The organism is Cytobacillus sp. FSL R7-0680 (genome assembly GCF_038009245.1).
Classification (GTDB): Bacteria; Bacillota; Bacilli; order Bacillales; family Cytobacillaceae; genus Cytobacillus; species Cytobacillus kochii.
Map to the genome: position 1 here is coordinate 3,054,330 of NZ_JBBPAO010000001.1, position 461,373 is coordinate 3,515,702.

Annotated in this window: 429 protein-coding genes, 7 tRNA genes, 3 rRNA genes, 1 other RNA gene, 1 pseudogene, 1 riboswitch and 1 other annotated feature (2 of these 443 running past the window's edge); of the genes and pseudogenes, 120 read left to right on the plus strand and 321 right to left on the minus strand. The window is 37.8% G+C overall.

Annotation, left to right across the window (positions count from 1 at the left end):
• From MKY26_RS15270 to MKY26_RS15310, 9 genes are all read right to left on the minus strand, one after another.
• Positions 1-257: the beginning of an NAD(P)/FAD-dependent oxidoreductase gene (locus MKY26_RS15270; protein WP_322909773.1), read on the minus strand. It extends 817 nt beyond the left edge of the window; the window shows 257 of its 1,074 coding nt (coding positions 1-257); the start codon lies at positions 255-257; its stop codon lies off the left edge, out of view.
• Positions 257-586: a (2Fe-2S)-binding protein gene (locus tag MKY26_RS15275; RefSeq protein ID WP_341098041.1), complete on the minus strand. Its 330-nt coding sequence runs from the start codon at positions 584-586 to the stop codon at positions 257-259. Before MKY26_RS15275 ends, MKY26_RS15270 begins: the two co-directional genes overlap by 1 nt.
• A 32-nt stretch (positions 587-618) precedes the next feature.
• Positions 619-1,677: an NAD(P)/FAD-dependent oxidoreductase gene (locus MKY26_RS15280; RefSeq protein ID WP_341098042.1), complete on the minus strand. Its 1,059-nt coding sequence runs from the start codon at positions 1,675-1,677 to the stop codon at positions 619-621.
• Entirely contained in the window at positions 1,667-1,990 is a 324-nt protein-coding gene (locus MKY26_RS15285; RefSeq protein ID WP_341098043.1) for a (2Fe-2S)-binding protein, read from the minus strand. The genes MKY26_RS15280 and MKY26_RS15285 overlap by 11 nt, the downstream gene beginning before the upstream one ends.
• A gap of 13 nt (positions 1,991-2,003) precedes the next feature.
• Positions 2,004-2,804 carry an ABC transporter permease gene (locus MKY26_RS15290; RefSeq protein WP_341098044.1) on the minus strand — a complete coding sequence of 267 codons (801 nt, stop codon included), beginning with the start codon at positions 2,802-2,804 and terminating at the stop codon, positions 2,004-2,006.
• Complete coding sequence (locus MKY26_RS15295) at positions 2,801-3,715, minus strand: ABC transporter permease (RefSeq protein WP_322909775.1); 915 nt, start codon at positions 3,713-3,715, stop codon at positions 2,801-2,803. Before MKY26_RS15295 ends, MKY26_RS15290 begins: the two co-directional genes overlap by 4 nt.
• Positions 3,716-3,719: 4 nt before the next feature.
• Positions 3,720-4,787, minus strand: coding sequence for an ABC transporter ATP-binding protein (locus MKY26_RS15300; RefSeq protein ID WP_224936671.1), 1,068 nt, complete (start codon positions 4,785-4,787; stop codon positions 3,720-3,722).
• Positions 4,788-4,802: 15 nt separating this feature from the next.
• A complete protein-coding gene (locus tag MKY26_RS15305; protein ID WP_341098695.1) occupies positions 4,803-5,867 on the minus strand; it encodes an ABC transporter substrate-binding protein in 1,065 nt (354 codons plus the stop codon).
• Between the two features lie 171 nt (positions 5,868-6,038).
• Positions 6,039-6,761, minus strand: a complete 723-nt coding sequence (locus MKY26_RS15310; protein ID WP_341098046.1) for a GntR family transcriptional regulator — start codon at positions 6,759-6,761, stop codon at positions 6,039-6,041.
• 171 nt (positions 6,762-6,932) lie between these two features.
• On the opposite strand from MKY26_RS15310, the gene MKY26_RS15315 reads away from it, so the two are divergent.
• Complete coding sequence (locus tag MKY26_RS15315) at positions 6,933-7,379, plus strand: hypothetical protein (protein WP_341098047.1); 447 nt, start codon at positions 6,933-6,935, stop codon at positions 7,377-7,379.
• 108 nt (positions 7,380-7,487) lie between these two features.
• Here MKY26_RS15315 and MKY26_RS15320 read toward each other — a convergent pair whose 3' ends face one another.
• From MKY26_RS15320 to MKY26_RS15350, 7 genes are all read right to left on the minus strand, one after another.
• Positions 7,488-8,660 carry an acyl-CoA dehydrogenase family protein gene (locus tag MKY26_RS15320; RefSeq protein WP_341098048.1) on the minus strand — a complete coding sequence of 391 codons (1,173 nt, stop codon included), beginning with the start codon at positions 8,658-8,660 and terminating at the stop codon, positions 7,488-7,490.
• Entirely contained in the window at positions 8,661-9,653 is a 993-nt protein-coding gene (locus tag MKY26_RS15325) for an aldo/keto reductase (protein WP_341098049.1), read from the minus strand. It abuts the gene before it with no gap.
• Positions 9,654-9,665: 12 nt separating this feature from the next.
• Entirely contained in the window at positions 9,666-11,051 is a 1,386-nt protein-coding gene (locus MKY26_RS15330; protein ID WP_341098050.1) for an LLM class flavin-dependent oxidoreductase, read from the minus strand.
• A gap of 14 nt (positions 11,052-11,065) precedes the next feature.
• Positions 11,066-11,947, minus strand: a complete 882-nt coding sequence (locus tag MKY26_RS15335) for a MetQ/NlpA family ABC transporter substrate-binding protein (protein WP_322909782.1) — start codon at positions 11,945-11,947, stop codon at positions 11,066-11,068.
• Between the two features lie 13 nt (positions 11,948-11,960).
• Positions 11,961-12,623 carry a methionine ABC transporter permease gene (locus tag MKY26_RS15340; RefSeq protein WP_322909783.1) on the minus strand — a complete coding sequence of 221 codons (663 nt, stop codon included), beginning with the start codon at positions 12,621-12,623 and terminating at the stop codon, positions 11,961-11,963.
• Complete coding sequence (locus MKY26_RS15345; protein ID WP_095371675.1) at positions 12,613-13,635, minus strand: methionine ABC transporter ATP-binding protein; 1,023 nt, start codon at positions 13,633-13,635, stop codon at positions 12,613-12,615. The genes MKY26_RS15340 and MKY26_RS15345 overlap by 11 nt, the downstream gene beginning before the upstream one ends.
• Positions 13,636-13,741: 106 nt before the next feature.
• Positions 13,742-14,947, minus strand: coding sequence for an acyl-CoA dehydrogenase family protein (locus MKY26_RS15350; RefSeq protein ID WP_341098051.1), 1,206 nt, complete (start codon positions 14,945-14,947; stop codon positions 13,742-13,744).
• A gap of 384 nt (positions 14,948-15,331) precedes the next feature.
• On the opposite strand from MKY26_RS15350, the gene MKY26_RS15355 reads away from it, so the two are divergent.
• A complete protein-coding gene (locus tag MKY26_RS15355) occupies positions 15,332-16,156 on the plus strand; it encodes a hypothetical protein (protein ID WP_328198256.1) in 825 nt (274 codons plus the stop codon).
• A gap of 44 nt (positions 16,157-16,200) precedes the next feature.
• Here the strand turns inward: MKY26_RS15355 and MKY26_RS15360 are convergent, their stop codons facing one another.
• Entirely contained in the window at positions 16,201-17,106 is a 906-nt protein-coding gene (locus tag MKY26_RS15360) for a DMT family transporter (RefSeq protein ID WP_322909786.1), read from the minus strand.
• Between the two features lie 118 nt (positions 17,107-17,224).
• Here MKY26_RS15360 and MKY26_RS15365 point away from each other — a divergent pair, with 118 nt between their 5' ends.
• Complete coding sequence (locus tag MKY26_RS15365) at positions 17,225-17,911, plus strand: ArsR/SmtB family transcription factor (protein ID WP_341098052.1); 687 nt, start codon at positions 17,225-17,227, stop codon at positions 17,909-17,911.
• A gap of 371 nt (positions 17,912-18,282) precedes the next feature.
• On the opposite strand, the gene MKY26_RS15370 is transcribed toward MKY26_RS15365, so the two are convergent.
• A complete protein-coding gene (locus MKY26_RS15370) occupies positions 18,283-18,552 on the minus strand; it encodes a hypothetical protein (protein WP_095371670.1) in 270 nt (89 codons plus the stop codon).
• A 10-nt stretch (positions 18,553-18,562) separates the two neighbouring features.
• Positions 18,563-19,924 carry a TRAP transporter large permease subunit gene (locus MKY26_RS15375; protein ID WP_233435189.1) on the minus strand — a complete coding sequence of 454 codons (1,362 nt, stop codon included), beginning with the start codon at positions 19,922-19,924 and terminating at the stop codon, positions 18,563-18,565.
• A gap of 181 nt (positions 19,925-20,105) precedes the next feature.
• Here MKY26_RS15375 and MKY26_RS15380 point away from each other — a divergent pair, with 181 nt between their 5' ends.
• From MKY26_RS15380 to MKY26_RS15390, 3 genes are all read left to right on the plus strand, one after another.
• Positions 20,106-20,849 carry a GntR family transcriptional regulator gene (locus MKY26_RS15380; protein ID WP_095371668.1) on the plus strand — a complete coding sequence of 248 codons (744 nt, stop codon included), beginning with the start codon at positions 20,106-20,108 and terminating at the stop codon, positions 20,847-20,849.
• 129 nt (positions 20,850-20,978) lie between these two features.
• Positions 20,979-22,361 carry an acyclic terpene utilization AtuA family protein gene (locus tag MKY26_RS15385; protein WP_341098054.1) on the plus strand — a complete coding sequence of 461 codons (1,383 nt, stop codon included), beginning with the start codon at positions 20,979-20,981 and terminating at the stop codon, positions 22,359-22,361.
• Positions 22,362-22,381: 20 nt separating this feature from the next.
• Positions 22,382-22,702: a DUF4387 domain-containing protein gene (locus tag MKY26_RS15390; RefSeq protein WP_095371666.1), complete on the plus strand. Its 321-nt coding sequence runs from the start codon at positions 22,382-22,384 to the stop codon at positions 22,700-22,702.
• Between the two features lie 195 nt (positions 22,703-22,897).
• Here the strand turns inward: MKY26_RS15390 and MKY26_RS15395 are convergent, their stop codons facing one another.
• The 16 genes from MKY26_RS15395 to MKY26_RS15470 all read right to left on the minus strand — a co-directional run bounded on the left by MKY26_RS15395 (position 22,898) and on the right by MKY26_RS15470 (position 40,261).
• A complete protein-coding gene (locus MKY26_RS15395; RefSeq protein WP_341098056.1) occupies positions 22,898-23,932 on the minus strand; it encodes an SDR family NAD(P)-dependent oxidoreductase in 1,035 nt (344 codons plus the stop codon).
• A complete protein-coding gene (locus MKY26_RS15400) occupies positions 23,913-25,283 on the minus strand; it encodes a UDP-glucose dehydrogenase family protein (RefSeq protein ID WP_341098057.1) in 1,371 nt (456 codons plus the stop codon). Before MKY26_RS15400 ends, MKY26_RS15395 begins: the two co-directional genes overlap by 20 nt.
• Positions 25,284-25,348: 65 nt before the next feature.
• Positions 25,349-26,860, minus strand: coding sequence for a lipopolysaccharide biosynthesis protein (locus MKY26_RS15405; RefSeq protein WP_341098058.1), 1,512 nt, complete (start codon positions 26,858-26,860; stop codon positions 25,349-25,351).
• Positions 26,838-28,313, minus strand: a complete 1,476-nt coding sequence (locus MKY26_RS15410; protein WP_341098059.1) for an O-antigen polymerase — start codon at positions 28,311-28,313, stop codon at positions 26,838-26,840. Before MKY26_RS15410 ends, MKY26_RS15405 begins: the two co-directional genes overlap by 23 nt.
• Positions 28,313-29,434 carry a glycosyltransferase gene (locus MKY26_RS15415; RefSeq protein ID WP_341098060.1) on the minus strand — a complete coding sequence of 374 codons (1,122 nt, stop codon included), beginning with the start codon at positions 29,432-29,434 and terminating at the stop codon, positions 28,313-28,315. The genes MKY26_RS15410 and MKY26_RS15415 overlap by 1 nt, the downstream gene beginning before the upstream one ends.
• Before the next feature lie 105 nt (positions 29,435-29,539).
• Positions 29,540-30,397 carry an ATP-grasp fold amidoligase family protein gene (locus MKY26_RS15420; RefSeq protein WP_341098061.1) on the minus strand — a complete coding sequence of 286 codons (858 nt, stop codon included), beginning with the start codon at positions 30,395-30,397 and terminating at the stop codon, positions 29,540-29,542.
• Positions 30,381-31,502, minus strand: coding sequence for a glycosyltransferase (locus tag MKY26_RS15425; protein WP_341098062.1), 1,122 nt, complete (start codon positions 31,500-31,502; stop codon positions 30,381-30,383). The genes MKY26_RS15420 and MKY26_RS15425 overlap by 17 nt, the downstream gene beginning before the upstream one ends.
• Before the next feature lie 54 nt (positions 31,503-31,556).
• Complete coding sequence (locus MKY26_RS15430; protein ID WP_341098063.1) at positions 31,557-32,459, minus strand: ATP-grasp fold amidoligase family protein; 903 nt, start codon at positions 32,457-32,459, stop codon at positions 31,557-31,559.
• Positions 32,460-32,476: 17 nt separating this feature from the next.
• Positions 32,477-33,310, minus strand: a complete 834-nt coding sequence (locus MKY26_RS15435) for a glycosyltransferase (RefSeq protein ID WP_341098064.1) — start codon at positions 33,308-33,310, stop codon at positions 32,477-32,479.
• Positions 33,311-33,320: 10 nt separating this feature from the next.
• Positions 33,321-34,172 (minus strand): NAD-dependent epimerase/dehydratase family protein, encoded by an 852-nt coding sequence (locus tag MKY26_RS15440; protein ID WP_341098065.1) that lies wholly within the window; start codon positions 34,170-34,172, stop codon positions 33,321-33,323.
• The gene (locus tag MKY26_RS15445; RefSeq protein ID WP_341098066.1) at positions 34,173-34,796 is read right to left on the minus strand and encodes a sugar transferase; all 624 of its coding nucleotides are present in this window, start codon (positions 34,794-34,796) and stop codon (positions 34,173-34,175) included.
• A gap of 264 nt (positions 34,797-35,060) precedes the next feature.
• Complete coding sequence (gene galU / locus MKY26_RS15450; protein WP_289434812.1) at positions 35,061-35,945, minus strand: UTP--glucose-1-phosphate uridylyltransferase GalU; 885 nt, start codon at positions 35,943-35,945, stop codon at positions 35,061-35,063.
• A 16-nt stretch (positions 35,946-35,961) separates the two neighbouring features.
• A complete protein-coding gene (locus MKY26_RS15455) occupies positions 35,962-37,782 on the minus strand; it encodes a polysaccharide biosynthesis protein (protein WP_341098067.1) in 1,821 nt (606 codons plus the stop codon).
• A 196-nt stretch (positions 37,783-37,978) separates the two neighbouring features.
• Entirely contained in the window at positions 37,979-38,740 is a 762-nt protein-coding gene (locus MKY26_RS15460; RefSeq protein WP_341098068.1) for a tyrosine-protein phosphatase, read from the minus strand.
• Positions 38,741-38,838: 98 nt separating this feature from the next.
• Positions 38,839-39,534 carry a CpsD/CapB family tyrosine-protein kinase gene (locus MKY26_RS15465; RefSeq protein WP_341098070.1) on the minus strand — a complete coding sequence of 232 codons (696 nt, stop codon included), beginning with the start codon at positions 39,532-39,534 and terminating at the stop codon, positions 38,839-38,841.
• Complete coding sequence (locus MKY26_RS15470; protein WP_341098071.1) at positions 39,509-40,261, minus strand: YveK family protein; 753 nt, start codon at positions 40,259-40,261, stop codon at positions 39,509-39,511. Before MKY26_RS15470 ends, MKY26_RS15465 begins: the two co-directional genes overlap by 26 nt.
• 222 nt (positions 40,262-40,483) lie before the next feature.
• Between MKY26_RS15470 and MKY26_RS15475 the strand changes: the two genes are divergently transcribed.
• Positions 40,484-41,251 carry an SGNH/GDSL hydrolase family protein gene (locus MKY26_RS15475; RefSeq protein WP_341098072.1) on the plus strand — a complete coding sequence of 256 codons (768 nt, stop codon included), beginning with the start codon at positions 40,484-40,486 and terminating at the stop codon, positions 41,249-41,251.
• Positions 41,252-41,340: 89 nt separating this feature from the next.
• Here the strand turns inward: MKY26_RS15475 and MKY26_RS15480 are convergent, their stop codons facing one another.
• The 6 genes from MKY26_RS15480 to MKY26_RS15505 all read right to left on the minus strand — a co-directional run bounded on the left by MKY26_RS15480 (position 41,341) and on the right by MKY26_RS15505 (position 47,720).
• Positions 41,341-42,783 carry an SLC13 family permease gene (locus tag MKY26_RS15480; protein ID WP_341098073.1) on the minus strand — a complete coding sequence of 481 codons (1,443 nt, stop codon included), beginning with the start codon at positions 42,781-42,783 and terminating at the stop codon, positions 41,341-41,343.
• Positions 42,780-43,958: a glycerate kinase family protein gene (locus MKY26_RS15485; protein ID WP_307316263.1), complete on the minus strand. Its 1,179-nt coding sequence runs from the start codon at positions 43,956-43,958 to the stop codon at positions 42,780-42,782. Before MKY26_RS15485 ends, MKY26_RS15480 begins: the two co-directional genes overlap by 4 nt.
• Before the next feature lie 232 nt (positions 43,959-44,190).
• Positions 44,191-44,730, minus strand: coding sequence for a PepSY domain-containing protein (locus MKY26_RS15490; protein WP_341098074.1), 540 nt, complete (start codon positions 44,728-44,730; stop codon positions 44,191-44,193).
• A 97-nt stretch (positions 44,731-44,827) separates the two neighbouring features.
• Positions 44,828-45,568 (minus strand): PepSY domain-containing protein, encoded by a 741-nt coding sequence (locus MKY26_RS15495; RefSeq protein WP_224936699.1) that lies wholly within the window; start codon positions 45,566-45,568, stop codon positions 44,828-44,830.
• 77 nt (positions 45,569-45,645) lie between these two features.
• Complete coding sequence (locus tag MKY26_RS15500) at positions 45,646-47,028, minus strand: sensor histidine kinase (protein WP_224936700.1); 1,383 nt, start codon at positions 47,026-47,028, stop codon at positions 45,646-45,648.
• A complete protein-coding gene (locus MKY26_RS15505; protein ID WP_322909808.1) occupies positions 47,025-47,720 on the minus strand; it encodes a response regulator transcription factor in 696 nt (231 codons plus the stop codon). Before MKY26_RS15505 ends, MKY26_RS15500 begins: the two co-directional genes overlap by 4 nt.
• Positions 47,721-48,034: 314 nt before the next feature.
• On the opposite strand from MKY26_RS15505, the gene MKY26_RS15510 reads away from it, so the two are divergent.
• Positions 48,035-48,460, plus strand: a complete 426-nt coding sequence (locus MKY26_RS15510; RefSeq protein ID WP_307316272.1) for a hypothetical protein — start codon at positions 48,035-48,037, stop codon at positions 48,458-48,460.
• Between the two features lie 363 nt (positions 48,461-48,823).
• On the opposite strand, the gene MKY26_RS15515 is transcribed toward MKY26_RS15510, so the two are convergent.
• From MKY26_RS15515 to MKY26_RS15535, 5 genes are all read right to left on the minus strand, one after another.
• Positions 48,824-52,018: a fibronectin type III domain-containing protein gene (locus tag MKY26_RS15515; RefSeq protein WP_341098075.1), complete on the minus strand. Its 3,195-nt coding sequence runs from the start codon at positions 52,016-52,018 to the stop codon at positions 48,824-48,826.
• Positions 52,019-52,472: 454 nt separating this feature from the next.
• Positions 52,473-52,748, minus strand: coding sequence for a hypothetical protein (locus MKY26_RS15520; RefSeq protein WP_341098076.1), 276 nt, complete (start codon positions 52,746-52,748; stop codon positions 52,473-52,475).
• Between the two features lie 227 nt (positions 52,749-52,975).
• On the minus strand, positions 52,976-54,988 hold the full coding sequence (locus tag MKY26_RS15525) for a penicillin-binding transpeptidase domain-containing protein (RefSeq protein ID WP_341052419.1): 2,013 nt from the start codon (positions 54,986-54,988) through the stop codon (positions 52,976-52,978).
• Positions 54,989-55,091: 103 nt separating this feature from the next.
• Positions 55,092-56,468 (minus strand): MATE family efflux transporter, encoded by a 1,377-nt coding sequence (locus MKY26_RS15530; RefSeq protein ID WP_341098078.1) that lies wholly within the window; start codon positions 56,466-56,468, stop codon positions 55,092-55,094.
• Between the two features lie 30 nt (positions 56,469-56,498).
• A complete protein-coding gene (locus MKY26_RS15535; protein ID WP_341098079.1) occupies positions 56,499-58,502 on the minus strand; it encodes a hypothetical protein in 2,004 nt (667 codons plus the stop codon).
• A 118-nt stretch (positions 58,503-58,620) separates the two neighbouring features.
• Here MKY26_RS15535 and MKY26_RS15540 point away from each other — a divergent pair, with 118 nt between their 5' ends.
• On the plus strand, positions 58,621-59,541 hold the full coding sequence (locus MKY26_RS15540) for an NERD domain-containing protein (protein ID WP_341098080.1): 921 nt from the start codon (positions 58,621-58,623) through the stop codon (positions 59,539-59,541).
• 64 nt (positions 59,542-59,605) lie between these two features.
• Here MKY26_RS15540 and MKY26_RS15545 read toward each other — a convergent pair whose 3' ends face one another.
• Positions 59,606-60,316 (minus strand): hypothetical protein, encoded by a 711-nt coding sequence (locus tag MKY26_RS15545; protein WP_341098081.1) that lies wholly within the window; start codon positions 60,314-60,316, stop codon positions 59,606-59,608.
• Between the two features lie 116 nt (positions 60,317-60,432).
• Entirely contained in the window at positions 60,433-61,383 is a 951-nt protein-coding gene (gene trhO / locus MKY26_RS15550) for an oxygen-dependent tRNA uridine(34) hydroxylase TrhO (protein ID WP_341058020.1), read from the minus strand.
• Between the two features lie 286 nt (positions 61,384-61,669).
• Between trhO and MKY26_RS15555 the strand changes: the two genes are divergently transcribed.
• Both MKY26_RS15555 and MKY26_RS15560 read left to right on the plus strand, forming a co-directional pair.
• Positions 61,670-62,557 (plus strand): helix-turn-helix domain-containing protein, encoded by an 888-nt coding sequence (locus MKY26_RS15555; RefSeq protein WP_095371653.1) that lies wholly within the window; start codon positions 61,670-61,672, stop codon positions 62,555-62,557.
• A gap of 44 nt (positions 62,558-62,601) precedes the next feature.
• Positions 62,602-62,826, plus strand: coding sequence for a hypothetical protein (locus MKY26_RS15560; protein WP_095371652.1), 225 nt, complete (start codon positions 62,602-62,604; stop codon positions 62,824-62,826).
• A 47-nt stretch (positions 62,827-62,873) separates the two neighbouring features.
• Here MKY26_RS15560 and MKY26_RS15565 read toward each other — a convergent pair whose 3' ends face one another.
• A complete protein-coding gene (locus tag MKY26_RS15565; protein ID WP_281203165.1) occupies positions 62,874-63,023 on the minus strand; it encodes a hypothetical protein in 150 nt (49 codons plus the stop codon).
• Between the two features lie 382 nt (positions 63,024-63,405).
• Here MKY26_RS15565 and MKY26_RS15570 point away from each other — a divergent pair, with 382 nt between their 5' ends.
• Positions 63,406-64,452: a C40 family peptidase gene (locus MKY26_RS15570; protein ID WP_341098083.1), complete on the plus strand. Its 1,047-nt coding sequence runs from the start codon at positions 63,406-63,408 to the stop codon at positions 64,450-64,452.
• Positions 64,453-64,543: 91 nt separating this feature from the next.
• The gene (locus MKY26_RS15575) at positions 64,544-64,855 is read left to right on the plus strand and encodes a hypothetical protein (protein ID WP_095371650.1); all 312 of its coding nucleotides are present in this window, start codon (positions 64,544-64,546) and stop codon (positions 64,853-64,855) included.
• On the opposite strand, the gene MKY26_RS15580 is transcribed toward MKY26_RS15575, so the two are convergent.
• Both MKY26_RS15580 and MKY26_RS15585 read right to left on the minus strand, forming a co-directional pair.
• Positions 64,852-65,682 carry an alpha/beta fold hydrolase gene (locus MKY26_RS15580; protein WP_341098084.1) on the minus strand — a complete coding sequence of 277 codons (831 nt, stop codon included), beginning with the start codon at positions 65,680-65,682 and terminating at the stop codon, positions 64,852-64,854. The genes MKY26_RS15575 and MKY26_RS15580 overlap by 4 nt on opposite strands.
• A 20-nt stretch (positions 65,683-65,702) precedes the next feature.
• Complete coding sequence (locus MKY26_RS15585; RefSeq protein ID WP_224936714.1) at positions 65,703-65,909, minus strand: hypothetical protein; 207 nt, start codon at positions 65,907-65,909, stop codon at positions 65,703-65,705.
• Positions 65,910-65,992: 83 nt separating this feature from the next.
• Here MKY26_RS15585 and MKY26_RS15590 point away from each other — a divergent pair, with 83 nt between their 5' ends.
• On the plus strand, positions 65,993-66,337 hold the full coding sequence (locus MKY26_RS15590; RefSeq protein ID WP_095371647.1) for a hypothetical protein: 345 nt from the start codon (positions 65,993-65,995) through the stop codon (positions 66,335-66,337).
• 10 nt (positions 66,338-66,347) lie between these two features.
• Here the strand turns inward: MKY26_RS15590 and dnaN (MKY26_RS15595) are convergent, their stop codons facing one another.
• Positions 66,348-67,454 (minus strand): DNA polymerase III subunit beta, encoded by a 1,107-nt coding sequence (gene dnaN / locus MKY26_RS15595; RefSeq protein ID WP_341098087.1) that lies wholly within the window; start codon positions 67,452-67,454, stop codon positions 66,348-66,350.
• Positions 67,455-67,909: 455 nt separating this feature from the next.
• Positions 67,910-68,542, minus strand: coding sequence for an NAD(P)-dependent oxidoreductase (locus MKY26_RS15600; RefSeq protein WP_341098088.1), 633 nt, complete (start codon positions 68,540-68,542; stop codon positions 67,910-67,912).
• A gap of 154 nt (positions 68,543-68,696) precedes the next feature.
• Here MKY26_RS15600 and MKY26_RS15605 point away from each other — a divergent pair, with 154 nt between their 5' ends.
• From MKY26_RS15605 to MKY26_RS15620, 4 genes are all read left to right on the plus strand, one after another.
• Positions 68,697-69,116, plus strand: a complete 420-nt coding sequence (locus MKY26_RS15605) for an Rrf2 family transcriptional regulator (RefSeq protein ID WP_095371644.1) — start codon at positions 68,697-68,699, stop codon at positions 69,114-69,116.
• A 110-nt stretch (positions 69,117-69,226) separates the two neighbouring features.
• Entirely contained in the window at positions 69,227-70,807 is a 1,581-nt protein-coding gene (locus tag MKY26_RS15610; RefSeq protein ID WP_341098089.1) for a sensor histidine kinase, read from the plus strand.
• Between the two features lie 2 nt (positions 70,808-70,809).
• Positions 70,810-71,508 (plus strand): response regulator, encoded by a 699-nt coding sequence (locus tag MKY26_RS15615; RefSeq protein ID WP_095371642.1) that lies wholly within the window; start codon positions 70,810-70,812, stop codon positions 71,506-71,508.
• A 155-nt stretch (positions 71,509-71,663) separates the two neighbouring features.
• Positions 71,664-72,989 carry a CitMHS family transporter gene (locus tag MKY26_RS15620; RefSeq protein WP_328198277.1) on the plus strand — a complete coding sequence of 442 codons (1,326 nt, stop codon included), beginning with the start codon at positions 71,664-71,666 and terminating at the stop codon, positions 72,987-72,989.
• Positions 72,990-73,112: 123 nt separating this feature from the next.
• Here MKY26_RS15620 and MKY26_RS15625 read toward each other — a convergent pair whose 3' ends face one another.
• Complete coding sequence (locus MKY26_RS15625) at positions 73,113-73,469, minus strand: DUF4181 domain-containing protein (RefSeq protein WP_341098090.1); 357 nt, start codon at positions 73,467-73,469, stop codon at positions 73,113-73,115.
• Positions 73,470-73,583: 114 nt separating this feature from the next.
• Between MKY26_RS15625 and MKY26_RS15630 the strand changes: the two genes are divergently transcribed.
• Together MKY26_RS15630 and MKY26_RS15635 are read left to right on the plus strand one after the other, a co-directional pair.
• A complete protein-coding gene (locus MKY26_RS15630) occupies positions 73,584-73,997 on the plus strand; it encodes a VOC family protein (protein ID WP_095371638.1) in 414 nt (137 codons plus the stop codon).
• Positions 73,998-74,012: 15 nt separating this feature from the next.
• Entirely contained in the window at positions 74,013-74,378 is a 366-nt protein-coding gene (locus tag MKY26_RS15635) for a hypothetical protein (protein ID WP_307318250.1), read from the plus strand.
• An 11-nt stretch (positions 74,379-74,389) separates the two neighbouring features.
• Here MKY26_RS15635 and MKY26_RS15640 read toward each other — a convergent pair whose 3' ends face one another.
• Entirely contained in the window at positions 74,390-74,686 is a 297-nt protein-coding gene (locus tag MKY26_RS15640) for a potassium channel family protein (protein ID WP_341052434.1), read from the minus strand.
• A gap of 147 nt (positions 74,687-74,833) precedes the next feature.
• Here MKY26_RS15640 and MKY26_RS15645 point away from each other — a divergent pair, with 147 nt between their 5' ends.
• Positions 74,834-75,034 (plus strand): hypothetical protein, encoded by a 201-nt coding sequence (locus MKY26_RS15645; RefSeq protein WP_095371635.1) that lies wholly within the window; start codon positions 74,834-74,836, stop codon positions 75,032-75,034.
• Between the two features lie 2 nt (positions 75,035-75,036).
• Here MKY26_RS15645 and MKY26_RS15650 read toward each other — a convergent pair whose 3' ends face one another.
• The 3 genes from MKY26_RS15650 to MKY26_RS15660 all read right to left on the minus strand — a co-directional run bounded on the left by MKY26_RS15650 (position 75,037) and on the right by MKY26_RS15660 (position 77,355).
• A complete protein-coding gene (locus MKY26_RS15650; RefSeq protein ID WP_341052437.1) occupies positions 75,037-75,972 on the minus strand; it encodes a hypothetical protein in 936 nt (311 codons plus the stop codon).
• A 58-nt stretch (positions 75,973-76,030) separates the two neighbouring features.
• A complete protein-coding gene (locus MKY26_RS15655) occupies positions 76,031-76,348 on the minus strand; it encodes a DUF3784 domain-containing protein (protein WP_341098092.1) in 318 nt (105 codons plus the stop codon).
• 212 nt (positions 76,349-76,560) lie between these two features.
• Positions 76,561-77,355 (minus strand): IclR family transcriptional regulator, encoded by a 795-nt coding sequence (locus tag MKY26_RS15660; protein WP_328198292.1) that lies wholly within the window; start codon positions 77,353-77,355, stop codon positions 76,561-76,563.
• Positions 77,356-77,532: 177 nt separating this feature from the next.
• Between MKY26_RS15660 and MKY26_RS15665 the strand changes: the two genes are divergently transcribed.
• From MKY26_RS15665 to MKY26_RS15680, 4 genes are read left to right on the plus strand one after another with little or no spacing between them, the layout of a single operon-like run.
• Entirely contained in the window at positions 77,533-78,987 is a 1,455-nt protein-coding gene (locus MKY26_RS15665) for an aldehyde dehydrogenase (RefSeq protein ID WP_341098093.1), read from the plus strand.
• An 11-nt stretch (positions 78,988-78,998) separates the two neighbouring features.
• Positions 78,999-79,793: a 2-keto-4-pentenoate hydratase gene (locus MKY26_RS15670; RefSeq protein WP_341098095.1), complete on the plus strand. Its 795-nt coding sequence runs from the start codon at positions 78,999-79,001 to the stop codon at positions 79,791-79,793.
• Between the two features lie 17 nt (positions 79,794-79,810).
• Positions 79,811-80,599 carry a 2-keto-4-pentenoate hydratase gene (locus tag MKY26_RS15675; protein WP_341098096.1) on the plus strand — a complete coding sequence of 263 codons (789 nt, stop codon included), beginning with the start codon at positions 79,811-79,813 and terminating at the stop codon, positions 80,597-80,599.
• Between the two features lie 17 nt (positions 80,600-80,616).
• Positions 80,617-80,808 (plus strand): 2-hydroxymuconate tautomerase, encoded by a 192-nt coding sequence (locus MKY26_RS15680; RefSeq protein WP_341098097.1) that lies wholly within the window; start codon positions 80,617-80,619, stop codon positions 80,806-80,808.
• Between the two features lie 159 nt (positions 80,809-80,967).
• Here the strand turns inward: MKY26_RS15680 and MKY26_RS15685 are convergent, their stop codons facing one another.
• A complete protein-coding gene (locus MKY26_RS15685) occupies positions 80,968-81,849 on the minus strand; it encodes a LysR family transcriptional regulator (protein WP_328198297.1) in 882 nt (293 codons plus the stop codon).
• Between the two features lie 253 nt (positions 81,850-82,102).
• On the opposite strand from MKY26_RS15685, the gene MKY26_RS15690 reads away from it, so the two are divergent.
• The 5 genes from MKY26_RS15690 to MKY26_RS15710 are packed head-to-tail and all read left to right on the plus strand — an operon-like array spanning position 82,103 to position 86,791.
• Complete coding sequence (locus tag MKY26_RS15690; protein ID WP_340976779.1) at positions 82,103-82,882, plus strand: SDR family NAD(P)-dependent oxidoreductase; 780 nt, start codon at positions 82,103-82,105, stop codon at positions 82,880-82,882.
• A 24-nt stretch (positions 82,883-82,906) separates the two neighbouring features.
• Positions 82,907-84,184, plus strand: coding sequence for an aromatic ring-hydroxylating oxygenase subunit alpha (locus tag MKY26_RS15695; RefSeq protein ID WP_341098098.1), 1,278 nt, complete (start codon positions 82,907-82,909; stop codon positions 84,182-84,184).
• Positions 84,184-84,672 carry an aromatic-ring-hydroxylating dioxygenase subunit beta gene (locus MKY26_RS15700; protein ID WP_341098099.1) on the plus strand — a complete coding sequence of 163 codons (489 nt, stop codon included), beginning with the start codon at positions 84,184-84,186 and terminating at the stop codon, positions 84,670-84,672. The genes MKY26_RS15695 and MKY26_RS15700 overlap by 1 nt, the downstream gene beginning before the upstream one ends.
• 28 nt (positions 84,673-84,700) lie before the next feature.
• Positions 84,701-85,711 carry a VOC family protein gene (locus MKY26_RS15705; RefSeq protein ID WP_340976786.1) on the plus strand — a complete coding sequence of 337 codons (1,011 nt, stop codon included), beginning with the start codon at positions 84,701-84,703 and terminating at the stop codon, positions 85,709-85,711.
• 36 nt (positions 85,712-85,747) lie between these two features.
• Positions 85,748-86,791, plus strand: a complete 1,044-nt coding sequence (locus MKY26_RS15710) for an amidohydrolase family protein (RefSeq protein ID WP_341098100.1) — start codon at positions 85,748-85,750, stop codon at positions 86,789-86,791.
• A 66-nt stretch (positions 86,792-86,857) separates the two neighbouring features.
• Here the strand turns inward: MKY26_RS15710 and MKY26_RS15715 are convergent, their stop codons facing one another.
• The 3 genes from MKY26_RS15715 to MKY26_RS15725 all read right to left on the minus strand — a co-directional run bounded on the left by MKY26_RS15715 (position 86,858) and on the right by MKY26_RS15725 (position 87,930).
• Complete coding sequence (locus MKY26_RS15715; RefSeq protein ID WP_341098101.1) at positions 86,858-87,250, minus strand: hypothetical protein; 393 nt, start codon at positions 87,248-87,250, stop codon at positions 86,858-86,860.
• A 314-nt stretch (positions 87,251-87,564) separates the two neighbouring features.
• Complete coding sequence (locus MKY26_RS15720) at positions 87,565-87,777, minus strand: hypothetical protein (RefSeq protein WP_341098102.1); 213 nt, start codon at positions 87,775-87,777, stop codon at positions 87,565-87,567.
• A gap of 6 nt (positions 87,778-87,783) precedes the next feature.
• Positions 87,784-87,930: a hypothetical protein gene (locus tag MKY26_RS15725; RefSeq protein WP_341098103.1), complete on the minus strand. Its 147-nt coding sequence runs from the start codon at positions 87,928-87,930 to the stop codon at positions 87,784-87,786.
• 346 nt (positions 87,931-88,276) lie between these two features.
• Here MKY26_RS15725 and MKY26_RS15730 point away from each other — a divergent pair, with 346 nt between their 5' ends.
• On the plus strand, positions 88,277-89,104 hold the full coding sequence (locus MKY26_RS15730; protein WP_341098105.1) for a DUF817 domain-containing protein: 828 nt from the start codon (positions 88,277-88,279) through the stop codon (positions 89,102-89,104).
• Positions 89,105-89,445: 341 nt separating this feature from the next.
• Here the strand turns inward: MKY26_RS15730 and MKY26_RS15735 are convergent, their stop codons facing one another.
• On the minus strand, positions 89,446-90,720 hold the full coding sequence (locus MKY26_RS15735) for an efflux RND transporter periplasmic adaptor subunit (RefSeq protein WP_341052451.1): 1,275 nt from the start codon (positions 90,718-90,720) through the stop codon (positions 89,446-89,448).
• 14 nt (positions 90,721-90,734) lie between these two features.
• Positions 90,735-91,397 (minus strand): hypothetical protein, encoded by a 663-nt coding sequence (locus MKY26_RS15740; protein WP_095371628.1) that lies wholly within the window; start codon positions 91,395-91,397, stop codon positions 90,735-90,737.
• A 315-nt stretch (positions 91,398-91,712) separates the two neighbouring features.
• Between MKY26_RS15740 and MKY26_RS15745 the strand changes: the two genes are divergently transcribed.
• Positions 91,713-93,344 carry an SWIM zinc finger family protein gene (locus tag MKY26_RS15745; protein WP_341098106.1) on the plus strand — a complete coding sequence of 544 codons (1,632 nt, stop codon included), beginning with the start codon at positions 91,713-91,715 and terminating at the stop codon, positions 93,342-93,344.
• Positions 93,337-96,165, plus strand: coding sequence for a DEAD/DEAH box helicase (locus tag MKY26_RS15750; RefSeq protein WP_341098109.1), 2,829 nt, complete (start codon positions 93,337-93,339; stop codon positions 96,163-96,165). The genes MKY26_RS15745 and MKY26_RS15750 overlap by 8 nt, the downstream gene beginning before the upstream one ends.
• A gap of 40 nt (positions 96,166-96,205) precedes the next feature.
• Here the strand turns inward: MKY26_RS15750 and MKY26_RS15755 are convergent, their stop codons facing one another.
• The 4 genes from MKY26_RS15755 to MKY26_RS15770 form a co-directional block, all read right to left on the minus strand.
• The gene (locus MKY26_RS15755; RefSeq protein WP_095371625.1) at positions 96,206-96,451 is read right to left on the minus strand and encodes a hypothetical protein; all 246 of its coding nucleotides are present in this window, start codon (positions 96,449-96,451) and stop codon (positions 96,206-96,208) included.
• A 915-nt stretch (positions 96,452-97,366) separates the two neighbouring features.
• A complete protein-coding gene (locus tag MKY26_RS15760; protein WP_341098113.1) occupies positions 97,367-101,296 on the minus strand; it encodes a S8 family serine peptidase in 3,930 nt (1,309 codons plus the stop codon).
• Positions 101,297-101,957: 661 nt separating this feature from the next.
• Positions 101,958-102,371, minus strand: coding sequence for a single-stranded DNA-binding protein (locus MKY26_RS15765; protein ID WP_095371622.1), 414 nt, complete (start codon positions 102,369-102,371; stop codon positions 101,958-101,960).
• 181 nt (positions 102,372-102,552) lie between these two features.
• Positions 102,553-103,023: a DUF7878 domain-containing protein gene (locus tag MKY26_RS15770; protein WP_341098115.1), complete on the minus strand. Its 471-nt coding sequence runs from the start codon at positions 103,021-103,023 to the stop codon at positions 102,553-102,555.
• 180 nt (positions 103,024-103,203) lie between these two features.
• On the opposite strand from MKY26_RS15770, the gene MKY26_RS15775 reads away from it, so the two are divergent.
• Positions 103,204-103,635, plus strand: coding sequence for a YwpF-like family protein (locus MKY26_RS15775; protein ID WP_095371620.1), 432 nt, complete (start codon positions 103,204-103,206; stop codon positions 103,633-103,635).
• 131 nt (positions 103,636-103,766) lie between these two features.
• Here the strand turns inward: MKY26_RS15775 and MKY26_RS15780 are convergent, their stop codons facing one another.
• The 7 genes from MKY26_RS15780 to spoIIID all read right to left on the minus strand — a co-directional run bounded on the left by MKY26_RS15780 (position 103,767) and on the right by spoIIID (position 108,637).
• Positions 103,767-104,039: a hypothetical protein gene (locus MKY26_RS15780; RefSeq protein WP_095371619.1), complete on the minus strand. Its 273-nt coding sequence runs from the start codon at positions 104,037-104,039 to the stop codon at positions 103,767-103,769.
• A gap of 187 nt (positions 104,040-104,226) precedes the next feature.
• Positions 104,227-104,649, minus strand: a complete 423-nt coding sequence (gene fabZ, locus MKY26_RS15785; RefSeq protein ID WP_095371618.1) for a 3-hydroxyacyl-ACP dehydratase FabZ — start codon at positions 104,647-104,649, stop codon at positions 104,227-104,229.
• A gap of 147 nt (positions 104,650-104,796) precedes the next feature.
• Positions 104,797-105,078 (minus strand): DNA-directed RNA polymerase subunit beta, encoded by a 282-nt coding sequence (locus MKY26_RS15790; protein WP_095371617.1) that lies wholly within the window; start codon positions 105,076-105,078, stop codon positions 104,797-104,799.
• 14 nt (positions 105,079-105,092) lie between these two features.
• Positions 105,093-105,929 carry a flagellar hook-basal body protein gene (locus MKY26_RS15795; RefSeq protein WP_307318227.1) on the minus strand — a complete coding sequence of 279 codons (837 nt, stop codon included), beginning with the start codon at positions 105,927-105,929 and terminating at the stop codon, positions 105,093-105,095.
• Between the two features lie 29 nt (positions 105,930-105,958).
• The gene (locus tag MKY26_RS15800) at positions 105,959-106,774 is read right to left on the minus strand and encodes a flagellar hook-basal body protein (RefSeq protein ID WP_095371615.1); all 816 of its coding nucleotides are present in this window, start codon (positions 106,772-106,774) and stop codon (positions 105,959-105,961) included.
• Positions 106,775-106,921: 147 nt separating this feature from the next.
• Positions 106,922-107,923 carry a rod shape-determining protein gene (locus MKY26_RS15805; protein WP_341098116.1) on the minus strand — a complete coding sequence of 334 codons (1,002 nt, stop codon included), beginning with the start codon at positions 107,921-107,923 and terminating at the stop codon, positions 106,922-106,924.
• 441 nt (positions 107,924-108,364) lie between these two features.
• Positions 108,365-108,637 carry a sporulation transcriptional regulator SpoIIID gene (spoIIID, locus tag MKY26_RS15810; protein WP_095371613.1) on the minus strand — a complete coding sequence of 91 codons (273 nt, stop codon included), beginning with the start codon at positions 108,635-108,637 and terminating at the stop codon, positions 108,365-108,367.
• A gap of 653 nt (positions 108,638-109,290) precedes the next feature.
• Between spoIIID and MKY26_RS15815 the strand changes: the two genes are divergently transcribed.
• Positions 109,291-109,947, plus strand: a complete 657-nt coding sequence (locus MKY26_RS15815) for a LysM peptidoglycan-binding domain-containing protein (protein ID WP_095371612.1) — start codon at positions 109,291-109,293, stop codon at positions 109,945-109,947.
• A 78-nt stretch (positions 109,948-110,025) separates the two neighbouring features.
• On the opposite strand, the gene MKY26_RS15820 is transcribed toward MKY26_RS15815, so the two are convergent.
• The 41 genes from MKY26_RS15820 to prfA all read right to left on the minus strand — a co-directional run bounded on the left by MKY26_RS15820 (position 110,026) and on the right by prfA (position 149,697).
• Positions 110,026-110,892 (minus strand): M23 family metallopeptidase, encoded by an 867-nt coding sequence (locus MKY26_RS15820; RefSeq protein WP_095371611.1) that lies wholly within the window; start codon positions 110,890-110,892, stop codon positions 110,026-110,028.
• A gap of 201 nt (positions 110,893-111,093) precedes the next feature.
• Entirely contained in the window at positions 111,094-112,125 is a 1,032-nt protein-coding gene (gene spoIID / locus MKY26_RS15825; RefSeq protein ID WP_095371610.1) for a stage II sporulation protein D, read from the minus strand.
• 478 nt (positions 112,126-112,603) lie between these two features.
• Positions 112,604-113,920, minus strand: coding sequence for a UDP-N-acetylglucosamine 1-carboxyvinyltransferase (gene murA / locus MKY26_RS15830; protein ID WP_095371609.1), 1,317 nt, complete (start codon positions 113,918-113,920; stop codon positions 112,604-112,606).
• Between the two features lie 33 nt (positions 113,921-113,953).
• Complete coding sequence (locus MKY26_RS15835) at positions 113,954-114,703, minus strand: YwmB family TATA-box binding protein (protein WP_095371608.1); 750 nt, start codon at positions 114,701-114,703, stop codon at positions 113,954-113,956.
• A 219-nt stretch (positions 114,704-114,922) separates the two neighbouring features.
• A complete protein-coding gene (locus MKY26_RS15840) occupies positions 114,923-115,159 on the minus strand; it encodes a DUF1146 family protein (protein WP_095371607.1) in 237 nt (78 codons plus the stop codon).
• 209 nt (positions 115,160-115,368) lie between these two features.
• Positions 115,369-116,868: an NADH-quinone oxidoreductase subunit NuoN gene (gene nuoN, locus MKY26_RS15845; protein WP_095371606.1), complete on the minus strand. Its 1,500-nt coding sequence runs from the start codon at positions 116,866-116,868 to the stop codon at positions 115,369-115,371.
• Positions 116,869-116,875: 7 nt separating this feature from the next.
• Complete coding sequence (locus MKY26_RS15850; protein WP_095371605.1) at positions 116,876-118,369, minus strand: complex I subunit 4 family protein; 1,494 nt, start codon at positions 118,367-118,369, stop codon at positions 116,876-116,878.
• The gene (nuoL, locus tag MKY26_RS15855) at positions 118,369-120,234 is read right to left on the minus strand and encodes an NADH-quinone oxidoreductase subunit L (RefSeq protein WP_322909831.1); all 1,866 of its coding nucleotides are present in this window, start codon (positions 120,232-120,234) and stop codon (positions 118,369-118,371) included. Before nuoL ends, MKY26_RS15850 begins: the two co-directional genes overlap by 1 nt.
• Before the next feature lie 48 nt (positions 120,235-120,282).
• A complete protein-coding gene (gene nuoK, locus MKY26_RS15860; RefSeq protein ID WP_095371603.1) occupies positions 120,283-120,597 on the minus strand; it encodes an NADH-quinone oxidoreductase subunit NuoK in 315 nt (104 codons plus the stop codon).
• Positions 120,590-121,105: an NADH-quinone oxidoreductase subunit J gene (locus MKY26_RS15865; RefSeq protein WP_095371602.1), complete on the minus strand. Its 516-nt coding sequence runs from the start codon at positions 121,103-121,105 to the stop codon at positions 120,590-120,592. The genes nuoK and MKY26_RS15865 overlap by 8 nt, the downstream gene beginning before the upstream one ends.
• Entirely contained in the window at positions 121,102-121,521 is a 420-nt protein-coding gene (gene nuoI, locus MKY26_RS15870) for an NADH-quinone oxidoreductase subunit NuoI (RefSeq protein WP_095371601.1), read from the minus strand. The genes MKY26_RS15865 and nuoI overlap by 4 nt, the downstream gene beginning before the upstream one ends.
• Before the next feature lie 15 nt (positions 121,522-121,536).
• Positions 121,537-122,544, minus strand: a complete 1,008-nt coding sequence (nuoH, locus tag MKY26_RS15875; RefSeq protein WP_095371600.1) for an NADH-quinone oxidoreductase subunit NuoH — start codon at positions 122,542-122,544, stop codon at positions 121,537-121,539.
• On the minus strand, positions 122,544-123,644 hold the full coding sequence (locus MKY26_RS15880; protein ID WP_095371599.1) for an NADH-quinone oxidoreductase subunit D: 1,101 nt from the start codon (positions 123,642-123,644) through the stop codon (positions 122,544-122,546). The genes nuoH and MKY26_RS15880 overlap by 1 nt, the downstream gene beginning before the upstream one ends.
• Positions 123,645-123,650: 6 nt before the next feature.
• Positions 123,651-124,829 carry an NADH-quinone oxidoreductase subunit C gene (locus MKY26_RS15885; RefSeq protein WP_341098118.1) on the minus strand — a complete coding sequence of 393 codons (1,179 nt, stop codon included), beginning with the start codon at positions 124,827-124,829 and terminating at the stop codon, positions 123,651-123,653.
• A 1-nt stretch (position 124,830) separates the two neighbouring features.
• Positions 124,831-125,343 (minus strand): NuoB/complex I 20 kDa subunit family protein, encoded by a 513-nt coding sequence (locus MKY26_RS15890; RefSeq protein ID WP_157733862.1) that lies wholly within the window; start codon positions 125,341-125,343, stop codon positions 124,831-124,833.
• Entirely contained in the window at positions 125,334-125,708 is a 375-nt protein-coding gene (locus MKY26_RS15895; RefSeq protein WP_322909834.1) for an NADH-quinone oxidoreductase subunit A, read from the minus strand. The genes MKY26_RS15890 and MKY26_RS15895 overlap by 10 nt, the downstream gene beginning before the upstream one ends.
• Before the next feature lie 786 nt (positions 125,709-126,494).
• On the minus strand, positions 126,495-126,902 hold the full coding sequence (locus tag MKY26_RS15900; protein ID WP_095371595.1) for a F0F1 ATP synthase subunit epsilon: 408 nt from the start codon (positions 126,900-126,902) through the stop codon (positions 126,495-126,497).
• Positions 126,903-126,924: 22 nt separating this feature from the next.
• Entirely contained in the window at positions 126,925-128,346 is a 1,422-nt protein-coding gene (gene atpD / locus MKY26_RS15905) for a F0F1 ATP synthase subunit beta (protein WP_095371594.1), read from the minus strand.
• A gap of 32 nt (positions 128,347-128,378) precedes the next feature.
• Positions 128,379-129,239 carry a F0F1 ATP synthase subunit gamma gene (locus MKY26_RS15910; protein ID WP_095371593.1) on the minus strand — a complete coding sequence of 287 codons (861 nt, stop codon included), beginning with the start codon at positions 129,237-129,239 and terminating at the stop codon, positions 128,379-128,381.
• A 146-nt stretch (positions 129,240-129,385) separates the two neighbouring features.
• On the minus strand, positions 129,386-130,894 hold the full coding sequence (gene atpA, locus MKY26_RS15915; RefSeq protein WP_095371592.1) for a F0F1 ATP synthase subunit alpha: 1,509 nt from the start codon (positions 130,892-130,894) through the stop codon (positions 129,386-129,388).
• 24 nt (positions 130,895-130,918) lie between these two features.
• Positions 130,919-131,455: a F0F1 ATP synthase subunit delta gene (locus MKY26_RS15920; protein ID WP_095371591.1), complete on the minus strand. Its 537-nt coding sequence runs from the start codon at positions 131,453-131,455 to the stop codon at positions 130,919-130,921.
• Positions 131,452-131,970 carry a F0F1 ATP synthase subunit B gene (locus MKY26_RS15925; protein ID WP_224936757.1) on the minus strand — a complete coding sequence of 173 codons (519 nt, stop codon included), beginning with the start codon at positions 131,968-131,970 and terminating at the stop codon, positions 131,452-131,454. Before MKY26_RS15925 ends, MKY26_RS15920 begins: the two co-directional genes overlap by 4 nt.
• A gap of 130 nt (positions 131,971-132,100) precedes the next feature.
• Positions 132,101-132,313, minus strand: a complete 213-nt coding sequence (gene atpE, locus MKY26_RS15930; RefSeq protein WP_095371589.1) for a F0F1 ATP synthase subunit C — start codon at positions 132,311-132,313, stop codon at positions 132,101-132,103.
• Between the two features lie 79 nt (positions 132,314-132,392).
• On the minus strand, positions 132,393-133,103 hold the full coding sequence (gene atpB, locus MKY26_RS15935) for a F0F1 ATP synthase subunit A (protein WP_341098120.1): 711 nt from the start codon (positions 133,101-133,103) through the stop codon (positions 132,393-132,395).
• Between the two features lie 7 nt (positions 133,104-133,110).
• Complete coding sequence (locus MKY26_RS15940) at positions 133,111-133,500, minus strand: ATP synthase subunit I (protein WP_095371587.1); 390 nt, start codon at positions 133,498-133,500, stop codon at positions 133,111-133,113.
• A 6-nt stretch (positions 133,501-133,506) separates the two neighbouring features.
• Positions 133,507-133,728, minus strand: coding sequence for an AtpZ/AtpI family protein (locus MKY26_RS15945; protein ID WP_095371586.1), 222 nt, complete (start codon positions 133,726-133,728; stop codon positions 133,507-133,509).
• Positions 133,729-134,041: 313 nt separating this feature from the next.
• Positions 134,042-136,288, minus strand: coding sequence for a S8 family serine peptidase (locus MKY26_RS15950; protein ID WP_340976831.1), 2,247 nt, complete (start codon positions 136,286-136,288; stop codon positions 134,042-134,044).
• 298 nt (positions 136,289-136,586) lie between these two features.
• Entirely contained in the window at positions 136,587-137,738 is a 1,152-nt protein-coding gene (gene wecB / locus MKY26_RS15955) for a non-hydrolyzing UDP-N-acetylglucosamine 2-epimerase (RefSeq protein ID WP_307318204.1), read from the minus strand.
• A 158-nt stretch (positions 137,739-137,896) separates the two neighbouring features.
• Positions 137,897-138,526 carry a uracil phosphoribosyltransferase gene (upp, locus tag MKY26_RS15960; RefSeq protein ID WP_095371583.1) on the minus strand — a complete coding sequence of 210 codons (630 nt, stop codon included), beginning with the start codon at positions 138,524-138,526 and terminating at the stop codon, positions 137,897-137,899.
• A 210-nt stretch (positions 138,527-138,736) separates the two neighbouring features.
• Positions 138,737-139,978, minus strand: a complete 1,242-nt coding sequence (gene glyA / locus MKY26_RS15965) for a serine hydroxymethyltransferase (RefSeq protein WP_095371582.1) — start codon at positions 139,976-139,978, stop codon at positions 138,737-138,739.
• A gap of 279 nt (positions 139,979-140,257) precedes the next feature.
• Complete coding sequence (locus MKY26_RS15970; protein ID WP_095371581.1) at positions 140,258-140,800, minus strand: TIGR01440 family protein; 543 nt, start codon at positions 140,798-140,800, stop codon at positions 140,258-140,260.
• Positions 140,801-140,878: 78 nt separating this feature from the next.
• Positions 140,879-141,325, minus strand: coding sequence for a ribose 5-phosphate isomerase B (rpiB, locus tag MKY26_RS15975; RefSeq protein ID WP_095371580.1), 447 nt, complete (start codon positions 141,323-141,325; stop codon positions 140,879-140,881).
• 99 nt (positions 141,326-141,424) lie between these two features.
• Complete coding sequence (locus MKY26_RS15980) at positions 141,425-142,714, minus strand: methyl-accepting chemotaxis protein (RefSeq protein ID WP_095371579.1); 1,290 nt, start codon at positions 142,712-142,714, stop codon at positions 141,425-141,427.
• Between the two features lie 23 nt (positions 142,715-142,737).
• Positions 142,738-143,199 carry a low molecular weight protein arginine phosphatase gene (locus tag MKY26_RS15985; RefSeq protein WP_095371578.1) on the minus strand — a complete coding sequence of 154 codons (462 nt, stop codon included), beginning with the start codon at positions 143,197-143,199 and terminating at the stop codon, positions 142,738-142,740.
• 163 nt (positions 143,200-143,362) lie between these two features.
• The gene (locus MKY26_RS15990; RefSeq protein ID WP_095371577.1) at positions 143,363-143,914 is read right to left on the minus strand and encodes a manganese efflux pump MntP; all 552 of its coding nucleotides are present in this window, start codon (positions 143,912-143,914) and stop codon (positions 143,363-143,365) included.
• A 457-nt stretch (positions 143,915-144,371) separates the two neighbouring features.
• Positions 144,372-144,578, minus strand: coding sequence for a hypothetical protein (locus tag MKY26_RS15995; RefSeq protein ID WP_341098126.1), 207 nt, complete (start codon positions 144,576-144,578; stop codon positions 144,372-144,374).
• 350 nt (positions 144,579-144,928) lie between these two features.
• On the minus strand, positions 144,929-145,972 hold the full coding sequence (locus MKY26_RS16000) for an L-threonylcarbamoyladenylate synthase (protein ID WP_307318196.1): 1,044 nt from the start codon (positions 145,970-145,972) through the stop codon (positions 144,929-144,931).
• Between the two features lie 165 nt (positions 145,973-146,137).
• Positions 146,138-146,590, minus strand: a complete 453-nt coding sequence (locus tag MKY26_RS16005) for a GNAT family N-acetyltransferase (RefSeq protein ID WP_095371574.1) — start codon at positions 146,588-146,590, stop codon at positions 146,138-146,140.
• Between the two features lie 86 nt (positions 146,591-146,676).
• Positions 146,677-147,360, minus strand: coding sequence for a stage II sporulation protein R (spoIIR, locus tag MKY26_RS16010; RefSeq protein ID WP_322909839.1), 684 nt, complete (start codon positions 147,358-147,360; stop codon positions 146,677-146,679).
• 404 nt (positions 147,361-147,764) lie between these two features.
• A complete protein-coding gene (gene prmC / locus MKY26_RS16015) occupies positions 147,765-148,631 on the minus strand; it encodes a peptide chain release factor N(5)-glutamine methyltransferase (RefSeq protein ID WP_341098127.1) in 867 nt (288 codons plus the stop codon).
• Complete coding sequence (gene prfA / locus MKY26_RS16020; RefSeq protein ID WP_322909841.1) at positions 148,624-149,697, minus strand: peptide chain release factor 1; 1,074 nt, start codon at positions 149,695-149,697, stop codon at positions 148,624-148,626. The genes prmC and prfA overlap by 8 nt, the downstream gene beginning before the upstream one ends.
• Before the next feature lie 216 nt (positions 149,698-149,913).
• Here prfA and MKY26_RS16025 point away from each other — a divergent pair, with 216 nt between their 5' ends.
• The gene (locus MKY26_RS16025) at positions 149,914-150,888 is read left to right on the plus strand and encodes a DMT family transporter (protein WP_095371570.1); all 975 of its coding nucleotides are present in this window, start codon (positions 149,914-149,916) and stop codon (positions 150,886-150,888) included.
• Between the two features lie 12 nt (positions 150,889-150,900).
• On the opposite strand, the gene MKY26_RS16030 is transcribed toward MKY26_RS16025, so the two are convergent.
• From MKY26_RS16030 to MKY26_RS16065, 8 genes are all read right to left on the minus strand, one after another.
• Positions 150,901-151,347 (minus strand): hypothetical protein, encoded by a 447-nt coding sequence (locus tag MKY26_RS16030; protein ID WP_095371569.1) that lies wholly within the window; start codon positions 151,345-151,347, stop codon positions 150,901-150,903.
• A gap of 145 nt (positions 151,348-151,492) precedes the next feature.
• A complete protein-coding gene (locus MKY26_RS16035; RefSeq protein ID WP_095371568.1) occupies positions 151,493-152,107 on the minus strand; it encodes a thymidine kinase in 615 nt (204 codons plus the stop codon).
• A 192-nt stretch (positions 152,108-152,299) separates the two neighbouring features.
• A complete protein-coding gene (rpmE, locus tag MKY26_RS16040) occupies positions 152,300-152,506 on the minus strand; it encodes a 50S ribosomal protein L31 (RefSeq protein ID WP_095371567.1) in 207 nt (68 codons plus the stop codon).
• A 155-nt stretch (positions 152,507-152,661) separates the two neighbouring features.
• A complete protein-coding gene (rho, locus tag MKY26_RS16045) occupies positions 152,662-153,930 on the minus strand; it encodes a transcription termination factor Rho (RefSeq protein WP_095371566.1) in 1,269 nt (422 codons plus the stop codon).
• Positions 153,931-154,238: 308 nt separating this feature from the next.
• Positions 154,239-155,201 (minus strand): class II fructose-bisphosphatase, encoded by a 963-nt coding sequence (glpX, locus tag MKY26_RS16050; protein WP_095371565.1) that lies wholly within the window; start codon positions 155,199-155,201, stop codon positions 154,239-154,241.
• A 92-nt stretch (positions 155,202-155,293) separates the two neighbouring features.
• Positions 155,294-156,580: a UDP-N-acetylglucosamine 1-carboxyvinyltransferase gene (locus MKY26_RS16055; RefSeq protein WP_095371564.1), complete on the minus strand. Its 1,287-nt coding sequence runs from the start codon at positions 156,578-156,580 to the stop codon at positions 155,294-155,296.
• Positions 156,581-157,038: 458 nt separating this feature from the next.
• The gene (locus MKY26_RS16060) at positions 157,039-157,896 is read right to left on the minus strand and encodes a class II fructose-bisphosphate aldolase (protein ID WP_095371563.1); all 858 of its coding nucleotides are present in this window, start codon (positions 157,894-157,896) and stop codon (positions 157,039-157,041) included.
• 228 nt (positions 157,897-158,124) lie between these two features.
• Positions 158,125-158,493, minus strand: coding sequence for a response regulator (locus MKY26_RS16065; protein WP_095371562.1), 369 nt, complete (start codon positions 158,491-158,493; stop codon positions 158,125-158,127).
• 267 nt (positions 158,494-158,760) lie between these two features.
• On the opposite strand from MKY26_RS16065, the gene MKY26_RS16070 reads away from it, so the two are divergent.
• Positions 158,761-159,288 carry a DUF2529 domain-containing protein gene (locus MKY26_RS16070; protein WP_341098128.1) on the plus strand — a complete coding sequence of 176 codons (528 nt, stop codon included), beginning with the start codon at positions 158,761-158,763 and terminating at the stop codon, positions 159,286-159,288.
• Positions 159,289-159,535: 247 nt separating this feature from the next.
• Here MKY26_RS16070 and MKY26_RS16075 read toward each other — a convergent pair whose 3' ends face one another.
• The 10 genes from MKY26_RS16075 to MKY26_RS16120 all read right to left on the minus strand — a co-directional run bounded on the left by MKY26_RS16075 (position 159,536) and on the right by MKY26_RS16120 (position 173,932).
• On the minus strand, positions 159,536-159,760 hold the full coding sequence (locus MKY26_RS16075) for a hypothetical protein (RefSeq protein ID WP_341098129.1): 225 nt from the start codon (positions 159,758-159,760) through the stop codon (positions 159,536-159,538).
• A 160-nt stretch (positions 159,761-159,920) separates the two neighbouring features.
• Positions 159,921-161,522: a CTP synthase gene (locus MKY26_RS16080; RefSeq protein WP_095371561.1), complete on the minus strand. Its 1,602-nt coding sequence runs from the start codon at positions 161,520-161,522 to the stop codon at positions 159,921-159,923.
• Positions 161,523-161,804: 282 nt separating this feature from the next.
• Entirely contained in the window at positions 161,805-162,344 is a 540-nt protein-coding gene (gene rpoE / locus MKY26_RS16085; RefSeq protein WP_095371560.1) for a DNA-directed RNA polymerase subunit delta, read from the minus strand.
• Between the two features lie 631 nt (positions 162,345-162,975).
• Complete coding sequence (gene icmF / locus MKY26_RS16090; protein WP_095371559.1) at positions 162,976-166,239, minus strand: fused isobutyryl-CoA mutase/GTPase IcmF; 3,264 nt, start codon at positions 166,237-166,239, stop codon at positions 162,976-162,978.
• A 110-nt stretch (positions 166,240-166,349) separates the two neighbouring features.
• The gene (locus tag MKY26_RS16095) at positions 166,350-166,979 is read right to left on the minus strand and encodes a TetR/AcrR family transcriptional regulator (RefSeq protein WP_095371558.1); all 630 of its coding nucleotides are present in this window, start codon (positions 166,977-166,979) and stop codon (positions 166,350-166,352) included.
• 150 nt (positions 166,980-167,129) lie between these two features.
• A complete protein-coding gene (locus tag MKY26_RS16100; protein ID WP_095371557.1) occupies positions 167,130-168,269 on the minus strand; it encodes an acyl-CoA dehydrogenase in 1,140 nt (379 codons plus the stop codon).
• Positions 168,270-168,292: 23 nt separating this feature from the next.
• Positions 168,293-169,423: an acyl-CoA dehydrogenase gene (locus MKY26_RS16105; protein ID WP_095371556.1), complete on the minus strand. Its 1,131-nt coding sequence runs from the start codon at positions 169,421-169,423 to the stop codon at positions 168,293-168,295.
• A 95-nt stretch (positions 169,424-169,518) separates the two neighbouring features.
• Entirely contained in the window at positions 169,519-170,370 is an 852-nt protein-coding gene (locus tag MKY26_RS16110; protein WP_095371555.1) for a 3-hydroxybutyryl-CoA dehydrogenase, read from the minus strand.
• 21 nt (positions 170,371-170,391) lie between these two features.
• Positions 170,392-171,579, minus strand: coding sequence for an acetyl-CoA C-acetyltransferase (locus MKY26_RS16115; RefSeq protein WP_341098134.1), 1,188 nt, complete (start codon positions 171,577-171,579; stop codon positions 170,392-170,394).
• A gap of 244 nt (positions 171,580-171,823) precedes the next feature.
• Positions 171,824-173,932 carry a (Fe-S)-binding protein gene (locus MKY26_RS16120; protein WP_341098136.1) on the minus strand — a complete coding sequence of 703 codons (2,109 nt, stop codon included), beginning with the start codon at positions 173,930-173,932 and terminating at the stop codon, positions 171,824-171,826.
• A gap of 241 nt (positions 173,933-174,173) precedes the next feature.
• Between MKY26_RS16120 and cls the strand changes: the two genes are divergently transcribed.
• Positions 174,174-175,391, plus strand: a complete 1,218-nt coding sequence (gene cls, locus MKY26_RS16125; RefSeq protein ID WP_341058123.1) for a cardiolipin synthase — start codon at positions 174,174-174,176, stop codon at positions 175,389-175,391.
• Between the two features lie 17 nt (positions 175,392-175,408).
• A complete protein-coding gene (gene uvsE, locus MKY26_RS16130; protein ID WP_341098696.1) occupies positions 175,409-176,365 on the plus strand; it encodes a UV DNA damage repair endonuclease UvsE in 957 nt (318 codons plus the stop codon).
• A gap of 81 nt (positions 176,366-176,446) precedes the next feature.
• On the opposite strand, the gene MKY26_RS16135 is transcribed toward uvsE, so the two are convergent.
• The 5 genes from MKY26_RS16135 to speE form a co-directional block, all read right to left on the minus strand.
• Positions 176,447-177,058 (minus strand): hypothetical protein, encoded by a 612-nt coding sequence (locus MKY26_RS16135; RefSeq protein WP_341098137.1) that lies wholly within the window; start codon positions 177,056-177,058, stop codon positions 176,447-176,449.
• A gap of 89 nt (positions 177,059-177,147) precedes the next feature.
• On the minus strand, positions 177,148-178,818 hold the full coding sequence (gene argS, locus MKY26_RS16140; protein ID WP_095371549.1) for an arginine--tRNA ligase: 1,671 nt from the start codon (positions 178,816-178,818) through the stop codon (positions 177,148-177,150).
• Entirely contained in the window at positions 178,819-179,259 is a 441-nt protein-coding gene (locus tag MKY26_RS16145; protein ID WP_233435184.1) for a DUF1934 domain-containing protein, read from the minus strand.
• Positions 179,260-179,531: 272 nt separating this feature from the next.
• The gene (gene speB, locus MKY26_RS16150) at positions 179,532-180,404 is read right to left on the minus strand and encodes an agmatinase (protein WP_095371548.1); all 873 of its coding nucleotides are present in this window, start codon (positions 180,402-180,404) and stop codon (positions 179,532-179,534) included.
• 12 nt (positions 180,405-180,416) lie between these two features.
• Entirely contained in the window at positions 180,417-181,244 is an 828-nt protein-coding gene (speE, locus tag MKY26_RS16155) for a spermidine synthase (RefSeq protein ID WP_095371547.1), read from the minus strand.
• Positions 181,245-181,641: 397 nt separating this feature from the next.
• On the opposite strand from speE, the gene MKY26_RS16160 reads away from it, so the two are divergent.
• Positions 181,642-183,720, plus strand: coding sequence for a transglycosylase domain-containing protein (locus MKY26_RS16160; protein WP_341098138.1), 2,079 nt, complete (start codon positions 181,642-181,644; stop codon positions 183,718-183,720).
• A 195-nt stretch (positions 183,721-183,915) separates the two neighbouring features.
• On the opposite strand, the gene MKY26_RS16165 is transcribed toward MKY26_RS16160, so the two are convergent.
• Positions 183,916-184,422, minus strand: a complete 507-nt coding sequence (locus MKY26_RS16165) for a YwhD family protein (RefSeq protein ID WP_095371545.1) — start codon at positions 184,420-184,422, stop codon at positions 183,916-183,918.
• A gap of 18 nt (positions 184,423-184,440) precedes the next feature.
• On the minus strand, positions 184,441-185,097 hold the full coding sequence (locus MKY26_RS16170; RefSeq protein ID WP_341098139.1) for a site-2 protease family protein: 657 nt from the start codon (positions 185,095-185,097) through the stop codon (positions 184,441-184,443).
• 222 nt (positions 185,098-185,319) lie between these two features.
• Here MKY26_RS16170 and MKY26_RS16175 point away from each other — a divergent pair, with 222 nt between their 5' ends.
• A complete protein-coding gene (locus tag MKY26_RS16175) occupies positions 185,320-185,505 on the plus strand; it encodes a 2-hydroxymuconate tautomerase (RefSeq protein ID WP_095371543.1) in 186 nt (61 codons plus the stop codon).
• Positions 185,506-185,908: 403 nt separating this feature from the next.
• Here the strand turns inward: MKY26_RS16175 and MKY26_RS16180 are convergent, their stop codons facing one another.
• The 3 genes from MKY26_RS16180 to MKY26_RS16190 form a co-directional block, all read right to left on the minus strand.
• A complete protein-coding gene (locus MKY26_RS16180) occupies positions 185,909-186,607 on the minus strand; it encodes a hypothetical protein (protein WP_341098140.1) in 699 nt (232 codons plus the stop codon).
• Between the two features lie 178 nt (positions 186,608-186,785).
• Complete coding sequence (locus MKY26_RS16185; protein WP_095371540.1) at positions 186,786-187,298, minus strand: YwgA family protein; 513 nt, start codon at positions 187,296-187,298, stop codon at positions 186,786-186,788.
• A gap of 45 nt (positions 187,299-187,343) precedes the next feature.
• Positions 187,344-188,645, minus strand: a complete 1,302-nt coding sequence (locus MKY26_RS16190) for an HD domain-containing protein (protein WP_341098697.1) — start codon at positions 188,643-188,645, stop codon at positions 187,344-187,346.
• A gap of 356 nt (positions 188,646-189,001) precedes the next feature.
• Here MKY26_RS16190 and MKY26_RS16195 point away from each other — a divergent pair, with 356 nt between their 5' ends.
• Complete coding sequence (locus tag MKY26_RS16195) at positions 189,002-189,733, plus strand: RsfA family transcriptional regulator (protein WP_095371537.1); 732 nt, start codon at positions 189,002-189,004, stop codon at positions 189,731-189,733.
• Between the two features lie 212 nt (positions 189,734-189,945).
• Here MKY26_RS16195 and MKY26_RS16200 read toward each other — a convergent pair whose 3' ends face one another.
• Together MKY26_RS16200 and pta are read right to left on the minus strand one after the other, a co-directional pair.
• Entirely contained in the window at positions 189,946-190,788 is an 843-nt protein-coding gene (locus MKY26_RS16200; RefSeq protein WP_307316546.1) for a lipoate--protein ligase family protein, read from the minus strand.
• A 27-nt stretch (positions 190,789-190,815) separates the two neighbouring features.
• Positions 190,816-191,793, minus strand: a complete 978-nt coding sequence (gene pta, locus MKY26_RS16205) for a phosphate acetyltransferase (RefSeq protein ID WP_095371535.1) — start codon at positions 191,791-191,793, stop codon at positions 190,816-190,818.
• Positions 191,794-192,082: 289 nt separating this feature from the next.
• Here pta and hemQ point away from each other — a divergent pair, with 289 nt between their 5' ends.
• The 3 genes from hemQ to gerQ all read left to right on the plus strand — a co-directional run bounded on the left by hemQ (position 192,083) and on the right by gerQ (position 193,854).
• Positions 192,083-192,835, plus strand: a complete 753-nt coding sequence (gene hemQ, locus MKY26_RS16210; protein ID WP_095371534.1) for a hydrogen peroxide-dependent heme synthase — start codon at positions 192,083-192,085, stop codon at positions 192,833-192,835.
• A gap of 135 nt (positions 192,836-192,970) precedes the next feature.
• Entirely contained in the window at positions 192,971-193,393 is a 423-nt protein-coding gene (locus MKY26_RS16215; protein ID WP_095371533.1) for a cell wall hydrolase, read from the plus strand.
• Positions 193,394-193,413: 20 nt separating this feature from the next.
• Positions 193,414-193,854, plus strand: coding sequence for a spore coat protein GerQ (gene gerQ / locus MKY26_RS16220; RefSeq protein WP_095371532.1), 441 nt, complete (start codon positions 193,414-193,416; stop codon positions 193,852-193,854).
• 327 nt (positions 193,855-194,181) lie between these two features.
• Here the strand turns inward: gerQ and MKY26_RS16225 are convergent, their stop codons facing one another.
• The 3 genes from MKY26_RS16225 to MKY26_RS16235 all read right to left on the minus strand — a co-directional run bounded on the left by MKY26_RS16225 (position 194,182) and on the right by MKY26_RS16235 (position 195,826).
• The gene (locus tag MKY26_RS16225) at positions 194,182-194,553 is read right to left on the minus strand and encodes a DUF423 domain-containing protein (protein ID WP_095371531.1); all 372 of its coding nucleotides are present in this window, start codon (positions 194,551-194,553) and stop codon (positions 194,182-194,184) included.
• Between the two features lie 62 nt (positions 194,554-194,615).
• On the minus strand, positions 194,616-194,900 hold the full coding sequence (locus MKY26_RS16230) for a YwdI family protein (RefSeq protein WP_157733858.1): 285 nt from the start codon (positions 194,898-194,900) through the stop codon (positions 194,616-194,618).
• 260 nt (positions 194,901-195,160) lie between these two features.
• A complete protein-coding gene (locus MKY26_RS16235) occupies positions 195,161-195,826 on the minus strand; it encodes a uracil-DNA glycosylase (protein ID WP_341098141.1) in 666 nt (221 codons plus the stop codon).
• Positions 195,827-195,948: 122 nt separating this feature from the next.
• On the opposite strand from MKY26_RS16235, the gene MKY26_RS16240 reads away from it, so the two are divergent.
• Positions 195,949-196,584 carry an aspartate/glutamate racemase family protein gene (locus MKY26_RS16240; RefSeq protein WP_095371527.1) on the plus strand — a complete coding sequence of 212 codons (636 nt, stop codon included), beginning with the start codon at positions 195,949-195,951 and terminating at the stop codon, positions 196,582-196,584.
• Positions 196,585-196,752: 168 nt separating this feature from the next.
• On the opposite strand, the gene MKY26_RS16245 is transcribed toward MKY26_RS16240, so the two are convergent.
• From MKY26_RS16245 to MKY26_RS16310, 14 genes are all read right to left on the minus strand, one after another.
• Positions 196,753-197,979: an MFS transporter gene (locus tag MKY26_RS16245; RefSeq protein ID WP_095371526.1), complete on the minus strand. Its 1,227-nt coding sequence runs from the start codon at positions 197,977-197,979 to the stop codon at positions 196,753-196,755.
• Positions 197,980-198,090: 111 nt separating this feature from the next.
• A complete protein-coding gene (locus MKY26_RS16250; protein ID WP_341098144.1) occupies positions 198,091-201,171 on the minus strand; it encodes an efflux RND transporter permease subunit in 3,081 nt (1,026 codons plus the stop codon).
• A 146-nt stretch (positions 201,172-201,317) separates the two neighbouring features.
• Positions 201,318-201,713, minus strand: coding sequence for a 3-hydroxyacyl-ACP dehydratase FabZ family protein (locus MKY26_RS16255; RefSeq protein ID WP_095371524.1), 396 nt, complete (start codon positions 201,711-201,713; stop codon positions 201,318-201,320).
• Positions 201,714-201,717: 4 nt separating this feature from the next.
• Positions 201,718-201,972 carry an acyl carrier protein gene (locus MKY26_RS16260; protein ID WP_095371523.1) on the minus strand — a complete coding sequence of 85 codons (255 nt, stop codon included), beginning with the start codon at positions 201,970-201,972 and terminating at the stop codon, positions 201,718-201,720.
• 4 nt (positions 201,973-201,976) lie between these two features.
• A complete protein-coding gene (locus MKY26_RS16265; RefSeq protein WP_307316530.1) occupies positions 201,977-203,017 on the minus strand; it encodes a 3-oxoacyl-ACP synthase III family protein in 1,041 nt (346 codons plus the stop codon).
• 9 nt (positions 203,018-203,026) lie between these two features.
• Positions 203,027-204,703 carry a thiamine pyrophosphate-binding protein gene (locus tag MKY26_RS16270; protein ID WP_341098145.1) on the minus strand — a complete coding sequence of 559 codons (1,677 nt, stop codon included), beginning with the start codon at positions 204,701-204,703 and terminating at the stop codon, positions 203,027-203,029.
• Positions 204,696-205,922, minus strand: coding sequence for an aldehyde dehydrogenase family protein (locus MKY26_RS16275; protein ID WP_307316526.1), 1,227 nt, complete (start codon positions 205,920-205,922; stop codon positions 204,696-204,698). The genes MKY26_RS16270 and MKY26_RS16275 overlap by 8 nt, the downstream gene beginning before the upstream one ends.
• Complete coding sequence (locus tag MKY26_RS16280; RefSeq protein ID WP_341098147.1) at positions 205,904-207,340, minus strand: class I adenylate-forming enzyme family protein; 1,437 nt, start codon at positions 207,338-207,340, stop codon at positions 205,904-205,906. Before MKY26_RS16280 ends, MKY26_RS16275 begins: the two co-directional genes overlap by 19 nt.
• A gap of 13 nt (positions 207,341-207,353) precedes the next feature.
• Entirely contained in the window at positions 207,354-208,262 is a 909-nt protein-coding gene (locus MKY26_RS16285; protein WP_095371519.1) for a hypothetical protein, read from the minus strand.
• A 3-nt stretch (positions 208,263-208,265) separates the two neighbouring features.
• Complete coding sequence (locus tag MKY26_RS16290; RefSeq protein ID WP_341098149.1) at positions 208,266-209,216, minus strand: ACP S-malonyltransferase; 951 nt, start codon at positions 209,214-209,216, stop codon at positions 208,266-208,268.
• Positions 209,217-209,235: 19 nt separating this feature from the next.
• Positions 209,236-209,985, minus strand: a complete 750-nt coding sequence (locus MKY26_RS16295; RefSeq protein WP_322909857.1) for an SDR family NAD(P)-dependent oxidoreductase — start codon at positions 209,983-209,985, stop codon at positions 209,236-209,238.
• Complete coding sequence (locus tag MKY26_RS16300) at positions 209,975-210,625, minus strand: GNAT family N-acetyltransferase (RefSeq protein ID WP_095371516.1); 651 nt, start codon at positions 210,623-210,625, stop codon at positions 209,975-209,977. The genes MKY26_RS16295 and MKY26_RS16300 overlap by 11 nt, the downstream gene beginning before the upstream one ends.
• A gap of 230 nt (positions 210,626-210,855) precedes the next feature.
• Complete coding sequence (locus tag MKY26_RS16305; RefSeq protein WP_095371515.1) at positions 210,856-211,527, minus strand: response regulator transcription factor; 672 nt, start codon at positions 211,525-211,527, stop codon at positions 210,856-210,858.
• A gap of 11 nt (positions 211,528-211,538) precedes the next feature.
• Positions 211,539-211,688, minus strand: a complete 150-nt coding sequence (locus tag MKY26_RS16310; protein ID WP_157733857.1) for a hypothetical protein — start codon at positions 211,686-211,688, stop codon at positions 211,539-211,541.
• A 112-nt stretch (positions 211,689-211,800) separates the two neighbouring features.
• Here MKY26_RS16310 and MKY26_RS16315 point away from each other — a divergent pair, with 112 nt between their 5' ends.
• Positions 211,801-212,811, plus strand: coding sequence for a helix-turn-helix domain-containing protein (locus MKY26_RS16315; protein WP_157733856.1), 1,011 nt, complete (start codon positions 211,801-211,803; stop codon positions 212,809-212,811).
• On the opposite strand, the gene MKY26_RS16320 is transcribed toward MKY26_RS16315, so the two are convergent.
• From MKY26_RS16320 to MKY26_RS16365, 10 genes are all read right to left on the minus strand, one after another.
• On the minus strand, positions 212,798-213,853 hold the full coding sequence (locus tag MKY26_RS16320; protein ID WP_322909858.1) for a GntG family PLP-dependent aldolase: 1,056 nt from the start codon (positions 213,851-213,853) through the stop codon (positions 212,798-212,800). The two genes, MKY26_RS16315 and MKY26_RS16320, sit on opposite strands and share 14 nt — an antisense overlap.
• On the minus strand, positions 213,834-215,072 hold the full coding sequence (locus MKY26_RS16325) for an ATP-grasp domain-containing protein (protein ID WP_095371512.1): 1,239 nt from the start codon (positions 215,070-215,072) through the stop codon (positions 213,834-213,836). The genes MKY26_RS16320 and MKY26_RS16325 overlap by 20 nt, the downstream gene beginning before the upstream one ends.
• Positions 215,050-216,105 carry a PLP-dependent cysteine synthase family protein gene (locus tag MKY26_RS16330; RefSeq protein WP_340976903.1) on the minus strand — a complete coding sequence of 352 codons (1,056 nt, stop codon included), beginning with the start codon at positions 216,103-216,105 and terminating at the stop codon, positions 215,050-215,052. The genes MKY26_RS16325 and MKY26_RS16330 overlap by 23 nt, the downstream gene beginning before the upstream one ends.
• A complete protein-coding gene (locus tag MKY26_RS16335) occupies positions 216,099-217,022 on the minus strand; it encodes a GHMP family kinase ATP-binding protein (protein WP_095371510.1) in 924 nt (307 codons plus the stop codon). The genes MKY26_RS16330 and MKY26_RS16335 overlap by 7 nt, the downstream gene beginning before the upstream one ends.
• Entirely contained in the window at positions 217,015-218,508 is a 1,494-nt protein-coding gene (locus tag MKY26_RS16340) for an argininosuccinate lyase (protein WP_307316603.1), read from the minus strand. The genes MKY26_RS16335 and MKY26_RS16340 overlap by 8 nt, the downstream gene beginning before the upstream one ends.
• Complete coding sequence (locus MKY26_RS16345) at positions 218,477-222,460, minus strand: non-ribosomal peptide synthetase (RefSeq protein WP_341098151.1); 3,984 nt, start codon at positions 222,458-222,460, stop codon at positions 218,477-218,479. The genes MKY26_RS16340 and MKY26_RS16345 overlap by 32 nt, the downstream gene beginning before the upstream one ends.
• A 4-nt stretch (positions 222,461-222,464) precedes the next feature.
• Positions 222,465-230,606, minus strand: coding sequence for a non-ribosomal peptide synthetase (locus tag MKY26_RS16350; protein ID WP_341098152.1), 8,142 nt, complete (start codon positions 230,604-230,606; stop codon positions 222,465-222,467).
• 14 nt (positions 230,607-230,620) lie between these two features.
• Positions 230,621-231,862: a beta-ketoacyl-ACP synthase II gene (gene fabF / locus MKY26_RS16355; RefSeq protein WP_307316500.1), complete on the minus strand. Its 1,242-nt coding sequence runs from the start codon at positions 231,860-231,862 to the stop codon at positions 230,621-230,623.
• A gap of 61 nt (positions 231,863-231,923) precedes the next feature.
• A complete protein-coding gene (locus MKY26_RS16360) occupies positions 231,924-233,486 on the minus strand; it encodes an NAD(P)-binding domain-containing protein (protein WP_341098153.1) in 1,563 nt (520 codons plus the stop codon).
• A gap of 16 nt (positions 233,487-233,502) precedes the next feature.
• The gene (locus tag MKY26_RS16365) at positions 233,503-234,768 is read right to left on the minus strand and encodes a cation:proton antiporter (protein ID WP_095371506.1); all 1,266 of its coding nucleotides are present in this window, start codon (positions 234,766-234,768) and stop codon (positions 233,503-233,505) included.
• A gap of 165 nt (positions 234,769-234,933) precedes the next feature.
• Here MKY26_RS16365 and MKY26_RS16370 point away from each other — a divergent pair, with 165 nt between their 5' ends.
• From MKY26_RS16370 to MKY26_RS16390, 5 genes are all read left to right on the plus strand, one after another.
• Positions 234,934-235,632, plus strand: a complete 699-nt coding sequence (locus tag MKY26_RS16370; RefSeq protein WP_341098156.1) for a 4'-phosphopantetheinyl transferase family protein — start codon at positions 234,934-234,936, stop codon at positions 235,630-235,632.
• Positions 235,633-235,764: 132 nt separating this feature from the next.
• Positions 235,765-236,496, plus strand: a complete 732-nt coding sequence (locus MKY26_RS16375; protein ID WP_095371504.1) for an ABC transporter ATP-binding protein — start codon at positions 235,765-235,767, stop codon at positions 236,494-236,496.
• Complete coding sequence (locus tag MKY26_RS16380) at positions 236,459-238,927, plus strand: ABC transporter permease (RefSeq protein WP_341098157.1); 2,469 nt, start codon at positions 236,459-236,461, stop codon at positions 238,925-238,927. The genes MKY26_RS16375 and MKY26_RS16380 overlap by 38 nt, the downstream gene beginning before the upstream one ends.
• Positions 238,928-238,987: 60 nt before the next feature.
• Positions 238,988-239,488 carry a PadR family transcriptional regulator gene (locus MKY26_RS16385; RefSeq protein ID WP_095371502.1) on the plus strand — a complete coding sequence of 167 codons (501 nt, stop codon included), beginning with the start codon at positions 238,988-238,990 and terminating at the stop codon, positions 239,486-239,488.
• 13 nt (positions 239,489-239,501) lie between these two features.
• Complete coding sequence (locus MKY26_RS16390) at positions 239,502-240,152, plus strand: hypothetical protein (RefSeq protein ID WP_095371501.1); 651 nt, start codon at positions 239,502-239,504, stop codon at positions 240,150-240,152.
• 169 nt (positions 240,153-240,321) lie between these two features.
• Here the strand turns inward: MKY26_RS16390 and MKY26_RS16395 are convergent, their stop codons facing one another.
• Positions 240,322-240,819 carry a MerR family transcriptional regulator gene (locus MKY26_RS16395; RefSeq protein WP_233435182.1) on the minus strand — a complete coding sequence of 166 codons (498 nt, stop codon included), beginning with the start codon at positions 240,817-240,819 and terminating at the stop codon, positions 240,322-240,324.
• Between the two features lie 407 nt (positions 240,820-241,226).
• On the opposite strand from MKY26_RS16395, the gene MKY26_RS16400 reads away from it, so the two are divergent.
• Complete coding sequence (locus MKY26_RS16400) at positions 241,227-241,667, plus strand: DUF2798 domain-containing protein (protein WP_307316600.1); 441 nt, start codon at positions 241,227-241,229, stop codon at positions 241,665-241,667.
• Between the two features lie 1,051 nt (positions 241,668-242,718).
• Here MKY26_RS16400 and MKY26_RS16405 read toward each other — a convergent pair.
• The 8 genes from MKY26_RS16405 to MKY26_RS16440 all read right to left on the minus strand — a co-directional run bounded on the left by MKY26_RS16405 (position 242,719) and on the right by MKY26_RS16440 (position 251,497).
• Positions 242,719-243,048, minus strand: coding sequence for a hypothetical protein (locus tag MKY26_RS16405; RefSeq protein ID WP_095371499.1), 330 nt, complete (start codon positions 243,046-243,048; stop codon positions 242,719-242,721).
• Positions 243,049-243,177: 129 nt separating this feature from the next.
• Positions 243,178-243,975: an ABC transporter permease gene (locus MKY26_RS16410; RefSeq protein ID WP_095371498.1), complete on the minus strand. Its 798-nt coding sequence runs from the start codon at positions 243,973-243,975 to the stop codon at positions 243,178-243,180.
• Positions 243,975-244,916: an ABC transporter permease gene (locus MKY26_RS16415; protein ID WP_307316487.1), complete on the minus strand. Its 942-nt coding sequence runs from the start codon at positions 244,914-244,916 to the stop codon at positions 243,975-243,977. Before MKY26_RS16415 ends, MKY26_RS16410 begins: the two co-directional genes overlap by 1 nt.
• The gene (locus MKY26_RS16420) at positions 244,877-245,977 is read right to left on the minus strand and encodes an ABC transporter ATP-binding protein (RefSeq protein ID WP_095371496.1); all 1,101 of its coding nucleotides are present in this window, start codon (positions 245,975-245,977) and stop codon (positions 244,877-244,879) included. Before MKY26_RS16420 ends, MKY26_RS16415 begins: the two co-directional genes overlap by 40 nt.
• A gap of 21 nt (positions 245,978-245,998) precedes the next feature.
• On the minus strand, positions 245,999-247,099 hold the full coding sequence (locus tag MKY26_RS16425; protein ID WP_307316484.1) for an ABC transporter substrate-binding protein: 1,101 nt from the start codon (positions 247,097-247,099) through the stop codon (positions 245,999-246,001).
• 1 nt (position 247,100) lies between these two features.
• On the minus strand, positions 247,101-248,069 hold the full coding sequence (locus tag MKY26_RS16430) for a TAXI family TRAP transporter solute-binding subunit (protein ID WP_341098159.1): 969 nt from the start codon (positions 248,067-248,069) through the stop codon (positions 247,101-247,103).
• Between the two features lie 142 nt (positions 248,070-248,211).
• The gene (locus MKY26_RS16435; protein WP_341098160.1) at positions 248,212-249,555 is read right to left on the minus strand and encodes a sigma-54-dependent transcriptional regulator; all 1,344 of its coding nucleotides are present in this window, start codon (positions 249,553-249,555) and stop codon (positions 248,212-248,214) included.
• Positions 249,530-251,497, minus strand: a complete 1,968-nt coding sequence (locus tag MKY26_RS16440) for a transporter substrate-binding domain-containing protein (protein WP_340976919.1) — start codon at positions 251,495-251,497, stop codon at positions 249,530-249,532. The genes MKY26_RS16435 and MKY26_RS16440 overlap by 26 nt, the downstream gene beginning before the upstream one ends.
• 218 nt (positions 251,498-251,715) lie before the next feature.
• Here MKY26_RS16440 and MKY26_RS16445 point away from each other — a divergent pair, with 218 nt between their 5' ends.
• Positions 251,716-252,042 carry a general stress protein gene (locus MKY26_RS16445; protein WP_341098161.1) on the plus strand — a complete coding sequence of 109 codons (327 nt, stop codon included), beginning with the start codon at positions 251,716-251,718 and terminating at the stop codon, positions 252,040-252,042.
• Between the two features lie 277 nt (positions 252,043-252,319).
• On the opposite strand, the gene MKY26_RS16450 is transcribed toward MKY26_RS16445, so the two are convergent.
• The 13 genes from MKY26_RS16450 to mobA form a co-directional block, all read right to left on the minus strand.
• A complete protein-coding gene (locus MKY26_RS16450; RefSeq protein WP_095371490.1) occupies positions 252,320-252,859 on the minus strand; it encodes a chromate transporter in 540 nt (179 codons plus the stop codon).
• Entirely contained in the window at positions 252,856-253,386 is a 531-nt protein-coding gene (locus MKY26_RS16455; protein WP_095373579.1) for a chromate transporter, read from the minus strand. Before MKY26_RS16455 ends, MKY26_RS16450 begins: the two co-directional genes overlap by 4 nt.
• Before the next feature lie 74 nt (positions 253,387-253,460).
• Positions 253,461-255,065 carry a gamma-glutamyltransferase family protein gene (locus tag MKY26_RS16460; protein WP_341098162.1) on the minus strand — a complete coding sequence of 535 codons (1,605 nt, stop codon included), beginning with the start codon at positions 255,063-255,065 and terminating at the stop codon, positions 253,461-253,463.
• Between the two features lie 233 nt (positions 255,066-255,298).
• A complete protein-coding gene (locus MKY26_RS16465; protein ID WP_095371488.1) occupies positions 255,299-256,315 on the minus strand; it encodes an ABC transporter ATP-binding protein in 1,017 nt (338 codons plus the stop codon).
• On the minus strand, positions 256,312-257,295 hold the full coding sequence (locus MKY26_RS16470) for an ABC transporter ATP-binding protein (protein WP_095373578.1): 984 nt from the start codon (positions 257,293-257,295) through the stop codon (positions 256,312-256,314). The genes MKY26_RS16465 and MKY26_RS16470 overlap by 4 nt, the downstream gene beginning before the upstream one ends.
• Before the next feature lie 8 nt (positions 257,296-257,303).
• On the minus strand, positions 257,304-258,842 hold the full coding sequence (locus tag MKY26_RS16475; protein ID WP_095373577.1) for an ABC transporter substrate-binding protein: 1,539 nt from the start codon (positions 258,840-258,842) through the stop codon (positions 257,304-257,306).
• A 19-nt stretch (positions 258,843-258,861) separates the two neighbouring features.
• Positions 258,862-259,755, minus strand: coding sequence for an ABC transporter permease (locus tag MKY26_RS16480; RefSeq protein ID WP_095371487.1), 894 nt, complete (start codon positions 259,753-259,755; stop codon positions 258,862-258,864).
• Positions 259,756-259,776: 21 nt separating this feature from the next.
• Positions 259,777-260,718 carry a nickel ABC transporter permease gene (nikB, locus tag MKY26_RS16485; protein ID WP_095371486.1) on the minus strand — a complete coding sequence of 314 codons (942 nt, stop codon included), beginning with the start codon at positions 260,716-260,718 and terminating at the stop codon, positions 259,777-259,779.
• Between the two features lie 561 nt (positions 260,719-261,279).
• Positions 261,280-261,723 (minus strand): Lrp/AsnC family transcriptional regulator, encoded by a 444-nt coding sequence (locus MKY26_RS16490; protein WP_224936847.1) that lies wholly within the window; start codon positions 261,721-261,723, stop codon positions 261,280-261,282.
• Between the two features lie 471 nt (positions 261,724-262,194).
• Positions 262,195-263,214, minus strand: a complete 1,020-nt coding sequence (locus MKY26_RS16495; protein ID WP_095371485.1) for a thiazole biosynthesis adenylyltransferase ThiF — start codon at positions 263,212-263,214, stop codon at positions 262,195-262,197.
• Positions 263,215-263,218: 4 nt separating this feature from the next.
• A complete protein-coding gene (moaD, locus tag MKY26_RS16500) occupies positions 263,219-263,452 on the minus strand; it encodes a molybdopterin converting factor subunit 1 (RefSeq protein WP_095371484.1) in 234 nt (77 codons plus the stop codon).
• Positions 263,445-263,909 carry a molybdenum cofactor biosynthesis protein MoaE gene (locus tag MKY26_RS16505; protein ID WP_095371483.1) on the minus strand — a complete coding sequence of 155 codons (465 nt, stop codon included), beginning with the start codon at positions 263,907-263,909 and terminating at the stop codon, positions 263,445-263,447. Before MKY26_RS16505 ends, moaD begins: the two co-directional genes overlap by 8 nt.
• Positions 263,910-263,939: 30 nt before the next feature.
• Positions 263,940-264,536 carry a molybdenum cofactor guanylyltransferase gene (mobA, locus tag MKY26_RS16510; RefSeq protein WP_218971977.1) on the minus strand — a complete coding sequence of 199 codons (597 nt, stop codon included), beginning with the start codon at positions 264,534-264,536 and terminating at the stop codon, positions 263,940-263,942.
• A gap of 155 nt (positions 264,537-264,691) precedes the next feature.
• Here mobA and MKY26_RS16515 point away from each other — a divergent pair, with 155 nt between their 5' ends.
• The 5 genes from MKY26_RS16515 to bshB2 all read left to right on the plus strand — a co-directional run bounded on the left by MKY26_RS16515 (position 264,692) and on the right by bshB2 (position 267,605).
• Positions 264,692-264,892 carry a helix-turn-helix transcriptional regulator gene (locus MKY26_RS16515; protein WP_095371481.1) on the plus strand — a complete coding sequence of 67 codons (201 nt, stop codon included), beginning with the start codon at positions 264,692-264,694 and terminating at the stop codon, positions 264,890-264,892.
• Entirely contained in the window at positions 264,876-265,433 is a 558-nt protein-coding gene (gene def / locus MKY26_RS16520; RefSeq protein ID WP_307316458.1) for a peptide deformylase, read from the plus strand. Before MKY26_RS16515 ends, def begins: the two co-directional genes overlap by 17 nt.
• Positions 265,434-265,538: 105 nt before the next feature.
• Positions 265,539-266,366, plus strand: coding sequence for a pyridoxine/pyridoxal/pyridoxamine kinase (pdxK, locus tag MKY26_RS16525; protein ID WP_095371479.1), 828 nt, complete (start codon positions 265,539-265,541; stop codon positions 266,364-266,366).
• Positions 266,367-266,558: 192 nt separating this feature from the next.
• Positions 266,559-266,912, plus strand: a complete 354-nt coding sequence (locus tag MKY26_RS16530; protein ID WP_370873353.1) for a YojF family protein — start codon at positions 266,559-266,561, stop codon at positions 266,910-266,912.
• A 21-nt stretch (positions 266,913-266,933) separates the two neighbouring features.
• A complete protein-coding gene (gene bshB2 / locus MKY26_RS16535; protein WP_095371477.1) occupies positions 266,934-267,605 on the plus strand; it encodes a bacillithiol biosynthesis deacetylase BshB2 in 672 nt (223 codons plus the stop codon).
• A gap of 61 nt (positions 267,606-267,666) precedes the next feature.
• Here bshB2 and MKY26_RS16540 read toward each other — a convergent pair whose 3' ends face one another.
• Complete coding sequence (locus MKY26_RS16540) at positions 267,667-268,179, minus strand: SRPBCC family protein (RefSeq protein WP_095371476.1); 513 nt, start codon at positions 268,177-268,179, stop codon at positions 267,667-267,669.
• A 117-nt stretch (positions 268,180-268,296) separates the two neighbouring features.
• Positions 268,297-269,361: a PQQ-dependent sugar dehydrogenase gene (locus MKY26_RS16545; RefSeq protein WP_341098165.1), complete on the minus strand. Its 1,065-nt coding sequence runs from the start codon at positions 269,359-269,361 to the stop codon at positions 268,297-268,299.
• A 96-nt stretch (positions 269,362-269,457) separates the two neighbouring features.
• Here MKY26_RS16545 and MKY26_RS16550 point away from each other — a divergent pair, with 96 nt between their 5' ends.
• From MKY26_RS16550 to MKY26_RS16560, 3 genes are all read left to right on the plus strand, one after another.
• Positions 269,458-270,777: a short-chain fatty acid transporter gene (locus MKY26_RS16550; RefSeq protein ID WP_095371475.1), complete on the plus strand. Its 1,320-nt coding sequence runs from the start codon at positions 269,458-269,460 to the stop codon at positions 270,775-270,777.
• Positions 270,778-271,215: 438 nt separating this feature from the next.
• On the plus strand, positions 271,216-272,010 hold the full coding sequence (locus tag MKY26_RS16555) for a MerR family transcriptional regulator (protein ID WP_095371474.1): 795 nt from the start codon (positions 271,216-271,218) through the stop codon (positions 272,008-272,010).
• Entirely contained in the window at positions 271,985-273,718 is a 1,734-nt protein-coding gene (locus tag MKY26_RS16560; protein WP_095371473.1) for an ABC transporter ATP-binding protein, read from the plus strand. The genes MKY26_RS16555 and MKY26_RS16560 overlap by 26 nt, the downstream gene beginning before the upstream one ends.
• 36 nt (positions 273,719-273,754) lie before the next feature.
• Here MKY26_RS16560 and MKY26_RS16565 read toward each other — a convergent pair whose 3' ends face one another.
• From MKY26_RS16565 to MKY26_RS16575, 3 genes are read right to left on the minus strand one after another with little or no spacing between them, the layout of a single operon-like run.
• On the minus strand, positions 273,755-274,774 hold the full coding sequence (locus MKY26_RS16565; RefSeq protein WP_095371472.1) for an ABC transporter ATP-binding protein: 1,020 nt from the start codon (positions 274,772-274,774) through the stop codon (positions 273,755-273,757).
• Positions 274,775-274,819: 45 nt separating this feature from the next.
• Positions 274,820-275,617: an ABC transporter permease gene (locus MKY26_RS16570; RefSeq protein WP_341098169.1), complete on the minus strand. Its 798-nt coding sequence runs from the start codon at positions 275,615-275,617 to the stop codon at positions 274,820-274,822.
• Between the two features lie 8 nt (positions 275,618-275,625).
• A complete protein-coding gene (locus tag MKY26_RS16575; protein ID WP_341098172.1) occupies positions 275,626-276,429 on the minus strand; it encodes an ABC transporter permease in 804 nt (267 codons plus the stop codon).
• A gap of 206 nt (positions 276,430-276,635) precedes the next feature.
• Here MKY26_RS16575 and MKY26_RS16580 point away from each other — a divergent pair, with 206 nt between their 5' ends.
• Positions 276,636-277,976, plus strand: coding sequence for a YjiH family protein (locus tag MKY26_RS16580; protein ID WP_095371469.1), 1,341 nt, complete (start codon positions 276,636-276,638; stop codon positions 277,974-277,976).
• A gap of 64 nt (positions 277,977-278,040) precedes the next feature.
• On the opposite strand, the gene MKY26_RS16585 is transcribed toward MKY26_RS16580, so the two are convergent.
• The 7 genes from MKY26_RS16585 to MKY26_RS16615 all read right to left on the minus strand — a co-directional run bounded on the left by MKY26_RS16585 (position 278,041) and on the right by MKY26_RS16615 (position 284,353).
• Positions 278,041-278,373, minus strand: coding sequence for a hypothetical protein (locus MKY26_RS16585; RefSeq protein WP_341098175.1), 333 nt, complete (start codon positions 278,371-278,373; stop codon positions 278,041-278,043).
• A gap of 130 nt (positions 278,374-278,503) precedes the next feature.
• Positions 278,504-278,980: a Cys-tRNA(Pro) deacylase gene (gene ybaK, locus MKY26_RS16590; protein WP_095371467.1), complete on the minus strand. Its 477-nt coding sequence runs from the start codon at positions 278,978-278,980 to the stop codon at positions 278,504-278,506.
• A 41-nt stretch (positions 278,981-279,021) separates the two neighbouring features.
• Positions 279,022-280,683 (minus strand): glycoside hydrolase family 13 protein, encoded by a 1,662-nt coding sequence (locus tag MKY26_RS16595; protein ID WP_341098178.1) that lies wholly within the window; start codon positions 280,681-280,683, stop codon positions 279,022-279,024.
• Between the two features lie 20 nt (positions 280,684-280,703).
• The gene (locus tag MKY26_RS16600) at positions 280,704-281,600 is read right to left on the minus strand and encodes an NAD(P)/FAD-dependent oxidoreductase (RefSeq protein ID WP_341098180.1); all 897 of its coding nucleotides are present in this window, start codon (positions 281,598-281,600) and stop codon (positions 280,704-280,706) included.
• Between the two features lie 311 nt (positions 281,601-281,911).
• On the minus strand, positions 281,912-282,457 hold the full coding sequence (locus MKY26_RS16605) for a hypothetical protein (protein WP_341098182.1): 546 nt from the start codon (positions 282,455-282,457) through the stop codon (positions 281,912-281,914).
• Between the two features lie 128 nt (positions 282,458-282,585).
• Positions 282,586-283,167, minus strand: coding sequence for a hypothetical protein (locus MKY26_RS16610; protein ID WP_095371463.1), 582 nt, complete (start codon positions 283,165-283,167; stop codon positions 282,586-282,588).
• 10 nt (positions 283,168-283,177) lie between these two features.
• The gene (locus MKY26_RS16615; protein ID WP_095371462.1) at positions 283,178-284,353 is read right to left on the minus strand and encodes a ParM/StbA family protein; all 1,176 of its coding nucleotides are present in this window, start codon (positions 284,351-284,353) and stop codon (positions 283,178-283,180) included.
• Between the two features lie 724 nt (positions 284,354-285,077).
• On the opposite strand from MKY26_RS16615, the gene MKY26_RS16620 reads away from it, so the two are divergent.
• Positions 285,078-286,565: a peptide MFS transporter gene (locus MKY26_RS16620; protein ID WP_095371461.1), complete on the plus strand. Its 1,488-nt coding sequence runs from the start codon at positions 285,078-285,080 to the stop codon at positions 286,563-286,565.
• A gap of 49 nt (positions 286,566-286,614) precedes the next feature.
• Here the strand turns inward: MKY26_RS16620 and MKY26_RS16625 are convergent, their stop codons facing one another.
• Both MKY26_RS16625 and MKY26_RS16630 read right to left on the minus strand, forming a co-directional pair.
• On the minus strand, positions 286,615-287,604 hold the full coding sequence (locus MKY26_RS16625; protein WP_095371460.1) for an ornithine cyclodeaminase family protein: 990 nt from the start codon (positions 287,602-287,604) through the stop codon (positions 286,615-286,617).
• 83 nt (positions 287,605-287,687) lie between these two features.
• Complete coding sequence (locus tag MKY26_RS16630; protein WP_095371459.1) at positions 287,688-288,977, minus strand: MFS transporter; 1,290 nt, start codon at positions 288,975-288,977, stop codon at positions 287,688-287,690.
• Positions 288,978-289,323: 346 nt separating this feature from the next.
• Between MKY26_RS16630 and MKY26_RS16635 the strand changes: the two genes are divergently transcribed.
• The gene (locus MKY26_RS16635; RefSeq protein WP_341098698.1) at positions 289,324-290,493 is read left to right on the plus strand and encodes an MFS transporter; all 1,170 of its coding nucleotides are present in this window, start codon (positions 289,324-289,326) and stop codon (positions 290,491-290,493) included.
• Positions 290,494-290,520: 27 nt separating this feature from the next.
• Here the strand turns inward: MKY26_RS16635 and MKY26_RS16640 are convergent, their stop codons facing one another.
• The 12 genes from MKY26_RS16640 to phnG form a co-directional block, all read right to left on the minus strand.
• Complete coding sequence (locus MKY26_RS16640; protein ID WP_322909872.1) at positions 290,521-291,360, minus strand: ABC transporter permease subunit; 840 nt, start codon at positions 291,358-291,360, stop codon at positions 290,521-290,523.
• Complete coding sequence (gene phnE / locus MKY26_RS16645) at positions 291,360-292,148, minus strand: phosphonate ABC transporter, permease protein PhnE (RefSeq protein ID WP_095371457.1); 789 nt, start codon at positions 292,146-292,148, stop codon at positions 291,360-291,362. Before phnE ends, MKY26_RS16640 begins: the two co-directional genes overlap by 1 nt.
• An 11-nt stretch (positions 292,149-292,159) precedes the next feature.
• Complete coding sequence (phnC, locus tag MKY26_RS16650; RefSeq protein ID WP_095371456.1) at positions 292,160-292,921, minus strand: phosphonate ABC transporter ATP-binding protein; 762 nt, start codon at positions 292,919-292,921, stop codon at positions 292,160-292,162.
• A 21-nt stretch (positions 292,922-292,942) separates the two neighbouring features.
• Positions 292,943-293,968: a PhnD/SsuA/transferrin family substrate-binding protein gene (locus tag MKY26_RS16655; RefSeq protein WP_341098190.1), complete on the minus strand. Its 1,026-nt coding sequence runs from the start codon at positions 293,966-293,968 to the stop codon at positions 292,943-292,945.
• 117 nt (positions 293,969-294,085) lie between these two features.
• Entirely contained in the window at positions 294,086-294,919 is an 834-nt protein-coding gene (locus tag MKY26_RS16660) for a PHP domain-containing protein (protein WP_341058256.1), read from the minus strand.
• A complete protein-coding gene (locus tag MKY26_RS16665; RefSeq protein ID WP_095371454.1) occupies positions 294,916-295,626 on the minus strand; it encodes a phosphonate C-P lyase system protein PhnL in 711 nt (236 codons plus the stop codon). The genes MKY26_RS16660 and MKY26_RS16665 overlap by 4 nt, the downstream gene beginning before the upstream one ends.
• Complete coding sequence (gene phnM, locus MKY26_RS16670) at positions 295,623-296,828, minus strand: phosphonate metabolism protein PhnM (protein ID WP_095371453.1); 1,206 nt, start codon at positions 296,826-296,828, stop codon at positions 295,623-295,625. The genes MKY26_RS16665 and phnM overlap by 4 nt, the downstream gene beginning before the upstream one ends.
• 15 nt (positions 296,829-296,843) lie before the next feature.
• Positions 296,844-297,683, minus strand: a complete 840-nt coding sequence (locus tag MKY26_RS16675; RefSeq protein ID WP_307316403.1) for an ATP-binding cassette domain-containing protein — start codon at positions 297,681-297,683, stop codon at positions 296,844-296,846.
• Positions 297,676-298,542: an alpha-D-ribose 1-methylphosphonate 5-phosphate C-P-lyase PhnJ gene (locus MKY26_RS16680; protein ID WP_307316401.1), complete on the minus strand. Its 867-nt coding sequence runs from the start codon at positions 298,540-298,542 to the stop codon at positions 297,676-297,678. The genes MKY26_RS16675 and MKY26_RS16680 overlap by 8 nt, the downstream gene beginning before the upstream one ends.
• A 5-nt stretch (positions 298,543-298,547) precedes the next feature.
• On the minus strand, positions 298,548-299,639 hold the full coding sequence (locus MKY26_RS16685; RefSeq protein WP_095371450.1) for a carbon-phosphorus lyase complex subunit PhnI: 1,092 nt from the start codon (positions 299,637-299,639) through the stop codon (positions 298,548-298,550).
• Positions 299,639-300,229 carry a phosphonate C-P lyase system protein PhnH gene (phnH, locus tag MKY26_RS16690; protein ID WP_095371449.1) on the minus strand — a complete coding sequence of 197 codons (591 nt, stop codon included), beginning with the start codon at positions 300,227-300,229 and terminating at the stop codon, positions 299,639-299,641. The genes MKY26_RS16685 and phnH overlap by 1 nt, the downstream gene beginning before the upstream one ends.
• A 13-nt stretch (positions 300,230-300,242) precedes the next feature.
• The gene (gene phnG / locus MKY26_RS16695) at positions 300,243-300,665 is read right to left on the minus strand and encodes a phosphonate C-P lyase system protein PhnG (RefSeq protein WP_095371448.1); all 423 of its coding nucleotides are present in this window, start codon (positions 300,663-300,665) and stop codon (positions 300,243-300,245) included.
• Positions 300,666-301,220: 555 nt separating this feature from the next.
• Here phnG and MKY26_RS16700 point away from each other — a divergent pair.
• Together MKY26_RS16700 and MKY26_RS16705 are read left to right on the plus strand one after the other, a co-directional pair.
• A complete protein-coding gene (locus tag MKY26_RS16700; RefSeq protein WP_180317035.1) occupies positions 301,221-301,772 on the plus strand; it encodes a hypothetical protein in 552 nt (183 codons plus the stop codon).
• Positions 301,773-301,802: 30 nt separating this feature from the next.
• Positions 301,803-302,480: a hypothetical protein gene (locus MKY26_RS16705; protein ID WP_341098194.1), complete on the plus strand. Its 678-nt coding sequence runs from the start codon at positions 301,803-301,805 to the stop codon at positions 302,478-302,480.
• Positions 302,481-302,562: 82 nt separating this feature from the next.
• Here MKY26_RS16705 and MKY26_RS16710 read toward each other — a convergent pair whose 3' ends face one another.
• Complete coding sequence (locus MKY26_RS16710; RefSeq protein ID WP_341098196.1) at positions 302,563-303,237, minus strand: GntR family transcriptional regulator; 675 nt, start codon at positions 303,235-303,237, stop codon at positions 302,563-302,565.
• 105 nt (positions 303,238-303,342) lie between these two features.
• Here MKY26_RS16710 and MKY26_RS16715 point away from each other — a divergent pair, with 105 nt between their 5' ends.
• The 5 genes from MKY26_RS16715 to MKY26_RS16735 all read left to right on the plus strand — a co-directional run bounded on the left by MKY26_RS16715 (position 303,343) and on the right by MKY26_RS16735 (position 308,288).
• Positions 303,343-303,678, plus strand: a complete 336-nt coding sequence (locus MKY26_RS16715; protein ID WP_095371445.1) for a heme oxygenase — start codon at positions 303,343-303,345, stop codon at positions 303,676-303,678.
• A 101-nt stretch (positions 303,679-303,779) separates the two neighbouring features.
• A complete protein-coding gene (locus MKY26_RS16720) occupies positions 303,780-304,466 on the plus strand; it encodes a response regulator transcription factor (protein WP_095371444.1) in 687 nt (228 codons plus the stop codon).
• A gap of 1 nt (position 304,467) precedes the next feature.
• The gene (locus MKY26_RS16725) at positions 304,468-305,478 is read left to right on the plus strand and encodes a sensor histidine kinase (RefSeq protein WP_307316387.1); all 1,011 of its coding nucleotides are present in this window, start codon (positions 304,468-304,470) and stop codon (positions 305,476-305,478) included.
• A gap of 100 nt (positions 305,479-305,578) precedes the next feature.
• Positions 305,579-306,340: an ABC transporter ATP-binding protein gene (locus tag MKY26_RS16730; RefSeq protein ID WP_095371442.1), complete on the plus strand. Its 762-nt coding sequence runs from the start codon at positions 305,579-305,581 to the stop codon at positions 306,338-306,340.
• Positions 306,330-308,288, plus strand: coding sequence for an FtsX-like permease family protein (locus tag MKY26_RS16735; protein WP_307316382.1), 1,959 nt, complete (start codon positions 306,330-306,332; stop codon positions 308,286-308,288). Before MKY26_RS16730 ends, MKY26_RS16735 begins: the two co-directional genes overlap by 11 nt.
• A gap of 51 nt (positions 308,289-308,339) precedes the next feature.
• On the opposite strand, the gene MKY26_RS16740 is transcribed toward MKY26_RS16735, so the two are convergent.
• The 4 genes from MKY26_RS16740 to MKY26_RS16755 all read right to left on the minus strand — a co-directional run bounded on the left by MKY26_RS16740 (position 308,340) and on the right by MKY26_RS16755 (position 311,185).
• The gene (locus MKY26_RS16740) at positions 308,340-308,669 is read right to left on the minus strand and encodes a thioredoxin family protein (protein ID WP_322909876.1); all 330 of its coding nucleotides are present in this window, start codon (positions 308,667-308,669) and stop codon (positions 308,340-308,342) included.
• A 28-nt stretch (positions 308,670-308,697) separates the two neighbouring features.
• Entirely contained in the window at positions 308,698-309,921 is a 1,224-nt protein-coding gene (locus MKY26_RS16745) for a hemolysin family protein (RefSeq protein ID WP_341098197.1), read from the minus strand.
• A gap of 182 nt (positions 309,922-310,103) precedes the next feature.
• Positions 310,104-310,664: a nitroreductase family protein gene (locus MKY26_RS16750; RefSeq protein WP_281202835.1), complete on the minus strand. Its 561-nt coding sequence runs from the start codon at positions 310,662-310,664 to the stop codon at positions 310,104-310,106.
• 44 nt (positions 310,665-310,708) lie between these two features.
• Entirely contained in the window at positions 310,709-311,185 is a 477-nt protein-coding gene (locus MKY26_RS16755; RefSeq protein WP_095371437.1) for a methylated-DNA--[protein]-cysteine S-methyltransferase, read from the minus strand.
• A gap of 134 nt (positions 311,186-311,319) precedes the next feature.
• Between MKY26_RS16755 and MKY26_RS16760 the strand changes: the two genes are divergently transcribed.
• Entirely contained in the window at positions 311,320-312,528 is a 1,209-nt protein-coding gene (locus tag MKY26_RS16760) for an iron-containing alcohol dehydrogenase family protein (protein ID WP_307316372.1), read from the plus strand.
• Between the two features lie 239 nt (positions 312,529-312,767).
• On the opposite strand, the gene MKY26_RS16765 is transcribed toward MKY26_RS16760, so the two are convergent.
• The 4 genes from MKY26_RS16765 to MKY26_RS16780 form a co-directional block, all read right to left on the minus strand.
• Positions 312,768-313,502 (minus strand): amino acid ABC transporter ATP-binding protein, encoded by a 735-nt coding sequence (locus MKY26_RS16765; RefSeq protein WP_095373573.1) that lies wholly within the window; start codon positions 313,500-313,502, stop codon positions 312,768-312,770.
• Between the two features lie 24 nt (positions 313,503-313,526).
• On the minus strand, positions 313,527-314,285 hold the full coding sequence (locus MKY26_RS16770) for an amino acid ABC transporter permease (protein ID WP_341098199.1): 759 nt from the start codon (positions 314,283-314,285) through the stop codon (positions 313,527-313,529).
• Between the two features lie 182 nt (positions 314,286-314,467).
• Positions 314,468-315,313, minus strand: coding sequence for a transporter substrate-binding domain-containing protein (locus MKY26_RS16775; protein WP_095371434.1), 846 nt, complete (start codon positions 315,311-315,313; stop codon positions 314,468-314,470).
• Between the two features lie 129 nt (positions 315,314-315,442).
• A riboswitch (Lysine riboswitch) is annotated at positions 315,443-315,627 on the minus strand.
• A 130-nt stretch (positions 315,628-315,757) separates the two neighbouring features.
• Positions 315,758-317,245 carry a methyl-accepting chemotaxis protein gene (locus MKY26_RS16780; protein ID WP_233435338.1) on the minus strand — a complete coding sequence of 496 codons (1,488 nt, stop codon included), beginning with the start codon at positions 317,243-317,245 and terminating at the stop codon, positions 315,758-315,760.
• 143 nt (positions 317,246-317,388) lie between these two features.
• Between MKY26_RS16780 and MKY26_RS16785 the strand changes: the two genes are divergently transcribed.
• Positions 317,389-318,435 carry a ketopantoate reductase family protein gene (locus tag MKY26_RS16785; protein ID WP_307316365.1) on the plus strand — a complete coding sequence of 349 codons (1,047 nt, stop codon included), beginning with the start codon at positions 317,389-317,391 and terminating at the stop codon, positions 318,433-318,435.
• 84 nt (positions 318,436-318,519) lie between these two features.
• On the opposite strand, the gene MKY26_RS16790 is transcribed toward MKY26_RS16785, so the two are convergent.
• The 4 genes from MKY26_RS16790 to MKY26_RS16805 all read right to left on the minus strand — a co-directional run bounded on the left by MKY26_RS16790 (position 318,520) and on the right by MKY26_RS16805 (position 321,752).
• A complete protein-coding gene (locus tag MKY26_RS16790) occupies positions 318,520-319,236 on the minus strand; it encodes a sulfite exporter TauE/SafE family protein (protein ID WP_233435337.1) in 717 nt (238 codons plus the stop codon).
• A 284-nt stretch (positions 319,237-319,520) separates the two neighbouring features.
• Positions 319,521-320,078 carry a class I SAM-dependent methyltransferase gene (locus MKY26_RS16795; protein WP_095371432.1) on the minus strand — a complete coding sequence of 186 codons (558 nt, stop codon included), beginning with the start codon at positions 320,076-320,078 and terminating at the stop codon, positions 319,521-319,523.
• Between the two features lie 129 nt (positions 320,079-320,207).
• Entirely contained in the window at positions 320,208-320,840 is a 633-nt protein-coding gene (locus tag MKY26_RS16800; RefSeq protein ID WP_224936897.1) for a LysE family translocator, read from the minus strand.
• An 87-nt stretch (positions 320,841-320,927) separates the two neighbouring features.
• Positions 320,928-321,752 (minus strand): class I SAM-dependent methyltransferase, encoded by an 825-nt coding sequence (locus MKY26_RS16805; protein WP_095371430.1) that lies wholly within the window; start codon positions 321,750-321,752, stop codon positions 320,928-320,930.
• A gap of 137 nt (positions 321,753-321,889) precedes the next feature.
• On the opposite strand from MKY26_RS16805, the gene MKY26_RS16810 reads away from it, so the two are divergent.
• The 3 genes from MKY26_RS16810 to MKY26_RS16820 all read left to right on the plus strand — a co-directional run bounded on the left by MKY26_RS16810 (position 321,890) and on the right by MKY26_RS16820 (position 324,661).
• A complete protein-coding gene (locus MKY26_RS16810; RefSeq protein ID WP_328198353.1) occupies positions 321,890-322,579 on the plus strand; it encodes a response regulator transcription factor in 690 nt (229 codons plus the stop codon).
• The gene (locus tag MKY26_RS16815; protein WP_307316353.1) at positions 322,572-323,681 is read left to right on the plus strand and encodes a HAMP domain-containing sensor histidine kinase; all 1,110 of its coding nucleotides are present in this window, start codon (positions 322,572-322,574) and stop codon (positions 323,679-323,681) included. Before MKY26_RS16810 ends, MKY26_RS16815 begins: the two co-directional genes overlap by 8 nt.
• Before the next feature lie 95 nt (positions 323,682-323,776).
• Positions 323,777-324,661, plus strand: coding sequence for a M15 family metallopeptidase (locus MKY26_RS16820; protein ID WP_341098201.1), 885 nt, complete (start codon positions 323,777-323,779; stop codon positions 324,659-324,661).
• A 119-nt stretch (positions 324,662-324,780) separates the two neighbouring features.
• Here the strand turns inward: MKY26_RS16820 and MKY26_RS16825 are convergent, their stop codons facing one another.
• From MKY26_RS16825 to MKY26_RS16855, 7 genes are all read right to left on the minus strand, one after another.
• Positions 324,781-325,461, minus strand: a complete 681-nt coding sequence (locus MKY26_RS16825) for a DUF3885 domain-containing protein (RefSeq protein ID WP_095371427.1) — start codon at positions 325,459-325,461, stop codon at positions 324,781-324,783.
• Positions 325,462-325,473: 12 nt separating this feature from the next.
• Positions 325,474-326,262 (minus strand): putative hydro-lyase, encoded by a 789-nt coding sequence (locus MKY26_RS16830; protein ID WP_341098203.1) that lies wholly within the window; start codon positions 326,260-326,262, stop codon positions 325,474-325,476.
• A 23-nt stretch (positions 326,263-326,285) separates the two neighbouring features.
• Entirely contained in the window at positions 326,286-327,476 is a 1,191-nt protein-coding gene (locus tag MKY26_RS16835) for an NRAMP family divalent metal transporter (RefSeq protein ID WP_095371425.1), read from the minus strand.
• Complete coding sequence (locus tag MKY26_RS16840) at positions 327,476-328,240, minus strand: LamB/YcsF family protein (RefSeq protein WP_095371424.1); 765 nt, start codon at positions 328,238-328,240, stop codon at positions 327,476-327,478. Before MKY26_RS16840 ends, MKY26_RS16835 begins: the two co-directional genes overlap by 1 nt.
• Positions 328,241-328,250: 10 nt before the next feature.
• On the minus strand, positions 328,251-329,240 hold the full coding sequence (locus MKY26_RS16845) for a 5-oxoprolinase subunit C family protein (RefSeq protein ID WP_341098204.1): 990 nt from the start codon (positions 329,238-329,240) through the stop codon (positions 328,251-328,253).
• Positions 329,237-329,950: a 5-oxoprolinase subunit PxpB gene (gene pxpB, locus MKY26_RS16850; protein ID WP_095371422.1), complete on the minus strand. Its 714-nt coding sequence runs from the start codon at positions 329,948-329,950 to the stop codon at positions 329,237-329,239. The genes MKY26_RS16845 and pxpB overlap by 4 nt, the downstream gene beginning before the upstream one ends.
• A gap of 188 nt (positions 329,951-330,138) precedes the next feature.
• Entirely contained in the window at positions 330,139-330,684 is a 546-nt protein-coding gene (locus MKY26_RS16855; RefSeq protein WP_095371421.1) for a TetR/AcrR family transcriptional regulator, read from the minus strand.
• A gap of 226 nt (positions 330,685-330,910) precedes the next feature.
• Here MKY26_RS16855 and MKY26_RS16860 point away from each other — a divergent pair, with 226 nt between their 5' ends.
• Complete coding sequence (locus MKY26_RS16860; protein ID WP_095371420.1) at positions 330,911-331,819, plus strand: LysR family transcriptional regulator; 909 nt, start codon at positions 330,911-330,913, stop codon at positions 331,817-331,819.
• A 130-nt stretch (positions 331,820-331,949) separates the two neighbouring features.
• Here the strand turns inward: MKY26_RS16860 and MKY26_RS16865 are convergent, their stop codons facing one another.
• Both MKY26_RS16865 and MKY26_RS16870 read right to left on the minus strand, forming a co-directional pair.
• Positions 331,950-333,296 carry a GntP family permease gene (locus MKY26_RS16865; protein WP_095371419.1) on the minus strand — a complete coding sequence of 449 codons (1,347 nt, stop codon included), beginning with the start codon at positions 333,294-333,296 and terminating at the stop codon, positions 331,950-331,952.
• 23 nt (positions 333,297-333,319) lie between these two features.
• The gene (locus MKY26_RS16870; protein ID WP_095371418.1) at positions 333,320-334,456 is read right to left on the minus strand and encodes a glycerate kinase; all 1,137 of its coding nucleotides are present in this window, start codon (positions 334,454-334,456) and stop codon (positions 333,320-333,322) included.
• Between the two features lie 185 nt (positions 334,457-334,641).
• On the opposite strand from MKY26_RS16870, the gene MKY26_RS16875 reads away from it, so the two are divergent.
• Positions 334,642-335,730, plus strand: a complete 1,089-nt coding sequence (locus MKY26_RS16875) for a CdaR family transcriptional regulator (RefSeq protein WP_095371417.1) — start codon at positions 334,642-334,644, stop codon at positions 335,728-335,730.
• A gap of 159 nt (positions 335,731-335,889) precedes the next feature.
• Here MKY26_RS16875 and MKY26_RS16880 read toward each other — a convergent pair whose 3' ends face one another.
• Positions 335,890-336,714: a methyl-accepting chemotaxis protein gene (locus tag MKY26_RS16880; protein ID WP_341098210.1), complete on the minus strand. Its 825-nt coding sequence runs from the start codon at positions 336,712-336,714 to the stop codon at positions 335,890-335,892.
• A gap of 183 nt (positions 336,715-336,897) precedes the next feature.
• On the opposite strand from MKY26_RS16880, the gene MKY26_RS16885 reads away from it, so the two are divergent.
• Positions 336,898-337,659 (plus strand): STAS domain-containing protein, encoded by a 762-nt coding sequence (locus MKY26_RS16885; protein ID WP_341058314.1) that lies wholly within the window; start codon positions 336,898-336,900, stop codon positions 337,657-337,659.
• Between the two features lie 92 nt (positions 337,660-337,751).
• On the opposite strand, the gene MKY26_RS16890 is transcribed toward MKY26_RS16885, so the two are convergent.
• The 3 genes from MKY26_RS16890 to MKY26_RS16900 form a co-directional block, all read right to left on the minus strand.
• A complete protein-coding gene (locus MKY26_RS16890; RefSeq protein WP_095371414.1) occupies positions 337,752-339,122 on the minus strand; it encodes an alanine/glycine:cation symporter family protein in 1,371 nt (456 codons plus the stop codon).
• Positions 339,123-339,655: 533 nt separating this feature from the next.
• On the minus strand, positions 339,656-339,928 hold the full coding sequence (locus tag MKY26_RS16895; protein ID WP_095371413.1) for a GNAT family N-acetyltransferase: 273 nt from the start codon (positions 339,926-339,928) through the stop codon (positions 339,656-339,658).
• Between the two features lie 251 nt (positions 339,929-340,179).
• Positions 340,180-340,626, minus strand: coding sequence for a cupin domain-containing protein (locus MKY26_RS16900; protein WP_095371412.1), 447 nt, complete (start codon positions 340,624-340,626; stop codon positions 340,180-340,182).
• A 224-nt stretch (positions 340,627-340,850) separates the two neighbouring features.
• On the opposite strand from MKY26_RS16900, the gene MKY26_RS16905 reads away from it, so the two are divergent.
• The 3 genes from MKY26_RS16905 to MKY26_RS16915 are packed head-to-tail and all read left to right on the plus strand — an operon-like array spanning position 340,851 to position 344,482.
• Positions 340,851-341,576, plus strand: coding sequence for a GntR family transcriptional regulator (locus MKY26_RS16905; protein ID WP_307316326.1), 726 nt, complete (start codon positions 340,851-340,853; stop codon positions 341,574-341,576).
• Positions 341,573-343,120, plus strand: coding sequence for a gluconokinase (gntK, locus tag MKY26_RS16910; protein WP_095371410.1), 1,548 nt, complete (start codon positions 341,573-341,575; stop codon positions 343,118-343,120). The genes MKY26_RS16905 and gntK overlap by 4 nt, the downstream gene beginning before the upstream one ends.
• Positions 343,121-343,135: 15 nt before the next feature.
• Positions 343,136-344,482: a GntP family permease gene (locus tag MKY26_RS16915; protein ID WP_095371409.1), complete on the plus strand. Its 1,347-nt coding sequence runs from the start codon at positions 343,136-343,138 to the stop codon at positions 344,480-344,482.
• A 275-nt stretch (positions 344,483-344,757) separates the two neighbouring features.
• Here the strand turns inward: MKY26_RS16915 and MKY26_RS16920 are convergent, their stop codons facing one another.
• The 9 genes from MKY26_RS16920 to MKY26_RS16960 all read right to left on the minus strand — a co-directional run bounded on the left by MKY26_RS16920 (position 344,758) and on the right by MKY26_RS16960 (position 353,983).
• On the minus strand, positions 344,758-344,946 hold the full coding sequence (locus tag MKY26_RS16920; RefSeq protein ID WP_341098214.1) for a hypothetical protein: 189 nt from the start codon (positions 344,944-344,946) through the stop codon (positions 344,758-344,760).
• Between the two features lie 429 nt (positions 344,947-345,375).
• Entirely contained in the window at positions 345,376-346,212 is an 837-nt protein-coding gene (locus tag MKY26_RS16925) for a MetQ/NlpA family ABC transporter substrate-binding protein (RefSeq protein WP_322909881.1), read from the minus strand.
• Between the two features lie 22 nt (positions 346,213-346,234).
• Complete coding sequence (locus tag MKY26_RS16930; RefSeq protein ID WP_095371406.1) at positions 346,235-346,897, minus strand: methionine ABC transporter permease; 663 nt, start codon at positions 346,895-346,897, stop codon at positions 346,235-346,237.
• Complete coding sequence (locus tag MKY26_RS16935; protein WP_341098215.1) at positions 346,890-347,636, minus strand: methionine ABC transporter ATP-binding protein; 747 nt, start codon at positions 347,634-347,636, stop codon at positions 346,890-346,892. The genes MKY26_RS16930 and MKY26_RS16935 overlap by 8 nt, the downstream gene beginning before the upstream one ends.
• 179 nt (positions 347,637-347,815) lie before the next feature.
• Complete coding sequence (locus MKY26_RS16940) at positions 347,816-348,565, minus strand: SDR family NAD(P)-dependent oxidoreductase (RefSeq protein WP_251162420.1); 750 nt, start codon at positions 348,563-348,565, stop codon at positions 347,816-347,818.
• 473 nt (positions 348,566-349,038) lie between these two features.
• On the minus strand, positions 349,039-350,538 hold the full coding sequence (locus MKY26_RS16945) for a malate:quinone oxidoreductase (protein ID WP_095371403.1): 1,500 nt from the start codon (positions 350,536-350,538) through the stop codon (positions 349,039-349,041).
• A gap of 474 nt (positions 350,539-351,012) precedes the next feature.
• Positions 351,013-351,375: a YxeA family protein gene (locus tag MKY26_RS16950; protein ID WP_095371402.1), complete on the minus strand. Its 363-nt coding sequence runs from the start codon at positions 351,373-351,375 to the stop codon at positions 351,013-351,015.
• Positions 351,376-353,229: an FtsX-like permease family protein gene (locus MKY26_RS16955; RefSeq protein WP_307316307.1), complete on the minus strand. Its 1,854-nt coding sequence runs from the start codon at positions 353,227-353,229 to the stop codon at positions 351,376-351,378.
• Entirely contained in the window at positions 353,216-353,983 is a 768-nt protein-coding gene (locus tag MKY26_RS16960; protein WP_095371400.1) for an ABC transporter ATP-binding protein, read from the minus strand. Before MKY26_RS16960 ends, MKY26_RS16955 begins: the two co-directional genes overlap by 14 nt.
• A 150-nt stretch (positions 353,984-354,133) precedes the next feature.
• Between MKY26_RS16960 and MKY26_RS16965 the strand changes: the two genes are divergently transcribed.
• The 4 genes from MKY26_RS16965 (at position 354,134) to MKY26_RS16980 (ending at position 357,230) form a co-directional block, all read left to right on the plus strand.
• Entirely contained in the window at positions 354,134-354,847 is a 714-nt protein-coding gene (locus MKY26_RS16965; RefSeq protein ID WP_307316303.1) for a response regulator transcription factor, read from the plus strand.
• A gap of 10 nt (positions 354,848-354,857) precedes the next feature.
• Positions 354,858-356,240 carry a sensor histidine kinase gene (locus MKY26_RS16970; RefSeq protein WP_307316301.1) on the plus strand — a complete coding sequence of 461 codons (1,383 nt, stop codon included), beginning with the start codon at positions 354,858-354,860 and terminating at the stop codon, positions 356,238-356,240.
• A gap of 187 nt (positions 356,241-356,427) precedes the next feature.
• Positions 356,428-356,838, plus strand: a complete 411-nt coding sequence (locus tag MKY26_RS16975; RefSeq protein WP_307316299.1) for a VOC family protein — start codon at positions 356,428-356,430, stop codon at positions 356,836-356,838.
• Positions 356,839-356,852: 14 nt separating this feature from the next.
• Complete coding sequence (locus tag MKY26_RS16980; protein WP_328198320.1) at positions 356,853-357,230, plus strand: VOC family protein; 378 nt, start codon at positions 356,853-356,855, stop codon at positions 357,228-357,230.
• Positions 357,231-357,815: 585 nt separating this feature from the next.
• Here the strand turns inward: MKY26_RS16980 and MKY26_RS16985 are convergent.
• Together MKY26_RS16985 and MKY26_RS16990 are read right to left on the minus strand one after the other, a co-directional pair.
• Positions 357,816-359,261 carry a protein adenylyltransferase SelO gene (locus tag MKY26_RS16985; protein ID WP_322909890.1) on the minus strand — a complete coding sequence of 482 codons (1,446 nt, stop codon included), beginning with the start codon at positions 359,259-359,261 and terminating at the stop codon, positions 357,816-357,818.
• A gap of 94 nt (positions 359,262-359,355) precedes the next feature.
• Positions 359,356-359,835, minus strand: coding sequence for a GNAT family N-acetyltransferase (locus MKY26_RS16990; RefSeq protein WP_307319541.1), 480 nt, complete (start codon positions 359,833-359,835; stop codon positions 359,356-359,358).
• Positions 359,836-359,962: 127 nt separating this feature from the next.
• Between MKY26_RS16990 and MKY26_RS16995 the strand changes: the two genes are divergently transcribed.
• Positions 359,963-360,499, plus strand: a complete 537-nt coding sequence (locus MKY26_RS16995) for a hypothetical protein (protein WP_341098217.1) — start codon at positions 359,963-359,965, stop codon at positions 360,497-360,499.
• Between the two features lie 214 nt (positions 360,500-360,713).
• Entirely contained in the window at positions 360,714-360,914 is a 201-nt protein-coding gene (locus tag MKY26_RS17000) for a YjzC family protein (protein ID WP_095371392.1), read from the plus strand.
• Between the two features lie 37 nt (positions 360,915-360,951).
• Here the strand turns inward: MKY26_RS17000 and MKY26_RS17005 are convergent, their stop codons facing one another.
• On the minus strand, positions 360,952-361,917 hold the full coding sequence (locus tag MKY26_RS17005) for a helix-turn-helix transcriptional regulator (protein ID WP_307319535.1): 966 nt from the start codon (positions 361,915-361,917) through the stop codon (positions 360,952-360,954).
• Positions 361,918-362,027: 110 nt separating this feature from the next.
• Here MKY26_RS17005 and MKY26_RS17010 point away from each other — a divergent pair, with 110 nt between their 5' ends.
• Positions 362,028-362,507 (plus strand): GyrI-like domain-containing protein, encoded by a 480-nt coding sequence (locus MKY26_RS17010; protein ID WP_289435023.1) that lies wholly within the window; start codon positions 362,028-362,030, stop codon positions 362,505-362,507.
• A gap of 41 nt (positions 362,508-362,548) precedes the next feature.
• Here the strand turns inward: MKY26_RS17010 and pdxR are convergent, their stop codons facing one another.
• Entirely contained in the window at positions 362,549-363,940 is a 1,392-nt protein-coding gene (gene pdxR, locus MKY26_RS17015) for a MocR-like pyridoxine biosynthesis transcription factor PdxR (RefSeq protein ID WP_307319533.1), read from the minus strand.
• A 110-nt stretch (positions 363,941-364,050) separates the two neighbouring features.
• On the opposite strand from pdxR, the gene MKY26_RS17020 reads away from it, so the two are divergent.
• Complete coding sequence (locus tag MKY26_RS17020) at positions 364,051-364,587, plus strand: pyridoxamine 5'-phosphate oxidase family protein (protein ID WP_307319531.1); 537 nt, start codon at positions 364,051-364,053, stop codon at positions 364,585-364,587.
• A 115-nt stretch (positions 364,588-364,702) separates the two neighbouring features.
• On the opposite strand, the gene MKY26_RS17025 is transcribed toward MKY26_RS17020, so the two are convergent.
• The 6 genes from MKY26_RS17025 to MKY26_RS17050 all read right to left on the minus strand — a co-directional run bounded on the left by MKY26_RS17025 (position 364,703) and on the right by MKY26_RS17050 (position 370,609).
• The gene (locus tag MKY26_RS17025; protein WP_251162435.1) at positions 364,703-365,476 is read right to left on the minus strand and encodes an ABC transporter permease; all 774 of its coding nucleotides are present in this window, start codon (positions 365,474-365,476) and stop codon (positions 364,703-364,705) included.
• Positions 365,469-366,410: an ATP-binding cassette domain-containing protein gene (locus MKY26_RS17030; RefSeq protein WP_341052625.1), complete on the minus strand. Its 942-nt coding sequence runs from the start codon at positions 366,408-366,410 to the stop codon at positions 365,469-365,471. Before MKY26_RS17030 ends, MKY26_RS17025 begins: the two co-directional genes overlap by 8 nt.
• Before the next feature lie 286 nt (positions 366,411-366,696).
• On the minus strand, positions 366,697-367,296 hold the full coding sequence (locus tag MKY26_RS17035; RefSeq protein ID WP_224936956.1) for a TetR/AcrR family transcriptional regulator: 600 nt from the start codon (positions 367,294-367,296) through the stop codon (positions 366,697-366,699).
• A 183-nt stretch (positions 367,297-367,479) separates the two neighbouring features.
• Positions 367,480-368,925 (minus strand): DEAD/DEAH box helicase, encoded by a 1,446-nt coding sequence (locus MKY26_RS17040; protein WP_322909895.1) that lies wholly within the window; start codon positions 368,923-368,925, stop codon positions 367,480-367,482.
• A gap of 122 nt (positions 368,926-369,047) precedes the next feature.
• Positions 369,048-370,298, minus strand: a complete 1,251-nt coding sequence (locus MKY26_RS17045) for a vWA domain-containing protein (protein ID WP_307318932.1) — start codon at positions 370,296-370,298, stop codon at positions 369,048-369,050.
• An 83-nt stretch (positions 370,299-370,381) separates the two neighbouring features.
• A complete protein-coding gene (locus MKY26_RS17050) occupies positions 370,382-370,609 on the minus strand; it encodes a DUF3953 domain-containing protein (protein WP_281202980.1) in 228 nt (75 codons plus the stop codon).
• 239 nt (positions 370,610-370,848) lie between these two features.
• On the opposite strand from MKY26_RS17050, the gene rluF reads away from it, so the two are divergent.
• Positions 370,849-371,556, plus strand: coding sequence for a 23S rRNA pseudouridine(2604) synthase RluF (gene rluF / locus MKY26_RS17055; protein WP_095371384.1), 708 nt, complete (start codon positions 370,849-370,851; stop codon positions 371,554-371,556).
• A gap of 33 nt (positions 371,557-371,589) precedes the next feature.
• Here the strand turns inward: rluF and MKY26_RS17060 are convergent, their stop codons facing one another.
• Positions 371,590-372,468 carry a radical SAM/SPASM domain-containing protein gene (locus tag MKY26_RS17060; RefSeq protein ID WP_095371383.1) on the minus strand — a complete coding sequence of 293 codons (879 nt, stop codon included), beginning with the start codon at positions 372,466-372,468 and terminating at the stop codon, positions 371,590-371,592.
• A gap of 102 nt (positions 372,469-372,570) precedes the next feature.
• Positions 372,571-373,092: a lysozyme inhibitor LprI family protein gene (locus MKY26_RS17065; RefSeq protein WP_095371382.1), complete on the minus strand. Its 522-nt coding sequence runs from the start codon at positions 373,090-373,092 to the stop codon at positions 372,571-372,573.
• Positions 373,093-373,276: 184 nt separating this feature from the next.
• Between MKY26_RS17065 and MKY26_RS17070 the strand changes: the two genes are divergently transcribed.
• Entirely contained in the window at positions 373,277-374,137 is an 861-nt protein-coding gene (locus tag MKY26_RS17070; protein WP_341098220.1) for a DUF1672 family protein, read from the plus strand.
• A gap of 15 nt (positions 374,138-374,152) precedes the next feature.
• Positions 374,153-374,971 (plus strand): alpha/beta hydrolase, encoded by an 819-nt coding sequence (locus MKY26_RS17075; RefSeq protein ID WP_322909899.1) that lies wholly within the window; start codon positions 374,153-374,155, stop codon positions 374,969-374,971.
• Positions 374,972-375,053: 82 nt separating this feature from the next.
• Here the strand turns inward: MKY26_RS17075 and MKY26_RS17080 are convergent, their stop codons facing one another.
• The 3 genes from MKY26_RS17080 to MKY26_RS17090 all read right to left on the minus strand — a co-directional run bounded on the left by MKY26_RS17080 (position 375,054) and on the right by MKY26_RS17090 (position 379,477).
• Positions 375,054-375,635: a hypothetical protein gene (locus MKY26_RS17080; RefSeq protein WP_341098700.1), complete on the minus strand. Its 582-nt coding sequence runs from the start codon at positions 375,633-375,635 to the stop codon at positions 375,054-375,056.
• Between the two features lie 9 nt (positions 375,636-375,644).
• The gene (locus tag MKY26_RS17085; protein WP_341098221.1) at positions 375,645-375,941 is read right to left on the minus strand and encodes an AbaSI family restriction endonuclease; all 297 of its coding nucleotides are present in this window, start codon (positions 375,939-375,941) and stop codon (positions 375,645-375,647) included.
• 425 nt (positions 375,942-376,366) lie between these two features.
• On the minus strand, positions 376,367-379,477 hold the full coding sequence (locus tag MKY26_RS17090; protein ID WP_341098222.1) for a DEAD/DEAH box helicase: 3,111 nt from the start codon (positions 379,475-379,477) through the stop codon (positions 376,367-376,369).
• Positions 379,478-379,739: 262 nt separating this feature from the next.
• On the opposite strand from MKY26_RS17090, the gene MKY26_RS17095 reads away from it, so the two are divergent.
• Together MKY26_RS17095 and MKY26_RS17100 are read left to right on the plus strand one after the other, a co-directional pair.
• Entirely contained in the window at positions 379,740-381,380 is a 1,641-nt protein-coding gene (locus MKY26_RS17095; RefSeq protein WP_322909902.1) for a DUF2075 domain-containing protein, read from the plus strand.
• Positions 381,381-381,383: 3 nt separating this feature from the next.
• Complete coding sequence (locus MKY26_RS17100) at positions 381,384-381,689, plus strand: nucleotide pyrophosphohydrolase (RefSeq protein ID WP_322909903.1); 306 nt, start codon at positions 381,384-381,386, stop codon at positions 381,687-381,689.
• 347 nt (positions 381,690-382,036) lie between these two features.
• On the opposite strand, the gene MKY26_RS17105 is transcribed toward MKY26_RS17100, so the two are convergent.
• On the minus strand, positions 382,037-382,399 hold the full coding sequence (locus MKY26_RS17105; protein ID WP_341098225.1) for a MerR family transcriptional regulator: 363 nt from the start codon (positions 382,397-382,399) through the stop codon (positions 382,037-382,039).
• A gap of 114 nt (positions 382,400-382,513) precedes the next feature.
• On the opposite strand from MKY26_RS17105, the gene MKY26_RS17110 reads away from it, so the two are divergent.
• On the plus strand, positions 382,514-383,152 hold the full coding sequence (locus tag MKY26_RS17110) for a nitroreductase family protein (protein WP_307318977.1): 639 nt from the start codon (positions 382,514-382,516) through the stop codon (positions 383,150-383,152).
• Positions 383,153-383,265: 113 nt separating this feature from the next.
• Here MKY26_RS17110 and MKY26_RS17115 read toward each other — a convergent pair whose 3' ends face one another.
• The 7 genes and pseudogenes from MKY26_RS17115 to rlmH form a co-directional block, all read right to left on the minus strand.
• Positions 383,266-385,752 (minus strand): restriction endonuclease-like protein, encoded by a 2,487-nt coding sequence (locus MKY26_RS17115; RefSeq protein WP_340977045.1) that lies wholly within the window; start codon positions 385,750-385,752, stop codon positions 383,266-383,268.
• A pseudogene (locus MKY26_RS17120) lies at positions 385,724-388,300 on the minus strand (MrcB family domain-containing protein). The gene MKY26_RS17115 and the pseudogene MKY26_RS17120 overlap by 29 nt, the downstream one beginning before the upstream one ends.
• Before the next feature lie 216 nt (positions 388,301-388,516).
• A complete protein-coding gene (locus MKY26_RS17125) occupies positions 388,517-389,113 on the minus strand; it encodes an ankyrin repeat domain-containing protein (RefSeq protein ID WP_340977046.1) in 597 nt (198 codons plus the stop codon).
• A 76-nt stretch (positions 389,114-389,189) separates the two neighbouring features.
• Positions 389,190-389,915 carry a response regulator transcription factor gene (locus MKY26_RS17130; protein WP_340977047.1) on the minus strand — a complete coding sequence of 242 codons (726 nt, stop codon included), beginning with the start codon at positions 389,913-389,915 and terminating at the stop codon, positions 389,190-389,192.
• A 15-nt stretch (positions 389,916-389,930) separates the two neighbouring features.
• Positions 389,931-391,382: a sensor histidine kinase gene (locus tag MKY26_RS17135; protein ID WP_341098228.1), complete on the minus strand. Its 1,452-nt coding sequence runs from the start codon at positions 391,380-391,382 to the stop codon at positions 389,931-389,933.
• A 57-nt stretch (positions 391,383-391,439) separates the two neighbouring features.
• Positions 391,440-392,408, minus strand: coding sequence for a DUF4822 domain-containing protein (locus tag MKY26_RS17140; RefSeq protein WP_340977050.1), 969 nt, complete (start codon positions 392,406-392,408; stop codon positions 391,440-391,442).
• Between the two features lie 518 nt (positions 392,409-392,926).
• Positions 392,927-393,406, minus strand: coding sequence for a 23S rRNA (pseudouridine(1915)-N(3))-methyltransferase RlmH (gene rlmH, locus MKY26_RS17145; protein ID WP_341052654.1), 480 nt, complete (start codon positions 393,404-393,406; stop codon positions 392,927-392,929).
• Positions 393,407-393,915: 509 nt separating this feature from the next.
• Between rlmH and MKY26_RS17150 the strand changes: the two genes are divergently transcribed.
• Both MKY26_RS17150 and MKY26_RS17155 read left to right on the plus strand, forming a co-directional pair.
• Complete coding sequence (locus MKY26_RS17150) at positions 393,916-394,230, plus strand: hypothetical protein (protein WP_341098230.1); 315 nt, start codon at positions 393,916-393,918, stop codon at positions 394,228-394,230.
• A 249-nt stretch (positions 394,231-394,479) separates the two neighbouring features.
• Positions 394,480-395,828, plus strand: a protein-coding gene (locus MKY26_RS17155) for an IS3 family transposase (RefSeq protein WP_224935613.1) whose coding sequence is annotated in 2 segments (ribosomal slippage) — positions 394,480-394,924 and positions 394,924-395,828 — 1,350 coding nt in all. Because the reading frame shifts where the segments join, the coding sequence is not laid out codon by codon here.
• Between the two features lie 280 nt (positions 395,829-396,108).
• On the opposite strand, the gene MKY26_RS17160 is transcribed toward MKY26_RS17155, so the two are convergent.
• The 26 genes from MKY26_RS17160 to MKY26_RS17285 form a co-directional block, all read right to left on the minus strand.
• Positions 396,109-396,270, minus strand: coding sequence for a CxxH/CxxC protein (locus MKY26_RS17160; protein WP_224936993.1), 162 nt, complete (start codon positions 396,268-396,270; stop codon positions 396,109-396,111).
• 103 nt (positions 396,271-396,373) lie between these two features.
• The gene (locus tag MKY26_RS17165; RefSeq protein ID WP_341098232.1) at positions 396,374-397,591 is read right to left on the minus strand and encodes a S1C family serine protease; all 1,218 of its coding nucleotides are present in this window, start codon (positions 397,589-397,591) and stop codon (positions 396,374-396,376) included.
• 330 nt (positions 397,592-397,921) lie between these two features.
• The gene (locus MKY26_RS17170) at positions 397,922-398,716 is read right to left on the minus strand and encodes an MBL fold metallo-hydrolase (protein ID WP_341098236.1); all 795 of its coding nucleotides are present in this window, start codon (positions 398,714-398,716) and stop codon (positions 397,922-397,924) included.
• Positions 398,717-398,725: 9 nt separating this feature from the next.
• Positions 398,726-399,532 carry a two-component system regulatory protein YycI gene (locus MKY26_RS17175; protein ID WP_341098237.1) on the minus strand — a complete coding sequence of 269 codons (807 nt, stop codon included), beginning with the start codon at positions 399,530-399,532 and terminating at the stop codon, positions 398,726-398,728.
• 18 nt (positions 399,533-399,550) lie between these two features.
• Entirely contained in the window at positions 399,551-400,882 is a 1,332-nt protein-coding gene (locus MKY26_RS17180; protein ID WP_341098238.1) for a YycH family regulatory protein, read from the minus strand.
• A complete protein-coding gene (gene walK / locus MKY26_RS17185; protein WP_095371357.1) occupies positions 400,879-402,705 on the minus strand; it encodes a cell wall metabolism sensor histidine kinase WalK in 1,827 nt (608 codons plus the stop codon). Before walK ends, MKY26_RS17180 begins: the two co-directional genes overlap by 4 nt.
• Positions 402,706-402,712: 7 nt before the next feature.
• Positions 402,713-403,423 carry a response regulator YycF gene (gene yycF / locus MKY26_RS17190; RefSeq protein ID WP_095371356.1) on the minus strand — a complete coding sequence of 237 codons (711 nt, stop codon included), beginning with the start codon at positions 403,421-403,423 and terminating at the stop codon, positions 402,713-402,715.
• Between the two features lie 344 nt (positions 403,424-403,767).
• Complete coding sequence (locus MKY26_RS17195) at positions 403,768-405,237, minus strand: M23 family metallopeptidase (RefSeq protein ID WP_341098239.1); 1,470 nt, start codon at positions 405,235-405,237, stop codon at positions 403,768-403,770.
• Positions 405,238-405,507: 270 nt separating this feature from the next.
• Positions 405,508-405,580: transfer RNA gene (locus MKY26_RS17200), tRNA-Phe, on the minus strand.
• Positions 405,581-405,627: 47 nt separating this feature from the next.
• Positions 405,628-405,704, minus strand: a tRNA-Asp gene (locus MKY26_RS17205).
• Positions 405,705-405,776: 72 nt separating this feature from the next.
• Positions 405,777-405,848: transfer RNA gene (locus MKY26_RS17210), tRNA-Glu, on the minus strand.
• A gap of 14 nt (positions 405,849-405,862) precedes the next feature.
• Positions 405,863-405,938, minus strand: a tRNA-Lys gene (locus MKY26_RS17215).
• A 166-nt stretch (positions 405,939-406,104) separates the two neighbouring features.
• Positions 406,105-406,488 carry a DoxX family protein gene (locus MKY26_RS17220; RefSeq protein ID WP_095371354.1) on the minus strand — a complete coding sequence of 128 codons (384 nt, stop codon included), beginning with the start codon at positions 406,486-406,488 and terminating at the stop codon, positions 406,105-406,107.
• Positions 406,489-406,623: 135 nt separating this feature from the next.
• On the minus strand, positions 406,624-408,903 hold the full coding sequence (locus MKY26_RS17225; protein ID WP_341098240.1) for a peptidase G2 autoproteolytic cleavage domain-containing protein: 2,280 nt from the start codon (positions 408,901-408,903) through the stop codon (positions 406,624-406,626).
• A gap of 155 nt (positions 408,904-409,058) precedes the next feature.
• The gene (locus tag MKY26_RS17230; RefSeq protein ID WP_095371352.1) at positions 409,059-410,351 is read right to left on the minus strand and encodes an adenylosuccinate synthase; all 1,293 of its coding nucleotides are present in this window, start codon (positions 410,349-410,351) and stop codon (positions 409,059-409,061) included.
• Between the two features lie 504 nt (positions 410,352-410,855).
• Positions 410,856-412,220, minus strand: a complete 1,365-nt coding sequence (dnaB, locus tag MKY26_RS17235) for a replicative DNA helicase (protein WP_095371351.1) — start codon at positions 412,218-412,220, stop codon at positions 410,856-410,858.
• 131 nt (positions 412,221-412,351) lie between these two features.
• Positions 412,352-412,801: a 50S ribosomal protein L9 gene (rplI, locus tag MKY26_RS17240; RefSeq protein ID WP_095371350.1), complete on the minus strand. Its 450-nt coding sequence runs from the start codon at positions 412,799-412,801 to the stop codon at positions 412,352-412,354.
• Complete coding sequence (locus MKY26_RS17245) at positions 412,798-414,771, minus strand: DHH family phosphoesterase (RefSeq protein WP_095371349.1); 1,974 nt, start codon at positions 414,769-414,771, stop codon at positions 412,798-412,800. Before MKY26_RS17245 ends, rplI begins: the two co-directional genes overlap by 4 nt.
• 24 nt (positions 414,772-414,795) lie before the next feature.
• On the minus strand, positions 414,796-415,740 hold the full coding sequence (locus MKY26_RS17250; protein WP_095371348.1) for a YybS family protein: 945 nt from the start codon (positions 415,738-415,740) through the stop codon (positions 414,796-414,798).
• A 213-nt stretch (positions 415,741-415,953) separates the two neighbouring features.
• On the minus strand, positions 415,954-417,225 hold the full coding sequence (locus MKY26_RS17255; protein WP_322910621.1) for an MFS transporter: 1,272 nt from the start codon (positions 417,223-417,225) through the stop codon (positions 415,954-415,956).
• On the minus strand, positions 417,226-417,714 hold the full coding sequence (locus MKY26_RS17260; protein WP_233435335.1) for an ArsR/SmtB family transcription factor: 489 nt from the start codon (positions 417,712-417,714) through the stop codon (positions 417,226-417,228).
• Between the two features lie 945 nt (positions 417,715-418,659).
• The gene (rpsR, locus tag MKY26_RS17265) at positions 418,660-418,899 is read right to left on the minus strand and encodes a 30S ribosomal protein S18 (protein WP_095371345.1); all 240 of its coding nucleotides are present in this window, start codon (positions 418,897-418,899) and stop codon (positions 418,660-418,662) included.
• A 45-nt stretch (positions 418,900-418,944) separates the two neighbouring features.
• A complete protein-coding gene (gene ssb, locus MKY26_RS17270) occupies positions 418,945-419,457 on the minus strand; it encodes a single-stranded DNA-binding protein (protein WP_095371344.1) in 513 nt (170 codons plus the stop codon).
• A 37-nt stretch (positions 419,458-419,494) separates the two neighbouring features.
• Entirely contained in the window at positions 419,495-419,782 is a 288-nt protein-coding gene (rpsF, locus tag MKY26_RS17275; protein ID WP_095371343.1) for a 30S ribosomal protein S6, read from the minus strand.
• A 260-nt stretch (positions 419,783-420,042) separates the two neighbouring features.
• Positions 420,043-421,143, minus strand: a complete 1,101-nt coding sequence (gene ychF, locus MKY26_RS17280; RefSeq protein ID WP_095371342.1) for a redox-regulated ATPase YchF — start codon at positions 421,141-421,143, stop codon at positions 420,043-420,045.
• 312 nt (positions 421,144-421,455) lie between these two features.
• Complete coding sequence (locus tag MKY26_RS17285; protein WP_180317033.1) at positions 421,456-421,647, minus strand: DUF951 domain-containing protein; 192 nt, start codon at positions 421,645-421,647, stop codon at positions 421,456-421,458.
• Between the two features lie 205 nt (positions 421,648-421,852).
• Here MKY26_RS17285 and yyaC point away from each other — a divergent pair, with 205 nt between their 5' ends.
• On the plus strand, positions 421,853-422,470 hold the full coding sequence (gene yyaC / locus MKY26_RS17290; protein ID WP_095371340.1) for a spore protease YyaC: 618 nt from the start codon (positions 421,853-421,855) through the stop codon (positions 422,468-422,470).
• A 302-nt stretch (positions 422,471-422,772) separates the two neighbouring features.
• Here the strand turns inward: yyaC and MKY26_RS17295 are convergent, their stop codons facing one another.
• The 11 genes from MKY26_RS17295 to rpmH form a co-directional block, all read right to left on the minus strand.
• The gene (locus MKY26_RS17295) at positions 422,773-423,474 is read right to left on the minus strand and encodes a DUF554 domain-containing protein (RefSeq protein ID WP_095371339.1); all 702 of its coding nucleotides are present in this window, start codon (positions 423,472-423,474) and stop codon (positions 422,773-422,775) included.
• Positions 423,475-423,536: 62 nt separating this feature from the next.
• Positions 423,537-424,391: a ParB/RepB/Spo0J family partition protein gene (locus tag MKY26_RS17300; protein WP_095371338.1), complete on the minus strand. Its 855-nt coding sequence runs from the start codon at positions 424,389-424,391 to the stop codon at positions 423,537-423,539.
• Positions 424,384-425,145, minus strand: a complete 762-nt coding sequence (locus MKY26_RS17305) for a ParA family protein (protein ID WP_095371337.1) — start codon at positions 425,143-425,145, stop codon at positions 424,384-424,386. The genes MKY26_RS17300 and MKY26_RS17305 overlap by 8 nt, the downstream gene beginning before the upstream one ends.
• A 244-nt stretch (positions 425,146-425,389) precedes the next feature.
• Positions 425,390-426,289 (minus strand): nucleoid occlusion protein, encoded by a 900-nt coding sequence (noc, locus tag MKY26_RS17310; RefSeq protein ID WP_307319118.1) that lies wholly within the window; start codon positions 426,287-426,289, stop codon positions 425,390-425,392.
• A gap of 111 nt (positions 426,290-426,400) precedes the next feature.
• Complete coding sequence (gene rsmG, locus MKY26_RS17315; RefSeq protein WP_307319120.1) at positions 426,401-427,120, minus strand: 16S rRNA (guanine(527)-N(7))-methyltransferase RsmG; 720 nt, start codon at positions 427,118-427,120, stop codon at positions 426,401-426,403.
• A gap of 15 nt (positions 427,121-427,135) precedes the next feature.
• Positions 427,136-429,025, minus strand: a complete 1,890-nt coding sequence (gene mnmG / locus MKY26_RS17320) for a tRNA uridine-5-carboxymethylaminomethyl(34) synthesis enzyme MnmG (RefSeq protein WP_095371334.1) — start codon at positions 429,023-429,025, stop codon at positions 427,136-427,138.
• A 52-nt stretch (positions 429,026-429,077) separates the two neighbouring features.
• Positions 429,078-430,463 carry a tRNA uridine-5-carboxymethylaminomethyl(34) synthesis GTPase MnmE gene (mnmE, locus tag MKY26_RS17325; protein WP_095371333.1) on the minus strand — a complete coding sequence of 462 codons (1,386 nt, stop codon included), beginning with the start codon at positions 430,461-430,463 and terminating at the stop codon, positions 429,078-429,080.
• Positions 430,464-430,875: 412 nt separating this feature from the next.
• Complete coding sequence (jag, locus tag MKY26_RS17330) at positions 430,876-431,499, minus strand: RNA-binding cell elongation regulator Jag/EloR (RefSeq protein WP_095371332.1); 624 nt, start codon at positions 431,497-431,499, stop codon at positions 430,876-430,878.
• A complete protein-coding gene (spoIIIJ, locus tag MKY26_RS17335) occupies positions 431,496-432,290 on the minus strand; it encodes a YidC family membrane integrase SpoIIIJ (RefSeq protein WP_095371331.1) in 795 nt (264 codons plus the stop codon). The genes jag and spoIIIJ overlap by 4 nt, the downstream gene beginning before the upstream one ends.
• Before the next feature lie 184 nt (positions 432,291-432,474).
• Positions 432,475-432,840 (minus strand): ribonuclease P protein component, encoded by a 366-nt coding sequence (gene rnpA / locus MKY26_RS17340; protein ID WP_095371330.1) that lies wholly within the window; start codon positions 432,838-432,840, stop codon positions 432,475-432,477.
• 148 nt (positions 432,841-432,988) lie between these two features.
• On the minus strand, positions 432,989-433,123 hold the full coding sequence (gene rpmH / locus MKY26_RS17345; RefSeq protein ID WP_016201470.1) for a 50S ribosomal protein L34: 135 nt from the start codon (positions 433,121-433,123) through the stop codon (positions 432,989-432,991).
• A gap of 1,050 nt (positions 433,124-434,173) precedes the next feature.
• Here rpmH and dnaA point away from each other — a divergent pair.
• The 12 genes from dnaA (at position 434,174) to rrf (ending at position 448,988) form a co-directional block, all read left to right on the plus strand.
• Complete coding sequence (gene dnaA, locus MKY26_RS17350; protein ID WP_095371329.1) at positions 434,174-435,520, plus strand: chromosomal replication initiator protein DnaA; 1,347 nt, start codon at positions 434,174-434,176, stop codon at positions 435,518-435,520.
• A 156-nt stretch (positions 435,521-435,676) separates the two neighbouring features.
• On the plus strand, positions 435,677-436,813 hold the full coding sequence (gene dnaN, locus MKY26_RS17355) for a DNA polymerase III subunit beta (RefSeq protein ID WP_095371328.1): 1,137 nt from the start codon (positions 435,677-435,679) through the stop codon (positions 436,811-436,813).
• Positions 436,814-437,037: 224 nt separating this feature from the next.
• On the plus strand, positions 437,038-437,256 hold the full coding sequence (yaaA, locus tag MKY26_RS17360; protein WP_095371327.1) for a S4 domain-containing protein YaaA: 219 nt from the start codon (positions 437,038-437,040) through the stop codon (positions 437,254-437,256).
• A gap of 14 nt (positions 437,257-437,270) precedes the next feature.
• On the plus strand, positions 437,271-438,389 hold the full coding sequence (gene recF / locus MKY26_RS17365) for a DNA replication/repair protein RecF (RefSeq protein WP_095371326.1): 1,119 nt from the start codon (positions 437,271-437,273) through the stop codon (positions 438,387-438,389).
• Between the two features lie 9 nt (positions 438,390-438,398).
• Positions 438,399-438,638, plus strand: coding sequence for an extracellular matrix regulator RemB (gene remB, locus MKY26_RS17370; protein ID WP_095371325.1), 240 nt, complete (start codon positions 438,399-438,401; stop codon positions 438,636-438,638).
• Positions 438,639-438,709: 71 nt separating this feature from the next.
• Entirely contained in the window at positions 438,710-440,632 is a 1,923-nt protein-coding gene (gene gyrB, locus MKY26_RS17375; RefSeq protein WP_281203007.1) for a DNA topoisomerase (ATP-hydrolyzing) subunit B, read from the plus strand.
• Between the two features lie 102 nt (positions 440,633-440,734).
• Positions 440,735-443,260 (plus strand): DNA gyrase subunit A, encoded by a 2,526-nt coding sequence (gene gyrA / locus MKY26_RS17380; RefSeq protein ID WP_322910625.1) that lies wholly within the window; start codon positions 440,735-440,737, stop codon positions 443,258-443,260.
• Positions 443,261-443,741: 481 nt separating this feature from the next.
• A 16S ribosomal RNA gene (locus tag MKY26_RS17385) occupies positions 443,742-445,290 on the plus strand.
• A gap of 99 nt (positions 445,291-445,389) precedes the next feature.
• Positions 445,390-445,466: transfer RNA gene (locus MKY26_RS17390), tRNA-Ile, on the plus strand.
• A 15-nt stretch (positions 445,467-445,481) separates the two neighbouring features.
• A tRNA-Ala gene (locus tag MKY26_RS17395) sits at positions 445,482-445,557 on the plus strand.
• Positions 445,558-445,708: 151 nt separating this feature from the next.
• Positions 445,709-448,641, plus strand: a 23S ribosomal RNA gene (locus MKY26_RS17400).
• Between the two features lie 230 nt (positions 448,642-448,871).
• Positions 448,872-448,988, plus strand: a 5S ribosomal RNA gene (gene rrf / locus MKY26_RS17405).
• Together the 16S, 23S and 5S rRNA genes with 2 tRNA genes alongside form the textbook arrangement of a ribosomal RNA operon.
• 69 nt (positions 448,989-449,057) lie before the next feature.
• Here rrf and MKY26_RS17410 read toward each other — a convergent pair.
• A complete protein-coding gene (locus tag MKY26_RS17410; protein WP_095371322.1) occupies positions 449,058-450,032 on the minus strand; it encodes a YaaC family protein in 975 nt (324 codons plus the stop codon).
• 113 nt (positions 450,033-450,145) lie between these two features.
• On the opposite strand from MKY26_RS17410, the gene guaB reads away from it, so the two are divergent.
• From guaB to MKY26_RS17430, 4 genes are all read left to right on the plus strand, one after another.
• Entirely contained in the window at positions 450,146-451,609 is a 1,464-nt protein-coding gene (gene guaB, locus MKY26_RS17415) for an IMP dehydrogenase (RefSeq protein WP_095371321.1), read from the plus strand.
• A 289-nt stretch (positions 451,610-451,898) separates the two neighbouring features.
• A complete protein-coding gene (locus MKY26_RS17420) occupies positions 451,899-453,200 on the plus strand; it encodes a D-alanyl-D-alanine carboxypeptidase family protein (protein WP_307319499.1) in 1,302 nt (433 codons plus the stop codon).
• Positions 453,201-453,262: 62 nt separating this feature from the next.
• Positions 453,263-453,488: a binding site (T-box leader), on the plus strand.
• Between the two features lie 51 nt (positions 453,489-453,539).
• Positions 453,540-454,826: a serine--tRNA ligase gene (gene serS, locus MKY26_RS17425; RefSeq protein ID WP_307319491.1), complete on the plus strand. Its 1,287-nt coding sequence runs from the start codon at positions 453,540-453,542 to the stop codon at positions 454,824-454,826.
• A 129-nt stretch (positions 454,827-454,955) separates the two neighbouring features.
• Positions 454,956-455,048: transfer RNA gene (locus MKY26_RS17430), tRNA-Ser, on the plus strand.
• Positions 455,049-455,166: 118 nt separating this feature from the next.
• On the opposite strand, the gene MKY26_RS17435 is transcribed toward MKY26_RS17430, so the two are convergent.
• The 4 genes from MKY26_RS17435 to MKY26_RS17450 form a co-directional block, all read right to left on the minus strand.
• On the minus strand, positions 455,167-455,820 hold the full coding sequence (locus MKY26_RS17435; protein ID WP_095371318.1) for a deoxynucleoside kinase: 654 nt from the start codon (positions 455,818-455,820) through the stop codon (positions 455,167-455,169).
• Positions 455,817-456,458: a deoxynucleoside kinase gene (locus MKY26_RS17440; protein WP_251163652.1), complete on the minus strand. Its 642-nt coding sequence runs from the start codon at positions 456,456-456,458 to the stop codon at positions 455,817-455,819. Before MKY26_RS17440 ends, MKY26_RS17435 begins: the two co-directional genes overlap by 4 nt.
• Positions 456,459-456,552: 94 nt before the next feature.
• Positions 456,553-457,836 (minus strand): glycoside hydrolase family 18 protein, encoded by a 1,284-nt coding sequence (locus tag MKY26_RS17445; RefSeq protein WP_307319485.1) that lies wholly within the window; start codon positions 457,834-457,836, stop codon positions 456,553-456,555.
• A gap of 111 nt (positions 457,837-457,947) precedes the next feature.
• Complete coding sequence (locus MKY26_RS17450; protein WP_095373566.1) at positions 457,948-458,478, minus strand: isochorismatase family cysteine hydrolase; 531 nt, start codon at positions 458,476-458,478, stop codon at positions 457,948-457,950.
• Positions 458,479-458,640: 162 nt separating this feature from the next.
• Here MKY26_RS17450 and tadA point away from each other — a divergent pair, with 162 nt between their 5' ends.
• The 4 genes from tadA to MKY26_RS17470 all read left to right on the plus strand — a co-directional run.
• Positions 458,641-459,147 (plus strand): tRNA adenosine(34) deaminase TadA, encoded by a 507-nt coding sequence (gene tadA, locus MKY26_RS17455; protein WP_251163653.1) that lies wholly within the window; start codon positions 458,641-458,643, stop codon positions 459,145-459,147.
• A 78-nt stretch (positions 459,148-459,225) separates the two neighbouring features.
• Positions 459,226-459,491: signal recognition particle sRNA large type (gene ffs / locus MKY26_RS17460), an RNA gene on the plus strand.
• A gap of 131 nt (positions 459,492-459,622) precedes the next feature.
• Entirely contained in the window at positions 459,623-461,320 is a 1,698-nt protein-coding gene (gene dnaX, locus MKY26_RS17465; protein ID WP_307319479.1) for a DNA polymerase III subunit gamma/tau, read from the plus strand.
• 24 nt (positions 461,321-461,344) lie between these two features.
• Positions 461,345-461,373, plus strand: partial view of a YbaB/EbfC family nucleoid-associated protein gene (locus MKY26_RS17470; RefSeq protein WP_095371313.1) — the 5' end (the start) only. Its footprint extends 292 nt past the window's final position; 29 of the gene's 321 nt are visible here — the first part of the coding sequence; the start codon lies at positions 461,345-461,347; the stop codon falls past the right edge of the window.

The window sequence follows — 461,373 nt, forward strand, 5'->3', positions numbered from 1 at the left end:
CGTTTATATTCGACATCACCAATTTTTTTCGATAGATAAGGATATAACTCAGCACTATAATAATTCAATTCTGCATACCATGAAGGTGTTTTATTATGCACCCATACCCATGCCTGAGTAGAGCCAGAAGTACCTGCTAAAGGGTATTTTCGATCAATGACTAATATACTTTCTTGGCTTCTTTCTGAAAGATGATAGGCAATCCCGCTACCCACGACTCCTCCACCTATCACAATTGTATCGAATTGAGTGTTCATCACTTCACCTTCCCATCTGTCAGCTCTATTTCATCAAGTACAGACTTGACTGTAGAAAACTGTTGGCTATCTGTCGCTAATGCCTCCAAACTGACAGGCGAAATTGGCATCCGAAAACGAGGTGGATAAATTTGTTCCATGGACAACCCTGTTTGCTTGTGTATCACTTCAGCTACTAATTTACTGCATATTTTTGACTGACATGCACCCATTCCGCAACGAGATATTCTTTTAATATCATCGAATGTTCTTCCGCCCTGATTGATTACTTCTTCTATTTCTTCATAGCTTATTTCTTCACATCTGCAGACAATTACTGACTTATCCATTCAATCCCCTTCTTATCTTCAATTTTAATAATCTAAGAAATAAATTGATCTTTTAATTGTGGTGTGGAAAATTGTTTAATATGCTCTTTTCTTGCTGAAAATATATCGCTCTCTTCTTCATTCTCTAACTTACTATATAGCGAATTCCTTACTACTTCAGTTTTTTCTGGCGGTAATGATTGAAGCGCTTCACACACGCTAGCAGCCGCTAACATTCCCGTTAGAATAAGTGCGGAATGATTACTGACTCCAGCTGCATTTCCTGTGACATATACATGATCCTTACTTGTTTGAAGTTGATGATTGTAAACAGGAAGCCAACCCCCGAGTTCTGCTTGATATCTAAGGGCACAGTCCAATTGATACACGATATCTAATATAGGAGATTGTCCCCCATCTATTAGAACGATGTCAGGCTTTAAGGTGATCATCCCATGAGGAGTTTGTATGTCAATTTCTTCTAGCTTCCCATTGCCTCTAGCCTCCATAATTGAGCTATTTTCATACAACGGTATATTCATATCCACGAAAGTGGGGTTTCCTAACTGTTTGTTTTGTTTTACTATAGCGACGATATTTACTTCTACACTAAGCAGAAGTTCACAAACATCGCTGGCAAAGGAGTTATCACCATAAATCACTGCTGAAGATCCTGGTTTTACTCGATCCCGATTCACTACACTTTGTGCTGCTCCTATCGTCATCACACCTGGTAAGGTCCATTTAGGAAAAGGTATCGCATTTTCAGCTGCCCCTGTTGCGATGATGATTTTTTCAGCAAATACCGGGAAAACATCTTTATCATTTGTCACACCAATCTGTCCATCTTCATATACACCAATGACACGATGACCTAACAACCACTCCACTGCCAGTTCTTCTAACCGTTCCACTAAAAATTGAGCAAGCTCAAAACCTCTCATGTTTGGGAATATATCGGGTAAAGCTAACATTTGGCTTTGTTGCCATAATTGCCCGCCTGCTTGTTGATGTTCATCGATGATTAGAACACATAGACCTGTCTTGGCTACTTCATAGGCTGCAGTTAAACCGGCGGGACCAGCTCCAATAATTAATACGTCAGCCTTCATCAATATCTCTCCTTAATTCGGGGTCTTCTAGCCCTTCACTTATTTTCATCCCATCTCTTACTTTCCTCATACAGGTTTTCACGTGATCTTCTCCGTCCACAGTCATATAACAACTACAACATCTACCCTTTGAACAAAACATTCCCCTTGCTTGAACGAGCTTCCTACTTTGCCCTAGCTTCTTCACATCATTGGCCATTAATGCACCAGCAATCGATTGGTTTTCATAGGCTTCAAGGGGTTGCTCATTCAAATAAATAGTAATGGGTTTGTTCAATTGCTCACCTAATATTGGATGCTCTTTTATATGCACGACTTTCACCTCTCTAATTTTTAGAAGAGAATATTTTCCCTACTCCCATCACCCGCTCAATTATAATCATTAGAACGACCGTCATAATGATCATGATGCTAGACACCGAGGCGATAATGGGATCATATTGATATTGCATATACGTATAGATTCGTACCGGTAATGTCACTACATCCGTACTTACGATAAAGAGGGCTACGGTTAAGTCGTCAAACGATGTAATGAATGCAAAGATGGCTCCTGCAATAACCCCGGACTTAATCACCGGTAAAGTGATTTCAAAAAACACTCGAATAGAACTGGCGCCTAGATTCATTGCGGCCTGTTCAATCACTCGGTCAAACCCAACTAAACTAGCAACAACTAATCTCATTACAAATGGAACAGTTAATATAATATGTCCAAGGATTAATGACAGTGGGCTTGTTGCTAGTCCAATCCATGAGTAAAATTGTAATAGCGCCACACCAAAGACAACTGAAGGTATAAGTAAGGGTGAACCAATTAACTGTACAATCGCATTTTTCCCCTTAAACTCCCTTCGAACAACTGCTAAAGCAGACATGGTACCAATGATTGTTGCAATGATTGCTGTGCCAAAAGCTACACTGATACTTAAGATGAAGGAATCGATAAATTCCGGATGTTCGATTAGCTCTATATACCATCTCAAAGTAACGCCTTCAGATGGAAAAACGATATATTCTGTCGTGGTTAAAGATGATAATAAAACGACGACAATGGGTGCCAATAAGAATAAATACACTATTAAACAAGAAAGACTTAGTAATATGCTCGGTAACTTTTTCTTCATTGGATCGCCACCCCTTTTTCCGATTTGCTAAGGACTTTACTGTATATAAGGATGGTGATGGTAGCAACTAAGATCAATAAGAAGCCAATCGCCCCACCATAAGGCCAGTTCATCATAACAGCCACCTGTTCATAAGTAATATAGGACATCACTTTCACTTGTGGTCCCCCTAGAATAGATGGAGTAACGAAGGAACTAACGCTTAAACTAAAGACCATTACCGAGCCTGCGAAAATGCCGGGTAAAGTTAATGGCAATACAATCGACACAAACGTTCTTAAGTTACTTGCCCCTAAGTTTTTTGAAGCGCGAATAATAGAAGGATCAATTCTCTCTAAAGCCCCCATAATACTTAACACCATATAAGGAAACAGCACATGTACCATTCCGACAATTACACTAAATTCACTATAAAGTAAGGGAGCCGGTTCATTAATCAATCCCGTTGTCATTAGGGTTTGATTAATCACCCCATTATTCGATAGTAAGATGACCCAACCATAACAACGAATAACCATACTAATTAACAAAGGAGACAGAACCAGCAATGTTAAATAATTTTTCATCCGAGGCTTGGCCTTCGTTATTTGGTAGGCAACAGGATAAGAAATAATAATTGTAATGATTGTCGTAATCAAACCAATTTTTATTGTTCGCCAAAGCACACTTATATAAAAAGGATCAGACAAAAATTGAATATAATTCGCTAGCGTCCACTGATTGCCAATCCCAGTACCAGCATCAAACGTTTTAAAGCTAGTAACAAATAAAAAGAACAAGGGGAGCAAGAAAAAGAAAAGAAAGATAGCTAGTGTAGGAATGAGCAGCAACCATGTATCTCTCCGTTTTTTAAGGTTCTTTTTCTTTTGCATAAGGACGATTTCATTATCTACGCGTGTATTTAACTCCATTTCCTTACCTCACATTCCTAGAAGGCAGGATATCCTCTGCTTGCCAGAAGGTTTGCACTTTACTGCCTTCTATAATTGAGTGTGGATTTAAAGCTGTATTCGGAATGTCTGCAATTAAATCTTTATCTTCTACTTTAAGGAAATACCTTGTTTTAGCACCTAAGAACATTTTCTTCATTACGATCGATTGAAATCCCTCTCCCTCATGTTTTTGAGTAATGACAATTTTTTCTGGTCGAACAAAAAAATCAAGTTTCTCATTCGTTCGGAGTTGGAAAGGAAGTAACTGTTCATCTCCGTAGAAATTAACTCTACTTTCATTCCCATTCTCCCCGCCTACTACTACGCCTTGTATTTTATTGACTTCTCCAATAAATTGAGAGACAAAGTCCGTTTTAGGTTGATTATAGATGGTTATTGGATCATCGACTTGTTCAATTCGCCCTTCATACATCACGGCAATCCGGTCAGATATGGCTAAGGCCTCTTCTTGGTCATGTGTAACAAAAATAGTCGTGATACCTACTTGCTTTTGAATATCCACTATCTCTTCACGCATTTCTTGTCGTAGCTTCGCATCCAGATTACTTAAAGGTTCATCAAGCAACAAAACTTTTGGTTTGATTACTAATGCGCGAGCTAATGATACCCGTTGCTGTTGCCCACCTGATAATTCCTTTGGATACCTTTTCTCATAGCCAGCTAACCGAACCATGTCTAATGCTTCTAACACTCTTTTTTTTGCTTCTACCTTTGATACTTTTCTCAATTTGAGCCCGTATGCAATATTGTCAAACACAGTCATATGTGGGAATAACGCATAATTTTGAAATACCATCCCCATTTCTCTTTTGTTAGCAGGAAGCAGATGAACGGCTTGTCCATCTACCTCTATTCGTCCTCCATCGACATCCAGAAAGCCAGCAATCATATTTAATGTCGTTGTTTTCCCACATCCAGATGGACCAAGAAAAGAAATTAACTCCCCCTTACTAATTTCTAAGGTTAGATCCTTCACTACTTCTGTACGATTGAATGTTTTCACTAAATTGTTTATCCTCAAGTAACCCATAATTGATTCACCTCCTTAATGTGATACTTCAATTTCTTTATTCGCACGCTCTGTCCATTCAGCACGCTTACTATTCACTACTTCCCAATCAACTTTAATTAGCTTAGCAATCTCTTCTTCGCCGTACACGACTTTACTTGCTACCTCTTCATCTAACTCAACTTCTTTATTAGCTGGGCCATCGAATAACTCAGCTGCAAATAATTGCTGCGCTTCCTCATCTAAAACGAAATTAACAAATTTCTGTGCTAACTCTTGATTTGGGGCATCTTTCACAACACTAACAGTTGCCATTAAGGCTGGCGCCCCTTCTTCCGGGGTAATATATTCAATCGGAAAACCCGAATCTTGTAATGTTAGGACACGACTACTCCCCCAGGCACTTGCAACCGCTTGCCCTTGTAAGAAGTAATTAGAAACATCGGCAGTTTTGTCAAAAGTAATAGTGTTTTGCGCGATTTCTTTCATCTTCTCAAAACCTGGCTCCATGTCTTCTATACTTCCGCCATTGGCAAGTGAAGCCATTAATAATGTGTGAACGCCATAAGTATTCGCAATTGAAGGCAATACTAACTTGCCTTTATACTTAGGATCAGCTAAATCATTCCATGAAGTTGGGGGTTCCCAGCCATTTTCATCAAAATACTTTTTGTTATATGCAAGACCTGTAGTAATAAATCCAAACCCAACCCCAATATTATCTTTGTCCTTAGCAATATCATATAAATGAGCTAAATTCGTAACGATTTCTTCATCTAAAGGAGCTAATAACCCAAATGATTTTGCTTGTGCCTGTGGTCCATCATCAAGAAAAACGACATCAATTTGTGGATTATCCTTTTGTGCCTGAATTTTGGATAGCGTATCAACAGAGCTACCTGTAATGTAAGTCACTTTTACATTATTTTCTTTTTCAAATTTTGGAATCAACACTTCCTTCATCTTTTGTTCATAGCTACCACCATATGCAGCTAATACAAGTGTTTGTTGTTTCTCCTCACCACTTGACTCAGTCGATTCACCACATCCTGCAACCAAAAGTAACAGTCCAACGATTACGATAACCATCCATTTCTTCATCACTTCCATACCCCCATCATTAGATTGACTTCATTTATAATTAGATTGCCTAATTACCTATAATAGATTTTTAATTTTAAATATTCAGTAATTTAATAATAAAAATATAATAATATGATATTATAACTTTTATAGGGTAAAGGAGAAAAAACAAGCAAACGTCTCTCTCCATTAATTAAAATCAACTTCTGTAAAATAAGTTTCTTTGTCCGGTCTCACATAAAACATTGAGTATTCCACGATTTCCTTTTCCTTAGAGTATGTAAATCGTTCCCACTCAAATACTGCTGTATTCTCAGAAATACCTAATACCTCTGCTTGTTTACCTGTAGCTATATAAGGCTTTATAAAAAGCTTAGCTTTTCCTAAATTGATATGAAACTTATGGCGTAACATGTTGTAAATTAAATCATTATTAATATCTTCACTTGTTATTCCAAGACAATGAACATATGGTAAATATGTATATTCCAACGATATCGGTTCACCATCAACAAGCTTTAAACGTTCAATTCTTACCACCTGATCACCATGATTCAACTTCATCTTCTCAACAATTTCACTAGAAGCTATCTCTATAGCAAAGTGTAACAACTCATGGGGATGCGACTCCGATTGGTCAGTTGTTAACGAGATTAATTGATTAATATCTTGTTCTTTTCTTTTCCCTAAAACAAATGTCCCTTTCCCTCGTTGTCTCATCAAAAAGCCTTTATTGACCAGCTCAATAATTGCCCTCTTTACTGTTATCGTACTAATATTAAATAATGTAGCCAACTCCTGTTCAGTGGGCAATTGAAAACCCTCATCCCACTGACCTGAACTTATTTTATACTCCAACACCTGCTCCACTTGGCGATATAATGGGAGATGTGAATCTTTATTAATTTCCATATATGTATACTCCTCAGATTATAATATTATAACTTTATAAATCATAAGTTTAAGCTGACTTGTTTCATTTGTCAATGTTTTCTGATAATTCAACCTTACAAAATCCCCCTCACCATACTAGCTATCTAGGCATACACTATGCTGAAGAAAAATGGATTGGGGAGATTAGGTATGTATCCATATAATTATTATCATGTGTATAGAACACAACCCACTCTTTGGTCACCAGGTGAAGCCACTCAGAATCTTAATCAATTTCAAAATCAATATATTCGAGTGCACATCACCGGGCTTGGATGGGTTGTTGCTCAATTATTAGGTTTTGATGCAGCTACAGGAGTGGTGACGCTCAATGTTTATCGCCCTGGTAGTCATGTGCCAGAATTTATGAGGATTAATCGCGCAGAACTAACTGGATTAACACCACTCGGATTTACCCCACCACCTGAAGTAACTGGTGGTGCAGGCGGCGGTGGCGGAACACCTGGTGGACCAACCGGACAACCGGGAGGAGGTGCACCTGGCGGCGGTGGCGGGATGCCTAATCCAGGTGGCGGAACACCTGGTGGAAAACCACCTTGGTGTGCATATATGCCGTGGCACCCTTATTGTCAATGAGATGCAAAAAGCGACTATCCCTTTAACATTAAGGGCTGGTCGCGTTTTTTTACTTGTCTCGCATTTTCCCCTCCCACTTGGTGCCTTATTTTCTTTTTGAAGAATCCGTTACTCAGAATATAATACAGATCTCGCCAACCCCTGCACAATCATATCATCAGCCGGATGCATGGACAGGCCACATTGCACATCTCGGAAAAGTCGTTCTAATTTAAAGTCTTTCGACAATCCTCTTCCACCTGCAATTCTCATGGCGATTTCCACAATTCGTATAGCTTGATGACAGATGGTATATTTCGCTGCTTGAAAGTCATTTAGTAAGTGATCTCTTTGTTGGGGAAAACGATCCCATTTGTCTGCTAGTGAATATAGTAATGTACGGGATGTGGTTAAGTTAATTTCGATTTCACCGATTTTTTGCTGAATGTGGGGGACTTCGGCTATGGGTTTATTTAAACTGCCTGCTTGTTGATGTTTGGCAAAGTCGATAATAAAATCTCTGGCTGCATGGGCAACACCAAGAAAGACTGAGGCGATAAACAGAAAGGTGGAGCGGTTTTTTAAGCCTCCGTCCTTGCCAGTTGCTTTTGCTAGCAGTGACTCCTCTGATACGAATACTTCATTTAATACAATCGTATCACTGCCTGTCGAACGCATGCCAATTGTATTCCAGGTTTCTTTCACTACTACTTTATCTGATTTGCGAATGAGGAATTCCCCAAGTACACCTTCATCCTCGACCCAAGCCATCACAATCAAAGGATCAGCAATTGGTGCCAATGTTGCAAACGTTTTTTCCCCTGAAATGAGGTATCCACCTGCCGTTCTTCTCGCAATCGTCTCTGGCTGGCTTCCTCTAAAAATATTTCCACCTTTCTTCTCAGTGGCAAATATATTTAGAATGTCTCCGTTTTGTACCACATCTTGGCAGACCTTCGCAAACACCTCTTCTTTCCAACGATTCCCTTCCCGATAATTCAGGAATAAACAAGATTGCCAACCTGCCGCAAGGGCAACCGCACCATCACCTTTAGCTAACCGCTCTAAAGCAATCGCCATTTCATATAATGAAGCCTCATATCCACCGTATTTCTGCGGAACGGTCAACGAAAAGAAGCCTGCCTCTCTTAAAATAGCAAAAGAAGCATAAGGGAACATACCTTTTTCATCATTTTCGTCTGCGTATTCCTCCAGTCTCTCTGCAATTTTATCGTATTTCTCCGCTATAGCTGCTTCTCGTTCATTACGAATATGCACATCCTTTATTTTCGTTTGAAGCATTTATTGTCTCACCCCCTTAAATAAATCTTCCTCACGACTATGGTCTGTTGAAAGGGGTGGCGTGTCTGATAATTGAGTAATCGCTTCATATAATTCATCACTTAAGTGAATCTCTCGTGCACGGATGCCATTCTGTAATTGTTCCACATTTCGTGCTCCGATGATGGGGGCCGTAATCGCTGGATTCCTCAGCACCCAAGCTACGGCTAATGATGCTGGATGATAACCGTATTCTTGTGCCAATTTTATAAACTGATCGGTCGTCGTATAGTATTGCTTTGTTCCATACCTTCTTGCATAATTTTTTTGTTCAATCAATCTTCCTTGCGTTGGTAAGTTGTCATGATTATACTTTCCAGTCAATAATCCACCACCTAAAGGGCTGTAGGAAATAACCCCTAACTGCTCCTCCTTAGCTAACGGTAAGAGTTCCACTTCCGCTTGGCGCTTCACTAAATTGTACATCGGTTGAATAAGTTCAAATCGGGCAAGCTCTTTTCTCGCCGAAATACCAAGGGCCTTCATTATTTGCCATGCTGACCAATTACTTACCGCCGGATATAGGATCTTTCCTTGCCTTTGTAAATCATCAAGCGCCCGAACGGTTTCTTCTATATTTGTATGAGGGTCAAACAAATGGATGAAATAAAATTCAATCCTATCCGTCTTTAGTCTCCTTAAACTACCTTCCACTGCTTGAAAAATATGGCGTCTGGAGGCTCCTTTACTATTCATATCCTTACCAACGGGAAAACCTACTTTAGAAGAAATAATGACCTCATTGCGACAATTAGCGATACATTCTCCTAAGATTTCTTCTGATCTTCCCTGGCTATATACGTTGGCTGTATCAAAAAAATTAATGCCTGCCTCTCTCGTTAAATGAAACATTTCTTTCGATGTCTGTTCATCTGCATTTCCACCGAAGGACATTGTGCCAAAACAAAGATTGGACACCTTTATACCCGTCTTCCCTACAAATCGTTCCGTCACGGTTATCGCCCCTTAAAGTTTTGTTGTATACGTTCGTCGATATTTACTCCCCGGATGTCCGCTAGGTAATAACCGCTGCCCATTACCAAATATTTTTTCACGGAAAGTTCCTTCTGTATAATCTTTTTTATACAATCCTCTCGCTTGCAACTCAGGAACCACTAAATCAATGAACTCCTGTAAATCTTGCGGAGTGACAAAATGTGCTAAGTTAAAGCCATCAATTTCCGTATCTTCAAAGAAAAATTGGATAGCATCAGCTACTTCCTGAGGATTACCGACAATTACATGATCACGATTGATTGTTTCAAAACGGTTCAACACTTCCCGCACCGTCAATTTTTTCGGCGCATCCTTTGTTAGTGACGCTGCTCGCGATTGTCCATGTTCCGTATGCTTGTATTCAAAATAACCATCTAAATCGGTATATTGTGATAAATCATAGCCACTCGAACCACCATACTGTGCCTTTGCAGCCTCCGCACTCCACAGTTTTTGATACGTTTCATATTTCGCTTCCGCTTCTTCGTTCGTTTCCGCAACAATCACATTTAAAAAGGTATAAAACTTTATATGTTCAGGATTTCTACCGTGTCTTTCTGCACGTGCTTTTATATCCTTAATATGCTCACGTATTTTCTCATTTGTTGGGCCACCAATAAAAACACACTCTGCATGCGTAGCAGCGAATTCTTTTCCTCTTACAGATGTACCTGCTTGATAAATCACTGGTGTTCTTTGTAAAGAAGGGTCTGTCATATGTGGGCCCTCTACTTGATAATACTGACCCTCATGGTTTATAGGGTGGACTTTATCAGGATCAACTAATATCCCTCGTTCGACATCTGCAATAATAGCTCCATCTTCCCAACTACCTTCCCATAATTGATAGACTACCTGTAAAAATTCATCTGCCCGCTCGTAGCGTTCATCATGTTTGACCATATTTTTCAAACCATAATTTCTCGCTGCATTTGGCAAATAAGAAGTCACGATGTTCCACGCAATTCTTCCTTTTGTTAGATGATCTAAAGTCGAAAGCCGGCGGGCATGACTAAAAGGATGTTCATATGTCGTACTAACTGTCACAGCAAATGATAAGTCAGTTGTCACACTTGCCATCGCCGAAATGATCATCGCTGGATCATTTAAGGGAAATTGCAAACCGTCTCTTATAGCTGGTTCTTTACTATCTTGATACACATCATATACACCGGCCACATCAGCAAAGAAAAGGGCGTCAAACTTGCCCCTTTCTAATAGCTTTGCTAAATCTGTCCAATAAGACAAATCATTGTAATGGAGATGCCTTTTACTTTGCGGGTGCTTCCATAACCCATGTGAATTATGCATCGCACCTGCCATTTCAAATGCATTCAATTGGATTTGCTTACTCATCGACTCTCTCCTTTCTACTGTTTACCAGATTTGATATCTTCTAATAATTGATCAAGCGTATCCTGTAATTCAGGAATAGGAATATCAACGACAACATTCCCGCCATTGGAATCTTCCTTTACAGCCTCAACTACTTTTTCTTCTTGATAAATTCTGGCAATCGTTTGATATGTCTTATCCTCCGCATCCTCCCCACGAACCGCAAAAACATTTAAGTAAGGTCTTGTTTCTTCGCTATGTGGATCATCATGATAAATCGCATCCTCTAGTAGATAGCCTGCTTGACCAGCAATCCCACTATTAATAATTGAAGCGGCAACGTCAGGTAAGACTCTCGGTGTTTGTTGAGCGACAACTGTCAAAATCTCTATATTGCGTGGATTGTCTACAATATCATCAGGTGTTGGATATAAGCCAACATCCTCCTTCAATGTTATCAAGCCAGCTTCTTCTAATACTTTTAATCCTCTGCCTGTGTTAGCAGGGTCATTCGGAATGGCAATTGTCGCACCATCAGGTATATCTTCTGGGCTCTCATATTTTTCTGAGTATAATCCCATCGGTGCAACGACCGTTGAGCCAATCGGTTTGATATCTGCATCGTCATTTTCAACAATAAACTGACTTAAGAACGCTAAATGTTGGAAGGAGTTCACGTCAATTTCCCCGTTTATTAAGGCATTATTCGGTAATGTATAATCGGAAAACTCGACCAACTCCACTTCAATACCTTCTTCCTTCGCTCTCTCCTGAATAATTTGCCAATATTGACCGTCTGATCCTGTAACACCGATTTTGACATGCTTCGTATCACCCGAAGCTGAATCGGAACCACACCCACTTAAAAATGTTGCAAGTAATAGTACTAATATGAAAACAAACTTTCTTTTCTTCATTCAAAACACCCCTTTATCTTCTTAAAAAGAATCTTGAAAGCATATTTCCTAAGAACTGCGCGATTTGCACAAGTAAAATAAGGATGACAACCGTGACAATCATGACTGAAGTATCAAATCGTTGATATCCATACGTCATCGCTAAATCACCCAATCCGCCGCCACCAACTGTACCAGCCATAGCAGAGAAGTCGATTAGCCCAACAGTGATGAATGTAATACCAAGAATGAGTGGTCCAAGCGCTTCCGGGATAAGAACCGTAAAGATAATTCGTATAGGACTCGCGCCCATTGCCTGTGCCGCTTCAATAATTCCGGGATCTATTGAGACGAGGTTATTCTCAACAATTCTAGCAACGGCAAAAGCTGCGGCAATCGTCATCGGCAATACCGCCGCTGCCGTCCCTATCGTTGTTCCCATAACCATTCTCGTAAATGGACTAATGGCAACGAGAAAAATGATAAATGGAATCGGTCTGATAATATTAATCAATAAGTTCAATGAATAGAAAACCCAGCGATTCTCTAAAATATTGCCTTTCCGCGAGACAAAGAGTAACAAACCAATTACGAGGCCGAGAATGGTAGCAAAGATTAAAGTCAGAATTACCATCAAAATCGTTTCCCCAGTGGCTTCGATAATTCTTGGCCAAAATGTCGCCCAATCAACTTGCATAATGTACCTCCTTCAACTCAACTATTTTTTCTAATTCCTCAATCACCTGATTTACTTCTGCTTCCTCACCAATGAACTCGACTATTAAACTACCAAACAATCTTTCTTGCAGTTCACTAATATTGCCATAGAGGATATTGAATTCCACCTGATATTTCTTACTAATTTTTGATAGGATGGGCTGATTACTGACCCCCTCTTTATAAATAATGCGATACAGTTTCCCACGCTTGCTCTCTTGTAATTTTTCTAATAGATGTGAGGAAAGTTGGTCATTCTGGACGGAGCGAATAAAATTCTTGGTCGTCTCGTGCTGTGGTTTCGTAAACACATTAAATACTTGACCTTCTTCTATCACTCTGCCATCCTCCATGACAGCCACACGATTACAAACTCTCTTAATCACATGCATCTCATGGGTAATCAACATAATCGTAATGTTATACTCTTTATTCACCTTCAATAGTAGCTGGAGAATTTCCTCAGTTGTTTCTGGATCAAGAGCAGATGTGGCTTCATCACAAATGAGAATGTCTGGTGATGTTGCTAAGGCACGTGCGATGCCTACCCTTTGCTTTTGCCCCCCTGATAGGCTTTCCGGATATTTATTTGCCTTATCCTCTAAACCAACGAACTTCAGCATTTCCTTTACTCTTTGATCTAGTTTTGCTTTTGGCCAACCGGCAAGCTTAAGTGGGTATGCAATATTGCCATACACCGTTCTCGAACTAAAAAGATTAAAAGATTGAAAGATCATCCCAATGCCACTTCTTAGTTGGCGCAGCTCCTTCTGGGAGAGTGCATCTATTCTCTTTTCATTGACTACGATTTCCCCTGAAGTTGGCCGCTCAAGCAGATTAACTAGACGCAATAATGTGCTTTTCCCTGCGCCACTGAAGCCAATCACCCCAAAAATTTCCCCTTTTTCTACCTCTAAACTCACATCTTGAACGGCTTTTACGACGTTCTCCTTTGTACCAAATGTTTTACTTACATTTGTAAATCGAATCAAACCATTTCCCCCTCTTACAAACTCAATTCTTTATATAACAAAAAAGACAGCCCTCTATAGAAGAAGTCTGCCTTTAGTTAGTCTAGTCGGCTTACTTTAGTTGTAATTAAAAATAAACAACCCCTACTGGGAGTTTTTCATCGTTAATGATGTACCTACCAATCGCTTGGGCTTTATAAACAGTTGGATTATGGGAAGAAATTGTACGGATATTGCGCCAATGGCGGTCTAAATAGGCTGACTGTTTCGTTGCTGATGCACCTCCTACCTCAAAAAGAAGGGTCGCTGCCTTTAAGGCTAATTCATCCACAACTACTTTTGCCTGTGCTGCCCGTAAAGACGCATCATGGTCAAGCTCGTAATCACCTGTTCTATTCGTCGCCAGTTCTAACGACTCCGCAGCCGCTAGCACCGTTGCTTCTACAGCAAAGGCAATACTCGCAATCTCACCGATTTTATGTTGCAACAATGGATCGTCCTTCGGTTGTTCTGCCGGTGCATAACTAAATGTTCGTTTTCGTTTATGTACCAATTCCTTTGCATCTGTCACCACATTACGGACAATACCAGCAATCACGGCTTGTAAAATCAGTTGCAGAAAAGCATTAAATGATTTTTTATCTTCTTGAAATTCCTTAATTTCTTCAGGATAGACCGTGACATCTTTGAAGATGGTCGTTCCACTTCCTGTGCCTTTTTGACCAAATCCATCCCAATCATCCTTGATGATGACGCCCTCTCTATCTGTCGGTATAAAAGCAGAGACAACTTTACCTGCCGACGTTTCTGCCATGACGCTAACCCAATCAGCGTACATCGTTCCAGTGCAAAAATACTTTGTACCGTTTAATCGAAAATTCTCTCCGTTTTCGGATAAGGTGGTTTCGAATTTTGAGCTGCCTGCCGCATTTTTTGAGATTTCCGTATAAGCATTACCGATGATCTCGCCATTGACAATTTTCTCTAACGCTTGTTCGCGTTTCGTTTTGTCCCCTAGCTGGATCAACCGTTCCACGTGTGAGAAATGAGACCTTAATAAATGAGCAACATCTGGATCCGCTTCGGCCAAGCGGATGACAAATTGCATTAATTCCTTCAATTGAATGCCGCCTCCGCCAAGCGCTTTAGGTACCCTCAATGCCCCTATTTTGTTCTCTTTAATTAATCTCATCGCATAAAAAGGTCTGGCATCACTATCATCATTTCTTCTCTTTTTCGCATCTTGCGCAATAGCTGTTAACAGGTCCTCCATATCACAGGAATCTATTGCAATTGCTACATCTGATGTTACTAGCTCTTTTTCTGTCATCATCACGACTCCTCTTTAATGTTTTAATCCATTTATTCTTATGTATTTAGTAGGAATTATAAAAAATAAAAAGACTCCCCATACAGCTTTTAACACGCTGTGTAGAGAGCCTCTAGTGTCCCAGTCGGCAACCGATCTTTTTAATAAATTAATCATATCTTATACGGTTACAGTAAAGATGTCAACATCATTTTTAGATAATATTGAATTATTCATTATTTCAAACCATTCAACCCCTTATACAAATAGCCCTCCATACTATAGAAAGTACAGGGAAATAGTAATATCATTAAAATACCTCATACAGATGCAAAATCATTCACAAATAGGTAATTTCATCATAAATTATCTAGACACTATACGGAGATTTGCATGAGGAGGCACAACATGTATTATTATTACGGTCCGTTCGGGCCACAACCTTATTATCAACCTCAGAGCTATAACAACCATAACGTTCGCGGCTTACCGGGAGGATTTCCTGGAGCTGGCGGCTTTTCAGGAGGAGATGGGCCCCCATCAGGCGGTGCCCCACACTTAGATGATTTCATGCCTGGCCAAGGCTCACCAAATAACGGTGGCGGCATGCCAAACTTAGGTAACTTTATGCCCGGACAAAATAATGGTGGCGGTATACCCAATCCAGCTGACTTCCTACCAGGGCAAAATGGGAATGGAGGGGGCATGCCAAACCTCCAAGAATTATTACCAGGACAAAACGGATCCAACAGTAATGGTGGAGGTTTACCAAACTTACAAGACATCCTTCCTGGACAGGGAGAGTCTGGATCAAATGGCGGCATGCCAAGCTTAGAGGACCTAACCGAACTCATCCCACAACCGAACGAGTCAAACGGACAAAACGGGCAATCAGAAGGCAATAGTGGGACAAATGGCAACGGACAATCGGGTGAAAACGCTGGTGAGGAAGGATCAACAGCACCTGCCTTACCCGCACCACCATCACACTATACCGTCAACAAATATCACTCTCTACTAAAAAATCCACAAACCGCCAAAAACATTCTACAAAGCAAAGGTTCCGCCTGTGTAAACAAATGGAGCATCATCCAATTAACAGACGGGCAAATACTATTAATGCATATTACAGGGCACGACGCAAACGGGCAAACACAAGGCGTATTTTGGCCATCTGGCCGGTATGGTGCATTTGGTAGTAGTGATATTTCAGGGTATAGTTGCAGAGAATGAGTGAATAAAGGTCGCCTCAGGATGGCGACCTCTTTGTTTATCTATTATCCACTTTTTGTTTTATTTTGTACGAAAGGAGTCTCGCCTACAACTTCTTTTTTGAAGCTATTATTTACCAGATAGATGCCTAATAAAATAAATGAACCCCCAACTAAAAGTGAAAAAGAAATAGGTTCATCAAGCAAGACGTATCCAGTCAAAACACCAAAGAATGGAGCTAAAAATAAATAGGAACTCGTCCTCCCTGGATTGCCTTTTTGTAAAAGGAAATACCAAACCGCAAATTGCACAATAGAGGACATGATACTTAGCCATAACAAAATAAGCACTGAATGCTTCGTCACATGAAAGAATGGTTCTTCAAATACGCTACTAAAAAATAAGAGAATGCCGCCACCAAACAACATCTGATAAGCAGAAAGCACCCATGTATCGAAACGCTCACTCCAGCGATTAACTAATAAAGTAGAAATAGCCCAAAAAACAGCAGAAAAAGCGCCAAACACTAGACCAATCCTAAAATCATTAATGCCCCCTAATGTAATTCCTACGCCTACGAAACCTAAGACAACACCACTCCACTGATACCATTTATAACGGTGACCCAATAAAATAGTGCCAAAAATGATGACTAATAGCGGGTTCATAAAAGTTAAAATAGAAGATTCACTTGCTGTTATCGTTCTTAAACTGATAAATATGCATCCCATCACCCCAGCTGTTTGAAAAGAACCTATTAATAGCACTCTCCCCCAATTTTTCATGCTACTAGGGTGCTCCCTCTTCTGTATCAACACAATCACCATCATGATTAAACCAGCTAGAAAAAAACGTAAACCTGCCAATAACAAAGGGGATGAGTAACCTAGCCCTATTTTCCCTATCGCAAAAGACGAACCCATTAGTGCTGTAGTCAACATAATTAAAGTAAAAAAGTTGAATTTCTTCATGTATACTATCCTCCCAATAAATACTCCCACCTACCTTGTAAATAGGTTTTCTTCGTATTATTATAAAACCTATATCATACGATAATTATCGAAGTATGGATTACAGAGGTGTAAAAAAATGAGTATACATCCGAATCTTACGGCACTAACAGCGCTACTTGCTGAAAAATCTAGAGCCACTATACTGGCAGCTTTAATGGATGGAAAATTCCATACAGCAAGCGAACTAGCTTATATGGCCACCATTAAACCCCAGACAGCCAGCTTTCATCTTGCCAAACTAGTAGAAAACAATCTCGTAATCAGTGAAAAAAATGGCCGATTTCGCTATTTCCGCTTAGCAAACGAGGAAGTGGCCAACACACTAGAAATATTTATGTCCATCTCCCCTCCACCTGAAGTTCGCTCTTTAAAACAATCAAGCCAACTAAAAAGATTAGAAAACGCCCGAACTTGTTACGACCATTTAGCCGGACGTCTGAGTGTGAATTTAACCAATATCATGCAAGAAGAAGGATATATTGAGAAATCCAATAAGAGGTTCATCATAACAACAAAAGGCGAGCACTTTTTCAAAGAATTAGGAATAGATTTAATTGCTCTATCTAGAAAACGCCGCTCCTTCTGCCATGCTTGTCTTGACTGGAGTGAACGTACACACCATTTAGGCGGCGCTTTAGGGAATGGTCTATTTGAAAGATATATCGAATTGGGGTGGTTAGAATCTAGAGAAAACTCGAGGGAAATTGTTATAACTAGCGAGGGAAAATCTGGCTTTAAAGAATTTTTTGGACTATCAATATGACTTCTTTTCAAGTACTATTTCTCATATTATGTTCTAAATAGACAATAACTTCTAAACAAATTACGACATCATTAATCATTTCTCGGGAAATAAGGAAAAAATTTGTCAAATACAGCTCCCATTTTATATAACTAATCACTTATACAACTAAGCGCAGCTTCAGCAATAAAAAAAGTGATAGTTGTAAAGAGAATTACGGTAAACATCTAAACATCACAATACCAGTTGCGGAGAATAAAATGAAAGAGGCTGCTGGTTGGCAGCCTCTTGTAAAATATTATTGAACATTCCTTTCCTACTATACTATCAAGGTAAGAAAGACAAAATCTCATATGGTTTGTTGGCTCTGCTTATAGGCTTCATATCAAACCTTACATATATAACTTTTCCTCCTCCTTCTTCCCCTCACTCTTCATCGTTAATGAGTGTTCTTTTCGTATATATATATCAATAATGCCGAACAATACTGCAATCGCCGCTAACTTAATGCACCAATTCATAACTTCACCAGCAAAACTGGCTATTAATTCTCCCTGATTCCCACCCATAACAATAGCTATTAGAAAAAGGATTGCCACAATGAACCCCAAAGTTAATGTAATCAATGCAATCATTCCATATATCTTTTTAAATAGACTCATATCAACACCCCTATAACCCTAAGATTGGTAGTATGCCAGTTAGTAAGATCATACACAATATTAAATGAAGAATAACCCATATTACTGAGAGTTTGACCGTTTTTGTAAAATCAGAGTTTGCTATCCCCATCGCCACATACATGCCTAATGCGAGTGGAGGAGTCATTCCCTCAAGCGCACCTGTCATAGCTGGTAATAATGCTGCAAATAGAATAGGGTCGCCTCCAAGTGCACTGGCGGCTGCAATTACGGCACCACCAAGAATAGCTACTTGCGCAGTTCCAGGTAACACCATTCCAAGAACCATAAAGAATATTGGAATAATAATAATAAGGAGCGTAATGTTTAAACCTAATGAGACAAACCATTCTTCAATTGCTTTTTCTGCACCAATTCCAGAGAAAGCCTGTGAAGTAGCATAAGCAAAATAAATGGTAACCGCAATAGGTACTACTTGTTGAAGTGAGCCTGAAAAAGTTGAAAACATTTTTGATAGAAATTCTTTTCTTTTAGCAAACGACTTTCTACCGATAAAAACAGCATAAGCTCCAGCTAAACCAGGGGTAAACATTAATACGGAACTAGAATAGGCCCCACTACCACTTTCCCCAATTCTACCTAATAACCAATCTTTTGCCTGTGCATCTAAGAAAAGGGGGAGGAATATGATGATTGGAATAAATAAAGTAGCCCAACCTGACTTTAAACTTTTACTGAATGAAGGAATTTCTGTAGCAGGAATCGGCTGTACTTTATAAACGCGACAAAGCACATACAACGTTAACCATCTTTGGACGAAGAACCAAACACCAATACTATATGCTGCCACCATCCATCCACTTAATGTGATACTACCAGGCGAAACTTTTTCAAGCACACCATATGTCAAAACAATAATTCCAGCTGGAGGGATAATATTACCTAACATACTTGCTGACATCTCTGTTGTTGCTGCAAAATGCGGAGGAAACCCTGTCCTTTTCATCATTGGAATCGTAAACACACCGGTTGTTGCAACATTACCTGGACCTGTCCCCGACAATGATGCCATAAATGTACTCCCTAATAAGGCAACATAGCCTGCTCCTCCTCTAAATCTCCCAACTAAGGAAATCATAATCTGCACAATTCTATTAACAACATTTGTTGCATCGAAAAGTACAGCAATAACCATAAAGGCAAAAATCACATAAAATAAACTACTTGTGGAAGGGTACAATAAATACTCTAAAAACTTATTCCACTGTCCTGTAATCGCAATGATAAAAACAAAGGTAAGAGCCATTATTTCATACATAGGTCGCTTGAAAACCACGAAAAATACAGCTACAAAGACTAATAATGCTAATAGTATCCATAAAGCAGCAGGCATTAACATCCCTCTCTCCCCAATTTGTCATAAGTGGTTATATCAATTTATTTGATATTATAGCAGGTATTTTCAATTTTTCAACAAGTATTCAGAAGTTTCTAAATCTTATTAAAATATGGTAGTTATTTCCCTTTAGATGTTATAATCACATAAACTAAGTTGGATCAGGAAGGTGTTAAAAATGCTTAATCGTCATAGTTCTACACCACTCTACGAACAAGTTGCACAGCTTATTCAGGAAAAAGTAAATGAAGAAACTTGGCAGGCCGGTAAAAAACTCCCTTCCGAAAGGGAACTTTGCGAACTTTTTGCTGTAAGCCGCATTACCATTCGTCAAGCTATTAAACAATTGGAAGACCAAGGTATTCTTTATAGAACACATGGAGTGGGCACTTTTATTTCACGAAAAACCAAGTTACAACAGCCTTTAGAGCAAATCAATAGTTTTCAACAAATGTTAGAGCAACAAGGGGTTATTGCTTCAACCAAAATATTAGCAAACAAACAAGTACTCAGTTCTGTCCAAATGGCTAAAATACTTAATCTTCAACCGACCGATTATGTAAGTAATCTTCAACTCATCGGATACGGTGATGAGCAACCAATGGTCTATTATAATAGTTATTTTTCTATACCTGTCGGTCAATCCATCATGCCAAATGCACAAGCAATGGAAACACAAGGTAAACCTTTTTCAACATTGGATCTCTATCCGTTAACAAATACATATCAGCCGACTCACTTAGAACAAACATTTGAAGCTCATACAGCAAATAAGGAACTTGCATCTACAATGCAAATTGAAGAAGGTTGGCCCATTTTCCAAGTAACTTCTATCATGTATAAAGATGCTTATCCTTTAGAATATAGGGAAGCCTACTATCGCGGTGACCAATATCGCTTTTTTATAAAAAGAAAACTGTGAAACCTCCCTAGCCAACTTTTTTGTTGGCTTTTTTTATTTGTTGATTATATTCTGAATTGACAAATAATTTTATCAGTGTATTATATTGTATTAAGTGGTTATAACAATTTTGCACAAGGAGGAATTTTTATGACAAAAGAACAATTAAGAATTGTTAGTCCAAATGGACATTTAGGATTTGCCCCAACAAAAGAGGAGAGCTTTCATATTGCAGCTGCTACAAAACCTGATTATTATTGTTGCGATTCAGGAAGCGACGATATTGGAGCTGCAGCTTTAGGTGCAGACCGGTCAGTAAGTATGTACCAATGGCAAAAGCATGATCTTGAACTAATGTTGCTCGCCTCACGTGAACAAAATGTACCAATGATTGTCGGTTCTGCAGGTGATTGCGGTACGAAAAGCAGAGTAGATTTATATGTAGAGATCATAAAGGATTTAGCTAACGAACACCAACTTCCACCTTTCAAGATTGCCTATTTCTACTCTGATGTAGACACTGTATATTTAGCTGACAGAATCAAAGAAGGTACTAGAATTGAAGGTTTAGATAATCGAGAGGATTTAACAAAAGTAGATGTTGAAAAGACAACTAGGGCGGTAGCGGTAGCAGGCATCCACCCTTATGTAAAGGCTTTAGAAATGGGGGCAGATGTTATTATTGGTGGCCGCTCAAGCGATTGCGCTGTTTTCGCAGCGCCAGCTATTTTTGAAGGATTCCCAGAGGAACATGCCTATTATTTAGGTAAAGTTCTCGAATGTGCATCATTTTGTGCAGAACCTTACGGGGCGAAAGAAAGTGTAATTGGTACGATTACACATAATGATGTAAAGGTCACTGCAATGGCACCGCATCAAAAATGTACCATTGCTAGCGTTGCGGGCCATGCAATGTATGAGAGGTCCAATCCTTATTTTGAATACTTTGCCGGGGGTATGCTTGACATGACCCATTGCAAGTACGAACAATATGATGAAAAGACAACAAGAATTACAGGACAAAAATATATACCTATTCAGGGAGACACAAAAATAAAAATAGAAGGCTCTGGTAAAGTCGGTGAAAAATATATTGGCATAGCAGGAGTTCGTGATCCCTATACCATTCAACATATTGATAAAGTCATACAGTTAAGCAAAGAACAAGTAAAAGAAGAATTCCCAACTACAAACTATCATCTGAACTACCGTATATTCGGCAAAAATGGGGTGATGGGTGAAATGGAACCTATTCGAGATATTCAATCACATGAACTCGGCATTGTAGTCGAAGGGATCGCAGACACAAAAGAACTAGCCGAAGCGATCACACTCATGGGCACAAGACAAATCTTCTACGCACGCTTACCAGAAGTAAAGGGAACGGCTGGTACAGCTGCATTTATTGTAGACGAGGTCCTTCCTTCCACCGCTTCTTATTCATGGACCATTAATCATACGTTACCAGTTAAAGACCCTATGTCCCTTTTCGAACTAAACATTGAAACAATCCAAGAAACCATTAAAGTGTAATGAGGAGGAGTGAGTATAACATGAACACAAAACCCTTAGCTGAATTAGCCAAGACCATTCGAAGTAAAAACGCAGGAACCGATCGCATCACATTTGACATTATTTTTCGAGAACAAGAAAACTATGATTTAGTCAAAAAAAGCGGTGTCATAAACAAAGAAAGCATTGCCGCACTCTTCCATATCAACAAAGATCGCATCACTGATTTAGTAGAGTTTGACCCTGCCTACGCCATTAAATTTACAATCAGCAGAACCGCCCCGAGTGGTAGTCCAGGTGAAGGAGATATATTTGGGTGTCAGCAGTATCCTCCTTTGTTGGGGGTGGAGGTGCCGGTGTAATTATATAAACTTAGAAAAAGAGAGGAGAAATCCTCCTTTTTTCTTTTACTCCTTAATCCTTCCAGAAACAGTCAGCAAGGTTACTTTCTCTCATTTAAAACAATTCAATACAAACTCAATCCTTATTGCCAAACCTACTTCAATATACCTTCGTCAGAAATATTGTTTGGTAAGACCAAAGATAAGGAAATTTCCTTATCTTTGGTCTTTTATTTTATAATACTCAACATACCAATTAGCAAATCGTTGTAACCCATCGGCTATTGATGTTTTTGGTCGAAAACCTATAGCATCGTGCAAACGATCTGTTGATGCATATGTGGCAGGTACATCACCTGGCTTTAATGGTTCAAAACTTTTCTCAAATATAATCTCTTCTTCTAAAGCATTGCTTAAAGACTTTTCTAATGTTTCAATAAAGGTCATAAGCTTTTCCGGCTTGTTGTTTCCTATATTATAAATCTTATGTTGTACTTCTCCCTGTGGTGGAACAGACAGTAGTCCCTCAATTCCTTCAATAATATCGTCAATGTACGTGAAATCCCTATACAAGTCATTGTCAAAGTCAGCATTGTTGAAAATATGGATTGGATCCCCAGCAAAATGTTTATTCGCAAAACCAAAATAAGCCATATCCGGGCGTCCCATTGGTCCATAGACTGTAAAAAATCTTAATCCAGTAGCTGGAATCTGGTAAAGATGGCTATATGTGTGGGCCATAAGTTCATTAGATTTTTTAGTTGATGCATATAAAGAAACCGGTTGATCGACGAAATCTGTTTCTTCAAATGGTACTTTCTTATTTGCTCCATAGACAGAACTGGATGACGCGTACAGTAAATGTTCTACTGGATAGTGCCTACAAGCTTCTATTATATTAAAAAAACCAATAATATTACTTTGTATATAAGCATCCGGATCCTCAATCGAGTATCGTACACCAGCTTGAGCCGCTAAGTTTACAACAATCTCTGGTGTATACTCCTTAAATACATTAGTTACCAGGTCTTTGTCAGCAATATCACCTTTTATAAAGGTAAACTGCTCACGAGCCTTCAATTTTTCTAATCTAGTTAATTTTAAATTCACATCATAATATTCATTTAGGTTATCGATGCCTATCACCCTGCAACCTTTTTCTAAAAGGTTTTTAGACAGATAAAAACCAATAAAACCAGCGGCCCCAGTGACAAGGTAGGTTTTATTGGTATCAGGACCCTTGTAATTCATAGTCGGAATTCTCCTTTACTACTTCTCTCGTTGTCGCTTGTCTTCCTATGGAGTGGTATTCCACACCGGCTTTTTGCATATCGACCGTCTGATAAATATTTCTACCATCAAAAACCAATGGGGTCTTCATCCACTTGTTATATTGTTCTGGTGTGATTGCCTTAATCTCTCCCCATTCGGTAAAGATAAAACAAACATTTGCCCCTACTAATGCATCTTCAACCTTGTTGACATATTGGATATGACCCTTCTTAGAAGAACCTTCTGGATGTACTTTTTCAAAATTCTCTCTACCTACTGGATCAAACGCATAAATATCCGCCCCACGTTCCAATAATAATGGCACATTTTCAAGAGAAGCAGCTTCCCGTAAATCATCTGTACCTGGTTTAAAAGTTAGTCCCAACACAGCAACCTTTAACCCATCAAAGGTAATGAGACGTTTATTCGCCTTTTTAAATAGCATTGTTTTTTGCTTAGTATTCACATCAATCGCTGCTTTTACCGTTTTTAATTCATATCCATTTTGCCGCGCAATATAGGAGAGGGCTTTTGTGTCTTTCGGAAAGCAAGACCCACCATATCCAATACCAGCATTCAAGAACCTATTACCAATGCGCTCATCATAACTCATCCCTTGTGCGACGTCTTGGATATCAGCGCCTACCAGTTCACACAAATTAGCTATGTCGTTCATATAAGAAATCTTCAATGCAAGAAAATCATTGGAAGCATATTTAATCATTTCTGCCGAACGTCGACTTACTGGAACAATTGGTAAATGAAACGGTTCATAAATACTCATTAAAATTTCTTTTGCCCATTGAGTCTCTGTACCAATAATAATACGCTCTGCTTCTAACGTATCCTTAACAGCAGAACCTTGTGCCAAAAACTCAGGATTAGAAGCCACCTCTACCCTCACATCATTCAATAAAAAATCTTGGATAAATTGATCGACCTTATCATTCGTACCCACAGGAACCGTTGATTTAACCACGACCAAACAATCCTTCTCAACAGATTCAGCAATTTGACGAGCTACTGTGGCAATATGAGATAAATCCGCTGATCCATCCGGCTGTTCAGGCGTTCCCACACCTATAAAAATAGCGTCCGCTTCTCTATAAGCAGACGCATAATCAGTCGTATATTTAATTCTTCCTGCTGCATAATTTTCTCTCATTAGCTCCTCTAACCCTTGCTCATAAATCGGGGAAATACCTGATTCCATTAGAGCTACCTTATCTTCATCAATATCTACACAAGTTACTTGATGACCTTTTTCTGCAAAACAAACACCGGCTACTAGGCCTACGTAGCCGGTGCCTGCTACGGCTATTTTGTACATATTAATAACACCTGCCTTATAAATTCATACTATTTAATAATATAATGACTATTAATAAAAGATAATTATATCTTCTTTGAAATTAAACGGAAAATCAGTTTATAAATATCTATTAAAAGTCTTCTTTCAAAAACTAGATTGATTATTAGAATTATAGCAATTGATATAAATGAATATATAATTGCCCAATTAACCCATTCCATATATCCTGAAACATTAAATTGAACAAACTCAATATTTATTATAAGTACTACTATTGCTATACAAGGAATTTTTATTGCCCTAAAAATAGATGTTAAATTTCTTTGTTTTATAATATATTTGTTTGAGTAAAATATAATATCAAAACAACGCCACCCAAGTGTAACGGCTGTTCCAATTAAAACACCATAAATTCCTAATGAATTAACTAAAATTAATTGAAGCGCTATACAAACAATAGCTTCAATAATAGCTCTTGATCTCGTCTCCTTAAAATGGCCCGCAACATTTATCAATGATTGGGCCGGAAGCCTAACATTATTAAAGTAGCTAATCATCACAAAAAGTGATGCAACACCATAGTCAACATAATTTATATCGGAAACTCCACCAACATAGACAGATATAAAGGGAATAATTAATATAGTACACAGAGAGTAAATATATGACAAAACCATATTATATATAAATTCAACTTTATTGAACTCATTTTTTAGCTTATTAATATTATTTAGTGCAATTGTTCTTCCCAAAAAGGGTGCAACTGAACTCATTGTTTGTGAACAAATTGAAAACAAACCAGAAAACACAACATTGTAAACCGCATAAATACTTGCTACATCAAGTCCAGCAAATGTTGACAGCACGATTACTTGGCTACTTAGAATCACCAATCCACTTAATTGATGAATAAATGCATCATTCCTCTTTTCATTGGCTGTTTGGATAGGAGGTGTCTTAGAGTCTAGGAATTTATAATTTCTATTAACATAAGCTGACAGTAATAAAATCCTCACAATAAATACTAAGGATGAGGCAAGCTGAACTAAAACAATATTAACATTATTTTTTATAAGCGCGTATGCAAAAATAAAACTCAAAACTATACCAATTGATTGAACTATTGATGTTATATATGATTTTTGATCTGCGTAAAGTAACGATCTGTATTTTCCCACTACGAAAAATTCAGATGCCCCTTCAATACTCATAACTATTATTAACATTACGATTAAATAATAATCTAGCGATTCACTTAAAAACAATGGATAAATAAATGATACTATAAGAGCTATAAGAGAAAACAATATCCCAGCTTTTGTAAACATACTATTTGACGCATTTAGTATACCACTAGTTTTTTTATGGTCTTGCTTGGCAATTGGTTTATACAAAGAATGTGTAGTAGCTACCGATATTCCTGCGCCCACAAGTTTTATATAAGACATTAATTGTTTAATTGTTGTTACTAGACCATTTATTTGAGAACCATAAGTAGCTATTAAGAGAGGCGGAAGGATGAAATTTGTTATTATATTCACAATTTGAGTTATAAAGCTAGCTCCAGCATTTTTAGCAACCTTTCTTAATTTCATTATTCCCTACCTTCCCTGGGTAATTTAATTCATCATCATTTTTTATAAAGTCAAACTCATCATCATCAGATAAATAAGATAAAAAAAGCATTGGCAAAATCAAATTAGTAAACCATCTTAGGATAATTGTTTCATTATAGACAACTAAGCCCATTGCCATTACCAAAGAAAGAAATGTGTAAGAAATGTATTTCCATAGATTCTGCTGATTTTGTGCCTTAAAACCATATTTAATAGATATAAAAGCAATAATTGCACTAAACACAGGAGCAAATATAAAACCGAAGTAATACTTTCCGGCAGCTATAGTAGGAGGTATTTGGCCGTGAGAATCATTTGCTAGATTAAAAAGGTTCTGTAAATTAATTCCTTTCATCCCAAATAGGGTATTGTTGAATGGAATTGCTCCATAGATGTTAAAAAATAATGATTCCCATTTTAGAGTTGTTTGTGGCAAATTAAAAATAGCTGCTATTGAATCTACTCCAGAAAAATATGAGATCAACACACTTGACAAATAATGTAACAAATTCTCATTACCATATCTACTCATACCTGTATTAAATCTAACAATAAAGTATAACACAACAAAAAAAGTAGCTAAAATAATACTTAGAAAATATATTTTATTCCTTTTATCTGTATATAATTTCCCCAGGAACAACAATAATAAAAATGCTGTTATTACTGATTGCGCTATTGTCGCTGATACAAATAAAAATGGTATAAATATAAAGGGAACTGATATTATTATTCTTTTTTTACTTTTTAACTTCTTCTTAATTTGAACCATAAAATACGCGGGTACAAATATTATTACAAAGTCCATTATTAAAACAAACAATGTCAATAAAACACGTTCTAGACCACCAGTAAACTCAGTTCTATAATTGTAAAAACCAGAGCTAAAATTCGGATCTCCCATATCAAATATTGTTTTATAGATTTGTTGTGATTCAGGAATTACTATCCATACAAATAAAACAAACATTATCAGTCCTGATAAAACGAACCCAAATAGCCTAAAATTTATCGCCCTTTTGCTAAATATCCGTTCTTTATCGCCAATATTTTTATTACTTGCATATGCAAAATATAAAACCAAATATACAACTATCAACTCATATATCAAAAGATAGATGGCCTTATCCATGTTCACTTCAATATTAAACTTAATCAAACTCTGATAATCCCCTAAAACCATAAAAAAGGGGATAAACACCAATCTGAAAAAATATAAGAAAATAATTAAAGTTAATCCAATATTTGATGGTATTCCCTTTAATATTCCTACACACAATATATTAACCCCCAAAAAAGATAAAGGTAAAAGTGGCAATAGTGAATAATAATCAGGTCTACTAGAATCCATCATAATAGTTAGTGCTGTAGCAAGAGAAAAAGTAAATATGATTAATAAAAAAATTACTTGTTTACTACTAACTTTATTCACTATGGTTCTAACCTTTCATAAATATCTTTATATTGTAATGCAATTTTTTTTATATTATATGAACTCAACAAACTATTAGAAGCTTTATAGGTTTTACCATGGTTTTTACTAATATATTCTAGAATATTATATGCCCACGCCTTTGAACCGATATCTAACGGATAATATGTGCATAATCCTAAATTTGCCTCAGGTGGAACAGCACTCGAAGCAAAGCATTTAACTTGCATTGCTTGTGCCTCTATTAGCACAATCCCTAATCCTTCATAATTAGATGGAAAGATAAAATAATCAGATTGTGCTAGAAGTTTCGGCAAGTTTGAATCATGCGGTAACATTTTCACACTTTTAGATAACCCTGATTGCATTATTTCTTTTTTTATAATCTCTTGTTCTTCCCCAAAGCCTACTAAGTTTAGTTCAGTATTGTGGTTTTTATTATGGATTTCTTTAAAAACATCTATTAAAAACGATTGATTCTTTTGATAACAGTACCTTCCTACATGTATAAATTTTATTATAGATTTATCTTTTTTATCTCTAGAATAATTAGAAGGATTAAATTCATTTAGATCAATAGCATTATTTATAATAATAGCTTTATTATCATTTTTGCTATAAAGAAAATCGTTTGCTGCTTTAGAACAACCAATCCTTACAGTAGAATTTCGTTTAATAAGCCTTTTAACTAAACGTTTATATATTTGCGAAAATTCACTAACCTTTTGTGAAGATGCCGTATTATGACTGTGCGTAACTCTTATAGGCACACCGGCAATTCTAGCAGCTAAAAGGATAATGCCACTCTCGGTACCATTATGACAATGAATTACATCATAATTACCTTTCTTTAAAATTTTATATGTTCCAATAAAACTCCTTAAAGGTCTGGTGAGATTCTCCAAAATATCTTTTAACCTATTACCGGTTCTATCACACGGAATTCTGTATATCTTCCCATATTTTAAAAATTCCTCATCATAATAACCATTCTTGTTTGAGAATAACAGAATATCAAAATCTATATCAGTATATAAATTTCTAACAATACTCATTATTACAGCTTGAATACCACCATTATTTAAACTTCTGTAGCCAACTTGTAGTACTCTTTTTTTCATATCTATTTCCCCTATAAAATGCCATTATTATTAAAATAATATTTATAAAATTTTTTACTCCTATTAGTAATAATTTTATTAACTGACTACATCTTATCTTAATTTTTATTTAGGCAACTTTATTAGTTCACCAATTTTTTTGTTCCACTCTTTTGGAATAAATTCACCAAATCCGCTTTGTGGGAAAAAAGTTAACTCCCCAAAATAGACTTTTCTTTGAATAGAATATAAATCTACTCTTACAAATGGTATCCCTTCTGAGAGTTTACTGGATACATCTAACATCTCAGCATGATTGTTAGGCTTTGGCATTCCACTACTTTTTTTAGCAGTTTTTTTCAAACCTGTAAACTCCATATGATTCCATTCTGTATCGTAAAAATCAATAGTCTCATCCGAATGCCTTCCCCGTATTACCTGACAATATTTTGGACTACCATCGAAACAATAAAATTTATAATCGGTCAAACTTGTATCCTCAATGTTATCTACCATATACTTTTCAAGAATTATTTTTGGTTCAATAAATTTATAAGGCCATTCTCTCCCGTACCAATACCAATTCCTCCTCATCCATTTCTTAAGTTTATTTTTAGCATCCGCAATATTAAAATTAGATTTATCATTGCAAATTATATTACACCCAGAGCCGTGCGTACATTTGAGAACAAACTTTTCAGGGAGATTATCCCAATCAATCTGATCAATATTTTCATAAACATCAATTAGGGGTATGAGATAGTCATCTCCAAGATCTTTACTAATATGTGAACGAACTAATAATTTATCACAATACTCCGAATATAAATTTTTGCGGTGATTTAGTTTAAGCCAATGAATTTTCTCACTAAATGTTTTTGGATTTGATAAGTTTAGCTTCTCACCGGTATGATATTTATGTTTAATATTTAAATATAAACTATCTGGGATTTTATGACTAAGTAATTCAATAGTATTTTTCATTGTCTTTTTTCCCTTGTACTTTATTTAATAATTGGTGATAAATATCGCTAGAATCATCCGCTAATTTATTCCAATTATATAGATTAGAGAGTTTTAATGCATTTCTACCCTTAGAAGCAAAAGCACCTCTATCATTTAATAAATTCTTGAATTCAGTAGTTAAGCTTTCACTAGTAATTCCTGCAGTCCATCCAGCATCTGCTTGTTTAACATCATCCGCCATGTTTGTTCCTTCTGTTATCAAACAAGGCAGACCAAATGATAATGCCTCAATCAACCCCATTGGATGGCCTTCAAATCGGGAAGTTAAAATAAAAAAATCACTATTCAGTAATATTTCTTCCTTCTCAATATCAAAAACTGCTTCTTTTAGATTAATAATGCAACCAAGATTATTATCATCTATCATTTTCTTGATTTCACTTTTACTCCCCTCTTTATCTGGACCATATATTTCAATTATAATATTCTCTTTTTCTAATTCCTCCTTCAGGTTAGAACAAGCTTCTATTAATAAATCTATCCCTTTCTGATATATATCAAGTCTACCTATAAAAACACCCTTACAAAATTCCCTCCGAGTAAACTGTCTTATTTTACTTTTTCCACTTATTCCATTTGGTATTATAAAATGTGTCTTGTTCCAACTATCACCTGAATCCCGATACTCTTTACTAGTCAAATACTGAATAGCAGTAGCTTTTCTTATGAAATTTTTAAAAAAAAGAGTGTTTGCGACTTTCTTTTTTAAAAATTTCGACTTTTGAGCATAACTAGTTAGTGAACTTCTAGGTATAATAATGTACGGAATTCCTTTCTTTCTACATTCATTTGCAATTTTACAATAAGAGTAAAAATACAAACCCTCAAAAATTACTAAATCTGGGGAATTAAAAGGGTCTGGTAACTCAGTAATTTTCAAATTAGGAAAATCATCAATATCATAACACTTGATACCCTCACTTTGTTCTTCTTTATATAGGTTGTTAATGTTATACCAAAACACATTATCATACTTTGCTTGTGCATTAATTTGACTAGGTACACTGTAATTTGGACCAGTCCATTTTAGACCATACAAATACGTTATATATAATATATTCATTATTTTGCCTTTCTTATGTATTCAAGTTTATGAAACCTATTTAGATTTCTTTTGTTATTTCATCACTGTTGGTATGGGCAATTTAAAGAGGTCTCCCATTTCATAATCAAAACTGTCAGGTACAAATTTTACACATCCACTCCAAGGATAAAAGGTTATTTCTCCAAAGTATACCTTCCCATTAACCCAGTAAAAATCAACTCTAACAAATGGGAAATCCTTTGCTATAGATTCCGCAATTTGCACCATATATTCAAAACCATCAGGTTTTAAAATTTCATTATTTGTATTGGGCCAATCACTTTGGACATTTAATTTTTCCCAATTGATATTATAAAAATTCCTTCTGTGATCGTCATGCCTATCTGTATCTACCCAAATATACTCTACTTTACCGTTAAAACATAAAAATTTATAGTCATTTATATCGCTAGTTTTATTACTATTATCAACTAGTAGCTCCTCTATCACAATTTTATCTTTTATATTTTGATACGCCCACTCTCTTCCCATCAGTACAGTATTAACCGTCTTCCATTGTTTAATAGTCTTTTCGATTACACTTTTATTTAATTTATTTTTATCTTTTATAAATAAATTTGTACCCGACCCCTTATTAGATTTAATCACAAATGAATCAGGTAATGATGCAAAATCTATATCTTCATAAGAATCACAAACTTGATATAGTTTTACCAGTATTTCCTCATATCCCTTTCCTTGTATATAACTTCTAACTCTATATTTATCAGCACATTGAGTCATTATTGAAGTTCGATAATTTAATTTATACCAATGTATTTTCTCAGTAAACCTTTTGGGTTCTTTCAAATTAAGTCTTCTATTTAATGTGATTCTGTACTGTAAATTTATGACTTGTTTATCCGACAAATACTTAAATAAATATCTCATACTTCCTTTTACAAAAGGGGTGTTCACAATTTTTTTCAACTTCATAGTACCTCTCCGTATCTTCAATTTTTTATTGATTCTCTGAGAAATCTATTAGAAAGTATCTTTAGTACCCACATTGGAGATAGGAACATAATAAGTTGGCCAAGCGAAACAATTATAAAGTCTATTAAGCTACAGTCTCCTCTCTTCCAAATAACATATTCAACATCAATATAACTTTTACAATAGGACCAACTTTTTCTTCTTCTAAAATTATTTTGATTCGATCGAAAAAGCAAAAGGGATGTATTTATATTTGCTCCCTTACAATTGTTATTGATCATCCTAGAGAACAAGTCTAAATCTTGTTTTCTTCTAAGATAACCATATCCTCCACAACGAATTACTTCAGATTTTTTGAACATAACTGTAGGATGGTTGAATGGACTTCTCCGCCTAATAAACTTGACTATATCCTCATGTTTTGTGGGTACTACCCTTGAAGAGACTATATTATCTGGTTCATCATAGAATTCATCTATCATTGATCCAACAATACTTATATCTGGATTTTTCTCAAAAAACTCAACTTGAATACCACATCTATCAGGTAGTGAAATATCATCACTATCCATTCTAGCTACTAATTCATTCTTACAGTATTTTAAACCTTCATCAAGCGCTCTCCCTAAACCTACATTTTTATCAAGTGATACAATATAAAATAATTCGGGTTCTTTTCTAACAAATTCTTCAATCACCTGATCTAGTTTTTCTGTTAATTTACCATCTTTTACAATTACTATTTGATCTGGTTTAAGTGTTTGATTCACTATACTTTTTAAACTAGCTATGAAATAATCTGGATTCTCTTTATAATAAACTGACATTAATACACTATATATTTTTTCCATAGATTATCCCCTACTCCTCAGTTCTTCTAATGGATTCTTGCAAACTCCTTATTTGATACTTTTCTTTATATTCGCTCATACTTTGTTCATAAATTAAATTACCAAAAACTTTATTAAAAATCCCTAACCTAGAAATCACAATATTCAGAATTGGATTAAACACCTTTGTCATTCTAATTTTCTTACCATTAGCCCCTGCTATCAACTCAACCATTTCGCTAGTTTTAACATATTCTCTATTTTGTGGAAAAAAAACACCACTCTCTTCATGATCTATAATAAGCTTTAGAAACTCGCAAAGGTTATCAATATGCAACATACTTCTTTGATTTTCTATATCAGGAAAAATAGGTAACGTCTTAGCCACTTTTGACAGCTTAAGGTAATTTCCTTTTGATCCTTTTCCATAAATCATTGGGGATCTAATAATTGCAACTGTAAAATTCTGATTTTCTAAAAGTTTTATTCCCTCCTCAGCCTGTAACTTGCTATTTCCATAAAAATTGCTTGGTCTAGGTACTGTTTTCTTATTTATCATTACTTTATGATCACTACCATATACAATAATACTACTCATAAAAATGAAATGCTTTACTCCATCAGATTGAGCTTTCTTGGCGGTTTTAATTGTAAGATCTCTATTAACCATATAATAAATACTTTTCATTTTTTCAGCCGATGATACATGCGCTATCCCAGCTACATGAATTACAACATCATATCTAGAAAAGTCTTTCTTTTCCCATTCTTTGTTTCTTAAGCTAATAAACTCTATAGAATACTTATCAGGATAAACGGTTAACCACTTTGCTAAGTTAGTACCAACGTAACTATTCTTACCGGTTATCAATATTTTTTTCATTTATAAGTACTCTCCCTTACTAGAAACTTTTTTTTTAGTTCCAGTTCCACCTTCAACAACACCGTCACTTTTAACAACGCTAACAACTGTACCAAAGAGGCACTTAGCATCCATTGAAATACTTATATTTTCAACATATTCACCATCTAATTGTGCCTTTATTTCAATTAGAAGTTCATCTCTACCATTAATTTGAGCCCAACCAGTCAGTCCAGGGAGAACATCATTTGCACCATATTTATCCCTTTCAGCTATCAAATCATATTGATTCCAGAGTGCCGGTCGTGGTCCAATTATACTCATCTGTCCAATTAAGATATTCCAAATCTGTGGTAGTTCATCTAGTGAAGTTTTTCTTAAGAACTTACCTACTTTAGTAATATATTGATCTGGTTTCCCTAACAAATGAGTTGGTGTGTCTTTGGGTGTATCAATTCGCATTGTACGGAATTTCAAAATATTAAAATAAGTCTTATTTATTCCTATACGTTTTTGTTTGAATAATACTGGCCCTCTTGAATCTAATTTAATGGCAATGATAAGAAATAAAAATAACGGGGTTAAAACTATTATTGCAACGAAGGAAAGAATAATATCTATCAACCTTTTAATCTTCATATACATTTGGGCAATACTCCTTAAGATAGTTAGTAATTTAGGACTTGACTGGATTCAATAAAACTTGAATTCCAACCAACTACTAATCCACCAAATCAAAATGATAACAGGGCATCCAACCCCACCTCACACCACACTACCGACAACCAAGTGTCTAAGGTCTATCCAAAACCCACAGCATAACCGAGTGCCTTCATTGATAAAGGTTAGAAGACATCACCTTTTCGTTTCTTTGATCGTTTTTTATTTAAAAAATCCGAGAATCTACTATTATATAGTGCTGTTTTTGTGTTCGTTTATTATTTCGTCTAGGAAGGTTAATAGTTCTGGTTGTAGTGCTTTGTTTTTGAGTGCCATTTCGATTGTTGTTTTGATGAATCCGAGTTTTTCGCCGACGTCATGGCGCCTGCCTTCGAAGTCGTAGGCGAAGACGCGTTGGATTTGATTTAATTCCTGGATGGCGTCGGTTAGTTGGATTTCACCGCCTGCTCCTCGTTGTTGTTTTTCAAGGAACAGGAAGATTTCTGGCGTGAGCACGTATCTTCCCATGATTGCTAGATTAGAAGGAGCCGTTCCTTCTGCTGGTTTTTCAACAAAGTGATTAACTTGGTAGCGACGATTGCTTTGTATCGCTGGGTCAATAATGCCATAACGATGCGTTTCTTCCATTGGGACAGTTTGCACACCGATGATGGAGGAAAGGGTTTGATCGTATTCATTGATGAGCTGTTTCAGACATGGTGTTTCTGCTTCAACAATATCGTCACCAAGAAGGACGGCAAATGGTTCGTCGCCGATGAATTTGCGGGCACACCAAACAGCATGTCCTAGCCCTTTCGGTTCTTTTTGGCGAATATAGTGAATATCGACTTTTGATGGTTCTTTCACTTTTTCGAGCAAGTCGAATTTTTGCTTCTGTAACAAGTTTTCTTCTAGTTCATAGGAATGGTCGAAGTGATCCTCGATTGCTCTTTTTCCTTTTCCTGTGACAATAATGATATCTTCAATACCTGATGCTACCGCTTCTTCGACGATGTATTGAATCGTTGGTTTATCAACAATTGGTAGCATTTCTTTTGGCATCGCTTTTGTGACAGGTAGAAATCTTGTTCCTAAGCCTGCTGCAGGGATAATCGCTTTTTTTACTTTTTTCATTTCTACCACTCCTCATTTATTCGACTAGAGATAACATTTTATTCTTTCTACGATTAGCTAGATTCACGACAAACTCGCTGATTTCTTGCTGGTTCATTTTTGTAAATTCACTGATTAGATATTGAATTTCGTTCTCTTGTTCTAAGATGGCTTTGCCAATGAAGATTTTTGGGAAAACGGCCTCATCATGCACTTCTTTCTCGCCTAGTAGTTCTTCATACATTTTTTCACCAGGGCGGATTCCTGTATAACGGATCCCTATATCCTCAATATTATATCCGGATAGTTGGATTAAATTTTTGGCAAGGTCTACAATTTTTACCGGTTGTCCCATATCAAGAACGAAGATTTCTCCGCCCTTCGCTAACGAACCTGCTTGCAAAACCAATCTTGATGCTTCAGGAATCGTCATAAAGTAACGAGTCATATCAGGGTGTGTCACTGTTACGGGACCACCTTGTTGAATTTGCTTCTTAAATAATGGAATGACACTGCCTCGGCTACCAAGAACATTACCAAATCGTACAGCAACAAATTTCGTATCACTTTGTCGGTCGAGTTGCTGGACAATCATCTCGGCAATTCGTTTAGTTGAGCCCATGACATTTGTTGGATTCACTGCCTTATCGGAAGAAATCATAACAAATGTGCCTACGGAAAAAGTATCGGCTGCTTCAGCTACATTTCTCGTCCCTAGAATATTATTTTTTACTGCCTCTTTTGGATTGAATTCCATTAGTGGCACATGTTTATGTGCAGCTGCATGATAAACGACGTCAGGTTGATGTATATCCATGATTTCAAATATGCGATCACGGTCTTGAATATCAGCAATGATCGGTACGATTTCGATTGTTTGTTCATACATTTTTCTTAGCTCGATATCAATCTGGTAAATCGAGTTTTCCCCGTGACCGAGGAGAAGAATTTTACTTGGTGAAAATTTACATATTTGCCTTGATACTTCAGAGCCAATGGAACCACCTGCACCCGTAACGAGCACGACTTTATTGGTTATTTTTTTTGAAATGCTCTCCATATCTAATTGCACTGGATCTCTGCCAAGTAAATCCTCCACTTGTACATCACGGAATTGATTAACGGATAGATTACCTACCATAATGTCTTCAATTCTTGGCATAATAACGGTTTTGGCACTCGTTTGTGCACACGCATCAAAGATTATTTGCATTTCTTCTTTTTTTAAAGAAGGGATTGCGATTATGATCTTATCAATCAGCAAGGTGTCTACCTTTTCGATGATTTGATGAGACTGACCAACGACAGGCACATTATGTATTTGCAGCTTATATTTCGTTCGATTGTCATCGATAAAGGCAACCGGCAATATTCCGGTTTCTGGGTGATTCTTTAATTGTTTAACAAGCATTGTACCAGCAGCACCTGCGCCAATAATTAGTGCTCGTTCCATTTGGTTTTGTGGCTTAATGTATCGATCACGATAAATACGCCAAGAAAATCTTGATCCACCAATCAGGAGGACATGTAACATCCAAGTCATAATCATGGCACGATAGCCCACATGACCTACTAGCAGTTGTTGAAGAATAATCGTAACGACGATGGAGAAGGTTACTGCTCTGACAATAGCAAGTAGCTCTCCGATACTAGCGTACTCCCAAGCTTTATCATATAACTTATAAATAAAAGCAAATACGTGATGACTCACGAGCAGGCTAATAGACGTTACGAGTAATAATTTAGAACTTAATAACTGCAAACTAGGATGCAAAGTAAAATAACTTATATATATAGCTGATAGCACAATAATGGAATCAAGTGCCACCCAAAAAGTCATCCTTTTTTGATAAGTCATTAGCCATCTCCCTCTTACCTAAATGATTTCTTCCTTTAGGATCGGGCCTACTTATTATGTAAATCATTTATCAGTGAACACCGTTCTTAATAAGGTAAAAGTTTTAGTATTATATACCTATATAAAAACCAAACAGCTTCACCGATAATAGACATAGCAAAACACGATAAGAAGATAGGTCCGTCCTATTTTCAATTTAAAACAACCCAAATACCCTCTTACGCTTGATTTTTTCGGGCATTTCCTTCATAACGTTTTCCCCGTTAAGGAGTAGCTCGGCATTTTCTGTGAAGAGGTAGACAATATCCGTTCCGTAAAGCTTGTCGAGGGTGTCGATTGCTTTATTGAAATGGAAAGGTCTGGTTGTTGTATTGTGTGCATCAGAAGCGATGAAATGGGTGAGATTCGCTTCGATGATTTGCTGCGTAAACTTTTTTACATTTTTGCCGAAGTGGCCGACGAGACTTCCGGCGGTCACTTGGGTGAGTGCTCCCTTTTTAACTAGGAAATATAATAGTTCCGGTTGTTCAATCAGCTGCTGGTTTCGTTCTGGGTGGACGATTATGGGTATAAGCCCTTCCAGCTGCATGTCATAAAACAATTTTTCTGTGTATTTTGGTACATGATTCGACGGAAATTCAATAAACATATAGTTGGTGTCTGCTAATGTTTGAATTTTCCCTTCTTGCCATTCCTGTAATACTTCCCCAAATATCCGCACCTCTTGTCCTGGATGAATAGACAGCGGGAAATCTTCTGCTTGCAATCTTTCGTTTAAATTATATGTCTCTCTAACAATCTTTTGTTTGTCATTTCTATACTTCTCTTGATAGTGAGGTGTGGCAATGATTGCAGTGATTCCTTCATTTATTGCCTGCTTTGCCATGTTGTATGATTCTTCAAATGTTTGTGCGCCATCATCTAAATGGGGTAGGATGTGGCAATGGATATCAATCATTACTTTCCTCCTTTTTATAATTCAAATATTATAAATTGACTGATTATTAAAAATGACAAAATGATAGTTTATATAGTCTCGTAAAAAGGGTGTGGTTTTTACGACCCATAGTAATAATAGTAATTTGATTTTTTCATATTCATCTTATTTAGAACAACCCCGAGGATTTTCCCCTTTGCAGACTGCAATAGTTCCTTCGCTTTTAATAGTTGTTCTCTCTCAGTCTTTTTACTCTGGGAAACGAGCACAGTGCCATCACATTTATTCGAAAGAATTTGTGCATCCGTTACAGCTAATAATGGTGGTGTATCAAATATCACGATGTCGAATAGCGTTGTCGCTTCTGCGATCACGCGATCCATCGCCCGTGAGCCAAGCATCTCCGATGGGTTCGGTGGAATGGGCCCGCTTGTTAGAATAAAGAGATTCTCTACTTCTGATTCTTGGACAGCATCTGCAAGGACCGTCTGTTGAGAGATAACATTAGCTAAACCTCTTGTATTCAGGACATTAAAGGTGTATTGCACAGTTGGTTTTCTTAAATCAGCATCAATAAGAAGTACTCTTTTACCTTGTTGAGCAAAAACAACAGCAAGATTAGCAGTAGTTGTCGACTTTCCTTCCCCTGGTCCTGCTGAGGTGATCATCATTGTACGAACATCTTCGTCGAGCGAGGAGAATTCAATATTTGTTCGAATCGTACGGTATTGCTCTGATATCGGTGACTTTGGTTGATGTTTCGTAATGATATTTCGTTTCAGCTGATTATTAAGCTTGTTCCGTTTTAGAGCCAACGTTACTCCTCCTCGTCTTTGGATTTTTTTGAATGTCTTTACCTTTCTCATTTCCTTCTTCAATGTTTGCCACTAATCCAAGGACCGGTAAACCAACGGCTTTTTCAATATCTTCTTCATTCTTTATTGTGTTATCCATATATTCAAGTAAAAACGCTAGACCCACACCAGCCATTAAACCAACTACAACTGCAATGGCAATATTCAATAATGGGTTGGGTTTGATTGGTGATTGATTCTCTGTTACCTCAGCATTGGCTAAAATCGAGACATTATCTATATTCATAATGTCTGGTATCTCACTTCTGAACACTTCAGCTGTTTTATTTGCAATGAGCGCCGCTTGTTCAGCACTTTCATCCTCCACTGAGATCTTTACAACTTGAGAGTTTTGTTCACTTTGGACGGATATTTTTTCATTTAATGCACTTGTTGAAACATTTAAGTTTAGCTCTTCCTTAACGATATCTAGTATCGCTGGGCTCTTGATGATGACGTTATATGTATTAATTAATTGTAAATTACCATCCAAATCACTTTTTGTTATTTCTTGATTATCTTTTGCTTGGTTCACTAAAATTTGTGTAGACGATTGATAGACCGGAGTTAATACAAAGTAACTGACCACCCCACTAATAAGGGCCGCCGCGATAGTAATTGACAGGATTAAGACGATTCTCTTTTTTAATGTATCATACAGTTCTTTTAGACTAATAGTTTCTTCCATTTGACCCTCCCAGTTAAGAACTAAGCAAAATTGATTATATCATATAAAATGCAACATTTGTTACATTATGTTATTTTTAAGGAAAAAATTTATAATTTTTTGGTACTATTGACTATATATTCTAGTATCCCACAATAAAAATGTAGGTTTTTAGGTATATTATTTCGAAATTGTCATGTTTTGTTGATTTTTCTGACTAAATAGGTTGAAAGGAGTGATTATATGAAAATAATATCCATCACATTAGCTGGATTACTCAGTCTAGTAATTATCGTGGTGAGCCACGTTACTTGGGTGGAAAGAACAAGCGTCAATGGAAATACGAATGTAAGTATGGGAGAAAAAGAGAGACAAAACGAGGATAAAGCAAACCAGTCACACTATTTAGGAATGGCTGCTAATTGGCCAGAAGGTGCCATCCAATCTTATGCAAATACATTAGAAAACAACGTCCCATATAACGTTGTGCTCGTTGGTTCTACTTCTACTACTGGTGAAGAAGACAGTTGGGCTGCGCAGTTATCAGCTAAATTACACGAACATTATCAAGAAACAATGAAGGTAGAAACCGTTCATTTTGATCGTTTTTCAGGTGACTTTAATATTGATGAAGTAGTCCGGTTATCACCTGATCTAGTATTAATTGAACCGTTCTTAATGAAAGATAATGATTGGTATGAGGACGTGACTGCACCGCTTGAGAATATCGACAACTGGAGAGAAACACTTTCAGAAATGAATCCAGAAGTAACCGTGATGTTGCAGCCTGCCAATCCATTTTATTTACCGCAAAAATATATGCAGCAAGTGGATGCGTTAGAAACGTATGCTTCTGTACAAGGATTAACTTATATTAACCATTGGGAAGCTTGGCCAGATACTAATGATCCATTCATACGAGAGTACTTGGAGGAAGATTACTACCCGAATGAACAAGGTCATCATCTATGGGTAGAATATTTACGAGAATATTTTATAGCAGAAGAGTGATTAAAACTGCACATACATCTCACGCTCAATGATTATAGCTTTACTAATATAATGCAAAAGGAGCCGAATAAAGGCTCCTTTTTTTACACTTATAACCCTGTCCAGTTCCAATAAGTAAAGTAAAACAAAATCATCAATAAAAAATAAATCGGCATTAAGAACATATTTAACTTTAATAAAATATTGGCACGATAACTCATCGTGTCATGCTCATAGTATACTAACAGTGCCTTCGAACTGACCGGGAAAGTTAAGCAATAGTTCATCCCTACTAAGCTTAAAAAGAGCATGGAGGATGGCTCTAAATTAAGTGTCATACTAAGCATTAATATACCTGGCACCATCACTACAGCCCTTGTCGTATGAGAGGTAATATAAATGTGACTGGTAATAGCGATAAGGATGATAAGACTCACAAGACCCCATGCAGGGATAGGTGGAAAAGCACCAATTAGCTTGAATACTTCCTGCTCTATCCAGCTTACCGCACCAGTTTCCACTAGGTTCTTACCTAATGCTGTTGCAGCAGCGACAAATAAAATCAAATTCCACGATACAGCCTGTAAACCCTTCTTCCAGGTAATGACGCCATACTTAGGCAGCATAAAAATAAAGGCACCTACAATTGTAATCAAACCTATTTCATATCCATGAAGTGCTTCTGTTAGCCACAACAAAATCAAGACAGTTAAAAGAATAAGGGTTTGCTTCTCCTTTTTGGAAACAGGCTTTACTTCATATATATTGTTGATATTGTTCGCGTCAAATGGGGCTGCAGTTAATTCCTTTGAAAAAAATAATTTAAAAACAAAATATGTGATGAAACTGATGATCAAGGTAAAAGGGAGCCCCCATATCAACCAATTTATATAAGAGATACTATCTCCTGTGGTCTTCTCTAATATTTCAATCCCGATTAAATGTGAACCCGCTCCTAATAAAGTTGAAGAGGTTGTCATTAAAATAATGACTGGTACGAACAATGCAATGATTTCTCTTTGTTGCTTATTCTTAACAAGATTCGCTATTTCTCTTACAATTGGCAACATGAGTACCGCCCTGCCGGAAGTGGAAGGAATAAAGATAGCCAATGGAAACAGAGACAACATCAAATACAATAATAGTTGGTTTGTGTTTTTAGCTTTATGAATAATCACTCGTGTCATTCGAAGAGATAGACCAGAAGAACTAAATGCTTCTCCAATAATAAAAGCACCAATCATCAACCAAATGATCTCCGAAGAAAAGGACGAATAGAGCACATCTGTATTTGCCCCATTTAATAAAATGAGTAATAGTAATGCACCTAAAGCCACATAAGCGGCAGGAAGTTTTGTACATACCCATAAAGCTAGTGTAATAATGAAAACAATCATAGAAACCTTTGCATCATAAGCTATATTGTCTGTGAAAACAATAAATGAACACACAAATGAGAGAAGAATGACGATGATTTGTGTTACATTTGGCAGCTTAGTTAAGTATGTTTTAGTAGATTGTTGCTTGTTTTCTAGTAAACGATTAGATTTCATATGATACCTTTGCCCAATTTCCTTTCAGCAATACGATAGCCAACCTGAATTTGACGTACAGCTGCCTCTGCACAATCAGCAATTAAATTTGCTGCGTCTTCCATCGCCTTTTCTAATGAAGTTGGCTTCTGAATAATGCTCATATAAGCATCAATCCCACTTGTATAGTTTACCCATGCATCCTTTCCAATGGACCCAGTAATTGCAATCACCGGTATGCCCAATTGTTTTGCTAATCTAGCAACTTCCGCAGGAATCTTTCCGTTTGGTGTCTGTCTATCTATACACCCTTCCGCAGTTAATACAAGGTCAGCACCTTCTAGATGTTCTTCAATTTGAATATATTTCATAATAATTTCATAACGTGGAAATAGTTTTGCACCTGCAAATGCCACTAAACCTGCCCCTAATCCCCCAGATGCGCCACTACCTGGTAGCGTTTTCACATCATGCCCCGTAGCCTTCTCTATTAAATTAGCAAAGTGCGATAAACCATTAGCCAATATCTCTACTTCTAGTAAGGAAGCTCCTTTTTGGGGTGCAAATACGTGCGCCACTCCCTTTGGACCACAAAGTACATTATGCCAATTACACGCGACATTTATTTGTACTTGAGATAATCTAGGATCTATATTGGTTAAATCCATATATGCAATATCACTTAAGCAGCCCCCTCCCGTAATTTCTATTGGTTGATGATTTTGATTAAAAAATTTAGCACCCAACGCTTGTGCCATACCCGCCCCACCATCGGATGTACCCGAATCACCACAGCCAAATAAAATATGAGTCGCTCCTGATTCTAAGGCAGCTAAAATTAATTCTCCTACACCATAAGTATGAGTATTTAAAGGGTTACGTTTGTGAAGAGGAACCATTCTAAGCCCAGCAATAGCGGCCATTTCAATTACGGCTGTTTTTACGTTGTTTTCCTCATACAACCCAAAGTATGTCTGTACTTTTTCACCTACAGGATTTGTGGCGTCAATAAATTTAAGTTCACCTTTCTTAATTTTAATAATTGTTTTGACAAAACCTTCTCCACCATCAACCATTGGAATAACATGCGTATCCACAGCGGAATCAAAACGCCTGATCCCTTTATCAATCGCACTCGCTACTTCCTCAGCTTCCAAACACTCCTTAAAACCAGATGGGATAATCACTATTTTCATTTTACTGCCTCCAAGTCATTTTTTTATTAGGAAAATGAGCCATTTCCATTTAAATCCGTCACTTCTAAGCTTTTTCACTTTCCTTGTTATCTTCTATACTAGTTTTTGAAGATGAGAACTCTATGTAAGAACCATGATAGTTAGATTAGAAATCAATAAGAATGAACCCAAATAATCAACCGAAATAAAAAAGACATGTAAATGGTTCTCACCAAATACATGCCAGGCCTCATTAATCCAACTCTTTATTTATTATCTCTCCAGTTTTTGCATTCATCTCTATTTCCACTTCGCCTTTTTTGGAATCAGCTTCAATTTCATAAACAATGAGACCATCTTCTTCATCCAGTTCAATTTCATTCACTTTACCGTTAGACGCCTTTTCTGCAATTGCTATCGCATCTTTTTCTTGTATGATCCGTTGCTTGATTAATTGCTTATCATCATCGTTAGCGTCGTCTCTATCTCTTTCGATATCATCATCTTCATTACCTTGATCCCTTTGGATAGAATCACCTGAAGAGGCATCTACTTTTACGTCCTGTACATCATCGTTATCGTCATCGTATCCCCTATCGTCAGATTGATTCTCCCCATCATCTTGTTTACTGATGGCAATGACATCCGCCTCTCCGGCCTGAGATACTTTTTCATCTAATTCTGTATTGATAGAAGTAGCATTTGTTTCATCATTATTTGTAGCCCCAACAGCAACCGCTCCACCCATAATTACACCAGTTATGATTAGACCAACAAAAATTTTATTTTTCATGATTAATATCCTCCTTTAATCTTCTGATTACTTATAATATAATCGCGTAAGATTAAGGAATGAGGTGAGTAACATTAGAATTTGCTAAAAAGTAAGATTAATCATCAAATGAAATAGTAGCTTTCCCTGTTAAAGTATGAACTTGTACGGTTGCCTCATTATCATCATCGGTTTCAATTTCAATGAGATAATAAGTTTGGCCTCCAATATTTTCAATTTCGATATCATCATCGACTGCCCCTTTTACATGTTCCAACGCGATTTTAATTGCTTCATCTTTAGAAATAGCCACTGGACGATCTTCTTCTTTTTGTTTGCCTTCTTCCGGGTTTTCTTCTTTAGGTTTTTCAGCTTTATCTTTTGAAACAATTGAACCTGTTACTGCATCTACTTTAACAATATACTCCTCTTTATTCTCCAGAACTTTAGCTACATAAACATCTTTCTGATTTTCGGTTTTTTTACTAATAGATAAAATATCATCGCTTGACAGTAATAAGATACTTTCTATTTCCTTTTCATTCTTTATCGTTTTATTACGATCATCACCGCCACTTGAGTTATCTCCAAGTTTCTTTAAAGATATTATATCTCCATTTTCTGCATTTAAAGAAACTTCATATATTCCGCTTTCTCTCGTCATTTTTATGTGATAAGCACTTTGTTGTAATTCGATATTTGTTACTTTGCTGCCTTTATACCTTTCCTCAATTAAGGAAAGGGCGTCATCTTTAGTAATTGTTTTCGCAGAAGTAGTTACTCCTTGCCATGTAACAATAATAATAAAGGTTGCGATGACAACTAACCCAAGAGTAATCCATAACCCTTTTCTTCTCATTATTATCCTCCATTCTATATCCCTTTCCTTTATTATCTAATAAAAAAATTAAAAGAAAATGAGAAAGCACTGATCGATTAATTAATTTTTGTTTTCCTATGTTCGTTATTAAACACCATGGTAACCGTTGTTCCTAGATTTTCAACACTTTGTAATTTTATCTCAATGGCTAAAGCGTCGGCAATTTCCTTCGCTAAAGAAAGTCCAAGTCCGACTCCTCCTGTTTTTCTGGACCTTGCTTTATCAATACGGTAAAAACGTTCAAATATTTTGGGAAGCTCATTCTCATCTATACCTATTCCACGGTCAGAAACATGAATAAGTATTTCTTCGTTACTATTCTCACTCAAAGTGATTGTAATTTCATCATTACTATACTTTCTTGCGTTATCAAGGAATATAAAAAGTAATTGCTTTAACTTTTGTTCATCTGAGTAAATGGACGCATTGCCATCAATTTCACTTTCAAAAATAATCCTTCGATTGTAGCCGTTCTGGAAAGCTTTTGCTGAATCTACCAAAAAGTCGCTTAGGCTAATTTTGGTTGTTTCTATATTCCATTGTTGATTATGTTGTGCTAGGAGTAATAGTTGTTCTGTCAAATTTTTCATTCTAATGGCTTCAGAATGAATCGCTTCAATTGATTCTTTAAAAAGTTCCTCATCATGCAATCCTCGTCTTTTTAAAAGACTGGTATAGCTTTCAATTACAGTTAGTGGTGTTTTTAGTTCATGGGAAGCACTTGAAGCAAATTGTTTTTGCTTATCAAAGTTGACCTCGAGTAAATCAATCATATGATTAAAAGTCGTACCCATTTCATGCAATTCGTCATTGGAATCTTTATTTAATGGCAGCCGTTTAAATTTCCCACTTTCTCTAATTTCACTCATCGTCTTAATCATTGAAGTAATCGGCGCAATAATAAGGTTGCCTAATAACCTACTAGAAATAATAACTGGAATCATCGCAACTAAGGTTACAATGATTAAAACCAACCGTAATACTTTTAAATTTTCTGTCGTTCTTACAATACTTTTGGCGATTTGCAGGTTAGCTATTTCACCATTGCTCAAAATAATCGGAATCGAACCAAAAGTATATGAGGTTTCACCCTCTTTAATCTCGACATTTAATGAGGAACTAAATGATTTCTCTATGTTATGAGCCTCTTTATTAAAAGAAGGATCCACAAATGTACTAGCTGCTTTTTGGCTATCCTCATAAACGATACGAACCATACCGTCGATAGGAATATAAGCCCGAAGTAACGTGTCCATTGGTACCGTGGCAAGTGACTGATCGATTTCAGCAGCATTTCTTTCCAATTCCAGTTTCCCACGGTCAAGTTCACTATTCATCATCATATTGCTAAACAGCAAATAAATAGAGATATTCATGACGATTAGTAATATGATGAACAAGATAGAAGTATATAGATTGATTTTGTTTTTTAACTTCATTTCATCTCCCTTATTACATAACCTACACCTCGTACCGTATGGATAAGCGCAGGGAGATTTTCAACATCAATTTTCTTCCTTATATATCGAATATAAACATCAACAACATTTGTATCACCAATAAAATCATATCCCCAGACTGCTTCAACAATTTGATCACGATTCAGTACTTGTCGTTTATTTACCAATAAATAAACAAGCAAATCAAACTCCCTCGGTGTCAATTCAATAAATGTATCCCCACGAAAAACTTCTCTTGTTTTCTCATTCACTTTTAAATTAGCAATCGTAAGCACATCTTCTTCATTTTCTACTTCCTCAGTGACTTTATTTCGGAATGCCACACGGACTCTGGCCAGCAACTCTTCTATTTGAAAAGGCTTTGTTATATAATCATTCGCACCTAAATCTAATCCAGAGACTTTGTCTTCAACTGAGCTTTTCGCAGTTAAAAGTATGACCGGTGTATGGTTATCATTAGCCCTAATTCTTCTTAACAACTCTATTCCGCTAATCCCCGGAAGCATAATATCTAATAATACGAGATCCCATATTTTGCTTTTATAAGTATGGAATCCTTCTAACCCATCAAGCGCTTTTGTCACTTCATATCCTTCATATTCCAGCTCTAATTCTAATAACCGTGCAATTTTTTCTTCATCTTCAATGACGAGAATTGATTTTTTGTCCATTAAATACCCACCTTTACAATCCACTTTATGATTGATTGTAGATTCTTTTTATTAAGATTCTATTACTTTATGAATATATTTATATTAATACCTTTCAACCCCAGTTTCTGTTAAAATCCGTGTTTATTAAACGGCCAAATGGCTCATTTCTCATCATTTTTTAAAAGAGGCAATTAAATATGAGCTTTCTTTTTTTGAAAGGACTTATCTAGTACAATCGTTTGTTTTTGAATTGAGACTTTTATTGGATGAATTTAACCGGAGCATTTGTTATGGTTAATTAAAATTATATTTACAGGAGATGAAATTGCATCATGTATAAATGGCAACTTGCACTAATTACTGGGATACTGCTCCTCTCTGCTTGTAACAGTAATTCCGGTGAGGAATCGGACATGAATAAAGAGAAGACCCATGAAGTGTCTCAATCATCTGATGAAAAAGAGGCAAACTCAAAATCAGGTAACCATTCAGTCCCTGTACAAAACATAGCAAATGATAAGATTTCTAACGAAAAGGATTTGTCTTCATTACCAGAATACGGCAAAATCATAGAACTAATCGGTGATCAAGATTATCTCTTCACAAAAGAATCAGATACTGGAAGTAAACGCGTGTTTATTATTGAGCAAAATGGTGAAAAACAATATAAAACTATCTTCATCAAGAAAACAAATCGACTTAAAGTGATAAAAATTCACGGTAATGGCGGAGAAGTTTTCAACCAAATATTACCATAAAAAGAATGACAGAAAAGACACTAATAGCAGGTGGAAGTAATGAAAGTCGACCGGACCCTTTGAGGTTATTCTTTAAGTATTTATACATTTCTATGGCATGAAAGAAGTTTAAGGAAATTCGCGCCATGATTTCCTATCCGATTCAAACCAATTGTTTCTAGGTAACTTACACATCTTCATACCTGTTGTTCGCATTTTGGCTTTGCCCATACCTTTTCCCCAAAGGTATAGGTATAACTTATGCTCATGTGTTTGGTTGTAAAGAGGCTAGAGCAAAACAAACACAATAGAAACTAATTTTCCTCACATTGTTCGCCGGAACTTAATAAAGAGTGACACCATTTTAGGGTCACTCTTTGTTCATCATTTCACTGACGGGTGTTTTTTCCTTGCAAGGAATAACATGATGGTACCTGCTAGTAAGATCGTCATACCCATTGCTAAATAGTTATAGCTGTTGGTTGACGTATTTGGTAGAGACTTACCTGTTTTCTCCTCTGGTTTGGCGCCAGATTTCATTTGTTCTTTTTTCCCTTTGATGACATCTGATGGTGTTTTACCATCAGTTGGTTTTTTATTACCATTGCCTGGGTCTGGTTTTTTCGTTGGTGGAGGAGGGGTGTTGCCCTCGCCCGTTCCGTCTTCATCTACTGTAGTTGTTGCTTCTGCATAAGTATAACCAAGGATTTCATATTCTTCGTCATATGCCATCAATTCAATAGTGTATGTTGTGTCTTTCTCAAGTTCTGTCCAAATATGCGAGAGTGTATCTGCATCCACGACTTCATACTCTTCTCCATTTAGAGAGATTTCATATTCATAGACTGCTCCTTCACCATCGTATATCCATTCTGTTTCAATAGAGTCCTCTGTTGCTTCTACTTTTGTGAAGTAAAGATCTTCACTAATCGTGAATACATAATCGAAATAAATTTCAATTTCTTCTCCATCCGCATTTAGTGCTGCAATAGCAACTTCATACGGCGTTCCCGGAGATAGTCCAGTAAATACATAACTAGATTCTGTTCCAGGTACTGTATCTACTAATTCACCATCTATATACAATTCATAATCTGCTACTTCTTCTTCCCCAATATATTCCCATTCTGCATAGATTGAATCATGCGTCGCTGTTAAAGAGGTAAAGCTTAAGTTCCCCATTTCTTCTTCATAGAAAACTTCCACACCGCGCATTCTTAATTCTTTAATCACTTCCATCGCTTTCGATCCTTCCGAAATGTCAAGCGTTGGGACCGAGATGAAAGAGACAATAGCTAAGTAAGGTAAATCTAGTAATGGCGAAATATCCGTAATAGCTGTTTCATCCATTGCTAAGAATAATAGATTATTACCATTCTTAAGTGGCGTAATGTCAGTAATAGCATTACCCGAAATAATAAGACCTTGTAAAACATGAGCATTCTCAGAATTTAACCAATCAAGATTCGTCATATTTGTATAATCTGCAAGTAAGAATAGTAACTGTAATTTCGCTAGTGATTTGAAATCACTAATTGGATTATCCGATACGATTAAGTATTGCAGATTGGCTGCTTTTTCGATTCCTTTAAGACTTGTTAGTTCATTATCATATAGTGATAATTCGATTAAGCTACTTGGCAAAACAGGGAGCTTCTTATATCCATTGCTATCTGCTGAAAGCGATTGTAAGTTAGGTAAACCTTGTATTGGTGATAAATCGAGTCCAGGATTGTAGGAAGCAACAAGCATATTCAAGTTTGTTAAGCCCGACAATGGTTTTAAATCTTTCGCTTTCGTGTCATCAATAAATAATACCGATAACTTACTCAAGCCTTTAATCGCTGTTAGATCACTGACTGGGTTCCCTGTTATCGATAGCTCTTCAAGGTTTGTAGCCAGCTCTAGTCCAGCTAAATTCCGAACACCTTCATAATCAACATACAGTGAAGTTAAATTTTTCATATCACTTTCATATATGTCACGGCTAATGCCAAGAGTCATCTTAATCATGTCTCTTAACCCTTTATCCTTAATCGACACTTTTTTTCCTTCAGGTAATTTTGCCGTTTTCACATCCATTGTTGCCCGACCAATTAATTGTTTACCGTCGTAAGCCTTAATAACGATATTATAGGTTGTATCTGCCTTTAAGTTCTTAAATACATGTTCTTCTAAACCAGATACTTTCGTTTCTTTCCCGTCAATAGAAACAATATAATGATCTGGGTACAAATTGAAATTGGCTTCAGGCCAGTAACTCCAATACACTTGGATACTTGATTCATTGACAAATCCACGCTCTACCATCATATTTACATCATCTGCTTCATTGCTGTACACGGTTACGCCTTTTGCAGTTAAATCTTTCAGTACAGCTTGTGCCCCAGCATTTTCACCAATCCAAGGCAGACCATAAGCATAAACTGTTTGAAGATTCGTTAATTTTTTTAGGAAATCCAGGTTGGCTAGTGAAGTATGAGAGATATTTAATTCCACTAAACTTTTACTAAAAATACTTGTATCTTTAATAGCTAATCCTGTGACATCAAGGTCTTTTAACTTTGTTAATGCTTTGATTGGTGTTAAATCAGCAATGTCATTATAACCGAGATGCAATGTTTCTAAATTTGTCGCAAATTGTAATCCTTCAATAGATGTTACCCATAAATTCGAGATTGATAGACTGGTTAAACGGTCTAAGTCAGCTTGATAAATAGCGCGCTTTAACCCTAATTCATCTTTAATTGCTTGCTCAAGAGTACTGTCTTCGAATGGAATAACTTCTCCTGTAGGTACTGCCGATGTTGTTACTTCTACCTCTGCTGAAGATACTACACTACCTTTTTGAACACCTTCTACTTTCACTTTATATGTAGTAGCAGGGGCTAATTTCGTTAATGCATAGGTTGTTTTATTTGGTGAAACGACTTCTTTTAAATTGCCATCAACGTATAATCTAAATTCATCAACATCCACTAAACTCCACGAAATGTCAGCTGTTGTATCAGTTATCTTATGAGCAACAATATTTAAGGAAGGGACAGTTTCATCTTTTACTGCTGCTTCTTCATCCGCAACTTGTTCTTCTTCCTCAACAACTGTTTTATCTTCTTTTGGTGACTCTTCGCTAGCTTCCTCTTCTACAACCGGCATTTCAACCGTTAACGTTGTTTCGTTACTTTGCGCCTTACCTTGCGCAATCGAATAAGTCACTGTATCTCCAGGTTTGACCTCAGAATCAATCAATTCATATATACGATAAACGCCATCTTCCCCAGCTTGTTCTTGACTCATTTCTGGTTGGCTGGCAAGAACCGAACGTTCTCCGTTTTTAACGAGGGTGAACAATTCTGCATTCTCGTTTGCAGATTCTTCATATTTCACTCGCCATTTCAATTTCACTTGCCCATCAATATATTCTGGATTTTGCAATTGAATATCTAATGGTTGTTCCACATCAGTTGTTCCTGGTGAAGTCGGTGTTTCCTCCGTACTCTCTGTCTCCGCTAGAACGGATGCAGGGATGAAAGAAAAAACGAGCATCATGGATAAAAGTAGATGGATAGCTTTTTTCATTCCCAATTCCCCTATTCTCTCTATTTTTAGAAATATATTCCTTTCAATACAGATGTATCATATAACGAATAGATGGGCTTGTATAGATACTTACGATAAAATATTTTTCGACATCATCCCTTGAGGAAAATAAAGGTTTTTGTCGAAACATGACTAGGCTAGGTTGCTATCCCAATCACCGGAGTACTTGTTTGAAAAGCGATTGCGCGGGATACGTCACGATGTAGTCACGGCATGTGCTGCTTATCTCTCCCGAAGATTTGATCGGTTGGGGGGTTATAGGAGTGATAAATTTTTTTGAAAGGTAACTCCTCGAGAAAGGAGAATCGTGGATCGGGTTGGTAGCCATTGGGATAAGCTCTGTTGAGGCGATTCTGTCCGTTATCCTACCATTTTTTTTGGCTTACTTTGATTTTTGGTATGTTTCTCGGCGTTTCCTACCATTTTTTCTTGCTCACTCTGGTTTTTGGTACGCTTCTCGTCGTACCCTACCATTTCTTCTTGCTTGCTCCGGTTTTTGGTATGCTTCTCGCTGTTTCCTACCATCTTTTCTTGCTCTCTCCGGTTTTTGGTACGTTACTCGGCTTTTCCTACCATCTTTTCTTGCTCTCTCCGGTTTTTGGTTCGCTTCTCGGCTTTTCCTACCATCTTTTCTTGCTCTCTCCGGTTTTTGGTTCGCTTCTCGGCTTTTCCTACCATATTTTCTTGCTCTCTCCGGTTTTTGGCACATTTCTCGCCGTTCCCTACCATATTTTCTTACTCACTCCGATTTTTGGTTCGCTTCCCGCCGTACCCTACCATCTTTTCTTGCTCACTCAGGTTTTTAGTACATTTCCACACCCCCCCTCAACGCAGCACCCCTCTCTTTTCCACTACACCCCCATGTTATTACATCAAGCATCTAAAAATAATAAAAGGCTGGAACCACCGAGTCCCAACCTTCAACTTTGTTCTTTATTAGAAACGATCTTTGTTTTTCTCAAATGTATCTTTCACTTTTTCGATGACGATTTTACTGCCACCTTGTTCTTCGACACCTTCAACCATCATTGAGATAAGGAGACGAGGGTCATCCGGGTTATAGGCAACAAACCAGCCGTTTTCTTTACCCTCTTCATCAGCGGTTTGTTTCAGTTCCGCTGTCCCCGTTTTCCCTGCTAGCGGGTAGCCTTCAATACGTGCCGTACGTGCTGTACCGCCTGGTTCGTTCACTACTTTATTCATCGATTCAGCTACAGTTTTAACGGTAGCTTCATCAATTATATTTTCCTTCCATACTTGGCTCTTTTCTTCATCATTCAGGAGCAAGATCGGTTTAATCATTGACCCATTATTGATAAAAGGTGTATAAGAAGTAGCCAAGTGAAGGATGCTCATTTCAACATGTCCTTGCCCATAACCGGAATCGGCAATTAATGTTTCTTTATCCAGCTCGCCGATTGTAGAAGATTCGAGTGGATAGGCAAAGGGAATATCCTCTGTAAAGCCAAATTCTTTTAACCCAGCAGTTAATTTGTCTTTTCCTAGCTCTAATGCTGCCCTTGCAAAGTAAATGTTATCCGAATACATCATCGCCAAATCGAAATTGACTGGCTTTCCAGGATCGCTTACCCTTGTGATTCGGTAATCACCCCAGCGATTATCATCCGGCCACTGCAAGCCCTTCACTTCTATTGTATCTTCAGGTTTAATGGCTCCTTCTTTTAATGCAAGCGCACCTGTTATTGGTTTAATCACGGAACCTGGTGCATACGTGTGTTGAAAACGATTCAAGAATGGATTATCACCACTCTCTTCTAGCTCTTCTAATTGAGAGGCAGAGTATCCAAGTGTTGCTTGATTCGGATCGAACCCTGGACTAGAGACAAGGGCCAATGTTTCACCAGTAACAGGGTCAATGGCGGCCGCAGTGCCTGGCTTATGATCCAGTTCTTTATACAAGTCCTCTTGTAATGTGAGGTCAATGGTTAACTGAACGTTGCTACCATTTTCTACTGGTGTTTCGGCCACCACTACCTCTGAACCGTCCTCTTTCTTAATCCCAATTAAGACACCATTTGAACCACGCAGCTTTTCCTCATATACTTTCTCTAAGCCACGGCGTCCGATGACATCATTACTGCCATATCCTTTTCCTTCGTGTTCCTCCAAGTCGTCAGCCGTCACTTGAGCGACATTACCAATTAAGTGTGAGGCCGCCTCGCCGCCAGGGTATACTCGACCTTCAATATCCTTTTTTAATACACCTGGTATGCTCATCAAGTTATTTAATAGTTCTTCTTGATTCGTCGCAATTTTCTTGATTGGCACAAATTGATTTGCCTGTACCCAACTCGCGCCTAGTTTATCCTTAACAGAGTTCTCTGAGATCTCAAGTAATTTTGCCACTTGCTTAACCGTTTCATCTTCAGAGTCCATTTGTTCTGGGACAATGCCGATTTCTAAAATCGTCCCATTGAAAGCAAGTGGATCGCCTGAACGATCGACAATTTCTCCCCGTTTTGCCTTCACTGTGTTGTATGTAATTTCATCATTCGGGCCAAGTTCAGGGAAAATATAAGTCGTATCCCATTCAATATACCAATTTTCCTCATCGTCTCTCTCTTCTTTAACTAATGTTGCTTGATGATCAAAGGCAATCTCTCCTGCTAAACTATCCATTTTTGCCGAAAAGGGTAGTTGTAATGATTGCTGATCTGTATCTTGTTCTTTCTCTGATTTTTTATGTGAAATGTCTAAGTTAGCAATGCCTAAATCTGTATATACTTTTTCATAGCGACTGACAAAGTCTTCTTCACTAACTGATTCCTTTGCCTCTTTTGAGAGCATGCCATACATTTTTGCGAACTCTTCTTTATTCCAATATTCTATATATTGAGATAACCGTTGTTCTGGATCAACCTCTTTATTGCATGCGCTAAGAATGGCTAAAACCGTAATGGCCACAAATAAATAGACTATCTTTTTCATGTCTCTCCCCCTCATCAACCATTTTAACACTACGGTCACTTTCATACCATATATAGAACAACGGTTTCATGAGAACATTTTATGAACAAAAAAATCCGAGCCTTTATGACAGCTCGGATATTCCTACTTGTTTTTCCTTTTCCTTATGATGAATGCTTTTCAAACGAATGTAGAAACCGATTGCCGCTGCAGTTAGCCCTACGGAAATACCGATCCAAAAACCGTATGCCTCAAGCTCTGTAAAGGCAGCTAAACCATAGCCAACTGGAATACCAATCACCCAATAGGATATAAAAGCAATGATAAATGGTATTTTCACATCTTTATAGCCTCGTAAGACACCTTGTAATCCCGCTTGAGCAGCATCTGAAATCTGATAAAAAATAGCAATCACAAAAAAGTTAGCCGCAAGTAAAATCACTTGTGGATCATTCGAATAGATGGCGGCAATTTGTTCTTTGAAGAACAACAAGAAGATAGAAGCAAAGCCCATAAATGCCATTCCACCTATAACACCAAGCAAACTGTATTTTTTTGCGTTGTCTAAACGTCTGCCCCCAACAGAGTACCCGATCATAATTGTCATCGCCATTGATAGACTAAGAGGGATCATAAATAATAAGGAAGTGAAACTAAACGCCACTTGGTTGGCTGCTACTGTAATCGTTGAAAACATCATACCAACTAAAAGGGTCACAACCGCAAAAATACTAGATTCAAAGAAAATTGTTAATCCTATTGGAATTCCAATGGATAATTGTTCTCTCCATGCTTTTATTGATGGCTTAAACCAAACTTTCCCAATTTTGTAGTTTCTTATATTACCGATTTTAAAACTGATCAATATACTAATAATTAGAATGAACCAATACGTAAAACCCGTTGTATAACCTGCACCAACTCCGCCGAGCCTTGGAAAACCAAAGTGACCAAACACTAAGCAGTAGTTCAAGAATATATTTACTGGTACCGCTAATATGGTAATAATCATCGTAATTTGTGTGAATCCTTGTGCATCAAAGAAGTTCCTTAGCACATTGTATAAAAATAACGGCACAATCCCGATAGATAATCCAAGTAAATAATGAAAAGCAATATATTCAACATTTGGAGCCAAGCCCATTAAACTTAAAATCGGCTCCAGGAAAAAAATACCGATTAAAAGTATAATAACAGCAATAATAGCAGCTAAGTATAACGCTTGTGTCACACTATAGGATATTTTCTCCTTTTTACCTTGTCCTAGTAAATGCGACACAATAGGAGTTATAGCAAGCATAATCCCATTGATCCCTGTAAATACCGGCATCCATATGTTGGACCCAATTGCCACTCCAGCCAAATCATCCGTTCCAACGCGGCCAGACATCATCGTATCCGTTAAATTCATTGCATATAGCCCTATTTGCGTCACCATAATCGGCCATAGCACTTGCAAAAATAGCTTAATTTTCTCATTCCACGTTTCTGCATGATACATCTTGTATTCTATCTCCTGTTTCGTCTGATTTTAACGATTATTTATTTTAGCACTGGAATGATGTTGTTTCAATCGAACATCAGAAGTGGATGATAACATATCACTAGCTGGAGCCCACCTTGCATAAAGAATAAGATCCCCTGTTGTCCCTGCTGGAATAACCGTTACCACCTGCCCCGCAGTATTATACCAATTCACAAATCGGTAACCACGTACTGGTCCTGGTGGATTTAATATAATTGGCAGTTCTGAGGCTGTGTACGTTTGTGGGTTTGGACTCACCGTTCTAAATATATTTTGATAAGTAATTGTATCATTAGGTAATCTGACCAACAGGACTTGCGTATTGTCATCACTTAAACGAATCACCCAATCCTCAAACTCGGTTGTCGGCTTAAAAAATTTATCCGCATCTGATTGTACTAAGATCGGATAAGTTGCGGTCGATTCAGCAACTACGATTGGTGTACCAGCATCATTTGGTGTGACATAATTGGTTAAATCTAATTGCACAACAGTCCCTTGGATAAGCGGTGCGGTAATGTAGGCTACGTTACTTCGACCAACAATATAAAGCCCGTTCGCATCCCCAAGCTGATCTTGCATGAGTAGAATACCACCATTATATATACCTGGTGCAGTTTCAGCCATATTCACACCAATATCCCCAACACTATTACTACCTACAAAAAAAATTTCACCTGTATTAAAAATACCTCCGCCAACTAGGGCAGCTTCATTACGTTCAACTAGAGATTCTGTTATCCTTGTTTGGCTATTTGTATTCGTAAATATGCCTCCACCTGTTTCACCAGCATAGTTATCAGTTACTTGAATATTAGTGAGAACGACTTCTGTAATATCATTAACAAACACACCGCCGCCACTTTCAGTTACCCGATTATTTCTTATGATACTCTCCATGATTTGAAGCCCCGCATTTAAATTGACAAACACACCTCCACCATTAGCAGCAATATTTTCGAATATCGTGCATTGGTCGAATATCGTACTTGTTTCATTATTAAAGTATACCCCACCGCCATTAAGGTTGGCTTGATTAGAGAAAATACGGCAAAGAGATAGAGTAATCGTTGCATTTGAATTGATAAATAAACCAGCTCCATTACTGGCAATATTGTCCGCCACTTCACAGTTAACGATATTTATCACACTATTAATGTTAGCAAAGAAAGCTCCACCATTACTTGATGTCGAATTTCCAGTTAGCAAAACATCGTTAAAGGCGATTTGAGATCGCTGGTTAATATACAAGCCGCCTCCATTTTTTAACGCAGTATTGTTTGCGATGCTACCTCTCATGAAGCTTCCAATAACGTCCGGGTTGATTAAGACCCCACCTGCCCCCCTCGTATCAGTTGGTTCTGTTGATTGATTCCCGATAATATCCGTATCAGCAATAGTAAAACTTGTACCTGTATTAAAGTAAATGCCCCCACCAACGGTCGCGATATTATTGGAGATAACTGACCCATTAATAGTGGCACTTCCTTGGTTCACAAAAATAGCTCCACCAAAGCTAGCACAAACATTCTGCACTAACATTGAATCGGTGATATTCGCATGTGCACTTGAAGCAATATATATACCTCCACCAAACTCTGAGGCATCACAATTATAAATGGTTGAATTGTTTACATTACAAATAGCAGATCCAGTTAGATAGAAGGCACCTCCCCTTGGCACAGAAGAATTTTGCAAGGATGAATCGTTAAGCGTTACAATACCCGTACCTGTACAAAAAACAATCGAAGAGGCGACAGTATTTTGTTTATTACCATCTATAGTTAAACCTTGCAAAAGTAGGTTCCCATTTGTAGCAACATTAAAAAGGTATCCTGTAAACCCCGTAAGTCTGGTCAAGATAATTGATGTATTTTCCCCACTTATCTCCACTGTGTAGTTAATTGATAGAGTTGTTTCAAGATCAAAACTATCCGTAACCGTAATAACATCCTCTTGATTACTAATTGCCGTTTGCAGTTCTGCAAAAGTTGAAACCGAAACCATCATGTTCACTCCTATCTGAGCATGTCCTTTTATAACATATGAAGGACTGGACTTACTGGTGAAAAAGAATGACAGTGGCACTCTTATCGGTTATAATTTTGGAAAAGAAAGGATGATGTTTTTGACTGTTTATAAACCACTCGAAGTTTCGACTACTCTCCGTTTTTATCGAGCAATCCACAGTCGCACCGAATTACCTCCAGAATCTGCGTACTATCTTCAATCTTTACAAAAAGGCTATAATGGTGAGAAGAATTGGGCCACCTATCTGAATGAACTCCCGAAGAACATCCCGATTCTATATGATCTTCAATTTGAAGTGAACCAATCTACTATTCAAATTGATGCCCTCTGTATTCTCCAAAACAAACTAGTACTTTTTGAAGTAAAAAACTTCCAAGGAAATTTTTCAGTAGATGGAGATAAGTGGTATAGCCTCTCTCACAAAGAAATGAAGAATCCCCTCAACCAGATCAAACGTGCCGAACCCTTATTCCATCAATTCTTAAAAAAGTACCAACTTAACATGCCGTTTGACTATTACCTTATTTTCGTCCACCCTACTTTTATCCTCTACGGTGCCTCTCATCAAGAACAACTCATTCTTCCAGGACAAATCCCTGAATTCTTGGATGGTCTCAAACAACAAACCTTTTCACCCCAACGGATGCACACAAAAATTATTGATACCTTATTAACAAATCACATAAACGATATCCACTTGCTCCATAAACCTGAATATCACTTTGATCAGATGGCGAAAGGGCTATTTTGCGGGGTTTGTGGAGGGAAGATGAAAAGAAAACATAAAAAGACATTTTCCTGCATGAAATGTCATCACTCTGCTACAGTCAACGATACTGTCTTATACAATATTCAAGATTATATGGCACTTTTTCCAGAACGTAAGGTAACTACGGCTAATATTTTTGACTGGATTGGTGGAGAGGTTAGTAAAAGATTCATTAACTATTTCATGCTTAACAAATTTGAAAGTCATGGCTTAGGAAAATCTACTTATTATAAACAAAACAAATATTGACTGTAACTTAGGATCTAAGAGGAAAAACCATTTGTTACGATTACGCATCTACCTTTTTGATATCTTACACGCGCGCAATTCCCGTTTTCTTTCCTTTCCCTTTTGCTCGTATCTGCCTTTTACGCGCATTTCTCGGCTTCTTTTCTTTCTCTTTTGCGCGTATCCGCCTGATACGCGCATTTCTCGGCTTCTTTTCTTTCTCTTTTGCGGGTATCTGCCTGTTGCGCGCAATTCCGGTTTTCTTTCCTTTCTCTTTTGCGCGTATCTGCCTTTTACGCGCATTTCCTGCTTTCTTTCTTTTCTCTTTTGCGCGTATCCGACTGTTACGCGCATTTCTCGGCTTCTTTTCTTTCTCTTTTGCGCGGATCTGCCTGTTGCGCGCATTTCCTGCTTTCTCCCCTTTCCCTTTTGCGCGTATCCACCATTTACGCGCAATTCCCGGCTTCTTTTCTTTCTCTTTTGCGCGTATCTGCCTGTTGCGCGCATTTCCTGCTTTCTCCCCTTTCCCTTTTGCGCGTATCCGCCTTTTACGCGCATTTCCTACTTTCTTTCTTTTCTCTTTTGCGCGTATCTGCCTGTTGCGCGCAATTCCTGCTTTCCCCCCTTTCCCTTTTGCGCGGATCTGCCTGTTACGCGCATTTCTCGGCTTCTTTTCTTTCTCTTTTGCGCGGATCTGCCTGTTGCGCGCAATTCTCGGCTTCTTTCCTTTCCCTTTTGCGCGTATCCACCATTTACGAACAATTCCTGCTTTCTTCCCTTTCTCTTTCGCGCGCAATATTTACCCAAAATCAACTTTCATTTACATATATCAATCAATTACGCACCTACACAAATACCTTTTCCAAAAAAACAAAAACCCCCACAGACCAAAGCCTGCGGGGGTTCCATTAATTATGATAATACTGCTAATCTTTCTTTAACTTCTTCTTCAGTTAGCCCGTGCTCTGCGATGTAGCGGTTGCGTGGGTGTGAACGGCATTCCTCGGAACAGCTACGTAAATGTTTGTGTTCATTTTCCTCAGAACAAAGGATTTTTTTGTTACATTCTGGGTTGGCACAGTTGACGTAACGTTCACATGGCTCACCAGAATAGTAATCCTTACCTACAACTACATGTTCTTTGCGGTTGACGGGTACTGCGATTCTTTCATCGAATACATATAATTGGCCATCCCATAGATCGCCTTGAACTTCGGGATCTTTTCCGTAAGTGACGATACCACCATTCAGTTGACCGACATCTTTAAAGCCTTCTTGAAGTAACCAGCCAGAGAATTTTTCACAACGAATACCACCAGTACAATAAGTGACAATTTTCTTCTCGCCTAACAATTCTTTATTATCTCTTACCCATTGAGGGAGGTCGCGGAAGTTTGTAATATCTGGGCGAATGGCACCACGGAAGTGACCTAAGTCATATTCATAATCATTTCTTGCGTCTAAAACAACTGTATTTTCATCATTTAAGCTCTCGTAGAATTCCTTCGCACTTAAATGTTTACCTGTTAATTGATTTGGATTGATATCGTCTTCTAATCGAAGAGTAACTAGCTCTGGACGATAACGTACTTTCATTTTTGGAAACGCATGTTCATCTGCTTCATCGATTTTGAAAATCATATCAGCAAAACGTGGGTCTGCTTTCATATGCTCGATGTAGCGGTTTGTTTGTTCTACAGTTCCTGAACAAGTCCCATTAATTCCTTCATCTGCAATCAAAATACGGCCTTTTAATCCTAGTTCGTTACAAAATGCTTTGTGTTCAATCGCGAACTCTTCTCCGTTTTCAATTGGTACGTACATGTAGTATAACAATACGCGATAGTTATTCTTTTCTTCCATTTTCTTCACCTATTCTTTTTATATTTGCAAGATATAATGGTTCAATAGGTTTTTTACACCATTTTCTTACTGACAGTATTATAACAAAAAAACGCTAGGAAATAATGTCGATTTATTGACCTTTTTTTGGTATTCTTACCCGACTAACAGTTTATCCACCGCAATATAATTTCATACTTAATATAAAAAATCGAAAAAATACTTAATTTTACCTATATCTGAACATTTAAAATTATTGATAAATATACAAAATTTACTTATTATAAAAGGAAAAGGAGGTATGTTTATGAGCCTTGCACCAGTAAGTTTTGGAGAAATTCTCAGCGATCTTCGTCAATTTAAAAAACTATCAATTGAGGATTTAGCACAAGGAATTTGTTCGTCAGAAGAAATCATCGAATATGAAAAAGGCAAGAAGTATCCAACATTAGATCAGTTATATGAATTGGCTGAACGGTTGAATGTAGAAGTCAGCCATTTCATTGACTATGCATCATCAAGTACCTTCAATTATGTTACGGCTGTTTTTTTATTAATTAAGAAGTATAAGCGTGAACGTGATTATCAAGCGATTTATGGGATTATTGAACAAGAGAGGGACAACCCTTTATTTAAGCAGCGAATTTCTATGCAATTTATGCTTTGGCATGAGGGGATTTGTGAGTATTATTTACACCAAAATGAGGATGATGCGGTAAAACTCCTTTATCAAGCAATCGATTTAACGAACCCTGATAGAAGTAGACTGACAGAGAACGAAATTGAAATTCTTACGAGCTTAGCGATTATTAAACTTGAAGAAAAGGACTTCATATTTGCTTCTAATATGTTTGAGGATGCGTTAGATAATTTGGATTCGCTTCCGCATATACTGGATCCGAAAGTGAAATTGCGGATTTTGTATGGGCTGTCACAAACATTAGCAGCAATGAATAATTATGAGGACTCGTTGAAATATAGTAATTTAGGGATTAATTATTGCATTAATAATGAGATTCTCTATTTATTTGGGGAATTTTACTTCCAATCGGGCGAAAGTTACATCAAAATTGGTGAGATAGATATAGGTACGGAGTATATTAATCGGGCAAAATCTATCTTTTTACTACAAAATGATGAAAAATTTGCCAAATTAGTAGGGATAGAGCTAGATAAATTATTAGAAAAGTGTTAATATTTGTATTGTAAGATATTTCTATATTGAAAGGAGAAAGGAAAATGAAAAAATTCGTTTCTGCATCAGTTGTTGCACTTTCAATGGTTGCTTTCGGAGGATTTGTTGGAGCTGAACCGCTACCGACCCAACATGGCGCTGAACCACTTCCTACTCAGCACGGTGCTGAGCCGCTTCCAACTCAACACGGATCTTCACCACTACCAACTCAACATGGCGCTGAACCGCTGCCGACTCAACATGGTGCACCACTACCTACCCAACATTAATAAGGTTTGAGCAAAAGCACTTTCCCGCCAGAAGGTGCTTTTTCTTGTTAAAAGGAACGCCGTGGGCTTAGTAAGTGTTTAAGATCCACTGCCAATTGTTCGACATATTTCTCTACATCTACATCCCCTTGACTCATTCCATTTTCGTGCGCCTTCAATAATAATTCTAGTAGATTAATAGGGTTTTCTGCATCCAAACCAAACTATCCTCCTAGTATTTCTTAGGAATATTATACTAAAATCCCCAATATGAATCAATATTAAATTGTCAAAAAATTTCCGTTTTTGTAAATATACTTATATGGAAGCATTTAAATATATCCTTCCACCTAATTTACCCCCATTTTTCAACATCAATTGACATATGTCTGCTCATTCGATGATAGTCGACATTTTTCTTCGACAAGAACTTTATCATAAGCTGTCATATTATGTCGTATGTTTCAAGAACCAAGTCGAAAGTCCTCGAAAATAATGTTTTTTCATCTTATTTTGTAAAAGGTTGTAAAAAATATAATTCTATAGACGATATTATGATAGAATTGACGAAATCTTGGAGTAAAGGAGAGATTACTAGACGTGAAAAAACATATGGTGTCGATGGCCACGATTGCTGTCGTTTCCTCTGCTTTTGCCGCTCAAGCGTCCGCTGACTCAACTCATACTGTAAAACAAGGAGATACATTATGGGATATAGCTAAGAAATACAATACATCTGTTTCTCAGCTAAAAAAATGGAATGATTTAAACTCAGACTTCTTACAAATTAACCAAAAGCTCATTGTCTCTAGTGAAAACTCAGCACCTGCAAAAGAGAATAATTCTTCTAATCAGTCTAGTTCAGGTACATATAAAGTGGTGTCAGGAGATACTTTATCTAAGATTGCACGCCAACATAATATGACTGTCAAAGCTTTAGTAGATCTCAATAATTTAAAAGGCGATCTCATTTTCCCAGGACAAGCACTTAAAGTGAATAGTTCATCCTCAAGTAATTCTGGAAATGCTTCTTCCAAACCATCAAACGGTTCAAATGGAAGTAGCGGGAATTCCAATTCCAAGAAGGATACATATGTTATTCAGCCTGGAGACACACTAAGTGGCATCGCTAAAAAGACAAACACGACTGTTAGCAATTTAAAAAAGTGGAATCAGTTAAGTTCTGATTTAATTTTTGCCGGAAAAAAATTATATGTAACCAGTAATAATGCTGGTAAGGATACAGAGACGAAGCCGTCTAATCCAAAAAATGACAATATCTCAGGAAATGCCGCTGCCATAATTAATGAGGCTAAAAAGCACTTAAATACGCGCTATGTTTGGGGCGGATCAACGCCAAGTGGGTTTGATTGTAGTGGATTTATCTATTACGTACTGAAGCAAACAGGAACAAACATTGCGAGAACAAACGCCGAGGGTTATTTTAGCCGTTCGTATTATGTAAACGACCCTGTACCGGGTGATATTGTTTTCTTTGAGGGTACTTATAAAAAAGGAATCTCTCACTTAGGGTTTTATATCGGAAATAATCAATTCATCCATGCTTCATCAAGTGGTGTTATGATCACCAGCTTAGACAACCCTTATTGGAGCAAACATTTTGATAGTTTCAAGCGACTTTATTAAACAAGTTTATCTTTACCGTCAATGGTAAATAAATAAAAGGGGGGTCCATGTCAATTCACCCCCTTTCAATTTCTAAAAGAGGTGAATCGAATTGAGTATCTTTATGTTTATTAGCATCATGACATTGATATTGCTTTTAATTAGTTTTCTACTGATCTTTTCAAAGCTCTATCGAAAAACAGCTACACGATTAAGTCTATTGATTTTACTTTTCGGTGCCGTCTCTTTTCCTCTGTTTTCTGTGATGTACCAAGTGCGAACAACGAATTATCTAATTGATTTTTCAACAATCGGAACCGTCTTTTTTCTTACTTGGACTTTAGTTGTCATTACACTTCTTGGAGGTATTTTCTTTCGTTTTCGAGTGAATATTTCCGAAGAAAGTGAGATGTACCGTCATTAATTCAAGGCTTGAACGATTACTTTCTGGAATAAGTCTTTCTCCTCCAAAAATGGATAATGATTGCTATTTTCAAAAATAAATAGCTGTGATTGGGGTATTTCTTGGTGGATTTCCTTCGAATACTCAACCGGGCACTGGACATCATAACGTCCACAACAAATGTTCGTCGGTATGTTGATTTGCTTTAATTTCCTTGTTATATCAAAAAGAACGGCTTCTCTACTGAAAAAATCCAACCTCACCCCTGACATATCCTTACATATGTTGCCCGTAAAATATTGGGTGTATTTTTCGGGTTCAAATAGAGAAAGCTGGATACGTTTCTTTTTTAACTGTTCTTTATCTATTGCAGTTACATTTGGCTGAGTTAATGCAAATTGATACTGTTGCATTTCAGCAAATTTGGGATGTTTTTCATTATAGATGCATGCTGAGGACTCTGTGTAGTCTCTTGCTGCTGAACCCACAATAACAAGTGATTCTAACGAAGACTGATGAAGCAGTGCATAAAGAAGGCCAATCATTCCACCTGTTGAATGACTGGCATAAATCCATCTTTCATACCCTAATGCTACTCTTATTGCCTCTATATCTAATACGCTATCTACCATACTATATTCATATGGCTCATGTGCTTGCGCTGATTCTCCAACCCCGCGTAAATTTATTAACGTTACGCAAAAACGCTTAGAGAATGTATGAGCAAAATAGTCTCCTGTTTCATTAAAGACGGCATAAAGATGCGCAACGCATAAAGGCTTTCCAACTCCCTTTTGAAAGATTTCAAACACACCTCTTTGGGTTTGGAGCATTTTTCTCTTCCACATCCTTCTCCACCATCCCTAGTTTAATGATACTTGCAAGATACTTTTGAAAATACACCGTTCTTTTCAATCGTCAATGATCGGTCACCTGACTCCTCATAACAGCGCTCAATAATCTGTTCATTTTCGACATGTTGGTTATATATTTTGAGCATAATAACCATCGCAGCACCCAGGATAAACACACTTCCTAATAATAATATAAGTAATTTCACCTTGTCTTTTTGCATTTTCATCCCCCCTTACTCAAACACATAATTAAATAACAAACTGAGCAAACTAAAGTATTCTTTTTATATAGGGAGCTCAACATATGATATTCTTAGCGATTCTATTGATGGTTTGTGGATTATTTATTATCAACGGCATTTATGCCTATCAAACGAAGCACATTGATACCTTTTTTCTTTCTACACTTTGGTACTATATTAAACTTGTTCCTTTATTTATTGCTGCCAGTTTAATGATTGGCTATGGTGTAAAGTTTTTAAGCAAACATGTCGATAACCTTTCTTTTTCCCTCATCGCCTCTAAAGGGATTGAGATTCTTGTTAGTCTAATCATTGGCTACCTCTTTTTTAAGGAAACACCTACTCTTCGGACAGGGTTCGGAATTGTAGTGATATTGGTTGGTTTTTGGTTATTAAAAGGTAAATGAACATGATTTCTTAAAAAGATCGCACTTGCGATATCAGATGTTGAAAATGAGAACCCTTCACTGGTTCAAATAAAACGGGCTTCATCGTTCCACTGTATGTACAGCAAATATATTCATCATCTATTACGCGCAAATAATCTAATAAAAAGTGATTATCAAGAAATACTTCTACATCACCTTTCCCTGATAACTCTTCAATTGGTTGCCATTCTTCAATCCTGCCTATTTGTTTGGCATTGGAAGATATCCGCAGTCTCCCATTTTGTATTTGTAATTTAATATGATGATTCTTCTTAGCATCCGAAAAGAGTGCTGCTCGCTCAATTCCATGTAAAAAGGTTTCAGTATGGATATGAAAAGAACTGACCTTTTGCTTTGGAATAAAATCACTTGTGGCCGGATATCGTCCTTCTATCAGTCTTATATAAAAATAACAATGTTTACTTTTCAAAGCTAGATGGTTTTTAGAAAGTGATAATGCAACCTCTTCCTCTGTATGTAAGCTAAGTTTCGACCATTCAAGTAGACTTTCACTTGGAACAATCATTTCTGTTTCTAACTGTGAAGGTATCGTCAATGAACTAATAGAATAACGATGAGCATCTGTACTTATGAAAGTGAGCTCGCCATGACGAGCAACGATTTTAACACCCGTTAAGACCGGACGATTGTCATGAACAGCAGCAGCAAACACTGTTTGCCGGATGAGCGTATGAAGTTCTGCTGCATTCAATGAAAGAACCCCTTCTGCTGGCACATCAGGAATATTTAGTGTCTTTACGTCTGTTAAAGCGAAAATTCTTGTATGAATTTCTTCTGATTGAATGTTAATCGTACTATGCTCACTCAAGTAAATATGTATATTAGCTGGTAACTTCTTAATAATATCAGAAAAGTATTTGGCAGAAATAATAACAGAGCCTGTGCGTTTAATGATGAGCCCCTCGTCCGTTTCGGAGGGTATATTTATTTCCATAAGCACATCTTCATTTCCAGCAATGAACGTGACTTGATGACTGTTTACAATTATTTTCATAGGAGATTGACTATTTTTTAACACCTTACTAATATTTTTTAGTATGCCCTGCAATGTAGACTTACAAATGGTTAATTCCATGTTATTCTTTCCTCACTTTATCGCTATGTCTAGGCTATACATTCGGTAGAAACATGTCGAATCCTGCCAGTAAGTACTAATTTTTATCGCCAGAACAGGGGAATTATAATGAAAGATACTTGTTCACTTACAATAAAAATAACAGGGTTTTAAGCAGCGGGATTATGAGTATGTGATGAGTTTTCGCTATTGAGATGAGCTGGATTTATTTATATACGTCCAACTAGTGATTTGCGCCCAAGCACCTCTACTTTCACGTCCGTATGTTGGAAAATCAATTTAAACACCTAGGAAAAGAGGATAAGCTCCATACACACCCTACAACTTGAATTCACTTATTTCAGGACTAACCTGGGCTATTTTGTTTTTTCTCCTCTCTTGTGTTCGCATCTTCATTTGCTCATAAAAAATACCCCATCTATATAGAAGGGGTAAGTTCATTGTTCTCGATTCCTTTATGCTCTATCGCCAACAACAGCAATGCGTTCATTTAAATGTTTGCCTTGTTCAGCTTCATCAAGGACAGCGATAGCAAAGTCTGCATAGCTTATATAACTATCTCCTTGATTGTTGAAGAATAGTTTATCTTTTCCTTTTTGATAGCTTCCGCTTCGTTTACCTTCTGCGTCGAAGAAAGCACCTGGGCTGATATATGTCCAGTTGACGTTTTGGCTGTTTTGAAGTTGCGCTAAATCTTTCCCCATTTGTGTAGCAGTTGGCAGGTAAGCTTTAGGAAAATCTGCTGTTTCATATAAACGAGTTTCTTCGTCTACATATAAACTGCCTGCACCACCAACAACGATTAGCCTAGATTGCTGACCTTTTAGCGCATCAATTAGTACTTTGCCTGCTTCCACATGTTGTTCCTCTTGGCCTTGAGGTGATTTAAAAGCATTCACAATGATATCGTATTTTTTTACGTCCTTAGCTTGTATATCGAAAATGTTTTTTTCTATCACTTCTACTTGGCTATTATTTATTCTTCCTGCATTTCTTACGATTGCCGTTACTTCATGCTCTCTGGCTACTGCTTCATCCAAAATGAATTGACCTGCTTTTCCACTAGCCCCGATAATGCCTATTTTCATAATAAAAATACCTCCTTGTTGTAATTAAGTTGATTACATGTAATCATTATAGTTACAGGTATCTTTTTTGTCAATTCTCACCTTTTTCCTTTTCTTGTGATTGCGGTATAATAATATTCACTATGATTCTTCCTTTTAAAGAAAGGTGATAAACATGACCATAAGCAGTCGATTTGCTGTGGGAATTCATATATTAACATTACTTGAATTAAATAAAGAGATTAATACCTCTGAAACGATAGCAGGCAGTGTTAATACAAATCCAGCCGTCATTCGCAAAATTATCGGGATGCTGAAAAAAGCCGATCTCGTTGAAGTCCACCCTGGGAAAGCTGGGGCTAAACTTAAAAAAGGCTTAGCAGACATTACTCTACTTGACGTCTATCAAGCCGTTGAAGTCGTTTCGGAAAATGAGTTATTCAGTCTCCATGACCAACCGAACCCTGATTGTTTTGTAGGGAGAAATATTCAACAAACGATAGAACCTATTTTTATCTCAGCACAGCTTGCCATGGAAAAGGTTCTTTTAAATGTGACGCTTGAAGATGTTGTAAGGGAAATTGATAATAAATAGAAGGCGCCCCGAGGTCCATTTTCGGGCGCTTTCTATTTGTTAAAGTAACGACTATCTCGTGTTATAATATCATTATTTTCACTATTACAAATTCAGTAGGGGCGGAGCAGATGAAGTGGAAAAACTTTGGCTTAAAAGGAAAAATGATTGCTTTAATTAGCTTACTCATTTTGCTTGTATTTTTGATTTTTACTATTTATTTATTTCGCTACCTATCCGATATGGTTGAAGAACAAACAGGACAAAAAGCGTTAAGCTTAGCACATACAGTTGCCAATATACCTGAAATTCAGGATGCCTTTGAGCTAAGTAATCCCGCTTCTACCATTCAGAAAATCATTACACCTATTCAAGAGGCATCAGGAGCTGAGTTTATTGTTGTTGGCAATAGAGATGGCATTAGATATTCTCACCCTAACCCTGATTTTATTGGGAAGAAAATGGTTGGCGGCGATAATAAACGGGCGATTTTGAACGGTGAATCTTATCAATCTAAAAAAGAGGGAACATTGGGATTATCTATTCGGGGGAAAGTACCGATTAAAAAGGATGGGGAAATCATTGGTGTCGTTTCCGTTGGTTTTCTCAACGGGAATATTCAAGAAATTATTCAAGATAAGAGCAAACCACTATTCGTTGCACTCGTATTAGCGATTTTATTAGGTATGGCTGGGGCCGTTTTAATTACTAACTATATAAAAAGAATATTATTTCATATGGAGCCGGAGCAGATCTCTCAATTATATTATCAAAATAAAGCGATTCTACAGTCCACACATGAAGGAATGATCGCTGTTGATCATTTAGGACACATCACTGCCGTTAATAAGAACGCGAGAGAGATTATCGGGACAGATGCCGAAGAAAGCGAATTTATAGGGCGCGAGATTCGCGCATTACTGCCAGTTCCTCAGCAGATAACAGGACTTATTCGTGATCAAGAATTAATATTAGGTGAGACGATTATTCTCCTAAACGGAGTCTCCCTTCAAGGAGAACAGCCTGGGGCCGTTTATACCTTTAGGAAAAAAACAGAGTTAGCAGGCGTAGTCAAAGAATTGAGTCGAATTAAACAATATGCTCATGCACAAAGGGCATTTACCCATGAATTTTCTAACAAAATGCATATCATTCTTGGACTATTACAAAATAATGAAACGCAAAAAGCGATGTCCTTTATTCGTAAAGAAAATCATTCGCAAATGACCCGCCTAAATTTCTTAACGAAAAGGATTGCTGATCCCCTATTGCAAGCATTATTACAAGGTAAGTACAATCAGGCAAATGAGTGGGGCATCGAGATGACGATCCATGAAGAGAGTAGAATGATGATATCATTTTCGCTAGAAAGACAGAATGCTATTTTAACAGCACTAGGGAATATTATTGAAAATGCCTTAGAAGCTGTAAGAGGCCAAAAAAATGGCGTGCGCGAAGTAAGTATTTATTTTACAGATATCGGAAATGATTGTGTTTTCGAGGTTCAAGATTCAGGTACTGGCATTAAAGACAAGTTGCTGGAGAAAATCTTTGATCAAGGATTTACGATGAAAGAAGGCGACTACCGTGGGGTAGGCTTAGCTATTTCTAAAAAAATGATTAACGACGTAGACGGCGAGATTCTTGTAGAAAGTGGGGAAAATAGTGGAACGAGTTTTATCATTATTTTACCAAAGAAGGGAGAAGAGTAAGGATGGAAAAATACCACGTATTCATCATTGAAGATGATTTCCGAGTAGCAGATATTAACAAAAGTTATATTGAGCAAAATCATCAATTCTCCGTTAAAGAGGTTGCTCGAAGCGCTGCGGATGCACTATTTTATTTAGAAAAGAATGCTCATGAAATTGATGTTATTTTTCTAGATATATATATTCCTGATGTGGAGGGTATGTCATTACTTTGGAAAATACGTTCGCTTTATCCATCCATTGATATCATTATTATTAGTGCTGAAAAACAAGCCCACTCTGTTAGAATCGCATTAAGAGCAGGGGTATTTGATTATGTAGTGAAACCCGTTAGTATGGATCGACTCCTCCAAAGTTTAAATCGCTATGAACGTTTTAGACAACTATGGACAGATGAGCAATTAGATCAAGAACAAGTGGATGAACTAACAAACGTATTTCATATTCATCCTACCCATGTGGAAGAAGAGCAATTACTCCCAAAGGGCATTGATGCGATTACGCTAGAAAAGATCCTACACTTGTTTGAAGGGTTAGTAGAAGAAGGTTTAACAGCAGTTGAATTAAGTGAGCAAACTGGTATAAGTCGCTCAACCTCTCGTAGATATTTAGAATATCTCGTATCTATGAATCGGGTAGAGACTCGACTCATTTACGGTAGTGTCGGTCGACCACAAAGAAAGTACGTGATCTGTTCATGAAACTTATGAACAAAATAGATAAGAAAGAATAATATTCAGATTATGAACAAAATATTCTTTCTTTTTCCTCCTCGTGTTATTTTCATACTAATCTTATTTTTATGATATTTGAAAACGCATTCATCAATGAATGAACGAAGAGGGGAAGGAAAAAATTGAGTTTGAGTTTAATAGGTATTATTACAATTATAATTATTGTCGCTTTACTGATTAGTGGAAAAGTCAGTCCGATTGTTGCGATGGTAATTCCACCAATTATCGGCGCTATGCTTGCAGGGTATAGTTTTGCTGAGGTTGGGGGATTTTTTGAAAGCGGTATAAGTTCTGTTATTAACGTCGCAGTCATGTTTATGTTTGCTATTATTTTCTTTGGTATATTACAAGATGTTGGCCTATTTGATCCGTTAATTAATAAGCTTGTTTCCTTTTCAAATGGAAATATTATCGCTGTAACGGTCGGTACTGTATTGGTCGCAACAGTTGCTCACTTAGATGGCTCAGGTGCATCAACTTTTCTATTAACTATCCCTGCCTTATTACCTCTATATAAACGTCTAAAAATGAATCCATATTTATTGCTTCTTTTAATTGGGGGAAGTGCTGGTATTGTTAATATGATTCCTTGGGCAGGGCCTTTAGGCAGAACAGCGTCAGTGTTAGAAATGGATGTAACGGAGCTATGGAAACCCCTTATTCCAATCCAATTAATTGGCCTTTTATTAATGCTTGTACTGGCGATTTATATGGGTGTAAGAGAGAAGAAACGAATCACGAAAATGTATGGTTCTTTAGAAGCCGCTGCTGCTATTGAAGTATCAGAAGACTTTCGAGAGCAAGAAGCAGAAAAAGGAGCTGCTAACCCCCTCGCTCGACCAAAACTCATTTGGGTAAATGCAATATTAGCCCTACTCGTTCTTGGCACACTCGTTTCTGGTATTATCCCTGCAGGACTAGCCTTTTTAATTGGGGTCAGTATCGTCTTACCCATCAACTTTAGAACAGTCGATGAACAAATGGCGAGAATTAAAGCACATGCACCAGGAGCGATGACAATGGCATCCATTATCATCGCAGCAGGTCTATTTTTAGGTGTCCTCAACGGAACCGGTATGTTAACAGCTATTGCTGAGGATGCAGCTAGTATTCTACCTGCCTTTATTGGCCCATTTGTCCATATTATCGTTGGAATATTTGGTGTTCCTTTTGATCTAGTGTTGAGTACTGATGCATATTACTTTGCTTTATTACCAGTAGTTGATCAAATTGCAGCCACATACGGAGTCGCCTCTTTATCAACGGCTTATGCTATGATTATTGGTAATATTGTTGGTACCTTTGTCAGTCCACTGGCTCCAGCCGTTTGGCTTGCCCTAGGTCTTGCTGGCCTTGAGATGGGCAAACATTTACGCTATTCGCTCTTCTGGCTTTGGGGACTAAGTATTGTGCTCGTTCTGACTGCTGTAGTCATTGGTGTGATATAAATATGATTCGTTCGCTACTAATCTGCAAGTTCTGCTTGTTTGTTGGTAGCGAATGTTTTTGTGTAAATGGCTAACCTTTGGTTTGTTTCTAATGAATTTTACACAGTTTTGGCATGAATTTATTTATCCCCCAAAATAATACCGAATCCAAAACAAACTTCCAACTCCGAATATCCAGAGCGCAATGGTTGTTACATACTGCTTTGACTGAATATACTTCCATTCGAGAATTGCTTGAGAACCGATGCTTAAGCTGAGATAAATAATCCAGAACCAAATTAATGAAGGCGTATCTAGTTGAACCATCAAGGGAATAAAACAAAAAAGGAGAATAACAATAATAAATCTACTCCATGTATCCGCCTTACTACCCTCTGTGTCCCTTAAATGAACACGTTTCACACCTAATAATTTATTCAATCCCCGTTCAATCGTAAAAAAGATTATGATAAACACTATAATTGCAACAAATATATCCATTTTCGCCTCCTCTTTTCCAATAGATTAAAAGTATTTCTTTTATTGTTTCCTTTATCCATTTTTAGTACAATTAAGAAAAATCTTACTATTAATCTAGTAGAGGACGTGATGTGCATGAAACCTCAAATCACTGTGATTACACTAGGAGTCGATGATTTAGAGAAGGCTGTTTATTTTTATCATCATGGTCTTGGATTTCCAACAGACGGAATTGCTGGTACAGAATATGAACATGGTGCTGTCGCTTTTTTTGACTTACAACCAGGTTTGAAAATGGCATTATGGAAACGGGAGGATTTGGCTCATGATGCTCATATTCAGCAGGGGCCAGCTAGTGCCACGGAGTGTTCACTTGGTCACAATGTGAGTAGTAAGGAAGAAGTAAATACAATCATGCAGCGTGCAAAAGAAGCAGGTGCGACGATTACAAAGGATGCGCATGAGACTTTTTGGGGCGGATATGCTGGATATTTTCAAGATCCGGATGGACATCTTTGGGAAGTTGTATGGAATCCAGCTTGGTCTTAATTGAGGGATGATGAAATGAAATGGATAACTGTATTAAATAGTCTGACTCTCATATTATTCACCGTTCTTTTCTTTGCTGATTATTTTCCTAAAAGTATCGTAGCAGAGACAATACCACAAGGCATCTTACTTCTTTTGTTAATTGGCACCCTAATTGGGAAGGGGTATCTGGACAAACATGCCTACAGTTTAAAAGATCAAATCATTTCCTTTCTTTATATGATCTTTTTAATGAGTCTATTCACTTTTCTAGGGGGGAAATCCCAAATCGGCTTTTCTTTTGATGGTTATCTCTTCTGGTTTTCAAGCATCATTGCCTCCATCAATATATATAAAGAGTGGAAAGAGATGAAACAGGAGAAGATTATAACAGCTAACTAGAAACGCCATGCTTATTTGTGACGTTTTTGATCTTCCTTCTTTTCGAATTTGATGACAGCTTGCCCAATTGTTACTAATAGCATCAGCATTACTCCTACACCTACGACTAAATAAAGAATCGTAAACCATTTACTTATTGTTGTATCTGGCACTAGACCTGTATTTACACTGGAAGGAATAAGACTGACAAATGCATAATAAAAAGAATCAATCCAATTCCACCCCTCTTGATTGTGATAAAACATCGTACCAGAAAAAAGAATAAATAGCAGAGTTGTTAATAGCGATTTAAATACAGGTTCCTTCATTGCTCTATACACCGCCGACAGCAGTCGGCCTATTGTGATAACTAAGGAAATCATCCACTCTTGTCCTTTCTATTGATTTCCTTATTAGTTTGTATCAACATTCATTTTTATACTCTTTACCTATTAGTCATAAGGAGTGAAATACAGATGAAAGAAAAATTCAAAATTGCTATCATCTTAATTTTGATCGCCTCACTTGTTTCCTCTTTTGTACTCTTCTTTATCGGATATTATCTTGTCGGTTTTTTTGTTGGAGGGTTATTCATATGCATTGCTAGTATTATTGGCCAATATGCGAATCAAACAAGTGCAATGTATGTGCAAAAACACAATAGAAGAGACCTATAACGTTACCTTTCAAATATTTGCATACGCTTTTTCTCTATTTCCTGTAGTTTATTCTGCATGACATCTTTTTCACCCCTAATTTGATGAAGCACTGCCTGCACTTTTCTTTTTGTTTTCTCTGTCTCGTCGTAACTATCATTAATCTTTCCATGAACGACCCAATCAACAATGATACCGTCGAAGAAATAATCAGCAAAGGTTAACAGATTACCGATCTCATGTTGAGAGGAAAAATGGTTGTCTATATCCAAAAGCTCTTCTTGGAACTGTCTTAACAACCGTTGTGCAATATGGATCGCTGATTTCGCCTGATCTAAATGGCTATGCTTCATCGCAGTAGAAAGGGCTCCGCCACCGAACATATCAAAAGTGGACCAACTTTTTGACGAAGAGAGTGAATCTAAAGCTTGATCAAATGCTCTTACTGTCCTGCTACCAACTTCAATCGCTTCTTCAAATTCCTTTAAATTCGCGTGCACTTCCGCTTCTTCATTTGCCAAATCAAATAATCGCTTACTTCCCATCTCATCATGAGAGTGAATCATTCGCTCTTTTTCTTTTAATAATGACTTATATTGTACATCTGCATCGGCAACTTCTTGCCACTTCCCTTTATATTCAATAAGCTCTGCATTCATATCATCAATCGCTTCAATCGCTTCTGTATATTTCAATTTGGCCGCTAACACCTCTTGTTGTTCTTTATCTAACTTCTCAAGTTTTTGGCCTGTAATCGTATAGAAAATGTTTGTTAAACTAAATCCTTCTAGCTTTTTCACATCTTCTTTTTCTTTTTCTAACTGAATTTGTAATTGTTCCTTCTTCTGGCCCTCTTCTCGAATATGGTCCGTCAGACGTTCTATATGCATTTCGTATTTTTGTTTTTTTCTTTGATTATCCTTCGTTTTAGCCAAACGCTCATTAATATTCTGAAACATTGCCATCCCCCTTGGAAAGGTTCTAATGATATCTTTACGTTTTAAATGGAATAAAGTTTCATTTCTTAAAACGATCTCCTGTGTTTGCATAAATGATGGTAAAAAGAAGAAGGGCTACAAATAGAACCATACCTAGTATATAGAGCCAAGTTAATTTCAATAGATCACTTAATGCCCATAATAGGAGGCTTAAACATATACCATAGATTACCTTGCTCATGAATTTACACAAAGCGACCCGATTGTATTTAGCTTTCTCACTATCCGACATTGTATTAAAACCCGCAATTAACCATGCACCTTTTCCTTTTGATAGAGCAATAGCGAATATAAGGAATGGGATAAGGATGATGAAGTTAATAATTGCACTTGTCATGTTTGACTCCCCTTTTTGTTGCTACTATAAAAATGAGATTACCAATCATTTTATGGACGTTATCAAAAAATTGCGTATCTAAATTACGGAAGTGTTCGAGGCCAGCTTCTTCTGCTCTGACTCGATTGGCGCTATCAACTCAGACTACCTTAGCTTATCTACCGACTTATCTCGATTTAACAGTCTTAGCCTGCAAACTTAAAGAATTACCATTAAAATCGGAACCTTTTAAAATAGCGTTCATCATATCCAAGTCGTTTGGATGCTTCATTACCAGCTTCAATCACCCGTTTCGCCATTTCAGGAATATGATAGTCGTTCATTCTTTGAATTGGACCCACAATATTGATTGCACAAACAACTTTTCCTGTATGATCCCGGATGGGGGCCGCAATTGATTTTGTTCCTTCAGTTAATTCTTCTGTACTGACAGCATAGTTCTGTTTCCTCACTTGCTCTAGTTCATTTTCCAATAGATAAGGATCTGTAATGGTATTAACTGTATAGTTAAGCAAACCCTTACTAATGATTTCTTGCAACAGAAACTCTTCATTAAATGCAAGTAGAACCTTCCCTGTACTCGTACAATAGGATGGGTTTTTACGACCGATATGTGTAAGAATTCTTACTGGATGATGACACTCCTCTTTATGAATGTAAATTGTATCTAATCCATCCAAAATCGCTAAATGTGCAGTTTCACCTGTTATATTGACCAATTTACTTAATACAGGTGCCGCTTCCTTATAGATTTCTAAATTGTTTGTTACTATTCCACCTAACGTTAACACGGATAAACCTAAGCGATAGCCTCTCGAGTCATCATCTTTAATTAAAAAACCTTCATTAACGAGCGTTGACACTAATCGACTAACTGTACTTTTCGCAAGATCTAATTCTTGTGCCAACTCACTCACTGTTCTAACAGGTTCATAAGTAGAAAAACTTTTTAAGATCCTTAAAGCATTTCGAACAGAAGAAAGCAGTGTTTTCTCCTTTGTTTTCAATTCTGTACCCCTCCATTGTTTAATATAAAAGAACAATATTTATCTCTATAACAATATTTTTTTCTAAAAAAATGAAAAAATCAATCTATTTGTTCCACATAGAAGAACTAAAAGGTTTGCTGTTGTTCTTCCATTTTTTATAATGAACACAAATTGAGGAAATGGAGGGAATATTCAATGTCTACTTTAACAAAATCTTCAATTGATTGTGCACATTTTATCAATGGGGAATATATACAATCTGCAAGTCGAGAGACATTTGCTAATGTAAACCCTGCTACAGAAGAAATCCTTGGGTCAGTAGCTCTTGGTAGTCAAGAGGAGATTAATCAAGCAGTACTGTCTGCTCGCAAAGCACTAAAAGGGGAATGGGCGAAGATGTCACTAAAGGAACGATCTCAAACGATTCGCAAAATCGGTGACATTATTCTAGAACGAAAAGATGAACTAGCCACACTTGAAACACTCGATACAGGGAAGCCCCTATGGTTATCTAAAAAAGTTGATATTGATCGCGCAGCCAATAATTTTCATTTCTTCGCAGATTATATGACGTCCATAGGAACTGAAGCGTACCAGCAAGATGATGTCGCCATTCATTACGCTATACGTCGCCCTGTTGGAGTAATCGGCCTTATCAACCCTTGGAATTTGCCACTATTTTTAATGACATGGAAACTAGCCCCTGCTTTAGCTGCTGGCAATACGGTCGTGATGAAACCGTCTGAAATTACACCGATGACAGCGACCATTTTAGTTGAGATCTGTCAACAAGCAGGTGTACCTGATGGTGTCGTTAACCTTGTACACGGAATGGGGGAAACTGGTGCTGCACTCACCTCTCATCCCGAAGTTGATGCGATTGCCTTTACAGGAGAGACAATTACTGGAAGCACAATCATGCAGGCAGCTGCCCCAACACTGAAAAAATTATCATTCGAACTCGGAGGTAAAAATCCAAATATTATTTTTGCTGACGCAGACTTAGATGATGTAATAGAAACAACGATTCGCTCAAGCTTCATTAATCAAGGCGAGGTTTGTTTATGCGGTTCAAGAATTTACGTAGAAAGACCGATTTATGAAGAGTTTATCGGTCGTTTCGTTGAAAAAACAAAAACACTTAGCGTGGGTGATCCCTTTGATGACAACACATTTGTAGGCGCATTAGTAAGTAAGGAACATTATGAAAAAGTATTAAGCTATCTTGCAATTGCTAAACAAGAAGGTGGACAATTCGAAACAGGCGGTTCTTCAACCGAGGGACTCAATAAAGGTTATTTTGTAAACCCAACCATTATTACTGGTTTAGGTAAAGACTCACGTTGTGTTCGTGAAGAAATTTTTGGACCTGTTGTAACTGTCATCCCCTTTGATTCCGAAGAAGAAGTTTTAGCACAAGTGAATGATACTCATTATGGTTTAAGCGCCAGTCTGTGGACTACAAACATTAAACGAGCAACAAGAGTAAGCGCGCAAATTGAGGCCGGAATTGTCTGGGTAAATACTTGGTTTTTAAGAGATTTGCGTACGCCGTTTGGTGGTATGAAGCATAGTGGCATTGGTCGTGAAGGTGGCGCGCATAGTTTTGACTTTTACTCTGAACTCACCAATATCACATTAAAAATGTAGGAGGACCTAATATGCCAATCGATACAGTCTTTGATATTAAAAAAGGGTTTCATCACCTACAAAATGCCTATATCCAGAAAAAAGCTGTGGCACCCTTGTCTGAGATGTCACCAAGCCTCTCGATTGATGATGCTTATCAAGTGCAATTATTACATGTCGAAAACGAACTCAAACAAGGCAAGATCATTTCAGGTAAAAAAATTGGTTTAACCTCTAAGGCTATACAAACACAGTTAGGCGTTGACGAACCTGATTATGGTCATCTTTTTCATATAATGTCTGTACAAAATGGGGCCACTATTAAGAAGGGGCAAGTTCTGCAACCGAAAGTAGAAGCAGAAATTGCCTTTAAATTAGCACATGACTTAAAAGGCCCTGGTGTAACAACATTTGATGTGATTCAAGCAACAGAATACATTCTCCCTGCTTTAGAAATTATTGATAGCCGCATAAAAGATTGGCAGATCACACTCGCTGATACGATTGCCGATAATGCTTCATCAGGACTTTATGTATTAGGCAATCAGCCCACCAATTTGGCTGGTATTGATCTCCGGCAAGTTGGGGTTACTTTGTACCAAAATAATGAAATAGCCAATACAGGTGTCGGCATCGCCGTCTTAAACCATCCAGCCAAATGTGTTGCTTGGCTTGCAAATAAACTGGCGCAGTATAACCGATCACTAAAGGCTGGTGAAATCATTTTATCTGGTGCACTTTCGGGTGCTATCGCCGTACAACTTGGTGATTCGTATATAGCAAAATTTTCCGAGCTCGGGGAAGTAAGCATTCATTTTGAAAATTAGAAAGTAGGTGCATGATAATGGAAAGTGTACAAGTGAAAAAACTAGCTAATTATGTTCATCAAGCGGAGAAAGAAAAACGCGTAATCACAAAAATCACATCTGACCTCTATCCCACACTCTCTATCGAAGAAGCTTACCTCATCCAAGAACAATTGATCACTAATAAAGAAAATGAAGGCTTAAAAATTATTGGTCCAAAAATGGGTATCACGAGTAAAGCAAAAATGAAGCAAATGAACGTCGATAACCCTATATATGGCTTTGTATTCGATAGTATGGTCATTGAAGAAGAGGAACAAATTTCTCTTTCTGATTATATTCATCCGAAAATTGAACCTGAAATCGGTTTTATCTTAAAGGAAGATTTGTATGGGAAGGATATCTCCATTGAAGAAGTATTAAGGAAAACGAAATATGTTTTCCCTGCCATTGAGGTGATTGATAGCCGTTATGAAAACTTCAACTTCACGCTACCAGATGTCATTGCAGATAACACTTCAGCAGCCGGCGCGCTATTCGGTTATAAAATGAGTGATCCAACAAGCCTTTCTCTCGATGTGCTTGGCGTTTCTATTAAAATTAACGGTGAAACAAAAGCATTTGGAACGGGCGCAGCCGTCCTTGGTCATCCAGCTGAATCGGTAGCCAGACTGGCGCAAATGTTATATAAAAAAGGGAAAGCTGTCAAAGCAAACCAACCGATCTTAACAGGTGGGATGACCGAAGCGATTAGAATAAATGCCGGTGACTTTGTTCACGTTGATTATGGTCAACTTGGTCATCTCTCTTTTTCTGTCACACCTTAATAAGAAGGAGGAGCATTATGCCGATTGTAACCATTCAGCTTTTAGAAGGACGAGAAGTGAGTGATATCGAACAGTTAATGACCGATGTCACCAATACTATCAGTCAATCCATCTCTGCCCCAAGAGAAAATATCCGCGTCATCATTCAAGAAACACCGCAAACACATTGGTCCATTGGTGGTGAAAGTGTGCAGAAGTTAAGAGGATAACTATATCTTGCACTGCTCTTTCATCATGGTTTTAAGCCAGGTAGCTACTGAAATTCTATAGAACAATAGGATTTCAGTAGCTTTTCCCCTCCATCTATAAGGCTAGTTCCCTTTAAAAAATCTCCATGAAGTTCTTTCATTCTATTTTTTGAAAAAAATTCACAACTGTGCATATTTATGAGCAATAACCGCATAGGTGATTTTTTTTGCTAGTTTGGTAATATGTGGGTTTTTGCGATATTGGGCATAAACTGAATTTGGAATAGACAAGAATGCATCAACTTTGCGAATAGTAATATCTACACTGTCAACATGGTTGAAACCTAATTTAGGAATAATCCCAATGCCAATATTGTTAGCAACTGCCTTTAAAAGCATCTCGTTATTATCCACATCGATGCGTGTGAGCCCTTTAACTGATAATAACTTCTCATCGATTATTTTCCACAATTGCGAGTTTCGGCGGAAACTAATAACCGTTTCTTGGTTTAGATGTTGAAGCTGTAATGATTCATATTGATTCAATGGATGATTGCTCGGTAGTAACAGCACTAGCTCATTATGAAACAGAAACTCAGACTCTATATCTGCATTTTCAGTAATTAAATCACGTGAAAAAATAAGATCGACCCCACCCGCTAACAAGCGTTCATTTAAATCAACGGAATCATAACCTTCAATTACCTGAATATCAATATTCCCCATCGATTTAATTGTTTTCAAAAGCTCTACAATAAAGGAGTAGCAATATCCTGGAGAAAAACCAACTCTTATAACAGGTGCTTTCGTCATATTGCTTATCTCTTTTGCTTGAGTCATATAAAGAAGTATTTTTTGTGCATAAGCTTTAAATAATTCCCCTTCACTTGTCAGTACCACCTCATGCCCGATACGTTGAAAAAGCTCGCAGTCTACTATCTCCTCTAGCACTTTCATCCTTGAAGTAACAGTGGGCTGAGTTACATTTAAATAGTTTGCCGCTTTAGAGAAACTTTGCAGTTCAGCAATTGTAAGAAAGGTTAAAAGTTGATACTCATTCAACACGAACGTCTCCTTTTTTCCATTTCATTTTTGTGATGATTTAAAAATGTAAGGGTATTCATTTCCATTTTATTAATTATATATTAATTTTTTACAAATAAATAATCGTTTGTTCCTTTATATGCAACAAACTAGCATTATATAAAATTAATTTTTTAAATACATAGAAAAGTAAGAAAAAATCAATTGGAGTCTCAGAAAAACGCTATTTATACTAAAGATATAGTAAAAATGGATGGGGGGATGAATACAGGTGGCAGATGATAAACGATTGAGCGAAACCTTACATGACAATGTAGCAATCGTTACAGGGTCTGCTAGAGGGATAGGAAGAGAAATTGCTTACAAACTCTTATCTTCTGGAGCAAAAGTTCTTATATGCGGGACAGAAGATGATAATGCTGATCAAACTGCAAAAGAATTGAAAGCGTTAACAAATAGTGAGGTACGATCGTTCACAGGAGATTTAAGTAAAGAGGCAAATGTAGATGAACTTGTGCATTACACAATAGATACCTGGGGAAAAATTGATATTCTTGTCAATAATGCTGGGGGTGGTGTCATTCTCCCATTTTTAGAGCAAACGCCAACAACATTAACAGCAACAATCGATAGAAACTTATGGACCACTCTCTGGTGTTGCTATAAAGTTTTACCTCATATGGTGCATGAAAAGTACGGGAGAATTATTAATATTGGGGCCGATTCCGTAAGAAATGGATTATGGGATCATGCCGCCTACAATGCAGCAAAAGGTGGCGTTCATGCCTTAACCACTGGACTTGCCAGAGAATTTGCCCTATATGATATTACCGTCAATACCATTGCTCCTCCTGCAGTTGAATGTGAGGGATTAGATCGTATCCGTAAAAGGGATTCAGCATTGGTAGATAAGTATATTGAGATTATCCCTAAAGGAAGAGCTGCCTACAAGGAGGAAGTAGCTGATGCCGTGTGGTATCTCGGCACAAAAGGTGCCTCCTTTGTTACTGGTCAAGTCATCAGTGTTAATGGTGGTAGTAATATGCTCTAAATAAACGAGAAGGAGGTCACGGCTATGAAAGAGATTGTTAGAGATGATATAGAAAAAAATGAGTTTCTAGTACATCGCAGTGTTTTCACAGATAAAGAGATTCTCGCACATGAACGCGCAGAAATTTTTAATAAATGTTGGTTGTTCATTGGACATGAAACAGAAGTTGCGAAACCGGGTGATTATAAAAGAAAAAAAGTTGGTGGCCGGAATTTACTATTGGTCCATAGCCATGATGGGGAAATCCGGGCTTTATATAACACTTGTCCACACCGAGGGGCCCTTGTTTGCCGAGAGAATGAAGGAAATTCTCGTGTATTTCGCTGTTTTTATCATGCTTGGAGCTTTAAAAATGATGGCAAGTTGAATGGCATGCCTGGAAAAGATGGTTTTCCTGAAGATTTCAATGATTGCGGGTCGAAAGATATGAAAGCTGTTCAACGTATTGAAAGCTATCGCGGTTTTATCTTTGTGAATTTTGATTTAAATGCGGTGTCATTAGATGAGTATTTAGCTGGTGCAAAGGAGTATATCGATTTAGCCGTCGATCAATCAGAGTTCGGTCTAGAAGTAATGGGTGGTGTCCAGCAATATAGTGTGAGAGCAAACTGGAAGTTATTAGCCGAAAACAGTGTGGATCTTTATCATGGAATGCCTACACATAAGACTTATTTCGATATTAAGCATGCACAAGATCCTGAGATTCGAAAGGTCAAACTTGAGGGAAAAGGAAAAGATTTAGGCAATGGGCACGCCGTCATGGAATATGTTGCTCCTTGGGGAAGACCGGTTGCACAATGGACGGCTATTTGGAGCAAAGAATTAAAGGAAGATATGGAGAAGATGAAAGAGCGATTAGTTGAACGGTTCGGTGAAGAACGAGCAGAACGAATCGCTAGCTACAACCGAAATATTATTATCTTTCCTAATCTTGTGATTAACGACATTATGGCAATTACCGCAAGAACCTTTTACCCTATCTCACCTGGTTATCTTGAAGTCTCTGGTTATTCTTTGGCCCCAGTAGGAGAAAAAGATACGCATCGCCTTGCGAGGAATAATAATTTCCTAGAATTTCTTGGCCCGGGTGGTTTTGCCACACCAGACGATAATGAAGCATTAGAACTTTGCCAGGAAGCGTATACAAACAACTTTGAAGTAGAATGGAACGATATTTCCAAAGGGATGGTTCGTGGCGAAGACAATGCATTAGCAACAGATGAATTGCAGATGAGAAGTTTTTGGCGACAATATAACAAAATCATTTCTTCAGCCTTAAGGGAAAAGGAGGCTACCTTTTAATGATTATGCAAAGTGATTTGAAGCATGAAGTGATTGACTTTTTATATCATGAGGCGAAATTGCTTGATCAATGGAAGCTAGTCGAATGGGCTAATCTCTTTGCAGAAAACGGTACCTATATCATCCCTCCTATCGGGGAACCGGAGGCAAACCCATTAACGTCCTTATTCTATATACACGATGATCGCGCCAGACTAGAAGAACGTGCGAAAAGACTCCTAAAAAAAGAAGCACATGTTGAATACCCACATTCTACTACTTTAAGAAACTACCACAATATTATCGTAAAGATTGCCGACAACAACACAATTCATGCAGATTGTAACTTCACAACTTACCGTACAAAAAGGGAAGTTCTTGATATTTTTCTTGGCACAGCAAGTTTTGTCTTAAAAGAAAGCAAAAAAGGTTTTATGATCGAGCATAAAAAAGTCGTTCTCCAATTAGACAGTCTAAGACCTCAAGGAAAAATCAGCCTTATTTTATAAAATTTGTTTCATACAAGGAGGAAGTAAAATGGCAAAAACAATCGAAGAAATAATTAATAAGGACGTAGCACAAGAAAGGTTAGAGGCTTATCTTAAAACCGTTGCTCATCTGGGCCATGTTGAAATCACTGTAAACCGCTTTGAAGAATCTCTATGGTTCTTCACTGAGATTATGGGGTTAGTTGTAACGGAACAAACTGAAGAACGAGCCTATTTAAGGGCATGGCAAGATTATGATCACCATACTCTCATCCTACATGAAGGAAAGACATCAGAAGTGAACAGAGTCGGCTGGCGTGTAAGTGCCAAAGAATCGCTTTACCTTTTTGAAAAAGTATTAAAAGAAATGAGTATCGCATTTCAATGGGTTGAGGGAGGAGCAAAAAAAGCATTAGGTGATGCCCTTCATTTTCATTCTCCAGCAGGTGTACCGATTGAGTTGTACTGGGAAAAAGAATTATTTGTTACAGAAGATCCAAAAATTCAATCGCAATTACCTAGTCACCCAAGTAAATATCGTTCATACGGTGTATCTCCACGCAGATTCGATCATGTGAATATCATGGTAGACGATGTTAAGAAAGAACAAGAATGGTGGACGGAGCTTTTAGGTATTCACCACCGTTATTATATTGAAAATGCAGCTGATGTCCGCCTCGGATCATGGTTAAGCCGTACGAACATCGCTCATGAAGTTGCTTTTATGAGGAATGCCAACCAAGATGGAGCTAAATTTCATCATCTTGCCTATTATTTAGACTCTCCCGATGAACTCATTCGTGCAGCAAACATTATGGCAGAAAACGGTTTAAAAATTGAATGGGGTCCTGGGAAACACGGGACGAGTGGTGCACAATTCATCTATGTATTTGAACCATCCGGTCACCGAGTAGAAATCTGGACTGGCGGAATGCTCATCTTCTCTCCTGACTGGGAACCGATTCAATGGACCTCTGAGGTCGGTGAGTTAGGACTTGAAATGTGGGGAAGTAAACCACCTGAAACGTATTTTACTTATGGTACAAAACTTGGGAAATAAGAAAATGTTACCAATTAGTAGAGGAGCCACAAACTAATGGAAAATCTATTCAAGGTTGACTTTCATACACATGTTATTTCTGAAGACTTCCTAAACTTAGCGGAAAAATATGAGGATGAACGCTGGCCGATTGTGAGCAAAACTTGCAGTTGTGGAGCAAACATATTAGTCAACGGGAAGAACTTTAGAGAAATTACCGACCAAGCATGGGACCCCAAAAAGCGGATTGAAGATATGGAGCGAGAGGGCATTGATCTGCAAGTACTTTCTCCGATTCCTGTCACCTTCAGTTATTGGTCCGACCCTAAAAAAGGTCTTGAGCTTGCTCAGTTCCAAAACAATTTTATCGCTTCCCTTGTCAATCAACACCCTAGAAAATTCGTCGGGCTAGGTACTGTCCCCCTTCAAGATACAGTCCTTGCTATTAACGAAATGAAACGACTCCATCAGGAATTGAATCTTAAGGGCATTGAAATTGGCAGTAATGTGAATGGCCGGAATTTAGATGACCCTACCTTAGAGCCTTTTTTTTCCGCTGCCCATGAGCTAGGTGTACCTTTATTTGTTCATCCTTGGGATACTTTAGGGAAAGAACGCCTCCAAAAGCAGCAATTTATGTATATGGTTGGCATGCCTTCTGAAACCGCACTTGCTGCTGGCAGTATTATTATGAGTGGGCTGCTTGACCGCTATCCGAATTTAAAAATCTGCTTTGCCCATGGGGGTGGCTCGCTTCCTTATCTCATCCCGAGATTAGACCAAGGATATCAAGTATGGCCACATATACGGCAAACAACAAAACCACCGAGTGCCTATATTCAGAAGCTTTATTACGACGCCCTAGTTTATGACAAAGACAATTTAGCATTGATGATTGAGCGACTTGGAGCTGATCAAATCATCGCAGGCTCTGATTATCCCTTTTTATTACGTGAAACACCCTCAGGGAAAACGATTGATCAAGTGGTAAATCTCAAAGATGAAGATAGAAGAAAAATGCATGGATTGAATGCGATGAAATTTTTAGGTTTGAACATCAATGACTACAAAGCGACTAAGGAATCAGTGATAGAAAGATAAATTTGTTTACATGGTAACACCCCACAGAACAAAGTATTTCTACAGCTCTGTGGGGTGCTTTGTTGTTCATATCAATCTCGTAAAAACAACCATTGTCCCAGGAATCGCAATAATCATTATACTGAAAAGGATAATTAATACTTGGTTCGCGCTCAATTGCCACATACCTAAAGACCCTTGTCCAGTAATTAAGAATAATATCAAAATAACAACAAACAAAATAAAATAATTCGCAGTCATTGCCTTACCAATAATTACTTTTGCTCGTTCATCCCTAGGAAAAATATGAGGAGATAAATATGCAAAGAAAAGTTGACTCACACCCAATGCCAAGATCATGACAGAATCAACAAACTCCCCTCGAGCAAAATCTTCATAAGAAAAATAAATACCTAAAATAGTTAGTAACACACCTAAACTTAAGTACAGATAACGATTTTCTTTCGCTTTACCTACCATCTTCCCCACTTCCCTTTCAAAACAATCTAGATAATCATGCATTTGTTTATCCATATTAAATGTTAAGTTTACTTTACAATAACTGATTATGCAGAGCAAGGTACATTTGATCGTTCCGTGTACTTGATACACCGTTTTAATGAAATCTCTGTGAGCACAGAACCCCTATTTTTGCGGGAATGGATTGAATTAAATGGATGAAGATATTGTGAGTAGTTTTATCATGTCGGTCGCTTCACCTCAGTGAATCTGTACTTACTTTAGGCTAGGTGTTTTGGCAGATAACTTTCCTTTTCTAATGTGATCTACTGCTTTCATGCAAAAGAACGAATGTATCTATTGATGTATTGCGCGTATTTTGGCTTTCCACGCAATTGTGCTCGGACTTCCTTTCGCTTTTGCGCACATTTTGGATTTACGCGCAATTGCGCTCGGGCTTCCTTCGGCTTCTGCGTGTATTTTGGCTTTGCGCGCAATTCTGCTCGGACTTCCTTTCGCTTTTGCGCGTATTTTGGTTTTGCGCGCAATTCTGCTCAGACTTCCTTCCGCTTTTGCGCGTATTTTGGTTTTGCGCGCAATTCTACTCGGACTTCCTTCCGCTTTTGCGCGTATTCTAGCTTTGCGCGCAATTCTGCTCGGACTTCCTTTCGCTCTTGCGCGTATTCTAGCTTTGCGCGCAATTCTGCTCAGACTTCCTTCCGCTTTTGCGCGTATTCTAGCTTTGCGCGCAATTCTGCTCGGACTTCCTTTCGCTCTTGCGCGTATTTTGGTTTTGCGCGCAATTCTTCTCAGACTTCCTTTCACTTTTGCGCGTATTTTGGTTTTGCGCGCAAGTCGGATTCATGCTCAATAAATTTTGTCTTTCTTGATGTGATTCAGTAGAATCTTCCATTATCAGATACGCTGTTGAACCTAGTTAAGTACGCAGCAAAAGAATAATTATTTTTCTTATTTCATTATTTTTTTATTGAAAAACAATAAATAACCTGTTAAAGTAACATTAACAAAATTCGGAGGTATCCATTCATGTTTTTTTCCATACAACAGCTCGTACGATTTGGTTGGTCACAGGCGTTATCTTGTATTTTTCCAGTTGTTATTTTTGCATCATTGGCGATTACGCAGATCATCCCCCTCCCTCTATTACCAAGATACGATTGGCTCCTGCTCATTTGTATAGTGACTCAGTGGTTAATGATTCGCTCTGGACTTGAAACAAAAGATGAGTTGAAAGTCATCACTCTTTTTCATATCATTGGGTTGGCATTGGAGATCTTCAAAGTACATATGGGGTCATGGGCTTATCCAGAGGAAGCTTACTCGAAGGTTTTCGGGGTTCCCTTGTATAGTGGCTTTATGTATGCAAGTGTGGCGAGTTATTTATGTCAGGCTTGGCGAAGACTAGATGTTAAATTGATCAAATGGCCACCTTTTATATTGTCAGTGCCACTCGCTACAGCTATCTATTTAAACTTTTTCACTCATCATTTCTGGATTGATATACGTTGGTGGTTAGGCGCGGCTGTAATAGTTGTATTCTTCAGGACTGCGGTAGCGTATAAAGTTGGTCACAAGTTTTACCATATGCCACTGGCCCTCTCGTTTGTACTCATCGGCTTCTTTATTTGGATTGCTGAAAATATTGCCACCTACTTTGGGGCGTGGCAATATCCAAACCAAACAGAAGCATGGAGTTTGGTTCATTTAGGAAAAGTAAGTTCATGGCTCTTACTTGTTATCGTGAGTTTTCTGATTGTCGCGACTTTGAAAAGAGTGAAGGAAAAGCAACCTACCATCCGATTAAAAGTGGATGATTATGAATCACTTCACTCTAACAGATTAGGAGAAAACTAAACATATTTGCTCACACGTCTTAATCATTTTGTTTCCACTTGTGTGGGCATTCCCTGTTTGCCCACACTTCCTGCTCATTTGGTACCCTCTTGTGTGGGCATTCCTAATTTGCCATACTTCTTGCTCATTTTGTACCCGCTCGTGTGAGTATTACCTATTCACTCATACTTCCTGCTAATTTCGACTCATATTATGTGCTCACTCCCATTCCCCTTGATCAGTCTACCCGCTTGGCTTTATCTTTCATTACCTCTTGACTTATTTTATTTTGCCAACCTCCCTTTTTAGAACCCGCTGGTACCACGAAAAAGCACGAACAAAAAATTGCTCGTGCCTCCAATTTATCTAGATAAAAATCCTTTAGAGATTGTTTTAAAGATCTCCATACCTGACATAGCCCCGTAGCTGGCCTTTGTGTTTTTGGTTGGCGAGAGTGGTGTAATGAACGGGTGGTTAGATTTGATTAGGAGTGGACGGTCGAGTACAATTAGTTCCCCTGCTTCTACTCCCTTTTGTACCTCTACTGTATGGTCGAGTTTCATCCCCGTATCCAACTGTCTTCGTTCGACATAACCTCCAGCACCAAGGATATAGCTCACTTGTTTTTTATCTGTGTGTTTAATCGTTTTTACGGGAACAGTCGTTGCTCCCTGTACTTCATTGGTAACGATTTTTACGTTGACATGCTGGCCAAAAACGCTTGTTCCATCTTCTGGCTCGGTTAATTGTACCGTATACAAGTAGCTATTCTCCTTGCCAATCTCTGGTGTTTCTTCTGGATATACGGAAACGGTATCAATAGTCCCTTCTAATTGTTTATTACTATTTTCATATGTAATCAGGACCTTCATGCCCGGTAAGATTTGTTGCACTTCATCCTCTGTTAATTCCCCTTCGATTTTTTGCTCGTTAGAGATGATTGTGAGAATCGGATTTTCAAGCGTATGCTTTAGTTCCTTTACCGTTCCTGAAATCATGCTTTCTGCAGTGAGTTCTATCATGCTTGAATCAGCTGCGGTTAGCATTTCTTCGTATTTCTCGATTTCACTTTCCAACTTACTTTTATCCAATTCTTTATTCTCTATATCGCGAGCGATCGATTGTTGTATATACGCTGTGCTATCAAAGGGCTCTACCTGTACAATAATTGAATCATCATTTGGGGTCTGCAATTGCTGACTCGTACCTGTTGACGAAGCTGGCATTGTGTTTGATGTGGCAAGTAACTGTTCCATCTGAGAAATATGCTGATCTAAACTCGCCACTTCCTGATTGAGACGATCGATTTCCATTTGAAAAGCACTCTTTGTTGCATTAATATTTTGTGGGGAATATTCAAGTACGGCTGTTCCTGGTTCTACTGCCTGACCTTTTTCCACAAGAAAGCCCTGAAAACTCCCTTTATCTTGATCGTGGTAGAAAAACTGCTCTTCTTTTGGCATAAACATACCAGCAACAGGTAGCGTTTCTATTAAATCCTGTTCGTTGGCAACGGTCCATTTTGAAATATAGTTTACGCGGTTAATCTCTTTTTCACTTGTAAATATAAGTGTGATATTCAAAGCAATGAATAACGTAATCACTGCTGCTATCAAAAGCTTCCATTTCAGCTTCATGAGAGAACCCCTTCTTAAATAATATTTTCGAATTTAATGTATGAAAGTAAGGATGATATAACTGCAACAAATAAATAAAAACCTATTAAAGTCCAAATAATAAAACGTGGGGATCGCTCAGATAAGTGGCGATAATACTTATATGTAAGAATGATAGCCCATACTTTGAATAACGTAATATTGGCTAGAAAGAATATAATGAGCTCAATCGAAGTAAACGTTTGGGCGATAATTCCTAGTGAAAATATATTCGATTCAGCACTGATTCCTAAAAACAAATGTACTGGAATGAAAACTAATTTTTCTATTAAAAATATCATCGTAATAATCAGTTGTACAAATAATAATTTACGATAATCTACTTCTAATATAGTCCAAAAAAAGAGTGAAGGAATAAAGATAGCTAATAATATCCAGATGAGTCCCCATGTTACCTGTCCCACAGCAAAAAAAGTTTGATAGGCTTCATATCCACTCCTCGTTAAATCCGGCAATGATCTTGAAACATACTCACTACCTATACCGAAAAAAGCTGAAATGCCTGCAATAATGATACTCGCTAAAGTAAGCCAAACAACCGGTTTCCATAAACCGACAACTTCCTCCTCTTTTCCCAATTGATAAGCGACAAATTGCGGCTGTTTCAATCCACGGAAAAGAGGTACTCGTTCACTCATACTATGTCCCCCAAGCCAAAAATTTCTAGTCTATTTATATTGTAACTGAAAAATCATATATTTGAATAGTTTAAAGGTACCATTAAGGCACGAAAAACCCTTTTATGTCAAGGTTCGACACGATTCGTCATCTATCGTTCTTTTTACATAAATAGACCGATTAAGAAATGGATATTTTCGTTTGATTAAAGAGTATATTTTTACGAAAGCCGTTCTTTCCATAATCCTGCGGGCGGCTTCAACCTTTGCCTAGAAAATGGTATAATGGAGGAATGCTAAAAAGGTACAATAATTGATGTGAATGGAGTGAAGGCTATGGATAATGGGATTCCTGAGCGTTTTTTAGAGCCGTTAGAGGATATGGCACGCAAAGTGAAGGAAGAGCTAGACGCACACGCAGCTACTGATCAAGCACTTGTGCAAAAAGGGTTAATTCTATACCGTCAAGGGCTCGTGAAGCAGATTCGCTATGAGTCACACTCCATCACAGCAGCTGTATTAGATGTAAACCGAGTCCAAGTGTCCCTTAATATAGAAGATTATCATATAAGTCGTTGTTCTTGTCCTGCGGAAGATACTTGTAGACATATGATGGCGGTATTCTTTTATCTGTTAGCGAAAAATAACAGTGTTTCTAATTGGATAGAGAGTTGGCGTGCCCCCATTAAGGAACGGAAGACCTTAGCAGACCTTGGCTTGAAGCGCGCACGTGACCTTATGCAAACGAACCCAACAAAACAACCTGATTATGATAATTGGATTCGTACCTTTACAGAGAATTTCCAGCAAATCATGTATCAATCTGGACAATATCCAAAGCCATACGTCGTTTCTGATTTATTTTATATTTATTTACGAAAAATAAATGCCTATGCCCCTATAAAAAAAGAATGGAAATTGCTATACCAATTAATTGGTAGCATGCATACATTTATGCTACTCGAACAATTTGCCACTGAATGTAAACATAGTGAAAAGGAGATAGAACGCCATTATCTCCACCTTTTTCAAGACTTAATGGAAGAGTCCTCTGTCATGATGGAAAGACTTTCCCAGCAAACGGTCCCATTTGCCTTTGATCCATTTATCGAACGGTTAAGAAATGAAGCAACAGCCTTAATAGACCACCGTTCTGAGATAGTTCAATTTGAAAGAATTCAACTATACCGTAGACTTTGGACACAATTTTTCAAACAAAAGAGTTGGCGTGAAAAAGAGTTAGAGAAACTACGTACACTATATGAAACTGATGCCTCGCTATCATGTACTATCGGCATGGCCCATTTACATTTTTTACTACATGAAGATCAAAAAGTGTTTCAATTGATCGATGAGGGCGATTATGATTATACACCTTATTTCTTTTATTGGATATATCAACTAAATGCTCAAAAAGAATGGAAACGTGCAGAACAATATATCGAAACACTCCTTCCTTATGCAATTAAATACTTAGAGGAAGAAGATGACTTTCATAAATGCTCAGACCTCGTAAAAATGGTTTTAGAGGTCATTACACCTTATTGCCAACAAACAAAACGGAATGACTTATACGAAAAAGTTTTAACTGAAACATTACCTTATAGCTTTTATTATTACGATGATTTCTTATATGAATATGAACAATGGGAGAAATGGGTTGATCTCCAAGCACTGCTCAGCATCCGACTCACTGACATTTCACAAGAGCGGCTAGAGCGTCTTGAAAAAGCAGAGCCCACATTGCTACTTCCCTTATACCATCAAGCAATCCAACACGATATCCATTTAAAAAGTCGTGAGCAATACCGTCAAGCAGTGAAGAAAATGCAAAAACTTCGTTCACTTTATGAAAAATTATCATTGGCTAGTGAATGGGAACAATTCCTAGAGGAGCTGTTAGAAAGCACAAAACGACTACGTGCTTTTCAGGAAGAATGTAAAAGAGGGAAACTAATTCATGCTTAAAACGAGGATGATCTCCATACAAATAAATATGATTAAAGTAGATGCCTTTTTCATTTTTGCTAAAGATGATAAGGAAAGAACGATACCTCCTGTTGACTGGAAGCCCATGCTTTTTTACTCTCATAGCGAAAGCTTCTTTGGCACGATGATTAATGAAAAAACTATCGATGGTATCAGTGGTTTTCTTTTAGATAGTTGGGAGATTGTTACATTATTTTCCAACGAGCAGTTTAATCGTTTTATTCATTGGAAATGGGATGAAACAGCTGAGATTCTACTAGCTGCTGCTCCAATCCTCAAAGATTGCATCGATGAGCGTCAATGGATGCCCGATTTTGACGCTTGGGAAAGTGACCACTTTCGCTGGGCATTGCCAGCTGATGTCATTAATGAATTTCACCCTGATTTTTGGGAACAGTCATTGTTAGATGAACCAATCAAACCGATGATTCAGCAACTCTTCCATCATGCCCTTGACCATTATTTACAAAAAAACAAGCAGGCGAAAGCGGCGTTCGGAGAGAAGCTACTTGCTTTACGCAACGAATATCTCTCTGCACGAGCATTAGCTGCGTATTTTGATGAAGAAAAGTGGCAGGAATGGATAGGGATAAAAGAAATTCCTACACCATTTTCACTCGGGATTAAACTTGAGGAGCCAGCAGAAGATGACCTCACATGGTCCCTTTCCGTATTTTTAAGAGGAAGAGAAAATCCAGATCTCTTTGTTGATTACAAAGATGAAGGTAATTATCCTCCTGGTTGGCTCGATTACGAGAGGGAAGTAGACAAGGAAATGATTCGTATTCTCGAGATGTTTCCATGGTTAGAAGGAAAGAAACAACAATTGACCACTCAACTTACAGAAGAAGAAGCATGGTTATTCTTAACTGAAGCGAGTGAGACCTTACTTGCTCTTGACGTTGAAATCCTTCTTCCTTCTTGGTGGCAAGCAATGAAAAAGGCAAGCATGAATGTAAAGGCAAAGGTTAAAGCATCAAGCAGTCACAGGCCATCCTTTGTTGGATTGCAGGCTATGCTTGATTATGATTGGCGCTTCTCGATGAATGGTGTCGAACTATCTGAAGAAGAATTTCGGCAAATGGTTGAAGAGAAACGTCGCCTTGTATATATTCGCGGCCGATGGATTAAGCTTGATCCCCATTTTGTAAAGCATATTCAAAGTTTAATGAAGAAAGCCGAGCAAGAAGGACTTCATGTCCGGGATTTAATCGAACAAGAATTGCTCGGTGGGGAAAATGATGAAGATCAAGCACAAAGCCAGCGGGCATTCGCAAAAGTACAAATAGAATTAAATCGTCAATGGAGGAAGATGGTTAATCAACTACGGAATATTCATGATATCCCCATTGAGCCTATTCCAGCTGGATTGGCAGGTGACTTACGGCCCTATCAAAAACTCGGCATGAGCTGGTTATTATTTTTACGTTCGTTTAAATTTGGTGCCATCCTTGCTGATGATATGGGACTTGGAAAAACGATCCAACTGATTTCATATATACTGGCAGTAAAAGAGCAAGAGGACGGGAACCATACACAACCTGCCCTAATTGTCTGTCCTACTTCTGTTTTAGGAAATTGGCAAAAGGAATTTGAAAAGTTTGCCCCTGATTTAAATGTTTATCTTCATTACGGTTCTTATCGTGCCAAAGGAAAAGTATTAGAAAAAGCAGTGAAGGAAGCAGATGTTGTGCTTACTTCGTATGGGCTAACTCACTTAGATATTGATAGCCTAAAGGAAATCGAATGGAGTTCTGTAAGTATTGATGAGGCACAGAATATTAAAAATGCACAAACAAAGCAATCGCAAGCCGTCAGGCAATTACAGGGAACGCATCATATCGCCTTGACAGGAACACCCATGGAGAACCGTCTCTCTGAGCTTTGGTCCATTTTTGACTTTACCAACCATGGTTACCTTGGTAGTCTAGGTGCTTTTCATAAACGCTTTGTTCTTCCGATTGAAAAAGACCAGGATGAGGAAAAAGTTAAACAACTGCAAGCATATATTCGTCCCTTCCTTTTACGCAGAACGAAGAAAGATGAAGAAGTGGCGTTAAATCTGCCCGACAAGCTCGAACAGAAGGAATATTGTCCACTCACTTCAGAACAGGCTGCTCTTTATGAGCAATTGGTGCAAGATACATTTGCGCAGATTGAAAAGCTAACTGGTTTTGAAAGAAAGGGTCTTATCTTACAGTTACTTAGTCGCCTAAAGCAATTATGTAATCACCCAGCTCTCTATTTAAAGGAAAAAGTCGAAAATCATGCATTAATTTCCCGCTCTTCAAAATTAGAGAAACTTGATGAATTAATTGCTGCTGTCCACGAGCAAGGAGAAAGCTGCTTAGTGTTTACGCAATACATCGAGATGGGTCATATGATTCAGCAACTGCTTGAGAAGAAATATGGCTTTGAAGTCCCTTTTTTAAATGGCAGTGTGCCTAAAGGGAATCGTGATATCATGATTGAACGTTTCCAAAACAAGGAGTTCCCGGTCTTTCTTTTATCATTAAAAGCTGGTGGAACGGGGCTAAACCTTACCGCTGCAAACCACGTCATTCATTATGACCGCTGGTGGAATCCTGCTGTTGAAAATCAAGCGACTGACCGCGCTTATCGAATTGGGCAGAAACGATTTGTCCATGTCCATAAGTTAATATGCACAGGAACATTAGAAGAAAAAATTGACCGCATGCTTGATCAGAAGCAATCACTTAATGAACAAATTATTCAAAGCGAAGCCTGGCTAACAGAATTATCTACGGATGAGTTACGCGATTTGATCTTGCTGTCATAGTGTGTTGAAAAAGCTGCCTTATTCGGGCAGCTTCTTCTTTTTAAACCTTTAATTCCTGCCTATCTTTCTTATGATTACTTAAGAAGATAACCGCTTCGTTACACATAAATAGCGTTTGCTTCAATAACGGATCATTGATGGGAGTAGTTCTTTGGATGGGTGTGCGTTGTTGGAAGGAAACACGGTGGAAATCTTTAGAAGTTGGATTTGAGATTAATTGGAGGGCATCGTAAAAACTAATCGGACATAGAACTTCTTTTCTTTGGTAGACAAGAGGTTCATTCATAACTTCACCTCCTCTCTATAGGTATTTATGACCATTTCGACAAAGTTTGCTGAATATCCTTTTGGAAAATGGTTGTTTTTACTTTTTTAATTAGATGGCAGTTCGGATGGCAGTTCGCAAATGTGATGGCATGTCTGTATGGGTTGTGTTACGCTCTCATTTTTGTTATTGCTTCTGAGTGACTTGCTTAACCTATTTGCGTGGCGCTCTGCTCTGGGTTTTCTTCTGAATGACTCACAAACTCTATTTGCAGGGCGCTCAGCTCTGGGTTTTCTTCTGAATGACTCACAAACTCTATTTGCAGGGCGCTCAGCTCTGGGTTTTCTTCTGAGTGACTCTCAAATCCTATTTGCTACGCGCTCAGCTCTTGGTTTTCTTCTGAGTGACTCTCAAACTCTATTTGCAAGGCGCTCAGCTCTGGGTTTCCTTCTGAATGACTCTCAAACTCTATTTGCTACGCTCTCAGCTCTTGGTTTTCTTCTGAGTGACTCTCAAACTCTATTTGCTACGCGCTCAGCTCTGGGTTTTCTTCTGAGTGACTCTCAAATCCTATTTGCTACGCGCTCAGCTCTTGGTTTCCTTCTGAATGACTCTCAAACTCTATTTGCAAGGCGCTCAGCTCTGGGTTTTCTTCTGAATGACTCACAAACACTATTTGCTACGCGCTCAGCTCTTGGTTTCCTTCTGAATGACTCACAAACACTATTTGCAAGGCGCTCAGCTCTTGGTTTTCTTCTGAATGACTCACAACTCCTATTTGCTACGCGCTCAGCTCTAGTTTCCCTTCTAAGAGACTTGCTAATACCACTGGCCCTTATTTTCATTTAACTACTGTATTGCCCCCCTCACCCATTTCTAGTCTTTTCTATACGTAATAAATAAGAGCCTAGCAATCTGCTAGACTCTTACGCTTATTTAGAACCCTATTTTACCACCAATCACAGGTTTTCCTGGTGCAATTGGATTTGTTGGTAGTGGATTCGGTGCTTTAATGCCACCTCCGCTACCTGGTAGTGTTGGTTTCACAACATTTCCAGGCTTTTCTGGAGAAATCGGGAATTGGTTGTTTGGTCCGTCTCCATTAGGTGCTTCTTCTCCTTCACCTAATTTGTATAATTCCACTGTTTGTACCGTTTTGTTGCCTGCAATGTCAATTGCCTCGAACGTAAATTCATTTGCTCCGTCTTGTAATTCAAGCTCAATATCTGCCACAACATGTTCAAAGCTTCTCATTTCATAAGGTTCTTGGAATTCTTTGAAATAAACCTCATCGCCATCTAAATAAAGACGAATTTGATCAAAATTATCGGCTACTCTTACATCCACAACTGGATTTTCAGCATCATGTTCAATATATTCACTTTCAGGTAATCCAAGTACCTCAACCTCTGGTGCGGTTGCATCTACTAAAATTGTTCGTTTGAACTGGGCCACATTCCCTGCTGCATCGACTGCCTTAATGGCAAAGGAAGGTGCACCGTCTTCAGAATGAAGAATTGTATCAAAAGTATATTGTTTCTTCTCTTGATCATAAGTCAGTTCTACTTCCTCACCTGCAATAGTAAATTCACTAATCTCAGATTCATCAGTAATGGTACCAGTAAATTGAATATCATTTGTATTCACTGTGCTTAAAGCTTCGGGAGTCGTTAAACGAACGGTTGGTGCCTTTTGATCGGCAGGTTTCACTTCTAGCTCCTTCGTTGTTACATTGCCCGCATAGTCAAATGCTTGTACAGTTACAGTCGAACCAACCTCTAATGGTTCTGAGAATGTATATTCCTCTGTATCCCCTGCAAGCGGTGTTTCTAATACAGACTCACCATCTACTAAAATATCAAGATAAGATACGCCAGAACCTTTTTCATGATCTGATGCATTAATCGTTAACTTTTTATTACCTTCAGTCACTTTGAAAGCCAATTCCGGTGCCTTTGTATCAATGATAACCGGAATTTTTACTGACTGCCATTCGGCATCAGGGAAGTCAATGACAGATTTAATTTCAAAATAATACTTACCATCTGCAGCAAGTTTATTTTTTACTTTCCCATCCCATTTCCATGCTGAGTTAATTTTGTAATAACTACCTTGACCAGCGTCATAATAGTCTTTTCTCAGATCATTGTCTGTTCTCAACTTGCGCAATTGCTTACCATCTTCATCTAATACATTAAATACCACTTGATGGGCATTTCTCAAGAATGATAGAGCAGGAATGATGGCATCTTGTACACCATCTCCGTTTGGAGAAATTGCTACTTTATCCGCTTTATATGCATCAGCTATCGGGTCATAACCAAGATAATAGTAACTGTCGCCAGATTCATAAACAGCACCACCCATACCATAGAAGGATGATTCATCATACTTTAATCCATCTAATATCGGGGATTGATCCCATTCACCTTTGAATCCTACATATGGTACAGAAAGTTCTGGGTGAGTATCTGCTGAATCAGTTAATGTCACATACCCCTCCACAAAATAACCGTTCGGAAATACTTCATCAACATCAACTGGTGTTGTCCAATTACCCGTTTGGCTCGGTTCAACTACTTGTGCATCACTTACATCGGCTTGAACGGTAAACGTAACTGTTTCTCCTGCAGGAACAGTAATTTCAGCCGATTCTTGACCATCAACAGTGACCTCAACATTCAATAATTCTTGTGCTTCAAGTTCATTTGGATTCCAGCCTAATTCTCCATATGCAGCAAAATCTGTTTGGATATTCGCAGCTGCGTCATAAGTGACGTCTTCATCACTAAAGTTTTCTGCTTGCAATGTGAACTCAAAAGTATCCCCAACTTCTTTTAAGGCCACCTTTGCCTCATCCGTTTCTACCTCTGTTACAACGACTGGTGTAGAAAGAGCTGAGTGCAATTGCATGATGCCCGATCCTTGTCTACGAGGTGAATAAGGAACATCCCACTCAAGTGACTCATTAACAAGGCCTTGATCATCGATTGGTTGAGATGTGTTCATCATAATATTTTTCGCTGTATATACACGATCATAACCAGTTAAATCAAAGTCAGCATCTACTCTTTGTAGAACGAGTGCTGCACCACCAGACACATGTGGAGCTGCCATGGATGTACCACTCATCATGCCGTATTGGCCATTTTCTAATGTCGAGTAAATTTGCCCACCAGGCGCCGTAATTTCAGGCTTAAAGTCTAAGTTCGGTGTCACACCCCATGAAGTGAAGGCACTCATCTTGCCTGCTTCAGGGTTTGGTGCTGTTGTTTTTTCACCAGTAAAAGTAAATGTTACTTCTTCTCCAGCACGAAGCGCTTCAACAATTGGATCACCATTCACTTTTGGCATAAATAATTGTGGAATTGTAATAGCTGGATCTGACTGCATATTGACGAAACCATCTGTATTATTATAGATAATTACGCCAACAGCACCTGCCGCTTGTGCATTTATCGCCTTATCAACGAATGACAATTCTCCACGTTGAATCATTGCATATTTCCCTGCAACTTCTGTTAATTGATCAGGGTAGCCAAGTCCTCCATCTGCAACATCGAACGTTTTTGTGTCGACATCGTTAGGGTGCTTGTCACCAGCTGAAAGAAATGGAGCATCCACCTCTTCGCCATTTATATTCACCTTAATGGCATCGAGATCCATAAATGAATTCTCAGAAGATGCCACTTGTAATGAATCTGTGTATACTCCTGGCGAACCAACTACACCAAAGTCCGGATTTTCTGGCGTTGGGTTGGCAAAGCCATTACCAAAATGAGCAGAGTTACCAGCTGAAATAGACATAAGGACGCCATTATCAACTGCTCGCTCAATCGCTTTATATTCGGCAGATTCTGGCGAGACAAATCCTGCTGTTGACCCAAGACTCATATTTAATACGTCCGCTCCTAAAATAATCGCATCATCAATGGCTTTTACATAGATATCTCCATATGTAGAACCGAATTCAGGATCGTTACCAAATACTTTCAAACCGAGAATTTGCGCTTCCGGTGCAATACCTTTAATTCCACCATCTTCTTCATCTCCATTTGCGCCTACTGTCCCTGATACGTGCATACCATGCATACTTGCTCCTTCAGCCACATCACCGATTACTTCGTCTTCATCCATATAATTGTAAGCATATGGTACTTTTTCAGTATAATAGCTTCCCGGTAGCTCGTTATCTGCTTTTATTCTATTAACCTTAGATTCTGTTAAATCGACTTCCGTCTCATCTGATAAAATCATATCTTGATGATCTGGATCAATACCTGTATCAATAACCCCGACAACCATACCGTTGCCTTTGTAGCCATATTCTCTCCAAGCCTCTTGAGCTTGTACCAATTCTTTACTGTAAACCATGTCAGGTTTTTCCTCTGGGCGTTCATATTCATTCACTATTTCAACAGAGGATACATTTTTTACTTCTTTAATTTTCTCAATATCCCCATACATTACATCTGCACTAAATCCATTCACAACTGTTGTGAAACTTTCATGTTCGACGAGCTTCACTTTGTTGTCTTTAACTTTTTGCTTCACCGCTTTTTGTTCTGCTAGTTTCTCGTTTGTCAGTTTCTTTTTCGTTGCTGCGGGTAGTTCTTTAAATGTTTTTTTTGTTTTCTGTGCGTATGCAATGGTCGGCTCACTATCCATTTCGACAATTACACGAACAATATCAGACTTCTTATATTGTTCCTCGGCATCCGTTTTTTCTATTTTTTGTAGATTGAGCTGATTTTCTTTCCCTTTAGTATTTTCTACCTTCTTCTCAGGTACTGCTGCTGACACTGACCCAGAGAAAATAAGTAAAAAGGCCATTAATACGACAAGAATCCTGCTTTTTTTCAACATTCAACTCCCCCTCTGTAAATAAAATTCAGAATTTTTCGTTTCTCTATTAAATTAACATAAGGAAAAATTTAGTTTTAGAGTACTAAAGTACCAATTTATGCTAATTTGCCTAGTAAAATATAATTATTTTATAATTCGAAATATTTTTTATTAATGAACCATTCACATATACCCACTTTTTCCTCTCTCAAAATAAAAACAAACGGGAAATCATAAATGGTATAGTGGAGAAATGTAACTATAACAAGCGCACTTGTTTTCAGCATAAAATGGTAAAGGAAACGAAAAATGATATATTGTCATGGTCCTATTCTGCTAAGTCTGTTATTGCACCCTTTTGCTACAATGCTTTTAGCCTTCCTATTTGAGTGTGGGGTTTCTCCATTCTCCACTTGCTTCCTTATTTTGTTGACTTCAAAATTTACTTTTAAATATCCTATACGTCCTAATACTTACAAGAAAAAAACAGTGCGATAGGCACTGCTTCAAGTTGGGGATATTATGAGGATGTTCATTGATTCTTTCTAATAGAAGGTAATAAGGGGATAAAAGTAAATTGAGGTTCCTTTAAGCTCTTTTTCTTCCTCTATCATACGATTCTTTCAATATACATTCTAATTGTGCCAGTCTACTCTCCATCTCACTCATTCGATAGTTTGCATTACCAAGCATTTTGATAAGACTCTCTATGAGTGTTTCCATCACTTTTTGTTCTTGAGTCATCTGGATTCATCTCCTCCCTTTGTTGTTTTTCTTTCTTTCGATTATCGAGGAAACGTACTTGCTCGACAATCACTTCCATCACATACTTCCTTTTTCCATCCTTTTCATATGATCTTGATTGTAATCTGCCAACAACACTTATAAGTGACCCTTTCGTACAATACTGAACGAGATTTTCCGCAGATTTATGCCAAAGTGTACATTGAATAAAATCAGTTTCTATCTCTCCATTTTGATTGCGAAATTGACGATTGACCGCAACCGTTATATTTGCCACCGACCTTCCATCTGATACAAGTCTTAAATCCGGCTCTTTCGTTAACCTTCCAACAATACCAACTTGATTCATCATCCTCCTCCTTTCTGACACTAGGTTAATATAGCTTGTATAACTTGTAAAAAAACGGAAAAATAATTTTCATTTACGATAGGCTTTCAAAACTGCGGATAGACGGTCAGAATTTAAATTTTCCCATAAAAATATGGCAAAAAATTAACTTTTGCAATAAAGGTAAGATAAATTTCGACAAATTTCAACATTCTTCTCTATAAGGAATATGAGGCATAAATGAACTGATTTTAATATCAAAATAACGTTCTATATCGTTTTTTAAATTTCCTTCTAGTAAGCTTAGCTCGTTTACAAGATATTGGTGGGCAAAAACATTATAAACCTCAGCTTCTGGCCAGCTAGTGTTCAATCGTGCTAACTGATGAAAAGGAATCATTTCCAAAATAGCTCCTTCATCATACTCAATTGAAAAATAATAAAATGCCGCTTGTTGATTTTTCAACCATTTTTTTTGCCATTTCGCCAATGCTTTATAAAATTCAAAGGCAGGTAAATCTGCTTGGAAATATAATTGATTGTTAATCTTTATTGTAAAAAAAATATCTATCGGCAGAATTTTTGCAGTGTCACGTTTATCGCTTGCTGTTATTTCATTGGGAGAGCATGTGAAATGGTATGTAAAATGTAAGGTATTGGTCCGATATTTTTCCAATATTTATCTCCTTCAAACTGTTTTCCTTAAGCATATCCTATTTCTTTTTATATGTGTAAAGGGGACCTAAAAAGGGGTAAATAAACTATAACTTACCTTTTGTAAGATATTTTCGTTTTGTATATCTTCTATGATATAATTTAGACAACTCAGTTAACTTTTGAGAAAGGGAGGGGTCGCATGAAGACATTTAAGCTAGTTTCCATGCAGGTTTGGGATGAGGATGAGTTAGTAGATGTCGAATTGGAGGACGGACTCATTATTAATAAAGAGGATGAGAATAGTCGGTGGCTACTCGAGGCCTTTATTGATAAAAAGCACCTTTCCTTCTTTTCCAATCTCCGCAAAAAAGAAATCGATGTACCGCTACAAGTAGTAATTACGAAAAAAGATAATGATCCAGCACATTTCATTACTAAAATTGCATCCATTAATGAATTTGAAGAACATATGAGTGTCCTTTTCTTAGGGAGCATTCGTCATAAAAGAAATGAATTCGCAGAGATATTACTTAGTGACCTCGTTTCTAAAGGGTTAAGTGGCGAAAAACTTCTTGCTGAATTTAAAGGCCAAATGAAAAGAGCACAAAGATTGACGAGTAATAAAAAATAAGGAAAAGCTAATATATGCTTTCTCCGAGGATCTCCACCCGATTTTTCGAGATGTTCATACTCGTAATATTCGCGTGGATATCTTTAAACTTTAATGAGGCTCCGATTGTTTAATCGGAACCTCTTTTTTATTTACATATTATCTTTGTTTTCTTCGTCCGCAGGTGCATCTTCATTTAAATTTTCATCTGTATTATTGTCATCTTCAAGCATACCATCATCATCATTGTTTAGATCGTCTTGATCATTATTATTAATGTCATTTCCATCCTCTAATTCTGCTGGCTCTTCAATATTATCATTATCTTCTGGCGGTGGCTCTTGCTCATTGTTTGCTCCACAACCAACAAGCATTGTCGCCGCTAAAGCAGATGCAGACAGTAATTTTAACAGCTTTGTATTCATGGGTAAAACTCCCTTCCAATTTCAAAAATTTTTGACCTCTATTGTGGTCTTTTGTTATCGTTCCCGAAAACCTGAACAAAATTTCAAATTGATTGATTGTAAAATTTTCCGCCTGTGATAGTGCCTTGCAGAGAAAAAAAGAAGTAATGCCCTATATAAAGCGGGCATTACTTCTTTTGATGTTATGTTATTTCAATGCAAACATCATTTCTGTTTCACAAACTAGTTCGCCGTCGACGGTTGCAACACCTTTTCCTTTACCAATCGGGCCCTTCACACGAGTCATTTCGACCTCTAATCGCAGCTGATCGCCCGGCTTCACTTGTTTTTTAAATCGACATTTATCAATCCCAGTGAAAAAAGCGAGCTTTCCTTTATTTTCTTCTTTTTTCAGCATCGCCACTCCGCCTACTTGTGCTAATGCTTCCACAATTAAAACACCAGGCATGACGGGGTAATCAGGAAAATGGCCATTAAAGAATTCTTCATTAGCCGTAACATTTTTAATGCCAATAGCTCTTTGACCTTCTTCCACTTCAAGGATTTTATCTACTAATAAAAAGGGATAACGATGAGGAATAATTTCTTTTATTTCATTAATATCAAGCATTTTTAGTACCTCCTACTAATAATAGGTATAATATTAATTATTATTGTACTAAAAAAAAGCCCAAATGCAAAGATAAAACAATTTCATTTTCAAATTCTTAAAATAAGTCAAAACAAAAAGGAGGCATATACATGCGCTCCCCATTCTTCAGTTCTCTTTATTAACCAAATCAATCATATGCATCCACGTTTCTTTTTTAAAAATATCTGTTGCCTGGCCATCACCAAGCACACTATATCCGAACGCTGCACCCGCGATGATACAAATGGCAAGTAAAACTAGCACAATAATAATTCGTAGCCAGATCGGTATAAGTCGCACTCTAATTCGGTTCACTGTGGTTTTATCTTCACGTGTAGTAGTTGAATTATGTTGCGCTTTTTGTTTAGTTATTCTTGTTGACGAATCTTGCTCGTTATTAAGTGACATCGTTTTCTTCCCCTTTAACGAATTCCATTAATGAGGCCCATCATTTGATCAGCCATCGTTATTGAACGTGATTGAAATTGGTATGAACGTTGTGTGTTCATTAGGTCGGTCATTTCCTTTGAAAGGTCGACATTTGATTGTTCTAGGACACCTTGTGATAGTGAAATATCGCCACTGAACTGCCCAGCTAAATCAGTATAAATATCAATGCCATCCATTTCAGCCTCTGCAGGCAAGCTTAACATATTTTCACCGATTTGTGTTAAATATTGTGGTTTATGTACGACCGTAATCCCAAGATTTACCGTTTCAATGCCTCCATTAGCAGTATGAGCTTGGAGTCTGCCTTGCTCCAATAATGTAAACTGGTTTACATCTGAAGAAAAAGTAATGGGTTCATTATTCTGTCCTAAAACGGCATCACCATTCCCAGTTACAAGCATCACTTCATTATTCCCTGACGGCGTAAGATGGAAAGAGCCGTCTCTGGTATAACGGATTTCAGCACCGTTTTCGGTTTGTTGAAGAATGCGGAAGTATTGACCTTCTCCTGTTAAAGCGAAGTCTAATGCCCGATCAGTTGATTTTAGACTGCCTTGTGTGCTCACTAGCTTAGCTTGGGCAAGTTTAGCCCCTACACCTTGTCTAACGCCTTCTGGAGTCATTCTCTGTACGCCCATTAGTTCTTCAGCAGGTTGATTATTAAATTGTTGAACGAGAAGTTCACCAAAAGACGCTTCTCTTCTTTTAAAACCTGTAGTATCGACATTCGCCATATTATTGGCGTGTATATCCATTTGCTTTTGTAATTGTGATAAGGTGTTTGTTGCTGTAATCATTACACGGTTCATTTCATCGCCTCCTTATAACTTCCTGGTTGTTATCCAAGACGGCCGACTTCGTTTACTGCTTTCTCCATACTGCGGTCGTATGCTTGTAACACTTTTTGGTTGGCTTCAAACGTACGATAGCTTGCCATCATATCTGTCATCGTTCTTGAGGTATCAACATTGGAACGTTCTAAGAAACCTTGGTGGATACGAAAGGCTACATTACCGTAACCATTTTGCAAAGCAGTATTATCTTCCGTAGCGAAGAGTCCATCTCCTTGTTTTAGAAGATTCTCTGTTGTTTCCGCATAAGCTACGCCAATTCGTGTGGTATTTCCAGCTGCATTTGTTAAATACCCTTCATCATTAACGGTAAATGATTCACTACCTGGTTGGATTCTGTTCCCGTTTGTATCTAAGACGTATAAACCACTTGCTGAAGTCAAATACCCTTGGCTATCTAATGTAAAATTACCATTGCGTGTATATTTTGTATTCCCATCTTCACCAGCAACAGTAAAGAACAATGCACTACCGTCCGGAAGATTACCATTTTCAAGCGATAAGTCTGTAGCCAGACCTGTTTCATTCAAATCACCCTGGGTATATAAAGGCATTGCTTCTTGTAAATATACACCTGTACTAATACTTCCAACTGTTTCGTTAACTGGTATACGAAATCCGTTTTCAGTAGGGATATTTTGACTATCTATTCTTTGCAGTAACATATCAGAGAAACTGCTAATTGCTGTTTGATCTGCTTTAAAACCAGGTGTATTTGCATTGGCCATATTGTTAGCTAACATTTCCGTTCTTCTTTGCTGCGTTAACATACCTGATGCTGCAGTGTAAAACCCTCTAAACATATCGGTCACTCCCGTATATTATCGTCTCCCTTTTATATCGGAAAGGCTGCATAATTAATTAACATTATTTACTTAGAGGTAAATGCATTCCTCTTCAACGAAAAGGCTGGCCTATAGGAGAATCATTAGGTCAGCCTTAATCATTTGTTAACTTAATTTTTTCCGTGGTAAACGATCAATGTTATCAAGCATAATTCCAGTTCCAATTGCGACACAGTCCATCGGATTTTCAGCAATGAGAACAGGTACTTTTAATTCTTCAGCAAGAAGCATATCGATACCATGAAGCAATGCTCCTCCACCAGTCAGAATAACGCCACGATCAATAATATCTGCTGATAGTTCAGGTGGTGTCCGCTCTAAAACGCTTTTTGCAGCTTGAACAATCACGTCTACAGGCTCTTTTAAAGCTTGTTCGATTTCTTTTGAATGAACAGTAATTGTGCGAGGTAATCCAGAAACCATATCACGTCCACGAATTTCCATGCTCTCATTTCTAGAGTCAGGGAATACTGTTGCAATAGAAGTTTTAATATCTTCAGCCGTACGCTCACCAATTAAAAGCTTATACTCCTTTTTAATGTATTGGAGAATTTCATTGTCAAATTTATCACCGGCCATTTTAATTGAAGAAGATGTAACAATATCACCCATAGATAGAACAGCCACATCCGTTGTTCCTCCACCAATATCTACGACCATATTACCACTTGGTTGGAAAATATCCATTCCCGCACCAATTGCAGCAACTTTCGGTTCTTCTTCAAGATAGACTTTCTTACCGCCACTTTTTTCTGCGGCTTCTCTAATCGCTTTTTGCTCGACGCTCGTTACATTTGTAGGGCAACAAATAAGAATACGTGGTTTAGATAGAAAGCCCTTTACATTTAATTTGTTAATAAAGTACTTAAGCATCGCTTCAGTTACATCAAAGTCAGCAATAACACCATCTTTTAGCGGGCGAATAGCAATAATATTTCCAGGCGTTCTCCCCACCATACGGCGTGCTTCTTCACCAACAGCTAGTACTCTATTTGTGTTTTTATCAATGGCTACAACAGAAGGTTCGTTTAATACGATCCCTCTTCCTTTTACGTGTATCAGTACATTTGCCGTACCTAAGTCAATTCCAATATCTCTTGCAAACATTGTTCCTAACTTCCTCCTCGCAACTAAATCTTCTTCTCATTTTTACAGTTCAAATGGCTTAATAGGCATGTAAAATGCCTTTTGTGTTTTTTGCTTATGTAAGCAATCTATCATTGATTTTTCGTTTCCGCACGAATATTTCCCCATACAAAAGCCTTTCTCAAGCAACCTGAGAAAAGAGTTGTTTTATGTATATTCTAGGGCTTCCACGTTAACAAAAGCACATATCAAGTTCATTATATCCTAGTTAATTATTTTAGCACATCTCTAGGAGAATAAATAACTATTTGTCAAAATATATTGTGACTTTTTAAGGAGAAATTGTCGAATTGGTTGATTCTTGGGATAAAAGCTGGTGAGAACACTTTGAAGTAATAAAGGAGTGATGTTTAAACGGGCAGATGGTGGTTGTATCTTACCTCCCTCTGCCCGCTTCATACATTATTTGATGGGTTCTTCTTCAAGCTCTTCTTTTTTATACTTTAACTTTGTTGCTTCTCCCCCTCGCAAATGACGAATGGACTTATGATAATCTAATATTTCTTTTACTTCATTAGCAAGGTCAGGATTTATTTCAGGCAATCTTTCTGTAAGATCTTTATGGACTGTACTTTTGGATACGCCAAACTCCTTCGCAATTACGCGAACCGTTTTTCTCGTCTCCACGATATACTTTCCAATCTTGATGGTTCTCTCTTTGATGTAATCGTGCACACTACTCGCCCTCCCTAAATTGGATGTGAGAAGTGTGAAATGAGACTCGTTTTTACTTTGTCTTATAGTGTGTTTTTTACTAGTTGTTAAAAGAGTAGCAGGTAAACCTGCCGAGCAGTAGCTAAACATATCCTAGAGATTATACAGCTGTTACTAAACAAACGACCCCTCACCTCAAACATTCTCTTTGTAAGGTTTGTAACAGTTTATTAGCTTGGATTAAAATATATGCACAAAAAACACAAGTAGGACAAGTAGCTGTATGTTTTTTTCATTTTAAGCAATCTTTTTCAAGAAGACATTCTCTATAAAACATGGTTGTTATTTAATACCTGCGACTTATGACTTAAAAAAGGGTGATTAGACCTGATTATAAATTCTTATTTTTCGACAAGTTTCGCAAACCCTTTTTCTTACTCTATATTACAAAAGAGCATTTTTTAGTTCTAATCACTCAATTAAATGTATTTCAGTAACCAATGAAAAGTGATAAAAGTCCATACATAAAATCCAAATACCCAATTCTTTATAATGAACAAGAGATTCTTTATTCCTATTGTTGTTTAATCCATCCCTGACTTACACTAAAAATCGAGCCAATAGATAAAACATGGTTATATAACAATTATTTTCCAATTGAAGGGTGATTTATTTTGACAGTGTTAAAGCCACGGAAAGAGAGAATCTTTGAAGCGAGACAAAGAAGGATGAAAATAAGAAGAATGAAATTAACAGGCATCTTGGCTGCTACAGTCATTATTCTTGCTGTCATTTTCAGCTTGAATGAGCAATCATCAGAAGCCGCTACTTATAAAGTTAAAAAAAATGATACACTCTATCGTATTGCCAAAAAACATAATCTTTCTGTCGAAGAATTAAAAATACATAACCAACTTGTAGACAATTATATTACTGTAGGGCAATCGCTAGACATTCCATATCCTACAAACTATCAAGGTTTATCAGGTGAACCATTTATACATATTGTCGCTCCTGGGGAAACATTATGGAGAATTGCCGGTAGATACGGACTAAGCGTTGAAGAATTAAAAACACTCAACAACCTTAAAGATAATCATATTAACGCTTTTCAGCCATTAACCATCATTGATGAAATGTATACATCGCAAGCTAAACTTATTGGAGCTGCAGATGATCGTGTGCTCGAATTCCAAGCCGATGAAGAGTTCTTCACTTTACTGGCACCTCTACAGTCTGCTTCTAGACTTCAAGCATTTACTGGTCAAGATTTATTCATTACATATAAAAAAAATTCATTACTATCAATACATTCTACTCAAACACCATAAGAAATAAAAAGGGAAATATTCACGAATGAATATTTCCCGAGAAATGTCGAAACTTTTCCATTTTTGTCTCAACATTATTTATGATTCTTGTGAATCCGAAGAAGTATCAGCGTCTGTTTCATCTTCATTGCTTGCACCATCATCTTCTGATTGGCCTTCATCACTTGGCGCAGCATCTGATTCATCATCAGCACTTTCCGTTGAACCTTCTTGGGCTGCATCTTCAGCAGGTGTACTCTCTTCAGCTATTTCAGCTTTTTCCAATTGACTTAACGTTTTACCAACAAACTCTTCTGGGTTTACAGCTACACCATCTTTACGGATTTCAAAATGTACGTGCTCTCCAGCTTCTTGGTTAATTTGGCTTTGACCAGATTGAGCAATTGTATCTCCTTGCTCCACTACACTACCTTCTTTTACTTTCATATCAGTAATGGATTGGTAGCGTGTCACAATTCCTTCAGCATGCTGAATTTCAACGACATTACCTAGTGTTGCATCTTCTTCCACCTTAGTAACTGTTCCACTTAATGCTGCACGAACTTCAAATGTTTTCCCATCTTCCATAACAATGTCAATACCTGCATTTGGTTGGTATGTGTTATTGTAGAATACCAAAGCTTCTTCTTGAGCCGCTTCCTCACCATGTACATCATAGAATTTAGTTTGGATTACTGCTCCGTCCGCTTTTTCTACCGGTAGCACAAAGTTCTCCATTGCATTATTTACTTCAACTGCATCCTCATTACCTTTGCCAGTAAGATCTGTCTCACCGTAATCGAATCCATCTGTGTCTGAAGCATTTTCATTGCTGTTTTGGAACCATAGAACGCCACTAAGTATGAGTGCTGCACTCGCGATGTAAATTGCTGGATAAGCCCAACGTTTCTTCATAAACTTTTTAAAACTAGAATCTTGAGAAGTCTTTTTTTCTTCCTCTCTCATTTTTCATCACCTCTGGCATCAGTTTGAACAGATTCCAGAAGATATATACATCATCTAAAAATTTTTTTGGATTTATTTTTTACTAACTCGATTTTTATATACATGTTTTATCAAAATAATTATTTTCTGAATACTTAAGTACTAAGAGATCTACATTCAAACAGAAAACAAACAGCTCCGATTGAAGCTGTTTGTTTAAACTTACTTTTGTGCAGTTAATTTTGCCACCATCGTATCAGATTCACTTATTTCGATTCCTTTATAATAATAAGAAACGATTTCTTTATATGATTTACCTTCTTTCGCCATACCGTTTGCACCATACTGACTCATGCCAACCCCATGTCCATATCCTTTTGTTTGTATATTAATCTGATCGCCATTTCTCTTCAGGGTAAAGTCAGTTGATTGCAATCCTAATTTCATTCTAACATCTGTTCCTTTAATCATGGTTCCATTAATATTTACTTTCCCTATTCGATTACCATCTGTTTTCTCAACAATTTTAGCAACAGTTTGACCCGAAGGTACTTTCACATCTAATTTTTTTTCAAATTCGGACACAGGGATAGAGATTTGATCAGCAAATTTTGGTGTATCAATGTCCCAGGGGCTTTTGACACTTTTTAAATACGGGGTCGCATTAGCCCAAACATTTTCTGCATTTTCCGTATAGCCATTACTTGTTGAAAAGAACGCTGCTGTTATAGGATTACCATCATAGGTAAGAATTTGCCCACTTGTTTCTTGAACTGCTTGCGTAATTTTCTCGATTTTCCAATCATAATCGGACTTCCATATTTTCTTGAGCTCTTCTTTGTTTTTAAAAACTTGATCATCAGTGGAATCAGTAATCATGGCACCATCTGGTAATGAACCCTCATCTGCCAGTAGATGCTGCATTGTATACGTTCGCGCTGCTAATGCTTGTGCCTTCAACGCCTCTAGCTCAAACTCAGCAGGCATCTCAGAAGCAACAACCCCAATAAGATAGTCTTCAAAAGCAAAGGTTTCCACTTTGTTGGCATCGGTACGGTAAACAGCCACATCAACTGCAGGTTCCATCGAGGTGAAAGGTGTTGCCTCCCCCTTCTTCTTCTCCGCAGTTACAGTTTCTCGATTCTCTTGCTTCTCATCATTTCCCAAAGGAAGAACTACTAGTAAGGCTGGAATAATTAATACAAGTGTAAAGAGTAATGCTGATAGTACGATGAATGGTTTGAATTTTGTCATATGCTAGCCTCCATCAAGATTCACGTCTCATTCAATCATATGGTCGAAATAGAGCCATTATGACAAAATCCCACTATTGAATTTCTCTAGTAAAGTAGCTATTTCTTGTGTAATGGTAGAGATAGAGAACCGAGTGAAAATGGAGTTAGGGCTAATTGCGAGAGCTAAATGTTCACCTTCACTATGGTAATGAATAGTTTTGAGTCCACAACCAAATCATAGATAGAGTCCTACAACACCTAAAAAAAATTGTGGATGAACCTTTGTCCTTTTTTGCCCTCAATCACATCTCGATGGTTATGTGACTTCATTTGTGCGCATTTCCTGTTTGCCCAACATCTCATCAGTTTTATATACTCTGTGCACCCATTCCCTAATATAACTTGGCTTTTTTGATCTCACATATATGTACATCTACATTTTCATCCTTAGCTAAAAAAAACCACCAATCTCTAAAAAGATTAGTGGTTCGCCATTTTTATGCATTCAAATCAGTAATGATGGTTTGTTCAGTTGTAGACATATCTTCGTCTGCTTCAGTCACACGTTCAATGTCTGCACCTAAGCTCGCTAGTTTCTTATGGAAATCGACATAGCCACGGTCAAGATGTTTTAATTCTGTTACACGTGTTATGCCGTCTGCTACAAGTCCTGTTAAGATGAGAGCAGCTGCAGCACGTAAATCGGTTGCGGCAACTTCTGCACCTTGTAGGTTGGATGGTCCTTCCATAATAACAGAGCGACCTTCGATTTTCACATCTGCATTCATGCGACGGAATTCTTCCACATGCATGAAGCGGTTTTCAAATACAGTCTCCGTAATAACACTTGTGCCTTTGGCATGAAGCAATAGTGCCATCATTTGAGATTGCATATCTGTTGGAAAACCTGGGTGAGGCATCGTTTTAATATCGACAGCTTTAAGTTCTGACGGGCCGATGACGCGAACGCCTTCTTCCTCTTCGATAAACTGAACGCCCATTTCTTCCATTTTTGCTATTAAAGATGTTGCATGTTCTGGTACAGCGCCTTTGACAAGAACATCGCCGCCTGTAATGGCTGCTGCTACCATAAATGTACCTGCTTCAATTCGGTCTGGAATAATATGATGCTCAGCACCAAATAATACATCCACACCTTCAATACGAATCGTTCCTGTTCCAGCACCACGAACTTTTGCACCCATTTTATTAAGGAAGTTCGCAAGGTCCACAATTTCTGGCTCTTTTGCTACATTTTCTAGAATCGTTGTACCCTTTGCTAATGTAGCAGCCATCATAATATTTTCTGTTGCGCCTACGCTAGGAAAATCAAGATATATTTTCGCACCATGCAGTTTTCCTTCTGGAGCTTCTGCTTCAATAAAACCGTTGCCAACCTTAACTGTTGCACCCATTGCTTCAAAACCCTTTAAATGTTGATCTATCGGGCGTGAACCAATCGCACAGCCGCCTGGCAATGCTACTCTTGCTCTTCCATTTCTCGCTAATAGTGAACCCATGACTAAAACAGATGCACGCATTTTTCGAACATATTCAAATGGTGCTTCTACTTTTAACTCTCTAGATGCATCAACAGTTACTGTATTGTTATCAAACCCCACTTCGGCGTTTAAAAAACGTAATACTTCATTAATTGTATATACATCGGAGAGAGTTGGGACATCACGAATTACGCTTTTTCCATCACTTGCTAACAATGTTGCAGCGATTACCGGTAAAACAGCATTTTTTGCGCCTTCTACTTTGACTGTGCCACTTAACCGATTTCCGCCGCGGACGATGATTTTTTCCAAAGTGTATTCCCCTCCGCGTCCATTTTCTCTATATTAATATTCAATCGTTATGATGGGTGTGCCGATAACAATAGTTGTCTTAGCGCCCAACCCTTCTTTTCTTAAGCCAATTTGTAAATTCATATCTTTGCCATCCGTTGTAACAGACTCTTTGAACATAGGTGAATATGCCGATGTCGAAATAAATTGCTCTTCTTCTAACGCTTCTATTTCTTTCGCATTAAATGTGGACAATAATCCGTTCATTTGTTCAAGCATAGACTCCCTCATATTACCATCATAATGACCAATGATACAAGAGAAAATATTGGGTTTTTTAGTAAAAATGTCAGACATCTGACTTTTCATATAGTTCCCCATATTTTCCTGGATACTGCCTTCGTAGCCAGCACCTTTCGCCTCATAAATGACATACGTTTGTACATTGTTTTTTGTGTCGGTTGAAAGTATTTTTATCGTTTCAGTCAGATCATTTTTTTTAAGCGTTCCTATGACTTCATATCTTTCTTGAGATTCCTTTTGGACAGACCATTTCCAGTCCGTAAAACTCTTTTTCATCTCTTTAGTATATGCTTTTACTTCTGCAAAGGTTTGTAGTGTTTCCAAGTTTTCCCTTGCATGAACTGACCATTCTTGAATCAAAATATTCTCGTCCTGAACAGTTTGAGCGATTTGTATTAGTGAAAGCTCTTCTACAGATGCTGCATCCGAATGATTGCCGAAAATAATCCAAACTAACCCGACAATTCCCATTATAGAAAATATAAATGAATACTTCTTCATTTAACTCCCTCCCTTACTACCATTGTTACCAAAGGAGAGATCGGCATACTTGGGAATTATCGTCACATTTTGACATCCACTAGTTGAGTGAATATTAAGTCAGATTATATGTATAGTTTTAAGAAAATTTATAGCAACATCATGCATTGTACTCAAACTTTGAGCAAATGAAAACATGTACGAAGACCTATATTTAAGGTCTATTTTTTGACAAATGGATTATTGCAAAATAAATGGAAGTTGTTGAGACCAAAGAAGATAATCAAGCACAAAGTTACCGACAATCGATCCAAGTGCGATCGATAACAATACATATAATACCCTTGCTTGCAAAACATGGTTCGCCTTGATCCACGTATCAATTTTAATCGCTTGCAAAGCATACCAAGCTACAGCAATAAATATTAAATGTACAATAATACTAACCAATGCCTGTTGGCCAAATCCAGAGATCACATGACCCACTCCTTCAATCAAAAACTACACCATTTATTTTAACTCAAATCACCTTCAGAAAGATAGCACACACCCTCTTAACAATTGACGTTTTTGTTTCAGTTTTCGTTTCACCTAAATTTATTTTTCCATAATTTACTTTACTTTAAGCTCTTTGCTTTCCATAAATAAAAAAGAAGAAGGAGCTCTCCCTTCTTCTATACCCGTTTCTACTGTAAGAAATCATAAAATGATAAAAAATTTTGATGGAGGAAATCATAAGCTAATTGTGGAAAAACGCCTAGTAATACTGTCATCATCACGCAAATACTTATGATAATGCTATTCAACTTCTTCCCACTCATTTGAAAAGTATGATTCGCTTCTCGGAAGAAAGCGTAAATAATCAACTTAAAATAATATATATAAGATATCACCGTAGTGGCGATTAGGATAACAGCTAATAGATAATGCGTTGGTTCTGTGCTTAATGCGCCTAGAAAAATATTCAGTTTGCCAATAAACCCTGATGTTCCTGGTATCCCCGCTAACCCTAGCATAGTAAGTGCGAGTGCAACAGCTAAAAGGGGAGCGCGTTTGGAAAGCCCAGACAATTGCTTTAGCTCTTCAATATTCATTAATTGTAACAAAGAAAAAACAGCGATTGTCATAAATAAATAGGCCGTTAAATAAAACCAAATCGTCTCTACCATAAAGGCGGAGAAAGCCGTTACCGCAACTAATAAATATCCCGCATGTGCAATGCTTGAATAGGCAAGCATCCGCTTAATCTTCGTTTGCCTTAGTGCCACTAAATTCCCCCATATCATCGTCACGGCAGCAAGAACGGCTAAAAAGTTTTGCAGCGCCATTAATAAAGAAGAATTGTTACTCACATCCGGAATATGATAAAAAACCGTGATGAACATTCGAATGATTAAAATAAACCCTGCTGCTTTTGAAATAATACTCAAAAAAGCGGTAACTGGTATCGGCGCTCCTTCATAAACATCTGGTGTCCACATATGAAAAGGTGCTGCAGCGATTTTAAATGCTAAACCAGCTAAAATCATCAGAAAAGCTAGTGCTAATAAAAATAGATGTTGAGTATTCGTTAACTCTTGAAGCCTACCCGCCATTTCTAAAATATTGGTTGTCCCAGCAATCCCATATAAATAACTCATACCGAACAAAGTAATAGCTGTGGCAATTCCACCATTAATGACATATTTCATTGCTGACTCGTTTGAAGGGAGATGCTTCTTTCTTATTCCTACTAATATATAGGATGATAAGGTCATTAGCTCTAAACCTACAAAAAGAGTAATTAAATCAGCGCTGGAGGACATAATCATCGCACCAAGTAATGCCACTAAAAATAAATAGAAAAACTCTCCCCTGAACTCCGTTAATTCTTCTTTCGGTTCATATGAAATAGCTAACAACAACACAAAGCCGGCAGCAACTAATAACACTAATTTAAAAGCAATCGCAAAGGAATCTAATCGGAAGGTGTCATAGAGGATCGCAAAAGGTGTGTCCCCTATGAGTGTAAGTAAAAAGATTAAAGCTGCAACGATACTTCCTACACCAAGCCAACCGAGCCATTTCCGATGAAACGACCTCGGTAGAAATAAATCTAGGAGGGATAGTAGAGTAGCTGTACCAAGAATAATGAATTCTGGAACCATCGCATGCCAACTAAATGATAATAATGTATCAAGATCCATTTTTATTTCACCCCCCTAATCCAATGATGATTGATTTTAAAGTTGAACCGATAATATCTGGATAAACACCAATACCAACAATACATAAAAGCAAAATAATTGCTGGCCAAATCTCTAATGACGTCATATCTCTTACCCTTTTCACCTTCTCTTGTTGGCCAAAAGTAATCCCTAGTACTGCTCGTAATATATATACAGCCGTCAATATAATTCCTAAACATGCGATAACTGCAAGCACTGGCCATTCTTGAAATAGACCCAGGAACACGAGAAATTCCGCGACAAACCCTGACATACCGGGTAAACCTAATGAGGCGAGACCTGCTACTAACAAAAAACCTGAAGCGATTGGCATTGTTTTCGCTAGCCCATTTAAATCATCCATGGAACTAGATTGATATCTCTCGTAAAAGATACCGATAAGATAGAAGAACAAGGCGGCAATTAACCCATGTGAGACCACTTGAAACATCGCTCCTTGTATCCCCGCTTCATTTAATGCAGCCAATCCGATAAGCACGATACCCATATGCGAAATCGATGAGTAAGCTAAAATTTTTCTCAGTTCTTGTTGGGATAATGCTAAAAACGCACCATAAAGCAAGTTGATTACACCAAGTATCGCCAGCCATAAAGTGAGCGATTGAAACTGGTTAGGAAAGAAGCCTAAACCAAAATGGATGAGACCATAGGCGCCAATTTTCAACAGTACACCCGCATGAAGCATGACAATTGCTGCTGGCGCTTCAGCATGAACCTTAACCATCCAGCTGTGAAACGGCCAAATAGGAAGCTTAATCCCAAAGGCAATGAATAAGGCAAGCAGCAAGCCCGTTTTCTCTTTTGATGAAAAAACCGTTCCATCATCTGCACTTAAAATAGACATTAAGGCCTCGATATTCGCCGTACCTGTTTTAGCAAACAATACCATGATGACAACTAAAAGGATTGCTGACCCAATCCCGTTATAAATGAGCAAAGAGAAGGCTGTTCGTTCTTTTTCATATAGCCCCCATTTGCCTATTAAAAAGAAGGTTGCCACTAAAGTCACTTCAAAAAAGATAAAGAATAAAACTAAGTTCTCAGCAGCAAACACCCCGAGCATGCCAACTTCTAATAATAGAAATAGCATGTAATAACCTTTCCACCCTGCTTTGATCTGAAATGAAGCAAAGGCGGCTAACGTAGAGAGTAAGGCTGTTAATAACAATAGAATAAGAGAAAAACCGTCTACTCCTAATTCATAATCAATACTGTATAATTTGCCAAAGACTTCGGGATTACCAAATTGCATCCAACTTAATTTCCCAGAATAACTAACTAACTCTACACCCATCTTAGATGAGATAATTAAGTAGATTGATAGAAAAAGAGAAGGAAGGGTACTAAGTGTAGCGACTGTTTTAATCGTTTTCTCCTTCGTTTTTGCAACCAGTGTTAATAATAAGACACCGAGAAGGGGCGCAAATACAATAATGCTCAATATAAACGGGAATCCCACTATAAGCCACCTCCTGTCACTGCAAACACTACGATCAGAATGGCTAACCCAACAAAAGCAACCGTTCCATACAATTGAGTCTGCCCATTTTGAAACTTTGAACCAATCATGCTCAACTGTTTAATGGTGATGGTTACAAGAGAAATGAGACCTTCAATTAAATAAACCTCCACGAAATGTAGAACTTGACTTACAAAGCGGCTACCTTTAACAAAGATATACTGATACACTTCATCGATATAATATTTATTTACTACAAGCTGATACGTATAAGGAGCTCTTGATGTAAACCAATCTCTGGAAATAACTTTCTTACTATACATCAACCAAGCAAGCAAGATACCTAAGAATGCTACAATCGTGGCTACAATCATCACCCAAAGCGGACCATCGAGATGACCATGCACATTTGCAGCTATCCCCGTTGTTAACCAATCTCCTAAAAATGTTCCGAACCAAGGGGTTTGTATATAACCAGCAACAATCGCTAACAACGCAAGAACCCGCATGGGAACGGTCATCCAATTGGATGAATCTTTTACCATTGAATGCTCTTTCTTTTCTTCTCCACCAAATACTAAGAAAAATAAGCGGAACATGTAAAATGCAGTGAAGAAAGCAGCAATGATTGCAAGTGTGAATAATAAGTAATGACCACTCACCCAGGCAGACACTAATATTTCTTCTTTACTAAAAAAGCCTGATAATAAAGGTACTCCGCTAATCGCCATTGTCCCAATTAGAAAGAACGGTGCAGTCCATTTCATCTTCTTCCATAAGCCACCCATTTTCTCAATATCTTGGGTATGAACAGCATGAATGACACTACCAGCTGCTAAAAACAATAGTGCCTTAAAAAAGGCGTGTGTTGTTAAATGGAATACACCGGCCACGTAACCTCCCACCCCTAATGCAAGCATCATATAACCTAGCTGACTTACAGTAGAATACGCTAAAGCTCTTTTAATATCTTTTTGGGTCATCCCAATCGTTGCAGCAAAAATGGCGGTAAATCCACCAACAATAGCTATGGTAAGCATGGCCACCTCACTGAAGGCGAATAACGGATAAAGTGCTGCTACAAGGTAAACACCAGCTGCTACCATTGTGGCAGCATGAATTAATGCCGATACAGGCGTGGGTCCTTCCATCGCATCAGGTAACCACGAATGCAACGGGAACTGACCAGACTTCCCAACGGCTCCGATAAAGATAAGAATAGCTGTTAAGGTAGCCATCGTTTCTGATAGACCACCCGCTGAGATAGCAGCAAAAATCTCATCATACTCAAAGCTCCCTACTTGCCAAAAGAGAAGAATCATACCAATGAGAAGGCCGATATCACCAATTCTCGTCATGATAAATGCTTTCTTGGCAGCTACTTTTGCCTCTTCTTTATAAAAATAAAAACCAATCAATAGAAATGAGCCAACGCCCACAAGCTCCCAGAATATATATGTTTGTAATAGATTAGGAGAAAGAACAAGTCCAAGCATCGCAAAGGTGAATAATCCTAAGTATGAGAAAAATACTGTTATGCGCTCATCTCCCTCCATGTATGCCTTTGAATACATATGTACGAGGAAGCTAACGAGCGAGACAATGACAAGCATAAGGGCATTTAATTGATTGACCTCAAAACCTGCAGTCAATTGAGTCTCCCCTATGGTTAGCCATATGAACTCTACCTTTACATTTTCCTGCGTGAAACGCGCAAATAAAACCAGTAAAGCACATATAAAACTAACTAAGGAAAGAATTACTGCGAAATCAATTTGCCCTCTCCGCCACTTCCTTCCAAAAATAAGTAGCACTAAGAAGGAGAAAAGCGGAAAAAGCGGTATGATCCATGCAATCTCCATCATTTCTTCATGTCCCCTTTTATTCATACGAATGACGTATGTTCATTCAAGTTAATTTTTCAAAGAGTTGTAATCATCTACATTGACGGATTTACGATTTCGATAGATAGCTATGAGGATAGCGAGCCCGACTGCCGCCTCAGCCGCAGCAACTGCAATGGCAAAAAGGGCAAATATTTGGCCATCTATTGAAGGCATCATGCCATACTTACTAAAAGCAACGAGGTTAATATTAACCGCATTTAACATTAATTCAATGGCAATAAGTACAATGACAGTATTCTTCTTCGTTAATGCCCCGTATAATCCGATACAAAAGAGGATAATGGCTAGTGTTAAATAGGCAGATAACGGCACACTACTCACGTTCTTCCCCCTCCTCATCATCCCGTTTCGCTAACACTATCGCACCAATAAGGGCGACGAGTAAAATAACCGAAGTTAATTCAAAAGGAATAATATATTTCGAATAAAGGGCAATCCCTATTTGCTCTGTATTATTTTCATGCAACGAAGTGGATGGTTCCCCTAGTTCAAGTTGGTATATACCTAAGTAAAAGACGAGCCCGAACCCAAGGATGGCTAGAAAGATGAGAAATTTTCTAAAGCCTCCTCCACTCGTCTCGCTCTTGTCATTATGACGCGTTAACATAATGCCAAAAAGCATCATAATTGTGATCGCACCTGAATAGATAAGGATTTGGACTACTGCAATAAATTCTGCAGAAAGCATGACGTAAATGCCAGCAATACTAATGAAAGTAAAGACGAGAGCGACGACCATATGAACAACCTTTGTTAAGTTGATCATCATGATCCCACCGCCTATAGCGATGAGTGATAAAACAATAAATATGAAAAACTCGCCGCTCATGCCTTATTCTCCTTTCGTAATTGGGTATCATTTTCATCCAACCACACAAGATCTTTAAATAATTCATCACGACTATATTCTGCGAGTTCAAAATGATTTGTCATAATGATTGCCTCAGTAGGACAAACTTCCGTACATAAGTCACATAGTATACAAATTTCGAAATTTATATCATACGTATCAATAATTTTCCCCCGCTTACTTGAATCGGGATGCTTTTTCCCCGTGAGTGTAATGCAATCTGTCGGACATATATTGGCACATTGATTACAGACTATGCATTTTTCTGGATAAAATTTTTGAATTCCCCTAAAGCGATCGGGAAGTGGTAAGGGTTCATTAGGATAATCATAGGTTAGTTTCTTGCGCGTCATATTTTTCAACGTGTATTTCAATCCTTTTGCTAATCCAAACATACCTTTGTCACCCCTTTAAAATAGATTGATCCATTCTTTTAATAATGCAGTGAGGAAGATATTCGCTATAGCTACTGGCAATAATACCTTCCAGCCGAACTCCATTAGTTGGTCGGCACGTATCCTTGGGAAAGTAACACGGAACCAAATAAGCAGAAAGATAACAACCATAAATTTAAGTGCAAACCAAACGGCTCCCGGTATAAACCCTAAATAGGGTAATGGTAGCCAACCACCTAAAAAGACGACAGTTATTAACGCTGACATTGCGAACATATACACATACTCAGCTAACATAAAGAACGCCCAACGAAAACCGGTATACTCAACAAAATAACCTGCAACAAGTTCCGACTCCGCTTCAGCCAAATCAAACGGCACCCGATTCAATTCAGCTACTGCTGCAATAAAGAAGACGATAAAGGCAATCGGTTGCCAAAGAATATACCAGCCATTTTCTTGCGCTAACACAATATCATTTAAGTTCATACTTCCTGTCAGAAGAATGACACCAATGACCGACATAACTAGTGGAATTTCATATGATATCATCTGTGCGGCTGCCCTCATTGCCCCCATTAATGCATATTTATTATTAGAAGCCCACCCTGCGGTCACAACTCCGACAGTCGTAATACCCGAGACAGCAATATAATAAAGCAAACCAACACCGATATCAGCGAATTGAAATCGATCAGTGAATGGAATGATTGCTAATACCATAAAAGCAGGTGTAAAAGCAATTAACGGTGCAAGAATAAATAATGGTTTGTCTGCTGCCCGCGGAATGGCATCTTCCTTAATCAGTAGCTTCAAGACATCCGCAACTGTTTGTAATAGTCCCCATCTTCCTCCTACTTGGTTAGGCCCATGCCGCAATTGCATAAAGCCCATAACCTTTCTTTCTGCTAAAATGGCATAAGTGACAAACCCTAGAACAATAAATAACAGCAGAACCGTTAATGCAAAATAAATGAAGAAATGGAGCCATGTCGCTTCAGAAGTTAATAATCCCTCAATCATTATCCGTCCACCTCCCCAAGCACGATATCAATTGCGCCAAGGATTGCGATTAAATTAGCCATATTCTGACCAACTAGTAACTTCGGTAAGATTTGCAGATTATAAAAAGACGGCCGCCTAAATTTCAGACGATATGGCTCTTTCTTACCTTCACTGGCAATATAACAACCGATTTCTCCTCGAGGAGACTCGATGCGTACAAACGTTTCTCCTTTAGGCGGTTTAATGACCTTAGGAACCTTACCCATGACCTCACCTGTTTCAGGGAATTGCTCCACCGCTTGCTCAAGTATCCGTAAACTTTGTTCTATTTCCTGGATACGCACTTGGTACCTTCCCCATGCATCACCTGTATCAGCTGTACATATTTCAAAAGAAAACCGGTCGTAAATGGAATAAGGTTCACTTTTCCGTAAATCCCAAGCAAGCCCAGTACAACGTAAATTGGCTCCGCTTAAGGAATAGTCCATTGCCTCTTCTTTTGTGTATTGACCGATACCCTTTACACGATTAAGGAAAATTTCATTGCCGGTTACGAGATCTCCGTAACCCGCTAACTGCTCTCTCATGTAAGGAATAAACGCCTTCACTTTTTCTATCCAACCGTCTGGTGCATCCCATTTCACTCCGCCTACTCTCATATAATTAAATGTTAGGCGGCCACCTGAGATTTCATTTAACAAATTGATGATCATTTCTCTTTCTCTAAAAGCGTATAAAAATGGACTTGTCGCCCCTAAATCAAGCAAATATGTACCCCACCAAACAAGATGACTAGCAATTCTACCGAGTTCCATCGTGATGATGCGAAGGTATTCCGCTCGTTCAGGAATGTCTAGCTCCATCATCGTTTCAACTGCGTGGCAAAGCACATAATTATTTGTCATCGCGGCCAAGTAATCTAAGCGATCTGTATAGGGAATGATTTGTGTATATTGCAGATTTTCAGCTATTTTTTCTGTTCCTCTATGGAGATAACCGATGACTGGTTTGGCATCAATAATCATTTCTCCATCTATTTTGATAACAAGACGAAAAACGCCATGTGTACTGGGATGCTGTGGTCCTACATTCAATAGCATCTCTTCTGTTCTGATCATTGCCTTTTACACCTCCACATCATAAGGTTCATAATCCTTGCGGAGAGGATGACCAACCCAATCTTCCCCAAGCATAATGCGATGTAGGTCAGGGTGGTTGGTAAATTGAATACCAAGGAGGTCATATGCTTCACACTCTGGCCAGTTCGCACCTGGCCATATAGTTGCAATAGAATCAACTCTTGGATTTTCACGATCCATTTTCACTTTCAAAGCGACAGACTGCTTATTTTTAAAGGAGTATAAATGAACATAAATCTCCATATATGTTTCAAAATCAGTTCCATGTAATTCTGATAAAAATTCAAAATGAAGACCGCTATGTTGTTTGAATAACAAGGCAAGGGAATAGTAATGTTCTAGCTTAACAACAATAGTGGGCACATGCTTGCTCATACGATTAATATAGGAATCTTCTAAAATATCTTCTTTGTAGTGTTCTTTTACAATGTTGAGGTAACGATCTAAGATTGGTTGTTGAGGTGATGGTGTGATAGGTTCTGGCTCTTCTGTTTCTTTTGCTTGAGTTGTTTTCCCTCTTGCCTTTGCTGCTGCAGCTGCCTTTGCTTTGGCGGCTGCGATGGCTTTAGCCTTCTCTGAATCGCCACTTTCATTCGCGTTCTTTGCCTTTCGTTTCGCTGCAGCGGCTGCTTTGGCTTTGGCAATAGCGATTGCCTTTTGTTTTTCTAAGTCTTGGTTAGATGTTGGCTCTGTTTCTGTTCCTTTTGTCTCTTTTGCTTTTTTCTTTGCTATTGCGGCTGCTTTTGCCTTGGCGGCGGCCGCTGCTTTTTGTTTTTCTAGATCTTGATTGGAGGTTGGCTCTGTTTCTTTTCCTTTTGTCTCTTTTGCTTTTTTCTTTGCTATTGCGGCTGCTTTTGCCTTGGCGGCGGCCGCTGCTTTTTGTTTTTCTAGATCTTGATTGGAGGTTGGCTCTGTTTCTTTTCCTTCTGTCTCTTTTGCTTTTTTCTTTGCTATTGCGGCTGCTTTTGCCTTGGCGGCGGCCGCTGCTTTTTGTTTTTCTAGATCTTGATTGGAGGTAACATCATCTTTTGTTTGGTTCACTTCGGATACTGAGTCATGCGATTCTTCTTTTTTCTTTTCCCTCTCTTCCCGTTTTCTTTGTGCAGCTGCTCTTGCTTTTTCCGCTGCTTCCTTTTTTAACTGCTCTTTATCTTTTTCATCCAAGTCAGATCACCCGCTTTCCTGTTTTCGCCTCATAACGGATTTTTGCCTTTAACTTATTGACACCGTATATGAGTGCTGCAGGATTAGGTGGACAACCTGGTATGTACACATCAACTGGGACCACTTGGTCTACCCCTTTTACAACAGAATAAGAATAAACATATGGACCACCTGCAGTTGCACAAGAGCCCATAGCAATCACCCACTTCGGTTCAGGCATTTGATCGTAAAGCCGTCTAATTACTGGAGCCATTTTTTTCGTGACGGTACCAGATACAATCATGACATCAGATTGTCGTGGAGAAGTGCGGAAAAAAGAGCCAAAACGATCGAGATCATAGTGAGAAGAACCCACACCCATCATTTCAATGGCACAACAGGCGAGGCCAAACGTCATCGGCCATAATGAATTACTTCTAGCCCATCCTTTTAACTGCTCTAATGTAGACATGAATATATTACGCTGAATTTCAGCCATTTCTTTTTCACTCATTTGATCTAATTTTAAATCCATTTCAGCACCTTCTTTTTCCAAGCATATATTAAACCTATCACTAACATAAACACGAAAATCAGCATCTCTATTAAAGCAAATATGCCTAATTTTTCATATGCTACGGCCCATGGATATAAAAACACTGTCTCCACATCAAAAATGACGAAAAGAAGAGCAAACATGTAATAACGAACCGTGAATTGTACCCTTGAGTCTTGAAAGGGATCAATTCCACTTTCATAAGTAGTATACTTATCCTCATTAGGTTGATATGGTCGCAACAATTTCCCGAAAAATAGAGCAACTAATGGTAATAGCACACCGATAATTATAAAAGAAAGGACTATCAAATAATTATTTTGATACAGATGCCATAATTCCAATATCATCCCCTCCATAATATAGAAACTATTCAAAATTTTTAAAATGTAATCGGATACATTATAACACCCTTGCCATATTCTGTCGATAAGCCACTAGTCATTTCCATCTATCCCATACTTCATTTATATGACAAGTTGTATAGGATATATCTTTTTTACTGAATCTTATCCGAAAAAAATAAGAACTGTTGGTAGGATAAAGAGAAGGTTTATATTATTGTGAGGAAATAGATAGATCTATATAGCTTTTGCTCACAAGGGGTCAGAAATCTTATCAGCAGGATGAGTGAAATTCAATTCACTATGAGCATGTTTGCTTGCAATTACAAAAAGATGAAGGCTGAGAAACTGAGCGTAATTGACTTATTTAACACTGGATACACTCATATTTTTCCTCTACCCCATTTTCTTGACTCGTTTAGCACCGAATCCAATCATATCTTTCTGCTACCTCATTTTTTTGACTCGTTTATCACTGAATCCAATCAAATTTTTCCGCTACCTCATTTTTTTGACTCGTTTATCATCGAATCCAATCATATTTTTCCAACCACACATTATTTGCCTCGTTTTGGTTTATCAGCTGAACTCATCCAATCAATTTAATTCACTCACGGGATTTCTGAAACGTATTGGTATTATAGAGGCATCACAGCACAAATTTATGTTATCGATTCATTCCACGGTTCGTTTACCACCCGAAAGACACGCTTAAATAGACCCACGCAAAACAAAAAACGAACCAATCCTGATGATAAAAACAGGATTGATTCGTTTTCATGATGATTATATATTTCTCTCCGAAACATTGATACGATTCATCGCACGTTTTAGTGCAAGTTCTGCACGTTTGAAGTCGACGTTTTCACGCTTTGTTTCATTCAAACGTTGTTCTGCACGATCTTTTGCACTTTTGGCACGATCAAGATCGATATCAGTCGCTTGTTCCGCAGATTGCGCTAAAATCGTTACTTGGTCCGGACGTACTTCGAGGAAACCACCGCTAACAGCAACCAAATCAGATTGATTTTCTTTCTTTAGACGGACAGCTCCAATTTGTAACGGTGCAACCATAGGGACGTGACCTGCTAAAATACCTAGCTCTCCACTTTCAGCTTTGGTACTTACCATTTCCACATCGGATTCATACACCGGGCCATCGGGAGTAACAACACTGACTTTAATCGTCTTCATTTTTTACCCTCCTGGTCCTAAATTATACCTCTACGCCCATTTTTTTAGCAGCTTCAATTACTTCTTCAATACGACCAACTAGACGGAAAGCATCTTCTGGTAGGTGGTCATATTTACCTTCAAGGATTTCTTTAAATCCTTTAACAGTTTCTTTTACAGGAACATAAGAACCTGGTTGGCCTGTAAATTGCTCTGCTACGTGGAAGTTTTGAGATAAGAAGAATTGGATACGACGCGCACGTTCAACGATAAGCTTATCTTCGTCTCCAAGCTCGTCCATACCTAGGATCGCGATAATATCTTGAAGCTCTCTGTAACGTTGTAACGTTTGTTGTACAGTACGAGCTACTTCATAATGCTCTTCACCAACTGTTTCAGGTGAAAGTGCACGTGATGTAGATGCTAATGGATCCACGGCAGGGTAAATACCCATTTCAGATAATTTACGCTCTAAGTTTGTTGTTGCATCTAAGTGAGCGAAAGTTGTTGCTGGAGCCGGGTCAGTATAGTCATCGGCAGGTACATAAATCGCTTGGATTGATGTAACAGATCCAACATTCGTTGAAGTAATACGTTCTTGTAATTTACCCATTTCAGTTGCAAGTGTTGGTTGGTAACCAACGGCAGATGGCATACGACCAAGTAGGGCAGATACCTCAGAACCTGCTTGCGTGAAACGGAAGATGTTATCCATGAAGAAAAGAACGTCTTGTCCTTGCTCATCACGGAAATATTCAGCCATTGTTAAACCAGTTAGGGCAACACGCATACGTGCTCCAGGTGGCTCATTCATTTGTCCGAATACCATCGCAGTTTTCTTAATAACGCCTGAGTCAGTCATTTCATAGTAAAGGTCATTACCTTCACGTGTACGCTCACCAACACCAGCGAATACAGAAATACCACCGTGCTCTTGAGCGATGTTATTGATTAACTCTTGAATTAAAACGGTTTTACCAACACCGGCACCACCGAATAGACCGATTTTACCACCTTTGATGTAAGGAGCAAGTAAGTCTACTACTTTAATTCCTGTTTCAAGAATTTCTACTTCTGTAGAAAGTTTTTCGAATGTAGGTGCTTCTCTATGAATAGAGTCACGACGAGCATCACCAGTAATGGCTGGATCCAGGTCAATTGTATCACCTAGTACGTTAAATACACGGCCAAGAGTGATATCACCTACTGGTACAGAGATGGCTGCACCTGTATCTATTACTTCAGTTCCACGTTGTAAACCATCTGTTGAAGACATAGCAATTGTACGTACAGTGTCATCACCTAAATGAAGGGCAACTTCAAGGGTTAAGTTGATTCCAACTTCAGATTCGTTACGCGAAGTGTTATCAATTTGCAATGCGTTATAGATTGCTGGTAATTGACCGTTTTCGAACTTTACGTCAACAACCGGACCCATAACTTGAAGAACGCGTCCTTTGTTCATCTTTTTCCCTCCTAATAAGAAATGCTATTTAATTATTCTAGAGCAGCTGCTCCACCGACAATTTCAGTAATCTCTTGAGTAATTGCAGCCTGACGCGCACGGTTATAGCTTAAGTCTAATGCATTGATTAGATCCTTCGCATTATCCGTAGCATTCTTCATCGCTGTCATACGCGCGGCATGCTCACTAGCTTTACTATCTAATAATGCACCATAGATTAAGCTTTCAGCATACTGAGGTAGCAATACTTTCAAAATTTCTTCAGCGGAAGGCTCAAATTCATACGAAGTTAACTGGTCTGACCCACTAGAAATATCTGTTAGTGGTAAGATTTTTTTCGATGTTACTTCTTGAGTAATTGCGCTGACATAGTGATTGTAATAAATGTATAGCTCATCATATGTTTCATCAGAGAACATACCAACCGTTTTAGTTGTTAAGTCTTTGATTTCAGCAAATGATGGCTGGTCTGCTACGCCGACGATATCGACGATTACATTCATCCCTTTTCCTTTGAAGAAATCAACGGCCATTCTACCAATCGCTATTATCGCAAACTCATCATTAGACTTATGTCTTTGTTGAATTGTTTGGTTAACGGCTTTTAGAACTCTACTGTTAAATGCCCCAGCTAGTCCACGGTCAGATGTAATGACAACATAACCCGTTTTCTTAACCGGACGGCTCACTAACATTGGATGTGATGCATCTGCACTACCAATTGCGATAGACGCTGTTACCTCTTGGATTTTTTCCATATAAGGTACAAATGCTTTTGCATTCATTTCCGCACGAGTCATCTTTGAAGCTGATACCATTTGCATAGCTTTTGTAATTTGACTTGTTTTCTTCGTAGAATTGATTCGGTTCTTTATATCACGTAATGATGCCACAGGTTCTCACCACCCTTATACTTAAGTGTGTTTGATTGGTTAGCGCGTAGGCTGTCCCAATCCTTATATATCATTAGATCCTGTAAAAACAATGCATGAAAAGGCAGGAAGGGACAACGATCCCATCCTGTCTAACTCTGCAATGATTATTCAGAAACCACAAACGTTTTCTTGAATTCGTTAATTGCAGCTGCCATATCTTCATCAGCCGGAAGGCCTTGAGTTGTAGCGATATGGTCAAGCAATTCTTTATGATTTTGATCTAACCAAGTAAGATATTCTTCTTCAAAACGACGGATATCTTCAACTGGAATATCATCAAGGAAACCACGAGTTAACGCATAAAGAATCGCAACTTGCTTTTCTACTTTAAGTGGTTTATTAAGGTCTTGTTTAAGAACCTCAACTGTACGAGCACCACGGTTTAACTTCGCTTGTGTTGCTGCATCTAAATCTGAACCAAATTGAGAGAATGATTCAAGTTCCCGGAATGAAGCAAGGTCTAGACGTAATGTACCAGCTACTTTTTTCATTGCCTTGATTTGTGCAGAACCACCAACACGTGATACAGAAAGACCTGCGTTAATCGCTGGACGAACACCAGAGAAGAATAGGTCAGACTGAAGGAAGATTTGTCCGTCAGTGATAGAAATAACGTTTGTTGGAATATAGGCAGAAACGTCACCTGCTTGTGTTTCAATGAAAGGTAGCGCAGTGATTGAACCGGCACCTTTTGCGTCACTTAGTTTAGCTGCACGCTCTAAAAGACGGCTGTGCAAGTAGAATACATCCCCTGGATATGCTTCACGACCTGGAGGACGACGTAATAATAATGAAAGTTCACGGTAAGCAGATGCTTGTTTTGTTAAGTCATCATAAACAACTAGTACATGTTTACCGTTATACATGAACTCTTCACCCATTGCTACCCCAGCGTATGGTGCTAAGTAAAGTAATGGAGCTGGTTGAGATGCAGATGCAGTTACAACAATCGTGTAATCTAGTGCACCTGTTTTACGTAATGTTTCAACAGCATTACGTACAGTTGATTCTTTTTGACCAATTGCAACATAGATACAAATCATATCTTGGTCAGCTTGGTTTAAAATTGTGTCGATTGCAACAGATGTTTTACCTGTTTGACGGTCCCCGATGATTAACTCACGTTGACCACGACCGATTGGCACTAATGCGTCAATCGCTTTAATACCTGTTTGTAATGGCTCATGTACAGATTTACGATCCATAACACCTGGAGCCGGTCCTTCAATCGGACGAGTTTTTGTTGTATTGATTGGTCCCATTCCATCAACAGGGTGTCCAAGAGGGTTTACAACACGGCCAATAAGTTCTTCACCTACTGGTACCTCCATGATACGTCCTGTGCGGCGTACTTCATCGCCTTCTTTGATCTCTGTGAATGGTCCTAAAATAACAATACCGACGTTACTTTCTTCAAGGTTTTGCGCCATACCCATAACGCCATTCGAAAATTCAACAAGTTCGCCAGCCATGGCGTTATCTAAACCATGAACACGCGCGATACCATCACCTACTGAGATAACTGTACCGACATCACTCACTTGAATTTCCGACTGATAACCTTCAATTTGCTTTTTTATCAGCGCACTGATTTCTTCAGCTTTGATGCTCATGAGTTTCACCCCTATCTACGAATCTTAGCCTAACAATTGTCGCTCAAGTCTATCTAGCTTGCCACGTAAGCTGCCATCGAAAATCTTGTTTCCTATGCGAAGCTTGACACCGCCCAATAAATTTGAATCAACGATATTTTCTATACGAAGGGATTGCTTGCCCACTTTAGCTGCAAATGTTGCAGATAAAGCGTTTCTCTCTTCATCAGTTAAAGGACGAACAGAGTAAACTTTCGCTTCAGCAATTCCTTTTTGCTCATCTGATAGGTCTAAGAAATGCTCGACCATACCTGTGATTTCATCTTCACGATGACGCTCCACCATGATGAGTAAAGTGTTTATCACATATGTGTTAACAGATGCAAAAGCTTCCTTTACGATCTCTTTCTTTTTTTGAATAGAGAGCTTAGGAGTCTTTAGAACTGCTTTAAATTCAGAGTCATGATTCACTACGTCTTTCACTGCACGAAGCTCATCTTCCATTTGGTCAAGAAGCTGATGTTCATTCGCAAGCTGGAATAGAGCTAACGCGTAACGTTTTGCCACTATTGAGCTCGTCATTGCTTCTCGCCTGCCTCTTGAATATATTCGTTAATTAGTTTTTCTTGATCGGCTGCACTTAATTCCTTCTCAATGACTTTCGAAGCAACTAGGACAGATAATGAAGCAACTTGTTCACGAATAGCTGATACAGCTTGTTCTTTTTGCTGCTCGATTTCAAGTTTTGCAGAATTTTTCAAACGATCGCCTTCAGCACGTGCCGCAACAATTATCTCTTCGCGTTGCGCTTCACCTTGCTTTTTCGCGCTTTCAATTAACGTTTGCGCTTCTGTACGCGCTTCTTTTAATAGAAGTTTTTGTTCTTCTAGTAATTTCTTCGCCTCTACACGACTTGCTTCTGCTGCTTCAATTTCACCAGCGATATGTTCTTCACGTTGGTTCATGATTCCCATAAGTGGGCCCCATGCAAACTTTTTAATTAAAGCTAACAAAATGATGAACATAATCAATTGGAATACGATGTCGCCACCATTAAAGCCGCCAGATGCACCTAATACATAACTATCTAATAACACCCTCGATTCACTCCCTTCAAGAGACGTTCACTTAAGGTCAAACTATTTTAAAGTCATTCGATTGAATTTACATAAAGGAAAGGCGAAGGTCCACTTGTGATGATCTTCGCCATTTTACAAATACAAAAAATTAGCCACCGATAACCATGAATGCGATAACTACGCCGATGATCGGAATCGCCTCAACTAACGCTACCCCGATGAACATAGTAGTTTGAAGCATACCACGAGCTTCTGGTTGACGTGCCATACCTTCAACTGTTTTTGAAACGATTAATCCGTTACCAATACCTGCACCAAGTGCTGCTAAACCGATTGCGATTGCTGCTGCTATAAGACCCATTATTTGTTTCCTCCTTAAAATTTTGGAATAAAATTATTTTTAACAAACATGTTTTGTTCATGTAATGAACAGGTATATATTAATGGTCGTGACTCACTTTGTGAGACATATAAACCATTGTTAACATACAGAAAATAAATGCTTGGATAGCACCGATAAATACGGAGAATCCCATCCATAATAATGTTGGTAATACTGCTACAGCCGTTCCTAAGAACCCTGTTGCAAGTGAGCCTGCTAGTAATGTCAGTAGGATTTCCCCTGCATAAATATTACCGTAAAGACGCAAACCAAGTGTTAATGTGTTGGCAAACTCTTCAATGATTTTCAATGGGAACATAAACCACATTGGCTTGAAGAAATCTTTCCCATATTCTTTCAGACCCTTCACTCTCACACCATAATAATGTGAAAGACCTACCACCATCGCTGCTAGTGTAAGCGTTACGACCGGATCAGCTGTTGGTGATTTCCACCATAGCTCGTGGTTATAGGTGACTGCAAATGGAAGTCCTAGCATGTTCGATACAAATACGTACATGATGAGTGTGATTCCAAGCACGTGGAATCTACCACCATCTTTCCATGCCATGTTGCTGTTGATGATGTTCTTAACGAAGTCCATCACCCATTCAAAAAAGTTTTGCATGCCTGTCGGCTTCATTGCTAAACGACGAGTTGAAATGACAGCAATTAAGAAAACTATCGCACTTGCTACTGTTATCATCAAAATATTAGATAAGTTGAAGGTTAACCCCATAAATTCTCTCAATGGAGCTCCATGATCCATAAATTATTCACCTCTCTTCCCGCTTTTTACGTAAATGAAAAGATTGAAGAAAAAAATCTATCATAATGACTAAATAGGACGTCATTAATCCCAACACTACACTTATAAGGTGAAAATACGCTGGATACTCCAGTGCGATGATAACTGCCAAAGCGGCAGATGCCATTCGCGACATCGTTCCTAGTGAACGCACCTTTTGCTCTTTCTCTACTGCTTCTCGGAACTGAATCATCTTCCTTACAATTAACCAAAGATTAAAGAAGCTGAGAACGGTTCCCAAAATCAGGCCAAGAAAGATAGATTGATAAGACGTAAAGCCCCAGCCGAGTACAAAGAACGACAACAAGAAAAGCATGTATTTACGTTGTCTACTAAATCTTTCTTGTATTTCCGGCATATTTGTTTATTCTCCTGAAAAAAATTGTTGGATTAAACGAAGCATGGCATAAATGCCCACTGTCAAACCTAGTAATAAACCGATTATTAGAAACAGTGGTTCGGTCTCTAGTAACCGATCGAACCATCTTCCAGCAAAAACACCTAGAAGGATGGCGCCTACTAATTGGGAAAGAATGGCGGACATGAGTGCCATCGCTTTAAAAGGGCGACGGTCATTATGACGCATTAAAACGCATCCTCTCAATCGAGAATGGTAAGAGGTTTTCTGAGGAAAGCAGTATGATAAATCGTCTATTTCATATGATATAAAACTATAAAATCTGCTCATGAAAACCTTATCAATAATACCCTTTGTAAGCATACAATAGGGGCATGTCAATGTCAATGCGTTTAATGGGAATTTCGCCAGTTCTCTTTTGGGCAAAATATGGATGTTCACACTTTTTTCATAAAATCTTCACTAGATTTTTCTTGCAAATTCTGAAAATTTATGCGTTCTTTTTGGCTATTGTTTTTCAATTATAATATTTTTATACCGCTTAATTTCCTATCATTTCTAATTCCCCATTAGCCCCAATGAATAAACGGGTCTCTATCCAATCTTCTTGTCCAGATTTGCGAGCAAATACTTTTGCAATATACAAACCAGGCTGTGGTAAATCGCTTATGAATAAATCCTCTTCTACCTGGCCTTTCTTTACATCTTTCTTCCAATCAAGCATGCCTATAAAAGTTAATGAAGTTGAATCGAATAAAGCAATCCCAAACTCTTCCGCTCCACCTGGTAAATACACTTCATAGCGATACGTTTTCTTACTATCACCTTTACCAAAACTAAAGCCCATGACACGTGGATAATCCGGTTCTTCCAATACGTATAAATAAGGAAGCTGAATTGTTTGCTTATTACTATTCAACCGAATCGTACCGTCTGCCAGTTTTTCAGTGAGTTCCTTTGGATTAACGATCATATGTAAACTAATAGTTTTCTTCTCGTTAGGCTCAAGCATAAATGATAATGGTAGACGCCATTCAATCCCCTTTTGTTTTTTTGGAATTTCAAAAGCATAGGACTGCTTTTCATCAGTTGTATTTTCCACCGTAATTTTTGCTACATGGTCATGATGTTGTTCAGATAACTTAAACTTACCAAACTGTATGGACGATGGATAGATTAATGTAGATGTCATTAATGCTTCCTTCAATTGAATCCGGCCCGCACCTTGTTCAAAGGTCCGGTATGGCGTACCATCTTCATTCACCATAGATAAGGCCGTATTCATTAGTGCTGCTTTTACTTGCTCAGGGCGCCATTCAGGATGAGCCTGTATTAACAAAGCGGCTGCCCCTGCCACATGAGGCGCTGCCATACTTGTTCCTTGTAATGGTGTGTACCCACCAGGTACCGTACTATTAATGGCTACTCCTGGTGCAACCACATCAGGTTTTATTTCCCAAGTAGAAGTCACAGGACCCCTTGAGCTAAATTCAGCTAAGATGTCTTTTTCTTCCTTTATCACTGTTTGTCCATATAATCTTTTAGCTTGTGAAAGCTCTTGATTAATCTCTTCCCCATCTTCCTTCGTTAATGACACAACCGGGATATCTAACACCCCTTCTAAATTGCCCATGAAGGAGCCCGGTGTATTATTGTAAATGAGCAAAGCAAGTGCTCCTGCTTCCTTGGCATTCTTACTTTTTTCCGTAAAAGTTAATTCCCCTCTCTCCACAATAACTACTTTTCCATTAGCTCCTTTTAATTGCTCCTCTTTCCCAATGCCACCGTTATATAACTCAAATGATTTGTTTAAATCCCACGGAATCGTTCCTTGCAGTGGATACAACTTCATTTCTTTTTTACCAATATGTAAATAAGGTACTTTTAATGTAGGGGTAGAAGCTCCTACAGATATCGCTTTGGCAGCCGTACCCGGTGAGCCAACACTCCAAATGCCAGGCCCTGAATTACCCGATGATGTAACAGCAACAATTCCACTATCGACTGCCTTATTTAAAGCAAGACTAATAGGGAGATCAGGTCCGTTCACATTATTTCCCAATGAAAGATTAATGACATCCACTTTATCTTTCATCGCTTGTTCTATTGCTTGTAACACTTGCTCTGTCGTCCCGCTTCCTCCTGGGCCTAAAGCACGATATGCAATAACCTCTGCTTTTGGTGCCACACCTTTAACTTTTCCGTTGGCTGCAATGATACCTGCCACATGGGTGCCGTGCAATGTATCCAACCGTCCCATATTCACTGTTTCCATCGGATCGTCATCTTGGTCCACGAGGTCTTTCCCACCACCATAACTAATGCGTAAATCTGGATGACGATAATCAATCCCCGTATCAATGACGCCAACCTTAACACCTTCTCCAGTAAGGCGGTGATTATCATCATCAAAATATCCTCTAATAGCCTCTCCACCAATAAGCTGAATATTGTCATTCTCTGCTTGCACAGTATAATTTTTTACGGTCGTAAGGTGATGAATTGTTTGATTCCTTTCTATTTGTGCTAACTTATCATTTGTTGCTTCAACAGAAAACCCTTTTAGGGCATAGTTAAATATGTATCTTATTGCGACACCTTGTGCTTTGAGCTTCTCCTTTTCTACTTGTAAGTCAGCGTCATCACTATAAACGATGATAGCTACTTGTTCTTCTGTTTTAATTTCATCCAAGGAAGGCACAATTAGTTGAGATGAAGACGCACTCATACCTAACGTACAAGGAAAAAGAAAAAGAATAATAACGAGAATAAATAGATTTTTCTTCATTACGACGCCTCCTTTTTTTGTTAGCGTCTTCGATTTCTAGCTTCCCTATACTACGGAATTTAATGGGAAGCGCAAATAAAAAAGGTGAATACCCTTTTTAAACTTAGGTAATCACCTTTTTTATTATAGGCCGTTTAAAACCAATGTGTAATGCTGCAGAAATCCTCGAGTTGCCGTGCAGGAAAAATCCGAGGAGGCTTATAGGATCTTCGCGAAAAAGCGAGTGTCTAGTGCACAATAAAAAGAATCTAGTATCGTAAGTGAGTTAAAAGCTACAACCATTACGAAAATAGCGTTCTTATATTAAGGGCTTAAATGGAGCTGGCTTCTTTAAACCTTCACGAAAATAATACTTAATGGCCTCTGCAATTCTTTCAGAAGCGTGACCATCCCCGTATGGATTAGAAGCTTTCGACATCGCATTGTACGCCTGTTTACTAGTTAACAGTTCATTAGCGTTTGCATAGATAACTTCCTCATCTGTACCAACGAGTTTCAATGTGCCTGCTTGAATACCTTCAGGGCGTTCTGTTGTATCACGCAACACTAACACAGGCACTCCTAGCGATGGTGCTTCTTCTTGTACACCACCTGAATCAGTTAAAATTAAATGGGCACGCGAGGAAAAGTTATGAAAGTCGATCATCCCTAGTGGCTCAATCAAATGAATCCGTGGATGCCCTTGTAAAATTTCATTCGCAACTTCTCTTACAGCAGGGTTTAGGTGAACAGGATATACTAATTGTACATCTTCATGCGTTTCGACAATTTTTTTGATCGCTTTAAACATATGTCTCATCGGCTCGCCAAGATTTTCCCTGCGATGGGCTGTCATTAAGATTAAGCGATCGTCACCAATTTTCTCTAAAATCTCATGCTGATATTCCGGTCGTACTGTTGTTTTTAACGCATCAATCGCCGTATTACCCGTAATGAATATTTGCTCTGCAGATTTATTTTCCCTCAATAGATTATCGGCCGATTTCTCTGTTGGCGAGAAATGAAGATCACTGATTACACCTGTCAGCTGACGATTCATTTCTTCTGGGTAAGGAGAAAATTTGTTCCAAGTGCGTAAGCCTGCCTCCACGTGGCCGACAGTAATCCCGTTATAAAAAGCTGCTAAACTGGCCGCAAATGATGTTGTTGTATCCCCATGAACAAGAACAATGTCTGGTTCAACCTCTTTCATTACTTCATCTAAACCAGACAATACACGGTTTGTCACTTCTACTAACGTTTGTCTTGCTCTCATAATATTTAAATCAAAATCCGGTTCTATTTGAAAAATTTTAAGCACCTGATCAAGCATTTCTCGATGTTGAGCAGTCACTGTAACGATAGAATGAAAGTCTTGTGGGTGCTTGTTGAGCTCAAGAATAAGCGGTGCCATCTTTATCGCTTCAGGTCTTGTTCCAAATATACTCATTACCTTAATCGGTCTTTGCATAAAACACTCGTCCACCTTTCTAAAAGAAGTGCTGGTTGCACTCACCTTCCGACAAACATTTGTCGAACAGATCTTTATCAGATCCACTTAAAGGGAAGCATTCTTGTAAAAAAGCCCGTCCTAGGACGGGCTCATTTTCTATAATTAACTTTATTTTTTTATTTTGTACCGAATAAACGATCTCCCGCATCCCCAAGACCAGGAACGATGTAGCCTTTTTCGTTTAACATTTCATCTAATGCAGCGATATATATATCTACATCTGGATGTGCTTCTTTTAATGCTTCTACCCCTTCAGGTGCAGCAATTAAACACATAAATTTAATGCTTTTTCCACCGCGTTTTTTCAAAGAATTGATTGCTTCAATTGCAGATCCGCCTGTTGCAAGCATTGGATCAACTACAATGAAATCACGCTCTTCAATATCACCAGGGAATTTTGCATAGTACTCAACTGGTTTTAAAGTCTCTGGATCACGATATAAGCCAACATGACCTACTTTAGCTGCAGGGATTAATTTCAAAATACCGTCTACCATCCCAATACCTGCACGTAAAATCGGCACAATTCCCATTTTCTTTCCAGAAAGAACTTTTGAATTTGTTTTTTGAACAGGTGTATCTATTTCAATTTCTTCTAAAGGCATATCTCTCGTGATTTCGAAAGCCATCAAAGTTGATACTTCATCAACGAGTTCACGGAATTCTTTCGTACCTGTATTTTTTTCACGAATGTATGTAAGCTTATGTTGGATTAATGGATGATCGAAAACATATACTTTTGCCATAAATATCTCTCCTTTTACTGATTGTACAAATCACACTTCGTACTATTTTACAGAAAAAATGTTTGTGGGGCAACTACGATTCTTGACATAGAAACATTTATTGCCATTGGAAGAAAAGAAAATGTAGAAGATACTTTTAGAACATTCGTTATAGTTGGCATAACTTAACAAAAATCCAGCCCTCAAGCGAAGGCTGGATAAACTAGATGATTATCTTTCTGGATATAAAATAAATTTGCTTGTTAATGCTTCTACTCGTTGTGAAGCTTCAGCTAACTTTTCTTCGTCTTCCGCATTTTTCAACGTGAACGCGATAATAGAAGCAATCTCTTCCATATCGTTCTTTGCAAATCCACGAGAAGTAACTGCTGCTGTACCAATACGTATACCACTTGTCACAAATGGGCTTTCTGGATCAAATGGAATTGTATTTTTATTAACCGTAATACCTACTTCATCAAGTACTTTTTCTGCTACTTTACCCGTTAAACCTAATGAACGAACATCTACAAGTAAAAGATGGTTATCTGTTCCACCAGATACTAAGTCGATGCCTTCTTTTTTAAGTGACTCTGCTAAATGCTTAGCATTTGTGATAATGCTTTCCGCATATTCTTTAAAGCTATCTTCTAATGCTTCTCCGAAAGCTACAGCTTTAGCGGCAATGACATGCATTAATGGACCACCTTGAATACCTGGGAAAATCGATTTATCGATTTTTTTCGCAAATTCTTCTTTACAAAGAATCATACCACCACGTGGACCTCTTAATGTTTTATGAGTTGTTGTTGTCACGAAATCAGCATATGGTACTGGATTAGGGTGAAGACCAGCTGCCACTAAGCCCGCAATATGAGCCATATCGACCATTAAATAAGCGCCAACCTCATCTGCAATTTCACGGAAACGCTTGAAGTCAATCACACGAGGATACGCACTTGCACCTGCTACAATTAGCTTCGGTTTATGCTCTTTCGCTTTTGCTAATACATCATCGTAATTGATGGTATGAGATGTTTCGTCTACACCATATTCAACGAAATTATATTGGACACCACTAAAGTTTACAGGACTCCCGTGCGTTAAGTGGCCACCGTGGGATAGATTCATACCAAGGACAGTATCTCCTTGTTCTAAAATCGTGAAGTACACTGCCATGTTTGCTTGCGCACCTGAATGAGGCTGAACATTCGCATGCTCGGCTCCAAAGATTTGCTTCGCGCGATCTCTAGCTAAATCTTCCACTACATCAACATGCTCACAGCCACCATAGTAACGACGACCAGGATACCCTTCAGCATATTTATTCGTGAGAACAGATCCTTGTGCCTCCATTACCGCCTCTGACACAAAGTTCTCTGAAGCGATTAATTCAATCTTACTTCTCTGACGTCCTAATTCATCTTGAATTGATTTGAAAACTTGCTCGTCCTGCTGCGCTAAATGCTTCATACAATAATCCTCCCTTATCTCTACCACACTATCAAAAATGAATAGCTATTATGAAAATTCTCCTTTATTCTATCATGTTTTTTCAGGAGGATACAGGCAAGCTTACTGTTTATTAAGAGAAAAAAATTATCCATATTAACGGAAAACGGTTACATGTAAATGATTATGAAATGAAGGGTAAAGTTGGTATTTCCGAATAAAAGTTATGCAGAAATAATTAGTTACATACGTCATTTATCTACTTATCGCTAGCGGCGCATTATCAGACAATGACTATTTCTATTGGTAGACCGCTCTTTCTCCCCCAATCAACTTCGGCCTAGTCGTTGCTAATGTGACGTGTGCACCACCTACTTCTTTTAATGAAAGACGAATAGGTACAACCACATGCTTCAAGTGCATGCCAATGAAGGTATCACCGATATCTATCCCTGCATCAGCTTTTATATGCTCGACTACAACAGGGGCATCGAAATGTTGAAACGCATAAGTCGCCATCGCACCACCCGCTTTTCGGATTGGCACAACACTCACCTCTTCTAAGTTATACTTCTTAGCGGATGCTCGTTCGAGAACAATGGCGCGATTTAAATGCTCACAGCATTGAAAAGCGATTTGAACATTTGTTTGTTTTTGTAAGTTCATTAGTTCTGAAAAGATGAATTCAGCCACATCCTCTGAACCAGCCGTGCCGATATGATTACTCATCACTTCACTCGTACTACAGCCAATAACAATTAATTTGTCTTCGTTTAGTGATACTTTTTGTGTAAACTCTGTTAAAATATCCCGCCATTGTTGTATTAACTCTTCCATCATCATATGCTCCCTCTCTTCTCAAGATAAAAAAGATGCATATGTCTTCCTTCCTTTCATGAAGTCAACATATGCAACAAAGTTTTATAGATTTTCTTTTTCGTATTGATCTATCTTCCCAATACGGTTTTGATGGCGACCGCCTTCATAATCCGTGCCAAGCCATACTTGGGCAATCTCTCTTGCAAGCCCTGGGCCAATGACTCTTTCTCCCATCGCTAACATATTACTATCATTATGCTGTCTTGTTGCTTTCGCACTGAAAGTATCATGAACAAGCGCACAGCGAATGCCTTTCACTTTATTGGCTGCTATAGACATCCCAATCCCTGTCCCACAAACGAGAATACCTTTATCAAATTCACCGCTCGCTACTTTTTCAGCAACCGGTAAAGCATAATCAGGGTAATCTACAGAAGTACTACACTCACAACCAAAATCTTCATATTCAATATTGAGTTCTTCTAATAATGACTTTATTTCCGCACGAATGTTTAATCCACCGTGATCTGATGCAATTGCAACTTTCATTTTTTATGCCTCCAATCAAACTTGATTGTATGATTATCACTTTATTCTGACACAAAATTTAAAAATTATAAAGATGCAATTACTTTTCAGTTGGGGAGGCTACACTTTAAATTTATTCATATCTGTTTTTAACTGGTTGGCTTGCTCTTGTAATTCTTTTACTAGTATGTCGACTGTATCAATCACAGATGTTTGAGCCTCAGTTGAAGCAGCAACTTGTTGTGCACCGGCAGACGTTTCCTCCGCAATCGCTGCTACTTGTTGCGATTGGGCTGAAGTTTCCTGCATAGCATGCATTTGTTTATCTACTAAATCTTTAATCATGGTCACTGCAGCATTCATTTGATCTACAGTTTGCGTCATCTCTTCAATGACGGCATGTGTCTCGGTCCCTTTTTGTGCTTCTTGATTGGCAGACTCCACTTGATTGGAAATTTGACTGACCACATTACGCACTTCTTCTTGAATATTTTTAATTAATTCCGATATTCCTTGCACAGCTTTCGCACTTTCATCAGCCAACTTGCGCACTTCTTCGGCAACCACAGCAAAGCCCTTACCATGCTCTCCTGCTCTCGCCGCTTCAATAGAAGCATTTAATGCTAATAAGTTTGTTTGCGTGGCAATATCGCCAACAAGTTGGATAATTTGTTCTACTTTGACTGCATTTTCTTCTAAAATTTTTACAGTCTCTAACGATTTCTGATTACCTACTGCTAGTTTTTCTATTCCAGAAATAAGTGAATGCATGGCATGTTTGGATTTATTCAGATCACCAAAAAGCTCTTCAGATACTTGCTCAGATTGCTTTGCCTGCACCTGAACTTCTTCAGCAATTCGAATGACTTCATCAACAAGTTCGGCAACAGACTGTGTTGCGACCGCTGAGTTTTCTGCTCCTTGAGATATTTCTGAGATAGTTGTAGCAATTGCTTCAGCTTGCTCATTAGCAACCGAAGACTCCGCGGAAATTTCGTGCACTTTTTTATTTGTCATAGCAAAGTTCTCATCAATTCGTTCAATCATTTCTCTTAAACTCGTTAGCATTTGATTAAAGGCTAATCCTAAAGAACGTATTTCATCATCCGAACGCGAAACCTGTGCCTTTTCTTGTAAATTACCATTCGCTGCTTTTATAGCAGAATGCTCTAAGTCTTTAAGTGGTTTTGTAATAAGCCCTGCTGCAATAAATGCTAAGATCGCAGACCAAATCGCTCCAAGCAAAAGAACAATAATCGTAAAAAATTCTTTACTTATCGGCATATTTCCCATTAAAGGATATACGAACTGAATACATATCGCACTTATTGAGTATGTAATAACGGCTAATACTGAGATGAGAAGAACCAATTTTTTTCTTAAACTAAATTTCATCTTACGCGTCTCCATGATTGCCCCCTACTTCAACCTGTTCATCTTTGTTTATCTTGATTACTATCTTTTAATACTTCTGCTATTTTTTTTATGCTTCCATGTAGTTCATTATAGGTTTCTTTATATTGTTGCAACGTCCCACCGAATGGATCAATGATATCTTCTTGTTTACCATCATAAGCAAACTCTTTTATTAGAAAAACTTTTCCCATAGCATTAGGAAAATGTGATAAAATCGCATGTTTATGTCCATTTGTCATCACTAATATATGTGTCGCCCATTGAATAAGCTCTTCATTCAATTGAGCTGATTGATGATTGATGCTTATGCCTTCTTCTTTTAAAACTTGAGATGTATAAGCAGATGCAGGTCCACCTTGACTTGCAAAAATGCCCGCAGATTTCACCTTTACATCTGGAATGTCTATATGACGTAATATCGCTTCAGCCATGGGGCTTCGACATGTGTTACCTGTACAAATAAATAAAACGTGAGCCATAAAGCTCGCCTCCTTCTCTTACATTATAATCCAAAACTCCTATTTGATATAGACAAAATAAGGTGTCTATCACCGACATATTTCGACAATTTTAAGAATTTTTTGTCGAAACACATCAATAATACGCACCTTAACTGATTTTTATTAGGAAATTTTAACCATATTACATGAATAACATTTTGACGCCAAAAGCAAAAAGAATCGCCCCTCCAAGTGTCTCACTATATTTACCGAACCACCCTTGCATTCTTCTTCCTATCATTAATCCTGCCCAAGTAAGAACCATGGCAATTACACCAAATAATGTAAGAACAAGAGCCGTTTTTGCCCCCAACACACCTAATGTAAGCCCAACTGAAAAGCTGTCTAAACTTACACTTAAAGCAAAAATTAATAAGCCAAAACCAACAGGGGTCAACAGACTTTCTTTTTCAGCCTTTAAGCTTGACCAGAACATTTGCAGGCCTAAAAGCATCAACAAACCGGCACCAATATAGGCAGCAATCTCACTAAAATAAACTGATAAAAACTTCCCTGCCATCATTCCTAACAATGGCATGATGACATGAAATACTCCAATCGTAAAGCCTATATATAATATTTGCCGATACCTTAATTTGTACATCCCCATACCTAATCCAACTGAAAATGCATCCATTCCTAAGGCAAACGCCATTAAACTTAAAGTTAAGACTTCACCTACTAACAACGTCATCTCTTTAGCCTCCTCGGGACTTGCTCTTTTGAAGATATGCATGTCCAAGGAGAATTAGAATTGTTTTTTTAGGCGAAAACAAAACTGCTTCGATAGAGCGAAATATGATGGTTGCAAAAATCTCAGCGCATCTCTATAGGCTAGGGATGTAGTTACGCGGCAGGATAATGCAAAGTGCATACATACAGGGATTTTTAGTATGCTTGTTTTGCCATAAGAGGACTCACAATTAAGGCAGGTTTTTTCTGTTTTCATAGTAGTGATTTTCACTAGCGAAGATGCATCAATAGAGTTGATTGCCGGCGGATATCGTGTAGTGTAGAAGGAAACCAACGTTGTTTATGGATGCTGAAATGTACATTATTTGCAGGGTAAATCATTTTTAGTAGGGCTTTCCGCGAGTGATTTGGGATGAGATTTCTTTTTTAGTCGCGGATTTGCCTCTTTTCGCGACTGATCATTGGCGGGTCTCTTTTTTTAGTCGCGATTCTTGCTTTTTGCGACTTATAAAGAGTGTCTCTGCTTTTTTAGTCGCGGATTTGACCTTTTCACGACTGATCATAGTTGGTTCTCCTTTTTTAGTCGCGATTCTTGCCTTTTTGCGACTTATAAAGAGTGTCACCGCTTTTTTAGTCGCGGATTTGACCTTTTCACGACTTATCATTGGCGGGTCTCCTTTTTTAGTCGCGATTCTTGCCCTTTTGCGACTTATTAAGAGTTTCACCGCTTTTTTAGTCGCGGATTTGACCTTTTTATGAGCTATCAAGGACAGATTTGCTTTTTTACGCACAAAATAAAAAAGCTCCGCTCATAAGTAATACAATCGGAATATGATCATTTTACCCACATAACTTACCGGATTTCTAATGAAATAGCACGCTATAGGAATCATTGAAAAAATCTTATTAACCAACATTTGAGCTTCTGTTTTAGTTTTTAAGGTAACAAGGGATAACAAATCAGAACCTGAACAATTTTTTGTTCAGGTTCTGAAACACTCATTCCCCAGTCTACTTATAATTGAATGCGCCTATGGCCTGCAGCTTTCTCTAAGCGATTCATAATCGCCACACCGACACCTTCATATGGGAAAACCTCACCTAAAATGATATCGACATTCTCATGATTAAATGCTCTCAATGCATAGTATAAACCTGCAGCCACGGTATCTAGCGTTTCCCGCGCACCCATAGAAAGAACAACATCCGTTTCATAGAAATCTTTATTTTCATCTGTTGTTAGTACACCTACTCGCAGTCCTTCTGCCCTTTTTTCATTGATCAATTGTTGCAACTGCATCGGAGTTGAATCGACTAATGTTAATGGTGCATCTGGTGCGTAATGTGTATATTTCATACCAGGCGATTTTGGTTTGGCTTGTTGATTATGTAGCGCGGGATCTAATTTTACCTCACCTATCACCGCAATTATCTGTTCCTTGGTCACACCACCCGGCCGTAAAATAACAGGTATCTCTTCTGTGCAATCAATTACGGTTGACTCCACACCAACACCAGTGGCTCCTCCGTCTACCAGACCAGCAATTTTTCCTTCTAAATCTTCCCACACGTGATCCGCTGTTGTTGGACTCGGTCTTCCTGAGCTATTTGCACTTGGAGCAGCTATTGGTAAATCCGTTTGGGCAAGAATGGCTAATGCTACAGGATGATCAGGCATACGGAAGCCAACAGTTTTTAATCCTGCTGTTGCTAAATCAGAAAGGCTACCCTTTTTTTTCTTAAGAATTATCGTTAATGGCCCTGGCCAAAAGGCATTCATCAATTGTTCTGCCTTTAATGGTATCTCTTCAGCCAGTTCCTGCAGTTGCATTCTCTTTGCTATATGAATAATTAAGGGATTATCTGCCGGTCTTCCTTTGGCAGCAAAGATCTTCTCTACGGCACCGTCACTCTTTGCATTCCCACCTAACCCATATACGGTTTCAGTTGGAAAAGCAACAACCTCATTTTCTTTAAGTAAATCAGAGGCTTGGACAATTTGTGGGTAACTATTCAAATTATCCACATTATTATCCACTGACCATCTAATTGTTTTCATTGTTATCCACCTTCAATATCTTTCATTCTAAATAGGAGAAATCCCCCTATTTTCAGTCTATCATCTAAGACAGTATAAAAGAAGCAAGGTGATAACTCAAGGTATTATCCACAAATTGTGAATAAACACATCGTTTTTGTGTATAACTTTGTGGATATATCCACATTATTCGAGTGAATATTTTAAAAAGAAAGAGTTATCCACAGATTGGACATTTTTAATATGTTCTTTTTCTACTAAAAATGTTGGCAATTCCGATTTATCCACTTGTTGAAAACCCATTAATAAAAATAATTGTAGTGTACTTTTGCGATTTGATCCTAAATATACTGTGGATAACCCTTTTTCTTTTGCTAATAGAAAAATTTGTTGCAATAAATACAATAAATCTGTCTGCACGGTTGTTTCTGACTTCATAACAAGCGAGCGTAACAAACCAACCGTATCATAAGGTTCGATGCCAATTGTCGCTTTTATTTCTCCCTCTTCATCTTCCATAATTAAAAAGTAATCAATTAAGTCCGCTACACCTTCCGATCGAACTGACGCTTCTGTTAAAAATTTCATGAGCTCGTTTTCATCTTGCTTCTGTGCAACTCTTACAATACTTGTTTTCATTCACTTCACCCTCTACCTTATTTTATAGTCTATGAATATGAGTTAATTGAAATTGATAGAACTAAAAATTTGCTAGAGTTAAAATATTATCCGAATAGCTTATCCCATATCTCTGCTAAAAAGAATTTTACTTCCACTTCTTCTTCATCTTGTTCACCTGCATAAACAGGATCTTCTTCTTTTTCGGTCATTTCTTCTTCTACGTTCTCTTCTTCCACTACTAATTCTTCCTCTTGCTGTTCTTCATCACTAAACCCTTCGCTCACAGCCACACCATTTGAAAAATCAAGAAAGCATAATGGTGGAAATAAAACACACCACCAGTTCGCACCGTCTCCTTCACCAAGCGTAATTAGAATCGCTTCATACTCACCAGCAGGGTATAAAAACTGGCCATAAAGTTTCGTCGGAAAATCTACTTTATCAAACTCCGTCTTAACTGTTTGTTGAGAGCCTGCTTCAGCTACAACTCGTTCGGCTATTTTTTGAATTTCTGGTAATTTTGATTGAATCAATGCTCTTGCTTCTTCTAAAGAGGTTAAATCGGATACCCACTCTGTTATATTTGCATTTACTTCGTCTCTCACCGCACGTTTAATCTTTTGATCTTTCTCCATATCGCTATTCGCTAGAATTCTTAAACGGATCGCTTCGTTAGGAATGACTAGTGATTCATCAGCCACTACCTCTGTTTGCGGTATATATAAACTAAATAAAGTACCTAATGATAAAATTAAGATGTATAAGTTCACAATCGATTTCGTTTTCATCTTCCTGCACCATCCCTTCACTATCCACAGTGTGGTCAGAAAGAGAACATCTTAAACTATTAAAATTAAAAAGTTATAAAAATAAGAAGGAAAGATAGACTAAATTTAGATGGTGAACGGATTAAGTTAACATGTACAAAGCGTTACTTTGTTTATAATCCATACATATGTCCATAACGAGTCTTTTTTCTTTTATAATGGGAGAAGCTTGCAGAAAGTATCTTTGGGGATTTTTAAATTTTTACGACTGTTAGCTTTTTTTACCGAGGACAGTTCACTTTACAACGCTCTCACTCTTGGACGTTTCACCAAGTGCCGTCATTTTTCTTTTTCCACCGCTCTCGGTTCCTATTTCCTTACCGAGAGCGGTGGTTTCAATCAGTTCCTAATGCTATAAATCCTCATTAGCTACTTATTTCAGCGAATACCATTCGATCTTTCCCGTTAATGTCAAAGACGACTTCGACCTGTGCTTGTGGGAGGGCACCTTTTAATAAGTTTGCGACCAATTCCCCTTGACCTGCACCTACTTCAAATCCAACAAGTGCTTGTTCGTTTAGTACATATGGTAATTCATTTACTAAACGGCGATAGATGTCTAAACCATCCTCTCCAGCAAACAAGGCACGATTAGGCTCATGTTCAGTTACAATCTCTGACATCCACGAACGATCTGCAGTTGGAATATAAGGGGGATTGGAGATAACTACATCTAATTTTACTCCAGAGTTGATAAAAGGCTGCAGCAAGTCCCCTACTATCCAATTTATGTCTGCGTCTAAATAAGCCCCATTACCCTTAGCTACTTCTAAACTTGCAGGATATAGATCAGTTCCAAAACAATCAAGCTGAGGGTTTTCCCGTTTCAGAGTAATAGCAATTGCACCGCTACCTGTGCCAACATCGGCCACTTTTAACCCTGTATCATCTTGCCAACGTGCACGAATACGCTCAAGCGTAGCAAGGACTAACTCTTCTGTTTCTGGCCTAGGAATTAGAACTTCCTTGTTCACCTTAAATTTTCTACCATAAAACTCCTCATAGCCCATAATATACTGAATAGGTTCACCAGCAATATGAGTGAGTATCGCCTTTGAAAAAAGTTGATCGATCTCCTCAGGAAGTTCTTCACGTAATCTTGTTAAGAATTCAGCTCGACTCATCTTCATATAATGTCTTAGTAAAATTTCAGCAGCATATCCTTCCCGTTGATTTTCTTCTAAAAAAGAAGAAGCCCAGTTAAGGGCTTCGAATACTCTGCGATTACTCATTAGTCGCACTCTCTAGTTTAGCCGATTGCTCTTCTAAAATAAGAGCATCAATAATTTCATCAATCTTACCGTGTAGGATCTGGTCTAACTTTTGGATAGTTAAACCAATTCGGTGATCAGTTACACGGTTTTGTGGGAAATTATACGTACGGATACGTTCAGAACGATCCCCTGTCCCTACAGCTGATTTACGCTGCTGATCGTATTCAGCTTGTGCCTCTCGTTGGAATTTATCGTATACACGTGCACGCAAAACTTTCATCGCTTTTTCTTTGTTCTTAATTTGCGACTTTTCATCCTGACAAGAAACGACAGTTCCCGTAGGAAGGTGGGTAAGTCTTACTGCGGACATAGTCGTATTAACACTTTGTCCACCCGGTCCACTAGATGCAAAAGTATCGACACGGATATCTTTATCATGAAGCTCAATTTCCACTTCTTCTGCTTCAGGTAACACCGCTACTGTTGCCGTAGACGTATGAATGCGACCGCCTGATTCTGTTTCCGGTACACGTTGCACGCGATGCGCACCATTCTCATATTTTAATTTAGAGTAAGCACCGTTTCCGTTTACCATGAAGATAATTTCTTTATAGCCACCGACTCCTGTACTACTTGCTTCAATGACGTCAATTTTCCAACCTTGGACCTCTGCATAGCGACTATACATACGGTACAAATCACCCGCAAACAGTGCAGCTTCATCTCCACCAGCTGCGCCACGAACTTCTACGATAACGTTTTTGTCATCATTAGGGTCCTTTGGAATGAGAAGGATTTTTAATTTTTCTTCTAATTGCTCCACTTTTCCCTCTAATTCAGAAATCTCTTCTTTCACCATATCACGCATTTCAGCATCTAATTTCTCTTCCAACATGGCCTTTGCGTCTGTATATTGTTCATGTATTTCTTTATATTCACGATATGTATCCACTGTTTCTTGGATATCAGACTGTTCTTTTGAATACTCACGTAATTTTTTTGGGTCATTTACTATTTCTGGATCACTAAGCAATTCATTAAGACGTTCATAGCGTTCCTCTACAGATTGAAGACGATCAAACACGGTTATTCACCTCTAATTCATTATTAACAAGCATCTATCTTATCACTGCTATCAGTATGCAGTTTTATTTCCAACGTATAACATTCTAATTATAGTATAGCCGCCTTGTTCAGTCAAAACCACTTTAGATTATTTTAGAAATTTCTGTTATTCGATTGATGAATCTTTCATCGTTTACTATAGTAAAGTTATCTAATTAAAAATGAGGTGCAGCACATGAAAGCCATTATGATTGGAATACTCTCCGCATTCTTTTTTGCTTTTACATTTGTTTTAAATGCAGCTATGGAAATGAATGGAGGAAGCTGGTATTGGAGTGCATCGCTCCGTTACTTCTTTATGATTCCACTTCTACTTATCATTGTTTTATACCGTAAGAGCTTACGTGCACTTATGATTGAATTGAAAAAAGCTCCTGGAAAATGGATGCTATGGAGCACAATTGGCTTTGGGCTATTTTATGCCCCTATATGTTTTGCTGCTGCCTATGGTCCCGGCTGGCTAATTGCTGCCACCTGGCAAATCACGATTATTTCTGGCAGTCTACTTGCCCCATTATTTTATGAAATGCGCCACACTTCTCAAGGAGTCATTCGCATAAAAGGGCAAATTCCTTTTAGAGGACTACTCATGAGTCTCATTATTTTAGTTGGCGTATTTGTTATCCAATGGGACCATGCCTCTGTTGTATCGGTGAAAGATACTTTTATTTGCACCTTAGCCATTCTTATTGCATCGTTTGCTTACCCTCTAGGGAATCGAAAAATGATGGCCTTAACAAACAAGCGCTTAGATCCTTATCAAAGAGTGCTTGGTATGACAATAGCTAGCCTTCCCTTTTGGCTCTTACTTGCATTTATTGGTTTACAAACAGCTGGCATGCCATCGATGAGTCAAGTTTATCAATCGGGGTTAGTAGCCTTATTTTCAGGTGTTTTTGCAACGGTACTATTCTTTGCTGCCACCGATCTCGTTCAAGGCAACATGCAAAAACTTGGAGCTGTGGAGGCAACACAGTCCTTTGAAGTGCTGTTCGCAATGATTGGTGAAGTGATCATTTTATCTGCTCCTCTTCCTTCTGCCACTGCTACGGTTGGAATCAGTTTAGTAATACTCGGAATGGCACTTCATAGTTATGTATCCAATTTACCTCAAAAGGGATTTAAAAAGGAAAAGGAAGAGACGGTTTAATTCACCGTCTCTTTAGTCTGTATGGTCTTCTCTAATTTTCACATTTATATAATAGGTCGGCACCGCACCAACTAATTTTTTTTGCAAACTTTCCTCAGCTTTTTCACGTTCCGCTTTTGATGAAAAGTCTTTATTCGTATACACAGTTACATGCATATATTCCCCGTCAATCCATATACCACCTGGTTCATAATCAGTAAGCTTATTAATCGTTGATCTTGCTTGATTAATATCACTACGGTCTGATTTTTTATCGCCATTGGTATTTAATAAGTTGGGATTTTGTTCATACATCGACCATTCCTGAACATCTTCGGAACGATGACCAGAAGGGCTGCTTATTCTAACGGTATCGGTATGTTTGTTGATATCATAAGTTTTATCAGCGTTTGCACCGTAATTATAAGAACAACCAGTTAGTAGACTGATTAACAAAACACCTGTAATGGTTTTTTTCATGAATGAATGGCACCCCCTACTAAATAAAATGCCCATTCATTTTAAAATTTCAGCAAGCAATATTTCCTATGTAAAAAAATGTATGCCAGGGAGTTTTTTCGTTCCAAAAAAGACGCCAAAGTTAGCGTCTCCAATCAAAAATGTGTTATTTCATCATTTCCGTGTGATTTTTAATACTTTTTGGTTTGCCAATCACTTCATGATGTTCACGGCACCGAGGTTCATACGATTCCGATGCGCCAACAAGAATGGTGGGATCTGTATATGATGCTGGTTTACCATCAATTAAACGCTGCGTTCGACTAGCAGGTGAACCACAAACAGCACATACGGCTTGTAGTTTTGTCACTAACTCAGCAGTAGCCATTAAATCCGGCATCGGACCAAAAGGCTCACCACGAAAATCAACGTCTAACCCAGCCACAATGACACGATGACCGTTCCCCGCAAGCATCTCCACAACTTCAATGATTTGATTATCAAAAAACTGAACTTCATCAATAGCTACGACTTCTGTATCAGACGTAACAAATGACAAAATATCCTCTGAACAGGCTACAGGTTGAGCAATAAACGATGCCCCATTATGAGAAACAACTGATTCTTCACTATAACGTTTATCGATTTGAGGCTTGAATACAGCAATTTGCTGTTTGGCAAATTGCGCTCTCCTTACTCTGCGAATAAGCTCCTCTGACTTACCAGAGAACATACTCCCGCAAATTACCTCAACCCATCCATGATGATTGATAACATACATGAAAGGTCTCTCCTTCCGCAACAATCTAATCTATCTATAAACACCTATTACAGTCCTTACTGTTAAGGTCTCACAAAAGAAACATTCTTATGTTAAATGCCGAAAAATAGTGGTGGTGTGCACCACTATTTTTCGACATTCATGAAAAAACAGGCAAGTATCATGACTTGCCTGCTTTGATTGTTATTTAAATTACTTCTGTTTGATGCCGTATTTTTTATTGAAACGGTCAACACGTCCGCCAGCTTCAGCGAATTTTTGACGTCCAGTATAGAATGGGTGGCATTCTGAGCAAGTTTCTACACGGATTTCTTCTTGTACAGAACCCGTTTCGAATTCGTTACCGCATGCACATTTCACCATTGCTGTTTTATAGTTAGGATGAATTCCTGCTTTCATTCTTTTCATCTCCTTCCGCCCTGAATCATTCTGAAACAGAGTTATATAGTTACGGATTCACCGTAATCTTAGAAACGCACTGGAATCATTATAACAAGGTCGAGCTTAATTTGCAATCATCGATTACGAATCAGCTTTACCATTTGATTCCAAACCTAATGTGAGCGTTTTGCTTTCATCTCTTCACTCAACAAGGCAAAGAAATCCTCATTTGATTTCGTTTGCTTTAATTTTCTCATGAGTTTTTCCGCAAAATCAGGAGAATCAGTCATTGATTTACGGATTGCCCATAGTTTATCAAGATGATCCTTAGGAATCAACAATTCTTCCTTACGTGTACCAGATCGTCTAATATCAATTGCAGGGAAAATTCTTCTTTCCGCAAGCGAACGATCAAGATGCAATTCCATATTCCCCGTTCCTTTAAACTCTTCATAAATCACATCATCCATACGTGATCCCGTATCAACTAGAGCAGTAGCTAAGATGGTTAAGCTTCCGCCTTCCTCAATATTTCTTGCGGCACCGAAAAACCTTTTCGGACGGTGGAATGCGGCTGGGTCAATACCGCCTGATAACGTACGACCACTTGGAGGAATGACCAAGTTATAAGCTCTAGCTAAACGTGTAATACTATCCATTAAGATGACAACATCGCGCTTATGCTCAACTAGACGCATCGCTCTCTCTAATACGAGCTCGGCCACTTTAATATGATTTTCCGGCACTTCGTCAAATGTTGAACTAACAACATCACCAGCAACAGAGCGTTCAATATCGGTTACTTCTTCCGGTCTTTCATCAATAAGTAATACGATAAGCTCTGCTTCAGGATGATTCGTTGTAATACTGTTGGCAATTTCTTTTAACAACATCGTTTTCCCTGCTTTTGGAGGAGCGACGATTAAGCCACGTTGTCCAAAACCAACTGGTGAAATTAAGTCCATAATTCTAGTTGAAATATGTCTTGTTTTTGTCTCTAAATTCATATGACGATCAGGATATAGAGGCGTTAAACCTGGGAAATGAACACGTTCCTTTGATGTCTCTGGATCATCTCCGTTAACCGCTTCCACTTGTAACAAACCAAAATAACGTTCATTTTCCTTCGGCGGACGAACTTTACCAGAAACTTTGTCACCATTTCTTAAATCAAAGCGACGAATTTGCGATGCAGAGATATAAATATCCTCTGAACTAGGCGAATAGTTAATCGGTCTTAAGAAACCGAAACCTTCTGATTGAATGATTTCTAGAACACCTTCCATAAAGAAGTATCCTTCTTGTTCCGCTCTCGCTTTTAATATCGCAAAAATAAGTTCTTTCTTTGATAATTTACTATAATAAGAAACTTTATATTCTCTTGCATGTTCATAAAGTTCTTTCAATTTCATATTCTCTAGACTTGAAATATTTAGTCCCATTTCTACACCACTCTTTAGATTTTTCGATTATTTCCCCCATATGCTAAAGAAATAAGATTCATTATACATTCGAATATGGTTGGAAAGGAAAGTATGTTTGAGGCTTCCTGAAGTAAACGAAGAGTTTGATTTAATCAACTCTACTTTGTAATAGAGGAATGATTGGTCTTCCTTTGAAAATATCTTTTATTTTACCCCTAACCTCTATGTTAGGCAACTACATTTTATAGTAGGATATTTGGAAGGATTCTTTCTATTTTAATTTAACCTAAGAAATGCAAGGATGCACTTCTTAGGTCTATCATCAATTATTTAATTACAAGATTAGGTTTTTTCTTCAAGCTATGACGACCATCAATAAACCTTACTGTGCCCGATTTAGCACGCATAACGACAGAAGACGTCGAACCGTAAGATCCTTTAAATTGAACGCCTTTCAAAAGTTCTCCATCCGTAATACCTGTCGCAGCAAAGATTGCGTCATCGCCTTTAACTAGGTCTTCCATCAATAATACTTTGTTAACATCTAATCCCATTTTAATACATCTTTCTAGTTCCGCATCGTTTTGGGGAAGCAGTTTACCTTGCAATTCACCACCAAGACATTTCAATGCTACAGCTGCAACAACACCTTCAGGGGCACCACCTGCTCCAAATAAAATATCTACGCCTGTATGATCGAATGCCGTATTAATGGCTCCTGCTACATCACCTTCATTAATTAGCTTAATTCTAGCGCCAGCGTCACGCAATTGCTCTATAATATGTTGGTGGCGATCACGATTAAGTACAGTTGCAACAACGTCCTCAATATCTTTGTTTTTTGCTTTCGCAACAGCTCTCAAGTTATCAATCACTGGAGCATTGATATCGATTTGCCCAACCGCCTCAGGTCCAACGGCAATTTTATCCATATACATATCTGGTGCATATAGTAAGTTACCTCTATCTGCCACTGCCAGAACCGCAAGCGCATTCCAACCACCAGAGGCAACAATACTTGTACCTTCTACAGGATCGACTGCAATATCAACTTGAGGGCCAGAACCTGTTCCAAGCTCTTCGCCAATATATAGCATTGGTGCTTCATCCATTTCACCTTCACCAATCACTACTCTGCCCTGCATAGGAACTGTATTAAAGATATCTCTCATTGCTTCAGTTGCTGCACCATCAGCTTCATCTTTTAATCCACGGCCCATCCAACGAGCAGATGCTAGTGCTGCACCTTCTGTAACACGAACCAACTCCATTGATAAACTTCTTTCCATTTTTACTTCCTCCCCAATATTCACTTCGTCTCAGTATGTACTGAAATCGATGCGGAATCTAGATGTACATTTTTAACATTGTCAATTCATCATTAAGCATTATTCATTTGTTCAATTTCTTGATCAGTTAGCTTTTCTCTCCAAATCGTTGCCCCTAAACCATTGAGTTTTTCAACTAAATGACTATAACCTCTATCAATGTGATCAACGCCTGTAACCTCTGTTACACCTTCAGCCATAAGGCCTGCGATGACTAGCGCCGCTCCAGCACGTAAATCACTTGCCTTTACTTTGGCACCTTGTAACTTCATAGGGCCGTTAATAATAGCCGAACGACCTTCTACTTTAATATTGGCGTTCATTCTTCTCAATTCATCAATATGCTTAAATCTAGCCCCATATATCGTATCAGTTACCATGCTTGTTCCTTCTGCATTCGTTAACAATGCCGTTAATGGTTGCTGAAGATCGGTTGGAAAACCAGGATATACAAGTGTCTTAATATCTACTGCCTTCATTTTTTCAGCGGGACCGACAAAAATTTGATCATCACCCGCTTCAATTTGTACACCCATTTCTCTTAGCTTTGCTGTTAATGATTCAAGATGATGGGGAATAACATTATCAATTAAAACGCCCTCTCCAGAAGCTGCAGCAAGCACCATATAAGTCCCTGCTTCAATACGATCAGGAATAATTGTATGTTGGCATCCATGGAGCTGATCTACACCGTCAATACGGATGACATCAGTACCTGCGCCTTTTATTTTTGCACCCATATTATTCAGCAATGTAGCAACATCAATAATTTCAGGTTCTTTAGCCGCATTTTCTATAACCGTACGACCCTTTGCCTTTACAGCAGCGAGCATAATATTAATGGTTGCACCAACACTGACGACATCTAAATAAATACGTGCACCTCTTAGTTCATCTGCACGTAAATAAATCGCGCCTTGTTCATTTGTTACACTTGCGCCGAGTGCCTCAAAACCCTTAATATGCTGATCAATCGGTCTCGGTCCTAAATGACAACCACCCGGAAGTCCAATGACTGCTTTATTAAATCGTCCAAGCATGGCCCCCATTAAATAATAAGAAGCACGAAGCTTTTTCACCTTGCCATTAGGCATAGGCATGGAGATCATTGCAGAAGGATCAACCTGCATATCTCCATCAGCGAATGTTACTTCACCACCGATTTCCTCTAGTAAACCTTTTAAGATTTGCACATCCGAAATATCTGGTAAACCTTCTATTGTTACAGGCGAATCTGCTAGTATTGTTGCCGGTATTAAGGCAACTGCACTATTCTTCGCGCCGCTAATTCTCACTGTTCCTTTTAATGGGTACCCGCCTGCAATCATAAGCTTTTCCATTTTGAACTCCCTTCTAAGCCGTTAACGCAACCCCTTTATAGAGGATGCTCTATAAGAATAAGCTTGTCCTATGTGGAATCTTTTGCTCTATCAGTCATAAAACAAACCCGCATTTTAAAAAAACACAGGTGTAATCTACATTACCATTGTTGTCTATCTATTGAAAAAATAAGCATCTTTATGTTAACATGTCTAACAATTTTTAAAAAGCTCACATATGATAGGCATTTAGATGCATCTTCCTTCTCCTATTTTACACCATAACAATTGGAAATGTAGTTGTTGTTTCGAATTGTTATGAATATGTAAATTTTTAAGGAAACATTTGCATCATGGATTCATTCACCGATGGAAATTGTTGACTAATGAGTTTTCCGAGAGTCAAGAGGGATTGAATTGAGAAGTTGCTTTAAATAAGCTTAAGAAACCGTTGAATGGACAACGGCTTCTTTTCTATTTTATGCCTTGTTAGCAGAACCAAACTCGCGCATTTTGCCAATTACTGTTGCTTTAATCGCTTCCCGAGCAGGCCCTAAATATTTACGTGGATCGTACATTTTTTCATCTGCTGCAAGGACTTCACGTACTTTTTTCGCAGATGCAATTTGGTTCTCTGTATTTACGTTAATCTTTGCTGTTCCTAGAGAAATTGCTCTTTGAATATCTTTCGTTGGGATACCTGTCCCACCATGCAATACAAGTGGTACACCTGTTAAGCCACGAATTTCTTCCATTTCTGTAAACCCTAAGTTAGGCTCACCTTTGTATGGTCCATGAACAGACCCAAGAGCAGGCGCTAAGCAGTCAATCCCTGTTCTCTGAACTAATTCTTCACATTCTTTTGCATCTGCATAAATAACGCCATCTGCAACAACGTCATCTTCTTGTCCACCAACAGTGCCAAGCTCAGCCTCAACAGATACTCCTTTTGAATGCGCATATTCTACTACTTTAGAAGTGATTTCGATATTTTGCTCAAATGGATCATGAGAAGCATCAATCATAACAGAAGTAAATCCTGCATCGATTGCTTCTTTACATTTATCATAACTTGAACCATGATCAAGATGAATGGCCACTGGAACAGTAATATTATAGTCTTCCATTAGACCTTCTACCATTTTAACAACCGTTTTAAATCCACCCATATAACGACCTGCACCCTCAGAAACACCAAGAATTACAGGTGATTTTTCTTCCTCAGCTGCTTGTAAAATTGCTTGTGTAAACTCTAAATTATTTAAGTTGAATTGACCAACTGCATAGCCCTCTGCATTTGCTTTTTTCAACATTTCAGTCATAGAAACTAAAGGCATATGTAAAAATCCTCCTTGTCTTATTCACTTCAGTCATTCCTTTTAAAGGATTTCCTTCCAGCTACATGTTTATGTACCCTAATAGCTCTCCATCAAACGGAAAAAATGAAATGAACATATAAATTCCATTTGTATCATACCAAAATGTGCAGAGAAAATCTATGATTAGGTTATAACTTTTCATAAATAAGATGTACTATTAATTAAAAAAGGCATAATTGTATAACCTTATTTAGGTACTGGTAAATATTTCTTAACTGCCGCCCGAATGTCATCTATGTCGAATGGTTTAGCAAAATGTGTTAAAGCACCTAAATCTTTTGCCTCTTGAATCATATCTAATTCTCCATAAGCAGTCATAATGATGACTCTTATATCATGATGCCCTTCTCTCATTCTCTTTAGAATTTCAATCCCATCCATACCTGGGATTTTCATATCTAATAATACTAAGTCTGGGTCATGCTTCGCTACAATATCAAGGGCTTGAATTCCGTTTGCTGCTTGGTACGTTTCATAGCCCTCCTTCTGTAAAACTTCATTTAATAGAATCCTTATACCAAACTGATCATCGACAATCAATATTTTCCCTTTCATAATACACCCCATTCTCGTTTAATCAAGAATACTTAATGTTTTTAAATTCGACTCTAAGTGTTTTTTTCCTGCATTTGTTAGGAAAATAACTAGAATGAGTCATCGCCGTTAATTGCTATATTTCGACAAGTTGATGGTTCTCTTTTCGTTGTGTATCAATCAATTACTGTAGCACCAAAAAACCAAAGTGAGCAGCCTGATTATTTTGTGATTTCGTCTTATTTCAATATAATGATAATATTGGGAGAAGTACAGGAGGAATTATTAATGTTAAAGATTTTTTCTACACAATTATTCGGTTTATTTAAAAAATGGCAAGACAATCATGAAGAATCAATAGAAGATGCTGCTCGAATTTTAGCTCAAGCGAGTGTCGGTGAGGGCCATATATATATTTACGGAAAACAGGAGATGCAAGCTGTCGGTATCGAAGCAACTGAGGGAGTAGACGCACTGGCAAACGCAAAAGTCTGGGATTCTTCTGCATCATTTGATGATATCTCAGCTAGTGACCGTTTTCTCATTATCACCAGAGAGAGTGATGACAAGGAAGCACTCCTATTAGCACAACATTTGAGTAATCAATTCATACCTTTTGCAACAATAAGTGCCCTTCCATCTGATAACACGGAGCAATTAGCCTCCTATTCCGATGTACATTTCGACTTACAACTGAAGCAAGGACTTGTTCCAAATGAAAGCGGGGAACGAGTTGGTTATCCATCTGCGATAGGAGCATTATTTCTCTATCATGGAATTAAATTTACGTTAGACGAGATATTAGCAGATTATTAATATGTGTATTTATATGAGGCGAGGGATTCCATTTTGACGGGGTTCCTTGCTTTTTTTTATATGTTATAGAAGGGCTCATTTCTCGGGCGCATATATTCTTAACTACACAACGGCTTTGAAATAAATGATTAGTGTTTGTTTCATTGTCTCTTTAAACCAATATTACTTTTCTTTGCAAGTGTGAAGCGAATCTAAATTATTTACTGTGAACTTTTTTGTTTCGTTCATACATTTTTCAGTGACAAATTTACAATATGCACTGATACATGTTTCTTTCTCTTTCTGAACGACATGCGGGCCTCTTTTGTAAAGCGCTCACCTTTAGTGTTCCTTCTGAGTGACTTGCAAATCCCTTTTGCGAAGCGCTCACCTTTGGTTTTCTCTCTGAGTGACTTGCAAACCCCTTTTGCGAAGCGCTCACCTTTGGTTTTCTCTCTGAGTGACTTGCAAACCCCTTTTGCGAAGCGCTCACCTTTGGTTTTTCCTTCTGAGTAATGTCATACCACTTACAGAAGCTAGCTTCATGAAGATTGATTGTAATAAAAATACCAAATTTTATTTTTGTACCCTTTTGAATTCTTGATTTTACACAAAAAAAGGAAGAGATCCGGAAATCTCCTCCTTATAACAATTTATTCATTGATATTGATTGTAGCACCGACAAAGTCACGGAAAAGTGGTTGTGGACGCGTTGGTCTAGATGTGAATTCTGGATGGAATTGAGATGCCACGAACCATGGGTGATCTTTCAATTCAATGATTTCTACTAGTCGACCATCTGGGCTTGTACCAGAGAAGACAAGACCCTTTTCTTCCATTTCTTGACGGTAGTGATTATTAAATTCATAACGGTGACGATGACGTTCGTAAACGACTTCATCTTGGTATGCTTCATAAGCAGCTGTACCTTCTTCTAGTTTACATGCTTGTAAGCCTAAACGTAGTGTACCACCTAAATCTTCAACATCTTTTTGTTCAGGTAAAAGGTCAATGATTGGGTGGTTCGTTTCAGGATTGATTTCCGCTGAGTGTGCACCATCTAATCCAAGAACGTTACGAGCAAATTCAACAGTAGCCAGTTGCATACCCAGACAAATGCCTAAGAATGGTTTATTGTTTTCACGGGCATATTGTGTTGCTAGGATTTTTCCTTCAATCCCACGATCCCCAAAGCCACCTGGTACAAGAACACCGTCAACATCCCCTAAAAGTTCAGCAACATTTTCTTTAGTGACATGCTCTGCATTGATCCATTTTACATCAATATCTGCATCATGTGCATAACCTGCATGTTTTAATGCTTCAACAACAGAAATATAAGCATCTTGAAGAGCAACGTATTTCCCTACAAGTGCAATTTTTGTTTTCTTCGTTAAGTGAAGCACTTTGTCTACAAGTTGTTTCCACTCAGTCATATCTGCTTCTGCACAATCTAATTTCATCTCTTTGCATACACGTTTATCTAAGCCTTGTTCTTGTAAAGCTAATGGAATAGTGTAAAGTGTTTCAGCGTCTCTACATTCAATAACTGCTTCTTTATCAATATCACAGAAGAGTGCAAGCTTGTCTTTCATTTCTTGAGAGATAGGCATTTCTGTACGGACAACGACAACATTTGGTTGAATACCTAAGCTTCTTAATTCTTTTACACTGTGTTGTGTAGGCTTTGTTTTCATTTCTCCAGCCGCTTTAATATACGGCACCAATGTACAATGAATATACATAACATTATCTCGGCCGATATCACTCTTAATTTGGCGAATCGCCTCTAGGAATGGTAATGATTCGATATCACCGACAGTTCCACCGATTTCAGTAATAACGACATCTGCATTCGTTTCATGTCCCGCACGGAAAACTTTATCTTTAATTTCATTTGTAACATGAGGGATTACTTGAACCGTTCCTCCGTTATAATCTCCACGACGCTCTTTACGTAGAACCGTTGAGTAGATCTTCCCAGTTGTTACACTGCTGTATTTAGTTAAGTTTATGTCTACGAAACGCTCATAGTGACCTAAGTCTAAATCCGTTTCTGCGCCATCTCCTGTTACATAAACTTCACCGTGTTGATAAGGACTCATTGTACCTGGGTCCACATTGATATACGGGTCAAACTTTTGTATCGTTACGCTAAGCCCTCTATTTTTTAACAAACGTCCTAAAGATGCTGCAACGATTCCTTTACCTAATGACGAAACAACGCCGCCTGTAACAAAAATATATTTTGTCATAAATGATTCCCCCTTAACTATTCATAGCTTGTGCATTTATCCTTTGTTTAAAAAGATGAATCTTATCTTTCATAAAAAATTGTCCCATGCACGACCTTTTATTTGAAAAACTTGGTAGAAGCAGCACATGCTCAACTATCAAGCCTTACTCAAAAAAATAAAAAGCGCCCCGCTTACTTTAATTAAGTAAGGGAGCGCTTTTAGCGTATCAATTTATGATCGTTCCTTTTTAAAGGAGCCCAAAAATGATTCTACAAGGCTACAAGAAAAAAGTCAAGGCTATTATTTTCTGTCCTCATCGTCTTCATCTTCATCTAAATCATCATCTTCTAAATCATCGATGAGATCATCGTCTTCATCGAAATCTTCTTCGATATCTTCATCGTCATCGTCTTCATCATCAAGAAGATCATCCACATCATCGTCTTCATCTAGATCATCGTAATCCTCTAAATCATCGTAATCGATGTCTTCTTCTTCAAAATCTTCCTCTTCCTCATCTATTACAGATTTTTTCGCCTTTTTCTTCTTCGGCTTAATAACTGTAACAACTTCCTCTTCATACTGTTCTACAGGGTACCATGCACGCAGTCCCCAACGATTGTCTCCAAGACCAATGAAATGCCCTTCGATATTTAAATCTGTATAAAACTGGGCAATCTTCTCTTGGAATTCTTTTTCACTAAGATCCAAAAGGTTTTTTAATTCACTCACAATGTCAGCAAACGCCAAAGGCTCTTTTCTTTCATTTAATAATTCATGAGCCACTTCAATTAATGCCATTTCTTTTAATTGCTCTTTTGAGTATCCTTTTAAACTCAAGACCAGCACTTCCTTTCCCTATATCAAGCTATGTATTAGCAACATGTAATCAAATATTTCGTGCCTAATAGTATAACGCTAAAAATAAAAAAGACAACCTAAACATACTCGTCCAATCTCTAGGTTACAAGCAGCGGTGCCTTCTTAAAAGAAAAAAACGCATATTCTTCATTATAAACAAATTATTAGTGTTTATGCTACCTTTAACGATAAGTTTTCCTACTTTTTACATTGACCTTCGAGTTGTCTCTCCTTTTGATACAACCTTATTGCTAAAAGAGTAAAAAAGACAGACAACAAAAAGAAGGGGATGGCCCCTAGTTGTATTGAATAAAGATATCGTGCACATATGATAAACACTATGAATGCAAAAACAATCATAATTTGCTTCACACTCGCACCCACCTTAAAAAACAAAATCCATACCGATACTATTATATGATGATGGTTAGCAATTGTATATCTTATTTACTCAAGAAATTTTGTTGAATACGATCACTTTACTCCATTGTACCCAATTTATTCATTCCGGAAAAGTCAATGAATAAAATATCCTCTCTAGACGTTTAAAAACCCGAACTCACCTTTTAACATTTTTAGATGGTCCGGGTTATTATTCAATTATGACAATTTACATATTCCGTCTGTATTGTCCGCCCACTTCATATAATGCATTTGTTATCTGTCCTAAACTTGCTACGTTGACCGTTTCCATTAGTTCGTCAAAAATATTCCCACCGCTTACTGCAACCTCTTTTAATCGTTGCAGTGCTTCTTGAGCAACTGCTTGATTTCTTTCTTGGAAAAGTTGCAGATTACGTATTTGTGTTTCTTTTTCTTCTTTAGATGCCCTGGCAATCTCCATACTGTCAACTGCATCATCTGCTGGTGGATTTGGATTGATATACGTATTGACACCAATAATCGGCAGCTCTCCTGTATGTTTTTTCATTTCATAATACATCGATTCATCTTGAATTTTACCGCGTTGATATTGTGTCTCCATCGCACCTAGTACGCCACCGCGATCATTCATTCGCTCAAATTCAACCAATACTTGCTCTTCGACTAAATCTGTTAATTCATCAATAATGAATGCACCTTGTAAAGGATTTTCATTTTTAGACAATCCATGTTCCTTAGTAATTATCATTTGGATAGCCATCGCTCGCCTAACTGATTCTTCTGTCGGTGTTGTAATCGCCTCGTCATATGCATTAGTATGAAGAGAATTACAATTATCTTGGAGTGCCATTAATGCTTGCAGCGTTGTACGAATATCATTAAAGTCTATTTCTTGTGCATGTAAAGAACGACCAGACGTTTGAATGTGGTATTTTAATTTTTGACTTCTCTCATTTGCACCATATTTGTCGCGCATAACCGTCGCCCATATACGTCTCGCGACTCGACCGAGAACAGTGTATTCTGGGTCTAAACCGTTCGAGAAGAAAAATGAAAGGTTTGGCGCAAAGTCATTGATATTCATCCCTCTGCTTAAATAATATTCCACATAAGTAAAACCGTTGGCTAAGGTAAACGCCAATTGAGAGATAGGGTTCGCTCCCGCCTCGGCAATATGATAGCCTGAAATGGAAACAGAATAATAATTTCGAACCTTTTGATCAATAAAATATTGTTGAATATCTCCCATCATTCTTAAGGCAAACTCAGTGGAGAATATGCAAGTATTCTGGCCTTGGTCTTCTTTTAAAATATCAGCCTGAACGGTTCCGCGTACAGTTTGTAAAGTGAAAGCTCTGACTTCTGCAAACTCTTCTACTGTGAGATTCCTACCTAATTCTTTTTCTTTCTTTTCAACTTGCTGAGAAATGGCTGTGTTCATAAACATCGCTAGGATGATAGGGGCCGGACCATTTATTGTCATAGAGACAGAAGTCGTTGGGTGACAAAGATCAAAGCCCGCATAGAGCTTCCTCATATCATCAAGTGTACAAATACTAACGCCACTCTCTCCTACTTTTCCATATATATCTGGGCGATAGTCCGGGTCTTCTCCATATAAAGTAACTGAATCAAAAGCTGTACTTAATCGCTTCGCATCGTCATCTTTAGATAAATAATGAAAACGACGGTTGGTTCTTTCAGGTGTACCTTCACCTGCAAATTGTCTCTTCGGATCTTCTCCTTCTCGTTTAAAAGGGAAAACACCAGCTGTATAAGGGAAAGAGCCTGGTACATTTTCTTTATAAACCCACTTGATAATTTCCCCGTAATCTTTATAACTCGGTAGAGCCACTTTCGGGATCTCTAAGCCAGATAAGCTCTTCGTCCGCAGAATAGTTACTATCTCTTTATCTCTTATTTTTGTGACAAACTTATCACCTTTGTATTGCTCTCTTAACTGCTCCCAACCTTCTAATATCTTCTTAGATTCAATTGTTAATTGTTCATATGTCTTATCTTTTAACATTTGCAGGGCACTGTGCGCACTTGTATCTTTTTCTTCAGATAACATGGTCATTGCACCCTCTAGCTGAAAAAGCTTTCTTGCTAAATCCGCTTGTTCTTCGGCTTTTTTATGATAGGTGCGTACCGTATCAGAAACTTCTCTTAAATAGTAACGTTGATCATTCGGAATGATGACATTTTGTTTTTCTACATCAGCCGTTTTCTCATAAGTGGTTACCCAATTTAAACCCGCTTGTTTATTTATGATTTCAACAAGATTAGCAAATACGGCATTCGTGCCCGGGTCATTAAATTGACTGGCAATCGTACCGAAGACAGGCATGTCATCAAGTTCTTTTTCAAATAGCATGTGACTGCGCTGATATTGCTTTTGCACTTGTCTTTTCGCATCTTCCGACCCTTTACGTTCAAATTTATTGATAACAATTAAATCAGCATAATCAATCATATCAATCTTTTCTAACTGTGAAGGAGCGCCAAATTCACTAGTCATCACATACATAGAGACATCACAAATATCCGTAATACCTGCATCCCCTTGACCGATACCACTTGTTTCGACAATGACTAAATCAAAACCAGCAGCTTTTACTACTGAAATCGCATCCTTAATAGCCAGTGACAATTCACTTCTCGCTTTTCTTGTTGCCAGGCTTCGCATATAGACTCTCGGATGAAAAATCGCATTCATTCTTATCCGATCTCCGAGTAATGCCCCACCTGTTTTTTGTTTTGTCGGATCAACTGAAAGAATAGCTACTTTCTTATCAGGGATATCATGGATAAACCTTCTAATTAGTTCATCCGTTAATGAACTTTTACCCGCTCCCCCTGTTCCAGTGATACCAACGACTGGGACTTGTTTCTCTAGTTTCTTCACTTTATCCATTACGGGATCCAGACTGGCCGCAAGTTCTTTCTCTAAACTAATGTGATGTTCGGCGATTGTAATTAACCTTGCTATCGAGTTCACATTGCCTTCTGGAAGCTTCTTAACTAGGTTATCATCTTGTTGAGTAAACGTAGGAAAATCACATTCTTCTAGCATTTCATTGATCATTCCTTGCAAGCCATTCTTTCTGCCGTCTTCAGGTGAAAAAATTCTTGCTATCCCATATTCGTGCAATTCTCTAATTTCACGTGGAATAATAACGCCTCCACCGCCACCATAGATGCGAATGTGAGGTGCTCCCTTTTCTTGTAAGAGGTCATACATGTACTTGAAATATTCAACATGACCTCCTTGATAGGAAGACATGGCAATTCCTTGGACATCCTCTTGTATGGCAGCATTCACTACTTCTTCAACTGACCGATTATGCCCAAGATGAATGACCTCTGCCCCGCTCGCTTGAATAATACGCCTCATGATATTAATAGATGCATCATGACCATCAAATAAACTTGAAGCTGTTACAAATCGGACATGATTCTTTGGTTTATAAACCTCTATCGTACTCATGGATAAATCCTCCTCTTCATCCAGCATTAATCATCACTGTTCTTTCTTTCGGTGAAGGTAATCTTAGTTGTGAAAATATTTTATTTTCAGTTATTTTTACAGTTAATCTATTATCGTTTCTCTGCATGAATTGCTTGAAAAAGTAAATCTGTTTGTAGTTCAATATATTCCTCAATCGTAAACATTCTTTGTAATGACCAACGCCTAAACGCCCACATTTGTCCTTGGACAAAAATATTATGAGCGATCATCTTGACCTTTGTCTCAGGTAATGAAAGCTCTCCATTTTCTATGCAAAGAACGATTACTTTCTCAAACATTGCCACCATTTCAATTTCTTTTTCTAAAACATAAGGTAACGCGTCTTTCGATAAAGACTTTACTTCCTGATACATCACTAGCACTTCATCCTGCATACCATCAACGACTCGGAAATAATCTGCTATCCCTTGTCTCAGGCTATCAATCGTTCCCTTTTTTGTGTCTAGCCCCTTTTGTAGATGCTCTCGAACCTTATCATAAATACTGTCACAGACAAGATATAGTACGTCTTCTTTTGTTCCGATATATTCATATAATGTACCAATACTAAATCCAGAAGCTTTCGCAATCTCTCTTGTCGTCGTTCGGTGGAACCCCTTTTCGATGAATAGGTTCACTGCGCCTTTGATCATTTGATCTCTTCTTTTTTTTACAAGCTTTTCATCTTTGACAGAGGCCTGTACTTCTCTCTTTGACATGATTATCTACCGTCCTTTTATACCCTCCATCCATGTTGATGACTGTATAAACCTCTCTTTACTTAATGGATCTATGAGAAGAATCATTTAATGCGGGGCAACGATCTAATTGCGTACCTAAACATAATCGGCGCCCCATTTCTTTATTTGTTATTTCGTAACCATTCTTGAAATGACTAATCTTTGAATTTCTTGAGTACCCTCATAAATTTGTGTAATCTTTGCGTCTCTCATGTAACGCTCGACAGGATAATCCTTTGTATAACCATAGCCACCAAATACTTGCACAGCATCCGTTGTCACCTTCATCGCCGCATCGCCAGCAAAAAGTTTAGACATAGCTGATTCTTTTCCATAAGGCAGTCCGGCAGATTCCAACCAAGCTGCTTGATAGGTCAATAGTCTAGCTGCTTCTACACTTGTTGCCATATCTGCTAATTTAAAACCAATTCCTTGCTGGGCTGCAATCGGTTTTCCAAATTGAACACGCTCTTTTGCATAAGCAGTTGCCGCATCTAACGCACCTTGAGCAATTCCGACAGCTTGTGCAGCAATACCATTACGACCACCATCTAACGTCATCATCGCAATCTTAAAGCCCTCACCGACTTCGCCGAGCACATTTTCAACTGGTACTTTACACTCTTCGAAAATGATTTCAGTTGTAGGAGAAGAACGAATACCTAACTTTTTCTCTTTTTTACCGACAGAGAATCCTTCATAATTAGACTCGACTATAAAGGCCGTTGTTCCTTTATGTTTATTTGAAGGATCAGTTAAAGCAAATACAACATAGATTTCTGCTTCACCACCATTTGTGATGAAAATTTTTGAGCCATTAAGAATGTAATGACTGCCCTCTAATCTCGCCGTTGTTTTCATACCGCCAGCATCAGATCCGCTACCTGGTTCCGTTAGACCATAAGCACCTATTTTTTCACCTTGTGCCATCGGCTTTAAATATTTTTGTTTTTGTTCCTCTGAACCAAATTTATAAATTGGCCATCCGGCTAGGGATGTATGTGCAGATAAAGTTACACCGGTAGATGCACATACACGTGACAGTTCTTCCACCGCTATACAGTATGCTAAATAATCACTCCCAATACCACCGTATTCCTCTGGCCAAGGAATACCTGTTAAACCTAGTTCAGCCATTTTATTAAATATATTGCGATCAAAGCGTTCCTCTTCATCACGACTAGCAGCGGTCGGCGCCACTTCGTTTTCAGCAAAATCTCTTACCATTTTTCTAATCATTTCATGTTCTTCACTTAATTGAAAATTCATGATTACTCCTCCAAGATAAGTTGTTAAAGTTGTTTACTGATTACTAGCTTTTGAATTTCACTTGTACCTTCGTATATTTCCGTTATTTTTGCATCACGGAAATATCTTTCTACTGGATAATCTTCTGTATAGCCATAGCCACCAAATACTTGAATCGCATCCGTTGTGACTTCAACAGCTGTTTTAGAAGCGAATAATTTAGCCATTGATGCTTCTTTCCCACATTTTTGACCGTTTTGTCTCATATGAGCAGCACGATAGATTAGTAGTCTTGCTCCTTCAACTGCCGTTGCCATATCCGCTAACTTAAAGCCAATACCTTGCTGGGCTGCAATCGGCTTACCAAATTGGACTCTTTCTTTAGCATAACGAGTGGATGCCTCAAGGGCAGCTTCAGAAATCCCCAGGGCTTGGGCAGCAATGCCAATCCTCCCCACATCTAAATTAGACATGGCAATCTTAAAGCCTTCACCTTCTTCACCTAAAAGGTTTTCCGAAGGTACCTCCATATCTTCAAAGCTAAGCTGTAAAGTTCTTGAACCATGAAGTCCCATTTTATGTTCATCTTTTCCGATGACTAGTCCAGGGGTATCCTTGTCAACAATAAAAGCCGATATTCCTTTTGTTCCTAATGCTGTGTTTGTGGAAGCAAAGACAATATAGACATCCGCTTCTCCACCGTTTGTAATAAATACTTTGGAGCCATTGATAATATATTGATCTCCTTTTTTTACCGCTTTTGACTTTAAGCTTCCTGCATCAGAACCTGCACTTGGTTCAGTCAAGCAAAACGCACCCAAATATTCTCCACTAGCTAACTTGGGAACATACTTTTGTTTTTGTGTTTCTGTACCAAAATAAACAATTGGATTCGTACCTACAGATGTATGGACAGATAAAATCACACCAATTGTTGCACTTACTTTAGAGATTTCATTAATAGCAATGATATAGGACATAAAATCCATTTCAGAGCCACCGTATTTTTCTGGAATGGGAATCCCCATTAATCCAAGCTCTCCCATTTTCCTCAAGACTTCCCTTGGAAACTCGCCAGCTTCCATCCTATCCACATATGGAGCTATCTCGGCTTGAGCAAAATCCCTCACCATTTTTCTCATCATCTCTTGCTCTTCAGTAAACTTTAAATGCATATACTTAACCCCCGATGTCGTCAATTGTATGTGTCTTAGCAAGGTTCAAAAAAGATTTTTATCCACTTCGACTAATTATTTAACTTACTTAATCATTAAGCGTATTCGTAAAAACCTTTACCAGTTTTCTTACCTAGCCATCCAGCCTTTACATACTTTCTTAATAAAGGACATGGACGATACTTATCATCACCGAAGCCTTCGTGTAAAATTTCCATAATATAGAGACACGTATCTAAACCGATGAAATCTGCTAAAGTCAACGGTCCCATCGGATGGTTCATACCCAGTTTCATAACGTCATCGATTGCTTCTTTCGTTGCAACTCCCTCATATAATGTATAGACAGCCTCATTAATCATCGGCATGAGAATGCGGTTAGACACAAAACCTGGAAAGTCCTCCACTTCTACTGGCACCTTGTTTAATTGTTTCGTCATGTCCTCAATTGCTTGATACACTTCATCTGTTGTTGCTAAACCACGTATAATTTCGACTAATTTCATGACTGGTACAGGGTTCATAAAATGCATACCAATCACTTTTTCGGGACGTTTAGTCGCTGCGGCAATTTCCGTAATCGGTAAAGAAGATGTATTTGATGCTAATATCGTATGTGCTGGCGTAATTTCATCTAGTTGGTTAAATATCTTTGTCTTCACTTCCATATTTTCAACAGCTGCTTCTATCACTAAATCAACCTGTTTTGCATCTTCTAATGAAGTAGAGGGAATCAGATTAGCAAGAACTTTTTCCATTTCTTCTGCTTGCATTCTGCCCTTATCTACTTGTCTAGTTAAATTCTTTTTAATCACACTTAATCCACGGTCTAAAAACTCCTGCTTTAAATCATTTAAATAAACACTAAATCCCGCTTGCGCACAAACTTGCGCGATCCCTGAACCCATTTGTCCTGCACCGATAACCATTACTGTATTGATACTCATTTATTTATCCCCTCCAGGAATTTATTGTTTGGCCACTTCTATCATTACTGCGTCACCCTGACCTCCACCTGAACAAATAGCAGCAATGCCAATACCGCCACCTCTACGCTTTAATTCATGCATGAGTGTTAAAATAATCCTTGCACCACTTGCACCAATCGGGTGACCGAGGGCAACCGCACCGCCATTCACATTTACCTTCTCTTCATCTAATTTAGCAATTCTTCCACTTGTTAAGGCAACTGCTGCAAAGGCTTCGTTTATTTCAAATAAATCAATATCATCTAAGCTTTTACCTGTCTTTTTTAATAACTCATTAATGACTAAGCCAGGTGTTTGCGGAAAGTCCTTTGCTTCTACCGCAATTGCTGTATGACCGAGAATTACTGCCCCTATCTCTTTTCCTTCACGCTCTGCCTTTTCTGCACTCATCAGTACAAGGGCAGCCGCACCGTCATTTACACCAGGAGCATTCCCTGCAGTAATACTTCCACCTGGACCAAACGCGGAACCTAGTTTAGCTAACTTTTCTAAGGATGTATCTTTCCTAGGCGCTTCATCTTCTGAAACGACGATGCTCTCACCTTTTCTTTGCGGTACTTCAACTGGCACAATTTCTTCAGCTAATTTACCTGATTTAATTGCTTCTACTGCTCGCTGATGACTTCTCAATGCCCATCTATCTTGTTCTTCTCTACTAATGTTGAATGCTTCTGCTGTTTCATTCCCATAAGTGCCCATATGCACACCAGAAAAGCTGCAAGTTAAACCATCATATGTCATTAAATCCTGCACTTTGCCATCGCCCATTCTTAATCCCCATCTAGCCTTTGGCAGAAGATAAGGAGCATTACTCATCGATTCCATTCCACCGGCAACAATGATCTCTTCTTCACCTAGTCTTAAAATTTGATCTGCTAAGGTCACACTCCTCATTCCTGAAGCACATACCTTATTGATTGTTTCCGTTTTCACTTCCCAAGGTAAGTCAGCTTTTCGCGCTGCTTGCCTTGACGGGAGCTGTCCTTGTCCTCCTTGTAAGACTGAGCCTAAAATTACTTCGCCTACATCTTGCCCAGCAACATTCGCTCGTTTTAGAGCTTCTTTAACAACGATTCCACCTAAATCTGAAGCGGTGAAAGAGCTTAACCCACCAGCAAACTTACCAAAAGGTGTTCTCGCACCTGCAACAATGACTGTTTTACTCAAAACTTTCACTCCATTCCTATTTATCTCTTATTCACTAAATTTTCTTTTAACTAAAGAGGCTATTGACTGAACGCTCGCTCAAAGGATGTCCACAGAAAAAAGTAAAATTTCTATAAATATCATGAAAGCGCTTTATTTACTTTATTTTACACGAAAAAAGAGAAGAATTAAAACAATATCCTAAAAATTCATAAAATTTATTTTTACTGAATTTTTATACGTTTCAATTCCTCTCTCCTTATTTCTATGAAGCGAGTGTTTGTTCACCGATAACAGCTTTTTCTAAAAGCTCAGCTACATCATATGTTTGTACATTTTCTTCTACTTCTTTTGCTTTTGTTCCATCTGATAACATCGTTAAGCAATATGGACACCCTGAACTAATAACCGTTGGATTGACCGCTAATGCTTGTTCTGTACGTGAAACATTGACACGATTACCTGTTTCTTCTTCCATCCACATTAATCCACCACCAGCACCGCAGCACATTCCTTTTTCGCGATTTCTCTCCATTTCAATTAGTTTCACACCTGAAATCGATTTTAAAATTTCACGAGGTGGATCATACACTTCGTTATAGCGCCCTAGATAACAAGAATCATGGAAGGTAATCGTTTCTTCAACGGCATATTGCGGTTTTAACACACCGTCCTTCACCAATTTCGCTAATACTTCCGTATGGTGGTATACCTCGGCTTTAAGCCCAAAGTCTGGATATTCATTTTTAAAGATATTATAAGCATGTGGATCGATTGTTACGATTTTCTTCACTTCATTTTTCTCAAACTCTTCGATATTCTTTGTTGCTAACTCTTGGAATAAGAACTCATTCCCTAGACGTCTTGGTGTATCACCTGAGTTCTTTTCTTTATTGCCAAGGATAGCAAATTTAACTCCTGCCTCATTCAAAAGACGAGCAAAGGAAAGGGCAATCTTTTGGCTACGGTTATCATAAGAACCCATTGCTCCTACCCAGAACAGATACTCATAAGATTCATCTGCTTTCTTCATTTCTTTCACTGTAGGAACATGTACATCTTCACGAAGACTTCTCCAATCTTCTCGCTCTTTCCTGTTTAGTCCCCAAGGATTTCCTTGACGTTCGATATTCGTCATCGCACGTTGTGCATCGGCATCCATTTTACCTTCTGTTAAAACAAGATATCGGCGTAGGTCAATAATTTTATCTACATGTTCGTTCATAACTGGGCATTGGTCTTCACAATTACGGCAAGTTGTACATGCCCATATTTCTTCTTCTGTAATGACTTCCCCAATCAAACTCGGACAATAAGCGAGGCCCGCTGCCGCCTCTTCAGCACCCTCTGCCCCAGCTGATAAAGCAATTTGATTTCCCTTCGTATTCGAAAAGGCAAATGTCGGTACCCATGGTTGTTTTCTAGTCACCGCTGCCCCGTGGAATGTTAAATGGTCACGCAACTTAATGATAAGATCCATCGGAGAAAGCATTTTACCTGTTCCAGTCGCCGGACACATATTTGTACAACGACCACACTCAACACAAGCATAAAAGTCGATCATTTGTAATTGCGAAAACTCCTCAATATGTCCAACACCAAATGTCTCTTGTGATTCATCTTCGAAATCGATTGGTTTTAACTTTCCTGGGTTATCTAATCTATTGAAATATACATTTACTGGTCCTGCAATCAAATGAGCATGCTTCGATTGCGGAATATAGACTAGGAAAGCGAGTAGGAATAATAAGTGAATCCACCAAGAAACATAAAAGACTACAATAGAAGCTGTTTCACCAATCCATGATAAGGCGATGGCGAAAAGCGAAGCGACCGGTTCCGTCCATACAGGATCATGTCCGTGCCAAATCATCGACATGCCATTTCCTAATAAAACAGATAACATCAAGCCGCCAATAAAAATTAAAACAATCCCTGATTTAAAACCTCTTTTTAGACGAACAAGCTTTTCAACATATCTTCTGTGAAATGCCCAGATGACGGCAACCAAAATCATTAAAGTAACGATTTCTTGGAAAAAAGTGAATCCTGGATACAACGGACCTAATGGAAGATGTGATCCAGGCGAAATTCCTTTGATAATAAAATCGATTGCACCAAACTGGACTAAAATAAAGCCATAGAAGAACATGACGTGGATAGCGCCACTTTTTTTATCCTTTAAAAGCTTCTTTTGTCCAAATACATTGACCCAAATTTTGTTCATACGCTCTTTAACATTATTGTCAAATGCCGTTTTCTTTCCAAGCTTAATGTACTCATATCTGGTCTTGAGCAAATAAGCAAACAAACTAAGTGCGTAAGCGATTACAAGAACGGTCGCAATAAGGTTAACCCATAATAATCCATTCACGTGTGTTCTACTCCTTTCTCGACTAATCCATGTGTATAAGAAGATTATTCAATGTAAAAAGAAAATTTTATCGTATTAAAATTTTCTGAATTTAAATCTTAGTTCCATTATATAATGAATGAGCATTCAGTCAACTACTTTTTATTTATTTTATCCTTTTTTCTTCAGGCAATAAAAGCGATAATAGAATAGGTCTCTATGGAGATACTATTTAAACATACTGTTTTGGGAGATGATCAACTTGACAATCCTTCTTTCTGTTGCGGTCATCTTGCTGATTGCTATCGTATTTATTTTTCTTCTATGGGTCGATTATGCCCTTGGTCGTAAAAAACATTTAAAAACAGTCAGCCGAATGAACCCCTCCCCCGCTTTCGCTAACTTTGTCCTTTTTGCGGACGGACCTTCATTATTTGATGATTATTTTACGGAGCTAAAAAAAGCAAAACACCATATCCATATTCTCTTTTATATTGTTAAAGACGAAGGAATAGGACAGGAATTTTTAACTATCTTAAAGCAAAAAGCAAATGAAGGTGTAGAGGTACGTCTGCTATTAGATTGGGCAGGTAGTTTACCGATTATTCTGAATTTTAAACTCAAAAAAGAGCTACGATCTCATGGTATTCAATTAGCCTTTGCCCATACACCTACGTTTCCCTTTCTATTTTACAACGTACAAGCAAGAAATCATAGGAAAATTTCTGTAATTGATGGAAAAGTAGGATATTTAGGTGGATTTAATGTAGGCCCTGAGTATATCAACCTTGACCGTAAACTTACACCATGGCGAGACTACCATTTAAAAGTAAATGGAGAAGGTGCACATACTTTACAAAGTGTTTTCCTACAAGATTGGGCAGATGCTAGCAACCAACTAATAAGTAAAACTGAAAAGTATTTTCCAGAAGATATAACAAAAGGCAGTGTAGAACATCAGTTTAAAGTGAATGATGGTGCATTCTTGAAAGAGGAATATATCGCACTGATTGAAAATGCTGAACAATTCATTGAAATTGGTACACCCTATTTTATTCCCGATGTAGAAGTAATGCAGCATCTATTGTCCGCATTAACAAGAGGGGTAAAAGTAACGATTATGATTCCCTATACGAGTGACCACTTTCTTGTCAAAGAAGCTTCCCATCGTTACTTACGTCCATTACTGAAGGCAGGAGCAGAAGTGTATGAGTATAAAAAAGGTTTCTATCATGCAAAAGCAATGATCGTCGATGAAGTTGCTGTCGTCGGAACAGCTAATTTTGATAAAAGAAGCTTCTTTCTTAATGATGAAATAAATTGTTATAGTGAGGATCTTCATTTTCATAAAGAACTAAGCGAAGTATTTCATAAGGATTTAGCGAATGCAGAAAAACTGCAATATCAAGATATTTCTGGTTTCAACCTGAAGAGACAAGGGAAAGAATTATTAGCACGATGTGTAGATCTCTTTTTATAAGGAGCCGATAACTATTGATTTCAATACGTTTCGGGTATGTATCTCATGCGATTACATTATGGGATGCCTCCCCTGCAAAAACACTTACTTACGCTCGCTATCAACAATTAAATGCTCATGAAAGATTAGATAAACTGAGGGAAATTACTGCACTTAATCTTGCTCACACAAAGCGAATGCTTCATTATAATATTGCTCATGAAATCCCATTATACCGATTATCAAGTTCGATAGTGCCACTTGCTACTCACCCCGATGTGAAATGGGATTTCCAATCGCCCTTTAAGAATGAATGGTATGAATTGGGTAAATTGATTAAAGACCATCATTTACGTGTAAGCTTCCACCCTAATCAGTTTACTTTATTTACTTCTCCTAGACAGGAAGTAACCGAAAATGCCGTAATCGACATGCAATATCATTTTGACATGCTCGAAGCAATGGGTTTAAGCCAGACCGCTATTATCAATATACATATAGGCGGTGCTTATGGTGATAAGATGACATCCTTAAAACGTTTCGAGGAAAATCTTAAAACTTTACCCTCACATATTAAATCGAGAATGACGTTAGAAAACGATGATAAAACCTATAATGCCGAGGAAACACTTGCTGTATGTGAAGAGGAAAAGGTGCCAATGATTTTTGATTATCATCACCATATGGCTAATCTCGTGGACATTCCTTTAAGAGAATTATTACCACGCGTATTTCAAACATGGAGCCATAAGGGTTTGCGACCTAAAATCCATGTGTCTTCACCTAAATCAGATAAAGCCTATCGGTCGCATGCTGATTATGTGGATTTCCAGTTTGTACAACCCCTGCTAACGGCCATTCGCGAAGTAGGTCAAGATGTGGATTTAATGATTGAAGCGAAAGCAAAGAACTTAGCATGTTTACAACTTGTTGAAGATGTCGCTAGCATTCGCGGAGTCAAGCGTGTTGGTGGCGGAACGGTTGAATGGAAGTAGTGGATAAGACAATATATGCTCTGATTCATACCTATAAAAATAAATAGAACCTAAAGTAGACTAATGATCTTTTTATCTGCTTTAGGTTCTTTCTATGTGTAATGTTAGAAGTGCCATGTAAAACTTAATAACACCAATCCCCTTTCTTCTGTCTTTTACTGCGGAGACATAACTTACACGCAATTCTTCTCCTTCTCCCTTCGTCTTTTGCGCGCAAACACGACTTTCACGCAATTCTCCTCCTTCTCCCTTCGTCTTTTGCGCGTAAACATGACTTTCGCGCAATTCTCTTCCTTCTCCCTTCGTCTTTTGCGCGTAAACATGACTTTCGCGCAATTCTTCTCCTTCTCCCTTTACCTTTTGCGCGCAAACACGACTTACGTGCAATTCTTCTTCTTCTCCCTTCGTCTTTTGCGCGTAAACATGGATTACGCGCAATTCTTCTTCTTCTCCCTTCGTCTTTTGCGCGCAAACACGACTTTCACGCAATTCTTCTCCTTCTCCCTTCGTCTTTTGCGCGTAAACATGGATTACGCGCAATTCTTCTCCTTCTCCCTTCGTCTTTTGCGCGTAAACATGAATTACGCGCAATTCTTCTCCTTCTCCCTTTGCCTTTTGCGCGCAAACATGGATTACGCGCAATTCTTCTCCTTCTCCCTTCGTCTTTTGCGCGTAAACATGGATTACGCGCAATTCTCCTCCATTACTACTCTTTGTGAATTTAATTCTATTTCAAGAAAAAAAGCGCCCACTACACGAGTGGGGCGCTTGCTGTACGTCTCTTACATTTTTTCAGGAGCTGACACACCGATTAACGCTAATGCATTTTTCAATGTTGTTTGTACCGCTTTAATTAGTGCTAGTCTTGCTTTTGACTTTTCAGGCTGATCGCTATCTAAAACTTTTTCAGCATTATAGAAGCTATGGAAAGTAGATGCTAAGTCAAAGATATAATTGGTAATTCGATGAGGCATGCGCTTTTCAGCAGCTTCACCTACTGCTTGTGGAAATTCGCCAATTTTCTTCAATACATCTAGTTCTTTTTCTGCTCCGATTAATGATAAGTCAGCTTGGGCGTCAAGAACTAACCCTTGTTCTTCACCTTGTCTTAAGATGCTTGAAATACGCGCATGTGCGTATTGTGCATAATATACTGGGTTCTCGTTAGACTGTGATACAGCTAGATCTAAATCAAAATCTAAATGAGTGTCCGCACTTCTCATCGCGAAGAAATAACGAGTCGCATCTAAACCGACTTCCTCTACAAGATCACGCATGGTTACTGCTTTACCTGTACGTTTACTCATTTTCATTTTCTCGCCATTTTTATATAAATGAACGAGCTGAATAATTTCAACTTCAAGGGCTTCTTTACTATAACCAAGTGCTTGAATGGCAGCTTTCATACGCGGTATATAACCATGATGGTCTGCACCCCAAACGTTAATAATTTTCTCAAAGCCACGCTCTAATTTATCTTTATGATAAGCAATATCTGGCGTTAAATACGTATAGGAGCCATCATTTTTAATCAAAACACGATCTTTGTCATCACCAAAAGTAGTAGAGCGGAACCATGTCGCACCATCTTCTTCGTATATATGACCATTTTCTTTTAATGCTTCCAATGCACGGTCGATTTTTCCATTATGATAAAGTGAAGTCTCTGAATACCATACATCATAAGGAACACGGAAATCTTCCAAGTCATTTTTTAATTTTTCCATTTCATATTTCAAACCATACTCACGGAAAGTGTCAAAACGCTCTTGGGCATCGTAATCGACATACTCATTACCATGTTCTTTAGCAAGTGTTTTACCGATATTAATAATATCTTCCCCATGATAACCGTCTTGCGGCATCTCCTTTTCCATACCTAATGCTTGGAAATAACGGGCTTCTACAGAATAAGCGAGATTATTAATTTGGTTGCCGGCATCGTTAATATAGTATTCACGCGTAACATCATAGCCTGCCTTCGCTAGAATGTTGGATAATGAATCACCAACAGCTGCCCCACGCGCATGGCCTAGGTGTAAATCACCTGTTGGATTAGCAGATACGAACTCTACTTGAACTTTTGTGCCATTACCTACATTTGTTTGACCGTAGGCTTCATCTGCTTCTAACACGGTAGGAATTAAGTTCGTTAAATAACGATTATCCATGTAAAAATTCAGAAATCCTGGCCCAGCGATTTCCATCTTTTCAATCGAAGCTTTTGATTGATCAAAGTGAGTAATGATATCTTCAGCAATCATTTTTGGCGCTTTTTTTGCCACTCTTGCAAGTTGCATCGCCATATTTGTAGAATAATCACCATGCGTTTTGTCTTTTGGTATTTCTAGAATAACATCAGGAATTTGTCCCTCTTCAGCTAAGCCAGCTTTTATGACCGCTTGTTTAATTTCTTGTTTCAGATTTTGTTGCACCTGTTCAACGATATTCACTCAGTTTTCCTCCTCAAATGCAATGGTTAGATGATAGGTTCCTGCTTTAGATCCTTGCATGTTTAAATCATACATCAAATCAATAGAGCCAATGTTTGTCTCTTCTTTAAACTCATGCACCATTCTCTTCGTTAAAGTTTTTAAATTAAATACACCATATGGGGTCGTATAATTACCTCTTAAAGACTGATGCATTTTAAATGGCAAGCGCATTTTTATCGAACCACTTCGTAAGATTAAACCGTCATCCTCAGTCATTTTTACAATGGTTTTCACCATGCCTACATCCATCTCTTCTTCATATTGAAGATATCTGGCATTTCCTTTTTTATAGTATCGACCAGCCGCCGTTAATTCAAAAGTATCCTTACTATTCCCATCATGGATGGTCGTTTTCACATTTATTTTTACAGGAATTTGATCATCTAAAACTTTCGACAATCCCTCCACATCCTTTTATACCGTTTCAAACGAAATTTCTATAACCTTATTAGTATAAAACAAATTAATGTTATCTTCCAGTCATGAATAATTATACAATAACAACTTTAACCACTAGTATACCACGGGCATCCACAGAACTTTTCTGATGAAAAGCGTATGATAAAGCTTTTCACGTAGTTAGTATTTTTGAACTAAACACCAGATATCACACAAAACCAAATAAAAAACGAACAAATTCTCCTATAATAGAATTTGTTCGCATCATCAATTTATTTCACCCAACCTAAAATCATTTCACGAATAAGCTTACTAGCTGTATTCGCAGTTTGTTCTGAAGGGTCATAAATGGGTGCTACTTCAACTAGGTCACAGCCAACCACATTCACATTGGCACGAGCAATTTCATGAATAGAGGCTAAAAGCTCCTTAGAAGTAATGCCTCCAGCATCAACAGTACCTGTACCCGGCGCATGTGCAGGATCAAGGACATCGATGTCAATTGTCACATAGACAGGACGACCAGCTAATTGTGGCAAAACTTCCTTCAAAGGTGCTAATACTTCAAATTTAGAAATATGCATCCCTACTTCTTTAGCCCATTGAAACTCTTCTTTCATCCCAGAACGAATCCCAAATGAATAGACGTTTGTTGGACCAATGAGATTAGCCGCTTTCTTGATTGGTGTGCTATGAGAAAGTGGTTCGCCTTCGTAATCGTCTCGTAAATCTGTATGTGCATCCATATGGATAATCGCTAAGTCAGGGTATTTCTTATACATCGCCTTTATGACTGGCCAGCTAACTAAATGCTCCCCACCCATACCAATAGGGAATTTATTATCTGCAAGTAGTCCGTCAATGTATTCCTCTATCATATCGATACTTTTTTGCGGGTTTCCAAATGGTAATGGAATATCTCCTGCATCGAAAAATTTCACTTCTTCTAGATCTCGATCTAAATAAGGACTATACTCTTCAAGGCCGATGGACACTTCTCTTATTCTTGTTGGGCCGAATCTTGAACCCGGACGATAACTAACTGTCCAGTCCATTGGCATCCCATAAATTACAGCACTGCTGTCTTCATAATGCGGATGACTTTTAATAAACACATTTCCTGAATAAGCTTCATCAAAACGCATAGAGAGCCCTCCTTATTCCACTAAATCTTTAACAAATTTCGGTAGTACAAATGCAGCCTGATGTAGTTCTTTTGTATAATATTTCGTCTCAATTTCGTGGAAACGCTCTTCTTCCACTTTTAGTGGATCGTGCTTTTTCGAACCGATAGTGAATGCCCATAATCCACTAGGATAAGTAGGGATATTCGCCACATACAGACGTGTAATTGGGAAAATTTCTTTTACATCCTTTTGAACATTGCGGATTAAGTCTGCTTTAAACCACGGATTATCTGACTGCGCTACGAATAAACCATCTTCCTTCAATGCTTTAGCAATACCTGCATAGAAACCTTTAGTAAATAAGTTAACTGCCGGACCCACTGGTTCTGTTGAATCGACCATAATAACGTCATATTCGTTTTCACTTTCAGCAATATGCATGAAGCCGTCGCCCACTTTTACATCTACACGCGGGTCTTCAAGCTTTCCTGCAATTTCTGGCAAGTATTTTTTCGAGAATTCAATAACCTTCCCATCAATATCTACAAGTGTCGCCTTTTTCACGCTAGGGTGCTTTAACACTTCACGAATAACGCCTCCGTCTCCACCACCGACAACGAGGATATTCTCAGGGTTTGGGTGAGTAAATAAAGGCACATGAGCGACCATTTCATGATAAACAAACTCATCCTTCACAGAAGTCATGACCATATCATCAAGAAGAAGCATATTGCCCCACTCTTCTGTTTCTACCATGTCTAGCTTTTGAAAATCTGTCTGTTCCGTATGTAAAGTTCGATTCACCTTCATCGTGATACCGAAGTTCTCTGTTTGTTTTTCAGTAAACCAAATGCTCATTATTCTTCAATCCTTTCTATTAAAAAAGTGCCTCATTTAACCTTATCGTTCCCGAAAAGCAAAATGACAAACATGAGAAAAGTATAGAGGATTCTAGCAAAATTGCAAGTGAAAATTTTGTTAAAAAGCAGATACCCGCTAAAAAGAGGAGTGGGCTAATAGAATCTTCGCACTCATTCATTGTGAAATCGGAACAGTCTTTGGCGTTTCAGCTATATGATTGAACCGATGTAGATGTTTGCTGACCTGGCTCTCTCTACTATTCATGTTTGACCCAATCGGGGGGTTTTCATGCAGACTTTAGATATTCGTGTAATCACAAATATGCATGTTTAAAATACCCTATAGTTTTCAATACTATATGTAAACGAAGCACATTAAAATGGGGGTGGTATATGTGGAAATCATGACAAATCAGCGCTTTAGAAATGCAGGTAAATATTTGCGAGCACTCGTCATTTGTAGCTTAATAGGTTTAGCGTTAATGGTCTGCCTGCTCATCGGTATTTTCATTTATGCCAAAATTTTAGGTCCACCACCACTTGCCGTACCACAATCCACTTTATATATGGCAAGTGACGAGTCTATTATTGGTGAAAGTCACACAGGGGAGAAAAGGTATTGGGCAGATATTACTGATATTTCCCCAGACTTAATTCATGCGACGATCGCGATTGAGGATCAGAGTTTTTATGAACATCATGGCTTTGATTATAAAAGAATTGCTGGCGCCTTGCTGGCAGACCTCAAAGCAATGGCAAAGGTACAAGGTGCGAGTACTATTAGTCAGCAATACGCTAAAAACCTCTTTCTCGATCAAGATAAAACGTGGACAAGGAAAATAAAAGAAGCGTTTTATACCCTAAGAATAGAAATGAGTTACACAAAAGAGCAAATACTAGAAGGCTATTTAAATACAATCTATTACGGTAACAGGGCTTACGGTGCACAAGCAGCTAGTCAGTTTTATTTTGGAAAAGATGCAGCTGATTTAACTTTAGCCGAATCCGCTATGCTCGCAGGTATTCCAAAAGGACCAAGTGCCTATTCACCTCTTGCCTCATTTGAGAAAGCGAAACAAAGGCAAAAGTTAATCTTAACTTCTATGGTAGGGAATCAATATATTACGAAAAAGGAAATGGCAAATGCTTTCAATGAAGAGCTTACTTTCGTTGGTGAGCATCAATATTACGTGAACACTGTTGCCCCCTACTTTCAAGATGCAGTCAAAGCCGTACTAAAATCTCAATTAGACCTTGATGAAAGAATGATTGAACTTGGTGGATTACGAGTTTACACAACACTAGATCGCCAAAAACAAGAGATAGCAGAGAAAACAATTGAAGAAGTGATGAAAGAAGATACTTCAATGCAAGTCGGGCTTGTATCAATGAATCCTAAAAATGGACATGTAGAAGCCATGGTTGGAGGAACAGATTATGAAGAGAGCTCATTTAATAGAGCTTTACAAGCGATTAGACAGCCTGGATCTACGATGAAGCCCCTTTTATATTACGCGGCCATTAAACAAGGATTTACACCAGCATCAACAGTAATGAGCAAACCTACTACTTTTCGGTTTGACGATGGACAATCAACATATGCACCTCATAATTATAATAATAAGTATGCAGATGGGGATATAACAATGGCGCAGGCACTAGCGCTCTCGGATAATATATATGCTGTGAAAACCCACCTTTTTTTAGGTGAAGAAACACTCGTTAAGACCGCTAAAGATTTTGGTATTCAGTCTAAGATGGCCAAAGTCCCTTCACTCGCCCTGGGTACATCCGGATTAAGAGTAACAGAGCTTGCCAATGCATACAGCATGTTAGCTAATGGTGGGAAGCGTACTGACCCTGTTTTTATAACAAGAGTTGAGGATTATAAAGGCGATGTCCTTTACGAGGCTAAGGGGTCACATGAGCAAGTATTAGATGAGGATACAGCTTTTGTCGTAACAGAGATGATGACGGGCATTTTTGATCAGACATTAAATGGATATGCTAGTGTGACTGGATCTACTATTAGCAATCAACTCACAAGACCATACGCAGCAAAATCTGGTTCGACGGAGACTGATAGCTGGATGGCTGGATTCTCTCCCCAGCTCGTTACTGCTGTATGGACAGGTTACGATGATAATCAAACGATCGACCTTGTGAAGGAAAAGGCGTTTGCAAAGGAAATTTGGGGGAATTATATGGAAGATGCGCACCAGGACCTACCAATCCGCCAGTTCACACCAACAAAAAATACAATAGGCGTTTATGTTGAACCTTCCACTGGCAAACTAGCAACAGAAAATTGTCCTGTCAAACGTTTTACCTACTTTATTAAGGGAACCGAACCAACTGAATACTGTTCGCTTCACCTGCCTGAATACCAAGCAGAGGAAAAACAAAAAGAGAAAGAGCCAGCCCCTAAGGAAAAAAAGCCTTGGTACAAGAAGATATTACCATGGACTTCATAATTCGCACACAAACATGACAATAGTAGAAATAATGAAAAACCTCGACAGTAGCTGTCGAGGTTTTTCGTGTCCTAGTTCTATACAGTGCTTTGCACTAATATTAAGTTTACTTTTTTTATCCACTTGAAGCAATACTTTGTAAATTCCTTCAATAAACTGTCACAAATACGCCACAATTATGGCTGAATTTGTCTCTTATGCTTGCAAATCTGTTTTTAGTTGTTCTGATGATCTCTCCCACATACCTGCATCATAATCTTGTAGGAATTTAGCTAATACTTCTTTAGAAGAAACATCCATATGATCCACGATCACTTGACCTTTAATTGATTTATCCATTCGATTCACATGTTCAGGAAGTGACTTATACCCTCTTCTAATTGATCGATCAACTGTAAACTCACAAGCTGTTACACCCGCATAATACGTACCTTCTGCTCCACGTTCTACCGTTACCCAGATTAACCAGTATGGCTTACCATTAGGGACTTCTTCTTTTGTTTTTAAAAACTTAATGCCTTTTTCTTGTGGGCTGCGGGCATGCATTGCCCCAACCTCGATTGAAGCCTCTTTTTCATTGACATCTATAATAACCGGCGAAACATTATCTAAACTAAAAGCACCGGCCCCGAATCCACCATGCCCCTCAGTTGGGTCACTTTTAATAATATTAAACTCCATTTTTTTCTTATTCTCTGCCATTTGAAACTCCTCCTTCATCTATGCTCTCACAAATAATGTATAAAAGAATGCGCTTAGGTTTTCCATAATCGCTGGAAGTAATGTATTCAGGATAGGGCTAATCGTATATTGACTGAGCGGTGTAATCACAAGGATGAGAAAAATAAGACCTCCATAATTCTCAATTGACGTCATCTTCGCTCGCCAATCATTTGGTACTAAATCTGCAATCACCCGATAGCCATCTAAAGGCGGCAAAGGGATTAAATTAAATATGAAAAGAAGCATATTTAGACCAATAAAAATATTGAGAAACGCGAGCAACGACTCCGGCACTGTATAACCATTTCCAATTAACCAATACCATAAACCTAAAGCAAATGTAGCCAAAACAAAATTACTCAATGGACCAGCTAAAGAAACGCATACACCAGCAAGCCTCGGATTTTTAAAAAAGAAGCGGTTAACAGGGACTGGTCTCGCCCACCCAAAACCCGCTATAAAAATTAAGAGTGTCCCAACCGGATCTAAATGACTAATGGGATTCAACGTCAATCTGCCTTGATTTTTTGCCGTGGGATCACCAAATTTATAGGCGACCCACGCATGGGCAAGCTCATGAAGAGTGAAGGCAATAATTAACGTGATAGCTACATAGGGAATATCCCTAAGTGGATAGGCTAAGAATTGTTCCACACTTTAATCCCCTTTTTTAACTCATGAATGAGTGTTTTATACCTTTTCATTAACCATATGTAAACCTTATCTTTGTCATACATATTAAAGTATAACGCATCATTCCTGCAATAAGGAAATCATGCGCTACTATAAATTTGCTTGTCTAAATGAAGAAAATATGGAAAACTTAAAATAATCGTTGTTCAGAAACAGCGCGAATTCATTTAGGAGGAAGAACTTATGCCATACGTAACTGTTAAAATGCTTGAAGGACGTACAGAAGATCAAAAGAAAGCACTCGTAGAAAAAGTCACAGTAGCCGTGAGCGAAACAACAGGTGCTCCAAATGAAAAAATCACTGTATTTATCGAAGAAATGAGCAAGAACCATTATGCTGTTGGTGGCAAGCGTCTGAGCGACCAATAAAATACAAGATTAAAATATATCGGCACTGACAATGTTAGTTATTCATTGGTGCCGGTTATTTTTTTTGGTGAATCCCTTAATGTAGGATTCTCTATTGTTCTTGTACACTATTATTGATTTTGCCTAGGGTCTTCATATCAAAATTCCCTCTCGCTTCCTTTTTTTGACTCATTTTCGGCCGAATCCAATCAAACTTTGGCTCTGCCACCTTTTTTTGTAACGTTCCTTTCCGGATCCCATTAGATTTAAGAGAACTACCCAATTCTGAGGGAAATACAACGTTTTCTTTTCAGACAAGAAAAGAAACTTCCCAGGGTGAGTAGAAGCCGGAACAAATTAAATTTTATCGCGTATAACTATAAATCGTAAGAGCGTAAAAATACAGCATGAGATATGTGTATATTTACGGTTTAGTTGTGCTCTCATCTCCATTTTTCTTTCTGAGTGACTCGCATACTTCATTTGCGAAGCGCTCAGTTCCTTTTCTCTTACTGAGTGACTCGCGAACTTCATTTGTGAAGCACTCATTCTCTTTTCTCAACTTGAGTGACTCGCGAACTTCTTTTGCGAAGCGCTCATTCTCTTTGCTCAACTTGAGTGAATCGCAAGCTTCATTTGTGAAGCACTCAGTTCCTTTTCTTACCTTGAGTGACTCACAAACTTCTTTTGCGAAGCGCTCATTCTCTTTTCTCAACTTGAGTGAATCGCAAGCTTCATTTGTGAAGCACTCAGTTCCTTTTCTTACCTTGAGTGACTCACAAACTTCTTTTGCGAAGCGCTCATTCTCTTTGCTCACCTTGAGTGACTCGCAAACTTCATTTGCGAAGCGCTCATTCTCTTTTCTCAACTTGAGTGACTCACAAACCTCATTTGCGAAGCGCTCATTCTCTTTTCTCAACTTGAGTGACTCACAAACTTCATTTACGAAGCGCTCAGTTCCTTTTCTTACCTTGAGTGACTCACAAACTTCTTTTGCGAAGCGCTCATTCTCTTTGCTCAACTTGAGTGACTCACAAACTTCATTTGCGAAGCGCTCATTCTCTTTGCTCACCTTGAGTGACTCGCAAACTTCATTTGCGAAGCGCTCATTCTCTTTTCTCAACTTGAGTGACTCACAAACTTCATTTACGAAGCGCTCATTCTCTTTTCTTAACTTGAGTGACTCACAAACTCTAATCCATCAAAACAGAAGCACTCAGTTCATATTACCGATTAAGGCACGCAATATCATTTTCACACGAGCATATATATGAACAACCTCAATATTAAAAAGACCGCTCCTATGATAGGATAGCGGCTTTTGTATTTAAGGCATCGATATAGTGATAAGCTTGGTTAATCTCTTCTTCTGTATATCGTTGTTTGCTTTTGAGCGTGAAGATCTTTTCCTTTACTTCTTCTTTAGGCAGTTCCTCGAAGTATAAGACAGTGGATACTAGCTCTAGAAATCTTGCTGATTGGCCATTCATATCAACGAGACAGTCTTTTAAATGAGGCATACTTACTTCATTTAATTCTAGAAATTCTGTTCCCGATTCGGTTAGTGTATAACGATATTGATAGTATCCACCTTTTTTTTCTTTAATTTCATTCAAGAATCCCATATTGCATAGCTCTTCAATACGAAGAGTGAGTTCTTCTGAATAAGGTCCATAAAAGTGAAAGGCAAATTTCTCATGAAAAGGGTAATTGATTTTTTTTGCAATGTAAATCATTTTTTGTAGCTTTTTACGGCCGACAATTTCATCCGAGGCAGCAATGGCATGAATGATTTTTGCATGGTCTTTCAGCACATTGATTCATCTCCTAATTATTTATTACGTTCCATTCGAACTTTTTTATTCTAAGTCTAGTAATTTTCGTATTTGTTTCTTAATCTCTTTATGTGGCCCTTCACCATGAAGGAGATTGGCAGGATAGTATAATTTATGATCGGTCCTTCTTTTACCTGAGATAGCATCAACAATCGATGATTCCCGAGATAATTCCCTTACCTCTCCATTTTTCGATAATAAATGAATCGGTAAACGCTCCTCTTCTTCACCCGGTCGATAAAAATCATAAGGTAAATCAGAGGAAGAATCGACAACTAAGTAATATTCAGGGTCAATTCCCGCTTTTAAAAATAAGATAGACAGCTCTGACAGTTTCTTATATTCCTTGGCTGGGTCAAATTCAACATACTTAAAGAGATGACGGTCTAAGAAACGTTGCGCTAAATCACTTAAAATCTCATCTTCTTCCCACTGCCACATTTGGAAATAGTATAGAACAATTGATTCATCCAGATGAATGTAATCATCCACCGTTATTTCGCCTTTAAATAAAGAATAAAAATGAGCAGGGGCTTGTTTGAACTGATAAGATTCTTCATATAGAGCCTTTGCCCTATGGAGTATTTTTGTTAAGATCACCTCTGCACTTCTCGTTACAGGGTGAAAATACACTTGCCAATACATTTGGTATCGACTCATTATGTAATCCTCAACAGCATGCATGCCACTTTGTTTAATCACAACCTGGTCTTCCCTTGGCCTCATCACTCGTAAAATACGTTCCATATCAAAATGACCATAACTCACGCCTGTAAAATAGGCATCTCTTTGTAAGTAATCCATCCGGTCGGCATCAATTTGACTAGAGATTAAACTGATAACTAATTTGTTTTTAGACGTTTTCGCAATTATTTCTTCTACTTTTTTTGGAAAATCATCACTTACTCTTCTTAACACATTGTTGACTTCTGTGTTACTGAGAATAATTTTCTTTGTAAAATTTTCATGATCTAAGCCAAATACCTTTTCAAAAGAATGCGAGAACGGCCCATGACCTAAATCATGTAACAATGCTGCACAAAGGGTTAATAAACGATCGTCATCATTCCACTCTGGACGTCCTTTGAAGACATCATCGACAATTCGCCTAACAATTTCATAGACACCAAGCGAATGATTAAATCGGCTATGTTCCGCTCCGTGAAAGGTAAGAAAGGTTGTTCCTAATTGTTTAATCCTTCTTAGACGTTGGAATTCTTTAGTACCAATCAAATCCCAGATAAGACGATCTTTCACGTGAATATAACGGTGAACAGGATCTTTAAATACCTTTTCTTCAGTTAATTTTTCTGTCGCATATGACATCATGACACCTCCCTTTTTATATAGACATAACCAATATATTAACTTCTTTTTTTACCTTTAAACATTTGATTGCTCTTCATCAGTTTTTTTTTACTTCCCCTATTATATCTTTCTCTTTCTCTTGTTTCACCCCCCGAATGTAATAGACCAACCTCTCCTGCACATACGAACCCCTGTCCTAGTTGTTTTTTGGCGAAATGAGAATTTTTTTCGACATTTTTAACATGATTTACCATACGTATCTATTAGAAACCATCTTCTACTATCCTTTCAAACATAGAATGTATAAAACCTTGTATTCTTGACAATCCTATTGCTAAAGCTTAACTATTATAAAAATTTAGGGAGTTGAGATCATGAAAGTACGTCAAGATGCATGGTCAGAGGAAAATGATTTATTATTAGCAGAAACGGTTTTAAGGCATGTCCGTGAAGGTAGTACGCAATTAAATGCATTTGAAGAAGTTGGAGATAAGTTGAATCGCACATCAGCAGCTTGCGGGTTTCGCTGGAATGCAGTTGTACGGCACCAATATGAAAAAGCCCTTCAACTAGCAAAAAAACAACGAAAGCAACGACAAAGAATGCTTGGCAAAGAGCAAGGTGGAAAGAAAAAACTATTATATTCACCACCAGTTCCTACATTAGATGACGTAGAAACAGCGATGGAGCCGATGAATGATTTGCTATTTGAAGAACCTGAAGTCACAACACCTAATGCGGCTCCTACTGAAGAAGTGAAGACACCTGTATTCAAAACGGAGGAAACTTCATCATCTAATATGACGATGGCAAGTGTCATTCAATACCTTGAATCATTAAGTCACTCAAGTATTAAACTGGATATCTTAAAAAATGAGAATGAAAGACTTAAGCGCGAGAATGCTTCTTTAAAGGCTAGAAACCAAGAATTAGCGGCAAGAGTAAGCAAGCTAGAGCAGAATAGTGTCACTATCCAAGAAGATTACGAGACATTAATGAATATTATGAACCGTGCTCGAAAATTAGCGATTTTAGATGATGAGGAAAGAACCGCCACTAAATTCAAAATGGATCGTAATGGCAATTTAGAAAAACTAGCAGAATAAATGATTAGACTGTGGTTTACCACAAACACATACAAAAATAACTGAGTAAAAGGCTGAACCAGCTTACTCAGTTATTTTCTATTTAGCGTGACTTACTAGATTAAGATTTATTCGTACATTTGATAGGCCCTCCACCAGTGGTAAAACGAGCAAAAGAGCACCTGTTTTCATTCTAAAATCTGCAAATTATTCGGGAGTTGCCTGGACCCATATTATTTCTTGTTCATGATTTTTTCGTTTCTATCGACTACACGGTCGAAATAGTTTTCAAACATTGGTGCTTCAGTGACGGTTAACTGACCTGAATGAAGCGTGCCACTATGTTTCTTTAATGTTTGTAGGAAGCGGAGCATCACATCTTCTATGGTGAATTCCGTTTGGAGTAGTTCAGCTAGCGAAGCCATCACTGTTGGATCAATGTCAGGATAAGTAAACTTAGTCTTCTCATCCTCTTTACTAATACGGTAAAATTCTTGAATGATCTGCGCTCGTTCACTGCCGCTGCCATTTACACAAAGGTAGATTTGCACAGCGACACCCTTTCTCAATCTGCGTTGTGAAATGCCTGCAAATTTCTGGTCGCCAATGCTTAGATCATAACTCCCCGGACAGTAGGACTTGGTGATCTCTTTCGCTTCAATTTCTACGGGAAAATCGGCGAACATTTCTTTCACTAAAAACCACATCGCATCATATCCACGGTTAATATCAATACCTTTTTCCGTTTCCTGCAGCACTAAAGTAATATTCAAGACACCTTCATCGAGAACAACCGCAAGCCCACCTGAATTCCGCACAATACAGTCATAACCTTGTTGCTGTAAAAATTGAACCCCTGCGTTAATAAAAGGCAGTTTTGTATCTTGAATACCAAGTACGATTGTGCGGTCATGCACCCAGCTTCTCGCAGTAGCAGGAGAGAGTCCCGCCCCAACCGAAGCGCATAAAGTATCATCCATACCGAAAGAGTGAAGTGCACTGACAAATCGCCCTGATTGCGACTGATCAATTATACGCCATTCTTTTTGTTCTAATAAATTTAAAGCCTCTTCCATTCCTTCTGCTCCTTTACCATTTAAGAACTATTCGACTAAAGCTTGGCTAGCCGTAATAATCGCAAGCTTATAGACATCTTCCTCATTACAACCGCGGGAAAGATCATTAACCGGTTGATTCAAACCTTGTAAAATCGGACCTACCGCTTCAAATCCACCTAATCTTTGCGCTAACTTATAGCCAATATTTCCTGCTTCGAGGCTTGGGAATACAAAGACATTTGCTTGTCCATTGATTGGTGAACCCGGCGCTTTTTTCTCTGCGACAGAAGGTACGAACGCTGCGTCAAACTGAAGCTCTCCATCAATGACAAGCTCTGAATTTTTTTCTTTTGCCATAGTTACTGCCTCAATGACCTTATCAGTTTCTGGAGAATTTGCAGATCCTTTTGTCGAAAAGCTCAACATAGCCACACGAGGATCAATATCCATCATTTTTGCTGTTTTTGCACTCTCTACAGCGATTTCTGCTAATCCTTCTGCATCAGGGGAAATATTGATCGCACAGTCAGCAAAAACATATTGTTCTTCCCCACGAACCATAATAAATACACCAGAGGTCCTTTTCACCCCTGCTTTTGTTTTAATAATTTGTAATGCCGGTCGGACAGTGTCTGCTGTTGAATGTGCCGCTCCACTTACCAAGCCGTCCGCTTTGTTTGCATAAACAAGCATCGTTCCAAAATAGTTTTCATCCAAAAGAATTTCCTTTGCTGCTTCCGCTGTTACTTTCCCTTTTCTCCGGTCGACGAATACAGGAAGCAATTCATCCATATACTCACTATTTTTTGGGTCAATGATTGTACAATTTTCTAAAGAAACCCCTAATTTAGTGGCCTGATTAGTAATTCCCTCTTCATCTCCAAGTAAAATAGGTACAAGAATGCCTTCCTCAGCTAAGCGACTGGCAGCAATAAGAATTCTATCGTCTGTACCTTCAGGAAAAACGATTTTCAAGCTCTTCCCGTTTATTTTTGCTTTCATTATTTCAAATAAGTTGCTCATATTAAGCCCCTCCAATTAATCATTTAAATGCAATTATTTCTTCTCTTCTTCCATTACAATAGACCGCTCGTTAAATAGCAATAGAAAAGGCAAATGTCGGTTAATTCTAAAAAGTGAATTCTCTTAAATAAAACAGTGCACTGAAGCTCTTCATTCATATCATACTTATAACCTATCCATTAAGCAAAATAACTAATCAACACTAGCTAGTTTTAATCGTGTGGTTTGCTGGCTAAACTATGGTATAGTAAACATGAAGTAAATAGTACATATATGAGGAGCGATGACAATGAACGAAGCAGCAAAAACTCTTGACGGCTGGTATTGTCTCCATGACTTCCGTGCCATCGATTGGACTACATGGAAAATGATTTCTAGCGATGAGCGTGAAGCCGCTATTCACGAATTTCTATCACTGGTTGATAAATGGAACACCACGCAAGCTGCCGAGCAAGGTAGCCATGCACTATATACAATTGTCGGTCAAAAAGCAGACTTTATGATGATGCTTTTACGCCCAACAATGGAAGAATTAAATGAGCTAGAAAACGAATTCAATAAAACAAAATTAGCAGAATATACGATTCCGACTTTCTCTTATGTTTCTGTCGTAGAATTAAGTAACTATATGGCAGGAGATTCTAATGAAGACCCTTATCAGAATCCTCATGTGAGAAGTCGACTATATCCAACACTTCCACAAGCGAAATATGTTTGTTTCTATCCAATGGATAAGCGTAGACAAGGTGAGGATAACTGGTATATGCTCCCAATGGATCAACGTCGTGAATTAATGCGCAGCCATGGTCTCATCGGGCGCTCTTATGCTGGCAAAGTTAAACAAATCATCACTGGCTCAGTTGGATTTGACGATTATGAGTGGGGCGTCACTTTATTTGCCGACGATGTGCTACAATTCAAAAAGCTCGTATACGAAATGCGTTTTGATGAAGTAAGTGCTCGTTACGGAGAGTTCGGTGCCTTCTATGTAGGCAACCTATTACCAGAAAGTGGCTTAAGTAAGTTTTTACATGTTAATTAATCGATATTGTTCCCGTCAATTTATTGGCGGGAGTTTTTTTGTCATAAAAGAAAAGGCTTATACATAGTTATAAATAGTGAGTTTATGAATAAGCCTCTATCTAGCAACATGGCAAAACTTTTAAGAGGTGATTGTATGGGCGTGATAGCCTACACAGAAGCAGATGTAAAGCTACTAGCAAGACTTTTGCGTGCAGAAGCAGAAGGTGAAGGAAATCTTGGTATGTTAATGGTTGGCAATGTCGGCGTCAATCGCGTCCTTGGTAATTGCTTGGATTTTAAAGACATTACATCCATTAGGCAAATGGTTTTTCAAAATCCTGGTGGGTTTGAAGCAACGCAGAAAGGCTATTTTTATCAAGCGGCACGATCGAATGAATTGAACTTAGCAAGAAGAGTTTTAAAAGGCGAAAGGCAACACCCTGCTAGTAATGCTTTATGGTTTTTTAGACCAGGTGGCGATTGTCCAGCACAATGGTATAACCAATGGAATTCAGGTAGGTTCAAATCACACTGTTTCTATATCCCTACCGAATCAGATTGCCCATCTGTTTATTAATTTATTTGGAGGGAAGTGCAATGACTCAACAAGGTTATCCTTATTATGGTGGGTATCCCCAACAACAACAGCAATACAGCAACCAATATCAGCAGCAGCCTCAACAGAATTACAACACTCAACCACCTCAAGTAAACATACCAACACAAGGGATGCCAACAAACGTTCAAGGTCAATCAACAGGTCAACTGCCAATGGAACAATCCTTTATTGAAAATATTCTCAGATTAAATCGCGGCAAGCTTGCATCCGTTTATACAACATTTGAAAATAATTCACAATGGAATGCCAAAGTGTTTAAAGGAATCATTGAAGCAGCTGGACGTGATCATGTCATTATTAGTGACCCCGAAACGGGTGAGCGCTACTTAATCCCAATGATTTATTTAGATTATGTTGTTTTTCCTGAGGAGATTGAATACTATTATCCAGCACAATTAACACAATACAACCCAAGGTAAGCAGAAAAGCGGAAGCGGCTCGCTCTGGAGCGACAAGCATAAGGCAAAGATGGCTGTGAGGTTGTCCTTTACCTCATAGACAGCTTTGACTTATGACCTCGAGCTCCATGACGCTGGAGCTAGACATGATGAAAAGCGGAAGCGGCTCGCTCTGGAGCGACAAGCATAAGACGAAGATGGCTGTGAGGTTGTCCTTTACCTCATAGACAGCTTTGACTTATGACCTCGAGCTCCATGACGCTGGAGCTAGACATGATAACTCATTGAACAATTTTATACTTTCTTTTGAAAAAGGGCTGAACATCATAAATGTTCAGCCCTTCATTATTATAGGTGTTTTACAGCAAATACAAGAATAAGTACCCAACCTACAAGGAATGCTACACCACCAATAGGTGTAATGGCGCCTAATATGGATATTTTCGTTAATGCTAAGATATATAAACTTCCAGAGAAAAATAAGATACCAAATGCCATTAACCAGCCCGACCAAGTTAATAAGGAAGAGTCTGGCATTTTCGATAATAATAAAGCAACAATAAAAATTCCAATAGCATGGAACATTTGATATTGTACAGCCGTTTGCCAATTATCCATATACTTGCCTACTACTTTACCTTCTAAAGCATGGGCACCAAATGCACCAAATGCAACTGCTAGAAAGGCAAAAATCGCCCCAATAATGATGAAAAGCTTCATTTATTTTCAGCCTCTTTCTTTTAAGTATATATTTAGTATAACAGGTAAAGCAAAGCCACTCCTTAAAAGTCAAAAATCGACTCACCGTTTGCCTCATCACCCATTTTCATTGGTTTTTCATTCAGACTTACCTGTTGAGGACTGGGGATATTCGTCTGGGTAGTTACCATCGGTTGTTGCTGCGTTTGCGCCGCCCGTACTGCTCCCGTTGATTGTTGATCAAGAATCACTTCACACAACGTTTTAATAGCATGGACTCTTTCTCTTACTGCCGATTCATTTAACCCCTTCGCCTCACTAATCTCAGCTTCCATTTTACTTAGCATTTTCTCGATTGAAATACTCATGTATTCACCTACTTCATCTACCATCTTTTTCTTCTTATAGTGTATCAGTTCTTCTTTTCAAAACGCAAACACGATTGCCCTGACGCAGTATGAACCTCCATCGATGGCCATTTTTTTGTTTTAAAACCAAATGCCTTGCAGCCTCTGGGAAATCTTTGATCCCATGTGACATAGAAAAATTTACATTTGACACAGCTTACCTTTTTCTCCGGCATTTTGACAGCACCCCTCTCGTTTCACGTGAAACATGACGAAAAGTCTTATAAATTGTCTATTTTCCAATCTATCGGTTTCTCTCCCCATTCTAACAATTTTTGATTAATTTTTGAGAATGGCTTGCTACCAAAGAAGCCTCTATGAGCAGATAACGGACTCGGATGGGGCGCGAGGATAGTGGCATGTTTTTCTGTATTAATTAACTTTAACTTCGCTTGCGCGGGCTTCCCCCACAACACAAAAATAATAGGCTTCTCTCTATGATTTAAAGAAGTAATAATATAATTCGTAAACTCTTCCCACCCTTGTCCACGATGAGCATTGGCCTCTCCTTCTCTTACTGTTAATACCGTATTTAATAATAATACCCCCTGCTTCGCCCAAGAAATGAGGCAACCATGGTTAGGTATGGGACAACCAATATCTGTTGCTAATTCTATATATATATTTCGTAGAGACGGAGGTATTTTCACACCAGGTTGTACCGAAAAGCTTAAGCCATGCGCCTGATTGGCACCATGATATGGGTCTTGACCAAGGATAACCACCTTTGTCTCTTCAAAGCTCGTATATTCCAATGCATTAAAGATATTTCCCTTTACAGGATAAATCGTATGATGCCGATATTCCTGTTCTAAAAAGCTCATCAACTTTTGGAAGTAAGGCTTTTCTTTCTCCGGAGAAAGTCTATTCTGCCAATCCGAATTCATCTCTTTCTCTCCTTCATTAGTTTTTATACTATTTTCATTGATTATTAGATATACTATAGAGAATACAATTAACTGCTCGGAAATGAAAGCACGAAAGCGGAAAGGATGAGGTGATAGATAAAATGAAGGTTGCCTTAATACACGCAACAACGACTGCTTTAAAGCCTATAGAAGAAGCGTTTAGAAAAGTGGCGCCTGAGGTTGAATTATTACATTTCATGGATACTCACTTACTGACGATGATTGAAGAAAGCGGCTCATTGACACCAGAAATTGCTCGGCGCTTTTCAAAATCTGTCTCTTTAGCAGCGGAAGCTCGCCCTGATTGTATTCAGCTAACTTGTTCGGCATTCAATCCTTTAACAGCTATCCTTCAACCACTTTGTCGAGTGAAAATGTTCCGTTCAGACGAAGCGATGCTAGATGAGGCTTTAGAATATAATCGTATCGGTTTAATCTCTACCGTCAGAGAAACACCCGAAGCGCTAATTAATTACCTACAAGCACGTCAACCGAACTGTGCCATTGAATCTGTTGTTGATCCTGGCATCATCCATCTACTTTTTGAAGGAAAAAAAGAAGAGCATGACGAAAGAGTCAGGAGAATGGTGGCGGAAATGGATGGAAAGGTAGATGTCATCGTCCTCTCGCAATACAGCATGGCACATGTAGCTAACCAAGTAACACCCAACACCCCTATTCTTGTTGCACCGGAAGCAACTGCGAAACGGTGTTTTCAATATATACTGCAAAAATGATTTAAGAAACAAGCATAACCACTGCTTGTTTCTTTTATTCACTAAATTGCTCTACTGTTCATTTTTATTAAGAAATGTTTGTATCGATACGGATTCAAATGAAGCCACCTATTCACAAGGAATGATAAATTCATATAGTAGTTGCTCACTATTTAGTAGCTTCACACATTAAACATTTCTAGCTTGTCCTGGTTCATTCAATGACTGCTGCTTTGTGTTTCGTAAAATAATCGCCAAAGCAACAAGGAATAAACAAGCAGACACTTGAAAGATAAAAGTTACTGATACCACACTTTTTAATATGCCTACTAATGTTATACTCATTACCATAGACCCACTAAACAGAGGCACTAAAATACCGTTGACCCTCCCTATAAGATGATCATTCGTATTTTTTAATACCATTGTATGAATGCCAATTTGAATAACCGGAAGAAATACCCCATATAAAAATTGTCCTAATAGTGTTAGCATAAGTACTGTTGAATAGCCAATTATACTTATAGATATCGCGGTCATTGCCACTCCTATTGCTAAAAACTTCATCGGTTGTATCTTACTAGATAAAGTAAATGATATTACTCCACCAATCACCATTCCTAAGCCATTTATCATGAGAAGCCACTGTAAATACTCTGTTCCTAATGACAATTTTTCCATGACAATAAAAATGTTCATTGGTTGAATGAGCCCTACTGCTAGTCCTGCAAATAAGAAACATGCTCCCAGCGCTTTTAATTGATTATTTTTAAGTACGTATTTTATTCCACCCCTCATATCATCCAAAATATTGGCTATATGTATGGACGACTCCCTTTCAATATTTTTACTCTCTGTAATGAAAAACAACGAAAAAGCAGATAATAGAAAGGCACTTCCAGTTATTAAAATGGAAGGGAGAAGGCCTAAGTTTTCATAAACAATGGTACCAATGACCGGCCCCATTATCATAAAAACAGCAGATAAGGTTTGATAAAGAGACATCGCAGGCTGTAATAGTTTGTCTGGGAGATTTTGCTTAAATAACTTCATACCCGCTGGTTGTGAAAGCTGGGAAAGTACTGCAGAAATTAAAGTAATAAAAAAGACAACTTTCCAAGTACTAAAAAGTAGCGCAGCAAAAATAGCAAAAATTGATATTGCCGTAAGAATATCACACCATACCATCGTCTTCTTTGGTCGCCAACGGTCTGCAAATGTTCCTCCTAGGAAAGAAAACAAGAAAATGGGGGCATACTCCGCAAGCATAATAAAAGAAATGGCTATAGCGTTCCCATTCGTTTGTTCAGTAACAAATAGTAATATCGAAAAGTTCCTAATCCAAATACCCATTTGAAGAAATAAGGCAGAGAAAAGGATACAATAAATAAAGCGGTTATTAAAAATTGAACTCACCTTTCATTCTCCTTTTTGAATACTTTCACACAAATTTAAAAGCATAAACGATCTTATTCTCGTCCAAAATACCCACAGAATTGAGAAAAAGAAAGCCTAGTGAAAACACCACTAAGCCTCAATGTTTACTTCTTCTTTTTGAGCTCTTTTCTTTTTAAACTTCTTTTTCATCTTCATTAAAGCTTCATAAACAACTGGAACTACAATCAAAGTGAGTATTGTTGAAGTTGTAAGACCACCAATGACTGTTATCCCTAACCCCCTCGAAATTAAGCCACTTCCATCCGTCTCACCAGTAAACACAAGTGGAACCAATGCCCCTACAGTTGCAAAAGCGGTCATTAATATCGGTCTCAAACGTGTTGTACCCGCTTCTAATATTGCCTCCCTTAAATCAATACCTTCTTTTTCATTCTGAATAATTCTCGCCACTAAAACGATCGCATTTGTTACAACTATTCCGATTAACATTAAGGCACCAATCATTACTGAAATACTAATTGGTTCTCTAGTTAACAAGAGTCCAACCAAACTCCCAATAATTGCATATGGCAAGGAGAATAGGATAGCAAATGGTGCTAGACCACCTCCAAATGTGACAATTAAAACGAAAAATACAACGAAGATAGCAAGACCTGAAGCAATAATTAATTGATTAAAAGAGTCTTCAATTTGATCTGAAACACCGCCAAATTCGAGGTTGACTCCATTCCCAAATGAAATCCCTTTTAATTCACTTTCTAAACCTTTGATTGTCTTATTGATATCATTGCTTTGAACATTAATCGTTACTTCACCATATTGCTTGCCATTACGATTGTATATAGCTGAGGGAGCTTCTTGCTCAATAAGTTCTGTCACCTCTGATAGTTCTATCTCTTCACCAGACAAAGTGGAAATAGGCAACTTAAGATAATCCTCCTGTTTTTCAATCGCTTTTGCTGTATTCAAGTAAACAGGTAAGTCGTCTCCTTCCTCATTTATAGTGGTGAGTCTCATGTCAACCCCTCCACCTAGTGCTGAATAAACCTGTTCTGGGTGCACACCATTATCAATTAATTCATCCAGTTTCAGCTGAAAACCAAGCTTATCATGCAACTCAGAGACATTAGTTTTTATGCTCTTTACTTCTTCTCTATTTGATAGTTTATCTTCAATCTGACCTATTGACTGATTAATCTCTTCAAAATTATTACCGTAAACATAAATATTCATTTGACTATTGCCTGAACCAGAATCCTGAAAACTCCATTCTCCCTCGGTTTGCTTCCGAATTTCAGCAGAGATTACTTCCTGCTCTTTTCCAAAGTCTTCAACGCTTCCTTTATATTTAATGAAGAATAAAACTTGTCGCGTATCCGCTGGGTTAAGTGGATTTCCTCCACCTTGTGATGATTGAACGAGCTCAATATGTTCCCTGCCAAGCAAATAATCTTCTACAGTCTCCACTTGCTCATTAATTTCTTCTCTTGTATCACCTGTTTTTGGATCATAAGTGATAATAAGTAAATTATTTTCATCTTCTTGTATGAAGGTGACGCCAATAAATGGAATCAAAAACAAACTACCAATTAAAAGAATATTGATACATGTGAAAGATACGATTTTATGATTAAGACTCCATCTTAGTATCTTTCTATACGTTTCTCCTTTATGTTTCTTATCTCTAGAAGCACGCTTTCCAACTTTTCTACTCATCATAAAATGAGCCATCATTGGCACAATTGTTATAGAAACTAACAGTGAGGCTAAAAGGGCAAATACGATTGTTAATCCAAAAGGATAAAATAGTTCTCCTACTGGACCATCAACAAGCCCTAATGGAAGGAACACTGCAATTGTTACAATCGTAGAGGACATAATTGGTGAAAACATTTCCTTTGTAGCTGCTACAATTAATGCATTTCCACTCAATGGTTCTTTAGATAACTTTATTTTTCTATGAATGTTCTCAATAACAACAATTGAGTCATCAACTACTCTTCCAATGGCAACTGTCATCGCTCCAATTGTCATTAAGTTCAAGCTAATTCCAATTCGATGAAGTAACAATAATGCAATGAGTAATGATAGTGGAATTGAAATAACCGATATAAGGGTAGATTTTATATCTCTCAGAAACAGTAATATAATCAATACTGCAAAGGCGGCTCCTATTAGAGCCTTTTTGAACATCATACTGATGGAATCTTTTATTGGATCGCCACTATTCAATACTGTTTCAAATGTTAAACCGTCATACTGTTTTTCTAATTCATCCATTTTATTGGTTATTGCGTCAATAATTTCAACCGTATTCCCGTTTACTCCTTGTACTACTTGGATACCAATTGACTCTTCCCCATTAAATCTAGAGATGGACGAAGAGCTTTGCTCTAACTCAATTTCGGCAATATCACTAAGGGTAGGTGTTGCTTCTGCTGTTTGATCTACTCCTTCTATTACAGATTGCGGATTAATTGGCACACTAATATCCTTTAGTTTTTCTATATCCAATTCGCTTTGAATCGCAACGACCTTTTCTTGATTATCAACCTCTTTCACACCTAATGAAAATTCATTTAACACGCTATTCAAATATTCTGCTACGTCTTGATCACGCAGTTGATATTCTTGTAGTCTTTCCGGTAAAAGATTGATTCTGACCTCTTTCGTCTCATTCCCAACGATATTTACTGTAGAGATTCCCTGAATTTCTTCAAAAGCCGGCTGTATTTCATTTTTTACGAGATTGCTTACTTCCGAAAGGTTACTATTCTGATTTAATACGGATACTACTAAAATTGGTAAATCATTAAAGCTAAGTCTCGCAACCTTTGGTGTCTGGGCATCCTCCGGAAGATTCAGGTTTTTTATCGTTTCTTCAATTTCCTGCTCTGCTTCCTTAAGATCCTTGTCAAATCCATATTCTACTTGGATCGATGACGCGTCTTGCATGGAAGTTGATACCACATTTTTTACCCCATCTAAATTCCGCACACCATTTTCTATCTGATTGGTAATTTTATCCGAAACTTCTTCAGACGATGCACCGGGATAAATAGTTGTAATATCAACGATTGGCTCGTTAATATTTGGGAGTTGCTCCATTTTCATTTGAAAGGCAGAAAACATACCAAAGACTATAATAAAGATTGTGACGATCCAAATTGCGAGCTTGTTCTTAATTGAAAAATTAATGATTGACTTCATTCTTCGACTCCTTCTATATTTTACTTATTATCACCTACAAACACCTCTCTATTGTATTCAGTTTGAACAACAAAAAGATTAGAGTATCACGCAAATTTCGCCTGTTATTAAAAAATGCTAAAAACCTCCTAAAAAAGGAGGTTTTTTCATAGGTAAACAGTTGTAATTTCATCTATAGAAACAATTACAGAACCATTAACTGAAGCAATACCCTTCCCTTTCATTAATCCATTTCTTATCCTTGTAACCTCAAAGTACAAATCTAACTTATCCCCTGGATAGGCTGAACCATGTATTTGAGCACCATTAATCCCAGCTAATATTTCATATTTTTCTGATTTTTCAATACGGACAAAAGCGCCTATTTGACCAATTGCTTCAATAATAAGTGTAGAGGGCATACTTTTTTGACTTTCACTGATAAACCATTCGTTATTGCTTATATTTTTATAACCCTTTACCCACTTCATCGGGTCTCTTTCAACTACTCGATCTACGTATAGGAAAGGGTATTTGTGCGGTAAATACGATAAGCTTTCCATAACCTTAAACAGATTCAGATTTTTTTTGTTTCTCAATAAAACTAATAATATTATTGATAGTCATAAAGGAATCAGTATCTAGTGTGCTATATTCTAAGCCAAATTCTTTTTTTAATTCATTAATGAAAACCAAAACATCCATAGAATCTAAACCATATACTGAATCTGGCCCAAATAAATAGCTATCATCCAATAATTCCTCCGGTTTAATGTCCATTTTGTAGACCTCAATAAATTTTTCTTTTATTTTTTCTTTCATTTTCCTAACCCCTTTTCTCATTTTTAGTATATTTTAAGCAGATAGAACCCCATAAGAAACCCGCACCAATAGCTGAAAGAACAATCGTATCATCCTCTTTCACTTTTCCATCTTTCAAGGCTTTATATAAAACTGAATATAATGTCGCTGAACCAGTATTGGCATATTCTTGTACAGTTATGGTCGTTTTTTCGAGTGGGACATTTAAATCATGCATAACTTCTTTTACTATATTAAGATTTGCCTGATGGACTAAGAAATGATCAATATCACCTATTGTTAATCCTGCAGATAATATGGCTTCCCTTATAGAGGTTGGAACTACCCTTGTTGCAGTATTCCAGACTTCACGACCATTCATCTTAACAAATTGGCTTGTTCTATAATCTTCATTTTCACCCAATGGTACTGTCCCGCCTCCAGGGATTTGAACTGCATAATTAAGCTCTGAATCTAAATGGAAGGAAAGAATGCCTCCACCCTCTCTTGTTTTTTGCAACACCATTGCTCCAGCTGCATCACCAAAAAACACACGTGTAGTGCGATCCTTTGGATCACTAATCCTCGAAAGGATTTCACAACCGATCACTAATACATTTTTCACATTGCTATTTTGGAGTAGATGAGTCCCGACATACATAGCATATATCCCACCTGCACAGCCACTTTGCGTAAGATCAATCGGAATCGCTTTTTCTGCACCTATTTTTTCTTTGATAATCATTGCAGTTGAAGGTAATGCTTGATCAGGTGATGTAGTGGTTACAATAATGGCATCAATCTCTTCTGCTTGAATATCGGCATCCAAGAGTGCCTCCGCCGCTGCACTTGCACAGAGGTCAGAAGTCACATACTCATCTTCTAAGTACCTCCTTTCCTTTATTCCGGTTTTGTCCTGTATCCATTGATCACTTGTATCTAGTTCTTTCACCAGATCTTCATTTTTTACAATTTTGCCTGGTACACGAAATCCTATCCCTTGAATATTAACTGGGATTTCTAAACCCGTTTGATTCAATATTTTTTCAGTGAGTAATGCTTCCATTTACCTTATTCACCTCTCCTTTATTGGAAAATCCCCATATATATCTTTTAAAGCAGATGCTACATCATTTACTTGTACAAAGCATTCTAGTATAACTGATTTACCTACTCTATACGCAGCCATAGCTTCTTTAATTGAATCTACGAGTTCATGACAGGATTTTACTTGTAGGTGATGCAGATTTGAATGTACACCTATAAGCGCCGATTCCTCTTCATGAATAAAAACGGAAGATGCCCCATTATTTTTATTTTGATAAGCTAACCATCCATATCCACCATTATTTAAAACAACATATATGATGGGAATTTTATTTTGTACTACAGTTGAAAGATCGCTTTGGAAAAGATTAAATGCACCGTCGCCTACTATAGCCACAACCATTTTGTCTTTTTGAGCTTGGGCAACCCCTACTGCTGCTGCTGCTCCAAACCCTAAGGGCGTTTGTTCGCTAGGAGTAATAGCATCCTGACCCGCTTTTAGAGCATGATAAGGATAAAAATAACTCCACATGTCTTGCAAACCATTTTCATGAACAAAAACAACCTCTTTAGGTAAATAACTATTTAACACGTTAAGAATGTCAGCAACCCTTAATTGATTATAATGATAAGTTACTGCATCCTTTTCTCTAAAGAGATGAATCTTTAAATTTTCCGCAAATTCTATCCACTGATATGGATCTTCTCTTGGAATACTAGTCTCCATTAATTTACTTAAAATTTCTTCTGCATCCCCCTGGAGATTGAAACTATCATACAAAAGATTGAAACCTTGCTCACTGATATTAATTTGAATCATTTTATTTGCTTTTAGTGAGGCTTCCCAACCGAAAGTAGCTGTTTCTTCGAGTCTACTACCCACTGATATAAATAAATCTGATTGTGTGATAAGTTCCATCATATGAGCTGGACAATATAATCCTGCTAAACCACAAAAAAGAGGATCCTCTTCAGAAATCGCACCACGTCCTGAAGCTGTTACAAAGATAGGTGCCCTAAGCCATTCCGCAAATGCCTTTAATATATGTCTATCTCTTCCCCGTTTCGTTCCGCCCCCGTAAATGATGATCGGTTTTGTTGATTCTTTAATCATCCTTCTTGCTTTGTTTATATTTTCTACATCTGCAGAAAGCTTTGAATGAATGGTAGGTATATATGAGGAAAATTCATTTTTCTGCACCTTTTGAAAACCAATGTCCTCTGGTATTTCTATATAAACAGGTCCAGGTGATCCTGATGTGGCAAGAAATATTGCTTTCTTCATTACCCAATGAATTGAATCAGCGCTCTCCACACGGTGGGCCCACTTTGCTAGAGGAGACACAACTTCGTATTGATTAGCTTCCTGGAAGGACCTATTAAAGCCATATTTTTCTGTTTTAGTGCTAGTTGCAATGATTAAAACCGGTGCACATTGTGCATCTGCCTCAAGGACACCCGTCATACAATTCATCATTGCTGGTCCTTTTCCAACAACACATACACCTAATTGATTCATGGCCAAACTATAACCAGTTGCCATGAACATCGCATTTCTTTGATCCTTTGTTATTAAAAAATTAATGTTATTCTTTTTTATTTCTATCATTAGTGCAAGATCATCACTTGGTAAACCAAAAACTTGAGTTACTCCATTGCATTTTAGGGCTTGTGTAATTGCATACCACACTGTATTACTAGTCATGCTTCGACTCCCAATAATCATGGAGGATTTTCGAAAGTAAAATAGGCTTAATGATTAATTGACCTTTATAAGAAACATAATTAGCCATCGGACCATAACCTCCGAACGGGGCATTTCCATTTTCTATATCTAATAAGGTTTCATTTATTGATACCGTATGCCTCTTATGTAATGCATCGATTAAATTTTTATTGCAATCTCCATACACCGTTGCCCCCATCGCTCTCTCAAGAAAATAACCTGTATTAAAAACCTCCAAGATTTCGTCAACATTCTTATACGTAACCACATTAAAGATAGGAGAAAAGAATTCAGCCATTGGCAAATCATCCTCTATTTTGCTTAACAAGATCGTTGGTTCTATTCTTCTTTCACGATAATGAATATTACCTCCTGAGTAGATATAGTTACTAAATTGATTTAAATGTACGGCCACAACGTCTATTGCAGATAGGTAGTGAATAGGGCCATAATCCATTACTTCGTCCTTATTGCTACCGAATTTGAGTATCTCTAATCTTTGTTTTAACATTGAAACGAATGGTTCTTTCAAATGTTCTGGCACATAAATAACATCTGGACCTAAGCAGTCTTGCCCGGAATTATATGTCCGTATAGAAACAAGGTCATTGATGGATTTTTCTACATCCGCTGATTCAGTTAAGATAAATGGATTGACTCCGTGACCAAAGAAAACAAAGAATTGATCTTCTGAAAGTTGGAATTTAATTTCCTCAGCATTTTTATAGGCACCAGTAAAAATGACTAGTTCCGCCTGTAGAGCTGATTCTTTAATGTACTTTCGATGAGACAATTCTAATAAGTGAATAGGCAACTGATGTATTTCTTTTAACAAATTGTGTAGCTTTCTAACTTGTTCAATAACAAGCCCTGATCCCCTAAATTCAATTTTTTCTACATAAAGCGAAGGGATTAACAAGTAGAGGACATATGAGTATAACAAAACGTTTGATGGCATAAATACTGACATACTATTCAATGTTGGTGGCCTATTTTCATTGACCTCTGCAATCGCGCGGGTGAGAGCTTGAATAGATATATTTATTTCATCTTTAGCTGTATGATAAGGTGAAACCTCTGTCAATATTTCCATCATACATTCTCTGTTTTTTTCGAGATATTCAATTGTACGCTCAATCGCTTCCTTTCTCTCCAGAACTAAAGATGGGAAAGGATCAACTATGATAGTGCTATGCAATTTGAATCCTCCTCTCTATTTTGATTCCATTGTGATGCAAGTTTTTGTAATCCAACCTGATCAACCTTTCCATTTAACAAGTATGGAAATTCCTTTAACACTAAGATTTTATTTGGCTGATAGAAAGGATCTATATGTGTATAAATATTTCGTTTAATTTCAGCTATTTTTGCAGGATCTTCCTCTATAAAGATAAGTACATATGAATCTTTCTTTTCGTCTCTAAAGGAAAAGACCTTCCCTCTATATCCCAAAGAATCAAATATTTCTTTTTCAATTGTTGCTGGGTATATGAGATAACCTTTCCTTAGGAACCCCTCCCCTTTTCGCCCAACTACGTAAAGATGCTGATCTTGTGTCATATATCCCAAATCACTTGTACGATACCATCCATCTAGAAAGGCTCTTTCTGTTTCTTTCTTTAAACCAAGGTATCCTTCCATTAATCCGGAGCTTTTTATTAACACTTCACCAATGTTTCCAGTTGGAGCTTCTTTTCCATATTCATCCATTATCATTATTGTTACACCCTCTAAAGGTTTACCGCAGCCTTTCTCGTTACCTGTATTTAAAGCTATATTTCCTGCTTCAGATAGACCATAGCCGTCAAGCAAGGGCCTGCCTACATAACCTTCAAAATCAGCAGCTAATTTGGCCGATAATGGAGAACCTCCAATACACCACAATCTAACACTTGATCTTTTTAAATCATTTCTAACCTCTTGCCTTTTTTCCATTAGCTGTATTAAAACATGATACGTAGAAGGAATAGCATCAACAACCGTTACTTTGTAATCAGAAATAGCCTTTAGAATTTTCCTTACTTTCTTGTAATCACATAAGACCAAATGACAATCCATCATCCACCAAATGAACACTAAAGATAATCCGTAAAAATGCGAAAAAGGAATAACCGGTAATAATATGTCGTTTCGAAGGTAGCACATGCTTTTCATCGTACTTTCTAAATTGATAAACATGGACTGTCCAGACTTTATTATTGCTTTTGATTGTCCCGTTGAGCCTGATGTATATAGTATTAGTGCATCCTTTCTTGATTTCCATTTTTCGATATTTAATTTAAATTCTATATACGATATTTCATCTGATGATGCCAATGACTTTATACTTATTGAATTCACGATAGGCAAATCACGATCTATTAAGCAAATCTTTGCATTGGTTTCTTCCATAACTCTCTTAATTTTTTGTTCACCTACCTGTCCATCTAGAAGTATAATGGAGCAGTCTAAATGGATTAGTGAAAATAGGGTAACAATAAACTCATAAGAATTTTCTGCGGAAATTACAACTCGATCTCCACTGGAGATACTGTGAAAAGATAAACTTTCGATAGATTGTCTTATATCGTGGAAGAGTATTTGTTTTGTATAGGATCCACTCTCTGTAAATATCATTTTATTCCGTCCTTTAATGGGTCACTGCCTGTTTAATTATCGAATCAGGATCAACCTTAATGGTCTTAATTTTATTTTTCAGAAGTTGGTAAAATAAATTTTTAGGACCTACAACATACACCTCTTTGATTCCGAGAGATTCCATCTGTTCAGTTACTAAGTCCCAACGTACAGGGAGGTCATATCCTTCCGACATCATCACTTTTAATTGCTCTGACTGATTAATTAATCTTCCATCTACATCCGAGATGATGGGTAGAGTAGGGGGCTTAAATTGAACATTAGCAAAAACTTCCCTTTCTACATCTAGTCGTAAAGGAGTTAATACCTCACTATGGATTGGATGTCCCATAGTATGAAGAGAAAAACACTTTGGCCTATTATTTAAGGTTCTTTTTAATAGATCAATTGTAGAAGCGCTACCGCAAAAACACATTACACTCTCCATATTTCCAACCAATTCTAAAAAATGCCCTTTCGACTTGAAATCCTCAATGATTTTATTGGACTCGTTCAATGAAAGATTATAAACAAAGTGGGTTTTGAAATCCCCCAGCCGTTCATACCATTCACCTGATAATTTATTGGATTCTTTTGTTATCCATACAGCTTCTTTATAAGAAATGCTTTTCACGTAAATCGCTGCAACAATTCCACCAAAACTCGGACCAATTACCACTTGAGGAGAAAGGCTATATTCCTCATAGAAATGGTCTAACACAGCCATTGTATTGGCAAGGAAAGCACATTCCATCACTACGTAATCTTTATCTCCTACACTTTTGAAAGCCTCAATCAATGAAAAACCTAAAACTTCACTCGCCTCTTCAAATCTTCTTTTTGAAAATGGACTATTTTGCATAAAAGTTTTAATATCTTCATAGTATGATGGTGCTAAACCAGGAAACACTAGACCTATCATCTTTTAACCTCCAATAGACGAACTACTACTTCTTGTACATATTTTATTGATCTCCTCCGCCACAAGATATGATTCCACTTCAAAATCAATATCTGTAAATTGTAGTGATTTGGCTACAAAATTCCCAGGCCCTACCACAATCAACTTTTGCACATTATTTTCTGCTAAAAACTTTAGCGATTGATACCATTGAACAGGTTTGGTGTACTGATTAACTAGCTCATTCGCTATCTCTTTCCCGGTATATAAGGGTGTGGCAGTTACGTTACTAACCAAAGGTTTAATGGGATTCACCGGCTTGATCATGGGCATGAATTCATTCTCAAATCTCTCTTTAACAGATTGAAGAAGAGAACAATGACCTGGTGGTCCATAAGGAATTGTGATTCCAAGGCCCCCAAGAGGTGATATTTTGCTACTTAGCTCCTCAAGACTTTTTGTATCTCCATTAACAATCATTTGATTGGAAGTTCCGTACATACATGGTTCTAGCGTACAGCCTTTATTACGTAATTCAGCAATATGATCATCCAGTACCTCGGTATCAATGTTGTAGAAGAAATAAACTCCATTGCCCTTATTTCTCTTCTCCTCAGCCTCCATTAAGCACATAGCTTGAATCATTTTAACAGTATCTGTAAAATCAAGACTTCCACTACAATGGATAGCATTTACTTGGCCTAGACTTGGACCTAAATAAAAATCTGGCTGACTAATTTCATTTCTAATCAGCTTATATAAAGCTGAACTGATTGTTACAATGCTCGTTCGGGCAATATCTCCACGATTTGTCATGGCCTCATTTTCTAAAAAAAAACTTTTTGCTAAGTCTTTACCGATAATGTCACTTGCTTGTTCAAACTGTTCTCTTACTAAAGGGAAACGATCATATAAATTTTTGAAATCTCCCTTTTTAAGTTTCATTAAAGGTGGAAACAATATGGCTGTTCTCAATTTTTCTACCTCCATCCATTCACATTAGTCCTCCATCAACGACTAACGTTTGCCCCGTGATATAACTTGATTTATCTGAAGCAAGAAATGATACAGCTTCAGCAACTTCTTTTGCAGTCCCTAATCTGCCCATGGCGATTTTCTTTCGAAACTCAGTCATCTGCTTTTCTGGAATTCGATCTACCATTCCAGTGTCTTCAATATATCCTGGAGCAACTGCATTCACCCTGACATTATAAGGGGCATACTCCTTTCCAAGTGAGCGTGTTAAACCAATTACTCCCGCTTTACTTGCGCTATACGCACTTAGTCGTTCTATTCCTACCAACCCTGAAAGGGATGATATATTAATAATTGAACCGCTTTGTGCTAACAACATGTGAAAAGAAACAGCATGAATGCAATTAATTGTTCCCATAATGTTGGTGTCCACAATCTCTTTCCACTTCTCTACCGGATTACTTGGAATTAATGCACCACCAAAACTGATACCCGCATTATTAACAAGTACATCAATTCGCTTATGCGTGGATATTATATTTTGAAAAACATTTTTGACCATTTCAATATCATTGACATCCAGTTTTTCAAAAAACACGCGCTCATGACCCGTTTCTTTTTTTATCTCCTCAACTACTTGTTTGATTTCTGATAACGAAGATCGATAAAGCATGATTACAGTTGCACCTAATTCAGTAAAATGCTTTGACATACTTTTTCCTATTCCTTTTGAAGCTCCTGTTATGACTACTACCTTTTCACTCCACATTAACGCCAACACCTTTTACCAAACTTGGAAAGCACTCATCCTTCCATTGATGATTGAGATATTCATATAATTCTTTTCTAGTTTTCTCTTTTTCACTTTTGGGGATCATATCCTCTGGCAGATTCCCCTCATCCTGAGAGTAATATTCCTCCCTCAAAATAGAAGAAACCACAGCATCATGATACTCTCCATCTAAGAAGAAATAATCACGTAGAACCCCTTCTATTGTGACTTTATTCTTTATTAGAAAACGAATAGTCCTCAAATTGTATAAACCATTAATGAATTGAACTTTGTGAGCATTTTTAAAATGAAATAAATAATCTAAAATCAATAATGAGGCTTCTGCCCCGTAACCCATATCCCATAAATCGGGATTTCCTATTACACCACCAAGTAAATAACTTCCTTCATACTTCTGAGGCTGCCAGGAGATAAATCCTATCTTTTCATTGTCATGTGTAAGCACTGTGGCATAATTTGTATTCCCTGTTCTAATATCAGCCTTAATGTCCTCCAATGTGGCAAAGTCTTGGGCCCCTCTCGCCAATGCACTTACTTTTGATGGACAAACCCATTTTGAGAACAACTTAAAATCTTCTTCTTCAAGAGCCTGTAGTTTAACAAAATTACCTTTCATAATTTCCTCCTATTTGTATTTATTAAGCTCATCATAAAATAGGAGTGGGTCAAAAGAACCCGTAAATCACGCAAATGTAAGTCGTCTTCTTACATTCTCCTATCTTAGTTCTGTGTTACTAGTTGAGATGTGTATACTGTATAAATAAATTGGATGCCAATCTCACTTTTGAACTACTTCCCTCTATTTTTTCTTTTTCCATAAAAAAAAGTCTGACATTTGGTCAGACTCTAGGCATATACCGTTTGAACTTTTCTTATACTTATTGATTGATTCTGCAATAGTATGGCCTTCGTCATCTTAACCGCCAGACCTACTCTTGAGTTTACTTTTAATTTTTGCATACTAGATGTAATATAGTATTCAACTGTCCGCTTACTTAAATACAAGGTATCTGCGATTTGTTGATTGGTTTTATCATTTATTAACTCTTCTACGACTTTTAACTCCATTTCAGTTAAAATCGTAGGTATATACTTCAACTCTTCGTCAAGATCAAACGGAATTTTATTACCCATTAAAGGAAAGATATATTGCTTTAAAGCTGTCGAAAAGTAAAAGCCGCCCTTTTCTATCATTTCAATGGCAAAATGTATCTCTTCTGGTTTTTCCTTTGAAACGATTCCTTGGACATTACTTACAACAGAGATTAAATGCTGCTCCCTTTTTCCAATTAATACAATGCTAGGAACTTTATTTTCTAGAAGACTGTCTATATAAATGCTTTTAACTTTATTAATAATTGCCAAGGAGAATCCCTTTAAAAATAGTGGATCTTGTAAAAGATTTTCATTGTTTAAGTAATGAAGCTGATATTTTTCCTTATTCAATAATACGGAATGTATCGAGCCTTTTTTGAACGCCTTCTCTTTCCCCACAATCAAAACTTTTTTAGGCTTCATAACTTTTTCTCCTAGTGATGGCCTGGGATAGGTTTATCTTCGAATATACCTATACCGATGTTATCAGCACCATTACTTTGTACTACTTCAGATTTAATCACTCCATTAAATACGCCTATAGTAAGTAGTAAACCAATAATAAATTTATTTAGGACTTTCATCCTCTTTTTCCCCTCCTTTTGATTATCTAATACCATTATCACCCAAAAATTTGTTAAAATGTATATGTATTTACGCAATATTTAGACATATTTCATTAGGAGGATTGGTCTTTTGGAGAAAACAGGTGAAAAAATTGCCTATTATCGAAAGAAAAACGGGTTTTCTAGGCAATATTTAGCTGATAATATATGTGATGAATCCACTTTATATCGTATCGAAAAAGGACAGCAACTGCCTAGATTGGATATACTGAAAGAGATCTGCATGAAACTTAATATCCCTATTGAATACATTTTATCAGATAATGATGAAGCAGAACTTATATCCTACGTACAAAAATTTAAGAGGCTTTGCCGAGAGAGTCTCTATCAATTAGATTTTATCACTTTACAATACCACTATGAAGAGGCAAAAAATTTCTCTAATAACAACCCTTTATTAAACAACCGACAATTCCTCAGATTTCTAAGTTGGATTGAGGCAGTTCTTTATCATAAACGAGACCAAAACCCTGAAAAAGCTGAAATACTGCTGCGGAAACTCATCCAAAACGGAAAAATAATTAACGAAATAGATATTAATATTACGAATTCTCTTGGATTATTACTCTTAGAACAAAATAAACTAAAAGAGGCTCTTCGTCTTTTTATTTCATCATACAAAGCTTTAGAAAATAGTCCCTATATTGAGGATAAGTCCCTCTTCCCTAGAGTAGCCTATAATCTGGCCTGTCTTTACTATGAAAATCATAGAGATAGTGAATGCTTTGATATTTGTTATCGCCTAGAGTACTACTTACAATCTAATCACTTATTTTATTGTGCAGGAGAAGTAAGATATCTATTGGGCATTCTACATAAGCGAAAAAACGATTTAGATATCGCCCAACAATACTTCGATGAAGCAGTAAATATATTTTCTTTTGAAAGGAAATATGCTTTCTGTAGCCAATCACTACACTCCCTTGCTGAAATTCACTATTTAAAAGGGGATTCCAGAAATGGTGAGTTACATGTTAACAAAGCATTAAGCATAGCAGATTCAATTAATGATCAAGAAATATCTAACGCCATCAAAGAAGAAATAAAGCATACTATAAAACAGTATGCTAGTAGGCTTTAATAATATTAGAATGTAGTATCTCTTTTATGATCTTAATTGTTGAAGTGATATCGTCATCTGTAATATGTCTATGAATAACCGCTCGTATTCTACCATATCCCATCTCAGAAAATATTACATTATTTTTTTCTGCAGCCTCAAGAAATGACTTCCAAGTGAAATTTTCATTAATGATTTTGAACATGATTATATTTGAATGTACATCCTTTGTTTCAACCTCAATCCCATCAATCGCTTCTAATTCTTTCGCAAGTCTTTTCGCTTTCTGATGATCTTCTGTCAGTCTATCTATCATGGTTTGAAGGGCCACCAAGGCGGGAGCTGCTAAAATTCCCGTCTGGCGCATTCCTCCACCCAACATTTTTCTAATTCTTCGTACTTCGTTAATGTGTTGTTTTGTACCTGATACAATCGAGCCTACAGGTGCCGATAACCCTTTTGATAAACAAAATTGTAAAGAGTCCACATGCTGTGTAATCTCTTTTATATCGACACCTAATGAGAGAGCTGCATTAAAGACACGGGCCCCGTCCATATAGATAGGGATATGATTTTCATCCCCAAAACGCTTTATCTCACTTAAGTAATCTAAGCTTAACGCTTTCCCTCCACACCTGTTATGTGTATTCTCAAGACAGATTAACGCCGGCAGAGCAAATTGTGGATCGTTCTTATCGATTGGAATAGCGTTGGTTAAATCTTCTATAGAGAGACTTCCATCAGACTGTGTACGAATAGGTTCGTACATAATCCCCCCGCAAACTGAAGCTCCTCCAGCTTCAAAAATATAGATATCAGATTCATCACCAACGAGTGCTTTTGTTCCTCTTGGACAGTAAGCCATGATAGAAGCTAAATTCGCCATTGTACCACTCGGCATAAAGCAGGCCGCTTCTTTCCCTGTTAACTTTGCAGCAAATTCTTCAAGATGATTTACTGTTTCATCCTGCCCATAAACATCATCACCTAGCTTTGCTTCTTGTATTGATTGCATCATGGCATCTGTTGGCAACGTAATTGTATCACTTAAATAATTGATCATGTACACACTCCTCAATTAGCATTGATTGTTCAAAACCATCCAATAAACATTTCATTTCACTATAAGTTCGTGAGGCTACCACCATATAACCTATTCGGCCATACGCATTTTCCGCTTTCTTTACATAGTCACCAGGTACTTTAGAATAACGAACCTCTTTTATATCACTATGAGATTTAACATTATGCAATTCTTTTATTTCCCCTGACACACTAGGCACTAAAAATTTGATACCTGCAGTTAATGACTTTTTTTCCTCAATTAACGGTTCAATTCCTGATGCATTCTTTAATTGTTCTTTAAGCAGATCCACTCCAGTTGCATATTTTATAAGTTCAGGTATCATACCTCCTGCAAGTCTCCCATTAAACTCCACTAAAAATACTTTATTATCTTTTATCTTTATCTCTAGATGAGCAGGTCCTGATTTCCAAAGTAAACTTTCAAGAATAAGTAAAACCCCTTTTTCAATTATTCCTTTAAGATTTTCATCTATCCTAGCTGGAAATACATGACCACTTTCTATAAAAAAATCTCCCTTATTTAATTGTTTTTCGGTCACTCCTATCAGATGATGTTTACCTTTAACGGAAAAAACTTCTACGCTGTATTCTTGCCCTTCTATATACTCTTCGATCAAAGCTCCTTGTTTTTTCGTTTGACCTCTGACATTATGAGTAATTCTCATTATCTCTTTTGCATATGCAGATAATGATGGATAGTCCATACATTTACGTACGAAATTGGACCCACTATCATCAATTGGCTTTACAATGACTGGATAATTAAGTTCACCTTTTAATAATTCTAAGTCTTGCTCTGATTCTACTAATCTAAAATATGGCTGATAGAGTTCTGAGCATTCTCTTAATACCTGTCTAACAGCAGACTTATTTCTTACAATTTTGATTGTATCTGGCGAATTACCAGAAAAATGAAAAAGGCGATTCAAACATGCGACAGTATAAATATAAAATTCACTTGTTGTTGTAATACCTGCAATCTCTTCTAATGTAAAGTGATTCAAAATTGTATTTTTCAAGCCTTCTAAATCATTCGTTTCTGCTATAACAACCTCACAATCAATTAATGTCAATTGCTCATAACGGCTAGAATTATTTGTTATGAACACTGGCCTTAACCCTAGTTCCACCGTTTTTTCCAGTGCCAGCATTCCTGTACCAGTCGTATTAGATTCAATAAACAGCAACTTTTTCATTCACTTTCTCCCCTCGATTGATATGGGTATATGACCAATTACACACATCCTTAATATCCTTTTCCTCGACAGGATTCATGTTTAAACAATTGCTTATGATACCGTGTTTCCTTAAATACTTCTCATCATATATTGAATGAAAATATCGATCTCCTCTGTCTGGAAAAATGCCAACAATCACATTGTCTTTGTTGACTTGTGTACTTAGCCATCTGCTTACAGCATAAACACTCCCCGAACTGTTTCCAGCAAATATCTTCTCATGTCTAGCAAGTTCTAAAGTCCATGAAAAAGCTTCCTGATCATTCAGCCAATGCACACTATCTATTATGGAGTAATCAACATTTTGCGGCTTCAAGCTATTCCCCAATCCTCCTTGGAGTCTGTGAGGCTGATCTTTTTGTTGGAAAATCGCACTTCCTACTGCATCTACTGCAATTACCTTTAATGAGGGATTCTCCTTTTTTAAAGCTTTAGCCGTTCCACATAAGGACCCTCCACTTCCCACTGCCGCTACCAAATAATCAACTCTACCGATATCAATGATTAAGTCATTGGCCAAATCCTCATAAGCAAGGGGGTTATTAGGATTTTCATATTGTCTTGGCCAAAAGGCATTGGGGTGGCTTTCCATAAAACGATGAAGGTAATTAAGTCTCGCCCTTTGCCACCCTCCCTCCTCTTCCATTTCTTTTACAATATGAACATTGGCTCCCAAAGCCTTCATTTTCGCCAACGTTAACTGATCAATACGTGGATCCGTAATAATATGCACATCATAGCCAAGATACGTTCCTACTAATGTGACTCCCATAGCCAATGTACCTGAAGAACTTTCTACAATGACGCCTCCAGGTTTTAAAATTCCCGCATTGATTGCTTCATAAATTGCCTTTTTTGCTACGCGATCCTTCATACCGAAAGGATTATTCATCTCTAACTTTGCATAAACCGGTGCGACACTATTTGCTTCCAGCCGTAGCCTGACTGCTGGTGTCCTACCTATCAGATTGATCATACTATCATTCACCAAAGCCACCCCCCGCCTTCTCTTGTAGAGGGTAGGGAGTGAAAGACTTCAGCACTTAGTCCAAAGGATTTAAACTTTTCAATACCCTTTTTCAATTTATCTATATAATTGGGATCCGTATCCGATAGTAAAACTCCAATATAAGTACCACTATGAGCTGTAACTATACCAACCCCTCCTATTTCTTGATTAATTCTTTTCATTTTATCTATTAACAATTTCGGTCTAACCTTTTGATTCATCTCTGTACTTCTTGTCGCTACCTGCCCCAATAAGTTCACATCGCCTACTACAATAGCACCTTCTGCCTGTTGTAAAAGACGTTCATATTCTACCTTTTCTTTTTGATCAAATGGTTTAATTTGGTGGTTGAACTCAATTGTATCTACTACCCCACCTTCATCAATTGCAAGAACGGTTAATGGTGGACAACTACCAAAGTTGCCTCTAATCTTAACTTCGCGATGGTAATAAGACACAACGCCTTCATACATAATGCCATCGGAGGGCTCAATTCTTCTCATCATCTCTTCTAAAAGATAAATAGGAATCTTAATTGGGTAACAGTCTTCTATTGCCCTTATAGCTGCCACCATATCAGCAGTCGAGCTCGCCAACCCTTTCCCCTCAACAAGCTCACTATCTATTTCCAGTCTTCCTCCTGTAGGTAAGTTAAAATAAGACAAAATATTAATAGCTAATTGTCTAGTTTTTTTCTTATGGGGAGGAAAAACTTCTAACTCTTGAGCAGATGGGGATGAGTTAAAATAGCAAGTCGAAAACCGATTAATTGGAAAAGTGACTAAAAATTCCTGATTATCTGGTAGGATCCCTTGTAGGAATTCTCCAAAGGTACCACATGCTCTACCAACACCGGTAATCACTTCGTTATCACATACCATTTTGGCTTCCTTAATCATTTACATTTTCCTTTCCGGGCACCCATTTATTCAATCTCTGCTTTGCCTCGGTCACCTTTTCTGTTATCCGATTAAAACGACGAATAAACTCTGCGTTTTGCCTTTTCTGACACTCTATGATTTCATTTACTTCTTCAGGGTGAACAGAGCCGGCTGTAATTTTTACAAACAAGGCTTTTTCTGGGTCAAATATATCAACTAAAGTAGCTTGATTTATCTGAAGCTGTTTATAGCCATACCGCTCGCAGACTTGTGATAATAATAAAATGGGTAGTTTTTTTGGCGCAATTCCCTCATTGATTGCTAAGGTGATGAATTCACCTGAAATGACTTGGGCCTTACGATAAGGAATGCCTTCTTTAGCTGATAAATAATTGGCTAACGTAAATCCACCAAGGTAATCCTCTTCACACCTTTTTTTCATCTTATTTATATTGAAATCAATATTCTCAAAAATAAGTAGCAGAAGATCGGCAATGTCATTTGCTGTTTGGAAAAGCCGTGGTAGGTTGCTCGATGATTCCTTTGAAACCTCCACTAGATTACTAAAGGGTGTATTCCGTTGACCCAACATAAAATCCTGATAATAACTAATTAGATGACTTGTTTTTCCTCTAATTCTCTCTAGTATAGGAAGATTTCTTTTTTGTGGCATGGAGGAAGAGATACCTACTAGTTCATCAGGAAAATGAAGGAATTGATATTCACTACTCCCCCAGTTCATCATATCTGTCATGAAACGGCTCATATTAACACCAAAGAATGCCAGACTCTCTCCTATTTCTAAAATCCAATCCCGTGATGCCACACATACTAAAGCATGTCCACCAAATGAATCGAAACCTAGATCATTTGCCATCATTTCCAAATCCCATGGATACTCCTGACCTGACATTGCCCCAGAGCCTAATGGACAACTTTCATTTATAGACTCCAAACAAAGAACCATTTTCTCCAATGTCTTCTGTATATGACGGCTTATGGCAGTCAGATAGAATCCGACACTCATCACCTGCGCCGTTTGAAAGTGTGTATAGCCTGGCATAATCGTCCTTTTATACTTAGAAGCCAGTGCCCATAACTCTATCAAGAGCTTTTGAAATTTTTGAATTAGACTGATCCATGAATCCCTTGCATACATTAACTGTCCGCATGCCTGTAAATCATTTCTGCTTCTGTCTAAATGCCAATTTAATACTGGCTTACCCAAGTTCTCATCAATTGCCTTTTCAATAGAAAAGGCAATATCATTCATATTAGAATAGGCGCTTTTAATAATATTTTCTTTTTGTACAGATTTTACACTTTCTAAGAGTTTTACAGCATCTGTTGTATTAATTAAATTCATTTCCTCATAAGATTTTATGAGCACTTTTTCAATAGATAGATAATGTTCTAGATAGTTATCTGACTCAAACAATAGCTGCGGATATAATATAAGCTTATTCATGATTTCATGCGGGGGACTCTTGACTCTTCCTGTCATTCTCAATTTGCTTCATCTCCTTTAACGATAATAATTGATCCATCATTGTTCCTATTACTACAGAATGTGGAGATTCCAGTAAATTATTATGATTACCATCAACTGGTATGACCGTTACCTTGCCTAACGTCCTATTCCGCCAAATATTTTCATCAACAAGTGCATGAGGCTGAGTCTCATCAATTTTTTTACATTTAAAAAGAACTAAATCTGAAGTAATTTCTTGAACAAACTTATACGACTCACATGCAATGTTATTCTTCCCCATTACTTCAATGATTCTTTTTACATCCTCTTGTTCTGAGCCTTTAGGTAGTACACCTTTTCTAATCGCTCTCTCTAAGACTTCTGTATATTTATCCTTATTTGAAAGTTGACTAAATGCCTCTAAGTCCATCCCTAAACTATGTGCCCATACGATTAATGGATCCCTATTAGCTACTGACTGCAAGTTATGAAAAGGGTGAGCATCAAAAAGTATAACTGATGACACATGATAGTTTCGCTCTTCTAATATTCTTGCCATTTCTACCGCAATTGTCCCACCCATGGACCAACCAGCTATTCTGTATGGACCTTCCGTTTGAATTTGTAATACTTCCTCCACATATTTAACTGCCATCTCTTGTATAGTATTTAATGGCTGCTGATTATCTCCATATCCAATGGATTCTATTCCATATATAGTAAGATTTATAGACATATCTTTCACGAGTGGCATATAACAGAGTGCCCCCCCACCTCCCGGATGAATCAAAAATAATGGAGGGTGAGTTGTATCTGATTGCTTTAAAACAACTACATTATTATCAACTTTCACTTTGTTCCCATCTTCAATAAATTCACTCAATTGCTCAATCGTTCTATACTTAAATAAGTCAGAAATCGTCATACTGATATTAAACTCTTTTCGAACGGCAGCAACTACTTCAATGGCTTTTATACTGTAACCACCGAGATCAAAGAAATCCTCTTTAACCCCCAATTCTTTAATACCTAATACCTCTTGCCAAATGTGACAAAGTTTGATTTCCACATGGCTCTTTGGCATTAACTTCACTTTGCTCACAAGGTCATTTCGCTCAAAAGGCAATTCGTTGACGAGAAGTTTACCATTTGAGGAGAGGGGAATTTCATCCACCCAAACAAAGGATGCTGGTACCATATAATGCGGAAGCACTTGTTGCAGTCTGCGTTTAATGTTTGCAGCTATTATTTGACTATCTTTATTTTTAACAAGAAAAGCATAGATTTGATTTTCTCCATTATTTATATGTGTAACGACTGCAGCATCTGTTATCTCAGGGTAATCTAGAATTGTACTTTTTATCTCGTTTAATTCTATTCGAAAACCTCTAATCTTTACTTGGGAATCCTTCCTTGATATAAACAAAAACTCATTGTTTGCCAGTTGCTTCACAATGTCCCCTGTTTTGTAAAACATTTGATTTTTTCCACTTACATCTAAAGTAATAAATGTGTTTTTTGTTAACTCTTCATTGTTAATATACCCCTGTGATACACTTGGACCACCAATAAACAATTCTCCTTCAACGCCTTTAGGAACGAGTTGAAGATTCTCATCTAATACTATTAGTTGGTAACCTCCAAAGTTTTTCCCTATTGGCATCGTTACGTTAGGGTATGTTTTACTACATATATGATAACTTGCCGCAACAGTCGCTTCTGTTGGCCCATATAAGTTGACTAGTGTTGCATCGATATTAATCGACCCATAGAATTTTTCTACTATTCTCCTATTGAGTGCTTCACCTCCTGTGAAAACCAGTCGAAGCGAGTCATTATTATTAAATAGAGATTGATCATTCAATTTATCTATTAAACTATGAAACAGCTGTGCTCTCGTGACTCTTTCTTGATACATTAAATTCGCTAAATAAGCGATATCAAATTGATTCTCTTGTTTCGTGAGAACCAATGTACCTCCTCCTATCAGCGAACCAAATATTTCGGTTATTGACGCATCAAAAGTAAAATTTATGTTTTGTAAGACCCTTTCACTTTCTTGATAAGGAAACACTTCTAAGTAATCATCAATATGATTGAGCAATGATGCATGTGTAACTTTAACTCCTTTTGGTTTGCCGGATGAACCCGATGTATATATTACATATGCTAGCATCTCATCTGGAGGCAATTCCTTTAAACACAGGAGTGGTTTATCCAGCTCTGATTGCATTGCCTCTTTTATGTTTATAATCTGATAAGGGACCCCATGTTGATTCACTACTTTATCAGTCAACAAAAGCGGGGCATTTGCATCACTAAGCATATAATTCATCCTGTTTACAGGAAGCGCTGGATCAATTGGTAAATACGCACACCCACTTTTGATAATTCCCAATATTGCCGCTATTTGCTCTAAAGTCCGACTCATCGAAAGACCTATTATGCTCCCTTGTTTACTACCGTTTCTTCTTATTATGGCTGCAATCTGATTACTCTTTCTCTCCAATTCTGCAAAAGTATAACTGCCTGAATCTGTTTTGACAGCGCAGGCATTTGGCTTATAAAGAGAGTGATAGGCAATCCTATCATGGATATAAGATGGCGGCCTTCCCTTCATATTAAAGCTTGTTAATTCGGCAATTTCATGCTTACTCATAAAGCTCAATTTAGATATTGGCTTATTAGGATCCGCCATAATATCTTGAACTAATTGAATATAATGATTAATGAACCTTTCCATTGATTGCTTGCTTAAAATATCAGGGTTGTACTCAATTTCTGCATATGCTTGATTTCCTTCAGCATTTATATACAGGACCTTATCAAACTTTGATGTACCTGTATTAATTTTTTCATACTCGACCTTTAAACATTGTTCATCTTCTGTTCCTTGCTCATGGTAAGTAAATAGAACCTGAAATATCGGATGATAAGAGTTTTCCCTTTTGGGATTAACCTCTTGGACAATTCTCTCAAATGGAACCGTACTGTTTTCGTATACATTTAGAAAAGATTTGATTGTCTTTTTCAATACGGATGAAAATTTACTATAGGGTTTTAAAGACATACGAATAGGAAGTGTATTAACAATAAATCCAATCATATCTTCGGTAAATGCTGCTTTTCTATTAGATATTGGACTACCTATGACAATATCTTTTTGACCGGTATATCTATAAAGTAAAATAAAATAGGCTGCCATAAAAAAGGCGTTCATTGTGGATCCACTCTTTTGAGTATACTCCCTTACCTTTCCTACCAACTCGTTAGGAAAAGATAGCCTAATATTGTTGCCGCTGTAGGTTTGTTCTCTTGGTCTTGGGAAATCAGCTTGTAATTGTAAAAAGGGAGAAGCATCTTTCAAGTATTCCTTCCAGAAGCCAATACTCTGTTCTAGTTTCCCATCAAGAAGTGACTCACTTTCCCAATTAGCAAAATCCGCATAGTGATATTCAGGATCGCTAATTTGAAGCTCATCCCCTTTTTCTAAGTGTGTATATATATTTAAAAGTTCTTTTTTGAATATATCTAAGGACCACGCATCATAAATAATATGGTGTACATTAAAAAGAAAGTAATGAAAATGCTCATCGATTTTAATTAATTCAAAATTAATGAGAGGACCCTTTTCGATATCAAATGCTTTTTTTGCAAAGCTCTGTATATACTCTTCTAACTTAACTTCTTCTTCAATTTCTTGCTTATTTTTCATTATCAATTTAAAAGTTGGAGAAGAGACAGAAACTTTTTGTACTGGCTCTCCATCCACTTCAAGAAATGTCGTTCGAAATATTTCATGCCTTTCAATCATTTTCATAATTGAAAGTTCTAGTATGTTTTCATTTAATCTACCACTAAGCTTAAAGATAAAAGGAATATTATAAGTTGGACTCTTTTGAAATAACTTTTCAAAATACCATATTCTCTTTTGTCCAAAAGAAGCCGGGAGAAGATACACATTTTCTTCTAATGACTCGTCCATTTTTTCACTCCTTTCCAGTATAAGTAACTGTTCTTTTTATTCGCTCAACTTTTCTCACAGCTACGGTCTTATTATCACTTTGACCTGCTTTTAGAGAAAGATAGGCCGTTAAGCTTCGTATCGTAGGGTATTTAAAAATATCAATTAAGGATAAATCCTTGCCGATTTCATCTTTTACAGCGGCAATCATACGTACAATTAGCAAAGAATAGCCACCCAATTCAAAGAAATTGTCATCAGGACGTATCTCTTTTCCTGGTAGAAGATGATCCCATATTCTTTTCATATCCTTTTCCATTTTTGTTTGAAAAGAATAAGAGCCCATGTGTTCCTGTTGACTAGACCAAGCCATTAACTTCAATACATCTACTTTTCCATTTTTCGTAACAGGAATTTCTGGTATGGATATAAATTTGTTAGGTATCATCGACAATGTCAGTACTTCTCTCAACCGAATCCGTAGTTCATTCGGATTAAACATTTCCTTGTTTACTACGACAAAAGCAATTAAGTGAACATCGTCATCTGTATTTACATCTATTACTGCACAATCAGTAATTTGAGTTTCATTAACAATAGCCGCTGCTACTTCATTTTTATCTACTCTTACACCTCTTATTTTTATTTGATGATCTTTCCTACCCAAAATCTCAATTAATCCATCTGGACGATATCTCCCCAAATCACCTGTCCTATATAACACATCATCTGAAGAACCTGACCATTTATGTTGTTCAAATATCTTGTCTCGGGAATTAATATAGCCCTTAGACATATAAGGTGTTCTTATTGTAATTTCACCCATTTCACCAACTCCACATTGATCACCACTTTTATTCACAATAAGAAGTTGAGCATCAGAAATAGGGCTACCAATAGGCATTACTGTATTACTTTGTAATGCTGAATCGATGGGACAACTGCTCTTGGCTAAAGTTGTTTCCGTTTGACCGTAAAAATTATTGACCTGGGCACATGTTACCTCTCTCCACTTCTCTACCAAATAATCAGGTAACGGTTCACCGGCAAAAAATATGTGCCTTAATGAAGGCAATTTTATCTTCAAACCGCTTCTAAACCAGTGCATGGTAATAGACGGGACAGCGTGAAGGAGCGTGATTTTTTTCTCATTGAGCCAATGAAAAATATCTTCCTCCTCATCCTCTACAGGTACACAAACTGTAGATCCACTTGTTAACGGTAAAAATATATCACGTAAGTATACATCAAACGTTGTATGAGTCAGCTGGGCACTTCTATCTTCATTACTGACACTAAAATGGTTTCTTTGCCAATTGAGAAAATGTGAAAGGCTATTATGAGATCCTAATATTCCTTTCGGTTGACCTGTAGTACCTGAAGTAAAGAATATATAAGCATTGTCATGATTGATAGGTTTCATACTTCTTGAATTCTCCAACCTATTAACAAACTCATCTACATGGTATGTAGCGAGAGTACTAATTGAAAAAACGCTCTGATGAATGCCTAAATTGTCAGTAAGAATAATAGCCTTAGCTTTCGACTGCTCAATCATTTGAGTAACCCGTTGTGCAGGTAGGTCATTATCAATATTTAAAAACGTTCCGCCTGCCTTTAATACACCTACGATTGTGCCTATCATCGAATAACTTCTTTTGCCTTGAATAGCAATAACATCCCCTGGTTTAATGCCACATCTTCGTAAACCAATGCTCACTTTATTAGAATAATTAGATAATTGCGTATACGAGTAAAATTTATTACCTTCTTCCACGGCGATTTTCTCGGGCGTGTTCTTTGCCCAATATTCAACCTGTTCGGTAACAGAAGGATAGCTTTTTTTGTACAGTGGTTTCTCTGGGTTAGGTAATATTTTTTTTGATTTTCCCGTCATTAAACTCGGTTGTAGGATCGATTGTTCTTTGTTAGCGATAAAAGTATTTAATAGACTCAAGTATTGTTCAAAAAAGTCTTCCATTCGCTCCACTGAAAATAAATGATTTTGATAAGCTATACTGAATTTAAATTGATCTGCTGTCTCTTCAATATATAAAGTCATCAGGAATTTAGACGTTATATCCGCTACTTCTAGTTCAGCTATTTCCTCACCATGAACGCTGAACGTTTTTTGCTCTTCAAACTTCCGATAATTTATTAATATGTCAAATAACGGATTCCGGTCTATATTTCTTTCAGGTTGAACAGCCTCAACAATTTGTTCAAAAGGAATATCTTGATTTTCGAATGCGCCCAAGACAATTGCTTTTGTCTTCATTAAAAACTCGGTAAAACTCAAATGCTCATTGATATCCGCTTTAAGTGGTAGCGTATTTAAATATAACCCTACTGCCTTTTCTAATTCGGTATTACTTCTATTAATAATCGGTGTACCTAGAGTAATTTCATTTTGCCCACTTAAGCGGGATAAAAGAACATAAAATGCACTCAAGAAAAACATAAATGGGGTTACTTTATTGCTTCTAACAAAAGCCCTAATTTCATTGGCTTTATTCAAATCAATTTTTTTGTGAATCGTATGATTATATCTTGTGTTATTTTCTAAATAATCCATTGGAAGCTGAATAATTGGAATATCTTCATTAAATATCTTTTTCCAATATTCTAGTTGATGTTGGATTTTACTCTGCTTATTAGACAACCAATAAGTATAATCTAAATACTGAATTGGCTCTTCTGCAAAACAATCCTCATTCCCCATATAAACTTGAATAAGCTCATTTTTTAGTACATTTATAGACCAACCGTCACAAATAATATGGTGAAGTATTAGTACGAAGATATCTCGTTCCTCACATCGCAAAACACTTCCTCTAATTAACGGCGGGTCTTCTAGGTTAAATTTCATTTTCATCTCAAGATTAATGCACTCTTGTAAAGTAGCCTCACTTGCCTCTATAACCTTCACACACTGTTCATATCCAGGAATGACCTTCTGAAAAGGAAAACCATCGATTTCTAAAAATTGAGTCCTCAATGATTCATGCCGAATAATAAGTTTGTTTATTGCATCATTTAAACGATTTATATCAAACCTGCCAGTTGATTTTAAGATAAGCGGAAGGTTATAACTCGTATTATCTGTATTTAATTTTTCTAAAAACCAAATTCTTTGCTGTGCATCAGTCAAAGGATGCCAATCTTGTCTATCTGCTACCTTAACAATCGGTGACAATTCTGAAATAGAAGTAGAAGCTTGAATCAAATTGGATAATTGATTAACTGTAGGATTTTCAAATAATGATCGTACGGTTAAAGAGATTTGAAAGGCTTTGTTTATTTGCGAGATAATCTGTACGCCTAATAAGGAATGGCCGCCTAATTCAAAAAAATGATCATTCAGTCCAACAGAATCAATGCCTAATCTTTCACTCCAAATATCTGCTACTTTTTTCTCTATCTCACTTTCAGGGATTGCGTAATCCTGATTAATCATAAGATGTTCCGCATTGGGTTGAGGAAGAACTTTTCTGTCTACTTTTCCATTTGCATTCAGCGGAAAACTCTCTAACTTCATATAATAGGCAGGTATCATATAAGAAGGTAAGTGTTCTGTTAGATGTTCTCTTATATCAACAGCCTGCTTATCTTCACCTACATTTAAAATGTAATAACAACTTAATTGCTGTCCATTTGCAGTGACAATGGCTTCTTTTATAAAATCTAAAGCTGCAATCCTACTTTCTATCTCTCCAAGTTCTACTCTCATTCCTCGAATTTTAATTTGATTATCATCTCTTCCGAGGAACATAATCTCGCCATGTTCATTTAAATATCCTCTGTCCCCTGTTCTATACATCTTCTCCCCTTCAAAAAAAGGATCAGCAACAAAGGACTCATTTGTTTTTTTAGGGTCATACAAATAGTCTCTGGCAAGACCAATGCCAGCTATATAAAGATCTCCTGGAACCCCATATGGAAGTGGATTTAAATGATGATCAAGCACGTATACCCGATTATTATCAATAGGGCGTCCAACTGATACAATATCTGTTTCAAATTCGTCATCAGGCGTGCAATCATAGCACGTTGAATCAATAGATACCTCTGTTGCTCCCCAGGTATTAAATAATTTACCAGGCATTTTTTCGTAGAATTTTTTGACCAATGAAGCCTTTAATGCCTCACCACTAGATACAACAACCCTTAAATTAGATAATTTCTCTTTCTGCAAAGGTGTGATTTCTTCAATAACCATCTTGAGCATGCTTGGCACAAATTGTAGCAGAGCCACCTTGTATCGTATTGCATATTCGATAATACTTGTCGGTTCACGATGTGCACCTGGAGGAATGAATGCGACTGTTCCTCCTATCATCAATGGCCAGAAAAATTCTACTGCTGAATCATCGAAAGTTAAAGTTGTCTTCTGCAAGGCTACTTCATTTTCTTGTAGTTTATGTTTATTTTGCATCCAACACATACGATTAACCCAACCCCTATGTGTACTACTCACTCCTTTGGGGGCGCCAGTGGATCCCGAAGTATAATATACAGATACCAAATGATCTGGAGATATTTTCACCGTTGGCTTTTCACTCTTGTAGGTACTGAAAGAATCTATTAATTCATATTCTATAAATGTAGTATTTGTAGCTGCTAATCCCTTTTCATCTGTGATACAAACAATTGATTTAGCACTTTTCAATAAACTATACACACGTTGTACAGGTGCTTCCTTATCGATTGGCAAATAGGCGCCTCCTGCCTTTAAGATACCAAGCATAGCAACCACAAGCCCCAAGGACCTATCCATCCTTAACCCTACCGGTTGATCAGGTTTCACACCTCTTTTTATCAGAACATGTGCTAATTGATTGGCGCGCTTATCTAGTTCTTCATAAGTTAAAATCTCATTTTCAAAGATTGCTGCAGTAGCAGAAGGCGTTTTTTTGACCTGTTCTTCAAAAAGCTCATGTAGGCAACAGTTAAGAAAATCCACCTTCGTATTATTTAAATCTACTATTAACTCCCTTTTACTCTCTTCCTTGATGATAGAAATATCTTTAATTTTGATTTGCGTGTTTTCCATCACCGATTGAAGGATTTGAAGAAAGATATTGTTATATTGCTTCATAATCTTTTCACTAAATAAATCACTTCTATATTCCCACTTGCCTAGATATTCTGCCCCTTCTTTTTTAATAAATAATGTTAAATCGAATTTCGATAAACCATTAAAAACAGATTTAATGGGGCTGAGGTTTAAATCTTCAACTGTAACATCTGTATTTGGCATTTCTTCAAAAGCAAACATATATTGAAAGAAAGGACTTCCAAACAACTTCCTATTAGGCCTAACCTCTTCAACAACCTTTTCAAAAGGAACATCATCATTTGAAAACACATTCATCGCTTTATTTTTTATCTGCTTTAAGAATTGTTCAAAGCTGTTATCATTATCTATTTCATTTCGTATCACAACCGTATTAACAAATAAGCCAATAATGTCTTCAAAATTTGCTTGCTTTCTTCCGGCCACAGGGGACCCTACAGAAATATCATGTTCACCTGAAAGTCTATGTAGAAATATAATATAAATAGCCAAAAATACAGTGTACACCGTTACATCCTTATGCTTGCAATAGTTTTTTAGCTCCTTTATTATTCCTTCTGGTAATGAAAAGGTAATTTCTTCTCCTTGCATTGAATTGGATTGCTTTTGCTTACCAGCTGATAAGTTTACTATCGGTTGCTCTTTTTCTAGTTCCTTTTTCCAAAAGGCAAGTTGCTCATCCATATATGGCTGATTCCAATGGGCAGATTGCATTGAAATATAATCTTGGTATGTTACCTTCGTTTTTTCTTTCAATTCTTTTTCTTGCATAAATGATTGATAATGTCTAAAGAGCGCTTGAATAAAAACATGATCAGACCAACCATCTGAAATGATATGATGAAAATTAAAATAAAAAATATGCGTATTTTTTGCTAATTTATAAAGCTTGAATCGAAAAACCCTTTCTTTTTGTATATAGAAAGGAATTTTTGCATCGATCTTCATAAAATTAACTGCCTGTTCTCTTGCCAATTCTAATGGGTAGTCTGACAGATCAACTTCCGATACAGTTATACCTTCAATGACATCTTTATATTGGTAAGGTTCTCCATCCTTGTCACCAAACCGGTAGGAAAAAATATCATTTTCTATACATGTTTGATGAAGACTCGCCTTTAAACCAACAGTATCCAAGAGTCCATTGATTTCTATATAATGAGGTAAATTATATAAAGGACTGTCACCTTCCAATTTATTTAAAAACCATAAACGTTTTTGTGCATCTGATAGGCAAGATGGTTCGCCGTTCTGTATTTCTTTGCATGCCAACTCCTCATTTTTACCATCCTGATACTTTTCATTTATGAGAATAGATAATTGTCTTATCGTCTTTGCTTCAAAAACATCTTTTAAAGTAAGGAAAAGGTTAAATGTTCCATTAATTCTTCCTACTAACCTTGCTACGAAAAGAGAGTTACCACCTAATTTGATAAAAGGCGTATCCATATCAACAACCTCTAAGCTTAGAAGTTGTTTCCAAATCGCAGCCACCTTTTGCTCTGTTACATTGGTAGGGACACTTTCTATATTGCTTCTATAAGGCGTTGGTAGCTTCTTCCTATCCACTTTTCCATTTAATGATAATGGAATAGATTCCACTTCTATAAATACGGAAGGAATCATATGTTCAGGCAACTTAGTATTAAGATCATCTCTCAATTCAGACTCCTCGAGCACAAAACCTTCACTAAATTGCACATATGCTACTATACTCATTTCTCCAGATTGGTCCCACGGTGTTGCTATGCACCTTTTTATTTCTTTTCTTTTTTCTAGAGAAGCTTCAATTTCTCCGAGTTCAACTCGAAAACCACGAACCTTTACTTGAAAATCTTTTCTCCCTATATATTCTATTGCTCCGTCTGACCTTTCCTTACACCAGTCCCCTGTTTTATATAAACGGCCCCTCTCTTTATTTGGATGATGTATAAAGGAATGTCTAGTTAATTCCTCTCGATTGTAGTAACCTCTTGCTAGGCCAATCCCTCCGATATATAATTCCCCAGTCTCTCCAGGAACAACTGGTGCGAGGTTTTCGTCTAAAATATATAGTTGAGTATTACTTATCGGATAACCAATAGGTACAACTCTTTCACTTTCATCACCCGTACATTTCCAAAATGAAACATCTATTGCTGCTTCTGTTGGACCATAGTAGTTATATAAATTGGTATTTTCATATTTAGAAAAAAAATCTAATTCAATTTTCTTTGTTAGGGCTTCACCACTGCAAATCACCCTTTTCAATGATGTTATCTGTTTAGCTGGAATTACTTCAAGAAAGACAGATAACATGGACGGGACAAAATGTATGGTTGTTACGTTCTGTTCTTTAATTAAATTCAACAAGTAAGTGGGATCTTTATGTCCTCCTGGCTTAGCCAGTACGATAGCAGCACCGGTCATTAATGGCAAAAAGATTTCCCATACTGAAACATCAAAACTGTACGGGGTTTTCTGGAGTACTCTATCGGCAGTTCCTAAGACATGTTCATTCTGCATCCACTGTAAGCGGTTGTTTAATGCTTGATGTGTATTTGCCACTCCTTTAGGTTCTCCTGTTGAGCCCGAAGTGTAAATAATATACATTAAACGATTATTATCTCCTTGTACCAAAGGGGATTCTCCAGAGTGAACTTTCCATTTCTCCTCATCTACTAGAATTTTTTTATTTATTAATTTATTCATTGCTATAAATAAGTTTTCTTTTTCTTTTGAGGTAATTAAAAATGGAGAATGAATATCCTCCACCATATATGAGAGCCTATCTGATGGGTAATCTGAATCTAACGGCACATAAGCGCCTCCTGCTTTTAAAATACCTAAAAGCGTAATCACCATATTAAAGGAACGATCTAAACATACAAGCACAGGTTCTTCAGGCTGAAGACCTTCACTGAGTAGATAATTTGCCAACTGATTTGCTTTTTGATTTAAATCAGCATATGACATAGCTTTGTTTTCAAAAATAATTGCAGGAAGGTTAGGTGTTTGAATCGCTTGCATTTCAATTAATTCATGAATACTTTTCTCACTGTTTGGAAAATTTATTTCAGCTGATGATGAAATCATCTTCGTTATATCCATAATCCACCCTCCCTTTACTCATTCCATTCTTTCGCTACTAAACTTGCGTTATGACCACCAAACCCAAATGAGTTACTCAAAGCCACTTTTACCTGTTTCGCTAATGCCTCATGTGGGACAAAGTTAAGATTTAATTCAGGATCAATATGATCACAATTGATTGTAGGATGTATAAGATTTTCCCTTATAGAGCAGATACTTGCTACTAGTTCAACCGCTCCTGCTCCCCCCAATAAATGGCCTGTCATTGATTTTGTTGCACTTATAGGAATATTTGTTGCTGCTTCTCCCCACAGTTTTTTAATGGCCATGGTTTCATAATAATCATTGTATTTTGTACTCGTACCATGAGCATTGATATAATCAATTTCAGAGAGTTCTACGCCAGCATCCTCAATAGCTTTCTTCATTGACATCATCATTCCCTCAGCATTTGGGTCAGGAGCAGTCTGATGATAGGCATCTGAAGTAGAGCCATATCCAGCGATTTCAGCAAGAATAGTAGCCCCTCTGTTTCTTGCAAAATCTTCAGACTCAAGAATAAGAACTCCCCCACCACTTCCTAGTACAAATCCATCCCTATCTTTATCAAATGGTCTACTTGCACCTTGTGGGTCGTCATTTCTAGTTGATAACGCTTTAATATTAGAAAATCCCGCAAGATCTAATGGGGTCAAATCTCCTTCTGCTCCGCCAACAATCATTACATCCGCTTCACCCCACTGGATTGCTCTTAAACCTTCACCTATACAATTTGTACCCGTGGCACAAGCAGTAACAAAGGCTCCACTCTTCCCTTTAGCCCCAGTTAATAAAGTGATTTCACTAGAGGCTGCATCTACTACCATAGATGAAACAAGATAGGGGCTGACCCTTTTAGCCCCTCGTTCAATCAGCCTTTTATCATTTTCTAATACTGTCTTGAGCCCACCAGAACCCGAACCAACGATTACACCTATCCGATAGGGGTCAATATTTTGTAAGGGCAAACGCGATTGTTTGAGTGCCTCTTTTGTCGCAATTAATGCATATTGAGTATATGCATCCATACGTTTAATTTCCTTACTATTAAAATAGTCTTCGGCTTGGTAATCTTTGATTTGTGCTGCAAACTTAGTAGTAAAATGCTCGGTATCAAAATTAGAAATGGGCTCTACCCCACTTTTACCACGAATTAAATTTGCCCAAAATTGCTCTACCCCAATTCCAATAGGAGTTACAACGCCCATTCCGGTTACAACTGCTTTTTGTTTCAATTTTTATCCTCCCTAATTACTGCAAAAATAGATTTTTAAACTTGTAAAAAAAATCAATAGTCTAGTAGGATAATGACGACTCTTTTTCCACTGCATTTGTCACTATCTCTTTTATTACTGGAACATAAAGATCAGCATCAAATTTTGATTCCAAATGTTCTTCCAAGTCATATTTAATTATTTCGTCACCTTGTTTCACTCTAATAACTGGATGAATATGCACACTTTGTGTAGCATCCCCTGGTACTCTTGGAATACTAAATGTTTCTTCAAATTTCCTAATGTCCCCATATTCCAGCGAAATAAAGAAGGTTAATTCATTAGTGTTCAATGTTGAATCTTTAAATTCATTGATTGTCCGATGACCATTCTCATACCAATGCTGCCCATCAAATTTTAATTGATAGCCCACATATCCAGGCTGAAGCCATAATTCTGGCGATTCATTCAACTCATCTAATATCCTCTTGGATGGATCTTGTACTAATGACTTTTCCATTTTACTGATATTAAATTTTTCAGCTAGATGGTTTGCAAGGATTCGAGAGTTATAACGGAACCCGTGAATAAATCCACTTGTAGAATATCCTCTATAATCCAGACCATGTGTTTGTGCCCCCGCAAAATACAAATTAGATACTTCTGTCGATTCAAATACCCCATTGATCGATGGGAATTTTTTATGCATCAACTGGATGTTAAAATCCTTTATCAGTTGATCTATATTTGACTTAAAGCCTGTTGCTGCAATTACTTCATTGAAAAAAAGTGTTTCAACTTCACCTTCTGCATGAATATATTCAACGGTTACATTAAATCCTGTTGCTACTTTCTCTATACTCTTTATATGGCAATCAAGTAGTGCTGCTTGATGTTTAAGTTGATAGTTTTCTGCAAAAATCGAATTAACCGCTCGGATATTTCCAACATAGTGGGTTTTGTAAGCCATTTTTGCTGAGGAAGGGCTTGCTACCATAATCACATTCGCTTCATTTAATATCTCCTGCGCACATTCAAGTCCACTATTGCCTTTCCCTAAGATAAGAACACGCTTGTCTCTGTATGATTCTTTTGTTTTCATATTTTCATACATAGTTATATGCTCTATGCCCTCTATTTTTGGGATAACAGGTTTTAGACCTGTTGCTACAACAACTGCTTTGCTTGTAAAAGTTCCTTTAGTAGTAATGACCTCAAATAACCCTTGTTCTGTTTTATTCGTTTGAATCCACTGAGTATCATAACTAATCGGGATATTACATTCGTCAATAAGGTCATTTAACATATCAACAATTGCTTTCCTATTTGGATAAAAATCCTGGCTATAATTTCTCATTAATATATTCTTCTCTTTTGTAATTAAGCTATTCCAATCGAACCTTTCTGCATATCGGCTTTTAAATGGTTTACCAGTATACAATTTATTATTACTAATAAGTTTTTCGTGGACGGGATATTTTGTGAAGCTATATCCAGCTCTGTTAAAAGCCTCTAGAACGACCATATTAGGTTCTGTCCCATTTTCTCTGCATATCTCTGAATAAGTAAGTGCCGTTTGTATTCCACCAGGTCCTCCACCAATAATTAATACATCATAGATATGATTGTCCATTTTTACTTCCATATATAAATCTCTCCTTTTATTTTATTGTGATAGTATTTGAAGGTAGCGCCTTCTTGAATTTGAATTTTTCCGAAAAATGATAAGCAGGTAACGCCATCGCAGTCGTGATAATTGCCATCCAAACCATTAAACTAAATAAGTCTTGAGAAATAATGTTATATGTTAAGCCAACATTAAGTACGATTAATTCCATTAATCCTCTGGCATTCATTAATGAACCTACCCCTGATGACTCCCTCCATCCAAATCCAGCTGCCCTCATAGTAATCAAACAGCTAGCATATTTACTGATAGATGAAAAAATAAGAATGATTAAAAACATGATGAGCAGCGAGACGTTCAGTGTAGTAAATTGCGTGTTGATCCCAGAGTACGTAAAGAAAATGGGGACAAGGAAGACCACTACAATGTCTTCTAATTTTGAGCGAACCTGCTGTTCAAACACTTTATTCTTAGGCATAATGAGCCCCATCATAAAACCACCAAATACTGAATACACCCCTATATAATCAGTAAATGCTGCTGCACTTAAAACGAGGACAAGTATCAGCGCTAAAAGCCCCTGATGCATCTTTCCTGTTTCTACTACGCTTACAAATATTCTCTCTAGTAATGGTTTACATACTTTAAATAAAACAATGACAAAGATTATAGTTCCGAGAAATGTCACTCCTCCACCTTTGAGGGAATTTGTCTCTACTAAAGCAATAACTGCAGCTAGCGACAACCAACCTAAGACATCTATCACACTCGCAGATAAAAGTGTAATCCCACCTATTTTTGTCTTCATCATGTTTTTTTCTTGGAGAATACGTGCCAACATAGGAAAAGCTGTCATGGAAACTGCAATGGCAATAAACAATGCAAAATGGAGGAAATTATCTCCTTGAAAGAAAGCATCCTTCAAAATAAAAGCCAAAGCGATTCCTGCTACAAAGGGTACCAAAAAACCTGATAGCGATAATTTTGCTGAGTTTCGATAAAACTTTTTATCATACTTTTTAAAATTAACCTCTATTCCAACTAGAAACATATAAAGTGCCAGTCCTAAATGACTAAACATGTACAGGATATTTTTAATATCAGCATCAAACAAATTTGCATACAGGCCCGGAAATACTGCTCCAAATAATGTTGGTCCTAATATTACCCCTGCTAACATTTCCCCTAATACACGTGGTTGTCCGACATAAGTGCATAGCCTTCCAACACTTCTGGAGGCAATCAATATTAGGATAAAAACTACTAACATTTTTATAAATATATGCATCTCATTTCCCATATCACGGCTCCTTTTCTTGTACTATTTCTCCTAAAGTTTAATAGTCTAAAGGGTTTCAAAAATCCGTATTTTACGCAAAATTAAATTGATTCTATTGCGTTATAGCCATATTTTAGTAAGTTATTAGTATGAGAATGTAAAATAAAAAAACGAGAAGGTGGGAAAATGGTTGTTTTTAAAGAGAAGATGCATCACATCATCGACGGGGAATGTGCCATATGGTTAATTGACCTGAGTAAAACATACACGGAACAATACAGTATACTTTCAGCAGTCGAAATCACTAAAGCCAATCAATTTATACATAAGACGGAAAGGCATCGCTATTTAACCTGTAGATATGCACTTAGAAATCTGCTCGGGTATTATTTGCATACTCCTCCTGCTTCAATCCATATCCAATACTCTAAATACGGCAAACCGTACATATCTAACAAGCATAAACATCCTTATACTTTTAATATAAGCCACTCAAATAATTGGGCCAGTATTGCAATTAGTTTAAGCCATTCAGTTGGAATTGATATCGAGGAACTCAAACCTTACCAACTAGATATGAATGATACTGCTAAGCTATTCATGACCAATACAGAATTGGACCAGTTGAAGAAAATAGAATCAGATGGCGAACGAGCTTTCATCCACTGCTGGACACAAAAGGAATCCATACTAAAACATTTAGGTGTTGGTTTTTATACTGACCCTAAATTAATTCATACCATCATTTCAAAGGATGTTTGTTTAAGAAACTATCATACCGATTCATTATTTTTAAATACTTACACTCTTTCTAGTTATATATTGTCGCTTTGTACATCACAGCCTGTCTCCCCCTTCTTTTATAAGTATGATTCATTCTTTTAGTGAAATGTTTTAACAGGGAGATTGAACTATTTTTATTAAAAATTGGCATTTAGTGTATACTCAGTATATATTAGTGGTATATACTGAGTATACAATATATATACTGAGTATATACTGAATAGGAGGCTTTATATGATTCAAATAGAAGGTATAAAGAAAACTTATGAAATTGGAAAGGAATCATACGAAGTATTAAAGGGCATTGATTTAACAATAAATGAAGGGGAATTTATTGCAATTATGGGACCCTCAGGTTCAGGAAAAAGTACGCTATTGAACCTTCTTGGTGGCCTTGACCAAGCGGATATTGGAAACATCCAAGTTAATCATGCAAAACTTCAAGACATGTCAGAAAAGGAAAGAACACTTTTCCGCAGAAAGAATATTGGATTTGTATTTCAGAATTATCAGCTTCTACCTAACATGACAGTTGAAGAAAATATTGCTTTTCCTATGCACGCCGATCGTTTGCCAAAAGCAAGTATTCAAACAACTGTTACTAATCTCATCCAATCCACAAAACTGGAAGGCAAAGAAAAAAATTATCCTTCGCAATTAAGTGGTGGTCAACAACAACGTGTTTCCATAGCAAGAGCATTATCAATGGAACCAAAATTAGTACTCGCAGACGAACCGACTGGCAATCTTGACAGAAAAATGGGAACAGAAATATTAAGACTACTCTCTTCTCTTCACCAAGACCAGAAACTCACGATTATCATGGTTACTCATGATATGTATGCAGCAAGCTTTGCGAATCGTATTATTTTGTTAAAAGACGGAATGATTGAATCGGATATTAAGCAAGCAGAAGGCGGGGATCAAAATGCTATGGCTAGCATCATTACGAAACTTAATTCGTAAAAAATCACGTTCCTTCTTTACTTTATTGGCCATTCTCATTGGGATTACCACGATGTTCGCAGTTATCAGCACTGTCGAAACGGCAAAATATCTTACAACGGAGCAACTAAAGGAGTTCACAGGGAACGCTGATTATACTATCCATTCAACATCCAATACTTTTTCAGAAGAAATATTGGATGAAGTTGAAACAAACTCAGATATTAGTAGCATAACAGGGCTAGTCCATAGACAAACAAAAATTAATTTAGATAGTGCACATCATTCCGCTGAAAGCAATCTGAGATTAACCGGGCTTTCTTCCTTTGATAACGAGTTATTATCATTAGATGTCATTGCTGGTAACCTCGATCAAAAGGGCATTATTATATCAGAGACTACCGCCGAATTGTGGAATCTACGCGCAGGAGAAATATTGAATATACAACTTCCTAAAGGTAATAAAGATGTAGCCATATCAGCAATTGTAGCTGATACAGCTTTGTTGGAAGGTCCAGCAAGCTGGAATGAGGCAAGTAATAAGAATTGGCGAGCTCTTACAACTTTAGATAATATTCAAGAATTGTATAATGCACCAAACCAAATTGGTGAAATAAGAATAAAGTTTAAAGAGAATGTGGAACAAATAAGCAGTATAACAGCAATAAAGGACAGCTTACAAAATGAAGAACTCATATTTCAAAAGGTCGTTTTAGATGAAAGACAAACCAATCAATTAGAAGAGTTGTATTTCATGCTTTATGCCATTGGTGGACTCGCCATGCTTATTGGGGCTTTCATTTTATACAACACCCTTTATGTTAGTGTATCGGAACGAAAGAATGAAATAGCCATCATGAAGACTGTCGGCTATACACCTAATCAAGTCAAAATCCTATTTCTTATGGAAGTCTTATATCTCGTAATTATTGGACTTATTCTTGGCATTCCAGCAGGGTTTATGCTAGCAAACTTGCTCCAAGATGGGTTATTCGGTTCTTTCCAAACAAACATTGAAGTCAAAATGCAATTCATGTATGCACTTCCCCTTTCCATTTTATTAGGTATTATCATACCTATGCTCGCATCTTTAATTCCAGTTACTTATGCTAGCAAAGTAGATGTAATTAGTAGTTTAAAGTCCATACCTACTGAAAAGGTCAGCGGTCAAAAAAAGCGAACGATCATTGGGTGTATTGTATTATTAGGTGTGTTTATTCCTCATGCCATATCCATCGTTTTTCTTTTAGTAGCTGTTATACTTCTATATCCTATAATGATGAAGGCTTTGACGATTCTCTTTTCTAAAACTTCATTTTTGGGATACGAGGGAAGTATTGCCGGAAAGAGCACATTGCTTACATTAAATCGTTCTTCAAATATGTCATTAATTCTTGCAATTGCTATTTGTCTTGGCTTACTCGTTTCATCTATCTTTACTTCTTTAGAACAAAACATAAGCCGAGATGTCATCCGTTCCTTTGGTGGTAATATTCAGTTTAGCAGCGAGACTCCGATCTCTAATGAAAAACTAGAACAGATTAGTCAGATGGATGGTGTAAAAGATGTTATGGCTTATAGCGAAAGCCCAGCCACTTGGACCATAGGCGATGAGAATCGCCAATTTACAATGATAGAAGTGAAGAATGATTGGTATAGTAATAATCCTTTATTTTACGCTCATGAATCTGAGCAAAAGCAAATATTGGATGCACTTGAAGAAAAAGATACCATTTTACTAGGAGAATATGCGTTTCGTGAGTGGGGCGGAAAAATAGGCGATACTATGACTATTTATCAAAATGGAAAAGAAAACAGCTTAAGAGTTGTTGGGAAAGTTAATACAACACAATATGGTGGCTATACTGCGTTTATTTCAGAAGAGAATATCAACCAACTGCATCCAAATGTTTCTCCTTCTAAGGGATTAATAGTCTTAGATGAACATACAGATGAAAGCTCTGTAAAAAATGAACTTCTTAACACTTTTCCTTTTGATTTAAGCTCTGTACAGACTTTAAATGAAGAAATATCTAAACAAGAGCGTGCCCTTCCAGGCGTAAAATCACTCTTCAGTGGATTATTAATGATTGCTATCATCATAACGGGAATTGGTATATTAAACACATTAACAATGAATGTAATGGACCGAGTTAGGGAAATTGGCGTGATGAGAGCTATTGCTTTTACAAGATGGCAAATCTATAAAACCATCATAAGTGAAGGGCTTATTATTGGGTTAAACGGTATTTTGATTGGCATATTTCTTGGAATTGCCACAATCTATTTAAACGCCAAAACCTCAGAGGATATACTGATAGAATTTATTGTACCATTAGAGACAATACTTATTTCTATCATTTGTGGCTTAATTGTCAGCATAGCAGCTTCAGTATTACCTTCATATACAGTCAATAAAATAACGATATCAAAATCACTTAAACAAGATTAGATGGGTAGAATTTTTACAACTACCCATTCATATTATTAAAAAGAGGAAAGAGGAATTTATATGTCAGTAAAGCATGCCATATTGACGCTTTTATCCCAGTCTCCTCGCCATCGTTATGATTTAAAAGTCTCTTTCGAATCTATGGTTTATAAACAGTGGGATTTAAACGCTGGACAAATATATACAACGATTGATCGATTAATTAGAGATGAATTTGTACAAGAAGCACAAGAAAAAGAGTCAGAACTGAAAATTTATCGCATTACACCAAAGGGGAAAGCTGAGCTTCAAAAATGGCTATTGCTACCGGTTGAAAGCTCCCTCCTTCAAGATGAGTTTTACTTTAAATTACTTTGTGCAAAACAACTATCATTTAAAAATCTTGGCGAGATGATTAAACAACATAAGGAACTCATCATTAAAAACATCTTTCAATTACAACAACTAAGAAATAGTCACGTATTTTCTGAAGAAAATGAGGCCATTCATTATTTAATTGATGGTAAGATACTGCATCTTGAAGCTGACATGAAATGGATAGAAATGCTAACAGAAAATTAGGAGGGTTTACCAAATGGATTTTATTTTAGACCATAAATGGGAGTTTTTTATTGCTGCTGAAGTTATTTTCTGGATTTCAATACTATCTTTTCTCATTTTAAGATATTGGTTCAAGTTAAATAAGCTCAGTTTTCTTTTCTTCGGCATTTTTATAGTGAACGACCTATGGATTGCCACAATGGGCTTTATGGATTATATGAGAACTGGTGAATTTACAAGCTACCAGGTTGTTATATTAATTGTGATTGTATACGCATTTACCTATGGGAAATCAGATTTCAGAAAGCTTGATCGATTTATACAGAAAAAAGTAGCAAACTGGAGAGGCGAAACAATTAATATAGAAGATCAAGTAAAAGAGTTGGATGGAAAGGAATTTGCTGCTGTAGAAAGAAAACACTTTTTTATGCATCTTCTCATATTTTTAGGTGTGCATATTCTTTTAGCCCTTTTTCTTGGATTATCAAACCAATTCTCCACGATTAGTTCTATAGGGGACTTCTTTCAACAATGGTTTGCATCAAGTAACGCTGCGTTCCCTTTTGATCATTCAGCAACAAATAACTTAAGTAGGATTTGGACAATTATTTTAGTTATTGATGGATTAATTTCTTTTTCCTACACAATTTTTCCAAAAGAATCGAAAAAACACGCATCGTCATAATTAGAAATGATTTTCCATCACTTTATAAAACAAAAGTCCGTTTACCAGTTTTTTGAGGGTAATCGGGCTTTTTACTTACTTTTTTGAACCTATGATTCAAGCCATGCAAATATCAAAGTAATAATACATATGTTGAAAAATGGGCTCCTTCTTCCTAACAAATATCATACTATGTGATTTCTTTAAAGGTTAATGCTTTACTTCTTCTCTGGGTAGGGGTTGCATTCTTTTTCATCATTAAGACCTGGGCTAAATCATCAAACGTTATATGTTGTTCTAGTTGCATAAGAGAAGATAAATTTTGTAATTCTTTTAAAAGACCTTCCTGATTTTTTATCGCAATTTTCAACCGCTCTATATGAAGGTTAATGACTTTCTTAGGTGTGTAATCTTCATCTTTCAAAGTAGATTTAATCTCTTCGAGTGATAACCCCAAATCTTTCAGAGTAAGAATTTGAAATAAAATTAAAATGTCTTCCTCATCATATAACCTATGTCCAGATTCGGAATATTCAGATGGAGATAATAAACTAATTTGATCATAATATCGTAAAGTTCGAAACGTAAGCCCCGTTAGTTTTGATAAGTCTCCAACTGTCCAATATTTAGTCTTTTTAATGGTCATCCTCTCATTTCGCAATATTTTTTCATTGTGTAACTTTACCATAACATATTCCTCAACATTCAATATAGTAGTTATTTATAAATTTTAAATATTTAGTTAAAAAGCAAATTCGTAATGGAAAGCTTCCATCGCTATTTATTAAACAATTTCTCAACTTCAATTTTCTCTCCTTCTATGGACAAATGAAAAATGCCCTCAAAAGAACGGTTTTAACGAGAGCCCTATTAGTTAAACTTATATGTTTTATTTTTAAACTAGCAAAACTAATTTCATAACCTTTAAAAACCCCCAAAAGATATATAAGGAAATGAAATCTCTTAGTAAAATTCACAAATATGTCACTTATGAAGAAAAATTTGAACCGATATAATTACATTTATTCTCTTAAAAGAAAGGTTGTTTTTCATTTGCCTAGTAATAAAAAAGAAGGCCTTATTTTTGGCCTATTCATGTGTTTTGGGATGGTTTTAATCATGTCCGTTTACAACTCAGCTTTACACGGCTTTTCATCGTATAGCTTAGGTAGTGCATTGATTCAATTTGCAATAACTTTTATTGTTGCTTTTATCGCAGAGTCTTTCGTTGAGCCAGTCGCACACAAACTTGCAAGGTCTCTACCTTATGACCAATCAAAAGAATTCAACTTTATTATTGTTTTTGCTTTTTGTATGGTTCCTATAATGGTTGCCATCATGTCAGCATACGGAATCATCTTGACCTTGATAACAACAGGGATTGAAGGTTCTATTTTTACCGCTTATCTAAAGACATTAGCCTTAAATATTATTGTTGCCCTTCCTTCACAGTTATTAATCGTTGGCCCTATCTCGAGGAAATTACTATGTAAATATATAAAACCGGCCATACAAAAACCCGAACTGAATGGATAAAAACAGGGTGGAGCAAAACTAAATGACCTAACTTCAAAACGAACAAAAACAAATTGTAATCTATAAAAAATCAATTGTAAAAAAGTCCGTTCCATTTCACTACAGACATTCGCTTTCCACGGGGAGGGAACGCTTGAGCCTTCTCTGCAATACCTGTGGGGTCTCAAATTCCCCTCTATTTCCCTGAGGGAGTCGAGTGTCTTTTGCTCTATTCCTCTATTTTTTTCATATAAGGATATTAATCAAAATGTTTCACACTCCTAATCATCCGGATCAATCCTTAACTAGAATACTTATATCCTAGCTGTTACATATTAAAGCACCGTATACTATTATAGAGATATAATAATATCTTCAGACCTATTTTATAAACACCCCTAGGATAATGATTAATGTGATAAGGCCTAGTAAGATTAAAAATGGGTACATCAATGCAAATACATCTTCAAAAATAAGTTGTATAGGTTCATATCCAAAGAGAAAAGCAAAAAATACTATGGCAAGTATAATCCTATTCAAATTCATTCTCCTACCTTTAGATCTATCATTGCCCATTCTCTAAGTTGATAGATTGTTACTTTAATAAACAGTACTTTTATTTATTCATATGACCACAGCGCATCACGAAGCTTTTCTCTAGTTGTTTTGGATCACCTTTTTCAATCACTCACCTATCAAATTCAAAGTATTAAAACGAGGAGTACTACTTGTTCTTCGTTTTAATAGGATAAAATATTTCTTTTTATTAATAATGAAAAGCACTGCTTTATGACCGACTGTAGTAATACCTGTTCTTTTAATTGCTGTTAAGGGGAACTTGAAACTTCCAGTCTGCACTTCTTCAATCACATGGTAAGGAATTTTGATTGTTTTCCTAAAAGAGGTAATCGTCGTAAGACCTGATAGGTCAATATTAAAGCTGTGTTACTATATTCTATTTAAATGCTCATCTTATTACCTCCATCCTTCCAGGTTCCTATCGATTATATTCCATTATCTTATTATACAATTATTTCCACTCTCCCGCTTTACTCTAGACCTCCTGAGGAGATTACTCATTTGGGCATTTATCTTCAAGCAAAAATTTAGCTTCTTCTTCAATCATTTCTATATAGTTGTGCTTTTTAAAAGGTTTCGTAAATTTATGGATTCTTCTAAGGCTTCCTTTTACGGAAGTTTTTTCGTTCAGAACATCTACAACAACGGTCAAGTAAACCTTCTCATCATACATGACTAACCCAGTCACTTGGCCATTTTCCGTATCAACTATATATTCAGGGAATATCTTTAATGGAGCAAATAATGCCCATCCTACTTTTCTAGACTTTCTCCCAAACAGCCGAAATAACATATATCTATAAATCTCTTTTAATCTTCTCATTTATATTCACCCTTACTATTGATTAGTCTAACTTTCAAGACACGCTTTGTTTATTCCTGCTATTGTTGTTATGAACGAGCAAAAGCACGCACATATCAATGTGCGCGCTAATCCTGACTAAAGAAATAATTAATGATGGCCCCCACCAAAAACTTTTCCGACACCGTGGATTTTTTCTAAGATGACGATGAGAATCACGGAGATGAATATGACAACACTGGATACAGAGGCAACAATTGGATTATAAGCATCTTGCATGGTAGAGAATATTTCAATTGGTAAAGTGCGTGTTTCAGGAGAGATCATAAAGAGTGAGACCGTTACATTATCAAAGGAGGTTAAGAAAGCGAAAAGGCCACCGGAGATAATTGCAGGTCGGATTAATGGGAGCGTGATTTTCCAGAAGACCGTCCATGGATTGGCGCCTAAAATTGCCCCCGCTTTTTCTAAATTATAATCAAAACCGCTTAAGCCAGTTAACACTAAACGAATCACGTATGGAATACAAATGATAATATGTGAAATCAGGAATCCTATTGACGTACCCGCAAGCATTAATGGTGTGAAGTAAATTAACAATGCTATCCCTAATACAAGCTGAGGTACACTAAGTGGCGCCGTTAAAAAGGATGTAATCGCTGACTTTCCGGGAATATCATACTTGGCAATAGCTAGCGCACCTAGTGTGCCGAATATAACGGCAAATAGTGCTGCAAGCACTGCAAATTGCAAACTATTCATAAAGGCGTCAATAAATTCAGGCCTTTCCAAGATTTTCGTATACCATTGAAACGAAAACCCTTCTGGCGGAAAGCTTGGATAGCTTGCTTTTGTGAACGATGCAGGGATGACAGCGATTAGTGGTATCAAGATGTAGATAATCCCAATAACAGCCAATGCTCCGCGTAATTTCCCAATGGCATTCATTAACGGAACACCTCCTTGAATTTACTCTTCTCAAACCCTCGAGTAAATAAAAAGACTGATAGAAGCGTTGTCCCAAGCAAAACGTATGATAATGCCGATCCAAATGTCCATTGCAGGAGATTATTAATTTGGTCGTATACAACAACTGGCATCACAGGCACATTCGCTCCACCCATAAGTGCCGGTGTTACGTAGGCACTCATCGATAAGCTAAAGACTAAAACGCAACCAGAGACAATACCTGGTAAGCTCAGTGGTAATGTAATCGAAAGGAAGTTCCTTAATGGACTTGCACCTAAGATGGCCGATGCCTTCTCTAATGATGGGTCAATATTGTATAAGCTTGTGACTATAGCTAGTACCATAAATGGTAAATAGGCATTTGAAAGACCTATAATGACACCAACCTCTGAAAACAATAGATTCATAGGCTTGCTAATTAGACCCATATCCATTAATAGTGTATTAACGGTCCCATTAGGTAAAAGTAATAAATACCAGCCAAAGTTACGAACAACAATACTAACTAAAAGAGGTGAAGCAATCAGTAGTGTAATAAGTGCGCGCATTTTTGCAGAAGCCTTTGCCATCGTTAAAGCGATCGGATAACCCAATACGAGCGCAACCAGACTAGATAATAAGCTAATCTTAACCGTAATCCATAAAGAGTTTAAATAATAGCTATCCGTAAAGAGCGTGATATAATTTGATAAACTGTAACTAGCTCCTTCACCACTTAAGCTATCAGTTGAAATAAAGCTTAAGTACAAAATATATAACATCGGTACAACAAAAAATCCGAATAAGAACAAGAGAATCGGTGTTAATAACAACAAGCCAGGTGCCCATGGCTTCCGTTTTTTCACGCGCCTCTCTTGTTGCGGCGGTTGTCCCTTAGGTTCTACTCTTTTCTGATGATTTTGAGCTCTTGCGGCTTCCATCCTACAAACACCTCGCTTCCCTCTTTCCATGATGAACGGTACTCATTTGTTAATATTTGCAGAGATTTCCCCATAAATGCGACATCTATTTCCCAAGAAGTCCCTAAGTAATTCAGTTGTGTGATTTTCGCAGGATGTAGTTCATATCCATCAACAGCCTCTTGTGACTCAGAAATATGAATGTTTTCTGGGCGAATGTATAATTTTACTTCATCCCCTTTTTGGAACGTGCGATTCTCTCCAATCACATTATCCCAACTTACTGATGTGACTTCTTGACCCGCTTGAACCATAATCCGCTTTTGATCTGTTGATGTAACAATACCTTCAAATGAGTTAGATTTACCGATAAATTGAAAAACAAATTCTGTTTTTGGATGTTTGTAGATGGATGTCGGTGTACTAATTTGTTCAATCTTACCTGCATTCATTACTACGACACGATCGGAAAGCGATAGTGCTTCTTCCTGATCATGGGTAACAAAGATAGTCGTTACACCGATTTCTTTTTGTAACCTTTTGATTTCTAAGCGAAGCTCATGCCTTAACTTCGCATCAAGGTTCGATAATGGCTCATCTAATAATAATAATTCCGGTTCAACAACCAACGCTCTGGCGATGGCTACTCTCTGTCTTTGTCCGCCTGAAAGTTCCCGGGGATAGCGATGTTCTAACCCTGATAACTTTACAAGTTCAAGAACACGATCGATTTTCTTTTTTTGTTCTGACTTGGAAATTTTTCTTAATTTTAAACCAAAGCTTAAGTTGTCATAAACCGTCATATGTGGAAAAAGAGAATACGTTTGGAAAACCATACCCAAATCTCTTTTATATGGAGGCACCTTTGTCACCTTTTTTCCTTTAATAAACACATCTCCTTGGTCTGCCTCAAGAAAACCCGCAATTAAATTTAAAGTGGTCGATTTTCCGCATCCAGAAGGGCCAAGCAAGGTGAGAAGCTCACCCTGCCTTACTTCTAAATCGATGGAATTAAGAACAATATTTGATCCGAATTTTTTTATAGCTCCCTTAATTTCTACGTCGCTTATCGCTGTCGTCATCTCATTATGCCTCCTCTTCTATTATTCTAGTAGTTTGCCAATTTCAGGAACGACTTCTTTATTCCAACGATCTGACCATTCCGCTCTAATTTCCGCGAATTGAGGGACATCTGGTTTAAATGTTGGATCATCCTCTGCTATCCCAATAGATTCTTGATATTTTTCAGGTAGTTCTACTCCTTCAGCAATTGGATAGAACCCTTCCTCTGCAATTAACGATTGTGCTTCCTCACTCACAAGATAATCAATAAATTGGAGAGCTTGCTCTTCTTTTGGTGTGTTCTTCACTAAAGTTGCACTAAAGGCTTGTAGTGGAACACCTTCTTTTGGTATCGCCATTTTAATTGGTATACCTGATTCAGCTAAATCACTAATTACATAAGAACCTAAAACAGATAGGTCAGCAGCACCTTGTTGAATCGCTGGCATCACCTGTGTTGAGTTTTTATAGAAAGTGGTTGAGTAACCTGCCAATTCCTTCGCTTTTTCTATACCAGGATCAACGTTATCTGTACTCCCACCATTTGCTATTGCTAACGCGTTTAATGTATTAAATCCCCAGTCATTTGTGATATCAACAAATGCGGTTTTTCCTTCATAATCTCCGGATACAAGGTCATTCCAAGATTCAATTGGTCCCCAACCATTTTTTTCGAATGATTCCGTATTATATGCTGGGGCAATAGCTAAGCCAAAAACTGGTGCCCCCGCACCCTCAACAGATACGAAATCATCAATGACATTGGAGAAGTTCGGTACATTCTCTTCACTTAATGTCTCAGTTAAATCTTTTTCATTCGCCCGATAAACATCAGTTGGTACAAAGAAAGCGATATCAATATGTGGCGCATTCTTTTGTAACTCTACTTTAGAAAGAATCTCTCCTGATAATCCTGGGATATAATTCACTTTAATACCGGTTTCTTCTTCAAATTTCGGTGCGATTACATCTCTTATCGTTTGTTCAATAACGCCACCATTACCCGCTACCGTAATTGACTTACTATCTGAGCCTCCGCCTTCTGAACTTGCTTGTTCACCGGATTTTTGTGGTGTTGGCGCCCCACAAGCAGCTAGACATAGCAACATAAAAATAGATAATGCCGTAATGATTTTTTTCATTTTACTTTCCCCCTACTTCGTTTATATATTGTTTGGCACCTGGATGAAGCGGAATCGCTATATTAGTTGCTGCTTCTTCAACCGTCATATTTGCTACGGCTGGATGATAGACGGCCCATTCATCTAAGTGCTCATAGATACCTTTTAAAATGTGATAAGCCAGCTCATTAGATAATTCTTCATTCGCATACAGCACGTTTTGTACTGTAACTGTCGGTGTCGGCTCCGTTATTCCCTCATATGTATAGCTCGGAATTTCTTGCCACTCATAACCCTCGTATTGCTGATTTAAGCGCTTACTTGTTTCCTCATCTACCTTAACTAACGTAAGATTCTCCTCCTCTAGCAATTGTTCGATAACTGGATTAGGTAATCCGGAAGAGAGGAAGGCAACGTCAATGGTACCGTTGTTCATACCCGCAGCCGATTGGGTAAAGGATAAATACGAAATATCCATTGTCTCTTGACTAAGCCCTGCTGCGTCTAATAGCCTTTCTGCCGTAAATCTTGTGCCACTTCCTTCTGCACCTAAACTGACTCGCTTACCTTTTAAGTCAGATAAGGATTCAATGGATGGATCTGATGTTACTATTTGCATATAGTTGCGATAGAGATTGGTTAATACATTTAAATGTTTTTGTGATAGTTCATCAGAATACAATACATCAGCCATCGATATCCCAAGCTCTACCTCATTACTACTTACGAGCTTCGCATTTTGAATCGAAGCATTTGTCACTCTTGTACCAAAAGCAGCCTTATTATATTCTTCTAAAATCGTCATTAACCCCGTACCTAGCGGATAATACACACCTGATACATCACCTGTTGCCAGCACGATTGACTTTTTCCCAACCGCTAGTTCTTCTGATGGAGCCTTAGATGGATCATAAGAAGACCGGATCTCGGAATGAGTATTCGAACAACCGCTTAACAGAAAAATAATTGCCACCCACAAAAATGACTTCATCCCTACTAACATCCTCCTTAGTTTTATTAATGCAAATGTTGTGCCAAAATTCATAATATTGTTTTATGTATACGCTTACAATTTTATCAAAAGGAAAACCGGCAATTATTTCCGTATGAGGCAGAAAATATTGCCGGTTCTTTTATTTCTTATAATTCTTCAACTTATCCCGCAAACTCCTCTCCGAAATCTGCAAGGAATGAGCGGTTTTTTGCCTATGATCTTTATAGTGCTTAAGGGTAGCAGTAATAACTCGCTTCTCTACCTCCTTCATCGGGATACCAAGTGGTAATTGAATCATTTCATCCTCATTCATCGGATGTTCGGCATGACCTTGGACGAAATGGGGCAAATCTAACACGTCGATTAATCGGTCCATTGATAACGCCACAGCATACTCGATTATATTGCCAAGTTCTCTGACATTCCCTGCATATGGATAATGGAGAAGCACTTCCATCGCTTTCGGTGTCAGACCCTCTTTTTGTTTGTTCATTGATTGATTAAATTTTTGAATCAAATGATTGATGAGTAGCGGGATATCTTCCTTTCTTTGTCTAAGCGGTGGCATATGAATAGGAATCACATTTAAGCGAAAGTATAAATCTTCGCGGAACTCACCGTTTTTGACCATTTGCGCGATATTTTTGTTGGCTGCACTAATAATACGGATGTCGAGTTGCTTTTTCTTATTAGATCCAAGTGGTGTGACTTCACGCTCTTGGATGACTCGTAAAAGCTTTGCTTGTAGAGACAAAGGCAATTCACTCATTTCATCTAGAAATAATGTCCCGCCGTTAGCTGCAACACATTTGCCATCCTTCGATTGAGTGGCTCCTGTAAAGGCTCCTTTTTCGTAACCAAACAGCTCTGATTCTAGTAAATTATCAGGAATAGCCGCACAATTGACAATCTCTAATGGACCTTGATACCTTCTACCAGAAAAATGAATTTCCCTCGCAACTAATTCTTTGCCTGTTCCACTTTCTCCCGTAATAAGTACGCTTGAATCGATGTCCTTAATGCGATCAATCATTGAGAATACTTGTTGCATCGCCTTGCTTGTCCCTAAAAACGCACGTGCTTCCAGTTGTTTATCTTTTGACTCCAGGCGATTTGAGACTTGTCTATATTGCAGTGCGCGCATGATTAATACAGATAATTTATCCATATCAATCGGCTTTTCAATATAATAATAGGCACCTTGTTTAATTGCCTCAATCGATGTCTCAATGCTAGCAAAAGCTGTCATCATAATGGCCGTGAGCTCCGAACGTATTTCCCTCACTTTCTTTAAAATATCTAGACCGCTAACAGCCCCCATTCTTAAGTCTAATAAGACGATATCGATTCGTTTACTTTTCACCCACTCTATCCCTTCCTTTGGGTCTATAGTTGTATATACTTGATAATCATCTTCTAAGGCAAACTTTATTGACATACAAATCGCAGCTTCATCATCAATGACGAGTAGACCTGGCTTCATTGAGCGAATCCTCCTCTCGATAAATAGGTAAAGTAATGACGAACCGTGTCCCTTCTTCTTTCGTACTTGTTACGCTAATGTCCCCATTGTTTTCTTGTACTAAATGATAAGAAAGTGTAAGCCCTAGACCGACTCCTTTTGCTTTTGTCGTATAAAACGGATCAAAAATATGATGTTGTTGCTCCACACTCATCCCTTCACCATTATCTTTAATTGAAATTTCTCCGCATTCTCCATCTAGATGATACATTTCTAACTCTATACGCTTCCCAGTAACATTCTTTACTGCATCCACCCCATTCAGTAAAATGTTCAAAAGTACTTGTCTAATTTGCTGCGGATCAATATAAAAAACTAACCCATCTGGTACTTTTAATTGAAAGTCAATGTGCTCATCCTTCATCGTTACATGTAAGAATGTCAGCATAGTAGTTAACTCAGATGCAGAACATGGCTGAATACGTGGGGTACTTGGTCTCGCATAATCAATAAGATCGGTGACAATCTGATTTAGCCGGTCAACTTCTCTTGGTAAATGTTTGACTAACATCTCTTGAAAGTCTTTTTGTGCTATTTTTCTTGGAATTAAATTGATAAATGTTTTAATGGATGTTAATGGGTTTCTTATTTCGTGAGCAACACCGGCTACTAACTGTCCAAGCGCATGAAGCTTTTCCTGTGTGAGTAACTTCTGCTCTAATTGGACCTTTTCCGTTTCATCTCTGATAGTAAGCAAATACCCTGCTTGATTTTCCAAAGAATTATACATTTCGTTCAATGAATAATAGATAATTTTCCGTTGACCGTTTCGATGAAGCACGAATTGTTTGGCACTATCATGATAGAATTGCGTTCGTACTTCTTTAAAAATGGGTGACTGCTCAATCCCCTCTTGTTGGGGCCACTCTAAAATATCAAGTGCCCTTGAATTGCAACTCGTCATCATAAAGTTCAAATCAAAAGTAATAATGCCAGCATCTATATTATTGATTATTTGATCTTTAAAAGCATTGCTATCAGCGGTACGTTGCCGTTGGTAATGCAAATCCTCATTCAAAAGAGTCAGTTCTTTCGTATGTTCATTGACAGCTAATTTCAACCGATAATTCCATATATAGATGAGAATAAGAATAAAACCACCAATGGCCATAAATATTGATAAAATGGTAATGAAATCCTTTAACCTTGTGATTTCCTCTTCATTTTCACCTTTCGTCCAAAAATCAACCAGCTGGTTCATTTCCCCTGTTGCCTTTAAATCAATGATGGCTTTATCTAAGAACTGTCGAAATTCCTCGTCCCCTTCTTGTACAGCTACAGCATAATCTGCAGGATCCAAAATGATATCTAACACAACATATTGTTTCTCTAACTCATACCGATCTAAAAAAAAATATGAGGTCCATTTGTTGCCAATAAAAACATCCGCGCGGCCATTCCAAAGCATAAATAAACCGTTGTATTGGTTAGTCGTCACAGTAAAGTTATTATTTCGCAAGTTTATTAATGTATTTAATCCAGCCGTATCTTCTTTTAATACTATATGCGTATCCCGCAAATCTTCTATATTCTCTACTTCGTCTTTCAAGCGTCTAGGTATCACTAATGAATCCGACATCGTAAAATAAGGGGTGGAAAAGTCCATATACTTCTCCTTGTCTATACTATAGGTGACCCCGGCAACACCATCTATTTCTCCCCTTCTTAACGCTTCCTCAGCTTGCTTTCCATCCATAGGGATAAACTCAAACTTCACATCATTTTTGTCGGCTATCCTTTCTAAGACGGCAATGCTTAAGCCTTGTAGCTCCCCGTTTTGATTAAGATAAGAAAATGGTGGAAACGCTTTTTCTGTTCCTATTCGATACACTTGTTCTTCTGCTAGGACATGAGTGAATGGGAAGAGAGTGAAAAACATGAAAACGAGCAATACTTTGCGCAAAATGATCTCCTTATTATGTTAGAAAATTATAAATATTTTATATTTAAATAATAAATAAATCACTTTCATAACACAAGGCTCCAAAGAACATTTTTATCTATCAATTAATGATTCTATTTTTTACCAATAAACATTAAGGTTTAATCTATTGTAGAACGGATATATATACACTAAGAAGAGACACAAGATACTCTTCAAAAAAGAGGAGGATGTAAACTATGTATAAAATCGAAGTTGTAGAAAACGGAGTACAGGCGGTTGGCATCATTAACTCTCTTGAAAACGAAGGTTATACTAAGAAGGATATATACTTATTCGCACATGACAGAGACCGCTCAGAAAATTTAACAGATGCAACAGATACAAATGATATTGGTATGAAAGAACAAGGTGTTTTTGACTCCATCGGAAACGTCTTCAAAAGCCGAGGCGATGAATTACGTTCTAAAATGAGATCAGTTGGTATGACTGATGTTGAAGCTGAGAGGTATGAAGAAGTACTTGATCAAGGTAAACTTGTTGTTGTCGGCTCTACTAAAAACTAATCTTTATGTCTAATATAATTCCCCCCATTTCACTATATATGACCGGTAGCGAATCGCTACCGGTTTTTATAATTAAAGAGAAGGATGAAAGATTAATAGATTTTTCTCATATTCCCTTCTATTGATGAATTCATTTCAGCATGAGCATCTTGCAAACAGGGCAATCGTCCTTCTCAGATTAAAGAACGAAGCTGCGAATCCATTTGCAGATATCCCTCTGTGATAACTTGTTGAACCAAAGCAGTTTTTCATTCGGTCTTACGCTCTCTCACCTAGACTAATAGATAATCAATCCCGAAATGGCCCCTACGGCTAAAGCGATACTAATAACAATGGCGGGGTGCATTTTCATTTTTTCTAATAAAAAATAACTACCAATGACCATCAAAAGAGAATAAACCATCCCTAATGAAGAGAAGGAATCCTTCAGAAATTGGAAGGTCATGACGGCTAGCAACACAGCGATCACTGGACGGACAATTTTAGAAATATTTTTGACTTGAGGGGTGTCTTTATATTTCATTAAAATCGCCATCAGTACGAGCATTAAGATAATCGAAGGAGCTATTGTAGCAAAGAGGGCAACGAAACTACCTAAAATTCCCCCTTCTGCGTAGCCGATATAACCGGCCATTTTCGTCGCAATCGGCCCTGGCAAGGAATTCCCAATCGCTAGGACTTCACTAAATTCTTGAGTGGACATCCAGCCATATTTACCGACGACTTCATTTTCAATTAAGGGAATGGTCGCAGGTCCACCACCGTAACCAAGAATACCTGGAATAAAGAAAGCTAAAAAGATTTCCCAATAAATCATGATGGATTCTCCTTCCTCTTAAAAGGAATAAAGACGGAAATAATTAATATCATGATGAGAATACCTGGATGCAAGTGCGTCACTTCTGTAAGTAAGAAAGACGCTAATATGAGAATAATAGCTTTCTTCCACCCAAGCGTCGTGCCCGATTTCTTTACAAATTCCCAAGTCATTTGCGCCAGCATCACAGCTACAACCGGGACAATCGATGCTGACATATGCTTTACCCATGGAATATCTTTATAAGCTTGTAAAACTTGCAGAAGACTTATAAGGATAATAACAGTAGGGAGAACGGAAGAAACAAGGGCATTAATCATTCCTACGATTCCTCCGACACGGTAGCCAATGTAACCGGCCATCTTTGTCGCAATGGGGCCTGGCATCGTGTTAGCCAATGCCAAAGTATCGGCAAACTCTTCTTCTGTCATCCATTTGTATTTCTTTACTGCTTCTTGCTGGAATAGTGGTATAGAGGATGGTCCACCGCCAAACCCTAACATTCCAGTACGGAAGTTCCCAATCATTAATTCTTTTTGTAAACGTAAGCCTTGGCGTGTTTGAGGCTTAGCTTCTTCTCGTTGTTTTTCTTTCGCTGATGCTACCAAGCGGCAATCGTACCATCCGTACGGGATTCAGTTCCACCCATTAATACACCAGTCTCAGGATTACGCCAAATGATTTGCCCACGCCCAAAGCTTCCTCCATCCGGTGTAATTGTAACTTGATGACCCCTTCTTTCTAACTCTTGCACTATATAATTAGGAAACTCTGGTTCTACGAAAATAGATTTTTCTTTCATCCATTGCCATCTTGGCATATCTAGTGCAGCTTGCGGATTTAAGGCATAGTCGACCGTATTGGTTACTACTTGGAAATGACCTTGTGGTTGCATATAGCCGCCCATTACACCAAAAGGACCAACTGCCTTACCATCTTTTGTTAAGAAGCCAGGGATGATTGTATGATAAGTCCGTTTGCCACCTTTTAAATAATTCGGATGATTGTCATCCAATGAGAAATCATGACCTCTATTTTGTAAACTAATGCCCGTACCTGGGATCACAATTCCTGAGCCAAAGCCCATGTAATTACTCTGAATATAAGAAATCATATTTCCTTCTTCATCTGCAGCAGCTAAATATACTGTACCGCCTTTCGGCAACTCATAAGGTTCCGGATTGGAAGCGATATCCGAAATTGTTTGACTGCGTTTATCCGCATACTCCTTAGAAAGTAACTCTTCTGTTTCAATAGGCATATCTGCTGCCTCTGTAATAAATGCTTTTCCATCGGTAAAGGCAAGTTTCATCGATTCAATTTGTTCATGAAGCGTTTGGGCTGATTGCCATTGTGGCTTTGACAATCTCTCAAAATTATTAAGTGCCATCAACGCAACCATTCCTTGACCATTCGGAGGAATCTCCCATACATCGTAACCTCTGTACTGAGTAGAGATAGGATTTACCCATTCAGGCTCATATTTACACAGATCTTCTTTTGTTAAAAAACCTTCATGTTTCTTCATAAAAGCATCCATTTGTTCCGCTAATTCACCCTCATAAAAGGAGCGACCTTCCGACTCTCCAATTGCTTGAAGGGTTTTAGCGTGCCCTTCTGAACGCCATAATTCACCGATTTCTGGTGCTCTTCCCCCCGGTGCGAACGTTTCGAACCATCCTTCGAAAGCCTCATCCGTAAATTCTTCTTTAAACTTCGTATATGCCCTTTTCCAATACTTCCCTAGAATCGGTGTCAGCGGATAGCCCTCTTCTGCATATCTAATCGCTGGCTTTAATGATTGAAGTAAAGATAGTTTACCGAACCGTTTCGATAACGTTGCCCATGCGGCTGGTACCCCAGGTACAGTAACAGGGATGGTACCGTATGTTGGCATTTTTGTGAATCCACGCTTTTTAACCTCATCAGCAGAAATGGATTGAGGTGCAGGGCCAGAAGCATTTAATCCATGAAGTTGATCTTTTACCCAAACGAGAGCAAAGGCATCTCCACCGATTCCATTTGAAGTTGGCTCAACGACTGTTAATGCTGCAGCTGTTGCAATCGCTGCATCAATCGCATTCCCCCCTTTTTGCAATATCTCAATACCTGCTTGTGCTGCTAAAGGCTGTGAAGTCGCTACCATTCCTTTTTTAGCGAACACTGTATGTCTTTTTGCCGAGAATGGGTGATGTAAGTAATCCAAATTAACCTCTCCTTTTACATTTGTAAATATAAAATCAATTTTAACTTACGTAATGTATATTACACATTACAGATTATAGAATAAAATTAATGATAATAACAGGATTTAAATCTAATATATTTTAAATTCTCCAAAATCAATATGTTAATTATCTTGATTATTCTTACACAAATGTTAACCTACAATAAAAACACGAGATGCTAGCTAACAGCACCTCGCTCTTCAAAGGAATTTCACTTCGCTTCTTTAAAAATAGATTCCCCAGCAAAATGACAAGCTGCATAATGTTCCTCACCGTACTCTCTCCATTGAGGCTTCTCTTCCATACATTGTGTCCTCGCTATTGGGCAACGTGTATGAAAGGGACAACCAGAAGGAGGATCTGCCGGATTCGGTAAATCACCTTGTAATCTTATTCTATTTCGTTTCTTTTCAATAGAGGGTCTAGGAATAGCAGAAAGTAATGCTTGTGTATAGGGATGTAGAGGAGCATTATATAAATCCTCTACCTTTCCCTCCTCAACCGTATTCCCTAAATACATCACTAGTACTCTATCGCAAAAATAACGAACAACACCTAAGTCATGAGAAATAAACATATAAGATAGTTGATACTTTTGCTGTAAGGTTTTCAATAACTTTAACACCTGTGCTTGGACAGATACGTCGAGAGCAGATACTGCCTCGTCACAAATGATAAAGGATGGATTTAAACAGATGGCACGTGCAATCCCAATTCTCTGCCTTTGTCCACCACTGAATTCATGAGGAAAACGATCATAATGCTCTTCTTTTAAGCCTACTTCTTTTAATAAATCTAAAACCGCTAACTTTTTTTCTTTACTGGACATAGATGTATGTATGGAAAAAACCTCTGCTATAGCTGGACCTATTTTTTGTCTAGGATTTAAAGAAGCAAAGGGATCTTGGAAGATCATTTGCATTTCTTTCACAAATTTAAGCTTTTCTTTTTTTCTTAATGATTGTATTTCGGTCTCTTTGAATTTAACTGTCCCGGCCGTTAATTCTTCTAATCCTAGAATGGCTTTTCCTAACGTCGATTTTCCACACCCTGACTCTCCTACAACACCTAAACTTTCACCTTCATATAATTTAAAAGAAACATTTTCTACTGCTTTCACATGAGATTGTACCCTTTGCAACAAACCACCCTTGATTGGGTAGTACTTCTTTAACTGGTTAATTTCAAGAAGGGTCTTTTTTCTCCCATTATCATTTGCGACACTCATGGATTTGTTACCTCCTCTGCTTCAAGCCAGCAACTCACCGAATGAGAGTGAGACAAATCAAAGGCAGGTGGCTCTTGTTGTTTACATGTTTCCATGGCAAATTTACAACGGTCGTGGAATCGGCAACCTTGAATTTGTTGATTTAAACTAGGTAAAGAACCAGGAATAGCTTCAAGTTCAAAGTCAGGTTTGTCTACATCTGGTACAGAATTTAACAGTCCAACGGTATAAGGATGTTTTGGATGATTAAAAATCTCCTCTACTGTCCCTTCTTCTACCTTTTTCCCTGCATACATAACCATTACTCTGTCAGCTACTTCTGCAACAACACCCATATCATGAGTCACCATGATTACGCCCATATGATATTCTTGCTTTAAATCATTAATCAAATCTAGAATTTGCGCTTGAATCGTCACATCTAACGCAGTCGTCGGTTCATCTGCAATCAGTAATCCGGGGTTACATGACAACGCAATCGCGATCATTACCCTTTGACGCATGCCTCCACTTAATTCATGTGGATATTGACTCATTCTTTTCTCAGGATAAGGAATACCCACACTTTTCAGAAGATCAATTCCCTTTTTATGGGCTTCTTTTTTAGATAATTTCTCATGAATTATTAGAGGTTCTCTTAACTGATAGCCTATCGTTAAAACAGGATTCAGCGCTGTCATCGGTTCTTGAAATATCATCGAGATTTGGTTGCCACGAATCTGTCTCATTTGTTCAGCTGTATGACTTTGAATAGCCTCTCCCTCATACTTAATTTCTCCACTTGCAATTCTACCGTTACTAGGTAACAATCCAATAATTGAGAGAGAAGTTATACTTTTACCACAGCCCGATTCGCCAACAATACATAATGTCTCACCCTTATTTAGCGAGAATGAAACATCGCGGACAGCAGGTAAATACCCGTCTGCTGTCCGAAACTCTGTAATCATATTTTTCACTTCTAGTAAAGCCTCTCCCATTGTTGCACCTACTTTCTTGTTACTTCTGATAGATTCCATTTACCAGTTGCTTCTAAAAGTAGACCTTCATAAGATTGATCCATTGCAGCTGTTACGATGGAGTGATACATAATAACGACTGCATCGTCATCTAACATTAAGCGATTAGCTTGATCTAATAGTTCTAACCGTTTATCTTGGTCTGTTGTTGTTCTCGATTCATCTACTAATTGATCAAATGCTTCGTTACTATATTGTGCTCTATTTGATGCACCTACATTATCAGTGTGGAAATTAGGATAAAATAATTCTGAGCCATCAGCCGTTAAGTTAGACCAGCTTAAGAAGGTTAAATCAAAGTTCCCTTGTCTTGCCGTATCTAGGAATGAAGCCCATTCCATTGACTCAATTTCGATGTTAAACCCGGCCTCTGACAATTGCGCTTGAACGATTTCAGCCATCAGTAAGAAATTACTTCTATTTGGTGTTAATAACTTATACGTTTTCTCTCCAAATCCATTTTCCTCTACTAAACTTTTAGCCTTTTCTAAATCATAAGGTGTACCTGCTTCAGCAGCAGATTCTACGTACCCAAATACTTTTGGCCCTATGACACTATCACTGCGAATGCCTAACCCATTCATTTTTGAAACAACAGCATCCCGGTCAATCGCGCTAGCAAAAGCTTCACGTAATTTTGCATCTTGGTATTCTTCTTTTCCATGATTCACAGTGAAATAGTATTCTGGTGTCCCATCCACCTTTTCAACTGTTACATTCTTAAGACTTTCAATTCTTTCAATCTGTTCCATAGGAAGGTTATCAATAAATTGTACTTCTCCTGTTTGTAACATCGAGATTGCTGTTGATATTTCTGGAACAACTTTAAAAATTAATTGTTGAATCGCAGGTGCGCCATCACGATAGTCTTCATTTGCTTCTAATACGACTTGATCCCCTGGTACCCATTTCGCAAATTTGAATGGCCCTGTACCGACAGGCTCTTTATTTAAATCTCCCTCTTTATCAGCTGTTGGGCTTACAATGGCTGCATTAGAATGTGACAGTGCCGCTAGAAAAGGACCGTATGGATATTTAGTTTTGATTTCAACTGTGTAATCGTCAATCACATTAATAGATTCAACCGGCTCCATTAGTGAAGCTCGTGGGGCTGCTGTCTCTGGATCTCTTAATTTATCAAAAGTATATTTAACAGCTTCTGCATTAAAGTCTGTTCCATCATGGAACTTAACTCCTTCTTTTAATTTAATCAGCCAAGTGTTCTCGTCTGGATTTTCATAAGATTCAGCTAATTTAGGTTCTATTTCCATTGTTTCTGTATTTCTATCAAACAACTTTTCATACACATGGTCAGTCACATTAGCTGATGCACTATCATTTGTCATAATAGGTGATAGCCCTACTGCATCTGATAGTGAAGCATATGTAAATGTATCGATTTTACCGTTCCCTTCACCCTCCCCACTTGCCGGTTCATTACCGCTTGAACAAGCAGATACAATCATTAATGTGAATATCGCTAGTATTGCTAATAACTTTTTCCTCATTCTTAATTCCCCCCAAATTTTATACATTCATATTAGGATCAATGGCATCTCGTAATCCATCCCCTAATACATTAAAAGCAAATACAGTTAACATGATGGCAATCCCAGGTACAATCGTTAGATGTGGAGATGACCACATAAAAGCCTGTCCTTGCGAAATCATTGATCCCCATTCAGGGGTAGGTGGTTGTGCACCTAAGCCTAAATAGCTTAATGCAGCTGTTGAAAGAATAGCCGTAGCCATTCGCATTGTGGCAAAAACTATAATAGGCGCAAAACAATTTGGTAATATATGTTTAATCATAATACGAAGATCTGAAGCACCTACCGATTTCATGGCCATAATATATTCTTTTTCCTTTATCGATAAAACGGACCCTCGCACAATTCGTGCACAGGAAGGTATCGACCAAATACTTATAGCGATAGCTACATTTACTAAACTTGTACCGAGTACAGCAATAATGAGCATAGCAAGTAAAATCCCTGGGAATGAAAATAATAAATCGACAAATCTCATAATAATGCCATCTAATTTTTTGTAATATCCACCAAGTAAACCTAGCGTAACGCCACCAAGAAGGCCGAGCACTACAGCTACGATCCCTACTAATAGAGAAATTTGTGAGCCATAAACAATTCGGCTCCAAACATCTCTTCCATAATTGTCTGTGCCTAACCAATGACCCTCACTAAATACAGGTAATTCACTAGCTGATAGGTCCTGCTTCACGGGATCGTGGGTTGCAATAATAGGTGCCAACAACGCCATGGCGATTTGAAGAATGATAATGATTAACCCTAGAACCGCTAACTTATTTCGTAGCAACCTTTTTATAATTAACAACCACTCATTATCCTTTTTCGGTGTTACTGCTACTGGACTATTCGTTGCCTGAACAACCTCTGGCATCAGTTTTTCCTCCCTTCGTCATTACTGATATTTAATCCTTGGATCAATATATGTATAAACCACATCAACGACTAAATTCACAACAACAAAGAGTGTAGCTACTAAAAGAACAGAGCCTTGTACCATCGGAAAATCTCTAGCTGCTATGGCGTCAATCATTAGCCTACCTACACCATTAATCGCAAATACTTTTTCAGTGATAATGGTCCCTCCTAATAGCGAACCAAAGTTCACACCAATCACTGTCAAAACAGGAATCATCGCATTTTTTAATGTATGAATCCATATAACTTCGCGTTCTTTTACACCTTTTGCTCTTGCTGTTCTTACATAATCTGCCCTTACTACTTCAAGCATAGATGATCTCGTCATTCTAGCAATCATCGCAGCTGCCCCTGTCCCTAAAGTGATTGCAGGTAAGATTAATTCCTTCACCCCTTCAATGGTATACCATGGTGAAGATAACCCACCGACCGGGAGTAGTTGTAAGTTAACGGAAAATATAAGGATAAGGACAGCACCCATCCAAAAGTTCGGTATAGAGATACCCGCAAGAGCAAAGGTTGTTGACCCTACATCTAGCCAAGAATTTTGTTTAAGAGCTGATATCAACCCTGTTAAAATACCAATAACAATGGCGACAATCATACTGGCAATTGCTAACTTTAGCGTATTTGGCAGTCTTACCCCAATCGCCTCAGCTACAGACTGTTGGTTTTGATATGAATATCCTAAATCACCTTGTACAAGATCTACTACATAGCGACCATATTGTGTAAGAAAAGGGTCATCTAAACCAAGATTATCTCTTATCGCCTCCACATCTTCTTTTGATGCTGTTGGCCCTCCAATCATTGATGCCGGGTCACCAGGCGCCAAATACATGGATGAGAATACAAGAAAGGAAATACCAAATAGTAGAATCACAAGTTGAAAAAATCTTCTGAATATAAATCCGACCAATTTCACCCCTCCTTCGAAATCATTTGTTAATCATTTTCCTTTTTTTAATTACTAAATGTTTAAAATAATTTAAAAATGATTATAAAACATAAATATACAAAATTCTATATATTTTTTCATTTTTTTAAATTATTTTTTATTTCAATTTCCTTTTGTTTTCATTATTTTACAAATATGTTCATTATGTAACTTAAGTATAATTATTTATTATCTTTTAGTTATCGATAGGTAAAGCGTTTTCAAAAACAAAAGGTAATTTACCAATTTCTTGTCCCACACAAAAAAAAGACCCGCCAGTGGCGAGTACCTGTTTTTCAAAAAATATTTAAGTTTAATAGGGTATCAAATCTCGTTGATCAGGAATCTAGCAAAGTTAGGAGGTTTTCTTTTCAGAAGACGGACAAATTGGTTGGTGCTGTTCAGCTATCTTTTCGGTTGTTCCGAAGTTGGACGTGCTACTTGGAATTACCTCCGCTATCTATCAGAATGTCTAATCAGAAGTTCCAATTGGCTTAATTGTTATTATCGCAGCTTGCATTCGATACAAAATAAGCAATGTTACTACAATTTTAACCCGCGACGACTTTTAAATCTTCTTAGCAATATGTTACTTTCCACACGCGTAATGCCATCTAGGGCATATAATTCTTCGTTAATAAACCTCTCAAGTGCATCAAAGTTATCTACTAACACATGTGTATGTAAAGTAGAGGGGCCGGTCATTTGGTAACAACTAGCAACACTTGCATTCTCCGCCAACGCCTCGGCTACTTTCACTAACGAACTCGGTTCACAATCAATCTCAAAAAAAGCGGAAACTTCTTTCCCTGCCTTGCCACTATTAATCACAACTGTAAACTGTTCAATCACACCATCTTCAACAAGTTTAGACACTCTTTCCCTTACGGCTACTCGGGAAAGACCTAATTGTTTACCAATATCAACATAAGACATTCTACCATTTTCAATTAATAAATCTAATATCTTCTTATCGACCTGATCCAAAAAAACACCACCTTCTCTTTTGACTATGTAAAAAATGAAATTAACCTGTATATTTAATTATCATATCAAACAGAAATTATCAAATACTATTTACGCTGTTGTCTCATTTAATGATTTTTTTATGAAAACAGCGTTACACAGTTAGCGATATGAGAGACAATGATTCAATCTTTTTTATACCACCTCCGACGGTATACACGGAATTGTAATAATATACGGTGTACAGATTCGTTTTGTTTCCTTTCTGTGTTTGCTTCTGACCGAACTTCAAATCGCTTTAACTCGACACTCAATTCAGTTTTCGATCTAAAATAACCTGCGTTGGTTGAGATTTCCCGTTTCCCCACTCTACTTATTGGACTTCTTATATGTTATGTTCATATCGGCAATAACACCCACCATGTTGTTTGTTTTTGGCTCCTTAAAAGCAAACAAGAAAAACCGCTCTTCAAACAGAAGATGCGGTTCTTATTAACCTAATAATTTTTGGTAGATGGAGCGTGCTTGTGCCAGGTCTTTTGTTCCGTGGATGAGTGCCCGACCATCTTGGAAGATTACAACTCTTTCTGGTTTCAGATCAATTGACAAAAGGTACGGGTTCCCTTTCGTGTCATAGCCCGACACCTTCATTTGTTGAGATAGCCTTTGCAAGTCTAATTGCTGGACAGTCGATGGCCTCACTTGCACCGTATCTCTTCCACAAAGTACAGTCGTCTTTGTTAAGTTTTCTTGTTGGAGAAACGGATAGGTCGGTGCCTCCCCACATGATAAGCAACCTGTATCCTTTATTTTAGCAACCTTTATATTCGAATATTGATTTCGCCACATGTCAAAGCTTGTAAAAGTCGTGCGAATGGCATCTAAGTCACCTACCAATATCTTGAGTGCTTCTGCGGTTTGATGAGCGATAACCATTTGCACAGCAGGAGCTATAATTCCACCTGTATCACAGGTCATACCTTGAATAGGAATCTTCTTCAACAAGCAATGCAGACAGGGTGTCACACCAGGAATAATGGTTAAACTCATTCCAAAGCTGCCGACACATGCACCATAAATCCATGGAATGTGATGTTTTTGTGATATATCATTTAAGAGCATTCGCGTTTCAAAATTATCTGTCGCATCAAGAATTAAATCAACTTCACTAACGAGATCTTCTAACAAAGACGGCACAGCATCAGCTACCATCGCCACCACTTCAACTTCTGAATTAATCGCCATTAGTCTCTTCTTAGCAGCAATAGCTTTAGGCAACTTCTCTTTTACATCCTCTTCCGTATAAAGCTGTTGTCTTTGGAGATTACTTGCTTCTACGTAGTCGCGGTCAATGATGGTTAACTTGCCTACACCCGAGCGAACTAACACTTCAGCATTGCCAGAACCAAGTGCCCCCGCCCCTATCATTAAGACATGCTTACGCCCAATGAGTGATTGCCCTTTTTCACCAATGGGAGAAAATAATAATTGCCTTGAGTATCTATCATTCATTACATTAGCCTCCACTAACTGGCGGAATAAAGGCAATCGTATCCCCTTCTTGAATCACATCATCATCTTCAGCAAACTCTTCGTTGATCGCTGTCATGACACTATCAATTGATGATAAACCATACGTTTCATGTACTTCTTGTTTTAACGCTAATACGCTCTTACCTTTCGCCTCTATTTGTAAACTTTCCACACCAACTTCATCCTTTAAATGAGCAAAAAACAATACATTATTCATCTAGATGTTTCGCCTCCGGTTTCCCTTCAGGATAAGATACTTTTTCCAATTGGTCGCCAATCCATTCTTGTCCATCTTCCCAATGTTCTTTTTTCCAAATGGGTACGATTTCTTTAATACGTTCAATGGCATATCGGTTTGCTTCATAAGCATCAGCACGATGAGGTGTCGAGACAGCAATCACAACAGCAACGTCCGTTATATCTAATTTACCTACTCTATGCACTATTGCTACTTCGGCTCCTTGCCATCGCTCCCTAATTTCCGTGCCAATTTGCTCAAGCTTTTTTATAGCCATACTTTCATATGCCTCATATATTAAAAACAAAGTCTTCTTACCTTTAGTTAATTCTCTTACTGTTCCAATAAACGTCGTAATAGCGCCTGCGTTTCTTTGTACGACATGATCAATTACTTCTTGTATATTGATTGGCTCTTTTGAAATTCCAAACTTCATTTTAACACCTCGCATCTAAGTTCTATTTTATCAATTCTTACTAGAAATTTGTATTGCTTTCCTCCAATCACTCGGGTCATTCATATTGAAGAAGCTTTGTTCAAAATTAACTAGACGATGCCGAGTTACATCTTCTTCTGTTACTTTTTTTACCTTTAACTGATTTAAGAATAACTGTAGCTTCAAATCATTTGCCTCTAAACATTTCTCTACTATTTCCCTTACTCTCTTATGGTAGACAGCAAGAAGTGGATGAATTTGACCATTCACTTCAGGAATAACTGCTGAATAGCCTTCGAGATGGTTTAAAAGCCATTTCATTGTTTCAGCCGTAACAAAGGGCATATCACAAGCAACAATAATATTTTCATCATTTGTAGAATGATATAGGCCAGACTCAATTCCAGCTAACGGACCTTTATTAGGGTAGCGATCACTTACCTTTTTAACAGGGAGGAAATGATAATCTTCTGGTGTATTTGTTACAATAAGAATATCATTCGTTACGGATTGCAACTCCCTTACTAGGCGTTCGATTACTGTTTCCCCATTCACCGCTAACAAAGCTTTATTTTCCCCCATTCTACTCGACTTACCACCCGCTAAAATAATTCCGGTACTCTGCATACTACCACCTTTTTCACCATTCACGTCTATATATACCATTAAAGCGATTTTCCGGCGGCTATGCAATGGATAAAACTGAAAGATAGACAAACGGGAAAATGTTTGTTAATTTAAACAATGTCCAAAACCTTTGACAGGAGAGGCAGGACTACGATTTGAAAAACCGGATAAAACCGCTAAGAATACAGCTGCGCTTAACACAAGAGGCATTAGCAAAGGAATGCAACGTTAGTAGGCAGACCATTAATTGTATTGAAAACGATAAATATGACCCAACTTTAGCGCTCGCCTTCAAAATTGCAAGGTCATTACAGACAAATGTAGAAGAGGTTTTTAACTATGAGGAAAATTTCTAAAGATACGATAATTACCATGAAAGATTTTGTCGATGAAAAGCATGAGATTCTTCATCAACCAATAGAGGATTTAAGGTTACCGGCAACTGAGGAAGATTTAGCGGAGCTACAAGCGATGCTCGTATACTTACGAAATAGTCAGGATGAGAAATTAGCTAAGAAATACAAATTACGCCCTGGCACTGGCTTATCAGCCAATCAAATCGGCATTGCTAAACGAATGTTCGCTGCTAAATATGAAGATGAAAAAGGGCAATCATATGAATACCAATTGATTAACCCGAAGATTATCAGTCATTCAACAAATATTATTTGTATTCCAGAAGGAGAAGGCTGCTTATCAGTTAATCGTGAAGTATTCGGCCAAGTGCCACGTTATGAAAAAATTAAAGTTAGAGCGTATAATGAAAAAGGTGAGGAAGTCACACTCTCTTTTAAAGGATTTGCCTCTATTCTTATGCAACATGAGATCGATCATCTAAACGGTATTATGTTTTACGAGCGAATTGATAAAAATCAACCAATTATAAATAAAATATAACCAGATTCACTATATTAAAATAGAGACCATATACATTTTTAAAATAATTGTTATAATGATGATAAAATGCATGTCTAATCTATCACTCCAGGGAGGAAACGTCAGATGACTATGAAAAAAGTCTTAACTATAGCTGGATCAGATTCTAGTGGTGGTGCGGGGATTCAAGCTGATTTGAAAACTTTTCAAGAGCTTGGTGTGTACGGAATGTCAGCACTTACTACTATTGTAACAATGGACCCTAAAAACGACTGGCATCATAATGTTTTTCCAATTGAAATTAGTACATTAGAGGCTCAAATTGAAACCATCCTTTCTGTTGGCATAGATGCAATGAAAACAGGTATGCTTGGTTCAGTGGAAATTATTGAAACAGCTGCCAAAACAATTAAAGAGAGTGGCGTTCCTGCAGTTATTGATCCAGTAATGGTATGTAAAGGCGAAGATGAAGTACTACATCCTGAAACAGCGGATGCCCTTCGTGAGGTACTCGTTCCTTTAGCAACCGTTGTGACACCAAATCTTTTTGAAGCATCACAACTTGCACAAGTGAAACCGATCAAAACAATTGAAGAAATGAAAAAAGCGGCGGAAAAGATTCATGCACTTGGTCCAAAATATGTCATCATTAAAGGTGGCAGTAAGTTGCAATCTGAAAAAGCCATTGACCTTTTATTTGATGGAGAAAATTTCACAATCTTACAGGCTGAACTGATTAATACGCCTTACATCCATGGGGCAGGGTGCACTTTCTCAAGTGCCATCACTGCTGAACTGGCAAAGGGCAAATCGGTAACAGAAGCAATCGATGTAGCCAAAGATTTTATCACTGCAGCCATTACACATGGATTCAAACTAAATGAATATGTTGGACCAACAATGCACGGTGCTTACCGTACTTTTGGTGCGGATCGTACGAAGGTTGAACAATAATAACATTTTAAGGAGAATGTCTCTCGAGTGAGCATTCTCCTTTTTGTTTCTTGATCAATTCTTCTAATCATGCTGCTCCCTGAGTCACACATTATGCAAAACCACTTTTTTTTTAGTAAAATAAAAGAATCAAATGGATAGCTTAATTCTCATTTTGACAAATTATATAGAAATGCTTTTCGAAAGGGGGAAATGAATTTGGATATCGTCATGAAAGAACAAGTACAGCTGGCTTTGGATGAACGTGCAAATAAGGACGTTTATATCCACCTTGAAACAACAAACGGTGCTTACGCTTCACACTTTGATGAGACTTTCTTTTCATCAGGTGCCTATATTCGTAATGCCAAACTAAAATATATTCATAGTAAAATCGCCGGAAACGGACCTTACAGAATCGGGTTAAAAACTGACATCGGTTGGGTGTATGCGGAAGGCATTACCCATTATGAAATAGATGAACATGATCGCTTATTAATGGCTGGTCATGATTTTAAAGGTAAACTAGCGGTTTCTCTAGAAATTAGCGAAACACCCTTTGAATAAATAGCGGAAGGAGGAAGAATGATGGAAAAAGAAAGACAAGTACTTGTTATTTTTCCTCATCCAGATGATGAGGCATTTGGCGTTTCTGGTACGATTGCCAAGCATATTCAAAATGGCACACCTGTAACTTACGCATGCTTAACACTGGGTGAAATGGGTAGAAATATGGGCGATCCCCCTTTTGCGACAAGAGAATCATTGCCACATATTCGAAAACAAGAGCTTCAAAATGCCGCTAAAGCGATGGGCATAACTGACTTGAGAATGCTTGGTTATCGCGATAAAACGGTTGAATTTGAACCAGAAGATAAACTAGCACAACATATGGGTGAAATCATAGAAGAATTAAACCCCTCTTTGGTCATAACATTCTACCCGGGTTATGCAGTGCATCCAGATCATGATGCAACAGGAGCGGCAGTTATTCATGCCGTTAAAAACCTTCCAAAAGAAAAACGTCCAAAGGTATATTGCGTCGCTTTTTCTAACAATTGTGAGGAAGAAATTGGTGCGGCCGATGTTGTTCATGATGTAACAGAAGTTGCTGACATTAAATTGAATACATTAAAAGCCCATGTCTCACAAACACAGTTAATGATTAAGGAAATGGAAGAAAACCTTAAGAAACAGGACCCTGCTGTGATGGCTAGAATTAACCAAGAACGCTTTTGGACCTATCAATTTGATGAATAAATACTTTTTAAAAAAACAGAACCTCCATATACCGTTGGAAGTTCTGTTTTCTATTAAAAGCTTATTTTGTTTGATTTTCTTCAGGTCTTTCTTCTATCTGTTCGCCTTCTTTGGAGACATCTTCATCAGATATTTCTTTCGTACCTTCAAGCATATTTTTTAAATTCGTTAATTGATAGCCATCTTCACGATGTACCATGTTCACTAAAAATTTACGCAAAAGCTTCATTTTAAATCCTGTTGTTTTAATATTAGCTTCTAAATCAACTTGTGTACCTTCATCCACTTCATCAAAACGATAATAGTATTCTGCGATTAAACCGTTGGAATTGGAACGCGTTGCAAATACTTTATTTGTTTCATATGCTAATACTTCGATTTCAGATGTGATATCGGAAGCACGAACTCTTCTTGTTTCTCTCAGTTTTGTACCAACAGCTAATGGCCCATCATTGATCTTTTCTCTCTTTACTACAAGTGGCATGATCTCATGAATATTATCTATATCGACCATATAGGAAAAAACTTCTTCAACTGGTTTATGAATAATTACGGTTGTGCGAAAGTCAGACATTATGTTTTCTACAACTCCATTCGTTAACTATCTACATTCATTCTTACCATAAAGTTGGGGTCGCTGTCATCTTAGACGAATAGAAGATTAACTGCTGTTCACTTATCGTTTTGCTACTTATCTGATTTTTAATCGATATAACCGATCATCCTGTTCTGCCGGATTGCCGCGGCCGTCTGTATTATTACTGATAAAATACAGATGATCCCCATCGACATAAACATCTCTTACTCTACCTACGTCACTTACTAAAATAGACATTTCATTTGTCTCTAAATTTAACTGCATGACTGCGGTACCTCTTAAACTTGCTATATAAAGATTATTATCTGCATAAGCAATACCTGATGGTGCCCAGGTTGTGTCATCTCCTGAGGTGACGAGTGGGGTAATCATCCCTTCTTTTTCCTCTGTACCCGTAATTTCAGGCCAACCATAATTCCCATGTGCGGTTATTTTATTAATTTCATCATTTGCTGTTGGACCATGTTCACTTGCGTACATTTCTCCTTCATCTGTCCATGCCAAACCTTGAGGATTACGATGACCATAGCTATAAAGATAAGATTCTTTTGAAGGATTATCTTCTGGAATACTGCCATCTTTATTCATCCTTAAAATCTTTCCTGCTAACGAATTTTGATCTTGTGCAAGTTCTGGTTCTGTCGCATCTCCTGTAGTGACATATAATTTATCATCTGGACCAATCGCTAGCCTACCCCCATGATGAAAAGCACCACTCGGAATTTCATCTAAAAGTAAATCCGTTTCCACCCACACCTGTTTTTGATCATCCAATGATAATGTGACAACACGATTTAACGGTTGACCATCGAGCTCGTATGTATAATATGCAATCCCTTTTGTACCATCATCAATTAAAACAAACCCAAGTAATCCTGCTTCTTGTGCCGTTGATAATGATTTCTCTAATTCTACGGGTTGACGAGTTAATTCTCCCCCTTCAATTTTAGCAATTGTACCTGTTCTTTCGGATAAATAGAATACATCATCGCGCTTATTAATTGACCAAGGGATATCAAGGTCTTCTGCCACCACTTCTACCTTTTGCTGATTCGATACATCTACCGATTCTGGTTCTTCATCCATTTCATTGTTAGAATTACAACCCATAAGAATAAGTAGGAAACTTGCAACAAATAAAATAGTCAGTTTCTTCACTAAATCTACATCCTTTCTTTTTTTAAAATCTTGTTATATTAAAGTAATAATTTTCAGAATCATATGATAAAATTCTATCAAAAGGGGGAATGATAGATGAAAATAATTGTTAGCTTTTTTAATCGTTTAATGCAAAGATACTTACCAGACCCATTTCTATTTGTTATCATTTTAACATTTTTAGTGTTTGCACTTGGACTCATATTTACTGATAGTGGTCCATATCAAATGGTCCAATTCTGGGGTGAAGGATTCTGGGGATTATTATCTTTTGCTATGCAAATGGTGCTAGTATTAATTACCGGTCATGTATTAGCAAGCAGCGCTATATTCAAAGCTGGACTGAGTGCATTAGCTTCAAAAGCAAAAACACCTGGGCAAGCTGTTATTATTGTAACAATCATATCATTACTTGCTAGTTGGATTAACTGGGGATTTGGATTAGTCATTGGTGCTTTATTTGCCAAAGAGTTAGCGCGCCATGTAAAAGGAGTCGACTACAGGCTATTAATTGCAAGCGCTTACTCAGGCTTTGTTATATGGCATGGTGGTATTTCAGGATCAACACCGCTAACAATTGCCACTCCAGGTCATTTTTCCGAAGATTTGATTGGGATTATTCCAACAAGCGAAACCATCTTTTCATCATTTAACTTGATTATCACTATCGCACTTTTTATTGTTTTACCTATTGTCAATCGTATCATGCTTCCAGCTAAAGATGATACTGTTACGGTTGATCCAGCGTTATTAAAAGAAGATTTACCTGCAGCGACATTAGAAAGAGATTCCATGACACCAGCAGAGAAATTAGAGAATAGCCAAATACTCTCGTTACTTATTGGCGTGATGGGATTAATCTTCTTATTTTATTATTTTGTTACTAATGGTTTTGCCCTAAATTTAGATATTGTAAACTTTCTTTTTTTATTTCTTGGTATTCTCTTTCATCGTACCCCTCGTCACTTTTTGCAGGCAGTTACGAATGCTGTTAAAGGTGGCAGTGGCATTATTATTCAATTTCCGTTCTATGCAGGAATTATTGGTATGATGACAGCTTCCGGCCTAGCGGCTGTTATATCCAATGGATTTGTTTCCATTGCTAATGAACATACTTTACCATTATTTACTTTCCTGAGTGCAGGTCTTGTCAATATTTTTGTACCATCTGGTGGAGGTCAATGGGCTGTGCAAGCTCCTGTTATGTTAGACGCAGCGATCGCATTGGATGTTTCCATTCCTAAAATCGCAATGGCGGTAGCATGGGGAGATGCTTGGACGAACTTAATACAGCCTTTTTGGGCTTTACCCGCTCTTGCCATCGCAGGTCTAAAAGCAAAAGATATTATGGGCTTTTGTGTACTTACATTAATTGCTAGTGGAATCATTATTTCGTTAGGTTTCTTACTATTATAAACGAACAAATTTACGAAAAGTACTAAGTAGGATTTATGCACCAGTCTGAAGTAATTCGTGATGTAAATCCCTTCAGACTGTGTGATAATTAGATTGGTTAATCCCCATAGTAAAATTATCATTTGTCTAAAGTCTATTTCACCTATTGGTGCATTCCCTTTTACGCTCAACATCGCCTCTTTTTGCTGCCACTTGCATCTACATAACTTCTGCACACTTATCCTCTGCTAGTCATCACCTATAGGATATTTATTAGACCAAAAGATGTGTTTAACAACTCATCTACCGTTTCTTACATTTAATTCTCCAATAAGTGAGGAGAAAGGACCCAATAAATTCGACCGTTTATTGTGTTGAGCAACATCGAATAAGTTTTTTATTTTACCATTGTATCTAACGTAACGTGAGGTTTTATAATACTACATAAGGAGGGCTCTTATGACAAATGATTATTACCGTATTGGAGAGTTTGCTAAGAAAACAAATACGACCATTCGTACATTGCATTATTATGATGAGATTGGCTTATTAAAGCCCGCACGCACTAGCAAAACAGGTGATAGATATTATTCTACAAATGAAATATTAACAGTTCAAAAGATTGTTACTTTAAAATATTTAGGTTATCCATTAAATAAAATACAGAAGCTTCTCAACAACAATGAGTGGGATCTGCAACAATCTCTTTCGTTTCAACGAGAAGAGCTCGTTATCAAAAGACAGCAAATAAATCACATGATTAAAACATTAGACCATGCTCTTTCTATTTTAGAAGAAAATCAAACAGTTGATCCTAATATTTTCATTATGCTCATTAACTCCATTCAAATGGAAGCGGAGCATAAAGAATGGATGAGGAATTTTATCCCTGAGCATATGATTCAAGATATCTACAATATTTCTGATGAAAAACAACAACAATTAAACAAACGAGTCGCTAAAGAATTTGCAAACATAAAAAAGTTGGTGGGCACCGATCATAATGATGAGCATGTCCAATCAGTGGTTGCAGCCATTTGGGATATCCTCTATGACCTTTATCCCAATATAGAGGAAATCATTCTCCGCATAACAGAAATAAATGACGATATTGATCGCCATCTCGCCGAAGCTCCTGTTCTTTTCCCCTCTCCATTTACAGTGGAAGAAGAAGAATGGCTTGCCCAAGCTATCTCCATTTATCTAGAAAAGAAAGGAATGGAAAAAATTGAAGACAAAAAAGAAAACGACTAGTCTGTGGTCATTATTAAAAGGCGCAAATGTACCAAAGTGGATCATAATTGTTGCTTTGCTACTCAGCCTACTTGAAACCGCAGCAGGATTGGTCGTTCCGTTATTCACAGCTAATATGGTCGACCAGTTAGCTACATCTCGCCTTGAACTTTCGCTCATTGCATTATTAGGAGGCGCGTTCATTATCCAAACAATTGCCTCAGGTTTTTCCTTTTATTTAATGACTTATATTGGAGAGAGAATGGTTGCCTCTTTACGAAGGAAACTATGGGAACATTCCATCCATCTCCCAATTCCTTTCTTTGATAAGCATCAATCAGGAGAAACAATGAGCCGAATCACACAAGATACAAATATAGTAAAAACTTTGATTACACAACATATTATTACGTTTATAACGGGAATGATTTCAATCATTGGGGCAATTATTATTCTACTAATGATTGACTGGCGAATGACACTCATCATGCTTATTGCTGTTCCATTAGCCGTTCTTATAATCATGCCGCTCGGGCAAAAAATATATAAAGTCTCTTTATCTACCCAAGATCAAATGGCTGACTTTTCAAGCAACCTTGGTCGGGTCTTATCAGATATTCGACTTGTGAAGGCTTATCAAGCTGAAAAAACGGAGATTGAAAAAGGGAATAAAAACATTCAGCGCTTATTCCAATTTGGTTTAAAGGAAGCAAAAATCCAAGCTGTCGTCTCACCATTTATGACCTTTATTATGATGTTTGTTCTTGTGGTCCTAATTGGATATGGCGGCGTACGAGTCGCTTCAGGGGAATTATCTGCTGGTTCATTAGTAGCTATTATTATTTATATGTTCCAGATTGTTGTTCCATTTACCCAAATGGCTTCCTTCTTTACTGCTTATCAAAAAGCAATGGGTGCAACAGAAAGAATTCAGGATATGTTGAATACACCTACCGAGAATATGAATGAAGGAACAAAAGGGATAATCCATCCAGAGGAGATTACTTTTAACCAACTCCAATTCTCATATAAAGATGACCAGATTATTAAAGATATCAATTTACACATTCCAGCTGGAAAAACAACGGCATTTGTCGGTCCAAGCGGTAGCGGTAAAACGACCCTATTCGCTCTGCTCGAACGCTTTTATGGACCTAATGGCGGCCTTATTCTATTAAATGGTAAGCCAGCAGAGGAGTATGCTCTTGAAAATTGGCGGGAACAAATTGGTTATGTTTCTCAGGAGAGCCCGCTGATGTCTGGCACGATTCGAGAAAACTTAACATATGGCACGAAAAGAGAAATTAGTGAAGAGGAATTACTGCAAGCAACTACACAAGCTCATGCAGCAGAGTTTATAGAGAGATTGCCAAATGGTTTAAACACTGATGTAGGCGAAAGAGGAATTAAACTCTCTGGTGGACAACGCCAACGCATTGCCATTGCTAGAGCCATTATTCGTGATCCAAAAATCCTTTTATTAGATGAAGCCACATCGAATCTTGATAGTTCATCCGAACAACTCGTACAATCAGCTCTCCAAAATTTAATGAAAGGCCGAACAACACTCGTCATTGCACACAGACTGTCAACTATCATTGATGCCGACCAAATTATTGTTCTTGAAAATGGAAAAATCACAGGAAAAGGGACACACGATGAATTGATGCAATCTCACCCTTTATACGTACAACTCGCTACAAAGCAATTAAATATCAGTCAAACTTAAGCTGAGAGAGAGGCATATACCTCTACTCAGCTTCTTTTATGACCTACTTTTAACAGGAATAGGTTGCTCAACACCGTCAAAGCCTTCTTGATAAATACGACTAATAATTGATTCAATTTCAGGCTCTTCGACAGTTAAATCTTTTATATTATGTGTTTGTGTAATTTGTGTGATAACACCCGAAGCAGATATATCTTCTCGATTAAAGCGTATCCAATACTTACCTGCTTCTACTTTAAACACTTCTGCTTTTTCAAGCGTCAATGGCTTAGAATGTTCTTCTAGATCTACTACAAGAGTACGGATTTTCCCAAATCGATTTTTCACTACTGCCATTTCTCCATCATACACTTTCTGCCCGTGATCAATTAATACCATCCTCTTACAAAGTTGCTCGATATCTTCCATATCATGGGTGGTTAAAATAACTGTAATATCGCGTTCTTTATTGATTTCTTTTATAAATGTCCGCATGCGTTCTTTCGCCACTACGTCTAACCCAATCGTTGGTTCATCTAAGAATAAAATGGGAGGATCATGCAGTAAGGAAGCGGCAATGTCAGCACGCATTCTTTGACCTAAAGAGAGTTGCCTGACTGGCGTATTGATGAACTCATCTAACCCAAGAATTTCCGTAAATGTATCCATATTTTCTTTATAGCGGCTATGTGAAACTTGATAAATTTCCTTTAATAATTCGAATGATTCAATCGTTGGTAAATCCCACCATAATTGCGTTCTTTGCCCAAAGACAACACCAATATTTTTTGCATTTGCTTGGCGGTTTTCATAAGGAACAATGCCATTTACTTTAACCGTGCCCGCACTAGGTACAAGAATTCCAGTTAACATTTTAATCGTTGTTGATTTCCCTGCACCGTTAGGTCCGATATATCCGACCATTTCTCCTTTATCCACAGTGAAACTTACATCCTTTACCGCATGCTTCGTATAAAATTCACGTTTTACCAGACTTTTCATGGCACCAAGAAAGCCGGTCTCACGTTTCGCAACTTTAAATTCTTTCATCAACTGATCTACTTCTATGATAGCCATTCTTTACCCTCCACTCTGTTTATGACTGCCAACCTTCACTACGCTTTATGAGCCCGTACTCTTATAACGGCTGAGTCCTAGCATCCAAATGTAATAGGCAATAATGAAGAAAACAATACCAACCAATGGTGAAAAATAACCAATATTTTCTGGAAAGTATGGCGTTTCTTTATCCAAGATAACGCTTGCAGGAAAATAATTCACAAAACCAAAAGGAACAACAAACGCCGTAAACCATTGCACCATTTTTGGATAAATGACTAATGGGTAATTCGTTAAGTTTCTTGCCGGATACATCACTACCCAATAAAATTGCTCCGATTTCGTTGTCCAAAAAGCAAAAGCTGAGATAATCACGAGCAAGCCACCTTGTATAAGGACTCCACCAAGCACTGCAGCTAATAAAAATAGGATATTAGCAATGGTCCAATGAATGTGCAATTCTACACTTACCCAAATAAAAATAAAGATACTAAAAATAAACTGTCCAAAGGATGCCACATCAAATTTCATCGCCATAAAGTGAAAAAAAGGATTAATCGGCCGCACTAAGAAACGATCAAATGTACCGTTCAAAATGTATGTATCAAGACTACGAAAATGGAAAAATAAAATAATGCAAAATCCCCAAGAAAGCACAGCTATCGCAAATAAAAATAACATCTCATAAAAATTCCATGTACCTAACTCCTGAAACTGATAGAGCATTACCCACATTGTTATCGCCGTTCCTGCATACGAGGTCAGCATCCCTACAATCCTCATAAAGAAGGCAAATCGGTATTGCAGCTGGGCCCTTATACCAGCAGCAACAAGTTTAAAATATAAATCAATATATCTCATGAATGTACTTATCCCCCTTGAACAACAACCTTCTGCGATGCTTTATTCCATACTAATCTTAAAAAGATATATGTAACGACCACCCAAAACAACTGAACCCCAATAGAAGTAAGGATCTGATATCCTGAAATCTCACCTATAAAGATTGCATTTGGAATGTAATAAATACCTTGAAAGGGCAAGTATGAGGCAAAGCTCGCGAGCCAACCTGGGAAAAACCACAATGGAATAACCGAACCAGATAGTAATGACATCGCAAAATAAAAGATATCCTCAACTCCGCCGGTTTCTACTAGAAAGAAAGTTAATAATCCAAAGGCCATTTCAATACAATAACGAATTAAAAACCCAATAAAAGCGGCAAATGAAAAAGCTAACCAGATAAGTGGATCGTTAGGTAATGAAAGGTCCATGAAGAAAAATAATATAATATACAAAGGTAATAGTGCAGTAATCATATAGAAAAACACACTGCCAAAGTCTGCGAATAAATAACGTAAAGGCACATCAAAAGGACGCATTAATTCCAATGAAATATCACCCGTACGCACTTTCTCTTGTATTTCCCAGAGAGGAGTCCCAGCCCCGTTTACACCTGAGAGAAATTGACTTACTACAATATATGTAAGCATTGCTTGAAAACTGACGCCACCAGCCTCTTCTCTACCCGCATATAACGCTGTCCAGATAGAACCCCACATTAAAAGAAAGATCACATTAGAACCGAGTCTAGACCAGACATCAAATCGGTACACAGCCGAACGTAGAAAAGACTTTTTGGCAAACGTCCAATACAATCGATAATTGAACATCTACTTCCCACCTGCTTCTTTAAAAATCACGTCATCTGCAAACATTTTAACATAATTTTACTAAGACTCACCCCTTTTAGTTTGACAATTATTAAAATTGACAATAGAATAACATCTCTACCATTTTTAAGTATAAGGTTGGCAATTAATATAGAATGAATTAAAATGTAGTCTGACTTATTTTTATTAGAAGGAGACATCAACTGATGCGTAAATATAAATTATCGGATATGTTGACCTTCCTCATTCCGTCAATTTTAGGTATCTTATTCTTTATGATTCCTATTAGTATTGATGGGGAGGTAACAATTCCTATCGCTATATTATCCGGCTGGATACAGGATTTATTAAATGGATCTATTCCACTTATTATGGTCGTTATTATTGTCCTTACTTTAGTAGGAACTTTGATTGCCAAGATTTCTCCTGCTATATTCAAAAACTCACCCTTTTTAAATAACCTATTCAATGTCACATATGGATGGGTAATTGTCCGCTTCATCGGGGCTGTATTTGCTGTTCTAACATATCTTCAATGGGGAGTTGAAGCAGTTTGGTCTACAGCTACTGGTGGACTTTTATTATTTGATCTATTGCCCGTTTTATTTAGTGTATTTTTATTTGCCGGCTTACTTTTGCCGTTATTAGTCAATTTCGGTCTACTAGAGTTATTTGGTTCTTTACTTACCAAGGTAATGAGACCACTTTTCAAACTACCAGGTCGTTCAGCAGTCGACTGTGTTGCCTCTTGGATTGGAGATGGTACAATCGGAGTGCTTTTAACAAGCAAGCAATACGAAGAAGGCTTTTATACAAAAAAAGAAGCGGCTATTATTGGAACTACTTTTTCTGTTGTGTCTATCACTTTCAGTCTTGTTGTTATTTCTCAAGTTGGCTTAGGGGATTACTTTATTCCTTTCTACTTAACCATACTAGCAACAGGGATCATTGCAGCATTCATTATGCCTCGTATCCCACCACTTTCAAGAAAAGCGGATACTTATTATAAAGAGAAAGCAAAAGAAGCAGATGAGGACATTCCTAAAGGCTATAATTCTTTTACTTGGGGTATTGATTCTGCGATTAATAGAGCAAAGAAAAATAAAGATGTTAAGGCTTTCTTCACCGATGGCTTTAAAAATATTTTAGATATGTGGATGGGTGTTGCACCAATTGTTATGGCCCTCGGCACACTCGCGTTAATTTTAGCTGAATATACGCCTATCTTCACTTGGATAGGAATGCCATTTATTCCTATTTTAGAGCTTTTAGGACTACCTGAAGCTGCTGCCGCATCTGAAACATTATTCGTTGGGTTTGCAGATATGTTTTTACCTTCTGTCATGGGGGCAGGAATAGAAAGTGAAATGACACGGTTTGTCATCGCTGCTCTATCCGTATCACAGCTCATTTATATGTCTGAAGTTGGTGGATTACTACTAGGTTCTAAAATTCCTGTATCTTTCTTTGACTTAGTATTAATTTTTATTCTTAGAACAGTTATTGCTTTACCAGTTATTACATTGGTTGCTCATTTTATTTTTTAACCCCGTTATTCTTTCTCGGGAAATAATTTTATTCGCCACCTGTCATTCCTAACAGGTGGCGTTTTTATATACATTGAATAGATTGAACTTTTGATAGATGTATAACTAAAAAGATCCATCGGTTATGATAAAACCTCCAACCATACAACGTTTGCCCCTTTACGAAGGTTGGACAAAACCAAAGTTGTTCTCCATTTTTAAGCGCCATACAGTGAATACGATATAATCCTTTCACACAAATTTGTTTCAAAATGAATTCAGGTTGTTCTTCAGTTAGATTGGGCATTTTTTTTGGCGGTTTATAAGAAGGGGGCGTTTGCTGGAATGTACCTATATCCATATTTTTTAACAGTTTCCCTTTAATACCTTTTGGTTCATGTACGTTAAAATGACTCATATTAATCACCTCATGCACATCTTATGTGAAAAGTGACTATTTGGCCTCACACCTCTTTAGAAATTACTATAATCCCTATCCAGAAAACAAAAAAATGCCTGCAGTAACATCTTCTGAGGCATTTGGTATTTTATTGAGCGATCTCGTATAATTCTGCACTTGTCATTTTAATGAGGTCTTGCAACGTTAATTCTATCTGAGTACCTAATTTACCCCCACTAACAATCATACTTTTCAAATCCTTTGCTGATGCATCGATAATAGTAGGATATTGTTTTTTCATACCAATTGGTGAACAACCGCCACGAATATAGCCGGTAATCTTCTGAATATCTTTCACATGGATCATTTCAATTTTCTTCTCACCTGACGCCTTAGCAGCCTTTTTCATATCCAGTTCCTTATCGACTGGAATAACAAAGACATAGTTTTGTTTACTTGCACCGACTGTCACTAATGTTTTAAAAACCGTTTGACCTGATTTCCCCGTTTTTTCTGCCACCGAAAGACCATCTATTTTTCCATCCGCGACATCATAAGTCATGATCTCATAGCTTACTTTCGACTGATCTAATAACCGCATCGCATTTGTTTTTCCTTTTGCCATTCATCTACATCTCCTAGAAATAACGAAAAATTTATATTTGCTTATGTTCGATAAACTCTAGCTTCATATGGACGGAGTTCCATTTTCTTAGATAGCGATATATCGCCTTGTGCTTGATAGTTCCATAATAATAGCTTTGAACTATCCCTGACAAGTTGGTGATTTAAATTTAAAGTTACGTTACACTCAGACAGGTTTACTATAACCAGAAACCTCTGTTCTTCATCTTCTCTTGTATAAGCAAAAATCTGTTTATGATTTGGAAAAAGAAGATTATATTCACCCTCAATAAAAGTAGCGTGAGTTTTCCTTAAAGTAATCATCTCTTTGTAAAATTGCAATACAGAATGATTTGAATTTTTTTGGAGAGTAACATTGATTTTAGTATAATTTTCATTTGTCTCCATCCATGGTTTGCCCTCTGTAAAGCCTGCGTTTGAATCAGAACTCCACTGCATAGGTGTACGGCTATTATCACGAGAAGAAGCCCAGATGAGTTTCATAATCTCTTTGTGTGACCAGCCTTTCTGTTGTTTGTCCTTATATAGATGATGAGTGAGGATATCATAATAGGAGGACATCCCTTCGAAGTGCACATTCGTCATGCCTATTTCTTGGCCTTGATAAATAAAAGGTGTACCTTTCATAAAGAAGTACATACATGCTAAGGCTGTGGCGCTTTCATACCAATAATCTTTATCATTTCCCCAAGTTGAAACAATTCTCGGCTTATCATGATTTTCGAGAAATAGAGCATTCCAACCGTCTGAAGCTAGCGCGACTTGCCATTTTGTTAATACTTTTTTCAGAGCAATGATATCCAGGATTGGGTTTTCTTCTGCATCCCATAAACCAAGATGCTCAAATTGAAAGACCATATCCATTTTTCCTTGATCTTTACCAACCCAAAGAAGAGACTCCTCTGCACTAACCCCATTTGCCTCCCCAACCGTAACGACTGGGTACTTCCCATACGTTTCTTTTTTTAATTCTAAAAGCCAATCATGTATTCCAGGTTGATTCATATGCTTCGAGAAAGAAGGAACATATGTCTCTTGATTAGTTGGAGGGATGTCTGGTAATCCTGGGCTTTTCTTGATATGACTAATCGCATCAATTCTAAAGCCGTCTACTCCTTTTTCTAGCCACCAATTGACTGTATCGTATAGTGCATGACGCACCGCTTGATTTTCCCAGTTTAAATCTGGTTGTTTTTTAGAGAATATATGCAAATAATATTCATTCGTTTTTTCATCAAATGTCCATGCAGAACCACCAAATATACTGGCCCAGTTATTCGGCTCTTGCCCATCTTTTCCTTTTCTCCAAATATACCAATCTCGCTTTTTCGATTCCTTGCTAACTTTCGACTCTATAAACCATGCATGCTCATCACTTGTATGGTTTAAAACAAGATCAATAATTAGTCGCATACCTCTTTGATGCACTTCTTCTAATAATTGATCAAAGTCATTCATTGTCCCGTATTCAGCTAGAATTGCTTGATAATTTGAAATGTCATAGCCGTTATCATCGTTAGGAGACTGATATATCGGACAAATCCAAATCAAATCAATCCCAAGTTCTTTTAAATATGATAGGCGTTGAATAATGCCTTGTATATCCCCAATGCCGTCCCCATTTGAATCTTGAAAGCTTCGCGGATAGATTTGATAGGCAATTGCGTTTTTCCACCAAGTCACATCCCATTCCTCACCTTCTACTAACGATTAATTAATGATTTATGAATCCATATGGCCGCCTGAGAGCCTTCACCCATAGCAATTGTCACTTGTTCTGAATGAGCCACAACATCACCAGCAGCCCAAACATGAGGGACATTCGTCATTTTCGAGCGCCCATCCGTTATAATATGCTGATTACCTAAACGTTCTACTCCTAATTTTGCTGCTAAGTCTGATTTTACATGATTCCCTCCATAAGCAATAAAACCCCTCTCACCTTCTACAATCTGCCCAGATTCCAATCGAACTCCCCGAAACGATGAGCCATCTGCCAATACTTCGGCTATTTTCTCTTTAATCACTTCGATTCCTAATTTCTCTAACTGTTGATAAGTTTGTGGATAAACTTCTTTTTTCTCATCATTAACGAATATTATTGAATTCGTCCAATAAGCAAGCGTCAATGCCATATTAGCACCCGTGTTTCCAGAACCCATCACAACCGTTGTTTTATCCTTCACCTCATACCCATCACAGTCTGGACACACGTACACAGTCAAACCTAGACATGGGCCGAGCGATTCATAAGGGGGAATATGGTCCATGATTCCTGTGGCAAGTAATAACCGCATGCCTCTATATTGCTTATTACTTCTTGTGTAAATAATGAACTCCTCTTCCTCGTATACAATGTCTACCACTCGTTCATCTTGATAATGAACACCATATTTCTCTCCATGCGCTCTTCCGATTTCCCTAAGATAAGGGCCGCTTACGCCATTAGGATAACCTAATATATTATGATAACTTTGACAAATTGACGATCGACCTTGATTATCATCAAGCACTAACACTCGGTGTTTATAACGACCTAATTGAATCGCTGCCTGTAACCCTGCGATTCCACCACCAATAATGATGCATTCGTATTTCATACTCCTCATCCCTCCTCATTTTCATCTTCGTATTGTTTCCAAACGGATGAAAAAAAATGAAAAAGGGCAACAAAAACTTATTATCCACAACAAATAAATTAGCTTGTGGATAAATTATATATATTCACAGGGTTATACACATACGAACAAACGCTTGGTTTAATAGCTTTTCTCCGTGATATAAATAACTTCTTCCTTTGAATCCATTTCACCTTTTTAAGTTATCCACTTTTTGTTGTGGACAACTGTTGATAAGTGCTAATATTCTTTAAATTCTTTTCAAGTGACTTGATTTTTAACTTTTTAGTTACTCAGACTTGCGGTACACTCCTTTTTACTTTGTTTATTTCTTGAGGAGCTCTTCTTTTAGTCGCGATTCTTCCTTTTTCGCTACTCATTTCTTGGGGTACTCTCTTTTTAGTCGCGATTCTCCCCTTTTCGCTACTTATTTCTTGGAAAACTCTCTTTTTAGTCGCGATTCTCCCCTTTTCGCTACTTATTTCTTGGAAAACTCTCTTTTTAGTCGCGATTTTCCCTTTTTCGCTACTCATTTCTTGAGGAACTCTTCTTTTAGTCGCGATTTTCCCCTTTTCGCTACTTATTTCTTGGAAAACTCTCTTTTTAGTCGCGATTCTCCCTTTTTCGCTACTTATTTCTTGGAAAGCTCTCTTTTTAGTCGCGATTTTCCCCTTTTCGCTACTTATTTCTTGGAAAACTCTCTTTTTAGTCGCGATTCTCCCTTTTTCGCTACTCATTTCTTGAGGGGCTCTTCTTTTAGTCGCGATTCTCCCTTTTTCGCTACTCATTTCTTGGGGTACTCTCTTTTTAGTCGCGATTCTTCCTTTTTTGCTACTCATTTCTTAAGGAGCTCTCCTTTTAGTCGCGATTCTCTCTCTTGTTCCCAAATAAAAGACTTGTCCTCACAGCCCCACCCAACATGGGTTCAAAAATAACAAAAAGGTTGCCCCCGTCGGCAACCTTTCTGCTATTTATTCATATGTGACAAAAAACCACCTAATAAATCATCAATATCTTCTTCTTCGGCTTCTTCCTTATGTGTTTCTGGTTCGTTTTTCTTCGCTTGATTCCAATCGAAACTATCTAGTTCATCTTCAAACGTCGCATCGTCAGCAGGTTCTTCCGCCGCAGCAGTTTCCTGCCATTCATCAACAGGGGTAACTCCTGATTCTTCTTGCAAATATAATGCTTCATCGATATTAGCTGAGCCACTATTTAAAGAGGCTAATAATGCTGTGGCTCTGAGTGGGTCGGAAATAAGCTGATACACAATACTTCCGAGTAGTGCCTCAGAATGCTCATGTTTTAGCCAATCCTTTTGAACCTTTGTTAAGTGTTTCGGAAGTGGAATCGTAATAGCTTCTCTCTCATTACTCTTATTTTGATTGACTCCCGCAAGGACAATTTCTGCAACCTTACTAGAAAAATTTCTTCTCTCTGTTGTTTTTAATCTTTGTAGCTCTTTTAGTAAATAATCTGGTGTATCGGATGGTATTCGGAATGAAATTGACTGACCCCTTTTCAATTCCGAAGAAGCTGGTTTTTTCATCAAAACTCACCTAGTTTGATTTAACAGGTTTCTTATCCTGCTTATCTTTGTTTGTTCTTCTTGCATAATCTGCAACCAATTTATAATAGGCATTCGCCATCATCCAAATGCTTTCTTTTTCATCTTCAAAAAAGTCGATGTTAAAGCCATCTAAATTATTATTCAATGTCTTGAGGTAATCTTTTAGGACGATGGAACCACCACCAACAAAATAGCATATCTCAGTTTGCGAATTTTTTTGCCATACGTTTCTTAATAAACGATATTGCTTCTTCGCTAAGTCTAAAAGAATGCGATCTGTAATGTCATGAACGCTTGTGCGGCTACCTTTAACCATAATATGGTTGCGATTGTTTTTTCTTGTAATAATCTCCACGACATCGCGGCGACTATCAAGCTCTATACCATGTTTTGATCTTATTTCTTCTCTAATCGCTTCTAAAGATTCAGACACACCTAAATTAAAGCCCTGAGCTTTATCATCATCCACATTTCGATCTTTAATGACAGCGATATCTGTTGATAAACCACCAATATCTTGAATAAGTATGCGCTTATCTATTAAGTCTTTATTAATAATATTTAATTGATTGTCCATCACCAAATTAATGAATGCAGCAAAGCCTTCAGGATATACTTTAACATCATCAAATTTAATATTAACCTTTATCCCTTGGTATTTAGGTGTAATTAAAAATTCAACTTGATGAACAGAACCCATTAATTTAGAACGATAACCCGAATCCTTACCTTCTTTTGCTTCTCTCAATGGAAGTCCTGTACCTAATAAATAATTCGCATCAACCACATTACCAGATCTCTTAAATGTAGCTCCTTTTTCTTCGTTAACTGCATCCAATGCCAATGCTGTAAATAACATGACCAATGTTTGATCTTCTTCAGATTTACTACTGCCTGGATCAAGCTCTGACGCGTTATCACTTTTGGTTGCTAAATGTCCCACACGATAGATTGCATTATTCTCTTTCAAAGCAGGGGAGTGGACACGAATATGTATGCCATCTAGCGGATCCTTACTATTTAGCTCTTCAATTCCAATGACTGGTCTATCCTCAATATCTCTTGCTACGACATTCGGTAAATTAAGCTCGTTCTCTACCTTACCAAAAATAGCTTTAAGCGAATCATTACCAACATCAACAGCCGCAATTCTTGCATTCGTCATCTCTTATCCAACCCTTTCATTCTCATAAATTTGAGTTAATAGTTTAAGAGTAATAGAGAATGAAGTATTAAGCAATGAAACAGGGAGAAAAGTTACCAAATCGTAAAAACGTAAACAAACAGCAAAATTACGCATACTTGTATACTTTAATGTTTACAAGAAGACAAAACTCGCACACCTCTTGATATATCAACATGTATACATTTTTGCATACTTGTACACATAAGAACTATAATACGTAAACAATAACATAAACTTGCATACTTATTTCGTTTACATGTATTCAATTACAGAATACATGTAAACATAAACCTCCCTACCTCTTAATTTGTTTATAAAAAATATTAAAGGGAACGATACTATCATGCCCTTAGGGAGGTCTATTGGAAGTGAATAAAAGATAGTATCAGAATCATTCAAGTAGAAAATACTATCAATGGTTTATAGTTCCCGCTAGTGGGTCTTCGGAATTCACATATAATTATCAAAATTTCCTGAAATGTAATCAACATGATTAGAATTTTTGATAAAGTTCACCTATTATAATTGTACCTAAAAACATATTATTTCATTATCAGAATAATCTTAATATAATTTTTTAAAAAAGGAGCATTCCCATTAAATCAATATTTATACGTTTATATGGCTAAAATATACTTATCTTTGATTTGACAAAAATCTGAAAAACATTATTATAGTATAAGTAAAAAAAGGAGGAAGTTATATGTCTGACGACAAACAACGTATTGTCGATAGTGTGCCTCAGAAGGGATTTTTTGGACATCCTAAAGGTTTATTCACACTATTTTTCACTGAATTTTGGGAGCGCTTTTCCTACTATGGAATGAGAGCCATCCTTGTTTTCTACATGTATTATGAAGTTTCACAAGGCGGTTTAGGTCTTAGTCAAACAACGGCTTTATCTATAATGTCTATATATGGTTCACTTGTTTACATGTCTGGAATCATTGGCGGTTGGTTCGCTGACAGAATATTTGGTACTTCTAAAGCTATTTTCTATGGCGGAATCCTTATTATGCTTGGACATATCGCATTGGCTATTCCTGGAAGCGTTGCCATGTTCTTTGTATCCATGGTATTAATTGTATTGGGAACTGGTTTATTAAAGCCTAATGTATCAAGTGTTGTAGGCGATATATATAGCGAAAATGATAGTCGCCGTGATGCAGGGTTCAGTATTTTCTATATGGGAATTAACCTTGGTGGTTTCCTTTCTCCTCTAATCGTTGGTTCACTAATGGATACAAGTTTCCATCTTGGATTTGGTGTGGCTGCGGTTGGTATGTTTGTTGGATTAGTCACTTTCCAAGTAACTAAGAAAAAATATTTAGGTCTAGCAGGTACTCAGGTACCTAACCCATTAGCACCAAATGAAAAGAAACGAGTATTTACACAAATAGGATTAGGTATTCTTATTGTTGCTATTCTAGTTGCTGTAGGTATTCCTACTGGATATTTAACATTTGAAAGTCTTGTCTTTATTGTCGGAATTTTAGGAGTAGGAATTCCAATTATATACTTTACTGTTATGTACAGAAGTAAGAAAACGACAGATGTGGAACGCTCAAGATTAATTGCCTATATACCTTTGTTCATTGCAGCAGTTATGTTTTGGGCAATTCAAGAGCAAGGTTCAACAATCTTAGCCAGCTATGCAGACAATCGTACGGATTTAGAATTTATGGGAATTACTATTTCCCCAGCATGGTTCCAATCTCTTAATCCTTTATTCATTATTGTATTGGCACCAATGTTTGCTTGGTTATGGGTAAAGCTTGGAGATCGTCAACCTACGATTCCACAAAAGTTCTCTCTCGGATTACTATTTGCAGGTCTTTCTTTTATCGTTATTCTTGTACCTGGATATTTCGCTTCAGAAGGTGCATTAGTAAGTCCACTTTGGTTAGTATTAAGTTATTTTATTGTTGTACTTGGTGAACTTTGTTTATCACCAGTTGGTTTATCAGCAACGACAAAACTAGCTCCAACTGCATTCTCTGCACAAACAATGAGCCTTTGGTTCTTAGCAAGTGCAGCAGCTCAAGCCATCAATGCACAAGTGGTTAGATTTTATTCAGCTGAAACAGAAGTACTTTACTTCGGTATTATTGGTGGTTTATCCATTGTCCTTTCAATCGTCCTTTTCTTGGTTGCACCAAAAATCCAGAAAAAAATGCGAGGAATTAAATAAATTCATAAAAAAGATGAACCTATACGACGGTTCATCTTTTTTCTTTTGCTTAAACCTCTACTTCTGTACCTATTCCCTGTTTTTTTGCTTTATCATATACAGCTGCTGCAGCTGCTAAGTCAAAATAAGCAGCTCCAACAGATTTGAAGAAAGTAATTTCTTCGTCTGATTCTCTTCCCTTAATGGTATGTGCTGCTAATTCTGTAAGCTCTCCATGTAGCTCATTAAAATGCCAATCACCTTTATTATTAGGAATAATAAAGTCACCAGCTTCTTCTTTTACACCTTCTATCGTATCAGCAACCACTTTACTCGCTCGTTTTAATGTTTCAACGTCCACTTCTTGCATATTAGGTAAATAGGATCCAATGCCATTGATATGTGTGCCTTGCTGCAAACTAGCTCCTTTGAATATTGGTTCCACTGCTCGTGTACTACAATTGACAATATCAGACCGTTTCACAGCATCATCAGGATCTGCTACCACTTCCACTTTCCCTTTATAATTTGGCAGGATCTCTCTCATTCGGTTATAAAAGTTCTCCGCTCTTTCCCTTGTACGGTTATATAAATATATATGATCAATATTTCTGACTTCGCATACAGCTTGTAGTTGCTCCTCTGCCATTGCACCACAACCAAGCACGGCAACAGATTTTGCGTCTTTTTTTGCTAAGTATTTTGTTGCGACGCCACTAAGCGCTCCCGTTCTTAATCTAGTTAAATAAGATGCATTCAGACAAGCCACGTGTGTACCGTTTTCTGTATCTGATAACAAGATGACACCTTGGGTTGTTTTTAACCCTTCTTTAGGGTTCTCAGGAAAGATTGTGACTATTTTTACTGCAGCTTTCTTCATTGTCTCCATTGCACTAGGCATATATAATGCCGATGCTTTTTTTGAAGGAATATCTAAAACAGTTCTTTGTGGACTCGCGATTTTACCTTGATGATGAGCAACAAGTGCTGCTTCCATATCCTCAATCGCATCTTTCATTACATATAATGTTTTAATTTCTTTCTCTGATAAAACAAGCATAAAAACATCTCCCTTACAACTATTGACCACATCTCATAAAGCCCGATACGATGACGTACCGAGCTTTTTAAATTAACAATCTACTACATGGCTACATCTTGATCTAATTCTTGTTTACTTTTTTCACGTACAGCAATCATGGCAATAAGAGAAATCGCAGCACATAATATAATATATAATGCCACCGGTACATAGGAACCATTAAAGTAGGCCAGTAATGCAGTAGCGATTAATGGCGCGGTTCCACCTGCTACCGCAGCACCAATTTGATAACCTAATGTAATACCCGTATAACGAACATTTGATTTAAAAATTTCTGAGAACATTGTGCCTAAGACGGCTGTAATCGGTGCCCAGACAATCCCTAACCCTAATACAGTTGCAATGACAAGCCAAGTAACCGTTCCTTGCTGTAACATCCAAAAATAAGGGAAAGCAAAAACAGCCATTGCTATTGTACCACCAATATAGAGTTTCTTCCTACCGATCTTATCAGAAAGACTCCCCATGATAGGAATAAGAATAGTTGTAACAATGGTTCCTACTGTCACAGCATTTAGGGTCGCTGTTCTTGAAAAGCCCAATTCGCTCGTTGCATATGAAACGATAAACGTACCGAAAATATAAAACGGCGCGGTTTCTACTACTTTTGCTCCTACTGAAATGAGTACTTCTCTCCAAGACGTTTTAAATGTTTCAACAATTGGTATTTTAGCAATCTCTCCACTTTCTTGTGCCTTTTTAAACGATGGTGTTTCATCGATTCCTTTACGAATCCAAAGACCAAAGAAGACGAGTAATGCACTCATGATAAACGGAACACGCCAACCCCATGAAAGAAACTGCTCTTCGGGTAATAATGTCATAATAGACAGCGCAATAGTTCCAAGAAGCATACCGATAGTTACCCCCATTTGTGGGACACTACCGAATAATCCACGTTTTTCCTTTGGGGCATATTCTACAGCTAATAAAACAGCTCCACCCCACTCTCCTCCGAGTCCAATTCCTTGGATAAGACGAAGAATAATCAGCAGAATAGGTGCCATGACACCAATGGTTTCATACGTTGGTAAGAAGCCCATTAATACAGTAGATCCACCCATAATGGTTAATGTTAATACTAATGTTTTCTTTCTTCCTACCCTATCACCAATATGACTGAAGATTACTCCACCAAGTGGTCGAATAAAGAATGCTAACGCAAATGAAGCATATGCCAACATTAAGCCGACTGTTGGGTCATCACTATGGAAGAAATATTCATTAAATACAAGAGCAGCAACCGTACCATAGAGAAAATAATCAAACCATTCAATCGAGCTTCCAACAAGGCTAGCAATTAATACTTTTCTATTCTGAGCTTTACTCATTCTAGCACCTCCCTATAATTATAAGAAATATCAAAATATTGTATTTTCAATATAATAGTATATTTATACAAAAAAATCTATAGTTTTCTAAAAAAAGTTCTTTTAACTTATTTAATTGGTTCATAATAGAATGAATGCCCAAGAAGCTATGCTAGTAAAAGATTTTCTCACCAAATCACTTTTTAAGAATAATAATTAATAGATACTTCTTATTATCTGCACTAAATCCTTCATTACTGGACATAATAGAGGTATATAACTTTGATTTCCTACAGCACTTTCTTTTTCTCTGCCCTTATGATATTTATGTTATAGAGCTGTTATCAGTATTGGAGTGACTTTTGTGATCGAAAAGAAAAAAGCTTTACCTATCTTGTTTGCTGTTATGTTTCTCGTTATGTCCGGATTTGGTGTCATTATTCCGGTTATACCATTTTATGCAGAAGAAATTGGGGCTACCCCCTCGCAATTAGGTTTATTAATGGCCGTTTATTCACTTATGCAATTTATCTTCGCACCATTATGGGGACGTGTATCTGACCGTTATGGCAGGAAACCAGTCATGCTCATCGGCATATTAGGCCTCTCACTTTCGTTCTTCCTAATGGCTTTATCTAGTGAATTATGGATGTTATTTGTCGCACGCATCATCGGAGGAACGCTGTCTGCAGCAAATATGCCAACAGCGATGGCTTATGTTGCTGATATCACGACAGAGGAAGACCGTGCAAAGGGCATGGGGATGATTGGCGCTGCAACAGGTTTAGGCTTTATATTTGGCCCAGCAATAGGTGGGGTATTTTCCCAAGCAAGTTTAAGTACACCCTTTTATGTAGCAGGAACTCTCTCGCTCATTACGAGTCTTTTCGTCCTTTTTGTTTTAAAAGAATCGTTACCTGCAACAGGTACAGGCGAAGGTAGAGAGCGTCCTTCATTTTGGAAGGCGTTTAAAGGTACGACCTCCATTTTATTTATCTTGAATCTGTGCGTATCCCTGTCTCTTGCAGGATTAGAGGCTACCTTTGCTTATTTTGCTTTTCAAAAAGCAGGACTACAGCCAACAGAACTAGGTATCATTTTTATGATAATGGGCTTCGGTTCTGCTCTTGTTCAAGGCGGGTTAGTCGGTAGGCTATCTAAGAAATATGGAGAAGGAGCAGTCATTCAAGGGGGCATAATCGTCAGTGTGATTGGTATGGGGCTTATTTTAACATTAGATAACTTCTTAACCGCTGCAATCTTCCTTACGATTTTCGGAATGGGCAATGGCGCGATAAGACCTGCAGTGTCAAGTCTATTAACAAAATCAGCAAAAGGAGCGCATGGCAATATAACAGGGCTTTTATCCTCTTTTGATTCCTTAGGACGAATACTCGGTCCTCCTCTCGGCGGGTTATTATTTACTGTTTCGATTGGATTTCCTTATATTTCAGGAATGATTCTTTCCGTTTGTGCATTATTATTATTTCAAGTTTACCGTATGAAAGCACCAGGTAAAAAAAGCTTTGAAGCTTAAAAAAGGCTGTCTATGTAAGGCAGCCTTTTAATGTTGACTTGGAAAATAGCGTTTTTTGAGCTGTGTCGACGCAAGCTCTAATAGTATCGCAACAAGGAGAATACAATAGGTGATGAAACCAACTTCTCTTAAATCAAAGTAGAATCCCGATGCCATAAAGAGTTCAAAGCCAATGCCACCTGCCCCTGCGGCCGCCCCCATTGCAACAGCAACCGAAAAATTGATTTCAAAACGAAGAAATGTCCATGATAAAAGATAAGTCATTGTAGATGGTAAAACTGCATGAACGATAGTTTGCCACCAGCCAGCACCTGTCGACCGTAACGCTTCGAGCACCCCTTTATCAACTTCCTCAAATGATTCGGAGAAAGCTTTTACCAAATAGGCTACGGAATGGAACAGCATCCCTAAAACTGCAGCCGTACTCCCTAATCCAGCTGCAATCGCAAAAATCAAAACCCATAAAACCGTTGGAACCGCTCGTATGAACGCGACATACGTTTTAATAACTTTAGCTACACCTTGATTTGATAAGTTTTCCGCTGATAATAATGCAAGGAAAAAGGCAATTACGGCTCCAATTACTGTCGATAGAACGGCTAATGCTAATGTAACACCGACTTGATAAAACGCTTCACCCCAAGAAAAGTGATTCAAAGCTGGCGTAAGGAACATTGTCTGTAAATTGGTCATTGTCTCCTTTAATGCGGAAGTTAACTGAAAGCCGGTATAGTCAAAAAAAAGGAAGGCAACAACAGTTACAATGCCGAGGCTCCATAGAACGGCTTTTAATGTATAGTCAACCTTATTGCCTATTTTTATATTAATTCGACCCGTTTTACTGCGCTTTATATAGGCTATACCCATTATAAGATCACCTTTCTGATACGGTTCGATGTGAGTTCTATGGCGATGACTGTAAGGATAATTAATAATGTCACCAGCGCAACCGCTTCATAATTTAATGTCTTATAATACAGGTCAAACGTATAGCCGATGCCTGTACCTGTCAAAATACCAACCAAAGTTGCACTTCTTATATTCGTTTCGATCATAAACAACATCCAACTCAACATTTGTGGTAATGCCTGTGGAATAACAGCTTTGGAGATTACTTGAAAATATGTGGCCCCCGTCGCCGTTAAGGCTTCAAAAGACTTTAAGCCCACTTCATCAATCGTTTCCATAAACGCTCTCGTCAAAAAGCCAACTGTACCAACAAATAGGGCAAGAAATCCGGTTAGTGAGTTTTGTCCAAATGAGAGTAGAAGAATTAACGCCCATGCTACGACAGGGATATTTCTCGCGACAGAAGCTATTCCTCTAGATAAACCCGCCATTAAACCATTACGCCTCGTCGTTGTTGAACCCGATATTCCGAGGAAAAAAGAAATGAATGCCGCTATCGTTGTCGCAGCTACTGACATGAGAATGGTTTCAACCAATTTCAACATAATGTCAGGAAACTCACGCCAAGTATCCCCCGTAATCCATAAATTTTCAACCATCCATAGACCAGCTGTTGGAATAGCTAACAAGCTTTGATAAAAGTCAAATTGGACCATTTCAATCGATAACCATGTGAAGCAACAAACAATAATCAGTAAGAAGAGATGTTGCCATTTCCTACTTAATCGTTTTTGATCTGTTAACATATTCGCCTTCCTCATACCGTTATAAGCTCTCTTGTATCCATCCCATAGACTTCTCCAATGTGATGAGAGTCTAATTGTCTATTTGGCCCATTGAAAACTAAATGTCCTTTATTTAAACCGATAATTCTATTCGAATAGGATTGGGCTACTTCGACTTGATGGAGGTTAACGATACAAGTGATACCCATTTCTTCGGTAATAGACTTCAAATAATCCATAATGACCTTGGAAGAATGAGGATCTAATGACGCAATCGGTTCGTCACATAAGATGAGCTTCGGATCTTGGATAAGTGCGCGGCAAATTCCTACTCTTTGCTGTTGTCCTCCACTTAGTTGGTCACAGCGTTTATAAGCATGTTCAGCGATTCCCAGCTTCTCTAGGAGATAGAAAGCTCTTTCTTTTTCTTCTTCACTAAAAATACCGAACATTCCTTGTAAAGTCGACTTATATCCGAAGCGCCCATGAAGTACATTTTCGATAACTGTTAAACGTGGGACAAGATTATAATGTTGAAAGATCATCCCGATATTGGCTCTTTCTTTTCTCAATGACTTTCTGCCAAGTTTAAGAATGTTTTCCCCATTAAAAAGGATTTCGCCACTATCCGCTTCCACTAAGCGATTGATGCATCGCAGTAATGTTGATTTTCCAGCTCCTGATGGACCAATAACCGATAAAAATTCGCCTGTTTCAACAGTAAAATCGATATTTGTTAGTACACGGTGACCTTGATAGGATTTATTTAGTGCCCTAATTTCTAATAATGCCAAAGGATTTCGCCTCCTCATAGATTACTTAGATAGCTCTCTTATCGGGTTAAACCATTCATCATCTACTGGCGCCAATCTTTCTTCTCCAGACTTAAAGAATAAAGCCGATTGATCTGAGCCCTCAGGAACGAAGATTTTCTCATTATTTGCTACTTCGTCACTTGATAAGTAGTCTTGTAGCTTTTTGAAGCCTTCCTCCCCTAAAAGGTCGATATTGCCAACAAAAGGTGCATTTAAAACCGGCGTGACACTAATGAGCACAAATTCCTTACCCTTAACAAGACTAAATGGCTCAGCTGCATTATCTTTTACGCGATAAATCGAACCCGGACGATTCGCTTCGCCTTCCACAAGCTCAACATAATTTTCTACACATGTATCACAAAAAGCTGCTACATCAGCACTTCCCTTTAACAAATTAACCGCAGACCCTTGATGTGAATTGCCGAACAATACCTGAGAGAATAATGGGCCACCTTCCATTAAATCTTCTTCTGTTAAACTTTTATCGCTAAAATGGGCAATCAAATCAGAGGCAGGTACTTTAAATCCTGATGTGGAACTATTTGATACAAATGACATTTTTTTATCGGCAATTGTATCTAAAGAAAATTCCCCATTTTCTTTATAGTTATTTACATCATCAACAGTGACAGCTAACCAGCTATGATAAACGGCATCGTCTAACGTGCCTGATTCTCCTGTTGAAACAACTAATGGTTGAATAGCGTCATTACGCTCTTTCGCCTCTATATAACCTTGTGCACCCATAAAAGCGAGCTCCGCATTGTTATTTACCATTGTCTCAATAGAGATCGCATAATCCGTTGTTAAATGGTGCTTCACTTCACGACCTGTTGCATCAGCAATTACCTCACCAATGTCATCTCTTGATGATTTCATATCTGATCCTGATTCACTTGGATACCAAACAATATCGACAACATCATCACTTGAAGAAGCCTCGCTATTTCCTTCTTCTGAGCAAGCACCAAGCAACAAAGTCAATAATACAAGCAGCAACCAACCATATGATTTTTTACCCATTTTCATTCACTCCCTTTATAAACGATTTAACTTATTTCACTTTTATTTAAGCATAATAATCTAAACAAAAGACTGAATTTACTGTCTTTTTACACGAAATATACCGGCTTTCACTAATCATTTACAAACCAAATAATCAGTTAACAATCGGTTTATAGGCGACTCATAGTCCCCCATACGGACTGATGAACCAAATGCACCGTGATAATCTGAACCACCTGTCATAAGAAGACCATACCTTGCCATAAGGATATCAATTCTTTGGTGATCCGCTTCACTATGATCAGGATGATTACGCTCAATACCATCCAATCCAATCTGACTATCTACAAGCTCTTCAATCAGATCATAGGAATCAAGTTGACCAGGATGAGCAATTACAGCAAATCCACCATCTGCTTTAATCGCTCGAATGGCATCATATACGTCCACATAAGCAATATCCCCAGCAGCTACTCCCCCTCCTTTAAACAGTGAACGATACAGCTTTTTATATGCTTCTGAGTCGTAAGGTTCTGACGTAATGGCCGCCATAATATGTTGCTTATAAATCGTCTCACTTGGTGAGGCGATTTGCGATATTGCTTTTATAGACAAATGGATGCCTTGCTGTTGAATTTGCCCAATTTGCCAAATGGAATGGGCTTGTCTACGCTTAAGCACTTCATTACATAATGCTAAAATATGCCCTTTGTTAGCATCATAATGGTAGCCTAGTACGTGTACTTTTCGGTTTCTTTTGAAATCAAATGCGGAAATTTCAATCCCAGGAATGAGCTGAATCTGATATGTTTCTGCCCATGTCAAGGCTTCCCCTTGCCCTTTTACCGTATCATGGTCAACGATGCTAATATGTGTGATACCGGTCGCTGCAGCTTTTTCCATAACCACTTGAATGGAATCTGCGCCATCTGAAAAACCGCTATGAACATGTAAATCCGCCTTCATCATAAGGCCGCTCCTGCCCTTTTGAACGATTGCTGGCTCATTTCAAAAATATGATCACATAATTCATCCATAAATTCGATATCATGGAAAACCCCTAGCAATGTTGTCCCACTTTCCTTTAACTTTTGAATCACTTCTTTCACCTTTTGCTTGGACTGTTGATCAAGACTTGCTGTTGGCTCATCTAAAAGGAGTAACCTTGGCTTTTTAACGGCTGCAATGGCAATGTTTAACCTTAACTTTTCCCCACCTGAAAATGTATTAGGGTACGTATCCCATAGTTTGCGATCAAGTTCAAAATGAGAAAGCACTTCCTCTGCTTCTTTTTGTGCTTCTAATAATGACCGCCCCGTCTCCAAAACAGATTGCTCTACTAATTCGCGGGCGGTTGTTCGTGGCATGACATTTAAAAATTGTGACACATACCCAATTTCATATTTTCGTAAATAGATAATCTCCCTTTCTGACGCTTTTTGCAGATCAATCCATCCATATTTCTCTGAGTCAAAATAAATCCGCCCCGCTTCAGGTAAATATGTGCGATAAATACTTTTTAAGATCGTTGATTTCCCACTGCCACTTTTGCCCGTGATCCCAATAAATTCACCTTGGTTCATTGAGAAGTTCAACTGTTGCACAGCATGAATCGTCTGACCTAAATGCACAATTTGAAAGTTCTTCTCCAGACCTTCAATTTTTAAGAATGTCATCGTATTACCTCCTCCATCGCCAGGTTTTTTCGGTAATTTGTTGTCGTTATCACAACACCATTAACCATTGTTAATGTTACTGTTGGAAAACCATCATCCAATTTCTCAATGATGAGTAAATCGGCTTTATAGCCCGGTTTGATAGAACCAATTTCATGATTAAGGTTTACTGCCTTCGCTGGCTTTGAAGTGACCATTTGGAACATATCTAGGAGGTTCTGATCATACTTTTCATGGAGCGTAAAGATAGAATGGAGTAAGGCCGATGGATAATAATCACTACATAAAATATCTGCACATTGATTTCGAATCGCTTCTGCTGCAGATAAATTGCCTGAGTGCGAGCCACCTAAAAGGATATTGGGCGCCCCCACGATTGTATATAGACCGCTCTGCTTCGCCTTTTTAGCAACCTCTAATGTAATTGGAAATTCACTGATTGTGGTCCCAATGGATTGGACGAGGTCAATCTTACCTTTATGGTCATCATCATGTGAAGCAATGCTAACCCCTTGCCTTATCGCTATTTCAGCAATCTCTTTCATCATATCAATCGTCATCACTTTTGAAGATAGGCGGTCTTGGATAATACGATTTAACTCCTGTTCAGTTAAATCACGATAACCACGCATCGTTTCACGAAAAACTTCTAAATTACGATACTGACCTTGACCTGGTGTATGATCCATAAAAGATAGCAGGTGAATTTTACCTGAACGGAGGTTCTCTATTAAACGGTCGACACCTTCCAGATTATCTATTTCAAAACGAGCATGTAGGCGATGGCGAATAAGATGTTGCTGCTCGGATGTCTCCGTAATCGCTTCAACTAATTTCTGTACATTTTCTGGTAAGCGCATCGGCTTATGGGTGAAAATATCCTCCCGGTAGAAAGAAAGTGAATGAAACATCGTTGTAATCCCGTGTCCAATGAGAATCCTTTCTGCTTCACGCAGGCCCATTTGGACATTCATCATACTTGTCGGGCGCGGCGAGATGATAGATTCAATATAATCAGAGTGAATATCTATAAATCCTGGAGAAATATAACCCCCATTTGCATCTATTCTTTCAACATTGGTAAATGAAGTGAGTTCATCTTCTCTTACAATTGCCTTGATCCGTTCTTCTTCTACTAATACTGCATGTTTTTCTAGCATTCTATCTTCAAGTACAATCACACCGTTATGAATAATATACATATGCACCCTCCTCTTTTATAGCAACGAATAAACAAGCTGTTGTGTGTAAGCGTCTTGAGGATCTTCAAGGATTTGATCTGTTAGCCCTTTTTCAATTACTTCTCCATTTAACATCACCATTGTGCGGTCAGCTAGCATACGAATAACGGCTAAGTCATGTGATACCACAATCATGCTGATACCCATCTCACGTTGAATCGTTTTAATTAAATCAAGGACACTGGCTTGCACAGATAAGTCTAACCCGGTCGTTACTTCATCTAAGAAAAGAATGGGGGGATAGTTAGAAAGGGCTTTTGCAATTTGCACACGCTGCTGCATTCCCCCTGAGAACCGCTTGGGTTCTTCTTTCATTCTAAAAAGGGGAAGATGGACCTTGTCGAGCAATTCCGTTCCGACACGCTCCATTTCACCGACATGGCGATTGCCTGCTGCAATGAGTTTCTCAGCGATATTACCAATAGAGGAAAAGTCCATCTTCAACCCTTTTGCTGGATTTTGATAAACCATTCCGAGGATATGGTTGCGCACATATCTTTTTTGCTGATTAGAAAGAGCAAAAATGTTTTTCTCCTTAAAATCTTCATGGTTGATAAACATTTCCCCACCTGTCGCAGTCTCATCAAAATATAAACATTGCATAAGCGTAGATTTCCCACTCCCACTTTCACCAACAATCCCTAATATTTCCCCGGGAAATAATTCAAACGAGATATTTCGACAGGCATACACTGTCCCACAATAAGGGCAAAAATTCTTTTCTAACTGTCTCGTATCTTGATGCTGACAATGACTACAGCTTCTTCCAAACACTTTTTCTAATCGCTGGACTTGTAAGATAGGTTTATCACGCATAGCTTATATCCCCTTTTCCTTGAATCGCCCCATTTACTTGTGCTAAACAATGGTGAGAATCATTACATTGGTAATACACTTTATCTTTATCTGCATCTATGATCTCATCCAAAAACGTATCTGTTGCCCCGCATAAATGACAAGCTTGTTCTACGAAAGATTCGACAGTAAATGGGTAATCCTCAAATGCTAATGAACGGACATCTGTATAAGGTGGAACCGCATAGATTTTCTTTTCTCGTCCCGCCCCTAATAAAATAAGTGCTTCCGAATGATTCATTTTATGATTATCAAATCGGGGGATAGGACTCGGTGCCATCACATAACGGTCAGCTACATAGACGGGGTGGTCCGCTCCTGTTTTGGTCTGACCATATTTCATAATTTGTTCAAATAACTGTAGCCAAGCACCGCTGTATTCTTCTTCCGCATGGAGAATTTTCGTTTGTCTTTCACTTTTTTCTACTGACCGCAATGGTTCTGGAGCAGGGACCTGCAAGACGAGCACTTGACCTTCAGTTAAAGGCTGCTCAGGGATGCGATGTCTTGACTGAATAATCGTTGCTTCTGCTGTTCCTTCCGTAATGGCAATGCCTGTCGTTTTTTCAACTAGTTTTTTAATATTGACTGCATTAACTGATTCATCTGATCCTTGATCAATCACCTTTAATACATCGTCTTTGCCAATGATGGATAGCGTCACCTGTAATCCACCTGTACCCCAACCTCTAGCGATAGGCATTTCCCTCGAAGAAAAGGGCACTTGATATCCTGGAATACTAATCGCTTTTAAGATTGTTCTTCTAATCTCTTTTTTTGAGCCTTCATCGAAGAAAGCAAAATGATGGAGTCTTGTCATAATTATTACTCTCCTTTCTGTCCTTTTCTTGCACGATCGAGCTTAGATTGGAAAGTCACATAATGAGGAAGTTTCAAATGCGAAATGAACCCTGTCGATTCAACGGAATCAATATGCAATAAAACAAACTCCTCGTCATGTGTAGGAAAATCAGATGATGGGTGCTGCAAGCATTGATCTAAAATACTCATCGCTATCGCCTTTGTCTCATTTTGTCCGTAGCACATCCCATAGCCGATTTCAAAGTCGAGGGCTTCTTCACTTTCCTCACTTGCGCCCTTTACCGGCACAAATGATTCCACTTCTGTCACTTCAATAGCACCTATATAATATTGCTCTTCCTCACATTCATGTGGAGATGAGATGTGAATAGGCATCATACCCACCCTCAACTCCCCTACATTGGGATGAACTTGACCGTATCCCCGCATAGAAGCATAACCAAGAGAAATAACTGCACCTGTCTGTCCCCTTGTTAATGTCTGCAACCTTGCACTTCGATTGGCAGGAAATTGGAGGCTCTTCTTTGTGACATCAAAAGGCTCGCGATTATCATCTACATAAGTTTGCACAAGACCGTTTTCCCTTAAATATTCCACAACTTTAGGGAAGATTTGTGATGATGGCTGCTCTCTCAGCTGATCGATTCTTTCTTTATAATGCTGCAACCATTGTTTCTCTTCTTGTTGATCCTCTATTAATAAATCAAAATCTAACAACCTATGTGTATAATCCGTTGTTGCTCCTAATATTTGTCCACCAGGAATATCTTTAAAACTAGAAGAAATCCGCCTAGAAATGCGCATATCTTCTGTCTGGATTGCTTCGCTATAATACAATCGTGGTAATGTCGAACGATGGGCACGCAAGGTAAAAACGGCCTCCTCCATATTCCCTTCCGATTGTTTAATAGCCAACGCAGCTAACATAGGCGCATATAGACTAGCTTCAGACATCACCTGATCTACTAAGCCCTTCATCGTGGCAAGAATTGTTTCAATCTCTATATGCCTTTCACCTTTCAGCCGGTTATAACGAAGGCGTTCAATGGAGGCTTCGATAGCCTCTGTCCCTCCTTTAACGGCAACATATCCCATTACTTACTCACCTCACTGATTACTGTTGTCCTTGGTAAACAAACAAGCTTACCTACTTGGTCCGTTATCACGATATCGATTCCTAACGGAAATTCTTGATTTTTCTCTTCACGCGCTTGGTTGATTGTCTGAGAATAAGCGAGCTTTATACGCTTAGCCTTCTTGATCCCTGGCCCTGATAATAGCCATTCTTGCCCTGATGACAACTTCGGGGTCTCAATAATGATAGTGGCAGAAAGTTGGGGATCGATTAAACTACCATTTTTCGCCGATTGGATAGCGCTTATTAGACCAGCTTGTGGTAAATCAGCTGTAATGATGATAAAATCGGCTTCACTTTCCTTCACATGCTTGGCTAATGTCAGTTGAGAGATTCTTTGGACGAGTGGCGTATGGTTCCCTTTAATATGGAAAGTTGCCTCGCTATCGAGTAAGGTTACCATCGTTAAAAAAGTAGAATGATAGCAATCGATTGGATGGTCAATTTGAATCATTTGCTTAGCTAAACTATTTGTTTTACCAGGCTGCGCCATGCAATCCATTACCTTGCGAAACACAGCTTGTGTGTCATGGACATAATCAAGTGGCATTATTTTCACTCCCTTAAATTGACATCGTTTCAAAGGACACTTTTGTTTCCATTAATTGTGCCTGCTCTTTATTTTCCTGATTGATGATTGCTTCTTCTTTCGCTTGGAGAAATTGATTCCATCTCGCTATAATCGGCAATTTTGCGCCATAAGCGGCATCAATGATGGCAAGGTCACGAGACCACTCTTCTTCTAGACCGATGACCATTCCCTTACCTAGGCTGCCCTCTATTTCTACCATCGTCTCCGTCATTAATACTTCCCCTAGATAAAATAGGGATTGCTTAGCTGTTTCTCTTACCTTCAGCATTGTTAAACCGTTTCTCGGTGCAACTATTTCTTTTACGTCGTAATGTTCGGTCACCTCTCTCGCCATCTCCTTAGCCAACGAGGCTCCCGCCTTCACTAAAATCGTTGTTCTTCTTTTTCGATTCATCTCCCTACCTCCTCTCGCAAGTTCATCGTAACTTGGCGCCAAGCTGTTGTGTTTTAATTTATTTTTAATATTGTGTAAATAAGGATTTACATGGCGGACACCTTTATAGAATCAACCCTTGCCAAAAACCCCTCTCCTTGTTTTGTGGTGAGGGGTCTTTAAAAATGAATATAGCTATATTGGTTTCGGGCTTGAGCTGCTTTTTTTGAGGTTATTAATGTGGTTGTCAGTTAGTAGGGTGAGTAAATCGGTGGTCGGTGGTTGCTCTCGCTTATCAAGCGATTAGCTACCATATTCCGTTTTGGTTTCGAAATAATGTTCAATTATGACCTTAATTTCATGATACCCTTTGACATGGAGCCTCTAAGGGTATAATTAATTACTCGCCGGAAAAAGCCAGAAGTATCAAAGGCTGGTACGCCCTACGATACAAGGTGATTATGCCCGCATCTCCATATAAATGTGGCGACAGCATCCTTCAAACTGTTGTCAGACTCATCCAATCAAAATGTATATTCTTAAATGAACGTTTCAGACTGAGACTGTGTGTAAATCATGGTTTTGCGCAAGAGCATGATGGACTTGGCTTTGTATTGCGCGCAAATCTTAGTTTCGCGCATTATTCTTTTGAATTTGACTATGTACTGCGCGCAAACCTTAGTTTCGCGCACCATTCTTTTGGATTTAGCTATGATCTGCGCGCAAACCTTAGTTTCGCGCACCATTCTTTTGGATTTGGCTATGATCTGCGCGCAAACTTTAGTTTCGCGCACCATTCTTTTGAATTTGGCTATGATCTGCGCGCAAACCTTAATTACGCGCACCATTCTTTTGGATTTGGCTATGATCTGCGCGCAAACCTTAGTTTCGCGCACCATCCTTTTGGATTTGGCTATGACTTGCGCGCAAACCTTAGTTTCGCGCACCATTCTTTTGGATTTGGCTATGATCTGCGCGCAAACCTTAGTTTCGCGCACCATCCTTTTGGATTTGGCTATGACTTGCGCGCAAATCTTAGTTTCGTGCACCATTCTTTTGGATTTGGCTATAATCTGCGCGCAAACCTTAATTACGCGCACCATTCTTTTGGGTTTGACTATGTATTGAGCGCAAACCTTAGTTTCGCGCACCATCCTTTTGGATTTGGCTGTGATCTGCGCGCAAATCTTAGTTTCGCGCACCATTCTTTTGGATTTGGCTGTGATCTGCGCGCAAACCTTAATTACGCGCACCATTCTTTTGGATTTGACTATGTACTGCGCGCAAACCTTAATTACGCGCACCATCCTTTTGGATTTGGCTATGATCTGCGCGCAAATCTTAGTTTCGCGCACCATTCTTTTAGATTTGGCTATGATCTGCGCGCAAACCTTAATTACGCGCACCATTCTTTTGAATTTGGCTATGATCTGCGCGCAAACCTTAATTACGCGCACCATTCTTTTGGATTTGGCTATGATCTGCGCGCAAACTTTAGTTTCGCGCACCATCCTTTTGGATTTGGCTATGACTTGCGCGCAAACTTTAGTTTCGCGTACCATTCTTTTGGATTTGGCTGTGATCTGCGCGCAAACTTTAGTTTCGCGTACCATTCTTTTGGATTTGGCTGTGATCTGCGCGCAAACTTTAGTTTCGCGTACCATTCTTTTGGATTTGGCTGTGATCTGCGCGCAAACCTTAATTACGCGCACCATTCTTTTGGATTTGACTATGTACTGCGCGCAAATCTTAGCTACACGCACCATTCTTTTAGATTTGGCTTTGTATTACGCGCAATTCATGGAATCGCGCAATAAGGTGTATATTTTTCTATAACCTGCGCGCAAATCATATTTTCTCCCTCTCTCACCGTTCTCTCTAGCAATATATATCTAAACACCAAGCAATCGGCCCCATTTTAACGGAGCCGATACTTAAATTTATCACTTCTATAAAGAATGCACGTTCGTTCTAGTATTTTTTCAGTGTCTTCGCATACGGTATGACTTTCAAGACAAATAAGTGGGAGGATATTATTGCACTTGAGCAACTCTTGCTCATAGGCGGAGGGGAATTGTACGCTTAATACTGCTCCATTATTGGTGAAGTGATGAAAACCATGAGCTCGGTAATAGGCGAACATGGATGTAATTGTCGGCGCATCTTTTTTAATCGTAGGGAAAACCTCTGTATTGACATACGATTGATGAATAGCAATTGGCTCCCCATTAATATAGCGAAGTCTCGACAACATATAGGTTTGGTTCTCTTTATTTATCTCATTATCTGGGGAAAATAGATTTATAGTTTTCAAATCATAACCGGAGGCTAGCATTTTATCTGTAAAACTTTCGCCCCCCGATAAGTGTAAATGAATCGCTTCTGATTCAGGCTTTAAATACCGCCCTTTTCCGCGTACTGAATAAAGGTAGCCTCGACCTTCTAAGTGTTGTAATGCTTTTCTCACAGTCATTCTTGGCAACTGAAACTCTTCTGCTAATTGATTTTCAGATGGGAACTTTTCATTCGATAGATACTCACCTGCAATGATTCTTTTCACTAATTCATCAATTAATAATGCTTCACTATACATCCCTCTCACCTCTCACCTTTATTTTACCAAATGAAGGGCTTTAATTTCAGAATTGATGAAAGTAAGTTTATAATAAAAGCATGATCACTAAAAGGAGGAATCATGATGTATATCGTAACGAATCGCATTAAAATGAAAAAAGGTTTTGCTGAAAGATTAGCACCTAACTTCACCAAGCCAGGTCCTCTACAAGAAATGAAAGGTTTCATTAAAGTGGAAACCGTTATTACACAAAACTTAGAAGAACATGATGAATTGAATGTGAATATGTATTGGGAAGACCTTGATAGCTTCCAAGCTTGGAAGGAAAGTGACATATTCAAACAAGCACATAAACGCCCCGAACCAAAACAAGGGGAAGAGCCTAAAGAATCTCCAATGCTTGGTAGCGAACTCGTTATCGGAAAAGTAGCAACGACAGTTGAAGCTATCGGAAAATAAAGGATAAGAAGATCGTCGCTGTACGGTCTTCTTTTTTTCCAGAAGGTTGTCCTCCCTTTCGTTTTTAATATAATATATGGAAAAACAAGTGTGGTGAAAAGATGTTTACTCTCTTACTTATAGAAGACGATGAAAGCTTATATCGAGAAATCAGAGAAAGATTAGAACAATGGTCATTTAGCGTGCATGGAATTGATGATTTCTCAAAAGTAATTGAACGATTTTCAGAGGTTAAGCCTGACCTCGTAATCATAGATATTCAATTGCCTAAATATGACGGCTTCCATTGGTGTCGTATGATTCGTAACCATTCTACCGTTCCGATTATCTTCTTATCTTCTCGTGATCATCCGACAGATATGGTCATGTCTATGCAACTTGGAGCAGATGATTTTGTGCAAAAGCCTTTTCATTTCGATGTACTTGTGGCAAAAATCCAAGCTTTACTAAGAAGAGCCTATAACTATACTGCTGATTCTCAGACACTACAAACATGGTATGGAGCTAAAATCGATTATGAAAAATATACGGTTTCTAACGAACACGGTGAGATTACCTTAACGAAGAACGAAATGTTTATTCTTAAACAATTGCTTCAACATAAAAATAAAACACTAAGCCGTGATGAACTTATTAAAGCTCTATGGGATGATGAGCGATTTATTAGTGACAATACTTTAACCGTTAATGTGAACAGGCTAAGAAAACGACTGGAGGAAATTGATTTAGGCAAACATATACATACAAAGGTAGGACAAGGTTATATGGCAATGGAAGAGGTCTATTAATATGGTGATTACTTTTTTAAAAGAACGAATAAGTTGGATACTCCTCTTCCTCTTCTCTCTCATGCTTATCATTGTATTTGCTTATATTGATCCTGGATTATCAATGTATTCGACCCTCTATATGGTTGCGATCCTGCTGGTTATTTTCATTATCTTTCTATTCTTGCGTTTTATAAAAGAGGTCTCCTACTACCGCCGATTAGAAAATTGGGCGCCTGGACTTGATCTCCACTATTTAGAAGAGGCCCGCTCACCTTTTGAAAAAATCATTGAATCTAGTCTTCAGAAACAAACGCAGCAATTAGAGATGGAAAATCAACAGATCAAATTGGAGATTGAACAAGAGAAAGATGAATTATTGCGGTGGATTCATGAGGTAAAGACCCCTTTAACAGCAATGAAACTCATCATTGATCGCCTAGAGCATCCAAGCTCGAAATCTGCTTTAGCTAACGAGTGGCTTCGCATTCATTTACTGCTTGATCAACAGCTTCACCATAAACGTATGCCAACTTTAGAAAATGATCTTTATATTGATAAGGTCTCACTTGAGGAAATATTATTTAGGGAAATACGAGACTTGCAATCTTGGTGCATGCAAAAAGGAATTGGTTTTGAACTCGATCTCGCAGTAAAAGAAGTGACAAGTGATGGTAAATGGCTTGGGTTTGTGATTAGGCAGATTTTATCTAATGCAGTAAAATATAGTCACTCATCCGAAATTACCATTGAATCGGAGGCACTTGGTGACATTAACGTTCTCACCATTTCAGATAAAGGGAAAGGTATTTCACAAAAAGATTTACCACGTATATATGACAAGGGTTTCACTTCAACCGCTGACCATGCAGGACATGCAGCTACAGGAATGGGTCTTTATTTAGCCAAAAAAGCAGCTGATACATTAAAAATAAACATTCAAGTTAGCTCAATCATAAATGAAGGGACGACAGTAACACTTGTATTCCCTAAAATGAATGATTTCGTTGATATAAGAATGACAACGAAGTGACAATAATGTCACACGCAATGATATTTTGTTCGCTGAATCGAAGGAGAAAGTCTCTCTATCCCTTTACAATGTAGGTAAGCTTAGAAAAAGGAGCATTCACATGAATATATTAGAAGCACATAAAATTCATAAAACCTACGGTAGTAGAGGGAATAAACAAGAAGTTTTAAAAGGCTTAGACCTGCATATAAAGCAAGGTGAATTTGTCAGTATTATGGGCGCATCGGGGTCTGGGAAGACAACCTTGCTCAATATCCTTTCGACGATCGATCACTTAAGCGCTGGTTCAATTAGTATTGAAGGCAAAGAAATGACGAAAATGAAAGAAAGACAACTTGCCGAGTTTCGTAAACATTATCTCGGCTTCATTTTTCAAGATTATAATTTACTTGATACATTGACAGTAAAAGAAAACATCTTACTGCCATTATCAATCAAAAAAGTATCACGGACTGAAGCCAATAAGCGCTTTTCTGACATCGCCTCTGAATTAGGGATTGAAGATTTAGCTAACAAGTACCCAAGTGAAATTTCAGGTGGTCAAAAGCAAAGAACATCAGCAGCTCGTGCTTTTATACATGATCCTAGTATCATTTTTGCTGACGAACCGACTGGTGCTCTTGATTCGAAGTCCGCTTCGGATTTACTCAATAAATTAACGCGACTGAATGAAACAAGGAAGTCAACGATTGTTATGGTCACACATGACCCCGTTGCGGCTAGTTACTGTAGTCGTGTGATTTTTATTAAAGATGGCCATATTTACACGCAATTGAACAAAGGTGATGAGAAGAGGCAAGATTTCTTTAAAGATATTATGAAGACACAAGCCATTCTGGGCGGTGTACAAAATGAACATTAATTTGCTCATTTGGCGTAATTTAAAGAAGAATTTGAAGAATTATTACCTTTATGTTTTTGCACTTGCTTTTAGCTCTAGTCTTTATTTTGCCTTTGTTACATTACAATATGACCCTGCATTAGATGAGGCGAGCGGTACTATAAAAGGTGCAGCAGCTATACGGGCAGCATCTGTCCTTCTCATCGTAATTGTTGCTGTATTTCTCTTATTTGCTAACAATCTTTTTATAAAAAGACGTGGGCAAGAAATCGGGCTCTTCCAACTTATCGGTATGACGAAAGGGCAAATCTTCCGTCTACTTACAGCTGAAAATTTCTTATTATATTTCAGTTCTTTAATGATTGGTATTTTTCTTGGTTTTCTCAGCTCGAGGTTTGTGCTAATGATTCTGTTTAAATTAATATCGATCGATGAATTAGCGGAATTACAGTTTTCATCCCAGGCGTTAGTACAGACGCTAATTGTTTTTGCTGTGATTTATTTACTCATTATGGCAAATAACCTTTTCTTTATTCACCGTCAGAGCATACTATCACTGTTCAAAGTAAAAGCAACTACAGAAGGAACTGTAAAACGGGTCACGGTTGTAGAAATTGTAATTGGAATATTAGGACTTTGCTTTATTACAACAGGTTATTATGTATCATCCAAACTTTTCAGTGGTAATTTTACATCAATAAATGAATTATTTCTCGCCATGATTTTCATCCTTGGGAGTGTCATTATCGGTACTTACCTTTTCTTCCGTGGGTCGATTACTTTCATTGGTAATGTCATTCGCAATGGTAAAGGCGGCTATCTTAACATAACAGATGTCCTCTCTTTGTCATCAATTATGTTTCGCATGAAATCCAATGCCTTATTATTAACGGTAATAACAACCGTATCGGCATTAGCTATCGGTTTACTCTCTTTATCCTATATTCAGTTCTATTCAGCAGAAAAAAGCGCATTTGAACGTGTACTAGCAGATTTTTCTACGAATAGTGAAAAAGAAGCAAACATGCTAACAGAGGCATTCACTGATCATAATATAGCTTTTACAGAAGAAACAACGGAAATCGTAGTTACTACCTTTAATATGGCAGACATGATTCAACTATCTGTGGATCCTGAATCAGCAGGTATGGATGTACAGAAGATGGAATCGACCGTAGTTAGTGATAAAGATGTAGACGGTTTAGACGTTAAGCCAAATGAAGTATTCTTTACTGGTTGGCCTGCCATGTTTGATTCTATCATGGATGTAAACGAAAACAGCTCTATTGTGATGCATACAACAGCAAATGAATATAAATTAGATCTTATTGGTTTAAATGATGAACCTGTCATTCCATTTTATTTCACATTTGGCGGCTCTCCTACTGCTGTCGTCGATGACACAGTATATAAGCAATTGCAAAAAGCATTGAATCCAGATTTACAAACCATTTTTAAAGACCAAGGCAACGTTTTTTATAAAATCAACCTGGAAAATCAGGACGATGTAGTAAAAGCAAATGATCTATACGAAACGCTGGACATCGAACGAAATACCTGGTCCCTGCAATTAGAATTTCAAGGTGTGAAAGAATTTATCGGTTTGACATTATTTATTACCGGCTTCTTAGGGCTTACATTCTTAATCACTTCAGGCTGTATCATTTATTTTAAGCAAATGGATGAGGGGGAAGAAGAAAAGAATGGCTATACGATTTTACGTAAGCTTGGCTATACTCAGAACGATCTCTTAAAAGGAATTTGCGTGAAACAGTTTTTCACTTTCGGTATCCCACTTGTTCTCAGTCTGTCTCATAGTTACTTCGCTGTTAAATCGGGCTGGTTCTTGTTCGGAACAGAAATGATGACACCAACTATTATTGTCATGATTATCTATACTGTGCTTTATTCCATCTTTGGATTATTAGCAATTTTACATTATAAGAAAGTGATTAAAGATGCATTATAATTAAGAAGGGCACCGTTCATTTAAGAACGGTGCCCTTTTTAATGCATTTTTTCACATCATAAAGTTTAAATGCTTTAATTGTTTGTTAAACTCCTGTACTCTCATAAATCTTCCTTCTCTTAAGTACTCTTTCCCTTCTTTAAAGAGGATGATTGTCGGTACAGAAAATACCAAAAACTCACCGGCAATTTCGCTTACAACCTGATAGTTAACTTTTCCTAGTTTTATCTTTTGGTAATCCTTTACACTCTCAAATAATTTGGGATACAATGCATGACATACACTACATTGATCACTCCAAATATAAAGGAGGGCAAAGTTATTTTCTTGAATAAATGCTCTCACTTCTTTAATAGATTTCAATTCTGAATGCTTATTCACTTTTTCAAACCCCTTTAAAAGCACAGCATCATTTTTTAGTAATTTTTATTTTAGTCAGTGCTCTCCCTTTTACTTCTAATATTTCAAAAGTAAGATTGTTTTGTACAATGACTTCACCTACCGCCGGAAAATGGTCTATTTGCTTTTGTATGTAACCTGCAAGTACATCATCTTCCTCTGGTATATCTGTCTTAAATACAGAATTGAGTTGATATAATGTAATTTTTCCATTACAGATGATTTCTGTGTCAGTCAGCTTATGAATATGCCTTTCAGTATCCAGATCCATTTCATCTTCAATTTCTAACCCGATCATGGCTTCAATAATGTCTTCATGAGTAACAATTCCTTCTGTTCCACCATATTCGTCCAAGACAATTGCTAGATGTTTTTTCTCCATCGTCATTTGGCGAAAAACACGCTCAAGAGAAGCAAATTCATAAATAACCAAAGGATCTGTATCACAATAATCCTCTAGTGTTTTATGTGGTTCCGCATCCCAAGATAATAAGTACTTTGAATGAAAAACTGCGACAATACGATCAATATCCTCCCGATAGACAGGATACCTTGTATACGGATGTTGAATCACAGTATCCCTTACTTCTTCAAATGTAGTTGTAATAGGAAACGCAACAAGATCTATTCTTGGGGTTTTTAGCACGTCTTTTACATTTAAATTATGAAAATTAAGTACACCTTTAATACGATGAGACTCTTCTTTTTTAAAGATCCCTTCCGTGTCAGCGATTTCCACTATTGCCCGTAACTCTTCCTTAGAAATTGATGATTCTTGCTTCTGCCCCTTTGATAATATGCGGGTAATAAAACCCGTTAATCCATTTAAAATGACTGTCACTGGTTTTAGAATAAAAATAACAGACCGAATCACAGGATATACAAGATACGATATACGATCAGGGAAAGCTGCTGCAATGGATTTCGGAATTACTTCCGAAAATATAATAATAACCACTGTTAATATGGCCGAAGCGAGCGCAACATTAAAGCCATATTGAATAGCAAGGGTTGTTACAAGTGTCGGTAGCAAGATATTAGCAATGTTATTACCAATGAGAATAGAAGTAATAAACTCACTTGGCTTTGAGACGATATTAAGTAGCTTTTCAGCCTTTTTATCATGGTTTTTCGCTTTCGTTCGCAGCCTCATCTTATTTGTTGCAGTTAATGCCGTTTCACTCCCTGAAAAAAAGAATGAAACAAATAAGAGAAAAATAATAGCAATAATCAACTCTAGTCCCCCTCACAATGGAACAGCAATTAAACGTTATTTTATATACCAATAGTATACCTAACTACTCCTCCTACAAACATATTTGATTGACTTTAAAAAAGGTTTATATATTCTAGCAGCTAAAAAAAGGCTAGGAACCGCTTTTCGCACCTGCCCCTAGCCTTTATTATCACCTTATTTTACTCTTTAATAATTTGCAGCTTTTCTTTCATACTTGTTCGCGGCTTTGCTTCAGGAATATGATCGGCATAACCAATCATTAAAGTAGCTACTACTTTCTCCCCTGGTTTTACACCAATCGCTTCTCGGAAGACAGGATTATAGATCCAATCATTGGTTCGCCAAATCATGCCAATGCCTCTTTCCCATGCAGCTAATTGGAAATTTTGAATCATCGCACTCACTGCACCATAATCCTCATCCCATGTCTTTTGACGAGGGTCCTCAGGCATCACAACAACTAAGTGCAAAGGTATAGAGCGAAAATAAGCGGATTTATTTTGTGCTTTTTCAGGTATGGTCCCATCCTTTAATTTTTGCGTTTGGCAAAATGCATCAATAAACTTCTCTTTCCCTTTTTCAGCGAATAGTAATAAACGCCATGGTTCCGTCATTTTATGATTTGGTGCCCATTTTGCCACCTCTAGTAATTCTACAATTTCATCTATGCTTACAGGATCTTGTTTGAACTTTTTAATCGAACGGCGATCCTTGATGATTTCATCGATCTTTCTCTCCATTTCCAGTCACCTCTTCTAACATTCTGCTTACCAGAACTATTATACTATTTTCTGAACTTTCTTTCATGCTCAAGCAACCAGCCTTTTCTTTCCATCCCACCTGCATAACCAGTTAACTTTCCGTTTGTGCCAATAATACGGTGGCAAGGTACAATGATACTCATTTTATTTTTACCATTAGCGCTCCCGACTGCACGGACAGCTTTTTCATTTCCGACAATGACGGCAATGTCTTTATATGAGGCAGTCTCGCCGAAAGGAATTGTTGTTAACGCTTGCCATACATTCGTTTGAAAGGTTGTCCCATTGAGCTCATAAGTAATTTCAAATGCTTCTCTCTTCCCTTGAAAATATTCCTCTAATTGCTGTACACATTCCTTTATTACATCTGGCGAGTCATTTCTCAATGGTTCTGCGATTTCCGTTCTATCAAGAAATTGAACAGCTGTGATGGCTTTTTCTGTTCCTTCGATTGCTAGCACACCTACAGGGGAATTTATTTGTACAATCGATTTTTGCATAACAAGCTCACTTCCTCATTTTTTACTTGTATTCTAACACTCTTTCTAAAATTTAGTTAGAGAAAGAAGGAAATCACCTTGTAAGCGCTTAACTATTTATAAGTAAAAAAATATTAGAGGGAGAGGATCAGCGAATGAGTTTATTGAACGCATCATTTCACTTAAATCTACAAACGGATTTAAAATTTGGTTATGAGGTCGTTCAACAAGAGCTTTCAGACAAAATTAAAGCGACAGGAAAGAAGAAGGTCTTCGTTTGTACAGATAAAGGACTGATTTCATCAGGTGTCGTAGAAAAAATTACCCAAGTATTAGAAGATGCATCCATTGAATATGCTGTTTATGCAGAAATCGAGCCCAACCCGTCTGCTCATTCGGTTATGGAAGGCATGAAGAGCTTTCAATTAGAAGGCGCAGACTTGATTATTGCCCTTGGAGGCGGTAGCTCTATGGACTTTGCCAAAGCGCTGGCTGTTGCAGTCACACACACCGGACATGTACTGGAATATTCTCTTGGCGGTAAGCCAATAGAAGATAAACTACCATTACTTTTTGCGATTCCAACAACAGTTGGTACTGGGTCTGAAGTAACGATTGCAAGTGTCATTACAGATAGCGATGGTGGTAGAAAACTTGTTCTAGGATCTCCTTATCTTGTACCAAAAGTTGTGTTTGTGGACCCGGCACTCACACTTGGATTGCCACGAAAGCATGTTGCTGCTACAGGGGCTGATGCACTTGTCCATGCCATTGAATCTTATGTATCATTACCAGCTAATCCTTTTACAGATGCTCTTGCTCTTCAAGCGATTCGCATGCTCTGGACCTATTTACCACAAACCTATGCTCATGCAGACAATTTAGAAGCAAGGGGGCAAGTCCATCTTGCTAGTACATTGGCTGGCATGTCATTTAGCCTCGGTGGATTAGGGATTGTTCATTCCTTATCACATCCAATGTCTGCACGCTACGGTGTCCCCCATGGACTTGCGAATGCTGTGATACTACCAAAAGTGATTGCCTACAATCTTCCAGCATCAACAGAAAAATATGCAACAATTGCACGCATGATTGATCCATCCTTACATTCCGTTAGTATGCAACAAGCAGGCAAAACTCTTATTCCATTAGTAGAAGAATTAATGCATTCTATTGATATTCCACAAAATTTTGCGCATCTCGACCACCACTTTACAGATGAAGATATCGCCCAACTAGCAGAAGATGCAATGAACGATCATGGAACCGTACATTATAATCCAAGAAAAGCAGTGAAAGAAGATATTGAAGCCATTTATAAAAAGGTCTTACCTGTGAATATAGACGAGAAAATTTATCATTAACTAAGAAAAAAGAGCAGTCCTTCCGAGCTAGACATGAATAAGCTTAATTCTGGAGCGGAAATACGACAGCATAAGTTGATCTTACGAATGTAGTTCATTCATCTTTGTCGCGGCTCAACTTCTACCAAAGGACCGACAAACTTCTGATCCAATTCCAAAGCTTTTAACAACGTTCCGTACGAGAGGCTAAAACTAAAAGAAGCCAACCCAATTTAATTATTAAATCGGGCAAGCTTCTTTTAGTTACGTGTACGTTGTAGGAAAGCTTTGGTTCTTTCCATTTTGGGGTTATTGAATAGTTGCTCTGGTGTCCCTTCTTCAGCAATGACGCCTTTATCCATGAAGACAACGCGATCCGACACTTCACGGGCGAATTCCATTTCATGGGTGACAATAAGCATGGTCAGGCCTGTGCCAGCCAGTTCCTTCATCACCTTTAACACTTCGCCAACCATTTCAGGATCGAGTGCTGAGGTTGGTTCATCAAACAACATCACATCTGGCTCCATTGAAAGTGCTCTTGCAATCGCCACACGCTGTTTTTGACCTCCGGAAAGCTGTCTTGGTTTAGCTTCTACATAAGCCTCCATCCCGACCACACGCAAATATTTCTTCGCGATTTTTTCTGCTTCCTCTTTTGAACGCTTTAATACTTTTATTTGCCCAACAACACAATTTCCCAATACATTATGGTTATTAAATAGATTAAAAGATTGAAAAACCATGCCGAGATTTTTACGATATTGATGGACATTATGTTTATCGTCGAGGATATTTTCACCGTTATAGATAATTTGTCCACCACTTGGTTTTTCTAATAGATTGACACATCTTAATAGGGTCGATTTCCCAGACCCTGATGAGCCGATGATTGTAACTACTTCTCCTTTATTCACTGAGAAGTTAATATCTTTTAATACTTCATGACTACCAAAAGACTTACTTAACCCTTGAATATCAACAACTGTATTCACTTTTCCAACTCTCCTTTCCGCCACCTATGCTCCTGTTGTTTTTCTTTTGATATCTTCTGCCGTATCCATTTCACCTGCAACGACGTAATTTTCCGGTCCATCCATTCTTCTTTCAATATAGCGTAGAATTAATGTAACGGTATAAGTCATAACGAAATAAATAATACAAACAACAAAGAATGACTCAAAGTAGCGGAAATTATTCCCTGCAATTGAATTCGTTTGGAAAAATAATTCAGATATAGAAATCACGCTTAACACGGCAGTATCTTTTATATTAATGATAAATTGATTACCTGTAGCTGGAAGAATGTTTCGAATGACCTGAGGTAAAACAACATTCATCATTGTTTGCAAATGGTTCATCCCAATGGCTTGGGCTGCCTCATATTGACCTGGGTCGACAGAAATAATCCCTCCACGAACAATCTCAGCCATATAAGCACCCGTGTTAATGGAAACAATAACGATACCAGCAACGAGCGGATCCATTTGATAGCCAAAGGCCATTGCTGCCCCGTAAAAAATAACCATTGCCTGTACAATCATTGGTGTGCCTCTAAAGAATTCAATATAAGCAGATAACAAGAAATTCACTATTTTTAATAACAACCGTTTAGGACCATTCTCAGGTATTGGTATTGTTCGAAGAATGCCTGACAACAAACCAATTAGGGCACCGAAAACGGTACCAATTAAGGCAATGACTAATGTCACACCGGCGCCTCGTAAAAACATTGGCCAATATTCGACAACGATGCGAATAATCCATTCTATACTCATAACAATGATCTCCTTTTCTCTCATCATGATTGGCCATTACCAATCAATCTGCTAAGGATTTGCGCTTCAAAGGTTTAATACGACGGAGAGGATGCGCTACCCTAGTTGTTTATTTCTCATGTCTCTCCTAACCTTCTTCTCGATATAAAACCGGCTACATCTCATGCAGCCGGCTCATTTAGTTATTCTGCCGCTGGCTGATTCTCAATAGCAGCATCCATTAATTCTTTTTGCTCTTCTTCAGAAATATCTGCAAGGATTTCATTGATTTTATCTGTTAATTCGCTACCTTTTTTCACCCCTACTGCAATGGCAGTATCTTCTTCACTTGTCTCAAATCCTTCAGTAAATTCAACCATCGCAAAGTTATCATTAGCAGCTGAAGCACTTACACCTTCCGGACGTTCAGAAACATAGCCGTCAATAATTCCAGACTCTAATGCAACACGCATAGCAGGGAAGCTCTCCATCGCTGTTTGCTGTTGTACGCCGTCAATTTGATCAATTACTGAATAATGAAATGTATTTAATTGGGCAGTAACCTTTGCCCCACTGAAGTCTTGAATGGATGTGGCATTTTCGTAATCGCCACCTTTTTTCACTACCATGACTAAATCAGATTCGTAATAGTTATCGGAAAAATCAATCGTTTCTTTTCGTTCTGCTGTTGGTGACATACCAGCAATAATAGCGTCAATTTTATCTGAACTTAATGATGGTACTAATCCATCCCATTTTGTTTTCACAATTACTAACTCTTTTCCTAAACCTTCTGCTATCTTCTTCGCAATCTCAACATCGTAACCGCCTGCAAACTCTGAATTACCTTCAATTGCTACTGCGCCATTGCTATCATCCATTTGCGTCCAGTTAAATGGCGCATAACCCGCCTCTAGTCCTACGCGAAAAACGTCTTTATCTTTTCCACCTGAACCTGTGCTTCCTTCAGCCTCATCATTTGAACCACAAGCAGCTAGAAACATACTCAGTACTATAGCCATAGCTAGTAAAGCAAATCTCTTTTTCATCTCTATTCCCCCTAATATATTTTTCTACTAATTAAACTATTCCGAATTAAGAAAAAGAATAACAAAAAAAGACCTGAGATGAACTCAGGTCCTTGTTATTCTTCCGCCTAAATCCTCTACTTTTCCCATTTTAGAGATAGTGCACCTTAATAAATCGGGTAAATTTATTAAGACAGTCCTGCAATTATTCACTGCAGACCCAACATGCTATACAAACGGGTATAGCACATTTCGGCGATATTTCCTTCTCTTTAGTCTCATCATGCCTTATCACTCTACTAAAGACTGTTAAATACCGCGCCTCTACCCCACCAGAAAAAGTGAGGTTTATTCAATTTGATATCTATTAGGCTACAATAGTTTAATAGCGTCTGTCAATATAAACTCTATGGAAAATTGGTCCTTTTTTCGCACAACCTTTTGATTAGAGCATAATTACCAATGTTAAGCTTGTTGGCTTGAAGCTAACTCTTTTAACTGTATGCTCAAACGATTAATATCCGCTACCGAATGATTTACGTTTGACACCATCTCATGTTCATCTTCTATGATAGCAACGATTTCCTCTGTAGCTGCGGCGTTCTCCTCTGATATATTTGCCATATTTTCAATCTGCTCTTGAATTTGTTCAAATTTTTCTGTGGCAGCGGAAACTTCATTGACACCTCTCACTAACTCTAAGTTGTTTTCTTGTAATGATGTTTGTATCTCGTTGAAAAAGGCAGATATCTCTGTTAGAAGTGCTTGTCCCTGCTTTACAGCACCTTCCCCTTCAAGAGAGCTTTTACGTGCTTCAAGAGACTGAGTGAAAAGAGTATTCGTCACTTCAGAGATCGCCACCGTGATTTCAGCACTTTGCTCAGCTAACTTCCTTACTTCATCTGCAACGACCGCAAACCCTCGCCCATGCTCTCCGGCTCTTGCTGATTCAATTGCTGCATTTAATGCGAGTAAATTAGTTTGATCGGCAATTTGTTTAATGCCTGCTAATAATTTATTCACTTGTTCCATACTTGAATGAACATCTGATACCGTCGATGCTGTCACACTAATCGTTGTATTTACAGTATTCATATGCGATGTAACATCGACTATCTTATTTAAACCATCTTGTACTTTCTCATTCATATTCTCCGACTTTTCTACGACACCTTCTGAAATGGCAACAGATTCTTTTGTATTTTGTAAAGACTGACTCATAGAATCATTGACAATATTTAAGCTGTTCGCTTCTTCTTGAATACTTGTAGCCATCTGTTGAGCAGCTTCTAATACTTGTTGACTTGACTCATGTATCGTTTCAATATTTTGCTTAAAAAGTCCAATATGATTTTCTAGAGTCACTGTACCTTTATCTATTGAACCAAAGGTGTCTTGCAACTGTATGAGGAGGTCCTTTGACTCCGTTTCTTTTTGCTCTGCTTGGTCAATTAATTCCCTACCCCAACTAGCTAATAAATAAAATAAGTACAAAATCCCGTTGGCGACAAGAATAATAGTAAAAATACTCCGGACACTATTACTTTCTCCTAATAACTGATGGCCAATTATAAAGTAGGTAGCAATAAAACTAACATTATAGAATACAGAAAAAGCAACAATCATTTCTTTCTTAAAATATAGCACCACCATTGCAATCGTTAAGAATAAAATATAATGCTTATTCAATGCATATCCGTCCACAAAAAAGAGCATCATCACAATGAGGTTTGGTATAGCAGCATATAAAAAGCCCTTTACGTAATCATTGATACGCAAAAAATACAGAACAATAGCCATGACAATGACAGAAATCCCAGCACACATAATGACAATTGTATCGCTCAAACCCCGGTCAATAACAATAGGTAAGACTAATAAAACAGCTAATGTCATCAATCCCCACATATTCACTTTATGAACTCTTAATAATTCATTCTTTTGCGTACCCAATTATTTTTCCTCCTAATTTAATCCAAAAACAAGGACTTTAAGCCTATTATTTGGGTTTTTTTTCTTTTATTTCTATTATTTATTTCGGTATGATTAACTTTTATGTTAGTGCTTTACAACTAAATATTTTAGGAGGATGCATAATGAGAATTGCTATCATGGGAACAGGATCTTTAGGGACGATTATTGGGGCACACTTATCAAAAGGGGCACATCATGTGGAATGCATCGATGTAAATACTGACCATATTAACGCCTTAAACAGTAACGGCGCAACAGTTGTGGGGACTGTAAACTTGCAGGCTTCTGTGAAAGCCATCACGCCACATGAAATGACTGGCATTTATGACCTTGTCTTACTTTTAACAAAGCAAGTATACAATAAATCAGTGCTCCTACAACTTCAAGCGCATATGAACGAAGCAAGTATATTACTCTCTTTACAAAATGGTGTTCCAGAAGAAAGTTTAGTAGAATCACTTGGTTCATCCATCATTATTGGTGGTTCTGTAGAGTTTGGTGCTACTTGGGTAAAACCAGGTGTATCACAATTAACATCAGACAAAGAGGCATTCTCTGCTCACGCTTTTCAAATTGGTGAGTTAGACGGACAGATTACTGACCGCGTGAACCTAGTAAAAACCGTTCTTGAAGATGTCGGTGGCACAATCGTTTCAAATAATCTAATCGGTACAAAATGGTCCAAACTTCTTGTTAATGTAGCGATGAGTGGTATGTCGGCAGCACTAGGTTGTACATATGGAGATATTTTGAATAACGAGGCAGCTGTCACAAGTGCAGTGATGTTAGCTGATGAAACGTTAAAAGTTGGTTACGCGAATAACATTCAATTTAGCGAACTAGCTGGTGTAAATGTTGGAATCTTCTCTATTAACGAAGACAAGAGCAATCTACCTATGGTCATCCAAGTTGCTAAACAAGCATTTGGTCCTCAAGCACTGCTCAAAGCTAGTATGCTACAAGATTTAGAAAAAGGATTACAAACAGAAGTCGACTATATTAATGGTTACATTTCAACAAAAGGGAACGCCCTACAAGTATCTACTCCAGTAAATGACCTTGTCACAAGCATGATCAAACAAGCAGAAGAAACAAAACAACTGCCGGACTTTAATGAAAATATTAAAGCATTCGAGTCCCTATTAAACAAAGAATTTGCTATTCATTAATCCATACTTGAAAGACAGGCTGAGTGAGACGTGCGAAATCAAACCCCTCACCAGCCTTTTTTCCTTCCTCATTCCCATGCAGAATTAGAGAATTAATTGGTTAATACATAAGTATAATCCAGTAAATAAAAGGATGAAGTAGGAAATAATTGAGAAAAACTTTTGGCTCATGACTTTAAATAGTAATTGTCCTAAAAATATACCAATTAGTACCACAGGAGCTCCAACCAAACTAGCGAGCCAAACTGTTTGTGTAGTACCGGCGACAACCATTTGGATAGCCAGACTGATTACATAGATATATAAATAAAAAGCAATTGTCGTTCCTCTGAGAATTTCCATATTCGTTTTGGTGCCCGAGAAATACAATAATAACGGCGGACCAGGCATACCAATACTTGTCGTTAATGTTCCAGATAGCCCACCAGCGCCATAATCTCTATTTCTCGTTTGCTTCATCTTTAATTGAGCAATCATCAACACAGTCAAAACCAAGATTAGAATACCTATCCCTAGTTTTAGCCAGTTAAGCGGTAACCAAAGAAAAATGACCATCCCTATAGGTAAACCAAAAATACTGCCGATGATGAGTCGTTTTAACACTTTTTGATCAACATCGACCTTGACTTTCCCTATCATGACAATCGAAATAAACAAAGATAAGATTAAGTTGATTTGAATGGCCTCCATCGGCTCAAAAAACAGCAGTAAAAATGGCGTCGCTAGAATAGAAAAGCCATATCCCGTACTCGCCTGTAATATAGAAGCAACTAAAATAAGAAGTATATATAAAATGAGCAATTGAGCAAACCACCTTCACTATTACAGAAACTTTCTCCCCTGTCTCTATTTTACCATTTCAGCTAACAAAAACCCTCATAAGATGGACCGTTTGTTTCACGTGGAACGAGAAATTAGTGTGGGGACTTATCAAATTAAGATAAGAAAGTGCCTCTTAGTTATAGGGGTGCAGGATTCGTTCAAAAAGCTTTGTTGGATACGAATATATCTATTTTCACGTTGCAATCATTTTTATTTTATTACGACTCTTTATAATTTACTGTTGCTTTAAATTAAAGCATTCATTACTTCTTTACTGCCCTAATGATATAAACTGGCTCACTTCCTAATTTCCGCGGAGAAACGGTCATTTTCATATCGCTAAAACCGGCATTTTCCATTGCCTTCATCATATCCCCAGATGATACTCTCGGTCCTCTGGCATCTGCGGTTTTTTCAATATCAATGCATAAGAATGTACCTCGAGCTTTTAAGGTACGCTTGATTTCTTCTAGTACAGCGGATAATGGTTTTACTTCATGTAGCGAGATTGAAGCGATCGCAATATCTACTTGTTCATCTGCTAATGGTATGTCTTTAAAATTAGCTATTACGGGCTGAATATTTGTGATCCCTCTCTTCTCTGCTGTTAGCTGCAAATAGTTTAAAATTTCCTCATCCAAATCAAGTGCATAAACCAAATCTACCCTTTCTGCTATAGGTAGTGCTACGTATCCTGCACCAGCTCCTATATCTAATACGACGTCACTATGATTGAGGGGGAGGTATTGAAATAATTCCTCAGCTGAAAAACGGTCAATATTTTCTAGATTACTAATCTTTCTTTTTACTTTTTCATTCATAAGTATTAACCCCTTTTTAATTATAGATATAAACACTCTTTAATAACTATAATTTATTTAAACTTCTTTGTAAATGGGTAATATTGTAATGGATGAAAAAACGGAGCAGAGTTTGTTCTGCTCCTTTCTTTATGAGGATGCCTTTGTTTGGAGAAGCTTAATACCTAAGCCGACAAAGATCATGCCAGTTACCTTATTAATAATAAATTCTGCTTTAGGATTATTTCTAAGTTTCTTCGTTGTTGTAGAGGCAAAAAGCGCGACTATCGAACACCAAATGGTTCCTGTTACAACATAGGTCATACCAAGGATGATAAAAGGAAGTGGGCCATATCCATTGTCTACAGATATAAATTGGGGTAGAAATGAAATATAGAAAAGCGCCACTTTTGGATTGGTTAGATTGGTTAGTAAACCTTGAGCAAACACTTTCCTTGCAGTTAAAGGTTTCGTCTTTTTAACTTCAAATTGAGAGGATTTTTGAATGACCATACGTACGCCAAGATAAATTAAATACGCCGCACCAATCATCTTTACAATAGTAAATAAAATGACTGACGTTGTAAGAATAAGAGATAATCCGATAGCAGCTAAAAATGTATGCACCATTGCTCCTGTAGATATACCAAGAACAGAGTATAACCCTGCCTTCTTACCTTGTGAGACACTCCGTGATACGATATACATCGTATCTGTCCCAGGGGTAATATTCATAATAATCGCGGCGGCTAAAAACACCGTAAAACTTGTGATGCCAAACATCTAATTCGCCCCCTCAACCAATACAAGTATTAAAATTACTTCTATTGTACTCCTCTCGCAAGAAAAGAAATAGAATATTTTTAAAGATTATTTCTGAACAAGGATAGCCATTGTCTCGCTTCTATCAGTGTAAGGTTCTCCAGCCACATTACTATACTCATTAATCACTTTAAATCCAGCATCCCGGAGCTCTCTTATCAACCGCTCCTTAGTAAAGTATTGATACCAAATGTGATACACATCAGCCGATTCTTCAGTCAGTACCAAAGTTTGTTCAAGAGAAATTTCATCATCATATTTTTTGTTATGAGAGATTTCCAAATGAGGATGGGCAGACCAAAACCCCCCATGATTATTCATTGACCATTGTTTTCCCTCTACAAAAGAATGATACTTATTAACGGTAAATACATCTAAAAATAGGCGTCCAGATTCAGTTAAGCAGCGATAAATATTCTTTAACAGCTGCTTGCGATTATTTGGTGATAATGCACCATAATCACAATAGATAAGCGTCGCAAAATCAAACGTATTTACGTCATCCATGTTCAGATAATCCTCAAAGCGGTACTGTATCGGTAAATGCCTTTCACTAGCCTGGGATTTGGCGTAATCAATAGAGTTCTCGGAGAAATCAATCCCGGTAACCGCATAGCCTCTCATTGCCAGCTGTTCACAATAAAGACCTGGACCACAACCGAGATCAACTACTCTGTCTCCACTGTTCATAAGCTGTGAAATAAATCTTACCGAAGCATCTATAAATTTCGGTTCTCTACTCGCTCCTTCATGGTTTGGATTAAGATGTGCTTTTAAAAGCTGTTTTGCAATATACTCATCTTGCCAAAACATTTTTTCAGATGGTTGAAAAGCTTCTGGCTGTTCAATTTTGCTTAAAATCTCCTTATACATAAAAAGTCCTCCTGATCGAAAGTTATTGCATATTATAACAGAATTCAAGGAAGGTAACGATCATTCTCTTGCTGGATGAATACATGGTTAACGGCTATACTATAAGAGATTCTTACTGAAAATTAGAGGTGTACAACGTGAAGCACGTAAATATTTTGATTGCCGATGATGAGGCGGAAATTGCTGACCTTGTTGGGCTCCATTTGGAAAAAGAAGGCTTTCATATTTTCAAAGTAAATGATGGAGAAGAAGCATTAAAAATTGTACAATCACAGCCAATTGATTTGGCTGTCTTAGATATTATGATGCCCCGTTTAGACGGACATGAAGTCACTAGAATGATTCGCAAACAAAACTATCTTTTTCCGATTATCTTTTTGAGCGCTAAAACATCTGATTTTGACCGTATCACCGGGCTTGTCATTGGAGCTGATGATTATATGACCAAACCGTTTAATCCTATGGAATTAGTGGCACGCGTCAAATCACAATTACGACGGACAATGCTGTATAATCAATCAGTTTCAAAAGAGAATATTTTAGAGTTTCGAGGACTTACGATTGATCCTGATCAACATAAAGTAACAAAATATGATACGGTCCTCTCTCTCACCCCGAAGGAATTTGATATTCTCCTCTTACTCGCTAACCATCCGAATAAGGTTTTTAGTGCAGAGCATATTTTTCAAACTGTGTGGGGAGATGCTTATTATGACAACCAAAATACAGTGATGGTTCATATTCGCACATTAAGAAAGAAACTTGGGGAAGACAAGAACGAGTTTATTAAAACCGTCTGGGGAGTAGGTTATGCCTTTCATGGTTAATTATAAAATTAATTTTCAAACGAAACTATTACTACTCGTCTTCGTTAGCATGATATTAGCTGGCGTAATCACATATTCACTTTTTGCATATATGCAATATTATTATCATCAGTTTGTGTTAATCGATGATCCTTTAGCTCGAATCAGATGGGCATTAGGAAATAAGGGTCTATTTATTATTTTTGCGATTCTATATATTCTATTTACACTCGTCATTTTTAAATTACTTACAAGACGAATTTCATCGTATTTCAGTCATATTTCACATGGTTTAAAGCAATTAGCTAACAGTGATTTTCAATATGAAACAAAAATTTCTACTAATGATGAATTTGGCCAGATAGCGATAGATTTAAATACAGCTAGTCTCAAGCTAAAAGAGGCGATTGAGCGTGGAGATTTTGCTGAGTCAAGCCGTGATCAGTTAATTGTCAATCTCGCCCATGACTTACGAACACCACTCACATCAGTCATCGGCTATTTAGATATTATCAAAAAAGACACTAGCTTAACCGAGGAACAAAAAAAGCATTATACAAACATTGTCTATAAAAAAGCTGGGCGGTTAGAAGAATTAATTGATCATCTTTTTGATATAACGAAATTAAATTATGGTAAGCTCTCTATTATCAAAAGTGAAATTAATTTAAGTGAGTTATTATTACAACTCTGTGAGGAAATGTATCCTGCCCTTAAGAAGAATCATTTAGAGGCAAGGTTACATTTACAGCCCTCCTTAATGATTGAAGCAGACGGGAGACAATTAGCACGGGTATTTGAAAATCTCCTAAATAACGCAATACGCTATGGGGCAGATGGACAATTTATCGATATTCACACTTCATTAGACGATGAAGGAGCGATTGTGCAGATTATTAACTACGGTGATGATATCAGAGAAAAGGACCTACCTTATATTTTCGATTCCTTTTACACATCCGACCCTTCTCGCGCCCATCAAGAAGGTGGAACAGGGCTGGGGTTATTTATTGCCAAGAATATTGTTGAACAGCATGGCGGTCGTATCACTGTCAATAGTACAGTCATACAAACAAGCTTTGAGATTAGACTCCCCATTCATCCATCTACTTTGGATAATTAAAGGGATGATTTAAGAAAAACTTTATATTTACCCCTACTTTTTTTTAAGCTTTATTCTTTATCTTTAATTTTATGAATTGAAGGAGGAATAAACGTATGAAGAAGTGGGGATTTTTTTTAGCCATCATTTTATTTTTATTAATAGCCATCAATCAATATCTTACTTCGAATAAAGCCAATTTATTAAAGGATGATATTGAATACGCCAATGAGGAGAACGAAAACAATGATTTCAAGCCCATACCTTCTAATCGAAATTTATCTGTAGAAGAAGATATGATAAACGATGGTCAGCTATTACTTGTTAATGAAGAACATCCATTGAAGAAAAATACAATACTAGACGATGTAGTCAACGTATTTGACTATGATGAATTAGAGAAAGAGTTTGGTCTTATCGATGATGATATACAATTGTCGATAGATTTATTAAATCGATTTAATGATATGATCCATGAAGCTAACAAAGAAGGAGATTTTCAATTTTTACTAACAAGTGGCTATAGAAGCTGGGACGCACAACAAACGCTGTATCAGGAAAAAGGGGCGGATTACGCTCTACCTGCTGGTTATAGTGAACATAATTTTGGACTTGCCCTTGATGTCGGTTCTCAAGCAACAACTATGTATAGAGCAAAGGAAGCCCAATGGTTAGAAGAGAAAGCTTGGATGTATGGCTTTATTTTACGATACCCTGAAAACAAAAGTGATATTACTGGCATTTCATATGAACCATGGCATATTCGCTATGTTGGTTTACCACATAGTGCAGTAATGCATAAGAAAAATCTTGTATTAGAGGAATATTTAAAACTGCTAGAAACAGAAAAGACAATTGACTTTACATTAGGTGATGTAACTTATCATATTCGATATTACCCGGTCCATGATAGCAAAACTATTACCTTACCGGATGACGATTACTATCAAATTTCTGGTGATAATAAAGAAGGTGTGATAGTCACTACTTACTCTCTTTAAAAAAATAACAGAGCTTTGACCATACTAATACATGAGAAACAAGAAAATTACCCGAGTGGTGTGCACAATTCAGCATGCACACCACTCGAGTATAATTAAGCAGGACTTCATAACCGTTGTTATAATACATCTTTCTCCATACCCAATCTTTGAACCACATCTGCTCGATCGACTTCATCAATCCAGTTACCATACTTTTCATATAGCTGCCTCAGTATCTGAACATTGCGGGCAATTACTTCACAACCACGATCATCGTATATGAAAAAGATGACATCTCTCGTTAAATTAATAAAGAAAACATCTGGATAATTGACATGATAACCACCAAAACGTGGTTTTAAAGGAAAGTCTTCATGAGCAGCTGCTTTTATAAGTGATTCTATTTGTATGTCTCGGCACTGACATAATAAAGAGAATTGTTGTAATTGGTATGCGTCTGCATCCTCCGCTTCAAAAGGGTAAGGCATGGTTTCCACCTGAAGTTGATACAACTTTTTACGTTGCTTCAAATGAGATTGGTAAACCTTTAATTTTCTCGTTCTCTTTTCTTTTTCAACCATTTTATACATATTAGTCACTAGCATCACTTCATCCTCGCTAGCAAATAACTCATTAAAAAGAGTTGTTGCCTGTTCATAAACAAGCTCAAATCTATCCATATTTAACTGACCTTGTTCGTTAAATTGGTAGATTTCTTCAGCGAACGTGAAAGGAATACCGATATTCCATTGCTGATAAATACTTGGCATTAGTTTTAATCCTGGAAAATGAGACTGCAAATAGTTTGGTAACTCCATAGAAGCCCTTTCTTACATGATTGCATATTGTTCATTTAACACATCTGTAATAAACATATGACCAGGTGCATGCGTAATCATAATCTCTGGTTTTGCCCGCATCGCCACTGCTTGTGGGGTTACGCCACATGCCCAAAATACAGGAACTTCTCCATCTTTAATGGTAACCGCATCTCCGAACTCAGGCTTGTTAATATCTTTAATCCCTATTTTTTCAGGATTTCCTAAATGTACCGGGGCACCGTGGACTGAAGGAAAGCGACTCGTTACTTGAATAGCCCTTATCGCATCCGCTTCTTTCATTGGTCTCATACTTACCACCATCGGGCCTTCAAACATACCAGATTTTACACATTCAATATTAGTTTCATACATAGGCACATTGCAGTTTTCTTCAATATGTCTGATTGGAATATGATTATTTAAAAGCGCTTCTTCAAAAGTAAAGCTACATCCAATTAGGAAGCCAACCATATCTGTACGCCAATAACCGGTTGCATCCTGCACCTCATCCACAAGTTCTCCATGCTTATATATACGGTACTTAGGAATATCTGTCATAATATTGCCGTTTGGTGCGGCTAACTTTGGTATAACTGATCCGACCTCTGTTACATCTATAATCGGACAAGGCTTTTGGTTTCTTTGACAAAATAATAAAAAGTCAAAGGCAAGTTCTTTTGGTAATACAGCTAAATTCGCTTGGATAAAGCCATTAGCAATGCCAGCAGTAGGCTGCTTCCAATAACCGTCCCTAATCTGCTTACGTGCTTCTTCAGGACTTACTGTTGTTAAATTCAAACTTATTCACACCTTTCAAGCTATTATTCAAACAATTGTGGAATCCCATTAATTAAAGAGTAACCGCCCATTAATGCCATAACAATGACAATTAGTAGTCCAAACAAGGTTAACCATAAAGGATGTTTATAATCGCCAACAATCTTCGCCTTATGTGCAGCAATTAACATCACACCTAGAGCGATAGGCAAAATTAGTCCATTTAATGAACCAACTAATACGAGAATTTTCACTGGTTGTCCAATAATAACAAATACAAGGGTAGATATTGCGATAAAACCTACTGTAAACCATTTCGCATTTTTATCAATGAAATGGGTGAATGTCCGAATAAATGAAACGGATGTATAGGCCGCACCAACGACAGATGTAACCGCTGCTGCCCACATAATCACACCAAATATTTTATAGCCAACATTACCGGCAGCATGCTGAAACACGGATGCTGCTGGATTATCAGGGTTTAAAGTTAACCCTTGAGAAACAATCCCTAAAGCAGCTAAGAAAAGGAAAATTCTCATTAATGAAGCAATTCCAATGGCACTCACTGCACTTCTTGTTACTTGTGGTAAAGCTTCTTTCCCTTTAATACCAGCATCTAATAAACGATGCCCACCGGCAAAGGTAATGTAACCACCGACTGTTCCTCCTACTAGTGTAACAATAGCTAAAATATCAATCGTTTCAGGTACAAATGTACGTGTCACAGCTTCACCAACTGGAGGAGAGGCAGTAAACATGACATAAACCATCAATCCAATCATGACAAACCCTAGCACTTGTGTGAAACGGTCCATTAGCTTTCCTGCTTCTCTGACAACAAAAATACCAATAGCAACTAATCCACTTAATAAAGCGCCTAATTCTGGAGAAACACCAAATAATACATTCGTTCCAAGTCCAGCTCCAGCAATATTACCGATATTAAAAGCCAGTCCCCCCATCACTATGAGTAAGGCCAAGAAATAACCTAATCCAGGTAAAACCTGATTAGCGATATCTTGGGCTTTCTTTTCTGAGACGGCTAAAATTCGCCAAATATTTAATTGTGCTCCGATATCTATGATAATTGATACTAAAATAACAAACCCAAAGCTTGCTGCTAGTTTTTCTGTAAAAACAGTTGTTTGTGTTAAAAAGCCCGGCCCTATTGCTGAAGTAGCCATTAGGAAGGCTGCACCTAAAATAATACTTCTAGTTGATTGTGTTTTCATTAAGCTTCTCCTATTCGTCTCACTTGTATATTTTCTTTTTGTAGAGTCGCATGAATGAGTTTAGCAAATGCCAATGCATGTTTGCCGTCACCATGAATACAAACAGTATCTGCTAAGATGTCAACATCCTTTCCACTTACAGACGCTACTTTCCCTTCCTTTACCATACGAACGACCTGTGCGACCGCTACCTCTTGCTCGGTAATTAATGCATTTGATTCTCTCCTTGAAGTCAAGGAACCGTCATCTTGATACGTACGGTCAGAGAATACTTCACTTGCCGTTTTTAAACCTATCTTCGCACCCGCTTTTACTAGCTCGCTACCAGCTAAGCCAAACAAAATTAATTCTGGATCGACTTTGTACACCGCTTCTGCAATAGCTTCAGACAACTGAGCGTCTTTTGCTGCCATATTGAAAAGGGCTCCGTGTGGTTTAACATGTTGCAACTTTCCTCCCTCAGAATGAACAAAAGCGGACAATGCGCCAATTTGGTAGACAACAATATCATACGCTTCTTGAGGGGAGATATTCATTTCTCTTCTACCAAAGCCAACTAAGTCTTGTGTTCCTGGATGAGCACCAATCCCCACTTTTTTCTCTAATGCCAGTTTCACTGTCTTACGCATCGTTGTTGCATCACCTGCATGAAAGCCACAAGCAATATTTGCACTGGTCACATAATTTAATATTTCTTCATCATTACCAATTGAATAGTTTCCAAAACTCTCACCTAAATCACAGTTTAAATCAATCTTTATCATCGTTATCCCCCTATTGATATTTTATTTGGATACTCCTTTTATACTCATAGAGCCTTTGCTCCTTTTGAATAAAGAGCTTTTGAGCTTCTGTAAAAGATATTTTTTCAAAATATACCTCTTCTCCAGGCTTTGTTTGAGCCAATACATGTAAATCGATGGATGCCACCTGCCCAATCTTCGGGTATCCCCCAGCCGTTTGCCTATCAGCCATTAAGATGATTGGTTGCCCATCGGGAGGTACTTGAATGGTCCCCATAGCAACAGCCTCTGAGATCATTTCTTTCTCTTCTGATAATGCGAGTGCACTACCATTCAGGCGATATCCCATTCGATCCGATTGTGAAGCTACCTTATAAGGGTTATTGAATAATGCTATTTTGCTTTCTTTATTAAAAAGAGAAAATTGCTTCCCTTCAATGACTCTAATTCTTTGATTAGAGGGTCTTCTCATCTGAATCGGTATATGCCATTTTGCTTCAACAAATGGCTTGTCAGATTGTTTTAATGAAGCGATCATTTTTTTCGATAAGCTACTCTTCTCTTTTACAGTTAATCGATCGCCTTTTTGAAGCGCGCGCCCATTATGTCCACCAATATGTGCACGTAAATAAGTAGCATAACTATCCATGACCAACTCGACATCAAAACCACCAGCAATGGCTAAATAAGTACGACAGCCCTCTTTATACGAGGCGAATGTTAGCTCACTTCCGGCATTTACCCAAATAGGTTTCCACAGACTTACTTGCTGTCCATTAATTTGCGGACCGATATCTCCACCACAAAGACTAATCAAACAATCTTCGTGAAAAACAATTCGTGGGCCGATTAATGTCATTTCTAATGTAGGTTGTTCTTCGGAGTTCCCGACAAGCATATTCGCAATCTTATGAGCATCTTGATCCATGACACCACTGGCGATTACACCATATTTCTGGTATCCTGTTCGGCCAAGATCTTGTAGGGTCGATAATAAACCTGGTTTCTTAATCTCTATCATGACTGTTCAGCCTCCAATTGCTTATACTCATCAAAGCTAATTGGCTTAAATTGAATGCGATCGCCAGCCCTTAACAAAGTTGGCATTTCTTCCTGTGGTGTAAATAATTCGATTGGCGTCCTTCCAATCAATTGCCAACCTCCAGGTGTTTCAATAGGATATACACCTGTTTGCATCCCTGCAATCCCAACAGTCCGAGCTGGAATTTGTAGCCTTGGTGATTTCCTCCTAGGTGCAGCAATCTTATCAGACATCCCTCCAATGAATGGAAACCCCGGGGCAAAACCAATCATATGGACCAAATAATCACCAGCTGAGTGAATTTCGATTACTTCATCTGGTGTTAGGTGATTTAACCGGGCAACCTCATGTAAATCGGGACCAAATTCTCCACCATAACAGACAGGAATGTCAATTTTCCTGGAAGATAGGCGATTTTGTGTATCCACAGATTTTAATAATTCATTCAGTTCTGCGCATACAAATTCATAAGGTAGTTGTTCTTTATCGCATAATTGACTAACCTTCCAAATGTCATAAAATACCGCAATATTCGTGTAAGCTGGAATGCATTCCTTCATCCACGGTAAGCGTTGATCCTCGAGAAAATTCGAGAACATTTGAATTTTTTGTTGGGTTTCAGATGAAATCTGATCCCCTAATTCTATAAGAAGAGCTTGGTCTCCCAACGGACAAAAATGCCATTTCAATTTACACCCCTCCTTATCTAAGCTGTTCAGTTTATTTGTAAAAAATTCAATTATACTAATAATCTATCTATACAGATTATTTTATTTAAATAATACAATAAAGTATTAAAAATAAAAAGCAACCCTAACGATATTTACTATCTTTCAATAATAAAGATTGTTAGAGTTGCTTTATTGATGAATGCTTATTAGTTTTTTGTATTTAATTGATAATGATTCATCAAGTTCGTGATTTGATTACAAAAATGAGTAGCATTTTTCTCGCAATCCTCTTTTACCCAGTTTAGTATAATTTTGGTGAACCCGCCAATTTGAAATTGAATTAAGTATTCTGCAATATCAACGTCAGTGAAAACTTCCGCTAGCCCCTCTTCGATCATTTCAATGAATTCTTCCATAACTAAGTATTCCAAATCATGTGCAAATAGCTTTCTCAATACTGGTTTTTGTAGTTCTGTGATCATAAACATCATATGGATCATTTGCGCTATAGTTAGATTATCTTGTTTCTTCCTCATATTGAATAAATCTCTATACAATTGACGTAAATAGATGCGTATAATATCTTCTTTTGTGCCAAAATTTCTATAAAAAGTTATTCGTGCAATCCCTGCTTGTTTCGTAATTGCTGATATTTTTATTTCACGAAATTGAAATTGATTCATCAAATCCATTAAAGCACTACACACAATCTCACGTGTTTTGGTTACTTGCTTATTCGTTGCTTCATTCAATTGTCTACTCCTTTTTAAGGATATTATTTACTTTCTCTCTATAAACACAATTGCTCTAATCTAGTTCTAAATTCTCAATTAATTACAACGAAACACATTCTTTTTACCTATAACATATTTATTTTAACACAAAACGCTCTATAAAAACCTGCTCAAAAATATATAGATAGAATCGTCGAATTAACAGTATACTAATTTTGAATCCATAAAAACTAGGTGATAGTAAATGACCTTTGATCAACTAAAACATTTTTCAACTGTGGCAAAAACACAATCATTCACTGTGGCAGCTCATGAACTTTTCCTTTCTATATCGGCATTAAGTCAATCCATCAGTAGTTTAGAGACCGAGCTAGGGTTGATGTTGTTTAAACGCTCCCGTTCTGGTGCCCATTTAACTGCTGAAGGCGCTCTATTAATTGAAAAGGCAGAAGAAATCATGAAGATGACGAAAGAGTTTCAAACATTCGCACAAGCGCAAACAGAAAAACTCCAAGGACATCTTCGTATTTCTACAATACCAGGTCCTTCAAACGCTTTACTTGCCGCTGTATTTTCATTTAAGAAAGAACATCCAAATGTCTCCATAGAGCTTCAAGAGTTAGGACCAAAGGAGATAACAGAAAAACTAATCAACGAAGAAATGGACGTGGGTATGCTTGTTGTTGGACCATCTTCTGAAGTAAATGAAGATAAATTCCACTTTGAACCACTGCTAGAAGGCTATATGGTTGCTGGCGTACAAGCTCATTCCACACTTGCTGAAAAGCCTTTTATTTCAAAAAAGGATTTATCAAGATATCCCATTATTTTATATCAAGATGCTTACCTTAATCAGACGATCAAACAGCTTCTTGATAACAATAGCCAAAGAAATCTAGTTGTAAAAACCAATCATACAAATGCAATTACCCAATGGGTATCTAGTGGTAATGCAATAACGATTGGACTTGATTATTCATTTCAGCATATTGATGGGATTACCGGGGTGAAAATACAAGAATTAAAAGAAGAAAGAGTTCACTACGGCTGGGTTCATTTAAAGAAAAAACATATAAACCGACTGACAGATATTTTCCTTGAAACATTAAATCAGGAAATTAATAAGCTTATTGCGCAATCAAACGAGATGTGACATTTATGAAAAGGAACGTCCTCTGCATAAGAAAATGAAAATTGACTAAGAACATCCGTTTAAAGGTGTAAAAATCCGAACGCACACGAACCCTAAAAAAGGCATTCGAGTGACTGTTCGGATTTTCTTCTTATACTAAAATAACCCACAAAATCATTGCTACGATGATAGAAACAAGTCCTTGTAATAATGTCGCCATCGTTTGAGCTTTGTAAGCATCTGTTACCTTCATACCAGTAAATTGTGTAACAACCCAGAAGTAACTATCGTTCACATGACTAACGGTCATTGCACCCGCTCCAATAGCCATTACAACTAATGCTAGCGGTACTGCTCCTTCAATACCGACAACCGGAAGCATTGGGGCAATTAATGAAGATGTTAGTACTAATGCTGTAGTTGATGAACCTTGTGCTGACTTTAATGCTGCGGCAATCAAGAAAGGGATAATCAAGAAAAGCGCACCCGTAAACATATCGGAAATGTCCCAACCTTGAATAATATCCGCAACACCAGAGTTTTTGATTACTGTTCCAAAAACCCCGCCTGCTCCGGTAATTAAAAGTACTGGCGCGGCATCTAATAATCCTTTACCAACCCAATTAGTTAATGTTTCCTCATTAAATTGAGGTAATAATGGTAGAGCAGCGAGAATACCTATGAACAATGCTATAACTGGTGTACCTAAGAAACCAATAAATTGTGCAAACCAACCTTCGTATCCCAGAACGGCAACAATTGAACCTAAACCGATTAATAGAATGGGTAAAATAATTGGGAAGAACGCTTGAAAAGTCGAAGGCATCTTACCAAATGAAGCGACAACCTTATCATAATCGAATTCTTCTGTGTTACGATCCTCTGGAACTTCAATTTTTGTTGCTACTTTAACTGACCAAAGATAACCAATGGCAGCAGCAGGAATGGCCACAATAAAACCAATTAAAATCACTGTTCCTAAATAGGCTTCTGCACCAATATTTCCCGCAGCGGCAATTGGGCCTGGTGTTGGTGGTACAAGTGTATGAGTGGCATATAATCCTGTAGCTAGTGCTACAGACATTGAAGCCATCGTTACTTTAGCTCTCTTAGCTAATGCCTGGCGTAAACTATTAAGAATAATAAAACCAGAATCACAGAACACTGGAATAGAAACGATGAAACCAATAATACTCATGGCAAGCTGTGGTCTCTTTGGACCCACGATACGTAACACAACCTCTGCCATTCGATAAGCCGCACCTGCTTTTTCTAAGATCACTCCAATAATTGTTCCAAACACAATGACAAGACCGATACTTGTCATAACACCGCCAAATCCACTATTAATGCTCTCAACTATTAAATCAAATGGCATTCCTGATGCAAATCCAACGAATAGAGCACCTATTAGTAAAGACATAAATGGATGAATCTTAAACTTTGTTGTCGCTAATACGATAATTAAAACCCCAATAGCAATGATGAAGAATAACATTCTTTTCCCTCCTAAAAATGGATTTATCTTTGAAACGCAATAAATGTTCTCATTACTCGTTCAGCAGCATCCGCTAGCAATTCTGCTGAACGCTCCATCGCCTCGTCTAACTCCATAGGACTTGTCACTAAACTGTGGACACTAGTAATGCCATATTCATATAACTCTTCAATACCTTTACCAATAGAACCCGCTAGAACAAAGACAGGAATATGATTTATTCTCGCTGCCTCTGCCACACCCATAGGTGTCTTACCAGAGGCTGTTTGAAAATCACACTGGCCTTCACCAGTAAATACACAATCGGCATTCACCATTTTTTCCTTTAGTCCAGTGTACTCAATAACAAGATCAATCCCTCTTTTCATATCTGCATTGAAAAAGGCTTGGAAAGCACCACCAATTCCTCCTGCTGCACCTGCACCCGGCCGATCATGTAAGCGAACTTTAGTCGCATGCTCAATCACATCTGCCCAGTTACCCATATAGTGATCTAACGTCTCAACCACTTCAGGACTTGCCCCTTTTTGAGGACCAAAAACATGGGAAGCACCATTAGGACCAATAAACGGATTCTGTACATCAGAAGCGATTAGAAATTGACAATCCTTAATCCGCGAATCAAGAGAGTCTAATTGAACAGACGTAACTTCACCTAGCGCTTCACCACCAAGACCAATTTCATCTCCGGCATCGTTCATTATTTTTAGCCCTAGAGCTTGTAACATACCAGCTCCGCCATCATTGGTAGCGCTTCCACCAACTGCTAAAATAAAATGGCGATAACCATCATCTAACGCTTTCTTAATTAATTCTCCTGTGCCAAAAGTTGTAGCAATCAGTGGATTGCGTTCACTTTTATCTATAAGCTCTAGACCAGAGGCACTCGCCATCTCAATAACACATGTCTTTTCATCGCCGAGTACACCATACTCCGCCGCGACCTTTTTGTGTAATGGACCCATCACACTAACTTTTACCTTTTTCCCCCCCGTTGCGGAAACAAGACTATCCATTGTTCCTTCTCCACCATCCGCTACAGGAACAGAAATAACTTCGCACGAAGGAAGCGCTTTCTTAACACCTTTAGCAATTGCTTCTGCAGCAGAAACACTCGATAAGCTACCCTTATATGAATCAGGTGCAATAACTACTTTCATAAACTCGCCACCTAACATCTATTGTGTTATCCTTATTATAATTATGTGTCATACTATTTGTCATCGTTATGATTGAACAAAAAAACAGATTATTTTGGTTAAATTTTTATCTATTATAAACAGATTGTGATATTATTTTACTGATATATAACAAACGAAATGAAGAGAATAAGGATGGGCCATATATGTTAACTCGTGAAATTGCCGCAGAAATTGTTAAGCAAACCATGGTTAGACTGGATAGAAATATAAACATTATGGATGATAGAGGCAAAATAATTGCATCTGGTAACCCCGATCGAATCAATATGATTCATGAGGGAGCAACAGAAGTTTTACGTACTGGTAGAGCTGTCACCATTAGTGATAAGGATATACAGTGGAAAAACTCATATCCCGGTGTTAACCTACCTATTCATTTTCAAAAAAAAATCATCGGTGTGATTGGCATTACTGGTGACCCAGATGAAATTTTTGAATTTGGTGAGTTAGTAAAAATGATTACAGAGATGATGATTCAACAATCCTTTAGTTTAGATCAGTTAGAGTGGCAACAAAAAGCGAAGGATCATTTATTCGATGATTTATTGCAGGACTCAATTGAAGATTCATCGATTGAACAACGATTTAAACTATTTGAGATTCATCTTTTGCCCCCCTTTCAAGTGTCAGTCATTAAAACAGATATGCCCAAATTGAAAAAAAATGACTTCATCCAATGGGTGGAAAGATTTTTTCCCAAAGAGAATACATTGATTGGTTTCCTAGGAATCAATCAACAATTTATACTTCATACCGGGTTAACAGAGGAGCAAATCATTCATCGGTATCAAAGTTTCATTTCATTTATAGAAGAAAATCAACTTACTGCAAGAATTGGGTTGGGTTCCAATGTGAAGACTGTCAATAACATTCAACATTCCTATCAGCAATCCATTTCGGCTTTAACATTAAGTGCAGAGTCTTCTATTTTTGCTACTTTTAAAGATATTGAAGCACAAGCATTACTGAATGAACTGAGTGAAGCATCTAAAACTTACTATTATACAAGAGTACTGAATGGACTTTCTGAGAAGCTAATTGAGACACTTGAAAGCTTGTTTGCAAATAATTTAAACCTTGGAGAATGTGCGAAAAGTTTATTTATCCATAGAAACTCACTCATTTATCGGCTAAAGAAAATCAAAGAAATAACCGGATATAACCCACAGCATACTCTCGATGCGATTACATTGCAACTTGCGATTTGGCTTAGACAAATGCATAAAGAGTAACTGGTTAAATACCTTCCTCACTTGTTGGTTCTCTGACTCTTGTAAAAATACCATTTGTGATTTCAAGTAAAAAAAGCTCGCCATCTGGTGAGCTTTTCTAATCTATCTACTAATTAATGAAATAAAATACTTTGAAAAACCCAAATCTGGTGGACCATACTAATTAGACAATCGCGCAAACGACTGTAAAGTTTCATCTATATCATCTTTTGTCCGTGAAACAATATCTTTTAGCTCATCAGTTATCTCATACACATTCACGACTTGCTCTGTAATATTCTCAATATTTATATTTACTTCTTTCATCGCATTATCAGCTGAGACAGATAGCTTTTTAACTTCTTTGGCAACAACTGCAAACCCTCTTCCTTTTTCACCAGCATGAGCTGCCTCAATAGCAGCATTAATTGCCAATAAATTCGTCTGAGATGCAATATTTCGAATAAGTTTAGATGTTTCTTCAATTAGCTTCATTTGTTGTTTCAACGTTTCTAAAGCTAATACCTTTTCATTAGAGTTAGATAATACCAGTTCAACCAGATGTGTGGGCGCCATTTTTAATTTTGAGATCATCTCATTTGTATGCTGCTCCCTTTCAGTAATGTCCGTGGCAATTTTTAAAACTCCCTTTACCTCTCCTTTCGTTCCTATAACAGGAATATATGTCGCTTCTAACCACAATAATTGGCCAAACTTACCCACTCTTTTGATTTTCTCTTGAAACTTTCTTCCCCTTCTCAAATTACGCCATAGCTCAAGATAGGTTGAACCATTCAACTCTTCAATAGTACAGAAATTCTGATGATCCATTCCTACCATTTCTCCTGACTGATACCCCAGTACTCTGGCAAAATTATCGTTAACCCATATCACTTCTCTATCCAAATTAAACTCAATCATGGCTAAATTTCTCTCAAGTGATGCTAACACTTCATTATTATCTAACACTTGATGATTTTCCTGAAAACCAATTGTTGTATTCATACATGCTCCCTTTCATACGCTAGTAGTTCTTTTTACCCACATCAAACATAAACGAAACCCACAACAGAATATAGTTTTATTTCATCTACTTAAACAAAAAGGTCTTTCCTTTGTTTTTTGCCAAAAAGGAAGAGATAATAAATAGATGGAAATTTGCCAAAGGTGGGGTTAGCACTGAATAAAATGAATATGGAACTCATATTAAAGACACTTGATTATACACGCGTTGGTATTTTAATTACCGATCCGAGTAAGCATGATAACCCTATTATCTATTCTTCTAAAGGTTTTACTGATATGACAGGTTACACCAAAGAGGAGGTAATCGGTAATAATTGTCGTTTTCTACAAGGCGAGCAAACAAGTAATGAAACCATTGCTCGTATTAGAGAAGCAGTAACAAGAAAAGAATCCATACAATGTGAAGTTCTAAATTATAAGAAGAACGGCGATATTTTCTGGAATCACTTAACAATTGATTCGGTTTATATGGAAGAGGAGGAAGCCCATTTTTTTATCGGTGTTCAACATGATATAACTGAACAGAAAGAGGCCGAGCAAAAGTATTTACAGTCCTTACAGAGAATCGAAGAACTTGAAACACCTATTATTCCACTCACAGATAAGGTATCTGTTCTCCCTTTAGTTGGAGAGATGAATGAAAGTCGTTACCATAAGATGACAACGCAATTATTGCAATCATTAGAGAATACATTTGCTGAAACCCTATTAATCGATGTAAATGGATTAACTACTTATAATGAAGAAATTATGCAAAGATTTATTGAACTAGCAAATGTATTATCATTAATGGGTACGTCTATGATATTATGTGGAATCAAACCGGCAATGGCACAGAAATCAATTACATTTGCCGATCGACCTACAAGTAAGCTTAGAACCGCTAGTACAATTAGAGCTGCTCTTGATATTGCTTCTAAATAAAGGAAAAATGCAACTCTAATTGATAGCAGTTGCATTTTTTTCAAATGATTATTTTGGTGTCAGGCTAAACTTTCAATGAATAAACCAACAACTTATCCTGCCATCGATTGTTTCTTCTCTTCTTGTTTCTCTTTTTTTCTAATCTCAGTGAATTTCCGGGATTCAGCCACAATGACTGGAGATAGAAGCAAGAGAGCAATTAAGTTTGGTAAGGCCATTAGTGCATTAAAGATATCAGCAATTCCCCAAACCATTTCTAACTCTAAAGCCGAGCCAATGAGTACTGTTATGACAAACAGCACCTTGTATATCACTGCATTTTGATCACCAAATAAATAACCAAAACATTTCTCGCCATAATAAGACCAACCAATAATAGTCGAATAAGCAAAGAACATAATACCAATAACTACAAGCATATTACCTACACCAGGTAAGAAGAATTCAAATGCTTCTCCCGTTAAACTAGAAGCATTTTCATGCCCGACATAAAGACCACTTAATACAATCGTTAAACCAGTAATCGAACAAACAATAATTGTATCAATAAATGTTCCTGTCATTGAAACTAACGCTTGTCTACCAGGATAATCTGTTTTAGCCGCTGCGGCTGCGATGGGTGCTGAACCAAGCCCCGCTTCATTAGAGAATACCCCACGAGCGATACCATAACGAATGGCCATCCCGACTGCACCACCAGTTGCTGCGGATGGGTTAAAGGCCTCAGAGATAATAAAACCTAATGCTTGAGGTACTTCAGTAATATTCATAAAGATAATAATAAGTCCACCAGCTAAATAAAATAATGCCATGAAAGGAACGAATATACCCGTAACTCGACCAATTCCTTTAATTCCACCTAACAGTACTAATCCTGTTAATACCATTAGAACAACACCCGTAATCCATGGGTTCACCCCGAAATTGGCTTCAAATGAGCCAGCAACAGTATTTGCTTGTGTCATATTACCAATTCCAAATGATGCCAAAAATCCAAAGAGAGCAAATAATACAGCTAACCATTTCCAGCCGAGACCTTTTTCAATATAATACATCGGTCCCCCGGAGATTTCACCTTTACTATTCGTCACGCGGTATTTAACTGCTAAAATAGCTTCACCGTATTTTGTCGCCATTCCAAAAAATGCAGCTAACCACATCCAGAATAAAGCACCGACCCCACCAAGCATCACTGCTGTCGCTACACCGGTAATATTTCCTATCCCAAGTGTGGCTGCCATTGCTGTCATCAAAGATTGAAAGTGGGATATATCCCCTTTATCTTTATTGTTTTTATCACTTTTACTAAAAGTAAGCTTTAAGGCATACGGAAGTTCCCTTATTTGGATAAACCCTAACCTAAAAGTAAGGAAGATCCCCGTTCCCACTATCAATACTAGGGTTACTGGCCCCCATACAAAATTACCTACTACGCTTATTAAGTTCTGTAGCCATTCCATCATTTTCCCTCCTCTTTAATTTTCTGTTATACAACAATAAACAATTAGATTGAATTATTATATTATAATAGATTCTTTACAAAAAATAAATACGAATTAAAGCATTACCACGTTATTTTGTTGAACATTTTCTAAATTTTTATCATAGTAAGAAAATTAACTTAACTTATAAAGTCTAAAAATTCTAAACTATTAGCCTATAATTCTCTTCTTATATAAGAATCACCTCTTTTTTTCTTCAAAATAATGATGAATTCTGTCGAACAAATAACCAATACTTTTGTTTTAAGAATATATTACTGTAAAATTAAATCTTTTGAAGCGGGAACAATGCCTTAAGGGAGAGGAGATTTACCCCATAAGAGGACCTTTATAGAACCTAGAATGGGTTGTATGTATTCAAACACATCTTAAAAAATTTAAGTGGTAGACCATCCTATCATATCTAACGATAGTGTTTTAAATTTGAACATTACATGGGAGGAATCACTTGATTGAAGCAAATAAAAAAAGTAGGGGTCGCCTACTTTTTTGGTTTAAGCTTGCACTTCCCGATATTCTGCTTTCTTCTTAAATAGGGCAGCGACAAAGGGACAAGCTGGGACAATTTTTTTATTTTGACTTTTCACCTCTTGCACAACCGAATCCACTAGTTGTTCAGCAAGTCCAGTCCCTCTTGCTTCTTCCTCTACATATGTATGATCAATAACAATGGTGTGATCGTTTCTTTCCGAAAAAGTAACTTCTCCTTGTTCCTTCCCACTATCATCGATACCATAATGTCGATTGCTTGCTTTTTTAATTTCCACGCCTCACACCTCCTTCTTTTGAATGATGGTCTTCATGATGCTTTTCTCAAAAACACGAACCGTACACGTTATAAGAGCAGCGTACCTTTTTAATTATAGTATGTGCTAATGTTTACTGGGATATGTACTATTTTCGCTTTGGTTTATCCATCTGAATGACGGGCAACTCCTACTTGCTCGGCCTTCATCTTTGCTTTTTATGGAGGAATCCTATACGGTCCCTCCTTGTTTACCCTGGTAGAACTATGGCTCTATTTTTTTGGGAACGATAAGTTACCATGATGATAATAGTAGGGTTCACTTTCAATTGCCATTACGGTATGTTGACGAAGTGCTTTTGACGTGAGTATTCTAGGCTCATTTAACTCTTGTACCTGCGATGCAAAAATGGTTTGAGGCAGAGGACAATCAAAAGCATTTAACCATTGACTATCTTTTTTAGCTTGTATAAGGTGCCAACATCCTTTGGGGATATTAACTACTTGGTTGGGGGAAATAGTGAACAACTTGATTTGATGTACATCTGGTAACACAAATGATACTTCTATTCTCCCCTGTACACAATATAAGAGTGAAGAAGCATTCAGGTGACATTGAATGGGTGTCACTTCACCCTTCTCTAAGGAGACAATCAATAAGGTAATATTCTCATCATTACAAAACACCCTTCCCACTCCTTCAACATCAAATTGCTTCATTATATGTAACCTAAATGGAATAGTGACGAATGATTTATCTTAAATAGTGAATAATAATTAAATCTTTATTTGAGCTAAGAATACCTTTCTAAGAGGATTCGTCCGCCACCCTTCCCCCCATTTCCTCCATACAGAAAAAAACAATTCTTATTAACTCCTTGAATAATCGAAAATTCGAGATATAATACTTGTATACAAGTATACTAAAATGAGAAGGTGTTATGATGAACGAACCAATAGAATTTCTCTACCCTTCCAAATGGCTTACGAAAGCTTCGACAGGTGAGCGCGTTGTAAGTGAATTAAGGATGCAAATTCTCTCAGGACGCATTGAAAGCGGTACCATTCTTTCTGAAAATAAATTAGCTGCTGACTTTTCAGTAAGTCGATCACCAATAAGAGAAGCATTAAAAATTCTTTCTGCTGAAAATATTATTCGCCAAGAACGAATGGGTGCAGTCGTCATTGGCTTATCCGAGAAAGAAATAGAAGAAATATATGATGTGCGTATTCTTATTGAAACGTTTATCTATCAACGACTTGTACGTTCAGATATTACAGACCTTGTAAAAGAACTCAATAAGATTTTAGAAATGATGAAAGTCTCTATTAAATATAATGATGCGGATGAATTCTCACTTCAGGATTTACAATTTCATGAGACAATTATTCGAGCCGCTAATCACTCATATATATTAATGATCTGGAATAATTTAAAACCAGTCATGGAAGGATTGATTCTATTATCCATGCGTAAGCGTTTTAAAGAAAACCAGCACGATTTCGAACGCATATTCACAAACCACGCACTCTATATTGAAGCGATTGAGAAAAAAGATAAAACATTAATGATTCAATCTCTCCATCAAAATTTTGATGATGTGCAAGGAAGAGTTGAAGATATGTGGAAATCCCAAGAAATTCTTGCAGAAGGGGGCGGAACAAAATGACAACCTATATGTTAGGTGTAGATATTGGAACAACCAGCACAAAGGCTGTTCTTTTTACAAAAGACGGGAAAGTCATTCAAAAAGAAAACATCGGCTACCCATTGCATACACCAGATATGTCTACAGCTGAGCAGGACCCTGAAGAAATCTATCAAGCGGTCAAGCAGGCGATAACGAACATTATGAAAAAAAATAGAGAAATGATGCCAGCATTTATTTCCTTTAGTAGTGCCATGCATAGCCTAATTGCTATCGATGAGAATGATCAACCATTGACTCCATGTATTACATGGGCCGATAACCGCAGTGAATCATGGGCACATAAAATTAAGGATGAATGGGGTGGCCATGAGATTTATAAACGTACAGGGACTCCTATTCATCCAATGTCCCCATTGAGTAAAATAACATGGATCACAAATGAACGCCCAGAAATAGCCCAAAGAGCGAAAAAATACATTGGCATAAAAGAGTATATTTTCAAGAAGTTCTTTAACCAATATGTTGTTGATTATTCTATCGCATCAGCAATGGGAATGATGAATCTTACTGAATTAACATGGGACAAAGAAGCATTAAAGATAGCGGGCATTCGCGAGGACCAGCTATCCACCCTTGTTCCCACAACACAGATATTCACGCACTGTGACAGTGAGCTTGCCTTACAAATGGGACTTGATCCTCATACCCCTTTTGTTATCGGTGCAAGTGATGGTGTCCTCTCTAATCTTGGTGTCAATGCAATTGGCAAAGGGGAAATCGCCGTCACCATCGGAACTAGTGGAGCCATTCGTACGATTATTGACCGTCCGCAAACAGATGAAAAAGGCCGGATTTTCTGTTATGCACTAACGGAAGATCATTGGGTCATTGGTGGCCCTGTTAATAATGGTGGGATTGTCCTCCGTTGGATTCGTGACGAATTTGCCTCATCCGAGGTAGAGACTGCCAAACGTTTAGGACTCGATCCATATGAAGTGTTAACAAAAATTGCTGAACGTGTGAGACCGGGTGCAAATGGACTTATTTTCCATCCTTTCCTTGCGGGTGAAAGAGCACCTGTATGGAATCCAGATGTTCGAGGCTCATTCTTTGGTTTAACCCTTTCACATAAAAAAGAACATATGATTCGCGCCGCATTAGAAGGTGTCATTTTCAACTTATACACTGTTTTCCTCGCACTTATGGAGTGTATGGACGAACCTGTTACGCGTATTCAAGCGACAGGCGGATTTGCCCGCTCTGCTGTTTGGCGCCAAATGATGGCGGATATTTTTGATTCTGAAGTGGTCGTACCTGAAAGCTATGAAAGTTCCTGCTTAGGGGCATGTATCCTTGGGTTATACGCTACAGGAGAGATTGAAAATTTTGCAGTAGCTTCTGACATGATCGGTAGCACACATAAACATACACCAGATGAAGATGCAGCAAATGCGTATCGTCAACTAATGCCTAGCTTTATCAACCTGACAAGAGTATTAACAGAGGAATATACAAAAATCGCTAACTACCAAAGAGGCTTGATTGGAAAAGATAGCGAATAAAAAGGAGAGAAAACTATGCCATTATTTATTGTTGCTTTAGGTATCATTGCCCTATTGCTCCTTATTATGGGGCTCAAACTCAACACATTTGTCTCACTTATTATCGTTTCATTTGGTGTTGCCCTAGCTCTTGGCATGCCTGCATCAGAAATTGTTGGCACGATTGAAAGCGGTCTTGGTGGAACACTTGGACATATCGCCCTAATCTTTGGTCTAGGTGCTATGCTTGGTAAATTAATCGCTGATGCTGGCGGTGCACAAAGAATTGCAATGACCCTTGTCAATAAGTTTGGTGAGAAAAATATCCAATGGGCAGTTGTCGTATCATCCTTTATTATCGGGATTGCCCTATTCTTTGAAGTAGGTCTTGTATTACTTATTCCCATCGTATTTGCGATTTCAAGAGAATTAAAAGTATCGATTCTTTATCTCGGTATCCCAATGGCAGCAGCATTATCTGTTACACATGGTTTCTTACCGCCTCACCCTGGTCCAACCGTCATTGCTGGTGAGTACGGTGCAAATATTGGTGAAGTTCTATTATATGGGATGATTATTGCTATCCCAACAGTGATTATTGCTGGTCCAGTTTTCACTAAAATTGCGAAGAAAATCGTACCAAACTCATTCACAAAGAGCGGAAATATTGCTTCTTTAGGTGAGCAAAAACAATTTAAACTTGAAGACACACCAGGGTTTGGTATCAGTGTATTTACAGCGATGTTACCAGTTATCCTTATGTCGATTGCAACAATCGTTACTTTACTTCAAGAAACGATGGGCTTTAGCGATAGCATAATCGTTATCGTGATTAAGTTCATTGGTGATGCTTCAATCGCGATTTTGATCTCTCTACTTGTGGCCATTTACACAATGGGCATTGGCCGCAATATTCCAATTAAACAAGTAATGGACTCTTGCACAACAGCCATCACACAAATTGGAATGATGCTATTGATCATCGGTGGCGGTGGTGCTTTCAAGCAAGTATTGATTGACGGTGGGGTTGGTGATTATGTTGCCCAATTATTCGAAGGCACGACCCTTTCACCTATCTTATTAGCCTGGACCATCGCAGCCATCTTGAGAATTTCCTTAGGTTCTGCGACAGTTGCAGCATTAACAACAGCTGGACTTGTTATCCCTTTACTCGGTCAAACAGACGTTAACCTAGCTCTCGTTGTACTCGCAACAGGTGCAGGTAGCTTAATCGCATCCCACGTCAATGACGCAGGTTTCTGGATGTTTAAAGAGTATTTTGGTTTATCAATGAAAGAAACGTTTGCTACATGGACATTATTAGAAACAATCATTGCCATTTCAGGCCTAGTATTTACTTTATTATTAAGCTTGATTGTTTAAGTGACAAAAAGCAAAAGCCGAGAGAGTTACGATCCACTCACTCGGCTTTTTGCTTTGTTATTAGCTAATTCGGAGAGAACCGTTATCGTATCAAAAAGCCGATCTGAAATTATAAAAGCTTGAATGGGATGGAAAATATCGTTAAAGGTTTAAGAAAATTAAAGGCACGCACAATGAGTCATACATAAACCTCGGATCTAAACGTTCTTGCTGTAAGCTACTGTGACTTTGCGTTCACAACTTTGGTTTTTTATTCGATTTTTTGCGCGTATTCCCTATTTGCGCGCACTTCTTTCCCTTTCTTCACTCGCTTTTGCGCGTATTCCCTGTTTGCGCGCACTTCTTTCCTTTTCTCCACTCACTTTTGCGCGTATTCCCTGTTTGCGCGCACTTCTTTCCTTTTCTCCACTCACTTTTGCGCGTATTTCCTGTTTACGCGCACTTCTTTCCCTTTCTTTCCTCACTTTTGCGCGTATTCCCTATTTACGCGTACTTCTTTCCCTTTCTTCACTCGCTTTTGCGCGTATTCCCTATTTGCGCGCACTTCTTTCCTTTTCTTCACTCACTTTTGCGCGTATTCCCTATTTACGCGTACTTCTTTCCTTTTCTCCCTCGACTTTTGCGCGATCATCCCGCTTCATTCCCCACCAACCAATTCATTAAGAAGGTTCTGATTCAATACATCAGACTCACATAGACAGATACATTTATAAAATGCCACAAGAGGCTGGGACAAAAGGTTTTCCGCAAATGAAAAAAACGAACTAATATTTGAAACTCTATTTTAGAGCTTCAGATTAGTTCGTTTTTTATTATTTTTCACGTGTTTAGTTATGAATTAGAAGTGAAGAATTTAGTTTTGTTTCAGCTTCTAGATCATAGACATTTCTATGTTATTCAAATGCCGGAATCGCCGTTTCATCATAATTTTCTTCTAAGAATTTTTTCACTTCAGGACTTGTCATTGCTTCTGCAAGTTTTTGAATCGCTTCTGAATCTTTGTTATCTTCGCGAGCGACAAGTGTAATGGCAAAGTCATTATCAATACCTTCTGTTAGTAGTGCATCACTTTTTGGTGTTAAGCCCAGTGGTGCAGCATAAGCAGGAGTCATTACGACTGCATCAGCATCATCATACATTCTCGCTAGCATTAATAAATCTACCTCTTCGAACTGATAATTCTTTGGATTAGATGTGATGTCTGATTTCGTATAATATGGACCTGTTTTTTCTTTTAATTCAATCACATCATGTTGCGCTAGTAATGCTAATGAACGGTCAATATTGGATACATCATTGGCAATGGCAATCGTTGCTCCTTCAGGTAAATCAGCTATATCTTCAAAGTTCTTTGAATAAACACCATAATTGGCAAAATAAATCTCTTGTATTGCCACTAAATTCGCATCATTACTACGATTGTACTCCTCCATATAAGGAACATGTTGAAAAAAGTTTGCATCTACTTCTTTTGCCGCTAATGCTGTATTGGGTTGCACATTATCACTTAGCACAACCATCTCTAGATGAATGCCCTCTTCTTTCAGTTGTGGCGCTACTAACTCAAGAATCTCTGTCATCGGTGGAATAAGCGAAGCGACTTTTAGTGTTACCTCTTCTTTACTGTCACCACCATTTATTTGTTTATCGTCTGTTTGATCTTCTGTTTCTTGACCACAAGCAGCAAGCATCAAAATACTTAGTATCATTAAAGCAAATAGTCTTTTCATATTTTCCTCCTTCAGTATGTAATCATCTCTTATCAATCACTCTCGCAACTGTTGTCCCAATAAACTGGATGCACTGTACGAGAATGACCATAATAATGATCATATATATCATTAAATCCGTCATAAATTGTTGATATCCATAGCGAATGGCGAAATCACCAATTCCTCCACCACCTACTACCCCCATAATAGTGGAATAGGATATAAAACTAATAATTGAAGTCGTTAAGCCAAGGACTAGCCCTGAACGTGCTTCGACAAACAAAAATTTGAAGACAACTTCGACAACCGATGCCCCCATTGCCTTTGCTGCCTCTATTACGCCTCTAGGGACATCTAATAAAGACTGCTCTACAAGGCGAGAATAATGTGCGATAGCGATAATAGAAAGCGGTACAGTTGCTGCCGCTGTGCCTATCGCTGTCCCAATAATGAACCTTGTAAAAGGAATCAAGAAGACGACTAATAATAAAAATGGAAAAGAACGAATCGTATTAACCAATAAATTTAAAATCGAAAAAACAGCTCGGCTTTCTAGTAAATTCCCTTTTCGACAAAGAAAAAGTAGTGTTCCAACAGGGAGTCCCACGATGACAGCGGCAAGAATAGACATCCCCACCATCGCAAAAGTCTCGCCAATCGCTTGCCATATTTCCGCCTCATACCTTTGCAATACTTCAGGCATCCCCGCTCACCTCACCTGTTAATTTTTCAATAAAATATTCAGGGGTGTGGTCCACATCAGGGATGCCTTTTGGTTCTAGCTCGATTGTCTTATAGACAGAACCATCTGCCATGACCGATACGCGGTGACAAGTGCTTTGTATAACCTCCATCTCATGGCTAACAATGACAATCGTGACCCCTAATGTACGATTAATCTCCTCTAGCACAGCGAGAATTTCTGCTGTTGTATGAGGATCAAGCGAAGAAGTTGGTTCATCGCATAATAACACCTTAGGCTCGTTCGCAAGGGCTCTAGCAATCGCCACTCTTTGTTTTTGACCGCCACTTAAACTTTGTGGGTACTGCTTTTCCAAATGAGCAAGACCGACGAACCTCAAGCATTCCATCACTCTTTCTCTTCGTCGATGCTTCGGGTAGTTTGCTAGCTGAAGACAAACCTCGACATTATCATAAATGGTTAAATTCGCCACAAGATTAAAATGCTGAAAAATCATCCCCATTGATTTTCTCGCTTCTCTTAACTGTTTTGGTTTCATCGTCATCAAGTTTTTTCCATCAACAACGACTTCACCGCAATCGGGTACTTCAAGCAAGTTCATTAACCGTAGTAATGTCGATTTCCCCGCTCCACTTGCACCAATGATGCCGTAGATCTCGCCTTCATTTACTTCGATATCAACCGCTTTAATCGCTTCATAATCAGCGAAGCGTTTACTTATATCATGCATTTGAATCAAATGAAATAAACCCCCTTTCCATTTATGAAAGGTAATCAATAACGGATATATTATAGCTCAATCCCTCTATAATGTCATTTTGACGGGCATTTACAAACATTCTGTCTACTTATAATGATGGAATCTGAATTAGAGACAAAAAAATCCCCCGCCATTTATTTTGGTAGGAGATTCTTGAATTAATGTAATTTTATTGATCCACCATCAACAAGAATAGTTTGTCCAGTAATGTAGTTTGAATCTTCACTTGCTAAGAATACAGCTACTTTTCCGATATCATTTTCAGGATCACCTAAACGGCGTAATGGAATCTTATTTACCATCGCATCATATGCTTCTGGCGCATGTTGCTTCCATTGTTCAACACCTGGTGTTAAAGCAATTGGAGAAATCAAGTTAATATTAATATGATCAGGTCCCCATTCATTTGCTGTTACACGTGTGATGGCACGTATCGCTTCTTTCGCTGCAGCATAAGCTGTTTGTGTCACTTGTCCATCAATTCCCGCTCCTGAAGCAAAATTAATGACTTTTCCTTTATTTTTCTTTAACTCAGGATACGCCGCTTGCATAAAGCGAACCGTTGGATAAAAACCAGTGTTAAAAGAAAGGTCAAAATGTTCTTGAGTTGTTTCATTAAAGAGCACCTGCTTAGATACATGTGCATTATTTACGAGAATATCAAGTTTACCAAACTTCCTAACAACTTCTTCAACAATTTGCGTAATGTTTTCTTGTACTGTGATATCTTTGATAAACAGCATACCTTCTGTGTGAACACGAATCTCTGCTAATGTCTCTTTCCCTTTTTCTTCATTCACATCAACAATGGCAACATGCGCGCCTTCTTTCGCCATCGCAAGCGCCATTCCTCTTCCGATTCCAGAAGCACTCCCAGTAATAATCGCAACCTTACCATTCAATTTCATGAGAAAGACCCCTTTATTAAAATAATATGTTTAGACGTCTAAATACTTTACGAATAAATCATATCAGATTATATTAGGATCTGACAATAGATAATACTTACACACTAAGGGAAATATAGGGTTTAGAACAGCAACATTACGGACGGATTTCATAAATGATTTATTAATAACCGGAGAGGGAAAAGGGTTTGTATAGAAAAACGCCAGGGGACTAAAGGGCTATTTTCACAAAAGTTACATTTATTCTGTCAGATTATGCGGGTAATTCGCCTATGCACAATCATAAATACGCTACTCTGAACTCGTATCTAATCACAATCATTTTCCAAAATTCCTCTGATTTTCAACTATTTATCATTCGGCTGTTCGGACAGGCTTACAATATTCCCCACCAATCAATAACCATTCATAAACACAAAAAAACCTGAACATTCCACACTTCAGCTGTGATGTTCAGGTTTCTCTCTCATATATTAATTATGAATCGCTTTATTTTGATCTAAACCGAGCGCTCGGTCAGTCGTTTGATTTACTTTTTGGAGTAACTCCGGATTTTCTGATAAAGAAAGACCGTAAGATGGTACCATCTCTTTAATTTTTGGCTCCCACTCTTTTATGTTTTCTGGGAAGCAGCGCTCAATGATATCCAGCATTACTGGAACAGCTGTTGATGCCCCTGGTGATGCGCCTAATAAAGCAGCTATTGAACCGTCGCCTGCCGTTACCACTTCAGTACCAAATTGGAGCGTCCCTTTTCCGCCTTCTTCTGTATCTTTAATCACTTGCACACGTTGTCCAGCAATGACTAATTCCCAGTCTTCACTTTTTGCATTTGGAACGAATTCACGTAATTGCTCCATACGCTTTTCTTTTGACTGTAGCACTTGCTCAATTAGATATTTTGTTAAGCCCATTTCCTTCACACCAGCTGATAACATGGTTAACACATTGCTTGGCTTAACAGAAGTGATTAAATCAAACATGGATCCATTTTTTAAAAACTTTGGTGAGAAGCCGGCGAATGGACCGAATAATAATGATTTTTTGTTATTAATGTATCTTGTATCCAAATGCGGCACAGACATTGGTGGTGCACCCACAGGCGCTTTACCATAAACTTTCGCATGATGCTGTTCCACGATCTCTTGGTTTGTACAAGACATAAATATTCCACTTACAGGGAACCCGCCAATGCCTTTCCCTTCAGGAATACCTGACTTCTGTAGTAAGTGTAAGCTACCGCCTCCACAACCGATAAAGACAAAGTCTGCTTTATGGTTTTCCAGGTTTCCACCTGCATGGTCACGTACTTTCACTTCCCAGCCGCCATCTCTTGTGCGTTTTAAATCATCTACACTATGCTGATAGTGCATTTCCACACCTTGAGACTCTAGTTGTTGGAATAATAAACGTGTAAGAGCACCGAAGTTTACATCTGTCCCTGAATCGATTTTTGTTGCGGCAATCGCATCAGTAGTTGCACGGTTTTCCATAATTAATGGAATCCATTTTTTTAATGTTTCATGATCTGTCGCATACTCCATACTAGCAAATAGTGGATTGCTAGACATTGCTTCATGACGTCTTTTCAAAAACTCTACATTTTTTTGTCCTTGCACTAAACTCATATGTGGCAAAGGCATAATGAACTCTTGTGGTCTTCTAATTAATTGACTATCAACTAGATAAGCCCAAAATTGTTTAGAAACTTGGAACTGCTCGTTAATATTGATGGCTTTCTTAATATCAACAGAACCATCTGGATTTTCTTTCGTATAGTTAAGCTCACATAATGCAGCATGACCTGTACCTGCATTGTTCCACTCATTTGAACTTTCTTCCCCTGTTTTATCCAATTTCTCAAACACTTTGATTTTCCAGTCTGGAACTAATTCTTTTAAGAGCGAACCTAAAGTCGCGCTCATAATCCCAGCACCAATTAAAATCACTTCTTTGGTTTCCCCGTTGCTCATTTTTTACCATCCTTATACCGTGAAATTTGCAGAGAAAATAAGACAATAGTCTAACCTACACCAAAAACGCTTCTCTACCCTTCCAGTTGTTGGTCGATGTAGGCAAACGTTTACATTGTGCAGGCACCTTCTCTTTAAAATGCGCTAAATTAAATGTCATCAATCTTTGCAAAATATATATTTCTCAATACTAATTATACTATAAAATTGGCAATTATCCATCATAGAAGAAATTCTTCTCCCTCTATAATAGTATAAATCCTATTTATATTATATAAAATTTTTTGATATTTGACTGAAAAAAATAATGGAAAACAGATAAAAGTTGGAAAGTTCCGCGCATTTTTTCTTAGTGGGTATTATTTTATTTGCTTTTAACGAATATTTTGCTGTTTTATTCAACTTTACCATTCTAATTATTTATTATTCCAAAATACTTAAAAGCCCCCGAATAAAAATTTCAGGGACCTATCTTTACGATTTTATTTTTTCTATTACTTCTGAAGGAATATCACTTTCTTTTACTTCATCGTAAGACGTGACTTCATTACTATCATCAAGGTAAAGCATTAAGTAGGCATCCTCACGCAAAGCTCTAGAAGCAGAGAATTCTACTGCGATTGCTTTGCCTTCTTTATTATAAGCTGGCAGCTCATACCAATACCTTTTCATCACTTCTCCTGATTCTAATGTTTCTTCTTCTACTCTCGGCTCTTCATTTAATTGAACATACGCATTCTCTTTGCCTAAACGATTAAAATCTATATTTATTAATAGAATAACTGCCACAATAAAAACGATGACAATTCCTCCAATAACCCCAGTTGTCTTCTTCATTTATCTCTCCCCTAACATTGAAAATATCGTCTTTTGAAAGCTTCTTATCGTTAAGAAATAATAGATGAAATAGATCATTGTATATGCTAGCATCCATATTACTACTGGTATAAGCAGATTCATCATTAGCAAATTAGAAAATGCAACTAAGGCAATCGCTCCATGCATTAATCCAAGTAGTAGTGGTGCCGTAAAGATCATTCCCACCTGATGTCTAATCGTTCGTTTCATTTCTTTTTGTGACACACCAATTTTGTATAACACTTGATACTTCCCTTTATCTTCTTCTGCTTCAGTCATCATCTTAAAGAAAATGATGCTACCCGTAGCGACTAAGAATACGAGTCCAAGAAAGCTTCCAACAAATAGCATAGAGCCTGAAGCTTCAATGGAATCTTTATATTGTTGTGTTGCACTTGAAAATTGTTCTGTAGAAGCAGCTAAATCATCTGATAGTGCTTGCTGCTTTTTATAATCTTCCACTTGAACCGCTTGGTAGGTCACCTGCGGGCTGTCTATTTGTTCAAACAAAGCATCTGTTACAACTAATAATTTACCTCCCATTGTGAAGGTATTAACAACGGATCGATCCTCGTAAGCGATCACATTTAATGTCTGCTTATTAAGCTTAACCTCATCTACTTTTGTCGACCAACGCTCATCATAATACGTATCCAGGATGAATGCCTCTTCCTGATTAATGGTAGGGAGGTCCTCCCACCCTTGTCGTGTAGCCAATTGCTTGAAGGTTGAATAATCCATTACTTGGTAGTCAATTTCCATGTCACCTTCAGCTATACGGACAGTTTTACTTTTGATTTCCTCTTCATACACAACAATGTCTTGTGTAATTTTCTGTGGCTCGCCCTCCCACATAAATGTAATAGGCGTATAGGTCTCTATTTCTTTATCCGCATTATAATAAAGCCCAAATACCGCACCTCCAGCAGTAATTGTTGTCGCACTTAAAGTTGCAATCACTGTTAGTGTTCGTGCATTTCCACGAATGCGGTGCAATAGCTGTGACGTTGTCCATAGATTTAAGCCTTTCCAAGCCCAGTTCTTTTGATTTTTTAATTTCGATAAAATATAAACAAGTACACTATTAAAAATAAGATACGTTCCTAACACCGTTAATCCAATAATAACTAATGGCATAGCTACACTAAGTAAGCGCCATACTTCTGAAGTCATCAAATCTTGCAACGCCAACCAATAAGCACCTGCTAATGATGCCACACCTAATAAAGCCGAAATAAGACGTGCTTTCGGAAATTCCTCGCCTTTCTTTTCTGCGTGAAATAAATCAATTAACTTAAAACGATAAATTACACGATACCCTTGTAATGACGTAAATAAAAACAGAATCATAAAGACGATGACTGTATTAACAACTGCACTTGGTGAAAATGCTAGACTACTCATTACTTCAAGTCCCATTAATTTTAATAAAACCATTAAGAGAAGTTGTGATAGTAAGAAGCCCAAGCCAACACCAATAATTAAGGCAATTACGCCAATAACGATATTCTCGAAAAAAAGCATAAAACCGATGGAGCGTTTACGTACCCCAAGTAAGGAATAAAGCGCTACTTCCAGCTTCCTTTTTTTCATAAAAAAAGAGTTCGAATAAAGGATAAATACAGCAACAAAAATAATCAGGACAAATGCAGATGCACTCATAATACTACTGACTTGCTTTGAGACTGCTGCCAAGGCAGTGATGTCTTCACTATATTTCAACGTGACAAAAGTAAAATAAATGATAATAGAGAAAATCATCGAGCCGATGTACAGCCCATAACTCTTCACATTTCGACGAATATTTTTGATCGCTAAATCAAATAGCGTCATTATCGTCACCGCCTAGTTGTGCCAATTCCGCTAAGATCATTTGGAAAAACTCTTTTCTCGTATGTGAACCACGATAGATTTCCTTTGATAATTGGCCATCTTTAATAAAAAGAATTCTTCGGCAAAAACTAGCAGCATAAGCATCATGCGTAACCATCATAATCGTTGTTTCATGCTTTTCATTTAATTGGCTCATGCTTTCTAGTAAGTCTGTTGCTGACTTTGAATCCAAAGCACCAGTCGGTTCATCAGCAAAAATCAATTTAGGATTCGAAATCAATGCACGACAAGCTGCCGTTCTTTGTTTCTGACCTCCAGATATTTGATAAGGATATTTATCCAATAAAGAAGCAATCCCGAAAGTATGCGCTAATGTCTCTACTTTTTCAGCCATTTCCTTTGCTGATTTTTTAGCAATCGCCAGTGGCAAGACAATATTTTCGCGAACAGTTAATGAATCGAGTAGATTGTAGTCTTGAAAAATAAAACCTAAATGATCACGGCGAAAATCCGCTAACTTCTCTTCTTTCATTTTGGCAATATTGTCTTCTTCAATATAAATATCACCGTTTGTCGGAGAGTCAATTGTTGCCAATACATTTAGTAAGGTAGACTTCCCAGCTCCTGATGGCCCCATAACGCCTACAAATTCCCCATGGCTAATGTCAAATGATATATTCTGAAGCGCATGAAATGTGTTTGCACCTTTTCCGTATATTTTTTCTACCTTTTTTACAACTAATAATGATTCCATATATTAAGCACCTCTTTCTTATGTCTCTACTTTACCTCCCCATCCTTACACTAAATTCACTTCTACCTTACAAAATCCTTAAATTGTATATAATAATCGTTAAACACTGTTAAGATAAGGCTAATAGATAGATGAAAGGAAGGAATCAATGTGGAACAGCCTCGTATTCTAATCGTTGATGATGAACAAGATTTATGTCAGCTCATGCAAACTTCTCTAAAAAAAGAAGGATTTCAATCCATACAAACAGCAGGTACAGTTAAGAATGGTTGGGAACAATTCCAGGCTTTCTCCCCAGATTTAGCGATTCTCGATGTGATGCTTCCTGACGGTGAGGGCTACGATTTATGTAAAAAAATCCGTGAAGTCTCGAGAATTCCAATTTTATTCCTATCCGCCAAAACAGATGAAATCGATAAGATATTAGGATTGGCAATTGGCGGAGATGACTATATTACAAAACCATTCAGCCCAAAAGAAGTTGCTTATCGTGTGAAAGCGCAACTCCGACGTGCTGGCAGCTATTCACAACAGATATCTGAACAAACAATGATAGAAACAACGATGATGACTGCCGGTCCTTTTGCCTTAAATAAAGAACAAACAGAAGTATACAAGCAGGATCAACGCATAGAACTAACTGCTAAGGAAGTTAGGTTAATGGCTTGTTTTATCCGAAACCCAAATCGAATACTTAGTAAGGAAACATTGTTTCAAACCGTGTGGGGTGAAGACTTCTACGGAGCAGATAATACTTTAATGGTTCATATCCGCAGATTACGTGAGAAAATAGAAGATACCCCCTCCAAACCGACCTTCATTACGACGGTTAAAGGGCTCGGGTATCGACTGAATGTAAAATAGGTGAGGACAAATGAAATGGAAATTAACTGGTAGGTATTTATTCTCAATTTTAAGCATCGTTTTCATCGTTATCATTGTTAATACAATGGTTTTAATTGGTTTGCTTATTTATCAGCAACAACAAGGCATTGATCAAGTAGAAAGTGGTTCAGCCGAACGATTCACCCGTTCTTTTTCTAACTATTTAACATTAGAAAATGAACAACCAACTCTTTCAGCTGAAGGAGTAGAAGCGCTAGAATCATTCGGTGCGTGGCTGCAAATTTTAAATCAAAATGGAGAGGTGATTTCCTCTAAATTTGCACCTGATGGAGTTGCAAATCATTATAGCCCTGTAGAACTTGTACATAAATATAAGTATATGGACGATCATTTTAATACGTATTTCCTCGGGGAATTCGAAGAATATAGTTACATCATTGGTGTCCCCCAAAGTAAAGAGGAGCGCGTTACTTTCATGATGGATACCACTTCAGTCATTACGTATGTCTTCAAAGCAATCATTGCCATAACGATTGTTGATTTGATTATCGCAGCTATTGTTGGGCTACTCTTTAGCACAATACTGACCAAGCCTGTTCATTATATGATTGAACGCATTTCTCAACTTAAAGCACGAAATTTCACTGTTCAAAAGACGAAACGAGCAGGTATTTATAAACCTGTGTTTGCCAATCTGAATGAAGTTTCCACTACCCTTCAAGCGCATGAGGAAGAACGTAAAAAACTCGAAAATATGCGTAACGAATGGATAAGTAATGTTTCCCATGATTTAAAAACACCGCTTGCCTCCATTCGCGGCTATGCCGAGTTATTAAATGAGGAGCAAGTTTCCCACGCGGAGAGACAGGAGTACGCAGAAGTCATTGAGCGGCAATCTCTTTATATGAAAGAACTACTAGATGACTTTAACCTAACACTGCGATTACGCAACCAAGAATTACCTTTGCACATACAAGAAATAAAGGCAGAACGATTTACGCGGGAAATTGTTATAGACATCCTGAATGATCCTCGTTATGACGGCTATCATATCAATTTTGAAAGTGATGATCCGGCACTCATTTGGTCCATCGACCAGCATTTAATGAAACGAGCTCTATTGAATTTTATTCACAATGCCCTTCTGCATAATGCATCAGACGTTGAGGTAGATATTCGTCTAGAAGCTGGAAAACTAATCATTGAGGATAATGGAAACGGCATCGCTCTCGACGACCTAGAGCAAATTTTTGACCGATACTACCGTGGCACTAATACAAAAGCACAAGGTACTGGGCTTGGAATGGCGATTGCGAGAGATATCATTACAGCCCACGGTGGCACCGTTTATCTGACTAGTGAACAGCATCAAGGTACAAAGATTGTTATTGCATTAAAAAAGCAAATGTAACGAGTTAATACACCCCTCCTAGAATTATAAAAAGGGGTGTATCTCTGTTATGAAGAATGATAAGAAGGAATGAAGTATGTTCTTTTTACAGAATATTCTAAATTAAAATTGACTACCTCATAGCATGTCTCTATAATTAACGTGAAATCAGTCTTACCATTAACTATGAAAGAGAAGGTGACAAGAAATGTCCTTTCAACCTAAGATGACATTTATTAATTTACCTGTGAAAGACCTAAAGAAGTCAATGGACTTTTTTAAACAAATTGGGTTTACTTTCAACGACGATTTCACGAACGATGACGCCGCATGTATGGTCATCAATGAACATACTTTTTCCATGCTGATGACAGAGGGACAGTTTAAAAACTTTACCGCCAAAAACATCATTGATTCTAATGACCAAATTGAGGTCATTACATCCTTTGCTGCTGAAAGTAGAAACCAAGTCAATGAAATCATTAAAAAAGCGCTAGATGCTGGTGGTAGATTGGCATCTGAAGCAAAAGACTTTGGATTTATGTATCAAATGGGCTTTCAAGATCTTGATGGACATACGTGGGAAGTCATATATATGGATAGTCAAGCGACAAGATAAAGGAGGCAATTATTTTGACCCTATCACTAGGACAAATCATGTTATACGTCAACGACCAACAAACAAGCTTGCAATTTTGGATAGAAAAAATCGGCTTCAAACTGATCGCGGAAAATGACGAAGGGGATTTTAAATGGTATGAGGTTGCTTCGTCCGAACAAACAGAAACAACCATTGTCCTTCAAGATAAACAAACCGTGGCAAAGATGAGCCCTGAATTAAACCTTGGGACACCATCTCTAATGTTTTATACAACTGACATTGAAAAGCTCTACCAAACATACAAGAATAAAGAAGTCACAGTAGGCGAGCTCGTTGAAATGCCTTTTGGTAAAGTATTCAACTTTGCCGATAACGAAGGGAATTATTTTGCGGTGATGGAGAAGAACTAAGTTAGCAAACACACGGGCTGTAGGTTCGTGTGTTTTTTTGTGGTAGGTGGTTGACTGCAATTGCCTATGGCTGTTACTTCTGTTTCACTGCTGATTCAAGCAATTTTTGCTACTGACGCGGGTTTTTGACTCGTTTTTTGCTTAATCCTATCTGTTTTTTCTACTGACTCCGTTTTTTGACTCGTTTCTTGCTTAATCCTATCTGTTTTTTCTACTGACTCCGTTTTTTGACGCGTTTCCTGCTTAATCCTATCAGGTTTTCCTACTGTCTCCGTTTTTTGACGCGTTTCCTGCTTAAACCTATCAGGTTTTCCTACTGTCTCCGTTTTTTGACGCGTTTCTTGCTTAATCCTATCAGGTTTTCCTACTGTCTCCGTTTTTTGACGCGCTTCTTACTTAATCCTATCAGTCTTTTCTACTGCCTCCGTTTTTTGATGCGTTTCTTGCTTAATCCAACCAGGTTTCCCTACTGCTTCCGTTTTTTGACCCGTTCAGTTTCTCGCCGTATCCGATCAATTTTTGCAAGCCCCACAAAAATCCCCATAAACATGCGTAAAAAAAGCAAGGGACATTCCCCCGCTTCTTTTACGTCCCGCAATATGTTTGATAATTATCATCCTGTACCGGTACCTCTTTATACTTCTCCTGCTCTGCCGTATGTGCATATGGATGAGCGAGCACCGCTAATAGCTCCTCAAATAAATGATAATCCCCTTTGTTCACCGCTGCAGTTAATGCTTTTTCAACATAATAATTTCGTGGAATAACAGCTGGGTTATGATTTTTCATTAACTGTTCCACTTCCGCTTCTGAAGCTTCCTGTCTCTTTAACCGCTCTTGCCAACGAACTATCCACTCTTTGAACGCTGGCTGATCTAATGTTCGATCGGTCAGGGCGATGAATGTGTTCGTATAATCCGCGCCTTGCTCCTTCATGATTTCGAGTAAATCATGAATAAGAGCCTTATCTGATTCTTCTGCTGTAAACAGACCGAGTTTGGCCCTCATTTCTCCGGTCCACTTATGAATATAGATACGATTGTATTCGCCGATTTTCTCTTGCGCAATTTTCACCGCTTCCTCGGTTTCATCATGTAATAAGGGAATCAGTGACTCTGCGAAGCGCGCCAAGTTCCAACCAGCCATATATGGTTGGTTCCCATATGCATAACGACCTTGAACATCAATGGAGCTGAATACCGTTGCTGGGTCATACGTATCCATAAAGGCACATGGTCCATAATCAATCGTTTCCCCAGAGATCGTCATATTATCCGTGTTCATGACACCGTGAATAAAACCGACCGCTTGCCATTTAGCAATCAACCCTGCCTGAACTTCGATCACTTTGCGCAACAAGGCCACGTATGGATGGTCTTCTTTTAAAAGCTCAGGATAATGACGCTCAATGGTATAATCAGCTAACGCCTGCAATTCTTCCGGTTTCGTGAAGGTAGCTGCAAATTGAAAAGTGCCTACACGAATGTGACTCGCCGCCACTCGTGTCAAAATGGCCCCTGGTAATAAAGTTTCGCGTGCAATATCATCACCCGTTTCGACTACAGCTAAGCTTCTCGTTGTTGGAATGCCCAAACCATGCATCGCTTCACTGATGAGATACTCCCTCAACATCGGTCCAAGCGCCGCACGCCCATCCCCACCTCGAGAATACGGTGTTCTGCCGGCACCTTTCAACTGAATATCAACGCGATCACCGTTTACCGCCAACTGTTCCCCTAAAAGTATGGCGCGCCCATCACCTAGCCGATTAAAATGACCAAACTGATGTCCTGCATAGCTTTGTGCAATCGGCTCACTGCCCTCTGGCAATTGGTTTCCGGCTAACACCTTAATGCCCTCTTCACTCTGTAACCACTCTTTATTAATCCCTAAACTTTCAGCTACTTCTTTATTCCATTGCACCATCTCTGGACCACTTGCTCGCTGTGGTTTTGTTTCTGTAAAAAGACCGGGAGACAGCTTCTTATAACTATTTTGCAAATTCCAGCCTGACACATGTCTTTCTGGCATTCTTATCGCCTCTCCTTTTGTATCATATTTGTTTTATTATATCTCTTCTTTTATGAAAATAAAAAACAGCTAACCTCTTTTATTTCCTGTAACTTTAACTACTCAGAATATAAAGATCTTCGTTATCCCTTTTTGCAAATGAAAATTTCTTTAACAAATGGATAGACGAAGCGTTCTCAGGATGAACACTCGCATAAATAGTAGAAATATTTAATTTTTTATTTGCAAATGCTAGAAGTAAGGTGATTGCGTCTGTCGCATAACCTTTTCCCCAATATTGCCTGTCTAATCCATACATGAGGTAGTATCTTTTATTGACATCGTCAAAAGTAAAACCTGCATAGCCCATATAATCATTGTTTTCCTTAGAATAAATAGAAAACTCCCAATTTCCGTTTTCACCAAAGGTCTGACATTGCTCAGCATATAATAACTCTCTTTCCGCATAACTTATTTGAGGAATGCCTCCCGTATACTTTCGTGCATCCTTATCATTAAGCATATTCCAAACATAAGGAAATTCTTTCAATTGGGGACTTGCTAAATAAATATGACTACCTATGAGTTTCATCATTCACATCTCCTCTTCCTCAGTCAAATTTACCATACGAGGAACTTGAGTATATCGATAAATTTTTATTGTTTTTCAATAAATTACATTGTATCCTATATATGAAATAATTTTATTATGGAGGGTTATAATGTCTTTAATATTATTTGTTGGTTCACTCATCATGTTAGTTATTATATTCTTTAAAAACCCCAGCCTCTCTCAACTTGGCAAGGGGAATCCATTCGTGCACCTTTTAAAAAAGACGCCATGGTTCCAATCATATTGGGGAGCTGGGATTCTCCTATTCTTCATGAATACAGTCCTATTTTCTGCTACCATTCTGGCTCTTTATATTGTGGGCTATTTTGTCATTCCCTATGTTCACTTAATTTTTATGGTTTTAGCTGTATGCACAAGCATCTATTTATGGGCATCAGTAAATAAAGCCTGGCATGGCTCAAAAGGGGATAGATTAAAGTTAGCTACTATTGGAAGTAGTTTTTACATGGGATTAACCGTTTTATTTACTTTTTTTTACATCACTCTTGAGCCATCCTATCAAGGAGAGGATATTTTCATGCAGGCTATGGGGTTATTTCTAGCTATAATCGTTACAACCACTGCATGGATTACATGTTTTTTCATTACGGGGTTCTACCAACAAAACGCGGAAAAGATACGTTAAGCAAAATGGATGAGGACCTTGAACAAGTAATACTTCCATCGAAATGGTTAAAAAGCATACTGTGTCAGAAGCCTTGCGCTTACTGGCTTTTTCTTTTTGTTCTTTTTGAGGGTTTTCCGAAAAAAGACCTCAAAATAAAGTTGGACTTGCTTCTGGTTTAGCCTGTATAAACGCGGGTAAATAGAGACAAACACCCCTAAAGGAGGTAAGATTTATGGCAATTGGAGAGAGATTTAAAACAGGTCAACGTTCCACTGCTCATGCTTACTACGAATGGGATGGTTATACAGATGGGACGCGTACACCTAGTCCAACCGGCGAGGAAAAGAAAATCCAACTAGAAACCGAAGAAGTTTTCCCACCGATTAGCTCTTGTGACAAAGGGGCTTTTTGGCGAAAAACATCATACGCATAACGCAACGCCAATCTAGCTTATTGCTGGGTTGGCGTTTTTATTGGCTTTTCTTTCTCTTCTGAAATTTATAGAGCCTCTCTTCTAAAGCTGTATAAACCTCTCTCGGCACCTCCACCAATTCTACATCCTCACCAAGAAATAGCAACCAACTGGCTATTTCCTCTAGTTGATCTCGTTTCTCCATGGTGACATATATTTTTGCTATAGCTGTTGTTTGATAGGGGTCTGTATAGGTAAGGGCCACATTGAAAGGATGATACTTTTTATATTGAGCAATGGCTTTTGGTCCAAGTTTCATGACGATATTGTCTTTCACATGATGTTCAGCCATCTTTTTTAGCATGCTGTTTCTGCTTAATCTTTTTTTCGTATGAAAGACGTTTACTTCGGTCAAATGATCGACTGCTATCAGCCTTTTCTTTTCTTCGCTTATATCAAAGCCTTCCACCCACCAGATGTTTTTCTCACGGTAAAGGTGCATAAGATAAATAGGATAGTCCACATCGTTAATAGAAAGGGTCATATAACGGTCTGTTAGTATCAATTGAATCAGTTTTTCTAACATCGGGTGAGGTAAATCGGATAGTTCTAAGAGTTCAGGATTATAAGGGTTCGTTCCTTCAAATAAGAGAATCTTATTTAAAAGCACGAGATCATCTTGTTGGGCTTCTGAAATCAGACCGAGTAATTTTTCAGCTAACGATTGGCGACTCTTTAAATAAGGTAATTGCAAGTTTCTCGTTGCCATAAAGGCTATAAATAGTGCTTTTAACTCGTTATCAGTGAAGCGAACAGAGGGAAGTACAGCGTTTTTCATGACAGCATAACCACCGTCTCTTCCCACTTCCGCAACAAGAGGGACACCCATACTTTCGATCTCGCGTATATCTCGTATCGCTGTTGACCGAGAGATTTGAAATTCCTGCATGATTTCTGAAATCGTAAAATGGGCACGATTATTAATGTATCGCATCATGACATTAATTCTTTCAACCTTTTTCATCTCAGTCTCCTAAACAGTATCATTTTTTGACATGATTTAAAGTTATTATAAACTCATCAAATGAAAACACCAATCATTTGGTCAAATTTCAAGAAAGAAGGACGATAAAAATGGCTAATTATTCATTACAAGAAAAAGAAGGTTTCGTCGTATTAGGCTTTGGAATTGAAATTGTAGCGGACTATAGAGACCAAGAAAGCATCAATCAACAGAAAAGCGATTTCTGGGAAACTGTGAAAAAGGATGGCACACTTGAGCAGCTTCAATCCGTGGCAGACAATAATTATATTTTCGCAGTCAACGAAGCGGTCAATAACAAAATGATGCATTATGCAGGCGTGATGACTGAAAAGACATTACCTGATGCAACGAGAATTATCCAATTTCCTAAAGGACCCTACCTCGTTGTCGAAGGGAAAGCTGACTCCGCTCAAGAATTAAGTAATCAACTAACAGCTGTGGCCTTTGGTCAAGCATTAGTAGAAATGACTGACTATGCCTATGTTGGCGGACCAAACACAACAGTGGAAATGAGTGAGGACAACGGTACAGTATACGGTGAAATGTGGATTCCTGTTGTTAAAAAATAATAGGAATGGTGATCCCACTTTTAAAGTGGGATCACTTTCGTTTATATGCAACTAGCTAAAAGCGCAATTCCCTCTTCAATTTCCTCAATGGATAGTCCACCAAACCCAAGCATGATATACCTTTGGCTGTCGCTAATTGGATATAGCCAAAAACGTGAAGGGGTGTAAACTTTTACACCTTTTTTTAACCCTTTTTCAATCACTTGTGGTGCTGCATGCCCTTGTAATTCTAGGAGGATATGTAAGCCCGATTTTTCCCCAATAATTTTTACTTTATTGCCTAAATGTTGCTCAATACTATTTAATAGTGTTTGATGTTTTCTCTGATATGTTTTTCTCATTCTCCGAATATGCCGTTCAAAATCACCTGCATGCATAAACTTAGCCATAGCTACTTGTATCATTGGTGAAACTGGCTGATTATAATCAGGAAACATCTGTCCGTACTGCTTCATTAATGAAGGTGGAAAAACGATAAAGCTCATGCGCATGGAAGGGAGAAATGATTTTGAAAAAGTTCCTAAGTAGATGACTTTTTCTTCTTCATCTAGCGATTTGAGCGAGGGGATAGGCTGACCTTGATAACGAAACTCCCCGTCATAATCATCCTCGATAATATAACCAGCTGATTGATAAGCCCAGTTAAGCATTTGCGTTCTTTTACCGACTGGAAGAATCATCCCAAACGGAAATTGGTGAGAAGGGGTCACATAAACGGCTTTTGCCTTACTTTTCTGTAGATGATAGATAGATAAACCATCTTTCTCGAGCGGCACAGGGACCATCTCACAGCCTTGATCAACAAAGACGGTACGCACCCCACTATAGCCCGGCTCTTCTATCGCCACCTCTTTTCCCTGCAGTTTCAAAAGTCGGCAAATAATCTCTACTGCTGATTGTGTGCCACTCGTAATCAAAATCTGCTCTGGTCTCGTATGAACTCCTCTTGATTGCAATAAATAGGTGGCAATCTCTTGCCGTAATAACCATTCTCCTTGCTTATCGCTATACTGAGATAACGTCTGTCCTTCCTCTTCGATGGCATGAGAGAGAGATTTTTTCCAACTTTTAAAAGGGAATTTTTCTACATCGATGTTTCCATATTCAAAGTCAATCATCGTCTTAGATGATGACTTCCTTTCAATTATTGCTGGTGATACCTCTTCTGAAGATTGCGAGAGTCGTTCCTCTATTTCTGCCACCCAAATCCCACTGCGAGGTATACTCTCAAGATATCCTTCTGCTTGTAACTGCTGATACGCTGCGTCCACAGTATTTCTACTAATCTGCAAGTGATGGGTCAGTTGCCTAATCGATGGCACCTTTGTTCCCGGCAATAGCCGTCCCTCTTCAATTTCTGTCTTCATCCAATGATAAAGCTGACTATAAAGTGGTATCGTTTTTCCCCTGTGAATAAATGGTGTGATTTCCATCCCACATAACCCCCAACTGTCCCCAAGAAACTTTCCCTTTCTGGCACTTTTCTTAAATACAGATTTTTCTTACGATTATTTTAACATTTACAAAGAAGGATGGGATGGAAATGTTATATGAAATTCGCAATCAAAAATTAGCGTGCACAGATCAGGCCCTAATTGAACAACTAATAAGTAATACACGTACAGGCTATCTGGGATTAACTGATGGTGATCATCCTTACGTCGTTCCGTTAAACTATACCTGGATGAACGGATCGCTCTATTTTCACGGTGCTGCTGCCGGCAGAAAAATTGAAATAATCCGCGAGAACCCTCATTGCTGTTTCACCATCGCAGAAGATTACGGTACAATGGTTAGCCCGATTCCGGCGAAAACGGACACTGCCTATATGAGCGTTATGCTTTTCGGGCAACTCCAAGCCGTAACCGACATAACAGAAGCCACCGCCGCTATGCAAGGCATGCTCGATAAATACGTCCCCGGATACTACGATAAAAAACTGGCTCAAACTCATGTGGAAAAATACCAATCTTCTTTAGGGAGTTATACGATGGTTTTTAAATTGACACCAGCTGAGGTGACGGCGAAGGAGAATAAAATGGTGGAGGAGGCTCGGTTTTATCCTGGGAGAAGGGTATGAAAAGAGGAGAGGGCTTTCCCCCCTCCTAATCTATTAAAATTGAACTTGTAGATTTACATCATCAATATCATAGGCATTGTTAAGAAGGCGCTTCGTCAAACCACCGAGACTTACTCTACTCATTTTTCCGTCTCCGAAATAAAAGAGTTGCTGCTATATAGGAGAGCACTAACAATCCACTAAACCAAAGAATCGTTAACCAAAGATTATAATCAATTGGTGTACCAATTAACAGCCCTCTTAGTGCCTCAATTAATGGAGTCATTGGTTGATGTTTGGAAAAGGCATCTAGCCATGCAGGCATTGTATTTGTCGGGACAAAGGCACTACTTAAATAGGGTAGGAATAACATTGGGAAAGTGAATGCACCAGCTGTTTCAACATTTTTCGTTAGTAAACCTAAGACGACAAATAACCAGTTAATCGAAATCATGTAGAGCGTTAATATCCCTAAAACGCCAAGCCACTCTAACAACCCAGCCTCTGGACGAAAACCAATCAGAAGAGCTACGATAAAAACTGCTAATGTAGCAATCATATTACGAAGATATCCTCCAACAACATGGCCTACTAATAAAGAAGAAGGTTGAAGGGGCATACTGCGAAATCGCTCGAATAAGCCTCCACTCATATCCTTTGTCACGCTAACGGATATTAAAGAACTGCCAAACCCTGCACAAGTAATTATAACCCCTGGAACAACGTAATTTACATAATCAGTCCCTGTTTGGATTGCCCCACCAAAGACATAGACAAATAGCAACATGATGGAAACCGGTAAGGCAATTGCCATTAATAATGATTCCACGTCACGAAAAATATGCATAAGACTTCGCTTTGACATCGTTAAACCGTCTCTTAATGCCCATATCCACTTTGCATCACCCATTTACTAACACCTCCACTTTATTATGCTCCGTCATTTTAATAAAAACATCATCCAGTGTAGGCTGTCGTATAACAATCGCGTCTGGTTCAATTCCTTTTACATATAGATCATTCAGCAACTCTCTTAGTTGTCTCACTGAGCGTATAGGTATCGAAATCTTTCTCGCTTCCTCATCTACTTCACCTGACATATAATTCTGTGCTTCATGGTACCCACTTGTATCGGCAAAGGTTAACTCTAATGTCTCCTCTCCAATGACTTCCTTTAGTTCTTCGGCCGTTCCTTCTTTGATGATTTTCCCTTCAGCAATAATAGCAATCTTATCTGCCAGCTGATCAGCCTCTTCTAAATATTGTGTCGTTAGAAAAATTGTCACGCCTTGATTGGCAAGTAATTTAATCATATCCCACATCTTTCGTCGGCTACGTGGGTCCAAACCAGTTGTCGGTTCATCCAAAAATATCACTTCTGGTGCAGCAAGCAGACTGATAGCAATATCAAGTCTACGCCGCATCCCTCCAGAGTAAGTTTTTACTTTCTTACGAGCTGCTTTCGTGAGCTCAAAGGTCTCCAGCAGTTCTTCTGTCCTTTTCGCTATAAGTTCTTTATCTAGGTGATTGAGCCTGCCCATCATCGCTAAGTTCTCTTCACCTGTTAATAACTCGTCTACCGCTGCATACTGTCCAGTTAAACTTATCTTCCGTCTCACATGATTAGCTTCGGTTTTCGTATCATAACCAGCAATCATTGCTACCCCGTCATCTGCTTGAATTAATGTTGATAAAATGCGAACCGTCGTTGTTTTACCAGCCCCATTTTCACCTAATAACGCAAAAATAGAACCACGCCTTACATCAAAACTCAAACCATCTAGTACTTGCTGATTACGATAGGCTTTTTTTAGATTTCGAACATAAATAACTGTCTCGTTCATACAATACCTCCTAATGATTGACTTAATCAGTCAATATTTAATTAAAAAAATAATTTGGGCAATTTATTCAAGGAATAGTTTATATGTTAAATTTAATTATTGATTGATTCATTCAGTCAATAATACTAGATGCCTAATCATTTTGTCAATTTATTCCCTATTCCTTTGATAAATTCATTCCCCCTTTTATTTTTATAACCATTTCTCAAAATACATGTCAAAAAAAATAAAAATCCTGAATTTCAGGATTTTTTCTCTCTGTAATGCCTTACGCTTTTTTATTTGCTTATCTTGAGGTAATCATACGCAATAGAATAGATACTTTCTCATCAATGTTATCCTTCCACCAATCAGGGTCGTCTGCCATAATACCTGAGATGACCGTTAAGAATAATCCAACTAATTCTTCAGGGTCCCCTGCCATGATTTCTCCTAATTGCTGTCCCTCGATAAAGATAGGGAGAAAGAATTCAATATACATTTGCCCAATATTTTTATATACAGCAAGGATATGCTGAGGTACATTTTCACTATGTTCTAAATGTTGAATCACACGAAAAACATGATTTGATCCTGAAGTCAGTGCAAAGGTAGTAAATTTATGTATCTTTTGAACGGGCGTTCGTTCTTCTTGTTTCAGTTTTTCTAAGAATGCTTGAGACTCTCCTAATGCAACTGACCATTCTAAACTCTCAAATAGTACCTCTTCTTTTGATTGGAAATAATGATAAACAAGACCATGGCTAATTCCTGCCTCTTTGGCAATCATGCTAATTTTCGTCAACTTAATTCCATTCTCCGCAAATACCTTCATAGCGGCTTTCATAATTTGCTCTTTACGTTCTTCCCGTATCGACTCTAACTGCGCATCATTAAAACGAGGCATGATCCAAACTCCTCCATCGTAAACCTTCTTACCTCTATCATAACAGATTGTGTGAGAGAGAAGAAATGGATAATAAAGACCCCACCCTAATACTGTTTCAGAAATAAATCACTTAATTATATACATATGGGGTGTATTCTAAAGAGAGGGGAAGAATCCGACTGATTCTTCCCCTCTCTATCTTCATTTCCTCGCCACATGGACTTTCAATTGCTTTCCTTTGACAGTTGTATGCTTCATTGTTTCCAACACAAGCGGACCTTTATCATTTAGAATTTCTACATAGGATGCCGTATCTTGGATAGTAATAATCCCTATGTCATCGGCGGTGACACCGTCTATTTTAGCGATGGTTCCAACGAAGTCGACTGCTCTAAGTTTCTTTTTCTTACCGCCATTGAAATAGAGTTTCATGATCTGTTTATTTAACTTTTCGCTTTTCGCCTCTTTTAATGGTGGTTCGCTGTTCAGCTTTTCTAAAAATGCCGGCCTCGCCGCTGACACTGCCGCTTTCGAAGGCGCTTCAGATGCTGGGATTTGGAAGCCAATATATGCTTCTATTTCTTTAAGAAATTTATCTTCACGCGGTGTCACAAAGGTAATCGCCTTACCGTGATGTCCTGCTCGCCCTGTTCTTCCTGTCCTGTGCACATAGCTTTCCTTCTCTAACGGAATATCATAATTAAAAACGTGCGTGATTTGATCAATATCAATTCCTCTTGCCGCGACATCCGTTGCAACTAAGTAACGAAATTCGCCTCTGCGGAAGTCTTCCATTACTTCTAAACGATCGTATTGTTCCATACCTCCATGAATCATATCACAATCGTACCCTTTATCGGTTAACTCGTCACAAAGTGTATCAACGCGCTCCTTCGTTCGACAGAAAATAATCGCACTATCTGGATTTTCAATAGTTGTCACATCCGTTAACAATGACAACTTCTCGTTTTCTGATACCGTATAAAGACTATGTTCTATTTGCTTTGTGGTCAGCCCGCTAGCTTTGACCTCAATATCTATAGGAGTTTTCATATAATCAAGTGATAACGTTCTTACGCGGTCAGGTAGCGTAGCTGAGAAAAGATACGTATTCCGCTGTTTCGGCATCTCGTCAATAATCGCTTCAACTTGTTCGATAAAGCCCATATTAAGCATTTCGTCGGCTTCATCAATGACTAAATATTTCACTTCATCGAGCGCGAGCGTACCCTTTTCAATATGATCAAGCACACGCCCAGGCGTACCAACGACAACATGCACTTTCTGCTTTAACTCATTCTTTTGGATATGAAACGGTTGTTTACCAACGACTGCTGCTGCCTTAATCCGTTTAAAACGGCCAACATTGATGATATCTTCTTTCACCTGTACCGCCAGTTCCCTTGTTGGTGTCAAGACAATCGCCTGCGGCTTATTTTCCTGCCAATCGACTAACTCACAAATCGGAATAGCGTAAGAAGCCGTTTTCCCGCTCCCTGTTTGTGATTTCACCACAAGGTCAATCTTCTCAAGTATTAACGGTATCACCTTTGCTTGTACTTCTGTTGGTGTATGATAATCTAAACTATCCAACGCTTTTATCATCTCATTGCTTAATGGATAATCTGAAAAACTCTTTTTGGTCATGTGAAAAACCTCATTTTTTTCTTATTATTCTCGTTCATAAACTTCTATTATACAGTATCCAAATACGAAAAAGAAAAACGGTCTGTTCATACACATAATCCAACCCTCAAAACGCGATCACTTTATTGAATCATGCCATGTTGTTTAGCTGATGTCAGCCATGATGGGAACTCATCTAATAACCGATTATATAATTCATCATCTGTAATTTTATCTAAATCATCCAATGCGAAGAAACCGGCATTATCAATGACTCTTCCAGGTAATTGATCCAGTTTTTGTAGTACACCATAATTGGCATTGCCAATGCCGACGAATTGCCAAAATAAGTTTTCCTTGGAACAATCAATAAGGATTTTTGATATCTTATGATCCAAATAAATGCCGCCATCACTAAAAAAGATAATGTATGTAGGTAAATCACTGCGAGGGTCTTCCTTTACATATTTCTTAATGACATCTTTCATCACCACAGGCTCGTTATTTCCTACTCCTAGCCCACTAAATATTTTGGGACGAGGATAAGTTCTCTCAATATAACCCTCATAATCCTTTTCTGTTACGCTATTTGCCCGCATAGACTTAGAACCGAAAAACCACACATCTAATTCACCATCATCGTCCATACATGCAGCAACTGCTAGAACACGTTCGAATGCGCGCTGTACCACGCCTTTTTCATATAAAAGTGACATCGACCCAGAAGCATCAAATACAACCGCTACCCGTGCTCTCACTTGCTGTATTTTCTTCTTTTCTAAAGAAATGGTTACTTTCTTCTTTAACAAATCAATTTTGGATAGATGAATGGGTGCATTTGATGGTGTGGGCTTTTGTTCCGGAACAGAAGGCGCCTCTTCTTCCGCTACCTTTACACCAAACGATTCAGCTAAAGGCTTTAACCCACCATTAAACCCTCTTCCTATTGCGCGGAATTTAAAGTAAGACTGATAGCGATAGACCTCCACAAGTACTAGCGCCCGCTCTTCTGTCGCATCATCTACCTCATAATGAACCATTCCTTGAGGACTATTAACAGTAATGGCTAGTCCTTGAACCGTACGAAATGATTCCTGCCCATCAAGCGTAGCGGTAAACGAACAGCTTTGAATTACTGAAGATAGTTTGTCTAAATTTATGGTAAACACAACTAGCTTCTCTTTATTTTGTTGCAGAAAGACACTCTCTTCCGGATCTTTCTTTTGGTTATAAAAAACCATGTAATCATCCGAAGGTACATGACCGTCCCCTGTAACTAGGAAAGCGCTAATGTCTAATTCAACCTCTCCTTGCCATTTAACCTCGATTGTAACTAATCCCTCTTTTGGAAGTTGGATATTTGCTCCTTTTCTAAGGGAAACCGTGTTCGACATAACCATCATCTCCAACCTTTTTCTTTCCATTATAATCTTAAAATGGTTGGGAAATGGAAAAAAATATTTTATAGGCTCTAACTTCATAAGAGTCTTTCAATGGATACATAAAAGGAAAATAAAAATACAACAATGAGAAATACGCCCATTCCCTTCTCTTCTTTCTTAAATGCTTCGATACCCAAAGCCAACATAGTAAGACTTAAGAATAAAATCATGATACCCACAAACGTAAAATCTTCGGTCACTACTCCATATGTAGCAAATAAGAGAGTAACTACAGATAAGACATAACGTAGTATTTTTAGCAAAACAACCCACCTTTCTTACATAAACAAATTGGGTCCTTTAGTTTCCTTGTTTTGTGACACTCTTAATCTATCATACTTCTCTTTTGCGTTTATGTTAGTATCAAATTCAGTAAACACCTTATGTAGAACGATAAGAAAAACGAAGCATTTAATAAAAAAAATAGCAGAAACGTTTGTGATTATTCCTTAAAATAAGTATAGTTAGTACTTAACGAATCATTTAAAAAGGATGTGGCAATATGCGCCTTAATAAATATATTAGTGAATCAGGAAAGGCTTCTAGAAGAGGAGCGGATAAATTAATTGCTGACGGGAGAGTCACCATTAATGGGAAACGTGCTGCGATTGGTACTCAAGTCGAACCCGGCGATGACGTTCGTGTAGACGGTAATCAAATCCGTGTAGCCAGAAATAATGTTTATATTGCGCTCAATAAACCTGTAGGGATTACGAGCACAACCGAAAAGGGTGTCAAAGGGAATATCGTCGACCTCGTGAATCACCCATTACGCATATTTAATATCGGCCGTTTAGATAAAGACTCAGAGGGCTTAATCTTAATGACCAATGACGGTGATATCGTGAATGAGATCTTACGTGCGGAAAACCAGCATGAAAAAGAATATATCGTTTCTGTCGACAAACCGATCACGCCTGAATTCGTGAAGCAGATGTCAGAAGGTGTGAAAATCTTAGGGACCACTACCCTACCTTGTAAAATCGTCCCCTTATCCAAATTTGATTTTCAAATCACTTTAACACAAGGTCTCAACCGCCAAATTCGCCGCATGTGTGCTGAATTCGGCTACGACGTATTACGTTTACAAAGGATTCGCATCATGAATATCAACTTAGGTTCCCTCCCGCCTGGACAATGGCGCGATTTGTCTAAGAAGGAGAAGAATCAATTGTTTAGAGAGTTGAATTATGAGCCTAAGGAATGGTAAAAAAGGGAATCTAGGCTAACCTAGATTCCCTTTTTATTTCCCAAACCGTTTACGATACCCACATTTCCTACATAATTCCTCGACAGCCTCTCTTCGCGAAAAGCCATCAACGAGATTCTTTGCTCGATCCATTTCAATAATCTCCGAAAAAGAATTTTCATTAATATTGCCGAGATTGATGATACCCTCCCCATCTAAACAGCATGGAATTACGGTACCATTGGCTAAGATGCCCGCTTGATTACGCATGCCGTAACAGAAGCCTTTGCCATCATCCTCTTCTTCATGAAGAGCGGGCCACTGAAATTCATAATCTTGATTAATATAAATACGATCAGCAATTTTCACACCGCTACCAGGTACGACCTTTTCTTCAATGCGATAATCCAAGTTAAATTCTTTTTCAATGATTTCCAGCACTTCTCTATTTCGCTTTTTCTCCAAATTCGTCGCATTATCCTGCGTCAAGTTCCATAGCCTTAGTGACACAATCAGCTCCGATTGACTCGTCGCTTCCTTAATAAACGAAAGAATACTCTTTACATATCCTTCTTTATCCTCCGAACCTATATGGCCATCAAAACTGTGAAGTGAGAAATTCATCTGCCTTAGAGCCGGCTTGTTCAATAACTTCTCCCTCTTCTTATTAATGAGCGTCCCATTGGTTGTAATATTGACCTTAAAGCCTTTTTCGTGACTGATATCAAGCAACTGCCCAATTTTCGGATGAAGCAGCGGCTCACCCTTCACATGCAAATAAATATAATCCGTATGCGGCTTAATCTGATCCAACCGCTTCGCAAAATCTTCCAAAGAAATAAACTGCTTCGCCCGTTCTGTCGGCGGACAAAAACTACAAGCCAAATTACAAACACTCGTAATCTCCAAATAAAACTTCTTGAACTTTTTCAACTTCTCTTCCTCGATTCTTTACCTACTTCAAACAATTTGCACTACTATACTAATTAAAGCAGATATATCGTGGGATGGGTATAGGGAGTTTTTGGCCTACTACTACAAATAGGTATTGATTAGCTCGTAACACCTTTCTTTAGTAAGATTGGCGAGGACGGATACATATTCTAGCTGTTCCTGTGTTCCACCTTCAAATTTTAATGACGCATTTTTTGCCGTATCATCTCTTTCATTGAGCCAATTTCGTTGTTCTTCTCTTAAATGAGCCATCTTTTCTGTTGAAAGTTCCTCCTCTAACACTTGATAAACTTCATTCAACAACGCATCCCAAGCATCATATCGATCACCCTCTACTTTTTTCATTGCATAAGTGGATGCATCCGCTGGTTTTACTTCTTCCAACTCTTTTTGCGTACGATTGAATTCTTTTATATACGTCTCTTTTAAAGAATTCTCATTATGAGTGATTGGAGGCTGTTCTTTTTCGCTTTGGGTAGGGACTTGTTTTGTTTGTTCCGTATCCAACTGTTTATGTGTCTCATTACCAGTAGTTCCACAAGCCGAAATCATAAGCACTAATAAAAGCCATACAGTGGTAATAAAAATCCCCTTATTCTTCATACAATCTCCCCTCGTTCCCCTATTCCATATCTCCTATTTTTGCATAAAAAGGGTAATTTTCCACCTACGAATCTGTAAATATCTAACTTTCTTCGCTACAATAAAAGGAAGATCTTTTTGGAGGGAGTAAACAAAAATGGTTCCTATCTTTAAGATTTCTCTTTTTTGTCTGGGAATAATCATCATGTTGGGTGGATGTTCTAATCCAACTGACACGAGTGAGACAAATGCTTCTGATGACGCCTTAGTAAGTGTGGCGGAATACAACGGTGAAGGCTATGCCTTACCATACGGAAAAGAAACCGATCAGATTGCCGAAGATCATCGAGAACAAATTGAAAAGGCCGCAGTCGCACTTTTTCAAGAAAACTACCAAACCGAAGTCGTAGTGCACAATGTAGTCGGAGCATTAGATGCCGCCACGGTCTTTGTGGAATCGGTGGGTGAACCTCATTTTTATACATACGCTGTTGTACCAATTGATGAAAAAGAAAAGAAAGTAATGACCGAGCATATTTCAGCCGAAGCCTTTCAAGTAGAAAACGCTATGAAGGGCGGGTTATATCATATGATTTTTAGCAATGAGTTCAAGAAGCTTGATGATTACTTTGAGTCATTGGTTGCAGAAGGAGAAGTGGTTGGTAAAACAGAAGCAGCGCTTGAAAATGTTGGTGGACATGGCTTTATGACGCCTTATTATTTTATTTCTACTGACCCTGATGATGCCGCCATCAAACCCGTGTATGACCTTTATTTACAAAACCCTGATTCGAATATTGAAACGCTAAGAGATGCGTATGAGGAAAGCTTATTTGATAAAGAAAACTTCCAAATTAATATCCAATTGTTTATGAAAGAGCAACAAGCAGAACCTAGTGAAGAGATTTTTACACAAGTGATAAGTGACCTCGAGGAAATGAACAATATTCCTAAAGGAACTTACAGCCTTTATTTAAATGATCATTTCATACATGTGGAATCTAATGAAGGTGCGAAGGAGAATTCTTTGAAGCGGGCGTTTCCGGATTATATTGTTAAAGAGTGAGGAGTGCGAGCTTTCATGACTACTGTACTTATTGAAGATATTGAATACGGTAAAGTAAATGGGGTACCGTTGATGTTAGATATTATTCGCCCTACCAAACTTCCAGATGAACCAATGCCGGTAATCATTTATATTCATGGTGGAGGTTGGTCCAGTGGAGATAAAGCTGGAGTAGGTGGTCGAGAATGGAATTCATATTTTGCTAAGAATGGTTATTTTGTCATCAACATCAATTATAGATTGAGTGGTGAAGCAATTTTCCCCGCGCAAATTCATGACTGTAAAGCAGCCGTCCGCTGGTTAAGAGCTAATCATGTAAACTACCATATTCATCCTGAAAAAATAGGGGTTTGGGGACACTCCGCAGGCGGACACCTCTCAGCTCTTTTAGCGACATCTATTGGAAATGATGAATTAGAAGGAGGATCAGGGCATCCTCATTACCCGACTCATATAAATTGTGTAGTTACAGTTTCAGCCCCTATTGATATACTCAAAATGGGCGGATGGCATGATCTAGAAAATTCTCATGAAGCCAAACTTATTGGAGAAATAACCGTTCAAAAAAATGCGGAACTTGCCAAAAAAACAAACCCTATCCCATACATCAACGACAAAAGCAAGAACATACCTTTTTTAATCATACATGGTGAAGACGATAAAATCGTTCCGGTCTCTCAAGCCCGATTAATATATGAAAACCTCCCTAATGCTGCGCTTCTAACTGTTAAAGGCGCTGACCATGGGATGGAGGGTGGAAATATAACAATCACAACGTTATTAGAGATGATTTTGGCTTTTTTTGATCAGTCGTTGGTGAATAGAAAACTATAATAAACGATTATAAGGATTGGGATTAAATGGGGGAATATACAATTATACTCCTTCCCCCACCTGACCACTTCTATAAATACAATTAAACAATTCTAACCCGTTCACTTATACGATCATACCTAAGAAACTCGTCATTATCAGGTGAAACCCCTGAAATTTTGAAGACACCTACAAATCGATAACTATTAAAGCCGAGATTATTTTTGTATTTTGCAAATACTGCTCTTTCTCGGCCAACATTCATTTCTTCCATATAATTTTTTGTTCTTTCTTTGGCGATGGCAACGTCCTGGTGAGATTCATCTATGTAAGTCCAATCTTCTGCCAATAGATTTAACCAACCGCTGGCAACTGATTTTGTATCCCCGTTTTCTACGATGGAGAGTTTCGGACACCATAACCAGGTTTTATCTATCACTCGAAAATAGCTCAATTGATACCTCTTAGCATTCTTACCGAATACAGTATTGGCGATATCTTTTATGTCCTTGAATTGCACATTATCGTGAATAGAGAGATATTCTTTTTGTTTTAATTCGCTTAATTCTTCTTCATATGTCATCCAATTCAATGTTGTTTTCACTACCGCCGCTTTATTTTTAATAATAGATACGACCTCGTGGATTCTAGCATTTATCTCATCTATAGATTTCGTCGCATCCATTCTATACACTTAAAAATCCTCAATGGATTCCTCATAAACCGCCGAAATAATATCATCCATACGTAAATTGTCTTCTGTATGATGATTTAGATGATAGGCTTCGTCTACTTCTATCCCTATCTTTAATTGGGGAAAATAAAGGTCCATCAAAGCATATCGGCCATTTTGCCGCTTCACATACTGTTGGCTTACCGGCTTAATATTCATATTGTCTAACTTATGCCAAATCGCCGTTAAAATATAGTTTTCATAGTCTTTTCTTTTTGTTCTTGAGAAAGTCTTTATTAGGTAGTCGCGTTTGTTCATGTCGGTACCCCTCTTTTCTGTCTTTAACTACTATTCCAAAAATATCTTTTAAGAACATCATCAACTAATCCTGAGTATAGAAATTGTTAGTTATAGGTGTTCCTCAAAAAATGATACTAATTCTATCCATCTATTTCATTGAATTTAAAACTTTAATACCCTGCACTTTCACCCCTAAGTAGAATGCGTAGTTTTATAACAAAAGGGCTATTCATTTTCCATATATCAATAACCAAACATCCACACTTCTGTTTTAGGGGGAAAGATTGAATCATAATATGATTATTCCAAAGAGGTGGGACATAACTACATGACACAACTATAAAACCGAAAGGTGATTTGATAAACAATTAAAACAAAGAAAATCAGAGCTAACTCGAAATCCGAATGAAGATTCTCGATTAAGAATTCGGTTTTTTCTCTGGTCAAAAAACTTTTGTTCTAGTTTCATTATAATCATCAATAATAGAAATTGTTTTATTTGCCACTTCACTACCAAGGGATGCATATAATTTTTTATCTCCAATAATATAAAATTCCTCTTTTGCTCGTGTAGCTGCAACATTCATCATATTTGGATCAGAAACAGCCCACCTTGCTGCCCCACTGCTATTTGAGTCAGCTCCAAGAACAAAATAGACAATTTTTGCTTCTTTACCTTGAAAAGTATGAACAGTCCCGATATTGGCTATTTTTCCATTTTCCCGTTTCGTGAAGTTAATCTCATCTAATACACGTGCAAGTTTATATGCCACATTTCTAAAAGGAGTTATAACATAGATATCGTCTGCTAATGCTGGACTTTCTTGCAAACCTTCTATAATTAAATTTTTCAATAAATCAGCTTGTTCTTTAACAAATTTATCATTTGCTTTCCCAGTTGAGTGATACCACTTTGATTTACCATTTGACTTTTCTTCAGGTTTCCCTTGTACCATTAACCCATCATAAGATATTTCATTTGAAATCGTAAACATTGGATAGTTTGAACGCCTGTGTACCCAAAGTGGTATGCCTATCCATTCATCATCATTTTTTTTGAATCCATACTGACTTGTGTCATCCACAATAGTTTGAGTAGAAACATCAGCAGCAACAAATTTCTCGTCAACTTTGTAATGTCTTCCAATCAAGGTCAATACATTTGAATCTAAACTCACTACTGGTTTTATCTGTGACGGATCCCCAACAACCATAATTTTTTTACTTCTTAATATTGCACCAACACTCGCTTGTGGTAAAGCTTGACCAGCTTCATCGATAAATAAATTACCAATTGAGTTTTCATTCATATTTTTAAACATTCTTCCAAAACTAGCAAATGTAGTACTAACAACAGGGATAGCGAAATTCAACCATTGCCATGATTCTGAAATTAACTGATACCCATTCTGTTTCCCTATGTATTCAGACTGCTTATTCCAAATAATCCTAGCAGCTTTTAAGTTTTTTCTGTTTTCATACAAGAATTGCTTTCTAACTTTCAAGGCAGAAATAAATAATTCTGATTGTAAAACTCGAAATTGCCTTGTAAACCACGGATTAGACTTTTGTAGTTCATCATACGGGAGTGAAAAATCCAGTTCACTTATTCCACTTTGAAACTTAAGTTCTTCCAATAGCTTAATTTCATTTTCGATTTTTTTAATATTATTTTGTTGAGTAGTCATCCATTTTTTGAAGTCATCTTGAATGATCCGAATTTTTCTTTCAATCTTCTCAGCTTTTATCTCATTATCCTTTTTCCTATTTTCTAGTAGTTTGCGATCGTTCAAAATTTTTGTTTTCTGTTGAGAAAGATCATTTAAAAGATCATTCGCATTATTGAGTTCTCTTGAATATTGTTCAACTTTTGACTTTTTAAATATCTTTTGAACCCATAAAAAACTTGGCTTTTGTGAAATAACAACATCATAATTCCGTTCTGCTTGAGTATACATATTAGCAATGTTATCAAGTTCAATGACAATATCCGATAAATCTTTTTGCAGATTTACACTTTCATGGTTATTTCTTTCTAGTTCAAGCCTAGCTTCTTTATCTTGTGATTCCAAAATCGATTCTCTTTTTTGTTTCTCCTGTTCAAAAGCGATGGATTGCTCTTTATGTTTATATTTTAATTTTTTGAGAGAATATATTTTCTCACTATACTCTTGTATTTTCTCTCTTACAATTTTTATCTTTTCATATTTTTGTAAGAACTCTTGATATACACTTACACTTGTATTTGCTTGATAATTTTCTTCCAGATCTTTTTCAATTACTTCAATATTTAAAAGTAACTTATTAATATTTTTTGACGTACCACCTTCTAATGAAAATGCACCCCAATTTTCATCATTTAAAAGTTCACTTTCAATTTCGCGATTCTTCCCGAAACCTTTACCGTCCAATTTAGAATTAGAGACATCTTTGAAATAATTCGCTTCCTCTAGTTGTTTTTGAAATGCAATATCAATTTCCTCTTTCTTTGGTAACTCCATCACAATATTTTGGACTGCCCCATTGTTTGAACTTGCAACAATCATGTTTTTATCTGAAATCGATTGGGGTAATGTTCCAAGTCTTGCATTTTTCCAATAAACTAGATTTCCTTGAATAGTTTTATCAGGAAACTTGATAATTTCCGCTGCCTGTTGTACTACTAAATCAGCAAATATGTCTTTTAAGAGCGTAGTTTTCCCTGTCCCTGGTGGCCCATTAACACTTCGAATATCATTTTTATCATTTAAAGCAAGGTTTACAGCAACTTGTTGCATAAATGAAAGCGAAAAATCAGGATTACTGGGGAAACGCCCTAATGGATAAAATTTAGGTTGTAAGATTGTCTCAAAAATATTTGAGTTAAAGTGAATTGATTTTTTATTCCCGTCTAAATTTTTCCTATATCCAGAAAAACCATTAAAAAATCGATTCAAGTTTTCATTAGTTATTGTCTTTGCTTTGGTTAGATCTTCAATAAAGAATGAATGTAAATTGACATCTCCATTATCTAAGTTTTTCACAAATGCATAGCGGAAGTTCTCTTCGGATACATGATACTTTTGTAAAAGTTCGGAAATCGCGACATTAAAATCTTCGTGAAATTTCCTAACCAAGTTTTCTCTAAATGAGGTTTCAACTTTTAAAATATCTTCAGGCAAAACACCATGCTGATGAATATAGCCACTCATAGTAAAAAACAATTTGTCTGCTATGAAATTTAATTGATTATCAAAAAATAATGAGAAAGTAAATTTATCTGAGTTACTTACCTCTTCATATGTATTAGCAATCTTGTATTTTTCCCTTAAAATATCAACAACTTCTTGAAAATTAAAAATATCAAAATAAAATACTAATCCTGACTTTTTAAATTGCTTTTCTGAGACATTTTGCTGTTCTTTTTGTTTAATTAAAAAGGCTGAGAAAAAATAATGCCAGTCATCTTCCTTTTTATGTAACAGCTTTAGCGATTTGTCTTTTTTATTAATATCACCTTCAGAAAGCTGCTCTATTGTAATCCAGGCATTTATGATATCTTCCCTTTTATTCAACTTCTCACTCCCATTATCAAATATTTGTTAAAAACTTATTAAACCCTTTTAGCAGGATATAACGATCCAGTATTTGGAATAACCTATCTATCAAAATTATCGGCATTTCATCCATAATTTTCATGGTTTTTTAATGTGTCGTATATATAGTTAATCATCATTTAACCTAACATACCTTCACAAATACTGTACCCCCAATATATAACAATTGATTTGTAATATATGATACTATATAAAAAAAAGACATACTGAGGATAAAAACATGAATGGATTAGTATTTGAAAAGATAAGTTTTACTCGTGATCATGTAAATGCTGTAAAGACACTGCACCTAAATAACTATCCTATTTTATATATACTATATAACGAGAAAAAGAGACCGTCCGCCTATATTGGACAGACGGTTCAAGCTTCACGACGTTTGAAAAAGCATCGAGAAGATAAAAAACGGAAAAATTTGAGCCATTCTATATTAATTGGACATGAAAAATTCAATCAGTCTGCGACCTACAATATTGAGTCGAACTTAATTAACTATTTCATTGCTGATAACCACTATCAATTGCAAAATGTTAGTCAAACACGTTCTAGGGTCATGCATAATTATTATCAGAAATCCTTCTATAATGAAGAACTCTTCCAAATGATTTGGGAGAAGCTTAGAGAAGAAAAAATCGTAAGTGATACTGTTGAAAACCTAAGGAATAAAGATATTTATAAACTTTCTCCATATAAAGAGCTTAACCCTCAACAACTCGATATTAAAAATGAAATTCTCAAATTTTGTAATGAAAATATTAAGAAGAACGGGAATCATGTTTTTGCTATTGAAGGTGACGCGGGGACTGGTAAAAGTGTTCTTTTAAGCTCTCTGTTTAATACCATTCAGGATCTAGCCAAAGATGATAGCTCTTTATTATATGGAACAGACAATTATTTGCTGGTGAATCACACTGAGATGTTGAAGACATATAAAAGCATTGCCAACAGTCTACCCAACTTGAAGAAAAAGAATCTGATGAAACCGACACCGTTTATTAACGAAAAGACAAGGGCGCAAGAAATAGCAGATATCGTTTTAATAGACGAAGCGCATTTGCTTCTTACAAAGGAAGATTCTTATAACAATTTTCGCTACCAAAACCAATTAGATGAAATCATAAAACGTAGTAAAATCACCATTGTTATCTTTGACCCAAACCAAGTTTTGAAGATTAAGAGTTATTGGAATGATCGATTACTAGCAGAAATCACTAGACAATATAACGCTAAGACGTTAGTACTTAAAGATCAAATGAGAATGAATGCTAATCCAGAAACAATTAAGTGGATTGACAATTTTGTTGCAAAAAAGATTCTACCGTTACCAATAGAAAATGACTCAACCTTCGAGCTTAAATTTTTCGAAGATCCAGGTACGTTCAAAACAGCTATTAAAAAGAAAAACAAAGAACTCGGTCTTTCTCGTATTGTCTCAACCTTTGATTATTTACATAAAAAAGACGGTAATACTTATATAGTTGATGAAAATGGAATCAATATGCCTTGGAATAGCACCCAAGATAGTACAACATGGGCAGAAAACCCAAATTCTATTAAGGAAGTTGGCTCCATTTATACTGTACAAGGATTTGACTTAAATTACGTTGGCGTTGTCCTTGGTCCATCGGTGAGCTACGATGTCGAACAAAGGAAATTAGTCATTGATCCTTTGAAATATAAAGATACCGGAGCATTTATTTCACGAACGGATTTACTGCCTGAAAAAAATCAAGAAATTAAAGAAGAAATTATCTTAAATTCTATTAATGTACTAATGAAGCGAGGCATCCATGGATTATATATTTACGCCACAGATCCTAAATTAAGACAGAGACTACTTGACTTAAAAAGGGGAAATTAATTTATGAGCGATATTAGGAACTTAATCAACACCATTAACGATTTTAGAGATGAAAGGAACTGGAGACAATATCACAACCCAAAGGACCTTGCCATCTCAATTTCTATCGAAGCAGCTGAACTACTAGAAGATTTCCAATGGATCAGCAGCGAAAAAGCACTCAAAGAAAATGGAGAAAATATTCGCGAGGAAATCGCAGATGTTCTAATTTACTCCTTAATGTTATGTTCTGACTTAAACTTAGATGTAAAAGAGATTATAGAGGATAAGATTGTGAAGAACGGGAAGAAGTATCCTGTGAATAAGTGATGACATCTACTGTTATCCCCTTCTCCCTCATATTCTTATTAAGATGAAGGGGGATCTTTAAATAAACTGATGAAGTATTATATTAAAAGACCCTCTTCTTATTTATAATGTTTGCAGTGATTCGTCATCACCAACTAGCCTTTCTCCTCAAATTCTTCGCTTATGCATAATAAAACAACTCAATTTTCTAAAAACAAAAGACAGATATCTTTAAAGGTAATTAGTTATTACATACCAATTATAATGCAATCTATCTACTAAATTTATCATCAGTATTTTTTAACTGTAACAGTTTATCTTGGTCTTCCATTTTGGTGCCTATTAATTGTTGAGAAAAAACAATTTTCTCAACATTTCGTCTGAAACGCTGCTTTCCCTTCCAAAATGTCCTGCAAAAACTTTTTTGATTTGGTTAATTGTTTCCTGATATCATCTATTTCTTTGATTTTTTGTTCAACGATTGTTTTCTTTTCATCGTATGATAAGTTCATTTGTTGATTGACCATCATACTTATCTCTTCTATTGAAAAATCTGCGCATAGAAGTGCTTTTACATCCTCAAGGTACTCCACAATTTCTTCAGCATATACGCGATAATTATTTACATCTCGCTCAATATAACAGTCAGGAATTAGATTTTTGCGTTCATAGAATCTTAATGTGGATATGGGCAAATCCGTTAATTTCGAAACTTCATTTATTTTCATCATATGACCTCTTTTTTTATTGCTATAAACCTAGGTTCATAGTTCATAATGTGCTTATGATAACCAATGGCATATAAAATGTCAAAATAATCTAAAGTTATCAAAAGGAGCGATTTTATGTTCAACCATATTCTGAATAACGATTTCGTCGATATAGTCAAAGGAAGGCGTTCTGTTCGTCATTATGATGAAGATTTTAAAATATCGCAAGAAGAGTTAAGCGAGATTATTGCGGAAGCTAGTTTGGCGCCATCCTCTGCAAATATGCAATCTTGGCGTGTAGTTGTTGTAGATACTCCCGAAGGAAAAGAAAAACTTAAACCTCTTGTACGTTTCAATACATTACAAAATGATACTTCTTCTGCCATGTTATTAATTTTTGGTGATACAAAAAGCTATTTGTATGCAGAAGAAATATTTAATACAGCTGTAGAACAAGGGAAAATGCCGCCTGAAGTGAGAAATAGCCAACTCGAGACCATTCTATCAATCTACCCAACACTATCAAAAGAAATGAAAGTTGAAATTGCAAAAATCGATAGTAGTCTCTTTGCAATGCAATTAATGTTAGTAGCTCGTGCGCACGGATATGATACAAATCCAATGGCGGGATTTGAAGCAGATCAGCTAGCAAAAACTTTTGAATTGGATGAAGAACGATATACTCCCGTCATGATCCTTTCAATTGGTAAAGCCAAAGTAGCTGGATACGAATCCATTCGATTAAGTACTGACAAAATTTCATTTTGGAGATAAACCTGACAATCCATTAGAAGTGCAAAAAAAGAGAAGAAGTTTCCTACTAATAGTGGTAATGCTTCTTCTCACTTCCCTTCCAATTCACGTTGAAACAGAGTTGATTGGTGTGTTTATGATTCCCTCCCTAACAAACCAACCAACTCCCTAAAAACAAAAGAAGGATTCCTTTGTAAAGTATCTAGACTAACTGTTTTCTGATCATCTTTCCCTATCAGAGACACTTCCCTTTTGTCTTTATTGATTTTGATTAAAACATTCTTAATCCTGTATTCTTCTACCTTAGTAGCTATATCGATTTCTACTGAGTCCAGTTCAATAGATATTTTATCGGAGACCCTTCTTAGGATTCTCCAGAGCGTTTTTTCTTCTTTCGATCTCATAAATAGTTCTGGGAGCTCTGTCGACTCTTTCAAATGATTTAATGTGGTCTGCATATAGGCAGCCACACCGTAGCCTACAGGTTTAATGATTGGGTTGCAGTTGATCCAATGGTCCACTTCAAATTGCATGTATTCTTCGCTGCCTACTTTTTCAGGTCTTATTTCTTTGGCCCTGCCATAGCAGATGACTCCATTTTGTTCTAAAACACCTTTTTTTACGTAAAGAGCGATATACTTTGTCTCTTGCCAGCCTGATTTAAGCTTAGTGATAGGAATACGATAGCTGCCTGTCTGTTTAAATTGAATATACTCTTCTCTATCTTTCACAAGGCCAACAAGCACTTTCTCTTCCAAATTGGAATGCCATTCTTCTAATGACCCTCTTGGTAAGATGCCTTCATGTTGGATTTCTTCAGGGCTTTTTTCGATCAGTCTCTCTACAAATTTTTCGACTAAGCCTGTTGCATTAGGGAGAAATGGCAAGCCACCAATATTGACCTTATCAATGCTCTTATAGAAGTGATGATTTTGGTACAACTCTTCAAAGGACCACGGAAAAAGGACGTAGGCGCCAAAGGCTGTTCGTTCATACGGCCCCTCATTATAGGCTACAATCGAATCTCGATAACGGTGCATTGTGTTTATATCATCCTCAAGTGGCCCGGGGTGCTTATATCGATTTTGATAATAACTGCCTTCTTGGGCGTAATCGATACGATATTTGGCATCGAATACATAGTTATAGGTAAAATCCTTGCCTTTCTTCGCAATGCTAAGCATCGTATCTGGCTTTTGAGGGATGGTAGGCAAACCGCTTTCGTACTTTTGGTATGTTAGAATAATCTCCTCTTTCGTATAAGGGTGTTTGTATTTTCGCATAGCCGACCGATTCGTTTGCAGGTTTACAAACAACCCGTCCCTGTTGACCTGGATGATATCTTGACTGATCAGTTGATACTTCTTATCAAGGATTTGCCCAAGCTTCAAAAATGTCCAATATTCATAGAGTGTAGCTACATCTTTCACCGACATTTGATACAGCTTTCCTTGTAACATCAACCCTTTCGACACTGTCAAATAAATTTGAAATGCTTCTCGATAGCCTGGTGCCATCTGCAGCACTAAACTATGAATAGAGCGATCTAGTTTTTTGATGCCTTTCCAAAAGGGGCTTTTTTGCTTCGCTTCTAATTGCTTAATCATCTCAATCAACTTGTCTAAAAGGTCCGTATCCACTTCGACTTCCCATCTCATGCCTTTATGTCTTAATGTCTCCAGTAAATCATAGAGCTTATGAGATACCCGTTGCATCATCCATTTCACATATCGATTTTCCAACGTATCATAGGTAAGTTCTTTTTTCATCCGGAGACCTTCGATAGGCATAAATGTTTTATGGTTGTTCTGAATTGAGATGCCCTTGTTAACCTCCGTAAACAAATGCGGCCTTTTCTGCAAATAGGTTCGACTTCTCGTGTCTAATTTATTTAATTGATCTCCTCTTACCTTTTCATAGGTCTTATGTAAAAGATGATGTGGCTGCCGTTCAATTTGGTTAACGGCTTGAATGAACTGATCAAAATGCTTACTAATGAGACGGTAAAATTCACTTCTTGAAGGCTTGCCTTCGAGTTTCAATCTAGCCCCTAAATAGGTTTTGCGAATAAAATGGAAGGCGAGATTATAAATTTCATCGTTCACCTCTTCCAGAAGCTTTTTATAATCATTTCGATAATCAAGCTTTGCTGGAAACACTTCTAACGTCACATCTAACAGTTTTTGACTACCGTCCCTAATTTCAAAAGTGGTTAACCCGACTTCATTCTGGAATCGTAAGTTACCCATCAACATATATGTATTGGCTATCTCTACCTTAGCGACGGCTTGTCTTAAGCCCGGATGTTCATGGTAAAAAGATAATTCTCTATTTGTCTTCGGCACGACAATGACTTGATACACACCATTCTCGAAAAAAATTGGCCGTAATTGAGAGGATTCCTTAAGCAATTGTGTTTCAATATTATAAATCAATACCTGACTTACTTTTTCTCCATGAACAGAAAACTGCATGACATCATGCCGATCCATTGCCCGGTATTGTTTCAATCCTTCATATCGCTCGTGATACGGCTTACCTTTCACCACAAGAGACATATCCTCCGTTTCGATCTTCACTAATTCAACATCATCATGATACCCAGAAGGATGTAAAGCCATCTTCTTGTAACCTCCTCAGCATCTCAACCACTTTCCTGACGCTCCTAGGGTACAGCACACTCTCTACATCGAACGACGCATTCTCATCGTCCTGATACGCCGTATTCGTGAATAGTTGATACAATTCCCTTAGGAGTTGATCAATTCTAGCGTCACTTCCGGATAAACGAGGCAGGATCTTCTGAAGGATACAATGATCAAATGCTTCCTCAAAGGTCAATAATCCTCCTTCCTTGTTATAGGCAAGATAGAAAGAAATTTCATCCCTCACCCGGTAACCTATATGGGCATTAATTAGCTGGAGAGACTGATTAATTCTCACGAGCTCAGCTGTTGCCTTTTCGATCATTTCCGTATCTTCCTTATAAAGATCCTTCAGATGTAAATACTCTGAAGCCAGTTGATTCTGCCCTATCACCACAGGCTCAGCTTCTTCAAGGTCTTGAAGAAAAGATAAATGATCCAACTCCACACGATTAAACTCGATTGTATTTGCACGGTCCAACACCTTTTTACTAAACGGATGTGTCGTTTCATCCATATTAACTGTGCCAATCACAAATAGATTATTAGGCAGTGTAATCACCTCATTCGCAACCTCTTCCGATAATAAAGCAGATGTAACCACCTTCCCATCCTCCAACCGACGACTCTCCATGACACTGAGAATATCACTGAAATAATATTCAACCCGTGCCAAATTCATTTCATCTAAAAGAACAAAATAAGGCAGATCTGGATGCTTATGTGCTGCTTTAATGGCTTTTGTTAAAGGACCTTCTTTAAAATCTCCCTTAATATCTACATAACCTAATAAATCCGAACCATCGCTCCAATCAGGCCGCACAGGAATCAATGTAAACTGGCCATTTTTCTCATTGGCACCAACACTCTCGGCAAACCATTGCACCATCTTGGTTTTCCCCGTTCCAGAAATACCGGAAAGGATCACAAACGGCTTGGTTTTCAAAGAAAGATATAAGTTGATGACTTCCTCTTTTGGATAATAAAACCCTTTGCTTTGTATGTAAGAATAGACGTGATTAATTAAATCCTTTGTGGGCAAAAACTCATAGCTTTTCTCCCTGATTATCTCCTCATCACTATTGTTTAAAGAGTTATCATAAATAGTACGATCATTCAGCGAGATATAATTCTCATATATTTTGATCATGCTTCTTAAATCATCCAAAATCACATTTTCTCCTGGCATCTGATCCACATCATAACGAATATATGCCGCAGTAGATAGCGCATAGCCCTTTGCCTTCTTACTCTCTCCCAGATTAATATGATCATCTATCTTAACCTTGCTATTTGCGGGAATAGACCCCCTCATCTCAGCTTTAATTCTCAGCATCTCATCCTTAGAAGTTTCCGTTATCCCCTGGGCCAATGTAAGATAGATACTTTCCATATCCTCACTGAACAAATAGACAATATAATAACCCCTCTGCGTCGAAACAGTAATTTTGCGATTCATGATCGCAATCCAAGGAACAGACGCCCAGTTCCCTTGCCCCACCGATCCAGTCACAACATATTCGGAAGGGTCAATAAAAGGAAGGTTATGTATAGCCGCGGTCACCTCACTTCGAACAAAGGGTCCCAATTGGTGCCCCCCGAAAGCTTCCCTCTTTGCAGCTAAATATTGATTCGCAATCCTGATTAATTTCTCTCGTATATTTTGAGACATGATCTGCTCCTTTTTATTTAAAGTGTCAAAATAAGGCTCTGTTGGATTCCACTCTTTATCAATTAAAGTTGTACTTTGTAACCATATTAATAAATTGTGCGTTCTCTCTTTAGCTACCGACTCTACCATTAGGTTTTCACCCCTAGAATTCCGCACAATTAGCATACCAAGTTCTTCAAGAGCCAGCCTTTTGTCCCTTTTAGGTAGATGTCTTAATAAATCAAGGCAAATAAGGGCTGCTCTAAAATACCCTTGATTCATAATGATCTTCTTTACAAAATCACCTTTATTTTCAGCTGCCTTATAAGCATCGAACTGACTTTGATTGATCTCATTAAATTCATTCACCAAACCTAATAATTTTGCATCCTGCCTGGCTCTTGACTTAACCCTTTATAGATTACCTTCGACTTGCTTACTGAGCTGCTCAGTGTCGTATTTTCCAATTTTCACTTCATCTAAGAAGGTGATTACCTTTTCATACTGCTCATTCGGCAACTCATCTGTCTTGAATTCCTTTAACTTGATGGTTGCTTTATCACCTTGGGTCAATAATTCAACAAAAGGTAGTTGGGCGAAGTAAGATAGAATGAACGTACTTTTTTCACTTTCTGTCATTAACTTATCGACAGTGGTTGTTCTTTCTTTAGTAAATGATTTCCATTCATTCAATATAAAATTAAAATCAATATCTACATACGGAGAATGCCTTTTACCTCTATTGTATTCATCCCTAGATGATTCTGTTTCTATATGTATTCCTTGATTGTCCACCTTTGTAATTTTCTGTATATTTGGGGGTTTGATGTATTTTATTCGTTTTGATAGTTCAATAATAAGTTGCTCAATCATTTCTTCACTCCGTTTACAGATCAATCCAATTATTTGTATATATTATACTATAATAAAAAAGCCATTCAATTGGGAGGGAATGGCTTCTAAAGTAACAAATAAGTATAGTGTGCTATTGTTTTATAGTATAAGAATAGGGTGGTCTTGATACTTATCATACGATTTTCCGTTAATAACCTAAGTGTGGTCTTTATTTTCAACTGATATAGTAATAATCTATTTCTCCAACAACTCAATCATCTCTGTGTATCCTCTATCTTTAGCATAATCCAATGCCGTCATACCATTGTCATCACGAAGCTCTTTGTTAGCATTGTAAACTAACAATTCCTGTACAATTTGCTGATATACTTCTGAACCATCTGTTAATGCGACTGCTTCAATTAAGGCTGTATAACCAAAGTTATTTTGATGATTTATATCCACATTCCCATCTGCTAAAAGTAACTTTACATTAGGTAAATGTCCTTTCTCAGCAGCTGGAATTAATGCATTGCCACCATAGCGATTGTACACTTGATGATCAGGTTTTGCGTTTTCAATTATATAAGCTAAAATCTCCGTTTTTCCTTGTGCGCCTGCATATAAATAAGCACTATCTTGGAGCACATCTTGTTTGTTAACATCTGCCCCTTCATTAATAAGAGCTTTTGCGATTTCAATATAATTTTTATGAGTAGCAATTAACAACGGGGTTTCGCCTTTTTCATTGGTTTCATTAATTAGATAAGAAGTATCTTTTAAAATATCCTGTACTTTTTCAAGATTATTAGCTTCAACAGCTTGAAGTAATTCACCAGATTGATGTGTCATTTCCCTTTCCTCCTCATTATTACAGCCTGTAACTAGGAATAAAAATCCAAGCAAAAGCCCTATAATAAATTTCAAATTAAAACCTCTCTTCCCAAGGAGTGATTGTATGATTAAAACGATAACCGCTGCCCCAAATGGTTTCAATCGGTAGATCTGATAGTTTCCCCTTTTTTAATTTGTCGCGAATGCGCCCGATATGTACAACAACAGTGAATACATCACCATCCAAATCATCCATATACCATAATTGGCGAAAAAGCTGTTCCTTCGTCCATACACGATTCGGGTGTTCCATAAAAAATACGAGTAAATCAAACTCCTTGGTTGTAAAAGTAATCTCGTTGCCGAGTACAAAAACTTTACGTGCAGCTTTATCTACAACAATATTACCCATTTCGATAAACTCCACCCGTTGTCCCACGTTTGTTAATTGTTTGTAGCGTTTCATATGTGCTTGAACACGTGCAACCAACTCACTAGGACTAAATGGTTTTGTTAAATAATCATCCGCACCTAAACCGAACCCTCGAATTTTATCGATATCTTCCTTTTTTGCTGAAACAATCATAAGCGATATATTTTTCACTTCGCGAATACGACGACAAATTTCATAGCCATTCATCGAAGGTAGCATTAAATCAATAATGACTAAGTCATACTCTTCTTTCAATGCACGGGTCATCCCTTCAAAACCATCTGTTACAATATCTGCTTCAATTGAATGAATTTCTAAATAATCTCGTTGCAATTCCGCAATACTTATATCATCTTCAATAATTAAAATTCTTGATGCTGCTGCCATTTCTCAACACTTCCTTTAAGACTTTTCCAACACAATGGTTACAGTTGTACCTACATTTAACGTACTTTGAACTTTCACCTGACCTTTATGTTTTTCAACGATTTGCTTCACAATCGCTAGTCCTAATCCACTGCCGCCCGTTGTCGATGTTCGCGCTTCCTCCCCGCGATAAAAATGATCGAATACATATGGCAATTTCTCCTCTGAGATTCCTTGCCCGTTATCTTTGACATTTAATTGCACAAAACGATGCAAAACAATCACTTCCACAACAATAGCTAATGGCACCTTCTCCTTTTGAAACTTTATACTATTTTCAATTAAATTCGTAATCGCCCGGTTCATATGCATTCGGTCAACCTGCGCATACACTTCCTCAGAAAATTGCAAGTTAATGTGAACCTGTCGATTCGATAATTGAAACTCCTCTACTACATGTGCTAGAAAATCTGGCAATGAAGTGCGTTCAAAACGAAATGGTACTGACTCTGCATCAAGCTTTGAATAGAGAAAAAGCTCCTCTATTAAATGATTTAGGGCAAGTGATTTGGAATGGATTGTTTTTAAATACTTTTCTTGCCTTTCCGGTGTTTCAGCAACACCCTCTTGCAAACCCTCCACATAACCAATAATAGAGGTAATCGGAGTTTTCAAATCATGTGAAATACTCGCTACTAAATCTTTCCGGTTATTTTCTAGATTTTGCTTCTCCTCAATAGAAGCAAGTAATGCCTCTCGCATTCGTTCAAAATTTGCAGTCAGCTGCTGGACTTCTTTTGCAGTATTTTCCGGCAAAGTAGGTGCCTGCATCATCATGTCACTGTCCCGAATGCTGGACATTATTTGCCCTAATCTTTCAATAGGCTTGATAATTGATTTGCGAATTTGATGATTTAAAAACAGCATAACTGCAACCGAAACTATCATAATGATCAAAATAATGAGCATTCCCCATCTAGTCAGAAACTCTAAAAAACTATTTTCTTTCTTCAACACGAGTATACTACCTTTAGTCTGATCACTGTAATAAAAATCAAATTTAATGTAACGGTACATTCTACCTGCGTTATCAACTGTACCCTTTGTTTCAATATTATTTGTATCAAAATCAGGAAAATGGACAATAAGGGACCTTTCAACTAGCTCCTCCGAATAATATAAAATATCCTCTTCCTTACGAATTACAAGGCCGAGAGATTGATGCTCTAATTGCTGTAATTTATTTCGCATATCCTCTTCTAATAGTTGGTCCGGCGTACTTTTTGCTATATCTCGTAATTCTACGTAAGCAAGCTCTTCTTCTGGACTCAGGGAACGTTGCTTCGTAAAGGATTCATATAATGTTTTCGGAGTTGGTACAAATCCTGTCGTTACGTAAAAAGCAATACATAAAATCATGAGAATGGAGACACTCGCAATAAAAATACCACCAATATATGAAATGAGAAATCGATTTTTTATTGTCATAGTGACCACCTTCCCCGATTTCCAAAAGAGAAATCAAGCATATTCAAATATTACCTGTTAAAAACTAAAATTCAAATTAAATTCTCCGTTATATGGCTCATGTTCCACAAAAATAGTTACGTCATTGCCTGCTGCATCTTTGCCCATGCGCTTATACGTGAACTTGTTATCGTTTAATTCTGTCAGTTCTAAAGCAGCCCCATATTTATTTTCACCTAGTGATACATGTGCTCGCATTTTGTTACTATTAATCACATCAAAGTAACCAAAATCATCCCGACTCTCTCCTGATTCAACATTGAAAAATTCATATTGATTTGTTGCTGAACTATATTTGGCAATGCTAATAAAGTTGGCATTTTGCTCTGTCAAATCATTCCCCTGCTCATCTATCACCCTTGTCCCTTGCCATAATGTTTCGCCTAAAACTTCATCACCATCAACGTCTGTCAATATCGTCCCTGTCTTGGTGGTTAAAGTTTGCGCTGGATTTGTAAAGGCTAACTCTGTTTCTTCGTATGGAATATGTTCAACAAAAATTTCTACATCATTGCCTGCTGCATCTTTCCCCATGCGCTTATATGTGAAAATATCTTCGCTAAGTTCCGTCATCTCCACAACAGCTTGATATTGCATCGTATTAGAAATTAAAATTCGCTTCTCTCCATCGTTAGTCACGAAGAATGTACCTTCATCTCCACGTGTCTCCTTTGTTGCTGAATCAAAAAACTCATAGTGCCCTGTTTCTGAATCATATTTAGCCAAGCCAATAAAGTTTGCATTTTCCTTTGTTAAATCATTGTTATCTTGATCATAAACTTTTGTTCCTTGCCAATTTGTACTACTTAATAGATTCATCATTTCCTGACCTTTTGTAAACTGGCTTTTCTCCTCAACTTGTGCTGTTTGCTCAACCTCATCCGTCGAATTAGTTGTCTCCATCTCCGTTGCTGTCTCGTCGCTGCATGCCACCAAAATGGTTAAGCTAAAAATCGCCAATGATGTAAATTTAAATTTTTTATTCATATTTATCCTCTCCCTTTCAATTTCTCATACTTCATTATGAAAGGCAGTTCTAAACTCCTTATATCGCAAATATAAACAAATTATAAATTCGAACCTGACCACATTACTCATTACCACCCGTGTATTTTTCAACTCAGCGCTTTTTCAATAGACCTACCAAATAGATGCTTTTTCATCCAAAATGTAGAATTGAATAATTTTACAAATTCATTAGTTATTAAAACAGAGCAACATTTTCTACATTCATTACGGGAAGCAATTAATTTATACAGGATGGGAGCTGAATAAACTGACGAAGATCTTGTGCACTTATATATGTTGAAGCCATTCTATTAATACTTTGGATTTACAATAGATTAAATCGGTTTCAATCCAGTTGAGTACCAGCTGATATTCTTTATTGCAGGAATTTTAATTTTTCCTACTTTTAAATAAAAGTAATAAATCCACTTAGTCTATTCTTAGTTTCGACTTTTTTATACTTATTAGTTTGCAACTTAAATCTTTATAAACCGGACTTACTTGTGATACGGTTCCCCCCGATTAATCCGAAACCCCCGATAAATCTGCTCCAACAACAACAACCTCATCAACTGATGCGGAAACGTCATTTTCGAAAAACTCAACGCCAAATCACTCCGACTCTCCACTTCCTTGCTAGTCCCAAGAGATCCCCCAATAACAAAAGCAATCTTACTCTTACCATAAGTGGCGAGCTCGTCTAGTTTCTTTGCGAGTTGTTCGGAGGTGAGCATGTTGCCTTGGATTTCTAGGGTGATGACGAAGGTGTCTGGGGCGATGTGGGCGAGTATGCGGTCGCCTTCTTTGCGTTTGACTTCTTCCATTTCGGCTGCGCTCATGGATTCTGGTGCTTTTTCGTCTGGTACTTCGATTAAGGTTAGTTTGGCGTAGGCGCTTAAGCGTTTTTTATATTCGTCGATACCTTGTTTTAAGTATTTTTCTTTTAGTTTGCCAACGGATACGATTGTGATGTTCATACTTGGCCTTCCTTCCGTGCTTTTTTCTTTCCCTAGTTTACCATAAAGGCTGCAGACTTATTGATGGTCCTAGTTGTTACCTGAAAAAATTTTCTTCTTTTCGCAACCTTTCCAAATCTCTTAGTATCTATGTATTAAACTCGATTCTATCTTGAGAGGAGGGGCCGTATTCTTGCATCTTGTAGAACGTTAAAAACAGAATAAAAAGGCGTATTTAGAAGTGATGGATGCCCTATGGTGATTATCTACTAAGGACTGCTTTTTTGGCTAATGAAGGATTACCAGCTGGTAGAAAAATATGGTTTAAGATACGCTTGTGATTGCTTTTCAGAAGGTAGATTAGCTTGAGGATGAGGCGAAGTTGAAACCATTCATCTTCACGCTGCCGCTCCTAGAAGAGGAAATGATATTAAATTCTGGTTTGATTTTAGCCCCTTTCTCTCTCATATTGCTACTAACAAAATACATGGTCAGTGGAAGACTTATATAACCATACCGTTGGACTCTCTATGTCAGGTGATGATCCAAATTCTGTTGATCCCATTACATTACTCGCTTTCACCAACCCAAACAACCGCTTTTCTTGGTCTGTTGACGCTTTCGATGAAAATGATGAATTACTGACGAGAAGCAACGGCTACCGCTTAGGTAATGATACGATCGGTCATCTTCCCTTTTTTTACTTAAAAACGAGAACACTAACTGAAGCCGACCAACTTTTGTTAGATAAGAAATTTACTGAGGCATTAAAAGCGTACAAGACAAATCCCGAGGATAAACATAGTCAACGAATGATCAAACGACTAGAGGAATTAGATGAGTAAAATGATGAAAGAGGTTGGGACATAAGTATTCTAGCTAATGATTTATCCGAATGATAATGATTAGGAGTTCTAGCATCTAATCATTCGGTTTTTTGTGTGATTTGAACCCTTATATGAAAAGAATAGTGAAATGGAGCGGAAGACACTCGACTCCTGCGGGAAATAGAGGGAAAGCTGAGACCCCACAGGCAATGTGAACTGCACCCCAATTGTTAGACACTATCTACAACTATTGGAGGTGCAGTTTTTTTGTCCAAATTTACTGCGGAAATGAAGCTACAAGCCGTGACTCGCTATTTAAGCGGAAAAGAAAGTTACAGAGAAATTGGAGAATCTATTGGAATAGATCACAAATCGATTGTTAAATGGGTAAGACAATACAACTACAATGGTGCAGAGGCATTGGTGAAACGTTGTACAAGTTATACACAAATGTTTAAACTAGAAGTACTACAATATATGACTGAAAATGGTACTTCTCTATGTGAAACGGCAGCTATTTTTAATATCCCAGCGCATTCCACTCTAGCTGTATGGAAAAGAAAGTTTGAAACACAAGGGATAGATGCCCTTCAGTCACAGGAACAGGGGCGTCTATCCATGAAAAAAGATTCAAATAAACAAAGTTCTACTGACCGTTCTTTTGAAGCACTAGAAAATCGAATAAAACAACTGGAAATGGAAAATGAGTATTTAAAAAAGTTGAATGCCTTAGTTCAAAACAAGGAAAAATCACCAAACAAGACAAAGCACAAGTAGTCTATGAGTTAAGGCATAAGTATTCGGTGAAGTCACTCGTAAAACTCGCTGGCATTCCACGCAGCACCTATTATAATTTAGTAAAACGAATGAATCGACTTGATCCAGACACCGATATAAAAGGAGAAATCCAAGCCATTTATGAAGAACATGAAGGTCGTTACGGTTACCGTCGTATTCGGGATGAGCTAGTGAATCGTGGGAAAAAAGTAAATCATAAGAAGGTTCAACGAATCATGAAAGAGCTGGGTTTAAGATGCCTAGTGCGGATGAAAAGGTATAAATCTTATAAAGGCACAGTCGGTAAAATAGCGCCAAATCATTTAGACCGTCAATTTAGTGCGGACGCACCGAATGAAAAATGGGTAACAGATATTACAGAATTCAAGCTATTTGGTGAAAAGCTGTATCTATCGCCTGTATTAGATTTATTTAATGGTGAAATTATTACGTATACCATCGGTTCTCGACCAACGTATTCATTAGTTTCGGACATGTTAGAAAAAGCATTAGAATCCTTACCAGAAAGGCATCAATTACTCATGCATTCCGACCAAGGATGGCATTATCAAATGAACCAATATCGCAACTTGCTTCAAGCAAAAGGGGTTAAACAGAGTATGTCACGTAAAGGTAACTGTTACGATAACTCTGTAATGGAAAACTTCTTTGGGATACTGAAGTCAGAATTGCTTTATTTTAAGGAATTTGAAAGTGTGAACCACTTTAAACTAGAATTAGAAAAATATATAGAATACTATAATAGGAAACGGTTAAAGGGAAAATTGAAAATGAGTCCGGTACAATACCGAACTCATTTTGAACAAGTTGCCTCATGAAATAACTGTGTCTAACTTTTAGGGGTCACTACAATGCCGAGGAGGCTCAGCCCCTCCCCGCGGAAAGCGAGTGACTGTAGAGCAACGGAACGGACTTTTTTTGCAAATGATGTTTTAAGATCAATTTGTTATTGTTCTTTTTTGAGGTTAGCTCATTTAGTTATGTCCCAGTCTCATTTCATCCCTCAAAAGATATACACAGCTCATCCTCACACCATAAACAGAATATCCACAGAAGTTATCCACATATCCACATTTTCTATCCACATGTTGTATGGGATTATTTGTTCGCCACCATATATATGGCTGGGTTGGGGCAGAATTCACAGGTTGTTGATAAGTTTTCTTCTGGTGCGCATTTTGTTAACACTGGGAAGGTTTCGTGTTCGTCTACAATGGTATCAATGGCGATATCAATATGTTCTTCGCAGCTATAAATCATCTTCGGTGCCTCCTCATTTATCTATTTATAATTTATCCACATCTCATCTTATCAAAACTAAAAAAAACAGGAAAGTGATGCCTTCACTTTCCTGTGGATGAATTTAGAATGTATTTTCGGTTTTTAAGGCCATTGTTGTTTCTGCTGATTTACCCTCGCGATAATACTTCACCTTCATCTCATCTCCTACGTCCTGACCATATAAATGGTGGCGTAAATCTAAGACATCGGTAATTTCTTCGCCATCTAGCTCAACAATGACATCCATTTCTTTCAGTCCTGCTTCTGCAGCTGGACCATTTGGCTCGACTCCGCTCACAACTACACCATTTTCTACATCTTTCGGAAGTTTTAACGCTTCTTCTTGATAATAGGCAGGAATATCACTTACTGAAGCGATTTGTACGCCCATATATGGTCTTCTCACTTCACCATGCTGTTCTAAGTCACTGATGACCGTTTGCGCAAAATTAATCGGAATGGCAAGCCCAATGCCTTCCACAGAGGATTCGGCAATTTTCATCGAGTTAATGCCGATGACTTGTCCGCTAATATTGACGAGTGCCCCACCGCTATTTCCTGGGTTAATGGCTGCATCTGTTTGTAGGACTTCAGCATTCCAATCGACTGTACCGTTTTGATCGATATCGACTGGTACGGTCCGATTTAAGCCGGAAATAATCCCTTTTGTGACTGAGCCTTCAAATTGACCGAGTGGATTTCCGATAGCAATCGCAGGCTCACCAATTGATAGAGCGTCGGAATCACCAAATTCTGCGACATCCTCTACAATCGAGCCATCTATTTCAAGTACAGCTAGGTCTGTCCATACGTCGGATCCTACGAGCTCAGCTGCAATTTTCTCACCATTGAAGAGATTGACTTCAAGCCTCTCCGCACCTTCGACGACATGGTGATTCGTCACGATAAAGGCATGGTCCCCCTCTTTCTTATAAATGACACCAGAGCCAGAGCCTGCTTCTACTCCTTGTGTGCTTTCACCATTTTGACCATTCGACCACATGCCTGCCGATTGGATGTTGGAGATGCTAACAACCGCTCCTCTTGCCTTTTCGACTGCTGTTGTGATTTCTGTTTCCACATCTACCGATACTTTTTTCGTTTCTACTTGGCTGTTTTCATCTGTATTTGATAAGCCTAATGTTTCTCCACCATTAGAGCCCCCGTTCATTTGGGGAACAACGAATAAAACGAGCAATGCACCGATAATGACACCGACAAGACTAGAGAATATGTAACCTGCTTTACTTCCCTTTTTGGTGCGTCCCTCACGATTATAATGATCATCATAATAGCCCATTACACAACCAACCCTTTCATACCATTTTCTTTTTTTAAGATATATCCTTCTATTTTTATAAAAAATGAGGTCTCTTTTTTCCCTAGTGTTATCATAACTCTTCTTCATTAGAAACATACTAGGAATGAGAAAGATTACCTGATGAAACGTGTAGAGGCTTACTCCGCTACTATTATTATACGCATAGATGAAAAAAGACAAATACTAAAATGCATAAGACAAGAAAATCTTACGAATTTGTTCATACTTTCTTTCTCATTTGGTAAAAAGCGCAAAAAAGGAAGGGGTAGCATCTAAGCCTCCCCTTCCTTCTACCCATTATTTCTTGCCTTAAACAGCTGTTAAAGCTGTAGGTTTTTTCGGATCTGTATCAAAGAGCTGGAATCGCTCTCCGACGCGTATGCCTTTTGTTTCAAGTGTTTGTGCGACAGCCATGCGTGCCAAGTCCTTCATATTATTATCTTGACTTAGGTGGGCAAGATAAAAGCCTTTCGTGCGATCACCGGCCACTTCGCTCATCGCAATCGCCGCGTCTTCATTGGAGACATGGCCGACATCGCTTAAAATCCGACGTTTAATATTCCATGGGTAACGTCCCATTCTTAACATTTGCACGTCATGATTACTTTCAAATACATAGGCATCGGCGTTTGAAATAAGTCCCTTCATGCGATCACTTACATACCCCGTATCTGTGATGAGCACAAGTTTCTTCTCGCCTTGATGAAAAACGTAAAACATCGGTTCGGCTGCATCATGTGAGACGCCGAATGATTGAATATCGAGGTCGCCGAAGGTTTTTACGGTTTCCATATCAAAGGTGAATTTCTGATCTGTTGGGACTTGTCCAATTAACGGAGACATCGCCTGCCATGTTTTTTCATTGGCATAGATCGGGAGCCCATATTTCCTTGCAACAATACCGACACCTTTAATATGGTCACTATGCTCGTGTGTCACAAGTATCCCGTCTAAACGACTCATATCACGATCAATTTCTTTAAATAATGCTTCCATTTGCTTGCCACTGAGGCCAGCATCCACTAAAAAGGAGTGGGTGTTGGTCTCTACAAAAATGGCATTCCCCGTACTGCCGCTCGCGAGAACGCTAAATTGAAAAGACATAGGTTTCTCTCACTCCATTGTTTTATTCTCATTTTTATTTAGTTCGAGTACATTTAGCTCGAATCCGTGTACATATAGACTGTATTCACCATCAATGACGAAGCGCCAAGCTGGTGTTAATACTTGAAGATTACTCATATCGACATACGTATGAAGCCCAAGCTCTGGTTCTGATACTTTACTGCCAGAAGGAATCTTACCACTATTGTATAGAGAAGATAATGCTTCAGATGGCGGCTTGATCAATTTTTGATCATCCTCAATTGGTTCAATTGCTTCCAAGTATGTTTGTGTATAAGAGACAATTTCATTATTTTCATTTAAGAAGAAGGTTAATTCAGCATTTTTATTTTGGTAGATGATTTTCTCTTGGTATGTTTGATAATACGTAATGGTATTGCCTTTCTTCTCCCAAAAACGATACTCATTACCGTATAAGACTTGACTCTGAATAAAGGACTCTAATTCCTTTGGATCAAAGTCTTCACTTACTTTCATCAATGGCTTATTGACATCAAATATATACTCGACACCGCCATCAACCTTAATGTCTTCTCCATTCAGGCTCTTCAATTCATCTTTTTCAAACTCTTTAGGAGTTGCCCGTAACAACTGGCCACTGACTTCTTCTGTCGTAAAAATATTTGCGTCGTACGAAATGTCATCATCCTTTAATTTTTCTTCTAACGTGCTTGATAAAGGAAATTCCGTTTCTTGTTCTTTTGCTTGGACGACAGTAAAGTACTCATACAATAAATAGACATTGAGCACAAGAAAGGTCAGTATAAAAATGGTTTTTATTTTGCTCCAATCCATCTACTTTCCCCTCCTGCCTCAATTTGGTATAAACTCATCCTTGGTAAACTTCTTCCACTCATTATTATAACGATAATACCAAGCTGGCTGCAAATTGATGATTTCCGAATTAGTTGTAGCCACATTCTTTTCTACCTTCATCTCGTAAGCCACCGTTACATCTTGCAGCAAGTTACGCTCAAAATTAGGCAGCTGCTCAATCTCTTCGATGACTTCCTTACCGGATAGTAAACGGCTTTCCTCCCCACCACTCACAATCGTTCCGAGTGCGAAGTTGCTACGCGTATATTCATTAATGTCTGTATCGCCAAGCTCTACTTCTATCTTCGCTCGATGATAATCACTAAAGATGGGAATTCCTTGTTGGTTATGAAATAATCGGAAGACAACCTTATTACTCTCTGGTACCTCTTCAAAGTAACGATAATTGCCTGTCCAGCCCTTATGTGCATTCATAAAATCAATGCTTCGTCGCAGTAGATTCATCCCAACAAACTCATCACCAACAACAGAAGAGATGTTTTTATAAGAAATCATATTGCGATCTTCATAGACACGCATAATACTCGTACTATCGGTATATTCAATCATGGATGGTTGAGTTGTACTCTCTTGTACAACAGATGGATCACTAAATAATGACTCCATCAATGTACGTGGTTTGATTTTATCCATTAAATAGATGCGTTGTGTCGATACAGGAATATGCTCATTCGGTACATAAATCACGCGATCATTCTGGCCCTTATAACTAAGAAGCGAATAGAAATCTTCATCTTCACTGGCAGTCTCGTAATACTTCGTACGGAAATCAGCCATCGATGGACCTTGCACTTCTCCACGGTAGACCGTACCTTGATCTCTCGATATAAAATAGGCTAAACCGATATCATCCTCTATAGAAGTCGTGTCAATCATCATTGTGTCAAATGAAAAATCGGTAGCGTTCTTATCAATATTGGGCATGACTTCGCGAAAAGCATTAAGTGAAACGTCATCTGGGTAGACCAGTATAGAATGTCCTGACTCTTCTATCCATTCATGTAATGAACCAATATCGTTGGAGACATTAGCTAGATTTAATAGTTCCCATTTGTTCATATCATTAGTGATTTGGTCGATTTCCGCAGATAAGGTTGTTCCAATTTTCTTATCATCGTAGAAATGAATAAGCTGACTAGGTCTAATGACTTCGCTATACTCCTTGTCATCTCCTATCGGTTCAATCGCTTGTCCTGGGTTCTCGACAGGCGTTAAATTAGGTCGATACGTCCATAAATTAAACGTCAATAAGATACTACAACCTACTAAGATAATTAATAGGATATTCTTTATCTTCTCATAGGTCATTCCCAATCATCCTCTTCGGAACGGATATACGGCAAGCTAAAGGAGATCGTTGTCCCTTTTCCTTCAATACTTTCCGCCCAAATTTCACCACCGTGCGCTTCTACCATTTCCTTGGCAATCGCTAGTCCTAATCCCGTTCCTCCTAATTTTCTTGTTCTTGCTTTATCTACACGATAAAAACGATTAAAGATTTTTGATACATTTTCTTTTGGTATACCCATGCCTTCATCAGCTACGCTTATGATTAAATACCCCTCTTGTTCTTCAATACTGAAGGTAATCTTTCCTCCTTCAGGTGAGTATTTCATCGCATTGGAGATGATATTATCAAGTACCTGAGTTAGTTTATCTGTATCAATCTCAACAAAATCAGCTGTTGTTGGCACCCTACGTTCGAAAGTGACATTTTGTTGTTTCGTGAACTCAAAGCGATCGATAATTCGGTTATAGAATTGTGTAAAATCAACCCACTCTTTATTTAATTGATAGTCGCTACTATCCATTTTCGATAGCTGCAATAAATCATTGACCAATCGAATCATGCGCTCCGTCTCATTTTGAGTGACATCAAGGAAATTCGGAGCAATCTCCTTATCCTGCCACGCACCATCTGTTAATGCTTCTAAATAACTGCGCATAGTCGTTAGTGGTGTTCTTAACTCATGTGAAACGTTAGCCACAAATTCGCGGCGCTCTTCTTCAATTTTTTCTTGCTCGGTAATATCATGTAATACGGTTATAAGTCCATTAATAAAGCCTGTTTCCTTTTGAATAACTGAAAAATTGGCCCTTAAAATAAGATTGCTCTTTTCATCACTATAATCTAAGATAACCGATTCTCTTTCTTCAAGTAGCTCTTCAAATGTGTAGTCTTCTTCCAACCCTAATAATGAAACAATTGAATTAGATAAGACTGTTTCACGTGAAACATGCAACATTTCTGCAGCAGGTTCGTTGATGAGAATGACACGCCCTTTGCGGTCAGTGGCAATAACACCATCTGTCATAAAGGTGAGGACAGATGATAGTTTCCTTCTTTCCCCTTCAGTGGTAGCTTGTGCTTCCTGCAGCTTTCTAGTCAAACTATTAAAGGTCATAGCTAATTGACCAATTTCATCTTGGCCATAGATTTTTACTTTTCTAGAATAATTTCCTTTTGCCATTGCTAACGCTTGTTTTCTCATATCGGTGATAGGTCTTGTAATGGTTTGCGCAAGTAACACACTGAGCACAGCCGTTAAAATAAGAGCAATTGCTGTACCTGTTGAGAAGATTTTGATAATCTCCCTCATCTGTGTATAGACATTCTCAATTTTAGACGTGACATAAATCACACCTTTTACGTCATTATCAATAATAATTGGTTTAATGTAGATCCATACTCGCTTGCCATTAATAACACTATCCTGTTCATTCGGTTGACCATTTTTAATTGACGTACGAATAAGCGCATTAGACATCTTCTGACCAACCTTTGATTGATCAGAAACATTTGATGTCCCTAGCACTCTCATAGACGTGCCCTCAATAACGGCGACTTCACTAATATCATCAGTGTTGTAGTCCTGCAATAGTCTGCGCAGGTCCACCTCCAATGTGGCATCACCGTCTTCTGGCACTCGTTCTTTCACAAATTGTTCTTCTAAATAATAAGATAGCAGCTTCATCTGATTTTCAATCGTTGTTTTAAAGTTAGCGTTTAACGTATCCTCTAATTGCCTGACGAAATAAGCACTGACAATTTGCATGGCAATGAGGATGAGCAACACATATATAATGACGAACTTCAGATGAATTGATCGAAAAAATCCTACCTTGTTCATGTTCTACTTACTCCTGTTCTGGATTTCGCAAGTAGTATCCGACACCTCTTCTTGTAACGATCCATGTCGGATGACTTGGATTGTCTTCGATTTTTTCACGCAAACGTCTAACGGTTACGTCAACTGTTCTAACATCTCCGTAATAATCGTAGCCCCAAACAGTTTGAAGTAAATGTTCACGCGTCATTACTTGTCCAATATGCTTCGCTAAATAATGAAGTAATTCGAATTCTCTATGTGTTAGTTCGATCGTTTCACCGCGTTTAGACACGATGTATGCGTCCGGGTGAATCGTGAGGGAGCCGACCTCAATTTCATTACTTTCATCTTCTTCATCCACTTTTGATGCAATTTGTTGATGACGACGAAGATTGGCTTTTACTCTGGCAATTAATTCCCTTGTGCTAAATGGTTTTGTTACATAGTCATCTGCTCCTAGCTCTAGCCCTAATACTTTATCAATTTCAGAGTCCTTTGCTGTGAGCATAATAATCGGCATATCATATTTCTTTCTTACTTCTCGGCAAACCTCAATGCCGTCTTTCTGTGGAAGCATAATATCTAATAGAATCATATCAGGCTTTACTTCTTCTACTTTTTCCAATGCGGAGACACCGTCATATACACAAGTTACATCGAAGCCTTCTTTATTTAAGTTAAACTGTAATATATCTGCAATTGGTTTTTCATCATCTACTACAAGAATTTTCTTATCCATCGTTGTTCTCCTTTATCCAATTATTATCTACTATCGTCACAATCATGTATCTTTTTCAAGATTATCATATCTAAGCTTATTGGGCTTGTAAAAGCATTTTGTAAAATTTCGTCAGCATGTATCCTACTCTACTTTATCACGTTACATACAAGTACGCATCATTTGTAATGTATCATATATGTACAAGTTATGGAAAAGCAAGATAGAAGGGGCTTTTTGTTTTGCGAGCGTCCTTAGATGGAACCTTGCCATACACACAAAAAAGCACGATAACTTCTGTTTATGAAACAGAGTTATTCGTGCTTAATGTTAGCTAAAACACTCATGTCCCAGCGCTTTTTTGATCATTGACTAATATAGTCTAATGGGTTTTTCAACTGACCATCTTTGTATAGTTCAAAATGAAGGTGAACACCTGTTGAATTACCAGTAGAGCCCATCACACCTAACTTAGAACCTTTCGTAACTGTCTCTCCTGCACTCACTGAGAGAGAATCTAAATGAGCATACAAGGTACGGTAGCCATTTTGATGGTCTATTTCTACTTTATAGCCATAACTGCTACTAAAGCCAGCTGAAATGACCTTTCCATTATCGGCTGCTTTAATGGTTCGATCACTTGGTCTGGCAATATCGATCCCTTTGTGGAGCTTCCCCCAACGATGACCAAGCTCGCTTGACACATATCCACCAACTGCTGGCCAAGCAAAGTCACCATCGCCAACATCTGGATTTTTTGTTCCTTTAATAATGATTTCCTCTACAGGCTCATCAATGATTTCCTCTTTTAGTTCACTTTTATCGACTTCTTCACCATTTGATTCTTTCAAATGGTATAACACGTTACGTTTTCCTTTTTTCCCTTCTTGCTTTACTTTCTCTTCCCCTTTCAACATATCATCATCTTCTATTACTTTTGTGTTAAAGGGAATGTCTTCTTCTATATATTCTGATCTATTCGTAATCACATCAACGTACGGTTCGATTGTTTCAACAACAAGTTCTTGACCAACCTTTAATACATCTTCTTGACCTATATCATTCAGGTCTTCAAGTTCTTCTGTAGATAAATGAAATTCGTCAGCAATCGTACTAATAGAGTCGCCTTCTTCAACTCTATATTTCTCTTGTTCTACTGTTCCTTTATTTAAGAAATTGATGACCTCATCAACAGACTGCACCTTGTTCGGATCTACTTTTTCTTTCTTCCATTCTATTTCCTCGGAAAATTTCGCATTCAACAGGCGGGTATCACCAATTGCTAATTCTGGTAGTGGCTCTTCTTCTTCTGAGCGCTCTTTTAACTCTTTATAGTCTTTTTCAGAAATGTACTGTAACTGTAGTTGCTGAAGCACTTCATTCGCTTCTTCTTGGTTCTTTACATAAGCAACTGTTTCACCATCAATTTCTAGCGCGACAGCATCTGCTTTAATAGAGATCCCTCTCAGCCCGTTTTCTGACGTTAACTCTTTGTCGCTTGCTTCATTAAAGGCTTTCCCTTCATCTTCAGGTAGATAGGAGATCTCATGGTCTAACGCCTTTTGTATGCCCTCATAGGACTTCCCTTGGTTTTCAAGTTCATCCTCTACTATATTTTCAATCACTTGGGGATTATCAACTGTCCCCACATATTGATCACCTATATATACATAATACAAATCCGACTCTTCTGCTTCTGCTAATACTGATGTGGATCCACTCCACGCTAAACAACCACCAATCATAACGATTGCGGCCGCTTTCTTCCATTTATGTGTAACACGCTTAGATGTATGTTCTGTATATGTAGTCAGTCTTTGCTTCCATTGCTTCATGGTTCTTCCCCCTATACTACTTTACACCTTCTGGTTCTTATTAGTGCTATCAGACTAATCACTATTGCACCTAACTAATGTACCATATCGTCATTTTTACGAGTTTGATGTCTCGGTAATGTAAATAAACTGTATTTATGGTGACATAGTTTGACGTAATATAGGAAAAAACTACATAGAAAAGGGGGAATTTTGTCATATGATTGTAATAGAGGAAGGAGAAAAACATAAAAAAAGAGAGCACGAATTAAATTCATACTCCCTTTTTGATGGCTCAGGACGGAATCGAACCGCCGACACAAGGATTTTCAGTCCTTTGCTCTACCGACTGAGCTACTGAGCCATAAAAACAGCTTATCCAATTTTCATGATCACTATACAAGTGAATCATGGCGGTCCGGACGGGACTCGAACCCGCGACCTCCTGCGTGACAGGCAGGCATTCTAACCAACTGAACTACCGGACCAAATCTATATAAAATTCGTAATCAATGAAAGAATGAGCGCTTGCATCCTATGATTACTACTATTAAAAAAGATGACCCCTACGGGATTCGAACCCGTGTTACCGCCGTGAAAGGGCGGTGTCTTAACCGCTTGACCAAGGGGCCATACGAATATAAAATGGTGAGCCATGAAGGACTCGAACCTTCGACCCTCTGATTAAAAGTCAGATGCTCTACCAACTGAGCTAATGGCTCGCTTTTTAATTTGAAGCGTTTTCTTTTCTTGACGACGCTTTTTATATTATCATAGGGTGATAGCTTTGTACACTCCTTTTTTTAAAATTTTTTCAGAAAAACTTTTTCTAGTTAAAATCCTCTCATAACTTGTCTTATAAAAAAGAAAAAAACTAAATAACATGGGTCATTTAGTCTTTTTTTCAGTAGATGGATGTGTGAGTTTAATTGCCCCTAAAATAAGTGGGATTTGTAGTGGTAAACGCATCCATAAAAATAACGGATGAATCTTTTTACCTTTATAGAAAGTATTATTTTTTACTGCCATGTTGATATTCGCTGGGAGAACAAGCACCATGAAGAATGAAAGCAGCTTACCTACTAGACTTTGACCTCTTTTCGCCCAAAGTAACATCGCAAATGCGACCTCCAGCACACCTGTAATGAGGACAACCCCTTTTTTAAACGGTAAAGATTCCGGCACTATCTTACGAAAATTTCGTTCCCGAACGAAATGAAGGACTCCTGCTACAAACAAAATCAATGAATACATGCCTTTTAATATTTTCAAATTCTTCCACCACCTTAGTGTGTTCAATGCCCTAATTTTTTGCTTTCTAAACCATTCTACTATTTTCAACATCACTCTATGTAAAAGTGACGACTCCACCTTTCATCTTCATAGTGCAGTCGTTTATTTAAATTTTTAAAGATGATCATTTCCATCCAATCTACTCATAAGAGAAGCTAATTGATTTTTTAAATCTTTTATTTCACGACTAATTATTGCATTTTCCAGCTGTAAAGCCTGCATCTTTACGTCACTCTCTTCTTTTTGCGTACGATATTCCTGCATCGTCACAACGCTTTGCTTTTGCAGCTCTTCTATCACTGCTATGTCTCTTTTTAACTTTCGGTTTTCATCATCATTCGGCTTGATCAAAACTAATACTTGGTTCTCTCCTGTCCGTTTAATGACGCGGAACCCATCCGTTGCCTTCGTAGCAATTCCATCATCATTAGACTGACAATACCCATCGACTTCACATGTGCCATCATCTCTTACAAGAATTTGGCCCACTAGTCCAACTGGTACCCATTCTGGACGTTTTTCTCTTGGAATGTACGACTTTTGTGTGTCCCATTCTGGATTTATAATTGGTTGTGTCTCTGTTGAAGCAGGAATTATGACGTTTCCTTCTTTATCTTTCTTTTCAAGGATCTCCACTTCATGATACGTTCTTCTTCCCCATTCATCCAATTGGTAGCGCCCATGCCAGCTAAGGCCTGCACTATTGCCAATGATGCTCGGAGTCGCGCTAGTAATCCCAAGTATATAGTTATCTAATGATGTAGCCTTTTTGATTTTGTCACCCTCTAAGGTAACAAAGTAGCCTACTTCTATTTCTTCTCCATTGATGGATTCGAACATTTCAGCGAAGTCGGCTCCACCTGTGTTGTAGGACGCACCGTCGATGTACATTTCTCCATTGCTGGCGAGCCATTTGGCGCCAATTGCTCTAGCATTAGTCCCTGTGCCATTACCAATAAACCATGAATTGGCTTCTTCTGCATTGCCAAACACACCCATAATATGTGAGGCAGCAAAACCTTCCGTGGAGGTATAGAATCCTTCGGCATGAGAATAAATTCCACTTGCTACAGTTTGCCGACCTTGAGCATGGGAATAGTTACCGCTAGCTAACGTTTCATAGCCTTCTGCATGAGCCGCTTCACCACTAGCAGTGTTAAAAATCCCTTCTGTATGAGATGCCTCGCCAGTTGCATTTGTTCTCGATCCTTCCGCATGTGCTGAAGCAGCACTTGCAGTTGTATAAATACCTTCTGCATGCGAACCACTCGCACTTGCAGTTGAAAAACCACCTTCTGCATGCGAATACCATCCATATGTCTCTGTTTGATACCCCTCAGCGTGGGAATACCATCCATATGTTTTTGATTGATATCCTTCTGCGTGTGAGTATGGGGTATTAGCTTCTGTTTGATACCCCTCAGCATGTGTGCATATACTATTAGCCATTGTCATCTGCCCCTCTGCGTGGGAATTTTCCCCTGAAGCTGTCGTTTGGTTACCTTCAGCATGCGCATTTAATCCACTTGCTTCTGTATTATATCCTTCTGCATGGGTTCCGGAGTTACTGGCTGTTGTCGATATACCTTCTGCGTGGGATCCATCTCCACTTGCTGTGACCTCGACACCTTCTGCATGGGCATTCGCACCACTTGCTGTTGTTTGGGAACCCTCGGCATGGGCATTCTCTCCACTTGCTGCTGTATATGAACCTTCCGCGTGAGATGACGCGCCACTTGCTTCTGAATGATCTCCTTCTGCATGAGCAGAGTTTCCAGCAGCAACCGTTCCATCCCCTTCTGCGTGAGAAGTCGCACCGATTGTTCTTGTTTGGTAACCTTCAGTATGAGAACCAATGCCAATGGCTTCTGTTTGTGAACCTTCTGCATGAGTAACATTTCCGATTGCCTGTGTTTCAAAACCTTCTGCATGCGCACCAAGTCCAATCGCTTGTGTTGCTTGCCCCTCTGTATGTGAAGCAATTCCTTGTGCGGTTGATTGGTATCCTTCTGCGTGAGAAACATCCCCAGTTGCTTGAGATCCATTCCCCTCCACATGGGCTGTTACTCCAGATGCAAGGGTGTTCACTCCCTCCGCATGGGCGCTATCTCCGACTGCCTGTGTTGCAAAGCCCTCCGCATGCGCAGCTATACCAATTGCTTGTGTTTGACTTCCTTCTGCATGCGAGGCACTAGCTGTTGTTTCCGTCATATAGCCTTCTGCATGTGAGGCATCCCCTGCCGCAAGTGTATGCGATCCTTCTGCATGTGAAGCCTCCCCGTTTGCAACAGTTTCAAAACCTTCCGCATGCGCAGCAGCGGCGTTCGCTATTGTATTTAACCCTTCAGCCGTTGAACAATCGCCTAATGCTTGTTGGTTACATGGATTATCCATCAATTTATCTCCTTCCAACATCGTTTTATATTAATGTATGAAAATAGATAAAGTCGGCTTGTACAAACACCTATACAATGTAGAAGGTATATCATATGGAACATAGAAAAAAAGACCGTACCCTCTACAGATACGATCTTAAAAAGCTTATTTTTTTAGTTTTGTCTCCAAGGGCTTAAGACCACATTTGTTTGCGTACGGTCAGGGCCAACAGAGAATACTGACAATGGAATGCCTGTTAATTGAGAGACACGCTCTAAGTAGTGACGTGCATTTGCTGGCAACTCATCTAAAGATTTGCAAGCTGTAATATCTTCTGTCCAGCCTGGCAGCTCTTCATATACTGGTTCGCAATCAGCAAGGACTTTTAAGCTCGCTGGGAATTCTTCAATGATTTCGCCTTTGTAGCTATAAGCCGTACAGATTTTCAAAGTATCAATGCCTGTAAGAACATCAATAGAATTAAGTGAAAGATCTGTAATTCCGCTCACACGACGCGCATGTCGAACAACGACACTATCAAACCAACCAACACGACGAGGACGACCTGTTGTTGTTCCATATTCACGACCAACTTCGCGGATTTGATCACCAATCTCATTATTTAATTCAGTTGGGAAAGGTCCATCTCCTACACGAGTTGTATAGGCTTTGGAAACCCCAACAACATGTTTAATTTTTGTTGGTCCAACACCAGAACCGATTGCGACACCGCCCGCTACTGGGTTAGAAGAGGTAACGAATGGATATGTTCCTTGATCAATATCAAGCATAACCCCTTGTGCACCTTCAAATAATACTCTACGGCCATCATCAAGTGAATCATTCAATACAACGGATGTATCACATACATATTTCTTCACTTGTTGACCGTATTCATAATATTCGTCCAGAATGTCTTCGATTTTGAAGCCTTCTGTTTCATAAATTCTTTCAAGTAAACGGTTTTTATCTGCTAAGTTACGAGCAAGCTTCTCTTCAAATACTTCTTTATCTAATAAATCTGCGATACGGATTCCAACACGAGCGGCTTTATCCATATAAGCAGGTCCGATTCCTTTTTTCGTTGTACCAATTTTGTTATCGCCTTTGCTGTTCTCTTCTACCTCATCTAATTTTAAGTGGTAAGGTAAAATGACATGGGCGCGGTTACTAATACGTAAATTATCTGTTGTCACGCCTTTTTCATGTAAGTAAGCTAATTCTTGTACCAATGCTTTAGGATCAACGACCATTCCGTTACCAATGACACAAATTTTATCACTATAAAAAATACCTGATGGAATTAAATGCAATTTATACGTTTCACCGTTAAATTTAATTGTATGTCCAGCGTTATTACCGCCTTGATATCTTGCGATCACTTCCGCATTTTCTGATAGAAAATCCGTGATTTTCCCTTTACCTTCGTCTCCCCATTGTGTTCCTACAACAACTACTGATGACATTACGAATGCACCTCCGAGGTTTCTTTTTCCCTTATCAAACAAACTAATTCTACAATTTTATTATGATAAAGTCAATAAAACACGAACATTTTATTCATATAACGAAAAATACGTTCGTGAAACAATTGAGTAATTCTTGCATCAAGGGTTTGGTGACACCTGTTTTTACTGCTTCTAAGTTATTTGAACTCCGTTAGTAAAAATACGAAAATAAAACGACGGTTAGGTGGTTTTTGTACTGTTGATCTTATATGACATTGATTTTTATTAAATATATGGGGGATTATTTTTGCTCGGCTATGTTTGTGTTTTTTCCTTTTGATGTACGAGCAATTCACTTCTGCCCCGTTATCTTTATAATTTTTCCCCCAAACCACTTCCACTTCACCATTTTCACCAATATCTATCTCAAAACATGTGCAATCTCACCGCTCCTTTTATATTTACCCATTTGCCGCGACTTCCATTAAAAAAGAGGGAACCAGCCAAATGCTGTTTCCCTCTTTATGCCCCAGGCGGAGCAAATGAATCGTCAAATCTTTTTTCTAGGTTGACGAATTTATTATATTCTTTGACGAAGGCGAGCTGGACGGTACCAACCGGGCCGTTACGTTGTTTAGCGATGATGATTTCGATGATGTTTTTGTCTTCGGACTCTTTGTCATAATAATCATCACGATATAAGAAGGCAACGATATCAGCATCCTGCTCAATACTTCCTGATTCACGTATATCAGACATCATTGGACGTTTATCTTGTCGTTGCTCAACGCCACGTGATAGCTGAGATAAGGCAATAACAGGTACTTGCAGCTCCCTCGCAAGTGCTTTTAGGGAACGAGAGATCTCAGAGACTTCCTGCTGACGGTTTTCACCAGAACGGCCGCTACCCAAAATAAGCTGCAAATAGTCAATGAGAATCATGCCTAAGCCATGTTCCTGCTTCAAGCGGCGACATTTTGAACGAATTTCAGTGATTCTAACACCAGGAGTATCATCAATAAAAATGCCAGCATTCGATAGGCTCCCCATCGCCATCGTCAGCTTGCCCCAATCATCATCGGTTAAAGAACCTGTTCTGAGACGTTGTGCATCGATATTTCCTTCCGCACAAAGCATACGCATAACGAGCTGTTCAGCACCCATCTCCAAACTAAATATCGCAACATTTTCTTGTGTTTTTACGGCAACATTTTGCGCGATATTTAAGGCAAAAGCTGTTTTACCAACGGAAGGTCTAGCGCCAACGATAATTAAATCATTGCGTTGAAAGCCTGCTGTCATATGATCAAGCTCAGCAAACCCAGTCGCTATTCCAGTGATATCACCTTTACGGTTATGCATGACCTCGATATTATCATACGTACGAACAAGCACATCTTTAATATTGTGGAAAGCCCCTGCATTTTTACGTTGCGATACTTCTAATATATTTTTTTCTGCTTCGCCAAGTAGTGATTCAACTTCATCTTCTCTCGTATATCCATCTTGGGCAATGTCTGTTGCCGTACGGATGAGTCTACGTAAGATCGATTTTTCTTCAACTATCTTAGCATAATATTCTATATTTGCTGCTGTTGGAACAGATGCAGCTAATTCACTTAAATAAGTTACTCCGCCTGTATCCTCTAACATTTTGGCTGCGTTTAATTCTTCTGTTACTGTTACTAAATCAACGGCTTCTCCCTTGTCATTTAGTTTCAGCATGACATTAAAGATTCTTTGATGAGCCGCTCTATAGAAATCTTCAGGAATTAATAGTTCTGAAGCCATTGTTAACGAGGAAGGCTCCAGAAAGATTGCGCCTAGAACAGCTTGTTCAGCCTCTATGTTTTGCGGAGGGAGACGATCAGCAAATAATTCACTCAAAACAAATAGAACCCCCTCATACTGACACATTTTAAACACGTTAGATGACAAAAATGTGATCAGCCTTCACCGATCACATTTTTTCACTCAATTATTTTACCATGAATTCTTTTGATGCGTTGTTAAATTCTTTAATTGGCTTCTTTTACATGTACATTTAACGTAGCTGATACTTCTGTGTGCAGTTTAACCGGTACTTTTGTGTATCCTAAAGTACGAATGGCGTCACTTAATTCGATTTTGCGCTTGTCGATTTTAATATCATGCGCCTTCTTTAATTCTTCAGCAATTTGCTTGCTTGTAATCGAACCGAATAGACGACCGCCCTCTCCAGCTTTTGTTGAAAATTCGAGTGTCAACTTCTCCAATGTTTCTTTTAATTGCTTCGCTTCTTCTAACTCAGCTGCTGCTTCTTTTTCTTCTTTCTTTTTTTGTGCATTCAATGAACTCACATTTGAGTTATTTGCTTCTACAGCGAGCCCTTGTTTAATTAAAAAGTTATGTGCATAGCCGTCTGCTACGTTCTTCACTTCACCTTTTTTCCCTTTTCCTTTAACATCTTTTAAGAAAATGACTTTCATTCTTCTTTTCTCCCTTCTAAATACTCATCAATTGCTTCTTTTAATTTACCTTCCACATCATTGATTGAGACATCATCTAATTGAGTAGCAGCATTTGTCAAATGGCCGCCCCCTTCTAGCGCCTCCATAATGACCTGTACGTTAATATCACCTAATGAGCGAGCACTCACACCAATCATTTCATCAGCACGATAAGAAATGACGAATGAAGCTGTCACACCGTCCATTGCCAGTAATGTATCGGCTGCTTGTGCAATTAACACTTGGTCGTATATATCATCCTCAGCACCTTTAGCAATGGCAAGGCCATTTCGGTAAAATTCTACCGTTTCAATGATTTTCGCCCGTTTAATATACGTGTCGACATCTTCTTTCAAGAATCGTTGCACAAGGACTGTATCCGCTCCTTGTCCTCTTAAATAAGATGCTGCATCAAAGGTTCTGGCGCCTGTTCTTAACGTAAAGCTCTTCGTATCAACGATAATTCCAGCGAGTAGTGCAGTCGCCTCAAGCATATCAATTTTACGATTCTTCGGTTGATATTCTAGCAATTCTGTCACTAATTCTGCTGTCGAAGAGGCATAAGGCTCCATATAAACGAGCAGCGGATTTTTAATAAAATCTTCGCCACGACGATGATGATCAATCACAACTACATCTTCTATTTTAGCAAGCAATCGCTCTTCTATCACCATAGAAGGCTTATGGGTATCAACAACAACAAGTAAAGTATCATCAGTTGCCATCTCTAACGCTTGATCTGGCGTGATGAATTTCGCATAAAGCTCTTCTTTTTTCTCTATCTCACCCATTAAACGATTTACGCTTTGATCAAATTCGTCTTTATTAACGACAATATAGCCATCACGATGGTTCATCTCTGCTACCTTCTGAATACCAATGGCAGCACCAATTGCGTCCATATCCGGTCGTTTATGACCCATGACGATGACTTTATCACTTTCAGAGACTAATTCCTTTAAAGCGTGAGAAATAACGCGTGCCCGCACCCTCGTTCGTTTCTCGACGGGGTTCGTCTTCCCTCCGAAAAATTTCACTTTACCATTTGGCTGTTTAATTGCTACCTGGTCACCACCTCTACCGAGAGCAAGGTCTAAACTAGACTGAGCTAAGACACCTAGTTCTGGCAAATCGGAAACCCCTGCTCCGACACCTATACTTAATGTGAGTGGCACATTTTGTTTTGCCGTCGTTTCTCTGACAAAATCAAGAATGGTGAATTTACTTTTCTCGAATTGGTCCAAAATACTTTCGTTAAAGACGGCGATAAACCGCTCTGAAGATACACGCTTAAAGAAAACGCCATTTTCCATGGCCCATTTATTCAGAATAGAGGTGACAAGATTATTCAAACTACTTCTTGTCTGGTCATCCATTCCTTGTGTTAAATCATCATAATTATCTAAAAAGATAATAGCAATAACGGTACGTTCATCTTCGTATAATTTTTCAATCTGTGTTTGCTCTGTTACATCAAAGAAATAAAGCAGACGTTCATCAGGCTTATGTACCACACGAAATTTGCGATCTGTTAGCGTAATGGTTTCTGATTCAATCTCTTTCTTAATGATAGGGATTAAGGCATCTGCCACATCATAAAGTGATCTCCCTACCAATGTATCTTCCCCAAAGCATGATGCCATATAAGGATTCGTCCAATCGATATAATACTCATCATTAATCAGCATAATTCCAATTGGCATCTCCATTAATGCTTCTTCCCCTACCTTTTTCACACGGTAAGATAAGGTCGATATGTACTCCTCTGTTTCCTTCCTCTGCTCATAATCAAACTTAAATAATAGGTAGAAAGGAATGCCGAAAAGGAGGAGCGCAACGAGACTCAATATCCAATTGTACAACGCCATAATCGCTAGAAGAACGACGGTTACACCAATTAAAGCAAACAGGCAATAACGCATCGTTTTCTTTTCTAAATACGAGGGCATGTTTTCAACTCCTAAACAGTAGTGTTATGCATCCCTATTATCTAATCGTTTTCTTAAATCAAATCCTATATCAATTATACCTAATATCCTCACAATATAAAGGAAGATTGGCATTAAAAAGGTAAATATGAGGATGGCAATGGGCACAATCTTTGGCCAATTCTTTAATCTGCTATAGAAGAAGATAAAGGCGAGCCCTTGAATCACCATAATTAGCTGTAAAACGAAAAGGAGATTCATAATGGCCATCGTTGTAAAAGAACCTTCCTCTGGTCTCATGACAAATTGGGCAAGGATGGTTAATAAATAATACCATAAAATACTTTTCGGGAAACTGATATCGGCAAATGAGCGCCATTTTTTCACTTCAATACCAAATCTCCTGACAATGGGTACACCAATCAGCTGAATAATAAATACATACATTGCAGAAGAAAGCACAAGGAGACTTGGAAGTAATGTCTCTAATGCAGTAATTGTCGCTTCTAACTGCTCGATAATTTGTTCTGCTTCATTATTATCTATCGTAGATAACATGTTTTTTGTCATATCCATTGATTGCTCAAGAACTACTTTTAGTTCCTCAACAAAATTGATATTCAATAGCACGTTCATGCCAGCAAAAACGAGTAAAAACATCGCTAAAAACGCTAAAGAACCACCGAGCAACATCGCTGTCCGTTCTTTCTTCAGCTTAATTAACTCTCCAATCACTAACCCTGTTAAGCCAAAGATAAGGGTTAATGGAATGGCTGTAATGGTTCCAACAATGAATGAAATCAAAATAGCCGCAACAAAAAAGATAGCCGCATCACTTCGCTTATTTTTAGCGGCAAATAACATAAAAGGAACCGGTAAGCCGAAAGTGACAATTGTTCCGATAATCGGCAAATAAAGGGACATCAATAGTAACACAGCAAAAGCAGCTAATAAAACTGCCCCTTCAGTAAGTTTATGTACATTTTTCAAATAGATTCACCTCTCAAATTGGGCACAAGCCCGCATCTATTATTGTATACACTCATGGATAGGTATTCAACTGAATGAATGCTTCATTTCGTGTAAATATATTCTTTCATAACCAAATCATCCTTATCTATCAAGAAAACAGGCAATCATGCAAAAAACCTCCAAGAATGAAGGTTCAATCATTCTAGAAGGTTCTCATTACGATTTTCCCTTTTATGCTTCGGTTGAAACGACCTTGGTTTGGTCAGTTTGTTTTAATAGATTAAAAAACTGTTTATTTCTTGTATGATAAAGAATCATACAAATAATACTGCCTCCTGAAACGAGCATGATCACCCATATCGGCCACCATTCAAGAAATAAACCAAATAGGATATACCCTAAAGGTGTTGCTGCACTCGCACCTGTTTCGAGTATGGCCATCACTCTACCACGATATTCATCTTTTGTACTTTTTTGAATGAGTACCATCACTGGAATATTAATAATCATGATTGCTGCCGCTAGGAGTAGCACGATCCCTATTAAATAAACGAAGACCACTTGATTAGAAATCTCTATCAGTTGTGGCATCCCTATTAACATTAACAATATTCCTAAGCACACCATACCAATTCCAATACTGAATGATTTATTTTTCATCTCTGCTTTTAACGAGAGAATCGTACTCATGACTAACATGCCCACAGCAAAGCTACCCTCAATAAGACCAAATTGATAAGTTGGCATTTGGCGAATCGTAAGAACGAGATAAGGTAGTGCTACGGGAAAAACTGCAAACCAAAAATTCACCCATACAGACATAAAGATTAATTGGCGAAGCAAGGTTTGTTTTTTTACATAGGATAGACCTGCTCTCAACTCGGTCTGAATCGTTCCTACTTGTTGTTTTTCTGTTTTTTCGACAAATAAGTAATAGTTAATAAAAAGACTGGCTATACCGGAAAGGAAAAATCCACATATGTTGATCATCATGAAGCTTGAGAGAGGTAATAGTCCGAAAAGGATGCCTCCAAGTATTGGCCCTAATATAACTGAGAAGGAGGCCACAGCTTGGTTGAGAGACATTGCTTTTTGTAAGAAATCTGGACCGACCATATTGTATATGGAGGACATCACTGCTGAAGAATAGAAGGTATTGATGATACTGAGTACGCATGTCGCTAAATAAAGTAGCCAAATGTCTTGTGTGACAAAAATAAACAAACCACAAATAACGGCAATCCAAAGGGCACAAGCAAAATTGGTTGTAATAATGATTCTTTTACGGTTCCATCGGTCGCTCAATGTCCCAGCAAGTGGAGCGAGTATAATACGAGGTAGAATAGTAAGTAAGAGGGTAATTGAAAAGTTGACGGCCGAACCCGTAACCGCAAGAACATATAATCCTATCGCGAAACTATAGATAGATGACCCAAACACAATCACTACTTTCGCTAAGAGAAACAGCACCAAATTCTTTTTTATGGCTGCTGATGATGGCATTTAACTTTCCCCCTCTTTCGGTAGTTTCTTAAACGAGCAATTCACTTCATAAGTATCACGATTCTTTGTCTGTTCATCAGGCTTAACCGTCTTTTTAAAATACTTCAAAAACAGCTCATCTACCTCATCTTGGAATAATTGCAGCTCTTCTTTGGTTAAAGATAAAGTTGTTCCTCTTGTACTTTTTCCTTTATCCTCAACATTCGCACCTGTTTGATTAAGATGAAATTGATTAGCCTTCGCTCGGTAATACTTTTCGATAATTCCTTTGTACTCCTTCGTTGATTCAATCTCTAAAATGTTACCCTTATAAAGTTGCTGAATATGGTAATGGATACTACCTGCTGATTTCCCCAACTCATCTGCTACTTGCTTCGCTGTGAGCGCGCGTTCCGACAGTAAAAAGATAATTTTCATTCGCAACGGATTAGAGATTAGTTTTTGTTGATGTATATCAATATTCATGGACTTCCATTCAAAAGATGTCATTTTTACCTCTCCTATCTAATTGTATTGTATGTTCTAGATTAATAATACGTTCTAACTTTTTAGAATGCAAGTTATATTTTTAAATATTCTAATTATTTAGAGTGTGGATAACCTCGACTCAGGGAGTGTCGACCATCGGATTGATTCTTAGGAGACTCTATATGGGCACAAGGAGCGGAAATAAAAGGGGGTGTGATTCTAACCGTTGCAAATAATGAGGGCTAACTGTGTTTACACAGCTATCTTCCAATTGTTTTCGCTCTAATCCAATCAGATTTTTTACTTTGGGGCAATTTTTGACACGTTTCTGACCGAATCCTATCAAATTTTTAACCTTGGTCAGGTTTTTGACGCGTTTCCACCTGAATCCTATCAAATTTCTGCTCTTGGTCATGTTTTTGACTCACTTCCTCCTGAATCCTATCATATTTCTACTCTTGGCCAGGTTTTTGACTTACTTCCTCCCGAATCCTATCATATTTCTACTCTTCTCCCATTTTTTGACTCGCTTCCGACCGAATCCTATCAAATTTTTACCCTGCTCCCATTTCTTGACGCGTTTCCTCCTGATTCCTATCAAATTTCTACCTTTGCCCAGGTTTTTGACGCGTTTCCGACCGAATCCTACCATTCTTCTACCCTGCGCCCATTTTTTGACACGTTTCTGACCGAATCCTATCAAATTTCTACTCTTGGCCAGGTTTTTGACGCGCTTCTACCTAAATCCTATCAAATTTCTACCCTGCTCCCATTTTTTGACGCGTTTCCACCTAAATCCTATCAAATTTCTACCCCGCGCCCATTTTTTGACTCTTTTCCACCCGAATCCCATCAAATTTCTACGCTTCGCCAGGTTTCCGACTCGTTTGAAACATGTGTTCAAACTAAATTAAACCTAAAAAAACACAGTAGGCGCGAAGCCTACTGTGTTCGAACATTTACTTATTATTCACCTGAAACGAATGGAAGTAATGCCATTTGGCGAGAACGCTTAATAGCAATCGTTAATTTACGTTGGTATTTAGCGTTTGTGCCTGTTACACGACGAGGTAAAATTTTACCACGTTCAGAGATGAATTTTTTTAGAAGATCTACATCTTTATAATCGATGTGAGTGATTCCGTTTGCAGTAAAATAGCAAACTTTACGACGTTTCGCACGTCCTCCTCTGCGTCCACCAGCCATGTTTTGTCACTCCTTTTCCTATTATTTTTTCAAAGCCTTATTGGTTTAGAACGGAAGATCGTCATCGGAAATATCGATTTGACCGTTATTAGCGAATGGATCTTGATCTACACGAGTTTGGCCTTGGTTGCTGCGGTTATTATCATATGGTCGTTGATTCTGATTATTGTTGCCACCATAAGAATAATCATCTCTCTGGCCACCATATTGATTCGAGCCACCTTGTGAGCCTGCAGCATTTCTTGGTTCAAGAAACTGTACGCTTTCTGCCTGAACTTCAGTCACATATACACGTTTGCCATCTTGTCCTTCGTAATTACGTGTTTGCAAGCGTCCATCGACACCAGCTAGGCTTCCTTTTTTAAGGAAGTTCGCTACGTTTTCAGCAGGCTTTCTCCAAACAACGCAATTAATGAAATCCGCTTCTCTGTCTCCATTTTGATTCGTAAATGTACGATTCACAGCAAGAGTAAAAGTAGCCACTGCTACTCCATTCGGTGTATAACGTAATTCTGGGTCTTTCGTTAAACGCCCCACTAGAACTACACGATTCATCATCAGAATCAACTCCTTTCGATAAAATTAAGCATATTTATTATTTCTCGTCTTTAACAACGATGTATCTGATAATATCTTCACTGATTTTTGCAAGACGAGTGAACTCATCAACTGCTTTAGAATCAGCATTAATGTTTACTAATTGGTAGTATCCATCACGGAAATCATTGATTTCGTAAGCTAAACGACGCTTACCCCAGTCTTTTGACTCGTTGATTTCAGCACCGTTATCAGTAAGGATTGCGTCGAAACGCTCAACTACAGATTTCTTTGCCTCATCTTCAATGTTTGGACGGATGATGTACATAACTTCGTACTTTTTCATCACTTTCACCTCCTTTTGGTCTAAACGGCCCGTGTGAGGGCAAGGAGCAATTATTCATTACTCACAAGGTAAAAGTATATCATACGTTTGATCAATATGCAATTGCCTCAAAAGGAAAAACAGAGAGACGAAACATAAAAAGAAAAAAACGAATAGGATGAAATATTTTTTGCGGTTAAAGCATTATGACGATACGCCTCTGTAACTCTATAGAAAAACCCCAATAAATCCTTTATTACAAGAATTCATTGGGGATTTTATCAAACGTTAAATCGGAAGTGCATAACATCTCCGTCTTGAACGATGTATTCTTTTCCTTCTAAGCGAACTTTCCCAGCTTCTTTCGCTGCATTCATATTGCCAGCAACGACTAGGTCGTCGTAGGAAACTGTTTCAGCACGTATGAAGCCTTTTTCGAAGTCACTATGGATGACACCGGCACATTGTGGTGCTTTCATTCCTTTACGGAAAGTCCAAGCACGTACTTCTTGTACGCCAGCTGTAAAGTAAGTAGCTAAGCCAAGTAAGCTGTACGATGCTTTAATCAATTGATCTAAACCTGATTCTTCAATACCAAGCTCTTCAAGGAACATTTCCTTCTCTTCTCCTTCAAGCTCAGCAATTTCTGATTCGATTTTTGCACAAATGACAATCACTTCTGCATTATCTGCGGATGCAAATTCTTTTACTTTTTGAACGTATTCATTAGTAGAAGGATCAGCCACATCATCTTCACCAACATTCGCTACATAAAGCATTGGTTTAATCGTTAGTAAGTGTAACCCTTTAACCAATTTCATTTGTTCTTCTGTAAATTCTACTGTTCTTGCAGGTTGATCTGCTTCGAAAGCTTCTTTTAATTTTTCAAGGATTTCTAATTCAAAAACAGATTCCTTATCTTTTTGTTTCGCAAGCTTACTTACACGTACAATGCGTTTTTCAACGGATTCTAAGTCAGCTAAAATCAGTTCCAAGTTGATTGTTTCGATATCATCAATCGGATTCACTTTTCCTGATACGTGGGTAATATTATCGTCAGCAAAACAACGAACCACTTGGCAAATCGCGTCAACTTCACGGATATGTGAAAGAAACTTATTACCAAGTCCTTCACCTTTACTTGCCCCTTTAACAATTCCAGCAATGTCTGTAAATTCAAAAGCGGTAGGTACCGTTTTCTTTGGTTGAACAAGTTCGGTTAACTTCGCTAATCTTTCATCCGGTACTTCAACAATACCGACATTAGGATCTATCGTACAAAACGGGTAGTTCGCTGATTCAGCACCCGCTTGAGTTATTGCATTAAATAAGGTGGATTTACCAACGTTCGGCAAACCGACAATTCCAGCTGTTAATGCCATTTAGGTCACTCCTAATCATTTAATCTATCTAAGAAAAATTATTAATCGATTTTTATACAAGCCTTTAACAATTATAGAGATTTGTATAAAAATAAGCAAGTTCACTGTGCGTTTTAAGAAAAGCGCAAGGCGCCCGTCTATCAGCTACAAGCATAAGATAAGATGAGCCGGTGCAAAGGTTGTTCTTTAACCTGTTTGACGGATTGGCCTAGACCATAGAGCCGGATGGCACCTGGAGCTAGACATGAAAACTCATTGAAAAAATCACATTTTCTTATCGGAAAAAATGGTAAAGATAACCTTTACCATTGATTACGCCAATACTTTTTTTAGTTTTCTTGTAAATTCTCTTCTTGGAATCATTACACTATGACCGCAACCTTCACATTTAATGCGAATATCCGCGCCCATACGTATAATTTTCCATCGATTTGCTCCACATGGGTGAGCCTTTTTCATCTCAACAATATTATTAAGATCAAATTGTTTTTCTTCCAATTTCATCACCCTTTTCTTCACTTCTATTTCACTATTATACCTTGTCCTACTAATATATTTCCAATAAACATCAGAGGAAAATATATTTCGTGTCCTAATCACGTATAGAATGCGTGAATATTCCGTATACTATTACTACTATTCAATTCAATCGCTAAAAAGAAAGTAAAGCGCTCTTTTCTATAGAGTGACATTGAAGGAGTGACGCTTGATGAATTTTTATCCACGTATTTTTGATAAGAAACCTAAATTAACCTCTCGGATTCCACACGATGAACAAAGTGCTACTAATAAACTTGCTCATGAAATCAAGCAGTTTCTCCCGAGTAATATACAAGAAAGACCATTCGTCCTTATTTGTATCGGTACGGACCGCTCTACCGGTGATTCGCTCGGTCCATTAGTTGGAACCTTATTAAAAGAACGATCTATTCCTAACCTTCATGTATTCGGCACATTAGAAGACCCTATTCATGCAGTAAATCTATCTGAAAAACTGTCATATATTGAAGAACAATTTCCTAATGCTTTTATTATCGGCATTGATGCCTGCTTAGGGCGTGTAAAAAGTGTGGGGATTATTCAAATTGCTGATGGTCCTGTTAAACCAGGTGCTGGAGTAAATAAGGATTTACCTGAAGTTGGTGATATACATATCGCTGGCATCGTCAATGTGAGCGGGTTTATGGAGTTTATGGTATTACAAAATACAAGACTGAGCTTAGTCATGAATATGGCCAAAACCATTGCCAATGGCATCCACGAAGTAACGATGATGGAAAAAGCAAAATTTATCCCTATCGACTGGGGTAAAGAACAGACTTTATAATGTGACACAAGAGTTTCCGACTGACAATAAATACGAGCTACCGATACGTGACGATTTTCGTTTTTCCAGACGCAAATCGCCGCGTATTTTCTTTGGAATCGACATAAATAAAGACATTTTGGAAATCTGATTTGATGAGGCTGAAATGCATTAAACCATGATGAAGAAAGGAAGCAGGTTGTGTAGTCTAACTGCTTTTGCCCATGAATCTCTCGAATATCTCATTCACCCCCTGTATGAAGACTTGAAACCAAAGAAAAAACGAACAATCCATGCCTATCAAGGATTGTTCGTTACCTAAATTAAAAGAAGTAATAGAAAGAAACGACAAGGGCGGTGACAAAAATACCCGGTAAGAGATTTGCTACCCTGATTTTTGTTAAGCCCATTAAGTTTAAGCCGATAGCAAAAATCATTAAGCCGCCTGTAGCTGTCATTTCTAGAATAAAGCTGTCCATCCACGCTTGGGGAATCCATTTATCAATTTGTGTCGCAAATAACGCAATCAATCCTTGATAGATAAAGACTGGGATGGCTGAGAATATGACACCGATACCTAAAGTGGTCGTTAAGATTAGAGCCGTGAAGCCATCTATAATTGATTTTGTATATAAGACCGAATGATCTCCACGGATCCCACTATCTAACGCACCGATGACACCCATTGCACCAATAACAAAAATTAATGTTGCTGTGACAAATCCCTGAGAGATGCTACCTTGATGATTGGATCCAATTTTATTTTCTAATAGAATACCGACTTGATTGAGTCTATCTTCTAATTTTAACCATTCTCCAAGCATCGCCCCAAAAACGAGGCTAAGAATGACCACTAAGAAGTTTTCACTCTTAAGCCCCATCTGTAAACCAAGTACCATTACTGCCAAGCCAATAGCTTGCATCACTGTATCTTTCATTTTTTCAGGGATACGATTAAGGAACTTACCGATTAATGTACCGACAATAATTAATAGTGAATTGACTACTGTACCTAATAAAAACATTAGAGCTACCCAAATATACTTTCTATCTTTTCATGATGTCTATCTAGCAAACGACTAAGCGGCTAGATGGATTCTTTTTGCTGATCTAAAAGATCCAGTATTCGCTCCAAATCGTCGTTAGAAAAGAATTCGATTTCTATTTTCCCTTTCTTTTTTCCTTTTTTAATATGAACGTTCGTGCCGAACCTTTCTCTAAGCGAAGATTCATGTGATTGAATAAACACATCTTTATTTTCCTTCTTCTTTGTTTCACGTGGAACTTTTTCGTTTAATTGCCCGATCCATTGTTCTAACTGCCTTACATTTAAAGAGTCTTTTAACACTTTTTCTACTACCGTATCCATAAGGGATTTTTTCTTTAACCCTAACAGCGTCCTACCATGACCCATCGTTAATTTTCCATCAGCAATCATCTCTTGTACTTTAGCTGGCAGTGAAAGCAAGCGAATATGATTAGCAATATGCGGTCGGCTTTTTCCTAATCTCTTAGCCAATTCCTCTTGTGTGATTTTTAGTTTTTCAATTAATAATTGATAAGCTGCGCCTTCTTCAATCGGCGTTAAATCTTCCCTTTGAAGGTTTTCTAATATAGCTAATTCCATCATTTGTTGTTCTGATAGATCGCGAATAATGACTGGCATCGTCTGCATATTTGCCTCTTTTGCTGCCCGATACCTTCTTTCACCAACAACAATTTCATAACCTTTAATACTTTTACGAACAATAATTGGTTGGAGGATTCCGTGTGTGAGAATCGATTGTTTTAGCTCTTCTATACTCTCTTTTGTGAAGATTTTTCGCGGTTGATACGGATTAGGACGTATTTCCTTAAGTTTTATTTCTTCAATTATTTCTTCACTTTCTTTGTCCACATTCGTAAAGAAGGCATTAAGCCCTTTACCTAACCCCTTAGCCATTTGTTAACACTTCCTTTGCTAAGTCTAAGTATACTTCTGCTCCGCGAGACTTTGGATCGTATGTGATAATTGGCTCCCCATGACTTGGTGCTTCACTTAAGCGTACATTTCTAGGAATCACCGTGCGATACACTTTATCTTGAAAGTACTTTTTCACTTCTTCAATGACTTGAATTCCTAAATTCGTTCTTGCATCCAACATTGTTAACAAAACGCCCTCAATACGAAGATCTTGATTTAAATGTTTTTGCACAAGTCTCACCGTATTTAACAGTTGACTTAATCCTTCAAGCGCATAATATTCACATTGTACAGGAATTAATACGGCGTCAGATGCTGTTAAAGAATTCAGCGTTAGTAATCCTAGTGATGGAGGACAATCGATAATAATATAATCATAGTTTTCCTTCACGTCTTCTAAAGCTCTCTTTAACCGAACTTCTCTTGATATTGTTGGTACAAGTTCAATTTCCGCTCCTGCTAGTTGAATCGTAGCAGGTATTATATGCAGTTTCTCTACAATTGTTGGTTTGATGGCTTTACTTGCTTCTAAATCGTCCACTAATACATCATAAATGCAGTAATCCACTTCTGCCTTCTCAATACCAATACCGCTCGTTGCATTACCTTGTGGGTCTATATCTACAAGCAACACCTTTTTGCCCATAGAAGCTAGACATGCACCTAAGTTCACTGCTGTTGTTGTTTTTCCTACGCCACCCTTTTGGTTAGCTAAAGCAATCGTTTTCCCCACCTGAACTCACCTGCTTTCTTCACATGTTTGTTTTTCTACGTATGTAATCTATTAAAAACCCCTATTAAAGACATCATTGTTTTAGTACGCATTCACTTTTTTCGAACGCACGAATCTATTTTATCATGAACGTGAGGGGAAGAATAATTATTTTAAGAAAAATAAGAAAATCTTCCAGATGCTATTTTCTGGATAAAAAAAGAGCCATATCTCGCAAAAGTTGATTTGAGATTGGCTAGGTCATTTATTTTTTCTTTTTTGGAATTTTGATTGTTATTTGATAGAATTCATCAAATTCTTCTTCTTGTGAATCTAAGTTTATGCCACTATCAGAAACCATTGAAAGCGATTGGCGAATCGTGTTGACAGCAATACGCATATCTTTACTAAATGCTTTTCTTCTTGGTTTTGCCTTTGGTTGATCTTTTTCTAATAGCTTTACCACTCGGTCCTCTGTTTGCTTTACATTTAGCTGTTTTTCAACAACTTCAGCTAATAAGCTAACTTGCTTCTCGTGGCTTTTTAAAGGAATAAGTGCCCTTGCATGTCGTTCTGTTATTTCTTTTCTTAAAAGGGCTTCTTGTACTTCTTCTGGTAATTTCAACAACCTTAATTTATTGGCTACTGTTGATTGCCCTTTTCCTAGACGTTGTGCCAATGCTTCCTGTGTTAAGTTATGTAACTCTAGTAGCTTTCCATAAGCAACGGCTTCTTCAATAGGCGAAAGCTCTTCACGCTGCAAGTTTTCAATAAGCGCAATTGAGGCCGTTTCTGTATCACTCATATTCTTGACAATGGCGGGAACTTCTTCCCAACCCAATTTATTCATTGCACGCCAGCGACGCTCACCTGCAATAATTTCAAATTGATTGTCACCGTATTCTCTAACGACAATTGGCTGAATAATACCGTGAATATGAATTGTACGAGAAAGCTCTTCTATTTTCTCATCATCAAATATTGTCCGAGGCTGAAAACGGTTAGGAACGATTTGATCGATAGGGATCTTCTTTACCTCTTCCTGGCTTGCTAATGTCTCTGTCTCTGCCTCTTCCATTTCTATATCTGCTTGTTCGTCTAGCTTGTCTTCATTTGTTTTTTCCTTTTCGCCTAGGCCAAAAAGGCGTGAGAAAGAATGCTTCATCACCCTGCACCACCTTTACGAAACTCCCTATAACCTATTCTCTACAAAGTAGACAATTCCTGCGATTGTCTATCAATTTATAGTGATATAAAAAACCATATACGCTCAAATTCACGATTCAATCGGTGATTTATTAGGCGTTCCCGGCTTTCTTGGATATTTATTAGGGGTAGATTTTTCTTTCTTAATTACTAGAATGTTTCTTTCACTTTCTTCTTCTGGTAATGTGAAAGTGTGTGAATCTATCAGTTTACCACCAAAGGTTGTTATCGCTTTGTTTGCTTTATCTAGTTCTTGTTCAGCCCCTGCACCTTTCATAGCTAAAAAGGTACCACCGACTTTGACTAAGGGCAAGCATAATTCACTCAGTACTGACAATCTTGCTACCGCCCTAGCTGTGACAAGATCAAAGCTTTCGCGGTATTTTTTGTTTTTGCCAAACGTCTCCGCGCGATCATGTACAAATTCGACATGATCTAATCCAAGTTTTTCAGCTAAATGATTTAAAAAACCAATCCGTTTGTTTAATGAATCAACGATGGTCACTTGTATTTGAGGAAAGGCAATTTTTAAAGGGATACTTGGAAAACCAGCTCCAGCTCCAACATCACATACCTTTAACGGCTGGTTGAAATCGTAATAAAAGGCAGCTGAGATGCTGTCATAAAAATGCTTTAAATATACTTCATCTTTTTCTGTAATGGCCGTTAGGTTCATTTTTTCATTCCATTCAACAAGCGTCGAATAGTACAATTCATACTGTTCCATTTGCTGCTTGGAGAGGGAAATTCCCTTCTCCTCAAGCAAATGAACAAATTGTTCTGTATTCATGCGTTCAATCCTCTCTTATTCATTAGCCACTTTCGCAATTCTTCCTTGTTCTAAATAAACGAGTAGAATAGAAATATCTGCTGGGTTTACACCAGAAATACGAGATGCTTGTGCTAAAGATAGAGGACGCACTGATTTCAATTTTTGGCGTGCTTCAGACGCAAGCCCATTGATATCATCATAATCGATTTGATCTGGAATTTTTTTGTTTTCCATTTTTTTCAGTCTGTCTACTTGTTGTAATGATTTTTCAATATAGCCCTCATACTTAATCTGTATTTCTACTTGTTCTTTTACATCATCATCTAACTCACTCGTTGCTTTAGCGAGCTGTTCAATATGAGCGTAAGACATTTCTGGTCTTTTTAATAAATCACTTGCACGTATACCATCTTTTAATTCACTTCCACCTAGGGATTGAATTAAACCTTGAACCTCAGCATTCGGTTTTAAAATAATCTTCTTTAAACGCATTTTTTCTTCTTCAATTTGCTGTTTTTTAGACAAGAATTTTTGATAACGTTCCTCACTAATCATGCCTACTTTATAACCTACTTCTGTTAAACGAAGATCCGCATTGTCATGGCGTAATAATAGACGGTACTCCGCTCTAGAAGTTAATAAACGATAAGGTTCGTTCGTCCCCTTTGTTACTAAATCATCAATTAGTACCCCGATATAGCCATCGGAGCGACTTAAGATCACTTGCTCTCTACCAAGTGAATGAAGCGCTGCATTCATCCCTGCCATTAGACCTTGACCGGCTGCTTCTTCATAACCGGATGTCCCATTTATCTGGCCGGCAGTATAAAGGTTTTTCACTTTTTTCGTTTCCAATGTTGGCCATAATTGCGTCGGTACAATGGAATCATATTCAATTGCATAACCAGCTCTCATCATTTGCACATTTTCTAAACCTGGAATCGTCCGCAAAATGTCTTGTTGTACATCTTCAGGTAAACTAGTTGATAACCCCTGTACATAAACTTCTTGCGTGTTTCTCCCCTCTGGTTCAAGGAAGATTTGATGTCTTGGTTTGTCATTAAAACGAACCACCTTATCCTCAATTGACGGACAATAACGAGGACCTGTCCCTTTGATCATACCAGAATACATCGGAGAACGATGTAGGTTATTGTCGATGAGCGTATGCGTTTTTTCGTTCGTATATGTTAACCAACATGGCAGTTGTTCTGTAATATATTTAGTCGTTTCATATGAGAATGCTCTCGGTACATCATCACCTGGTTGTATTTCTGTTTTACTATAATCAATTGAATGACTATTTACGCGCGGTGGCGTTCCCGTTTTAAAACGAACCATATCAAAACCTAAAGCCTCTAGATGTTCGGACAACTTAATCGATGGTTGTTGATTATTCGGTCCACTTGAATACTTTAATTCTCCTAAGATAATTTCTCCACGGAGGAATGTACCGGTAGTAATAACAACAGATTTCGCATAATAAGTTGCGCCCGTTTGCGTAATAATACCTCTACATTCACCATCTTCAACAATTAAACTTTCCACCATACCTTGTAATAATGTTAAATTCTCTTGGTTTTCCAATGTTTTTTTCATTTCATGCTGATACGTAAATTTATCCGCTTGTGCTCTTAATGCTCTTACTGCGGGGCCTTTACCTGTATTAAGCATACGCATTTGGATATAGGTTTTATCAATATTTTTCCCCATTTCGCCGCCTAATGCGTCAATTTCCCGTACGACAATTCCTTTCGCCGGTCCACCAATTGAAGGGTTACATGGCATAAAGGCAACCATATCAAGATTGATTGTGACCATTAAAGTTTTTGCCCCAATTCGAGCTGAGGCAAGACCTGCTTCAACTCCTGCATGACCGGCACCGATAACAATAACGTCATATGAACCTGCTTCATAAGCCATTTCATTTTACCTCCCTTTTCTTTTTTTATATTTATATCAACGGTTTTTTTTCTTATTTTCCAAGACAGAACTGAGAGAATAACTGGTCAATTAAACTATCTTGTACACTATCTCCAATAATCTCACCTAGAATTTCCCATGTTCTTGTCAAATCTATTTGTACGATGTCAATCGGTGTGCCCAGATCAACACCCTCTATTGCGTCATTAATTGAATTTATGGCTTGGTGTAAAAGAGCAATATGTCTTGAGTTAGAGACATATGTCATATCTTCTGCTTCGATGGAGCCAGTAAAGAATAATTCAGAAATCGCCTCTTCAAGCTCGTTAATTCCTTGTTCTTCTAATAAAGAGGTTGTCACTAGCTTCTGATTAGCTGCAAGCTGTCTCACTTTTTCCATATCAATCTTTTGTTCTAAATCAGTTTTATTCACGATGACAATAACATCCATGCCTTCGACCGCTTTAAATAAATTCATATCCTCATCCGTAAGCTCATCCGAATAGTTCACAACGAGTAAAATAAGATCCGCTTCTTTTAATACTTGTCGTGATCTCTCTACCCCTATTCTTTCAACAATATCTTCTGTTTCCCGAATACCAGCTGTATCTACTAATTTTAATGGCACGCCTCTTACGTTCACATATTCTTCTATTACATCTCTTGTCGTACCTGGGATATCTGTCACGATCGCTTTATTCTCATGGACTAGGCTATTTAATAACGAAGATTTACCAACATTCGGGCGTCCAACGATTACCGTTGATAAACCTTCACGTAAAATTTTCCCTTGTTGGGATGTACGTAGTAACTGCTCGATTTCCTTTTTAACGAAGCTTGCCTTCTCTAATAGTAATTGATGGGTCATTTCCTCGACATCATCATATTCGGGATAGTCAATATTCACTTCCACATGGGCAAGTACTTCTAGAATTTCCTGTCGTAACCTTTGAATTAAGTTTGACAATCTGCCTTCCATTTGACCTAAGGCGACATTCATTGCCTTATCCGTTTTCGCTCGGATTAAATCCATCACTGCCTCCGCCTGCGATAAATCAATGCGCCCATTTAAAAAAGCACGCTTTGTAAATTCACCTGGTTCAGCTAAGCGAGCACCATTTGTCAACATCAATTGCAGGACGCGATTGACAGAAACGAGTCCACCGTGACAGTTAATCTCAATCACATCTTCTTTTGTAAACGTCTTTGGACCCTTCATGACCGAAACCATTACTTCTTCAGCAACTTGGTCAGTCTTCGGATCAATAATATGGCCATAATGAATTGTGTGAGATGGGACTTCTTTCAAACGTTTATCTCCCACACTTTTAAATAAATGATCCGCTATATCAAAAGCTTCAGGTCCGCTTAGCCGTACAATTGCAATTGCGCCTTCACCCATAGGAGTAGATATAGCAGCTATTGTATCAAGTTCCAAGCGGCTTCACCTCATTTCATTTTTATCTATAATTACTCATCCTTCAATCTATGAAAAAAATTATTTCCCAAAAAAACAGAATATCATATGCAAACAATTATTAAAAGCAAGATCATCCTCGTCAAAAATCCCCGAACTAAGGAAAATACCTGTTATCAACAGTATAGACAAATTTTTTCCTTCTAAAAATTATCCACAGAAACCAAGTCGGTATTATGCTCTATTTTAACTTATCCACATGTGAATAACAATCATACAATGCTGAATTCATTATTTTCCTCTTTGACCAATTCTTTGTGAAAAAAGCTGCGAATGTTTTCTAAGCTCTTTCGGAACTTCCGAAAGAGTTCTGAAGTAATTGCGCGTTTATCCATAAAAAAAGAGCGTCCGCTTGGACACTCTCTATAAAAAATTAATTTTTAACTGGTGAAATGACAATATGTCGATGAGGATCATTGCCATCCGAATACGTTTCTACTTTCTTATCATGAGACAAAGCAGAGTGGATCACTTTTCTCTCATAGGAAGGCATAGGCTCAAGCGAGACCTTTTTACCAGTTTTAATTGCCTGGCTTGCTAATCTTTCAGCAAGCTGCACCAACGTATCAATTCTTCTTTGGCGATAGTTTTCTGCATCTAATATAATATTAAAATATTGATCAGAATATCTGTTGACGACAAGCTGTGTAAGATACTGCAAAGAGTTTAATGTTTGACCTCGTTTACCTATTAATAAAGCAATTTTATTACCAGATAGAATAAATTCAACATTTTTACCGTCTCTAACAGTTTCAATTTCAACCGGCGCGCCCATTTTCTCACTGACCTCTAATAAAAATTTCTCCGCTTCTGCAATCGGATCCATTTTCATCGTTGCTTTTATCACTGCAGGACGGGATCCGAATATACCAAGGATCCCTTTCCTTCCTTCATCGAGAATCTCTATTTCTACACGATCCTCTGTTGTTTGTAATTGAGCTAAAGCCGAATGTACTGCTTCATTGACGGTTTGTCCTGTAGCAGTTATTTCTTTCACTTTTTCGCTCCTCCCGCAGGTTGTGTTTCTTTAGATTTTTTTAAATCTGGACCTTTAATGAAATAAGTTTGTACAATCATAAATAAGTTACCAACTACCCAATATAGAGAAAGAGCCGCTGGGAAATTAATAGCAAAAATAACGATCATGATTGGCATTAACCATAACATCATTTTCATTTGCGTTGCCATCATTTCATTCGCACTAAAGTCTTGTCCAGCCATCATCATCTTCTGTTGAATGAACGTTGTAATACCTGCTACAACTGGCAAGATATAATATGGATCGGCATCGCCAAGATCAAACCATAAGAAGTTATGATTAGCAATTTCTCGCGTTCTTGAAATCGCATGATAGAATCCAATAAGAATCGGCATTTGTACTAACAATGGTAAACAGCCCGCCAATGGGTTTACACCATGTTTTTGCATTAATTCCATGGTTTCTTGTTGAAGCTTTTGTTGTGTCTTTTGATCTTTAGAACTATATTTTTCACGTAGCTTTTGCATCTCAGGCTGTACTGCCTGCATTGCTTTAGAACTCTTAGTTTGTTTAATCATCAATGGTAGAATTACTAGACGAATCAGAATTGTTACGACAATAATCGACAAACCATAGCTTCCGCCCATAAGGCCTGCAATTTTAATAATAAGCCATGATAGCGGATAAACGATGTATGAGTTCCAAAAGCCTTCACTCTCGGAAGTAATTGGCTCATTAAATTCAGTACACCCTGCTAAAAGTACGGTGACTAGAATTAGACCAACCAATAAAGGTATTCGCTTTTTCAACCGTTATTTCCTCCTTAATGCCTAGATAATATTGTTACAGTTTTTCTATCATCTCTTCATTTTTACTGAGAATCGAATAAACTGATTTTACTCATGGTATGTATTTTATCATCTTTTCCTCATATGTCATATGAATAAAAGATGTCTTTCCCAAATTTCATAAAAAAAAGCTCTTTTTATGAAATTATGACTTATTATTTCCATGTTTATGTGTTTTAACAACCCGAGAAAGCTTCAAAACATGCATTAAGCTTTTCTTAATTTCAAAAAAGCTCATTTCAGCAGTTGGCTTTCGTGCGATAATAATAAAGTCATAATTTGGTTTTAACTCTTGATCCAGCTCATGAAAGGCCTGTCTAATATAACGCTTGATTTGGTTCCTTTTGACAGCGTTACCAAGCTTCTTACTAACAGATAATCCTATTCTAAAATGAGACTGGTCATTTCTTTGTAAAGAATAAACAACAAATTGCCGGTTAGCAAATGACTTACCTTGTTTAAAGGCTTCTTGAAATTCTTTATTCTTCTTTACTCTAAATTCTTTCTTCATGTCATTTACACCTTCTTTTTCATACACGGTTCGTAACAGCTCATGTATAAATAAGTCTTATATTCTCTATTTGGGCAATCGATCAATCATGCGTTTACTCACTATTTTTACACTATTACGTGAAAAAAGACCACTGATTTTCAGTGGCCTAAGCAGATAATACTTTTCTTCCTTTACGACGGCGGCGTGCTAGAACGTTACGTCCGTTCGAGCTGCTCATACGGCTGCGGAATCCATGAACTTTACTTCTTTTACGTTTATTTGGTTGATAAGTTCTTTTCATTATATGACACCTCCCTGAGGAATAGCTGTTAAAGACAGTCTTATTAATTATATAGATGCTACCTAAAGATTGTCAACTATCCATCGGATGATTAACCTTTACGCGCAACTTTTTTCAAAAAACATCACTGTACTGAATTTTACTTTGTTTCGTCTCCAATGTCACCCTCATTTCAATAGTATTTTTTGGTTATTGGGGAAATCCATTGATTGCGAGCCTGTATAGCAATGATTGAAGGGCTATTTTCTTATAAATTTTTTTAATAGCTGATTTTAAATTAGCCGTTTTGTTTTAACCTGTTTTACAAGTTTTTTGGACTTAGACTTTAGACCTCTTTTCATTCTCACGTTTTTGGATCAGACTTCACTTCTCGTTCCATGTCTAATTATGAGCATTGGCGACTTTCTCCATGCGAACAAGTTATACAAATTACCTTCATAATCATTCAACAGGTCTCATGGTCACAATTAAATTTATGTGTCATTATGATTGATTCCATTTTTGTTGTACTCATGATTCCTTTTGCATATCCGCTATAATCTAGTTCCATATTGTTTGTAAGTCCATTAATTTAAATGTCCTGTTTTTATAAGAAGACTGTCTTCCATCTATTTATCCACGTATTTATCATTCAGCATATATTTTTACTTGTGGATACTTTTTTCGACAAATTTATTTTATCCACACTACATATAGACAAGTTTTTCACAAAAACACTACCTGTGGACAATTGTTATAAACAGGTTGTTTCACTTGTGGATAAGCATTGAAAAAACGTTGCATGCTCTTGTTATTTCTGTTATCATATTTGTGTTTTCACACTTAATAACTGAACGGTATATATTTTATTATCCACAGATTGTGGATATCATGTGGACAGGTTATACAACCCCTATGTAAAAGGTTGTCCACAGGTGGTGGATATTGTCGAAATGTCGCCTTTTTTCCTTATTATATATTTTTCCACATCTTATTTTATTCATTTTTTCTATATAAACATTTTTGTGGGCATTTTCAGCCGTTATTTTCAAAGAAAAGGAGGGATCATCATTGGAAAATATATCTGACCTATGGCAGCAGGCTTTAGCAAAAATAGAAAAGAAAATTAGTAAACCAAGCTTTGAAACCTGGATGAAGTCAACTAAAGCACATAATCTTCAAGGAGACACTTTAGTGATCAAAGCACCTAATGAATTTGCTCGAGATTGGCTAGAAGAGCGCTATTCTCCATTAATTTCCGAAACAATAAAAGAAGTTACTGGTGAACGACTCGAAGTTAAATTCATTATTCCGCAAAACCAGAACGAAGAAGAGCTTGAAGCCATCAGCCCGGCTAAAAAGAAGCCAGTCGAAGAGGAATCCCAAGACATTACCTTCAATATGTTAAATACGAAAAATACTTTTGATACATTTGTTATTGGTTCTGGGAATCGATTTGCCCATGCTGCTTCACTCGCAGTAGCAGAAGCACCTGCTAAGGCCTATAATCCACTGTTTATTTATGGTGGTGTTGGTTTAGGGAAAACACATTTAATGCATGCAATTGGTCACTATGTATTGGATCATAATCCAAATGCGAAAGTTGTCTATTTATCTTCTGAGAAATTTACCAATGAATTTATTAACTCTATTAGAGATAATAAAACCATTGATTTCCGCAATAAATATAGAAAAGTAGACGTGCTATTAATAGATGATATTCAATTCCTTGCCGGAAAAGAATCAACCCAAGAGGAATTTTTCCATACGTTTAACACATTACATGAAGAATCAAAGCAGATTGTCATCTCGAGTGACCGACCTCCAAAAGAGATTCCGACACTTGAGGATCGCCTGCGTTCTCGTTTCGAATGGGGACTGATTACAGATATTACCCCACCAGATTTAGAAACAAGAATTGCGATTTTACGTAAAAAGGCAAAAGCTGAAGGGTTAGACATTCCTAATGAAGTCATGTTATATATTGCCAATCAAATTGATTCTAATATTCGTGAATTAGAAGGAGCACTTATTCGTGTTGTTGCCTACTCATCACTTATAAATAAAGATATTAATGCAGATTTAGCTGCAGAAGCATTAAAAGATATTATTCCGAGTTCAAAACCTAAAGTTATTACTATTCATGAGATTCAAAAGGTTGTCGGAGGCTATTATAACGTTAAATTAGAAGATTTTAGTGCGAAAAAACGGACAAAGTCTATTGCTTTTCCTAGGCAAATTGCTATGTACCTATCTAGAGAATTAACCGATTTCTCTCTACCGAAAATCGGTGAGGAATTCGGGGGCCGAGATCACACAACAGTGATTCATGCCCACGAAAAAATCTCTAAATTACTTCATGCAGACACACAATTTCAACAGCAATTAAAAGAAATTAATGAATTACTTAAAGTATAATTGTGAATAACTACCGAATGATTATGCACAGTCTGTCCACATGTGGATAGGCTGTGTTTCCATTCATTTTTCTAGTTATCCACATGTTAACAAGCCCTACTAATACTTCTATTATTTTAAAATAAAAAATATATGTATATACATTGGAGGTTAATCATGCGATTTACGATTCAGAGAGATCGCTTAGTTCAAAGCGTTCAAGATGTTATGAAGGCCGTTACTAGTAGAACAACAATTCCCATTTTAACTGGAATTAAAATTGTTGCATCTGACGAAGGTGTAGCTTTAACAGGTAGTGACTCTGATATTTCTATTGAGTCATTTATTCCTAAAACAGAAGAAGATGAGGTCATAGTTAACATTGAACAACCAGGTTCAATTGTGTTACAAGCAAAGTTCTTTAGTGAAATCGTAAAGAAATTGCCAACAGACCAAGTAGAAATTCATGTAGAAAATCATTTACAAACAGTTATTACTTCTGGTAAATCTCAATTCAATCTAAACGGTATTGATGCTGATGAATATCCTCATTTACCGCAAATTGAAGAAGATAATGTTTTTTCTATTCCGACTGACCTTCTAAAAGCAATGGTTAGGCAGACAGTTTTCGCAGTGTCCACCTCAGAAACACGCCCAATCTTGACAGGTGTAAACTGGCAGATTGAAGGAAGTGCTTTAACCTGTATTGCAACAGATAGCCACCGCTTAGCATTGAGAAAAGCAACGATCGAAACAGCATCAGAAGCATCTTATAATGTGGTTATTCCTGGGAAAAGTTTGAGTGAACTTAGCAAAATTCTCGACGATCACAACGATACAATTCAAATTGTTATTACAGAGAACCAAGTTTTATTTAAAGCGAAAAATTTATTATTCTTCTCTAGATTACTAGAAGGAAATTACCCAGATACATCACGATTGATTCCAAATGAAAGTAAGACGGATGTCGTTGTTACTACGAAAGCATTTTTACAAGCCATTGATCGTGCTTCTTTACTTGCACGAGAAGGTAAAAATAATGTCGTTAAACTTTCTACTGTTGATGATCAAGTCATTGAGATCTCATCTAATTCTCCAGAAATCGGTAAAGTTATCGAGGAGCTTCCGAGCATTTCGAAAGAAGGAGAAGACCTTAAAATTTCGTTTAGTGCGAAATTTATGATGGATGCTTTAAAAACATTAGAGGGTACAGAAATAAAAATTAGCTTTACGGGTGCGATGAGACCATTTATTATCACACCACTTAATGATGATTCAATCTTGCAATTGATTTTGCCAGTTAGAACATACTAAAGCTTTAGGTAAATAGAAATCCGAACAATCATTCAAGGAAGAGTGTGTTCGGATTTTTTTATTTAACTCATTCTGTTTTGAATTTGCTTCCAGAATTTTCGCAATAAATGACTTCAATACTTAATAAAAGATTTACTTTGTGTATCACACAATAATTTAGTAAAATAAACTATTAGATACTAAAAAATAGAGAAGTACGATGTCAAATAACTAGAAAGAGTGCAATGATGAACAAAATACAAATTGAAACGGAATATATTACTTTAGGGCAATTTCTCAAAGTAGCTGATTTAATTCAGTCAGGGGGAATGGCGAAATGGTTTTTAGGTGAATATGTTGTATTTGTTAATGGGGAACAAGATCAGCGTCGTGGGAGAAAGCTAAGAGCAGGCGATGTAATCGAAATACCTGATCATGGCACATTTACAATTTCGAACAATTAAGGATGTAACCGCCTATGTATATAGAGCAATTACAAATAAAGGATTATCGCAATTACAATGAACTGTCGGTACAGTTTGATAATAAGGTCAATGTCATATTAGGTGAGAATGCACAAGGTAAGACAAACGTGATGGAATCTATTTATGTTTTAGCCATGGCTAAGTCTCATCGCACCTCAAATGATAAAGATCTTATTCGTTGGGATCAGGAGTATGCTAAAATAGAAGGTAGAGTAGTAAATAAACATGGTTCTCTACCTATGCAGCTTGTGATATCTAAAAAGGGTAAAAAAGCAAAGTGTAACCATATTGAACAACAAAAGCTTAGCCAATATGTCGGTAATATGAATGTTGTGATGTTCGCGCCTGAAGATCTCCATTTAGTAAAAGGGAGCCCTCAAGTAAGGCGTCGTTTTATTGATATGGAAATTGGACAAGTATCCGCCGTTTATCTTCATGACATTAATCAGTTTCAGAAAATACTCCAACAACGAAATCATTATTTAAAGTTGCTACAGTCACGTAAACAGACTGATCAGGCTATGCTTGATATTTTAACTGAACAATTTATTGAGATGGCTGTTAAAATAATCGCTAAGAGATTCGAGTTCATCTATTTGCTAGAAAAGTGGGCAATGCCAATCCATGAAGGTATTTCTAGGGGACTTGAAACGTTAAAAATTCAGTATAAGCCTTCTGTTGATGTATCAGAAGAACAAGATTTGTCGAAAATGAAGAATATATACCTAGAAAAGTATGAAAAAACAAAAACAAGAGAAATTGAAAGAGGCGTTACATTGTTCGGCCCTCATAGAGATGATTTGTTATTTCAAGTGAATGGGCGAGATGTGCAAACTTTTGGTTCTCAAGGTCAACAAAGAACCACAGCATTATCAGTGAAACTTGCTGAGATCGAACTGATTCACGCTGAAATTGGAGAATACCCTATTCTTTTATTAGATGATGTACTATCGGAATTGGATGATTACCGGCAATCGCATTTGCTTAATACGATACAAGGAAAAGTACAAACATTTGTAACGACCACTAGTGTCGATGGAATAGATCATCAGACTTTAAAAGAAGCAGCTGCGTATGAAGTGAAGGCGGGCAGCCTTAAAAAAATTCAATGAGGTGAGGCCTTGTATATTCATATTGGCGAGGATGTATTAATACGTGCAAAAGATTTGGTAGCCATTATTGATAAAGAAAGTGTCGGCTCTTCTATAAATGCAGAAGAGTTTTTGCAGCGTGATGACGCTTCTTATACCAATTTGGCTAAAGGTGTGTACAAATCAGTTGTGATTACAACCGATCATATATATTACTCTCCTCTTGCTTCGTCTACTTTAAAAAAGAGGACGAGGAAATTGATTGTTTAATGTCGATGATGAGCTAATAGAGTGAAAAAGAATGATATGCAAAATGGAAAGTGTAGGTGATCGATGTGTCAATGGATCAGGAAGCAATGGGGCAACAATCCTATGATGAGAACCAGATACAAGTATTAGAAGGTCTTGAAGCAGTTAGAAAACGTCCAGGTATGTATATCGGATCAACGAGTGGAAAAGGATTACATCATTTAGTATGGGAAATTGTCGATAATAGTATTGACGAGGCACTTGCTGGATATTGTGATGAAATTAATATAAGTATTCTCGAGGATAATAGTATTAAGGTCGTTGATAATGGACGGGGGATTCCTGTTGGGATACAAGAAAAAATGGGAAGACCTGCTGTAGAAGTCATTATGACTGTTTTACATGCCGGAGGAAAATTTGGTGGCGGAGGCTACAAAGTTTCTGGTGGTCTTCATGGTGTTGGTGCATCTGTTGTTAATGCTCTTTCTACTCAGTTAGAAGTCTATGTTCATCGTGACGGGCAAATCTACTATCAGAAATATCAACGTGGTGTACCGAGCGCAGACTTAAAAGTAATCGGTGAATCAGAAGTAACTGGCACAACCACAATTTTTAAGCCGGATGGTGAGATTTTCACTGAAACATTAGAATATGATTTTGATACATTAGCAACGAGGGTCCGCGAATTAGCTTTTTTAAATAAAGGATTAAAGCTTACTCTTTCAGACGAACGTGAAGAGAATAAGACCAAAGAATTCCACTATGAAGGTGGTATTAGGTCTTATGTAGAGCATTTAAATAAAAATAAAGAAGTACTTCATGAAGAGCCGATTTATATTGAAGGCGAAAAAGATGGTATTTCTGTTGAAATATCAATGCAGTACAACGATAGCTATACAAGTAATATCTATTCTTTCGCCAATAATATTCATACGTATGAAGGTGGAACACATGAATCTGGATTTAAAACAGCGCTGACGAGGGTGATTAATGATTATGCTCGTAAGAATGGCGTGTTTAAAGATAATGATGCCAACCTTACAGGTGAAGACGTCAGGGAAGGTTTAACAGCGATTGTTTCAATTAAACATCCTGACCCTCAGTTTGAAGGACAAACGAAGACGAAATTAGGCAATTCAGAAGCAAGAGCGGCAACAGATACGGCTTTTTCGGAAGCCTTTGAAAAATTCTTATTGGAAAATCCATCTGTTGCAAGGAAAATCGTCGATAAAGGTATGATGGCTTCAAGAGCTCGAGCAGCAGCTAAAAAGGCGAGAGAGCTAACAAGAAGAAAGAGTGCTTTAGAAGTTTCTAGTCTTCCAGGTAAGCTTGCTGATTGTTCTTCAAAAGATGCGTCTATTTCGGAACTATATATCGTTGAGGGTGATTCAGCGGGTGGTTCAGCTAAGCAAGGACGAGACAGGCATTTCCAAGCAATTCTACCACTTCGAGGGAAAATTCTAAACGTAGAAAAAGCACGGTTAGATCGAATATTATCTAATAATGAAGTACGAGCAATGATTACTGCGTCTGGAACAGGAATCGGTGAAGACTTTGATATTACGAAAGCAAGATATCATAAAATCGTTATTATGACAGATGCCGATGTAGATGGGGCGCATATTCGAACACTATTACTCACATTCTTTTATCGTTATATGAGACAAATCTTAGATGCGGGCTATATATATATTGCGCAGCCACCTTTGTATAAAGTTCAACAAGGGAAGAAAATCTCATATGCTTATAACGATCGCCAATTAGACGAGATTATGAAAGAGCTTCCGGCTACGCCGAAACCAAATGTCCAACGTTACAAAGGTTTAGGTGAGATGAACCCAGATCAATTATGGGAAACGACAATGAATCCGGAAACGCGTACGCTCTTACAAGTAAGCTTAGAAGATGCGATTGAAGCAGATGAAACGTTTGAAATCCTTATGGGAGATAAAGTAGAACCACGCCGTAACTTTATCGAGGAAAATGCGCAGTATGTGAAGAATTTAGATATTTAATGAAAGTCAGGATAGAGTTGGTTCTATCCTGCTTTTACATAGATATTGTCAATAAAATGTAGCCTAAGCAATAAGCTTTGTGCGATAGGGAGGTACCTATAGATGGCTGATACGCCTAAGTCCCAAATTAAAGAAATTAATATAAGTGAGGAAATGAGAACGTCATTCTTGGATTATGCAATGAGTGTTATCGTTTCCCGAGCCCTACCTGATGTACGTGACGGGCTAAAGCCTGTGCACAGAAGAATACTTTATGCAATGCATGATCTTGGCATGCACTCAGATAAACCGTTTAAAAAGTCTGCCCGTATTGTTGGAGATGTTATCGGGAAATACCACCCACATGGTGATTCAGCAGTATATGAAACAATGGTAAGAATGGCACAAGACTTTAACTATAGATATATGCTTGTTGATGGACACGGTAACTTTGGATCAATTGATGGCGACTCTGCTGCTGCCATGCGTTATACAGAGGCCCGTATGTCAAAAATATCAATGGAATTGTTAAGAGATATTAATAAAGATACCATCGATTATCAAGACAACTATGATGGAGAGGAAAAGGAACCGGTCGTGCTTCCTGCTCGGTTCCCTAATCTGCTTGTAAATGGTACATCAGGTATTGCTGTAGGAATGGCTACCAATATCCCTCCTCATCAATTAGGCGAAGTCATTGATGGTGTACTTACATTAAGTAGAAATCCGGAAATTACGATTCCAGAGTTAATGGAAATCATTCCTGGACCAGACTTTCCGACTGCAGGACTTATTTTAGGCCGTAGTGGAATTCGGAAAGCTTATGAAACAGGAAGAGGCTCTATTACTCTTAGAGCAAAGGTTGAAATTGAACAGAAATCAAATGGGAAAGAAGTTATCATTGTTAATGAAATCCCATACCAAGTGAATAAAGCAAGATTGATTGAGAAAATTGCTGACCTTGTACGTGATAAGAAGATTGATGGTATTACAGATTTACGTGACGAATCTGACAGAGATGGTTTACGAATTGTTATTGAAGTCCGTAAAGATGCCAATGCAAATGTGCTTTTAAATAATTTATATAAACATACGGCACTACAGACAAGCTTCGGTATTAATTTACTTGCTTTAGTGGATGGACAACCTAAAGTATTGAATTTAAAACAATGCTTAGAATATTATTTAGCCCATCAAGTTGTCGTTATAAGAAGAAGAACAGAATTCGAATTGCGGAAAGCGGAAGCAAGAGCGCATATTTTAGAAGGTTTACGAATTGCCTTAGATCATTTAGATGAAGTCATTAAATTAATCAGAGCGTCAAGAACTACAGATATTGCCAAAGAAGGTTTAATGACACAATTTGACCTTTCGGAGAAGCAAGCGCAAGCGATTTTGGATATGCGTCTACAGCGTTTAACTGGTTTAGAGCGTGAGAAAATCGAAGAAGAATATGCTAGTCTTATTCAATTAATTGCAGATTTAAAAGCAATCTTAGCAAGTGATGAAAAAGTATTAGACATTATTCGCGAAGAACTTACAGAATTAAAAGACCGTTTTAATGATGAACGCCGTACAGAAATTGTTTCCGGTGGTCTTGAGCATCTAGAAGATGAAGATTTGATTCCTCAAGAGAACATTGTTATTACACTTACACATAAAGGCTATATTAAGCGATTACCGGTATCTACTTATCGTGCCCAAAAACGAGGTGGAAAAGGGATACAAGGAATGGGAACAAATGAAGATGATTTTGTTGAACACCTATTGACTACCTCAACGCATGATCATCTCCTTTTCTTTACGAATAAAGGAAAAGTGTATCAAGCTAAAGGGTATGAAATTCCTGAATTTAGTAGAACAGCGAAGGGGATTCCTATCATTAACTTGTTAGGTATTGAAAAGGATGAATGGATTAATGCTGTTATTCCGATAGAGGATTTTGTGGATGATTGGTTCTTGTTCTTCACAACAAAACGAGGCATTTCTAAACGTTCACCGTTATCTTCATTTGCTCATATCCGTACAAACGGTTTAATTGCTTTAGGTTTAAAAGAAGAAGATGAATTAATCTCTGTACGTCTTACAAATGGAGATAAAGAAATTATCATCGGTACAAAAAATGGTCTCCTTATTCGTTTCCCTGAAGATGCGGTCCGTTCTATGGGACGTACAGCTACTGGTGTAAAAGGAATCACTCTGAGTGAAGAAGATGAAGTGGTTGGAATGGAAGTTCTAGAAGAAGGGGACAACATTCTAGTAGTTACGAAAAAAGGTTATGGTAAACAAACACCAGCTGATGATTATCGTATTCAGGGTCGTGGTGGTAAAGGAATTAAAACGGCCAATATTACTGAAAAAACTGGTGATCTCGTTACGATGAAAGCTGTACGTGGTGAGGAAGACATCATGTTGATTACTACTGGCGGTGTCATTATCCGTATGGGAGTAGAAGATATTTCAACTATGGGAAGAAACACGCAAGGCGTAAGACTTATTCGAATCGATGAAAGTGTGAATGAATTCGTCTCAACTGTAGCAAAGGTTGAAAAGGAAGAAGAAAAAGATGGAGAAGAGCGAGCAAAGCCACTTGAAACTGCAGAGGAATTGCCTGAAGAATCTATCGACAGTGAAGATGAAAGAGAATAAACAAATTGTTTAAATCAAATGAGTGCCGACACAATTCAAGTTTCAAAATTGAATTGTGTTCGGCTTTTTTATTAGGATGAGATAATTTTAATGACTACCTTTAGCACACTACTACAGACTATACTAATAGGGGTTTATAGATTCTTTTAGGAGTATCAATGGAAGTATTTTTTGGTGTTAACTATGAATGAAATGGTCAATAAATTATTTTATAAAAATAATTGATGAATAATGCTTGCAAATAGTGGTTACTGCTGATATACTTATTCAAGTCAGCAAGAGGAAGACATGAAAGATTGATTGACATAAAAAAAAGATGTTGACTCAGATGACACGATATGTTATATTAATAAAGTCGCTTCTGAAGCGAACGAGATTGTTCTTTGAAAACTGAACGAACGTAAAACGTCAAGCGTAATTCTAAAAAAGCTGATTTATCAGCAACAAAGCACCATAGGTGCAAATGAGCTAATCAAACACTTTATTGGAGAGTTTGATCCTGGCTCAGGACGAACGCTGGCGGCGTGCCTAATACATGCAAGTCGAGCGAATCTGAGGGAGCTTGCTCCCAAAGATTAGCGGCGGACGGGTGAGTAACACGTGGGCAACCTGCCTGTAAGACTGGGATAACTCCGGGAAACCGGGGCTAATACCGGATAATATCTATTTATACATATAATTAGATTGAAAGATGGTTCTGCTATCACTTACAGATGGGCCCGCGGCGCATTAGCTAGTTGGTGAGGTAACGGCTCACCAAGGCGACGATGCGTAGCCGACCTGAGAGGGTGATCGGCCACACTGGGACTGAGACACGGCCCAGACTCCTACGGGAGGCAGCAGTAGGGAATCTTCCGCAATGGACGAAAGTCTGACGGAGCAACGCCGCGTGAGTGATGAAGGTTTTCGGATCGTAAAACTCTGTTGTTAGGGAAGAACAAGTATCGGAGTAACTGCCGGTACCTTGACGGTACCTAACCAGAAAGCCACGGCTAACTACGTGCCAGCAGCCGCGGTAATACGTAGGTGGCAAGCGTTGTCCGGAATTATTGGGCGTAAAGCGCGCGCAGGCGGTTCCTTAAGTCTGATGTGAAAGCCCACGGCTCAACCGTGGAGGGTCATTGGAAACTGGGGAACTTGAGTGCAGAAGAGGAAAGTGGAATTCCAAGTGTAGCGGTGAAATGCGTAGAGATTTGGAGGAACACCAGTGGCGAAGGCGACTTTCTGGTCTGTAACTGACGCTGAGGCGCGAAAGCGTGGGGAGCAAACAGGATTAGATACCCTGGTAGTCCACGCCGTAAACGATGAGTGCTAAGTGTTAGAGGGTTTCCGCCCTTTAGTGCTGCAGCAAACGCATTAAGCACTCCGCCTGGGGAGTACGACCGCAAGGTTGAAACTCAAAGGAATTGACGGGGGCCCGCACAAGCGGTGGAGCATGTGGTTTAATTCGAAGCAACGCGAAGAACCTTACCAGGTCTTGACATCCTCTGACAATCCTAGAGATAGGACTTTCCCCTTCGGGGGACAGAGTGACAGGTGGTGCATGGTTGTCGTCAGCTCGTGTCGTGAGATGTTGGGTTAAGTCCCGCAACGAGCGCAACCCTTGATCTTAGTTGCCAGCATTTAGTTGGGCACTCTAAGGTGACTGCCGGTGACAAACCGGAGGAAGGTGGGGATGACGTCAAATCATCATGCCCCTTATGACCTGGGCTACACACGTGCTACAATGGATGGTACAAAGGGCTGCAAGACCGCGAGGTTTAGCCAATCCCATAAAACCATTCTCAGTTCGGATTGTAGGCTGCAACTCGCCTACATGAAGCCGGAATCGCTAGTAATCGCGGATCAGCATGCCGCGGTGAATACGTTCCCGGGCCTTGTACACACCGCCCGTCACACCACGAGAGTTTGTAACACCCGAAGTCGGTGGGGTAACCTTTTGGAGCCAGCCGCCTAAGGTGGGACAGATGATTGGGGTGAAGTCGTAACAAGGTAGCCGTATCGGAAGGTGCGGCTGGATCACCTCCTTTCTAAGGAATATACGGAATTAACTTGATGTTAGACTGTTCGTTCAGTTTTGAGAGTGCAATCTCTTTGATATGATTAAATACTTTACCGTGAAGTTATGTGGGCCTATAGCTCAGCTGGTTAGAGCGCACGCCTGATAAGCGTGAGGTCGATGGTTCGAGTCCATTTAGGCCCACCATTTTAACTTTAATACGGGGCCTTAGCTCAGCTGGGAGAGCGCCTGCTTTGCACGCAGGAGGTCAGCGGTTCGATCCCGCTAGGCTCCACCAACAAATTGTTCTTTGAAAACTAGATAATGTAATGAAGAAGATTACCGAGTAATCGCCACCTTAGTTATTTTCTCTCTATATAATAGAGTAGAGATACTAAACTTTTTTAAAACACACAACCGTGTGGGAAGCGAAAGCAACCCAAACATATGGTTAAGTTAATAAGGGCGCACGGTGAATGCCTTGGCACTAGGAGCCGATGAAGGACGGGACTAACACCGATATGCTTCGGGGAGCTGTAAGTAAGCTTTGATCCGGAGATTTCCGAATGGGGAAACCCCCTATCCGTTATGGGATAGGATCCATACCTGAATACATAGGGTATGGAAGGCAGACCCGGGGAACTGAAACATCTAAGTACCCGGAGGAAGAGAAAGCAAACGCGATTCCCTGAGTAGCGGCGAGCGAAACGGGATTAGCCCAAACCAAGAGGCTTGCCTCTTGGGGTTGTAGGACATTCTATACGGAGTTACAAAGGAACGAGATAGACGAAGAGGTCTGGAAAGGCCCGCCATAGGAGGTAAAAGCCCTGTAGTTGAAACTTCGTTCCCTCCAGAGTGGATCCTGAGTACGGCGGGACACGAGAAATCCCGTCGGAAGCAGGGAGGACCATCTCCCAAGGCTAAATACTCCCTAGTGACCGATAGTGAACCAGTACCGTGAGGGAAAGGTGAAAAGCACCCCGGAAGGGGAGTGAAAGAGATCCTGAAACCGTGTGCCTACAAGTAGTTAGAGCCCGTTAATGGGTGATAGCGTGCCTTTTGTAGAATGAACCGGCGAGTTACGATTACATGCGAGGTTAAGTTGGACAGACGGAGCCGTAGCGAAAGCGAGTCTGAATAGGGCGAATGAGTATGTGGTCGTAGACCCGAAACCAGGTGATCTACCCATGTCCAGGGTGAAGTCCAGGTAACACTGGATGGAGGCCCGAACCCACGTACGTTGAAAAGTGCGGGGATGAGGTGTGGGTAGCGGAGAAATTCCAATCGAACTTGGAGATAGCTGGTTCTCTCCGAAATAGCTTTAGGGCTAGCCTCATGCGTAAGAATCTTGGAGGTAGAGCACTGTTTGGACTAGGGGCCCTCATCGGGTTACCGAATTCAGACAAACTCCGAATGCCAAAGATTTATCCATGGGAGTCAGACTGCGAGTGATAAGATCCGTAGTCAAGAGGGAAACAGCCCAGACCACCAGCTAAGGTCCCAAAGTATACGTTAAGTGGAAAAGGATGTGGAGTTGCTTAGACAACCAGGATGTTGGCTTAGAAGCAGCCACCATTTAAAGAGTGCGTAATAGCTCACTGGTCGAGTGACTCCGCGCCGAAAATGTACCGGGGCTAAACGTATCACCGAAGCTGTGGATTGAACATCGTTGATGTTCAGTGGTAGGAGAGCGTTCTAAGGGCGTTGAAGCTAGACCGTAAGGACTGGTGGAGCGCTTAGAAGTGAGAATGCCGGTATGAGTAGCGAAAGATGGGTGAGAATCCCATCCACCGAATGCCTAAGGTTTCCTGAGGAAGGCTCGTCCGCTCAGGGTTAGTCGGGACCTAAGCCGAGGCTGAAAAGCGTAGGCGATGGACAACAGGTTGATATTCCTGTACCACCGTATTCTGTTTGAGTGATGGGGGGACGCAGGAGGATAGGGTAAGCGCACTATTGGATGTGCGTCTAAGCAGTTAGAGGGACCATGAGGCAAATCCCATGGTCATATACCTTGAGCTGTGATAGCGAGGGAAATTTAGTACCGAAGTTCTTGATTCCACACTGCCAAGAAAAGCCTCTAGCGAGGAATAAGGTGCCCGTACCGCAAACCGACACAGGTAGGCGAGGAGAGAATCCTAAGGTGAGCGAGAGAACTCTCGTTAAGGAACTCGGCAAAATGACCCCGTAACTTCGGGAGAAGGGGTGCTCATTAGGGTGTTAAAGCCTTGATGAGCCGCAGTGAATAGGCCCAGGCGACTGTTTAGCAAAAACACAGGTCTCTGCGAAGCCGCAAGGCGAAGTATAGGGGCTGACGCCTGCCCGGTGCTGGAAGGTTAAGAGGAGAGGTTAGCTCACGCGAAGCTTTGAATCGAAGCCCCAGTAAACGGCGGCCGTAACTATAACGGTCCTAAGGTAGCGAAATTCCTTGTCGGGTAAGTTCCGACCCGCACGAAAGGCGTAACGATCTGGGCACTGTCTCAACGAGAGACTCGGTGAAATTATAGTACCTGTGAAGATGCAGGTTACCCGCGACAGGACGGAAAGACCCCGTGGAGCTTTACTGTAGCCTGATATTGAATTTTGGTACAGCTTGTACAGGATAGGTAGGAGCCTTAGAAGCCGGAGCGCTAGCTTCGGTGGAGGCGTCGGTGGGATACTACCCTGGCTGTATTGAAATTCTAACCCACATCCCTTATCGGGATGGGAGACAGTGTCAGGTGGGCAGTTTGACTGGGGCGGTCGCCTCCTAAAGAGTAACGGAGGCGCCCAAAGGTTCCCTCAGAATGGTTGGAAATCATTCGTAGAGTGTAAAGGCACAAGGGAGCTTGACTGCGAGACCTACAAGTCGAGCAGGGACGAAAGTCGGGCTTAGTGATCCGGTGGTTCCGCATGGAAGGGCCATCGCTCAACGGATAAAAGCTACCCCGGGGATAACAGGCTTATCTCCCCCAAGAGTCCACATCGACGGGGAGGTTTGGCACCTCGATGTCGGCTCATCGCATCCTGGGGCTGTAGTCGGTCCCAAGGGTTGGGCTGTTCGCCCATTAAAGCGGTACGCGAGCTGGGTTCAGAACGTCGTGAGACAGTTCGGTCCCTATCCGTCGTGGGCGCAGGAAATTTGAGAGGAGCTGTCCTTAGTACGAGAGGACCGGGATGGACGCACCGCTGGTGTACCAGTTGTCTTGCCAAAGGCATCGCTGGGTAGCTATGTGCGGAAGGGATAAGTGCTGAAAGCATCTAAGCATGAAGCCCCCCTCGAGATGAGATTTCCCATAGCGCAAGCTAGTAAGATCCCTGAAAGATGATCAGGTTGATAGGTTAGAGGTGGAAGTGTGGCGACACATGTAGCTGACTAATACTAATCGATCGAGGACTTAACCAATTCGAAATGCGGAGGCGCCTTGCCCAGGTGCGACAAGCATAAGACGAATTTGACAGGAGGTTGTTCTTTAACCTCATGACAAATTTGGCTTATGACCTCGAGCACCTAGGCGCCGCAGCTAGACAGCACTACGTAAGTAGTCGCGTCAGCAACGCATAGGCGATTACTCAATAAATATCTTCTTCAACATTACCTAGTTTTGAGGGAACGATTCCCTTACAATTTCATAGTCCGGTGGCGATAGCGAGAAGGTCACACCCGTTCCCATACCGAACACGGAAGTTAAGCTTCTCAGCGCCGATGGTAGTTAGGGGCTGTCCCCTTGTGAGAGTAGGACGTTGCCGGGCAAGATAAAAGAGCACATTATTTGTATGTGCTCTTTTTTGTGATTTTTTATTTCCAATGTGAATCTTCTATCATCTCTTTTTATTTCCTTGGCAATGAAATTTTCTTGATTCAAGAAAATTATAAATGAGAAATGGGCTTTTTTGTTCCGTCAAATCGAGGAACTGGTGAATAAATGGATAATCATTATTTGTCATTAACTTAATGCATTCATTCCACCATTCTGTTTCATATCTTGCAATCATGCTTAAATTATAGAGTAATAAGTAATGGGAAAATAATTCTGGATAATCATTTAATGGACTTCTTTCGATAGGTAATGAATAATTTTTATTTACAGTATTATATTTGAAATATCGATTGATCTCTTTGTTTTGAGGAAATTTTATATGTTCCTTCGTATAGAGAATATCCTTTTTATCCACCTGTAGTTTTTCGGAAAGAAAAGTAGAAAATCTCGATTCAGTCATATGATAATGATTAAGAATGGTTATTGGGACAAAGAAGTTATCTTTTTCTTTTTTTATATCAATAAATGTTTGTTCTTTTTGGATAGACTGAAACATTATTTCCATCTCTGGGATTTGTCTCAATAAATCAACCATATAAAATTTATCACCTTCTAGATGTTTCATATGGAACATTTTTTCTGCCATATATGGAAATAAGCCACTCTTTTGTAGTTTCACTTCATCTTTTAAAAAGAGGTATTGCTGCTTTTTCTTTTTTCTTGTCGAAACACCATGAGCCAGTACGGAGGTCGTATCTGGATAAAGAGGGTCAATAGTTAAAATACAAGCTTTTATTAGATGAACTAGGCCGTAGAAATAAAGAATAGGTTTAATGATTAACGGGGCAGCGGCGGCTTGTTCATAGTAAACCTTACCGTGTTCAATGTAATATATAAACGGATAAGTATTTTCAAAACTCTTTTGTGATGCTTGTTCAATTCCTTCGTTTTGATAACTTTTTTCTAAAAATGCTTTGGTTGTTTCTGTTGAAAAAAAGGGTAAATATGATTGCCAATTGTTGTAAGAATGCTTCAAAATATACAACCTCCAAATAATCTGAAAAATCCAACTTATAGCAGTGTCCTTGACAGTATTTTGTCCAATTGATAACCTACTAATAATATTTTCATGTTCAGGAGGTCAAAAAAATGTGGGAAACTAAATTTGAAAAAGAAGGTTTAACTTTTGATGATGTACTACTTGTCCCTGCTAAATCTGAGGTATTGCCGAAAGATGTCGATTTGTCGGTGAGACTGTCTGAAAAGGTAAAATTGAATGTTCCAATTATCAGTGCTGGTATGGATACAGTAACTGAAGCTGAAATGGCTATTGCAATGGCACGCCAGGGTGGATTAGGTATTATTCACAAAAACATGTCCATTGAGCAACAGGCAGATTTAGTTGATAAAGTAAAACGCTCTGAGAGTGGCGTTATTTCTGATCCGTTTTTCCTTACTCCCGAACAACAAGTGTATGATGCTGAACATTTAATGGGCAAATATCGTATATCAGGTGTTCCAATTGTAAATAATCTTGACGAACAAAAACTTGTTGGTATTATTACAAACCGAGACCTTCGTTTCATTCAAGATTTCTCTATTAAGATCTCTGATGTAATGACGAAAGAAAACTTAGTAACTGCTTCAGTAGGTACAACGCTACAAGAAGCAGAAAAAATTCTGCAAAAGTATAAAATTGAGAAATTACCTCTTGTTGATGATAATGGTGTTTTAAAAGGACTTATTACTATTAAAGATATTGAAAAAGTCATTGAGTTCCCTAACTCAGCGAAAGATGCACAAGGTCGTTTACTTGCTGGTGCAGCAATCGGTATAACAAAAGATACAATGAAAAGATTAGAGTTACTTGTTAAAGCTCAAGTTGATGTAGTAGTAGTCGATACGGCTCACGGCCACTCAGCGGGCGTTATTAATACAGTAAAAGAAATTAAAGACAAATACCCTGACCTGACAGTTGTAGCAGGTAATGTAGCTACTGCTGAAGGTACACGTGCATTGTTTGAAGCTGGAGCTGATGTTGTAAAGGTAGGTATTGGACCTGGATCTATTTGTACAACTCGTGTGGTAGCAGGTGTTGGCGTGCCACAAATTACAGCGGTATATGATTGTGCAACAGAAGCACGTAAACATGGTAAAGCGATTATCGCTGATGGTGGGATTAAGTATTCAGGAGATATCGTGAAAGCATTAGCTTCTGGTGGACATGCAGTTATGCTAGGAAGTATGTTAGCTGGTGTATCTGAAAGTCCAGGTGAAACTGAAATTTTCCAAGGACGTCAATTTAAAGTTTATCGTGGAATGGGATCCGTTACTTCTATGGAAAAAGGATCAAAGGATCGTTACTTCCAAGAAGATAATAAGAAATTCGTTCCAGAAGGCATTGAAGGACGTATTCCATTTAAAGGTTCATTAGCAGATACGATTTATCAGTTAGTTGGTGGCGTTCGCTCTGGTATGGGTTACTGCGGGGCAGCAAATTTAGAATTCTTAAGAGAAAATGCACAGTTTATCCGTATGACAGGTGCTGGTCTTAAAGAAAGTCACCCACATGATATCCAAATTACGAAAGAAGCACCAAATTATTCATTATAATTTTTTTAAAAAAGTAAGAGGGCTGGTCCTCTTACTTTTTTTTGCCTGGAAAGATATCAGACTTTCGTCATTGTTAGCAAAACACACAATGTTTTCTCAGGCGGATTGACCTAAGGAATAGAGAAAGAAAAGGGATGTTCATGAAAACGCCAAGATTAGGAAAAGGTTGTTTGTATCCATGAAGGACATCTTATGATAAAATAACAAAAGCTGAAAAAAAAGTTGGAGGGCTTTGGAATTGAGAAGAAAAGGATATCGTAAAGTTGTTGCAAGTTTCTTGGTGTTGATTATGGTGTTAGGCATTCTTCCAAATGTACATAAAGCAAGTGCAAAAGAAGATATACTTAATATTAATGCAGATGCAGCTATTCTAGTAGATGCAGAAACAGGTAGAGTTTTATACGGGAAAAACATTGATAAGGTGCTTGGTATTGCAAGTATGTCAAAAATGATGACCGAGTATCTTTTATTAGAAGCTATTGATGAAGGTCGAGTATCATGGGATCAAGAGTATGCTGTAAGTGAGTACGTTTGGAAAGTGTCTCATGACACAGCGCTTTCGAATGTTCCTCTTAGAAGAGATGGGACATACAGCATTAAGGAATTATTTGAAGCAATGACTATTTATTCCGCAAATGGAGCTACAATTGCCATTGCTGAGACAATTGCTGGATCTGAAAAGAACTTTGTGCAAATGATGAATGAAAAAGCAGAGGAATTAGGGTTAGAAGATTATAAATTCGTCAATTCTTCTGGTTTAAATAACAAGGATTTAAAAGGTTACCATTCGACAGGTAATGAAGATGAAGAAAATGTGATGTCTGCTAGAGCAACAGCTAAACTAGCGACAACGCTCCTCACGGATTTTCCTCAAGTTTTAGAAACAGCAAGCATTCCTAGAAAAACATTTAGAGAAGGCACTGAAGATAAAATTGATATGGAAAATTGGAACTGGATGTTACCTGAACTGGTCTACGGCTATGAAGGTGTAGATGGGTTAAAGACAGGGACAACTGATTTTGCAGGTTCTTCTTTTACAGGAACAGCTGAACGTGATGGGAAAAGATATGTAACAGTTGTTATGAATGCTAAAGGTGGCGGCGATTCTGGTTATAATCAAGCTAGATTCGACGAAACAAAGAAAATGTTTGATTACGCGTTCTCTAATTTTGATAAAAAAGAGATCGTTCCTGCTGGCTATCAAGTGAAAGATAAAGAAAAACTTGCCGTTGAAAAAGGGAAAGAAAATGCAGTAGCGATTGAATCAAAAGAGGCCATTACATTAACTGTTAAAAATGGCGAAGAAGAGAATTATCAACCAAAGCTTGTGATTAATGAAGATTTATTAAATGATCAAGGTCAATTAACAGCTCCTGTAAAAAAAGGTGATGTTGTTGGTTATTTAACGGTTGAAGATAAAGATGGTAATGCGATTGAATTTTTAAATGCTAACCAAACAAGAGTTGATGTCATCGCTTCTGAATCGGTTGAAAAAGCGAACTGGTTCGTTTTATCTATGCGTGGTGTTGGTGGATTCTTTGGAGATGTTTGGGACAGTGTTGCATCTACTGTTAAAGGTTGGTTTTCTTGAATAATGTAGTTGCATTTGGCTTATAATTATAGTAAATTATGTATTACTAATAAGTTGAATAAAAGAAAGCATAAAGAAGGAAGTAGTATCAAGTACACTTTTGCCATAGAGAGCTGGTGGTTGGTGCAAACCAGACAAAAGCACTTGAGAATCCATCCTTTGCGTAGAGCTTGGAACACATTTTTTGTAAGTAAAAGCTCTCGGGTAAACCTCGTTAAAGATTTAAAGTGAAAAGTATGGACTATACTTTTAACTAGGGTGGCAACGCGGGTAACTCTCGTCCCTTTATAGGGGACGGGAGTTTTTTGTTTTCACAAATTGAATATGGAGGGAAAGGCTATGTTAGATATCAAATATTTAAGGGCTAATTTTGCTGAAGTAAAAGAAAAACTAGAAAAACACCGTGGGGAAGATATTTCTGATCTTGAGAAGTTTGAGGATTTGGATGTAAAACGCCGAGAATTACTTGTAAAAACGGAAGAGCTTAAAAGCAAAAGAAATGAAGTATCACAGCAAGTGGCTGTTTTAAAACGAGAGAAAAAAGATGCGGACCAATTAATTGCTGAAATGAGGCAAGTTGGTGACCAAATTAAGGATTTAGACCATGAGTTACGTGAAGTAGAAGCTGAATTAGAGCTTATCTTACTCAGTATTCCAAACATCCCACATGAAAGTGTACCCGTTGGGGAGACAGAGGATGACAATGTCTTAGCTTGGCAATGGGGAGAAGTAAAGGGATTTGATTTTGAATTTAAACCGCATTGGGATATAGCAACTGAGCTTGGAATTTTAGATTTTGAACGAGCAGGAAAAGTAACTGGCAGTCGTTTTGTATTTTATAAAGGGTTAGGTGCTAGATTAGAGCGCGCATTGTATAACTTTATGTTGGACCTCCATACAGAAGAACATGGATACGAAGAAGTCCTACCACCATATATGGTTAATCGTGCAAGTATGACAGGTACAGGACAATTACCAAAATTTGAAGAGGATGCATTTTTAATTGAGAGTGAGGATTATTTCCTTATTCCAACGGCGGAGGTACCCATCACGAATATGCATCGCGATGAAATTTTAAGTGCTGATCAATTACCAATTAATTACGCCGCATTTAGTGCGTGCTTCCGTTCTGAAGCTGGCTCAGCTGGCCGTGATACGAGAGGTCTTATTCGTCAGCATCAGTTTAATAAGGTTGAGCTTGTGAAGTTTGTTAAACCAGAAGACTCTTATAACGAGTTGGAGAAATTAACAAAAAATGCAGAGAAGGTTTTACAACTGCTTGGTTTGCCTTATCGCGTCATGAGTATGTGCACTGCTGATTTAGGATTCACAGCTGCGAAGAAGTACGATATTGAAGTATGGATGCCTAGCTACGATAATTATCGAGAAATTTCTTCTTGTAGTAACTTTGAAGCTTTCCAAGCGAGACGTGCAAATATCCGCTTCCGTCGTGATGCTAAAGGTAAGCCGGAGAATGTTCATACATTAAATGGCTCTGGGTTAGCAGTGGGACGTACAGTCGCTGCGATATTAGAAAATTATCAACAAGCTGATGGTAGTGTGGTTATTCCAGAAGTACTTCGCCCTTATATGGGGAATAAAGAAGTGATAAATCCAGCAAAATAAGTAAGATGATAGGGTCTGTTTCTTAGGACAGATCCTATTTTTAAAGTTCTAACATGCATGTTTGTGAATTTATGCAAAAAATCTATTGACTTCTATTTCAATAGATGATATATTATTTCTTGTCGAAACGGAGGAATACCCAAGTCCGGCTGAAGGGATCGGTCTTGAAAACCGACAGGGGTGTTAAAGCCCGCGGGGGTTCGAATCCCTCTTCCTCCGCCATTATAACTTTTAACATGCGCATAATTAATTGGAGATATGGAGTCGCTACTTTATAGTAGCGGCTTTTTTTATTTTTAAGCAAAAATCAGCCTGTACCATTTAAGTACAGGCAAATATTTTATATTGTTTGTTTTAATGTGTGGCCGACTTTTTCGAGTACTTGATCGATGTCTGATGGATTAGAGACAAGGTCATATTCATTAATATTTAATCGTAAAATAGGACATGCACTAAATTGATCAATCCAGGTTTCGTAGCGCTCGTGCATCTCTTTCCAATAATCAATGGAGGTTTGTTGTTCCATTGGACGCCCTCGTTCTTTAATGCGCGCCAGTATATCTTCTAGGGAGCCCTCTAAATAAATTAAAATATCAGGGTGTGGGAAATAGGGTGTCATAACCATCGCCTCGAAAAGGCTTGTATAGGTTTCATAATCAACTGGTGACATTGTTCCTTTTTCATAATGCATTTTAGCAAAAATGCCGGTATCTTCATAAATAGATCGATCTTGAATGAATCCTCCACCATATTCGAACATCCGTTTTTGTTCTTTAAATCTTTCAGCAAGAAAATAAATCTGTAAATGAAAGCTCCATCTTTCAAAGTCGGCATAAAACTTGTCTAAATAAGGATTTGTGTCCACTTTTTCAAAAGAAGTGCGGAAGTTAAGTGCTTCTGCTAAATAATTGGTCATTGTTGATTTTCCGACACCAACCGTTCCTGCTACAGTGATGATTGCGTTATTTGGTATGCCGTAGTTATTTCTATTCATGCTTTTGTGCTCCTTGTTTGTATACTCGTTGTTACCATATCAATAATGTATTGCAGGTCATTCTTATTATGAACAAAGTCCAATTGATCACCATCAAGGTGAAGGATAGGGATATCTGGATGTTGTTTTTCAAATGCCTGCATTTTAAGATCGTAATCAATGGATAATTGTTCAAGATAGAGAGGACTTATATTTTTTTCTATTTCGCGTCCACGCTTTTCAATTCTTTTTAGTAAAGTATCTAAGCTTGCCCGCAAATAAATAATGATATTTGGTCTCGGCATATCATCCGTTAAAATATGATAGATTTGCTCATATTTTTCATATTCAGGTGCTTCAAGAGATTTACTAGCAAAAATCAAGTTTTTAAAAATATGATAATCAGCTACGACAGGCATATCATTCAAAATATAACGGTCTTTTATATCCTTCAGCTGTTTATATCGATTACATAAGAAAAACATTTCAGTTTGAAAACTCCACTCATCGATATTCTCATAAAACTTTCCGAGAAATGGATTTTCATCGACGATTTCCTTTAATAGATGGTAGTTAAAATGGGTGGAAAGGGCTGTAGCTAGCGTGGTCTTGCCTACGCCAATCGGCCCTTCCACTGTAATAAAAGGTACTTGATTCATCTATTTGTCTCCCCCTAAGCTAACATAACTTCCATTTTAACACAGGTCAGACCTCTATGAAGAATGAAAAAATAGACAGGAGATTAAAATAGATTTAACGTTTTACGACATTAAAATTTTCATCAATGAGGAGCCAGTTTTGTGGAAAGTCTAGACCGAGTTTCCAGTAGCTTACTCCTCTTAGCTTTAACTCTTTCAATAAATCAAATTTCGCTTGAATGGAACGGGCATCTTCAAACCAAACCTCATGTCTTTTTCCTTCGTTGTCTGTGTATAAAAAGAAGGGTGCTTGTGCTTCTTGGTCGTATTGAATGGCCACATTATTTTCTAGGGCAATCTGTATAGCTTGTTGTGGACTAATAGCACGTGCAATCGTTCCTTGAACAAAAGGAAGCGTCCAATCATAGCCGTATAGATTTTGCCCCATCATAATTTTTTCAGGCGGGATTTCTGTTATTGCATATTCAAGGACATCTCTCACGGGTCCAATAGGTGAAACGGCCATAGCAGGTCCTCCACTATATCCCCATTCATATGTCATGATGATGACAAAGTCGACAATTTCGCCATGTGCTTTATAATCGTGGCCTTCATACCATTTCCCTTTTTGATCTGCGCTAGTTTTAGGGGCAAGGGCAGTTGATATGAGCCAGCCTTCTTGGTGGAAGCGATCGCGTGCTTTTATTAGGAATTGGTTATAAGCTTCTTTATCTTCAGGTCGAATGAATTCAAAATCAAAATGGATATCTTTAAAATTGTATTTTTTTGCTGTTGCAACAATATTGTCGAGGAATGTGTTTTGAATGTCTTGATCGTTGAGAAGTATGCTTGCTAGCTCATCACTAAATTGTGCGTTTTCTTGATTAGATATGACCATCATGAGGACATTTTGATTTTGTTCAGCGATAGCAGGTAATTCATCTAAAGGCGGCTCTTGCAATGAACCATCTCTAAGCGCTTGAAAGTTAAATGGTGCTAAATAAGTAAGATGGGGTGCTGCACCTCTTGAAGCTTCTATTAAGTTTTCCGAGACGGTGTCCCCTCTAGGCTCAACATAGGCATTTATTTCGGCAGATGTTTTTGGACGCTCGGGAATGTATAAACGTAGACCAACCCTTAATGGGTTTGTTTGCGAGATTTGATTGATATTTACAAGCTCTTCCACCGTGAGGCCGTATCGTTGTGCAATTAAATAGAGTGTATCGCCAGGCTGTACCCAATAAAAGCTACCAATGATTGGTATAACAAGCGTTTGACCGACCACAAGTTGATTAGGATTCTGTAATTCATTCGCATCGATTAAATCTTGTATGGTTGTGCTATAGGCCATCGCTATACCACTTAACGAATCATTCTGTCTTACCACATGTATTTGCAAGTAAAACCCTCCCTAAATGTTTCAGTATAGATCAAATACAGACATTCATAATTTAATGATTTAATTACACTATAAATAACTTATGAAGGGAGTGGCCAATACATGATACATTCATGGCAAAGGGTCAATATTTGCTTTCAACACATCTTTCATCATAATCAAGGCGTTCTCGTTATCGTGGTCATCATTAGAAGCAATGCAGTTAGCGGGTATATGTAGTTTATATTCTCTCATATAAGCATCGTTTGCAGAGAAAAGCACACAAATGTTTCCTGCCAAACCAACCATTATTAATTTATCGATGGCTAATTGATTTAAGAGTGTATTAAGTGCAGTACCGTAGAATGCAGAATGTTTCGGTTTGATTAGAAAGTAATCGTCACTTGATGGTCTTATTGTTTGGATAATTGGTGAACTTATAGGATTGTTGCAGTAGGCCATTATCTTTTCAATATCAGCTTTCCAGAGCTGATAATGGTCATTGATATAAATTACCGGTAACTTGTGTTGGTGAAATTGGTTTCTGATAAGATTAATGCTTGTGGTCATTTTTAAAGCTTTTTTAGCCAGTACTTCGCCATGTTTAAATTGAAAATCATTAATCATGTCAATAATAATTAATGCCGTTTGCTTCTCGGTTATTAAATTCAATCAAAATCAACCCCTTTTAATTAAGAAAAGATATAAGGATTTCAAACGTTACCTATGGAGATAAAAGGTGAGCTTTTACGTTTTTTTATTGTTTGTAAAAGCAAAGAGAATTACACTGAAAGAAACGCTATGGTATTTAAAGGAATGAAGTAAATGAGTATAGATGAACAATTTATGTTAGAAGCGATAAAAGAGGCAGAAAAGGCAAGAGAGATTAATGAAGTTCCAATTGGTGCTGTCATTGTATTAGATGGACAAATAATTGCCCGTGGGTATAATTTACGGGAAACGGCACAAAAAGCGACTGCGCATGCAGAATTACTTGCGATAGAAGAAGCATGTGAGAAGCTCGGTACATGGCGATTAGAGGACACAACCCTTTATGTTACACTCGAGCCTTGTCCGATGTGCGCGGGTTCTATTGTTCTTTCACGAGTGAAACGGGTGGTTTACGGAGCGACTGATCCAAAAGGTGGGTGTTGCGGGACATTAATGAATTTGTTAGATGATTCAAGGTTTAATCATCAATGTGAGGTGGTTGCTGGAGTAATGGGTGAAGCATGTGGGGAACTGTTATCCACGTTTTTTTCACAATTACGAGCTAGAAAAAAGGCTGAAAAGAAGCTTTTAAAAGAACAAAAGAAGCAAGAGGAATGTTAGGCATTGCAATTTTAATTTAAAAACAGTATACTGAATATGCGTCGAAATGACGCAACTTAAATATTGGTATCAATTTTGCCGTGCTAGGTGGGAAGGTAGCGGTGTCCTGTACTCGCAATCCGCTCTAGCGAGACTGAATTCCTATTCTGAGGCTGATGTCCTGTAGGGTCTGCCTTTAGTAAGTGGTGTTGACGCTTGGGTCCTGCGCAATGGGAACCCATGAACCATGTCAGGTCCGGAAGGAAGCAGCATTAAGTGGACTCTCTCATGTGCCGCAGGGTTGCCTGAGCTGAGCTAACTGCTAAAGTAACGCTTATGGGCGTCAGTCGAAGATAGGTGCACGGCAGTTATATACATATAATTATAAAACTCATTCATGAAGAATGAGTTTTTTGTTTTTTTCCTATCCTTTTTTGTAAAATAGAAAATAGATACGTTATAATAAATACGACACTAAAAGAAGGGGGCGTGCCAATTGAGTTATCAAGCATTGTATCGTGTATGGCGCCCACAAACATTTCTTGATGTAGTAGGGCAAGAGCATGTAACAAAAACATTGCAAAACGCCCTGCTTCAGGAAAAAATTTCGCATGCTTATCTTTTTACTGGACCAAGAGGAACCGGTAAAACGAGTGCGGCGAAAATTTTAGCAAAGGCCGTAAACTGTGAAAGAGCACCAATTAATGAACCATGTAATGAATGTGATGCGTGCAAAGGGATTACTGATGGGTCCATACCTGATGTCATTGAGATTGATGCCGCATCTAATAATGGTGTAGAAGAGATTAGAGATATAAGAGATAAAGTGAAATATGCACCAAGTGCGGTTAAGTATAAAGTTTATATTGTTGATGAGGTGCATATGTTGTCAATGGGAGCATTCAATGCGCTCCTAAAAACATTAGAAGAACCACCCCAGCATGTTATTTTTATATTAGCAACAACAGAGCCGCATAAGATTCCACTGACAATCATTTCTAGATGTCAACGCTTTGATTTTAAAAGAATTACTGCGACTTCGATTGTGAATCGTATGCAAATGATTATAGATGAAAGTAGTGTTCATTGTGATACCCAAGCACTACAAATTATTGCCAGAGCTGCTGAAGGTGGTATGCGTGATGCCTTGAGTTTATTGGATCAAGCAATTTCATTTAGTGATGAGAGTGTAACAGTTGATGATGCTCTAGCTGTTACAGGTGCTGTTTCCCAAGGTTTCCTTAATCAGTTAGCAACAGCTATCGTTGATCATGATGCAGCTAACGGCTTAGAAATATTAGGCGAACTTCTTTTTCAAGGGAAAGATCCTACACGATTTGTAGAAGATTTTATTCTTTATTATAGAGATATGCTATTATATAAAGCAGCACCTAATCTTGAAGAATCGATGGAAAGAGTTCTTTTAGAAGAAACATTCATTGAGTTAGCAGAAAAGGTGTCACAAGAACAAATTTATCACTTGATCGAACAATTAAATAAAACACAGCAAGAGATGCGCTGGACGAATCATCCAAGAATTTTTTTAGAAGTAGCAATTGTGAAACTTTGTCAGCAAGAACAAATTAAAGGGCAAAGTGCTGAAGATGTTCAACCATTAATTACACGGATTGATCAATTAGAAAAAGAGTTATCACAAATAAAAGCGCAAGGTGTTAAAGTATCAGAAGAATCAGTAGCACCTCAAGCGAAAAAGCCACAGCGTGTATCTAAAAAAGGATATCAAGCGCCTGTAGGTCGAATAAATGAGGTGTTGAAGCAGGCAACAAAACAGGACTTAATGATGGTCAAAAGTCATTGGGGTGAAATGTTAGAACGCCTCGTACACAATCAAATGCGCTCACAAGCAGCATTACTAAACGAAGCAGAGCCTGTTGCTGCATCTGATCAAGTTTTTATTATAAAATTCAAATATGAAATTCATTGTCAAATGGCGATGGAGAATCATAAATTTATTGAAACCCTAACGCAATCTTTGTTTGAACTAAGCGGAAAGAGGTTTCAGGTCTTAGGTTTACCAGATGAACAATGGCAGTCCATTCGCCAATCATTTCTTCAGTATCAAAAGGCGAATGGAGATGATACAGCAGAGGATATGGGAAATGAGGAAGAAGATCCTGTTGTATCTGAGGCAATGAAATTATTTGGTGAAGATCTTATTGAAATTAAAGATTAAATAAATATTAGGAGGTAAGGAACTATGCGTGGTATGGGTAATATGCAAAATAT

What these genes read in the sequence shown, in the direction of transcription:
- MKY26_RS16555 (WP_095371474.1), top strand. Translation starts at nt 271,216, where the DNA reads ATGACAAATGATTATTACCGTATTGGAGAGTTTGCTAAGAAAACAAAT.
- MKY26_RS15405 (WP_341098058.1), bottom strand. Translation starts at nt 26,860, where the DNA reads ATGAAATTAAGAAAGGTTGCTAAAAATGCTGGAGCTAGCTTTATAACT.
- MKY26_RS16580 (WP_095371469.1), top strand. Translation starts at nt 276,636, where the DNA reads ATGCGTAAATATAAATTATCGGATATGTTGACCTTCCTCATTCCGTCA.
- nuoL (WP_322909831.1), bottom strand. Translation starts at nt 120,234, where the DNA reads ATGATGGAGATTGCATGGATCATACCGCTTTTTCCGCTTTTCTCCTTC.
- MKY26_RS16395 (WP_233435182.1), bottom strand. Translation starts at nt 240,819, where the DNA reads ATGGTAAAGTTACACAATGAAAAAATATTGCGAAATGAGAGGATGACC.
- MKY26_RS16400 (WP_307316600.1), top strand. Translation starts at nt 241,227, where the DNA reads ATGTGTTTTGGGATGGTTTTAATCATGTCCGTTTACAACTCAGCTTTA.
- MKY26_RS15900 (WP_095371595.1), bottom strand. Translation starts at nt 126,902, where the DNA reads ATGAAGACGATTAAAGTCAGTGTTGTTACTCCCGATGGCCCGGTGTAT.
- MKY26_RS17025 (WP_251162435.1), bottom strand. Translation starts at nt 365,476, where the DNA reads ATGGGTGATGCAAAGTGGATATGGGCATTAAGAGACGGTTTAACGATG.
- MKY26_RS16900 (WP_095371412.1), bottom strand. Translation starts at nt 340,626, where the DNA reads ATGAAGCAATTTGATGTTGAAGGAGTGGGAAGGGTGTTTTGTAATGAT.
- MKY26_RS15980 (WP_095371579.1), bottom strand. Translation starts at nt 142,714, where the DNA reads ATGGAGACGCGTAAGATGAAATTTAGTTTAAGAAAAAAATTGGTTCTT.
- gntK (WP_095371410.1), top strand. Translation starts at nt 341,573, where the DNA reads ATGACAACCTATATGTTAGGTGTAGATATTGGAACAACCAGCACAAAG.
- dnaN (WP_341098087.1), bottom strand. Translation starts at nt 67,454, where the DNA reads ATGGAATTAACCATTTGTAAGTCTACATTGCAGGGCATACTAAAAAAT.
- MKY26_RS16415 (WP_307316487.1), bottom strand. Translation starts at nt 244,916, where the DNA reads ATGGAAGCCGCAAGAGCTCAAAATCATCAGAAAAGAGTAGAACCTAAG.
- MKY26_RS16410 (WP_095371498.1), bottom strand. Translation starts at nt 243,975, where the DNA reads ATGAATGCCATTGGGAAATTACGCGGAGCATTGGCTGTTATTGGGATT.
- icmF (WP_095371559.1), bottom strand. Translation starts at nt 166,239, where the DNA reads ATGAGTACGATAGAGGTTTATAAACCAAAGAATCATGTCCGATTTGTA.
- atpD (WP_095371594.1), bottom strand. Translation starts at nt 128,346, where the DNA reads ATGAACAAAGGACGCGTTCTTCAAGTTATGGGTCCGGTTGTTGACGTA.
- MKY26_RS16735 (WP_307316382.1), top strand. Translation starts at nt 306,330, where the DNA reads ATGAACATTAATTTGCTCATTTGGCGTAATTTAAAGAAGAATTTGAAG.
- MKY26_RS16540 (WP_095371476.1), bottom strand. Translation starts at nt 268,179, where the DNA reads ATGTCTGACTTTCGCACAACCGTAATTATTCATAAACCAGTTGAAGAA.
- MKY26_RS17230 (WP_095371352.1), bottom strand. Translation starts at nt 410,351, where the DNA reads ATGTCATCAGTAGTTGTTGTAGGAACACAATGGGGAGACGAAGGTAAA.
- MKY26_RS16890 (WP_095371414.1), bottom strand. Translation starts at nt 339,122, where the DNA reads ATGATGGAATGGCTACAGAACTTAATAAGCGTAGTAGGTAATTTTGTA.
- nuoH (WP_095371600.1), bottom strand. Translation starts at nt 122,544, where the DNA reads ATGATTGAGGGATTATTAACTTCTGAAGCGACATGGCTCCATTTCTTC.
- MKY26_RS16950 (WP_095371402.1), bottom strand. Translation starts at nt 351,375, where the DNA reads ATGAAGAAGACAACTGGGGTTATTGGAGGAATTGTCATCGTTTTTATT.
- pta (WP_095371535.1), bottom strand. Translation starts at nt 191,793, where the DNA reads ATGAGCAACTTATTTGAAATAATGAAAGCAAAAATAAACGGGAAGAGC.
- MKY26_RS16820 (WP_341098201.1), top strand. Translation starts at nt 323,777, where the DNA reads ATGAAGAAGTGGGGATTTTTTTTAGCCATCATTTTATTTTTATTAATA.
- MKY26_RS15425 (WP_341098062.1), bottom strand. Translation starts at nt 31,502, where the DNA reads ATGAATATATTATATATAACGTATTTGTATGGTCTAAAATGGACTGGT.
- MKY26_RS15600 (WP_341098088.1), bottom strand. Translation starts at nt 68,542, where the DNA reads ATGAAAATAGGCATTATCGGGGCTAGTGGAAAAGCAGGTCAATTCATT.
- MKY26_RS15430 (WP_341098063.1), bottom strand. Translation starts at nt 32,459, where the DNA reads ATGAAGTTGAAAAAAATTGTGAACACCCCTTTTGTAAAAGGAAGTATG.
- def (WP_307316458.1), top strand. Translation starts at nt 264,876, where the DNA reads ATGAGGAAAATTTCTAAAGATACGATAATTACCATGAAAGATTTTGTC.
- MKY26_RS17030 (WP_341052625.1), bottom strand. Translation starts at nt 366,410, where the DNA reads ATGAACGAGACAGTTATTTATGTTCGAAATCTAAAAAAAGCCTATCGT.
- walK (WP_095371357.1), bottom strand. Translation starts at nt 402,705, where the DNA reads ATGAACAAGGTAGGATTTTTTCGATCAATTCATCTGAAGTTCGTCATT.
- glyA (WP_095371582.1), bottom strand. Translation starts at nt 139,978, where the DNA reads ATGAAGCATTTAGCGCAGCAGGACGAGCAAGTTTTCAAATCAATTCAA.
- MKY26_RS16970 (WP_307316301.1), top strand. Translation starts at nt 354,858, where the DNA reads ATGAAATGGAAATTAACTGGTAGGTATTTATTCTCAATTTTAAGCATC.
- MKY26_RS16860 (WP_095371420.1), top strand. Translation starts at nt 330,911, where the DNA reads ATGACCTTTGATCAACTAAAACATTTTTCAACTGTGGCAAAAACACAA.
- MKY26_RS16405 (WP_095371499.1), bottom strand. Translation starts at nt 243,048, where the DNA reads ATGAGAAGATTAAAAGAGATTTATAGATATATGTTATTTCGGCTGTTT.
- rpsF (WP_095371343.1), bottom strand. Translation starts at nt 419,782, where the DNA reads ATGAAAAAGTACGAAGTTATGTACATCATCCGTCCAAACATTGAAGAT.
- MKY26_RS16615 (WP_095371462.1), bottom strand. Translation starts at nt 284,353, where the DNA reads ATGACGAATGCAAGAATTGCGGCTGTTGATGTTGGTAATGATTCGCTT.
- MKY26_RS16310 (WP_157733857.1), bottom strand. Translation starts at nt 211,688, where the DNA reads ATGAAAGTCCTAAATAAATTTATTATTGGTTTACTACTTACTATAGGC.
- nuoI (WP_095371601.1), bottom strand. Translation starts at nt 121,521, where the DNA reads ATGTTTGGATTAGCAAAAGGATTGAAATACACGTTGAAAAATATGACG.
- MKY26_RS16080 (WP_095371561.1), bottom strand. Translation starts at nt 161,522, where the DNA reads ATGACAAAATATATTTTTGTTACAGGCGGCGTTGTTTCGTCATTAGGT.
- MKY26_RS16000 (WP_307318196.1), bottom strand. Translation starts at nt 145,972, where the DNA reads ATGAAAACAATTAGATGGTCAGTGGATAATAATGTGGATAATTTGAAT.
- MKY26_RS15475 (WP_341098072.1), top strand. Translation starts at nt 40,484, where the DNA reads ATGAAAATAATATCCATCACATTAGCTGGATTACTCAGTCTAGTAATT.
- MKY26_RS16200 (WP_307316546.1), bottom strand. Translation starts at nt 190,788, where the DNA reads ATGGAAGAGGCTTTAAATTTATTAGAACAAAAAGAATGGCGTATAATT.
- MKY26_RS16795 (WP_095371432.1), bottom strand. Translation starts at nt 320,078, where the DNA reads ATGAATGAAAAAGTAAAAAGAAAGATTAGTAATCTAGAAAATATTGAC.
- MKY26_RS15780 (WP_095371619.1), bottom strand. Translation starts at nt 104,039, where the DNA reads ATGAATACAAAGCTGTTAAAATTACTGTCTGCATCTGCTTTAGCGGCG.
- tadA (WP_251163653.1), top strand. Translation starts at nt 458,641, where the DNA reads ATGAGTATAGATGAACAATTTATGTTAGAAGCGATAAAAGAGGCAGAA.
- MKY26_RS16675 (WP_307316403.1), bottom strand. Translation starts at nt 297,683, where the DNA reads ATGCGTGATAAACCTATCTTACAAGTCCAGCGATTAGAAAAAGTGTTT.
- MKY26_RS16665 (WP_095371454.1), bottom strand. Translation starts at nt 295,626, where the DNA reads ATGACATTCTTAAAAATTGAAGGTCTGGAGAAGAACTTTCAAATTGTG.
- MKY26_RS15970 (WP_095371581.1), bottom strand. Translation starts at nt 140,800, where the DNA reads ATGATGATGGAAGAGTTAATACAACAATGGCGGGATATTTTAACAGAG.
- pdxK (WP_095371479.1), top strand. Translation starts at nt 265,539, where the DNA reads ATGACTATGAAAAAAGTCTTAACTATAGCTGGATCAGATTCTAGTGGT.
- MKY26_RS17150 (WP_341098230.1), top strand. Translation starts at nt 393,916, where the DNA reads ATGTCAGGTGATGATCCAAATTCTGTTGATCCCATTACATTACTCGCT.
- MKY26_RS15705 (WP_340976786.1), top strand. Translation starts at nt 84,701, where the DNA reads ATGGCAAAAACAATCGAAGAAATAATTAATAAGGACGTAGCACAAGAA.
- MKY26_RS16815 (WP_307316353.1), top strand. Translation starts at nt 322,572, where the DNA reads ATGGTTAATTATAAAATTAATTTTCAAACGAAACTATTACTACTCGTC.
- MKY26_RS15470 (WP_341098071.1), bottom strand. Translation starts at nt 40,261, where the DNA reads ATGGAAGAAACTATTAGTCTAAAAGAACTGTATGATACATTAAAAAAG.
- MKY26_RS16285 (WP_095371519.1), bottom strand. Translation starts at nt 208,262, where the DNA reads ATGATAGGTCTAGTGTTTCCTGGTTTAGCACCATCATACTATGAAGAT.
- MKY26_RS16480 (WP_095371487.1), bottom strand. Translation starts at nt 259,755, where the DNA reads ATGCCAGAGGTTGTTCAGGCAACGAATAGTCCAGTAGCAGTAACACCG.
- MKY26_RS15605 (WP_095371644.1), top strand. Translation starts at nt 68,697, where the DNA reads ATGACCATAAGCAGTCGATTTGCTGTGGGAATTCATATATTAACATTA.
- glpX (WP_095371565.1), bottom strand. Translation starts at nt 155,201, where the DNA reads ATGGAAAGAAGTTTATCAATGGAGTTGGTTCGTGTTACAGAAGGTGCA.
- MKY26_RS15740 (WP_095371628.1), bottom strand. Translation starts at nt 91,397, where the DNA reads ATGAGTGAACGAGTACCTCTTTTCCGTGGATTGAAACAGCCGCAATTT.
- MKY26_RS16165 (WP_095371545.1), bottom strand. Translation starts at nt 184,422, where the DNA reads ATGGCAGAGAATAAGAAAAAAATGGAGTTTAATATTATTAAAAGTGAC.
- MKY26_RS15650 (WP_341052437.1), bottom strand. Translation starts at nt 75,972, where the DNA reads ATGTTTCAGAATATTAATGAGCGTTTGGCTAAAACGAAGGATAATCAA.
- MKY26_RS15440 (WP_341098065.1), bottom strand. Translation starts at nt 34,172, where the DNA reads ATGAAAAAAATATTGATAACCGGTAAGAATAGTTACGTTGGTACTAAC.
- MKY26_RS17100 (WP_322909903.1), top strand. Translation starts at nt 381,384, where the DNA reads ATGAGCGATATTAGGAACTTAATCAACACCATTAACGATTTTAGAGAT.
- MKY26_RS16770 (WP_341098199.1), bottom strand. Translation starts at nt 314,285, where the DNA reads ATGAGTATAGAATGGATTATTCGCATCGTTGTCGAATATTGGCCAATG.
- MKY26_RS17170 (WP_341098236.1), bottom strand. Translation starts at nt 398,716, where the DNA reads ATGTCTTTTCAATTTAGCGTTCTCGCGAGCGGCAGTACGGGGAATGCC.
- yaaA (WP_095371327.1), top strand. Translation starts at nt 437,038, where the DNA reads ATGATGAACAAAATACAAATTGAAACGGAATATATTACTTTAGGGCAA.
- MKY26_RS15435 (WP_341098064.1), bottom strand. Translation starts at nt 33,310, where the DNA reads ATGGAAAAAATATATAGTGTATTAATGTCAGTTTATTATAAAGAGAAT.
- MKY26_RS15295 (WP_322909775.1), bottom strand. Translation starts at nt 3,715, where the DNA reads ATGGAGTTAAATACACGCGTAGATAATGAAATCGTCCTTATGCAAAAG.
- MKY26_RS15990 (WP_095371577.1), bottom strand. Translation starts at nt 143,914, where the DNA reads ATGACGTTGTTAGTAGGTGAAGTCTTAACTTTAAGTTTAATGGCGTTT.
- atpE (WP_095371589.1), bottom strand. Translation starts at nt 132,313, where the DNA reads ATGGGTCTTATAGCAGCAGCAATCGCAATCGGTTTAGCAGCACTTGGT.
- MKY26_RS15865 (WP_095371602.1), bottom strand. Translation starts at nt 121,105, where the DNA reads ATGAGCGGCGAGTTTTTCATATTTATTGTTTTATCACTCATCGCTATA.
- MKY26_RS15340 (WP_322909783.1), bottom strand. Translation starts at nt 12,623, where the DNA reads ATGCAAGTTGATTGGGCGACATTTTGGCCAAGAATTATCGAAGCCACT.
- MKY26_RS15310 (WP_341098046.1), bottom strand. Translation starts at nt 6,761, where the DNA reads ATGGAAATTAATAAAGATTCACATCTCCCATTATATCGCCAAGTGGAG.
- MKY26_RS16280 (WP_341098147.1), bottom strand. Translation starts at nt 207,340, where the DNA reads ATGATATTTACAGAGAGTGGATCCTATACAAAACAAATACTCTTCCAC.
- MKY26_RS17115 (WP_340977045.1), bottom strand. Translation starts at nt 385,752, where the DNA reads ATGGCTTTACATCCTTCTGGGTATCATGATGATGTTGAATTAGTGAAG.
- MKY26_RS17085 (WP_341098221.1), bottom strand. Translation starts at nt 375,941, where the DNA reads ATGAACAAACGCGACTACCTAATAAAGACTTTCTCAAGAACAAAAAGA.
- MKY26_RS16680 (WP_307316401.1), bottom strand. Translation starts at nt 298,542, where the DNA reads ATGACAAGACTCCATCATTTTGCTTTCTTCGATGAAGGCTCAAAAAAA.
- MKY26_RS16730 (WP_095371442.1), top strand. Translation starts at nt 305,579, where the DNA reads ATGAATATATTAGAAGCACATAAAATTCATAAAACCTACGGTAGTAGA.
- MKY26_RS15380 (WP_095371668.1), top strand. Translation starts at nt 20,106, where the DNA reads ATGCTTAATCGTCATAGTTCTACACCACTCTACGAACAAGTTGCACAG.
- MKY26_RS15490 (WP_341098074.1), bottom strand. Translation starts at nt 44,730, where the DNA reads ATGAAAAATAAAATTTTTGTTGGTCTAATCATAACTGGTGTAATTATG.
- MKY26_RS16455 (WP_095373579.1), bottom strand. Translation starts at nt 253,386, where the DNA reads ATGATTGGGAACTTCCGTACTGGAATGTTAGGGTTTGGCGGTGGACCA.
- MKY26_RS17420 (WP_307319499.1), top strand. Translation starts at nt 451,899, where the DNA reads ATGGTGTTAGGCATTCTTCCAAATGTACATAAAGCAAGTGCAAAAGAA.
- MKY26_RS15495 (WP_224936699.1), bottom strand. Translation starts at nt 45,568, where the DNA reads ATGAGAAGAAAAGGGTTATGGATTACTCTTGGGTTAGTTGTCATCGCA.
- MKY26_RS15630 (WP_095371638.1), top strand. Translation starts at nt 73,584, where the DNA reads ATGAAACCTCAAATCACTGTGATTACACTAGGAGTCGATGATTTAGAG.
- hemQ (WP_095371534.1), top strand. Translation starts at nt 192,083, where the DNA reads ATGAACGAAGCAGCAAAAACTCTTGACGGCTGGTATTGTCTCCATGAC.
- MKY26_RS17035 (WP_224936956.1), bottom strand. Translation starts at nt 367,296, where the DNA reads ATGCCTCGTTTTAATGATGCGCAGTTAGAGTCGATACGGGAAGAACGT.
- atpB (WP_341098120.1), bottom strand. Translation starts at nt 133,103, where the DNA reads ATGGATCATGGAGCTCCATTGAGAGAATTTATGGGGTTAACCTTCAAC.
- MKY26_RS16105 (WP_095371556.1), bottom strand. Translation starts at nt 169,423, where the DNA reads ATGCATTTAAAGTTTACTGAAGAGCAAGAGATGATGAGAAAAATGGTG.
- MKY26_RS17045 (WP_307318932.1), bottom strand. Translation starts at nt 370,298, where the DNA reads ATGTCGAACACGGTTTCCCTTAGAAAAGGAGCAAATATCCAACTTCCA.
- MKY26_RS15360 (WP_322909786.1), bottom strand. Translation starts at nt 17,106, where the DNA reads ATGAAGAAATTCAACTTTTTTACTTTAATTATGTTGACTACAGCACTA.
- MKY26_RS17105 (WP_341098225.1), bottom strand. Translation starts at nt 382,399, where the DNA reads ATGATGAAAATAAATGAAGTTTCGAAATTAACGGATTTGCCCATATCC.
- MKY26_RS16235 (WP_341098141.1), bottom strand. Translation starts at nt 195,826, where the DNA reads ATGAATTCGGATTGGCAGAATAGACTTTCTCCGGAGAAAGAAAAGCCT.
- MKY26_RS17175 (WP_341098237.1), bottom strand. Translation starts at nt 399,532, where the DNA reads ATGGATTGGAGCAAAATAAAAACCATTTTTATACTGACCTTTCTTGTG.
- MKY26_RS16775 (WP_095371434.1), bottom strand. Translation starts at nt 315,313, where the DNA reads ATGAAAAAGAGATTTGCTTTACTAGCTATGGCTATAGTACTGAGTATG.
- MKY26_RS15940 (WP_095371587.1), bottom strand. Translation starts at nt 133,500, where the DNA reads ATGCCGGAAATACAAGAAAGATTTAGTAGACAACGTAAATACATGCTT.
- MKY26_RS15515 (WP_341098075.1), bottom strand. Translation starts at nt 52,018, where the DNA reads ATGAAAAAAGCTATCCATCTACTTTTATCCATGATGCTCGTTTTTTCT.
- MKY26_RS15880 (WP_095371599.1), bottom strand. Translation starts at nt 123,644, where the DNA reads ATGATCAGAACAGAAGAGATGCTATTGAATGTAGGACCACAGCATCCC.
- yyaC (WP_095371340.1), top strand. Translation starts at nt 421,853, where the DNA reads ATGAATTTTTATCCACGTATTTTTGATAAGAAACCTAAATTAACCTCT.
- MKY26_RS15795 (WP_307318227.1), bottom strand. Translation starts at nt 105,929, where the DNA reads ATGAACCGTGTAATGATTACAGCAACAAACACCTTATCACAATTACAA.
- MKY26_RS17130 (WP_340977047.1), bottom strand. Translation starts at nt 389,915, where the DNA reads ATGGCAGCAGCATCAAGAATTTTAATTATTGAAGATGATATAAGTATT.
- MKY26_RS17435 (WP_095371318.1), bottom strand. Translation starts at nt 455,820, where the DNA reads ATGAATAGAAATAACTACGGCATACCAAATAACGCAATCATCACTGTA.
- rlmH (WP_341052654.1), bottom strand. Translation starts at nt 393,406, where the DNA reads ATGAACATCACAATCGTATCCGTTGGCAAACTAAAAGAAAAATACTTA.
- galU (WP_289434812.1), bottom strand. Translation starts at nt 35,945, where the DNA reads ATGAAAAAAGTAAAAAAAGCGATTATCCCTGCAGCAGGCTTAGGAACA.
- MKY26_RS15695 (WP_341098098.1), top strand. Translation starts at nt 82,907, where the DNA reads ATGAAAGAGATTGTTAGAGATGATATAGAAAAAAATGAGTTTCTAGTA.
- MKY26_RS17070 (WP_341098220.1), top strand. Translation starts at nt 373,277, where the DNA reads ATGTTGGGTGGATGTTCTAATCCAACTGACACGAGTGAGACAAATGCT.
- MKY26_RS16100 (WP_095371557.1), bottom strand. Translation starts at nt 168,269, where the DNA reads ATGAATTTTCAATTAAGTGAAGAACATGAAATGATTAGAAAAATGGTA.
- MKY26_RS15730 (WP_341098105.1), top strand. Translation starts at nt 88,277, where the DNA reads ATGTTTTTTTCCATACAACAGCTCGTACGATTTGGTTGGTCACAGGCG.
- MKY26_RS16370 (WP_341098156.1), top strand. Translation starts at nt 234,934, where the DNA reads ATGGTTGTTTTTAAAGAGAAGATGCATCACATCATCGACGGGGAATGT.
- MKY26_RS16030 (WP_095371569.1), bottom strand. Translation starts at nt 151,347, where the DNA reads ATGAAAAAAACCATTACAGGTGTTTTGTTAATCAGTCTACTAACTGGT.
- MKY26_RS15680 (WP_341098097.1), top strand. Translation starts at nt 80,617, where the DNA reads ATGCCGATTGTAACCATTCAGCTTTTAGAAGGACGAGAAGTGAGTGAT.
- serS (WP_307319491.1), top strand. Translation starts at nt 453,540, where the DNA reads ATGTTAGATATCAAATATTTAAGGGCTAATTTTGCTGAAGTAAAAGAA.
- MKY26_RS16945 (WP_095371403.1), bottom strand. Translation starts at nt 350,538, where the DNA reads ATGAGCAACGGGGAAACCAAAGAAGTGATTTTAATTGGTGCTGGGATT.
- nuoN (WP_095371606.1), bottom strand. Translation starts at nt 116,868, where the DNA reads ATGGATCTTGATACATTATTATCATTTAGTTGGCATGCGATGGTTCCA.
- MKY26_RS16240 (WP_095371527.1), top strand. Translation starts at nt 195,949, where the DNA reads ATGAAGGTTGCCTTAATACACGCAACAACGACTGCTTTAAAGCCTATA.
- rluF (WP_095371384.1), top strand. Translation starts at nt 370,849, where the DNA reads ATGCGCCTTAATAAATATATTAGTGAATCAGGAAAGGCTTCTAGAAGA.
- MKY26_RS16960 (WP_095371400.1), bottom strand. Translation starts at nt 353,983, where the DNA reads ATGGAATCATTATTAGTTGTAAAAAAGGTAGAAAAAATATACGGAAAA.
- MKY26_RS15480 (WP_341098073.1), bottom strand. Translation starts at nt 42,783, where the DNA reads ATGAAATCTAATCGTTTACTAGAAAACAAGCAACAATCTACTAAAACA.
- MKY26_RS16390 (WP_095371501.1), top strand. Translation starts at nt 239,502, where the DNA reads ATGGATTTTATTTTAGACCATAAATGGGAGTTTTTTATTGCTGCTGAA.
- MKY26_RS16605 (WP_341098182.1), bottom strand. Translation starts at nt 282,457, where the DNA reads ATGAGTAGCAAAAAAGGAAGAATCGCGACTAAAAAGAGAGTACCCCAA.
- MKY26_RS16565 (WP_095371472.1), bottom strand. Translation starts at nt 274,774, where the DNA reads ATGGCTATCATAGAAGTAGATCAGTTGATGAAAGAATTTAAAGTTGCG.
- MKY26_RS16060 (WP_095371563.1), bottom strand. Translation starts at nt 157,896, where the DNA reads ATGCCTTTAGTTTCTATGACTGAAATGTTGAAAAAAGCAAATGCAGAG.
- MKY26_RS16915 (WP_095371409.1), top strand. Translation starts at nt 343,136, where the DNA reads ATGCCATTATTTATTGTTGCTTTAGGTATCATTGCCCTATTGCTCCTT.
- MKY26_RS15335 (WP_322909782.1), bottom strand. Translation starts at nt 11,947, where the DNA reads ATGAAGAAAAGAAAGTTTGTTTTCATATTAGTACTATTACTTGCAACA.
- MKY26_RS16110 (WP_095371555.1), bottom strand. Translation starts at nt 170,370, where the DNA reads ATGAGTATCAATACAGTAATGGTTATCGGTGCAGGACAAATGGGTTCA.
- MKY26_RS16750 (WP_281202835.1), bottom strand. Translation starts at nt 310,664, where the DNA reads ATGGAGAGAAAGATCGATGAAATCATCAAGGATCGCCGTTCGATTAAA.
- MKY26_RS15580 (WP_341098084.1), bottom strand. Translation starts at nt 65,682, where the DNA reads ATGTGGAAGAGAAAAATGCTCCAAACCCAAAGAGGTGTGTTTGAAATC.
- rpmH (WP_016201470.1), bottom strand. Translation starts at nt 433,123, where the DNA reads ATGAAAAGAACTTATCAACCAAATAAACGTAAAAGAAGTAAAGTTCAT.
- MKY26_RS15775 (WP_095371620.1), top strand. Translation starts at nt 103,204, where the DNA reads ATGAAGACATTTAAGCTAGTTTCCATGCAGGTTTGGGATGAGGATGAG.
- MKY26_RS16335 (WP_095371510.1), bottom strand. Translation starts at nt 217,022, where the DNA reads ATGATTAAGGAAGCCAAAATGGTATGTGATAACGAAGTGATTACCGGT.
- MKY26_RS16305 (WP_095371515.1), bottom strand. Translation starts at nt 211,527, where the DNA reads ATGAAGCCTAAAAAAGTTTTGATTGTGGGGAAAGAGAAGGCGTTCAAA.
- MKY26_RS16420 (WP_095371496.1), bottom strand. Translation starts at nt 245,977, where the DNA reads ATGACGACAGCGATAAGCGACGTAGAAATTAAGGGAGCTATAAAAAAA.
- rpiB (WP_095371580.1), bottom strand. Translation starts at nt 141,325, where the DNA reads ATGAAAGTTGCAATTGCATCAGATCACGGTGGATTAAACATTCGTGCG.
- MKY26_RS16755 (WP_095371437.1), bottom strand. Translation starts at nt 311,185, where the DNA reads ATGCAAAAATCGATTGTACAAATAAATTCCCCTGTAGGTGTGCTAGCA.
- ssb (WP_095371344.1), bottom strand. Translation starts at nt 419,457, where the DNA reads ATGATGAATCGTGTAGTTCTAGTGGGGCGTTTAACGAAAGACCCAGAA.
- MKY26_RS16710 (WP_341098196.1), bottom strand. Translation starts at nt 303,237, where the DNA reads ATGTATAGTGAAGCATTATTAATTGATGAATTAGTGAAAAGAATCATT.
- MKY26_RS17000 (WP_095371392.1), top strand. Translation starts at nt 360,714, where the DNA reads ATGGCAATTGGAGAGAGATTTAAAACAGGTCAACGTTCCACTGCTCAT.
- MKY26_RS16975 (WP_307316299.1), top strand. Translation starts at nt 356,428, where the DNA reads ATGTCCTTTCAACCTAAGATGACATTTATTAATTTACCTGTGAAAGAC.
- MKY26_RS17300 (WP_095371338.1), bottom strand. Translation starts at nt 424,391, where the DNA reads ATGGCTAAGGGGTTAGGTAAAGGGCTTAATGCCTTCTTTACGAATGTG.
- MKY26_RS16270 (WP_341098145.1), bottom strand. Translation starts at nt 204,703, where the DNA reads ATGACTAGTAATACAGTGTGGTATGCAATTACACAAGCCCTAAAATGC.
- MKY26_RS15760 (WP_341098113.1), bottom strand. Translation starts at nt 101,296, where the DNA reads ATGTTGAAAAAAAGCAGGATTCTTGTCGTATTAATGGCCTTTTTACTT.
- MKY26_RS16005 (WP_095371574.1), bottom strand. Translation starts at nt 146,590, where the DNA reads ATGAAAACAAGTATTGTAAGAGTTGCACAGAAGCAAGATGAAAACGAG.
- MKY26_RS15585 (WP_224936714.1), bottom strand. Translation starts at nt 65,909, where the DNA reads ATGCAAAAAGACAAGGTGAAATTACTTATATTATTATTAGGAAGTGTG.
- MKY26_RS15755 (WP_095371625.1), bottom strand. Translation starts at nt 96,451, where the DNA reads ATGAATGAACCTCTTGTCTACCAAAGAAAAGAAGTTCTATGTCCGATT.
- MKY26_RS16700 (WP_180317035.1), top strand. Translation starts at nt 301,221, where the DNA reads ATGGTTTTGCGCAAGAGCATGATGGACTTGGCTTTGTATTGCGCGCAA.
- MKY26_RS16365 (WP_095371506.1), bottom strand. Translation starts at nt 234,768, where the DNA reads ATGGGAAATGAGATGCATATATTTATAAAAATGTTAGTAGTTTTTATC.
- MKY26_RS16195 (WP_095371537.1), top strand. Translation starts at nt 189,002, where the DNA reads ATGAAAGTACGTCAAGATGCATGGTCAGAGGAAAATGATTTATTATTA.
- MKY26_RS16190 (WP_341098697.1), bottom strand. Translation starts at nt 188,645, where the DNA reads ATGTCATATGCGACAGAAAAATTAACTGAAGAAAAGGTATTTAAAGAT.
- MKY26_RS16260 (WP_095371523.1), bottom strand. Translation starts at nt 201,972, where the DNA reads ATGAAAGAAAAAATAAAAGAAAAATTTATTGAGGTCTACAAAATGGAC.
- MKY26_RS16295 (WP_322909857.1), bottom strand. Translation starts at nt 209,985, where the DNA reads ATGTGGAGTGAAAAGGTAGTAGTCATAACAGGAGCTTCAAAAGGAATA.
- MKY26_RS15505 (WP_322909808.1), bottom strand. Translation starts at nt 47,720, where the DNA reads ATGGACAAAAAATCAATTCTCGTCATTGAAGATGAAGAAAAAATTGCA.
- MKY26_RS15715 (WP_341098101.1), bottom strand. Translation starts at nt 87,250, where the DNA reads ATGGTAGGTAAAGCGAAAGAAAATCGTTATCTGTACTTAAGTTTAGGT.
- MKY26_RS17285 (WP_180317033.1), bottom strand. Translation starts at nt 421,647, where the DNA reads ATGAAATTGGAAGAAAAACAATTTGATCTTAATAATATTGTTGAGATG.
- MKY26_RS17040 (WP_322909895.1), bottom strand. Translation starts at nt 368,925, where the DNA reads ATGACCAAAAAGAGTTTTTCAGATTATCCATTAAGCAATGAGATGATA.
- MKY26_RS16255 (WP_095371524.1), bottom strand. Translation starts at nt 201,713, where the DNA reads ATGGAAAGCTTATCGTATTTACCGCACAAATACCCTTTCCTATACGTA.
- MKY26_RS16465 (WP_095371488.1), bottom strand. Translation starts at nt 256,315, where the DNA reads ATGAGTGTCGCAAATGATAATGGGAGAAAAAAGACCCTTCTTGAAATT.
- MKY26_RS17255 (WP_322910621.1), bottom strand. Translation starts at nt 417,225, where the DNA reads ATGCCATCATCAGCAGCCATAAAAAAGAATTTGGTGCTGTTTCTCTTA.
- MKY26_RS17140 (WP_340977050.1), bottom strand. Translation starts at nt 392,408, where the DNA reads ATGAATAAAAAATTTAAATTTACATCATTGGCGATTTTTAGCTTAACC.
- MKY26_RS15320 (WP_341098048.1), bottom strand. Translation starts at nt 8,660, where the DNA reads ATGCTTCAAACGAAAATAAAGGATGTGCATATTCGTAATGAACGAGAA.
- prmC (WP_341098127.1), bottom strand. Translation starts at nt 148,631, where the DNA reads ATGAGTAATCGCAGAGTATTCGAAGCCCTTAACTGGGCTTCTTCTTTT.
- MKY26_RS15300 (WP_224936671.1), bottom strand. Translation starts at nt 4,787, where the DNA reads ATGGGTTACTTGAGGATAAACAATTTAGTGAAAACATTCAATCGTACA.
- phnE (WP_095371457.1), bottom strand. Translation starts at nt 292,148, where the DNA reads ATGTTAACAGATCAAAAACGATTAAGTAGGAAATGGCAACATCTCTTC.
- MKY26_RS16350 (WP_341098152.1), bottom strand. Translation starts at nt 230,606, where the DNA reads ATGGATATAACGAAGATGATTTCATCATCAGCTGAAATAAATTTTCCA.
- MKY26_RS15290 (WP_341098044.1), bottom strand. Translation starts at nt 2,804, where the DNA reads ATGAAGAAAAAGTTACCGAGCATATTACTAAGTCTTTCTTGTTTAATA.
- noc (WP_307319118.1), bottom strand. Translation starts at nt 426,289, where the DNA reads ATGAAGCATTCTTTCTCACGCCTTTTTGGCCTAGGCGAAAAGGAAAAA.
- MKY26_RS17075 (WP_322909899.1), top strand. Translation starts at nt 374,153, where the DNA reads ATGACTACTGTACTTATTGAAGATATTGAATACGGTAAAGTAAATGGG.
- MKY26_RS16550 (WP_095371475.1), top strand. Translation starts at nt 269,458, where the DNA reads ATGAAAATAATTGTTAGCTTTTTTAATCGTTTAATGCAAAGATACTTA.
- MKY26_RS16430 (WP_341098159.1), bottom strand. Translation starts at nt 248,069, where the DNA reads ATGAAGTCATTTTTGTGGGTGGCAATTATTTTTCTGTTAAGCGGTTGT.
- MKY26_RS17195 (WP_341098239.1), bottom strand. Translation starts at nt 405,237, where the DNA reads ATGAAGCAATGGAAGCAAAGACTGACTACATATACAGAACATACATCT.
- mnmG (WP_095371334.1), bottom strand. Translation starts at nt 429,025, where the DNA reads ATGGCTTATGAAGCAGGTTCATATGACGTTATTGTTATCGGTGCCGGT.
- MKY26_RS16805 (WP_095371430.1), bottom strand. Translation starts at nt 321,752, where the DNA reads ATGTATAAGGAGATTTTAAGCAAAATTGAACAGCCAGAAGCTTTTCAA.
- MKY26_RS16685 (WP_095371450.1), bottom strand. Translation starts at nt 299,639, where the DNA reads ATGGGATATGTTGCCGTTAAAGGAGGGACAGAGGCTATCGAAGCCTCC.
- MKY26_RS16995 (WP_341098217.1), top strand. Translation starts at nt 359,963, where the DNA reads ATGTCTTTAATATTATTTGTTGGTTCACTCATCATGTTAGTTATTATA.
- MKY26_RS15615 (WP_095371642.1), top strand. Translation starts at nt 70,810, where the DNA reads ATGGAAAAATACCACGTATTCATCATTGAAGATGATTTCCGAGTAGCA.
- MKY26_RS16715 (WP_095371445.1), top strand. Translation starts at nt 303,343, where the DNA reads ATGTATATCGTAACGAATCGCATTAAAATGAAAAAAGGTTTTGCTGAA.
- MKY26_RS15640 (WP_341052434.1), bottom strand. Translation starts at nt 74,686, where the DNA reads ATGAAGGAACCTGTATTTAAATCGCTATTAACAACTCTGCTATTTATT.
- MKY26_RS16870 (WP_095371418.1), bottom strand. Translation starts at nt 334,456, where the DNA reads ATGAAAGTAGTTATTGCACCTGATTCATATAAGGGTAGCTTATCGAGT.
- MKY26_RS15735 (WP_341052451.1), bottom strand. Translation starts at nt 90,720, where the DNA reads ATGAAGCTGAAATGGAAGCTTTTGATAGCAGCAGTGATTACGTTATTC.
- MKY26_RS17160 (WP_224936993.1), bottom strand. Translation starts at nt 396,270, where the DNA reads ATGATTTATAGCTGCGAAGAACATATTGATATCGCCATTGATACCATT.
- trhO (WP_341058020.1), bottom strand. Translation starts at nt 61,383, where the DNA reads ATGGAAGAAAAGAATAACTATCGCGTATTGTTATACTACATGTACGTA.
- MKY26_RS16835 (WP_095371425.1), bottom strand. Translation starts at nt 327,476, where the DNA reads ATGAAAACACAATCAACTAGAAGTATTATTTTAGGTGCAGCCTTCCTA.
- MKY26_RS16840 (WP_095371424.1), bottom strand. Translation starts at nt 328,240, where the DNA reads ATGATAAAGATTGATTTAAACTGTGATTTAGGTGAGAGTTTTGGAAAC.
- MKY26_RS15280 (WP_341098042.1), bottom strand. Translation starts at nt 1,677, where the DNA reads ATGAAGGCTGACGTATTAATTATTGGAGCTGGTCCCGCCGGTTTAACT.
- MKY26_RS16570 (WP_341098169.1), bottom strand. Translation starts at nt 275,617, where the DNA reads ATGAGATATATTGATTTATATTTTAAACTTGTTGCTGCTGGTATAAGG.
- MKY26_RS15890 (WP_157733862.1), bottom strand. Translation starts at nt 125,343, where the DNA reads ATGGATTTAAAATTAGATCAAATGAGTGAAAAAGAAATGGCTGAAATT.
- MKY26_RS15400 (WP_341098057.1), bottom strand. Translation starts at nt 25,283, where the DNA reads ATGTACAAAATAGCCGTAGCAGGCACCGGCTACGTAGGCCTAGTAGCC.
- MKY26_RS16725 (WP_307316387.1), top strand. Translation starts at nt 304,468, where the DNA reads ATGGTGATTACTTTTTTAAAAGAACGAATAAGTTGGATACTCCTCTTC.
- MKY26_RS16875 (WP_095371417.1), top strand. Translation starts at nt 334,642, where the DNA reads ATGTTAACTCGTGAAATTGCCGCAGAAATTGTTAAGCAAACCATGGTT.
- MKY26_RS15365 (WP_341098052.1), top strand. Translation starts at nt 17,225, where the DNA reads ATGAGTATACATCCGAATCTTACGGCACTAACAGCGCTACTTGCTGAA.
- gyrB (WP_281203007.1), top strand. Translation starts at nt 438,710, where the DNA reads ATGGATCAGGAAGCAATGGGGCAACAATCCTATGATGAGAACCAGATA.
- MKY26_RS15645 (WP_095371635.1), top strand. Translation starts at nt 74,834, where the DNA reads ATGAAAGAAAAATTCAAAATTGCTATCATCTTAATTTTGATCGCCTCA.
- rpsR (WP_095371345.1), bottom strand. Translation starts at nt 418,899, where the DNA reads ATGGCTGGTGGACGCAGAGGAGGACGTGCGAAACGTCGTAAAGTTTGC.
- dnaN (WP_095371328.1), top strand. Translation starts at nt 435,677, where the DNA reads ATGCGATTTACGATTCAGAGAGATCGCTTAGTTCAAAGCGTTCAAGAT.
- recF (WP_095371326.1), top strand. Translation starts at nt 437,271, where the DNA reads ATGTATATAGAGCAATTACAAATAAAGGATTATCGCAATTACAATGAA.
- MKY26_RS16885 (WP_341058314.1), top strand. Translation starts at nt 336,898, where the DNA reads ATGAATATGGAACTCATATTAAAGACACTTGATTATACACGCGTTGGT.
- MKY26_RS15555 (WP_095371653.1), top strand. Translation starts at nt 61,670, where the DNA reads ATGAGCCTTGCACCAGTAAGTTTTGGAGAAATTCTCAGCGATCTTCGT.
- rnpA (WP_095371330.1), bottom strand. Translation starts at nt 432,840, where the DNA reads ATGAAGAAAGAATTTAGAGTAAAGAAGAATAAAGAATTTCAAGAAGCC.
- MKY26_RS15275 (WP_341098041.1), bottom strand. Translation starts at nt 586, where the DNA reads ATGGATAAGTCAGTAATTGTCTGCAGATGTGAAGAAATAAGCTATGAA.
- MKY26_RS16475 (WP_095373577.1), bottom strand. Translation starts at nt 258,842, where the DNA reads ATGAGGAAAAAGTTATTAGCAATACTAGCGATATTCACATTAATGATT.
- MKY26_RS16300 (WP_095371516.1), bottom strand. Translation starts at nt 210,625, where the DNA reads ATGAAAGGTAATTTTGTTAAACTACAGGCTCTTGAAGAAGAAGATTTT.
- MKY26_RS16435 (WP_341098160.1), bottom strand. Translation starts at nt 249,555, where the DNA reads ATGAAGCCAGGTCTACTCGTCATTGATGATGAAGCTGCGATTTGTATG.
- MKY26_RS15635 (WP_307318250.1), top strand. Translation starts at nt 74,013, where the DNA reads ATGAAATGGATAACTGTATTAAATAGTCTGACTCTCATATTATTCACC.
- MKY26_RS16845 (WP_341098204.1), bottom strand. Translation starts at nt 329,240, where the DNA reads ATGATAGAGATTAAGAAACCAGGTTTATTATCGACCCTACAAGATCTT.
- spoIIR (WP_322909839.1), bottom strand. Translation starts at nt 147,360, where the DNA reads ATGAAAACGAAATCGATTGTGAACTTATACATCTTAATTTTATCATTA.
- upp (WP_095371583.1), bottom strand. Translation starts at nt 138,526, where the DNA reads ATGGCAAAAGTATATGTTTTCGATCATCCATTAATCCAACATAAGCTT.
- MKY26_RS17260 (WP_233435335.1), bottom strand. Translation starts at nt 417,714, where the DNA reads ATGACATCTTTTGAATGGAAGTCCATGAATATTGATATACATCAACAA.
- MKY26_RS16345 (WP_341098151.1), bottom strand. Translation starts at nt 222,460, where the DNA reads ATGGACGAGTCATTAGAAGAAAATGTGTATCTTCTCCCGGCTTCTTTT.
- MKY26_RS16175 (WP_095371543.1), top strand. Translation starts at nt 185,320, where the DNA reads ATGCCATACGTAACTGTTAAAATGCTTGAAGGACGTACAGAAGATCAA.
- moaD (WP_095371484.1), bottom strand. Translation starts at nt 263,452, where the DNA reads ATGAATAATGTATTGTTTTTTGCTCATTTAAAGGATGAAGTTGGTGTG.
- MKY26_RS16585 (WP_341098175.1), bottom strand. Translation starts at nt 278,373, where the DNA reads ATGAGTCATTTTAACGTACATGAACCAAAAGGTATTAAAGGGAAACTG.
- MKY26_RS16445 (WP_341098161.1), top strand. Translation starts at nt 251,716, where the DNA reads ATGTATAAAATCGAAGTTGTAGAAAACGGAGTACAGGCGGTTGGCATC.
- MKY26_RS16630 (WP_095371459.1), bottom strand. Translation starts at nt 288,977, where the DNA reads ATGAGTAAAGCTCAGAATAGAAAAGTATTAATTGCTAGCCTTGTTGGA.
- MKY26_RS15800 (WP_095371615.1), bottom strand. Translation starts at nt 106,774, where the DNA reads ATGTTTAGAGGGTTTTACACTGCAGCATCAGGTATGTTAACGCAGCAA.
- MKY26_RS16035 (WP_095371568.1), bottom strand. Translation starts at nt 152,107, where the DNA reads ATGTATGTTATCAATCATCATGGATGGGTTGAGGTAATTTGCGGGAGT.
- phnH (WP_095371449.1), bottom strand. Translation starts at nt 300,229, where the DNA reads ATGCCACTTGATTATGTCCATGACACACAAGCTGTGTTTCGCAAGGTA.
- MKY26_RS16265 (WP_307316530.1), bottom strand. Translation starts at nt 203,017, where the DNA reads ATGGAAGCATTACTCACTGAAAAAATATTGAATCAAACGGGTTTAGAA.
- spoIID (WP_095371610.1), bottom strand. Translation starts at nt 112,125, where the DNA reads ATGACAAAATTCAAACCATTCATCGTACTATCAGCATTACTCTTTACA.
- MKY26_RS17225 (WP_341098240.1), bottom strand. Translation starts at nt 408,903, where the DNA reads ATGGATAATCCATGTAACCAACAAGCATTAGGCGATTGTTCAACGGCT.
- MKY26_RS17125 (WP_340977046.1), bottom strand. Translation starts at nt 389,113, where the DNA reads ATGACACATCAATCTGGTGAATTACTTCAAGCTGTTGAAGCTAATAAT.
- phnG (WP_095371448.1), bottom strand. Translation starts at nt 300,665, where the DNA reads ATGAATCGAAAAAGAAGAACAACGATTTTAGTGAAGGCGGGAGCCTCG.
- MKY26_RS15330 (WP_341098050.1), bottom strand. Translation starts at nt 11,051, where the DNA reads ATGAGTAAGCAAATCCAATTGAATGCATTTGAAATGGCAGGTGCGATG.
- MKY26_RS16985 (WP_322909890.1), bottom strand. Translation starts at nt 359,261, where the DNA reads ATGCCAGAAAGACATGTGTCAGGCTGGAATTTGCAAAATAGTTATAAG.
- MKY26_RS15535 (WP_341098079.1), bottom strand. Translation starts at nt 58,502, where the DNA reads ATGATGGTTTCGGTTTCAACTTTTGCAGAACTGCAAACGGCAATTAGT.
- MKY26_RS17295 (WP_095371339.1), bottom strand. Translation starts at nt 423,474, where the DNA reads ATGTTTTTATTAGGTACAGTAGTCAATTCACTATTAATTATTGTCGGT.
- MKY26_RS16340 (WP_307316603.1), bottom strand. Translation starts at nt 218,508, where the DNA reads ATGACAGGAAGAGTCAAGAGTCCCCCGCATGAAATCATGAATAAGCTT.
- MKY26_RS16655 (WP_341098190.1), bottom strand. Translation starts at nt 293,968, where the DNA reads ATGGGTAAAAAATCATATGGTTGGTTGCTGCTTGTATTATTGACTTTG.
- MKY26_RS17065 (WP_095371382.1), bottom strand. Translation starts at nt 373,092, where the DNA reads ATGAAGAATAAGGGGATTTTTATTACCACTGTATGGCTTTTATTAGTG.
- MKY26_RS16640 (WP_322909872.1), bottom strand. Translation starts at nt 291,360, where the DNA reads ATGGGTATAGCCTATATAAAGCGCAGTAAAACGGGTCGAATTAATATA.
- MKY26_RS15460 (WP_341098068.1), bottom strand. Translation starts at nt 38,740, where the DNA reads ATGATTGATATCCATTGCCACATCCTACCCCATTTAGATGATGGCGCA.
- ychF (WP_095371342.1), bottom strand. Translation starts at nt 421,143, where the DNA reads ATGGCATTAACAGCTGGAATTGTCGGTTTGCCGAACGTTGGTAAATCC.
- MKY26_RS16025 (WP_095371570.1), top strand. Translation starts at nt 149,914, where the DNA reads ATGAAAGCCATTATGATTGGAATACTCTCCGCATTCTTTTTTGCTTTT.
- MKY26_RS17110 (WP_307318977.1), top strand. Translation starts at nt 382,514, where the DNA reads ATGTTCAACCATATTCTGAATAACGATTTCGTCGATATAGTCAAAGGA.
- MKY26_RS16620 (WP_095371461.1), top strand. Translation starts at nt 285,078, where the DNA reads ATGTCTGACGACAAACAACGTATTGTCGATAGTGTGCCTCAGAAGGGA.
- gerQ (WP_095371532.1), top strand. Translation starts at nt 193,414, where the DNA reads ATGACTCAACAAGGTTATCCTTATTATGGTGGGTATCCCCAACAACAA.
- MKY26_RS16230 (WP_157733858.1), bottom strand. Translation starts at nt 194,900, where the DNA reads ATGAGTATTTCAATCGAGAAAATGCTAAGTAAAATGGAAGCTGAGATT.
- MKY26_RS16600 (WP_341098180.1), bottom strand. Translation starts at nt 281,600, where the DNA reads ATGAAATACGAATGCATCATTATTGGTGGTGGAATCGCAGGGTTACAG.
- MKY26_RS16250 (WP_341098144.1), bottom strand. Translation starts at nt 201,171, where the DNA reads ATGAAGTCAATCATTAATTTTTCAATTAAGAACAAGCTCGCAATTTGG.
- MKY26_RS15385 (WP_341098054.1), top strand. Translation starts at nt 20,979, where the DNA reads ATGACAAAAGAACAATTAAGAATTGTTAGTCCAAATGGACATTTAGGA.
- rho (WP_095371566.1), bottom strand. Translation starts at nt 153,930, where the DNA reads ATGGGACTAAATATTTCAAGTCTAGAGAATATGAAATTGAAAGAACTT.
- MKY26_RS16375 (WP_095371504.1), top strand. Translation starts at nt 235,765, where the DNA reads ATGATTCAAATAGAAGGTATAAAGAAAACTTATGAAATTGGAAAGGAA.
- MKY26_RS16990 (WP_307319541.1), bottom strand. Translation starts at nt 359,835, where the DNA reads ATGATGAAACTCATAGGTAGTCATATTTATTTAGCAAGTCCCCAATTG.
- MKY26_RS16325 (WP_095371512.1), bottom strand. Translation starts at nt 215,072, where the DNA reads ATGAAAAAGTTGCTGTTTATTGAATCTAATACGACTGGTACAGGAATG.
- wecB (WP_307318204.1), bottom strand. Translation starts at nt 137,738, where the DNA reads ATGCAAAGACCGATTAAGGTAATGAGTATATTTGGAACAAGACCTGAA.
- MKY26_RS16505 (WP_095371483.1), bottom strand. Translation starts at nt 263,909, where the DNA reads ATGAAGTTTGGAATTTCAAAAGAGCCAATCAATATACAAGAAGTAATT.
- MKY26_RS16360 (WP_341098153.1), bottom strand. Translation starts at nt 233,486, where the DNA reads ATGGAAGTAAAAATGGACAATCATATCTATGATGTATTAATTATTGGT.
- MKY26_RS17165 (WP_341098232.1), bottom strand. Translation starts at nt 397,591, where the DNA reads ATGGGCTATTATGATGATCATTATAATCGTGAGGGACGCACCAAAAAG.
- fabZ (WP_095371618.1), bottom strand. Translation starts at nt 104,649, where the DNA reads ATGCTTGATATTAATGAAATAAAAGAAATTATTCCTCATCGTTATCCC.
- MKY26_RS16800 (WP_224936897.1), bottom strand. Translation starts at nt 320,840, where the DNA reads ATGTTTGGCATCACAAGTTTTACGGTGTTTTTAGCCGCCGCGATTATT.
- MKY26_RS15655 (WP_341098092.1), bottom strand. Translation starts at nt 76,348, where the DNA reads ATGACAAGTGCAATTATTAACTTCATCATCCTTATCCCATTCCTTATA.
- MKY26_RS15945 (WP_095371586.1), bottom strand. Translation starts at nt 133,728, where the DNA reads ATGCGTCATAATGACCGTCGCCCTTTTAAAGCGATGGCACTCATGTCC.
- MKY26_RS16785 (WP_307316365.1), top strand. Translation starts at nt 317,389, where the DNA reads ATGAGAATTGCTATCATGGGAACAGGATCTTTAGGGACGATTATTGGG.
- MKY26_RS15510 (WP_307316272.1), top strand. Translation starts at nt 48,035, where the DNA reads ATGTATAAATGGCAACTTGCACTAATTACTGGGATACTGCTCCTCTCT.
- MKY26_RS15375 (WP_233435189.1), bottom strand. Translation starts at nt 19,924, where the DNA reads ATGCCTGCTGCTTTATGGATACTATTAGCATTATTAGTCTTTGTAGCT.
- yycF (WP_095371356.1), bottom strand. Translation starts at nt 403,423, where the DNA reads ATGGATAAGAAAATTCTTGTAGTAGATGATGAAAAACCAATTGCAGAT.
- MKY26_RS15420 (WP_341098061.1), bottom strand. Translation starts at nt 30,397, where the DNA reads ATGAAAAATACTATTGAATTACTTAGTCATAAAATCCCAGATAGTTTA.
- MKY26_RS15415 (WP_341098060.1), bottom strand. Translation starts at nt 29,434, where the DNA reads ATGAAAAAAAGAGTACTACAAGTTGGCTACAGAAGTTTAAATAATGGT.
- MKY26_RS16495 (WP_095371485.1), bottom strand. Translation starts at nt 263,214, where the DNA reads ATGAATGATAGATACTCAAGGCAATTATTATTTTCTCCCATTGGTGAA.
- MKY26_RS15820 (WP_095371611.1), bottom strand. Translation starts at nt 110,892, where the DNA reads ATGAGAGAGGAAGAAAAAAAGACTTCTCAAGATTCTAGTTTTAAAAAG.
- MKY26_RS16955 (WP_307316307.1), bottom strand. Translation starts at nt 353,229, where the DNA reads ATGACGCTATTTGATTTAGCGATCAAAAATATTCGTCGAAATGTGAAG.
- ybaK (WP_095371467.1), bottom strand. Translation starts at nt 278,980, where the DNA reads ATGGCAAAAGGAAAAACAAATGCGATGCGGTTATTAGATCAGTCGAAA.
- MKY26_RS16385 (WP_095371502.1), top strand. Translation starts at nt 238,988, where the DNA reads ATGTCAGTAAAGCATGCCATATTGACGCTTTTATCCCAGTCTCCTCGC.
- rplI (WP_095371350.1), bottom strand. Translation starts at nt 412,801, where the DNA reads ATGAAAGTCATTTTCTTAAAAGATGTTAAAGGAAAAGGGAAAAAAGGT.
- gyrA (WP_322910625.1), top strand. Translation starts at nt 440,735, where the DNA reads ATGGCTGATACGCCTAAGTCCCAAATTAAAGAAATTAATATAAGTGAG.
- MKY26_RS15530 (WP_341098078.1), bottom strand. Translation starts at nt 56,468, where the DNA reads ATGTATCATGCAGAAACGTGGAATGAGAAAATTAAGCTATTTTTGCAA.
- MKY26_RS16720 (WP_095371444.1), top strand. Translation starts at nt 303,780, where the DNA reads ATGTTTACTCTCTTACTTATAGAAGACGATGAAAGCTTATATCGAGAA.
- MKY26_RS17095 (WP_322909902.1), top strand. Translation starts at nt 379,740, where the DNA reads ATGAATGGATTAGTATTTGAAAAGATAAGTTTTACTCGTGATCATGTA.
- MKY26_RS15625 (WP_341098090.1), bottom strand. Translation starts at nt 73,469, where the DNA reads ATGGATATATTTGTTGCAATTATAGTGTTTATCATAATCTTTTTTACG.
- MKY26_RS16880 (WP_341098210.1), bottom strand. Translation starts at nt 336,714, where the DNA reads ATGAATACAACAATTGGTTTTCAGGAAAATCATCAAGTGTTAGATAAT.
- MKY26_RS17005 (WP_307319535.1), bottom strand. Translation starts at nt 361,917, where the DNA reads ATGAAAAAGGTTGAAAGAATTAATGTCATGATGCGATACATTAATAAT.
- MKY26_RS15745 (WP_341098106.1), top strand. Translation starts at nt 91,713, where the DNA reads ATGGATAATGGGATTCCTGAGCGTTTTTTAGAGCCGTTAGAGGATATG.
- MKY26_RS15350 (WP_341098051.1), bottom strand. Translation starts at nt 14,947, where the DNA reads ATGATGACAGAAAAAGAGCTAGTAACATCAGATGTAGCAATTGCAATA.
- MKY26_RS15390 (WP_095371666.1), top strand. Translation starts at nt 22,382, where the DNA reads ATGAACACAAAACCCTTAGCTGAATTAGCCAAGACCATTCGAAGTAAA.
- MKY26_RS16930 (WP_095371406.1), bottom strand. Translation starts at nt 346,897, where the DNA reads ATGCCTGAAGTATTGCAAAGGTATGAGGCGGAAATATGGCAAGCGATT.
- MKY26_RS15750 (WP_341098109.1), top strand. Translation starts at nt 93,337, where the DNA reads ATGCTTAAAACGAGGATGATCTCCATACAAATAAATATGATTAAAGTA.
- rsmG (WP_307319120.1), bottom strand. Translation starts at nt 427,120, where the DNA reads ATGAATACAGAACAATTTGTTCATTTGCTTGAGGAGAAGGGAATTTCC.
- MKY26_RS17010 (WP_289435023.1), top strand. Translation starts at nt 362,028, where the DNA reads ATGGCTAATTATTCATTACAAGAAAAAGAAGGTTTCGTCGTATTAGGC.
- MKY26_RS15670 (WP_341098095.1), top strand. Translation starts at nt 78,999, where the DNA reads ATGCCAATCGATACAGTCTTTGATATTAAAAAAGGGTTTCATCACCTA.
- MKY26_RS15485 (WP_307316263.1), bottom strand. Translation starts at nt 43,958, where the DNA reads ATGAAAATAGTGATTATCCCATCTGGTTTTAAGGAGTGTTTGGAAGCT.
- MKY26_RS16625 (WP_095371460.1), bottom strand. Translation starts at nt 287,604, where the DNA reads ATGCTTGTTTTATCAGAGAAAGAAATTAAAACATTATATGTAATGAAA.
- MKY26_RS16320 (WP_322909858.1), bottom strand. Translation starts at nt 213,853, where the DNA reads ATGATCAATTATTTAAGTGATACAATTACGTTGCCAACAGATGCCATG.
- MKY26_RS16825 (WP_095371427.1), bottom strand. Translation starts at nt 325,461, where the DNA reads ATGGAGTTACCAAACTATTTGCAGTCTCATTTTCCAGGATTAAAACTA.
- MKY26_RS15790 (WP_095371617.1), bottom strand. Translation starts at nt 105,078, where the DNA reads ATGTCACTTAATAACGAGCAAGATTCGTCAACAAGAATAACTAAACAA.
- MKY26_RS16760 (WP_307316372.1), top strand. Translation starts at nt 311,320, where the DNA reads ATGAGTTTATTGAACGCATCATTTCACTTAAATCTACAAACGGATTTA.
- speE (WP_095371547.1), bottom strand. Translation starts at nt 181,244, where the DNA reads ATGAGCATTTGGTTTACTGAAAAACAAACAGAGAACTTCGGTATCACG.
- MKY26_RS16065 (WP_095371562.1), bottom strand. Translation starts at nt 158,493, where the DNA reads ATGAAAGGGAAAATATTGATTGTCGATGATCAGTTTGGTATAAGGATT.
- MKY26_RS17080 (WP_341098700.1), bottom strand. Translation starts at nt 375,635, where the DNA reads ATGGATGCGACGAAATCTATAGATGAGATAAATGCTAGAATCCACGAG.
- MKY26_RS15590 (WP_095371647.1), top strand. Translation starts at nt 65,993, where the DNA reads ATGATATTCTTAGCGATTCTATTGATGGTTTGTGGATTATTTATTATC.
- MKY26_RS15610 (WP_341098089.1), top strand. Translation starts at nt 69,227, where the DNA reads ATGAAGTGGAAAAACTTTGGCTTAAAAGGAAAAATGATTGCTTTAATT.
- MKY26_RS17440 (WP_251163652.1), bottom strand. Translation starts at nt 456,458, where the DNA reads ATGAATCAAGTACCTTTTATTACAGTGGAAGGGCCGATTGGCGTAGGC.
- MKY26_RS15525 (WP_341052419.1), bottom strand. Translation starts at nt 54,988, where the DNA reads ATGAAAAAGATAGTCTATTTATTTGTGGCCATTACGGTTTTAGCCATT.
- mobA (WP_218971977.1), bottom strand. Translation starts at nt 264,536, where the DNA reads ATGCAGAGTACCGGAATTATTTTAGCGGGTGGTAAGTCGAGTAGAATG.
- MKY26_RS16450 (WP_095371490.1), bottom strand. Translation starts at nt 252,859, where the DNA reads ATGATTTATTGGGAAATCTTTTTAGCTTTCTTTATTCCAGGTATTCTT.
- MKY26_RS15710 (WP_341098100.1), top strand. Translation starts at nt 85,748, where the DNA reads ATGGAAAATCTATTCAAGGTTGACTTTCATACACATGTTATTTCTGAA.
- MKY26_RS16425 (WP_307316484.1), bottom strand. Translation starts at nt 247,099, where the DNA reads ATGAAAAAAATCATTACGGCATTATCTATTTTTATGTTGCTATGTCTA.
- MKY26_RS16905 (WP_307316326.1), top strand. Translation starts at nt 340,851, where the DNA reads ATGAACGAACCAATAGAATTTCTCTACCCTTCCAAATGGCTTACGAAA.
- MKY26_RS16660 (WP_341058256.1), bottom strand. Translation starts at nt 294,919, where the DNA reads ATGATGAAGGCGGATTTACATGTTCATAGCGGTTTTTCAGATGGCGCA.
- MKY26_RS15995 (WP_341098126.1), bottom strand. Translation starts at nt 144,578, where the DNA reads ATGATAAGTCGTGAAAAGGTCAAATCCGCGACTAAAAAAGCGGTGACA.
- MKY26_RS15985 (WP_095371578.1), bottom strand. Translation starts at nt 143,199, where the DNA reads ATGGCTCACGTTTTATTTATTTGTACAGGTAACACATGTCGAAGCCCC.
- MKY26_RS15500 (WP_224936700.1), bottom strand. Translation starts at nt 47,028, where the DNA reads ATGAAGTTAAAAAACAAAATCAATCTATATACTTCTATCTTGTTCATC.
- rpmE (WP_095371567.1), bottom strand. Translation starts at nt 152,506, where the DNA reads ATGAAAGCAGGAATTCATCCTAACTATAAAACAGCAATGGTGAAATGT.
- MKY26_RS15305 (WP_341098695.1), bottom strand. Translation starts at nt 5,867, where the DNA reads ATGAAGAAATGGATGGTTATCGTAATCGTTGGACTGTTACTTTTGGTT.
- MKY26_RS15395 (WP_341098056.1), bottom strand. Translation starts at nt 23,932, where the DNA reads ATGAATTACAAGGGTCCTGATACCAATAAAACCTACCTTGTCACTGGG.
- MKY26_RS16055 (WP_095371564.1), bottom strand. Translation starts at nt 156,580, where the DNA reads ATGGAAAAGCTTATGATTGCAGGCGGGTACCCATTAAAAGGAACAGTG.
- MKY26_RS15675 (WP_341098096.1), top strand. Translation starts at nt 79,811, where the DNA reads ATGGAAAGTGTACAAGTGAAAAAACTAGCTAATTATGTTCATCAAGCG.
- MKY26_RS16225 (WP_095371531.1), bottom strand. Translation starts at nt 194,553, where the DNA reads ATGAAGCTTTTCATCATTATTGGGGCGATTTTTGCCTTTCTAGCAGTT.
- MKY26_RS15520 (WP_341098076.1), bottom strand. Translation starts at nt 52,748, where the DNA reads ATGTGCCAAAAACCGGAGAGAGCAAGAAAATATGGTAGGAAAAGCCGA.
- MKY26_RS16470 (WP_095373578.1), bottom strand. Translation starts at nt 257,295, where the DNA reads ATGGGAGAGGCTTTACTAGAAGTGAAAAATATGATTACAGAGTTTCGG.
- MKY26_RS15920 (WP_095371591.1), bottom strand. Translation starts at nt 131,455, where the DNA reads ATGACGAGCTCAATAGTGGCAAAACGTTACGCGTTAGCTCTATTCCAG.
- speB (WP_095371548.1), bottom strand. Translation starts at nt 180,404, where the DNA reads ATGCGTTTTGATGAAGCTTATTCAGGAAATGTGTTTATTAAAAGTCAT.
- MKY26_RS16610 (WP_095371463.1), bottom strand. Translation starts at nt 283,167, where the DNA reads ATGAAAAAACCAGCTTCTTCGGAATTGAAAAGGGGTCAGTCAATTTCA.
- MKY26_RS17180 (WP_341098238.1), bottom strand. Translation starts at nt 400,882, where the DNA reads ATGACCTATGAGAAGATAAAGAATATCCTATTAATTATCTTAGTAGGT.
- pdxR (WP_307319533.1), bottom strand. Translation starts at nt 363,940, where the DNA reads ATGGAAATCACACCATTTATTCACAGGGGAAAAACGATACCACTTTAT.
- MKY26_RS16865 (WP_095371419.1), bottom strand. Translation starts at nt 333,296, where the DNA reads ATGTTATTCTTCATCATTGCTATTGGGGTTTTAATTATCGTATTAGCG.
- MKY26_RS15700 (WP_341098099.1), top strand. Translation starts at nt 84,184, where the DNA reads ATGATTATGCAAAGTGATTTGAAGCATGAAGTGATTGACTTTTTATAT.
- MKY26_RS17020 (WP_307319531.1), top strand. Translation starts at nt 364,051, where the DNA reads ATGTTATATGAAATTCGCAATCAAAAATTAGCGTGCACAGATCAGGCC.
- guaB (WP_095371321.1), top strand. Translation starts at nt 450,146, where the DNA reads ATGTGGGAAACTAAATTTGAAAAAGAAGGTTTAACTTTTGATGATGTA.
- MKY26_RS15445 (WP_341098066.1), bottom strand. Translation starts at nt 34,796, where the DNA reads ATGTATATGAAGATTAAAAGGTTGATAGATATTATTCTTTCCTTCGTT.
- MKY26_RS16925 (WP_322909881.1), bottom strand. Translation starts at nt 346,212, where the DNA reads ATGAAAAGACTATTTGCTTTAATGATACTAAGTATTTTGATGCTTGCT.
- bshB2 (WP_095371477.1), top strand. Translation starts at nt 266,934, where the DNA reads ATGGAAAAAGAAAGACAAGTACTTGTTATTTTTCCTCATCCAGATGAT.
- MKY26_RS17135 (WP_341098228.1), bottom strand. Translation starts at nt 391,382, where the DNA reads ATGACAATAAAAAATCGATTTCTCATTTCATATATTGGTGGTATTTTT.
- MKY26_RS16070 (WP_341098128.1), top strand. Translation starts at nt 158,761, where the DNA reads ATGTTAAAGATTTTTTCTACACAATTATTCGGTTTATTTAAAAAATGG.
- MKY26_RS16530 (WP_370873353.1), top strand. Translation starts at nt 266,559, where the DNA reads ATGAATTTGGATATCGTCATGAAAGAACAAGTACAGCTGGCTTTGGAT.
- MKY26_RS15665 (WP_341098093.1), top strand. Translation starts at nt 77,533, where the DNA reads ATGTCTACTTTAACAAAATCTTCAATTGATTGTGCACATTTTATCAAT.
- MKY26_RS15455 (WP_341098067.1), bottom strand. Translation starts at nt 37,782, where the DNA reads ATGACTTATCAAAAAAGGATGACTTTTTGGGTGGCACTTGATTCCATT.
- MKY26_RS15765 (WP_095371622.1), bottom strand. Translation starts at nt 102,371, where the DNA reads ATGATGAATCAAGTTGGTATTGTTGGAAGGTTAACGAAAGAGCCGGAT.
- MKY26_RS17245 (WP_095371349.1), bottom strand. Translation starts at nt 414,771, where the DNA reads ATGCCCTCGTATTTAGAAAAGAAAACGATGCGTTATTGCCTGTTTGCT.
- atpA (WP_095371592.1), bottom strand. Translation starts at nt 130,894, where the DNA reads ATGAGCATCAAAGCTGAAGAAATCAGTGCGCTGATAAAAAAGCAAATT.
- MKY26_RS15835 (WP_095371608.1), bottom strand. Translation starts at nt 114,703, where the DNA reads ATGAAGAAGTATTCATTTATATTTTCTATAATGGGAATTGTCGGGTTA.
- MKY26_RS15355 (WP_328198256.1), top strand. Translation starts at nt 15,332, where the DNA reads ATGTATTATTATTACGGTCCGTTCGGGCCACAACCTTATTATCAACCT.
- MKY26_RS16940 (WP_251162420.1), bottom strand. Translation starts at nt 348,565, where the DNA reads ATGAAATTGAATGGTAAGGTTGCGATTATTACTGGGAGTGCTTCTGGA.
- MKY26_RS15560 (WP_095371652.1), top strand. Translation starts at nt 62,602, where the DNA reads ATGAAAAAATTCGTTTCTGCATCAGTTGTTGCACTTTCAATGGTTGCT.
- MKY26_RS16380 (WP_341098157.1), top strand. Translation starts at nt 236,459, where the DNA reads ATGCTATGGCTAGCATCATTACGAAACTTAATTCGTAAAAAATCACGT.
- phnM (WP_095371453.1), bottom strand. Translation starts at nt 296,828, where the DNA reads ATGTATATTATTCATAACGGTGTGATTGTACTTGAAGATAGAATGCTA.
- MKY26_RS15805 (WP_341098116.1), bottom strand. Translation starts at nt 107,923, where the DNA reads ATGTTTGCAAGAGATATTGGAATTGACTTAGGTACGGCAAATGTACTG.
- MKY26_RS16215 (WP_095371533.1), top strand. Translation starts at nt 192,971, where the DNA reads ATGGGCGTGATAGCCTACACAGAAGCAGATGTAAAGCTACTAGCAAGA.
- MKY26_RS15370 (WP_095371670.1), bottom strand. Translation starts at nt 18,552, where the DNA reads ATGAGTCTATTTAAAAAGATATATGGAATGATTGCATTGATTACATTA.
- MKY26_RS16575 (WP_341098172.1), bottom strand. Translation starts at nt 276,429, where the DNA reads ATGTTCAATTATCGATTGTATTGGACGTTTGCCAAAAAGTCTTTTCTA.
- MKY26_RS15315 (WP_341098047.1), top strand. Translation starts at nt 6,933, where the DNA reads ATGTATCCATATAATTATTATCATGTGTATAGAACACAACCCACTCTT.
- MKY26_RS15950 (WP_340976831.1), bottom strand. Translation starts at nt 136,288, where the DNA reads ATGAAGAAAAATCTATTTATTCTCGTTATTATTCTTTTTCTTTTTCCT.
- MKY26_RS16095 (WP_095371558.1), bottom strand. Translation starts at nt 166,979, where the DNA reads ATGTCAAAGAGAGAAGTACAGGCCTCTGTCAAAGATGAAAAGCTTGTA.